The organism is Fodinibius sediminis (assembly GCF_900182555.1).
GTDB classification, from domain to species: domain Bacteria; phylum Bacteroidota; class Rhodothermia; order Balneolales; family Balneolaceae; genus Fodinibius; species Fodinibius sediminis.
Map to the genome: position 1 here is coordinate 1 of NZ_FXTH01000001.1, position 461,373 is coordinate 461,373.

Annotated in this window: 395 protein-coding genes, 4 tRNA genes, 1 other RNA gene, 3 pseudogenes and 1 riboswitch (1 of these 404 only partly in view); of the genes and pseudogenes, 164 read left to right on the forward strand and 239 right to left on the reverse strand. The window is 49.1% G+C overall.

Annotated elements, in window-relative coordinates:
- Both FN808_RS00005 and FN808_RS00010 read right to left on the reverse strand, forming a co-directional pair.
- Window positions 1-123 (reverse strand): annotated as a pseudogene (locus FN808_RS00005) (IS1595 family transposase); the annotation flags it as partial.
- An 808-nt stretch (window positions 124-931) separates the two neighbouring features.
- Window positions 932-1,005 (reverse strand) — tRNA-Val (locus FN808_RS00010).
- A gap of 176 nt (window positions 1,006-1,181) precedes the next feature.
- Here FN808_RS00010 and FN808_RS00015 point away from each other — a divergent pair.
- From FN808_RS00015 to FN808_RS19305, 9 genes are all read left to right on the forward strand, one after another.
- A complete protein-coding gene (locus FN808_RS00015; RefSeq protein ID WP_142712495.1) occupies window positions 1,182-2,492 on the forward strand; it encodes an acetyl-CoA C-acyltransferase in 1,311 nt (436 codons plus the stop codon).
- A gap of 35 nt (window positions 2,493-2,527) precedes the next feature.
- The gene (gene fadJ / locus FN808_RS00020; RefSeq protein ID WP_142712496.1) at window positions 2,528-4,660 is read left to right on the forward strand and encodes a fatty acid oxidation complex subunit alpha FadJ; all 2,133 of its coding nucleotides are present in this window, start codon (window positions 2,528-2,530) and stop codon (window positions 4,658-4,660) included.
- Window positions 4,661-4,902: 242 nt separating this feature from the next.
- Window positions 4,903-5,214 carry a preprotein translocase subunit YajC gene (gene yajC / locus FN808_RS00025; RefSeq protein ID WP_142712497.1) on the forward strand — a complete coding sequence of 104 codons (312 nt, stop codon included), beginning with the start codon at window positions 4,903-4,905 and terminating at the stop codon, window positions 5,212-5,214.
- A gap of 14 nt (window positions 5,215-5,228) precedes the next feature.
- Window positions 5,229-6,494 carry a bifunctional 3,4-dihydroxy-2-butanone-4-phosphate synthase/GTP cyclohydrolase II gene (locus FN808_RS00030; RefSeq protein ID WP_142712498.1) on the forward strand — a complete coding sequence of 422 codons (1,266 nt, stop codon included), beginning with the start codon at window positions 5,229-5,231 and terminating at the stop codon, window positions 6,492-6,494.
- A 48-nt stretch (window positions 6,495-6,542) separates the two neighbouring features.
- Window positions 6,543-7,295, forward strand: a complete 753-nt coding sequence (locus FN808_RS00035) for a TonB-dependent receptor domain-containing protein (RefSeq protein WP_142712499.1) — start codon at window positions 6,543-6,545, stop codon at window positions 7,293-7,295.
- 72 nt (window positions 7,296-7,367) lie between these two features.
- On the forward strand, window positions 7,368-7,781 hold the full coding sequence (locus tag FN808_RS00040; RefSeq protein ID WP_142712500.1) for a hypothetical protein: 414 nt from the start codon (window positions 7,368-7,370) through the stop codon (window positions 7,779-7,781).
- A gap of 39 nt (window positions 7,782-7,820) precedes the next feature.
- Window positions 7,821-8,762: a RagB/SusD family nutrient uptake outer membrane protein gene (locus FN808_RS00045; protein WP_142712501.1), complete on the forward strand. Its 942-nt coding sequence runs from the start codon at window positions 7,821-7,823 to the stop codon at window positions 8,760-8,762.
- The gene (locus tag FN808_RS19300; protein WP_185958164.1) at window positions 8,680-9,060 is read left to right on the forward strand and encodes a RagB/SusD family nutrient uptake outer membrane protein; all 381 of its coding nucleotides are present in this window, start codon (window positions 8,680-8,682) and stop codon (window positions 9,058-9,060) included. The genes FN808_RS00045 and FN808_RS19300 overlap by 83 nt, the downstream gene beginning before the upstream one ends.
- Window positions 9,057-9,281: a RagB/SusD family nutrient uptake outer membrane protein gene (locus tag FN808_RS19305; protein ID WP_185958165.1), complete on the forward strand. Its 225-nt coding sequence runs from the start codon at window positions 9,057-9,059 to the stop codon at window positions 9,279-9,281. The genes FN808_RS19300 and FN808_RS19305 overlap by 4 nt, the downstream gene beginning before the upstream one ends.
- A gap of 174 nt (window positions 9,282-9,455) precedes the next feature.
- On the opposite strand, the gene FN808_RS00060 is transcribed toward FN808_RS19305, so the two are convergent.
- From FN808_RS00060 to ileS, 3 genes are read right to left on the reverse strand one after another with little or no spacing between them, the layout of a single operon-like run.
- On the reverse strand, window positions 9,456-10,085 hold the full coding sequence (locus tag FN808_RS00060; protein WP_142712504.1) for a signal peptidase II: 630 nt from the start codon (window positions 10,083-10,085) through the stop codon (window positions 9,456-9,458).
- 30 nt (window positions 10,086-10,115) lie between these two features.
- Window positions 10,116-10,526, reverse strand: coding sequence for a TraR/DksA family transcriptional regulator (locus FN808_RS00065; protein WP_142712505.1), 411 nt, complete (start codon window positions 10,524-10,526; stop codon window positions 10,116-10,118).
- 17 nt (window positions 10,527-10,543) lie between these two features.
- Window positions 10,544-13,714 (reverse strand): isoleucine--tRNA ligase, encoded by a 3,171-nt coding sequence (ileS, locus tag FN808_RS00070; protein WP_142712506.1) that lies wholly within the window; start codon window positions 13,712-13,714, stop codon window positions 10,544-10,546.
- A gap of 307 nt (window positions 13,715-14,021) precedes the next feature.
- Here ileS and FN808_RS00075 point away from each other — a divergent pair, with 307 nt between their 5' ends.
- Together FN808_RS00075 and FN808_RS00080 are read left to right on the forward strand one after the other, a co-directional pair.
- Window positions 14,022-14,540, forward strand: coding sequence for a low molecular weight protein-tyrosine-phosphatase (locus FN808_RS00075; protein ID WP_185958166.1), 519 nt, complete (start codon window positions 14,022-14,024; stop codon window positions 14,538-14,540).
- Window positions 14,537-15,406, forward strand: coding sequence for a fructosamine kinase family protein (locus tag FN808_RS00080; protein WP_142712507.1), 870 nt, complete (start codon window positions 14,537-14,539; stop codon window positions 15,404-15,406). The genes FN808_RS00075 and FN808_RS00080 overlap by 4 nt, the downstream gene beginning before the upstream one ends.
- Window positions 15,407-15,416: 10 nt before the next feature.
- Here FN808_RS00080 and FN808_RS00085 read toward each other — a convergent pair whose 3' ends face one another.
- Together FN808_RS00085 and FN808_RS00090 are read right to left on the reverse strand one after the other, a co-directional pair.
- On the reverse strand, window positions 15,417-17,573 hold the full coding sequence (locus FN808_RS00085; protein ID WP_142712508.1) for an outer membrane protein assembly factor BamB family protein: 2,157 nt from the start codon (window positions 17,571-17,573) through the stop codon (window positions 15,417-15,419).
- A gap of 134 nt (window positions 17,574-17,707) precedes the next feature.
- Window positions 17,708-21,151, reverse strand: a complete 3,444-nt coding sequence (locus FN808_RS00090; protein ID WP_142712509.1) for a ThuA domain-containing protein — start codon at window positions 21,149-21,151, stop codon at window positions 17,708-17,710.
- Window positions 21,152-21,490: 339 nt separating this feature from the next.
- On the opposite strand from FN808_RS00090, the gene FN808_RS00095 reads away from it, so the two are divergent.
- From FN808_RS00095 to FN808_RS00110, 4 genes are all read left to right on the forward strand, one after another.
- A complete protein-coding gene (locus FN808_RS00095) occupies window positions 21,491-22,234 on the forward strand; it encodes a helical backbone metal receptor (RefSeq protein ID WP_142712510.1) in 744 nt (247 codons plus the stop codon).
- A 205-nt stretch (window positions 22,235-22,439) separates the two neighbouring features.
- A complete protein-coding gene (locus FN808_RS00100) occupies window positions 22,440-23,210 on the forward strand; it encodes a DUF4292 domain-containing protein (RefSeq protein ID WP_142712511.1) in 771 nt (256 codons plus the stop codon).
- Entirely contained in the window at window positions 23,207-24,559 is a 1,353-nt protein-coding gene (locus FN808_RS00105) for a murein hydrolase activator EnvC family protein (RefSeq protein WP_142712512.1), read from the forward strand. The genes FN808_RS00100 and FN808_RS00105 overlap by 4 nt, the downstream gene beginning before the upstream one ends.
- Before the next feature lie 85 nt (window positions 24,560-24,644).
- Entirely contained in the window at window positions 24,645-25,103 is a 459-nt protein-coding gene (locus tag FN808_RS00110; RefSeq protein ID WP_142712513.1) for a hypothetical protein, read from the forward strand.
- Window positions 25,104-25,142: 39 nt separating this feature from the next.
- On the opposite strand, the gene FN808_RS00115 is transcribed toward FN808_RS00110, so the two are convergent.
- Together FN808_RS00115 and FN808_RS00120 are read right to left on the reverse strand one after the other, a co-directional pair.
- Entirely contained in the window at window positions 25,143-25,784 is a 642-nt protein-coding gene (locus FN808_RS00115) for a hypothetical protein (protein WP_142712514.1), read from the reverse strand.
- 256 nt (window positions 25,785-26,040) lie between these two features.
- On the reverse strand, window positions 26,041-27,660 hold the full coding sequence (locus FN808_RS00120; protein ID WP_246068235.1) for a Ppx/GppA phosphatase family protein: 1,620 nt from the start codon (window positions 27,658-27,660) through the stop codon (window positions 26,041-26,043).
- A 121-nt stretch (window positions 27,661-27,781) separates the two neighbouring features.
- Between FN808_RS00120 and FN808_RS00125 the strand changes: the two genes are divergently transcribed.
- Both FN808_RS00125 and FN808_RS00130 read left to right on the forward strand, forming a co-directional pair.
- Window positions 27,782-30,784, forward strand: coding sequence for a S8 family peptidase (locus FN808_RS00125; RefSeq protein ID WP_142712516.1), 3,003 nt, complete (start codon window positions 27,782-27,784; stop codon window positions 30,782-30,784).
- A 174-nt stretch (window positions 30,785-30,958) separates the two neighbouring features.
- On the forward strand, window positions 30,959-32,698 hold the full coding sequence (locus FN808_RS00130; protein ID WP_142712517.1) for a capsule assembly Wzi family protein: 1,740 nt from the start codon (window positions 30,959-30,961) through the stop codon (window positions 32,696-32,698).
- Between the two features lie 936 nt (window positions 32,699-33,634).
- Here the strand turns inward: FN808_RS00130 and FN808_RS00135 are convergent.
- A complete protein-coding gene (locus FN808_RS00135) occupies window positions 33,635-34,375 on the reverse strand; it encodes a DUF4382 domain-containing protein (RefSeq protein WP_185958167.1) in 741 nt (246 codons plus the stop codon).
- A 379-nt stretch (window positions 34,376-34,754) separates the two neighbouring features.
- Between FN808_RS00135 and FN808_RS00140 the strand changes: the two genes are divergently transcribed.
- From FN808_RS00140 to FN808_RS00155, 4 genes are all read left to right on the forward strand, one after another.
- On the forward strand, window positions 34,755-35,321 hold the full coding sequence (locus tag FN808_RS00140; RefSeq protein WP_142712519.1) for a D-glycero-alpha-D-manno-heptose-1,7-bisphosphate 7-phosphatase: 567 nt from the start codon (window positions 34,755-34,757) through the stop codon (window positions 35,319-35,321).
- A 4-nt stretch (window positions 35,322-35,325) separates the two neighbouring features.
- Window positions 35,326-36,042, forward strand: a complete 717-nt coding sequence (locus tag FN808_RS00145) for an HAD family hydrolase (protein ID WP_142712520.1) — start codon at window positions 35,326-35,328, stop codon at window positions 36,040-36,042.
- Window positions 36,043-36,294: 252 nt separating this feature from the next.
- Window positions 36,295-37,503 carry an ADP-forming succinate--CoA ligase subunit beta gene (gene sucC / locus FN808_RS00150; protein ID WP_142712521.1) on the forward strand — a complete coding sequence of 403 codons (1,209 nt, stop codon included), beginning with the start codon at window positions 36,295-36,297 and terminating at the stop codon, window positions 37,501-37,503.
- 116 nt (window positions 37,504-37,619) lie between these two features.
- On the forward strand, window positions 37,620-38,441 hold the full coding sequence (locus FN808_RS00155) for a sulfotransferase family protein (protein WP_142712522.1): 822 nt from the start codon (window positions 37,620-37,622) through the stop codon (window positions 38,439-38,441).
- 15 nt (window positions 38,442-38,456) lie between these two features.
- Here the strand turns inward: FN808_RS00155 and FN808_RS00160 are convergent, their stop codons facing one another.
- Window positions 38,457-39,347: a DMT family transporter gene (locus FN808_RS00160; protein WP_142712523.1), complete on the reverse strand. Its 891-nt coding sequence runs from the start codon at window positions 39,345-39,347 to the stop codon at window positions 38,457-38,459.
- 30 nt (window positions 39,348-39,377) lie between these two features.
- Window positions 39,378-40,523, reverse strand: coding sequence for an N-acetyl-alpha-D-glucosaminyl L-malate synthase BshA (gene bshA / locus FN808_RS00165; protein WP_142712524.1), 1,146 nt, complete (start codon window positions 40,521-40,523; stop codon window positions 39,378-39,380).
- Between the two features lie 212 nt (window positions 40,524-40,735).
- Between bshA and FN808_RS00170 the strand changes: the two genes are divergently transcribed.
- From FN808_RS00170 to FN808_RS00190, 5 genes are all read left to right on the forward strand, one after another.
- Window positions 40,736-41,497 carry a YebC/PmpR family DNA-binding transcriptional regulator gene (locus FN808_RS00170; protein WP_142712525.1) on the forward strand — a complete coding sequence of 254 codons (762 nt, stop codon included), beginning with the start codon at window positions 40,736-40,738 and terminating at the stop codon, window positions 41,495-41,497.
- Between the two features lie 60 nt (window positions 41,498-41,557).
- Window positions 41,558-42,319: a tetratricopeptide repeat protein gene (locus FN808_RS00175; protein WP_142712526.1), complete on the forward strand. Its 762-nt coding sequence runs from the start codon at window positions 41,558-41,560 to the stop codon at window positions 42,317-42,319.
- Window positions 42,303-44,087, forward strand: coding sequence for a BatD family protein (locus FN808_RS00180; RefSeq protein WP_142712527.1), 1,785 nt, complete (start codon window positions 42,303-42,305; stop codon window positions 44,085-44,087). The genes FN808_RS00175 and FN808_RS00180 overlap by 17 nt, the downstream gene beginning before the upstream one ends.
- Window positions 44,088-44,089: 2 nt before the next feature.
- Entirely contained in the window at window positions 44,090-44,869 is a 780-nt protein-coding gene (locus tag FN808_RS00185; RefSeq protein ID WP_142712528.1) for a tetratricopeptide repeat protein, read from the forward strand.
- Window positions 44,870-44,959: 90 nt separating this feature from the next.
- Window positions 44,960-46,330 carry a dipeptidase gene (locus FN808_RS00190; RefSeq protein ID WP_142712529.1) on the forward strand — a complete coding sequence of 457 codons (1,371 nt, stop codon included), beginning with the start codon at window positions 44,960-44,962 and terminating at the stop codon, window positions 46,328-46,330.
- Window positions 46,331-46,431: 101 nt separating this feature from the next.
- On the opposite strand, the gene FN808_RS00195 is transcribed toward FN808_RS00190, so the two are convergent.
- The 13 genes from FN808_RS00195 to FN808_RS00250 all read right to left on the reverse strand — a co-directional run bounded on the left by FN808_RS00195 (window position 46,432) and on the right by FN808_RS00250 (window position 60,676).
- Entirely contained in the window at window positions 46,432-47,826 is a 1,395-nt protein-coding gene (locus FN808_RS00195; protein WP_142712530.1) for a Gfo/Idh/MocA family protein, read from the reverse strand.
- Between the two features lie 174 nt (window positions 47,827-48,000).
- Window positions 48,001-49,497: a TolC family protein gene (locus FN808_RS00200; protein ID WP_142712531.1), complete on the reverse strand. Its 1,497-nt coding sequence runs from the start codon at window positions 49,495-49,497 to the stop codon at window positions 48,001-48,003.
- Window positions 49,490-50,839, reverse strand: a complete 1,350-nt coding sequence (locus tag FN808_RS00205; protein ID WP_142712532.1) for an ABC transporter permease — start codon at window positions 50,837-50,839, stop codon at window positions 49,490-49,492. Before FN808_RS00205 ends, FN808_RS00200 begins: the two co-directional genes overlap by 8 nt.
- 60 nt (window positions 50,840-50,899) lie before the next feature.
- Window positions 50,900-52,303 carry an efflux RND transporter periplasmic adaptor subunit gene (locus FN808_RS00210; protein WP_142712533.1) on the reverse strand — a complete coding sequence of 468 codons (1,404 nt, stop codon included), beginning with the start codon at window positions 52,301-52,303 and terminating at the stop codon, window positions 50,900-50,902.
- A 493-nt stretch (window positions 52,304-52,796) separates the two neighbouring features.
- Window positions 52,797-53,222, reverse strand: a complete 426-nt coding sequence (gene panD, locus FN808_RS00215; protein ID WP_142712534.1) for an aspartate 1-decarboxylase — start codon at window positions 53,220-53,222, stop codon at window positions 52,797-52,799.
- 8 nt (window positions 53,223-53,230) lie between these two features.
- Window positions 53,231-54,079: a pantoate--beta-alanine ligase gene (gene panC / locus FN808_RS00220; RefSeq protein ID WP_142712535.1), complete on the reverse strand. Its 849-nt coding sequence runs from the start codon at window positions 54,077-54,079 to the stop codon at window positions 53,231-53,233.
- A 120-nt stretch (window positions 54,080-54,199) separates the two neighbouring features.
- Window positions 54,200-55,966 carry a 2-oxoglutarate dehydrogenase, E2 component, dihydrolipoamide succinyltransferase gene (gene sucB / locus FN808_RS00225; protein ID WP_142712536.1) on the reverse strand — a complete coding sequence of 589 codons (1,767 nt, stop codon included), beginning with the start codon at window positions 55,964-55,966 and terminating at the stop codon, window positions 54,200-54,202.
- Window positions 55,967-56,133: 167 nt separating this feature from the next.
- Window positions 56,134-56,715, reverse strand: a complete 582-nt coding sequence (locus tag FN808_RS00230; protein ID WP_142712537.1) for a TlpA disulfide reductase family protein — start codon at window positions 56,713-56,715, stop codon at window positions 56,134-56,136.
- Window positions 56,716-56,739: 24 nt separating this feature from the next.
- Window positions 56,740-57,228, reverse strand: a complete 489-nt coding sequence (locus tag FN808_RS00235) for a DUF411 domain-containing protein (protein WP_142712538.1) — start codon at window positions 57,226-57,228, stop codon at window positions 56,740-56,742.
- An 88-nt stretch (window positions 57,229-57,316) separates the two neighbouring features.
- Window positions 57,317-58,438 (reverse strand): trans-sulfuration enzyme family protein, encoded by a 1,122-nt coding sequence (locus FN808_RS00240; RefSeq protein ID WP_142712539.1) that lies wholly within the window; start codon window positions 58,436-58,438, stop codon window positions 57,317-57,319.
- A 65-nt stretch (window positions 58,439-58,503) separates the two neighbouring features.
- Window positions 58,504-58,632, reverse strand: a complete 129-nt coding sequence (locus FN808_RS19310; protein WP_281280744.1) for a hypothetical protein — start codon at window positions 58,630-58,632, stop codon at window positions 58,504-58,506.
- Window positions 58,633-59,029: 397 nt separating this feature from the next.
- Window positions 59,030-60,268 carry a M48 family metallopeptidase gene (locus FN808_RS00245; protein WP_142712540.1) on the reverse strand — a complete coding sequence of 413 codons (1,239 nt, stop codon included), beginning with the start codon at window positions 60,266-60,268 and terminating at the stop codon, window positions 59,030-59,032.
- 84 nt (window positions 60,269-60,352) lie between these two features.
- The gene (locus FN808_RS00250) at window positions 60,353-60,676 is read right to left on the reverse strand and encodes a ribonuclease E inhibitor RraB (RefSeq protein ID WP_185958168.1); all 324 of its coding nucleotides are present in this window, start codon (window positions 60,674-60,676) and stop codon (window positions 60,353-60,355) included.
- 207 nt (window positions 60,677-60,883) lie between these two features.
- On the opposite strand from FN808_RS00250, the gene FN808_RS00255 reads away from it, so the two are divergent.
- The 3 genes from FN808_RS00255 (at window position 60,884) to FN808_RS00265 (ending at window position 64,213) form a co-directional block, all read left to right on the forward strand.
- Window positions 60,884-61,606 carry an SDR family NAD(P)-dependent oxidoreductase gene (locus FN808_RS00255; protein ID WP_142712542.1) on the forward strand — a complete coding sequence of 241 codons (723 nt, stop codon included), beginning with the start codon at window positions 60,884-60,886 and terminating at the stop codon, window positions 61,604-61,606.
- A gap of 155 nt (window positions 61,607-61,761) precedes the next feature.
- Window positions 61,762-62,685, forward strand: a complete 924-nt coding sequence (locus FN808_RS00260) for a VOC family protein (protein WP_142712543.1) — start codon at window positions 61,762-61,764, stop codon at window positions 62,683-62,685.
- Between the two features lie 157 nt (window positions 62,686-62,842).
- Window positions 62,843-64,213, forward strand: coding sequence for an amidohydrolase family protein (locus FN808_RS00265; protein WP_142712544.1), 1,371 nt, complete (start codon window positions 62,843-62,845; stop codon window positions 64,211-64,213).
- Between the two features lie 91 nt (window positions 64,214-64,304).
- Here the strand turns inward: FN808_RS00265 and FN808_RS00270 are convergent, their stop codons facing one another.
- Together FN808_RS00270 and FN808_RS00275 are read right to left on the reverse strand one after the other, a co-directional pair.
- Window positions 64,305-64,733 (reverse strand): MarR family winged helix-turn-helix transcriptional regulator, encoded by a 429-nt coding sequence (locus tag FN808_RS00270; protein WP_142712545.1) that lies wholly within the window; start codon window positions 64,731-64,733, stop codon window positions 64,305-64,307.
- A 138-nt stretch (window positions 64,734-64,871) separates the two neighbouring features.
- The gene (locus FN808_RS00275) at window positions 64,872-67,340 is read right to left on the reverse strand and encodes a glycogen/starch/alpha-glucan phosphorylase (protein WP_142712546.1); all 2,469 of its coding nucleotides are present in this window, start codon (window positions 67,338-67,340) and stop codon (window positions 64,872-64,874) included.
- 638 nt (window positions 67,341-67,978) lie between these two features.
- Between FN808_RS00275 and FN808_RS00280 the strand changes: the two genes are divergently transcribed.
- The gene (locus tag FN808_RS00280) at window positions 67,979-69,511 is read left to right on the forward strand and encodes a hypothetical protein (protein ID WP_142712547.1); all 1,533 of its coding nucleotides are present in this window, start codon (window positions 67,979-67,981) and stop codon (window positions 69,509-69,511) included.
- An 88-nt stretch (window positions 69,512-69,599) separates the two neighbouring features.
- On the opposite strand, the gene ispE is transcribed toward FN808_RS00280, so the two are convergent.
- Window positions 69,600-70,466: a 4-(cytidine 5'-diphospho)-2-C-methyl-D-erythritol kinase gene (ispE, locus tag FN808_RS00285; RefSeq protein ID WP_142712548.1), complete on the reverse strand. Its 867-nt coding sequence runs from the start codon at window positions 70,464-70,466 to the stop codon at window positions 69,600-69,602.
- Window positions 70,467-70,528: 62 nt separating this feature from the next.
- Window positions 70,529-71,941, reverse strand: coding sequence for a CCA tRNA nucleotidyltransferase (locus FN808_RS00290; RefSeq protein WP_142712549.1), 1,413 nt, complete (start codon window positions 71,939-71,941; stop codon window positions 70,529-70,531).
- 188 nt (window positions 71,942-72,129) lie between these two features.
- Between FN808_RS00290 and FN808_RS00295 the strand changes: the two genes are divergently transcribed.
- A complete protein-coding gene (locus FN808_RS00295; protein WP_185958169.1) occupies window positions 72,130-73,062 on the forward strand; it encodes a cation diffusion facilitator family transporter in 933 nt (310 codons plus the stop codon).
- A gap of 47 nt (window positions 73,063-73,109) precedes the next feature.
- Here FN808_RS00295 and FN808_RS00300 read toward each other — a convergent pair whose 3' ends face one another.
- Complete coding sequence (locus tag FN808_RS00300; protein ID WP_142712551.1) at window positions 73,110-74,117, reverse strand: sugar phosphate nucleotidyltransferase; 1,008 nt, start codon at window positions 74,115-74,117, stop codon at window positions 73,110-73,112.
- 121 nt (window positions 74,118-74,238) lie between these two features.
- Between FN808_RS00300 and FN808_RS00305 the strand changes: the two genes are divergently transcribed.
- Window positions 74,239-75,912: a UDP-N-acetylmuramoyl-tripeptide--D-alanyl-D-alanine ligase gene (locus FN808_RS00305; protein ID WP_142712552.1), complete on the forward strand. Its 1,674-nt coding sequence runs from the start codon at window positions 74,239-74,241 to the stop codon at window positions 75,910-75,912.
- A gap of 95 nt (window positions 75,913-76,007) precedes the next feature.
- A complete protein-coding gene (locus FN808_RS00310) occupies window positions 76,008-76,961 on the forward strand; it encodes a TolB family protein (protein ID WP_221929862.1) in 954 nt (317 codons plus the stop codon).
- 236 nt (window positions 76,962-77,197) lie between these two features.
- Here the strand turns inward: FN808_RS00310 and FN808_RS00315 are convergent, their stop codons facing one another.
- The 6 genes from FN808_RS00315 to rpmH form a co-directional block, all read right to left on the reverse strand.
- Complete coding sequence (locus tag FN808_RS00315; RefSeq protein WP_142712553.1) at window positions 77,198-78,532, reverse strand: aminopeptidase P family protein; 1,335 nt, start codon at window positions 78,530-78,532, stop codon at window positions 77,198-77,200.
- 74 nt (window positions 78,533-78,606) lie between these two features.
- Window positions 78,607-79,527, reverse strand: a complete 921-nt coding sequence (locus FN808_RS00320; protein WP_142712554.1) for a type I restriction enzyme HsdR N-terminal domain-containing protein — start codon at window positions 79,525-79,527, stop codon at window positions 78,607-78,609.
- Between the two features lie 162 nt (window positions 79,528-79,689).
- The gene (gene yidC, locus FN808_RS00325) at window positions 79,690-81,477 is read right to left on the reverse strand and encodes a membrane protein insertase YidC (protein ID WP_142712555.1); all 1,788 of its coding nucleotides are present in this window, start codon (window positions 81,475-81,477) and stop codon (window positions 79,690-79,692) included.
- A gap of 14 nt (window positions 81,478-81,491) precedes the next feature.
- Entirely contained in the window at window positions 81,492-81,725 is a 234-nt protein-coding gene (gene yidD, locus FN808_RS00330) for a membrane protein insertion efficiency factor YidD (RefSeq protein ID WP_142712556.1), read from the reverse strand.
- A complete protein-coding gene (gene rnpA / locus FN808_RS00335; RefSeq protein ID WP_142712557.1) occupies window positions 81,722-82,156 on the reverse strand; it encodes a ribonuclease P protein component in 435 nt (144 codons plus the stop codon). Before rnpA ends, yidD begins: the two co-directional genes overlap by 4 nt.
- On the reverse strand, window positions 82,137-82,292 hold the full coding sequence (rpmH, locus tag FN808_RS00340; protein ID WP_073061627.1) for a 50S ribosomal protein L34: 156 nt from the start codon (window positions 82,290-82,292) through the stop codon (window positions 82,137-82,139). The genes rnpA and rpmH overlap by 20 nt, the downstream gene beginning before the upstream one ends.
- A 220-nt stretch (window positions 82,293-82,512) precedes the next feature.
- Here rpmH and secA point away from each other — a divergent pair, with 220 nt between their 5' ends.
- Complete coding sequence (gene secA, locus FN808_RS00345) at window positions 82,513-85,902, forward strand: preprotein translocase subunit SecA (protein WP_142712558.1); 3,390 nt, start codon at window positions 82,513-82,515, stop codon at window positions 85,900-85,902.
- A 74-nt stretch (window positions 85,903-85,976) separates the two neighbouring features.
- Window positions 85,977-86,744, forward strand: coding sequence for an ROK family protein (locus FN808_RS00350; protein ID WP_142712559.1), 768 nt, complete (start codon window positions 85,977-85,979; stop codon window positions 86,742-86,744).
- A 40-nt stretch (window positions 86,745-86,784) separates the two neighbouring features.
- On the opposite strand, the gene FN808_RS00355 is transcribed toward FN808_RS00350, so the two are convergent.
- A complete protein-coding gene (locus FN808_RS00355) occupies window positions 86,785-87,435 on the reverse strand; it encodes a class I SAM-dependent methyltransferase (RefSeq protein ID WP_142712560.1) in 651 nt (216 codons plus the stop codon).
- 121 nt (window positions 87,436-87,556) lie between these two features.
- On the reverse strand, window positions 87,557-89,764 hold the full coding sequence (locus tag FN808_RS00360) for a carbohydrate binding family 9 domain-containing protein (protein WP_221929863.1): 2,208 nt from the start codon (window positions 89,762-89,764) through the stop codon (window positions 87,557-87,559).
- 557 nt (window positions 89,765-90,321) lie between these two features.
- On the opposite strand from FN808_RS00360, the gene FN808_RS00365 reads away from it, so the two are divergent.
- Window positions 90,322-90,531, forward strand: coding sequence for a cold-shock protein (locus tag FN808_RS00365; protein WP_073059899.1), 210 nt, complete (start codon window positions 90,322-90,324; stop codon window positions 90,529-90,531).
- Window positions 90,532-90,628: 97 nt separating this feature from the next.
- Here FN808_RS00365 and FN808_RS00370 read toward each other — a convergent pair whose 3' ends face one another.
- The 3 genes from FN808_RS00370 to FN808_RS00380 all read right to left on the reverse strand — a co-directional run bounded on the left by FN808_RS00370 (window position 90,629) and on the right by FN808_RS00380 (window position 93,628).
- Complete coding sequence (locus FN808_RS00370; protein WP_142712561.1) at window positions 90,629-91,072, reverse strand: SufE family protein; 444 nt, start codon at window positions 91,070-91,072, stop codon at window positions 90,629-90,631.
- 211 nt (window positions 91,073-91,283) lie between these two features.
- Window positions 91,284-92,210: a PAS domain-containing protein gene (locus FN808_RS00375; protein WP_142712562.1), complete on the reverse strand. Its 927-nt coding sequence runs from the start codon at window positions 92,208-92,210 to the stop codon at window positions 91,284-91,286.
- A 254-nt stretch (window positions 92,211-92,464) separates the two neighbouring features.
- Entirely contained in the window at window positions 92,465-93,628 is a 1,164-nt protein-coding gene (locus FN808_RS00380) for an acyl-CoA dehydrogenase (RefSeq protein ID WP_142712563.1), read from the reverse strand.
- 170 nt (window positions 93,629-93,798) lie between these two features.
- Here FN808_RS00380 and FN808_RS00385 point away from each other — a divergent pair, with 170 nt between their 5' ends.
- The 4 genes from FN808_RS00385 to FN808_RS00400 all read left to right on the forward strand — a co-directional run bounded on the left by FN808_RS00385 (window position 93,799) and on the right by FN808_RS00400 (window position 100,227).
- Window positions 93,799-95,820, forward strand: a complete 2,022-nt coding sequence (locus FN808_RS00385) for a methylmalonyl-CoA mutase family protein (protein ID WP_142712564.1) — start codon at window positions 93,799-93,801, stop codon at window positions 95,818-95,820.
- 65 nt (window positions 95,821-95,885) lie between these two features.
- Window positions 95,886-98,015, forward strand: coding sequence for a methylmalonyl-CoA mutase (scpA, locus tag FN808_RS00390; protein WP_142712565.1), 2,130 nt, complete (start codon window positions 95,886-95,888; stop codon window positions 98,013-98,015).
- A 131-nt stretch (window positions 98,016-98,146) separates the two neighbouring features.
- A complete protein-coding gene (meaB, locus tag FN808_RS00395) occupies window positions 98,147-99,253 on the forward strand; it encodes a methylmalonyl Co-A mutase-associated GTPase MeaB (RefSeq protein WP_246068239.1) in 1,107 nt (368 codons plus the stop codon).
- A 35-nt stretch (window positions 99,254-99,288) separates the two neighbouring features.
- Window positions 99,289-100,227: a patatin-like phospholipase family protein gene (locus FN808_RS00400; protein ID WP_142712566.1), complete on the forward strand. Its 939-nt coding sequence runs from the start codon at window positions 99,289-99,291 to the stop codon at window positions 100,225-100,227.
- Here the strand turns inward: FN808_RS00400 and cdaA are convergent.
- The 9 genes from cdaA to FN808_RS00445 form a co-directional block, all read right to left on the reverse strand.
- Window positions 100,224-101,042: a diadenylate cyclase CdaA gene (cdaA, locus tag FN808_RS00405; RefSeq protein WP_142712567.1), complete on the reverse strand. Its 819-nt coding sequence runs from the start codon at window positions 101,040-101,042 to the stop codon at window positions 100,224-100,226. The two genes, FN808_RS00400 and cdaA, sit on opposite strands and share 4 nt — an antisense overlap.
- A 219-nt stretch (window positions 101,043-101,261) precedes the next feature.
- A complete protein-coding gene (gene folP / locus FN808_RS00410) occupies window positions 101,262-102,098 on the reverse strand; it encodes a dihydropteroate synthase (protein ID WP_142712568.1) in 837 nt (278 codons plus the stop codon).
- Between the two features lie 12 nt (window positions 102,099-102,110).
- Window positions 102,111-102,452: a DUF3470 domain-containing protein gene (locus tag FN808_RS00415; protein WP_142712569.1), complete on the reverse strand. Its 342-nt coding sequence runs from the start codon at window positions 102,450-102,452 to the stop codon at window positions 102,111-102,113.
- 87 nt (window positions 102,453-102,539) lie between these two features.
- On the reverse strand, window positions 102,540-103,742 hold the full coding sequence (locus tag FN808_RS00420) for an alkaline phosphatase family protein (RefSeq protein WP_246068240.1): 1,203 nt from the start codon (window positions 103,740-103,742) through the stop codon (window positions 102,540-102,542).
- Between the two features lie 116 nt (window positions 103,743-103,858).
- Window positions 103,859-107,038, reverse strand: coding sequence for a TonB-dependent receptor (locus FN808_RS00425; protein WP_142712571.1), 3,180 nt, complete (start codon window positions 107,036-107,038; stop codon window positions 103,859-103,861).
- A gap of 143 nt (window positions 107,039-107,181) precedes the next feature.
- Window positions 107,182-107,868: a TIGR04283 family arsenosugar biosynthesis glycosyltransferase gene (locus FN808_RS00430; protein WP_142712572.1), complete on the reverse strand. Its 687-nt coding sequence runs from the start codon at window positions 107,866-107,868 to the stop codon at window positions 107,182-107,184.
- A complete protein-coding gene (locus tag FN808_RS00435) occupies window positions 107,865-108,506 on the reverse strand; it encodes a TIGR04282 family arsenosugar biosynthesis glycosyltransferase (RefSeq protein WP_246068241.1) in 642 nt (213 codons plus the stop codon). The genes FN808_RS00430 and FN808_RS00435 overlap by 4 nt, the downstream gene beginning before the upstream one ends.
- 61 nt (window positions 108,507-108,567) lie before the next feature.
- A complete protein-coding gene (gene arsS, locus FN808_RS00440; RefSeq protein ID WP_142712876.1) occupies window positions 108,568-109,617 on the reverse strand; it encodes an arsenosugar biosynthesis radical SAM (seleno)protein ArsS in 1,050 nt (349 codons plus the stop codon).
- A 149-nt stretch (window positions 109,618-109,766) separates the two neighbouring features.
- Entirely contained in the window at window positions 109,767-110,102 is a 336-nt protein-coding gene (locus tag FN808_RS00445) for an arsenosugar biosynthesis-associated peroxidase-like protein (RefSeq protein ID WP_142712573.1), read from the reverse strand.
- 166 nt (window positions 110,103-110,268) lie between these two features.
- Here FN808_RS00445 and FN808_RS00450 point away from each other — a divergent pair, with 166 nt between their 5' ends.
- Entirely contained in the window at window positions 110,269-110,742 is a 474-nt protein-coding gene (locus FN808_RS00450) for a hypothetical protein (RefSeq protein WP_185958170.1), read from the forward strand.
- 62 nt (window positions 110,743-110,804) lie between these two features.
- On the opposite strand, the gene FN808_RS00455 is transcribed toward FN808_RS00450, so the two are convergent.
- From FN808_RS00455 to FN808_RS00485, 7 genes are all read right to left on the reverse strand, one after another.
- Window positions 110,805-111,668, reverse strand: coding sequence for an MBL fold metallo-hydrolase (locus FN808_RS00455; RefSeq protein ID WP_142712574.1), 864 nt, complete (start codon window positions 111,666-111,668; stop codon window positions 110,805-110,807).
- 57 nt (window positions 111,669-111,725) lie between these two features.
- Entirely contained in the window at window positions 111,726-113,819 is a 2,094-nt protein-coding gene (locus tag FN808_RS00460) for a DUF349 domain-containing protein (RefSeq protein WP_185958171.1), read from the reverse strand.
- Window positions 113,820-114,004: 185 nt separating this feature from the next.
- On the reverse strand, window positions 114,005-114,820 hold the full coding sequence (locus FN808_RS00465) for a mechanosensitive ion channel family protein (RefSeq protein ID WP_142712576.1): 816 nt from the start codon (window positions 114,818-114,820) through the stop codon (window positions 114,005-114,007).
- A 192-nt stretch (window positions 114,821-115,012) separates the two neighbouring features.
- Window positions 115,013-115,303, reverse strand: a complete 291-nt coding sequence (locus FN808_RS00470; RefSeq protein WP_142712577.1) for a sll1863 family stress response protein — start codon at window positions 115,301-115,303, stop codon at window positions 115,013-115,015.
- 166 nt (window positions 115,304-115,469) lie between these two features.
- Window positions 115,470-115,967 (reverse strand): Dps family protein, encoded by a 498-nt coding sequence (locus tag FN808_RS00475; RefSeq protein WP_246068243.1) that lies wholly within the window; start codon window positions 115,965-115,967, stop codon window positions 115,470-115,472.
- Between the two features lie 227 nt (window positions 115,968-116,194).
- Complete coding sequence (locus tag FN808_RS00480; protein ID WP_142712578.1) at window positions 116,195-116,902, reverse strand: RluA family pseudouridine synthase; 708 nt, start codon at window positions 116,900-116,902, stop codon at window positions 116,195-116,197.
- Between the two features lie 48 nt (window positions 116,903-116,950).
- On the reverse strand, window positions 116,951-117,301 hold the full coding sequence (locus tag FN808_RS00485) for a hypothetical protein (RefSeq protein ID WP_142712579.1): 351 nt from the start codon (window positions 117,299-117,301) through the stop codon (window positions 116,951-116,953).
- A gap of 263 nt (window positions 117,302-117,564) precedes the next feature.
- Between FN808_RS00485 and FN808_RS00490 the strand changes: the two genes are divergently transcribed.
- Window positions 117,565-119,343 (forward strand): SLC13 family permease, encoded by a 1,779-nt coding sequence (locus tag FN808_RS00490; protein WP_142712580.1) that lies wholly within the window; start codon window positions 117,565-117,567, stop codon window positions 119,341-119,343.
- Between the two features lie 3 nt (window positions 119,344-119,346).
- A complete protein-coding gene (locus FN808_RS00495; protein ID WP_142712581.1) occupies window positions 119,347-121,104 on the forward strand; it encodes a SulP family inorganic anion transporter in 1,758 nt (585 codons plus the stop codon).
- Window positions 121,105-121,163: 59 nt separating this feature from the next.
- On the opposite strand, the gene FN808_RS00500 is transcribed toward FN808_RS00495, so the two are convergent.
- Window positions 121,164-122,477 carry an MATE family efflux transporter gene (locus FN808_RS00500; protein WP_142712582.1) on the reverse strand — a complete coding sequence of 438 codons (1,314 nt, stop codon included), beginning with the start codon at window positions 122,475-122,477 and terminating at the stop codon, window positions 121,164-121,166.
- 17 nt (window positions 122,478-122,494) lie between these two features.
- On the reverse strand, window positions 122,495-122,989 hold the full coding sequence (locus FN808_RS00505; RefSeq protein WP_142712583.1) for an MgtC/SapB family protein: 495 nt from the start codon (window positions 122,987-122,989) through the stop codon (window positions 122,495-122,497).
- 66 nt (window positions 122,990-123,055) lie between these two features.
- Between FN808_RS00505 and FN808_RS00510 the strand changes: the two genes are divergently transcribed.
- The 11 genes from FN808_RS00510 (at window position 123,056) to FN808_RS00560 (ending at window position 132,346) form a co-directional block, all read left to right on the forward strand.
- Window positions 123,056-123,727 carry a class I SAM-dependent methyltransferase gene (locus FN808_RS00510; protein WP_142712584.1) on the forward strand — a complete coding sequence of 224 codons (672 nt, stop codon included), beginning with the start codon at window positions 123,056-123,058 and terminating at the stop codon, window positions 123,725-123,727.
- A 126-nt stretch (window positions 123,728-123,853) separates the two neighbouring features.
- Complete coding sequence (locus tag FN808_RS00515; protein ID WP_142712585.1) at window positions 123,854-124,333, forward strand: hypothetical protein; 480 nt, start codon at window positions 123,854-123,856, stop codon at window positions 124,331-124,333.
- 138 nt (window positions 124,334-124,471) lie between these two features.
- Entirely contained in the window at window positions 124,472-125,203 is a 732-nt protein-coding gene (locus tag FN808_RS00520) for a hypothetical protein (protein ID WP_185958172.1), read from the forward strand.
- A gap of 86 nt (window positions 125,204-125,289) precedes the next feature.
- Complete coding sequence (rsmD, locus tag FN808_RS00525; protein WP_142712587.1) at window positions 125,290-125,844, forward strand: 16S rRNA (guanine(966)-N(2))-methyltransferase RsmD; 555 nt, start codon at window positions 125,290-125,292, stop codon at window positions 125,842-125,844.
- An 11-nt stretch (window positions 125,845-125,855) separates the two neighbouring features.
- A complete protein-coding gene (coaD, locus tag FN808_RS00530) occupies window positions 125,856-126,380 on the forward strand; it encodes a pantetheine-phosphate adenylyltransferase (protein ID WP_142712588.1) in 525 nt (174 codons plus the stop codon).
- A 146-nt stretch (window positions 126,381-126,526) separates the two neighbouring features.
- Window positions 126,527-127,720 carry a pyridoxal phosphate-dependent aminotransferase gene (locus tag FN808_RS00535; protein WP_142712589.1) on the forward strand — a complete coding sequence of 398 codons (1,194 nt, stop codon included), beginning with the start codon at window positions 126,527-126,529 and terminating at the stop codon, window positions 127,718-127,720.
- A 90-nt stretch (window positions 127,721-127,810) separates the two neighbouring features.
- Window positions 127,811-128,089: an FmdB family zinc ribbon protein gene (locus FN808_RS00540; RefSeq protein ID WP_142712590.1), complete on the forward strand. Its 279-nt coding sequence runs from the start codon at window positions 127,811-127,813 to the stop codon at window positions 128,087-128,089.
- A gap of 32 nt (window positions 128,090-128,121) precedes the next feature.
- Window positions 128,122-128,709, forward strand: a complete 588-nt coding sequence (locus tag FN808_RS00545) for a GbsR/MarR family transcriptional regulator (protein ID WP_142712591.1) — start codon at window positions 128,122-128,124, stop codon at window positions 128,707-128,709.
- 10 nt (window positions 128,710-128,719) lie between these two features.
- On the forward strand, window positions 128,720-129,100 hold the full coding sequence (locus tag FN808_RS00550) for a YraN family protein (protein WP_142712592.1): 381 nt from the start codon (window positions 128,720-128,722) through the stop codon (window positions 129,098-129,100).
- Between the two features lie 99 nt (window positions 129,101-129,199).
- A complete protein-coding gene (locus FN808_RS00555) occupies window positions 129,200-129,505 on the forward strand; it encodes an FtsB family cell division protein (RefSeq protein WP_142712593.1) in 306 nt (101 codons plus the stop codon).
- A gap of 201 nt (window positions 129,506-129,706) precedes the next feature.
- Window positions 129,707-132,346: a putative LPS assembly protein LptD gene (locus FN808_RS00560; protein ID WP_142712594.1), complete on the forward strand. Its 2,640-nt coding sequence runs from the start codon at window positions 129,707-129,709 to the stop codon at window positions 132,344-132,346.
- Here FN808_RS00560 and FN808_RS00565 read toward each other — a convergent pair.
- The 6 genes from FN808_RS00565 to FN808_RS00590 all read right to left on the reverse strand — a co-directional run bounded on the left by FN808_RS00565 (window position 132,343) and on the right by FN808_RS00590 (window position 138,578).
- The gene (locus FN808_RS00565) at window positions 132,343-132,936 is read right to left on the reverse strand and encodes a riboflavin synthase (protein ID WP_142712595.1); all 594 of its coding nucleotides are present in this window, start codon (window positions 132,934-132,936) and stop codon (window positions 132,343-132,345) included. The two genes, FN808_RS00560 and FN808_RS00565, sit on opposite strands and share 4 nt — an antisense overlap.
- A 13-nt stretch (window positions 132,937-132,949) precedes the next feature.
- The gene (gene ribD / locus FN808_RS00570; RefSeq protein WP_246068245.1) at window positions 132,950-134,101 is read right to left on the reverse strand and encodes a bifunctional diaminohydroxyphosphoribosylaminopyrimidine deaminase/5-amino-6-(5-phosphoribosylamino)uracil reductase RibD; all 1,152 of its coding nucleotides are present in this window, start codon (window positions 134,099-134,101) and stop codon (window positions 132,950-132,952) included.
- 96 nt (window positions 134,102-134,197) lie between these two features.
- A complete protein-coding gene (locus tag FN808_RS00575) occupies window positions 134,198-135,973 on the reverse strand; it encodes a SurA N-terminal domain-containing protein (protein WP_142712596.1) in 1,776 nt (591 codons plus the stop codon).
- Between the two features lie 170 nt (window positions 135,974-136,143).
- Window positions 136,144-137,073: an MlaD family protein gene (locus FN808_RS00580; RefSeq protein ID WP_142712597.1), complete on the reverse strand. Its 930-nt coding sequence runs from the start codon at window positions 137,071-137,073 to the stop codon at window positions 136,144-136,146.
- Window positions 137,074-137,084: 11 nt separating this feature from the next.
- Window positions 137,085-137,825, reverse strand: a complete 741-nt coding sequence (locus FN808_RS00585; protein WP_142712598.1) for an ABC transporter ATP-binding protein — start codon at window positions 137,823-137,825, stop codon at window positions 137,085-137,087.
- Window positions 137,826-137,840: 15 nt separating this feature from the next.
- Window positions 137,841-138,578, reverse strand: a complete 738-nt coding sequence (locus tag FN808_RS00590) for an MlaE family ABC transporter permease (protein WP_142712599.1) — start codon at window positions 138,576-138,578, stop codon at window positions 137,841-137,843.
- 122 nt (window positions 138,579-138,700) lie between these two features.
- Between FN808_RS00590 and FN808_RS00595 the strand changes: the two genes are divergently transcribed.
- From FN808_RS00595 to FN808_RS00620, 6 genes are all read left to right on the forward strand, one after another.
- On the forward strand, window positions 138,701-139,819 hold the full coding sequence (locus tag FN808_RS00595) for a potassium channel family protein (RefSeq protein WP_185958173.1): 1,119 nt from the start codon (window positions 138,701-138,703) through the stop codon (window positions 139,817-139,819).
- A complete protein-coding gene (gene aroC, locus FN808_RS00600) occupies window positions 139,816-140,997 on the forward strand; it encodes a chorismate synthase (RefSeq protein WP_246068246.1) in 1,182 nt (393 codons plus the stop codon). The genes FN808_RS00595 and aroC overlap by 4 nt, the downstream gene beginning before the upstream one ends.
- A gap of 185 nt (window positions 140,998-141,182) precedes the next feature.
- Complete coding sequence (locus FN808_RS00605; RefSeq protein ID WP_246068247.1) at window positions 141,183-141,521, forward strand: tetratricopeptide repeat protein; 339 nt, start codon at window positions 141,183-141,185, stop codon at window positions 141,519-141,521.
- Between the two features lie 7 nt (window positions 141,522-141,528).
- Entirely contained in the window at window positions 141,529-142,656 is a 1,128-nt protein-coding gene (locus tag FN808_RS00610) for a LysM peptidoglycan-binding domain-containing protein (RefSeq protein ID WP_185958174.1), read from the forward strand.
- Window positions 142,656-143,384, forward strand: coding sequence for a CPBP family intramembrane glutamic endopeptidase (locus FN808_RS00615; protein ID WP_246068248.1), 729 nt, complete (start codon window positions 142,656-142,658; stop codon window positions 143,382-143,384). Before FN808_RS00610 ends, FN808_RS00615 begins: the two co-directional genes overlap by 1 nt.
- A gap of 260 nt (window positions 143,385-143,644) precedes the next feature.
- Complete coding sequence (locus tag FN808_RS00620) at window positions 143,645-144,220, forward strand: sigma-70 family RNA polymerase sigma factor (RefSeq protein ID WP_142712602.1); 576 nt, start codon at window positions 143,645-143,647, stop codon at window positions 144,218-144,220.
- Window positions 144,221-144,237: 17 nt separating this feature from the next.
- Here the strand turns inward: FN808_RS00620 and FN808_RS00625 are convergent, their stop codons facing one another.
- The 5 genes from FN808_RS00625 to FN808_RS00640 all read right to left on the reverse strand — a co-directional run bounded on the left by FN808_RS00625 (window position 144,238) and on the right by FN808_RS00640 (window position 149,107).
- Window positions 144,238-145,551, reverse strand: coding sequence for a sensor histidine kinase (locus tag FN808_RS00625; protein ID WP_142712603.1), 1,314 nt, complete (start codon window positions 145,549-145,551; stop codon window positions 144,238-144,240).
- 112 nt (window positions 145,552-145,663) lie between these two features.
- Window positions 145,664-146,929 carry an ATP-dependent Clp protease ATP-binding subunit ClpX gene (gene clpX, locus FN808_RS18785; RefSeq protein WP_185958175.1) on the reverse strand — a complete coding sequence of 422 codons (1,266 nt, stop codon included), beginning with the start codon at window positions 146,927-146,929 and terminating at the stop codon, window positions 145,664-145,666.
- Window positions 146,930-146,956: 27 nt separating this feature from the next.
- Window positions 146,957-147,625 (reverse strand): ATP-dependent Clp endopeptidase proteolytic subunit ClpP, encoded by a 669-nt coding sequence (clpP, locus tag FN808_RS18790; RefSeq protein WP_185958176.1) that lies wholly within the window; start codon window positions 147,623-147,625, stop codon window positions 146,957-146,959.
- Window positions 147,626-147,674: 49 nt separating this feature from the next.
- On the reverse strand, window positions 147,675-148,958 hold the full coding sequence (gene tig / locus FN808_RS00635; RefSeq protein ID WP_142712604.1) for a trigger factor: 1,284 nt from the start codon (window positions 148,956-148,958) through the stop codon (window positions 147,675-147,677).
- Window positions 148,959-149,024: 66 nt separating this feature from the next.
- A tRNA-Leu gene (locus tag FN808_RS00640) sits at window positions 149,025-149,107 on the reverse strand.
- 180 nt (window positions 149,108-149,287) lie between these two features.
- Between FN808_RS00640 and cutA the strand changes: the two genes are divergently transcribed.
- A complete protein-coding gene (gene cutA, locus FN808_RS00645) occupies window positions 149,288-149,647 on the forward strand; it encodes a divalent-cation tolerance protein CutA (protein WP_142712605.1) in 360 nt (119 codons plus the stop codon).
- Window positions 149,648-149,684: 37 nt separating this feature from the next.
- On the opposite strand, the gene FN808_RS00650 is transcribed toward cutA, so the two are convergent.
- On the reverse strand, window positions 149,685-150,341 hold the full coding sequence (locus FN808_RS00650) for a phosphoadenylyl-sulfate reductase (protein WP_142712606.1): 657 nt from the start codon (window positions 150,339-150,341) through the stop codon (window positions 149,685-149,687).
- 57 nt (window positions 150,342-150,398) lie between these two features.
- On the opposite strand from FN808_RS00650, the gene FN808_RS00655 reads away from it, so the two are divergent.
- Complete coding sequence (locus tag FN808_RS00655; protein ID WP_185958177.1) at window positions 150,399-151,157, forward strand: enoyl-CoA hydratase/isomerase family protein; 759 nt, start codon at window positions 150,399-150,401, stop codon at window positions 151,155-151,157.
- A 29-nt stretch (window positions 151,158-151,186) separates the two neighbouring features.
- Here FN808_RS00655 and FN808_RS00660 read toward each other — a convergent pair whose 3' ends face one another.
- Window positions 151,187-152,425, reverse strand: a complete 1,239-nt coding sequence (locus FN808_RS00660; RefSeq protein WP_142712608.1) for a S1C family serine protease — start codon at window positions 152,423-152,425, stop codon at window positions 151,187-151,189.
- Between the two features lie 20 nt (window positions 152,426-152,445).
- A complete protein-coding gene (locus tag FN808_RS00665; protein ID WP_142712609.1) occupies window positions 152,446-153,429 on the reverse strand; it encodes a DHH family phosphoesterase in 984 nt (327 codons plus the stop codon).
- A gap of 149 nt (window positions 153,430-153,578) precedes the next feature.
- On the opposite strand from FN808_RS00665, the gene FN808_RS00670 reads away from it, so the two are divergent.
- Window positions 153,579-154,208: a thiamine diphosphokinase gene (locus FN808_RS00670; protein WP_185958178.1), complete on the forward strand. Its 630-nt coding sequence runs from the start codon at window positions 153,579-153,581 to the stop codon at window positions 154,206-154,208.
- A 137-nt stretch (window positions 154,209-154,345) separates the two neighbouring features.
- Here the strand turns inward: FN808_RS00670 and FN808_RS00675 are convergent, their stop codons facing one another.
- Window positions 154,346-154,795, reverse strand: a complete 450-nt coding sequence (locus tag FN808_RS00675; protein WP_142712611.1) for a hypothetical protein — start codon at window positions 154,793-154,795, stop codon at window positions 154,346-154,348.
- A gap of 266 nt (window positions 154,796-155,061) precedes the next feature.
- Between FN808_RS00675 and mtgA the strand changes: the two genes are divergently transcribed.
- A complete protein-coding gene (mtgA, locus tag FN808_RS00680) occupies window positions 155,062-155,781 on the forward strand; it encodes a monofunctional biosynthetic peptidoglycan transglycosylase (protein ID WP_142712612.1) in 720 nt (239 codons plus the stop codon).
- A gap of 9 nt (window positions 155,782-155,790) precedes the next feature.
- Here mtgA and hemW read toward each other — a convergent pair whose 3' ends face one another.
- The 13 genes from hemW to FN808_RS00745 all read right to left on the reverse strand — a co-directional run bounded on the left by hemW (window position 155,791) and on the right by FN808_RS00745 (window position 168,093).
- Entirely contained in the window at window positions 155,791-156,918 is a 1,128-nt protein-coding gene (gene hemW / locus FN808_RS00685) for a radical SAM family heme chaperone HemW (protein ID WP_142712613.1), read from the reverse strand.
- A gap of 58 nt (window positions 156,919-156,976) precedes the next feature.
- A complete protein-coding gene (locus FN808_RS00690) occupies window positions 156,977-157,522 on the reverse strand; it encodes a gamma carbonic anhydrase family protein (protein WP_142712614.1) in 546 nt (181 codons plus the stop codon).
- Window positions 157,523-157,610: 88 nt separating this feature from the next.
- Window positions 157,611-158,231, reverse strand: coding sequence for a thiamine phosphate synthase (thiE, locus tag FN808_RS00695; RefSeq protein ID WP_142712615.1), 621 nt, complete (start codon window positions 158,229-158,231; stop codon window positions 157,611-157,613).
- Window positions 158,228-158,857 carry a thiamine phosphate synthase gene (gene thiE, locus FN808_RS00700; RefSeq protein WP_185958179.1) on the reverse strand — a complete coding sequence of 210 codons (630 nt, stop codon included), beginning with the start codon at window positions 158,855-158,857 and terminating at the stop codon, window positions 158,228-158,230. Before thiE (FN808_RS00700) ends, thiE (FN808_RS00695) begins: the two co-directional genes overlap by 4 nt.
- A complete protein-coding gene (locus FN808_RS00705; protein ID WP_142712617.1) occupies window positions 158,850-159,638 on the reverse strand; it encodes a thiazole synthase in 789 nt (262 codons plus the stop codon). Before FN808_RS00705 ends, thiE (FN808_RS00700) begins: the two co-directional genes overlap by 8 nt.
- A 27-nt stretch (window positions 159,639-159,665) precedes the next feature.
- Complete coding sequence (gene thiS / locus FN808_RS00710; protein WP_142712618.1) at window positions 159,666-159,869, reverse strand: sulfur carrier protein ThiS; 204 nt, start codon at window positions 159,867-159,869, stop codon at window positions 159,666-159,668.
- A gap of 21 nt (window positions 159,870-159,890) precedes the next feature.
- The gene (thiO, locus tag FN808_RS00715) at window positions 159,891-161,000 is read right to left on the reverse strand and encodes a glycine oxidase ThiO (RefSeq protein WP_142712619.1); all 1,110 of its coding nucleotides are present in this window, start codon (window positions 160,998-161,000) and stop codon (window positions 159,891-159,893) included.
- A 46-nt stretch (window positions 161,001-161,046) separates the two neighbouring features.
- Window positions 161,047-161,721 (reverse strand): thiaminase II, encoded by a 675-nt coding sequence (gene tenA / locus FN808_RS00720; protein ID WP_142712620.1) that lies wholly within the window; start codon window positions 161,719-161,721, stop codon window positions 161,047-161,049.
- A gap of 25 nt (window positions 161,722-161,746) precedes the next feature.
- A complete protein-coding gene (gene thiD, locus FN808_RS00725; RefSeq protein WP_142712621.1) occupies window positions 161,747-162,586 on the reverse strand; it encodes a bifunctional hydroxymethylpyrimidine kinase/phosphomethylpyrimidine kinase in 840 nt (279 codons plus the stop codon).
- Window positions 162,587-162,589: 3 nt separating this feature from the next.
- The gene (gene thiL, locus FN808_RS00730) at window positions 162,590-163,633 is read right to left on the reverse strand and encodes a thiamine-phosphate kinase (RefSeq protein WP_142712622.1); all 1,044 of its coding nucleotides are present in this window, start codon (window positions 163,631-163,633) and stop codon (window positions 162,590-162,592) included.
- A gap of 48 nt (window positions 163,634-163,681) precedes the next feature.
- A riboswitch (TPP riboswitch) is annotated at window positions 163,682-163,777 on the reverse strand.
- Window positions 163,778-163,915: 138 nt separating this feature from the next.
- Window positions 163,916-164,488, reverse strand: coding sequence for a DsbA family protein (locus FN808_RS00735; protein ID WP_185958180.1), 573 nt, complete (start codon window positions 164,486-164,488; stop codon window positions 163,916-163,918).
- Window positions 164,489-164,685: 197 nt separating this feature from the next.
- Entirely contained in the window at window positions 164,686-166,350 is a 1,665-nt protein-coding gene (locus FN808_RS00740; RefSeq protein ID WP_142712624.1) for a M20/M25/M40 family metallo-hydrolase, read from the reverse strand.
- Between the two features lie 75 nt (window positions 166,351-166,425).
- Complete coding sequence (locus tag FN808_RS00745; RefSeq protein WP_142712625.1) at window positions 166,426-168,093, reverse strand: DUF2339 domain-containing protein; 1,668 nt, start codon at window positions 168,091-168,093, stop codon at window positions 166,426-166,428.
- Window positions 168,094-168,196: 103 nt separating this feature from the next.
- Between FN808_RS00745 and FN808_RS00750 the strand changes: the two genes are divergently transcribed.
- The 3 genes from FN808_RS00750 to FN808_RS00760 are packed head-to-tail and all read left to right on the forward strand — an operon-like array spanning window position 168,197 to window position 171,377.
- Entirely contained in the window at window positions 168,197-169,024 is an 828-nt protein-coding gene (locus FN808_RS00750) for an SDR family oxidoreductase (RefSeq protein WP_142712626.1), read from the forward strand.
- The gene (locus FN808_RS00755; RefSeq protein WP_142712627.1) at window positions 169,021-170,388 is read left to right on the forward strand and encodes an aldehyde dehydrogenase; all 1,368 of its coding nucleotides are present in this window, start codon (window positions 169,021-169,023) and stop codon (window positions 170,386-170,388) included. The genes FN808_RS00750 and FN808_RS00755 overlap by 4 nt, the downstream gene beginning before the upstream one ends.
- Window positions 170,385-171,377 (forward strand): YhdH/YhfP family quinone oxidoreductase, encoded by a 993-nt coding sequence (locus FN808_RS00760; protein ID WP_142712628.1) that lies wholly within the window; start codon window positions 170,385-170,387, stop codon window positions 171,375-171,377. The genes FN808_RS00755 and FN808_RS00760 overlap by 4 nt, the downstream gene beginning before the upstream one ends.
- Before the next feature lie 26 nt (window positions 171,378-171,403).
- Here the strand turns inward: FN808_RS00760 and FN808_RS00765 are convergent, their stop codons facing one another.
- From FN808_RS00765 to recJ, 4 genes are all read right to left on the reverse strand, one after another.
- The gene (locus tag FN808_RS00765) at window positions 171,404-171,706 is read right to left on the reverse strand and encodes a HigA family addiction module antitoxin (RefSeq protein ID WP_142712629.1); all 303 of its coding nucleotides are present in this window, start codon (window positions 171,704-171,706) and stop codon (window positions 171,404-171,406) included.
- 30 nt (window positions 171,707-171,736) lie between these two features.
- Complete coding sequence (locus tag FN808_RS00770; RefSeq protein ID WP_142712630.1) at window positions 171,737-171,994, reverse strand: type II toxin-antitoxin system RelE/ParE family toxin; 258 nt, start codon at window positions 171,992-171,994, stop codon at window positions 171,737-171,739.
- A 266-nt stretch (window positions 171,995-172,260) separates the two neighbouring features.
- Window positions 172,261-172,336: transfer RNA gene (locus FN808_RS00775), tRNA-Phe, on the reverse strand.
- A 65-nt stretch (window positions 172,337-172,401) separates the two neighbouring features.
- A complete protein-coding gene (gene recJ / locus FN808_RS00780) occupies window positions 172,402-174,123 on the reverse strand; it encodes a single-stranded-DNA-specific exonuclease RecJ (protein ID WP_142712631.1) in 1,722 nt (573 codons plus the stop codon).
- Between the two features lie 416 nt (window positions 174,124-174,539).
- Here recJ and hslO point away from each other — a divergent pair, with 416 nt between their 5' ends.
- From hslO to FN808_RS00795, 3 genes are all read left to right on the forward strand, one after another.
- Window positions 174,540-175,445 carry an Hsp33 family molecular chaperone HslO gene (gene hslO, locus FN808_RS00785; protein WP_246068249.1) on the forward strand — a complete coding sequence of 302 codons (906 nt, stop codon included), beginning with the start codon at window positions 174,540-174,542 and terminating at the stop codon, window positions 175,443-175,445.
- A 7-nt stretch (window positions 175,446-175,452) separates the two neighbouring features.
- The gene (locus FN808_RS00790; protein ID WP_142712632.1) at window positions 175,453-176,754 is read left to right on the forward strand and encodes an NAD(P)/FAD-dependent oxidoreductase; all 1,302 of its coding nucleotides are present in this window, start codon (window positions 175,453-175,455) and stop codon (window positions 176,752-176,754) included.
- Between the two features lie 79 nt (window positions 176,755-176,833).
- The gene (locus FN808_RS00795; RefSeq protein ID WP_142712884.1) at window positions 176,834-177,979 is read left to right on the forward strand and encodes a DmpA family aminopeptidase; all 1,146 of its coding nucleotides are present in this window, start codon (window positions 176,834-176,836) and stop codon (window positions 177,977-177,979) included.
- A gap of 18 nt (window positions 177,980-177,997) precedes the next feature.
- Here the strand turns inward: FN808_RS00795 and FN808_RS00800 are convergent, their stop codons facing one another.
- From FN808_RS00800 to lpdA, 7 genes are all read right to left on the reverse strand, one after another.
- Window positions 177,998-178,453 carry a HesB/IscA family protein gene (locus tag FN808_RS00800; RefSeq protein WP_142712633.1) on the reverse strand — a complete coding sequence of 152 codons (456 nt, stop codon included), beginning with the start codon at window positions 178,451-178,453 and terminating at the stop codon, window positions 177,998-178,000.
- 7 nt (window positions 178,454-178,460) lie between these two features.
- Window positions 178,461-179,150 (reverse strand): AlbA family DNA-binding domain-containing protein, encoded by a 690-nt coding sequence (locus tag FN808_RS00805; protein WP_142712634.1) that lies wholly within the window; start codon window positions 179,148-179,150, stop codon window positions 178,461-178,463.
- 92 nt (window positions 179,151-179,242) lie between these two features.
- Complete coding sequence (locus FN808_RS00810) at window positions 179,243-180,268, reverse strand: NAD(P)H-dependent glycerol-3-phosphate dehydrogenase (protein WP_142712635.1); 1,026 nt, start codon at window positions 180,266-180,268, stop codon at window positions 179,243-179,245.
- The gene (plsY, locus tag FN808_RS00815) at window positions 180,261-180,962 is read right to left on the reverse strand and encodes a glycerol-3-phosphate 1-O-acyltransferase PlsY (RefSeq protein ID WP_142712636.1); all 702 of its coding nucleotides are present in this window, start codon (window positions 180,960-180,962) and stop codon (window positions 180,261-180,263) included. The genes FN808_RS00810 and plsY overlap by 8 nt, the downstream gene beginning before the upstream one ends.
- Before the next feature lie 100 nt (window positions 180,963-181,062).
- A complete protein-coding gene (lipA, locus tag FN808_RS00820) occupies window positions 181,063-181,941 on the reverse strand; it encodes a lipoyl synthase (protein ID WP_142712637.1) in 879 nt (292 codons plus the stop codon).
- 16 nt (window positions 181,942-181,957) lie between these two features.
- Complete coding sequence (gene lipB / locus FN808_RS00825; RefSeq protein WP_142712638.1) at window positions 181,958-182,719, reverse strand: lipoyl(octanoyl) transferase LipB; 762 nt, start codon at window positions 182,717-182,719, stop codon at window positions 181,958-181,960.
- A gap of 149 nt (window positions 182,720-182,868) precedes the next feature.
- The gene (gene lpdA / locus FN808_RS00830) at window positions 182,869-184,275 is read right to left on the reverse strand and encodes a dihydrolipoyl dehydrogenase (protein WP_142712639.1); all 1,407 of its coding nucleotides are present in this window, start codon (window positions 184,273-184,275) and stop codon (window positions 182,869-182,871) included.
- A gap of 332 nt (window positions 184,276-184,607) precedes the next feature.
- Between lpdA and FN808_RS00835 the strand changes: the two genes are divergently transcribed.
- Window positions 184,608-185,387 (forward strand): peptidase, encoded by a 780-nt coding sequence (locus tag FN808_RS00835; protein ID WP_142712640.1) that lies wholly within the window; start codon window positions 184,608-184,610, stop codon window positions 185,385-185,387.
- 336 nt (window positions 185,388-185,723) lie between these two features.
- On the opposite strand, the gene FN808_RS00840 is transcribed toward FN808_RS00835, so the two are convergent.
- From FN808_RS00840 to FN808_RS00865, 6 genes are all read right to left on the reverse strand, one after another.
- Window positions 185,724-187,340, reverse strand: a complete 1,617-nt coding sequence (locus FN808_RS00840; protein WP_142712641.1) for a peptide chain release factor 3 — start codon at window positions 187,338-187,340, stop codon at window positions 185,724-185,726.
- Window positions 187,341-187,589: 249 nt separating this feature from the next.
- Window positions 187,590-188,456, reverse strand: coding sequence for a DUF72 domain-containing protein (locus FN808_RS00845; protein WP_142712642.1), 867 nt, complete (start codon window positions 188,454-188,456; stop codon window positions 187,590-187,592).
- A gap of 81 nt (window positions 188,457-188,537) precedes the next feature.
- A complete protein-coding gene (locus FN808_RS00850) occupies window positions 188,538-189,167 on the reverse strand; it encodes a sterol desaturase family protein (RefSeq protein ID WP_142712643.1) in 630 nt (209 codons plus the stop codon).
- 108 nt (window positions 189,168-189,275) lie between these two features.
- On the reverse strand, window positions 189,276-191,135 hold the full coding sequence (locus FN808_RS00855; protein ID WP_221929864.1) for a M61 family metallopeptidase: 1,860 nt from the start codon (window positions 191,133-191,135) through the stop codon (window positions 189,276-189,278).
- Between the two features lie 72 nt (window positions 191,136-191,207).
- Window positions 191,208-191,627, reverse strand: a complete 420-nt coding sequence (locus FN808_RS00860) for a hypothetical protein (RefSeq protein WP_142712644.1) — start codon at window positions 191,625-191,627, stop codon at window positions 191,208-191,210.
- Between the two features lie 121 nt (window positions 191,628-191,748).
- Complete coding sequence (locus FN808_RS00865) at window positions 191,749-192,783, reverse strand: serine hydrolase domain-containing protein (RefSeq protein WP_185958181.1); 1,035 nt, start codon at window positions 192,781-192,783, stop codon at window positions 191,749-191,751.
- A gap of 401 nt (window positions 192,784-193,184) precedes the next feature.
- Between FN808_RS00865 and FN808_RS00870 the strand changes: the two genes are divergently transcribed.
- The 3 genes from FN808_RS00870 to FN808_RS00880 all read left to right on the forward strand — a co-directional run bounded on the left by FN808_RS00870 (window position 193,185) and on the right by FN808_RS00880 (window position 196,110).
- Complete coding sequence (locus tag FN808_RS00870) at window positions 193,185-194,309, forward strand: Re/Si-specific NAD(P)(+) transhydrogenase subunit alpha (RefSeq protein ID WP_142712646.1); 1,125 nt, start codon at window positions 193,185-193,187, stop codon at window positions 194,307-194,309.
- A 90-nt stretch (window positions 194,310-194,399) separates the two neighbouring features.
- Window positions 194,400-194,681: an NAD(P) transhydrogenase subunit alpha part 2 gene (locus FN808_RS00875; protein WP_142712647.1), complete on the forward strand. Its 282-nt coding sequence runs from the start codon at window positions 194,400-194,402 to the stop codon at window positions 194,679-194,681.
- Window positions 194,682-194,685: 4 nt separating this feature from the next.
- On the forward strand, window positions 194,686-196,110 hold the full coding sequence (locus FN808_RS00880; protein WP_142712648.1) for an NAD(P)(+) transhydrogenase (Re/Si-specific) subunit beta: 1,425 nt from the start codon (window positions 194,686-194,688) through the stop codon (window positions 196,108-196,110).
- Window positions 196,111-196,378: 268 nt separating this feature from the next.
- Here the strand turns inward: FN808_RS00880 and FN808_RS00885 are convergent, their stop codons facing one another.
- The 3 genes from FN808_RS00885 to FN808_RS00895 form a co-directional block, all read right to left on the reverse strand.
- A complete protein-coding gene (locus FN808_RS00885; RefSeq protein ID WP_142712649.1) occupies window positions 196,379-196,876 on the reverse strand; it encodes a DUF2231 domain-containing protein in 498 nt (165 codons plus the stop codon).
- Between the two features lie 19 nt (window positions 196,877-196,895).
- Window positions 196,896-197,216 carry a hypothetical protein gene (locus tag FN808_RS00890; RefSeq protein ID WP_142712650.1) on the reverse strand — a complete coding sequence of 107 codons (321 nt, stop codon included), beginning with the start codon at window positions 197,214-197,216 and terminating at the stop codon, window positions 196,896-196,898.
- Between the two features lie 221 nt (window positions 197,217-197,437).
- Window positions 197,438-198,718, reverse strand: a complete 1,281-nt coding sequence (locus FN808_RS00895; protein ID WP_142712651.1) for a spinster family MFS transporter — start codon at window positions 198,716-198,718, stop codon at window positions 197,438-197,440.
- A gap of 146 nt (window positions 198,719-198,864) precedes the next feature.
- Between FN808_RS00895 and nth the strand changes: the two genes are divergently transcribed.
- Together nth and amrB are read left to right on the forward strand one after the other, a co-directional pair.
- Window positions 198,865-199,572, forward strand: a complete 708-nt coding sequence (gene nth / locus FN808_RS00900; protein WP_142712652.1) for an endonuclease III — start codon at window positions 198,865-198,867, stop codon at window positions 199,570-199,572.
- A gap of 116 nt (window positions 199,573-199,688) precedes the next feature.
- Window positions 199,689-200,924 (forward strand): AmmeMemoRadiSam system protein B, encoded by a 1,236-nt coding sequence (amrB, locus tag FN808_RS00905; protein WP_142712653.1) that lies wholly within the window; start codon window positions 199,689-199,691, stop codon window positions 200,922-200,924.
- Between the two features lie 60 nt (window positions 200,925-200,984).
- On the opposite strand, the gene gldC is transcribed toward amrB, so the two are convergent.
- From gldC to FN808_RS00920, 3 genes are all read right to left on the reverse strand, one after another.
- Window positions 200,985-201,320 (reverse strand): gliding motility protein GldC, encoded by a 336-nt coding sequence (gene gldC, locus FN808_RS00910; RefSeq protein ID WP_142712654.1) that lies wholly within the window; start codon window positions 201,318-201,320, stop codon window positions 200,985-200,987.
- A 228-nt stretch (window positions 201,321-201,548) separates the two neighbouring features.
- Window positions 201,549-202,859, reverse strand: coding sequence for an adenosylhomocysteinase (gene ahcY, locus FN808_RS00915; RefSeq protein WP_142712655.1), 1,311 nt, complete (start codon window positions 202,857-202,859; stop codon window positions 201,549-201,551).
- A 93-nt stretch (window positions 202,860-202,952) separates the two neighbouring features.
- Window positions 202,953-203,522 (reverse strand): TlpA family protein disulfide reductase, encoded by a 570-nt coding sequence (locus FN808_RS00920; protein WP_185958183.1) that lies wholly within the window; start codon window positions 203,520-203,522, stop codon window positions 202,953-202,955.
- 195 nt (window positions 203,523-203,717) lie between these two features.
- Here FN808_RS00920 and lhgO point away from each other — a divergent pair, with 195 nt between their 5' ends.
- The 3 genes from lhgO (at window position 203,718) to FN808_RS00935 (ending at window position 208,986) form a co-directional block, all read left to right on the forward strand.
- Window positions 203,718-204,920: an L-2-hydroxyglutarate oxidase gene (lhgO, locus tag FN808_RS00925; RefSeq protein ID WP_142712657.1), complete on the forward strand. Its 1,203-nt coding sequence runs from the start codon at window positions 203,718-203,720 to the stop codon at window positions 204,918-204,920.
- Between the two features lie 69 nt (window positions 204,921-204,989).
- Window positions 204,990-207,875 carry an FAD-binding and (Fe-S)-binding domain-containing protein gene (locus tag FN808_RS00930; protein WP_246068251.1) on the forward strand — a complete coding sequence of 962 codons (2,886 nt, stop codon included), beginning with the start codon at window positions 204,990-204,992 and terminating at the stop codon, window positions 207,873-207,875.
- Window positions 207,876-207,993: 118 nt separating this feature from the next.
- The gene (locus FN808_RS00935; RefSeq protein WP_142712658.1) at window positions 207,994-208,986 is read left to right on the forward strand and encodes a sugar phosphate isomerase/epimerase family protein; all 993 of its coding nucleotides are present in this window, start codon (window positions 207,994-207,996) and stop codon (window positions 208,984-208,986) included.
- 50 nt (window positions 208,987-209,036) lie between these two features.
- Here FN808_RS00935 and FN808_RS00940 read toward each other — a convergent pair whose 3' ends face one another.
- The gene (locus tag FN808_RS00940; protein WP_142712659.1) at window positions 209,037-209,420 is read right to left on the reverse strand and encodes a rhodanese-like domain-containing protein; all 384 of its coding nucleotides are present in this window, start codon (window positions 209,418-209,420) and stop codon (window positions 209,037-209,039) included.
- A gap of 93 nt (window positions 209,421-209,513) precedes the next feature.
- On the reverse strand, window positions 209,514-211,226 hold the full coding sequence (gene recN, locus FN808_RS00945; protein ID WP_142712660.1) for a DNA repair protein RecN: 1,713 nt from the start codon (window positions 211,224-211,226) through the stop codon (window positions 209,514-209,516).
- Window positions 211,227-211,421: 195 nt separating this feature from the next.
- Between recN and FN808_RS00950 the strand changes: the two genes are divergently transcribed.
- Both FN808_RS00950 and aat read left to right on the forward strand, forming a co-directional pair.
- Window positions 211,422-213,881, forward strand: coding sequence for a zinc-dependent metalloprotease (locus FN808_RS00950; protein WP_142712661.1), 2,460 nt, complete (start codon window positions 211,422-211,424; stop codon window positions 213,879-213,881).
- A 44-nt stretch (window positions 213,882-213,925) separates the two neighbouring features.
- Window positions 213,926-214,537, forward strand: coding sequence for a leucyl/phenylalanyl-tRNA--protein transferase (aat, locus tag FN808_RS00955; RefSeq protein WP_246068252.1), 612 nt, complete (start codon window positions 213,926-213,928; stop codon window positions 214,535-214,537).
- 58 nt (window positions 214,538-214,595) lie between these two features.
- Here the strand turns inward: aat and dxs are convergent, their stop codons facing one another.
- The 4 genes from dxs to FN808_RS00975 all read right to left on the reverse strand — a co-directional run bounded on the left by dxs (window position 214,596) and on the right by FN808_RS00975 (window position 220,622).
- Window positions 214,596-216,518: a 1-deoxy-D-xylulose-5-phosphate synthase gene (gene dxs, locus FN808_RS00960; protein WP_142712663.1), complete on the reverse strand. Its 1,923-nt coding sequence runs from the start codon at window positions 216,516-216,518 to the stop codon at window positions 214,596-214,598.
- A gap of 6 nt (window positions 216,519-216,524) precedes the next feature.
- Window positions 216,525-216,743: an exodeoxyribonuclease VII small subunit gene (gene xseB, locus FN808_RS00965; protein WP_142712664.1), complete on the reverse strand. Its 219-nt coding sequence runs from the start codon at window positions 216,741-216,743 to the stop codon at window positions 216,525-216,527.
- 56 nt (window positions 216,744-216,799) lie between these two features.
- The gene (locus FN808_RS00970; protein ID WP_142712665.1) at window positions 216,800-218,116 is read right to left on the reverse strand and encodes an AI-2E family transporter; all 1,317 of its coding nucleotides are present in this window, start codon (window positions 218,114-218,116) and stop codon (window positions 216,800-216,802) included.
- Between the two features lie 88 nt (window positions 218,117-218,204).
- Complete coding sequence (locus tag FN808_RS00975) at window positions 218,205-220,622, reverse strand: DNA internalization-related competence protein ComEC/Rec2 (RefSeq protein WP_142712666.1); 2,418 nt, start codon at window positions 220,620-220,622, stop codon at window positions 218,205-218,207.
- Window positions 220,623-220,778: 156 nt separating this feature from the next.
- Here FN808_RS00975 and FN808_RS00980 point away from each other — a divergent pair, with 156 nt between their 5' ends.
- Window positions 220,779-221,816 carry an isoaspartyl peptidase/L-asparaginase family protein gene (locus tag FN808_RS00980; protein WP_142712667.1) on the forward strand — a complete coding sequence of 346 codons (1,038 nt, stop codon included), beginning with the start codon at window positions 220,779-220,781 and terminating at the stop codon, window positions 221,814-221,816.
- A gap of 113 nt (window positions 221,817-221,929) precedes the next feature.
- Window positions 221,930-222,394, forward strand: coding sequence for a hypothetical protein (locus tag FN808_RS00985; RefSeq protein WP_142712668.1), 465 nt, complete (start codon window positions 221,930-221,932; stop codon window positions 222,392-222,394).
- Window positions 222,395-222,493: 99 nt separating this feature from the next.
- On the opposite strand, the gene FN808_RS00990 is transcribed toward FN808_RS00985, so the two are convergent.
- From FN808_RS00990 to FN808_RS01010, 5 genes are all read right to left on the reverse strand, one after another.
- Complete coding sequence (locus tag FN808_RS00990) at window positions 222,494-223,246, reverse strand: hypothetical protein (RefSeq protein ID WP_142712669.1); 753 nt, start codon at window positions 223,244-223,246, stop codon at window positions 222,494-222,496.
- 194 nt (window positions 223,247-223,440) lie between these two features.
- Complete coding sequence (locus tag FN808_RS00995; RefSeq protein ID WP_142712670.1) at window positions 223,441-224,277, reverse strand: purine-nucleoside phosphorylase; 837 nt, start codon at window positions 224,275-224,277, stop codon at window positions 223,441-223,443.
- Window positions 224,278-224,424: 147 nt separating this feature from the next.
- On the reverse strand, window positions 224,425-225,045 hold the full coding sequence (locus FN808_RS01000) for a DivIVA domain-containing protein (RefSeq protein WP_142712671.1): 621 nt from the start codon (window positions 225,043-225,045) through the stop codon (window positions 224,425-224,427).
- Between the two features lie 46 nt (window positions 225,046-225,091).
- Window positions 225,092-225,457, reverse strand: a complete 366-nt coding sequence (locus tag FN808_RS01005) for a hypothetical protein (protein WP_142712672.1) — start codon at window positions 225,455-225,457, stop codon at window positions 225,092-225,094.
- A 231-nt stretch (window positions 225,458-225,688) separates the two neighbouring features.
- Window positions 225,689-226,393, reverse strand: a complete 705-nt coding sequence (locus FN808_RS01010; RefSeq protein WP_142712673.1) for a YggS family pyridoxal phosphate-dependent enzyme — start codon at window positions 226,391-226,393, stop codon at window positions 225,689-225,691.
- A gap of 270 nt (window positions 226,394-226,663) precedes the next feature.
- Between FN808_RS01010 and FN808_RS01015 the strand changes: the two genes are divergently transcribed.
- The 4 genes from FN808_RS01015 to FN808_RS01030 all read left to right on the forward strand — a co-directional run bounded on the left by FN808_RS01015 (window position 226,664) and on the right by FN808_RS01030 (window position 229,626).
- The gene (locus FN808_RS01015) at window positions 226,664-227,719 is read left to right on the forward strand and encodes a Nif3-like dinuclear metal center hexameric protein (RefSeq protein ID WP_142712674.1); all 1,056 of its coding nucleotides are present in this window, start codon (window positions 226,664-226,666) and stop codon (window positions 227,717-227,719) included.
- Between the two features lie 18 nt (window positions 227,720-227,737).
- Window positions 227,738-228,472 carry a zinc ribbon domain-containing protein gene (locus FN808_RS01020; RefSeq protein WP_142712675.1) on the forward strand — a complete coding sequence of 245 codons (735 nt, stop codon included), beginning with the start codon at window positions 227,738-227,740 and terminating at the stop codon, window positions 228,470-228,472.
- 101 nt (window positions 228,473-228,573) lie between these two features.
- Window positions 228,574-228,942, forward strand: an RNA gene (rnpB, locus tag FN808_RS01025) — RNase P RNA component class A.
- A 177-nt stretch (window positions 228,943-229,119) separates the two neighbouring features.
- Window positions 229,120-229,626: an OsmC family protein gene (locus FN808_RS01030; RefSeq protein ID WP_142712676.1), complete on the forward strand. Its 507-nt coding sequence runs from the start codon at window positions 229,120-229,122 to the stop codon at window positions 229,624-229,626.
- A 15-nt stretch (window positions 229,627-229,641) separates the two neighbouring features.
- Here FN808_RS01030 and FN808_RS01035 read toward each other — a convergent pair whose 3' ends face one another.
- From FN808_RS01035 to FN808_RS01055, 5 genes are all read right to left on the reverse strand, one after another.
- On the reverse strand, window positions 229,642-230,418 hold the full coding sequence (locus tag FN808_RS01035; protein WP_142712677.1) for a M90 family metallopeptidase: 777 nt from the start codon (window positions 230,416-230,418) through the stop codon (window positions 229,642-229,644).
- 10 nt (window positions 230,419-230,428) lie between these two features.
- Entirely contained in the window at window positions 230,429-230,896 is a 468-nt protein-coding gene (gene smpB, locus FN808_RS01040) for an SsrA-binding protein SmpB (RefSeq protein WP_142712678.1), read from the reverse strand.
- Between the two features lie 77 nt (window positions 230,897-230,973).
- Window positions 230,974-231,393: an outer membrane protein assembly factor BamD gene (locus tag FN808_RS01045; RefSeq protein WP_142712679.1), complete on the reverse strand. Its 420-nt coding sequence runs from the start codon at window positions 231,391-231,393 to the stop codon at window positions 230,974-230,976.
- A gap of 78 nt (window positions 231,394-231,471) precedes the next feature.
- The gene (locus tag FN808_RS01050) at window positions 231,472-232,707 is read right to left on the reverse strand and encodes a site-2 protease family protein (RefSeq protein ID WP_185958184.1); all 1,236 of its coding nucleotides are present in this window, start codon (window positions 232,705-232,707) and stop codon (window positions 231,472-231,474) included.
- A gap of 12 nt (window positions 232,708-232,719) precedes the next feature.
- Window positions 232,720-233,943: an arginine deiminase gene (locus tag FN808_RS01055; RefSeq protein ID WP_142712681.1), complete on the reverse strand. Its 1,224-nt coding sequence runs from the start codon at window positions 233,941-233,943 to the stop codon at window positions 232,720-232,722.
- A 185-nt stretch (window positions 233,944-234,128) separates the two neighbouring features.
- On the opposite strand from FN808_RS01055, the gene FN808_RS01060 reads away from it, so the two are divergent.
- The gene (locus FN808_RS01060; protein WP_142712682.1) at window positions 234,129-234,986 is read left to right on the forward strand and encodes a transglutaminase family protein; all 858 of its coding nucleotides are present in this window, start codon (window positions 234,129-234,131) and stop codon (window positions 234,984-234,986) included.
- Window positions 234,987-235,028: 42 nt separating this feature from the next.
- On the opposite strand, the gene FN808_RS01065 is transcribed toward FN808_RS01060, so the two are convergent.
- Window positions 235,029-237,332, reverse strand: coding sequence for a glycosyltransferase (locus FN808_RS01065; RefSeq protein ID WP_142712683.1), 2,304 nt, complete (start codon window positions 237,330-237,332; stop codon window positions 235,029-235,031).
- 269 nt (window positions 237,333-237,601) lie between these two features.
- Here FN808_RS01065 and trxB point away from each other — a divergent pair, with 269 nt between their 5' ends.
- The gene (trxB, locus tag FN808_RS01070; RefSeq protein WP_142712684.1) at window positions 237,602-238,570 is read left to right on the forward strand and encodes a thioredoxin-disulfide reductase; all 969 of its coding nucleotides are present in this window, start codon (window positions 237,602-237,604) and stop codon (window positions 238,568-238,570) included.
- A gap of 71 nt (window positions 238,571-238,641) precedes the next feature.
- On the opposite strand, the gene FN808_RS01075 is transcribed toward trxB, so the two are convergent.
- Entirely contained in the window at window positions 238,642-239,058 is a 417-nt protein-coding gene (locus tag FN808_RS01075; RefSeq protein WP_142712685.1) for a DUF4342 domain-containing protein, read from the reverse strand.
- 174 nt (window positions 239,059-239,232) lie between these two features.
- Here FN808_RS01075 and FN808_RS01080 point away from each other — a divergent pair, with 174 nt between their 5' ends.
- The 3 genes from FN808_RS01080 (at window position 239,233) to FN808_RS01090 (ending at window position 243,091) form a co-directional block, all read left to right on the forward strand.
- Entirely contained in the window at window positions 239,233-240,774 is a 1,542-nt protein-coding gene (locus FN808_RS01080) for a YifB family Mg chelatase-like AAA ATPase (protein WP_142712686.1), read from the forward strand.
- 124 nt (window positions 240,775-240,898) lie between these two features.
- Complete coding sequence (locus tag FN808_RS01085; protein WP_142712687.1) at window positions 240,899-241,762, forward strand: alpha/beta hydrolase family protein; 864 nt, start codon at window positions 240,899-240,901, stop codon at window positions 241,760-241,762.
- Between the two features lie 168 nt (window positions 241,763-241,930).
- The gene (locus tag FN808_RS01090; RefSeq protein WP_142712688.1) at window positions 241,931-243,091 is read left to right on the forward strand and encodes a tetratricopeptide repeat protein; all 1,161 of its coding nucleotides are present in this window, start codon (window positions 241,931-241,933) and stop codon (window positions 243,089-243,091) included.
- 115 nt (window positions 243,092-243,206) lie between these two features.
- On the opposite strand, the gene FN808_RS01095 is transcribed toward FN808_RS01090, so the two are convergent.
- From FN808_RS01095 to FN808_RS01125, 7 genes are all read right to left on the reverse strand, one after another.
- The gene (locus FN808_RS01095) at window positions 243,207-243,893 is read right to left on the reverse strand and encodes a DUF4412 domain-containing protein (RefSeq protein ID WP_142712689.1); all 687 of its coding nucleotides are present in this window, start codon (window positions 243,891-243,893) and stop codon (window positions 243,207-243,209) included.
- 258 nt (window positions 243,894-244,151) lie between these two features.
- Window positions 244,152-245,735: a SusD/RagB family nutrient-binding outer membrane lipoprotein gene (locus FN808_RS01100; RefSeq protein WP_142712690.1), complete on the reverse strand. Its 1,584-nt coding sequence runs from the start codon at window positions 245,733-245,735 to the stop codon at window positions 244,152-244,154.
- A gap of 11 nt (window positions 245,736-245,746) precedes the next feature.
- Complete coding sequence (locus tag FN808_RS01105) at window positions 245,747-249,097, reverse strand: SusC/RagA family TonB-linked outer membrane protein (RefSeq protein ID WP_142712691.1); 3,351 nt, start codon at window positions 249,095-249,097, stop codon at window positions 245,747-245,749.
- A 1,359-nt stretch (window positions 249,098-250,456) separates the two neighbouring features.
- A complete protein-coding gene (locus FN808_RS01110) occupies window positions 250,457-251,260 on the reverse strand; it encodes a pseudouridine synthase (protein ID WP_142712692.1) in 804 nt (267 codons plus the stop codon).
- Window positions 251,235-252,089 (reverse strand): SMC-Scp complex subunit ScpB, encoded by an 855-nt coding sequence (gene scpB / locus FN808_RS01115; protein WP_142712693.1) that lies wholly within the window; start codon window positions 252,087-252,089, stop codon window positions 251,235-251,237. The genes FN808_RS01110 and scpB overlap by 26 nt, the downstream gene beginning before the upstream one ends.
- A gap of 138 nt (window positions 252,090-252,227) precedes the next feature.
- Window positions 252,228-253,208, reverse strand: coding sequence for a succinylglutamate desuccinylase/aspartoacylase domain-containing protein (locus FN808_RS01120; RefSeq protein WP_142712694.1), 981 nt, complete (start codon window positions 253,206-253,208; stop codon window positions 252,228-252,230).
- Window positions 253,186-255,138: a CBS domain-containing protein gene (locus FN808_RS01125; protein ID WP_142712695.1), complete on the reverse strand. Its 1,953-nt coding sequence runs from the start codon at window positions 255,136-255,138 to the stop codon at window positions 253,186-253,188. Before FN808_RS01125 ends, FN808_RS01120 begins: the two co-directional genes overlap by 23 nt.
- A gap of 265 nt (window positions 255,139-255,403) precedes the next feature.
- Here FN808_RS01125 and FN808_RS01130 point away from each other — a divergent pair, with 265 nt between their 5' ends.
- On the forward strand, window positions 255,404-255,805 hold the full coding sequence (locus FN808_RS01130; RefSeq protein WP_142712696.1) for a GlcG/HbpS family heme-binding protein: 402 nt from the start codon (window positions 255,404-255,406) through the stop codon (window positions 255,803-255,805).
- Window positions 255,806-255,835: 30 nt separating this feature from the next.
- On the opposite strand, the gene priA is transcribed toward FN808_RS01130, so the two are convergent.
- Window positions 255,836-258,274, reverse strand: a complete 2,439-nt coding sequence (gene priA, locus FN808_RS01135) for a replication restart helicase PriA (protein ID WP_142712697.1) — start codon at window positions 258,272-258,274, stop codon at window positions 255,836-255,838.
- Window positions 258,275-258,432: 158 nt separating this feature from the next.
- On the opposite strand from priA, the gene FN808_RS01140 reads away from it, so the two are divergent.
- Window positions 258,433-258,921, forward strand: a complete 489-nt coding sequence (locus tag FN808_RS01140) for a metallophosphoesterase (protein ID WP_142712698.1) — start codon at window positions 258,433-258,435, stop codon at window positions 258,919-258,921.
- A gap of 25 nt (window positions 258,922-258,946) precedes the next feature.
- Here FN808_RS01140 and FN808_RS01145 read toward each other — a convergent pair whose 3' ends face one another.
- The 7 genes from FN808_RS01145 to FN808_RS01175 form a co-directional block, all read right to left on the reverse strand.
- Entirely contained in the window at window positions 258,947-259,948 is a 1,002-nt protein-coding gene (locus FN808_RS01145) for an isocitrate/isopropylmalate dehydrogenase family protein (RefSeq protein WP_142712699.1), read from the reverse strand.
- Window positions 259,949-260,132: 184 nt separating this feature from the next.
- Entirely contained in the window at window positions 260,133-261,128 is a 996-nt protein-coding gene (locus tag FN808_RS01150) for a zinc-dependent alcohol dehydrogenase family protein (RefSeq protein ID WP_142712700.1), read from the reverse strand.
- 96 nt (window positions 261,129-261,224) lie between these two features.
- A complete protein-coding gene (locus FN808_RS01155; RefSeq protein WP_221929865.1) occupies window positions 261,225-261,629 on the reverse strand; it encodes a DoxX family membrane protein in 405 nt (134 codons plus the stop codon).
- Window positions 261,630-261,673: 44 nt separating this feature from the next.
- A complete protein-coding gene (locus tag FN808_RS01160) occupies window positions 261,674-262,813 on the reverse strand; it encodes a PQQ-dependent sugar dehydrogenase (RefSeq protein ID WP_142712702.1) in 1,140 nt (379 codons plus the stop codon).
- A 192-nt stretch (window positions 262,814-263,005) separates the two neighbouring features.
- Window positions 263,006-263,587 carry a DJ-1/PfpI family protein gene (locus tag FN808_RS01165; protein ID WP_142712703.1) on the reverse strand — a complete coding sequence of 194 codons (582 nt, stop codon included), beginning with the start codon at window positions 263,585-263,587 and terminating at the stop codon, window positions 263,006-263,008.
- A gap of 18 nt (window positions 263,588-263,605) precedes the next feature.
- Window positions 263,606-264,907, reverse strand: a complete 1,302-nt coding sequence (locus FN808_RS01170) for an SDR family NAD(P)-dependent oxidoreductase (protein WP_185958185.1) — start codon at window positions 264,905-264,907, stop codon at window positions 263,606-263,608.
- Entirely contained in the window at window positions 264,888-265,838 is a 951-nt protein-coding gene (locus tag FN808_RS01175) for a cobalamin-binding protein (RefSeq protein WP_142712705.1), read from the reverse strand. Before FN808_RS01175 ends, FN808_RS01170 begins: the two co-directional genes overlap by 20 nt.
- A 271-nt stretch (window positions 265,839-266,109) precedes the next feature.
- Here FN808_RS01175 and FN808_RS01180 point away from each other — a divergent pair, with 271 nt between their 5' ends.
- Window positions 266,110-266,601 carry a DUF4168 domain-containing protein gene (locus FN808_RS01180; RefSeq protein WP_142712706.1) on the forward strand — a complete coding sequence of 164 codons (492 nt, stop codon included), beginning with the start codon at window positions 266,110-266,112 and terminating at the stop codon, window positions 266,599-266,601.
- A 53-nt stretch (window positions 266,602-266,654) separates the two neighbouring features.
- Here the strand turns inward: FN808_RS01180 and FN808_RS01185 are convergent, their stop codons facing one another.
- The 3 genes from FN808_RS01185 to FN808_RS01195 all read right to left on the reverse strand — a co-directional run bounded on the left by FN808_RS01185 (window position 266,655) and on the right by FN808_RS01195 (window position 270,019).
- On the reverse strand, window positions 266,655-267,263 hold the full coding sequence (locus tag FN808_RS01185) for a DNA-3-methyladenine glycosylase (protein WP_142712707.1): 609 nt from the start codon (window positions 267,261-267,263) through the stop codon (window positions 266,655-266,657).
- Between the two features lie 6 nt (window positions 267,264-267,269).
- Entirely contained in the window at window positions 267,270-268,181 is a 912-nt protein-coding gene (locus FN808_RS01190) for a YihY/virulence factor BrkB family protein (protein ID WP_434084124.1), read from the reverse strand.
- A gap of 206 nt (window positions 268,182-268,387) precedes the next feature.
- Window positions 268,388-270,019, reverse strand: a complete 1,632-nt coding sequence (locus tag FN808_RS01195; protein WP_221929866.1) for a carboxylesterase/lipase family protein — start codon at window positions 270,017-270,019, stop codon at window positions 268,388-268,390.
- 300 nt (window positions 270,020-270,319) lie between these two features.
- Here FN808_RS01195 and FN808_RS01200 point away from each other — a divergent pair, with 300 nt between their 5' ends.
- The 5 genes from FN808_RS01200 to FN808_RS01215 all read left to right on the forward strand — a co-directional run bounded on the left by FN808_RS01200 (window position 270,320) and on the right by FN808_RS01215 (window position 277,414).
- Window positions 270,320-270,838 carry an NrtR DNA-binding winged helix domain-containing protein gene (locus FN808_RS01200; RefSeq protein WP_142712709.1) on the forward strand — a complete coding sequence of 173 codons (519 nt, stop codon included), beginning with the start codon at window positions 270,320-270,322 and terminating at the stop codon, window positions 270,836-270,838.
- Window positions 270,839-270,907: 69 nt separating this feature from the next.
- Window positions 270,908-273,592 carry a DNA mismatch repair protein MutS gene (gene mutS, locus FN808_RS01205; protein ID WP_246068253.1) on the forward strand — a complete coding sequence of 895 codons (2,685 nt, stop codon included), beginning with the start codon at window positions 270,908-270,910 and terminating at the stop codon, window positions 273,590-273,592.
- Window positions 273,593-274,001: 409 nt separating this feature from the next.
- Window positions 274,002-274,148 (forward strand): hypothetical protein, encoded by a 147-nt coding sequence (locus FN808_RS18795; RefSeq protein ID WP_185958186.1) that lies wholly within the window; start codon window positions 274,002-274,004, stop codon window positions 274,146-274,148.
- Between the two features lie 347 nt (window positions 274,149-274,495).
- Complete coding sequence (locus tag FN808_RS01210) at window positions 274,496-275,368, forward strand: GntR family transcriptional regulator (RefSeq protein ID WP_281280754.1); 873 nt, start codon at window positions 274,496-274,498, stop codon at window positions 275,366-275,368.
- 69 nt (window positions 275,369-275,437) lie between these two features.
- A complete protein-coding gene (locus FN808_RS01215) occupies window positions 275,438-277,414 on the forward strand; it encodes a DEAD/DEAH box helicase (protein ID WP_142712711.1) in 1,977 nt (658 codons plus the stop codon).
- A 43-nt stretch (window positions 277,415-277,457) separates the two neighbouring features.
- Here FN808_RS01215 and FN808_RS01220 read toward each other — a convergent pair whose 3' ends face one another.
- Window positions 277,458-278,300, reverse strand: a complete 843-nt coding sequence (locus FN808_RS01220; protein WP_142712712.1) for an enoyl-ACP reductase FabI — start codon at window positions 278,298-278,300, stop codon at window positions 277,458-277,460.
- Window positions 278,301-278,576: 276 nt separating this feature from the next.
- Between FN808_RS01220 and ffh the strand changes: the two genes are divergently transcribed.
- The 5 genes from ffh to rplS all read left to right on the forward strand — a co-directional run bounded on the left by ffh (window position 278,577) and on the right by rplS (window position 282,701).
- Window positions 278,577-279,929: a signal recognition particle protein gene (gene ffh, locus FN808_RS01225; protein WP_142712713.1), complete on the forward strand. Its 1,353-nt coding sequence runs from the start codon at window positions 278,577-278,579 to the stop codon at window positions 279,927-279,929.
- A 132-nt stretch (window positions 279,930-280,061) separates the two neighbouring features.
- Complete coding sequence (rpsP, locus tag FN808_RS19315) at window positions 280,062-280,976, forward strand: 30S ribosomal protein S16 (protein WP_142712714.1); 915 nt, start codon at window positions 280,062-280,064, stop codon at window positions 280,974-280,976.
- A gap of 50 nt (window positions 280,977-281,026) precedes the next feature.
- The gene (gene rimM, locus FN808_RS01235) at window positions 281,027-281,566 is read left to right on the forward strand and encodes a ribosome maturation factor RimM (RefSeq protein ID WP_142712715.1); all 540 of its coding nucleotides are present in this window, start codon (window positions 281,027-281,029) and stop codon (window positions 281,564-281,566) included.
- A gap of 4 nt (window positions 281,567-281,570) precedes the next feature.
- On the forward strand, window positions 281,571-282,263 hold the full coding sequence (gene trmD / locus FN808_RS01240) for a tRNA (guanosine(37)-N1)-methyltransferase TrmD (RefSeq protein WP_142712889.1): 693 nt from the start codon (window positions 281,571-281,573) through the stop codon (window positions 282,261-282,263).
- A gap of 12 nt (window positions 282,264-282,275) precedes the next feature.
- On the forward strand, window positions 282,276-282,701 hold the full coding sequence (gene rplS / locus FN808_RS01245) for a 50S ribosomal protein L19 (RefSeq protein WP_142712716.1): 426 nt from the start codon (window positions 282,276-282,278) through the stop codon (window positions 282,699-282,701).
- Between the two features lie 77 nt (window positions 282,702-282,778).
- On the opposite strand, the gene FN808_RS01250 is transcribed toward rplS, so the two are convergent.
- Together FN808_RS01250 and uvrB are read right to left on the reverse strand one after the other, a co-directional pair.
- Window positions 282,779-283,327, reverse strand: a complete 549-nt coding sequence (locus tag FN808_RS01250; protein WP_142712717.1) for a class I SAM-dependent methyltransferase — start codon at window positions 283,325-283,327, stop codon at window positions 282,779-282,781.
- A gap of 64 nt (window positions 283,328-283,391) precedes the next feature.
- Window positions 283,392-285,440 (reverse strand): excinuclease ABC subunit UvrB, encoded by a 2,049-nt coding sequence (uvrB, locus tag FN808_RS01255; protein ID WP_142712718.1) that lies wholly within the window; start codon window positions 285,438-285,440, stop codon window positions 283,392-283,394.
- Window positions 285,441-285,679: 239 nt separating this feature from the next.
- Here uvrB and tyrA point away from each other — a divergent pair, with 239 nt between their 5' ends.
- From tyrA to FN808_RS01270, 3 genes are all read left to right on the forward strand, one after another.
- Entirely contained in the window at window positions 285,680-286,813 is a 1,134-nt protein-coding gene (gene tyrA / locus FN808_RS01260) for a bifunctional chorismate mutase/prephenate dehydrogenase (RefSeq protein ID WP_142712719.1), read from the forward strand.
- Between the two features lie 63 nt (window positions 286,814-286,876).
- Complete coding sequence (locus tag FN808_RS01265; protein ID WP_142712720.1) at window positions 286,877-287,491, forward strand: hypothetical protein; 615 nt, start codon at window positions 286,877-286,879, stop codon at window positions 287,489-287,491.
- On the forward strand, window positions 287,488-289,461 hold the full coding sequence (locus FN808_RS01270; RefSeq protein WP_142712721.1) for a TonB-dependent receptor: 1,974 nt from the start codon (window positions 287,488-287,490) through the stop codon (window positions 289,459-289,461). Before FN808_RS01265 ends, FN808_RS01270 begins: the two co-directional genes overlap by 4 nt.
- Window positions 289,462-290,051: 590 nt before the next feature.
- Here FN808_RS01270 and FN808_RS01275 read toward each other — a convergent pair.
- The 3 genes from FN808_RS01275 to FN808_RS01285 all read right to left on the reverse strand — a co-directional run bounded on the left by FN808_RS01275 (window position 290,052) and on the right by FN808_RS01285 (window position 295,030).
- Entirely contained in the window at window positions 290,052-291,500 is a 1,449-nt protein-coding gene (locus tag FN808_RS01275; protein ID WP_142712722.1) for a DUF6089 family protein, read from the reverse strand.
- Window positions 291,501-291,928: 428 nt separating this feature from the next.
- Window positions 291,929-294,109, reverse strand: coding sequence for a hypothetical protein (locus FN808_RS01280; protein WP_142712723.1), 2,181 nt, complete (start codon window positions 294,107-294,109; stop codon window positions 291,929-291,931).
- Between the two features lie 69 nt (window positions 294,110-294,178).
- Complete coding sequence (locus FN808_RS01285) at window positions 294,179-295,030, reverse strand: proline dehydrogenase family protein (protein ID WP_142712724.1); 852 nt, start codon at window positions 295,028-295,030, stop codon at window positions 294,179-294,181.
- A gap of 160 nt (window positions 295,031-295,190) precedes the next feature.
- Between FN808_RS01285 and FN808_RS01290 the strand changes: the two genes are divergently transcribed.
- The gene (locus FN808_RS01290; RefSeq protein ID WP_142712725.1) at window positions 295,191-296,117 is read left to right on the forward strand and encodes a DUF4097 family beta strand repeat-containing protein; all 927 of its coding nucleotides are present in this window, start codon (window positions 295,191-295,193) and stop codon (window positions 296,115-296,117) included.
- Between the two features lie 113 nt (window positions 296,118-296,230).
- Here the strand turns inward: FN808_RS01290 and FN808_RS01295 are convergent, their stop codons facing one another.
- Window positions 296,231-296,869: a hypothetical protein gene (locus FN808_RS01295; protein WP_221929868.1), complete on the reverse strand. Its 639-nt coding sequence runs from the start codon at window positions 296,867-296,869 to the stop codon at window positions 296,231-296,233.
- A 136-nt stretch (window positions 296,870-297,005) separates the two neighbouring features.
- Here FN808_RS01295 and FN808_RS01300 point away from each other — a divergent pair, with 136 nt between their 5' ends.
- Window positions 297,006-298,166: a Gfo/Idh/MocA family protein gene (locus tag FN808_RS01300; RefSeq protein WP_142712726.1), complete on the forward strand. Its 1,161-nt coding sequence runs from the start codon at window positions 297,006-297,008 to the stop codon at window positions 298,164-298,166.
- Window positions 298,167-298,232: 66 nt separating this feature from the next.
- On the opposite strand, the gene FN808_RS01305 is transcribed toward FN808_RS01300, so the two are convergent.
- From FN808_RS01305 to FN808_RS19320, 12 genes are all read right to left on the reverse strand, one after another.
- The gene (locus FN808_RS01305; protein ID WP_142712727.1) at window positions 298,233-299,057 is read right to left on the reverse strand and encodes an energy transducer TonB family protein; all 825 of its coding nucleotides are present in this window, start codon (window positions 299,055-299,057) and stop codon (window positions 298,233-298,235) included.
- Window positions 299,058-299,071: 14 nt separating this feature from the next.
- The gene (locus tag FN808_RS01310) at window positions 299,072-299,482 is read right to left on the reverse strand and encodes an ExbD/TolR family protein (protein WP_142712728.1); all 411 of its coding nucleotides are present in this window, start codon (window positions 299,480-299,482) and stop codon (window positions 299,072-299,074) included.
- Entirely contained in the window at window positions 299,482-300,234 is a 753-nt protein-coding gene (locus FN808_RS01315) for a MotA/TolQ/ExbB proton channel family protein (protein WP_142712729.1), read from the reverse strand. The genes FN808_RS01310 and FN808_RS01315 overlap by 1 nt, the downstream gene beginning before the upstream one ends.
- Window positions 300,235-300,265: 31 nt before the next feature.
- A complete protein-coding gene (locus FN808_RS01320; RefSeq protein ID WP_142712730.1) occupies window positions 300,266-301,372 on the reverse strand; it encodes an SPOR domain-containing protein in 1,107 nt (368 codons plus the stop codon).
- Between the two features lie 8 nt (window positions 301,373-301,380).
- On the reverse strand, window positions 301,381-301,572 hold the full coding sequence (locus FN808_RS01325) for an HU family DNA-binding protein (RefSeq protein ID WP_142712731.1): 192 nt from the start codon (window positions 301,570-301,572) through the stop codon (window positions 301,381-301,383).
- Between the two features lie 12 nt (window positions 301,573-301,584).
- Entirely contained in the window at window positions 301,585-303,291 is a 1,707-nt protein-coding gene (locus FN808_RS01330; protein ID WP_142712732.1) for a hypothetical protein, read from the reverse strand.
- Between the two features lie 155 nt (window positions 303,292-303,446).
- Complete coding sequence (locus FN808_RS01335; RefSeq protein ID WP_185958187.1) at window positions 303,447-304,463, reverse strand: lysylphosphatidylglycerol synthase transmembrane domain-containing protein; 1,017 nt, start codon at window positions 304,461-304,463, stop codon at window positions 303,447-303,449.
- 66 nt (window positions 304,464-304,529) lie between these two features.
- Window positions 304,530-305,165: a LolA family protein gene (locus FN808_RS01340; RefSeq protein WP_142712734.1), complete on the reverse strand. Its 636-nt coding sequence runs from the start codon at window positions 305,163-305,165 to the stop codon at window positions 304,530-304,532.
- Window positions 305,140-307,671, reverse strand: a complete 2,532-nt coding sequence (locus tag FN808_RS01345) for a DNA translocase FtsK (protein WP_142712735.1) — start codon at window positions 307,669-307,671, stop codon at window positions 305,140-305,142. The genes FN808_RS01340 and FN808_RS01345 overlap by 26 nt, the downstream gene beginning before the upstream one ends.
- Window positions 307,655-308,395 carry a 2-phosphosulfolactate phosphatase gene (locus FN808_RS01350; RefSeq protein ID WP_142712736.1) on the reverse strand — a complete coding sequence of 247 codons (741 nt, stop codon included), beginning with the start codon at window positions 308,393-308,395 and terminating at the stop codon, window positions 307,655-307,657. Before FN808_RS01350 ends, FN808_RS01345 begins: the two co-directional genes overlap by 17 nt.
- Before the next feature lie 42 nt (window positions 308,396-308,437).
- Window positions 308,438-309,535, reverse strand: a complete 1,098-nt coding sequence (gene gcvT, locus FN808_RS01355) for a glycine cleavage system aminomethyltransferase GcvT (protein WP_142712737.1) — start codon at window positions 309,533-309,535, stop codon at window positions 308,438-308,440.
- A gap of 17 nt (window positions 309,536-309,552) precedes the next feature.
- Window positions 309,553-309,678 carry a hypothetical protein gene (locus tag FN808_RS19320; protein ID WP_281280748.1) on the reverse strand — a complete coding sequence of 42 codons (126 nt, stop codon included), beginning with the start codon at window positions 309,676-309,678 and terminating at the stop codon, window positions 309,553-309,555.
- A gap of 172 nt (window positions 309,679-309,850) precedes the next feature.
- On the opposite strand from FN808_RS19320, the gene FN808_RS01360 reads away from it, so the two are divergent.
- Window positions 309,851-311,002, forward strand: coding sequence for an Mrp/NBP35 family ATP-binding protein (locus tag FN808_RS01360; RefSeq protein WP_142712738.1), 1,152 nt, complete (start codon window positions 309,851-309,853; stop codon window positions 311,000-311,002).
- A gap of 71 nt (window positions 311,003-311,073) precedes the next feature.
- Here FN808_RS01360 and FN808_RS01365 read toward each other — a convergent pair whose 3' ends face one another.
- Both FN808_RS01365 and FN808_RS01370 read right to left on the reverse strand, forming a co-directional pair.
- Window positions 311,074-311,997, reverse strand: a complete 924-nt coding sequence (locus FN808_RS01365) for a formimidoylglutamase (RefSeq protein ID WP_142712739.1) — start codon at window positions 311,995-311,997, stop codon at window positions 311,074-311,076.
- A 52-nt stretch (window positions 311,998-312,049) separates the two neighbouring features.
- A complete protein-coding gene (locus FN808_RS01370) occupies window positions 312,050-312,943 on the reverse strand; it encodes a creatininase family protein (RefSeq protein WP_142712740.1) in 894 nt (297 codons plus the stop codon).
- A 420-nt stretch (window positions 312,944-313,363) separates the two neighbouring features.
- Here FN808_RS01370 and sfnG point away from each other — a divergent pair, with 420 nt between their 5' ends.
- The 3 genes from sfnG to FN808_RS01385 all read left to right on the forward strand — a co-directional run bounded on the left by sfnG (window position 313,364) and on the right by FN808_RS01385 (window position 315,722).
- Window positions 313,364-314,443 (forward strand): dimethylsulfone monooxygenase SfnG, encoded by a 1,080-nt coding sequence (gene sfnG / locus FN808_RS01375; protein WP_142712741.1) that lies wholly within the window; start codon window positions 313,364-313,366, stop codon window positions 314,441-314,443.
- 119 nt (window positions 314,444-314,562) lie between these two features.
- Window positions 314,563-315,153 carry an NADPH-dependent FMN reductase gene (locus tag FN808_RS01380; protein WP_142712742.1) on the forward strand — a complete coding sequence of 197 codons (591 nt, stop codon included), beginning with the start codon at window positions 314,563-314,565 and terminating at the stop codon, window positions 315,151-315,153.
- A 32-nt stretch (window positions 315,154-315,185) separates the two neighbouring features.
- Window positions 315,186-315,722, forward strand: a complete 537-nt coding sequence (locus FN808_RS01385; RefSeq protein WP_142712743.1) for a flavin reductase family protein — start codon at window positions 315,186-315,188, stop codon at window positions 315,720-315,722.
- A 70-nt stretch (window positions 315,723-315,792) separates the two neighbouring features.
- On the opposite strand, the gene FN808_RS01390 is transcribed toward FN808_RS01385, so the two are convergent.
- From FN808_RS01390 to hutH, 3 genes are all read right to left on the reverse strand, one after another.
- Window positions 315,793-316,191, reverse strand: coding sequence for a VOC family protein (locus tag FN808_RS01390; RefSeq protein WP_246068255.1), 399 nt, complete (start codon window positions 316,189-316,191; stop codon window positions 315,793-315,795).
- Window positions 316,192-316,414: 223 nt separating this feature from the next.
- On the reverse strand, window positions 316,415-317,629 hold the full coding sequence (hutI, locus tag FN808_RS01395) for an imidazolonepropionase (protein WP_142712744.1): 1,215 nt from the start codon (window positions 317,627-317,629) through the stop codon (window positions 316,415-316,417).
- A 2-nt stretch (window positions 317,630-317,631) separates the two neighbouring features.
- A complete protein-coding gene (hutH, locus tag FN808_RS01400) occupies window positions 317,632-319,134 on the reverse strand; it encodes a histidine ammonia-lyase (RefSeq protein WP_142712745.1) in 1,503 nt (500 codons plus the stop codon).
- Between the two features lie 176 nt (window positions 319,135-319,310).
- On the opposite strand from hutH, the gene FN808_RS19325 reads away from it, so the two are divergent.
- From FN808_RS19325 to FN808_RS01415, 3 genes are all read left to right on the forward strand, one after another.
- Entirely contained in the window at window positions 319,311-320,948 is a 1,638-nt protein-coding gene (locus FN808_RS19325; RefSeq protein ID WP_142712746.1) for a helix-turn-helix transcriptional regulator, read from the forward strand.
- Between the two features lie 241 nt (window positions 320,949-321,189).
- A complete protein-coding gene (locus FN808_RS01410; protein WP_142712747.1) occupies window positions 321,190-322,083 on the forward strand; it encodes an alpha/beta fold hydrolase in 894 nt (297 codons plus the stop codon).
- Window positions 322,084-322,092: 9 nt separating this feature from the next.
- Window positions 322,093-322,944 carry a class I SAM-dependent methyltransferase gene (locus FN808_RS01415; RefSeq protein WP_142712748.1) on the forward strand — a complete coding sequence of 284 codons (852 nt, stop codon included), beginning with the start codon at window positions 322,093-322,095 and terminating at the stop codon, window positions 322,942-322,944.
- Between the two features lie 52 nt (window positions 322,945-322,996).
- Here the strand turns inward: FN808_RS01415 and FN808_RS01420 are convergent, their stop codons facing one another.
- Window positions 322,997-323,434, reverse strand: a complete 438-nt coding sequence (locus tag FN808_RS01420) for a GyrI-like domain-containing protein (protein ID WP_142712749.1) — start codon at window positions 323,432-323,434, stop codon at window positions 322,997-322,999.
- Window positions 323,435-323,550: 116 nt separating this feature from the next.
- On the opposite strand from FN808_RS01420, the gene FN808_RS01425 reads away from it, so the two are divergent.
- Window positions 323,551-324,210 (forward strand): class I SAM-dependent methyltransferase, encoded by a 660-nt coding sequence (locus tag FN808_RS01425; protein WP_142712750.1) that lies wholly within the window; start codon window positions 323,551-323,553, stop codon window positions 324,208-324,210.
- A gap of 17 nt (window positions 324,211-324,227) precedes the next feature.
- Here FN808_RS01425 and FN808_RS01430 read toward each other — a convergent pair whose 3' ends face one another.
- Together FN808_RS01430 and hutU are read right to left on the reverse strand one after the other, a co-directional pair.
- Complete coding sequence (locus tag FN808_RS01430) at window positions 324,228-324,701, reverse strand: DUF456 domain-containing protein (RefSeq protein ID WP_142712751.1); 474 nt, start codon at window positions 324,699-324,701, stop codon at window positions 324,228-324,230.
- Window positions 324,702-324,797: 96 nt separating this feature from the next.
- Complete coding sequence (gene hutU / locus FN808_RS01435; RefSeq protein WP_142712892.1) at window positions 324,798-326,462, reverse strand: urocanate hydratase; 1,665 nt, start codon at window positions 326,460-326,462, stop codon at window positions 324,798-324,800.
- A gap of 204 nt (window positions 326,463-326,666) precedes the next feature.
- On the opposite strand from hutU, the gene FN808_RS19190 reads away from it, so the two are divergent.
- Window positions 326,667-328,529, forward strand: coding sequence for a peptide MFS transporter (locus FN808_RS19190; protein WP_142712752.1), 1,863 nt, complete (start codon window positions 326,667-326,669; stop codon window positions 328,527-328,529).
- A 72-nt stretch (window positions 328,530-328,601) separates the two neighbouring features.
- On the opposite strand, the gene FN808_RS01445 is transcribed toward FN808_RS19190, so the two are convergent.
- From FN808_RS01445 to FN808_RS01455, 3 genes are all read right to left on the reverse strand, one after another.
- Entirely contained in the window at window positions 328,602-328,814 is a 213-nt protein-coding gene (locus FN808_RS01445) for a hypothetical protein (protein ID WP_142712753.1), read from the reverse strand.
- A gap of 38 nt (window positions 328,815-328,852) precedes the next feature.
- Window positions 328,853-329,032, reverse strand: coding sequence for a hypothetical protein (locus tag FN808_RS01450; RefSeq protein ID WP_142712754.1), 180 nt, complete (start codon window positions 329,030-329,032; stop codon window positions 328,853-328,855).
- Between the two features lie 590 nt (window positions 329,033-329,622).
- Window positions 329,623-330,324: a DUF4469 domain-containing protein gene (locus FN808_RS01455; protein ID WP_142712755.1), complete on the reverse strand. Its 702-nt coding sequence runs from the start codon at window positions 330,322-330,324 to the stop codon at window positions 329,623-329,625.
- Between the two features lie 528 nt (window positions 330,325-330,852).
- On the opposite strand from FN808_RS01455, the gene FN808_RS01460 reads away from it, so the two are divergent.
- Entirely contained in the window at window positions 330,853-331,215 is a 363-nt protein-coding gene (locus FN808_RS01460) for an endonuclease domain-containing protein (protein ID WP_142712756.1), read from the forward strand.
- A 239-nt stretch (window positions 331,216-331,454) separates the two neighbouring features.
- Here FN808_RS01460 and purU read toward each other — a convergent pair whose 3' ends face one another.
- Window positions 331,455-332,291, reverse strand: coding sequence for a formyltetrahydrofolate deformylase (gene purU, locus FN808_RS01465; RefSeq protein WP_142712757.1), 837 nt, complete (start codon window positions 332,289-332,291; stop codon window positions 331,455-331,457).
- A 168-nt stretch (window positions 332,292-332,459) separates the two neighbouring features.
- On the opposite strand from purU, the gene mnmE reads away from it, so the two are divergent.
- The gene (gene mnmE, locus FN808_RS01470; RefSeq protein ID WP_142712758.1) at window positions 332,460-333,872 is read left to right on the forward strand and encodes a tRNA uridine-5-carboxymethylaminomethyl(34) synthesis GTPase MnmE; all 1,413 of its coding nucleotides are present in this window, start codon (window positions 332,460-332,462) and stop codon (window positions 333,870-333,872) included.
- 231 nt (window positions 333,873-334,103) lie between these two features.
- On the forward strand, window positions 334,104-334,466 hold the full coding sequence (locus tag FN808_RS01475; RefSeq protein WP_142712756.1) for an endonuclease domain-containing protein: 363 nt from the start codon (window positions 334,104-334,106) through the stop codon (window positions 334,464-334,466).
- 251 nt (window positions 334,467-334,717) lie between these two features.
- Here the strand turns inward: FN808_RS01475 and FN808_RS01480 are convergent, their stop codons facing one another.
- The 4 genes from FN808_RS01480 to FN808_RS01495 form a co-directional block, all read right to left on the reverse strand.
- Window positions 334,718-335,785: a sulfatase-like hydrolase/transferase gene (locus FN808_RS01480; protein WP_221929870.1), complete on the reverse strand. Its 1,068-nt coding sequence runs from the start codon at window positions 335,783-335,785 to the stop codon at window positions 334,718-334,720.
- Window positions 335,786-335,887: 102 nt separating this feature from the next.
- A complete protein-coding gene (locus FN808_RS01485) occupies window positions 335,888-336,835 on the reverse strand; it encodes a metallophosphoesterase family protein (RefSeq protein WP_142712759.1) in 948 nt (315 codons plus the stop codon).
- 18 nt (window positions 336,836-336,853) lie between these two features.
- A complete protein-coding gene (locus tag FN808_RS01490; RefSeq protein ID WP_142712760.1) occupies window positions 336,854-338,335 on the reverse strand; it encodes a SusD/RagB family nutrient-binding outer membrane lipoprotein in 1,482 nt (493 codons plus the stop codon).
- A gap of 35 nt (window positions 338,336-338,370) precedes the next feature.
- A complete protein-coding gene (locus FN808_RS01495) occupies window positions 338,371-341,532 on the reverse strand; it encodes a SusC/RagA family TonB-linked outer membrane protein (RefSeq protein WP_142712761.1) in 3,162 nt (1,053 codons plus the stop codon).
- Between the two features lie 114 nt (window positions 341,533-341,646).
- Between FN808_RS01495 and FN808_RS01500 the strand changes: the two genes are divergently transcribed.
- Entirely contained in the window at window positions 341,647-342,789 is a 1,143-nt protein-coding gene (locus tag FN808_RS01500) for an LLM class flavin-dependent oxidoreductase (RefSeq protein WP_246068256.1), read from the forward strand.
- A 139-nt stretch (window positions 342,790-342,928) separates the two neighbouring features.
- On the forward strand, window positions 342,929-343,930 hold the full coding sequence (locus tag FN808_RS01505) for an alpha/beta fold hydrolase (RefSeq protein WP_142712762.1): 1,002 nt from the start codon (window positions 342,929-342,931) through the stop codon (window positions 343,928-343,930).
- A gap of 71 nt (window positions 343,931-344,001) precedes the next feature.
- Here FN808_RS01505 and secG read toward each other — a convergent pair whose 3' ends face one another.
- Entirely contained in the window at window positions 344,002-344,394 is a 393-nt protein-coding gene (gene secG, locus FN808_RS01510) for a preprotein translocase subunit SecG (RefSeq protein ID WP_142712763.1), read from the reverse strand.
- 143 nt (window positions 344,395-344,537) lie between these two features.
- On the opposite strand from secG, the gene FN808_RS01515 reads away from it, so the two are divergent.
- The gene (locus FN808_RS01515) at window positions 344,538-345,434 is read left to right on the forward strand and encodes a mechanosensitive ion channel family protein (protein WP_142712895.1); all 897 of its coding nucleotides are present in this window, start codon (window positions 344,538-344,540) and stop codon (window positions 345,432-345,434) included.
- Window positions 345,435-345,468: 34 nt separating this feature from the next.
- Here FN808_RS01515 and FN808_RS01520 read toward each other — a convergent pair whose 3' ends face one another.
- The 3 genes from FN808_RS01520 to FN808_RS01530 form a co-directional block, all read right to left on the reverse strand.
- Entirely contained in the window at window positions 345,469-346,305 is an 837-nt protein-coding gene (locus tag FN808_RS01520) for a class I SAM-dependent methyltransferase (RefSeq protein ID WP_142712764.1), read from the reverse strand.
- A gap of 150 nt (window positions 346,306-346,455) precedes the next feature.
- The gene (locus tag FN808_RS01525) at window positions 346,456-346,983 is read right to left on the reverse strand and encodes an OsmC family protein (protein WP_142712765.1); all 528 of its coding nucleotides are present in this window, start codon (window positions 346,981-346,983) and stop codon (window positions 346,456-346,458) included.
- Between the two features lie 67 nt (window positions 346,984-347,050).
- Window positions 347,051-347,581, reverse strand: coding sequence for an Ig-like domain-containing protein (locus tag FN808_RS01530; protein ID WP_142712766.1), 531 nt, complete (start codon window positions 347,579-347,581; stop codon window positions 347,051-347,053).
- A gap of 271 nt (window positions 347,582-347,852) precedes the next feature.
- On the opposite strand from FN808_RS01530, the gene FN808_RS01535 reads away from it, so the two are divergent.
- Window positions 347,853-348,158 carry a hypothetical protein gene (locus FN808_RS01535; protein ID WP_185958188.1) on the forward strand — a complete coding sequence of 102 codons (306 nt, stop codon included), beginning with the start codon at window positions 347,853-347,855 and terminating at the stop codon, window positions 348,156-348,158.
- On the opposite strand, the gene FN808_RS01540 is transcribed toward FN808_RS01535, so the two are convergent.
- Window positions 348,106-348,780 carry an SOS response-associated peptidase gene (locus FN808_RS01540; protein WP_142712768.1) on the reverse strand — a complete coding sequence of 225 codons (675 nt, stop codon included), beginning with the start codon at window positions 348,778-348,780 and terminating at the stop codon, window positions 348,106-348,108. The two genes, FN808_RS01535 and FN808_RS01540, sit on opposite strands and share 53 nt — an antisense overlap.
- 98 nt (window positions 348,781-348,878) lie before the next feature.
- Here FN808_RS01540 and FN808_RS01545 point away from each other — a divergent pair, with 98 nt between their 5' ends.
- Both FN808_RS01545 and FN808_RS01550 read left to right on the forward strand, forming a co-directional pair.
- The gene (locus FN808_RS01545; protein WP_142712769.1) at window positions 348,879-349,808 is read left to right on the forward strand and encodes a CPBP family intramembrane glutamic endopeptidase; all 930 of its coding nucleotides are present in this window, start codon (window positions 348,879-348,881) and stop codon (window positions 349,806-349,808) included.
- Window positions 349,809-349,916: 108 nt separating this feature from the next.
- Window positions 349,917-351,290, forward strand: a complete 1,374-nt coding sequence (locus FN808_RS01550) for a DEAD/DEAH box helicase (protein WP_142712770.1) — start codon at window positions 349,917-349,919, stop codon at window positions 351,288-351,290.
- 156 nt (window positions 351,291-351,446) lie between these two features.
- On the opposite strand, the gene FN808_RS01555 is transcribed toward FN808_RS01550, so the two are convergent.
- Entirely contained in the window at window positions 351,447-352,688 is a 1,242-nt protein-coding gene (locus FN808_RS01555) for an aminotransferase class I/II-fold pyridoxal phosphate-dependent enzyme (RefSeq protein WP_142712771.1), read from the reverse strand.
- 415 nt (window positions 352,689-353,103) lie between these two features.
- Here FN808_RS01555 and FN808_RS01560 point away from each other — a divergent pair, with 415 nt between their 5' ends.
- Genes FN808_RS01560 through FN808_RS01575 form a run of 4 tightly spaced genes read left to right on the forward strand, consistent with a single transcriptional unit; the run spans window position 353,104 to window position 359,530 of the window.
- Window positions 353,104-353,559, forward strand: coding sequence for a MarR family winged helix-turn-helix transcriptional regulator (locus tag FN808_RS01560; protein ID WP_142712772.1), 456 nt, complete (start codon window positions 353,104-353,106; stop codon window positions 353,557-353,559).
- Window positions 353,560-353,613: 54 nt separating this feature from the next.
- Window positions 353,614-354,819, forward strand: a complete 1,206-nt coding sequence (locus FN808_RS01565; RefSeq protein WP_142712773.1) for an efflux RND transporter periplasmic adaptor subunit — start codon at window positions 353,614-353,616, stop codon at window positions 354,817-354,819.
- A gap of 59 nt (window positions 354,820-354,878) precedes the next feature.
- A complete protein-coding gene (locus FN808_RS01570) occupies window positions 354,879-358,031 on the forward strand; it encodes an efflux RND transporter permease subunit (RefSeq protein ID WP_142712774.1) in 3,153 nt (1,050 codons plus the stop codon).
- Between the two features lie 35 nt (window positions 358,032-358,066).
- The gene (locus tag FN808_RS01575) at window positions 358,067-359,530 is read left to right on the forward strand and encodes an efflux transporter outer membrane subunit (protein ID WP_142712775.1); all 1,464 of its coding nucleotides are present in this window, start codon (window positions 358,067-358,069) and stop codon (window positions 359,528-359,530) included.
- An 81-nt stretch (window positions 359,531-359,611) separates the two neighbouring features.
- On the opposite strand, the gene FN808_RS01580 is transcribed toward FN808_RS01575, so the two are convergent.
- Entirely contained in the window at window positions 359,612-360,241 is a 630-nt protein-coding gene (locus tag FN808_RS01580; protein WP_142712776.1) for a CPBP family intramembrane glutamic endopeptidase, read from the reverse strand.
- A gap of 150 nt (window positions 360,242-360,391) precedes the next feature.
- Here FN808_RS01580 and uvrA point away from each other — a divergent pair, with 150 nt between their 5' ends.
- The 5 genes from uvrA to FN808_RS01605 all read left to right on the forward strand — a co-directional run bounded on the left by uvrA (window position 360,392) and on the right by FN808_RS01605 (window position 368,187).
- Window positions 360,392-363,202, forward strand: a complete 2,811-nt coding sequence (gene uvrA / locus FN808_RS01585; protein WP_142712777.1) for an excinuclease ABC subunit UvrA — start codon at window positions 360,392-360,394, stop codon at window positions 363,200-363,202.
- Between the two features lie 251 nt (window positions 363,203-363,453).
- Complete coding sequence (locus FN808_RS01590; RefSeq protein ID WP_142712778.1) at window positions 363,454-364,014, forward strand: sigma-70 family RNA polymerase sigma factor; 561 nt, start codon at window positions 363,454-363,456, stop codon at window positions 364,012-364,014.
- A gap of 89 nt (window positions 364,015-364,103) precedes the next feature.
- A complete protein-coding gene (locus FN808_RS01595) occupies window positions 364,104-366,533 on the forward strand; it encodes a serine/threonine-protein kinase (protein ID WP_185958189.1) in 2,430 nt (809 codons plus the stop codon).
- Window positions 366,534-366,688: 155 nt separating this feature from the next.
- Window positions 366,689-367,288 (forward strand): porin family protein, encoded by a 600-nt coding sequence (locus FN808_RS01600; protein WP_142712780.1) that lies wholly within the window; start codon window positions 366,689-366,691, stop codon window positions 367,286-367,288.
- 131 nt (window positions 367,289-367,419) lie between these two features.
- A complete protein-coding gene (locus FN808_RS01605; RefSeq protein WP_142712781.1) occupies window positions 367,420-368,187 on the forward strand; it encodes a ThuA domain-containing protein in 768 nt (255 codons plus the stop codon).
- An 84-nt stretch (window positions 368,188-368,271) separates the two neighbouring features.
- On the opposite strand, the gene FN808_RS01610 is transcribed toward FN808_RS01605, so the two are convergent.
- The 5 genes from FN808_RS01610 to FN808_RS01630 form a co-directional block, all read right to left on the reverse strand.
- The gene (locus tag FN808_RS01610) at window positions 368,272-368,520 is read right to left on the reverse strand and encodes a hypothetical protein (RefSeq protein WP_142712782.1); all 249 of its coding nucleotides are present in this window, start codon (window positions 368,518-368,520) and stop codon (window positions 368,272-368,274) included.
- A 190-nt stretch (window positions 368,521-368,710) separates the two neighbouring features.
- Window positions 368,711-370,006: a hypothetical protein gene (locus tag FN808_RS01615; protein WP_142712783.1), complete on the reverse strand. Its 1,296-nt coding sequence runs from the start codon at window positions 370,004-370,006 to the stop codon at window positions 368,711-368,713.
- Between the two features lie 127 nt (window positions 370,007-370,133).
- Window positions 370,134-370,676 (reverse strand): Yip1 family protein, encoded by a 543-nt coding sequence (locus tag FN808_RS01620; RefSeq protein WP_185958190.1) that lies wholly within the window; start codon window positions 370,674-370,676, stop codon window positions 370,134-370,136.
- Window positions 370,677-370,731: 55 nt separating this feature from the next.
- Complete coding sequence (locus FN808_RS01625; RefSeq protein ID WP_142712785.1) at window positions 370,732-371,244, reverse strand: outer membrane protein; 513 nt, start codon at window positions 371,242-371,244, stop codon at window positions 370,732-370,734.
- A 331-nt stretch (window positions 371,245-371,575) separates the two neighbouring features.
- Window positions 371,576-372,037, reverse strand: a complete 462-nt coding sequence (locus tag FN808_RS01630; protein WP_246068257.1) for a GAF domain-containing protein — start codon at window positions 372,035-372,037, stop codon at window positions 371,576-371,578.
- Window positions 372,038-372,188: 151 nt separating this feature from the next.
- Between FN808_RS01630 and FN808_RS01635 the strand changes: the two genes are divergently transcribed.
- Window positions 372,189-372,863 carry a MarC family NAAT transporter gene (locus FN808_RS01635; RefSeq protein WP_142712787.1) on the forward strand — a complete coding sequence of 225 codons (675 nt, stop codon included), beginning with the start codon at window positions 372,189-372,191 and terminating at the stop codon, window positions 372,861-372,863.
- Window positions 372,864-372,901: 38 nt separating this feature from the next.
- On the opposite strand, the gene FN808_RS01640 is transcribed toward FN808_RS01635, so the two are convergent.
- The gene (locus tag FN808_RS01640; protein WP_142712788.1) at window positions 372,902-373,672 is read right to left on the reverse strand and encodes a type III pantothenate kinase; all 771 of its coding nucleotides are present in this window, start codon (window positions 373,670-373,672) and stop codon (window positions 372,902-372,904) included.
- A 205-nt stretch (window positions 373,673-373,877) separates the two neighbouring features.
- On the opposite strand from FN808_RS01640, the gene FN808_RS01645 reads away from it, so the two are divergent.
- The 10 genes from FN808_RS01645 (at window position 373,878) to FN808_RS01690 (ending at window position 382,281) form a co-directional block, all read left to right on the forward strand.
- On the forward strand, window positions 373,878-374,348 hold the full coding sequence (locus FN808_RS01645; protein WP_142712789.1) for a DinB family protein: 471 nt from the start codon (window positions 373,878-373,880) through the stop codon (window positions 374,346-374,348).
- Between the two features lie 45 nt (window positions 374,349-374,393).
- Window positions 374,394-375,773 (forward strand): alanine/glycine:cation symporter family protein, encoded by a 1,380-nt coding sequence (locus tag FN808_RS01650; protein ID WP_185958200.1) that lies wholly within the window; start codon window positions 374,394-374,396, stop codon window positions 375,771-375,773.
- A gap of 3 nt (window positions 375,774-375,776) precedes the next feature.
- Entirely contained in the window at window positions 375,777-376,796 is a 1,020-nt protein-coding gene (locus FN808_RS01655) for a glycosyltransferase (RefSeq protein WP_142712791.1), read from the forward strand.
- 290 nt (window positions 376,797-377,086) lie between these two features.
- Window positions 377,087-377,566, forward strand: a complete 480-nt coding sequence (locus tag FN808_RS01660; RefSeq protein WP_142712792.1) for an ankyrin repeat domain-containing protein — start codon at window positions 377,087-377,089, stop codon at window positions 377,564-377,566.
- Between the two features lie 120 nt (window positions 377,567-377,686).
- A complete protein-coding gene (gene ruvC / locus FN808_RS01665; RefSeq protein WP_142712793.1) occupies window positions 377,687-378,268 on the forward strand; it encodes a crossover junction endodeoxyribonuclease RuvC in 582 nt (193 codons plus the stop codon).
- 78 nt (window positions 378,269-378,346) lie between these two features.
- The gene (ruvA, locus tag FN808_RS01670; protein ID WP_142712794.1) at window positions 378,347-378,946 is read left to right on the forward strand and encodes a Holliday junction branch migration protein RuvA; all 600 of its coding nucleotides are present in this window, start codon (window positions 378,347-378,349) and stop codon (window positions 378,944-378,946) included.
- Between the two features lie 115 nt (window positions 378,947-379,061).
- Complete coding sequence (locus FN808_RS01675; protein WP_142712795.1) at window positions 379,062-379,742, forward strand: response regulator transcription factor; 681 nt, start codon at window positions 379,062-379,064, stop codon at window positions 379,740-379,742.
- Window positions 379,739-380,833, forward strand: coding sequence for a sensor histidine kinase (locus tag FN808_RS01680; protein ID WP_142712796.1), 1,095 nt, complete (start codon window positions 379,739-379,741; stop codon window positions 380,831-380,833). Before FN808_RS01675 ends, FN808_RS01680 begins: the two co-directional genes overlap by 4 nt.
- A gap of 19 nt (window positions 380,834-380,852) precedes the next feature.
- Window positions 380,853-381,104 (forward strand): outer membrane protein assembly factor BamD, encoded by a 252-nt coding sequence (locus FN808_RS01685; protein WP_142712797.1) that lies wholly within the window; start codon window positions 380,853-380,855, stop codon window positions 381,102-381,104.
- Window positions 381,105-381,195: 91 nt separating this feature from the next.
- Window positions 381,196-382,281, forward strand: a complete 1,086-nt coding sequence (locus FN808_RS01690; RefSeq protein WP_142712798.1) for a mannose-1-phosphate guanylyltransferase — start codon at window positions 381,196-381,198, stop codon at window positions 382,279-382,281.
- A 51-nt stretch (window positions 382,282-382,332) separates the two neighbouring features.
- Here FN808_RS01690 and FN808_RS01695 read toward each other — a convergent pair whose 3' ends face one another.
- Genes FN808_RS01695 through FN808_RS01705 form a run of 3 tightly spaced genes read right to left on the reverse strand, consistent with a single transcriptional unit; the run spans window position 382,333 to window position 384,170 of the window.
- A complete protein-coding gene (locus tag FN808_RS01695) occupies window positions 382,333-383,091 on the reverse strand; it encodes an MBL fold metallo-hydrolase (protein WP_142712799.1) in 759 nt (252 codons plus the stop codon).
- Window positions 383,091-383,396 (reverse strand): hypothetical protein, encoded by a 306-nt coding sequence (locus FN808_RS01700; protein ID WP_142712800.1) that lies wholly within the window; start codon window positions 383,394-383,396, stop codon window positions 383,091-383,093. Before FN808_RS01700 ends, FN808_RS01695 begins: the two co-directional genes overlap by 1 nt.
- 9 nt (window positions 383,397-383,405) lie before the next feature.
- Window positions 383,406-384,170 carry a hypothetical protein gene (locus tag FN808_RS01705; RefSeq protein ID WP_142712801.1) on the reverse strand — a complete coding sequence of 255 codons (765 nt, stop codon included), beginning with the start codon at window positions 384,168-384,170 and terminating at the stop codon, window positions 383,406-383,408.
- Between the two features lie 88 nt (window positions 384,171-384,258).
- Between FN808_RS01705 and FN808_RS01710 the strand changes: the two genes are divergently transcribed.
- Window positions 384,259-384,774, forward strand: a complete 516-nt coding sequence (locus tag FN808_RS01710) for a glutathione peroxidase (RefSeq protein ID WP_246068258.1) — start codon at window positions 384,259-384,261, stop codon at window positions 384,772-384,774.
- Between the two features lie 81 nt (window positions 384,775-384,855).
- On the opposite strand, the gene apaG is transcribed toward FN808_RS01710, so the two are convergent.
- Window positions 384,856-385,248 carry a Co2+/Mg2+ efflux protein ApaG gene (gene apaG / locus FN808_RS01715; RefSeq protein WP_142712803.1) on the reverse strand — a complete coding sequence of 131 codons (393 nt, stop codon included), beginning with the start codon at window positions 385,246-385,248 and terminating at the stop codon, window positions 384,856-384,858.
- 177 nt (window positions 385,249-385,425) lie between these two features.
- Here apaG and FN808_RS01720 point away from each other — a divergent pair.
- The 6 genes from FN808_RS01720 (at window position 385,426) to FN808_RS01745 (ending at window position 395,164) form a co-directional block, all read left to right on the forward strand.
- A tRNA-Asp gene (locus FN808_RS01720) sits at window positions 385,426-385,499 on the forward strand.
- A gap of 566 nt (window positions 385,500-386,065) precedes the next feature.
- Complete coding sequence (locus FN808_RS01725) at window positions 386,066-388,102, forward strand: tetratricopeptide repeat protein (protein WP_142712804.1); 2,037 nt, start codon at window positions 386,066-386,068, stop codon at window positions 388,100-388,102.
- Between the two features lie 79 nt (window positions 388,103-388,181).
- Window positions 388,182-389,375: an AVAST type 1 anti-phage system MBL fold metallo-hydrolase Avs1a gene (gene avs1a / locus FN808_RS01730; protein ID WP_142712805.1), complete on the forward strand. Its 1,194-nt coding sequence runs from the start codon at window positions 388,182-388,184 to the stop codon at window positions 389,373-389,375.
- The gene (locus tag FN808_RS01735) at window positions 389,376-394,631 is read left to right on the forward strand and encodes a trypsin-like peptidase domain-containing protein (RefSeq protein WP_142712806.1); all 5,256 of its coding nucleotides are present in this window, start codon (window positions 389,376-389,378) and stop codon (window positions 394,629-394,631) included. It abuts the gene before it with no gap.
- Complete coding sequence (gene avs1c, locus FN808_RS01740) at window positions 394,621-394,890, forward strand: AVAST type 1 anti-phage system protein Avs1c (protein WP_142712807.1); 270 nt, start codon at window positions 394,621-394,623, stop codon at window positions 394,888-394,890. The genes FN808_RS01735 and avs1c overlap by 11 nt, the downstream gene beginning before the upstream one ends.
- Window positions 394,877-395,164: a hypothetical protein gene (locus FN808_RS01745; RefSeq protein ID WP_142712808.1), complete on the forward strand. Its 288-nt coding sequence runs from the start codon at window positions 394,877-394,879 to the stop codon at window positions 395,162-395,164. The genes avs1c and FN808_RS01745 overlap by 14 nt, the downstream gene beginning before the upstream one ends.
- 139 nt (window positions 395,165-395,303) lie before the next feature.
- On the opposite strand, the gene FN808_RS01750 is transcribed toward FN808_RS01745, so the two are convergent.
- Window positions 395,304-395,921 carry a type IV toxin-antitoxin system AbiEi family antitoxin domain-containing protein gene (locus FN808_RS01750; RefSeq protein ID WP_142712809.1) on the reverse strand — a complete coding sequence of 206 codons (618 nt, stop codon included), beginning with the start codon at window positions 395,919-395,921 and terminating at the stop codon, window positions 395,304-395,306.
- 163 nt (window positions 395,922-396,084) lie between these two features.
- Between FN808_RS01750 and FN808_RS01755 the strand changes: the two genes are divergently transcribed.
- Entirely contained in the window at window positions 396,085-397,080 is a 996-nt protein-coding gene (locus FN808_RS01755; RefSeq protein ID WP_142712810.1) for a type IV toxin-antitoxin system AbiEi family antitoxin, read from the forward strand.
- Window positions 397,058-397,900, forward strand: coding sequence for a nucleotidyl transferase AbiEii/AbiGii toxin family protein (locus FN808_RS01760; protein ID WP_142712811.1), 843 nt, complete (start codon window positions 397,058-397,060; stop codon window positions 397,898-397,900). Before FN808_RS01755 ends, FN808_RS01760 begins: the two co-directional genes overlap by 23 nt.
- A 173-nt stretch (window positions 397,901-398,073) precedes the next feature.
- On the opposite strand, the gene FN808_RS01765 is transcribed toward FN808_RS01760, so the two are convergent.
- From FN808_RS01765 to FN808_RS01775, 3 genes are all read right to left on the reverse strand, one after another.
- Window positions 398,074-398,724: a DUF559 domain-containing protein gene (locus tag FN808_RS01765; RefSeq protein ID WP_142712812.1), complete on the reverse strand. Its 651-nt coding sequence runs from the start codon at window positions 398,722-398,724 to the stop codon at window positions 398,074-398,076.
- 389 nt (window positions 398,725-399,113) lie between these two features.
- Window positions 399,114-403,394: an AVAST type 2 anti-phage system protein Avs2 gene (gene avs2, locus FN808_RS01770; protein ID WP_142712813.1), complete on the reverse strand. Its 4,281-nt coding sequence runs from the start codon at window positions 403,392-403,394 to the stop codon at window positions 399,114-399,116.
- A 47-nt stretch (window positions 403,395-403,441) separates the two neighbouring features.
- Window positions 403,442-407,284 carry a type IIG restriction enzyme/methyltransferase gene (locus tag FN808_RS01775; protein ID WP_142712814.1) on the reverse strand — a complete coding sequence of 1,281 codons (3,843 nt, stop codon included), beginning with the start codon at window positions 407,282-407,284 and terminating at the stop codon, window positions 403,442-403,444.
- 293 nt (window positions 407,285-407,577) lie between these two features.
- Here FN808_RS01775 and FN808_RS01780 point away from each other — a divergent pair, with 293 nt between their 5' ends.
- The 4 genes from FN808_RS01780 to FN808_RS01790 all read left to right on the forward strand — a co-directional run bounded on the left by FN808_RS01780 (window position 407,578) and on the right by FN808_RS01790 (window position 411,370).
- A complete protein-coding gene (locus FN808_RS01780) occupies window positions 407,578-407,853 on the forward strand; it encodes a DUF2442 domain-containing protein (protein WP_142712815.1) in 276 nt (91 codons plus the stop codon).
- Window positions 407,854-407,869: 16 nt separating this feature from the next.
- Window positions 407,870-408,226 (forward strand): hypothetical protein, encoded by a 357-nt coding sequence (locus tag FN808_RS01785; protein ID WP_142712816.1) that lies wholly within the window; start codon window positions 407,870-407,872, stop codon window positions 408,224-408,226.
- Window positions 408,227-408,364: 138 nt separating this feature from the next.
- Entirely contained in the window at window positions 408,365-408,565 is a 201-nt protein-coding gene (locus FN808_RS18800) for a hypothetical protein (protein WP_185958191.1), read from the forward strand.
- Window positions 408,566-408,964: 399 nt separating this feature from the next.
- The gene (locus tag FN808_RS01790) at window positions 408,965-411,370 is read left to right on the forward strand and encodes a BspA family leucine-rich repeat surface protein (protein ID WP_142712817.1); all 2,406 of its coding nucleotides are present in this window, start codon (window positions 408,965-408,967) and stop codon (window positions 411,368-411,370) included.
- 61 nt (window positions 411,371-411,431) lie between these two features.
- Here FN808_RS01790 and FN808_RS01795 read toward each other — a convergent pair.
- The 23 genes and pseudogenes from FN808_RS01795 to FN808_RS01900 all read right to left on the reverse strand — a co-directional run.
- Window positions 411,432-411,578 (reverse strand): annotated as a pseudogene (locus FN808_RS01795) (ParA family protein); the annotation flags it as partial.
- A 68-nt stretch (window positions 411,579-411,646) separates the two neighbouring features.
- Entirely contained in the window at window positions 411,647-413,734 is a 2,088-nt protein-coding gene (locus FN808_RS01800) for a relaxase/mobilization nuclease domain-containing protein (protein WP_142712819.1), read from the reverse strand.
- Between the two features lie 5 nt (window positions 413,735-413,739).
- Window positions 413,740-414,111, reverse strand: coding sequence for a plasmid mobilization protein (locus FN808_RS01805; RefSeq protein WP_142712820.1), 372 nt, complete (start codon window positions 414,109-414,111; stop codon window positions 413,740-413,742).
- The gene (locus tag FN808_RS18805) at window positions 414,104-414,253 is read right to left on the reverse strand and encodes a hypothetical protein (protein WP_185958192.1); all 150 of its coding nucleotides are present in this window, start codon (window positions 414,251-414,253) and stop codon (window positions 414,104-414,106) included. Before FN808_RS18805 ends, FN808_RS01805 begins: the two co-directional genes overlap by 8 nt.
- 181 nt (window positions 414,254-414,434) lie before the next feature.
- Window positions 414,435-416,726, reverse strand: a complete 2,292-nt coding sequence (locus FN808_RS01810; protein ID WP_185958193.1) for a DUF3987 domain-containing protein — start codon at window positions 416,724-416,726, stop codon at window positions 414,435-414,437.
- Between the two features lie 409 nt (window positions 416,727-417,135).
- Window positions 417,136-417,336 (reverse strand): helix-turn-helix transcriptional regulator, encoded by a 201-nt coding sequence (locus FN808_RS01815; protein WP_142712822.1) that lies wholly within the window; start codon window positions 417,334-417,336, stop codon window positions 417,136-417,138.
- A gap of 147 nt (window positions 417,337-417,483) precedes the next feature.
- Window positions 417,484-418,650 (reverse strand): hypothetical protein, encoded by a 1,167-nt coding sequence (locus FN808_RS01820; protein ID WP_142712823.1) that lies wholly within the window; start codon window positions 418,648-418,650, stop codon window positions 417,484-417,486.
- A gap of 35 nt (window positions 418,651-418,685) precedes the next feature.
- Window positions 418,686-419,957, reverse strand: coding sequence for a tyrosine-type recombinase/integrase (locus tag FN808_RS01825; RefSeq protein ID WP_142712824.1), 1,272 nt, complete (start codon window positions 419,955-419,957; stop codon window positions 418,686-418,688).
- Window positions 419,958-420,349: 392 nt separating this feature from the next.
- The gene (locus FN808_RS01830) at window positions 420,350-421,264 is read right to left on the reverse strand and encodes a nucleotidyl transferase AbiEii/AbiGii toxin family protein (RefSeq protein WP_142712825.1); all 915 of its coding nucleotides are present in this window, start codon (window positions 421,262-421,264) and stop codon (window positions 420,350-420,352) included.
- On the reverse strand, window positions 421,261-422,022 hold the full coding sequence (locus FN808_RS01835) for a type IV toxin-antitoxin system AbiEi family antitoxin (protein WP_142712826.1): 762 nt from the start codon (window positions 422,020-422,022) through the stop codon (window positions 421,261-421,263). Before FN808_RS01835 ends, FN808_RS01830 begins: the two co-directional genes overlap by 4 nt.
- A gap of 137 nt (window positions 422,023-422,159) precedes the next feature.
- The gene (locus FN808_RS01840; protein WP_142712827.1) at window positions 422,160-423,506 is read right to left on the reverse strand and encodes a TRAFs-binding domain-containing protein; all 1,347 of its coding nucleotides are present in this window, start codon (window positions 423,504-423,506) and stop codon (window positions 422,160-422,162) included.
- Window positions 423,507-423,532: 26 nt separating this feature from the next.
- Window positions 423,533-423,925, reverse strand: a complete 393-nt coding sequence (locus FN808_RS01845; protein WP_142712828.1) for a TIR domain-containing protein — start codon at window positions 423,923-423,925, stop codon at window positions 423,533-423,535.
- A 161-nt stretch (window positions 423,926-424,086) separates the two neighbouring features.
- Complete coding sequence (locus FN808_RS01850; RefSeq protein ID WP_142712829.1) at window positions 424,087-427,464, reverse strand: DEAD/DEAH box helicase family protein; 3,378 nt, start codon at window positions 427,462-427,464, stop codon at window positions 424,087-424,089.
- A 91-nt stretch (window positions 427,465-427,555) separates the two neighbouring features.
- Entirely contained in the window at window positions 427,556-427,912 is a 357-nt protein-coding gene (locus FN808_RS01855) for a hypothetical protein (protein WP_142712830.1), read from the reverse strand.
- A complete protein-coding gene (locus FN808_RS01860; protein WP_142712831.1) occupies window positions 427,913-428,269 on the reverse strand; it encodes a hypothetical protein in 357 nt (118 codons plus the stop codon).
- A 32-nt stretch (window positions 428,270-428,301) separates the two neighbouring features.
- Entirely contained in the window at window positions 428,302-429,783 is a 1,482-nt protein-coding gene (locus FN808_RS01865; protein WP_142712832.1) for a hypothetical protein, read from the reverse strand.
- A 143-nt stretch (window positions 429,784-429,926) separates the two neighbouring features.
- Complete coding sequence (locus tag FN808_RS01870) at window positions 429,927-430,868, reverse strand: toll/interleukin-1 receptor domain-containing protein (RefSeq protein ID WP_142712833.1); 942 nt, start codon at window positions 430,866-430,868, stop codon at window positions 429,927-429,929.
- A complete protein-coding gene (locus FN808_RS01875) occupies window positions 430,861-432,078 on the reverse strand; it encodes a restriction endonuclease subunit S (protein WP_142712834.1) in 1,218 nt (405 codons plus the stop codon). The genes FN808_RS01870 and FN808_RS01875 overlap by 8 nt, the downstream gene beginning before the upstream one ends.
- The gene (locus tag FN808_RS01880) at window positions 432,075-433,550 is read right to left on the reverse strand and encodes a type I restriction-modification system subunit M (RefSeq protein WP_142712835.1); all 1,476 of its coding nucleotides are present in this window, start codon (window positions 433,548-433,550) and stop codon (window positions 432,075-432,077) included. The genes FN808_RS01875 and FN808_RS01880 overlap by 4 nt, the downstream gene beginning before the upstream one ends.
- A gap of 20 nt (window positions 433,551-433,570) precedes the next feature.
- Window positions 433,571-436,027: an AAA family ATPase gene (locus FN808_RS01885; protein WP_142712836.1), complete on the reverse strand. Its 2,457-nt coding sequence runs from the start codon at window positions 436,025-436,027 to the stop codon at window positions 433,571-433,573.
- Complete coding sequence (locus FN808_RS01890) at window positions 436,017-437,129, reverse strand: metallophosphoesterase (protein ID WP_142712837.1); 1,113 nt, start codon at window positions 437,127-437,129, stop codon at window positions 436,017-436,019. The genes FN808_RS01885 and FN808_RS01890 overlap by 11 nt, the downstream gene beginning before the upstream one ends.
- A gap of 18 nt (window positions 437,130-437,147) precedes the next feature.
- Entirely contained in the window at window positions 437,148-438,068 is a 921-nt protein-coding gene (locus FN808_RS01895) for a hypothetical protein (RefSeq protein WP_142712838.1), read from the reverse strand.
- 1 nt (window position 438,069) lies between these two features.
- Window positions 438,070-440,910 (reverse strand): N-6 DNA methylase, encoded by a 2,841-nt coding sequence (locus FN808_RS01900; RefSeq protein WP_142712839.1) that lies wholly within the window; start codon window positions 440,908-440,910, stop codon window positions 438,070-438,072.
- A 135-nt stretch (window positions 440,911-441,045) separates the two neighbouring features.
- On the opposite strand from FN808_RS01900, the gene FN808_RS01905 reads away from it, so the two are divergent.
- Together FN808_RS01905 and FN808_RS01910 are read left to right on the forward strand one after the other, a co-directional pair.
- Window positions 441,046-442,497, forward strand: a complete 1,452-nt coding sequence (locus FN808_RS01905; RefSeq protein ID WP_142712840.1) for an RNA repair transcriptional activator RtcR family protein — start codon at window positions 441,046-441,048, stop codon at window positions 442,495-442,497.
- 368 nt (window positions 442,498-442,865) lie between these two features.
- Window positions 442,866-443,063: an addiction module protein gene (locus FN808_RS01910; RefSeq protein ID WP_142712841.1), complete on the forward strand. Its 198-nt coding sequence runs from the start codon at window positions 442,866-442,868 to the stop codon at window positions 443,061-443,063.
- Between the two features lie 296 nt (window positions 443,064-443,359).
- On the opposite strand, the gene FN808_RS01915 is transcribed toward FN808_RS01910, so the two are convergent.
- Window positions 443,360-444,625 (reverse strand): MFS transporter, encoded by a 1,266-nt coding sequence (locus tag FN808_RS01915; RefSeq protein ID WP_142712842.1) that lies wholly within the window; start codon window positions 444,623-444,625, stop codon window positions 443,360-443,362.
- A 116-nt stretch (window positions 444,626-444,741) separates the two neighbouring features.
- Here FN808_RS01915 and FN808_RS19195 point away from each other — a divergent pair.
- A pseudogene (locus FN808_RS19195) lies at window positions 444,742-445,311 on the forward strand (IS1595 family transposase); the annotation flags it as partial.
- 61 nt (window positions 445,312-445,372) lie between these two features.
- Here FN808_RS19195 and FN808_RS01930 read toward each other — a convergent pair.
- The 13 genes from FN808_RS01930 to FN808_RS01990 form a co-directional block, all read right to left on the reverse strand.
- Complete coding sequence (locus tag FN808_RS01930) at window positions 445,373-446,275, reverse strand: carbohydrate kinase family protein (RefSeq protein WP_142712844.1); 903 nt, start codon at window positions 446,273-446,275, stop codon at window positions 445,373-445,375.
- A 30-nt stretch (window positions 446,276-446,305) separates the two neighbouring features.
- Window positions 446,306-447,208 carry a sugar phosphate isomerase/epimerase family protein gene (locus FN808_RS01935; RefSeq protein WP_142712845.1) on the reverse strand — a complete coding sequence of 301 codons (903 nt, stop codon included), beginning with the start codon at window positions 447,206-447,208 and terminating at the stop codon, window positions 446,306-446,308.
- Between the two features lie 22 nt (window positions 447,209-447,230).
- A complete protein-coding gene (locus FN808_RS01940; protein WP_142712846.1) occupies window positions 447,231-448,028 on the reverse strand; it encodes an SDR family oxidoreductase in 798 nt (265 codons plus the stop codon).
- Between the two features lie 4 nt (window positions 448,029-448,032).
- Window positions 448,033-449,064: a zinc-binding dehydrogenase gene (locus tag FN808_RS01945; RefSeq protein WP_142712847.1), complete on the reverse strand. Its 1,032-nt coding sequence runs from the start codon at window positions 449,062-449,064 to the stop codon at window positions 448,033-448,035.
- A 103-nt stretch (window positions 449,065-449,167) separates the two neighbouring features.
- Window positions 449,168-449,872 carry an orotidine 5'-phosphate decarboxylase / HUMPS family protein gene (locus FN808_RS01950; RefSeq protein WP_142712848.1) on the reverse strand — a complete coding sequence of 235 codons (705 nt, stop codon included), beginning with the start codon at window positions 449,870-449,872 and terminating at the stop codon, window positions 449,168-449,170.
- Between the two features lie 52 nt (window positions 449,873-449,924).
- Window positions 449,925-450,581, reverse strand: coding sequence for a 3-keto-disaccharide hydrolase (locus tag FN808_RS01955; protein ID WP_142712849.1), 657 nt, complete (start codon window positions 450,579-450,581; stop codon window positions 449,925-449,927).
- Between the two features lie 186 nt (window positions 450,582-450,767).
- Window positions 450,768-452,234, reverse strand: a complete 1,467-nt coding sequence (locus tag FN808_RS01960; RefSeq protein ID WP_142712850.1) for a Gfo/Idh/MocA family protein — start codon at window positions 452,232-452,234, stop codon at window positions 450,768-450,770.
- A 57-nt stretch (window positions 452,235-452,291) separates the two neighbouring features.
- Entirely contained in the window at window positions 452,292-452,924 is a 633-nt protein-coding gene (locus FN808_RS01965; protein ID WP_142712851.1) for a gluconate 2-dehydrogenase subunit 3 family protein, read from the reverse strand.
- Between the two features lie 4 nt (window positions 452,925-452,928).
- Window positions 452,929-454,671: a GMC family oxidoreductase gene (locus FN808_RS01970; protein WP_142712852.1), complete on the reverse strand. Its 1,743-nt coding sequence runs from the start codon at window positions 454,669-454,671 to the stop codon at window positions 452,929-452,931.
- A gap of 113 nt (window positions 454,672-454,784) precedes the next feature.
- Window positions 454,785-455,240: a hypothetical protein gene (locus tag FN808_RS01975; protein WP_142712853.1), complete on the reverse strand. Its 456-nt coding sequence runs from the start codon at window positions 455,238-455,240 to the stop codon at window positions 454,785-454,787.
- Window positions 455,241-455,266: 26 nt separating this feature from the next.
- The gene (locus FN808_RS01980) at window positions 455,267-456,922 is read right to left on the reverse strand and encodes a RagB/SusD family nutrient uptake outer membrane protein (RefSeq protein ID WP_142712854.1); all 1,656 of its coding nucleotides are present in this window, start codon (window positions 456,920-456,922) and stop codon (window positions 455,267-455,269) included.
- A 63-nt stretch (window positions 456,923-456,985) separates the two neighbouring features.
- Window positions 456,986-460,159, reverse strand: coding sequence for a SusC/RagA family TonB-linked outer membrane protein (locus FN808_RS01985; RefSeq protein ID WP_142712855.1), 3,174 nt, complete (start codon window positions 460,157-460,159; stop codon window positions 456,986-456,988).
- Window positions 460,160-460,386: 227 nt separating this feature from the next.
- Window positions 460,387-461,373, reverse strand: partial view of a LacI family DNA-binding transcriptional regulator gene (locus FN808_RS01990; RefSeq protein WP_142712856.1) — the 3' portion only. 54 nt of this gene lie beyond the right edge of the window; only the last 987 of its 1,041 coding nucleotides appear in the window; the start codon falls outside the window, past its right edge; its stop codon occupies window positions 460,387-460,389.

Genomic DNA, 461,373 nt, shown 5'->3' on the forward strand with positions numbered 1-461,373 from the left:
GCGCAACGAAATTCCGGTCAATTCGGCCGTTTCACTCGCGGTTAAATCCAACGAAAAACATCGAATTAAATGCCGAAATTTGGCCTCAGAAATTCTTGAACGCTTGTAATACTTGTTATTCATTGTATAGCAATATGTTACAAACTTTTATAACATGCTATACTTCATAAGACCCCTATTAAATATTGTGAAGCACCCCATTGCAGATTTTAGATATTTTTTCCAAATCATCCTCCGGAATTCCCCGAGTATAACCTTGAGAAACTTTGCTGAATTCGGGATCCATTTCATCCAGCAGCTTGATCCCCTTATTCAATATTTAGCCAATGGAAAGCCCGCGGTCTTTTTCTGATTTGGTTCGATAGATCAAATCCAGTTTTTAAAGGCGATCCAGAAGGCGGGAGACATCCGGCCAATAATTTCATTGCATGCATGCCTCTGGAATGTAATCCGCTGTCCGTGTAAGTATCTCCACCGCTTTGTCGGTATCATTAATTAGCCCGCCTGATGCTGCGTTGTAAAACAGCGATGGTCCATGCATTTTCATAAGATGCGTATTCCATGAGAAATCAATTGGCTTCCAACTATGTGTTTTCTACACGCAATTTAATACGCATATTATATGTTGCCAACACACAAATATGATGAAGATCATAGAAAATATCGATTGCCTGCTGACAGAAATAATCTCGGTAAAAACTGATAAAAGAGGAGTCTTACCGCTGACAAATTAGCCAGCAGCCCTCCGGGCATTTACTTTTTGACATTGCCAAAGCAACCAGCAGACAAGAAGCATGAAAAGGCATGGAACAACATTCCAGAAACCCTCTCTAAGAATACAGGACGGGCATAAAGGCTCCCCCACTGGTTGTTTACAGTTGGGCCGAAAATAAAAAATCCCTGCAAAACCAAGGTTTCACAGGGATGAAAGTGGGCGATGCAGGATTCGAACCTGCGACTTCTTCCTTGTAAGGGAAGCACTCTAAACCGCTGAGTTAATCGCCCGTTTTTAGAGAGCACAAATATACGGATATTTTGGAATCTCACAAAAAAACATTTCTGCTCTTCCATAATTTTTTTACTCCATCTTTTAACTTAACGATGTTAACCTTACCTTGATTTATGCGTATTTATCAACCATCTTAGCAGTTCAAAAGACTCTTCACTTGCAAGGTGAAATTATGGCAAATAACTCGATCACCCCCTATCCCTTTGAAGCAGTTATTGTTGACGGTGGGCGCATCCCCTTCCAGCGTTCAGGCACTGGTTATAAAAAATTAATGGCCTATGATCTGGGACGCATGGCCATCGAAGGCCTAATAGGGCGTTCGGCGCTCCACGAATCGGACATAGACCAAATTATCATGGGCTGTGTCATCCAGGATGTAAATACCAGCAATATTGCCAGGGAATCGGCTCTGGGAGCCGGTTTGCCCAACTCCATCCCGGCTCATACGGTCACCCAGGCGTGCATCTCTTCTAACCAGGCTATTTCATCGGCGGTCAATCTCATCCGGACGGGTCAGGCCAAAGTCGTACTGGCCGGCGGTACGGAAACCATGTCAGACATCCCCATTCGCTTCCGTCGCAAATTTCGACGAAAACTGCTGGATGCTCAAAAGTATAAATCACTGTCCGACTGGCTTTCCTTTTTCAAGGGACTCAGACCCTCTGACCTTCTGCCCGAGGTCCCTGCCATATCTGAATTCTCGACGGGTGAAACCATGGGCGAGAGCTGCGACCGAATGGCCGCCCATTTTGGCATCAGTCGGAAAGCGCAGGATAAATATTCACTGCGATCTCACCAGCTGGCAGCCAAGGCTACCCGGGAGGGGCTCCTGGCCCCCGAGCTTCTGCCCGCAGCCGTCCCTCCCGATTTTGATACCTTCGTGCAAGACAACGGCTTTCGGGAAGATACCTCCATGGAAAAGCTTGCAGAACTACCCCCGGCATTCATTAAGCCGCACGGAACCATTACGGCCGGCAATTCCTCTTTTCTGACCGATGGAGCTTCTGCTTCGCTTATTGTGGAAGAAACAAAGGCGCATGAGCTTGGTCTTGTTCCCAAGGCCTACCTCCGCGAGTATACTTTTGTGGCCCAGGATCCCGAAGATGAGCTGCTGCTGGGCCCCGCTTATGCTACCCCGCAAGTGTTGGATCGCATGGGACTTTCGCTGTCCGATATTGATGTTTTTGAATTCCACGAAGCGTTTGCCGGACAGATACTGACCGTTTTGAAGGCCCTGGATTCTGATGCCTTCGCCCGGAAAAAGCTCGACCGCAGCCGGAAGGTAGGTGAAATACCAATGGATAAATTTAACTGCTGGGGAGGCTCTCTCTCCCTGGGCCATCCCTTCGGGGCCACCGGAGCCCGGCTTGTTACCACCGCTGCGAACCGCTTGCACCACGAGGATGGACAGATTGCATTGGTTGCGGCTTGTGCGGCTGGTGGACAGGGACACGCCATGATTATAGAACGATATGACGGTTAGACCTTCTAATAACATAATTATCAGGGCATAATGCTATGAGTTATCTATCGACAGAAGAACAGGATCACATCCTTGTTGTTACACTGGACCAGCCGGATGAGAAAGTCAACAAACTGGACGAACAGCTCATTTCAGAATTCCAGGAGTTATTGCCCCGGGCCGCCCAACAGGATATTGAAGGGATAGTATTGACCAGCGGCAAGGAAAACAACTTTATTGCCGGGGCAGACGTGGAGATGCTGAAAAATAAAAAGGCTCCTAAAGAGGTGGAGGATCTAAGTCGCCGCGGAAATGACCTGCTGCTCGAACTCGAGCATTTCGACAAGCCGGTGGTAGCGGCGATTCATGGTTCCTGCATGGGAGGAGGCCTCGAAGTAGCCATGGCCTGTCACTACCGGGTGGCTTCAGATCATGACAAAACGACTATGGGGCAGCCTGAAGTACAACTGGGCCTGCTGCCGGGCGGTGGCGGCACGCAGCGGCTGCCGCGCCTGATCGGTATTCAAAATGCCCTTACCTACCTGCTGACCGGTAAGAATATATATCCGGGTCAGGCCTACAAGATGGGACTGGTTGACGAACTGACTCACAAAGATGCTATTCTGAAAGCCGCAAAAAAGGCTGTCCGTACCCTCAGGAAGGAAAGATTTAAACGCAAGGACAAACGATCCCTGCTTCACCAGCTTATGGAGGGATTGAGTCCCCTGCGTAAGATTATCTATTCTCAGGCCCGAAAACGTACCCGAAGCAAAACCAGGGGCAACTATCCCGCTCCTCCCAAAATCATAGACTGTGTTGAGGAAGGCTATGAAAACGGCATGCGGGGAGGATTGGAACTGGAATCCAGACTTTTTGGCGAACTGGCGGCAACGCCGGAATCCAAAGCGATGGTCAACCTCTTCTTTGCCATGCAGGCAGCCAAAAAAAATCCCAATTCGGAACAGGTTTCAGACATTCACAAGATAGGGGTGCTGGGGGCTGGTCTCATGGGTTCAGGCATTGCCGATGTAAGCGCAACCAAAGGCGAATACCGTATCCTGTTGAAAGATCAGGAAATACAACAGGCCGCGGAGGGGAAAAAGCATATTTGGAAGGGGCTGGAAAAAAAACGAAAAAAGGGAATTATTTCCTCTTTTGAACGCGACCGTCTTTCGAGCCTCATTACCTCCACCGCCGATTACAAGGGATTTGAAAAAGCTGACCTCGTTATCGAGGCCGTATTTGAGGATCTGGATCTGAAGCGGTCGATTTTGCAGGAAGTGGAAGAAGTACTGCCGGAACACGGTATCTTTGCCTCCAACACCTCCTCTCTTCCTATTCGGAAGATTGCCGAAGCAGCAAAACGTCCCGGACAGGTAATCGGCATGCATTACTTCTCACCGGTACCTAAGATGCCCTTGCTGGAGATTATCACCACTGATCAAACAGCCGACTGGGTTACAGCCACCGCCCGGGAAGTGGGAATCCGGCAAGGCAAGCATGTCATTGTGGTAAATGATGGACCCGGTTTTTACACGACCCGCATTCTGGCACCCTATATGAATGAAGCACTTATGCTGCTCGAAGAGGGAATTGCAATCAAGGAGCTTGACAATCATATGAAACAGTTTGGCTTCCCTGTAGGACCACTGGCGCTGTTTGACGAGGTAGGCATTGACGTTTCAGCCCATATTACGGAAGTTTTGGGCGAACTCTTTGCCCAGCGGGGGTTCAATCCCAGTAAAAAGCCAACCACTCTCCTTGAAGAGGGCTACAAGGGCAAGAAAAATAAAATGGGATTTTATCATTACGAAGAAGAGGATAACCAGACTAAGAAGAAGGATCCCAACAACGAAATCTACCGCTTTTTTGGAGGCCCCAAACGCACGTCCATGGATGCCCAGACGGTACAGCAGCGTATGACCCTCATGATGATTAATGAAGCGGCCTGGTGCCTGCAGGACGACATTCTCCGCAACCCTGCCGACGGAGACCTGGGAGCCGTGCTCGGCCTGGGATTCCCCCCCTTTCTGGGCGGCCCTTTCCGGTACATAGACCGTGTGGGCGCCGACCTGATTGTGGAACGGCTGGAGAACTATCAGCAAGGACTGGGGCCAAGGTTCAAACCGGCCGACATACTCAAGTCTTATGCTTCGGCCAGGAAAAAATTTCATCCCGACCAGGCATGATTGACCTTATGCTTTTCGTCGTGCATACTCATGGTTAATTTAGCAGGCTGCTCCGAAGATAAACCTCCAACAAACGCCCCCAGCCAGGCTATTGGTCTGGCCCCGTGGTTCATTCGTTCCGCAATACAGAGGCCTCATATCTAATCCCTACCCGGCCGTTCCTTCCTAAAAATTGGAGCAAGTCCGCAAAAATGGTATCTTTAGAAGCTTAACCAATTGACATCAAATTAACTGATACTTGCATGTTTAATACAGCAGCCTTTTTCCTAATGGGATCGCCGGACCAGGCCGGATGGATGAACCTTATTTTCCTGGGGGCTATTTTTCTCATTTTCTATTTTTTCATTATTCGTCCCCAGAGTCAGCGCCAGAAAGAGATAAAAAAAATGGTTGATAACCTCCAGAAAGGAGATAAAATTGTAACGTCCGGCGGAATGATTGCTCAGGTTAAAACTGTTGATGAGGACACTGTTCTGGCCGAAATCGACAGTGGCGTCAAGGCTCGCTTTAGGAAGAGCGCTATAACGGACGTCAACCCCAATCAGAATGATTAACAGATTTTCCAACTATGTCCGGTGAAATTACGTTCGATAGCATTGAATCTGCTATCGAGGATATCAAGCAAGGTCGCATTGTCATTGTCGCGGATGACGAAGACCGTGAAAACGAAGGCGATTTTGTTATGGCTGCCGAGAAGGTTACGCCCGAAGCCATCAATATCATGGCCAAATACGGACGCGGGCTTATCTGCGTGCCTATCACCCGCGAAAAAGCCTATGCCCTCAACCTCGACTACATGGTATCGGAGGGAGCCGACCCCGAAGAAGCGGCTTTTACCGTTTCGGTGGATCACAAAGAATTGACAACGACCGGAATTTCAGCAGCCGACCGGGCCAATACCATCAATGAACTGATGAAAGAAGACGCCCGTCCCGGCGACTTCCGGCGGCCCGGACATATTTTCCCGCTTATCGGGGTCAATGGCGGTGTGCTGCGGCGTGCAGGACATACAGAAGCCGCTATTGATCTTGCCCGCATGGCCGGTCTGAAACCAGCGGGAATCATCTGCGAGATCATGAAAGACAATGGGGCAATGGCCCGCATTCCAGATCTCGTAAAGCTTGCTGAAGAATTTGACATGAAGGTGATTACGATTAAGGATCTGATTGCCTATCGCATGGAAAACGAATCGCTGGTCCGCAAGGTTGTTGAAGTCAATCTGCCCACCATTTATGGTGACTTCACCCTGCATGCCTTCGAAGAACGGCTTACCGGTGATCATCACCTGGCCCTTGTCAAAGGCGAGTGGGCAGAAGACGACCCCGTCATGGTCCGCGTGCACAGTTCCTGTATGACCGGTGATATTTTTGGTTCCAAACGATGTGACTGCGGAGAACAACTGCACCAGGCCCTCCTGAAAGTGGAGAAGGAAGGCCGGGGCGTCGTGCTTTATATGAACCAGGAAGGACGCGGCATCGGGCTGGTCAATAAGCTGAAAGCGTATAAGCTGCAGGAAGAGGGGATGGACACCGTGGAAGCAAATGAAGCATTGGGCTTTGAGCCCGATCACCGCGATTACGGCGTCGGAGCCCAGATACTTCGTCTGCTCAACATTACCAAGATGCGCCTGATGACAAACAACCCGGTAAAACGGGTGGGCCTGAAAAGCTTTGGGCTGGAAATGATAGAGCGGGTTCCCATCGAAGTGGGGGCCTACCCTGAAAATGTGCGCTACCTCAAAACCAAACGTGACAAGATGGGCCATGACCTGAAGCTCGACGAACTGGATCCTCACAGTCCCGATTTTATTGACAGTATTGTAACGGAAGAATAGAAAGTACATCGGTTTCCATTCTTCTTTTCCTCCCTTCGGTACCATCTCTTGCCCGATCCCGGCCTGCCTCCTTTGCCCCTCCACTTCCTTCCTCTGGCAATAACACCTGCTGATATCCTGCCTGGAAACTATGCAGCCCTGGCCCAGCTCGGAAATTCACAGGTCACTTTAGGCGACCGGGTGGCGGTTGGCATTACCCCCGCAAGCCTTGGCAACAAGAACCTGCAGTGGGAAAAAACGACCCAGTACAACATCGGTTTGGATATTGACCTGTTCAATGAACGGCTCAGCCTGACTGGCGACGCCTATTATAAAAAAACAAGCGACCTGCTGCTCATCCGCCGTGTTCCCCGCTATACCGGTTACTCGCAGTATCTTGATAATATTGGCAGCACCGAAAACCGGGGACTGGAACTGTCGCTCACTACTCAGAACATTGCGACTTCTTCCCTTTCATGGTCAACGGGCCTTCAATTTACCGTAAATCGCAACAAGGTATTGAACCTGTCCGACGGAGAACCCCTGCTGGTTGGGACCCCCATCTCCTATGCCAGCGGTCAAAGTTTTCGAATCATTCAGGAAGGTAGATCCCTGGGAGCCTTTTATGGGTATGAATATGGGGGGGGATATACAACAATGAGCAGGAAATCAACCATTCGGCTACAGCGTCCTCTTCAGCCCGGCCCGGCGACCCCTACCTTGCAGATATCGGCGGCCCCGAAGGCATGCCCGACGGACAGATCGATGCCAATGATCAGACCATTATTGGCAATGCCTTTCCCGATTTTATATTCGGTTTGACCAGCGACTTCTACTTCAAAGGTTTTGATCTGAGCTTTTTTCCAGGGCTCCTATGGTCATGATATTTTAAATATGAATACCCTTCGACTGGAGAGCCTGCGCGGCTACACCAATCAAACAACTGATGTGCTGGACCGGTGGACCCCAGACAATCCGCAGACTGATGTTCCGCGGGCCAGCCGACAGCGAAACAGTGCCTCACAAACAGCCATGCGGGCCATTTCGAGTCGTCTTATCGAGGATGGGTCCTATCTTCGGCTCAAGATTATTACCCTTGGATACACCCTGCCCGTAAGCTGGGTGCAGCGCTTTGGAAACCGATCGCTGCGGTTGTATATCAGCGGGCAAAACCTCTTTACGCTGACCAGCTACAGTGGCTATGACCCTGAAGTGAGCAGCTATAATAACCTGGGAAATATGGGCGCTGATTACGGTACCTATCCCAAAGCCAGAACCTACCTTATGGGTGTTAAGCTTGGATTTTAGAAGATCAAATGGAAATTTCTTCCCCTAAAAATTATTGCAATGAAAGCTATCAGAACACTTGTACTGTTATTCATGTTCATCTTGACGGGCTGTATGGACCAATTCCTGAACAACAGGCCGGAAGACACTCTCGCGCCGGAGAATCTCTATGAAAACGAAGAGGATGCCGTTGCCGCCATATACAGCGTCTACGAGCGTCTGGGCACCAATGATCTCTACAACATGAACGGGGTCATGTATATCCTGGCAAATGCATCAGACCAGGCACGCCCGTTCGGAGCCAATGCTGAACGGCTAGCTATTGACGAATACTCCCTGACAGAGCTCAATTCCATTACCTCAGCCTGGTGGCGGGCCTCATTCCAGATTGTGAATCGGGCCAATGCGGTAACCGATAATGTGCCCGATATTGATATGAATGATAATCTGAGAGACCGTATCGTAGGTGAGGCTCAGTTACTGCGGGCGCTTGCCTATTTTAATCTCGTGCGCATGTATGGCAAAGTACCCGTTATCACCCGTGAAACCGAAAGTTTTAAAGATGTGAACAAAGCCCGGGCCCCCGTCGACAGCGTCTATGCCCAAATTATCCGGGACCTTAAAAAAGCCGAACAGGTTTTGCCTGTCTCCTATGGCGCCGACAACCAGGGCCGGGCAACCGCTGGCGCTGCCAAGATCCTGCTCGCAAAAGTATACCTGACCCGCGAGCAATGGCAACAGGCCGCCGACAAAGCCAGGGAGGTTATGGATTCGGGTACCTATGCCCTGTTCGAAGATTATGCCCACGTATTTATGCCGCAATATGAAAACGGGAAAGAACACATATTTTCCATTCAGTTTCATGCGGGAGATCAGAATGCCGGGAAACAGGGACAATTCTGGACCTATACTGCACCTAATGCACGTAAAACCGGGGGGGCGATCGGTGGCCGGGGGCGGCTCCAGCTTCGGGGCCATTTTTCCCGAAAGGAAATACTATGAAGAATACCCGGAAGATTATCGCAAAGAGGTCAATTTCTTTACCGAATGGACCTTCCCGGAGGACAGTACGACGGTGAGCTTTGAACCACACTTTTTTAAATATCACGACCCGGGTCAGACCAATGCGAAAAGATCCAGCGTTAATTTTCCCTTGTTCCGTTATGCGGAAGTTTTGCTTATCTACGCCGAAGCAGCAAACGAAGCCAACAGCGGGCCCACACCAGAGGCCTATGCAGCTGTCAACAAGGTGCGGGAACGGGCGCGCCACGATCACCCCCTGGTATTCTTCCTGATTTGACGGAGCTGGGACAATCCGCATTTCGGGAAGCCGTCTGGCGCGAGCGTCACTGGGAGCTGGCCGGGGAGGGAAAACGCTGGTTCGACTTGAAACGGACCGGGCGCCTGCTGGATGAAATACGAAAAGACGGTAAGAATATCCAGGAAAAAAATCGCTTGTTTCCCATCCCGCAAATTGAGCTTGAACTCAACAGCGAATGGCAGCAAAACCCAGACTACTAAACATATACTAAACATAAGGCAACCCAAACCTGCGGCGGACCTTGTCATCTCAGCTGTCATCTGAATCTACATGTCGACTGCCGCTGAAGAAATGCAATTCCTGGCGAGGGGGAGTGGCTGTGCCGGGGAATATGCGCCTAGCCAGTCTCCAGTGAAGGCCTGTGGGGTAGCCCGCTACTGTGGCTGTTCACGGTCTGAACCTGAGACTTCCTGCTCAGAAGACCGACTTGCCGTTGTCGGCTGGGAAGACAAGCTTTCGGGCTGTAGTCCTTCCTCGGCTGCAGATTGCGGTTCCACCGGCATAACCTTCTTGTGAAATAGCAGCATGGAAATAATAGCTACGCTAATAGCAATATCGGCTACATTGAAGATGTAGGGGAACACAGGGTAGCCGCTGATCTCTAGATTAAAATGGATAAAGTCTACTACATGTCCTTCCAGAACCCCGCCATACTGCTCAATTTGTGCCATCAGCAGCCGATCAATGATATTTCCAATGGCTCCGCCCAAAATGAGTCCCATGCATAAAAGGTACCCCAGGTTGGCATTATTCCGGTTATATACAACGTAGCCTAAAATACCCAGTGTTGCTATTATCGCTATCATGCTGATAACCTCTGTAGAGGCCCAGCGCATCCCCAGGGCCATACCCGGATTTTGGGTATAGTGAAATGCCAACCAGCCGGGAATTACCTCCCAGTTATGCCATTCGGGAGAAAGGCGAATCCAGTGTTTGGTCAACTGGTCTATAATAACAACAACGACAATGGGAACCGAAAGAGTCGCAATTCTTTTACTATCCAAACAAAAAAGGATTAAACGTTATTCTTCGAATTAACGACGCTTTAGCTTGGCCTCGATACTCAGCTGGGTATGCGGCACAGCCTCAAGACGCCCTTTAGCAATTTTCTTGCCAGTTACCTTGCATATTCCATAGGTCTTGTTGTCAATCCGCTCAAGGGCGCCATCCAGGTACCGAAGAAACTTCTTGGTACGATTGAACAACATGTAGGTCTTCTCACGCTCCTGCGCATCCGTTCCGGCATCGGCCATATGAAATGAATAAGCTGATTCATCATTGGCATTCTCCATGCTGTCGCGCAGAGAACTTTGAAGCGATTCAAGCTCATTCTGTGCCTCTTCGCGCTTACGTTCGATAATCTCCCTGAAATATTCTAATTCCTCATCGGTGTAAGGACTTACACGGTCCTCATTTTCAATTTGTTCCTTCTCTTCAGCTGCCATAGTAGCCACTCTTTTACTTAGTTAGGGTTTCTTCTGATGGAAATTGTTGATTCCTCATCTCCAATTTCCCAGGTTTTCACAAAATCTGATACCTCAAGTTTATGTAATACAATATCCTCTGCGAGTGTTTCACTTTTGATATATTCTTTCATCGATCCTACGGCCTCCTCGAGCTGACCAGACCCTTCAAATCCAATGGTTATGCGATCCACGACTTCAAAATCAGCCTCTTTACGCATATTTTGAATACGATTAACAAACTCCCGGGCCAGCCCTTCCTGAACCAGTTCTGGGCTCAACTCGGTATCCAGAGCCACACTCAATCCCTTTTCGGTTTCCACCGACCAGCCTTCGAGGCCCGTACGGTTGATCTCCAGGGCATCTTCACCCAGCTGTACGATGCCATTCTCACCGAGATCCAGCTCAATGGAGCCCGTTTCTTCAAATGCACTTATCTCCTCGGTGGTAAGCTCACTTACCTTGGCAGCCACCGGTTTCATTTTAGCCCCGAGCTTACTGCCGAGTTTGGGATAATTGGGCTTGGCCGTCTTGTGAACGATACCGGAATCATCATCTACAAACTCTATTTCCTTTACATTCACCTCATCGAGAATGATGCTCTTTACCGATTCTACAGCATGACGCTCATCTTCATTCTCAATGGGCAAAATAATGCGCTCCAGTGGCTGTCGGACATTGATCTCTATCTTGTTCCGGAGGCTGAGCACCATTGAGGATATTTGCTGGGCCAGTTCCATACGGTGTTCCAACTGTTTGTCAATAGCGGTCTCTTCGACCGTCGGATAGAAGGAGATGTGAACCGACTCCTCGTCTTGTCCGGTGACCTTGTTGAGCCGCTGGTACAGCCATTCACCCAAGAAAGGTGCTATGGGACTGATCAGTTTGGCCAGATCCAGCAAACACTCGTACAGGGTCTGATAGGCTGCCGCCTTGTCCAGGCTTTTACCCTCTTTCCAAAAACGGCGACGATTCCGGCGCACATACCAGTTGCTGAGTTCTTCCACAAAATTTTCGATAGCACGGGCCGCTTTTGTCGGCTCATAGGCATCCAGATACTCATCAACCAGTTTAACCGTGGTGTTAAGACGCGAGATAACCCACCGATCCATCTCCACGCGGTCACCCACCGGTATCGGCGTCCCCGAATAGGTAAACTCATCGATGTTTGCATACATCGCAAAAAACGAATAGGTATTGACAATAGTATTAAAAAACTTCCGCTGGGTTTCCCGGAGCCCGTCTTCACTGAACTTGAGATTCTCCCAGGGCGATGAATTACTCATCATATACCAGCGCACCGTGTCGGCACCATATTTCTGAATTACCTCGAACGGCTCTACTGCGTTGCCCTTGGACTTGCTCATTTTATTGCCATTCTCATCAAGCACCAGTCCATTGGCCACGACATTCTTATAGGCCGGCTGGTCGAACAGCATTGTCCCCAGGGCGTGCAGCGTATAGAACCACCCTCTGGTCTGATCAACACCTTCAGCAATAAAATCAGCTGGAAAATTGTCTTTGAACTTTTCCTTGTTTTCGAAGGGGTAGTGCCACTGTGCAAACGGCATGGATCCGGAATCGAACCAGACATCCAACAGGTCGGGGATACGCCGCATGGTTCCGCCGTCCGGCCCCTCCCAGGTAATTTCATCAATATAGGGACGGTGCAGATCAAGTTCCTCATCATCGGACAGGCCGGCCTTTTTCCTGAGTTCTTCGATACTGCCGATCACCTCTATATGATCAGGATTTTCGTCACTGATCCAAATCGGGATGGGAGATCCCCAGTAGCGCTGCCGGGATACGGCCCAGTCTACATTATTTTCCAGCCATGTTCCAAACCGCCCGCTACCCGTACTTTCGGGTTTCCAGTTAATAGTCTTGTTTGAGCTGACCATCTTATCCTTCACATCGGTGGTTTTGACAAACCAAGATTCCACCGGGTACGACATCAACGGGGTGCCCTTGCGCCAGTCAAAGGGATAGTTGTGCAGATAGGTCTCGTGCTTGTACATCAAATGTTTGTCCTTTATCGCACGGGCTATGCCCTTATCGGCGTCCTTGAACCACTCTCCCTCAAAATCCGGGACCACATCCGTAAACTTTCCATCCTCATCGATGGGATTGAACATCGGGATATTATTCTTCTGACCGGTTTCATAGTCATCCGCGCCAAAAGCAGGGGCTGTATGCACAACGCCCGTACCCTCCTCGGTTGTGACATAATCAGCCGGAATCACTCGCCAGGCATCTTCCTTGTCGTATTCCTGCAGCGCGTAATCAAAGACCGGATCATAGGTCCATCCGACCAGTTCATCGCCCTTGAACTCTTCTACAATTTCATACTCATGATCAATAACGTCATCGATGCAGTCTTTTGCGAGGATATAATACTCGGTACGATCTCCTTCAGAAAGCTTGATCTTGGCATAGTCCAAGGCGGGATTCACTGCCAGGGCCATATTTGAGATAATGGTCCAGGGAGTCGTCGTCCAGGCCACAAAGTATACGTCATCGGCCATCTGCACTTTGAATTTCACAAAAATGGAAGGATCCTGCGTCTCCTCATAGCCCAAACTCACTTCATGCGAAGAAAGTACGGTGCCACTGCCCGGAGAATACCATTGAATCTTATATCCCTTGTAAACCAACCCCTTCTCATAGAGTGTTTTAAAGGCCCACCAGACCGATTCAATATAGTCATTGTCAAAGGTAATATAGGGATCGTCAAGGTCCACCCAGTACGCCATACGCCGGGTCAGCTTATCCCACAGATCCTTATACTTCAGGACGCTCTTTCGACACCTTGCATTATATTCAGCTACCCCATAGTCTTCTACCTGTGCACGTCCTTCGAGCCCCAGCTCTTTCTCCACTTCAATCTCCACCGGAAGTCCGTGGGTGTCCCATCCTCCTTTTCGTTCCACGCGATAACCTTTCAGGGTCTTGTAGCGGCAGAACATGTCTTTAACCGTCCGCGCCATAACATGATGGATACCCGGTTTCCCGTTGGCTGTGGGCGGTCCCTCATAAAACGTAAAGGGAATCCCCTCCTCACGGCTAGAAAGACTTTTCTCAAAAATATCATGCTCTTTCCACCACTTGAGGGTCTCAACCTCCAGCTTTGAAAAGTTAAGTTTTTTGACTTCGTCAAACTTTTTACTCATAAAAAACCGTTATGCCTACTCAGTTAGCTTTTTGAAAGCAGTAAATATACCACTTTTTACTCACTTTCCCGCAGCTAAACATTCAAAAATAACCTGTTTATCCATATAAATGAGCCTCAAAGATACAAGTCTTAGCCCATCAAATCACATTTTGCAACTGATTTTTCTCGTGCAGCGAACCAGTAAAAGCATTGATCGGAAAAGTTGCAAATTCGAATTTGATAAAATAGGGTTGGACCTTTAAAATAAATCCTCTTTCTTTTATTCAACACTAATAATCCTCTAACTGTTTGAACGACCAACACGCATGGATCTGCCTGTCGAACGCCCCATAACCAAAGAAAATCACTACAAAGTATGTTTTGTTTGCCTGGGAAACATCTGCCGGAGTCCCACCGCGGAGGGCATTTTTCAACATCAGGTGGAGAAACGGGGGCTTTCTCCCTTCTTTGAGATTGATTCCTCCGGGACTTCCGCCTTCCATGAAGGGGAATCTGCCAACAGCAAGAGCCAGCGGACAGCTCGGAAGCACGGCATCACCCTTCATTCCAAAGCCCGACGCTTCAAGCCATTCGACTTGGATTATTTTGATCTCATTCTGGCCATGGACAACGAAAATCTTTCCAATCTGAAGCAGATGGCTTCGGAAAAACATCTGGAAAAAATCGCCCGCATGCGTGACTTTGACCCTCAGCCGGGAGACGGTCAGGTCCCCGACCCTTATTACGGGGGAATTGACGGCTTCGAAAATGTCTTCCAGATCGTAAAACGCAGCTGCACGCAGCTTCTTGATAAGCTGGAACCCCATATTCAGTCAGAGCCATGATACCAGACGCCCTGCTGCAATATCTACGGCAAAAGCTGGGCATCAAGATCCAGCAGACGCGTCCCCTTTCGGGTGGCAGCATCAACCAGGCCGCCCGGGTCACTCTTTCTGACGATGCGACGACCTATTTTTTAAAATGGAATCACAGTGCCGATCCTGAAATGTTTCTCAAAGAGGAGAAGGGGCTGAACCTACTGGCCTCCGCCGAAACGCCCCTTCGTATTCCCCGCGTCTTCGAGACGGGGGCCACTGAAGAAGGGACCGGATTCCTGATCCAGGAGTTTGTCCGTGAGGGGGCTTCGCAACCCCATTCAGCAGAACATTTTGGCAAGGCCCTGGCAACCTTGCACCAACATCGGGACCAACAGTTTGGCCTTGATCACGACAACTATATCGGTCGTTTGCCACAGTCAAATTGCCGCCACGAAGAATGGCTTGATTTCTTTATAGCAGAACGAATAGAACCACAGCTCCGCATGGCGACCGATGCCTCCAGGATTGGCTCTGAGACGGTCTCTCATTTCGAGTCCATGTTCTCCCAGCTGCCGGCTATCTTTCCCATTGAACCTCCCAGCCTGCTGCACGGGGATCTCTGGGGCGGAAATTATTTCTATGACCAAGGGGGAGAGGCAACCATTTTTGATCCGGCTGTCTATTATGGTCACCGCGAGATGGAACTGGCATTCACTCACCTGTTTGGAGGCTTCCCGAGCGCCTTCTACAGGGGCTATGAGGCTCAATACCCCCTGGAGGCGGGCTTCTCAGAACGAATACCCATCTATAACCTCTATCCCCTGCTGGTACACACCAATTTATTCGGGGGGAGCTATGCCCGCCAGGTAGAAGCAATGGTCCAAAAGTTTTAGCTTTCTCTTGTTAATCAGGCAGCGAAAAGGCGACATAGGCATCGCCGGATTCCACTCCAAGCTTGCCGCCCCCGCAGGCAATAACCACATACTGCTTTCCATTCACTTCATATACAGCCGGTGTGGCAAAACCGGCATACGGCAGCTCTTCCTCCCATAAAAGAGCTCCGGTTGCCTTGTTAAACGCCCTTATTTTCTTGTCCAGGGTGGCCGCAATAAACAAAACCCCCCCCTTCGTCGCGACCGGTCCCCCATAATTTTCGGTCCCCGTGGCCGGAATCCCCTTCTCACGAAGAGAAGGATACTCACCGAGCGGCATTTGCCAGGCAATCTCCCCCGTATTCAAATCAACGGCATTCAGTCTGCCCCAGGGGGGGCTTATGGCCGGGTACCCGGCCTCGGTTCGAAATTTTTGATAGCCGTTCAAGATATAGCGTGCCGTCTCTGAATTGCCGGTCACTTCCTTCTTGTCCGACACGCTGCTGATATCAACGGCATAATGCTCCCTGTTTATCAGAAAATTAACGATTGCTTTTTTTCGAGCCTCAGGAAGCTGGCTGAAAGAGGGCATCATCCCCCTGCCGCTGTTAATAAGTGCCAGTATCTCCTCGGGCGACCGGCGGTCCTCCACCCCGATAAGAGAGGGACTTCGTCCACTGCCCTTTAAATTGGTACCGTGACAGGCCACACAGGCAGACATATATTCATCACGACCCACTGCCTGCGATAGGGGCAACGGGTTTGCCGTATCTTCCTCCGGGCGGGTATCAATAATCTGAAGAATCCAGGGCACCTCGTTGGTGTTCACATACAACAGCCCCGACTGGGGATCAAAGGCACTGCCGCCCCATTCAGCCCCGCCATCGAAGCCCGGGAACTGAAGCGTGCCCTGCAATGAGGGCGGCTCGTAAAAATGGTCACTTCTAAGGCCCGTCAGTTTCTCCCGGAGGATCTCCTGCTCTTCCTCGGAAACATAGGGATTTATGTCGTCGGTACTCATCTGCTGTCGCATGAGAGGTTCCGGCTTGGAGGGTACGGGCTGGGTCGGCCAAACCTCCTCGCCCTCCAGGGTTGAACTGTCGGGAACGGGGATTTCGTTAATATCAAAGAGCGGCTCTCCCGTTTCCCGGTCAAATAAAAAAACAAAGCCCGTTTTGGTGGGCTGGGCAACCGCATCAACCCTTTCTCCTTCGTGCTCCACGGTAACCAGTGTGGGAGGAGACGGCAGGTCACGGTCCCACAGGTCGTGGTGAACCGTCTGGTAATGCCAGATACGCTCTCCCGTCGAGGCATCCAGGGCCAGCAGCGAATTGGCAAACAGGTTGGCGCCTTTTCGATCCCCTCCGTAGAAGTCGGGAGCGGCTGATCCGGTCGGTATATAAATGACACCCCGATCTTCATCGAGAGCCATCCCGGCCCAGCTGTTGGCCCCGCCTATTTTTTTCCAGGCCTCCGGATCATCCCAGGTGTCGTAGCCGTATTCACCCGGGCGCGGGATGGTGTGAAAAGTCCATTCCAGGGCACCGGTTTTCACATTATAGGCCTTGATATCGCCCGGAGCGCTGTCTGTACCTTCCGAAACAAGTGAGCCGATGATGATCAGATTCCCATATATCGTTCCAGGAGAAGTAGCAACCACATAATAATCCCTGAATTGTTCACTCAGCCCCTCTTTGAGGCTCGCCCGCCCCTGTTCTCCGAATTCCTCTATAAGCTCACCGGTGCGGGCATCGAGGGCGTAAAGATAAGAACCTGCCGTAAACAGTATCCGGGCCTCTCCCCCACCTTCCCAGTACGACAGCCCTCGATTCCGATGGGAAGAACGGCTGCTGTCGGCTCCTGTGAAAGGGTCAAACCTCCATTTTTCCTCGCCCGACGCCGCGTCCAGTGCAAAAACATTCAATTTGGGTGACACCCCAAAGAGCATCCCGTCAATAACGAGGGGATTGGTCTGTATCTGAGTTGAGGCGTCCTTCTCAATATCTCCGGTGCGGTATGTCCACGCCACTTCCAGATCGTCCACATTAGACGTATCGATCTGTGTCAGTTCCGAATAGCGCTGCTGAGCTTTATCCCCCCCTCGTACGCTCCAATCCGTATTCCCAGAATGGTCTGTACCGCATCCCCACCCCATTGCCATACAACATGCTACAAGAAAATATCTCATAATCCCTCACCTGTTCCAATATCCTGTGTTAGTGTAATTACAGAGCAGGAAAAGCCTCACCCCCTCCGGGGCATGAGGCTTTCCAAGCTACTGTCTGAAATAAATCACCCGCCGATATCCCTTCGGTCCTGCCCTCACTGCCCGTTCAGAAACGTTATGCCGGACAGGATGAGCTGACCGGAGACTTCGCTGTCGACAGGACGACTCACAATATAGATATCATGAACTTCATTTACATCTGCTTCGACAGGGATTGTAAAAGAGCCAGCCACAAACCCCTGCTCTGTCGGCTTTCCGCCGCCGCTCCGGATCACCTCGCCCACCTTCTCACCGTCTGGGCTGTCCAGCCGGAGCTCAAAGACATACTCCTCTTCCATGGGTTTCTGTGTGGCCGTCATAAACTGGACGCCGGAGATATTGGTAAGATCAATATTGCTCAGGCTGAACGCCCCCTGTTCCTGGGGCACCATCATCAGAAGATTATCTTCATAGGTCATAGTCGAGTACCCATCCATATTCCGGGCTGCCGAAAAGCTCACGGTGTTGTTTCGCAAGTAGATGCTCGCATTTCCAGTCAGGGGTTTGGTATTCTCACCACCCTTGTCGGTGTAACTGGCCGAGAGCACAAAAACCCCGTTCGGAATGGGATCCTCACCCATCGTCGGGTCGAGCTGTCCGGTGGCAGGCAGCGATTCGGGGGTCTGCCCCTCTCCACTTAATGACATAATCCACGAGACAATTTTCTGGGCATCTGACTCACTCATTTCCAGATGGGCCGGCATGGCACGGTCACCCCATGCTCCCGATCCTCCGTTGATAATCTTATCCACAAGGTATGATTCCACACCCGAGGAATCCTGGTATCGCTCTGATACTGAGGTATAGGAGGGACCAATAGACTCCGTATTCACAGCGTGACACGCCTGGCAGTCAAAAGAGCCAAGCAGGCTGCGGCCGCTCATTGCCGCCGAGGCCTGTTGATGCCCCATAGAGGTCTCCATGTCATCGCCCCCCTCAACGTAGTCGGCAGAAACGAAGAGGGTGGAAAGGTCGTCACCGGCAGAGGGATCATCCGGGTCGTCAACCTCTACGGAATAGGACACCGGCTGGTCACTGAAATAGAAGGTGCTGTTGCCCTCAATCTCAATGCTCACATTCGGTGCTGCATTACCAGCATATACCGATGCCGTACTACTCGTCACCGTGTGGCCGTGTCCGTCACTCACATCCACCGAAATGGAATATTCTCCGATTTCCTCAAACGTATGCACCAGCCGGGGCTCGGAAGTCTCCTTCGTAGTCCCGTCGCCAATATTCCATCTGTACTGCAGTTCATCCTGTTCCGGATCAGTTGCACGAACCTCAGCGGTTATCTCTAGAGGCAGCGTACCCGACCGCTTATCTACAGAAATATTTTCCACAACCGGGGAACGATTTCCGCCGTTGTAATCAATACGGAGAAGACCGGAGTCATCATTCTGGGCAAACCAGCCACTGCCGTATTCCAGGATATAAATTCGCCCTTCCGGCCCCACTTCCATGTCGATGGGAGCGTTGAATTCAGTTCCCTTCATAAACGAATCCATTTTATCAAAATCGCCGTTGGGCTTCATGGTTACCACTTTAATCCAGCCACGAATCCAGTCGTAAATAATTAACTTGCCGTCAAAATAATCGGGCAGCCGGTGTTTTTCAGGGTACATATCCGTGTAATAGACGGGGCCTGCCATTGCATTTCGCCCCCCGGTCCCCACCTGAGGAAATTCTTCGGATTCATCATACGGGTACCAAATAAAGGCCGGCTGGGCTGGAGGCAGCTCTGCAATTCCCGTATTATTGCGAGAATCATTAACCGGCCGTTCGGGATCAAATGCCTTGCCAGACTCGCCGGTGCCGTAATCATAGCGATGATAAGCGTAGTTATCACCTACAAACATCGGCCATCCGTAAAAGCCGGCCTCCCGCGCCTGATTTACCTCATCATATCCCTTGGGGCCACGGGTATCGAGACTGTCGTTGCTGGCGTCCGGACCAACTTCACCCCAGTAGAGGTTTCCGTTTTTCTGATCGACAGAGATGCGATAGGGGTTCCGATTGCCCTGCACATAAATTTCAGGCCGGGTCCCCTCCTTCCCCTTCGGATAAAGATTGCCCTCGGGAATATCGTAGCTGCCATCGTCATTTACCCTGATACGCAGGATTTTACCGCGCAGATCATTGGCATTGCCGGATGTGCGCATGGCATCATACTGCTTATGGCCGGGACGGTCGTCCAGCGGCGCATAACCATGAGAAACATACTTCTGGTCCGGTTCATCAAAAGGCGTGGAATTATCTCCTGTTGAGAGATAAAGCAGGCCTTCGCTGTCGAAAGCGATAGACCCGCCGGTATGGCAGCAGATATCACGCTGCGAATAGAACTCCAGGATTTTGGTTTCCGTTTCCAGCTGCAGCTTGTCATTCTCGAAGGTAAACCTTGACAATCGATTAACCGAGGTATCAGCCGGGCTGTAGAAGAGGTAGATATGATGGTTTTCTTCATAGTCGGGATCCGCCTTAATACCCATCAGGCCCTCCTCCGCATTCACGTTGGGCACCTCGGTTTTCCAGTACACATCCAGCTGGCCTACCTGGCTGAGGGTTGAATCGCTGTTTTTATAGAGCATTACCTCCCCGCGCCGTTGGGCTATCAGCACGTCGTTGTTGGGCAGGATTGTCATTTCGGTAGGCTCAAAAAGCTGCCCGCTTACCAGCTGCGTCTTTGAAAAACGATTGGCCTCCGGCACGCGATGCGTAGTCGCCTTGTCATAATCCAGCTTTCTGTTTTCACCAATTGCATACTGAATGCCCGCCAAAACATGCTCCAGGTACCGATCTTCGGTGAACGACTCCCTGGTATGTCCCAGGCCCGTATAGAAGGCACGTCCCCCGTCATAGTCATGATACCAGGCCATCGGGTGATACCCCATGTCGGCCCCTCCTTGGTAACTTTCCTCGTCAATCGTCAGCAGAACGTTCACCTCTTCATTAAACTCCTTGTAGCTGTACCACTCATCTGTGCGCTCCCAGGGATTGGGCAAAAAGCTGGTGGAGGCATGCGTTGAATCTTCAATCTGAAGCGCCCCCGGCTGCACATTGGGATGCGGATCATTGATTCCGGGATGGTCCGAGAAGTATCCCCCTACCATTCGGCCGTACCAGCCCCATTCGTATTCGGTATCTGCGGCTGCGTGGATCCCCACATAACCGCCCCCGGCCTGGATGTACCGCTCGAAGTCGGCTTCCTGATACTTGTCAAGCACATTCCCGGTTGTGCTCAAGAAAATAACGGCAGAATACTGCCTGAGTGTATCCTCGGTAAACATGGCCGCATTGGTCGTAGTATCAACCTCAAAGCCGTTTTCATCGCCCAGCTTTTGAATGGCCGCCATACCGTCGGGAATGGAATTGTGATAAAAACCAGCGGTTTTGCTGAATACCAGCACCCTGGGCGGACCAGATCGCTTGGAACAGGAAAGAATCAGAAATGAAAAAAGGAAGACAATCGAATATTGAAGTAAGGTACGAGAATGTTTCATGTATGGTGTTTCATTTTTCGAACGGTGTGTGCGGCCAACAACCTTCGCTTATTACAATTTTTTTCATCAAATGAGAATGCCATTGTGCAAATTTTTGCTTTCCAGCCACCTCCACATGGCGTCCCTGAACCATTAGCAGCAGGTACTATCGCACAGTTTATCAATAGTAGCAACTACACTTATTGGGCCAAACAATATTAGTAATTTCTGATGAAGACAAAAAATTTGTGTTATTTTCATAAGAGTATCACAGCTGAACCTTTGATTCAGCTGTGCCGTTACCCTGTACCGCGGGAATAAACCGTCGGCAACCCCAATCAGATAAATTTATACATCATAATGTCTTCTGATTACCAGCGCATTGTCAGCCTCGTTCCCAGCCTTACGGAATTGCTCATTGACCTGGGCCTGGCAACTCGCCTCGTGGGGCGGACCCGATTTTGCAAACACCCCCTTAATAAAGTAAGAGCCATCCCCATTGTGGGAGGCACAAAAAATCCACGCCTGGATGCCATTCGTCAGGTTGACCCCGACCTTGTCATCGCTAACAGGGAGGAAAATCGCCCGGAGGATGTTCGCGCCCTCGCAGATGATTTCGAAATTGAATTAACGGACATCGGCACGATTGAGGACGCCCTTATTGCTATTCACAGACTGGGCAAAAAGCTGGGCGCCGGTGACAAGGCCCGCCGGCTTATCACACAGATCCAGCACCGCCTGGATGAACGCCCCGAAGAGCCTGAGCTCAGAACAGCTTACCTGATTTGGAAAGATCCCTGGATGAGCGTAGGTGCCGATACCTATATCCACGATGTGATGAAACATTGGAAGCTGAGGAATGTTTTCAACCATCAAAACCGGTATCCCCAGTTTAAGCTTGATGAACTCTCCCGCTACAACCCGGACTTGATTCTTTTAAGCAGCGAACCCTATCCCTTCGAAGAAAAACACCTGCCCCGGGTGGAGCAGGCATGCCCCGGGGCCCGTGTACTCCTGACAGAAGGCGAATGGTTCAGCTGGTACGGCTCTCACATGAAACATGCTTTCGGGCGCCTTAACGTCTGGCGCAAGGCCATCAGCTGATCCCGGCCGCGGACATGCCACCAGAAACCGGATTCACTCGTTGAAAACGGGGACATCCGGTACTATATTCCACGGTTTGCCGTTGTACGGTTGCCGGTATAATTCCGGCACTTTGATGCAGGTGGGCAGCTACCCACAGCCTATAACGGCTCTAATTACTTGCAACTCATGCTGAAGGGCTTTATCTAATACCAAAAACATCCAGATGACCAACAGCGCACGAATATTACGTCCCCCGAGGTTCCTTGTGATCTTGAGCGGCATCATCATGGTTTCCTGTACCGGCTCCCGGGAACTGTCGCGGGATGGCTATAGCCCTTCGGAAACCGACGTCCAGGCTATTGTCCGCCAGCTGCCTGATTACACCAGCAGGCTTCAGACCCTCACAGGACAGGGACGGGCAATTGTAAGTGAACCCAATAACACGGAACGGCTAAAGCTCCTGTTTTCCAGCAGCCGTGACAGGAGCCTGGTCACCATTCGCAACGGGCTCGGTATAGAAGGAGGCGAACTGCTGACAGACGGAGACACCCTGTTGGTGTACAATAAGATTGACAAATACGCCCGCAAAATTCCAATCCGGGAGGGCAGCCTGGATCGCATCAACAAGCTGGCTTCGCTCAATATTCTCGATATCATCAATTTCAGCGTCGCAGCCGGCAGTATACAAAAGATGCATGAAAACAAAACGCACTACCAGCTATTCCTGAACGATGGCGTCCGGGTTTTTGTGGACAAGAAATCATTGCTTGTCCGGGAGGTTGTACAACCTCCGGATACACAGCTGCCCTACTCCCGGATACAGTATGATGCCTACGCACAGTTAAAAGGGTTCACCCTGCCCCGAAGAATTACTATCTTTGGGGCGGAACAGCAATCAAAAATCGCACTCCAGGTTGGCTCACTGGAACTCAACCCGGAGCTCGATACACTAACTATTAACTTGCCGGATGATATCCGAATCTACAATCGATGAGTAAGTTCAGTTTATACATCACTCTCATTGGGTGCCTGTTTGCCTTTGCAGTGCCCGCGGCCGCGCAGGAACAGAACTACGACCAGCAGCGCGAAGAGCTGGTGCAAAAACAGAAAAACACCCGGGCAGAGATTAATAAGCTGAATGAACAGATAAGCACCTTTGAACAGCGCCTGCAACAGACCAACAAGCAGTACTCCACCCTCTATGAAGAGTTCGAAAACCTTCAGCGTCTGATTGCACTGCAGGATGAAAAAATATCCAAACTGCAGACCGAACAATCGCAGATCGAGAATGAAATTACGGTCATCAACCAAACCATTGAGGACAACCAGGAAAAACTGACTGCGCTGGTCCAAAACTACAAGGAAACCCTCCAATACGTGTACAAACACGGCCAAACGTCCGAACTGGCCCTCCTCTTTGCATCCTCATCCGTAAACCAGATGCTTATTCGGGCCTACTATCTCAGGAAGTTCAATACCTTTCGCGAGGGACAGATCAGTGCCATCCGGGAAGCGGAGGAAGAATTAAAACACAACCGGGCACAGCTGAAGCAAGGACAAGAACGAAATGAAGAACTGCTGGTTGAAATAAGGCAGGAAAAGGAAAAGCTGGCAGAAAAAAAGAAGCAGCAGGAAAGCAATGTCGCCCTGCTTCGCCAGGATAAAGAACGTCTGCAGGAAAGACTGCAGGAGATACAGCAGCAGAAGCAGAGCCTGAACAATACGCTTACTGAGCTTATCCGCGAGGAAGAAAATATTCGCCAGGCACAAGCCGAACGCCGACGGCAACAGGAGGCGGAACGAAATCAAAAATTAGCGGAGGCGGAGAATATTGAAGATGATGCCGAACGGGCCCGTGAAGTCGCGCGATATGCCAACAGTCCCGCCGAAGAAGAGGCCTTCCTGGATGACGAAGCCCTCAAAAAGATTGAGGTCAGTTTCGCCCAAAACAAAGGACAATTGCCCTGGCCGGTAGAAAGCAGTACTATCCTGGAACATTTCGGACGACAGCGTCACCCGGTATACGGTACGGTCACCCCAAATCTGGGCATTGAAATTTTATCTGATCCACAGGCCCCGGTCAAAGTGGTACACCCCGGCTATGTAATTGCCATACAGCCTTTTCCCGGCTATGGTGATGTCGTGCTTGTCAAGCACGGACGCTTCATCACTGCCTACGGAAACCTCAGCAGTGTTTCCGTGCGAGACGGCTCCATTCTGCAAAGGGGCGATATCGTCGGCTTGTCGGGGGACCAGAATTCCACGAATGGTGAATCCGTCTTTTTTCTGGTCCGCGAAAACAATAACAATCTGGATCCTGAAAACTGGCTCCAAAAAAAATAGATTCCACCGTTTTTAAGTTGGCTTCCCTCTCTTTTGTTAATATTTTCGCTGATGAACCATTCAAAACCATGATTCCACCGTCAGTATGAATAATTGGCAGCGCACATTTGCATTTATCAGCGGCTCACTCGTTATAGGGTTACTTCTTATCGTGGTCTCCCACGACTTCATCCGATATGTTGACCGTGAAGACACTGCCGGCTACCTTTTCCTGCTCGGTTTTGGCTTGGTTTACCTGAACCTGAATTTTGGCATCAGCCGCCGTTTCGTTATCAAGGCTGTAGATATGAACTGGATATGCTATTTGATGGCGGCATTGACCATTATCCCGACGCTTTTTTGGATCTATACCAAGGATGTAGGCCTGGGACAGTCGCAGCTGTTGTTTACTGTTATCACTATTTTTTCTGCCTACCTTGGAACTTATTTTGGCATCCGTCGCGGCCTGGTAAAGCGTGATCTCTACATTCAACAGCTACGCGACGAAGAACGGGAAATGCCGGATTCCTTGAAACGCCCCCATGATGATTTGAGCAAAAACTAGAAGCTATACGGTCAGCTGACAGTTTTCCGGCAGGAATCATCAGTTAAACCGATACACGTCAATCCCGATATTGATCTGCATATTGCGGGCGTCTGCTTTGAAGAGCCGCCCGCTTTCCCAGTCGGGACCTGCTTCCACGAAAAATCCTATGCTATTGTTTATCCGGTAGGCCACACCGCCCCGCAGTCCCAGTCGAACGCGAAAGCCATTGCCGCCGGTGCGGCTGTTGGCCATCGTACCCACGGCCAGATTGTTTCCAAATAATGCATTCCCCTGAACATAGGGCTGAAAACGATTGGTTTTAAAGGGATAGGCCCGGAAAACCGGCCCCAGGCCCCAACTGCCAACACCAAAACTGGTATTATCACCGGAATTGTCTATAAAAAAGCTGCCCAGCACCTGGAACCCAACGCCCAGCCGGGGAGTCATCATCCTGATATCACGAAATACAAATTCAAGTTCGGAACTGCCGTCCGAACGCAGCGTATCGTCATCAAGCTGGGTAAAATTGCTTAACCAGTGAAAATTAGCCGTCAGTCCGTTGATTCCCACATCCGACCGCAAGGGCTTGATAGCTGAATCGGTGGTCTGGGCGTGAAGAGAACCCGCTGAGAACAGTAAGATTCCCACAGCGAGGAGCAATGCATCTATTGAATATCTGGCTGAATAATTTTTCATCATACAATTTTGAACTACCAATTAAATTTGAACCATTCGACATCAGTGCAACTGCAACGCACCGAAAATACGCATCTTGCATAAGAATTTTAAGCCGTAAAGTAAGGCTGATAGATCACTTGACAAACTCTTTTCCGGATTCTTGCCTAAACAACCATGATTGGCCGAAAAGCGCAATACCCCTGTCGGTAACCGCCCATATCGTTGAACCAGATTCGGAATGGCAGTATTTCTAACCCCTGGATTCTTAGAGATATACCTATGCCTTGTGTTCCGGGAATGGATCGGGAGGCTCCCTGTCCACCACCTTTCCCTTCTCTTTGGAATATATCTCGAGCGACTTCCCAAGTACCTGCTCAAAGAGATGAGCTTTACGCATTGCCCCCCATATTTCCAGCTCCGGATCGGCCTCGGTAGTGATATATAAGGTAACCGACTGCCCCTCATCTTCGATTTCCAGCTGCTGTACATTCTGATAATGACTGCGGTCAAGGCCGTCTGCCACCCGCAGCAGGGCCGCCATCTTTTTGACTCGCTGCCGCAGGGGCTTGTCCAGCTTGCGATACCGTTTGTGGCGTTTCTTGGGCGTTGATCGCCGATGATAGCGTGCCACATTGGCCATCACGTTTATCTCGTCTTCCGTAAAGCCTCTCAAATCGGCATTTCGTATGATATAGAGCGCGTGCTTGTGATGTTTTCGATGAGAAATATAGTAACCGATATCATGCAGGTAGCCAGCATATTCCAGGAGCTCTCGGTCCCCGTCCGGCAGCGCCAGCTCGTCCTGGAAAAAGTCAAACAGCTGGAGTGCCATTTTAGTAACGTGCCGGGAATGTTTTTCATGCCAGCTGCACTTTCGAAGCAGCTCAAACACGCTGCGACGCCGGGGGGCCGCTCCCTCCCGCTCCAACAGATCGAGCTCCAGCGCCTCCTTCTCATTATCAATGTAATCCCAGATCATACCCTCGCGCAGGGCGGACTCTGAAATTTTGATTCGCTCGATCCCTGCCTTCCGGATAATGAGCTCCAGCAAAACAAGTCCGGGTGCAATGATATCCACTCTTTTTTCATCCAGACCTTTCTCACCAAGGCGCTCCCGGCGATTCATTTTAATAAACGCCTGATGAAATTCTTTATAGCTTCTGGCTGAAAAGGTGAGTTCATTCAGGGTCAGCGAGGCTGTGATGGACTGTCGACTGGCTACCATGGCAGCGATATTCTCCATTGTGCCCGAAGAACCGATCAGCGTTCGTATCTTGTGCCGGTCAAGCTGCACAAAAAGATCGCTGAGCTTATCACTGTAATGTGCCTGCAGCCGCTTGATCTCCACAGGAGCCATGGGATCCGTGCTTACATATTCGGCCGTCATCCGTGCGACCCCGACCTTCTCGCTGGTACTATAGAACACTTCCGCTTGGTTTGCCACGATAAACTCTACACTTCCCCCGCCGATATCCACTATCAAAACGGTTTCCCCGTCATATGAAACCGCATGCTTTACAGCCTTCCCAATAAGCTGTGCCTCTTTCCTGCCGGAAATAGCATGTGCCTTTATGCCCGTCTCATCAATCATCCGCTGAATAAATGCTCCACCATTTTCCGCCTCCCGTATGGCACTGGTAGCGTAAGCCAGTATTTGCTCCACCCCCTGGCTGTCACATAAAATTTTTATTCTTCTGAGCGCCGCTATACCCCTATCCATCGCCGCCTCGCTCAGCTGGTGCTTCATTCCCTTCTCGGCTAAAACAACCATCTCCTTTAATTTGTCGATCGTATGAAAATGGCCATCCGGGTAAATATCAACCAGCACCACGTGAAAAGAATTGGTCCCAAGATCCAGGGCGGCAATACGCTTGACAGGTGTTGCAACTGAAGACATAGTATTCATTCTGTTCAGGGTCCGTGGTAACAATATATTATATTACCTGGTATTTCCATGCTTCAGAAATACCCCACGATTAATTTACAATTTGAAGTGCATTTTCATAACATAGTTCCATATGATCAATAGACGACTCCTGCCTCTTATGCTGATGCTACTGGCGCTGCCCTTGTCAGCCGCCGGACAGGCGAGCTATTTTTCCGACAGGCTCATCCTCAAATATGAATCGGAGCACCGGTTGCAGCAACTTAAGACAAAGCTCAAAAGTGATCCCCGTACGGCTGTGGAGCAGTTTCTCCGGTTTTCCGGGGCCCGAACCATCACCCCTTTTTTGAAAGGTCCCATGCAGCAGAAGCTGCGGAAAAAAAACGATCCCCGAGCCACCAACCTGCTGCAAATTCATGAAGTCACCTTCAGCAGGCATATTGATCCGGTGCAGCTGGCGGCCAAAGTTGAACGAATACCCGGCGTGGCGTATGCCGAACCCAAGTACCGGCGCGAGCTGCATCTTACTCCCAGTGATCCAAACCTGGAAAAGTGGATCAATTTCCACCAGTTTCCCGAAGCATGGGACCTCACAACGGGCAGCCCCGGCGTTGTCATCGCCATTGTTGATGGCGGGGTCGGGTACAACCACCCGGAACTCGACGACAAGCTCTGGGTCAACCAGGAAGAAATCCCCTCCGCCCTTTTTTCCCAGCTGGATCGAAATACAGACGGCCGTATCACCTCTGCGGAAATTAAACAGTATCTCCGCGAAAACGGCAAAGACTACAATGGGGATGGCGCTATCCAGCTGGATGATGCGCTCCATCCCGACGCCCCCCTCATGGATCAGATGGATGGGGACGGTAACAACTACACGGATGACCTTTTCGGCTGGGACTTCTGGGATTCGGGCCCCCTCAACCAACCGACAGCTGACAACAACCCCATTCACGACGGAACTGACCACGGTACCCATGTGGCGGGTATCGCTGCAGCAGAGACCAACAATGATGCCGGCATAGCCGGGGCCGGGTTCAACAGCAGTTACATGGCCGTTAAGGCAGGTGGAAACCCCGATGATCCAGCTTCGGTGGGTTATGGCATGGAAGGCATCGTTTATGCCGCCGAACAAGGTGCAGATATTATCAACTGCAGCTGGGGCGGGGACGGTTTTTCGCAGGCCGAGCAGGAAGTTATTGACTATGTCACGCAGCAGGGATCGCTGGTGATTTCCTCTTCCGGCAATGAGGGGAATCGAAAGATTGGCTACCCCGCCGGCTACGACAAAGTGGTAAGTGTGGGGGCGGTGGAAACAAACAATTCTGTTGCGGGCTATTCCAATTATGGCTATACCCTGGATGTTCTGGCTGCCGGCTCTGGCATAGCAAGCACCAGCTATGAAGCGTCATATACAACGAAGAGCGGCACTTCCATGTCGGCTCCCGTCGTCAGCGGCCTTGCGGCCCTCCTGAAAAGGATTCACCCAGGCTGGTCTCCCGAGCGCATTGGCCGACAGATTCGTACCACTGCGGTCCCCGTCGATGAGTCAAACCCCCTCATTTATGCTCACCGACTGGGCCATGGCAAAATAAACGCATTCAAGGCCCTCAACTCCAATAACCCGGGATTGAAGATTGTATCTGCGCGCTTTACCAATGAGGAAGGCCGAAAGCTGCAGCTCAACCAGCCGGGCACCGTATCACTTGAAATCGCTAATGTCGGAAAGTCAGCTTCTGGGATCACCCTGCGGCTTCAGGCACTCAATGAGGAGGGCATAGAACTGCTGAATACTGAATTGCAGCTGCCGTCCCTTGCAACGGGAGATTCCACGGATGTTTCTTTCGGCCTGGTCATCAACGATAACTTTGACCTTAAAAAAACCCCTACCCTTCGGATCAACTTCAGCAGTTCTGACGGAAGCTACCGGGATTTTGGCATCGCCCAGTATGATGAGTTCCTCTACGACGTGGTTGCTGCCAACCGGGTAAAAACCTCCCTTGCCGCCGACGGAACCATCGGTTTTACCCAACCGTTCACCGGCTCGGGCGGAGTGGGCTTCATCCCCCGCAGCCCGGCAGCCGAAGATTATAGCGAAGGGAAAAATATCCTTTTTGAAGGGGGACTGATGATTGAAATCGACGGGAAGCTGTATGATGCTGTCCGAAGCGAAACGGGCCAGTTGTCTAAAGACTTTATCCCTCTGGAGCTTTTCACAACAAGCACAGAGGATGCGACCTCCGATCTCGATGGTTCTGCTTCTTTCCGTATCGAATCCGATACTACCCACGATGCCACCGTCCGCCTGCATACTTATGCCTATGACCATCCCCAGATGAATCGCGTAGTCATGCTTCGCTATACCCTCCGCAACAACTCCTCCTTCCATGACCTCAATAATACCTATGTGGGACTCTTCAACGACTGGGACATCGGCGATGCCTCCAATAACAGTGCCTCCTTTATTCCGGCTGACAGTCTCCTGTATCTCTCTGATGCAACCGAAAACAGCAGTCAACCTGTAGCGGCAGCCGCCACCATGGGAACCATCTCAAGCGTCCTGGCGATTGATAATACCATAGAAGGATCTTCCGACAGCCTGGTCTTCGGCCTGTACGACGGCTTCAGTGATTCTGAAAAACGCACTGCACTCAAAGCACAAAAAGAACGTACGGATATTCAAAATACAGATGTTTCTGCTGTTATTGCTTCCGGTCCCTATACTCTGGAACCCGGGGCAGAAATAACCGTTGGTTTCGCCTATGCCTTCGGTGAGGATGCCGGCATACTGCGTAATCAGGTAGCTGCAGCCCGCAGCCAAAAACCCTTTGACGTTTCTCCGACTGGGCGGGCTGAAGCCCCGAAGGATCCAAAGCCGACGAACCTCTTTCAAAATTACCCCAACCCCTTTCGATCCAAGACCCGTATCCGATTTGACCTGGAAAAGGAAACACCTGTCAAACTTACCATCTTTGATGTTCTGGGCCGGAAAGTGCGGGTCCTCAGAAATGAGAAGATGGAAGCCAAGTCCCACTTTGTTGATTTCGATGCCGGGGCATTGAGCAGCGGAGTGTATTTTGCCCGACTCAAAACCAATGAAGGCATCCAGACCATTCCCATGACGCATATCAAATAAATTATTCTTCAGCCGGGAAGCCTGGCATGGTTCGCCCCTTTTCTCCGCCTGCGCGTGCAGAGTAACCTCTTGCTGCGGACGAACCCGGATTTCCCGGCACTCAGAAGGGAACAAAAGCCCCCCGTTTACCCTCTAAATTTCCAAAATGCTTCACAGAACTGAACAATACTGCATATGAAACGGGTGCTGTCTCTCAAACAATCTTTCTTTACTCTCATTCCAGACTATCTAACTGCAACCGTCATTGGAGGAGTCGTAGCACTGCTCGTTGGTTTGCTCGCTTGTGCGCCTCAAAGTCATGCTCAAGAGCTGCCGGTGAATGATGCCTACAACGAATACCTGCGCGTGCTAACCATCAGCGGCGAACTCTCAGAGCCCGGCGATGCTTTCTCCCTCTTTGAACAGGAATATTCCATGATGATGCATCTTGACAGCCTGAAACAGCATCCATGGGCCACCATACCCGATCCGGTGCTTCAAGAAGACCACTCTACCCGCATCGGCGACCGGGAAACTGCTGGCTTCATCATAGTTCCCTATGACCCCCGGTTCCGAACCTATTGGCAATCCCTCGATCCTGGCGGACAGCATGACGGGCCGGTTTGGCAAGGGCGGGGCTTTACGAACGACCTGTCAGCCGGTTTTTTTGCCCGGTACCGCTTTCTGTCGGTTTCTCTCAGACCCCACCTTATCTTTAATCAGAACCGGCCTTTTGGACTCTCCCCCTACGAAAGAAACCCCCACAAATCACCTTTTGCCTATGCGCTGGGACCAATAGACTGGCCCCAGCGCTTTGGGGACCAGTCGTTCTGGACAGCCGACTGGGGACAATCGTACCTGCGAGCCGACTACCGCGGATGGGCATCCGGTATCTCCAATGAGCACATGCGCTGGGGACCCTCGCGCCAAAATGCCATTCTGATGGACAGCAACGCCCCTGGATTTCGCCACTTTTTTATAAGCACGGAAGAACCCAAGGACATCTATATCGGGCATCTGAAGACCAAGCTTTTCTGGGGCAAGTTATGGGAATCCGATTATTTTGATGAGAACTCTGCCAATGATGAACGATTTATTTCTGGTTTAAATCTCTCTTTCAACCCAAAGCCGGTGCCGGGGCTGCGCCTTGGAATCAACCGCATTTTCTATGAAACCATCCCCCCGGAAGGAATACCGGCGGGCGACCTGTTCAAGATCTTTGAAGCCTTTACGAAAAACAGTTTTACAGATGACACCAATATCAGCGGCAATGACCAGTCCGATCAGCTTCTCTCGCTGTTTGGGCAGTGGGTATTCCCGGAAAGTGGTCTGGAAATCTATGGCGAATGGGCGCGAACCGACCACAGCTGGGACTGGCGCGATTTTTTCACCGAACCGGAACACAGCCGGGGATATACACTGGGGCTCCAGAAAACCTTTACCCTCAAAAATGATCGGCTGTTATCCATCAATACTGAAATCACCCAGCTGGAAGCCAGCAAATCGGGTGCCTTTCGCGGCTATGCTCCCTTCTACGTCCATAGCAGATCGCGTCAGGGGTATACGAACCGCGGACAGCTGCTGGGGGCCGCCATAGGGCCGGGGTCAAACAGCCAGTACCTGGGCAGTTCGTTGTTTTTTGACCAGGGCCGAATCAAGTTTTTTGTACAGCGGGTAGCCAAAAACAACGATTTCCTTTACCTCTCAGACGCCATGATTCAAAACGAGGTCCAGAATCCCAACAATAACAAGTACTGGCTGCATAATGTGGAAATGCGCCTGGGCACCTCCCTCTTGTTTTTTTACAAACAGTTTGAAACAGATATCGGTCTGACCTATCGACGTGAGATTAATCACGACTATATCTTTGAGAACGATCAGAACCATCTGGGGGTCAAGCTTTCCATCCGCTATCGTCTTTCCAGCCTGCGGTAAAACTATACGGTAATCCTGCTGCTGTATCCAATGATTAAATCATTGATTCGGGCAGTCGGGAAGGAAACACCCCCGCGAGAACCTCAGATTACTTGCCGTCCTTCCCCATAATAAAGAGCTCAGCACCGGCGAAGCTACCAGTCCCTTCTTCTCCTTGATCAACTGGATATACCCGCGGTACGACAACAGCTCTGACCCTTTGCTGCTATATTTACCGGTCATGGAATGTTGTTATCACTTCATTCCCGGATTCCCCGTTCCTTCCTACCTTCCCTCGTTGAAGCAGGATGAAAATAATACGACCATCAATCAGGAATCCATACTCAAGGCATGCAGCATGAGACTCCCAGCTTTCACATAACAAGCCCGGGACCCATTTCTTTCGTTGTACCAGCCCCTGCTCTTTCACGCCCCTGTCCGCGGATACGTATACAAGAAACCCCGGAATACTATTTTCAATCCATGCCAAACAACCGTATGCGGTTTCTCTAAATCGTTCACGTCCCCCTTTTTTGCCTCTGATGCTTCTACCGTGATTAAGACAGAAAAACGACATTGCCGGCAATCACTACTTGCCCCATTTGAAGAAGAGTTCATAGTGCGTGCCCTGCACAGCTGCTATCCCCCTCAGTAATTCAACCAATTCATAACGGGTCAGTGCGATTAATAGTTTTGTCAGGACTTATGACCAACCGGGTGAATAGAGCCACAAAGAATTACTGAGGCCTGACAACCAAACAAGCACAACTGCCGCCATACCCCTGGGGATACTCAAACAATAGTTGCCAAGAGACCAGATTCTATTCAGACAATACCTATCGCCGATCCTGAGCAAGCTATTAAAGAAGGAAGCTGACAAAAAAAATGGCCCGGCTGAATAAACAGCCGGGCCACTTTATATTGACTATCTTACTTACGATAGCATGGTCACAGATTTTAGTCGTCGTCACCCAATTCAATTGGATCTACCGTCGTTTCCACACCACTTTCCACTGAGACACCGGTTACAGTAGTTGCAGAATATTCATCACCTGCCGGCTCTACCACGACATCATACATGCCCTCTTCCAGGCCTCGCAGCATAAATCCACCTTCTGCATCGATCTGGGTCCCTGTAGTGTCATTACCCATTACAGCATACACCCAGGCACTGGCATCCATCTCCGCTTCCACAGTACCAGAAATCGATCCTACCGTTGCTTCTTCACCCTCTTCAACAAATGCTTTAAGCACCGGCTTGAGAATATATTTTCCACTTCTTCCAGCTTTATGCACTGAGCGTCCGGCGTCAAAGTCAATCATAACGTCGAGTTCTTCACCAGCCTCGAGTTCTGTCTTGAACTTGATTTTATAACCAGACTGCTGCCCGCTGGGTACTTTCAAGCGCTCAAGTTCGCCATCTACCATGACGGTATTTTCGCTGCCGAGAATAAGCCGCAACTCTCTGTAATAGCCCGGCTCCAAGTCAGCAGACGATAATAATGTATCCACGCCATTTGTCAGATCAAGCAGATTAATAATCATGGGATCTACCGGAAGATCGATCCACTTGCCATCCCGTTCAGGATCAACATCAGTGGTATCATCGCCGAAGGGAGTGTAATGGATACGCAGTCCCTGAACATCCACATTAACCTCCTCGTATTCCGCGGGAGCATCGGTCAGCCTTACGTTCATGTGACCTTTACCGTGTTCCGGTCCGTTAAAATTGACATCATTACATGAGACAGCTATTAGCATAACGGCCCCAAGTACAAATACGCCTTGTAAGACGCGATAAATCGTTGATTGTATAATATTAGCTTTATTCATAGTACTTGCCCTTTGTAGTAATTATTTGTGATGAGTTACTATATGTTATGACCATCTGAGCATATTCTTAGTACAAAACCGTTTTTTTTGTTCCGATCTTTCCCTTTAAAATGGCATTGTCTGCTTTCGTTTTCACCATCCGGCACAAATTCACCCCTAGAGAAGGTTATATTACATCCTGCGGTGGCACCTGCCGCTCTATTTTTTTAAATTGGAAACGGTAATTCTGTAATTAACCCCTGATATGAACCAAGCTTTTTTTCTCGATCGTGACGGTACCATTAATGTAGATTACAATTTTGTTCACACGCCCGGTGAATGGTCTTGGTGTGATGGGGCTATTGCTGCATTGCGCTGGATGCAAGAGCAAAATTATAAAATCATTGTTGTCACGAATCAGTCAGGAATCGCAAGGGGACGCTACTCCGAAAAGCAGGTACAGGATCTGCATTGCTGGGTAGACCAGCAACTGGAAGAACACTCCGTCACTATTGACGACTGGTATTATGCCCCTCACCATCCCGACTACGATCCCAACCAACTGTATCATCCCGAAGATCGCAAACCGGGAACCGGCATGTTTCAGAAAGCGGCTGAGAAACATGATATCGATTTCAATCGGTCATACATGGCCGGTGATAAGATAAGTGACCTTCAGCCAGCCGTGAACCTGGGGATAACCCCCTTCTTTATCCGATCGCGCCACGAACCCAGCCAAGACAAGGAATGGCTCTCGCAACACTCCATCCCCACCTTTGACAATATCAACCAAGTGGTCAACAGCTTCGATTTCAACAAAGAAAACAGATAACACTATGATTTCCATCGATTTTTGGAACACCATCGTTCATTCCCAAACCGGAGGCGACATTCGCCGCCAGGTTCGAATAAAGGCCCTTCAGAAAGTGGCCCGAAATCACACACACCAGCTCTCACTGGAACATATCGACAAGGCAAAACAGGCTGCCTCCAAAGAATTCAATCGAATTTGGCATGACCAGCATCGTACCCCGACGACCGATGAATTGGTGGCAACGATTCTGGAGTACCTGAATATCCACGCATCTGATGATGAACAGCAATATCTGGTAACCCGGTTCGAGGAATCACTATGGGAAGGGGCCCCTGACCTCTCCAGTAATGTCCAGGAAATCATTCCCATGCTGGCTGAACGTTACCCGCTGGCGCTTATCTCCGATACCATGTATTCACCGGGCCGGGTGATTCGGAAGTTCCTGGAAAAACGGGGACTCCGAAGCTATTTTCAGTGTTTTATATTCAGCGATGAAACCGGCTACAGCAAACCCAACCCCAGGGCCTACCGGGAAGCCCTGCAAAAAACCAGCAGCAAGGCAGCTGAGTCCTGGCATATTGGCGACTTGGTTCATACCGATATTACCGGGGCCAAAGGGGTTGGCATGCAGGCTATTCTCTTCACCAATTTTGCAGATTATGAGGATAACAATCATGATCCGATGCCTGATCATATATGTAAAAACTGGACCGAAGTGGCTGATACCCTGCTGGGCTAAAAATATTCGCCCCACCAGCGGTAGCATTCCCACATGAACCGATATTCCAAAGAGCAGCACCTTCCCCATCCCGCCTCTCCATTCAGCATCCACCCTGCAAAAATACGTACAAATTGTATATCCGACTGAATTTCTTGCCATTCATTTCTTATATTAAGCGCCTGCTTTTAATACCCCAAGGATTGGGGAGCCGATGCAAAGAATCAAGAAGTATGTCAATTGCAGTAATTATTAACCTTACAGATTGTTGTTATGAAAATCCATGAATACCAAGCCAAAGAACTACTGAAAGAATATAACGTAGCCGTACCAGCCGGGGTTTCGGCGACAACGGTGGATGATGCCGTGAAGGCCGCTGAAGAAATGAAGGCCAGTGGCGCCACCCTTTTTGTGGTCAAGGCCCAGATTCATGCCGGTGGACGCGGTAAAGGAAAGACCAAGAACAGCGGGGCCAGCGGTGTCATTCTCTGTGATACCATTGATGAAGTGCGTGATGCTGCCGAATCGCTGCTGGGCGACACGCTCGTCACTGTGCAAACGGGCGAAGAAGGGCAGAAAGTCAAGCGCATCTATGTCACTGACGGCGTTGATATTGAACAAGAATTTTATCTCGGTATTCTGCTCGACCGCTCCAAAAGCAAAAATGTGATCATGGTTTCCACTGAAGGCGGAGTGGAAATTGAAAAAGTGGCGGAAGAAACGCCCGAAAAAATCATCAAGGAATGGGTCGAACCCGGAATGGATCTGCAACACAACCAGGCGCGACATCTCGCTTATGCCCTTGGTTTTGAAGGCGATGCATTTAAAAAGGCCGTTAAATTTATTATGGCCCTGTACAAATGCTACCAGGAAACAGATGCCAACCTTGTGGAAATCAACCCGCTGGTTCTTACACCGGGCGGTGATGTGATGGCCCTTGACGCCAAGATGACCTTTGACGACAATGCCCTGTTCCGCCATAAAGAAATAGCCGGGCTGCGCGACAAATCAGAAGAAAACCCTGTTGAGCTGGAAGCCTCAAAATATGGCCTCAATTACATTAAGCTGGATGGCAATGTGGGCTGCATGGTCAATGGCGCAGGACTGGCTATGGCCACCATGGACATCATCAAACTTTCCGGCGGAGAACCGGCCAACTTCCTTGATGTGGGAGGGAGTGCCAACGTGGAAACAGTCAAAAATGGGTTCCGCATCATTCTTGAAGATAAAAATGTTAAGGCCATCCTGATTAACATCTTCGGCGGTATTGTTCGCTGCGATCGCGTCGCCAACGGTATTATTGAGGCTGTTAAAGATCCTGAAATTGCCGAAAAGGTAGAGAACGTCCCCATTATTGTCCGCCTGCAGGGGACCAATGCCGAAGAAGCCAAGGAGATCATCGACAACTCCGACCTGAACGTCATATCGGCCGTACTGCTTAAAGAAGCAGCCGAAGAGGTCTCCGAGGTACTGGCAGCATAATAACCAATGCCTCTTTTGATATACTTCTGCTCTTTGCACAAGACTTGCCGGGTTTCTACAACTTGGCAAGTCTTTTTTATTTATTGGTACAGTATCTATAAAAATCCGGATACCATATGAAAAGAATCCACATTGTCGGCGTCAGCCCCCGCACAGGTACCACCCTCATGGCCGAAGCTATTAAAACATGCTTCCATATTGATTACCACACCAACCATGAGGATCGCCTGTTTGTCCGGGCCCCGGGCCAACCTGATATTTTTCTGACCAAGAGTCCAAAAGACATCATGATTGTCGGCCCCAGCCTGAAGGTGGATCCGGACCTTTATGTCATCTGCATGCTCCGCGATCCCCGTGATATTATCTGCAGCAGGCACAAGAAAGACCCCGATCGCTACTGGGCGGGACTGAAATACTGGAAGAGGTACAGCCGGGCGGCAGAACGACTTAAAAAGCACCCCCGATTCATTCTTGTACGCTACGAATCGTTTGTTTCGGATCCTGACCAGACCCAGCAGCTGCTCTCAGAACGGATCCCATTTTTAAGGCAGACGGCTCTTTTCAGCGAATACCACAAGGCAGCCACAGTATCCGACTCCTCAAAGGAGGCCCTGAGAGGCGTTCGCCCGATCAAACCAACGAGTGTCGGGCGGTGGCACAACCATAAAGAACGCATTGTTGGGCAGATTGAACAGCATGGCCCGCTGTCAGATGACCTGATCAGGTTTGGATACGAGAAGAATGATGACTGGATGGAGGAACTGGAGGGGGTGGAAGCCGACCTGCGTCCCAGCCACTTCCCGGAATTTATGACTATCAAAAAAAGCGTATTCCTGAAATTAGGCAAATATTCAGAAGCGATCAGGCGAATCATTGAACAGCTAATCGGTCGCAGAATCAGAATTACCCATCCCAAGAAATGGCTGTCTGCCTTATAGGCTCCGGAAGAACACCTATTTCTTTTTACCCGTGGCTCCCAGATAAATGCCCCCCAGCACGATAACCGCTCCCAGGTATTCCAGCGTCGTTGTAGGACGTCCGAAAAAGAGTATATCCCACATAAAGGCCAGGGCCGGCTGGAGTAAAATAGCCAGTCCACCAATGGAGGCGTCCACATCGGGCAGCCCCTTGGATATGAGCACCCATCCCGCCACCTGCCCTACAAGCCCCAGCCCCAGCAGAACTCCCCATGTTTGCAGGTCCGGAATGGTAAAACCGGCATCCGGCTCCACAACAACGGTGATTCCCAGAAGCAGAGCCGAAAGCAAACTGATCCAACTCATGTTTGCAAATATGGAAAATGGGCTGTTTGTGCCTCCCGCCCGAGACCGTCGCAAAACCAGGATATACAGGGCATAGGACAAGGCTGTCAGCAGCCCAAACAACACCCCCAGTTTGACGGCCCCGTGGTGCTGTCCCCAGCCGGTTCGCACCATCAAAAAAAGACCTGCCATCGCCGCAGGAATTGCGGCCATCAACTGCCAGCTCAGGCGCTCTTTGAGCAGCCACACGGCCAGCAGGGCCACAAAAAAAACCTGCATATTACCCAGTATGGTTGCAAGCCCCGGGCCGACATAGATGATGCTTCGGTGCCAGAAAAAAAGATCCAGGCTAAAAAACAATGCAGCCCAAAAGGGAAGGGATAAAAACCTGAAGCCCAGCCACATCCGATCGCCCCTGGCGAGCGCTATAACCAGCAGTAGCAGCCCTCCGAAAAACATCCGGTAAAAAGCCGTTTCCGTGGGCCCGGTATGGGCAACTTCGACCAGCACCGAGGTAAAACTCACCATCGTTGCGCCAAAAACAATATAACCGAGAGCCCGCAGTGAGGTATTGTCAGTCATCCAATCAAATCTGCCAGTGAACGGTAATTATCAGGACAACTGCTTCTGCAGCTGCTCCTTGCAGCTCTCATAATACTGTTCATACTTGCTGACAATCTTTGACATCTCAAACCGCTCAGCCTGTTTTCGCGCATTCTGGGACATCTGCTTGTGCAAATCCTTGTTTTTTAGAATTTCAACCCCGTAATTGGCCATGCATTTGATATCATCAAGATCACAGAGGTAGCCCGTTTCCCCGTGAATATTGACTTCGGGGAGGCCTCCAATGTTGGAACTGATGACAGGCACGCTGCAACTCATTGCTTCCAGCGCCGCGAGCCCGAAGGTTTCAGACCCCGAGGGTATAAGAAAAAGGTCAGCAATGGACAACACCTCCTCGACCTGGTCCTGTTTACCCAGAAAACGAACATGATCACAAATTTTCAGCTCCCGGCAGCGCTTTTCGGCCCGCTGGCGATCGGGACCGTCTCCGACCAGCAGCAGTTTGGCTTCAATGTCATTGCGAAGAATCTGCTCAAACACCGAGATCACTTCCGGCACCCGCTTCACTTCCCTGAAGTTGGATACATGAACCACGACCTTTTCCCCATTGGGACAAATGGCCCGTTTAAAATGATTTTTATTTGATTTCTTAAATCGTTTTAAATCAATGAAGTTGGGAATGACCTCTATTTCCTTTTGGATATCAAAACGTTCATAGGTTTCCCTTTTAAGGTATTCTGAGACCGCTGTCACCCCGTCACTTTGATTGATGGAAAAATCCACCACGCTTTTATAGCTGGGATCGCTTCCGACAATCGTGATATCTGTGCCATGCAGCGTTGTGATCAACGGCACATGCGCTGCTTTCTGCCCCAGAATCTGCTTGGCCAGGTAGGCGCTGGTAGCATGGGGGATGGCATAATGAACATGAAGCACATCAATTTTTTCATACTCAATGAGATTGGCCATCTGATTGGCAAGCGCCAAGTCATAGGGAGGGTATTCAAACAGCGGATAGGTATTAAGATTTACTTCATGGTATGAAATATTACTTTGAAAGGTATCAAGACGTGCCGGGCGGGCATAGCTGAGCATATGCATATTGTGCCCTTTTTGAGCCAACCCCTTCGCCAGTTCTGTTGCCACAACACCGCTTCCCCCAAAGGTGGGATAACAGACAATTCCTATATTCATGCTAAAAAAATCTAGAGTTCATATTCGGGCCCCGCTGAGTTGGCCATTCAAGCATCTCCTGATGGGCTAACAAAAAAATACGCTTCCTCATTTCCAGATTCCAATATTAGGTGTAAAGCCAGCTATCTCTTATATTATAGACTTTTAGGAGATCCCACAAGACGAAATCTATTTTCACTTTTGTCATACACTCTAAACCAGTATCCAATCTTATGGCAGGACATTCCAAATGGTCTAATATAAAGCATAAAAAGGCCAAAGAAGATAAAAAAAGAGCAAAAATATTCAATAAGCACCTGCGGGAAATTTCGGTCGCCGCCCGCGAAGGAGGAGGTGATCCGGATATGAATCCCCGCCTCGATACGGCCATCGACAATGCCAAAAGTGACAATGTCCCCAAAGACAATATCGAACGCGCTATAAAAAAGGGGACCGGCGAACTTGATGAAGGCGATGGACGTTATGAAGATGCCACCTACGAGGGATATGGCCCGGGTGGCATCGCCTATTTTATCGAGGTTACAACCAACAACTATAACCGTACGGTTGGTGAAATTCGGCATATTTTTACCTCTCACGGCGGCAACCTCGGCACCGATGGATCGGTAGGCTACCTGTTTGAACAGAAAGGCATGATCCTGGTAAAGCCGGAGAGTCACGATGAAGAGGAATTTATGCTGAATGCTATTGATGCCGGTGCGGAGGAGATCGATACCGACGGCGAATTCTTTAACGTAACCACTGCCCGGGAAAGCATGTACGAGGTGCGCGACCAATTAGAAGAGGCCGGCTACGACATTGAATCTGCTGAGCTCATCCGTCTTCCGATGACGGAAGTCAAGGCTGAAGCAGACGTAGCTGAATCAAATTTCAAACTCATGGACAAGTTTGAAGACAATGACGATGTCTCCAATGTTTTTACAAATATGAAAATGGATGATGAAACGTTAGCTATTGCTGAACAAATGGATTAATGGGCGGTTAGCGTCTGAGTCTCAGACGGTACTGCCTCCGACGGTCAAAACTCCTTTAGTATGAGATACCTAATCATCCCGCTTCTTGCTTTTCTGGTAATGGCATCTTCGATCGAAGATGCTCGTAAAGCCAATGAAGCCTACGAGAACGGCGATTACAAGAAGGCGATCACGCTTTTCCGGAAAGCCATTGATGACGATCCCGACAATGCCAAACTGTTCTTCAATCTGGCCAGCGCCCAGGCCAAAGCCGGGGAACAGGAAGCGGCAATTCGAACCTTTGAACAGTTTAAAAGCATGACGGAGAACCCCCAGCGGCGTGCTATGGCTGACTATAATATTGGCAACATCCTGGCCAAGTCTAAGCAATGGGACCAGGCGGTGGAGTACTACAAAAAGTCGCTTCGATACCTTTCAAACGACGAAGATGCCAAACACAACTTCGAATTGGCGCAACGGAAGAAGAAGGAACAGCAACAGAAAAAAAATAACGAGAATAAGAATAACCAGAATCAGAAGCAGCAACAGCAACAGCAACAGCAGAATAAAAACCAGCAGAATCAGAAGCAGCAAAATCAACAACAGAACCAGGATCAGAAGCAGCAACAGAAACAGAATAGTCAAGACTCGCAGAATCAAAATCAACGGGGCCAGCAGGAGCAACAGAACCAACAACAGCAGCAACCTCAACAGAGCAAGATAAGCAAGGCTGATGCTGAAAAAATTCTGAAAGCACTTGAGCAGAAGGAAAAAGATCTTCTCAAAGAGTTCAAAAAACAAAAAATGAAGTCCAGCAAGAATACGAATGAAAAGGATTGGTAATTTCTCCTGCTTAATTACTTCTGTCTTATCGCTGCTTGTAATTTTCTCTCCACAGGCGCTTGCCCAGACTGATGTTTCTGTCCAGGCCACCGTATCCGAAACAACCATTTATACCGGGGAACGCATTCAGCTTTCTATCCAGATTAGCGGGAGCTTCAATGAGGTATCCCGCCCCTCTCTTCCTTCGTTCCCCGATGGCTTCAGGCTCCTGAGCAATACTCCCTCCACCTCAAGGAGCTACCGCTATATCAACGGTCAAAGCAGTACGTCCTATAGCTACAACTACCAACTGATTGCCCAACAAAAGGGTGAATACCAGATTCCCGCTGTTTCCGTAACTATTGACGGGGAACAGTATGCCACCGAACCCATCCAGGTCTCTGTTGTTGACCGAAATGAATCCGCCCGCTCTGCCGGCAATCAGCAGCCCGACATCTTCTTGCAGCTTGAAGTGTCAGACAGCCAGCCTGTTGTCGGCCAGCAGATCATATCAGATGTAGTATTATATTTCCAGGACGGACTCGAGGTAAATTCCTACCAGCCGGTCCCGGGCTGGAAAGCGGAAGGGTTTTGGAAAGAAGAGCTTAACAATGCAGAACGCCCTGAAGCGACGTCAACAATTATCAACGGGGTTCGTTACCGTCGTGCCCGACTGCTTCAGTTTGCCCTCTTTCCGACCAAAGAGGGGTCGCTGGAAATAAGCCCCTACAAAATCATTGTCTCGGTCCGCTCGGCAGGCCGATCGCGCAACGACCCCTTCAGCAGTTTTTTTGGAAATCTGTCCGGCAACCAGCGGCAGGTGGAACTACAGACCGACCCCCTCACCCTGGATGTTCAGTCGCTCCCAGCCTCCGAAAACAATTCCTACTTCGGGGCGGTCGGAAGTTTTCAGATCAGCCGGGAAATCAGTACAAAGCAAGCATCCGAGGGAGCGTCCATTGAGATTACCACACGGATCAGAGGTACAGGCAACGTCCCGCTTATTTCAAAACCACAGTATGAACTCCCGGAGGGACTCGAAGTGTATGAACCGAAGGAAACCTCGAACCTGAACAGGAACAATGAACGTATAAACGGCACGAAACTTTTTACAGACGTCGTTGTTGCACGCTCTCCCGGTGATTATACAATTCCTGAACAAAAGGTGAGCTATTACGATCCGGATAAAGGATCCTACGTATCACAGGCCCTGCCGGCCCTTTCATTTAAAGTTACCCCCAGTCCAAACCAGGTGGCGTCCCCTGCTGGCAACGACGCCATGCCCGTACGTCCTGTTACCGGACTTGCAAGCTGGACCACGCCGGCCTCGGTGAGCCTGCTGTCCTACTGGTGGTTCTGGGCGGGGCTGCTGGTCCCGCTGTGTCTGCTGGTACTGGCTTACCGGCAAAAAACATATTACAACCGGATGTCCAATGACCGTGCTTTTGCCCGGTCCCGCAAAGCCTCTGAGACCGCTTCGGAACGACTTGACCGGGCCATTGCCCTTTCGGAAGAGGGTGAGATCAAACAGGCCTATAACCTGCTGCAAAAAGCAATCACCGGTTTCATCGGAGACCGCCTCAACCTTCCCGAAGCCGGTCTATCGAACGAGGAATACATAAAGGCCCTTGACAATGAAAATATTGACGCTGAACTTGTTAAAAACATCCGCATGCTTCTGGATAAATGTGCATCCATAAGTTATGCCCCCGAGACGACGCATGAATACCTGAAATCACACGTTGGCTTAGCCGAAAGTACGTTGGAAAAATTGAAAAAAGTGCTATAACTGTGCAGAGACCACGAGTTTATCATTTAACACTTATACTCTTTATTATCCTCACTACTGCTGTGGCGCATGCTCAGCAGGGACCACAGGCAGTGTTCGATGAAGCCAATAATCTGCTCGCCCAGGGTCAAATCAACCAGGCAATCAGCCAGTATCAACAGCTGGAAAACCAACAAAAGCTGGCCGGCGCCCTTTTTTTGAATCTTGGCATTGCCTACCAGCGGATCGATTCGCTGGGTAAAGCCAAATACTATTACCTGAAATCAGCGAAATTTCCAGAAACCAGGGAGCAAGCCCAAGAAGCTCTTAAATATGTAAACACGCAGTTCAGCCATCAATCCGCAGTACTGCCCCAGTTACCATGGGATCGGGCCACCCGATGGCTGCAGGACAACATCGGTGAAACAAGGCTGCTGGCCATTGGCCTCATACTTTTTAATCTCGGGATCCTCCTTTTTATAGCCACCTGGTTTTTTCGGGAACTGCCCGGGCTGATAAAGCCCTTGAGCTTTTCTGTTCTTGGCCTGACCGTCATAATCATAGCTGCCGCTTTTTATACCCGATATGTTAACAACCGATACAGTACAGCTGTCATGGTCACACAGGAAGCTGTTGTTGCAGAACGCCCCCTCGAGGAGGCTGCACTGGTAAGCCGTGCCTTTGAAGGCTATACCTTCACCGTTGACCACAAGCGAAGCAAGACACAACCGAAATGGAGCTATGTCCGCATGAGCAACGGACTCTACGGCTGGATTCCGTCCAAAGAAATACTTGTACTCTGACAGGCGCAGGCTGTTGCAACGCAGCGCAGCTCTTGATGCAGCCCGGGAAAACAAGACCAGCATTCTATTTAAAACCAAGATTATTCTATCATGGCTACCGTAACCGACTACATAGACTCACACAAAGAACAGTTCAAGGAAGAACTTTTTGACCTTCTGCGCATACCAAGCGTAAGTACGGACTCCACTCACAAAAATGATGTTCGCGAAGCGGCCCGGTTTCTGCATGAAAAACTGGCATCCCTCGACATCGACCGTGCCGATATTTTTGAGACCGACGGCAATCCCATCGTCTACGGCGAACTGGTAACAGACGAGAGCAAACCGATGGTTCTGGTCTACGGACACTATGATGTACAGCCCCCGGACCCGGAGGAGCTTTGGGAAACCGAGCCCTTTGAACCGACCATACGCGACGGCAACATCTATGCCCGGGGAGCCAGTGATGACAAGGGACAATCCTTTACCCATATTAAAGCGCTGGAAGCCTATCTGGCTTCAGACCAGTCTTTTCCTGTTAACATTAAATTTATCTACGAGGGCGAAGAAGAGATCGGCTCGCCCCATCTGGTGCCTTTTATCGAGAACCACAAAGAACTGCTGGCCTGCGATATGGTTCTTATTTCCGACACAGCTATGTTTGCCGAAGACACCCCCTCCCTTACCTATGGCCTGCGGGGACTGGCCTACATGGAAGTTGAGGTTGTCGGTCCCAACCGGGACCTGCACTCGGGCGTTTACGGCGGGGCGGTCGCTAACCCTGCCAACGTGCTGGCCGAAATCATAGCGCAGCTCAAGGACCAGAACGGGGTTATCCAAATTCCCGGCTTTTACGATGATGTCAGAGAACTGAGTGCAGAAGACCGCGAGGCCTACCAGCAGCTCCCGTTTGATGAATCAGCCTACAAAAACGATCTTGGTCTCCGGGCACTGCACGGTGAAAAGGGCTATTCTACCCTTGAACGGGCCTCGGCCCGTCCTACCCTCGATGTCAACGGCCTGTGGAGCGGCTACCAGGGAGAGGGAGCCAAAACAGTGCTCCCCGCTAAGGCCGGCGCCAAGATCAGCATGCGGCTGGTACCCGACCAGGATCCCAAGACCATAGCCCGGCTTTTCAGAGAACGCGTTGAGTCGCTGGCTCCCGATACTGTTTCTGTTACCGTTACCGAACATCACGGAGGCTACCCGGCCGTTACGGATCTTTCCTTCTACGGGTTGAAAGCAGCAGCAAGAGCTTTTGACGACATATACGAACAGGAGCCCCTTTTTACGCGTGAAGGAGGCTCCATTCCCATCGTCGCTGACTTTCAAAAAATACTGGGGGCCCAATCCATCCTGATGGGCTTTGGCCTCAACAGTGACGCCATCCATTCCCCAAATGAAAAGTTCGCACTCAAGGATTTCTACCGGGGGATCAGGACTTCAGCAAAGTTCTTTGAGTTTCTCCCGGAATACTCATGATAACAGAGGCATCCACTGCAGCATCAAAAAAATCCTGTTGGTATAAAAAAATGCCGGATACTTTACGTACCCGGCATTCAATACTGAAAACGATCAATGGATTAACCGATGATTTCTCGCCAGCCGGTACGAAAATCGTTACGGTCATCCAGCCACTCATTGGCTTCCGGCAGGTTGCTGACCTGCATATTATCGGCATCCCACTCCAGCTTAATATTAGAATCACTAAAGCGGATCGCCATGTTACCGATGAGCATTGTTTCTGTCAATGCTGCGGCATATTCAAAGTTTGAGGATGTCGTTCCGTTTCCTTTGGCTGCAGCCACCCATTCCTCATGGATGCCGGGGGAACGCTCCATCGTTTTTTCAGGCTCACCGATTCGATTCATATCAGACTCGGGGATAAACCGTGCATTCCGACCGTAAACATCGGCCATAAGCTTCCCGTCTGTTCCATGGAAAATCATACCGCCTCCACTGGCTCCCAGGGGCTTTCCGTCTTCCAGCTCTTCCGGGCGCGGCGGCAGCAGGCCTCCGTCGTACCAATTCAGTTCAACGGGACCCCGATCTCCATTGGAGGGGAAGGAGTAGTGGACGGATGATCCCAGCGGAAACGCTTCATTATTAAAAGGAGTGGAACTGGCATGTACCTCTTCAGGCATTCCCAGATCCAGCGCCCAGTACGGCTGGTCCATGATGTGGGCGCCCATGTCTCCCAGCGATCCGGAACCGAAATCCCATCGACCGCGCCATGCGAAGGGCGCATAGTCGGGATGGTAAGGGCGATATGGAGAAGGTCCGATCCAGAGATCCCAGTGCATGGTATATGGAACGACCGGCATTTCATCGGCAGGATGCACATCGGCGCCCTGCGGCCAGTATCCCTTGGGACGGTTCGTCCAGCAATCTACCTTTGAAACTTCGCCAATCGCTCCCTGGCGGATATATTCAACAATCCTATAGGTACTCTCAAAAGCATGTCCCTGGTTCCCCATCTGTGTGACCACTCCCGTTTCTTCAGCAACTTCGGCCATTCGGCGCGCTTCATAAATGGTCCGGGTCAGCGGTTTCTGCACAAAGGCATGTTTCCCCCGTTCCATGGCATAGATGGCAATGGCCGCATGTGTATTATCAGGCGTGGCCACCATAACCGCATCAATCTCATCTTCTTTGTCCAGCATTTCCCGAAAGTCAACATAGCGCTTTGCTTTGGGATAGCTATACAGGGTTTCTGCTGCATACTCTTCATCAACATCACAGAGGGCATAAATATTTTCACCAAGTTCTGCCAGTGACCGGGTATTGCTTGCCCCCATGCCCCCTACCCCGATGCAGGCGATATTCAGCCTGTCACTGGGTGCTGTGAAACCTGAACCACCTAATACATGCCGGGGTACCACAAAGAAACCAGCCGCTGCTGTTGCCGAAGTGCTCAAAAATTTTTTCCGCGAGATTCCGTTTGTGTCCCCAGTATTCTTTTTCTTGTCCTTACTCATAAAGCCGTTTTTTTATTCCATATTCTAAATTAAGAATCCAATTTAGAAAAATGTCACTGAATAACAAACGGCATTCCCGGATTTTACAAATTCTCTTGCCGGATAACAGCTTAGAGACATATTCATCCCCTGAATTGATACTGTGCGCCGGCATCGACCCAGAAGGGTACCATCCTAAAGCTGATAGGTGATAGGTTGTTTTTTATCAAAATCATACAGCGTCAACGCACGCAGATTGTACCAGCCCGTCCAGAACGTTCGCAGCGCCCGTATATAGGCCCGGCGGGCCGAATCTTTCTCTTCCTGGGCAATAAAAAGGTTGGTGATATCAATTTTTCCGATCAGGTACCGGTTCTGTGCTACGTCATAGCGTCGCTGCGCAATGGTATCTGCCTGGGCGGCGATCAGAGCCTGTCCACGCAACTGCAGAAATTGACTGACGGTATATTCCACCTGCTGGACAAACTGTCGGCGCTGAAATTGAATGCTGTTGGCCACTTCCCTTTGCTGGTTGCGGGCAGCGTTAACCTGTGCCCGCTGTTTTCCCCAGTTAAAGATAGGCACTTCAAAACCGACCGTCACAAACTGTCGGTTCTGGGGGTCGGTATAAAGGTCGCTAAATTGTTCTGAAGTTTGATTCAGGCCAAAATTGGCATTCAGTGTAGCTGCAAACCCCGCTTCACTCCTGGCCTGTGCCAGGTTACGGTCTGCCTGTATTTCATTCAGCCGGTACAATAAAGATTCACTGTTATTATTCAGAGCCAGTTCTTTTGCCTTGGAAATGTCAACCGATATCTCGGGCAGCTTTTCCGGCTGTTCCAGCTCAAGCGATACATCCGTGGAATATCCCAGTAAAATTTTAAAGTCGTTCAGGGCCCTTTCGTATTCTATCTGCGCACTTGTCAGGGACGATTCCGCATTCCGCAGGGCCAGCTCACTTTGCAGAAGATCATTCTCTGCAATACTTCCAACATTATAGCGTCCCTGTGAGATCTGATAGATGGAATCGTTCCGGGCCACATTGAACCGTGCATTCTCCAGGTTGATCTTCGCCAGATAAACATCAAAAAACTGCTGGGTAACGGTCTGGGCAATTTCCTCCATCTCTTCCACAAACTGTTTCTGGGCAATCTCGTAACGAAGCGGCTCCGTCCTGTTTTGCCATTTCAGATTATTAAACTGAAACAGCGGTTGGTTCAGGCCCACTACCAGCGGAGTACTCTGCCACAAATAGGTATTCTCATTGCTGAAAATACCCAGCCGCGTAACCCCGGAGGAAAGGGAAAGGCGACCGCCGGTGGGCAAAATATTCTGACTTACGGCCAGTGAGGCCGACGCCTCCGACTGGGTCCGGGAGGAAAACGTAACCTGGCCGTTATCCAGGACATTTGAAAAGATAGACTTGTTATAACCGGGCGCATCCCCCGACAGCGACAAACTGGGCAGCAGATCTGACTGAAACGACTCATACTGCCATTTGCTGGCCACCAGGGCATAACGCGCGGCATTGGCAACCGCACTTTGGTCCTGGGCAATGGATATGCACTCTTGCAGCGAGAGCGTTCCCACATTGTTCGGAGGCGGGGCCTCCTGGGCCCGGCTGATGCGAACTCCGAGTAAAAAAAGAAAACCAAGGGTACAAACAAAAAGTCGGCTTGAATATCTATTCATGTCGTAATGCATGTACGGGATCTTGTTCTGCGGCTCGCTTGGCCGGGAAGAAGCCAAAGATAACTCCTATATCCATCGCTACGCCGAATGAAATAAAAATAGAGCTAAGGGTTACTATGGTGACCACCCCTGCTGTCAATTCAATGATATAACTCAATGCAATGCCCAATATAATGCCTGCCACGCCCCCCGATATACTGATAGCCAGCGCTTCCGTCAGAAATTGCAGCTGAATATCACGCTTGTGGGCCCCTACCGCACGGCGTACTCCTATCTCGCGGTACCGCTCTACAACAGAAGCCAACATAATATTCATAATACCGATGCCGCCAACAATCAGCGAAATGGAAGCGATGGAGGAGAGGACAATATTAAAAATTTCCTGGGTTCGTCTTTCCTGCTGCAACAACAGTTCAGGTACGATGACCTCAAAATCAATAACGGCATTATGCCGGCGCTGCAGCATTTTTCGCAAAACCTCAGCGATAGGGACGCTGTACTTTGTATCGCTGACCTGTACAATCATCTTATCAATCTGATGGTAATTGTTGGCACTTTCAGAAGTGACCTCTTCATTGTCATCATTCTGGTTGCGTTCTGCAGCGGCCTGCTGAATCTCCTGTCCGGTGACCATGGCACGGTTTTTATATCGAAGCAGCGCTGTTGTAACCGGCACATAGATATCCAGGTTATAATTCCGGATGCCCAGATTCTGAATATTTTCCGTGCTCATCTCCCGCTCCTTGAGTACCCCTACCACCGTCAGCCAGGTATTTCCCGCCTTGATTCTCTGGCCAACGGGATCCTCGCCTGCAAAAAATCGCGTTTTTACACCGGAACCGATTACACAGATGCGATCGGCATTTTTCAACTGCATGCTTGAAAATATTCGACCTTCCGAAATCTCAAAGTTATTGATCCTGAAGTAGTGCTCGTTGACCCCAACGAGCTTTCCGGAACGCAGACGGCCACTGCGGATAAACGACGTTTCGTAAATGATTTCCGGACTCACATCCTGGACCTGGGGAATCTGTTCCTTGATACTCTGCATATCTGCCAGCGTAAGGCCGGGCGAAAATTTTTGCTGCTCCCTGGCCAGGGCAGAAGCATTCGCCACCTCCCCCTCTACCTGCTGAACAACCGGTTCAATGATCACATTATTGGTTCCCAGAAGCTTCATCTGGCTCAGGACCTCCTCCTGAGCCCCCCGTCCAATGGCCAGCATGGCAATAACCGAGGCGACACCGAAGATAATACCCAGTGAAGTAAGCAGCGAACGCATGGCATTCTGCCGGATCGCATCCAGTGCGATATCAAAATTATATAAAATGATTTGTAGCACGTTATTCCATCCTGATCTTGATTGCGATGACTGCCCGTTCCCTGTTTGATCCGGCACCTGCTAAGAATCGGTGTTCTCGGTTGCAACTCCCTCCATGCCGGGCTGCTCTCGATCCTCCCCGATAGGCTGTTTTTCCTCCGCTTCCGGAACAGCCGGGCCGTCCATGGGGTCAGTCTGAAGCGTATCTTCCCGGTATTGCTGTTTTACTTCCTCCGGCAGATAGTGTTTGGCAATCCCGGCTGTATCGGAAGGAGTTGACAGATACAGCTGATCGCTGGGCGACACTCCTTCCTTTATAACTACATCATTGTCGTTCATCAAACCCAGGATAACTTCCTGCATGCTGACATTGAGGCCCTCCCTTTTAAACACAAAGTTCAGCGAGTCGACCGTATGGATGGTCTCAAGAGGTACATGCAGAACATTTTTTAGCTTATTCACGTTAATCGTATTACTGGTGGTCATTGCCGGACGCAGGGTAGTATCCGATTCGTTGACTTCCACAATCACCTGAAATACTTTTGAATCAGAGTTGGGGCGCTGTTCCCCAATATTTGCCACGCTGGTAACCCGGCCTGTCAGCTCCTTTTCCGGCATGGCATCCAAGCCCACATCAACCGTCTGGCCGGATCGTATATTCTGAATGTCTACCTCATTGACGTATGTTACCGAATTCATTACACTAAAATCCGGCAGTTCGGCAACTACCGGATCCCATGCGCTGATGGAACTTCCCTCCGTAACTTTCGATCCATCCCTGTTCCGCTTGTAAATAACCATGCCATTTTCAGGAGCATAAATCGTAAATTTTTCCATCACTTCCTGGATCCGCTGCACTTCCCGGCGCTCCTTCATCAAATCAGTCTGGATCTCACGCAGGTTAACCTCCGCCTGCCTTACCTGGGTCTTGTAATTTTTGCGGGCCTGCTTCAGCTCGCGCTGTGCCCGCTCATAGTCGATCTGAACCTGGCGCTGCACCGCAGGCGACTCGTATTTCGACTGCTCCACCGCAATTTCTGCCTCCTCGACGGCGTATTCGAGGTTAATTAAGTTATCACGGGCCTGTGAAAGATTGAGCATGCTATCGAGCTGCGCACTCTCGAACTGGGATTCCACTTCCTCCAGCTCCAGCTGGGCATCCTGCAGGTTACTTGAAATTTCAGACCGATCAAGTTCAGCCACAAAATCTCCCTTTTCCACTACCGTCCCTTCGGGAATCAACCGTTGAATGGGTACATTCCAGATCCGGAATTCACGGATCCCTTCAGGGCCCCGGATGCTGGTGGAATTTTTTGCCTGTAATTCGCCGGTGGTCGTTACATTGACCTCGAATACCCCCTGCTCCGGCGTGGTATAAATAGCCGGGGCCTCTGTTGACTCACTGCCCAGCATAAACCACAGGACAAAGAGCAATACAATACCCCCTCCCCCGATAAGATACTTTTTATTTTTTAATAAACTCATAGCTGGCGTTATTGATGTTGAAGAACAGCAGGCGCATAATAAAAAAGGATACGCCGCACGAACATCCGTAATAGTAAGGAATCCATTCTGAACTTTCCCCGCGCCTACTTATTATCTTATTAGTATTTATACTAACGATAACAATGTTATACTGCAAACAAAACCCAATTATGCTATACGGGCATGCTTTTGAAAAGTTTTACATTTCTCTGGGCACCAAAGGAATAATTAAAAAAACGGACCAATGGGAGGAATCTCCTGCCAGCGTTCATACCTCTGATACCGGAAACAATAGTCAGGAAATACTGCGGGAAACAGGCAGGCCATGGCAACCTTCATGTCACAGATGAGATCTCCTGATTGCAGCACCTGACATCTAGACTGGCAGTCATGCGACAAATCATGACCTGTGGTACATGCCGTCTGGCCAGGCGCACCTCTCTGGCACTATGCTGCCGGCCTTGACATGACTGGCGACTATGAGCAGTGACTCTCATTCATCCATCACCGTATTGTCAACCATTCCCGACTTCAAATCATATTTGGTGGCATATTCCGTTTCGTCGATAATGGTTTTGGGATCGTTATTTTCATCCACAATCACCACTTTTGGCTTAAACGTTTTGGCCTCCTCCGGTGTCATATCCGCATAGGCAATAACAATAATACGATCTCCAACTTCTGTTTTACGAGCGGCAGCTCCGTTAAGACAGCAGACCCGTGAACCGGCTTCACCCGGAATAGTATAGGTTTCGAGCCGGGCTCCGTTGGTAATGTTTACCACCTGCACCTTTTCATAAGGAAGAATACCCGCTTCCTCGAGCAAATCGGCATCAATTGTAATACTGCCCTCGTAATGAAGGTTTGCTTCCGTCACCTTCATTTGGTGCAGCTTTGATTTGAACATCGTAACTTTCATAAACGTACTTATGTTTCAACAATAATATTGTCAATTAACCGGGTTTCTCCCAGATAAACGGCCCCGGCCAGAATATATTTGCTGGCAGGTTTAATTTCCTTTACCGGTGCTATCTCTTCAAAGGAAAACACCTGAAGATAATCAATTTCAAAGCCTTTTGCTTCCAATTCCGTTTTCTGGTGATCCAGCAGCAAGCTCGTCTTCCTGACACCGCCCAGTATCTGCTGCCTGACATACTGGAGGGCCCGGTATAAACCGGGGGCGGTCTTGCGCTCGTCACGACTTAAATACGCATTGCGGCTGCTTAGTGCCAACCCGTCATTCGCCCTCTTGATGGGTCCCATTACCAGCTCTACCTCATGATTAAACTCTTTGACCATCTGCTGGAGTATCCGAAACTGCTGGATATCCTTCTGACCGAATACCGCAAGGTCGGGCCTGACAATGTTGAACAACTTATTCACCACCAGCAGGATGCCCTCAAAAAAGCCGGGACGAGAACCGCCATCCATATGCTCATTCAGTTCATCCACCTCGATGCGCAAAAACTGCCGGTCGGGATACATAATCTCATCAGTGGGCGCAAAAACAGCGGTAATCCCTTCCTGTTCACAGAGCGCAAGATCTTCCTCAAGCTGCCGCGGATAGTCCTCAAAATCTTCATCCGGCCCAAACTGCCGGGGGTTGACATATATAGATACAACCACTTCATCCGCCTGCTCCCGGGCCAGCCGAAAAAGCGACAAATGGCCCTCATGGAGGGCTCCCATGGTTGGCACAAAGCCGACCGTCCGGCCCTGCTTTTTAAGCCTGGTTACCGTGCGACGAATGTCTCCGATATTGCGTATTGCTTCCATAAAACTCAGAAAAAAAGCGACATGCCGTGATGCCGCCTTTTCATTTCATGTCCGCCTGAAGTGAGCTCAGGAGGAGCTGTTTCCTATTTCCCGGTACGGAGTGCCGATCTCAACCAGCTGTCAAACAGCCCGGTTGGTATCGAATTCCTCGAGCAGCTGTTTTACGCGGTTCAGGAAGGCCCCGCCATGTGCCCCGTCAATAATGCGATGATCATAACTCATGGATAGATACATCATGTGACGGATGGCGATAACATCACCTTCTTCTGTCTCCCGCACAACAGGACGTTTTTCAATGGTTCCCGTTCCGATTATAGCTACCTGCGGCTGGTTGATTATGGGCGTTCCCATGAGGTTGCCGACACTTCCATAATTTGTCAGTGTAATCGTGCCGCCTACCAGGTCGTCCGGGCTCAAATTCTTGCTGCGGGCCTTAACCGCCAGGTCGTGGACGGCGTTGGCCAGGCCAACCAGATTCTTTTCCTGGGCATGTTTGATGACCGGTACAATCAGGCCGCCCTTGCCGCCCTCACCCAGTGCTACAGCCAGGCCGAAGTTTATATCCTTCTTGAGCAGAATCTGGTCATTCTCAGTATCCACAGAGCTGTTGATCAACGGAAACTCCCGGATTGCCTGGATCATCTTCTCAATAAAGAGCGGGGTAAACGTCAGCTTGACGCCGGCTCTTTCCTTGAACTCTGCCTTATTTGCCTCACGCCAGCGTACCAGGTTCGTCACATCCACTTCCGAAAACGTTGTTACATGGGCGGAGGTCTGTTTCGAACGGATCATATGCTGGGCAATGGTCTTGCGCATGCGATCCATCTTGATCGTCTCCACATTTTCAGAAGGCCGCTGTATGTCAAGCTCTCCCGCAGATATAGAGCGGCGGGCACCTTCCACAGAAGCCGCCGGCGGCTGGCCGGCTGGCTGGCTGACTTCTTCTTTTTCTTTCTCGGGGGCAGGCTGTTCAGCTTCACCAGCCTGGCGATCCTCGAGATAGCTCATAATATCCTCCTTGGAAACGCGTCCGCCCTGGCCTGAACCTTCAATGCTTTCCAGTTCCTGCTGCGAAATGCCTTCCTCCTTGGCGATCGATCGGACCAGGGGAGAGTAAAAGCGTCCGTCACTGCCAATGCGCTGAAGCTCCATATCGTTCTCAGCACCGGCCGCTTTTTCGGTACCTTCCTGTGACGCTTCAGCTGCGGATGTCGGCTCGGTTTCTTTCTCCGAAGCTGCCTCTTTTGAATCCGGCTTTGCCGAAGCGGCCTTGCCGGTGGCAATAATAGCGATGGTCTGTCCCACTTCAATGGTGTCTCCTTCTTCGGCCAGAATCTCAACGAGCGTCCCGGCCTGCGGCGAGGGAACTTCCGTATCTACCTTGTCGGTCGCAATTTCCAGCAGCGTTTCATCCTCTTCAACGCTGTCGCCTACGCTTTTGGTCCACTCAATAACCGTTCCTTCCATCACGGATTCCCCCATCTGGGGCATCTGCACCTCTATGCGTTCGCCGTCCTCTTCGTCATCACCGGCTGTCTCCCGGGCAACTTCTTCGCCAGCTTCTTCTTCCGATTCTGTGGCAGCCTCTTCCTGCGGCTCCGCCTGTGCCTCCTCTTCCGCGCCCGAGTCCAGATCAACGGCATCGGAATCCGTTTCAATAATTGCAATTACCTGGCCCACTTCGATGGTTTCATCTTCTTTGGCCAGAATCTCAACGAGCGTCCCGGCCTGCGGCGAGGGAACTTCCGTGTCTACCTTGTCGGTCGCAATTTCCAGCAGCGTTTCATCCTCTTCAACGCTGTCGCCTACGCTTTTGGTCCACTCAATAACCGTTCCTTCCATCACGGATTCCCCCATCTGGGGCATTTCTACTTCAACTCGGGCCATCGTCTGTCAGATTAAATCGTTAAAAATTCAGATAGAAAATCATATAAAAAAGAACTGCCTTCTGCGTTCATTTTAGCAGCTCTCAAAGATCATAATAAATGCGATTAGATCAAAATAGATCGCTCATTAAACTGGGTCGTACGATGCTGGCAGTCAGGGGCCTGCAGCTATTCTTCAAGAAGCTTCTGGATCCGCGGTTCGAGCTCTTTTGTGGTAACAGCGCCAACGGCAAAAAAACGAAGCTGCCCCTCTTTGCCAATAATGTAGGTTGTGGGAATCCCCATCGTAGGGCCGTATTTATCCATGATGGTGCCGTCATCAATGACGACAGGATAATTTACTTCATACTTCTCCATGAAAGGTTTTACCACCGATGGTCCCTGCTTGTCAATGGATACACCTAGGATTTCAAGCCCCTGTTGCCGGTACTGGGTGTAGAGGTCTACAAATTCGGGGGTTTCCTCATGGCACGGCGCACACCATGTAGCCCAGATATTCAGCAGTACGACTTTCCCCTTCTGGGCCGACAGTTCAAAAGACTCGCCGTTGACAAGCTGCACCTTGAAATCTTTGGCCTCGGCCTGATTTTGAGCGGGATACAGGGGAGCGGAATAAGGATCAAGCTGGGGAGCCGGCTCCGTAGCTTTTGCCCGGCCGCTGTTTTGCCCCGACTGGTTGGAAGAGCACCCCCATCCTGCAAGTATGATGAGCAATAACAGCAGGGCCGTCCGAATTCGGGAACTGATCATAGATGCTTGCCTCTGATTTTTGGTTTAATAACTGGCATACGTCTTTCGGTTCCCTTCCTCATCAAAGAGGATAACATCGTAGGGTTCCGTGCGACTGCCCTGCTCCATGCCCGGCGATCCAATTGGCATGCCAGGCACCGCCAGTCCAACGGCATCGGGACGCTCCCTGATTAATTTCTTCACTTCTTTTACCGGTACGTGTCCCTCGACGACGTAGCCATTTACAAGAGCGGTATGACAGGAACCTAAATTATAAGGCACATCGTGATCTGCCTTAACGGCCGGAAGTGACCCGGTGGGACGCTCGGTTACGGCAAATCCAGCCTGTTCCATATGCTGCGCCCATTCGGTGCAGCACTGGCAGCCCGGATTCTTATACATCACAACCTGGTTTTCAGCCGTGGTCTGGGCCTGGGCCTGTCGTTCGTAATAGTTGTTAATGATATACCAGATGGCAGCGCCGGCAGCCACGATAACGAGGCCAGCGTATGCAAAAAAGCGGGTAGGTTTCATAAAAGATAAATTGATCTGAGGTACTGATTCATCAAAAGATAAGAATTCTTCTGATCGATTAGAACCCAAAAACAGTCTTTGTTACTGTTTAAGCTTCCAGGGCCTGATCAAGGTCCTCCAGCAAATCATCCGGATGTTCCAGCCCCACGCTGATGCGGATCAGGTTCTCTGGAGTCTCCGAGTCCGGGCCTTCGCTGCTTCGGCGATGCTCCCAGGTGCTCTCAACGCCTCCCAGGCTGGTAGCGCGGCTTATCAACTTTGACCGGCCGATGATTTTGATGGCTTCTTTCCGGCCGCCATCGACCAAAAAGGAGATCATCCCACCATAGCCGCTCATCTGCTTGCGGGCCACCTCGTGGCCGGCGTGACTCTCCAGCCCCGGATAATAGACTTCGGTAATACCGGGATGATCTTCCAGGTACCGTGCCAGCCTTCCGGCATTTTCATTGTGCCCGCGCATCCGGTAGGCCAGCGTGCGGGTACTGCGTGCGAGCATCCAGCAATCATCGGGCGAAGGAACCGCTCCCCCGATTTGCTGGTTGAATCGAATTTTATCAAATAGCGGTCCCTTTTCCCGGGTTACCACTGCTCCCCCGAGGATATCACTGTGTCCTCCAAAGTACTTAGTTGTGGAGTGAACCACCAGGTCGGCTCCCAAATTGAGCGGAAGCTGGTTAAAGGGCGTGGGCCATGTATTGTCTACACAGGCAACGGCGTCGTTGGCATGAGCCAGCTCACTGATGGACGTGATATCCATGATGTTCATCATGGGATTGGATGGCGTCTCGATCCAGATAAGGCGGGTGTCCGCCCGGATATGCTCTTCAATTGTTGTGAGATCCGTCATATCAATAAAATCGGCCTGCAGCCCCCATGGCTTCATGAGCTTGTTCACCAGCATCCGGTTTCCCGCATAGACGTCCCTGGGAATAATAATATGATCGCCCGGCGACAGGGCCTGCAGCACGCCTGCCGCTGCAGCCACCCCCGACGAAAAGGCGGCGGCGGCTTCGCCTTCCTCCATCACCTTAAGAACATGTTCCCACTGCACCCTGTTGGGGTTTTCGAGACGTGTATAATGCCAGTCGCCCTCGGCACGCCCTTCGCTGTCTATCTCATAGACCGTCGACCGATGTACGGGAGGTACAATATCAACGGAATCATTGGCGGTTTCCATTGCAGCGTGGATGGCTTCGGTCTCTTTTCTCATGTTATGCGCTATTTGGGGATTAAAGTACGTGGAATCTGCTGCAAATATATAGATTTATAATGAAATTAATTAGGCAGCCCCCCTGCTTTTGTTATGCGGATCACAAATCCGCCGTCAAGGAGGCCGGCATCTATCTCACGAGGTTCAAAACCCCGCAGCAGCTCAGCCCCAGCGAAACCAGCTGCACGATTCACGACTACACCTTAAATTCAATTCTCCTGTCCTCCTTCTCCAAAGCTTGTCCCGAAAACGATCGGGAGAGAAACGCATCGATTACGTCTTGAAGTTGCAGCGTGAAGTGAAAAGGCAAAAGCTGAGACAAAACAAATGCCCGCTGGCGTCAATGTCCTCGATACCTATGGAGGGAAATAACATAACACAAGGTATTGAGGTTCCTGACCTATATAGGTTGGACACTATAACATAGATAGGTTAGACACCATCACATATATAGGTTAAACAGCATAAACTATATAGTTGAAGATGCTTAACCCCATTAGGTTATAACATACATCCGCGGCGGAGCAGCCGGTTTCCGATATCAGGGAAAACAGCCGGGCATGAAAAAACCCGGGAGCCCCGCCCCTCAAGTTATCCAGCCTTATGGCCTCGAATCGCCCGGATCCGCTGCAGCACCGGCGGGTGTGAATAATTGAGGAATACATAAAAAGGATGGGGCGTAAGGTTGGAGAGATTATCTTTTGAAAGGGTCTTCAGGGCTCCAATCATAGGTTCTTTGCTGTAGGTCGCAGCAGCAAAGGCATCCGCCTCAAACTCATATTTGCGGGAGAGGAGCTGCATAACCATGGAGACGATCATATCGATGGGGGCATACAGCATCCCAAAGAAAATAAGCCCGGCATATACCGACGACTGTTCCATATAAAAAGCCTCATATAATCCCTGGGAATTAAGAAATACCGAAAGCAATAAGAACATGATTCCCGTCTGAACAATGCTGATCCCCATATTCTTAATAATATGCTTCTTCTTGTAATGGCCGATTTCATGGGCAAGAACGGCCACCAGTTCTTCATCCGTGTGATTTTCTACAAGTGTATCGTAGAGTGCAATGCGCTTGTGCTTTCCAAAACCGGTAAAAAAGGCATTGGATTTGCTGCTTCGCCGTGAACCGTCTATGACATAGATGCCCTCCAGTGCAAAATTCACGCTGTCGGCGTAATCCCGTATTTTCCGGCGCAGGTCGCCCTCACCAAGGGGTTCAAATTTGTTGAAGATGGGCATGATCCAGCGGGGAGCGACAAACTGGATGACAAGCGTAAAAACAGTGACGGCCGCCCAGGCATAAAGCCAGGCAAAGTGCTCAACAAAGGTAAAAAAGCCCAGGATGCCGGCCAGCAGCGGTCCCCCCAGTACGATGGCGAGTGCAAGTCCCTTCAGCAGATCCATCACAAATGTTTTGGGGGTCGTCTTGTTGAAGCCAAACCGCTCTTCGATCACAAAAGTGGAATACAGACTGAAGGGCAGCGAAAGAATACTCCTTGCGACGACCAGAATGCCGATATAGGCAAGGCCGGTCCAGATGGCACCCAGCTCCCAGCCCCGCACAAGCTGGTCCAGCCAGTTGAAACCACCGGCGAACCAGAATATCAGCAGAACAGCCAGATTAAAGGCAGAGGTGAGAATACCAAACTTGGTGCGCACCTTGGTATAGCGCTGAGATTTGTCGTAGGTCTCCTCATCATAGACCTCACTGAACTCCGGGGGAAGCCCGCGGTCCAGCGATCGGAGGTTGTAGAAATCGGCAACCAGGTTCAGCAGAAAATCAATGCCCAGCGTCACCAGAATTATAACTGCAAATACATTCATTGAAGGTGCGAAATTTGTTCCTTGTGTCGTTAAATTGATCTAATGCGTTCTTAGGTAGCGGCCAACCTGTCTTCGGCCCTAAACTTACTCCGGATCAGGCAGTCCCCATGTATCAAAGATACCATTGTTTCCACTGGCCAGCCGTTCCAGAAAAATAGCCAGGGACCGGAGCCTCCCGGCTGTCGGCCTCAGCTTTTTGCGAGCTTGGCATAACCACTGATCATTCCTCGAATCTGCCGATCGGACCGAGGCCGAAAAATGCAAATTCATCAGCTGTGAGGCCGCAACACAGGCATCCCATTCGGTTGGGAAATAGAGAAAAAAATCAACCGCCTGTTCCTTTATGGGCTCTCCCACGGGGTTAATCTTGTCAACTGCTGCTTGTTGCGCCTGATTTGGATGAGACATGAATCTGGCTTCGTTGTCTTTATTCTTTATGAAACATTCCTGTGTTACACATAATTTGCCCCCCAAAGGTACGGAAAGTATCATTGATCCTTAAACTTACTTACCTTTTGTCTGGCAGTGATTCCGGCTTTTCCCCGAAGTCCCAGACCGGAGGTTGCATGAAATCGGTTAATTTCTAATCAGATACTATAAAGATCAATTATAAAAATGGATACCTTGGATTTTACTGATTTGCACATTGTTATCACGGGAGGAGCGGGATCCCTCGGAACCGCTGTGGTCGCACTTCTTCTCGAAGCGGGCGCATCCTGCAGCATCCCCTGTTTCAATGAAGCTGAACGCCGTGATTTTGTCCATGCCGACAAGCCGGACGTTTTTACAAAGACGGGCATTGATTTGACGAATGAAGAACAGGCGCAATCCTTTTACCGGGAAGCCATAGAAAAACAAGGGGCGCTTTGGGCCTCCATCCACATCGCCGGCGGCTTTGGGATGGGAAGCATTGAAGATACTCCCCTTTCAGACTTCAGCAAACAGCTTCAACTCAACACCGTGACCTGCTATAACTCCTGCCGGGCGGCAGTTCACTGGATGCGCGAGACAGGCGAGGGCGGGCGTATTGTTAATATTGCTTCACGCCCCGCCATAGAGCCCCGCCAGGGAAAAGGGATGACCGCCTACACCGTATCCAAGGCCGGTGTGGCCGCACTCACAGCGTCACTGGGTGCCGAGGTAGTGGACGAAGGCATCCTGGTCAATGCTCTTGCCCCGTCCATTATTGACACCCCTCAAAACAGGGAGACTATGCCGGATGCCGATTACGAGCGCTGGCCCAAACCAGGCCAGTTGGCCAAACAGATCGCTTTCCTGGTCTCCCCCCACAATGAGGTAACCCGCGGGGGCGTTATCCCTGTATACGGAAAGAGTTAGCCTTGCACTGCTTCTAAAGTGCAAGGCCCGTGCGGACCGGCCTGCAGCGGCACTGCCATATTTACTACTGAAAGCAATAGCCAATACCTATTGCGATACCCACTTTTATGCATAATTACATTCGTCGTTAACCACAAAATGCACATACCGTTAGCATGGCATCAACAGGAATTCATCACATAACGGCCGTCGCCGGAAATCCGCGGCGAAACCATCGGTTTTACCGTGATATACTCGGACTTCGACTCGTCAAAAAAACCGTGAATTTTGACGACCCCACCGTGTACCACTTGTATTATGGCGATGAGTCGGGCCAGCCAGGCACAATTCTTACTTTTTTCCCCTGGGAAGACCTCCAGAGCGGTAAGCCGGACCGCGGACAGGTAGTGGCTGTCTCTTTTTCTATTCCAACCGGCTCGGAAGCATTTTGGCTCAACCACCTCCAGGATCAGTCCATTGAAACAGAACCTCCATTTGAACGATTTGGCAAGAAGATCATAGGGCTTCAGGATCCAGATGGTCTGCACCTGGAACTCGTCATCGATCCAGGGACCGATGAAAGCCGGGGATGGGACGGCGGCCCCCTTCCGGCTGAACATGCCATCCGTGGCATTCACGGGGCCACCCTGGCCGAAAAAGACTACCGGGCCACGGCACGTCTGCTGGAGGAAGACCTGGGATTCAGCTTGACAAATCAGTTGGATAACCGTTACTGCTATCAGACAAATTCCGATTACGGGTCGGTTATTGAAATCATCGACCAGTTTGGACCCAAAGGCCGGCCCGGCCGGGGAACGGTCCACCATATCGCCTTCCGGGCAGAGAACCAGGAACAGCAGCAGCTGATGCGGCAACAGCTATTGAACAAAGGATATTATGTTACAGAGACAAAGGACCGGGATTATTTCACCTCCATCTACTTTCATGAACCCGGTGGCGTTCTTTTTGAAATTGCTACTGACCCACCGGGTTTCACCCGGGATGAGGAGCTCGAATCGCTCGGCAGCAGCCTGCAGCTCCCGAACTGGCTGGAAAATCAGCGACACCGTATTGAAGCCGAACTTCCGCCGTTGAGCTGAAAAGGGCCGAACAACCACCGGAACTACCGTCTTTCCCCGGGATCCAGGCGGATTGCAATTTATGACCGACACAATGCCCCGAAAACACCAATGGCTTTTTAGCTGAAAATTTGCAATCATTGAATAAATAAACAGGGATAATAAAATTAGGGTGACGATGAGACGGAAATTCATACTACTGTGCTTGGTGGCAGTGATGATGGGCTGTGCTTCGCAGGAAACCATCGATGCTGACAAAATTATACAGAATGTGCAGGTTATCAGCATGGCCGGCGGGGAAGAAATCCAGAAAAACCAGGACGTATTTGTCAAGGGGGATCGCATTGCCCGGATTACGGGTGCCGGACAATTTGCACCGGGCCAGGAGGCCACTGTTATCGACGGAAGCGGTAAATATCTAATCCCCGGACTCTCCGAAATGCATGCCCATATACCATCCGGTGACCGCAGCAGGGAGTATATTGACCATGTGCTGTTTCTGTATTTGGCCAATGGCATTACAACCATTCGGGGAATGCTGGGAGATCCCCTGCATCTTGACCTTCGCCGGCAGGCAAACCGGAATGAATTGCTCAGTCCGCGCATCTACACTTCAGGGCCGGGCTTCGGCGGGAACAGTTTTGATAATCCCGACCAGGCCAGGCAGCAGGTCCGCGACCAAAAGGAGGCTGGCTACGATTTTCTCAAAATATTCCCGGGCCTCACGCTGAAGGAGTATAATGCCATTGCCGAGGAGGCAAACAAGGTTGGAATCGAATTTTCAGGACATATCCCCTCCTCCGTCGGACTGGTCCGTGCACTGGAAGCCGGGCAGACGACCATCGACCACCTGGACAAATATGTTGAGGCCCTTGTCACCGATACCGTGTCAGCGGAGAGCCCGGGCGTTATTTATTTTGGCATGCATCTGACGCCGCAAGCCGAGCGTAACAAGATTGCCGAAGTTGCCCGACTCACAACGGATGCGGGAACCTGGAATGTGCCCACCCAGGCTCTGCTGGAACATGTTCTGGGGCCAGAAACGCCTGAAGAGCTGGCTCAGCGCCCAGAATTTCAGTACATGCCCCGGGAAACCGTGCAGCAATGGATTGAAAGCAAGCAATCAATCACCGAAAACGAGAGCTACAGCGAAACACTGGCAAAAGACTACCTTCAGCTTCGCCGGGACATCATAAAGGCTCTGCATGAGGCCGATGCCGGACTTCTGCTGGGATCCGATGCCCCGCAGATCTTCAATGTGCCCGGCTTCTCGGTCCACCACGAGCTGCGGTATATTGTGCAGGCCGGGCTTTCGCCATACGAAACATTGGAAACAGGCACCTACAATGCAGCGCAGTATCTGAACGATCTTGAAAACAGCGGCACCATAGAAGAGGGAAAAATAGCGGATATGGTTTTACTGGAGGCAAATCCACTGGACGATATTTCCAATTCCTCCAGCATCGCAGGGGTAATGTATCGTGGCAACTGGCTGTCTAATCGTGAAATAGAAAAGCGGCTGAATACGATAGCAGAGCAGTACAACTGAGCAGGCAGGAGCCTGATCATTCAGCCTCTTCATGAAGATGCCCATGGCCAAACATCCTCGCAGGTTGATGTCACTGACGGCTTACTGCTCCCTAAACCAGCTCTTCCATCGCTTTTTCAATCATTTCCGATAACACCTCCACATAGCGCTCACCAAGCTGCTCCTTTATCTGGTTGAGCACGCGCTCCCAGGTTTCTTCCAGCTGTTCGGCCAGTTTTTCCCCCTCCTCTGTACATATAACAGCCGTTGCCCGCCCCTTCGATTTGCGCCATACCAATCCCCTGCGCTCTATCTTCTGCACCAGGCGGGTGATGGTGGAAGGCTTCAGGGACAAGGCTTCGGCCAAAGAACCAGGCTGTATACCCGGATTGCGTTGGGCAAGCATCAAAAGCAAGGCATGGGAAGTAGAAAGACCCACTGCAGCAAATGCCTCATCCGCCTCCCGGCTCAACTGCCGAGACAGCGCCGAGGTCAGGAAAATCAGATTTCCGGACAACATTTCATCATGGATATCGGGCATAGCAGTATATTTTGTTTGAGCATGCAAATAAAATATACTGAAATAACCGCAATGAGCAAATGCATTCGCCGAACTGGAGGACCAACAAACGACTCCGGCACCTCATCTCCAGAACAGCTGCGATAAGCCTTGAGGCAGTCAGCCCTCTCTCACCTCAACATCCCAGATACGTTCACAGTAATCACGGATCGAACGATCCGAGGAAAAGTGCCCCATATTCGCAATATTAATAATGGCTTTGCGGGTCCACTCCGGCTGCTGCTTGTATACCCGTTCCACCTCTGCCTGCTTGTCGACATACGACCGATAATCACCCAGGACCATGAAATAGTCCCCTTCGTTAAGCAGGGCATTGGTAATGGGATGGAACAGGTTTGGGGCTTCGGGACTGAAATAGCCGCTATGGATCTGATCAATCACCTGTTTAAGCTCCTGGTCCTCTTCATAGATCGCTTTGGGTTCGTAGCCATTCTGGCGTATGGCATCAATTTCATCCACGGTAAATCCAAAAATGAAAATATTATCAGGACCTACCTGCTCACGGATCTCAATATTCGCCCCGTCAAGCGTACCGATCGTCAGTGCGCCATTTAACGCAAACTTCATATTTCCCGTACCTGATGCTTCCATTCCGGCCGTGGAAATCTGTTCCGACAGGTCGGCCGCCGGGATCATCTTTTCCGCCAGCGACACGCTGTAATCGGGTAAGAACAATACTCTCAGTGTATCTGAAACATCGGGATCGTTGTTGATAATCTCCGCCACACTGTTGATCAGCTTGATATGCAGCTTGGCCATGGTATAGCCCGGGGCGGCTTTACCGGCAAAAAGAAGCGTCCGGGGCTCGATATCAGCACCGGGATTTTCCTTCAGTCGATTATAAAGCGTAACAGCATGCATAACAGCCATCAACTGGCGTTTGTACTCATGAATACGCTTAATCTGAATATCAAAAATAGAATGCGGATTTATACCGACACCGTGCTGCCTTTTAACATAGTCGGCCAACCTCTTTTTATTGGCGAGCTTGATCTGCTGAACAGACTCCCGGAACGAATCATCTTCGGTAAAATCCTGAACCCTCTTCAGCTGATCCAGGTGGGTCATCCACTCCTCCCCAATTCGATCTGATATCAGCCCTGCCAGTCCGCGATTGCACTGGCGCAGCCAGCGGCGGGGCGTGATGCCGTTGGTCACATTGGTAAACTTTCCGGGGAATTCCTGAGCAAAGTCCTTGAAGATGGTCTTCTTCATCAAATCACTGTGCAACTGGGAAACCCCGTTCACTTTTTTGGCCCCAACGATGCCCAAATTTCCCATGCGTACGCGGGCATTCATTTCGTTGCTGACAATCCTCATCCGCTCTCTTTGCTCCCTGGTGCGGCCGCTCACCCGGATGGTGTTCAGGAAACGGCGATCGATCTCTCGAATAATCTGGGTGTGACGGGGCAGCAGGTTTGACATCAGCGAAACAGGCCACTGTTCCAGTGCCTCCGGCATCAGCGTATGATTGGTATAATTCATCGTCCGGGTTACAATATCCCAGGCCGGTTCCCATTCGAGCTCCTCTTCATCCATCAGCACGCGCATAAGCTCCGGGATCGCCAGATTGGGATGTGTATCGTTGCACTGCACAGCCATCTGAGCAGGTATCTTCCGCAGGTCATCAAACTGTTTTTTAAATCGCTGCATGGCGTCCTGCAGAGAAGCTGACACCAGGAAATATTCCTGTTTTAGCCGCAGCTCCTGTCCCTTGAACACTTTATCATTCGGATAGAGCACACGCGAGATATTCTCCTCCAGCAGGTTGTTGCGTACCGCATCAATATAGTCGCCCTGGTTGAAACTTTTCAGATCAAAACCCTCGTCGGAAGTAGCTTTCCACAGCCTGAGTGTGTTCACGACCCCGTTCTGAAAGCCCGGAATCGGGGTATCATAGGCCAGTGCATTAACCTTGTGTGTATTGACCCAGTCGAAATGCAGGCGCCCCCTGGCATCCTTGCTCGCCGTTGTTTCCCCATAAAACTGTATCTTGTACTTTTTCCGGGGGCGGACGATGCTCCAGGGGTAGCCATACTCCAGCCAGAGGTCCGGCTTTTCAACCTGCCATCCGTCAACTATATCCTGGTCAAAAATGCCATAGTCATAGCGAATGCCGTAGCCAATGGCAGGCACCCCCAGCGTTGCCATGGAATCAAGGAAACAGGCTGCAAGCCGCCCCAGCCCTCCATTGCCCAGTCCCGCATCCACTTCCGTCTCACGAAGTACATCATAGTCCAGCCCCAGCCCTTCAATAGCTTCTGCGGCGACATCCTGCAGTCCGAGGTTGATCAGCATGTTGTCCAAAAGCCGGCCGATAAGATATTCCATTGAAAGATAGTAGACGCGCTTGGCTTTTTGCTGGTAATAGCGCTGCTGCGTATCTATCCAACGGTCGTGCAAACGATCCATCACTGTCATCACCACACTGTGGTAGTGATCCCATTCCGTGGATACATACTGGTCTTTAGCCAGCGTATACTGTAAATGCTGTTTTATATCTTCGCGGAAAGCATCAACATCCATGCCCGTACGCGGCTGGAGATCGTGTGGAATATCAGTAGGCATAACATTGAGAAACTTAAATAGGGTGAATAATTAATGCGGTAATTAATGATTAAAAATAGAGAATTAAAAATGAAAAGAACTTGCGGGCGCAGAACAAGAACGCCTTAACTAGAAACCGGTACCAACGGCCTGGATACTTCCGCCCGGGCATGCCTCATACCCCCCTCTGCCGGCGGTACCGGTCAGGAATGGCATAAAAACACACCGGTCAGACAGTAACAACGTATCGCACCCTTATTCTGTGATGTGCTTATCAAACAAAAACCCCGGCAGGTTTTCAAAACCCACCGGGGTCTAATAGGGCACACCCAAAACAGGTGCTCCTTTCAGGCACTCTCTCTTAGATGACCGTGCCTTTTTTATGATGATACCCGGCAACCAGGGTACAATGCATCTTGAATAGGATTATTAACTATGAAAACGCTCAAAGCGTCTCTCTCGATAAACAGTCTGATTATTGATGGTCGTTATTCAGTAATATAGTCTCTCAACTGCCACCCTGATATATTCAGGTTTTATTTGATATAGCTTTTTTTAATATTGAAATATAATTGTACCAAGGGTCGGGACCCCGTTTTTTCTATTTTTTGCCAACGGGCTCATACTACGTATCTGCAACCTGATTTGCCATCATTTTTATGAACTGGTTCAGAACCTGCTGTGTATACAGCGTATTCGCCGTTTTTTTCTTTATTTTTTGGGGAGCCTCTGTCTTACTTTCGCCACCGATCCATGCCCAGAGTCTGGAACCCGATCTGCTTTCTGAATCTGAAGGCCCCCTTCATCCCTATGATTCTTTCCTGTTTGCTGACATCGATACCCTCCGCCAGAAGGTCTATGTCTTTATTGAATCCGGCCTGTGGTCCTTTGATCTCAGCAACGAAAAATGGCAGTTTCTTGACTCCCTGAAAAATCGTCCGGACAGGATCGAAAATTTTCAATTTGGCTATAACCCGGTAAAAGAAAAATTACAGCTTTGGTCGAACGGGATTGGCCAGATGTATGAAATATCGCTCTCCAATTTTTCTATCCGACGCATCGACCAGTCACATAACCACCGCAATCAATACGGGCATGCTCCCTTTTTCCATAACAATGGATCCCTTTTTGGTTTTGGAGGCTATGGCTACTGGAGCTGGAAAAACATCCTCACTTTTTATAATTACCAGATCAACGAATGGAATGTTCAACCCGTTGATCCCAACTCGGAGATGCCTCCCCCCCAAGCTCCTATTTTCGGTACCTATCACCCGGAGAAGAACAGCTTTTTTCTGCTGGGAGGCACCTCTCCCAAAGAGCACCGGCAGGACGATCAGTATACCGAAATGATTACCCGGTACGATTACTGGTCCTTTGATTTTGACAAGGAACGGTGGAACCGCGAAGCTTCCTTCAACCTTCCGGGCTTCGAACCCTACAACCCCTTCACACTCACGCAATTCAGCAAGAACGCACGCCTGTCGATCACCACCCTCAGTACCGAAAGTAACACCTGGTACTTCCCCCTGTGGCGGACGAACCAGTCGCGGGATATCATTTTCCTTACTTCCCTTAACGTGCACGAAAATCAACTTTTTGACCCCATAAAACTGAATTTCGGGGTAAGCCGGGTCTTCCTTCCGGCAAGCTTTCTATACAATAATAACGGCGACATTGTCTTTGTCGGCATCGATTATCTTTCGCATCAGTCCCATGCTCCAATCCGTCTTTACTCCATACCGGAAGATACCATTCATGCTGTCCGGCAGACCAGTGAATCGGGAACCGAAATCTTGTTCTGGGGCATACTGATTCTTATTGTTCTTACTGCCGTCATCATAACATTCAGGAGCTCCTGGCATTCCGGCAGCCTGACAGCAGACCCGGCATTTTCGCTGGATGAACTGGACCATTACGAATGGATGAGCATAAATGAGAGGAAGCTTCTTCGTTTCCTGGCGAAGGATGGCATCTGTAAGGAAACCCAGGAAATTGAAGAATACCTCTGGCCGGACATCAGCAATTATGACTACCGGCGGCGTTTGCGCAATGACCTGCTTAAATCGCTCAACCACAAGATCCGGCAACACACCGACCTCGAACAGGAGGTTATCTTCAAAAAGCCGGATCCCAGTGACCGGAGGAAAAAACTCTATGGCATTCACCCTGCTATTGAAACAGGCCAAAATTAGGACAAAACCGTGCCTGTTGTTCACCTCTGGACCATAACCAACAGTCTGTCATATCCTTCACTGCATCATCAGCGAATTCAATTGTTTGCTAATCTTTTCGATAGATCCCGTAATCGGGTTTAAACCCGGGACGCGTGAGATTACTGGGGAGGTTGAGATCAAGAAATCCCTTGTAGGCATTGGTGGCCACAAAATCTTGATCGAAGATGCCATATACCGCTGAACCGCTTCCGGTCATGGAAGCATAATGGGCCCCAAACTCGTACATCTGGTCTTTGAGATTACCCGCTACATGAATACGCGGAAAAACCGCCTGCTCCAGATCATTCGTCAGGGTGTATCGCCACTCCTCGATATCCGTTTCGGTAAGTGTCTTCTTGAGATCAAAATCGGGTTCCGGCTTCGGCATGCAGTGCTGGTAGGCCTCGACCGTGCTGCTGGACTCATTGGGAAAACAGGTGACAATCCAGTGGTCGGGCTGTATATCCAGCGGCTCTATGTCGTGTCCCACCCCGCGGCCGATACCGGTTGCCCCCTTGATAAAGAAGGGGATATCCGCACCCAAATCACGACTCAGGTCAATTAGTTCGTCGTCGCTGAGTCCCATCTTCTCGATCTTGTTAAGCATACGCAGCGTCAGAGCCGCATTACTGCTGCCTCCTCCCAGTCCTGCTCCCGCGGGGATGCGTTTATCCACTTTAATATGGTAATGCTGTTTTAACCCAACATACCGGTCCAGGGCCCTGATGGCCTTGTTGATAAGATTACCCTCTCCTGTCGGAATTTCCTCATCACTGATATCCAGTTTTGTCTCAGGCGCCTGCATCACCTCAAAACGATCGCTCCATTCAATAAAACAAAAGCCCGTTTCGATCTGGTGATAGCCGGTAGGCAGCCGTTCCAGTACGTGCAGGCCCAAATTAATTTTGGCATATGATTCGGCAATCCACGTCATGGTTTTCGGTTTTATAATCGTTAAAATTCGCCCGGAACAGTTCAAGCACCGTCTCCGGCATATCAGTCAATATACTGGTCCTTGATATCCATCATGAATTCAAAGGCAGCATCATGCTCATTGGGAATATCTCCATCCAGGATGGCTTCTTTGATAGCATCTTTAATGTCTCCGATTACAGGTCCGGGACGGATATTGAGGGCCTCCATAATTTCATCCCCGGTAATGGGATTTTTCCATTTCCTCATCCGGTCTTTCTTTTCCACTTCTTCGATCTTCTGCTCCACATAATCAAAGTTGCGATTATACTGTTGGACCTTGTAATCATTCTTGCTGGTGATGTCAGCCCGGCATAAGGTCATCAGGTCGTCAATATCATCGCCCGCCTCATAAATGAGCCGGCGGATGGCACTGTCGGTAACCTCATCCGAAACCAGTGCTATGGGACGCAAATGCAGCCGTACCATCTTCCGCACATAGCGCATGCGTTCATCCAATGGCAGGCCCAGCCGGCGAAAAATTCGTTTGACCCACTGGGCCCCCACCGCATCATGCCCGTGAAAGGTCCAGCCCGTTCCCTTTACAAACTTCTGTGTAGCGGGCTTGGCAATATCGTGCATGATCGCCGCCCACCGCAGCCAGAGGTCCCCGCCCATTTCGGCTACATTGTCCAGCACTTTAAGCGTATGCCAGAAATTATCCTTGTGCCTGACGCCGCGAACCTCGCTGACGCCGTGAAGCTTAACCATTTCAGGAAAAAAATGATGGAGCAGCCCGGTCTTGAACAAGTGGGCAAAACCCACCGAAGGCTTGGGAGCCATCACGATCTTGTTGAGCTCCTCGATGATACGCTCTTTGGAGATAATTTCTATGCGTTCAGCCATTTCCTCGATGGCGCGATAGGTTTTTTTTGCAATATCAAACTGCAGCTGCGTGGCAAACCGGATGGCCCGCATCATGCGCAGGGGATCATCATCAAAGGTCGTCAGCGGATCAACCGGAGTTCGAATCAACTGTTTTTTTAGATCCTGGATTCCGCCAAAGGGATCGATGAGCTGACCGTAGGTCTCCCTGTTGAGCGACCAGGAGAGCGCATTAATAGTGAAATCGCGACGCAGCTGATCATCCTGAAGCGTACCATCTTCCACAATCGGCTTTCGGGAATCGCGCCGGTAGCTTTCCTTGCGCGCCCCCACGAACTCCAAATCCATAGCCCGATACCGGATGTGTGCCGTACCAAACTGTTTGAACACCGACAGCCGGTCGGTTCCCAGGAGATCAGCGACCTTTCGGGCCAGCTTAATGCCCGACCCGACCGTTACAAAGTCTATATCCAGATTTTTTTCCTCCTTGGTGCGATTGAGGTAAAAATCCCGAACATAACCGCCCACAACATACACATCCTGCCCAACCTCCTCGCCAGCCTTTGAGATAACTTCAAATACTTTGTTATGTTTGGGATGTATATCTTGCACGGTTCTGTCTTTTTTACTCTTGGAAGCGAATATAACCAAATATCACTGTTGCAACGGACCGTTCCCGGTGATTTGGTTATCCGCTGATGTAGTGGCCTTTAAAATGAGCGTAAAAATAAGAACAAATACACTTGCTTTCAGGAATTCTTTGCGGGATCTTTCAGTCAAATTATATACCTCATTTTGAAGTGAAACCATCTCCTGAAAAAACAGCATTGCGCATCAGCCTGCTGGTTTCTGTGGTTTCACTGGGCCTGAAGCTCAGTGGATTTTGGCTTACCAGCTCCACAACGGCCATGTCTGACGCCGCCGAATCCATTATTCACCTGCTGGCCGTATCGTTCGTCTATTACGGACTTCTCCTCAGCACCAAACCCGCCGATGACAAGCATCTGTATGGCCATGAACGGGTGGAATTCCTTTCCGTAGGTATCGAGGGCGCTGTTATTATCCTGGCCGGTATCACCATCATCTACCAGGCTGTCAACGACTACCTTTACGGTCATAACCTGAGAGAACTGATCAACGGTGCTTACCTGATCGGCAGTGCGGGCCTTATCAATTTAGCACTGGGCAGCTACCTTGTAACCGTAGGCCGGCGCGAGGGCAATATGATTGTCGTCAGCAATGGCAAGCATACGCTTACCGACGTTTGGACCAGTGCGGGTTCCGTGGCAACCCTCCTGATTATTCAGTTCACGGATTTTGTGCTGCTTGATTCTATTGTCGCGGGTTTACTCGCCTTCTTTATAATGTATGAAGGGTTTAAGCTGCTCAGTTATTCTGTGGATGGACTGATGGATTCGCGCGACCCGGAAATCGATCGCCTGATACGGCAGGAGTTGTCAAAAGACCTTCCGGGCGGCATGATCGAGGTACACAACCTCCGTCACCGGACCACCGGCAGCACTACCTGGATAGAGCTTCATGCCGTCTTTGAAAAACAGCTCGACCTTGAAACTGCTCATAATGACGCCACTTCACTGGAAAAAAGACTCATTGATGCCGTCACGGGGGATGTCATCGTTACCATCCACCTGGAGCCGGAGGGTCACCACGAGGAAGTTCACGACCTGCTCAAGGATGCCGACCAGGAACGCCCCCTCGAGGATTTTATATAACCTGTCCTCGTGCCTGGACGTTCTGCTGGTTACAAGTCCGTTTGCTTTCAGACTTCGACACCAACCTTCGAATGGTCGCCCAGATGCACTTCCTGATCCACGTCGCGCAGTTCAACATACCGCCCGATGGTTGAATTCTCAATCTTGCAGTCGTGCAGGGAAGCCTCTTCCTGGATCAGGCTGTTCTTAACAGTACATTTTTTCAGCATGCTGCCGCCGGCAATGCTGGCATAAGGACCAATGATACAGTTTTCAAGTTCAACATCTTCTCCGATATAGACGGGGGGAATGATTTTGGTGTCTGTAAAGCGGTCTTCATCTACCTCCTGGAACTCTTTCTCTACAATAATACCGGATGTTTCCAGCCAGGCCGGCAATGTCCCGCAATCCAGCCATTCGTCCACGGTCGCCTTCTTGAACACATTGTCATTTTTGAGCAACCGGTCTAGAGCGTCGGTAAGCTGAAATTCCCTGCCATGACCGCGAATGTCATTTTCAAGCAAATATTCGATCTCCTCCTTTAGTTTTTCGGCCTCCCTGAAATAATACACCCCAATGATGGCCAGGTTGGAGATCGGCTCGCTGGGCTTTTCCACAAAATCGGTGATTTTCCCTTCCTCTTCGACTGCCACGCCAAAACGGGAAGGATCCTCTACCTCTTTCAGCCAGATCACACTGTCGGCATCTTCTATTGAAACGGTCCCTTCCATATCAAAGATGGTATCGGCAAAAACGATAATACATTCCCCGCTCAAATCCTGTTCTGCACAATAGACGGCATGGGCCGTTCCCTGTGCCGTCTCCTGCACACGGAAAGATGCTTTTGCGTTATGCCGGGTGCTCATCTCCTTCAGGGCATCCTTGATTTCCTGGCCGAAATCAGGACCCAGGATAAATACAATTTCAGTGATATCACGGTCCAGCGTACGCGCAAACGTCTCCACAATACGTTCAACAATCATTTTACCGGCTACCGGCAGCAATGGTTTGGGAACAGTGTGGGAGTGAGGTCGGACTCTCGTACCCCGACCTGCCATTGGGATTATTAATTTCATATATTTGAACGAATTTAGATGAAAAGTTTATCGTAATTGTAAAGGCCAATAATATAACAGAAGTTCCATACTTTAGCGACTTTACATCAAGTGCTAATCCTCAAAGAAAACCAGGACACTATTGAATTGGTATTTAAACATCATTAACGGACTGATCCTGCTTTTTGTCATTGTCATGACACGCCATACCATGCTCCGGGGTCGTTATTATTTACATATTTTCCAGCAGAGCGGCTACAAGCCTGGTGAATTTTGGCAGTGGATGATCCAGCACTGGAACCAGCGGGTCATCACTCCCGAGCACGTGCTCTACAATATGATTATAGCCATACTCCTTTTCTTTCTCTCGTCTGCCATCACGGGCAGCACAGCCATTGTCATTTTAACCCTTTTTGGAATATCCTGGTTTGGGCCCTTCAATTACTACCGCAGTGAAAAGGCCAAAAAGCCTCTTGTTTTCACTCCGCGGATGATTCGCCTGACCATCCCCTTTGTCCTTTTCACGATCCTGCTGCCAGCCCTGACCTCTTACATCGCCTTTACCGGGAATATTCCCTTTATCAATGCACAGATCAATACTGACATTTTATACTCGGCAGAAATCTATATCCTGACGTTTGGATGGGTACTTGGCAATGCGCTCGTCCCTTTTCTCATTTTTCCCGCTGCCATGGTGACCAAGCCAATAGAAAATTATGTGCACCGTCATTTCATAAAACTGGCCAAGCAAAAACTGGATCGCATGTCCGATCTAACTGTTATAGCCATCACCGGCAGCTACGGTAAAACAAGCACTAAATTCATGATCAGGGACCTGCTCAACGAACGCTTTTCGGTCTGTGCCACGCCGGGCAGTTACAACACCCCGATGGGCATCTGCAAAGTCATCAACAACGATCTGGAAGCCCATCACCAGATTCTCGTCCTTGAGATGGGTGCCCGCTATGAAGGAAATATCGATGAACTCTGTGATATTGCGGAACCGGATATTGCAGTCGTTACCAATGTTGGCATCGCCCACCTCGAGACCTTCGGCTCGCAGGATGCTATTGCGCGAACCAAGTCAACCCTTGTCAAACGAACACGGCAAAACGGTACAGCCATACTGAATGCCGATGATGAACGGGTGGCTGCCATGGCCAACCTTCGCACCGACCTGACCATTGTCCAGACGGGCATCAACAATGGCGACATCCGGGCTTCAGACATCCGGTACAACCAGCAGGGGATGCAGTTTACCACCACGGCCGATGGAACCTCTGAAATCTTTCGTACACGGCTGCTGGGGGCCCATAATGTACAAAACATGCTCTTGGCGATTGGTGTTGCCCAATCCCTGGGGATGCGTCTGCCAACCATGGCAATGGCAGCGGCACGCATGGAACCGGTAGAACACCGGCTGGAACTCAAACAGCAGGGAGAACTTACGGTTATTGATGATGCTTTTAATTCCAACCCCGTCGGAGCTAAAAATGCGGTAGACATCCTTGCTCAGTTCAACAGCGGAAGGCGCATCATCATCACACCGGGTATGGTTGAGCTGGGTGATATCCAGGAAGAGAAAAACCGCTCCTTTGGCCGGCAAATTGGAGAAGCCAACCTGGACCTGGTCATCCTGGTCGGCCAAAAACAGACCGAACCCATACGCGAAGGCATCAGCGCGGCCGGCTTCAGCCCCGAAAAGGTAAAGACCGTCGGGAGCCTGACAGAAGCCAACCGTCTTCTTCAGGATTTTGCCCGCTCAGGAGATATCGTGCTCTATGAAAATGACCTTCCCGACAGTTTTGATGAATAGCAGCCCATCCTGGGCCTGGAATAAACGTCCCGACTTGAAAAAAACGCTATATTTGCTGATATATCCATAGACTTTAATTTTTAGGACCCGGTATTATGATCTTTTTCCCCAAGAATATTGTTTCAATAGAACAGCAAGAGCTCCTCCTGTCTATCCTTGTTCTCACCCTTCTTTTAATGGTACCAATATCAGGCCACGCCCAGACCGACAGCGTTCTTGTGAGCAAGCTTGAAACATATAATATAGAAACCGGTCAGCGCAAGGTTGTCTACCGCACCAGAAATCACATAGAAGCCCCCAACTGGTCGCCCGACGGAAGCTATTTCCTTTTCAACAGTGAAGGCAAACTGTATACCCTTCCGGTAGGCGGCGGAGAACCCGAGCAGCTCGATACCGGTTTTGCCACCAACTGCAATAACGATCATGGCTTCTCCCCCGACGGGCAGTGGCTGGCCGTAAGTCATTCACCTGAAGGCGAGGGATCCAAAATCTATGTCCTTCCGGCTGAGGGCGGGACGCCCCGCCTGGTCACTCCCCGGGCGCCGTCGTACTGGCACGGGTGGTCGCCCGACGGAAGCACCCTGGTCTATCCGGCCCAGCGCAACGGTGAATTTGATCTTTATGCCATTCCTGTTGAAGGAGGAGCAGAAACCAGGCTGACCACTGCTCCCGGTCTTGATGACGGTGCGGAATATACACCGGACGGCAAGTGGATCTATTTCAATTCTGTACGGTCCGGTGTTATGAAAATTTACCGTATGCATCCCGATGGTTCAGACATTCAGCAATTGACCTCCAAGGAGGAATATGGCGACTGGTTTCCCCATATCTCACCGGATGGAGAAAAGGTGGTCTTTCTTTCCTATGATGCCGATGTCGAAGGCCATCCGCCCTTTAAAGAGGTGGTGCTGCGTCTGATGCCCCTGGAGGGAGAGACCCCTGAAGTTGTCGTAGAGCTCTTCGGGGGACAGGGAACCATCAATGTTCCTTCATGGTCGCCAGATAGCAAACGTTTTGCTTTTGTCAGTTATGAGTTTGTCTCTCCATAATTGAACACCCGACAATGAACGGGCTACCGTAAACTTGTAATCCAGCTCCGTGCTTCCTTGGCCGCTTCGCTATCACTTTTTGATGATTAACGAAACAGGCCTGGAAAGCCCTCACGGGCAAGACACTTATGACGGCTTTATGCATTAACTTCCTGCATACGCACTTACTTTTCAGCGCCCCCCCAGCCGGCTGCTGACGAGCTTACGCTTGGTGATAACACCGGTTCCAATACATGCTATTTTTTCATCACCTTTTCTATGTCAGCCCGCTCTTTGGGAACATCCGTCAGGTTTTCGTATCCCTCCTCTGTAATCACAAGATTATCTTCTATGCGCACCCCTCCGAATTCCATCATCTCCCGGAGTATGGACGCATTCAGAAACGAAGCCATTTTCTCGTCCTCCAGGGCCGGCTTTAACAAGGCGGGGATAAAATAAAGTCCCGGTTCAACGGTCAACACCATCCCCGACTGAAGCGTGCGACGTGTTCTCAGGTACTTCACACCCGGACGCTCGATGCGGTCCACCCCTTTAGGGTATCCTCCCACATCGTGGGTATCCAGTCCCAGAAAGTGCCCCAGCCCATGGGGGAAAAAGAGCGCAAAAACATCCTCCTCCATCAGATCATCGATAGATCCGGAAACAATACCGGCATCCCTGAGTCCCTCCATCATCAGACGGGCGGCCATCACATGGATATCCTCCATCTTGACATCCGGCTTGGCGGCCTCAATCACCTGCTTTTGGGCTTCCAGCACGGCGTCATAGACTGCGGCCTGCCGCGAAGTAAAGGTGCCGCTGGCCGGATACGTCCGCGTAATATCAGAAGCGTATCCGTTGTATTCAAAACCCGCGTCGATCAAAAACAGGTCCTCGCTTTTAATCTGTCGATTATTTTCGACATAATGGAGGATAGCGCTGTTCCTGCCGGTTGCAAAAATTCCGTTATAGGCATCCTGAAGCAGGCCATTTCTGATCTGGTGATAATCAAAGACCGCTTTCATCTCGTATTCAAATTTTCCAGGCTCCAGAGTCTCCAAAACGCCGCGATGGGCAATATTATTAACCCGGGCCGCCTCCCGCATCTGATCCAGCTCCCAGCCCGTTTTAAAGACGCGACAATGCGTAATGGCTTCCGGCAGGTCATCCAAATCAATGGGAGTCTTGCGGTCAAACTCCTCAATAAACTCTGCCTGAACCTCGTCAACACAGTATATTTTGTCGGGGTCCAGTTCTCTGAGTACCTGGGGCAGTTTTCCTTCAACGTGCAGGTGATCAGGCTGATATTCCTCCTGATATTGCTCTTTGCTTTTCACATGTCCATGCCAAACGGCATACTGGGCATTCCGATTCGGTGCAAAAAGGTGATATTCCTGCTTGTTCAAATCGAGCACAAGGTGAAAATCGGGCTCATTTACACCGGTCAGATACCAGAAGTTTGATTCCTGCCGAAAGGGGAACTCATAATCCGTATCATACCGATACATCAACTCGGCCCCCTTCATGTATACAATTGCATTCTCCTCTTCATCAAACAATGAAAACAGTTTATCACGATGTAAATGATGCATATCCAATGGCTTTGTGAAAATGAATTGGGAAGTTACGAGAAAAATCGCATCTCTAAAACTGTGTTCATCCCGCGCTACTCAAGGTATTCCAAGAACACCCGGGGGATTTGTTCTGTGAGCAGTTCAGCATCCGTTGTATCGGGCAAATCAACAAAATCCCTGACATCAATCGTGCAGGTACCTGCCTCAGAATATATTGTACTGTTTTTATGCGCTCCCTCAAATAGCAGGTCAAGATTAATCTCTATGACCCCCCGGTTGTTGTTGTTTTCATTCAGGATTGCCACCATGCGGCTTCCGCCGTAGGCTGTAGTCAAGGTGGTAAGAGCCAGCCGGCGCTGTTTATTTATCGGCTTGATCAGGTAGTAGTGGCTCAAATCAAGATCAATCAGCTGTTGACTGAATGTCAAAAACCGGATATTAGAGGGGGCTTGTTCATGCCACAGCCCCGGCAAGAGCCTCACCAGCCACTTCCTGAGTGCCGGAGAGGCTTCCGCTCCTGCAAAACCCCGGCGATCCCAGTCCTTAAAACCATAGTCCGGCAATGGTATCCCATCGGAATATAGAAAGTCCGGCTGTTTGTCGAGAACCTCCACCTGTCCATCCCGGACGACGTACCAAAAATCAGCAATTCCATTCGACATCAGCAGGTAAGGTGAGCCGACCTGCTGGTTGTACCGGGCCACCTGCTCGGCTGTTTTGCGGGTAATGGGGATATGCTCAGCCTTGCATTCAACCAGAATACGCGGCTCAAACTCCTGGCTGTAACAAATAATGTCCGTACGCATGCCCGTATCAGCTAATTTTCCAATCTTCTCCTCCGTTGAGATCCGGTGGATAGACCATCCGGCCAACAGCAGATACTCAATAATACGCAGCCGCACTCGTTCCTCCGGGCGGTTTTTCATGGGCTGCCGATGAATGGGATTCCAGAGCATCTTCCGGCCCTCCCGCCAAACCACCCGGGGGTATATGAAGGTAGCAATACTTTTCATAGGAGTTAAATATAGCGATGATTTGGCATTAACGTCATGGTGCCTTGGATACCCGGCATATTTATATATCTGTGACCGTTAGTAAAACAGATTCCCATGAGAGCTTCAAATAAAAAAGGCCCCGGTCATCCGGAGCCTTTCAAATACCATTGCCTGTGATGCCTAAGCAGCAGCGGCCTCTTTCTCTTTATCCATTTGCCGGTAAATAAGTAACTGCTGGGCAATGGAAACAAGATTGTAAATAAGATAGTATAGACTCAGCCCCGCTGCGAAGTTGTTAAAAATGAACAACAGCATAAAGGGGAATACATACTGAAGGGCCTTCATATTCGGTCCGCCGGCAGCACCGCCGCCACCGCTGGGTCCCATGCCCCCCGTCAGCTTACTTTGCAGGAACATCGCTCCCGTCATAAGCAGTACAAATCCAGCTACCTGGTCGCCGAGGAAGGGGATGCTAAACGGAAGGCTCAGGATATAGTCCGGGGCGGAGAGGTCACTGGCCCACAGAAATTCCTGTTGTCGAATAAGAATTGAATTCTGAAAAAAGCGCCAAAGTGTAATCAGGATGGGAAGCTGCAGCAGGTTAGGCAGGCAGCCTCCGAGTGGATTAACCCCGGATTCCTTATACAGTTTCATTGTTGCTTTCTGCTGCTTCTCAGGATCATCGGCATACTTTTCCTTGATTTCCTGCATTTCGGGCTGCAGCTCTTTCATAGCCGCCATACTCCGGTAGCTCTTTTTGGTCAACGGATAAAGTATCAGCTTAATTAATACGGCAAAGAGAATGATAGCCAGGCCGATATTCATAAAGTCGTCTACGAAGCCGAAATACGGGATAATGATATATTTTACGAGCGGATCGGAGAACCAACGCAGCCAGGAATACCCGACATCTACCATGTTATAGGCCACTTCATGGTAATCTTTCAGGCTTCTATAGGCCAATGGCCCCACATACATCTGGTAAGAGACCGTATTCTGCGGCGAAATATCCGTGGTCAGATAAGATCTGTAGTGATGGTCGGTTGTAGACTGTTCGGACGACCCGGTTTGCTCGCCGATGAGCAGGGCTCCCTGCGTGGAGTTGTCCGTTTTTATGATCTGTGAAAAGAACTTGGTGCGTGTTGCCACCCAGTCGATGGCCCCGTTGTAGTTATTCTCCTTCTGTCCCGCCTCACTGAGTTTCAGTTGTTCCAGCTCACCGCCCGTATAAACATAAGCAGAAGCATAGGTCGCTTCGGTACTGGCGTCTTTTTCGGTAAACCGCAGCTGGGGTTTCCAGCCAAAGTCCACTGTCCCTCCGATCACCACCTGTTCAAGCCCCTCAAACTGGATATCGAGATCTATTTCATAGGAGTCCGCATTAATGGTATAAGTGTACAGCAGGCGCTGGTTGTCGCTAAGATTCAGGGCATACTTCAGCTCCCGGGTCTCCCCTTCCCCAAGAACGATACTCCTGGAGTCGGAGAGGGGTTCAAAAACCAGTTCATCCGTTTCAACATTATAGTTCTCATTCGTCAAGAATCCCAGAGAATAAGCCGACTGCGAGGTATCCTCAATCATCCGTACCGGCTGATGGTTCCATGTTTCGTACTCTTTCAAGGTAATTTGAGCCGGTCCTGCCCCCACATTGGTAAATGTGGCCTTGAAAAGCGGCGTTTCCACCTGTATTTCTGACGTGTCCCTGATACTGGCCGCTGAAAAAGAGCCCATTTCCTGTGGTTTGTCCTCTTCCTCAGCCCCGACAGACGGCATGCCCGCCTGCTGCTCAGGTTCATCAGCGGGCTGTTCAACCTGCTGGGTGTCAGCCTGGACAGCGGCTATACTGTCCTGGCGAGCCTGTTCGGCCTGGCGCTCTCGAAGTTCCTGTTCGGTGGGCATGGTAAAATAGGCCCATGCAACCATTACAAATAAGATAAGTATTAGTCCGGTTACGGTATTACGATCCAAGAGAAATCCTCAGTCTAAAATTTTGTTTCTGTTTTGGGTTCGGGTACGGGGTCATATCCCTCATCACCCCAGGGATGACATCGACTAATACGCTTGACGGTGAGCCACAATCCTTTCATCGCCCCGTGCTTTTGCAATGCTTCTATGCCGTAGGCGCTGCAGGTGGGATGATATCGGCAACTTTTCGGCATCCACGGAGAAATGGCCAGCTGATATATGCGAATAAGCCCTATGAAAAGATATTTCATGAATTATCGGACGAAATGGTAGGGAGTTGATCTCGTACTTGTGCGAGCAAAGCCGTCACGTCCTGCTCTATCTCGTCAAAAGTAGCATGTATATTCTTTGCCATGAACGCCCCGTGAAATGTGCGCTGGATCTGATGCAATGGATCCGACAACATATACTGGTGAAGCCGATAGGCCTCTCGGAGAAGCCGTTTCATACGATTTCTTTTATGGGCATCGCCCAAACTTTTTTTTACAATAAAACCCATGAGGCAGCCGAAAGACGGATCATCGGTCAGATGATACCTTAGCTGCAGATGGTTGCTGCGAAGAATACGTACATCTCGTTCGAAGAGTCGTTGAAAATTCTTTCGGCCCCTCAGGATTTTTGCTCTGGGTAAACTAAAATCACCGTCAGAGGTCGAAGAATGATTACTTCGGTCCTTTGTCATCGCTTACAGTCAGACGATGGCGTCCTTTTTTACGACGCTTTTTCAATACTTTTTTTCCGTTTTTGCTGCTGTTACGCTTACGGAATCCGTGCTTATTCTTACGTTTGCGTTTACTTGGTTGATACGTACGTTTCATCGGTAAATCGGTTAATGAAAACTTCAATTCGTAGATAGACCCCTAATTTAAAAATAAATTTAGACAATAAGAACCATAATTTATGGGTTACAATAACGGAGAGCAGCAATAGTATGTTCAATAAAAAGTGGCTTAAAGTTCTAATTAATTTGAACAGGCTCTGTGTAAGCCGTAACTTTGATAATTCACATAACTCACTTCGGATAAGACAAATTCTTATATGTTCGATAAAATAGGTGACATTCTAACCAGCATCTTCGGAACAAAAAGCGAGCGTGATCTCAAGAAAATCTGGCCCATCGTTGACGAGATCAATGAGCACTACGAGCAGATGAAGGATCTCTCTGACGAAGAGCTTAAAGAAAAAACCGCTTCTTTCCGCCAGCAGGTGACCGATGCGACCCGGGAGGTCACCGAGGATATTGCTTCCATCAAGGAGGTACTAAACAGCAATGAAGAGTTATCCGTTGACCGGCGGCGTGAGCTGTCCGAAGAACTGGATGAGCTGGAACAAGAGCATACCGACACTATTGAATCGGTACTGGATGAGATTTTGCCCGAAGCCTTTGCGGTCATGAAAGACACCTGTCGCCGGTTCATCGGCAAAAAATGGAAAGTGGGCGGCAGCATGAATGAATGGGGCATGATCCCCTATGATGTACAGCTGGCAGGTGCCATAGCCATGCACCAGGGCAAAATTGCCGAAATGAAAACCGGGGAAGGCAAGACCCTGGCTGCCATCATGCCTGCCTACCTGAATGCACTCAGCGGACGCGGCGTACATATTGTCACCGTCAATAACTACCTGGCCAAACGAGATGCCGAATGGAACGAACCACTGTTCAACTTCCACGGGCTCGAGGTTGACTGTGTTGACCTGTACAAACCCAATTCTGAACAGCGCCGCAAAGCCTATCGCGCTGATATCACCTATGGTACAAATAATGAATTCGGCTTTGATTACCTGCGCGATAACATGGTGAGCAATGCTGATCAACTGGTCCAGCGCGATCATAACTTCGCCATCATTGACGAAATTGACTCTATTCTTATTGATGAAGCACGGACTCCGCTCATCATCTCCGGCCCCGTGCCTGAGGATAACAAATCACAGAAGTTCGAAGAGCTCAAACCCCGTGTGGAGTCGCTGGTCAACGCACAGAAAAAGCTGGTGGCTTCACTGGTCAAAGAGGGACAGGAGCACCTCGACAAAGGCAATGAAGAAAAAGCCGGACTTGCCCTGTACCGGGCTCAGCGGGGCTTCCCAAAAAACAAGCAATTCCGCAAAATGATGCAGATACCAGCCAACCAGAAGCTGGTTCAGCAAACCGAGGCCTTCTACCTGCAGGATAACGCCCGTCGGCTGCCCGAGGTAGACAAGGAGCTCTACTATTCGGTCGATATGAAAATGAACAATATCGAAATGACCGAAAAGGGGCAGGAGTTCATCACCCGGACCGACGAGGACAGCGATTTTTTTATCATCCCTGATCTTGGGACCGAGACCTCCAAAATTGAAGAAGAGATTGATGGTCTGAGGGAGGAGAAGATCAACAAGATCAGAGAAAACGATGAGTTCAGCCAAGACTATAAAGAGAAGAAGATTAAAGAAGCCAAACAAGAGGTTGAGCAGGAGCGTGAACACCGCTTTAACGAACTCCATCGTCTTTTTGCCGAACGCAGCGACCGCATCCACACGGTAAACCAGCTGCTCAAGGCCTACACCCTGTTTGAACGGGAAGAAGAATATATCGTGCAGGAAGGCAAGGTGCAGATTGTGGATGAGCATACTGGCCGTGTCATGTCGGGACGCCGCTATTCCGATGGACTCCACCAGGCTATCGAGGCCAAGGAAAATGTAAGTGTGGAGGCAGCCACCCAGACCTATGCCACGATCACGCTCCAGAACTATTTCCGGATGTACAACAAACTTTCGGGCATGACCGGTACTGCCGCTACCGAGGAGGGTGAGTTTAATGAAATTTATGACCTCGATGTGGTCATTATTCCAACCAACGAACCAGTCATCCGTGAAGACAAAGAAGACCTTGTTTTCCGTACCAAGCGGGAGAAGTACAACGCTACAATCGACAGGATTCGGGAATACCATGAGAAGGGACAACCCGTGCTCGTGGGTACCACCAGCGTAGATGTTTCTGAAACCATCAGCCGCATGCTGAAGCGAGCGAACATTCCGCATAATGTACTGAATGCCAAACATCACGCGAAAGAAAGTGATATCGTCGCTGCTGCGGGACAGCCGGGGGCCGTCACGGTTGCCACCAACATGGCGGGCCGCGGTACCGACATCAAGCTGGCCCCGGGCGTCAAGGAAAAGGGCGGGCTGGCCATCCTGGGAACCGAGCGTCACGACTCCCGCCGAATAGACTTGCAGCTTCGCGGTCGTTCAGGACGTCAGGGCGATCCGGGTGAGTCACAGTTTTACGTCTCACTTGAAGATGATCTGATGCAGCTCTTCGGCTCCGACCGGGTAGCCAAAGTGATGGACCGCCTCAACTTTGAAGAAGGCGAGGTCATCACTCATTCCTGGATTACCAAGTCGCTGGAGCGGGCCCAGTCCAAAGTGGAGCAAAATAACTTCAGCATCCGGAAAAAACAGCTGGAGTACGACGATGTGCTCAACAACCAGCGCGAAGTTATCTATTCGCGTCGCAAACATGCCCTCTCGGGCGATGAGCTGCGCAGCGACATCTACAACATGCTGGAGGATCTCGTTGAAAGTGTGGTCGAACAGCATTACCCCAATGGCGAGCTGGATGAAATCCACGATACCATTTTACGCTTTCTTGCCGTTGATATTGAGCTTGAACGCGAAGAGATGGGACAAATGGGCGAGGACCTGCTGATCGATCACATCATCGAAAGGGCTTACGAGGTTTACCGTCAAAAGGAAGAGATGATTTCAAAACCACTTTATGAGGTCATCAAAAATATTGAAGCTTCCGACGCAGAGGATAAACCAACCAAAGTTCAGGTTATTTTCACTGATGGTATCCGCCGCATGCGTGTGGTTGTCGACGTCGAGAATGCCCTGGAAAATGAAGGCCATGAAGTAGCCCGGGCCCTGGAGCGGTCGGCCATCCTTTCGATCATCGATGACAAATGGATGAACCACCTGCGCGAGCTTGATGCCGTAAAAGAGGGTATCGGGCTTCGGGCTTTCGGTCAGAAAGATCCGCTCCTGGAATACAAACGCGAAGCATTTGAGATGTTTAAACAGCTGCTGGATGAAATCAACCAGGAAGCTATTTCTCTCATATGGAAAGCGATACCTGAAATGCAGGCCGATCAGCAGCGCATGAAACAGGCTCCCAAACAGCGAGCCAAAGTAAACATGAACGAAGCCAAGACGGAACATTCGGATGCCACCAACATGGGCTTTAAAACCGGAGCTCAACAGAATAAAAACGGTGGGCAGCAGCAAAAAAGAAGTGATAAGAAGCCCGAGCCCGTTACTGTAGAAGAAGAACCGGGGCGCAATGACTACGTCAAAATTCAGAATATGAGCAGCGGCGAAGTCATCGATATCAAGTGGAAAAAAGCCAAGCGAATGATTGAAAAAGACAGCTGGGTACTCATTGAAAAATAGTTGTCGACGTTTCCGATGTTGAGGCATAAACGCTTTGGCTACTCTTGGCAATCACCTCATAACCAGGACATGGCATGAAAGTGCTGGGCATTGATATCAGACACTCCGGCCTAAAAGGATGTGTTGTAGATACAGCAGAAGGGAAAATGCTGTCTGACTGCATCAGCACCCCGCCGCTGGAGGAGACCATTCCACATAAAGTACTGGCTCAGCTGCACCAGGTAGTCAACAAAGAATTTCAGTGGGAAGGTCCTGTGGGCTGCGCCTTTCCGGCTCCCGTGCACCGGGGCATCGTATTGTCGACAAAACGCATTCATGAGTCCTGGGTCGATGCCAACACGGAACAGCTTTTCTCTGAAATTACCGACAATCCCGTTTCCGTCATTAACGATACGGATGCCACCGGCCTGGCCGAAATGCAATTTGGCGCCGGACAGCATCAAGAGGGGCTCACCATTGTACTTACCATCAATTCCGGGATGGGTTCTTCCCTTTTTTTCAATGGACAATTGATTCCAAATACAGAATTGGGATTCATTGAAATCCAGGGCACGACGGCAGCGGAGCATGCTACCAACACGGTCAGAAAAAAAGACGTCTTGCGACAAGAAAGCTGGACCAGTCGCCTTCAGATCGTGCTCGATAATTTTGAAAAAATATTCCACCCCCGCCTGTTTATCCTTTGCGGCCAGCTCAGCAGCCCTCCCCCGAAAGTGTTTCCTTTTATTAAAATAAACACCCCTCTCAAAGCTGCCAGCTTTCCGGGGGAGGCGAAAATTGTAGGCGCTGCCATGGCCGCCGCCCGCGGCTCATCCCGACCTGCCTACCCGCCTAATACCTAAATAAAAAGGCTTGTTTCATATCAGCTGTGGAGATAGCCGGCTACCGCCCTGGCTTCCGAACCACCACATAAACATCCCGGCCGGCCGGCTGCTCCGAACTGACCAGCTCAAAACCAGCCTGCCTGAGCTCCTTCACCACGGTTTCAGTTGTAACCCCGTGATGGCTGGCCGATGCCCGCCTGGCAGGATCAGCACTGTCGCCCCCGCGCGGCTCAAAATCTATAACGGCCAGCCGGCCGCCCGGCTTAAGCGATTCCAACATGCTTTTGTTCATGGGCAGCGGATCTTTAAAATGATGATAAACCCTCCGCAGGAGTAGTGCATCGCAGCACTGCTCAGGTAAATTAGTGCGACTGGGATGACCTTCCATTACTGTAACATTTGAAACATTGGCCGAATCAACTACCCTTCGGAGATACCGAACCGAATCGGCTCCCAGTTCAGAACTGTAAATCTTTCCATTCGTCCCCACATGACGAGCCAGCGCCAGCGATATGCTGCCATCGCCAGCCCCGATATCAGCTACCACCGATCCTTCCTCCAGCTTAAGCACCTCAATCAGCCAATTGACATCATCGGTAATATTCTGTGCCGCGACAAAGGCCGGGGAAATCAACAAGAATAAACCGAAGAACATAATTCCCCTCATCAGCCATCTATCGAAACAGGATCCTTTTTTTCTTCTCATCATAACAGCCACCTTTGGATTAAAATAAAATTTCACCAGTCAACCCTTTACAAGTATAAATATAGCATGATAGGCGGTTTCGTCAAGTAGGTGCTCTCATAAATTGGTTCCTTCGGTTATGCACCTAAAACCGGTGGGTGTAGCTCACCTTCAAGGCTCCTGAACGCTGAATGGTTCTAAAACCCACCGCCCTGTCGACCCAGTTGTGATTGTACACCAGATAGAGATCGGAACCCGGTACGATAATCCATCGCAGACGATTGTTCATCGCAAGCAGATTGCTGAGATTATCGAACTGTATGTTGGTGGTTAAAAACAGGGACGTCGTAAAATCAAGATTTGCTTCAAGCCGTACCAGGTCGGTTGTAAAATCATCCTCTTCCAGCCTCACATTGGTTCGGATATATTCAGGCGCCAGCTCAATGCCGGGAAAGGGTCGCAGCGTAATCTCTGCCGCGTACTGCGTTCTGCTTCCGGACCAAAACCCCCCGCTTTTGACATTGAGCTCTGCTGATATTTTGCGGTATGAGGCCGTTTCCACGGCTGTTTCAATCCCCCAGTTCACATATTCATCAACCGGCAGAATAATTGAGCCGTCCCGCCTGATATCAAAAGGGCGCTGCAGCCGCTCATAATTTCGCCTGACATCAAATTCCAGGCGGTCTCCGCTCATCAGTGTAGCATCAAAAAGCGTAAAGCTAAGCTCCTGGGTCAAGAGCTCAAAATCCAAGTCTGTGAGATGTTCAAACCGAACGCCCCAGCCTACCTGCTGTACAAGCTCACTTTTCCCGAACTGGGGGGTGTAAAAAAGGGAAGGCTGCAGCCGCCGAAAGGCATTCCGGGGCGTAAAACCCAGGGCCGGACGGAAAGCATTCCCAAACTCACGGTAGGAAACATGTCCCGACCACGGCTCATTGGGAAAATTAAGACGCAGTCCCCGAGATGAACGGTCCCATACATTTGTGCTATCATCAGAGACGTAGGGGGAATTATGGAAAACAAAAAATGACTGGAACTGCAGATTCTTATTTCCAAGAAAACCAGAAGTCCCCAGTTCAATGTCTGCACCCAATGTATGCCGATCCTGCAATACCGGGCTTTGGGTGGGTTCATCCTGCGTGGAACGGCGGGTGTAAATGATACCGGCCGTACTCTCAGAACCGATATTTCGCTTTATGCGGGCCACCGAAAAATTCTCCGGCTCCACCTGGCCCTTTTCGCCGGTTCGCACGTGCAGAAGGGCCAGGTTGTATTTCCCGGCATTCCCCAGCAGGCGAGCACCGTAGGTAATGGGAATGGGGGAACCGCCCCTAAGGCCAATCCGCCGGCTGAAGTAGGGGTGGATGTTACTCCGGGGGGCAAATTCATAAATATTTGCTCCCTCCAGAAAAAAATCGCGCTGTTCAGGAAACTGCAGGGGGAAGCGTGTCAGGTTTACCTGCCGCTGATCCACTTCCGATTCAGCAAAATCGGTATTAAACGTTAGTGAGGCCTTCAGGCTCGGCGTAATACTATAATTAACATCCAGTCCCCCATCAATATTGGAGTCGACATCACTGCCTTCCTGCTCAACACCGTCAATAATGCCGAATGGTACAACCTCCAGTCCCAGCCCCTGCGACATACCTGTCAGACCCGTGAGTGTTCCGGCGTTCTGCGGACGGGTAATCCCCTGGTTGCGTCGATAGCCGGTCCACAGCACTGTTTCACTTTTACGGCGAATCACCCTCATAAAATTTGCGCCCCAGCGGTCGCTTTCCACATCAAAATTGAGGGTTCGGAATGGAATTTTCACCTCGGCCGACCATCCAAAATCACCAATCACCGTTCGGGCATCCCAGATCCCGTCCCAGTTGAGGTTGATGCTGTTACCCTGCCCTGTACTGATGAGGCCATCAGTCCGCAGCCCATTGGGATTGACTTCCAGGAAGTAGGCACTACGCTGATCGTTAAAGGTGTCAAAAATCCAGGTAAAGCGTTCATCCGCTACAATACGTACATCCCTTCTTTTCTGGTTCGCTTTAATGCCGGATGGGTTACTGTCGTAGAGAATAACACCGAGATAGAGGTACTCCTCATCATAGGCTATCCGTACTTCGGTCTGTTCTGTGGCCCGGGCACCCTCATTCGGTTCCTGCTGTCGGAAACCAGTCGCTGGCTCGACTTTCTTCCAGAACCCCTCCTCCACCCTTCCGTCCAACGCAACTTCCTCGGACGCGTCCAGCTGATAGGCGTTAACCTGCTTCTGAACCTGCATTTCCTGGGCCGATACCCGAGTGGTTAATCCAAATAGTAAAAGAAATAGTACGAACTGCCTGGAAAATTCCATCATTTTAAATTCTGGTAATGCCCTGTTCTATTACGGTTACAATTGGTAAATAACCCCGATTCAACTCTGCTTAACAAAAGGATTTTGATTTAAACAACCAACATCCAACTTCATTAATTCCGGACCCGCCGAATCCCGGGATGCTGCGCCTGAGCAAGCACCTGGAATCACCCCGGTAACCAGACGTGCCGACTGTTAATGCGCCGTGGCCCAGCTTGAATAACTCTGGATCTCTCCCGCCAACGACACCGGCCCCATAGCAAAAAGACGGGAGCTCTCTCCCGATTTGCATAACAAATACCTGCTTCTGGCATGGAATGAAATAGGGTCCTTCTCCCCGTCAACAGCACACAAGCGGGATGAAAGAGGCCAGCCAAAGCTGTTTAACAGAAAGTGTTTAATACGGACCTAAAGGCTAATCTGGCATTGATCCCAAAATACGGTAGGTAATCCAAAAAAAATATACTATACTTAGGTGTTCAAGGGCCAAATACTGCGTTAGCAGGCGGTTTTTGAACATTAAAGTAGCACACGAAGTAAAATTTTTTGGAGAATTAACAATGGCAGAACGCGAAGTAGGTACGGTTAAATGGTTTCATAACGGTAAAGGTTATGGATTCATCACACGAGAAGAAGGCGAAGATATTTTCGTTCACTACAGTGAAATTGAGATGGAAGGCTATAAAAAATTAGAAGAAGGCCAGGAAGTCGAATTCACTGTTGCTGAAGGAGAAAAAGGACTTCAGGCACAAGAAGTGATTCCTGTTTGATGAACAGGGGATCATCAATAACATAAAAGCACCATGTATGAATGGTGCTTTTTTTATATACAGGGATTAGTCGCAATCAGGGGATTATTGACGTTATTTACGCATCCGTAGGCTGTTCCGCCATTTTGGTCTTGTAGGCCATCGCGTAAATTTTCATCTGTTTTACCATTGAAGCCAGCCCATTGGAACGGGTGGGAGACAGATGCTCCTGCATTCCTATTTTCTTAATGAACGTCGGATCGGTGGCAATAATATCATCGGGCGTTTGATTGGAATAAAAGCGCACCATCAATGCTACCAATCCCTTGGTAATAGCTGCATCGCTGTCGGCTTCAAAGATCACCTTCCCATCTTCCAGATGGGTATGCAGCCATACCTGTGACTGGCAGCCCCGTACAAGGTTTTCCTCCACCTTGTATTGGTCATCCAGGGGGTCCAGTGAGCGCCCCTGCTTGATAATATGCTTATAACGCTCGGTCCAGTCGCTCAGCGACTCAAATTCCTTGATAATCTGTTGCTCTATGTCGTGTATGTCAGGCATAAGCTTATGCTAAAGATTCATCCTCATATAATATTAAAATACAAATAAATGATGAGGAATTTAAGATCGTCCCGGCATGCCTTCCCGGCAATGAGAAGTTAGCGGTCCCAACAGAAGCCTGTCACTTGCTTGCAAGCCCGTTGTACGGGATGCGTATCTTACCACCAACCTGGATGCGATCCGCAGAGTGTCAACGGTGCCGGCAGGATACTTATTCTGCGTTTCCTGTTTCTTTGTTCAGATTATAGTGCCGTTTTCTCAGTGAATCCATCACCTTTTTCTGCAGAGAGATATTCTCTATTTCAACCCGGATAACCTGTTGGTCCTTGAGATCGAGCACCCGCGACTGCCCCTTTACCTGGATAGGAAGGCCCGACTTGTGCTTAATCAGCGCCTTGAATTCCTTCCCATTGAGCAGACTTTCTCCGTCATCTTCTGTAAACCGTTTTTTCAGTGAATGGGTGTATTTATCGGGAAAGAATTCCCAGACCTTGCAATCTTTCAATTCATCTTTCGTATATCCTGTGAGCGCGGCAAAGGCGTTATTTGCAGAAATCACATTGCCCTCTGAGTCGATATCTATAGCAGTGCAGTAGCTTTCCTCACGAAGTTCGTCAAACTCAATCTTGGTATCAATAAATTGCTGTTCGGCACGCTTTCGTTCGGTGATATCATGCTGGTAAGAGACCCAGTGTGTGGGAACGCCCTCCTCGTTGGTAAGCGGGTGTATATCCCACTGGTTGACAAATTCACTGCCGTCTTTTCGATAATTGATGGCCTGGCCAAAAAAGCACTGCCCGTTTATCAGCCGTTCCTTGAGCTTGTCCAGCACCTCGCGATCGGTCTTGGGTCCCTGCAGGATTCGGGGGGTTTTGCCCATCACTTCTTCCCGTGAATACCCTGTTATCTCGCAAAACCCGTCATTAACATATACGATCTCTGGACCCGGCTCTTCCAAATTGAGTTCTGTAATTAAAATCGACTCATAATCATCCTTGATGGCAGCTTCCAGGAGGCTCAGCTGGTGTTTGGTTTTATCTCTCTCCTCGACCAGCGACGCAATGCTCTTTTTTATTTTTTCAAAACTCTGCTCATCTTTACAAAGATCTCTTAGGTTCTTTAAATCGTCCGGTAACATATTCAGTCCAATATAAGTGCAATTTATAGTTAAGAAAGGTTAGGCAATCACTTTGGTACTATGCTGCGTGATTCCACTGAAACACTCACTCCAAACACAAACAATAAAACAAATCATTCCAAAGAATAACATTTTTTTAACAGACAGGCTCCAGCCCGACCCTCCAAAAGAGTATGCAGAGATGATTTGAAATTCAAATAACCCAAATATAGGTATTTAATAGCAAATAAATAGGCTTGCCGGTTCCTTAAATACTATTCCAATAAAAGTTTCGAAATGGTATTCAGCTGCATGTTGGAAGTTCCCTCGTAAATTTTACCAATTTTGGCGTCACGGTAATATTTTTCAACGGGATATTCCTTTACGTAGCCATATCCTCCAAAGAGATCGATAGCCAGGGAACTGACATTTTCTGCCACCTCCGATGCATGATACTTGGCCATGGCCGCCTCCTTCAGAAAACTCTTCCCGTTTTCTTTCAGCCGGGCCGAGTTATAAACCAGCAGACGGGCGGTTTCGATATTGGTTGCCATTTTAGCGAGTTGAAACCGGACCCCCTGAAAATCTGCAATATTTTTACCAAACTGCTTTCGTTCCTGGGTGTATTTCAAAGCGGCATCCATCGCCCCCTGGGCGATACCCACCATCTGCGCCCCGATACCAATCCGTCCTTCATTGAGCGTATCCATAGCCACCTTGTAACCTTTTCCTACTTCACCCAGTACATTCTCTTCGGGAACCCGGCAGTTGTCCAGAGATATCTCGCAGGTGGAACTGGCCCGAATGCCCAGCTTATTTTCCTTTTTCGATACCGAAAAGCCTTCAAAATCGCGTTCCACGATAAAAGCCGTAATCCCTTTATAACCTGCTCCCGGATCAACTGTGGCAAACACCAGAAAAATATCCGCTTCCCTGGCATTTGTAATCCACATTTTGGAGCCGTTCAGTATATAGTCGCCACCTTCTTTGCTGGCCGTTGTTTTGAGGGCAAAAGCATCACTGCCCGATCCGGCCTCTGAAAGGCAATAGGCTCCCACTTTTTCAGTGGCCAGCTGCGGAAGATAACGCTCGCGGATGTCATCGCTCGCCCAGTTTAGAAATGCATTGTTGACCAGGGTATTCTGCACATCCATAAAAACCCCGGTAGAAGCATCAACGCGGGAAATCTGTTCTATGGCAACAATCGACATGAAGAACGATCCACCAGCCCCGCGATAGGTTTCGGGGATCTCTATCCCCATCAATCCCATATCAAAAAACTGAGTCACAAGCTCGGAATCCAGCTCCGCTGCTTCATCCATCGCCTGGACCCTAGGCCTGATCTGGCTTTCTGCAAAATCTTTGGCTGCCTCACGGAGCATTTTCTCATCTTCCGTGAGCTGGGTCAATGCGGGGGGCACTTGATTGGGCTGAGGCATATAACAAATAGTTGATGTTCAGGTCATTAAGGGTAAACTGCAAATGTATTATACTGCATTGTAACCAATTGCCTTCAATTTATCTATTCACCGATGCTTTTCCAATCCATTAGTAAAGTAATGCGAGGCTCATTATTTTGATAACACCCTTAAGTAAGCTGAACCGTACCATGACTGACCCTAAAGACCGGCCGCTCGATTTTGATGAATTTCCCGCTGTATCAACCAGTGCGTGGGAGCAGAAAATAAAAACGGATCTGAACGACGGCAATTACCGCCGGACTCTTCGATGGCATAGCGGAGAAGGCATTGCCCCCCTCCCTTTTTACCGAAGAGAGAATCTTAAGGAAATTCCCCGGCACCAGCCAATTCCCAAAATATTGCCGGAAGACGCTTCCAATGAATGGGAAATTCGGGAGCCTGTTTCAGAAGCGTCCCTTTCCGAAGCCAATGTTTCCGCCCGGAAGGCCCTGAACAGAGGCTCTGACGCCCTGCAATTCCACCTGGACGTCAGCCGATTGGAGGACGCGCCGGTGAGACATCTGACAGGGATTCCCATTCAGTGCCAATCTGACTTCTCCACACTGGTTAATGGAATTTCGCTTGAAACCATTTCTCTTCACTTTGATGCGGGACTTATTTCGCCGGCATTGCTGGCCATGCTCTTTAACGAGGTGCATGAACAGGAACTGAACCCGCAGAAAGTACGTGCTACATTTAACTATGACCCCGCCACCTACCTTCTGCATAACGGCCGTTATCCTAAAAAGAAGACCCTGCTAAGTGAAGATATCGTCTATATCTCCCGCTTTGTGACTGATCGTGCCATGTCCGGGGTACGCCCCCTGGCCATCGATGCGCGCAGTTATCACAACAGCGGCGCCACTATTATTCAGGAGTTGGGATTTGCCACGGCTGCTGCCTCGGAATACCTGTCCATCCTCACGGAAAGAAATGTTGAAACGACTCAGGCCGGACAGCTGCTTCATTTTAATTTTTCCGCGGGATCCAACTACTTTCTGGAAATTGCCAAATTCCGGGCTGCCCGGCTGCTCTGGAAAAACCTGGTCGAAGCCTACGGTGGTGTCCCCGGGCAGTGCAGCGCGTCAATACATGCTGAAACTTCACAGGGGAACAAGACGCTCTATGCCCCTTATACCAATATGCTGCGTACTGCTACGGAAGGAATGTCAGCGGCCATCGCCGGCTGCAACTCCATAACGATCCGCCCCTTCGATCAGCATTTCCGCAAATCCAGCGACTTTTCCCAGCGTATTGCCCGAAACCAGCAACTGATTTTCCGCGAAGAGGCGTACCTTGACAAGGTGGCGGACCCGGCCGCCGGCTCCTATTATATTGAATGCCTGACAGATGAAATTGGCCGTAAAGCATGGGATATCTTCAGGGAGGTGGAGGCAGAAGGCGGCTTAATGCAGGCCATAGAAAATGGTACTGTACAATCAGCAATAGAGGATTCGAAAACCAAACGAAACCAGGCAATTGCCCGGCGCAGACGTACTTTTGTAGGCACCAACCGGTACACAAGCCCTGAAGAAACCATGCATGAGAACATTGACCGGGACAACCCAACCGTGGCTCTCCGCCAGTCCAGCGATTTCAGCATCCAAAGCAGTACTGATGATACGATGCAGTACCTGGCCGATGCCTTTGCCCGGCAGGCCCGTCTGGCTGATGTGATCCCCCTCCTTATTGATTCCGGGGCACCGGCATTCCCCGTCCTCGAACCCTATCGCGGGCCGCGGGCCTTTGAGGAGCTGCGCCTGGCCACCGATAAGCATCCCACGACGCCCACCGTGCTCATGCTCCCGCTGGGCGACAAGAAACAAAGAAAAGCCCGTTCTGCTTTCGCAAGCAATTTCTTCGGCTGTCTGGGCTACCGTATTAAAAGCCCCACCGGTTTTGACTCCCTGGAAGAAGGGCTGAAGGCTATTGAAAAACAAAAGCCCGATATTGCTGTCCTTTGCAGTTCTGATGACGCCTATAACACACTCGTGCCGAAAGCCGGGGCTGCGATCTCCAAAGTGGACCGCCCGCCGATGTTCGTTCTGGCGGGAAAGCCCGGCCAGGATAAGGAACGCTACGAGGAGGCCGGCGTTGATGAGTTCATTTATGAACACTGTAATGCCCTCAAAATACTCAGACGTTTTCAAAAAAAGCTTCGTGTAATTTAGAACTAAACCATCAGCATTGGGAATGCCCATATTCCCGATCTTGAGTTTCCAAATCCCTGACGGCTATGAGACCTGATTTTTCTGATATAGCATTTGACTCATCCTTTACAACGGAAACCAACCAAACCGGCACCAAGTGGCAGACTGCTGAGCAGATTCCCCTGAAACCGCGATTCACCGAGACCGACATTAAGCAACTGGAACACCTGGATTATGCGGCCGGCCTCCCTCCTTTCCTCCGCGGGCCCTATGCCACTATGTATACCGTACGACCCTGGACCATCCGCCAATACTCGGGTTTTTCAACGGCGGAAGAGTCGAATGCATTCTACCGGCGCAACCTCGCCCAGGGACAAAAAGGGTTGTCGGTCGCCTTTGACCTGGCAACACACCGGGGCTACGATTCCGACCATCCGAGAGTGGCCGGTGATATCGGTAAAGCTGGCGTTGCCATCGACTCCATCCTGGATATGAAAGTTCTTTTTGATCATATTCCGCTGGATGAGATGTCTGTTTCGATGACCATGAATGGAGCTGTAATACCAATTATGGCCTTTTATATCGTTACGGCAGAGGAACAGGGGATTTCACAAGAAAAGCTCAGCGGCACCATCCAAAACGACATCCTCAAGGAATTCATGGTGCGCAACACTTATATCTATCCGCCCGGACCTTCGATGCGTATCATTGGAGATATTTTTGAATACACTTCGCAGTACATGCCCAAATTCAATTCCATCTCCGTGTCGGGATACCATATGCAGGAAGCCGGTGCCACCTGCGACCTGGAGCTTGCCTATACGCTTGCCAACGGACTTGAATACCTGCGTACCGGGCTGGATGCCGGGCTGGATATTGATGATTTTGCGCCCAGAGTGTCCTTCTTTTGGGCTATTGGCATGAATCACTTTATGGAAATTGCCAAGATGCGCGCCGGGAGAATGCTCTGGGCCAAACTGGTGAAACAGTTTGATCCCGAAAACCCCAAATCCATGTCCCTGCGCACCCACAGTCAAACGTCGGGATGGAGCCTGACCAGGCAGGACCCCTATAATAACGTGGCACGTACAACCATCGAGGCCATGGCCGCTGTGCTGGGACATACCCAGTCGCTGCACACCAATGCGCTGGATGAGGCCATGGCGCTTCCAACCGATTTTTCGGCTCGCATTGCCCGAAATACCCAGCTTTACCTACAGGAAGAAACCGGCATTACCCAGGCCGTTGATCCATGGGGCGGTTCGTATTATGTGGAATACCTGACAGATCGCATCGCACGCCGGGCCTGGGAACTGATCCAAGAGATTGAAGAACTCGGCGGCATGGCACAAGCTATTGAGACGGGACTGCCCAAAATGCGAATTGAGGAGGCAGCAGCAAAAAAACAAGCGCGCATTGATTCCGGCAAGGATACCATTGTGGGCGTCAACAAATATTTGCTTGACAAAGAGGATCCGATTGATATACTTGAAGTAGACAACACCAAAGTCCGGCAGGCCCAGCTCGAACGGCTTAGAAAACTCAGAAAAGAGCGCGACAGAGACAAGGTAGACACAGCGCTGAACCGACTCACACAGGTGGCGGAATCCGGTCAGGGGAACTTATTGGAGGCAGCCGTTTCCGCGGCCCGAAACCGGGCTACCCTCGGAGAGATTTCTGATGCGATGGAGCAGGTATTCGGACGTTACAAGGCAACCGTAAGATCGATATCCGGCGTGTATTCTTCCGAGATAGAGGATGATGAAAATTTTAAACAGGCACAAGCCTTAGCTGACCAATTTGCAGAGTTGGAGGGACGGCGCCCCCGTATTATGGTTGCTAAAATAGGCCAGGATGGCCATGACCGCGGTGCCAAGGTCATCTCCACCAGTTTTGCCGATCTGGGCTTTGATGTTGATATTGGCCCCCTCTTTCAGACACCGGCTGAGGCCGCCCGGCAGGCGGTGGAAAACGACGTCCATATTGTAGGCGTATCCAGCCTGGCCGGCGGGCACAAGACGCTTGTCCCCCAAGTCATTGACGAGCTTGAACGACTGGGACGCGAGGACATCATGGTCATTGTGGGCGGCGTCATCCCCCAGCAGGATTACGAATTTCTTTACGACAAGGGTGTGGTCGGAATTTTCGGGCCGGGCACTGCGATATCCCTGGCCGCCCGGCAGCTGCTGAAAATCCTCATGGATACTCATAAGTAAACAGATAATCCAGAATACAAACCTATATAAGGGAGTATCAACAGTCGACAAAAAAAATCCCCGCGTGACTTCGGGTGGTTTCAACCCCTTTGTTATACTGTATTACCTTTAATATTATCATTCAGGATATCGTGCCAAAAGAAAACCCAGATAACGACAACCCCCTCCCGTTGAGCAAAGGAAAAGAACATTTGAACAGTGCCATCAATCCGAAAAGACATCAACATGCTGAGAAAAGAGGGGCAACGCTTTCACTGGACGACTATGTCAATGGAATAAAATCGGGCAACCGAACAGTGCTGAGCCGCGCAATTACGCTTATCGAAAGCACGAAAACTGAACACCGGGATCTGGCCCAGAAAATTATTGAGCAGTACCTGCCAGCAACCGGCCATGCAGTACGCGTTGGCATAACAGGTGTGCCCGGGGTCGGCAAAAGTACTTTTATTGAAACCCTGGGCAATCATATTATCGACCGGGGGCGGCGCCTTGCTGTGCTGGCGATAGACCCCAGCAGCACCCGCAGCAAAGGCAGCATCCTGGGCGACAAAACCCGCATGGAAACCCTGGCCCGGAGTGACCACGCCTTTATCCGTCCCTCGCCCACAAGCGGCGCCCTGGGTGGCATTGCACGCACCACTCGTGAAACCATCTACCTCTGCGAGGCTGCAGGCTACGATACCATTTTCATTGAGACGGTAGGCGTCGGCCAGTCCGAAACAGCCGTTCACTCCATGGTTGATTTTTTCCTGCTGCTCATGCTGGCCGGAGCAGGAGATGAACTGCAGGGCATTAAGCGCGGCATCATGGAGATGGCTGATGCCATTGCCATTAACAAAGCAGATGAAACCGAACAGAAAGCCCTGCAGCAGGCCGTAGGGGAATATCAAAGGGCCCTTCACCTTTATCCCGAATCGGAATCGGGATGGCAACCGCGGGTTACGACCTGCTCTGCCCTTACTTCCGATGGCATCACTGAAATATGGGAACTCATCATGGAATATGTGGAGCTAACCAAGAAAAACGGTTACTTTGACAGCAAAAGAAAGCGCCAGGCAAAATACTGGATGTATGATACTATCAAGAACCGGCTTGAGAACCATTTCTTCGGGCATCCAAAAATAAAGCAGCTGACACCGGCCATGGAAAAGAAAGTACTGAACGGTGAACTCACCTCTTTCCGGGCCGCCCAGCAATTATTGGATCAATATTTTAATACAATTCAAAATAAACCTTAATTTATTTAAATTAGTATATGATTATCATTGCATAGATGCCTGATTCCACTAAGAAAATAGCGCTGGTACTTTCAGGGGGCGGCGCCAAAGGCGCCTTCCAGGTTGGAGCCCTGGATACCTTCTACAATCACGGTTATGAGTTCGACCTGCTCAGCGGCGTCAGTGTAGGTGCCCTCAATGGTTCGATGATCGCCACCCGGCAGTTTGAGCAACTGCAAGAGCTCTGGGATGCCCTTCAGAAAAGCGATGTTTTGCGCACCCGTTCAATCACGGATGTCATTCAGCAATTTGTACTGTATAAAATTGGTTTTTCGCGTCACCCGCGGGGGCTTCATGGCCTGGAACCACTAAAACGACTGCTCTCCAGTCACTTATTCGGGAAAGAGATCCGGATTCCCTTTCATTTTGGTTTTGTGTCGCTCGAAAGCGGCCACTATGTCAAAGCCACCGTTCGACAAGATGGACATAAAATTGACGAAGATGACATCCTGCGTATCATGGCCTCCTCGGCTATCCCTGTTCAATTTGAACCGGTGGACTTTTACAATCAAACACTGGTAGACGGCGGCATCCGTAATATCTCCCCTATTGCTGAAATACTTCCGTATAACCCCGATGAAATCGTTATTATCCCTACGGAGCCTCTGGACGGCCGCCAGGAAAAGGCAGAGGTGGACGATATCCTGCAAATTGCCAAGCGAACTGTTGAAGTGATGCTGGATGAAATATTCATAGAAGACATCAAGCGCTTTGTACAAATCAACCGGCTGGTGGGTCAAGCGGCCCGGCAGGGTGCCCTGCTGGAAAAACCCAATGGTATGGCCTACAAGTACATCGATTCCCAGATTGTGGCTCCCGTTGAAACTCTTGGCGATTCCCTCGACTTCGGAGAAGATATCCTTCAGGAACGCTATGAAAGGGGGAAAAGACGTGCTGAAAAGATATTAAACCAGTCTGATGACCTGGATGTTTAGCTCATGTTGAGCTCTGACTTGGCCGAAGAAAAAGCGACACTATCCTCATCCATCGTCTGCTCGCCCAGCGCCTCCTGCATCTCGCTTCGCAATTTCTGGATCGTCAGCCCGCTGGTAAGTGAACCTTTCTGGGCCACAGAAATACGCCCTGTTTCTTCCGAAACCACGACGACGAACACATTGTTGGTTTCCGTAATACCCACTGCCGCACGATGGCGGGTTCCAAATACAGACGAAATGTTCTGGTTTTGTGAGATGGGCAGGTAACAGCTGGCCGCCACAATTCGATTATTCCGGATTACGACTGCACCGTCATGCAGGGGGGTCGTTTTTTGAAAAATCGTCTGCAGCAATTCGCTGTTGACCCGTGCATCGAGCTTGACCCCCACATCAACCAAATCCTGAAGCGATGAAGAACGGGCAAAGACGATAAGCGCCCCCGTCTGGGTATGCGACATATTGCGAACCGCGTCGATAACTTCATCAATAACCGTATCGGGATTGGAACGGACAAAAAACCGGTCCAAATTGGTATTCTGGCCCAGCCGGTACAGAAGCTTGCGGATTTCAGGTTGAAAAATAATAAAAACGGCTAACACCCCTACATCAAGAATCCCCCGGAGAATAAAATTGATTGTACTCAGACCAAGGGCACTCACAGCAGCATTAATAATAATGATAAAGACAAGCCCTACTGCCGCCTGGATGGCAAAGGTTCCCCTAATCCACCGATACAGGTAGAACAGAACCATGGTAATAATAAAGACCTCGATAAAGTCTTTAAGACCAAATTCTAAGAATCCAATGGGAATCAAGGGAGTATCTCGTTTAACTGAACATTCTTTGAGGAAATATAACTATAATTTTAAGCAATTTTGTACTGCCTTGAAAAATTATCATTGCAGAAGGACGCCTACGATTGCGGAAAAGCCACTGCTGTTCCTTCCGAAGTATACATACAGGGAGGCAAGAGGCGGGGAGGGATCGGCTGTCGACCAAAGACCGGCACGGTGCAAATGGGCACTCTTGTGCAATTAATGCGACGATACTCTCTTCAGGGCCTTGTATATCATTAGCGAGTCAACAGCCTCTTTTACATCGTGCACGCGGATTATGTTGGCTCCGTTCAGCATGGCATGGTAATGAGTGACCACTGTTCCAATCAACCGGTCATCAACAGGACGGCCTTCAAGCATCTCGCCGATCATACTTTTCCGGGAAGCGCCCACCAGGATGGGATATCCCAGGGATTGAAACGTTTCCAGCCCGGAAAGGAGCGCCACGTTGTGGGCTAACGTCTTGCCGAAGCCGATCCCCGGATCGATAATGATCTGCCGGAGCCCCTTTTGCTCTGCCAGCGCTGTCTTCTCTTTAAAAAACAGAAACAGGTCGTTGACCACATCATCATAGGCGGGATCGTCCTGCATGGTCCTGGGATCGCCCTGGCTGTGCATCAGGATATAGCCTGCCCCGTATTCAACGCAGAGCTCAACCAGACGTGGATCATTCAGTCCACTGACATCATTAACCAGGTGCACGCCGCATTTTAGCGCTTCCTCGGCCACCCGGTATTTGGTCGTATCAACAGAAAAGAATACATCGGGATATTTGGGAATGGCCTGTTTCAAAACAGGAATCACCCTCTCAAGCTCCTCCCCCTGTGAAACAGGATCGGCCCCCGGACGGGTGGATTCACCACCGACATCAATCATGGATGCTCCCCGGGACACCATTTCCTCAATACGATTCAGTGCCGGTTCATCTTCATTGTATATGCCTCCGTCGGAAAAGGAATCGGGCGTAGCATTCAGAATACCCATCACCCTGGGCAAGGTTAGATCCAATATTTTATCCCTGACGGTCAGTTGCATATAGTGTGGATATCAATCTTCCCACTCTTCCTGAAGCTGATCCAGCTTATCTTCCACTTCGGCCCATTCATCAGCATTGGGCAGCTCTTCCTTGGTCTCGTTGATAATCCGATCGAACCACTGGTCGGCCAGCCGCTCATTCAGATCAATATAGTGCTCCCACTCCATGGGAACTTCATCATCAGGGTAAATGGCCTCTACCGGACATTCGGCTACGCATGCATCACAGTCGATGCATTCGAGCGGATCAATCGTAAGGAAATTAGGTCCTTCTCGAAAAGCATCAACCGGGCAAACTGCCGCACAGTTGGTGTACTTGCAGTTAATACATGGTTCGGTTACTACATATGCCATCGGAAATTGCGTATTCTATTGTTGTTTTAAAGTTGGACTAAATATCCCGGCTTCTGTGGATAGATGCAACGTTTTATGCCAACAAATTTAATTTAGAAGCACTTTAACACTGTCCAGTGAACCGTCATTCTGAGCCGGCCGGGTGCCCATAAGCTTATTCATTAATTCATAGAGATGTATATTCTGAAAAGCCCCTACCCGGCTCCCTTTTTTAAATGCCGGGCCGTGCGCTATGAAAAACGACTGCATGGCTTTTTCAGCCGGATCGTAACCATGTGTGGCCCGCGGCAGCGACTTGGCAAACCGCTGCCGATTCGAGGAATGCAAAATCGTATACCCCAGATCTGCTATCATAATAAGATCCGTTACCCGCCGATGGTTTTTCAGATGATAGCGCTCCGGAATATCCTCTTTTCTGTAAACCCGGTAATGTTCTGCCTCAGCTTTAAGGTCCTGATACATCTCTTCTTTCTTTCCCCTGAGGGGCTCAATCATCGTCAACGGTCCCCAAATAATCCGTTCAGCATTCTCCATGTTGATTATCCGGTCCAGCTCAATGACTTTATCCCGGGCAAGATCAATCATCCCGTGGTCGGACACCACCAGCAGGTTGATTTCCTGCCACAACCCTTTCTTCTTCAACTGTTCTTTCAGATAACCGATCGTCTGGTCCGCTTCCTGTATGGCCGCAATCAGTGAATCCGATTCTGTACCAAAGCGATGCCCCATGGCATCGACATGCTCGAAATACAGCGTGGCAAAATCCACCGCCCGGTCTTCCGGGTAGCTCAGCCACTTTACGACCGTATCGACCCGTGCCCTGGAAGAGATATTATCATTAAATGTCTTCCAATAGGTAGGGTGCCGCTGCTGGATATCAGCTTCTGAACCTACCCAGAACATCGTACCGGTACGCAGTCCCTGCTTTTCGAATGTATTCCATATGGGTTCCCCTCCGTACCATCTTCCGTCTTCAACCGCTTCACGGTCACGGATGCGGTACCACTCCTCCCACCGTGGATCATACATTGTATTGCCGACAAAACCCGAGCTTTCGGGATACAGACCGGTGGCTATGGCATAGTGATTTGGAAATGTTTTGCTTGGAAAAACGGGGACAAGTCCGTCGCCCGTCACCCCTTCAGCCGCGAGGCTGTCAAAATGAGGGGTCGCTGCTTTATCCAGGTAGTCATAGCGGAAGCCGTCAAATGAGACAAGCAGCAGTTTCTTCGGCTTTGCAGTCCCCTGTTTATCCCGGGAACAGCCTGCAAGAACACCTGCCAGCAGCATGAAGAGTAATATGACGTTTGAAATCCTTGTATGATACATTTAAAGCAAAAATCTATTTCAAAAATAAAAGGGCAGCCCACAAGACTGCCCCATACCGTAAGTATTTCAGACTGTAATTAGAAGTTGTATCGAACTCCCAATTGCAGCTGCCAGCGAGAGCCGAGATCGTTGGTATAGTACAGCTCCTCATCCGACACGTTCTGTGGATCGAAATCCATTTTGGGCAATCCTGTTCCTTCCTGGTAGCCCTGGAAGCGAAGAGCCTGGTAATTGTTGTAGCCATCAACAGACTTTCGTACGCCCCATTCGTCGTTGAGGAAATTAAGCACGTTGAACAGGCTGGCCGTAAGTTCCAGGTTCTGGCCCGAGAAGGTATTGATCTCCTGGTTGATGCGCAGGTCGAGGTAGCCACTCCACGGTTCACGAGCGGTTCCACGCTCTACATGCTCGCCGCGATAATCGCTGAGCGACTCATTGTTTTCGATCCACTGGTTGAATTCATTCCAGTTGTCGTCAGCCAGCACAACCTCATCCCGGCTTGCCGGTACATAGATCAAGTCGTTGTCATAGCGTCCGTCGCCGTTGGCATCGCCGGAATAAATCCAGCTGAAGGGTGCCCCGGAGCGCCCGTCATAGATCAGCGATAGCGTAGTTGCAAAGTGATCGGCATATGCAAAGCGGTAGGAAAGCTGTCCCAGGATACGGTGACGGCGTTCAAAGTCCGCTGTTCCCAGCTGTGGGTTGTTGACATCCACATTTTCATTGTACTGCCAGTTCGAAATGGCGCGGCTTGAGGTACCGTTATTGATGGTCTCTGCACGATTGTAGGTATAGGCAATACTGGCACGCAGACCAACATCGAACTGCTTTTCCAGTTCCCCAGTGATGCTGTACTGATACCCTTTGCTGGTGTTATCCAGGACAATAGCGTTGGTAAAGTGCTCACCATCCACACGGTTGGGTGAACCCGAGGTATTGCCATAGCGCTCGCTGAAATAAATATCACCGTAAATAGGTCGGCCGTAGATTGAAGTACCCATCTGTTCCAGGTTGATATTTCGAAATTTCACCTCATTCATCATCTTGGAATAAACACCTTCCAGGGTACCTATAATTCCCAGGGGCAGTTCCTGATCGACGGCAAGGTTGAACTTCAGCGACTGCGGGTACTGGAAATCTTCCTCGAGCAGGTTCACCTCTGTAGTGCTTATGCCCTCGAGCGAAGAACCGCTGTCCAGCGGGCTGGGCTGGGCATTGGGATCGGGACTGAAGAAACCTTCACCGAATGCATCGGTCTCGAAATAGCGCAGATCGACGCGTCCATAGTCCGCACCCGTATTGCTGTACTGGTTGGAAATCCATACAAAAGGCGGGTTGCCGGAGAAGATCCCCCACCCACCACGGATCTGGGTCGTACGATCGCCTCCGCTGGCATCCCAGTTAAATCCAAATCGCGGCGATACCAATACATTGCCGCTGGCTACACGCGTTGTGGAGTAGCCCGGGAACGACGATTCCACCTGCGGGTTGCTGGTCGGCTCATCAGGCAGAATCGGTACATCAAAGCGGATGCCGAAGGTAAGCGTCAGGTTGTTGGTGAACGTCCACTTGTCCTGTCCGTAAAACCCGAGCTGAATGCCATTGAAGTTTGCTGTTGGACTCCCCCCCGGCAGCAGGTAACTATACCGATACTGGTACGGATTGCCCTCTCTGAAATCGTCAATGCTTCTGAACACATAGGATCCGTAGGCATCCTGGACAAACGTATTGTCAAAAGTAAAGAACTGGTTGCTTGTACCAAGGGTAAATTCATGATCACCGCGAATATAGGTGAAATTATCTGTGACCTCTATCAGATCCTGATCGAGCGCATTTGCCTGCGAGAATCGATCGATTCCCATAAAGAAGCTTCCGTAATCATCCTTTTCCGGGAAAGGAAGGCTGATTTCCACTTCCGGAAACGGCTGCGCAACCACATCCCGCGAATCGCGAATCCGCGTATAGACAGCTCGCAATGTGTTGGAGGCATTGTTTCCAAAGCTGCTGTTCAGCTCCGCCACATAGGAGTGCTGGGTGCTGTTGAAATTATACTGACGGTTGGTGTAGCTGTATGAACTGGACCCACGGCTAATGCCTTCCTCGTCCGTAGCGTCCACATAATTATAGCGCAGTGAAAACTTGTGATCCTGATTGATGTTCCAGTCCAATTTTGCCAGTACCTTGTTATTATCCTGGGCAGGAGAGAGTGTACCTCCGAAGCTTCCGGGATTATAGCCGTACTGGTTGGCGGCAATATCCTGGATCTCCTGGAAGGTGGAGCCAGGAAAATCAAACGTATTGGGTGCTCCGCTGCCTAATATGCCGGTTGTAAGCGGACTGCTGCGGCGTTTCAGCTCAACGTTGGTGAAAAAGAACAGCTTGTCTTCTACAATTGGACCTCCAAGACGCAATCCAAAATACTGCTCATCAAAGGAGGCATAGTCGGATGACTCGTTGCCGGCGTCATCCACATAATTGCCGACAAATGATTCATTGCGCAACTGGTAGTAGGCCGAGCCGGAATATTCATTGGTACCGCTGCGCGTAATGGCGTTAACCTGTCCACCGGTAAAACCGTTATTGGTTACATCAAAAGGCGCAATATCCACATTGAACTCCTGGATGGCATCGATGCTGATGGGAGAATTGACCCCCGCCTGGCTTCCCGGAGTACCTTCGCCAAGGCCAAAGACATCGTTAAGCGTTGCCCCGTCAACCAGGATATTGTTATAGCGATCGTTGGCTCCTCCAAAGCTGTTGCCGCTGGTTACTTGTGGGTTCAAGCGTGTAAAGTCGCTCAGCGAACGTGACAGGGTGGGCGTACTTTCAATTTCCTCCTGAGAAATATTGGTGCTTGCCCCTGTTCGGTCGGCATTGAAAACCCGGTCGGCCTCCGCCGTTACTGAAATTTCATCCAGTGTAAGCGCCCCTTCCTCAAGAGCAAAGTTCACCTCAACGGTCTCACCAAGCTCGACATCGGAGATTTCCTTTTTTTCGGGATTAAACCCTACAAAAGTAACCTGAATCTCATACGGCCCGCCCACCCGAACATTTTTAATGGTAAAACGCCCGTCCGAACGACTGGCTGTGCCGTACCGGGTGCCGGTAGGCTGGTGAATAGCCACGACATTCGCGCCGGGCAGCGAAGCGCCCGCGGCATCACTTACGGTTCCCTGAATAGCTCCCGAAGTAGTACCTTGTGCGAACATAACAGCCGGTAGAAATAACGCAGCCAATAGAAATATGTAACGTTTCATAATCGATAGATATGTTCATTTGGATTAGAAATTTAGCCGTGCTTGAACCACACGTTTTGTGGTGAAAAAATAATCATCACAAAATTACGAAAACATTAAGTCTCGCTGAGCTTTAGGCGCGGAAGATAAGGATAATCTTACAACTATTGTATAAATCGTTTGTAAATAAATACCAGTCGTTCCTGCTCTAATCCCATATAATACAATACGAAGATCAAACTGAACACCAGCTGCAGTTTCACGATTCCTGTCTCCCGGTATTTTCGTGCCGATGTGGTTACCGAACGATCCAGCACCTCAAACGAAAAGGACTGTTTGATACGACGTACAATCTCCTGGTCTTCCATGACAATGTGATCCTGCCTGAAGCCCCCAATTTGACCGAAGGCTTTTTGGGTTATAAATAGGCTCTGATCACCGAAGCGGACGGCGTCTATATCAAAGCGTGTGAACCAGGCATACAATTTTAGCAGCCAGTGATCATCATCAAACGACAGGCGGAAGCAGCCGGCCTGGTGTCCCCGGTCCAGGGCGCTGCCGATGGAAGCCGTAAAATGAGGAGGTGGCTGGCTGTCGGCGTGCAAAAAATAGAGCAGTTCACCGCCCGCCTCCCTTGCTCCGTAATTCATCTGGCAAGCTCGTCCCTTCTGTGGGGCCTCCAGCACCCTGGCTCCGGCCTCCCGGGCTTTTGCCGCCGTATGGTCGCTGCTTCCACCATCCACAACAATAATTTCTGAAAGCTGTCCATCACCGGCCCTGCGCAGGCTTTCAATCGTTTCGGCAATAACCTCACCTTCGTTGTACACCGGAATAATAACACTGATATTCATATGTAAGACAGCTGTGTTGATTCAGCCAAATCCTGTGCCGTGTCTATATCATTGCGGACCGGCAGCAATGCATGGGACACCTGCATCTCTTGAAGCTGACGGATCGTCTGTTCACCTACTGCCGGGGTACTCCATTTTTTGTCTTCAAAAAGACCGGGGTAAAAATTCGCCATGCCCAACAGGTAATAGCCTCCATCCCTCGAAGGACCAATAACCACATCCTTTTTTTCCAGCAGCTGAAAAGCTTCCCGCAGCAGGCCGGGCGTCATCTCCGCACAGTCGCTGCCAATGATTACGACCTTTTCAAATCCATTGTCAAATGCCTCTTGAAAAGCACTTTTCATGCGCATACCCAGATCTGCTCCCCGTTGAAGCCGCTTCTGGTAGTTTTCCTTCCACTGGTCTTCCTGCTCAATAAACCGGGAATACCAGACCTGCCGGGTCACATTCAGGGAATCCGTGGCTGATTGGGTCAGCTTCAGCAGCTCTTGGTACACCGCAAGCGCCTGCTTGTCGCCTATGCTTCGGGCCAAGCGGGTTTTCACCTTTCCAAGTTCTGGATTTTTCACAAATATCATGAGCAAATTCCCGGTCATCTCATCCTGCATGCTCAATTTACCGGTCTCTTCTGAAGTCATTTGAAAAAATATGGGCTTTGTTGTGTCTTGGAGTTAGTTTTTGCTGGAATCTTCCCCTTTGTCAGGTCGTCGCCCCGCCGCAGCTGCTCCCCGCGCCCGCTGTACACCCAAAACAATGCTGGTTAATCCGTATGGTTCTATTATTAAGCCTGCCTTCATGCCACTCACTGATATGCCCGGGCGCCGACTCTTCAACCGGCATTTCAAGCATCTGGTTAAAATCACAATCGTAAAGCTGACCGTCCCATCCCACCGAAATGGTATTTCGACACATGACCCCCCTGGCTGCAGCAGGATTGAATGAAGATATGAGGCGATCCATATATTCGTCCAGGTTGCCAGACTGCAAAAGAAAGTCGAGGAATCGGCTAATAGGCAAATTCGTAATGGTGTACAGATTGTTGAACACGATGCCATGCTGGCGGTGAAGCTGCTCTTTGAACGTCTGCTCCATAGAGGCCTGTCCACCGGGCAGAAAGGCTCCGGCGGGATTATATACCAGATTGAGCTCCAGGCCCGTTTCCTCTTTTCCGTAACCTACGTGGTTAAGCTTCTGTAAAGCCTCTATTGATTTGTCATAGGTTCCCTCTCCCCGCTGGCGATCAGTACGCGAACGATTATAAAAGGGAAGCGAGCAGGTCACCTCCACTTGGTGATCGGCGAAAAAGTTGACAAGGGCCCGGTATTTGGGAGCGGTTGTCAAAATGGTGAGGTTTGAACGAACAATAATATTCTTTCCCAGCCTCGAGGCCTCCTCTACAAACCATTTGAAGTGTGGATTCATTTCCGGGGCACCCCCCGTCAGATCTACCGTAGTCGCCTGCGAGTGCCGAAGGGCTTCAATGCAGTGTTCGAATGTCTCCCTGTCCATCATTTCCGAACGATCCGGTCCCGCATCCACGTGACAGTGCTTGCATGTCATGTTGCACATATACCCCAGATTCATCTGGAAAATCTCTATCCCGGTTGGCTCCAGTGGAAATAGTCCTGCTTCCCCGAGCTTATCACGAAATTTAGGCTGCTCCCGCAGCGATTTGGAATGACTGTTCAGCAGTTGCAACTGGTAATTCGGGTCGGAAAGCTTGTGCTCCCGGGTCTTCAGCGATTTGATCATAGGCAGTTAGCAGTTAGCAGTTAGCAGTTAGCAGTTAGCAGAGGCTATTCATCCTTTATCAAGATACCAATAGCTTCTATTTATTGCGGGCATGTTTGTCAGATGGTCGGCCCCACCAAAATCCGATGGTACGGAACCCCATATGACTACATGCTTACATCTTTGGTCTTGTTCATCATCTGAACGCCGTGCACCAGTGAAGATCCCCCGCGGATGGCTGAGGCAACATGTACAGCCTCCATCATCTGCTCTTCACTGGCCCCTTTCTCCAGGCTTTCGCTGGTATAGGCATCAATACAGTACGGACACTGAACCGTATGTGATACAGCCAGCGCTATAAGAGCTTTTTCACGCGCACTGAGCGCCCCCTCCTCGAACACAGCGCTGTAGTAGTCAAAAAACTTCTTCGCCAGTTCAGGGCCAAAATCGCCGATGTCTTCAAATTTCTTTAAGTCCTTGGGATCGTAATAGCTATTGCTCATGCTATAAATGAATTTTTATTCCGTTTTTTGTGTATAATGTGAAAGCAGCAAGTGTCTATCTTTAGTTCCATTCCTAAAGTTTGGAACTTTTTATAGTGACAACCATAAAAGATGACACTTACGCAACAAATTCTTACGTAATCAATCATAATTAACCATAAGTTATATGAAAAAGATACTGCTTACGGCATTTTTGACGGCTTTTTTGAGTATCTCACTAACAACCATCACCCATGCTCAAGAAGCTGGCGACGGCGTTGGCATTGGTTTCATGGTGGGAGAGCCCACAGGACTCAGTCTTAAATCATGGACTGACAACAATAATGCCTTCGATGTAGGTCTGGCGTGGTCGTTAGGTCGATACGATGCAGTAACCATTCATGCCGACTACCTGTGGCATAATTTTGAACTTTTCAATGACATTGAATCAGGCAGTATGCCCCTTTACTACGGTATCGGCGGGCGCTTAATCCTGGCTGATGATGATGCTGTAATTGGTGCACGGGTACCCGTGGGACTAAATTACCTGTTTGAAGATGCTCCCGTAGGTCTTTTCCTGGAGGTAGCACCCATTTTCAATCTCGCGCCGGAAACGGATTTCGATGTTGATGGTGCCCTGGGCGTTCGTTTCTACCTCTGACACCAGTGAAAAACCACTTTGAAATTTAAAAGGGTGTGGGTGCGCAGGCATCCTCACCCTTTTTATATCTTCTCTGTTTGCCCTTCCCTTGCCAGTTTTATCACTTCAAAATAGGAGCCATAGTTTTCGCGCAGGTATTCATCCAGCTGCTGCAACTTCCGGTCGTGTGCCTCGGGATCATGATGCGTAAGGTATAGTTTCCGGACCTGCTGTTCTCTGGCCAGTCTGACCACCTCTTGCCAGGGCGAATGTCCCCAGCCCCGGCGATGCTCATATGCTTCCAAATCGTATTGAGCATCATGAATCAGTAAATCAACGCCACGGATAAACTTCGCTATGGACTCCATCCGCCGATTACTGTCTCTGTACTTCTCCGGGACAAGCTCATTGTCGGGAGCAAAAACCATTTGTCGTCCCCCGATGTGGAGCTTATACATGGCGGTGTTGGTACCGTGAATGGCCTTCAGATATTCCACTTCATACGCTCCAAAAGCCGCCCGTTCGGGCTGCTGATCTACAAAATTGAGGCAGGCATCGAGCGTATCCAAAGGCACCGGGAAAAAGGTTTTTCCAAAATGCCCCGACATGATCTCCCGGCAGCTCCCCTCCTGCTGAACCGGCATATGGATATGAAATTGATTATCCGCCTGGTGCAAAGGCTTGAAGAAAGGAAACCCCTGAATATGATCCCAGTGGGGATGCGTAATAAAAATACGCCCTTTCAGTCGCTCGTGCCGTTCATGAAGATACTGCCCCAGTTTCCGAATGCCCGTGCCGCTGTCGAAAATGAGCACCTCTTCCGTACCGGGCAGTTCTACCTGCAGGCAGGTAGTATTGCCCCCGTAGTCCATATTTTCCCTGTCGGCACAGGGAGTAGAACCACGCACGCCCCAAAATACGCATGTCCCGGATAAGCGATCGCTCATAAAGAAGTTAAACAAGGATTTCTCAGACGCTAAACGACATCTCTATCTTCTTCAGGCCTACTCCGCTTCTGCACGAATATCATCCATTTCCTGCGTCAGGGCATCCATCTTCTGCTGCTTCTGCTTCAGCTTGGCCTCGGCCTTATGAATTTTCTCATTCACCTGGTCAAGCAGGCTGTTTCCCCCGCTGGAAGGACTAAAGTAGGTTTTTTTCTCCTTGAAGTTCAGTACTTCTTCTTTGAGTGCGCGGGCTTCTTTTTCTACCTTCTTGAACTCTTTGCGAAGTTTTTGAATCTGCTGGCGCTCGTCGGTATCCAGGTCGGCCTTGGCCAGCTCCTGATCAAACTTATCACCTGATTTTGCAGCCCGAAAACGATCATAAATGACATCACAAGCCTCCCGGTACTGTTTCCACATCTTGTTTTTCTGTTTGATGGGGACATAGCCGGCCTCCTTGAATTTCTCCTGCAGTCCCTTGGCAATTTCCACGGCCTCAATAGGATCTTCGTGGCGCCCCAGTTCATGCAGCTTGTCCAGAATCTCTTTTTTCTCTTCAAGGTTTTCTTTGCGCTGCTCCTTAACCTCCTTGAAATGTTCCCGACGGCGATCGTAAAACTCATCCATCGCCCCCTTGAACTGTTTCCAGATCTTGTTGGATTTTTTCCGGGCCACAGGACCAATTTTTTTCCACCGGTCCATGAGATTCTGCATCCTGGAATGCCCCTTGTCAAAGTCATCCGTATCCTTAATGGCATTTGCCTGATCAATAAGATCAAGCTTCTGCTGGTAATGCTGCTCCTCCTGTTCCTTGATTTTATCCTGGTTTTTCGACTTTAGTTCATTAAACGCATCCGTAGCCGACTTGAAACGGGCCCAGAGTTTGTCCTCGGTACGCTGGGGCAGATTGCCAATTTTTTTCCAGCGTCGATGCAGCTTGTTGATTTTCCGGGCGGCGATTGCGAGATCATCGGCCTCCAACAGGGCTTCGGCTTCTTCACAAAGTCGTTCTTTCTTGGTAGAAAACTTATCCACTTTGCTCTGATGCTCCGGATTGTAGCGATATTTCAGGTCATAAAAATCATCCTGAACGCTTTTATAGCGTCCCCATACGTCATCAGCCTTTTCTTTGGGGACGCGCCCGATTTTCTTCCATTGCTTTGTAAGGGCTTCAAAATTTTCATCAATCTCATCCCAGTTGTCCGTCTCGTGGTCAATAGACTTCGTGACCCGTTCCATCTTTTCGAGAACCGTGAGTTTGACCATCAGGTTATCTTCCCGTTTCTGACGCTGCTGAACCAGCCGGTCCACCTTATGGTCATTGAAGATTTCGAGCAGCTCCTCAAAACGTTCATCCCATCCATCCCCTTTGCCCGATGGCAACGCCCCAATACTGTTCCATTGACCCTTGATCTGGTTTACCCTGCGGGTAGCCGTCCAGGTTTTGTTGGAGATAATGCCTTCAAATTCCTCAAGCAGCCTTTTCTTTGTTTCCAGATTCTTTTCCCGCTGCTTGTTGAGCTCCTCATAATGCTCTTCTTTCCGCTTTTCGAAGTCTTTAACAGCATCATTGAACTTTGCAAAGAGTTCTTTAACTTCGTCGGAATCCGTTTCCGGTCCGTCCGACCATTCACGGCTCAGATTGTCGAGCTCCATCGATACGTAGGGCCAGTCGGTCTGCTTGGCCAGCTCCTGTGCTTTACTGACGATATCGCGGTAATATACAACCGGATCTTCGGAAGGATCTGATTCATCCCCGGTCGCTTCCTCATCAACCGAAGATTCCGTTTCCTCTTCCACCCCGGACGTATCCACTTTCCCTGAATCTTGCTGTGCTTCTTCAAGCCGAACCAACAGGTCTTCGGCACTGCCAATAAAAACCGTTTCTCTAATCTCGGAATCCAAGCTGGCCAAAGTCGCGGGAGCGGGGCCCTCCTCGAGGAGACGGGTTACCTTTGCCTGCAATTCCTCAAATCTATTCTTTAGTTCCGCTATTTTTTGCTCAACCTCATCTTCGGCAATTTCACCAACTTTTGTCTGGTCTCCTGGCGTCCCGTCCTTTAGAAACAATTCATTTTCCTTCGTTAAAAAAACGTGTTTATCCTCATACAAATACGGGGATGTTTCTTTTTGCTCTTCCATAGTAGATTTCACAGAAACCTCAGTTAAAAGCTTGGCGATTCAAATTTGAATAAGCTACTTCATAGCCTTTTAAGTTTAGGTAAGATAATATTTCTGCGCAACTTAATACAATTGAACGCGCGGGAAAATTTAACATAGAAAAAGCCGACCCCCCTCGAGAGACCGGCTCCGGATATCTGTTTAGCTGTCAGGGATTATCACTCATCACCCTGGTTATGAAAATAAATATCCTGGGAAGGATAAGGGAAGTTGATCCCCTCCTCATCAAAACGCTCCTTGATGCGTTTTGTGAGATCAAACTTCAGCGCCCAATAATTTTCCTTCTTCGTCCATGGTCGTACAATAACATTAACAGAACTGCCTCCCAATTCCGAAACCGCTATCTGGGGGGCAGGATCATCCAGGATGCGATCATCCTCCGAAAGGATCTGTTCAATGGTCCGGATGGCATGATCCATATCATCGTCATAGCCAAAACCGATGACCATATCCACGCGACGATTCTCATTTTCAGCCATATTTTTAATGTTGTTTCCCCAAATATTCGAATTAGGCAAGAACATCGCCACATTATCAAATGTATTTAATTTTGTCATCACAAGGCCGACTTCCTCCACCACCCCGGACGTGCCGGCGATGTCAACCGCGTCGCCAACCTTGAAGGGCCGCATAACCAATATCATAATTCCAGCGGCAAAGTCCGCCAAAACGCCCTGCCAGGCCAGGCCAATAGCCAAACCCAGGGCACCAATAACCGCTACAAGACTGGTGGTTTCCACACCAAACCGATCCAGGACGGCCAGTACAACAACAACCAATACGAGGATGTGGGCAGTTTTGGCAAAGACTTTTGTCAGCGTGTCGTCGAGTCGTTCTGATTTCTCGCCCTTCTGCAGAATTTTGTTTTTTACCCAGTTGGCTACCATCCAGCCGACAATAAGGATGATGATAGCAAAAACTGCATTTAGAATAAAAGGCCAAGCGGTAACAAAATACTCATTCACATTTTCCATAACACACCCCGTTTTGAGAAATAAAGTTTAAGGAATTACACTGCCCAGTAATATAGATTTATTCCTTTAATCTCAAAAGGCAATTTATCTAACGCCTTGATAATCAAGGAATAGCCTCCAAAATACAGCCTGCTCGTCCGGGGCGGTTCTGCCGCCCCGGGACTCACAGTTTTGAAATGGCGGATCGGAGTATTAGCCTTTCAGGATGGCACGTACATCGGCAAAACCCTCCTTCACGTCATCCCATAGAAGTTCCGCATCCTCCTTGATCTTTTCGAAAGAATCTTCTCCGGAATCTTTTATTTTGTTCAGTTTGCCTCTCAGCTCAGAACGTTTTTCTCTCAGCTCATCCATTCGCTTGTTGGCCTTCTCCCTCAGTTCCTGCGATTCCTTGCCGGCCCGTTCCTGCAGTTTATCGATCTGACCGTTCCATTCTTTGAGCTGCGCTTCCAACTTTTCGATATATTCTTCTCGTGTAGCCATTATTTTCTCACTTATTTTAAAATTAACGTTGGCAACCAGGAATTGACCACCCCCAACCCGAGAATCACCTTCCAGCCTTCCTGCCGCAGGGGTTCCGAGCTTGAGGTACTGGCATTTCCTGATGGTCTAAATGATTTTATGTTGCTTATTCTGACGAGTACTCCCCTTATTCAAGGTGGCTCCGAAGCATCCAGGCTGTCTTGGAATGCACATCAAGGCGCCGGGTAAGCAAGTCAATGGTGGCTTCGTCTTCCGCCTCGTTGGCCGGCTTCAATGCCTGGCGTGCAGTGCGCAATACCTGTTCATTGCCCAGCGCCAGGCGGCGCACCATCTCAAGGGCCTCCGGCTCCTCGGTATCCTCCTTAATGGAGGTCAACTCATTGAATTCCTCGAAGGTACCCGGGGCCCGGTAGCCCAGGGAGCGAATTCGTTCCGCTATCTCATCAATGGCTTCAGCCAATTCGGTATACTGTTCTTCGAATTGCTCATGCAGCGAATGAAAAAGCTCTCCCGTAACATTCCAGTGATAGTTATGCGTCTTCAAGTACAGCATATAGGAATCAGCCAATACTTTTGAAAGTTCGTCTGCAATAGCTTTTCTGCTCTCTTCGTTGATGCCAATATTTATTTTCATCTTTTTATCTCCTTTTTGAATATTAGTCATGGTTAACACCCTCTGGACTATTTATTACAACTGCAGTTTATTGGTTGTTCCCTGTTTTTGAATAATTCAGAAAACAACTCGCAAATAAATTCCTTCAGATCCTGTAAGACCATGTGACTCATTGGTTAGTATTTCAGATAGTATTACTACAGAAATACCACCAGAATCATTCCGGCAAACTAATAATAACTGTTTATAGGAGGGATAGAGATAATATGTCGCTGCTGTCAGGAATGGGTTTCCTGCTGCCAGCGATAGTGATCCACCAGACGCAGCATGTCAGCCGGTATCTTTGCTTCAAACCGTACCATCCGGTTTTTTCGGGGGTGCTGAAATTCCAGACGGTAGGCATGCAGGGCTTGTCGATTGATGAGCTGCTCTTTCTTTTCCTCAGGGGCATAGTGCTGGTCTCCCACCAGCTGGTGACCGATATGCTCAAACTGAACCCGAATCTGGTTCTTGAGCCCGGTATCCAGCTGTATTTCAACAAGGGTAGTTGACTGGAAACGTTCTTTAACCCTGTACCGCAGGCGGGCGGGCGTCGCTCCCTTTTCCTCCGGATCCACAACGATGTTCCGGAACCCTTTTTTAATGAGCTTTAGATGATGTTCAAGCGTCCCTTCATCTTTTTCTACAATCCCGCGTACCATGGCCAGGTAGGTCCGCCTGGGCTCATGATTACGAAATTTCTGATAAAGATCATCATACGCCCGCTTATTCTTGGCAAATACCATCAATCCGCTGGTATAACGATCAATACGATGCACCGTACCCACCCGCACACCGTGTTTGGCCAGATGGTCGGCCACAAGGTCAAAAAGATTTTTCACATTACTGTCGGGGATAGGCACCGCCAGCAGCCCGGCCGGTTTATCCACCACAAAGATATCCTTATCCTGGTGAACAATATAAAAGGGACGCTTTTTGGAGGCCATAGGCTAGTATTTCACGGCAGCAGGTTAGGAAAAGAATAACGCCCGGGATCAGGCTTCCACGTCATGCACTTCCTTGAGAATGGCTCTCGCATTGGCGTCGTCATTCTGGATGACACGGTGCTGCAAATTGGTAATAATCTCCTGCTGGGCTTTCTCAAAAGCCACTTCCCTGGCTTCCTTCTCGCTGCCCGTACGGAATAAATCATAGATGTCATCAGCCCGAACGATGCTATACAGGTCATCTTCATTGAAGGCGTGAGAACGCAGTTCTTCAAATTGTTTAAAAACTTCCGGAAACTCTTTACTGTCCTCCACCCTGGTGATAATCTCCACATCTTCAGGTGCTTCGGCGCTCAGGGGCGTCTTGCATAAATAGAAAAACTTGTGCTCGTATTTCATACTACTTGAACCTAACAGTTAATATGGTTTCACTAAATTCCTTTCGGAAGATAAGAAAAAAAATGGGGACCTCCTTAAATTGCAGCCGGAAGGAAAAAACGCCCTCTGTGCCCGGCAAAAAGAAATTCCAGCCTTTGTCAAGAAATCCTATATTATCCCTTAAAAGTCAGTTTCTGTGCGTTCAACGATTTGCCCAAAGGGTTCATGCGGGGTTCTTAACGGTACATTCAAAACTAAATTTTAATACAAGCTTTTAGTTTTCGATGTCTTTTGAAATCATTTTTGTCTTTTTCCTGCTGGCAGCTGCACTGGCTCTTTTTTCCACCGATTATGTTTCTTTTGATATCGCCGCACTGCTCATTATGATTTCCTTGCTGGCGACAGGCATCCTAAGTCCCAGCGAGGGGCTGGCGGGTTTCAGCAATCCGGCCACCTTGACCGTCGCCGCCATGTTTGTGCTGAGCGAAGGGTTGCGAAGGACCGGACTTCTGAATACCATCGGGCAGTTGTTCACGGAGCGAATTAAAGAGAACTACTGGGGAGGGCTCATCCAGATGCTTCTTTTTATCAGTTTTTGCTCAGCCTTTATCAACAATACAGCGGTTGTGGTTATTTTCATCCCGATTGTCATTCATATCGCAAACCGTATCGATGTGAGTCCGTCAAAACTATTGATGCCCCTCTCTTTCGCGGGAATATTTGGCGGCACCTGTACCCTTATCGGGACCTCAACCAACATACTGGTAAGCTCTATTGCCCAAGACCAGGGCATGGAACCCTTTTCCATGTTTTCCTTCGCCCCGGTAGGCCTGATGTTTCTCGCTTCAGGTTTCATCTACCTGTTTGTTTACGGCATTCCCAGAATACCTGCACGGCGTGAGCACAAGCAGCTTACCAAGGGATACAAGATGCAGGAGTACCTGACCGATGTGGTGGTAACAGAAGAATCGGATCTCGCAGGACACATCTTCCATCCTGAGGAACTGACCAATGCCCTGGACCTCGATGTGCTGCGCATCTTCAAGCCCGACTCCGATTCTTCGGCACAGCGGAACGAAGTGAAAATTGAAGCCGGGGATATCCTGCGGATCCGAGGCAGTGCCAAAGAAATCGACAAGCTGCTAAAAAGCAATGAATTTATGCTGAAGCCAGCTCATGAGTGGACCGATACCGACCTCATGAAGGGGCGTGATGCGCTCGTAGAAGCGGTCATAGCCCCTGAGTCTTCACTTATAGGTAAAACACTGGAGTCGGTGGATTTTTTCGAGCGGTTTGGCGCCGTCCCCCTCGCAGTGCGCCAACACGGGGAGCTCCAGCAGGAAAAACTGGGGAAACTAAAACTGGAGGGCGGCAGCACCATACTCCTGAGCATGAGCAAAGACCGGGTCCAGGAGGTCGATCGAAACCCTTCCTTCATTGTAGCTTCTGAAATAGGCGAAATGAGATCCCGGCCCGATAAAACCTTTCCTGTACTTGCCATCATGCTGGGCGTTGTTGCAGCGGCCGCACTGAATATTGTTCCCATTGTTGTCAGCGCTCTGGCCGGCGTTGCGCTCATGGTGCTGACCGGCTGCATCAGTGCGGAAGAAGCATACCAGGCCGTAAACTGGAAGGTAATCATACTGCTGGCGGGGGTTATCCCCCTGGGTACCGCCATGAATAAAACAGGAGCGGCATCACTGATGGCAGACCAAATGATTTTCTGGCTTTCCGGCTTAGGCCCCCGGGCGGTGCTCTCCGGTTTTTTTGGTCTCACCATGGGTATTACGGCCATTATGTCCAACAATGCCTCCGCAGCTCTCCTGGCGCCTATCGCCATCCAAACAGCCCAGTCGCTGGATGTGAACGCATATCCCTTTTTATTTGCTGTTACTTTTGCAGCATCACTTAGTTTTATTACTCCTTTTGGTTATCAAACCAATACCTTAATTTACGGTGCCGGAAAATATGAATTCACGGATTTTACTAAAATCGGCTTACCACTGAATATATTATTTTGGATCCTGGCAACCATCTTCATACCCGTTATTTGGCCCTTTTGACGTATGAAAAGCTGGCTTAAGAAAACGTTTAAAATCGTTGACTGGCTGCCCTCATATAGCCCGTCAAAACTGCGTGGCGACCTCTCAGCCGGCCTTACAACCGGCATTATGTTTATCCCCCAGGGAATGGCTTATGCCGTTATTGCCGGTGTACCCCCGATCTACGGGCTGTATGCGGGAGTGGTTCCCCTGCTCATCTATCCCCTGCTGGGCACCTCAAAAAACCTTTCCGTAGGTCCCGTTGCTGTTGACATGCTTATTATTGCTGCTGGAGTAAGCCTCCTTGCTGAACCCAACAGTAGCCGGTATGTCAGCCTTGCCATCCTGTTGACCATGATGGCTGGAGGCATGCAACTGGTCATGGGATCGATGCAGCTGGGCGCTGTCTTTAATTTCTTCTCACGTCCTGTAATCGCGGGCTTCACGCTGGCCGCTCCCCTCATCATCGCTTTCACCCAGCTCAATAACCTGCTGGGAATTGAGCTCTCCAATACCCAGTATATCATCACTGTCATTGAAGAAGTTATCTTGAAGTTCGACCAGATCCATCTTGAAACCCTGCTCTGGGGTAGCGGGGCCATTGTAGCGCTGGTCATAGTTAAATATCTGAAATCCAATATTCCGGCCTCCGTCATCATCCTGGCCATAAGCATTGTTTCTGCCTGGTTTTTTAATGCCAATACCATGGGCATCCAGCTGGTGGGCGACATCCCCATGGGGCTGCCCCCCTTCTCGTTCCCGCAGATCAATTTCAACAATATGCGAGAGCTGCTGCCAACCGCCCTGACCCTGGCACTGGTACAATTCATGATAGTAGCCTCACTGGGACGAACTTTTGCCAAACGTCACAACTATGTTATTGATGCCAACCACGAACTGGTAGCCATCGGGGCTTCGAACTTCCTGGGAAGCTTCTTCCAATCCATCCCCGTTTCCGGAAGCTTTTCCCGTTCAGCCGCATCCGAGCAGGCTAATGTTCAGACGCCCCTGGCCAATATTATTACCTCAGGAGTCATCATCGCCACCCTGTTGCTGCTGACACCGGTATTCTACTATTTGCCCATGCCGGTGCTGGCTGCCATCATCATCGTATCAGCGCTGAACCTCATTGATATCTCCGAATTTACATTTCTGTTTACCACCAAAAAAAGCGAGGGATTCATTGCCATTTTCACAGCCGTTTGCACCCTCTTCATCGGCATTCAAGAGGGTATATTACTGGGTATTGTAGCTTCCATGGTCAATATCCTATACAAATACAGCCGGCCGAATGTGGCTGAACTGGGACTCATTCCAGGTACACACCTCTTTCAAAATATTGACCGGCAATCCAATGCCCAGCGTATCAAAGGCATTATCATCCTGCGTGTGGACGCCTCATTCTCCTTTATCAATGCTGATTTTTTCCGCGATTATATCGTCAAAAAAACACGCGAGAAGAACAGTCATACCAAGTATGTCATCATTGACGGCAGTACAATCAATACCCTGGACACCACCGCTATTGACCAGCTGAAATCGATGGCAACCACATTAAGAAACTGGGATATTGAACTTTACATCACCGGACTCAAGGGCCCTGTACGGGATATCATCTCGAAATCGGGCATGCGCAGCTTTCTGGGTGAAGATCACTTCTTTCGGGAACCGCATGAAGCCGTACAGTATATTCTCAAGATCATGGATCGCAAGGATAACACCAGCCGGCTGGAAACCTACAGGAAAGAGGTCAACAGTGCAGACGCGGAGCAGGATATTTAAGCCCACTGAATGCCGGCGAGTCTTAGCCGATGATTGTGATCGAAGGCTGCAGGCTATGCTCATCCTGCCTGCACAGAAGTGGCCCTCAAAACATGTCTGGGAGCATAGAATGTGAGCGTTAATCCCCGCGCAATCATAAAAAACGTAAGAGCCAGCCATAATGAATGATTCCCAAGATAGGAAACGCCGAGCATATAAAGTGGCAGGAAGACACCCACAGTGGCAATAATCATGGAATCACGCATGGGAGCTGTTGCCGTGGCGCCAATAAAGATCCCATCCCATATATACGAGAAACTGCTCACCGTGGGCCCGGCTACAGTCCAAAGAAAATAGACCATAGCTGCATCAATGACTTTTTGCTGATCCGTGAACAGCCGGATGATATGTATATTGAAGACGGCATAAGCCAGCGATGCCAGAAGGCCGATACCGATCCCCCATATAAAACAGTACTTCACCGTAAGGGTGAGGCGTTTCTGCTGGCCGGAACCGGTGTAGCGGCCGATCAGGCTTTCCGCCGCATAGGCGAAACCGTCAATACCGTATGAGACCATCATCCAAAGCTGCAGAAGAATGGAGTTTGCGGCCAGTATAATATCCCCGAACGAAGCCGACTTGGCCGTAAAAAAAGAAAAGGTGAAAATCAGGCAGAGGGTCCTGATAAAAATATCCCGGTTGACGGAAAAGAATTTTTTCAATGACTCCACTTCAAGCAGCATCCGGTGAACGTAACTGCTCATCCATTGCCTGTACCGGCTGAACAGAAGCACAGCTGCCAGTAAAAGCCCGGTGTATCGGGCAATCAGGGTCCCCAGCGCCACACCATCAACATGCATTCCGAGATAATGAACAAAAAAGATATCAAGGAGGATGTTTATGGCATTCAGCACGATGGTCACGACCATGGGGTAACGTGCATTCTGCATTCCGAGAAACCATCCATTCAATGCATACAGCCCGAGGGTGGCCGGCGCTGTGTAGATACGGATTTCGAAATAAATACGCGTATAGCGCTCCACCTCCGGAGAGGCCTCCACAAGCCAGAAACTAAGATCGGCAATCCATCCCTGCAGCAGAAGAATGAGCAGGCTGGAGCCCCCCGCCACAGCGAGCGCACGGGCCAGAATCATAACGCTTTCGGCCTTGTCCTCCCCGCCAAATGCCTGGGCCGTCAGACCGGTGGTCCCCATACGCAAGAACCCAAACCCCCAGAAAATGAAATTGAAGATCATCCCTCCCAGCGCTATGGCTCCCAGGTAGTAGGCCTCCTCCAGGTGCCCCACAAGAGCCGTATCCACGGCCCCCAGCAGGGGCACGGAAAGATTACTGATAATATTGGGGATCGCCAGGTTTAGAATCTTACGGTTCAACTGCCGGGATAATCTTGTTAATCGTTCTGCTTGTCCTCGTATATATGCCTGCGGACCTGTTTGATGAACCGCTCAATATATCCCAGACCAAACAGAATGACAATGGCGAGAACCGTAAGTATTGAAGCCAAGGCATACTGCTGCAGGGCCACCGTGATCCCGATGGCCGCAGAAAAAAGAATGGAGGCAGCCGTCGTCAACCCCTCGACGGTTTCATCCTTGTTTCTGAAGATAATGGTACCGGCCCCGAGGAAGCTGATGCCCGTAATAATAGCTTCCATGATACGAATGGGATCAGCCTGAATAGCACCCTCGAATGCGGCATTCCCGCTATAATTTGCTATCATCACATTTCCAAGCACCACCAGCAGTGATGATGCGCCGGTGACGAGGATATGCGTGCGAAGGCCCGCCGGCTTTTGGGCCAATTCGCGTTCCAGACCCATCAGTCCACCCAAGAACATGGCAAAAATTACCTTAACAATCGGATCCCAGACCAAATCAAATTCCATACTGCACCTATTTTGTTATGTTAACAACACAAGATTGACAAAAATTGTACAGAAATCCCACTACGAATGGAAATTAGTTACTGGAAAAGCCGCTGGAAGAATAATAAAACCGGGTGGCACATGACTGAAGTTTATGCCCCGCTCACCAGGTACTGGTCGCGCCTGCAACTGCCGAAACAAGCCCGCGTGCTGGTACCGCTTTGTGGTAAAGCACATGATTTGGACTGGCTTGCAGATCAGGGATATCACGTTATCGGTGCAGAGGCTGCACAAAGGCCATTGATGGAGGTCATGGAACGATCCAATGCCTCCTTTGTACGCACAGAAAGCCACGGTTTTACTGTTTATCGGTCTGAGTCCATGGAACTCTGGCACGGCAATTTCCTGAAATTGCCAATTCCGCCTACTGCCCCCATTGATGCCATTTATGACAAAACATCCATCGTTGCCCTGCCGCCTGCCATGAGAGAACAGCATGCCCGCAAGCTTCTCAGCCTGAGCCAACGTCATACCCAGATGCTCCTGCAGAGCTTCGAATACGTCCAGGAAGAGATGAATGGCCCTCCCTTTTCGGTTCCTGAACAGGAGATAGCAACCCTTTTCGGTGCCGATTTCAAATATACCCTCTTGCATGAAGAATCAAAGATAGAGCAGCTGGAACGGTTTCGGCGGCGCGGACTGTCTTCTCATTTCCTGGAAAAAGTGTACCATTTGGAAGCCTGCAGACAGTCTGATTAAAATAGCTGATATTTTACTTGCCATCCAGCAACAGCTTTTTTTAGTTACAGTTGCATATCAATATGCCGGCATGTATTTTCAAAGTCACAATTTCGCTAAACACTATAATTATATATCCATCGCCACATGAATGTTGAACAGCGTAACCGACTCATCAGTTTTGTATTAGCAATCATTATTATTGCTTTGGGATATTATCTTTATCGTTCAATTGTAGACCCCTATCAAGAAGTTATTGACCGTGAACAAATGACCGAGCGAGTTCGGTACCAAATGCAGAACGTCCGGGATGCTCTTATTATGTACGAACGCCGAACCGACAGTTTTCCTCCAACCGAAGGCGGCCTCGACACCCTGGTTCAATTTATCAAGACTGACTCACTGATGGTTCAGCAGGCCGATTCCCTCTTCAAACCGATGGATCCTTCCAAGAAATTCATTGCCGATTCACTGATCTATTCGCCGCGGCCACCGCACTCCAAGTTCAATTACACGCTGAACGACACCCTGCGCCCTCGTATTTATTTGCTCGAAGATCCGGATACCGAAGATCGAATAGGGTCGCTCGAAAACACCACAGAACTCAACCAAGCCAGCTGGAATTAATGGCAGATGGAGCATGAACATCCGAGTTTAGGGCTTTGCTTTTTTGATAATCAGCTTTTTTATGCGGTCAGTCAGCCGGATAGCTCCCATTCCCTTGCCCGAATAGGTTCATACGATTTTCATACAGACACCACGGAAATGCTGCTGGACGAATCGGGCCAGCATTTTCGTGGCATCAGGCAAACCGTGGCCCAGCTGAAGCAGGAATATAACATTCGCCAGCTTCGCATCCACTCTTTTCCTACCCAGGAATGCTGGACAACGGTCCCCAAAATTGTTTATGACAATGCCGATGAGCGGGAGCACTACATAAAAATTCTTATGAGCGGGACCGATCGCAGCCAAATCCAGGCCACCTGGTACAACCTGAGCAATCAGAAATATAAATTCCTGCTGCTCAGGGACAAAACCTACCAAAAGGATCTCCATCAGCTGGCATCCGATACGGCAACGGCCGATCTCATCAGCGACTTTGAGATTGGCAGCCGGTGGATTCAGCATGCCAACCCGGGCGGTTCCTTCATGACCATCGGATGCTTCAAAGACTGCATCAGTATTACTTCCTTTATCCTGGGCAAACTGCGGGGAGCCACCTATATCAAGTTCGATGATCTGCAGGACCTCCCTTACTTCTGGCTTCAGTACACCAAAGAGCTGGCCTGGATGCGCGGACTTCACGAAAAGATATATGTCTACGGCATGGAAGCGTTTCGTATCATTGACATTCTGGAGCCTTTCTGGGACGACAGCGGAGTTGTGACCAAAATGGATTCGCTCGAGAAGATTCAGATCCAGGCAGATGAAGCCACATATGGTTTTAGCCTGGAAAAGGCATTTCCGGCCATGATGCTGGCCCTGGACTATCACTGAACTGGATATGGGCGGGGCTTCCTATTATTTTTCGTACCTTCTTCAGAAGGGAAAATGATCCGTATTATTAACAGATTGCTGATTTCATGCGTATAATCACCGGTATCCTCAAAGGAAGAAAAATTCATATCCCAAAGACGCTTGATGTCCGTCCCACAACCGATCGCACCAAGGAAGGGCTCTTTTCCATTCTTGACGCCCGCAAGTATATTCGCGGGGCCCGCGTGCTCGACCTGTTTGGAGGATCGGGCAACCTGGGATTTGAAGCTCTCTCCAGGGGATGCGAAAGCGTGCTTTTCGTTGACAGCGACCGGCGCAATATTGAGCACATTGAGAAAGTAGCTGAAGAATTCGGACTCTCCGACCAGGTGCGAACCGTGCCTTCCCGGGTTGAAGACTTTTTAAAAGGCATGCCTCTACCCTACGATATTATTTTTGCCGATCCGCCCTACGACTATTCCCTTATGCATGAAATGATTGAAACCATTCTTTCAGACGGCTGGCTTGACGAAAACGGCTGGCTTATTCTCGAACATGACAAAAGACACGATTTCAGCGGGCATCCTCATTGCGCCTATGTAAAAGAATACGGACGTACCCATTTGAGCATTTTTCTCGCTGAAGAAGGAATTCAATTTTAATCAGTGCCACCATGAAAACCTTAGCGCTCTATCCCGGTTCATTTGATCCCATCACCTATGGGCACCTTGATATTCTGGAACGTGCCACCGAGCTTTTCAGCAAGGTTATCGTCACTATTGCCATCAATAACAACAAAGAGACTGTTTTTACCGGGGATGAGCGGGAAAGCCTCATCCGGGAATGCCTGGAGGGCAAGACATGGGCCTCGCAGGTAGAAATCCAGCAGTTTACGGGGCTCCTCGTTGATTTTGCAAAAGAAAAGAATGCCCAGACCCTGGTCCGGGGTGTTCGACAGATATCTGATTTCGAATATGAATTCCGTATGGCCCTCACCAATCGCCGGCTGGCCCCCGAGGTCGATACCGTCTTCCTCATGCCCAATGAACAGCTGACCTTTATTTCCGCCTCCCTCGTTAAGGAGGTGGGCTACTGGGGAGGCAACCTCTCTTCCTTTGTTCCTGAACACGTTGAAAAAGCACTCAAGGAGAAGTTCAGGCAGCAGCGAGAGCGCGAGCATCCGTCGTCCAGCCAGTAGGGCTGATTAGCCCGGCTGGGAACAGCATGAACCCGCCACTGGCCAAGCCCTCCGAAGCCCCTGCTTTAGAATAGAATAAGAGTCCACTTTTTTCTATTTTCAGTTCGTTATTAAAATCCAATGCAAAAATCGAAGGACCAAACCCCATGATTTCCAAGCGCGCCCAATCCGTTGCCCCCTCCGCAACACTCAAAATTTCATCCAAAGCAAAAGAATTGAAACGACAGGGGAAATCAATTATCTCCCTGAGTGCCGGAGAACCCGACTTTAAGACGCCGGAACATATTTGTGACGCTGCAATCCAGGCCATCAAAGATGGGTTCCATGGCTATACGATGAACACCGGGACACCGGAGCTGCGCAAAAGTATTTCCATCAAGCTGCAGCGCGATAACGGGCTCTCCTACGATCCTTCGCAAATTATCTGTACCAATGGAGCCAAGCAGGCCCTGGGCTTCAGCATGCTGGCCATGCTCGACGAGGGCGATGAAGTCATTATTCCTGCTCCCTACTGGGTCTCCTACCCGGAGATGGTTAAGATGGCCGACGGTACGCCGGTAACCGTTCGTACTTCTTTTGAAAACAACTACCGCATGAGTGCTGAGCAGCTGGAAGAGGCGATCACGGACCAGACCAAAGCAGTGATGCTGTGCTCCCCCTCCAATCCCACCGGCACCTGCTATACGGCGGAAGAACTGGAAGCCCTGGCAGAGGTGCTGCGAGCCCATCCGGAAGTCAATGTCATATCGGATGAAATCTATGAATATATTGTCTTTGAAGGCGAGCACATCGGCATATTGAATGTGGCTCCTGATCTAAAAGACCGCACCCTGGTCATCAATGGATTTTCCAAGGGCTTTGCGATGACGGGATGGCGGCTGGGATATCTGGCCGGCCCACAGGCATTTGTAGATGCTGTTGCCAAAATACAGAGCCAGGAAACCTCAGCGCCTTCCTGCATATCACAGAAAGCCGGTGAAGCGGCCTATCGCGGCAACCTGGATGCGGTGCACACCATGCGCGACTCATTCAAGGAACGCCGTAACTTTGTGGTTGAAAAATTATCCGCCATTGATGGCGTGAAGTGCTTCAAACCCTCCGGGGCCTTTTATGTTTTCCCGGACATCTCTCATTACCTGGGCACCGAGACCAAAAGCGGTGAAACCATCGACAGCAGTACCGACTTATGCCTGTACCTGATTGAAGAGCATGGACTGGCAGCCGTTCCCGGCGATGCTTTCGGAGAACCCAACGGCATCCGTCTCAGCTACGCCTCCGGCATGGATGAGCTCAGGGAAGCCATCAACCGCCTGGAAACAGGACTCGGCGACCTGTCCTGAAAATATGACCAGCAGTGCGTGCCTTGGCACGGTTTATGCTTATTTGAGGTGCTGAAGATTTAACTAATTAATCATTCGTGATATAACATTATGCCTACATACGAATACAAGCGAGAAGACGGATCAACCTTCGAAGTTAAACAGAGTATTAACGATGATGCCCTGGAAACCTGCCCCGAAACCGGACAGAAAGTGAAACGGGTAATCAGTGGCGGAGGCGGCGTCGTATACAAAGGCGACGGATGGTATGTCACCGACTACAAGGACAGCGACCGCAAGGAAAAGCGCGCCGAGGCCGCAAAGAAAACCAATGGTGACGCCTCCGCAGGCAGCTGCCCGGCCAACGGTGCCTGCCCGGCGGCATCATAAGCTCCAATTAGTGCCAACCTGAACCGAATAGTGTGGATTCCGACCGTTCCCAAACTCATAAAGAGGCCTTAGAGCAGTTTGTACTGCTGTGGGGAGAGATGGCATCGGCCTGGGGCATCAACAGAACGATGGCACAAATCCACGCCCTGCTGTACGCCGAGGCCGACCCCCTGGATACCGATGCCATCATGAAGCAGCTGGACATCAGCCGGGGCAATGCCAATATGAATCTCCGCAACCTGTTACAGTGGCAGCTGATCCACAAAGTGCACTTCAAGGGAAGCCGCAAGGATTACTATACGGCCGAAAAGGAGGTTTGGAATATAGTTGCCACGATCATCCGAGAACGCCAGCAGCGCGAGGTTGCCCCCATCCGTCAAAATCTGAATGAGTGTCTCCAGCTTTTTGAAGAAAAAGAAGAACTCTCGCCAGAGGAACAGGATTTCCGTGAACGGATTGAGAATTTTACGGAGTTCCTGGAGATGTTTGAACGATTCACCGAGGCCCTGTTGCCCTATATCAACAAGCGGAACCTCAAATTCTTAAAGCAGCTCGTAAAACTTGCCGAGATGAAACACACCATCACCGGCAGCGATTCCTCATCCTCCGAAACAGACTGAGCAATAGCATATGAGTTCCAAGTCAACCAGAGAGATCGGCCATGAAGGGGAGGAACTGGCAGCAGCCTACCTGGAATCCAAGGGTTATACCATTCTGGAGCGTAATTATCATTTTGAACACGCCGAAGTTGACATCGTTGCCTACGATAATGAGACATGCATTGTCTTCGTTGAAGTCAAACGTCGGTCCACCAACCGCTATGGAGAACCTGAAGCGTATATTGACCAGGAGAAAATGGAAAATGTCTACAAAGCAGCCGAAGCCTGGATCTATGAACGCAAAATGGACGGAGCCCCGATCCGTTTTGACATCATTTCCATATTGCAAGCCGAAGGGGAAGCGCCAGAAATAAGGCATTTTGAGAATGCCTTTACCCGTGGAAGGTCATAAACGCTGTGCTCCCCCTGTTTTAAGGCATTGCGTTTCAGTAATGTTTTGTTGTATCTTTACTTCCTGTTGACGGGCATTAACTTTTAAATATTCACCGTGATGGACATAACACATTTGAACCCCCTTCGCTGGCGGAAGTCTTTTCTGGCTGTTGTGCTTGGGGGCATGGTGTTCATCTGGTTTGCATTCTTCGATACCTACAGCATCTGGACGCGCATTGAGCTTAACCACCGTCTGGAGGAGCTCCAGACCAAGAAAAAAGAACTGCAGCAGGAAACGCTTATTCTAAAAGACAAAATCGAAGACCTGGAAACTGATCCCGCCCTTCTTGAACGCATTGCCCGAGAAGAATACGGCATGAAGAAAGAAGGAGAAACCGTTTATAAAATCAAGGAAGTGGAGTGATCGGTTCTTCCATTTTACACTTCATTTCTTAGTACAACTCCCTTATACTACGGAAGCTTTAACCGCATAACCCCTGCTGTTTCCTGACAGGCAGCATCCCATGCCCGCTTTCAGCAATACTTCCAAATGAACAGATCCCCCACATATGTATCAACTGTTTTGTACCCCTTCTGCGGGTTCTTTCTGGTACTGTTTCTATGTATGGGCAGCCTGCTGCATGCCCAGGATTTGGATCTGCCCGTTGATACACTCCAGCAGGAACGGGAAGGACAACAGGGAGCTCGCTCCCAGCAGGGATCGGGAACGGCCCCCACCCCCGAACAGGAGGGACAGATCAATTTTCAGTCCAGTGATTCGCTGGTTTTCGTCTTTGACACAAGCCGTACAGCCACCCTCTATGGGTCCGCCTCGGTTGCACATTCGGCCGGGCAGCTCAAAGCGGGAAAGGTCTCTCTCAACCTCGACAGCAATATTGTCAGTGCCGACACGCAGACGCCCGAAGACACTCTCTCCAAGCCAGTCCTGACCCGCGAAAATAACCAGGTGCGCAGTAATCGCATCGATTTTAACTACAAAACGGAAAAGGGGCGTTTTGAAGTAGCACGCATCAGCATCCAGGATGGCAATGTCACGGGTACACGCGTCAAGAAAACGGCGCCTCATGTGGTCTTTCTCGAAGACGCCATCTACTCGACCTGTAATCTTGACCATCCCCACTATTACATTAAAGCAGACCGGATGAAGGTGGTAGATGAAGAAAAAGTCTTCTTTGAGAAAGCGCGCCTGTATATCCTGGACATCCCCTATCCCCTTGTCTTTCCCTTTGGATACCTGCCCGGCAAGTTCGACCGGCAACAATCGGGTCTCCTGGAGCCTACCTACGCCTTCCAGAATAAACAGACACGCGGTATCGGCCTTCAGAACCTGGGTTGGTTTCAGTATTTCAACGACTATATCACGGCCCAGGCCTCAATGGACATTTTTACCTCGGGAAGCTACTTTGTGGATGCACAAACCAACTACCGGCTCCGCGACAAATTTGACGGCAGTATTCAGCTTGGATACTCCAAAGAGCGGCGTGGACTGGAACCGACAGACCCAAGTTTTTCAACCAACGTCCAAAAAAGGTTGGCGGTGTCTCACCAGCAGGATTTCTCGCCCTACGCCAGCTTTAATGCCAATATCAACCTGCGGACGGCAGACTACTATCAGCAAAACTCCTATGATGTCAATGACCGGGCGGAAACAAGCACCAGTTCAAATATCAACTACCGGTATCGTCATCCCGAGAACCTGTACAACTTCAATATATCCGTACGTCAGAACCAAAACTTCAAAACCAACGTAACGCGCCTTTCCGGTCCGGACATGAATTTTAGCCTCAAGCGCTTCTCTCCGTTTGAAAATGAACAAACAACCTCCCAGGACCAGAAATGGTATGAAAATGTTTCCGTGAGCTACCAGAACACCTTCGACTCGGAATTCAACTACTCCCCGGTTCGCCGAGACTCGGCGCGTTACAACTGGTTTGAAGCATTGATAAATCCGAGCAAATACAAGGCCGCAACCGGAGATAGTGATCACTACCAGTATGGATTTCGCCAGCAGGCTGATGTCAGCCTGGGGCAGATTCTCAACAGCCGGTTCCTCAATCTAAGCGCCAATGCCAATTACAATGAATACTGGTTTCCCACAAGCACACGCAAGTCTTTCGTTCCCGATTCCAATGAGGTGGTCGATCGCAGCGTCCGGGGCTTTACCACGGCACGTGATTTTTCGACAGGCCTGAGTTTCTCCACCACTGTTTATGGGCTGATGAATGCCAAAGTTGGAAAGATTCAAAGTTTTCGGCATACGCTGCGACCATCGCTTTCGCTTAGCTACCGGCCCGATTTCAGCAGCGACTTCTGGGGATTCTACCGAACCGTACAAACCGACAGCACGGGACGCACGCAACGTTATTCCATTTTTGAAAATGAAGTGTTCAATGGTCCGGGACGAGGAGAACAGCGGGCCCTGGGCTTCAGCCTCAACAACACATTCGAGGCCAAGCAGGTGAAGCGTGACTCCACGGGTGAGAAACAAGAAAACGTCATTCGGCTCATCGATCAGCTGAGCCTAAGCTCAAGCTACAACTTTGCAGCCGACAGCCTCAAACTGGCAGACCTCAATACCTCGTTTTCAGCCCGCATTGTAGATGGCATGAGCATCAGGGCCAGCGCCAATTTCAATTTCTATGACCGGGATGAGAGCGGAAATAAAATTGACCGGTACCTGCTGACCACTTCCGGCAAGCCGTTTGAAATGACCCGGTTTTCCGCCAGCACCAGCTACTCCTTTGAATGGGGAAGCGGCGGCTTAAGAACAAACAACAGAAAACCCCATTTCCCGGAAAACTACGACCCGCTTAATCAGCGCCTATTCCATCCTGTAGATCCGCATTTCAACACTCAGCCCGTCCAGGAGTTCAATTCTCCCTTTTCCTTCTCAGTAAACTTCAGCTACCGGTGGAATTTAAACCCCAGGGGCAATAACCGGACGTCGGCCACCATCAATGCCAACAACATCAATCTCAAGCTGACACCGCGCTGGGACTTCCGAACTCAGATTGGCTATGATTTTGTCCGCCAAGAACTCACGCCCTCGCAGTTTTCGCTCAACCGGAGCATGCACGACTGGAATCTTTCCTACACTATGAACCCTTTCGGCGAGTTCCAGTACTATTTCTTTTCACTTCGAATCAATGCCGGACGGCTGCAGGGCATCATCCAGAAATTGCCCATCCTCAATAACCTCGAACGGAGTTCCAGCCCAACCGGACGAGCTCCCCGCGGCTTTTAGCGGTCCCGCTGTTCCATATACTTGATGACATATTTTCCCAGGACGTCAAATTCCAGGTTTATGGCGTCCCCTTCCTCCCTGGCTTTCAAGTTGGTATGCTCGAAGGTATAGGGAATAATCGCCACCGTAAAGGCATGATCCTGCTCATCGGCCACCGTAAGACTGATGCCATCCAGGGCGACACTTCCGCGGCCAACCACAAGAGCGGCGTTCTCGGGCGGATAGGAAACGGTTATCAGCCAGTCGGTTCCCTCCTTCTGGATTTGCTCTATGGTTCCCACCGCATCCACATGGCCCTGCACGAGGTGACCATCCAGAAGCTGGTCGGGCCGCAGCGACCGTTCTAAATTCACGGGATTGCCCTCTTCAAGCGTTCCGATATTCGTCTTGCGCAGCGTCTCCTCAACACTTTGCACCGTAAAAGTTGCTTGATCATGACGTGTTACCGTATGGCATACGCCGTTTATACTGATGCTCTGGTCAATGTTCAGTTCGCCGGCAAACGAGCAGCCAATGGTAAGTTCCCTGCCGCCATCCAGCATGTTGATCCTGTTCAATTCTCCTACTTCCTGAATAATGCCTGTAAACATAGGTTGAGTATTGTTAAAAGTATCCGCTAAATAGTAAATCCTTGCCTACCTGCTGCCACTCTACATCCCGGAAATCCAGGACTTCGTCCATATGATTGATCCCCACCCCCATCACCGATCGGGTCCCACCGCCCAGTATTTTCGGGGCAATAAAACATTCGACCTTGTCCACCAGGCGTTCGCGCAAAAGCGCTGAAGCCAGGTTCTGCCCCGCCTCAACAAGGATGGAGGTAATGGATAAGCCGCCCAGTTCGTCTAGCGCCTTCCCGAGATCTGTATGCCCCTCCTTTTCATCAATCAAAAGGGTCTTGCCGCGAAAATAATCAGACTGCAGCATACTAAGCATCGGATCGGCTTCATTCCGGTATTTTTCCTTGTTGTGAGTCAGCCTGATCGTTTTCTCCTCATACTGATCGGTAAAAAGATTGAGCTCTTCCGGCAAGTCCAGCGGACCATCGATGACTATGCGTCTGGGCTGTCGCCCCTCGACATGGCGAACGGTCAGTCTCGGGTTGTCCAGCAGCGCCGTATTTCGACCGATCATCACCGCATCATACCGACTCCGCCAGTGATGTACCATCGTACGCGCCTCAACTCCACTTATCCACTCGGAATTGCCATCCGGCGCCGCAATATATCCATCCAGTGTCTGTGCCATCTTGAGTGTCACAAACGGCCGGTTGAAGGTGTGATAGTGCAGGAAGAACTCATTCAGTCGTTTGGCCTTATCCTCCAGCAGTCCCACCTCAACGTTTATGCCCCGTTCACGGAGATATGCAATCCCTTTTCCTGCCACTTGGGGAGTGGGATCCTCCATGGCAACCACAACGCGCCTGATCGGGAGTTCAGCCAGCATCTCGCAACAGGGAGGCGTCTTTCCGTGATGAGCACACGGTTCCAAGGTCACATAAACCGTCGCACCTTCGAGCAGATCAGGGGCAACAACCGAGTCTACCGCATTTTGTTCGGCATGCGCCTGGCCATACCGCTCGTGATAGCCCTGGCCGATCTTCTCTCCTTCGGCTGAAACAATCACACATCCAACCATCGGATTGGGGGAAACATAACCCGCACCGCGTTCCGCGATCTCGAGTGCGAGCATCATCCATTTGCTGTCGGCTTGTGTCATCTGTTCATCAAGAACGTTCCGAATTCCGTTTGTCAAAATAGGTAAAACAAAACAGGGCAAGAAGCGTTCCCTCCTGCCCTGATGGTCAACAAAATCAAGCTTGTTACGTCTTGTGAAGAATACAGCCAGCGCCTAGCCCTGCAGAACGTCAGACCGGTTGTCTTCAATCTCAGCCTCTTCGCGCAGTTCTTCAACCCACGTGTTGAGGAAAGCGGCCCCTTTGGATTGTCGCAGCTGCTGACGAATTTCACTGCGCTGCGCCTGCGTCATATTGGACACATCGGCTCTGTCAAGATTGACAACCCGTACCACGAATACCGCACTGGTACCCTTGACCGGCCCCGACTGCTCTCCCTGCTCCAATCCAAAAACAGCACCAACGACCGAAGGCTCACGTCCGGCGCCCGGAAGCGTTGTTGCATTCTTGGAAACACTCTGGGCACTACCCACTTGCTTACCAGTGGCTTCCGCCAGCGCTGCGAGGTCACTGTTCTGATCAAGCAGCTCCTGAACCCGCGCAGCCGTCATTTCTTTGCGCTTCTCGTTGGTTACCGTTGTCCGGATCTGCTCCTTTACCTGTTCAAAAGGCTGAACCCCGGACGGTGTTATTTCCGTCACATTGAGAACCACAAACTGACCTGACAGTTCCAAAGGCTCCGAAATTTCGCCTTCTTCAGCATTGGCTAAATAGTTCATGATCTGCTGGCTCTGGCCAATGCCGGAAATAAAATTTGTGCCCTTGGTAGCCAATCCTTCCTTCAGTTCCAGCCCTCGCCGCTCTGCTTCCGCTTCGAAACCGTCCTCTTCGGCGAAAAAGCTGAAGTCATCAGCTTCCTTTGCCTGTTTATCGACCGTTGCAATAGGATCAGCCGTAATATCGAGGCTAAAGGGTACAAAGCTGACCTCAGAACCACTTTCCGCTACCTTTTTGAGCAGGTACACCCGGCCCTGGTCGCGAATAACCTCACTGACTTCCCCGGTTTCCAGCTCAATAACCGGTGCAAACAGTTCGCGAACTTCGTCCTCCTCAACCGTTCGCACGCTGTAGGGCGTCGTGGACTGGTAGCTGTTCAGGAAAAGAGAATCATTTTCTGCCTCGGCAAAATCCGTGCGCAGATCTTCCATCTCCTTCAGTGTTCGGGCCGTATCCTGCCGGGTCGGCGTTTTATCAAAACTCACATAATTAAATCGGTAGGTCTCGTTGCGTTCGAACTGCTGCTGATGATTCTCATAATAGGTCCTCAAATCATCCTCAGTCACCGTAATATCACTTTCGGAGACCTCTGCATAGGGAAAACGAACATAGGAGAGGTCTGCCCGCGTGTTATTGCGGATATACTGCTGTTCCACCTCATACTGGCTCACTTCCAGAGACGACTGCAGATAATTATTCATTTTCTGCTGGCGCCGTTTCTGACGCATCTGCTCCTCAATGGCAATCCAGAGCTGCTTGTTCTCCGGCGATTCGATGGCCGTCTTCAATGCAACCCGGTCGATGGTGCCATCTTCGCGCTGGAACTGCTGACGGATAAAAGGATCCGGGTTCTCACCGGTAATCATATTAACCACTTCCTGGTCTGTCACTTCAATCCCCAGCTCTTCCATTTTCTGCTGCAGCAGCTTTCCGGTCACGATCTCATCCCACGCGCGCTGCTCAAAGTTGGCCCGCATTTCGGCATCAACAGCATTACCCGTCTGCTGGGAGTACTGCTCCACATAATAGTTTATCCGGTTATTGTATTCCTCAAGATCAATGGTCTCCCCGTTGACGGCTCCAAGGGATCGGGAACCACGCTGGAGGACATCAAAAAAGTTGGTGTCTGCCAACATCCATAACAATCCAAATGAGAAAATGAGTACCCACAAAATCACACTGGTACTTTTTCTCATTTTATCCATTACACCCATAAATAAAACCTCTTATCTTCGTCTTTTTTATATTGCAAAAGCTATTAAATTCTTTCTGCTACTAAGCCTGTAAATATACAAGAAGCCTACGCTAAGAGCAATTCAGCGCCCTACAAAAGTTTTTAAAGGCTTTAAGCAGACAAGATTATGATCCAGGTATCGGTCAGATGCTAGAAAACCTCAATTAACCGCATGTGCTTGAGATATTTACCAGGATCTTCATTGATATTTTTTATCAGCAGGTCCATTTCTCCGGACAAACTTTCCAGGTTATTGTAGAGGGCGGGGTCGTTAACCAGCTTGCCCAGGCTACCCTCCCCATTGTTAATCTTGATCAGCATTTTACGCAATTCACGATTGGTCTGGGTCAACTCGCTGCTCAAGACTTCAAGTTCGTTTAGCGAGCGATCCAGGCCCGCCATCACAGAATCAATGCGGGATTTATTCCGGGCACTTATCGTATCCATGTTGGCTAAAAATCCGTTGGCGTGCGCTATACTTTCTTCCAGGTCTGAACGCCTGTTGCGGAACAGAGTGGCAACTTCATCGGTTGTGGTTTGCAGGTTGGTCAGGGTCGTATCGATTTTGCCCTGGGCCTCCTCATCGATCATGGAATTCAGCTCCGCCAGAAGGCTGTTGAGTTTTTCAAAAGATTCGGAGACATCTTCGCTGAGTTGCTGACCCTGGTTTTTCAAGGTTTCCATCATCCCTCCATCATATACTCCTTTTATCCGGTCACGGTGTTCCAAATACTGCTCGGAGTCGCCTCGCTGAATGACCACGGCTTTCTCGTCGAGCAGCCCGGAAGATTGCAGGTGGGCCTCTGAGTCCCTGGGAATTTCCGTATCAAGGTCAAAGCTCATGCTAACCTCTACGCTGTCTCCCTTCAGGAGCTCCATGGACTTTACAGAGCCCACCTTTACGCCGCTGATGAAAACATAGCCGCCGGGGGTCAGCCCATCAGCTTGCTCAAAGTGGGTATAGATGATCTTTGACTGTCGAAACAGCGGCATATCCCCCATCAGGCGGTAACCGAAAAAACCGGCTACCAAGGCAGCCAAAATAGTTAATGCGACTTTTAATTCGTTACTTATCTTCAAAATATCTCCTGTTAACTTCTGATTTGATACTCACTGGCGGTAATAAAATCGATCAGTTTCTTATTATCACTTTTCCGCAGCTCCTCAACGGTGCCGTGCCAATATAGTTTTTGTTCTTCTAAATAAGCGACCCTGTCTGCAATTTTCAAAACGCTGTGGATGTCGTGCGTTACTACAATAGAGGTAATATTCAAATTTTCAGCCATTGAAATAATCAGCTGGTTGATCTCATCCGAGGTCTGCGGGTCGAGCCCGGAAGTCGGTTCGTCGTAAATGAGAAAATCGGGCTGCAAAATAGTTGCCCGAGCCAGGGCCACCCTTCTGCGCATACCGCCGGAGAGCTCTGCCGGTGACCGATCGCCGGTTCCAGCCAAATTAACCATCTCCAGCGCCTCTTCAACCTTCTGTTTGATCTGTGCTTCATCCAACTCTGAAAAATAACGCAAGGGGAAAGCAATATTTTCAAACGTATTGAGCGAGTCAAAGAGAGCTGAACCCTGGAACAGCACCCCGAAGCGCTGGCGCATCTTGCGTAGTTCTACATACTCGAGATCAAAAACATTCTTTCCATCGATGACCACTTCCCCGGAATCAGGATACATCAGGGCATTCAGATGCTTCACCAGCACCGACTTCCCGCATCCCGAACGACCGATGATAGCCACCGTCTCACCGTCCTCAATATCAAATGCGACATCTTCCCAGACCAGATTTGAGCCAAAACTTTTTGTGAGATTGCGTATCTCTATCATAAGTCATTCAAATGATTATAAAAATACCGCGGCGAGGACAAAATCAGCTAATAATACATAAATACAACTTAAAACCGTAGCCTGTGTTGTACTTTGCCCCACACCTTCGGCCCCTCCGGTGGCGTAATATCCTTTAAAGCACGAGACCGATGTGATAACGTAGCCGAACACAAAGGCTTTGAGAATGCCAAAGGTCACGTCCCAGGGAAAAAAGAACTCACGGGCCCCGGACATAAATTCAGCCGGCGGCAGCGCTCCGGAAAGATAGCCCGCAACAACACCTCCTATGATGCCTGATACACTGGCAAAAATATAAAGCAACGGAAACATGATCAGTCCCGCCAGAACACGAGGAAGCACCAGGTACGAAACCGAATTGAACCCCATCGACTCCAGGGCATCTATCTGTTCACTGACCCGCATCGTGCCCAACTCCGTGGCTATCCGTGCGCCAACCTTCCCTGCCAGCACCAGGCTGGTAATCACCGCAGCCAGCTCAATGAGCAGCGATTCAGAGGTAATGGCACCAATAACCGAAATCGGGATAAAGGCTATATCAAGCTGGTAGGCCGTCTGTATAGTCATAACCGCGCCTGTAAAAACTCCGGTCAGGAGTACGATAGGCACGGATTCATAGCCGATTTTCAGTAATTCGCTCACCAGGTTCTTCTTATACGTATTAACCTCGTATAGCGACCGCAGTGACCGATACAGCAACAGGCTATACTTTCCTAATTTTTCAAGTGCTTCCATAATTGTTCTTTTCCTAAAACAACCATGGAAACTATTAAATTTCTATGTCGTTGTCATTTCGAGCGCTTTATTTTTTCAACTATATTACAAGCTCGAAAAGTCAGCTGGTATCTATAACACCCATGCACCGATTTTACAACAATATTATTGACAATATTATAGCACTGCGTATCGGCATTGCCAGTGTTATTCTGCTGATCGTTTTTGTTATCGGTTCAACGGGATACCACCTGATTGAAGGCATGAACTTTTTCGATGGTTTCTACATGACCTTCATCACCATTACCACCATTGGTTTTTCAGAACTGACAAACCTGTCGGCAAGCGGCCGCATATTCACCATGATTATTTTCCTCATGGGTATCGGCGTGATCTCGTATATTGCCTCACAGACCACACAACTAATTTTTGAAAGTGAACTCTTCAGGATACGGGCTATGAAAAAGCAACTGCAAAAAATGGAGGATCATTACATTATAGCAGGCTATGGAAGGATCGGACACCGGATTGCCGAAGTGCTGCAGGAAGCCAATATCCCTATAGTGGTCGTAGAAAACCAGGAAAGCAGCATTGAACGCATTCGCAACAACAAGCTGCTGTATGTTTCGGGAGATGCCCAGGATGAAGATATATTGATAGAGGCCGGCATCAAGCGGGCCAAAGGCCTCATCTGCACCCTGTCTCGCGATCAGGATAATGTTTTTGTTACCCTGATCGGCCGGGAAATTAATCAGGATATTTTTATTTTAGTGCGCACAAACCAACACCAGAACACCAAAAAAATTCTGCGGGCCGGGGCTGACAAAGTAATTTCACCCTACGAAATCGGGGCCGATCGGATGGCCAACGTCATCCTGCGTCCCCATGTAGACCAGTTTATCAATCGTATTCAAAGCGGTACCCATCGGAAACAGGTTCAGGATCACGTTTTTGATGAAGTCAAGGTCTTTGAGGGATCGGAACTGGATGGAAAAACACTTTCCGAAGCCCAGATACGTCAAAAATATTTTGTCGTCATTATTGCAATCATCCCCCGTGACAAGGAAGCCATTCGCTTCAATCCCGGCAGTGATGATCTGATTTCTGCCGGCGATTCCCTCATCGTACTCGGAGATATCGAACGCATTAAACATCTGCGGCACGAGGGATGCGACGACTACCGTTCGCTGTCGGAACGCGTCTCCCGACACGCATTCACCAAACATTTTAACTCACAACAAGAAGATACACAGTCAGCATGATACGATATTTAACAGCCGGAGAATCACACGGCCCCCAGCTTACAGGCATCATCGAAGGCATACCCGCAGGACTCTCGATTACAGAAGATGAAATTGCTCTCCACCTGGCTCGCCGCCAGAAAGGTTATGGACGGGGCGGGCGCATGGCTTTCGAAAAAGATCGTGCTGAAATTCTTTCGGGGGTTCGCTTCGGAAAAACGACCGGGGCACCTATTGCCCTCCAGATGCCCAACCGGGCCTTTGAAAAGGATGACGCCAATTGGCCCAAAGTAATGAACAAGGAGGGAGACGGCGAGGATGTGGATCCGATAACCGTCCCTCGTCCGGGCCACGCCGACCTCACCGGGGTTCAAAAATACCGGTATGACGATATACGCCCCGCTATCGAGCGCTCCAGTGCCCGCGAAACCGCCATGCGGGTTGCCTGCAGTTCCATTGCCCGCAAATTTCTGAACCATTTTGGCATCGAAATCGGGGGACATGTAACCCAGATCGGGAGTATCGGCTATGATGACCCCTGGGAGTCGGTTCGCACCCGCGTAGACCCGATGCTGGATGAAGGAGCGGAAACCGTATTTCGTGCCGCGGATGAATCGCCGGTACGTTGTCTTGATGAAGAGCTTACCCAACAGATGCGCCAGGAGATCATCGTCCGCCGCAAGGAAGGCAGCTCGCTCGGCGGGCACTGGGAAGTTCTGGTCACGGGCCTGCCCACCGGCCTGGGCAGCTTTGTACACTGGGACCGGAAACTGGACGGACGACTGGCCCAGGCCGTCATGGGAACCCAGGCCATGAAAGGCGTTGAAATAGGACAGGGATTTGAAGCGGGACGCCGGCACGGCCAGGTTGTTCATGATGAAATCACCTATGAGAACGAGGCATTCAGCCGCCGTACCAACCGAATGGGAGGTATTGAGGGAGGTATCTCCACCGGTATGCCGCTGATCGTTCGCGGCGTAATGAAACCAATACCGACCATGCTGACGCCCATCTCTACCGTAGACATCAATACGAAGGAGGAAAAAGATACGCGATACGAACGATCCGATGTCTGTGCCCTGCCCCGTGCTATCGTGGTTATTGAGAGTGTTATTGCACCGGTTTTGGCCAATGCCTTCCTGGAGAAATTCGGGGGAGATTCCATAGAAGAAATTGAAGAACGGTATCACAACCGCTAGGGATATCATCTACCCGCGGTAAAATTTCCTTTTTCAGGAGCAGAATTTAAGTATCTTCACCTTAGCAGGGTTTTCAGCTTGGCCTGTCGGGCCCGGCGATATAATAAAACAGGGCACGAACGTTAGTACAACGGGAGGCCAAGCAGGACCTTTCAGTGATCTTTTTAACTGTACCAGGCTTCGATATGAATAAAGAGAGGCAGTCAAAAATCAAGCAGCTGGCCCGGCAAATTAAAAAGAATCCAAAAGATTCCTTTTCCAAATTTGCCCTGGCCCTTGAATTCCGGAAACAGGGGGCCTTCGGGAAGGCCCGTATTTTATTCGAGGATATCCTGAAGAACGATCCGGATTATATAGGGGTCTATTATCACCTGGGGAAGCTGTATGAGATGCACGACCGCTTGTCTGATGCCCGGAAAATGTATAAGCTTGGTATCCCCAAAGCCGAACAACAACAGAAACTACGTACCAAATCTGAACTGCAGGAAGCCCTGCAGCATCTGGAATTTGAAATGGACAATTAAAATCCCCATGAAAGTCACCACTTTTCTTCTCAGCCTGATCGTCCTTGCCCTATTCATCCCCCGCGACCTGCATGCCCAGGATACCGTAACCCATACCATTCAGAAGGGGGAAACGCTCTTCGGCATTGCCAGGCAATATGACACTGAAGTTCAACAGCTCAGAAGATGGAATGACCTGAAGGCCGATGAGCTCTCGGTGGGTCAATCCATTATTGTCGGCAAGGAAGGAGAAGCATCTCCGGCAAGCGGCACCGGCGAAACACAGCAGCATACCGTAGAGAAAGGGGAAACGCTTTTTTCCGTATCCAAGCAGTATCAAGTGACCATTGCCGAACTCAAGGCCTGGAACAACCTGACTGCAAACAACCTAAAAGTAGGGCAAACCCTGACTATCCATCCCTCCGAATCGACTGAACCGCAGGAGGAACCGATCACGGTGGAAAATACAGCACAGCAAAATACAACCTATTTGGTGAAAAATAACGATTCCCTGTACGGAATTGCTCAAAAACACGGCATGTCTGTCGCCCAGCTGAAAAAACTGAATAACCTTTCCTCCAATACCATTCGCGTGGGACAGGAACTAACCGTGCGCTCTTCTTCGTCGACCCCCTCGGTCGCATCTTCATCAACCTCCTCAACCGCACCTCAGGGACGATTCATCAAGCACCGAATAAGCGGGGGAACTACCACCGTGGCCCAGCTTGCAAAAAAATTCCACATGGACGAAGAGGAGTTCAGGGCCCTGAATACCGATATCCAGTCAGACCGCTTGCGAAATGGACAGGAGGTGACCGTTCTTACTCCCTCCAGCAAAAGCTTTAAAAACCCCTACATCAAGAACAGCAGCTCAATGAGCAGTCTCGGGACCGTCACCATTTCGCAGTACGACGCTTCCGACAAAGCAACACCCACGACCAGCGGCGATCTCTACAACCCCGAAGCTTTAACAGGCGCCCATCCCAATATTGCGCTGGGATCCATCATATTTGTCAAAAATCCGCAGTATCCGCACGGTGTTTTTGTACGAATTAATGATCGTATTTCCGGCAAGGGACTTAAACTTTCAACTGCGGCCTGGAATACACTCCATTTTGCCGGATCCAGCGCCTCAGCGATGATATATCAAGATTGATGCCCAACATTAAGCAACCGATACAACGATATTTTACGACTACACACTCACTGCTCTACAGCTACCTGGTCAGTCTCCCGCTGCTGCTGCTGTACGAAGTGCTGATCTTCATATCCCAGCCAGACAGCAATCAGGTGGTCCGGATCTCCGTGGATATTTGGATCAAAATGCTCTTCTCCTATGTGGGGCAGGATGTGCTGTCAATAACGCTGATCCTGGTCGCACTAATCGGGATTTACATCCTGTACCGCGAACGTGACAAACTCTCCTCGCTCAGGTTCAGCTATTTTATGACGATGCTGATCGAGGCTTCCGTCTACGCCTTTGTTCTTTCTGTTCTTATTTCCATAACTGTTGCCAACCTCCTGCAGATGATACAGGCCTCTCCTGTAGAAAGTTTATCACTGGTGCAGCAAATGGCCCTCTCCCTGGGGGCCGGCCTGTATGAAGAATTGTTTTTCCGGGTGCTTCTGGTCTCAGCCCTGCTCTGGTTTTTCAATTCCTTTTTTGCTAAAAAGACCGCCGCCTATACAGCAGCCATCGTACTTGCAGCGGTAATATTCAGCCTGGTGCATTATACGGGATCCATGGGTGAAACCTTTACACTGGCTTCCTTTCTGTTCCGGTTTCTTTTCGGACTGGCACTCAATGCCATCTACCTCTGGCGCGGATTCGGTATGGCGGCATGGACCCATGCTATTTACGATCTGATGGTCATCGTCTTCTGATACCACTTCATTAAAAAGAGTAAATTATAGAGAGATCTTTAAGAAAGCTTCATAAATTTTTGGTATGTTATTTGAACATTTGCTTTACCTATGAGGCTCATTAGTGAAACTGATTAAGAATTTAGGATCAAAAGCTCTATTATAGTTGTATCAGTAAACAAGGAAGCAACATGCTTGAGGGCAATACAGACGGCTTTTTCAGAGCCAGCGGCGGTTAACCTCACAAACACTGTTTGGCAATCAAAATCTATTACAAAGGGATGGCCGAATTAACCACAGAAGAAATTCAGAAGCAGGAAGATTTCGAGGATGAAATCATTCCCCATCTGGATGCTATGTATAATTTTGCGCTGCGGCTGACCTCCGATCCCAGTGATGCCGAGGATCTGGTGCAAGACACGATTGTCAAAGCCTACCGATTCTTCAGCAGTTATGAGAAGGGTACCAATGCCAAGGCATGGCTCTTCCGCATCCTGAAAAATTCGTACATCAACAACTACCGGAAAAAATCAAAGAAACCCAACCAGGTAGACTACGATGAGGTTTCCACCTTCTATGAAACCATCCGGGCCGAACGTACCGATACCTCTGACCTGGAAGACAAAATGTTTCGCGAGCTGATTGATGATGACATTTCCAATGCCCTCGATGAACTTCCGGAAGATTTTAGAACGGTCGTCCTGCTTTGTGACGTGGAAGGGTTCACCTACGAAGAGATCGCAAATATGCTGGATGTGCCCATAGGAACCATCCGTTCACGCCTGCACCGCGGCCGCAACCTCCTGAAATCACAGCTGATGGAATACGCCAAGGAGCGGGGTTATCAACCGGATTAAAGCGGATAGAGCTACCTTCATGCCTCATTTTTCGCTGCCTGTTCCTCTTCCTGAAGCCTGTCAGCCGGAAGGATGACACGCATGGTGGTGCCCCGTCCAACTTCGCTGTCATGAATCAACAGCCGACCGTTGTGATAGCCCTCGATGATGCGCTTTGTCAGGCTAAGTCCCAGCCCCCATCCCCTCTTCTTGGTACTGTAGCCCGGTTTAAAAATTTCATGCTGGAATTTTTTTTCAATACCGACACCAGTATCTGTTATATCGATAAAGACTTCATTCTCCACGCGATATAGCTTGACTGTTACCTGGGCTTTGGCGGCTGAAGATTTTATGGCGTCCATCGCATTTTTAATCAGATTCTCCAGGGCCCACTGGAAAAGATCAGAATTCACCTTCGCCTGAACTCCCGAATCAAGCTGGCACAGCACATCCACATTCTCACCCAGCTTCGGAAGGCGGTGTTCCATATAGCCGACGACTTCCTGCACCATGGGCTGCAGACGCTGATATTTCAGCTCAGGCTCAGAACCAATTTTATTAAATCGATCAGCCACACCCCGGAGCCGGGTAACGTCATTTTCCAGTTCATCACAAATACGCTGCGTAAAATCATCTTTCTTTTCTTCACGAAGCAATTCCACCCAGCCGTAGAGACTTGACAAAGGAGTTCCCAGCTGGTGGGCGGCCTCTTTGGTCATTCCCACCCACAGATTTGACTGCTCAGAACGACTGATGGTCCTGTAGCTCACCAGCCCGATCCCGAGCAGCAGGGCCAGCAGGCTGAGCTGTATATAGGGAAAATACCGCAGATACCGTACCGTGGGGCTCTCTCCGTAATACACATATTGCATCTGGGAATATTCTTCATCCCCCAGCCTGATCTCAATCGGATCGTTCATGGAAGCATAATAGTCTATCAGCTCCTGGTTCAGTTTCGCATCGACATGGTTGGCAAAAATAATTTCATTCCGCTCATCCACGATGATACGCGGAACCAAAAACTGATCCTCACTCAGGACGATCTCCTGGGTTACAAAGGTCTGGGAGGCCCTGTCAGCTTCGGCATCCTCGATCAGGCTGATAACGCTGTCCGGGACTGAAGCACGACGGCGCAGGTAATCAACCGCCTCCAGCAAGCTTCGGCTTATCTCCTCCTGGGTAGGATCACTTGTATATTCAATAGCTTTGGCCCAGAGTTTTACACCCGACTGCTCCTGCTGGAGGATTCGACTGACCAGGTACTGGTTGTAAGCATAAGATCCTATGCCCAGTAAAATAAACAGCCCGATTAAGGCTATATTAATCCTGTTTGACGTGAGGTATGGTTTCATATAACCCGATTAGGGTAGGACTGGCATAATTATAAAATAACATCTGTATTTTTTTCAAAATAAAAAAGGCATCACCGGTTGATGATGCCTTTTTCAATACTATAGCATAATACTATGCCGACGCCTTTCTCTTCTCATAGACAGGCGGCGCGTTGTCATCTATCGTCTCTTTGGTAATCACGCAGCGCTCAATATTTTTCATGGATGGGAGCGTAAACATGATATCCAGCATAGAAGACTCCATAATGGATCGCAGCCCCCGTGCACCCGTTTTCCGTTTAAGGGCTTTCTCCACAATCCGTTCAAGGGCCTCTTCTTCAAAGATAAGCTCGACTCCTTCCATCTGGAACAGTTTTTTATACTGCTTGGTGAGAGAATTCTTGGGTTGAACCAGGATATCAATCATTGCGCTTTTTGAAAGCTGATGCAGCCCGGAAATCACAGGCAGACGACCAATCAATTCAGGAATCAAGCCGTAGCGCTGTAAGTCTTCAGGCTCAACATAAGTAAAGATATCCGGATCCTCGCGGTCGAATGTCACCTGCTTCTCCGAATGAAAACCAAGAGAGCTTACCGACAGGCGGCGGGCGATAATTTCTTCCAATCCGCTGAACGCGCCCCCGCAGATGAACAGGATATTCGATGTGTCAACCTGTATAAAACTCTGCTCAGGATGCTTTCGCCCTCCCTTGGGAGGGATATTCGCTACGGTCCCTTCCAGTATTTTCAGCAAGGCCTGCTGCACCCCCTCACCCGAAACGTCGCGGGTAATAGAGGGGTTATCGCTCTTTCGGGCCACCTTATCCACTTCATCAATATACACAATGCCGCGCTTGGCCTGTTCCACATCGTAATCGGCCGATTGGAGGAGGCTCGACAAAATACTTTCCACATCTTCGCCTACATAGCCGGCTTCGGTAAGCACCGTTGCATCGGCAATAGTAAAGGGCACATCAATGATGTTGGCCAATGTACGCGCCAACAGGGTCTTGCCGCAGCCTGTAGGCCCCAGCAGCATAATGTTGCTCTTTTCAACCTCGGTATCATCGAACTCATCCTGCAGCTCCGAGGTAATGCGCTTGTAATGATTGTAAACGGCTACCGAAAGCGTCTTTTTAGCCCCTTCCTGGCCAATTACGTAATCATCAAGCTTCGCTTTGATTTCCGCAGGCTTCAGGAGTGGCTGGTAGTTTTTCTCACGCTTTTTTGACATGGATGCCAAATCACTCTTCACAATGCCGGAGGCATCCGCCACACACCGGTCGCAGATATACACATCATCCGGGCCTGCAACCATGCTGTTCACTTCATGACTCGAACGGCCACAGAACGAACAGTGAATGGTATTGTCGTTATTATGTTGTTCCTTGTCACTCATAACATTGAGCTACTAAAGTATTGAAATTTAATTATCCTTGTCTTTATCCTTATCTCGCTTCATGATGTTGTCGATCAAGCCGTACTCCTGGGCCTCTTCGGCACTCATCCACTTGTTGCGGTCGGAATCCTCCATCACCTGCTCGGGATCCTTGCCGCTGTGCTTGGCCAGTATGTTGCTGATAAGCTTCTTGATACGCAAAATCTCCTGGGCCTCGATCTCGATGTCGCTGGCCTGTCCACGCACCCCGCCCAGCGGCTGGTGAATCATCACCCGGGCGTTGGGAAGCAGATTACGCTTCCCTGCAGCCCCTCCTGCCAGCAATACGGCGCCCATGGATGCCGCCATGCCCACGCAGGTTGTAGCCACATCACACTTAACATACTGCATGGTATCATAAATCGCGAATCCTGCAGAGACGACCCCACCGGGGCTGTTAATATAGAGGTTAATATCTTTTTCCGGGTCTTCTGATTCCAGGAAAAGCATCTGTGCCACGATAGAACTCGCCACCGCATCATTAACGGGAGTGCCAAGAAAGATAATGCGGTCCTTAAGCAGCCGCGAGTAAATATCGAACGCACGCTCGCCCCGCTCGGTCTTTTCAACAACCATGGGAACCAGGTTATTGTTTTGAATGGGGCTGACATCAGCGTTCTCTGTACCGGGCACTTCGTATAAAGGTTGCTTGTTCATAATCTGTTAAATAAGACTTGGTTAATTTCAGTAAGTAGTTGAGAAGATATCAGGCCTTTACCTTTTCATCATGCTTTTCCTGATAGGTTTCCTTGTCGATCTCATTGATCGCTACCTCTCCTTTCAGTTTCTCGAATACCTTCTCTTCACGGATGCTGTTGCGAAGGCTCTCGAGCTGCTGAGGATTCTGTGCAAAAAGGTTGCGCATCTGATCGATAGTTACTCCGTATTGCGCAGCCTGCATCTCCAAATGCTCGTCTATATCTTCGGGTTTTATCTCGATATCGTCAAATTTTTCCTGCAATTTTTCATTAAGAAAAAACCACTTTGCATCACGCAGTGCACGGTCATGCATATTTTCCTTGTATTCTTCTGCATCAAAATCTGCAGGAAGCTCACCACCGGACTGCTGCTGGACGCGCTGCACATACTGGTTCTTGACCTGTTCCACAAACACTTCCGGAACTTCGATATCATGTTGTTCAACAAGCTCATCGATCACATCGTTCTTGAAAAGATCATCTGCTGACTGATCATAATAATTCTGAATACGGCTTTTGACCAAGCTTTTGTACTCATCGGTATTCTTGGCCTCCTGATCGCTCTGCTGCTTGGCAAACTCGTCCGTCAATTCCGCCTTGTGCAATTTTTCCACTTTCTTGACAATCAGTCGAAAATCGTGCGTATGATCATCATGGCCTATTTCAACCTCCACTTCATCGCCCGCGGCATGACCAATCAAATCATCACGGAACTGCTCTGACTCCTCTTTGTTCAGGTCGATAACTTCCTCGGCGGCATTCTCCTCATCGGCCTCTCCATCTTCCAGCGGAATGGCATCGACAGTGACCCGGCTCGTCTCCGTAATCTCCTCTTCGACTTCCTCCCAGTTCCCCTGCTGTTTCAGCTGACGCTCAACTTCCTCCTCCACTTCTTCATCGGTCACATCATGCACGAGGCGATCGACGGAAATCTCTCCCAGGTCCTCCAGTTCGAATTCGGGACGGGCTCCTATTTTGAATTTAGCTTCAAGCTCATCATTCTCCCAGACAAGATCCAGCATCTGACTTTCGCCCACCGGCTCATATTCCGGAACAACCTTCTCCTCAAATACTTCCTGGACGTACTTGTTAATTTCCTCCTGCTCTATCTCATCGCCAAATCGTTTTTGCACAATCTTTAGCGGCACTTTGCCGGGTCGGAAACCGGGCATGTTAATCTGGCCACGGTATTTCTTGTAGGCCTCTTTAAACTTCGGCTCCAAGTCTTCGCGCCGGGCCGAAATTACAATTTCCTTGTCTACAGAGGTGATGTCATTTACAGTTATTTCCACGAAACTACTCCAAAAAGTATTTAATTAGAACGGTAAGAATTACACAGTATTTATTGAATGAGTCAGTACGAGAGGGGGGACTCGAACCCCCACGCCATAAAGGCACTAGATCCTAAATCTAGCGCGTCTACCAATTCCGCCACTCTCGCTATACGCTAAACCTCCTCCACCTGTTGTTTACGGGGGTTTCAGAGCCACGAAAACTACAGCTTTTTTGCTCTTTTTTCAACATAAATAATTCCCAGCAGCCTACGAATAACGCTATGAGACAAATAAGTATTTTTGTAGCTTAACCCGTCTGAAAAAAAATAAAAACATTACTTCGTATTATGTTTTTCAATCTTCGCCTCGTTTATATCACGACCAACAACAAGCAGGAAGCCAAATCCATCGGGCGCACACTGGTGGAAGAAAAACTCGCAGCCTGCATTAATATTGTGGACGGAATGGAATCCATTTACCGGTGGAAAGGAGAAATTGTCGAAGACCAGGAAACGCTTCTTATTGCCAAGACAACTTACCACAACGTAAATGAGCTGACCGAACGCGTAAAAGAGCTGCACAGCTACGACTGTCCCTGCGTGATCTCCCTCCAGCTTACTGAACAGGAAGGCAATGAAGAATACCAGCGCTGGCTGATAAAGAATTGCAAAAATCAGCAGATTGACTACGAAATCGAAGACATGTAAGTCATAACCGCCTCACTCGGCGGGATAACGGTCTTGGTTACCGATGCAGACCGCACTCCGTTTTCGACTGACTGTTCCACCGACCCTCGCGCCCCATCCCCGGTGCGGTGCAATGCGTACAGCCAACGGAATGATAGCCTTTTTCCCTGAGGGGATGCTGGGGCAACCCATGGCCGACGATATATTCCTGAACCAGCGAACTGTCCCAGTCAATCAGCGGGTAAAATTTCAGCATCTCATCCTTCCTGTCTACAATCTGGAGCCGGCTTCGGTGGCTGTTCTGAAAACCGATCAACCCCGACATCCAGACATCATGCTTTTCTTTTATTTTCTTGATTGGCTCCACTTTGTTGATTTGACAGCACCGGTCAGCATCCTGGCTCCATAGCTGTTTTTTCCTCGTCATGGCATGCTGATCGGAATTGGGACGCAGATCAATCACATTCAGGTCGAGGAGCCTGGTCAGCCTCTTCTTATAGGAAAGTGTTTCCTCAAAATGATAGCCGGTATCTATAAAGTAGACTGGACATTCCGGCTTGATACGACTTACCAGGTGTAACAGCACGGCCGAGGTCGTCCCAAACGAAGAAGTAACCAGCACCTTTTCAAAGGAGTTGAAAATCTGAGCGACCCGTGCGTCGACAATTTTGGTTGAAAGCGACTGATTTATCTTTTCTTTATTGACAAGATACATATAGATTCTTTTTTGAGACTATCTTCGTCCACATTCAAATCAAGCCTTAATCTAACAGTGAATAATTTAAAAGTCGAATATAAAAATAAGACCTGTCACGCCATTGTCAACCGACCCGGCACCCACAACGCCATCAATTTCCAAATCATGAGAGAGCTGGAAGGTCTCCTGGGGGACCTTGAGTCTGATCAGACTACGCGCTGTCTTATTCTATCGGGCGCCGGTTCCAAAACATTTATCTCCGGCGGTGACCTCCGGGAGTTTCACAGGCTGAAAAGCGCAGAAGAAGCCCGGGCGATGGCCAGCCGTATGCTGAGCATCCTGACCCGTATTGAGAAGCTTCCCTGCTGGACCATCGCCGGCATTAATGGTTCAACCTTCGGCGGAGGATGGGAAACCATGCTGGCCTTTGATTTTCGCATGGCAGCCGAACAAGCGACCTTCTGCTTTACCCAGGCTCAGTTTTACCTGCCCCCGGGCTGGGGTGGATTGACGAGACTCGTGGAACGGGTGGGACGTTCAACCGCCCTGCAGTGGCTGGCGGAGGCTAAACAGATTAATGCCCGCAAAGCACTGCGCTGCAACCTCATCGACCGCATTGTGGATTCCAATAACCTGCTTCCGGAGGCCCGGGCGTGGGCCGAGAAACTCGGACGGCACGACCGGGCGTTTATTCGAGATCTCAAAGAGGGGGCCCTGAGAGCTGCCCCGGCGCGATGGGAGGCCATTGAAGCCGAAACCGATGCCTTTGCCCGATGGTGGGAGGATGAACGTCACCGGCTGCAGGTAAAAAACTTTTTAGAAGACCGCCTGTAATTTCTGTCACCTGAATCTCCTCTCACGACCTACTCTTCAATCTTTTTCCGTAACATCATTTTTGTTTCATAGTGCCTGTCTCTGCGCAGCAGTTCTACACGCATGGAGTCGCCTTCGGCGTATTCTCTGAGCAGGGCCTGGGCATGCATTTTACTCTGAACACGCTCATCCCCGATCTTCAGGATGATGTCACCCGGCATTATTCCAGCTTCAAAAGCGGGTCCGTCCCTGTTGACGCTCTGTACCAATAAGCCGGGGATGACGCGGAGATTATATTTCGCTGCCATCTGATAAGTCATCTCCGTTGTCGTAAAGCCGGGGTCAAAAGGCAAATGTACCTCACCTGACGAGGCCAGCTGACGAATAATTTTCTGAACCCGGTTGCTGGGAATAGCGAAGCCGAGGCCCACAAAACCACTGCTGGTCCCCCCCGTAAAAATAAAGGTATTTACTCCAATCACCTTCCCTTCACTGTCAACCAGGGGTCCCCCCGAATTACCGCGGTTGATGGCGGCATCCGTCTGTATCATATCCACATAGACGCGGGGCTCATTGGGGTTGGGACGAAAGTCTCGATTTACAGCACTGACAACCCCCACTGTTACCGAGGGCTGGGCGGATTCGAACAGGCCAAAGGGATTTCCCACGGCCAGCGACCACTCACCTACAATAACACTGTCGGAATTACCGAACTCAACCTTCGGAAAGGAACGATCGGCATGCATTTTCAGCAGGGTCAGGTCCGCCAGTTCATCCGTGCCGAGCACTTCGGCCTCATACTGCTCCCCATCGGGAAGCGACACCATCACTTTTTTGGCATTGGCCCCCGCTACATGCTGGTTGGTGACAATCAGGCCGTCTTCGCTGATAATAAAACCCGAGCCCATACTGCTTACCTCGCGTTCTATCGGGGCCGAGAAGAACCGGTTATAAAACTGGTCGAACCCCAGCCGGCGCCCGCCCTGTATCACTTCTGTGACGGTAATACTCACAACGGCCGGACTTACTTTCTCGACGGCGCGAGTAATGGCCGTCTCCCGGCTTTCATTAATAGTCGTCTGGGCTACTCTCCGCTCCTGCTGCTGACCTGCCGGGATTCCTCCTGTTTCCGCAGGCCGGGATGTAAAAGTGGAAAGCGATGTTCCCGAGGCCCGATTGGTAATCCTGTCACGCTCAGCACTTACCTCGCTCCGGCGCAAGTTGTCTGAACAGCCTGCTCCCGCCAGGAACAGCAATAGTACCACGGTAAAGAAAAGTTTATACTTCATCCGTCTCAGGATATTTCGTGTTACGGCTTATCGACGCTTACCAGCTGCTTTGAACCAATTTCAACAATTTCCTTGATGGTTTCTTCGAGCGGTCCGGGATGCCAGGCACCGGAAGCTTTCTTGTGGCCTCCGCCACCAATCTCTCGGGCCCACTTATTCACATCCACCTCGTCACTTTTGGATCGCAGGCTCATTTTGACACCGTCACCGAGTGCCTTAAACAAAATCGCGGCCTTGATGCCGCGAACACTCAGCGGGTAGGCTACAAAGCCCTCGCAATCATCATTGGTTGTATTGGTTTCGTCAAGCATTTCTTCGGTAACGTACATAATGGCAATTTGATTGTCTTCAAACAATTCAATCGTCCCCATCGCCCTGCTAAGCAGGTGCAGCTGGTTCAGACTTTTGTTCGAAAACACTTTTTCGGCCACTTCGTTCGGCCGGAACTGCCCCAGCCGCAGCAGCTCCGAGGCGATATTCATGGTCTCGGGCGTAACACTATCATACTGCAGGGAACCGGTATCCGTCAGGATGCCCGTATAGAGCGCCTTTGCCACCTGTTCGTCAACCTGGGTAACATCATTTTGCAGAAAGAGGTGAAAAATAAGTTCACAGGTTGACGATGCTTTTTCGACCGATATGCTAAAGTCGAACCCGTCATGGGGGTCCGGATGATGGTCCACCATATAGGTCGGCTTGGGATCATCCTGGATATAGTCGGAATAACTGCCGAACCTTTTGGGAGAGTTTCCATCCAAAACGACATATGCATCGCATTTTCTGAGGAGCTTTTCTTTCGGTTCCCGAACAGGGAAATATTCTGAAAGCCATTGCAGATTCAACGGGACCGGATCATCATTGAAGGCGTAGGCTTTGATGCCGTTTTTTTTCAGCCAGAGGCAGGTTGCCACCTGCGCGCCGATACAGTCTCCGTCGGGGCGTATATGTGAATATACACCCACGGTGCGATATTGCTTAAGCTTTTGGATGAGTTCTTCAAACATAATAACGGATTAGACCGCGAAAAATAAGCTTAATAAAATGATACATAGCTTCGAAGAAAGCAATATTTTTTTCGGGCTTAAATCTTAGTCGTTTTTACCTTATCATACCCTCTCTGCCGCTTTTAACCGTCACTGTGAGTGGAACAACAATGAATCGTATCCTGATACTGTGCAATGGGAACCCACCCTCCAGGCAACTTTTGGAGGAGCATCACCGGGCATCAGATTATCTGATTGCAGCGGACGGCGGGGGCAATGTGGCACTCAGCATGGGGGTAGCTCCTGATATTGTTATCGGGGACCTCGACAGTTTTAAAGAAAACGGCTCTCATTCCTTTGATATCATCCGGCAGGCAGATCAAGAAACCAATGATCTCGAGAAAGCTCTGCTGCTGGCCCGGCGTGAGGGTGGACGAAAGATCGACATCCTCGGCGCAACCGGCCTCCGACTGGACCATACACTGAAAAATCTATCCGTGCTTAAACAGTTCAACGATGCTTTTCATCAAATAAGCATTATTGACGATTTTGGACAAACACTGCTTCTACCCCGCACATTCCGCTCTCCCATCGGCATCGGGACCCCTGTTTCCCTTTTTCCCCTGTCCGGCAAAGTGACGGGCATCACAACTGCCGGCCTCCAATATCCCCTCCGCGACGGTATCCTTGAAAACGGCGTGCGCGACGGATCATCCAATAAGGTAGTCGAAAGCCCGGTGGAAATCAGCTACAAGCAAGGCGACCTGCTGTTGTTTATTGCACGTAAGCCTCTTCGCTGAACCCCAGCTGTCCGCGGGAACCTGACAATCCTTTTCAGCTGCTGCCGGGAACTCGCCGGCTTCACATCGAACATCCGGCATCGCACCTAAAGCTTGCCCTTTTTTGAAGAGCAAGGGAAAAACCTCCCTTCCCGGTTCTATTCGTTTTCAACCTCTGTTTCGATCTCACTTCCCTCCTGTTCCTGCAGCCGAATCCTGACCCGCTCCATAACCTGCAAAGCCTCATCAGCCTGAGTTGCCATGCCTTGCAGATGTTCACGAAGCTGCTCCATGTCCTTACGCATCTCCTGGTCACGCATCATCTCCTCATCCTGGAACATAAGGTTAAACTGCTCCGCGGCATTTTTCATGTTTCCGAGGGTCATCTGCATCTGTTCATTAAACCGGTGCATCAGCTGGTAATGACTCTGCAACTGCTGTATCTGTTGGTTTATCTGCCGGTTCATCGCATGCGTCCGTTCAATAAGCTGGTTAATCCTCTGTACGGTCTCCTGCATCTGCTGCTGTTCCGGCTGCTGGGCAAAACCCGGAAGCGCTGTCATACAGCCAATAAATATGATCGTTAGCGCTCTTACAAGTGTTTTCATAGGAATCTTTGAATATTCTGTTAATCCGTTGCTGGTCATACTTCATAGAAAGTTCAATAATCTGCCAACCTTCTGATGACCATAAAACTCCCTGTTAACCTGTGGTCTTCTTTCTCTGACGGGTGTAGTCATAAAGATTACAAGTACCGATTTGACCATATTTCAACACGGCTTTCCAACCCTGACCAGAATTTTTTCTTCATTCTGACAAAGCATGCCTATATTTTGTAAGTTTTTGAGACTTGCAGGGGTAAATCAAATCAAACATGGCAAAACGTTTTCAACGCTACCGCTCAAAAATACTACGATGGACCGGGCGAATTGCGGGAACATTGGTCGTCACCTCGCTGCTCGCGGTCCTGCTTCTGCGCTGGATCCCTCCCATCAGCTCCTCTTTCATGATTCAGCGCGCGCTCTCCGCCTGGTGGAATGGAGAGGAGAATTTTGACCTTCACTACAGCTGGACTGACTGGGAAGGAATTTCGCCCCACCTCAAGATTGCGGCTGTTACTTCCGAAGATCAAAGCTTTGCCAGTCACTGGGGAATTGACTGGTCCTCTGTTCAAAAAGCGCTGGATGAATACAACCGGGGCGGTGACCTTAGGGGAGCAAGCACCATTACCCAGCAGACAGCCAAAAACCTATTCCTGTGGTCTGACCAGACGTATCTGCGAAAAGGGATTGAAGCCTATTTTGCCCTGGTCATTGAACTGTTCTGGTCCAAGAAGCGTATTCTTGAAGTCTACCTGAATATCGCGGAATTCGGCGATGGCATCTATGGTGTTCAGGCTGCCGCCGAGCACTATTTCAACACCACCCCCGGCAATCTTTCAAGGTCCCAAAGTGCGCTCATGGTTACGGCCCTTCCCTCCCCCAGGCGCTATAACCTGGCCCAGCCCTCCGGTTACATGCTCCAGCGGCGCGACTGGGTACTGCGCTACATGGACCTGCTGGGCAATGCCCATTACCTGGAAAAGCTTGACTGAACCAGTCCGTTAATGAAGGGTAATCAGATCAAGGATTATCGCATCCGCTATTTTGATTCCACGGTCCGAGAGCCTAAGCCGGGAATCAAGCGTGAGTTTCCCCTCTTCTTGGCGCTCCCTCAAATAAGCAATCTGCCGTCCGCTGAAGGAGTACAAATATCTTTTATTTAGTTGATCAAAGCTAACCCCCTCACGTGTCCTCAATCCCATCATCAGCCGCTCCTCGGCCAGCTGTTCCAGGGTCAGTCTTTCAGCATCGCTGCTGACATCTTCGCCCCTGAGGAATTCACGCAAGCTACGTTTTTGCTCCCATCGCACAGCCTCCCCCTCCCACCAGAAGGAGTGCGCCCCCGGCCCCAGGCCAAGATAATTGTGATGATTCCAATAGCTGCTGTTATGTACCGCCTCATAGCCGGGACGGCTGTAGTTGCTTACCTCATACCGTTCAATGCCCTGATCTATCAGCCGGGCATTAACCAAGTCAAAGTGGGCCGCCACCATCTCCTCTTCCGGTGGTATAACCCGTCCCAGCTTCACCTGTTTTCCCAGCCGGGTTCGGTCTTCCACAGTCAGAGAGTATGCAGATACATGCGGAGGATCAAAGTCCAGCAGCAGGTCCAGGTCTTTTTCCAGCTCCTCCAACTGCTGCCCCGGATTTCCATAGATAAGGTCCACCGTATAAGCTTCAAAAGCCGATTTATCCAGGAGGCGCAGACAGTCCAGCGCCTCCTCGCGGGAATGGGCCCGGTGCATAAATTCCAGCAGGGCCGGCTGAAAGCTTTGCACCCCCATGCTCAGCCTGGTTATCCCCAGGGAATAAAGATCCTCCAGGAACTCTGCATGCACATCATCCGGGTTCACCTCAAAGGTGATCTCACGAACTTCCATCGGGAATGTACGGCGAACAGCCTCCAGAATTCGTTCCACCTGCCGGGGTTCCAGAAGCGAAGGCGTGCCCCCGCCGAAGTAGATGGTCTGCACTGCCTCGGAAGTGAAAGAGGAGGCCTCATAGGATTCGATTTCCGAAACAAGGCGTTGCACAAAGTGCTCCCGCTCGGAGGTCCGGGTCACAAAATAGAAATCGCAATAGGAACACGCCTGTTTGCAGAACGGAATATGGATATAGATTCCAGCCAAGACATCAATAAGGTTAGTTCATGACTCTTTCTGTTCCTGCATCACTCATAAGCAGCCCTCAGCCTCTGGTGTAGAAGGGGTTGGTCTCGTAGGTATCTTTCTGCATGTAGGCGCGGGAGTATTTCACATAATTGTCAGCATGCTCTTTGATGGATGCGACCTCTTCATCCGTAAGCTTCCGGGTCTGCCTTGCCGGGGAGCCCATATACATATAGCCGGCCTCCAGGCGCTTGCCCGGCGGAACCAGGCTGCCGGCGGCAACCATAACATCCGATTCGATAACTGCTTTGTCGAGCACTGTGGCATGAATACCAATAAGTGCCCGGTCGTGGATGGTACAACCGTGGATCATGGCGTTATGTCCCACGGTAACTTCGCTGCCGATCCTGGTGGGACCGGTCTGGTTCATCACATGGATGCATGCATTATCCTGGATATTGGTCCGTTCACCGATCTCAATCCAGTTTACATCGCCGCGGATGGTCGTGTTGAACCAGACGCTGCTCTCTTTGCCCAGTACAACATCCCCGATGATATCCGCACTTGGCGCCACAAAGACAGATTCCGGGTAGTCGGGTTTTCGGTCAAGAAATTCGTAAATCATAACAACTAAAAACATTAATTACTGGCATAATCAGACAGCACCACAGGCTGTTTTCTGACCAATTGTTATAAGTTAGTGAACTCATAACTCAGAACAAACCCATAAACGCTCTTGCTTTTTGATAGGGATCCCGGGCCATGCAGATGGCCGAAGATACAGCAATCATATCAGCCCCCGCCCCGATAACCTCCGGAGCGTTGTCGAGCGTGATCCCCCCGATGGCCACCACGGGAATAGAAAGCGCACTGCATACCTCCCGAAGCATCTCCAGCCCGCGGGGCGGGTAATCTTTTTTCTTTGTTTGGGATTCAAAAATATGACCCAGCGCCACATAGTCGGCTCCCTGCTGCTCTACCAGACGAGCTTCCTCCACTGTGGATGAGCTGCCCCCAATAATTCTTGCTTCTCCCAGCAAAGAACGAGCCGTCTTGATTGGAAGATCGTCCTGCCCGAGATGAACACCGTCTGCCTTACCGGCCAGCACATAGTCGGCCCGGTCATTGACGATAAGAGAGGTGCCCGTGCCCGCAAGGCTGTCAGCAATACCCCTGATATCAGCAAGTGCCCGGCGCCCCCCGGTCTCCTTGTTCCGGTACTGCACCACTGGCACACCGGCTCTTTGGGCCTGCTCGGCAAGCTCTCTGTGGCTAAAACGCTGCTGCCTGCTGGTATCGGTAATCAGGTAAACACCAGATAATCTATTGCTCATAATGAATCCAAAGTCAATTTCCATTGGTCAACGGCATGAGGTATGGAATCAGTGGCCATAACCGATGATATACCTCCCACGCCCCAGGCGCCGGCTGTCCGACACTCGACGGCCCGCTTCGGAGTAATGCCCCCTACAGCCAGAGTCGGTATCCCCGCCGCCCCGGCAATGTCCTTCAAGGCAGCAAGTCCCTGGGGCGCCCCATATTTTGCTTTCGATGCCGTGTAGAAGACCGGGCCAAACAGCAAAAAATCAGCCCCCTCCCTTTCTGCCCGCCGGGCGGACTGAAGCGAGTGAACACTGACTCCAACCGACAGCGACGGTTCCAGCTGTTTCACATCCCGGGAACTCATACTTGTCTCACGGCAGTGCACCCCGTCAGCTCCCACTCCCAGCGCGACATCCACCCGGTCGTTGATAAACAGCTTAGCATTCCACCGGGCGGTTACCTCCCGCAGCTGCTCGGCCATGGCAAACAGGGCGCGCCCCCCCAGGTCTTTCTCTCGCAATTGCACGGCTTTGATCCCCTGTCGGCAGGCCGCGGCCACAACATCGGGCAGGGGCCGGGGCCGGCACTGGCGGCGGTCCGTAATCAGGTAATATCGAAAGTCCAGGCTATTACTCATCAGTCCCCGACACTTCGATCCGTCCCCCCATCGGGCTCGAGGCACTGGCATACAGGCGCCGTGGCATCCGTCCCGCCTCAAAAGCAGCGCGCCCGGCTTCTATTGCCTTCCGCATCGCTCCGGCCATCTGCACAGGGTGCCTGGCCTGTGAAATGGCCGAGTTCATCAAAACCGCATCCATCCCCAGCTCCATGGCAATTGCAGCATCGGATGCCGTTCCAACCCCGGCATCCACAATAACCGGCACATCAACCTGCTCGCGGATAATGCGAAGATTATACGGGTTCCGGATGCCCATGCCGGAACCGATGGGGGCCCCAAGGGGCATGACGGCAGCACAACCCATATCCGAAAGCTTACGACAGGTTATGGGATCATCATTGGTGTAGGGCAAGACGATAAAATCATCCAGCAGAAGCTGTTCTGCAGCTTTCAGAAGCTCCGGGACATCGGGAAACAGTGTTTCATCATCACCGATAACCTCCAGCTTGATCCAGTTTGTACCGAGGGCCTCCCGGGCAAGGCGTGCTGTTGTCACCGCCTCCTTGGCCGTATAGCAGCCCGCGGTGTTGGGGAGCAGGAAAAAATTATCCTCCTTCAGGTAGCTCAGGATATCTTCCCCGTCCTTTCCGGTCAGGTTGGCCCTGCGAATAGCCACCGTTACCATTTCTGCCCCGCTGGCCCGCAGCGAATCCCGCATGGTCTTTGGATCAGGAAAGCGCGCGCTGCCTACAATCAGGCGTGAAGTAAATGCTTGGTCTGCTATCGTTAATGCACTCATAATAGTATGCTTAGCTTAAGGTGAATATTATCCTCCCTGTGTGGCCCGGATGATCTCTATATGATCATCGCTGTTCAGCTGATAGCTGTTCCACTGGTCCCGGGTGATTACCGTATCATTGACAGCAACGGCAATGCCCTTCTCTGAACCGCTCATGTCAAACTTCTGAAGCAGTGTACTCAAGGTTTCTGTATCCGTTTCGACCTCTTCTCCATTTATCGTCAATTTCATAATGATCTCCTTTTAACGTTGTCAATTATTAAAACGCTGGGGACGAAAGGGATTCAACAGCTCCGACCCGTCCTCATTCAATATCTCCTCAACCATCGCATATATTGTCACCGGTGCCATCAAGATACCGTGACGGTAGTGGCCGGTAGCATAATATAACCCATTAATATCGGATTCCCCCAGGACCGGCCGATGATCCCGGCTCGCAGGACGAAGGCCGGCCATGACTTCCACAAATGGAAGATCAAAAATCGAGGGCACCATCTCCCAGCCGTGTTCCAGCAATTCTTTTTGTCCCCCGGCCGTGGGACGGGTGTCAAATCCTTTCTCTTCCGAGGTCGCCCCCAGGCGAATCGTACCGTCCTCCTTGGGCACCATGTACATTCGCGGGGAGCGTACGGTCCCCTTCAGCGGGCAATCATCGGTCTTTTCCAGCGTGATAATCTGACCTTTTACCGGGCGCACCGGAGGGCGGATCGGCCCGGGGATCCCGCCAATCTGCTGCGACCAGCAGCCGGCAGCCAAGACCACATTGTCAAATTCAAACGCTTCCTTTCCCGTTCTCAGGCCCGTTATCATCGACCCATCCACCTGTACCTTCCGGACCGCAGTATGTTCTTTCAGAACACCTCCCGCCCCTTCAAAGGCCTCCTTCATCTTGTGAAGGAGTTTCCGGTTGTCAACCTGGGCATCCTCGGGCAGCCACAGGGCTGATACCACATTCGGGGACAGCAGGGGTTCCCGCTCCCGTGCTTCCGTACCGGTAAGAAGTTCCACACTTAAGTTCAGCTCCCTGCGAAAATCATACAGCCGCTTCAGATACTCCGTATCGTCCCGGTCTATACCTGCCATCATCGTTCCACACTGGTCAAACACAGGTGCTTCCTCCACCTGTTCCGACAGTTCATCCAACAACTGCGGATACAAGTGCAGGCTCTTCCGGCTAAATTCCATCAGGGGCACTTCTTCAAACCCCACTTCGGCATAGGGCGCCAGCATGCCCGCAGCGGCTCTGCTTGCCCCTTCTCCAATTGTATCCCGCTCGAAGAGGGTGACGTCCTGCCCCCTGCGTACCAGCTGCCAGCCGATGCCGAGCCCAATAATGCCCCCGCCAATAATGCCTATATTCATATTCTGTCCCCTCTATATGCTGTTAATAATCCTTCCATTCCAAACCTCAGCCTTTAAAATTATAGGCTTCACGAAGCGGCCATTGTTCCTGTTCATACGCACTCTTCCAGAACATCCATTCCAGTTCCGTCGACTTCACAAACGCATCCGACATTTGCTCCCTCCTGTACTCGGGCTCCTGTTCTGCAACAGCATTGGTAATGCTTATAGCCTCATTGACCCCCTCGTTGAAATCTTCCCCCGCATAGGTATTGATCCAGTCGCTGTAGGGATTGTGCTTAGAAGCCTGTTTATAAATTTCCAATCCCACTTCACGGTATATCCAGAAGCAGGGGAGCAGGGCTGCGATGGAGATGACGTTGTCTTTTGTTGTAGCCGTGGATAGCAGGAAATTTGTATAGGCAAAGCAGGAAGGTGATTTTTCGGCGTCCATTGCCACCCCGTATTCCCTGTAATATTCTTCATGCAGCTGTCCCTCCACCACGGCTACATCCGCGGCAAAACGGAAAAAACTATTCATATGATCCGAACCCTGCGACCGTACCCCTGCCAGTGACAGGGCCCGTGAAAAGTCTGCAAGATAAAGCGTATCCTGTTTCAGATAGAATAAGAACACCTCCTCCGGCAGGATCCCGGCTGTGAGTTCCGTAATGAACGGCAGCTCCAGTATGGCCTTGTAAATAGGTTCAATTTCCTTCCAAAGTTGATCTGTGAATTTCATCTGTCCCTGTTCTTTTGAATGAATACTAGTCCCAGAATTGATAAAAATGATGCAACGGTCCGCCGCCCTTCCCGATATCATACCGGCTGCCGGCTGCTATAGCGCCCGTAATATATGTTTTCGCATTGTCCACCGCCTCCGGCCAGGTTTTCCCCTTGGCTAATCCGGAAGCAATGGCCGATGAGAGCGTACAACCCGTTCCATGGGTGTTGTCGGTTGCTACCCGTTCCGCCTCGTACCAGTAGATGTCCCTGCCCTGCTCATCAGGCTCCTGCAATACCAGGCAGTCCAGGCTCTGCTCATCATCAAAATGGCCTCCTTTAAGCAGCACCGACCCCGAACCGAAGCGCAGCAGAGAGCGAGCGGCCTGTTCCATCTTCGAACGATTCTCAATTTCGATACCGAGCAGTGTTTCCGCCTCCGGCAGATTCGGGGTTATCATGGCGCTAAGGGGAAAAAGCGTGTGCTTGAGAACTTCTACCGCATCATCCTCAATGAGCTTCGCCCCGCTCTGGGACACCATTACCGGATCCAGAACCACCCGTTCAATGTCGTGAAAGCTCAGGCGGTCGGCCACAGCCTCCATAATCCGCTGATTAAACAGCATCCCGATCTTGACTGCATTCACCCCCAGGTCTTCTACGACCGTGTCGATCTGCAGGGCAACGTATTCGGGCGGAAGTGCATGGATGCCCCGCACTTCATGGGTATTCTGGGCCGTCAGAGCCGCCAGGGCTGACATTCCGTAACAGCCCATCGCAGAAAATGTTTTCAGGTCGGCCTGAATGCCGGCTCCTCCTCCACTATCGGAAGTAGCTATGGTCAATACCCGGTGGTATGATCGTTTTTCGGTGCTTGATGACATATTCTATGGTTGATTAAAATGTTTGAATTCCTGCCGGCGGATCTGTACCCGCTCCCCGTTGTGAAAGGTATAAAGGCCCGGGGGACCTGAAGCGACGGAACCAATGACATGCAGCGGCCGGCCGAACCGTTCTTCAAACCGGCGGGCCAGCCGATCATAATGCCTGCCGGCTACCGTCAAAAGAAGGCAATAGTCTTCACCCCCTGCCGCTGCCAGCTCCCGGACCTCTTCCGGGCTGCCGTAAATACGGCCGAAAGCCTCGAATGCCGGGGACAAGGGGAGCTTATCCAGTGCAATATTGATACCGCACTGGCTCTGCCGGCTCAGGTGGCGGGCATCGCTGAGCAGCCCGTCGGAAAGGTCTATCATGGCATGTACCGAAGACTGTTGTCCCAGCCAGCGGCCGGCATGCATTTCGGGACGGGGACGGCAATGCCGGCCGGCCAGGTACCTGCGGTGAGCCTGGGATAACGACTGGAATTTACGGGAATGTGCCAGCAATGACAGTCCCGCAGCTGAATCACCCAGCGGGCCCGTCACACACAGCCGGTCGCCGGGCTGTGCCTGGCTTCTCAGTTTCAGGTGCTCGGATTTCACATGGCCGATTATCATTACAGAAACCACAACATCGTGCTCAGACCGGGTCGTGTCACCGCCAAGAAGCGGAATATCGTATTCCCCTGCCCGTTCCAGCAGCCCGTCCCGAAAACTGTCAAGCCAGTCCACCCGCAGCTTTCCGGGCAGTGCCAGCGAAAGGAAAAAGTGATCGGGCCAGCCCCCCATGGCTGCGATATCGGGAAGATTGACCGACAGTGCCTTGTGGCCCAGGTCTTCAGGATCGATGGTTTTTCTTTTGAAATGAACTCCCTCTATAAGCAAATCAGTGCTGATCAGCTGTTTTTGCCCCTGCACACCCGGCACGACGGCACAATCGTCGCCGATGCCAAGAGTATCCTCGGGCAGAACAGCATCCGCAAAACGGCGGATAATCTGCTCTTCGCCCAGATCAGCTATGGTTTTGGGAGGTTGTGGTGACGAATCAGCCATACTATTGGTTATGCTGCTCGCCGCCGGAGAGGCAGGGGAAAATCTATACCGGTAGATTTGTCGTTTCCCTACGCTGGTTTTAGCCAGATCAGGTAGTCAGGATGTTATCTCAGCCACGATACTGCAGCACTCCTAACGACAAGCAATAAATTATTTGTTTAAAACCAAGCTATCCTTTTATCCCATTCTTTGCAACCACTGTTTACAAATCAGCCTGCCCGCAGGCAACCCGGGCTTCTCGTCCCAGCCCCGCGGTACAGCAAAATTATATTCTGAAAGCCATCAGCCCTGCTGTTGCTCCAGGTGCTTCTGGATGATAGCTTCAAATTCCTCGTAGCTCTTGGGAAGCGGGTCCACCTTTTCTCCCTCAATGAAGAAGGTCGGCGTGGAATTCACCCCCTTGCTTACGCCTTCCTGCCGCTGTTGCATAACGGCCTCCTGGGTTTCAGCGGCATTCAATTCATCGGTAAACTGGTTCATATCCAGCCCGATTTCACGCGCATAGTTCACAATAGCCATCGCCGGGTTGGAAGATCGGGACCACTGTTCCTGGTTTTCGAAGAGCATCGAGTGCATTTCATAAAATTTGCCCTGGTTTCTGGCAGCCTCTGCCGCCCGGGCCGCAAGGGCTGCATAACGGTGACTGTTGAGCGGGAAATAGCGCATCCGGAACTCAATATCATCCCCCATATTCTGCTTTAACCGTTCCACAATGGGATGAAAATAACCGCAGGCCGGACACTGGTAATCGCTGTATTCCGTAATAATCAGCTTGTCGGAATCAGCCGAGGCGGATGACTGGGCCTCAGTATCAGAATTCTGGCAGCTTATCAAAAAGAGTGTAGCCAGTGCCATCAAAAGTATATTCTTGCTTCTTAAAATCATGATGCTAAAAATGCTTGTTTTAATTTACCTGCTAATATAAACCCGTTTCCGACAATAGAAAAACCAGGCGCACGATACTCCCCCTTGCCGGAACCGAAGGGCGAACCCAATGCTGAATTCGGATTAATATAGCTTTTTGTACGTAAAAGAGTAAACGATTCTTGCCTTTAATCCGCAGCTGAATCCGCCTGCTCGATCATCTCCAGCCGCTTCTGCTTAAATTCATCCCCCTGCCTCCAGGTCTGCATCCGCTCCGCGTTGATCATCCGGTAGCCAGCCTGGAAAAACAGGCGCACGTCACGCACCATGCCACTGAGGTCCCAGTAGTTGTTCACCTCGTCGTTGACCGTATGGTAGTTGGCATTCTGCAGGCTGTCCACCGTGGCTGCATAATCGGACGGCTTGTCAACATATTGCGTGCCGGCATTGGGAAAAATAGCGGGAATGCCCTGCTTGGCCAGGGCAAAATGGTCGGACCGGTAAAAATAGCCGCGATCGGGATGGGGATCGGCTTTCACCTCCACCCCCTGCTCGGCTGCCACTTCTTCTATCACGTCGCTCACGCTGTTGCGGCCATAGCCCACCAGCACGATATCGCTGGTTTTGCCATAGACATTCATGCCATCCAGGTTGATATTCGCCGTGACCCTGCCCGGGGACACCGTGGGATGCGCCGCCCAGTATTTGGCTCCCAGCAGCCCCACCTCTTCGGCCCCGACAAACAAAAAGAGCAGGCTGCGCTTCAGCTGCGGCTGCAGCTTCTGATAAGAGCGCGCCAGATTCAGCACCGCACTGACGCCGGCGGCATTATCGAGCGCCCCGTTATTGATGGAATCGCCCTCTACCGGCTTGGTTATCCCAAGATGATCATGGTGAGCCGTAAACACCGCGTACTCATCCTTGAGTTCATTACTGCTGCCCTCAAGAAGCCCCAGCACATTTTTCGCATTTTTTTCGCGGTAGGTGGCCGAAAGGTCCAGATGCATTGACAGCCCCTCCAGGGGCACAGGAGTAAACGAACGATCCTCAGCAGCCTCGAGCTGGCTTTTGAGATCAAGTCCTGCACTTTTAAACAGCTCAGAACTTGCCTCTTCGGTCAGCCACCCATTAAACTTCGTGGGTGCACCCTTCATCTCCTCGTTGCCCCGAAGGTAGAACTGTTCCCTGTTCCACCCGTTCGCCACAACATTCCATCCATAGCCAGCCGTGGGGGTGGTGTGGATGATAAGTACCCCGGCCGCTCCCATCTCGCGGGCTTTCTCATACTTGTAATCGTAGCGACCGTAATACAGGCGCGTATTTCCCTTAAACAGCTCCGGGTCACCGGCGGGATCGCTGTTCTTGACAACCAGCACTTTTCCTTTCACATCCGCCTCCTTGAAATCATCCCAGTTCTCCTCGGGAGCCTGGATGCCATAGCCCACATACACCAGCTGGGCGTCTTCGATGGTCACTTCTCCCTCCAGGTTGCTGGGCCAGGCCATAAAATCGGCATAGTAATCGAAGGTATGAATGATACGTCCATCTTTGGAGATGGTCAGTCGGGCTTCTTCAGACGTCTTCTGTCCCACCAGCGGAACCTCCTGCACATAACCTCCATCCGGCATCCCTCCTTTGAGACCATATTTTTTGAGCTGGCTCACCAGATAGTCAACTGTTTTTTCCTCACCGGCCGTACCCGTACTGCGTCCCTGGAACTCATCCGAGGACAAGACCTTGATGGGCCTCATCAGGCTTTCTTCTGTTATCGTTTCCGATACTTCCTCAATGGGGGAACGCATGCACCCCATGATGAGGGCAAGCATCCATAAAACCGGGAAAAAGTTTTTCATCGCCTTCCTTTTACTGCTGTTCACCTATGATTTTTGTTTTACCTCAAGGTACAGGCATTTTGTAGTATTGCCAAGCTATGTTTCCGAGTTCGCACCGCTGCTCCATCTCGACTGGAGATAGTACCCAAGGAGAACAAACGCACCGCCAACTCCAATAAAGAGCAAAATACGCCCGAGCGCCGGCAGCTGGGAAAGATCAACCAGGAACAATTTGCCCACGACAAGGAAAACGGTTGCCATCCCCGCCAGGCGGACCTTCTGCTGATCCTGAAGGAACCCTGTAATAAGCAGCCCGGAGGCATACAGCCCCCAAACCACGGAAACCCAGGCCTGTCCATCCGGCAGACCCGCCAGCACCTGGTGTATCCAAAGGAGCACCACCAGGTAGATGAGCGTACGATAGGCCAGCTTCATATCGGCCTGCTCCAGCCAGTGCGGAATGATGGTACCGCCGGCAACAAGAAAAATGAGCTGTGCCACGGCCCGGCTGTCAAGGCCTGCATTGTTCAGCAGGCTGTGTGCCGTCCAAATGACAACTGCTGCAAAAAGAATGTGAGCTCCGGCATCAACCCTGAGATCGTATGTCCGGCGAGCCACATACCGCAGCGCCACGGCCTCAGCCGTCAGAAGCACATACAGAAGTGTCCCGTTGAAATACAATACCACTCCTGCCGTAAGCATGATAAGCGCCATAAAACCGTGCGATGCCGCCAGAGGATGGGCGTTCTTCTGGTACAGCTGCAGGTAACCGACCGCGCCTATGCCTGCAAAACCAAAAGCGACCAGGGCCAGCCCCGGCCGGGAGAGATCCCAGTGGGCCGCCATGAGCGGGAGCAGCCACAGGAATATCCAGAAGGTCGACAAGTGCACGGTGGTACCGGGAGCCTTCTTCCCGCGAACAACAGCGTGCACCACCCCGGTGCCCCAGGTTGCCAGTGCCCAAACTGCCATGCCGCCCTGTAGCACCCAGTGGTCCGACAGGGTTGCTGCAGGTTCCATAAACAGCGAAGCTACCACGCCAACCCCCATAATCCCCAGTCCGCCGGCCAGCATACTCCAAAGTAGTGATGCCCATCCCTTCTGGTAATAAATAACCGCCCCGGCTCCCATCACCAGGGTGGTATACCCCATCAGCATGGCAATGCTGCCGGAGCCACTGTAGAGCATAAAGGGCGTGCCCAGTGCACCCAGCATCCCCGTCACCGAAAGGATGGGTTCATTCTGTTGCAGCGAAAGCGACAATGCCAGCAGGGTGACCGCAACCATGAACGCCCAAGTCAGCATGTCCGGCACAAAATCATAGAGCTGGTAGGTGGCAAAGCCGGTGATGTACAAAACCGCAATGCCCCCTCCCAGCAGCACCTGCCGGAAAGGGGGCATGGATTCACGCATCCCAAAACCGGTTCCCAGAAGCAGGCTCCCGATGCCCAGGCCGATGGCACTGCGCACCGGTGGAACAAGCCATCCCTGGTCAATGGAATATTTAAACAGGAATACCACGCCGAACAGCAGAAGCCCCATCCCTATACGGTTAAGCCACTGCTCCCCGAACTGGATCTTCCCCAGTGTCGCCCACCGGCGATCAAACGGACCGGTGCCCTCCTCTTCTGCCTGACCCTTGTCTGAGGTGCCGGCGGGGGGAACCTGCTCCCCTGTGGCGTTCAAACGTTTTTCAAGCATTTCCACCTTTTGTTCAAGACGGCAAAGCCTGTCCTCTAACTCTTCCCTGCTTTGATCAGACATTGTTAATAGCTATTATGAGAACGAATAGACGTGCGCACGCTGCGCTTCCATGCCATACGCTGTACATAATTGTGATACTTTGACAGAATAACAATACAGCCTTATGAGCTCATTCAAAAATAAAAATGTTCTAATTACAGGAGGCGCCAGCGGCATAGGTCTGCTCATGGCCAAAGAGTGCATACGGGAACAGGCCGCCGCTGTTGCCATCTGGGATATAAACGAGTCAACCGCCGACAAGCTTTTCGGTGATGAATTTGCCGGCAGCCCGACCCAGCTTATCACAAAGCAGGTGGATATCAGCAAAGCAGAGCAGGTTACCGAGGCCGGCAAACAGCTGGCCGGAGCCCTGTCGGCAGTCGATATTCTCATCAACAACGCTGGTATCGTGGTGGGTGGACCCTTCGAGCAGCTCTCCCATGAACAGATCCGGCAGACCGTAGCAATAAATCTGCTGGGCGCCATGCATGTAACCCGGACCCTCCTTCCCGATATGCGCAGGCAGCCGTCCGGCCATATTGTAAACATCGCCTCCGCGGCCGGCCTGATGCCCAACCCCGGCATGGCTGTCTATGCGGCCAGCAAATGGGGGATGATCGGCTGGTCGGAATCGCTTCGCCTGGAGCTGGAAGAGCAGCAGGCCGATATTCGCGTGACCACGGTCGAACCCAGTTACATCGACACGGGGATGTTCGCCGGCGTACGTCCCCCGCGGCTCACCCCGCTGCTGGATCCCGGTGATATCGCCCACCGTATCATCCGTGCCGTGAAAGACAACCGTATTATCCTCCGCGCTCCTTTCATGGTCAGGCTGGTACCCTTTCTCCGGGGCATCCTCCCGGCACGGGCCTTTGACTACGTGGCCGGCAAGCTGTTCCGCGTCTACCATTCCATGGACACCTTCACCGGAAGAACCCAGAAAAAGCTATGACAAAGATCGCAGAACGCCAGCACCTTTTTTTTAAAGAGGGGAAAAGCCGGGACCCCGGCTTTCGTATCGATCAGCTCCGAAAGCTCAAGGCCCTGCTTCAGCAGTATGAAAAGGAGTTTATCGAAGCTCTCCGCGCCGACTTCGCCAAACCCTCTTTTGAGACTTATGGCACCGAACTGCTTATTCTCTACAGTGAAATTGACTACTTTACCACCCACCTAAAGGACTGGAGCAGGCCCCGAAAAGTAAGTGAGTCGCTACTTACCTTTCCATCCAAAAGCTATGTATACCCCCAGCCGTACGGCGTGACGCTGGTGATTGGTGCATGGAACTATCCCCTCCAGCTTTCGATGAGCCCTGTCCTTGGCTCCCTGTCCGCCGGGAATTGCGCCATCCTGAAACCCTCGGAGGTAAGCACAAACACTGCATCCCTGCTGGCCGACGTCATAAACCCAAACTTTGACCCCGGGTACCTGCATGTGGTGCAGGGCGGTGCGGATACCACACAGGAGCTGCTGGCTGAATCCCTGGACTACATCTTCTATACCGGCGGCCTGCGGGTCGGCAAAATCATCATGCAGGCCGCGGCCGAACAGCTCACGCCCCTTACGCTTGAACTGGGAGGGAAGTCGCCCGCCATTATCGACCGGACAGCCGACCTCGAGCTTGCCGCCCGGCGAATCAGCTGGGGTAAATTCATCAATGCGGGTCAAACCTGCGTGAGCCCCGACTATACCTATATCCACGAATCACAGGCCCCGGAATTCTGCGAGCTGATGAAGAAGCAGATCGACCTTTTTTATGGGCCTGATCCGGCTGAAAGTCCCGATTTTGCCCGCATCATCAACCGCAAACACTTTAACCGGCTGAAGGGGCTTCTGGACCCGGATAAGATTGTAACCGGCGGCCGAACCAGAGCCGAAGATCATTATATTGCTCCTACTGTCATGACCGATATAAGCTGGCAGGACCCCGTGATGCAGGAAGAGATCTTCGGCCCGATCCTGCCCGTACTCACCTACCGGCAGGTTGACCGTGCCCTGCGTGCCATCAGGGATCATCCCAAACCGCTGTCGCTGTACCTTTTTTCCACTGACAGGAAAATGCAGGACCGGATTATTGAAGAAATTCCTTTTGGAGGCGGGTGCATCAATGATACCGTGGCGCACCTGGGCAACCTGGACCTCCCCTTCGGGGGCATCGGCAACAGCGGCTTCGGAAGCTACCACGGCAAAAGCAGCTTCGAGCTGTTCTCTCACCAGAAAAGCGTCATGAAGCGGTCAACCTGGCTGGATATCCCGATGCGCTACCCGCCCTACGGCGATAAACTCAAATGGCTGAAAAAAATCACCTCATACCTATGACTAATACATTCCGAGCCCTCGTTGTCGAAGAAACCGCCGATGACCAATTCCACCGATCCGTCCGCCAATGGCCGGTCGATCAGCTGCCCGAACACGCAGTACTGGTACGCGTGCACTACTCCTCCCTCAACTACAAGGACGCCCTCTCGGCTTCCGGAGACAAGGGAGTTACCCGGCAGTACCCGCACATCCCCGGCATTGATGCTGCCGGGGTAGTGCAAAAGAGCAGGAATGCCCGCTTCCACCAGGGAGACCGCGTCATTGTGACCAGCTACGATCTGGGCCAAAACACCCCCGGCGGCTTCGGACAGTTCATCCGCGTGCCCGCCAGCTGGGTGGTCCCCCTGCCCGAGGGACTGACCCTCCGCGAAAGCATGGCCCTGGGCACTGCGGGGCTTACAGCAGCCATCGGGGTGCACCATCTGCGCCAACATCAGGTCAAGCCCGACGGCGGTGACGTACTGGTGACGGGGGCTACCGGCGGAGTGGGGACCATGGCCATCTCGATCCTTGCACGGCTGGGCTACGAGGTGGCTGCGGCCACCGGCAAGACAAACCGGGCCTCTTTCCTCAAAAAGATCGGGGCACATTCCGTCATCCAGCGGGATGAAGTGCAGGACCAGAGCGGCCGTCCCCTGCTCAGCAGCCGGTGGGCCGGGGCCATCGACACTGTCGGCGGCCGCATGCTCGATACGGCGCTTCGGCAGACCCAGCCGAACGGCACCGTTTCCTGCTGCGGCAATGTAGCGGGAGGCGAACTTCACACCAGCGTCTATCCTTTCATTCTGCGCGGCATCACCCTGGCCGGCATCGACAGCGGCAACTGCCCCATGAGGCTTCGCCGGCAGCTGTGGGAGCACCTTGCCACCAGCTGGAAACCCCGGCACCTGGAGGAGATCAGCCGGGAGTGTTCGCTCGACGAGCTCAGCACTGAAATTGATAAGATCCTGGAGGGCGGACAGGTCGGCCGCGTTGTGGTAAAACATTAAAGCATCCCGCAGATACCTAAAGCAATCTAAACCACAACTGGCTTAATTTTCTTACCGAGATCCGGATCACTTTCATCCCGGGCTTTTTCCAGCTCATATTGTGCTTGCAGTCTAAGCCGCATTTCCGGGCTGGTTCCTAAAACTAATCCAAAACGGATAGCCGTATCACCAGTGATATTTCGTTTTCCCCTAACGATTTCATTAACCCGGTTGGCGGGTACATCAATGCTTCGGGCAAAGGCTCGCTGAGAAACACCCATAGAATCTAAGAATACTTCTTTCAGGATTTCCCCCGGATGAATGGGCGGTATAAAAGGTTGGTTAGTCATGGCTTTTGGCTGTTTTACAGTAGCTACCTTCTAGTGATAATTCACTATTTCAATATTGTATGCATCACTTTCGTGCCACTCAAAACAAATGCGCCACTGTCCCAAGCGATCTCCGGAATGTTGTTCCAGCCGATTTCCAGGAGGAACTTTTAAATCATCCAGAGAACTGGCGGTGTGAATAAGCAAAAGCTTTCGCTTTGCCCGCTTGAGAATCTCCGGAGGCAGCTTCCTTGCCTGTCCCCGATTAAAAATTGTTCCCGTCTGCTTATCACTAAAAGAACGTATCATATGTGTTATTTGCTATGTAACACGTAACAACATAGCTTTTAAGAACCTTCTTCCAACGGAATTCTCAACGTATTTTAAACGTCAACTTATATTAGACGACCCAAAAAGTCGCTGGGGTACAAATACCAACAGAACTGCTAACCTAACCGAAATCTTCTACTTTTGAGTGGTCCGAAAAATAGGGAAGCTTACCCAATCCAATATTGTTGTACCTATATTGTACCATAAAAAAAAGCCCTGCAACTCAGGGAGAGTTACAGGGCTTTTGGTGGGACCGGGCGGAATCGAACCGCCGACACCACGATTTTCAGTCGTGTGCTCTACCGACTGAGCTACAGTCCCTTTTGCGCTAAGAGTTCGCAAATATAAAATCTTTTCGGCTATATACAAAGAGCCGAACCAAATTTCTATATTTTTTCTTTATTCAGCTGCACATCGCGCAGGCGCAGCTGCAGGGTCCGCCGGCCGTTCCAGTGATTTTCCTCCAGCGAGTAGGCGATATTCAGCTTTTGGTCCTGTTCATTGCGCACCACAGGCAGGTACTCGTGCATGTTGAATCCGATGACATCGAAGGCGCCAGAGCCGTTCTGGGCGACCTTCATTTTGAGGTGCCCGGAACCCACGATCGTCGGCACCCCGACCACGCGCACATCCCGGCTCACGAAGATGGGCCGCAGGTTGCCCGGCCCAAACGGTTCAAACTGGCTGAGCAGTTTCCAGAAACGCATGTCCACATCACTGAGATCCAGGTCGCAGTCGATAGCCAGCTCGGGCTTGAAGTCTTCATCCGTCAGCCGCCGGGACGCGATCTCGTTGATGCGCTTGCAGAAGGCTTCGTAATTTTCCTTGGCGATGGTCAGGCCGGCGGCATACTTGTGTCCCCCGAACTGTTCAAGCAGGTCTTCACACTCCTTGAAGGCTTCGTAGATATCAAAGCCCTTGATGCTGCGGGCCGACCCCTTGATCTTGCCGTCCACGGTGCTAAGCATAATCGCCGGGCGCCCGTAGGTATCCACCAGGCGGGAGGCCACGATTCCGATCACGCCCAGGTGCCAGTCGGGATTATGCAGTACCATCGAGGAAATCTTATCCAGGTCGTACTCCTCATCAACGATCGTTCTGGCTTCCTCCATGGTCTGGCTGTCCTCATCGCGGCGGGCAACATTAATGCTTTCCAGCTCATGCGCCCGTGCTTTCGCTTCGGTCGGCGTCTCCGCAATCAGGAGCTGCACCGCCTTCGTCGCATCGCCCATCCGTCCCGCCGCATTGATGCGCGGGCCAATGGAAAACACGATGTTCGAGGTTGTGATGGACCCGATATTGAGGTTAATCAGATTCGCCAGCGCTTTCAGTCCCGCCCGCGGAGTGCTGTTGATCTGCTTGAGTCCCTCGCGCATGAGAATCCGGTTCTCATCCACCATGGGCACAATATCAGACGCAATGGAGATGGCCACCAGGTCAAGAAATTTGTAGGCCACCTCCTCTCCCAGCCCCAGTTTCTGCACCGTGCCTTCCAGCAGCTTGAAACCGACCCCCGCGCCGGACAGCCCGTCAAAGGGATAGTCGCAATCCGAACGCTTGGGATCAAGTACCGCAACAGCATCCGGGATGGTATCCCCCACGTTGTGGTGATCGCACACAATAAGGTCGATCCCCTGCTCCCGGGCCTGGCGGGCTTCCTCCACTGCGGTGATGCCGCAGTCAACAGAGACAATGAGATCGGCATTGATCTCGGCGGCATAGTTGATGCCCTCCGGGTTGATGCCGTAGCCCTCCTTGAATCGATGCGGGATGTAGAAGTCCACGGAAACGCCAAACTCCCTGAGAAAAAGGTACAGCATGGAAACCGAAGTAGTGCCGTCCACATCATAGTCGCCGTACACCAGCACCCGTTCTCGTCCCCGGATGGCTTTGGCCAGCCGCTCGGTGGCGGCCTCCATATCCTTCATCAGAAAGGGATTATGGATATCCTTTAATTTAGGTCTGAAATATGATTTTGCCCGTTCATAAGAATCAATCCCGCGCAGTGCCAACAGATGGGCCACCATTTCGGGAACACCCAGCTCCTGCTGCAAGGCAGATACAGTCTGCTCGTTGTCGGGCTTCGAATACACCCATCGGAAAGACATAATTATTGTTATCTGTTTTTTTGTTTTTTGTCATAAACAGCATACCGGCGGTCAGGCCGTGTAGCCGTGCAACTTGCGGAAGATAAGTGATTGATGAAACAAATCCGCTTCTATAAAGATACAATTTCAAAGATAAAAATCATCATATAAATAGGAGCCTCAAAGTGCCGAAGCCACCGGTGTTCCTTCACGATTCCGCATCTGCATTGAATGTACCCGTGGAAAAAAGTGTTTAGACTATCGCAAAATTCACCACTCGCATACAGACGGACCATTAACTTTTTAGAGATTATTGGCGATATTACGGGTTTGGAAACGCAGTGGATTGCAGGTATGACATATGAAACAAGTCCCCAGATCGTTTACAACCTTAACCTTTTCATTTTCATTACTACGACTTCTAACTACTTTCCCTTATGATTTCGAAAGAAGATTTTGCTCAAAAAGACCGGCTGATCAAAGGCATCAGCGCGCACGGTGATATTAAAATTTCGGTCGTCAAAACCACCGATGTGGTCAGGACAGCCCGGAAGAAACACAACCTGTCGCTGCTTAATACGGTTTTACTGGGCCGTGCCTTGACGGCCACGATGCTCATGGCTTCCGAACTGAAGGGGGAGGAGCGTATCCAGATGCGTCTTGAGGGCAAGGGCCCCGTAGGGCTGCTGGTAGCGGAAGCCAACCGTGTGGGCGAAATTCGCGGCTATGTTCAGAACCCCGAAGTGGAACTCAATTACAGCGACGATCAAACAAGCCTGGGCGACGGACTGGGTGTGGGGGTGCTGTCGGTCCGCAAAACCCTGTATAATGAAGCCGAACCGCGCACCAGCAGCATTGAGCTGGTAAAGGGCAATGTAACCGACGACGTGGCCTATTACATGGTTCAGTCCGAGCAAGTACCGTCAGCCGTTCTGCTTGACGTGGGCCTTGATGACCAGGGGGCTATCACGGAGGCCGGAGGCGTACTGGTACAGCGAATGCCCGATGCCCCCGAAGGACGCATCGATGAGATCCAGCAGAAGATGCTTCATTTTGACCCTGTCAGCGAACTCCTGGCCGGTGGTTACTACATTGATGACATCATGGCTAAAATTATGGAACCGGATCCTGTCAAGGAACTGGACCGGCAGCCGGTAGACTTTTTCTGCCGCTGCACGCGCAATCGCTTTATCAGTGCGCTGGCGATGCTCGGCCCGGAGGACCTTCAGGAGATCAGCGACGAGGGACAGGAACTGGTGTGCCACTTCTGTAATGAACAGTACCAGGTATCCAAAAGCGAAATCAAAGAACTGCTGATGCAAACAAAGGCAAAAATGAATTGACAGTGTCATGGCAAACCGCAAGCATGTCGTCATTGTCGGCGGAGGCTTCGGCGGCATATCCGCCGCCAAAAAGCTCAAGAAAACTGATGTCGACATCACCCTGATTGACCGCAATAATCACCACCTCTTTCAACCGCTTCTCTACCAGGTAGCGACTGCGGCTCTCTCCCCGGGTGATATCGCAACGCCGATCCGTGCCATCCTGGGCCAGCGGCGGGGCCTGCGGGTGCTGCTCGGCACCGTAACGGCTATCAACCGGGAACAAGGATACGTGGAACTGCAGAAGGGGCAAAAAATTAGTTTCGACTATCTGGTGCTGGCCCCCGGAGCGCAGTATAATTATTTTGGCCATGATGAGTGGTCGAGGCATGCACCGGGACTGAAATCCATCGGTGATGCCCTGCAGGTACGCGAGCGTATCCTGATGTCGCTCGAAGAGGCCGAACAGCTGCAGGACCCCAAACTGCGCGAACCCTACCTGACGTACGTCGTCATCGGCGGGGGCCCCACCGGGGTGGAGATGGCCGGCGCCATTGCAGAAATCGCAAAACGCAACATGATGCGCGACTATTCCACCTTCAGCAAGAATGAAACGCGGATCTTCCTGGTGGAGGCTGCTCCCCGCATCCTCAACGGCTACCCCGAGTCACTGGCCGAAAAGGCACGCAAAACCCTGGAAAAAATGGGCGTTCGGGTGCTGCTTAACACCCCGGTCACTGATATCCGAAAAAACAGGGTCTCTTTTTCCGAAGGTACTATTGAAACCCCCAATATCATCTGGGCCGCGGGCGTGGCGGCCTCCCCCCTGCTGGCAGCCCTTGAAACCGAGCAGGACCGTACCGGACGCGTAATGGTGAAGGAGGACCTCTCGATACCGGGAGATCCGAACATTTTTGTCATCGGTGACGCGGCTCACAAAAAGGATGAGGACGGCCAGCCGCTTCCGGCCCTGGCGCCCGTCGGCCTGCAGCAGGGTGACTTTGTGGGAAACCTCATCAAAAGGGAAGTTAGGGGGGAACCGCAGCGAAGCGCCTTCTCCTTCACCGACAAAGGCACCATGGCCACCGTCGGCCGCGCCAAGGCGGTGGCTGACATCCGGGGATTCAAGTTCAGCGGCTTTTTTGCCTGGGTTCTCTGGTCGGTGGTACACATTTTCTTCCTGATCGGATTCCGCAATCGTTTCCGGGTATTTGTGGAATGGATGTGGCATTACCTCACCTTCAACCGGGGAGTGCGGCTGATCACCGACCGAAAGAGTGAGAAAGGAGAAGATGAAAATGAGGAACAAACAACGAACCTCCATGGTTGACCGGGCCATGCGGGCTCCTGGCCCATACTTGCAGGGACTCCCCGCAAGTACGCCAACGTTATCAATACTTATGCTACTGATGAAACACATCGCTATCGCTGCATTCCTGTTACTGTTCGGCTGTCCCGACTTTCTGTCGGCCCAGGACCAAAATCTCAGGGACTACGGCATCCGTATTGGTGTATTACCAACCGGGGCCAACAACACCATCACCGATGTGGACGGGGTTTGGGTGGGACACCAAACCATTATCAAAGGCGAGGATATCCGAACGGGCGTCACCGCCATCCTCCCTCACCCCGGCAATATTTTCCAGCAGAAAGCGCCTGCGGCTGTCTATGTAGGCAACGGTTTCGGCAAGCTGACCGGATCGACCCAAGTGCGTGAACTGGGTACCCTCGAAACACCGGTTGTTCTCACCAATACGCTCAGCGTCCCTACTGCCGCTGATGCGCTCATCGAGTATACGCTCGGCTTGCCCGGCAATGAAGAGGTCTATTCCGTCAACCCGGTGGTCGGCGAAACCAATGACGGCTACCTGAATAACATTCGCGGCCGTCATGTGAGCAGAACGGATGTGATCCAGGCTCTCCAAAAAGCCCGGGGTGGTGCGGTGCCCCAGGGCAATGTCGGCGCAGGCACGGGCACCGTCGCCTTTGGATTCAAGGGCGGCATCGGCACCGCCTCCCGTCTCCTTCCGGGCCGGTACGGCGGATATACGGTGGGCGTACTGGTACAAAGTAACTTTGGAGGCGTATTGCAGATTGCGGGTGTTCCCGTCGGAAAGGAGTTGGGGAAATACTACCTGAGCGGCACCTTGAACGAATCACCCGGCGGGTCCTGCATGATTGTCGTCGCCACTGATGCTCCGATGGATGCCCGCAGCCTCGAACGGCTGGCCAAGCGGGCCGTACTGGGACTGGCCAAAACAGGCGGTATCGCCTCCAATGGGAGCGGCGACTATGCCATTGCCTTTTCCACCGCAGAATCGGTCCGCATTCCCTACCGGTCGGAGAAGAGGCTCCAGGACCAGCGGGTACTGCGCAGCGATGCCCTTTCCCCGCTCTTCATGGCGGCCATCGAGGCCACTGAAGAAGCCATCATCAATTCTCTTTTTCATGCAGAAACAATGAGCGGGCGTAACGGACATACCATTGAAGCACTCCCCGTTGATAGTGTGCTCTCCATGATGGAAAGGTACGGCAGGGTGCCGGGGACGGAGTGACTACCACGCTTGTTTCAGCTAGGTGGCAAAAGAAGAGCCGCAGCCACAGGTTTCCGTCGCATTCGGGTTGTCAAATGTGAATCCGCGTGCATCCAGCCCATCGGGATAATCCACGGAAATACCCTTCAGATACATCATGTGCCGGCTATCCACGATAATTTCGATGCCCTGGCTGACAATAACTTCATCCTCCCCGGACTTGTGATCAAAACCCAGCTTGTAGCTGAGACCCGAACAACCACCCCCCTCAACAGCGACCCGAAGGTAGAGTTCTTCATCAAGCTCCTCATCAGCTCTTATTTTTTGAATTTGGCGTGCAGCCCGCTCGGTCAGTGATACAGCCGGTCCACTGAAATCAATATCAGGGGCCTCTATGTCTGCAAGCGGTGATCCCTGCGACGCCTCTTCTTCATCATCGCCATCGATGAGATCTGAAATAACATTATCTAAATTTTCGTCCGTTTCAGCAGCCATAGTTTATCTAGCATTCATTTTTGCATTTCCGCGAGTAGGTGAAATAATCCACATTCTTCTTCCGAAATAAATTCAGGATATCGGCACTTACCAGGTTAACCAGCGTTGCCGACGCTTTGGCCGGGGAGATATTCACCAGATGCGCAAACTTTTTAACGGTAATTTCGCCGTATTCATTCAGATACCGGAAGAGCTTCTGCTCGTTCTGCCCGTATTCGAAGGTTACGCCTTCATCAGAATTCTTGTTCTTGATCACTTCAATCAATTCCCTGCTGGCAACCTTGTTGCGGTCATCCTCGCGCATCAGCACAATATCTCCCTCTTCGGCCTGTACAACAATGGGCTTTTCATCCGATTCGGGCACTCTGATAACCAGCAGATCGCGTTCTCCAAAATGGACGATTTCTATGTCAATATCCACGCGCGGCCGGCAAAGCTCCTCGGCGGCTTTTTTCAGCAGGTATTCCTCCTCCTGGTAGCCGCTCACGCCAATTAGTGAACAGTCGTCATCCACCCCGATGAGCAGGGTCCCCCCCTTGGTGTTGGCAAAAGCGGCAATCTCACGGGCAATCTTATAGGCCGAAGGGATGGTTCGCTTGAACTCAAGGTAGGCTCCCTCACCGGTCTGGGCCAGGTTTTTGACGTCCAGGTAATCCATCTCAGAGAGCGATACGGTGCTGTGATTATTGTAATACATGGTCACACGACGTTCCTTTTCAGTAGATAACGAAGATAACGATCAAATATTAAGCCGCCATGAACGGACAGCAAAGTACAACTCTTTGCCCATTAAATCACAATTTCCTCCTTGGGATTGCGCGTCATCAGCTCATAGAGTACATCCTCGGGATCTTCCTGTTCAAAGAGCACCCGGTAGATCGCCTTGGTGATGGGCATCTCCACCTTCAGCTGGCGGCTCCATTCATAGACCGACCGTGTTGTTTTAACCCCTTCGGCCACCATGTTCATCCGGGCCGTAATATCTTCCATCTTCTTACCCTGCCCGATGTTATAGCCGACAAAACGATTTCGGCTGTGCTCACTCGTACAGGTCACCACCAGGTCTCCGATGCCCGACAGTCCTGAAAACGTATCCTGCGAGGCCCCCAGCTTCATGCCCAGGCGCTTCATTTCGTGCATCCCGCGGGTTATGACGGCGGCTTTGGCATTGTCGCCCAGCCGGGCTCCGTCGATGATACCCGCAGCGATCGCCATAATATTTTTAACCGCACCGCCAATTTCAACGCCGATGATATCATAGTTGAGGTATACCCTGAACATCGGGGTCAGAAAGGTGTCCTGAATGATACGGGTCGTACTCTTTGAGTAGGCGCTGGCCACTACGGTTGTAGGTTTAAACTTGCTCACTTCTTCGGCATGACTGGGACCCGATATGACTCCGATATGGTCTTCAATAACCTGGCCTTCCAGCACCTCGACAAGCACCTGCGACATGGTCTTGAAGGTTTTGTTCTCGATACCCTTTGCCACGCTGACGATGATCTCGTCGCCGCTGAAAAAGGGCTTCAATTTTTCAGCCACCCCGCGCATGACGTGCGATGGCGTGGCAAAAACGACCATTTCCGGATCATCAAGGCATTTCTCCAGCTTGGTGTGACAAGTTACCGAATCCGGAAGCGTCACATCCGGGATATAGGCGGGATTGCGGTGATGCTTGTTGATTCCGTAGGCGACTTCTGATTCACGCGCCCACAACTGTACCTCATTGCCGGCCCGGGCCAGGACAACGGACAGCGCCGTTCCAAAACTCCCTGCGCCGACAATGGTGATTTTCTTTGCTTTTTTATTACCCACGGTTCTGCTTTTCCTCTTTGTTGAGCCATCCGACGGCCGGCCGGAATGAGCTCACCTGATTTTCTGTTCCCCTGAGCAACCGCCGTATGTTGCCGCGGTGTTTGACAATGATGCCCAGCCCCACGATGGCACCGAAAATGAGAATACTTCCGTCTATAGCCCATCCGAAGCCGTACCGCAGCATCACCAGCATCAGCGGATAAATAAAGGCAGCCACCAGCGAAGCCAGGGAAACATACCTGCTGCTGAGCATCACGATAAGGAACACGCCAAAGGTAATGGCCACCGAAACGGGCTCAATACCACAAAGCATGCCGGCAGCGGTGGCCATTCCCTTGCCGCCGTCAAAGCCTGAATACAGGGGGAACATATGTCCCAGCACCGCCACCACCCCACATACGATGCGTAAAAACGGATCTACATCCCAGAAAGGGAAAAGGGATACCGGCCCGGTACCAATAAAATACGCCAGCTGACTAATCCACAGCGAACTCACAAACCCCTTGAAAAAATCGATTGCCAGCACGGAAACGCCCGGTCGCCATCCCAGCAGCCGGAAGGTGTTGGTTGCCCCGGCGTTTCCACTCCCGTGGTTTCGGATATCCACGCCTTTGACCAGCCGCCCGACCCATATCGACGAGGGGATGGAGCCCACCAGATAACTCAACAGAATGACGACACCAAGTGCAAGCATAAATTTCGGTTAAATGAGAGATGGCAATCTTTTACAATATAAAAGATCAATAGTAAATGTTGAGAATCAATTATCAAAAAGATTCTCGACCAGGCCAGCCCTAAACATGACGCTCGGCATGATAGGAAGATCGGACCAGCGGGCCGCTTTCCACATGTTCAAGCCCCAGCTGTTCACCAATTTCCTTGTACTCTGCAAACTGGTCGGGATGGACCCATTCTTCCACCGGCTGATGCATCTTGGTAGGCTGCATGTACTGCCCGATCGTCAACACGTCAACCCCGTAGTCCACGCAATCCTGCATGAGCTCTATCACCTGGTCACGTTCTTCACCGAAGCCGACCATGATGCCTGTTTTCGTACGCAGCCCCTGATCCTTGCAGCGCTGGAGTAACTCCAGGGAACGCTTGTATTTTGCCTGGGGACGAATGGTGCGATACAGGCTCGGAACCGTCTCCAGGTTATGACTCAGTACATCGGGTGGGGTATCGATCACAATTTGCAGTGCTTCCCACACGCCCCTGAAATCGGGGATGAGGGATTCAATAGTAACCCCTTCAATGGCTTCGCGAAGCTGGCGGTGCGTCTCGGCAAAGATAGGCGCTCCCCCGTCCTTGCGTTCATCCCGGTTGACCGAAGTTAAAACAACGTGTTTGAGCCCCATTTTCTTGGCTGCATCGGTTACCCGCCGCGGCTCATCCCAGTCCAGCCCCTGCACCGGGCGCCCCGTCTTGACCGCACAGAACGAACAGGACCGTGTACATACATCGCCCAGAATCATAAACGTAGCGGTACCGTTTCCCCAGCACTCTCCCATGTTCGGGCAACGTGCTTCGGAACAAACGGTGTTCAGCGAGTGCTTCTGGATGGTATTGGAAACCTCCTTGAATTTTTCTCCTGATGGCAGCTTTACCCGCAGCCAGTCCGGCCGCCGCTTGGTTTCTTCATTCCGGTCAACAACATTCAACTCTTTTATCATGGGGATCGATCACTAATTAATGGGATACTGGATTAACATCTGATGGCTTAAGATACGAAAATTCATCGTCCAGTTCAGGCAGGGAATCGACTTCGGTTATGGCGACGTCAAAAACGGCTTCAAAGTGATGGCAGAGCTGTTCCTTGACCCTCTCCTGGTCAATTTCACACCCCAGGAGATCCCGAAGACTGGTCACCGCCTTGTCGGAGATGCCGCAGGGCACAATATGGTTGAAATAACGCAGGTCCGCATTGACATTCAGGGCAAAGCCATGCATGGTAACCCAACGCGAACATTTGATTCCCATCGCACAGATCTTCTTGTCATCCACCCAGACACCCGTAAGTCCCTCAATGCGCGTCGCCTCAATATCGTAGTCGGCGCATGTTCGGATGACAACTTCTTCAAGGTACCGCAGGTATTTATGGACATCGGTAAAGTGGCGATCGAGATCCAGGATGGGATAGCCTACAATCTGGCCGGGTCCGTGGTAGGTAATATCCCCTCCGCGGTCAATTTCGACAAAATCAGCGTCGATACTGGCCAGTTCCGCCATCCCCTTCAGCAGGTGGGCCTTGTCTCCGCTCTTGCCCAGGGTATAGACATGAGGATGTTCGACCATGAGCAATACGTCATTGCTCTCCTGGCCGGGCTGATACAGCTTTCCCTTCCGGCGAGCCAGTTTCTCATCCACCAGCCGCTGCTGGATGGCTGCCTGCAGATCCCATACCGGGCGGTACGGTGCATGGCCCAAATCGTAAAACTCTACTTTTGACATGGTTGCACCATTTAGGAATTACCCTTGAAAGTCGGGGATGGAAAATCCGCTCTTCCATCCCCGCCCCATTATTCCTAATGTAATGATAACACTTTCAACCGGAGCAGAACCCGAAGGCATATCTCCGGTCTAAACTCATCCTATCTCAACTAATTACCCAAATGCACGCCCTCACCGTAGGCTTCAGCCACGGCTTCCATCACCGCCTCCGACATGGTTGGATGCGGGTGAACAGCACTGATAATTTCATGACCGGTCGTTTCCAGATCACGGGCAACCACTGCTTCGGCAATCAGTTCGGTCACATGAGAACCGATCATGTGGCAACCCAGCCACTCGCCGTACTTCTCATCAAAGACCACTTTCACGAAGCCTTCTTCATGCCCAAGTCCTGTGGCTTTGCCGCTGGCGGAGAAAGGAAACTTGCCGACTTTCACGTCATACCCCTCCTCTTTTGCCTGCTCCACGGTGTAGCCGACAGAGGCAATCTGCGGCTCACAGTAGGTACAGCCGGGGATGTTGTTGTAGTTGACGGGCAGCGGATCTTCACCGGCCAGCTTTTCCACACACACAAGGCCTTCGTGTGTTGCCTTATGGGCCAGCCAGGGTCCACCAGCCACATCCCCGATAGCATAGATATTCTCGACGCTCGTCTGGTAGTTGGATTTGTCAATCTTGATAGCCCCCCGATCATGTTCAACGCCAATTTCATCGAGGCCGATACCTTCTACATTGCCGGTTACGCCTACGGCGGAAAGAACGACATCTGCTTCAACAACTTCTTCCTCATCACCGGTCTTGATGGTCACTTTGACCCCGTCACCGTCTTTCTCAACCTTCTCGACGGTGCTCCCGGTGCGTACATCCACCCCTTTCTTTTTATAGATCTTGCCCAGTTCTTTTCCGATGTCCTTGTCTTCAACAGGCACCAGCGAATCCTCCAGCTCAACAATGGTAACCTCGGTTCCAATGGTATTATAGAAATAGGCAAACTCTACGCCGATGGCGCCGGCTCCAATGACAACCAGCTTTTCGGGCTGCTCTTCCAGCTGCATGGCCCGCTCAGAGTCAATAACCATGTCGCCGTCAATTTCGATATTTGGCAGCTGCCGCGGACGAGCACCCGTGGCAATAATAAAATTGTCGGCCTTTATCTGTTCCTGCACCTCATCCTCTTCATCGACGACCTTGATTTGCTCTTTGGACTCAAAGATCCCCTTGCCCTCGAAGACTTCAATCTTATTGGCCTTCATCAGGAACTGGACCCCTTTACTCATTTTATTGGCTACGTTGCGGCTGCGATCAATGATACCTTCGAAATCCGCTTCGTAATCACTTACTTTGATGCCATAATCTTCGGCATCCGCAATACTTTCAAAGACCTCGGCAGAACGCAGGAGCGCCTTGGTGGGAATACATCCGATATTGAGACAAACGCCTCCCAGATGCCGCTTTTCAACAATTGCCGTGTTAAATCCAAGTTGTGATGCACGAATAGCGGCCACATATCCACCGGGACCGGAACCAATTACGCAAACGTCAAATTCTTTAGCCATGATTATTTAGTAATTTGTTGATTTGGTGAATGATTGATTTGATAAACTGTCCTCTTTATCGGTCACTGCCAACCTTCCTAACCTCCCTGTACAGGGGTAATTCGGCAATTCAACAACTCAATCGGTCAATAGTTTCAAAAGCCCTCTAATTTAAGAATAATACGCGGAAGGGTGAAATAAGATCTGCACTTAAATCAGACAGAGACCGTGCAGGCGGATGCATCATGCCGTCGCCGGGGGTGGTTGCTGATTTGCTTCAGAACAAGATGGGAACATGATCATGCTTTTTGTATTAAACATGCATGTAAAACATGAATAAACCAATGACATATATGGATATAGCAAAACGATACTATTTTTTAGCCCCCTTATTCGCTTTTGTACTCTCCTTCACCCTTCACGGTTGCCTGGACTCCTCAACCGGCGTGGACAACAATACCAATCAGTTTGTAAGCCGGGCTGCTCCGGGCGCATCAGCCAAAGTATTCCTGGAAGACAGCAGCTTTGCAAGTCTCTCGGTTGAAATTGACTACATGCCGGGCCATCAGCCCTCGCAGGATGCCCTGGACAGCCTCAAGACCTTTCTTCAGAAGCGGCTTCACAAATCCGATATTACCATCAACACGCCTACGGAGGTGCAATCGGGCGGGGGAGGCACCTATTCGGCCAATGAGATTCGTTCCTTTGAGGAGAAATACCGCAATAACTATACGGACAGCAGAAACAATACCCTGCATGCGTACTTCCTCATAACCGATGGCAAGTACCAGGAACAAAATAATGTGCTCGGCATCGCCTACTACAATACGTCCATGGCCTTCTTTGGATCAACTATCGAGGAGGCATCTTCAGGCCTGGGAGCTCCGCCCCGGGAAAAGGTGGAAGGTACGGTATTCCAGCACGAGTTCGGTCATATCCTGGGCCTTGTTGGTAACGGGACCCCCACCCAGTCGGATCACAAAACAGCCGGAAGCGCCCACTGTACGGCCGACGAGTGCCTGATGAAGTCAACGGTCGAAACCACCGACTTCTTTGCCAACCTCTTTGACGGGAGCATCCCGGACCTGGACCCGCAGTGCGTCACTGACCTGCAGGCTAATGGCGGGAAATAAGATACCTCAAGAAATCGATTTACAGAACTGGGAATCGGGAAGGACGCCCAGCTTCTTCCCGTTCCCAATTCTCAATATTCTGGCATCCCAGCAAAATCGCCCGGCACACCTGCCTGTTGCTGCCAAATCATGCCTTTCATAGGGAGAAAAAACACACTCCCTTCCGGACCCTTTTTTACGCACCAGACGCATCAACCACGTCAACTGAATATCAGCTACACAAGTCAACCGGCGTGGATTTCAACAAACAATAGTCGTAAAGACAGCACCGGTACTCAAAAGCACGGAGGTGAAGGCTGCATCAAATCCCCGACGGCAGCGACCGCGGCGGACCTGTCAGTTCTGTTTGAACTTAAACAGATTTTCAGCCCCGACCTTCTCTTCAGCCTGACTCAAGGCATAGGCACTGTCGAAAAGGACAATCGGGTGTTCTTCCATATCCTTGGTTATATGGGTCGAATAGCTCTTCTCCAGTTTTTCAATCACTCCCTCGTCATTGCTTAGCCAGCGCGCCGCATGATAGGAGACGGCCGACATATGCAGCTCGGTATTGTATTCCGTAAGCATGCGATGTTTTACGACCTCGAACTGAAGGGCACCGACCGTTCCCAGCAACAGTTCATTGCCTACGCCGTTGGGAACCTCGAACACATGCACCACCCCTTCCTCAGCCAGCTGCTTGAGCCCTTCGCGCAACTGCTTTCGCTTGAAGGGATCCTTGGTCGACACCTTCATAAAATGTTCCGGAGTGAAGAGCGGTATTACATTAAAGGTTACCGGGTCATCACTGTAGATAGTCGTACCGATCCGGAAGGAACCGGGGTTAAAAAGAGAGACAATATCGCCGGGGTAGGCTTCTTCCAGGATATGCCGTTCATCCCCCATAAGTGTATGAGGCGTCGACATCTTCACTTTTTTGCCCGTATTGCTTTCCGTCACCTGTAGTCCCCGCTTAAACTTGCCGGACGTAATACGGATAAAAGCTGCACAATCGCGGTGATCCGGGTTCATATTGGCCTGCATCTTGAATATGAAGCCTGAAAACCCCTCAGAAAGCGCCCGACTCTTTCCTTCGGCATCCTGGTATTCCTGGGGGTCATTGGCAAGCTCACCAAAATAACTGAGAAAAACATCCAGCCCGAAATTATTGAGGGCAGAGCCGAAAAATACCGGTGTGCACTTCCCATGCATAAATGCATCCTGGTCCATCATTTCAAACATATCTTCGGTCAGCATGACCTCTTCACGGAATTTTTCTTTCTCCCGATCCGAAAGGATAGCCTTCTCCACTCCTTCCTCCAGGTCATACACCTCGGTCTCGGCCTTTTTAGCCCCATGCTCCTCTTTCTTTTGCAGATGCAGTTTCTTGCCAATCAGATCATAGATGCCCTGGAAATCTTTTCCGTAACCCAGCGGCCAGGAAGCCGGAATAGGCTCAATGCCCAACTGATTCTCCACGTTGCTGATCACTTCCAGGGGTTCCAGTCCCGGGCGGTCGCATTTGTTGACAAAAGTGATAATGGGGATCTCGCGCATTTTACAGACCTCAAACAGCTTCTCAGTCTGCTCCTCAACGCCCTTGGCAACATCGATCACCATGAGGGCCGTATCAGCTGCAACCAATGTGCGCAGCGTATCCTCGGAGAAATCCTTGTGGCCCGGGGTATCCAGCAGGTTAAACTTAATGTTGTCTTTTTCGAAGCGCAGCACCGATGAGGTGACCGAGATCCCCCGGTCCTTCTCGATGGCCATCCAGTCGGAGGCCGCATAACGGTTGGCTTTCCGCTGACGGATGGATCCGGCTTCGTGTATTGCCCCACCATAAAGCAGGAGCTTTTCGGTCAGGGTGGTCTTACCCGCATCGGGGTGCGAAATAATCGCAAAGGTGCGCCGGCGACGGGCTTCCTCTAATATTTCTTGCTGTTCTTCGGTAAGGGTTTCAGGCTGGGCCATGGAATCACGTTATTTCTATATTCTAAAAGCCCGGAAAGATACGAATTTTTTCATGCTATATCACCCTGCAGATAACCAGCCTGCACGCGGGCCGGAAATCATGCCGTATGCCGGGAAAAACCGCAGTTCCTGATGCGGCTGGGATATTCCTGCCTGTCAGTTAAAACAGTGCAACGGCTGGCTATTTTCTGGTTTCCGGAGTTCTTTATCAGAGGCAGTGCAAAACCGGGCTATAAGAATCAGGCCCGTTTAAAACAGATCCAGCTGTTTATCCTGCCGTTCTATCGGCCACTTCGGCATGGGATCGATTTCAATAAGTTCGGAAAGAAGCTGGTGAAACTTACGGGCGATAAGCGGCTGACTCACCTTGTCGGGCGAATGAGTAAAGATATAGGGATGCAGTCCTTCCTTGATCCAGTCCGCAATGACGATGGCCCATTCCTTGAGATAGGATTCATTGTTCAGCACATCATTGGCACCCACAAAACGCACAAAGGGACGCGAGCCCGTATTTTCAAACCGGACGGGCACTTCGGGCTTTTTCTTCTGCGCCTCCCGTATCGAAGGCTCCTTTACCTCCATGCTGTGGAGTTTACGCGTATCAAAGATCACGCGATCAATATTATAGTTCTCCAGAAGCCGATTCAGACGACGCTCCTGCTTCCCATGGTCATAAAAATCCAGATGGCGAACCTCCACGGCATAGCTGTAAACGGAAGGCAGCCGGTGCACCAGCCGTTCCAGCTTATCAAACTCATCGGGAGAAAACCGGGGCGGTAGCTGTATATGAAAGGGTCCCAGCCGGTCGGTAATGGGATCGAAGACCTCCAGGAACCGGGACACCTCTTCCTCCACATTGCTGAGTCTCCGCTGGTGGGTGATGGACCGGTGAAACTTAAAACAGAATTTAAATCCATCCGGGGTGAACCTCCTCCATTTTTGCACCGTTTGCGGGCTGGGAACATGATAAAAGGTGGTATTACCCTCCACGGCATTGAACACCGAGGCATACTGCGACAGAAAATCACCCGGCTTGGCGTCATCTGTAAAAAAACGCCCCACCCACTCCTTCAGACTCCATCCCGTGCATCCTATGTGATATTTTGCAATGGCCATGTCTCCCTGGCAATTAATGACGATTCAACGGTTACAGGCAAATTGTTTAACAGCATAATCTCTGTATTTAAAGCGCCAGACTCAAGAACTGTTCTCAGGGGGCATCGTTCCAAACACCCTGTCCCATAGCGTAGTGGACACCCCGAAAGCCTTGTCGTGATGCTTGTAGTGATGCAGGGCATGATGTCGGTGCTGAGTTTTGAGCAATGATGGCACCTTGCGCTTGTGGACAGCGATGTGGATGGAGGCATAGGCAAGATACCCGGTCATGAATCCCGGCATAAAAATGAAGACCAGTTCACCGAGCACTGTCCAGAACCCGGCGAATAAAAGCAAAACGATAAGCAACCCGGGGACAGGCGGCATCATCAGGCGCTCACGGTCCCGCGGGTATTCATGATGAATACCGTGGATACTATGGGCCACCTTGCGCGCCCATCCAGAATCGGGAAAATATTCGTCAAGATGATTGATATAGCGATGGAACAGGTATTCAAACAGGGTCCAGGAAAATATCGCACTGAGGTAAATCGACAAACCTGCCCAAAAGCTACTCACGACTTCCCTGACAACCCCCAGGTACAGCAACAGCCCCATAATGGCGAGATAGATGGCAGCTGATACCGGCGCCGGGGACTTCGTCAACAGTTCCAGAAAATGATTATCGAAAATTCGCCCACTCCCTTTATTCTTTATCTTTTGCCTCTTCATGTGACCCCTCTCCTATTTGTTTAATCCCTTTTAAAAAGTTTACATCAAATATCACAAAAAGAAAAGGGAGAGCCGAACCTCAACCGGGAAGGAATAGCATCCCGGAAATTACAGATCAGCTTGCACCTTGGACCCCAGCCAGGCCTGCCTGAACCGCTTCATCTTTTCCGTGAGCTCTTTACCCAGCTGTTCGTAGGGTACTATCTCCAGGGCCGGATTCTCAGCCAGCCGGATCAACCCCTCTTTTTGCACACCCAGCGACTGATAGGTAATGGGCAGCCGGTCGCCGGCACGGTGCCCGGCAAGAAGCTGCTGCAGATCCCGGGCATCCGATACGGAAACCCCGTCAATGGAAATGATCTCGTCGCTCTTGTCCAGGCCGGCCTCATAGAGCGGACTGCCAATCTGCGTACGCCGGGCAACCGTTGCTTTTCCATCCTCAAAATTAATCTTTGCTGTGCCAAACTGTATCGCAGGCCGGGCCGTATCCGCCCGCTGCAGGGCAAAGCCGGCATTCGCCAGCAGTGGCTTGAGGTCAACATGATTTCCGCGGTAAATGTGCCGGGCAAAAAACCGCTCCGCAAATGCGGTGCTGTCGGTGACCTCCGCCAAGGTCTGCTGCAAGTCTTCAATACGGTAGGGTTGTTCGGTCTTTCCATATTTCTCCCACATCCTCCGCATGAAATCATCAAGGGTAACCTCTTCAAAAGTCGACCGGAGCATAAGATCCAGCCCCAGCCCAAGTACCGCTCCCCAGGAGTAATAGGAGATAAACGTATTGGATTTGTTTTGGGCATCGACCGAGGTGGCCGCATCTACAAAAGGCGCCTGCCGGCTCATCTCAATGGGACTGTAGTAGGTATTGCCGGGCGAGTTGAGCACATAGTTCAGTGTGCCGGCCCAGTCGGCGGCATATTTCTGATCGGTTACAAGACCGGCCCGGCGGATCGTCAAATCATCATAGTAGCTGGTAAAACCCTCCGCGAACCAGAGGGCGCCGGATACATTAGCCTCCATAAAATCAAACAGCTCCAGCGACTGCGGACGGATACGCTCTACATTCCAGCTGTGAAAAAATTCGTGCGACAAAGTATATAAGTTCTGAAGGGCTCCGGCTCCTTCCAGGGGACGCCGGCTGGTCAGGATCGTGGAATTGCGATGTTCCATCCCGTCTCTATGTACATACGGCAGGTAATCGGCCATGAATGTGTAAGTGTCAAAATCAAAGTCCGCTGCCTCGCCATAGACCGCCACCTGTTCGGCCACCACCTTCCGGGCCATTTCTGCATAGCGATCAACCTGTTCGTCCGTCCCATTATGATGGACAGTCAGGCGAATCGTCTGTCCCGTGGTGTCCCCTGGAGCCTCCCATTGTTTCACCACATGCGAGCTCAACTCAATGGGGCTGTCCATGAAGTAATAGTAATTCGGTGCCCTGAAGGTCATCTCCTCCTGTGTTGGCTGAAGCTGGGTTGCCGCTTTCCAGTCGGTTCCTTCCGGAGGATACAAAGTGACGGTTACCGGGGTATTGGGTAAATTGGGCGCCCAGATAAAAGCAGCCGGAATATTGAGATGTGCATGCTGTTCATTGATACCGGCGTAGGTACCATCCGCATGGTCACCGAAGAGCGTATACCGGAATTTTACCGTCCCGTCATGGCCGCCCACTTCCCAATGGTGCAGATCCGGTCGCGTAATATCCAGGGTATCCCCCTCGCTGTTGGTTGCGGTAACATCGTACACATTCTTGGCAAACTCATGCAAGGCATACCGCCCCGGTGATGTTCGGCTCATCGCCAGCGTAACAGTACCCGGAAGCAGCCGCTCCATGGTCAGGGTAATCTCAGCTTCGTTATGGACAGCATTGGAAAAGCGAACGTCATAATGCAGCGAAGGCTGTTGATCCGAATCAGGCCGACAGCCAACACTTACCAAAGCCAGGGCAAACAACACAATAATTTTTTTCAACAAAACAGTCCTCTGATGTATGTTTTACAGATTTATAAGCTCCTTTTAAGATTCTGATTGCTGTATCCAACCCTACTCCTGCAATGCTTTCTCCAACCGGCGAAAAACTTCTCTTCTGTAATCCTCTTTCTCATAGTTGGGAACCGTATAATGGTATTCCGGGTTTTCAACCTCAACCCTGGTCCCCCCTTCAGCCAAGCCGGTCACAATAATCGTCCCCTGGTGCTGATTGACCTGCTGCTCCCCCACATAATTACTCTTGCTGATATAATATTTGGTCTGGGTGTTATCCTCAGATTCCTCGATAGAGATTACCAAAAATACACTGTTCTGAACGATATCATTGACAACCTTTTTTACAGCTGCATACTCCTGTTCATAGGTCCGGGTGCTTCCGGAACTTCCTCCCAGCCCCCCCGTTCCCGCACAACCTTGTACCACCAAGCCAACCATACAACCGAGAACCATACTTTTGAACACTTTTCCTACCATAATCAATACCTGTAATTTAAATGTTGATATACGTTACTTTAATGAATTGAACAGTGTAAATCCAAATGTAATGCTGCTTGACTGGTACCAGCGGATTTCAACATTCAAGACACGGCCGGTATTACCTGGTTAACACAGAACGCTCACGTTGCTGCAAAAACGGCAGGATATCCTCCCTGAGCAAATTAAATACCGGTTCTTTGTAGGAACGCGACTGGCTGGCCTGCTCCAGGGACCCCGTCATAACCACTACCGCATCCAGTTCGGGGACCAGGAAAATATACTGACCGCCAAAGCCCCATGCAAAACGTACATGGTATTCACACACGGTTTTTTTCCACCACATGTAACCATAATTATACGGGTTGAAGTTACTGCGGGTGTACGTCCGAAAAGAATCGCGCAGCCATCTCTCCGAAATGATACGTTTACCTTCATACGTCCCCTCATTTATCACCATCTGTCCGATCTTCACCATATCCCGGGGACGAAGTGCAAGATTATTACCGCCCATATAATACCCCTGGGGATCTCGATCCCAGCCGCCAACCGGGATGTTCATGGGCTCGAAAAGATATTTCACAGCAAAGGAACGGGTACTGCTATCCGTGGCCCGGGTTAAGATGACGGAAAGCAGGTGCGAGGTCCCGGTACTGTACACCATGTCGCCCCCGGGGCGGGCCTGCATCGGCTGCCCGAGTGCAAAGTGAACCCAGTTATCACTTGTGACCCAGCGTCCATAATTGTGAAAGCTGGTCGTTTCAAGACCGGCCCGCATGGTCAGCAGATTCCTGAGCGTCAGCTTTTCTTTCACCGGATCAGAATTACGTTCAAAATAATCCTCGAAAAAAGGCTTGATAGGCTGACCGGTCCCCTCAAGAAAATCGTGATCTATTGCGATGCCGATCAACAGCGATATGATGCTTTTGGATGCCGACTTAATATTGACGTGTTCTGAAGCCGTCATGCCGTTAAAATACGCTTCGCTGAGCAGCTCGCCATTCTGCTGGATGAGCAAGCTGGTCACCGATGTGATGGAGTCAGCCCGGCTGTTAATTTTTTCAACCGTCAGTGTATTTGCCTGGGCGTCTGCATGATTATATCCTGCAAACAGTGAAACCACTATTAAAAATATCGCAAGAACCGTTTTCTGCATAGCAGTATTGCCTCGTAGTGTTGAATACCGTACCCATAAGATGATCTGCATCATAGCCCAATTCCCATTACACATTAATATGGTTATGGTTGTCTGCCATCCATAACCATTTACAGTCGTCCAGCGTTTTATCCTGAATCGTTCGCCGGCAGAGGGAACCATTCTATTGCATGCAGGGGCTTTCGATTAATGATACAGATGCCTTGACAAAAGGAGCTTTTTCGAAGGTTAGTGCCTTCCCTGAAAAGCACACGATTCCCTCCGTCAGGGGGTTTATACCATCATTTCAAAACGCCGGTTCCGCTGTCGCTCAAGTTCTTGCAAGATTTGAAAATAACATTTGTAATCCCCGTAGTTTTCTATATTTTTACGATTTAATTTTAAACTTTTTACATAACGTCGTGATTGTTGGAATCCCTAAAGAAACAGGCGAACATGAAAAGCGTGTAGCCCTCGTACCGGAAACGGTTACCAAGCTTACCGATTTGGGGCTGGATGTCATTGTCGAAAAAGATGCCGGACGGGCCTCAAACTATCTGGACGAGGCCTATCAGGAGGCTGGAGCAACAATTAAGGAAGATCGTGCGGAGGTTTTCTCCTCGGCTGATCTCTTGATTAGTATTCAGACACCGCCGGAAGAAGATCTGCATCGTATGCCGGAAGGCAGTATCCTCATATGCTTTTTATGGGCTCTTCAACATGAAAATACGGTTGACCTCCTTAAAGACAGGGGCATTACTGCGCTGGGGATGGATGCCGTTCCCCGGATCTCACGGGCCCAGAATATGGATGCCCTCTCTTCCATGAGTTCCATTGCGGGCTATAAATCAGCCCTCATTGGCGCTAATGAACTGGACCGGTACCTTCCCATGATGATGACGGCTGCCGGCACCATTGCGCCGGCTAAAGTTCTTGTGCTTGGAGCCGGTGTTGCGGGCCTTCAGGCAATCGCCACAGCCAAGCGACTGGGAGCGGTTGTGGAAGCATTTGATATCCGCCCCGTCGTCAAGGAGCAGGTCGAGAGCCTGGGCGCCACCTTTGTGGAAGTACCCGATCTGGACGAAGAATCTGAAACAGAGGGCGGCTATGCCAAGGAACTGGCAGAGGATGAACAGGAACGCCAGCGACAGGTTATCCACGAGCACGCCAAAAAATCTGACATTATCATTACCACCGCATTGATTCCGGGTCGACCGGCTCCCCTCCTGGTGACCAAGGAGATGGTCCATGATATGCATCCGGGCTCTGTCATTGTAGACCTGGCGGCAGAACAGGGCGGCAACTGTGAGCTTACCGAAGCGGGACAGACGACGGTTGTTGATGAGGTCAAAATCGTCGGACCGCTGAACATGCCCAGCATGTTGGCCTACCACGCAAGCCAGTTGTATTCCAAAAATATGTGGGCGCTTCTGAATCACCTGCTCGAAGAAGGAAAACCCCATTTTGATTTTGAAGATGAGATCACACTCAATACCACTATTACACACCAGGGTGAAATCATCAGCCCGATGCTCAAGGAATCCTGAACCATCGAATTGTGAACAAGGGGATATAAAAAGGTAAACTTCCGAAATCCGGGATCCCTTGTTCTGTATTCATAATTCAAATTACCAACCATGTCTGGACTTATATTTAACCTTTTTATTTTTGTACTGGCCTCTTTTGTAGGCTTCGAACTCATATCCAAAGTACCCCCTACGCTGCATACGCCGTTAATGTCGGGTGCCAACGCCATCTCCGGAATTACCATCATCGGGGCCGTTGTCGTAGCGGGACAGGTGGATAGCGAGTTTGCACAGATTATTGGTTTTCTAGCTATCGTTTTTGCAACCATCAACGTCGTCGGCGGTTTCATGGTCACCGACCGTATGCTCGAAATGTTTAAGAAAAAGAATTGAAATAATGAGTCAATTTTTACCTTCCGGTATTCAGAATATGTTACCCGATATCATCCAACTTATCTACCTTGTTGCTACCGGTATCTTTATTGTCGGCATCAAACGCCTGGGCTCCCCTGCCACGGCACGATCCGGCAACCAGCTCGCCGCCCTGGGGATGTTCATAGGTATTGTCATCACCCTTTTTGACCAGCAAATTATCAGCTTTGAATATATCATCGGCGGTATTGTCCTCGGCTCTGCCATCGGTGCTTTTGCCGCTAAAAAGGTGGAAATGACCTCCATGCCCGAAATGGTTGCTATCTTCAACGGTTTTGGAGGGGGGGCATCGGCCCTTGTAGCCTGGGGCGAGTTTACCCGGGTCGCCGATCCGAATGTACTATCAGGACAGGATCTTGTTACAATGGGACTGAGTATTCTTATCGGTTCCATTACATTCACGGGCAGCTTTATTGCTTTTGGAAAGCTCAAGGGATTTATCAGCGGAAATCCGCTCACATTTCCCGGTCAGAACTTTTTCAATGCGATCCTCACCATCGGCAGTCTGGGCCTTGTAGGCTGGCTGGCTTTCGATCCAACCAATATGCTGGTCTTCTGGATTCTGTTTGGCATTGCTCTTCTTCTGGGTATCCTGACGGTACTCCCCATCGGCGGTGCCGACATGCCGGTCGTCATATCACTGCTCAACTCCTATTCCGGGCTTGCAGCTTCCATGGCCGGCTTCGTGATTAATAACAACCTCCTTATTATCAGTGGTGCGCTTGTAGGGGCTGCGGGACTTATTCTCACCAATATCATGTGCCAGGCCATGAACCGTTCTCTCGGCAACGTGCTCTTCGGCGCCTTCGGTGGAGACAACGGCGGCGGCGATGGCGGCCCGGCAGCCGATACCGACAAAACGGTACGTGAAACAACCGCCCAGGATGTGGCCCTGCAGTGTGCATATGCAGACAAGGTCGTTATCACCCCGGGCTACGGACTGGCCGTCGCCCAGGCGCAACATGTCCTTAAAGAAGTAGTGGACAAGCTTGAAAAGAAAGGAGTGGAGGTAAAGTATGGCATTCACCCGGTGGCGGGACGCATGCCCGGCCATATGAACGTACTGCTTGCTGAAGCGGATGTCCCCTATGATCAACTCTACGACATGGAGCAGATCAACCCCGAATTTAAATCTACCGATGTGGTTCTCATCATCGGTGCGAACGATGTTGTCAACCCGGCAGCCAAAACGACCGAGGGCAGTCCGATTTACGGGATGCCTATCCTCGATGTGGATGAAGCCAAGCGGACCATTGTCTTTAAGCGCAGCTTGAGTCCCGGTTTTGCAGGCATCGACAATGCATTATTCTATGAAGAAACCAACCAGATGTTCTTCGGGGACGCCAAAGATTCGCTGCAGGCACTCAGCCAGGCCCTCAACGACGTCTAGTCTAAATGGCTATTGAATTTTTTGGATGCGGGCGGGGGGTAGTAGTCCGTACTCCCCGGTACGTGACAACAACAAAAGCCGGGATCCCTTTATCTTCGGTATCAGGTGTTGCAAGGACCCCAGTGAAATGGGATGGAGCTGCCGTAGCCATCCAAACCATGCAAAGAACGGCAGAATAACATCAATGCCCCATGCATGGAAATGGGGTACTGATTTTTCGTCTTATACTTTCAGTACGGCCAATCGGGACCCGGACAGTACGATCTTGTTAGTTAAACTCAACACACCCCTCGGTTGGCTGATAGACAGCAGCAGACTGCTGGTATACCAGTTTGCCCCCCAGGTGCCCTACATATCCCAAAAACCCACAGCCGGCAAGCAGCAGAATGGCAAGCCCGGCCCGCAGATATTTCCTGCTGAGAAACGCCAGGTATTCTCTGGCGACCAGCCAGTCAACAACCACGAAAGCGGAAAACAGATACCCCACGGTATAGGCAAAACGCTCATGCTCTTTGGCAATCGTGGGATCACATAATGTTCGAGCAACCTGCCCGTCAGCCAGCAGCCCCGTATATACGGCCGCCCATGCCCCCAGCGTACCGATAAAAATAAGCAGCCGACCGGACGGCCGAAGAAATGGATAGCGCTTGTGCAGCATCAGCGCCGCGATCCAAAACAGGGTACCCGCCAGCAGAAGGGCCACCGGAATATGAACAACAAGCGGGTGGATCAGCTCCACCCGCCACATACTTAATGGTTCTTGCATGTTGATCAAAAGCTGCTGGTTATTCTAAAATCTCGACACGGAGGGGATCCAGCCGCTGACCCACCTTCTCAACCTCAACACGCACTTTTTGACCGTTAGCCAGGCTGTCAAAGGGTACGGGCTGGTTATTTTTCACGAGCTCCGTAGACTCGATAAAATAGAGTTCAAGAGTCTTGTCATCGGGCGTGTTAACATAAATCTCTGATTCATCGGGATTCACTTCCTGAATGGTGCCTTCATAGGTGCCGCTTTCAACCACATCTGTTGATTCTCCACCGCAGGCTACAACAAGCATTAGCACCACGGCCAAACTTCCAAGTTTCGTTATTAATGTGTTCATGGTCTTCAGAATTATTTGTTTTATTGTCAGTTAATGGGAAATACCTTCGTTTGTAAAATCAGTTAGTTAACCTTAGAATGCAAATAATGATTCTGGGGTGAAAAGTAACAAACAAGTCTGCAGCCCTGCTCATCTTTTGTAACCTGCTGCAGGATAAACGGATAGAAAGACCGAGGGTATTCTACTCCTCTCCTTCCCTCTCGCCGCCAGAGCTGATTACCTTACTCCCGTTCGGCGTCTTCTTCATAACTCTGCATGGCTTTCCAAAAACATATACTCCCGAGTACGCCACAGCAGGCAAACACCAGCATCAGCGCCCTGGCAGATCCATAGGGGCCGGTAAAAACCGCATCCATCAGCCAACCCGTCAAGGGAGGACCAATGCCAAACCCCACCACGCTGATGATAAAGAGGTATAATCCGCCGGCCAGGGCCCGCATGTTTGGCCTGACCATATACTGCAGAATTGCTGCGGCAATCCCGTTATAGGACGAAGAAATTACATTTGCCAGCCCGATTAAAATCAGGGCCGCCATGGCCGACTCCGCAAATAAGCCTGCGTAGTACAAGGGTAGGCAGGCCAGGCCGGCCACCATCCCCATCACAAAACGGTAGGAGTCATTGTAGGTACGGGCCAGCCAGTCAGCTGCTTTACCCGACGCCATTACACTCAACCCTGTTGCCAGCATAAACCATCCGTATTGGGGCACCAGGGAGGCAGCATCATGGATATCGGTAAGTACAATCCCAATGAAACCGAGTATCGTGTAGCCGGTAAAGGCCAGAAACGAGAATCCCAAAAAGTGGTAGCGTACCGTCCTCTTCCTGAGAATATACTTCACCACGTCAATGAAATCTGCCTCCACGGCATAGCGCTGGTTGTCCTCAGACTGTGTGATGCCCCGGGGCAGCTCTCGTATTACAAACCAGGCAACTCCGGCAATGAATAATCCGGGGATTCCCACAGCCATCAGTGATGTACGCCAGTCGTACGCCCGGGCGATGGATCCGCCCCCCAGGAAAGCAATGCCAATGCCCAGAAAGATACCGGCGGCATATACGGAAAACACAGTGGCCCGCTGGTGAGGCTTGAAATAATCAGACAACAGCGAGTACACGGCCGGGCTCAGGGCTGACTCGCTGATTCCCACGAAAAAACGGGCCACCATCAAAAACGACAGGGAGGTGGCAAATCCGCTGACCACTGTCATCAGACTCCAGACGATCAAGCCAGCCACAATCATTAATTTTCTTGAATAAATATCGGCCAGCCGCCCCATGGGGATACCGCACAGCGCATAGATGAAAGAAAAGGCGGTTCCGTATAAAATACCCACCTGGAAATTACTGAGTGTCAATTCCCGCTGTATGCTGGGAGCAAGCACCGCAATAATCTGGCGGTCGACAAAACTTGAAATATAAATTAGGGTCAGCAATCCCAGCACGGCCCAGGCATAGCGACTCGACACAAATTGTTTGGCCCGATCTTTTGTTAATGACATTCAATATTTTTTTTATCGTAATATTAAGCCGGCAGTGTTCAGCTTACTGCTCCTGGCATCAATCAGCTTTGCGGGTACAATTGACTATTGTATTCCTGCGTTCACTTTTTGATTTTCAAGCAACCAACACTAACCGCATTTATCGCATGGCAAAAGTAAAACTGTACGACGATCTCCCCAAACTTCCTGAAAAATCAGAAGAGGAAAAAGAATGGGCCCTGGAAATTCTGGATGCTCTGTACAAATATTATCCCGATCCGCACTGTGCCCTGCACCACCGCAACCCGTTTGAGCTTTTATGTGCAACGATCCTGAGTGCCCAGTGCACCGATGTGCGGGTTAATAAGGTTACTCCGGATCTTTTTGAGGCTTATCCCACCCCTGAAGCAATGTCCCAAGCCCCAATCCAGGAATTGGAAGAGCTGGTTCGATCCACCGGTTTTTACCGCAACAAGGCTAAGGCACTCAAACAATCCTCACAAACGATCGTTGAAAAACACGACGGCAAAGTCCCTCAGAAGATGAATGAGCTTCTTGAATTCTACGGCGTGGCACGAAAAACGGCAAATGTAGTACTCGGCAATGCCTACAATATCAATGTGGGCGTCGTCGTTGATACACACGTGCGCCGATTTGCCAATCGGTACGGGCTGACCGAAGAGGAAAAGAACACCGATAAGATTGAACGCGACCTCATGGCCCTTTTTCCAAGAGAATCATGGACTGATCTGTCACACCTTATGATTCACCACGGCCGTAATGCCTGCAAAGCGCGCATTTCAGAACCACCGGAACATCCCCTGTGTGAAAAATATGGCATCCGGTGCGAGTGCCAGGCGATGAGAGAACGCTGATCATCAGTACCCCCGCCGGCCCTTCAGGATGCAGACAGTAAATTTTAAACGGCAAAGAACGATAATTTCACTGGATTTGTGAGAAAATAGCCAACCTAAATTGAGAGAGGAATCAGATGAGTGACGGACAATTCTTCAATTCCAAAACAGAACCAATCCCCCCGCTGCGACCGGACCTGCAGATCATCCCGGTCAAGGAAAACGGCCGGACCTATCTTTACTTCCATGATCAGCAGGGATACGCTACCCCTGAATTTGCACTTTATCGCGAGGCGGCGCAGCTGCTCTCCCTTTTTGACGGCCAGAAAAGTATCACCGACCTTGGGGACAACGGGGTCGACAAACAGAAACTGCTGGAATTTGTGCAGCTGCTGGATAAAAACCGACTGTTAACCTCTGAACACTTTAAAAACCACGCTGAAACTGTTGAATCCGAGTATGAAGCCTCGCAAACTCATTCATCGGTAACCTCCGGTGCATCGTACCCGGCAGATCCACAGAAGCTGATCGACTTTCTCGATGCGGGCTTCGAGAAACATGCGGCCAATGAGGTTCCCATGGACAGGCAGGCCAAAGCTCTCTATGCTCCGCATATCGATCCGCGTGTGGCACTGGGGAGTTATGCAAAGGCTTTTGCCCCCATTCGGAACCTGAAGCCCAAACGGGTCGTACTCCTGGCCACTTCCCATTACGCCGGGCTCTACCCGGATATCTATCAAGACAATCCATTTATTCTGGTAGACAAGGATTTTGAACTGCCACTGGGTACTGTCAGAAGAGACCGGCAAGCAATCCGGGAGCTGGCAGCCGCCGACAGTGATCTGGGTATCAGCCTGCATGACCGTGCCCATCGCAAAGAGCACAGTATTGAACTGCACCTGCTATTCCTGAGTTATCTCTGGGACCACCCCTTCCAGATCATCCCTTTTGTAATTCGGGGCCTGGACGACCTCTTCTACAAGCAGGACGGCCACCTTGCTGCACAGCTTGATAAATTCGCAACTACACTACGTGACAGCTATGGCCGCGATGAAGAGACCTTCTTCCTGATCAGCGGTGACCTGGCACATTTCGGCAAAAAATTCGGAGATGATTCTCCCGCATCAACGATGTTTGAAGAGGTTGAAACATTTGATCAACAGTTTTTAACACACAGCTCCCAAAATGACCGTTCTGCCCTCTTGAAACTGATGACAGAAGAGCTGGATCCTTATCGCATATGCGGATTTCCGCCCCTTTATACCTTCTTGAAGGCCATGCCGGACCTCAGCGGAAACATAGTAAGCTATGACCTGTGGGACGAGCGGGACCGAGACAGCGCGGTTACTTTTGGCTCAATTTTATACCAATAACCATGATCGGCAAGCCATGCCCGGTTCCCGGTTGCAACAGACCCCGCTGCGGTATCCCGGTTACTCCACAATTTCCATTTTTTCAGCAAAGTAGGAAGTAAAATCCCTCATATCCTCTGCCATCCCTTCTTCTTCAGTGGCATTCTGCAGGGTGTCTGCCATAGTAACCAGCGTTTGATGAAAAAATATTTTCATTTCCTCTTTGGTCATCTCCTTGGTCCACAAATCCAGCCGCAGGGTATCCTGTTTTTCCGGATCCCACATCGAGAGGAACATGGCTTTGCAGTTGGCAATACCCTCACCCGCTTTATCCGTAGCGTTCCAGTCAATTCGTTCAGGAATATTCTGATCGTCAAGTTTTACGGTAATACTTATTTCTTTTTTATTGTCAGACATAGGTTTCTTGTTCTTAACTGCTTTTGTAATTCAATTCCAGGGATCCCACTCTTCGCTGCGTTTCAGCTGCCTTTATGTTGTTTCATGTTCTCGGCAAACAGGAAGAAATGCCTCGATCAGCTTACCGTCGCATTCCTCTCCGCGGCAGGGAACGGGGGCCGCTCTTCCATTAAAAAGGCCTCATCCATACAAGGTGAATGAGGCCCATAATACAAACTGCTGCTGACTTTAGTAGCGGTAATGGTCAGGCTTATACGGCCCCTCTTTGGGGACGTCAATATACTCAGCCTGCTCATCGGAGAGCTCCTCGAGCTCCACGCCAATTTTTTTGAGGTGCAGGCGCGCCACTTTTTCGTCGAGATCCTTGGGCAGCACGTGTACGCCCAATTCAAAGTCCCCGGGTCGATTCCAGAGTGCAATCTGTGCCAGGGTCTGGTTGGTAAAGCTGTTGGACATCACAAAAGAGGGATGTCCTGTCGCATTCCCCAGGTTCATCAGGCGTCCTTCAGACAGCAGGATAATCTCTTTGCCGTCTTCCAGCCTGAACAGGTCAACCTGCGGTTTGATATTATCCTGTTCGGCATTTTCCTTGAGCCATGCGACGTCAATCTCATTGTCAAAGTGACCAATATTCCCGACGATGGTCTTATCATTCATCTTCTTGAAATGACGGGCCGTGATGATATCCTTGTTGCCGGTAGCCGTGACAACGATATCCGCCCGTTCAATAGCATCATCCATCTTCATGACTTCGTATCCCTCCATGGCGGCCTGCAGAGCGCAGATGGGATCAATTTCCGTTACTATGACCCGGGCGCCGGCACCGCGAAGCGAGGCAGCCGATCCTTTACCCACATCGCCGTAACCGGCCACAACGGCCACTTTTCCGGCCAGCATGATGTCGGTAGCACGTTTAACGGCATCCACACAGGACTCGCGGCAGCCGTACTTGTTGTCAAACTTTGACTTGGTAACGGAATCATTGACGTTGATGGCCGGTGCACCAAGCGTACCCTGCTTCGCCATCTTATAGAGGCGGTTGACACCGGTGGTCGTTTCTTCGGAGATACCGTTGATGCCTTCCAGCAGCTCGGGATAGTCCTCATGCACCAGCTTCGTCAGGTCTCCGCCGTCATCTAAAATCATGTTGAGCGGCTCGCCGTCTTCAAAAAAGAGCGTCTGCTCGATACACCACCAAAATTCTTCTTCGTTCATTCCTTTCCAGGCATAGACCGGGATACCTTCATCCGCTATGGCCGCTGCTGCATGATCCTGGGTGGAGAAAATGTTGCAGGATGACCACTGAACCTCGGCCCCCAGCTCCACCAGGGTTTCAATAAGAACCGCTGTTTGTATCGTCATATGCAGGCATCCTGCAATACGTGCGCCTTTCAGCGGCTGCTCATCCGCATACTCTTCACGGAGAGCCATGAGGCCGGGCATCTCTGCTTCGGCCAGACGGATTTCCTTACGACCGAAATCGGCCAGTCCAATATCTTTTACTTTATAGGGAAGCTTCTCTTTTACCTTCTGTGCCATGAAAATCTAAACTTGATTATGTTAACTTTCTTGTGTCAAAAATACAGCTTTATGCCATCAAAAGTAAGGCACAAGCTGCCATGCTGCGATCAATTATATTTGGCTTTTCTCACCGGAAGCGTTTTTATGCTTCTCGATAATCGCTTTCACCTTTTTATAGTCTTCATCGGGGCCGTAGCTCCCCATCGACTTTTTGATAAAATTGCCCTCGGCATCCACATACAACTTAAACGGAATACCCTGCACGCCTATCTTTTTGTGAAGCCCGTTGGAATCCATCAGATAGGTGAAATTGTAGTCATGCTCTTTAGCAAAGGCGCGGGCATCCTTCTTGGTATCGGTAAAACCAGGGGTCACAGCCAATACAACAAATTCATCCTCATATTCATTCTGCAGTTTCTGAAGGGTGGGGAAACTGGCCAGGCAGGGCTTGCACCATGTTTCCCACAGGTCAATCATTACCACCTTTCCTTTGAAATCAGCTACGCTTACCGTATCCCCGTCCAGAGAAGTAAAGGTAGCCTGTTCAACATGACCGGCAACCGTTGTGGGCCGGGCCTGCTGTTCGGAGGAGGCTGCCTCCTCCGAATCACCTGAAGCACCGCAGCCGGCTATGAATGCCGCCAAGAGGATTGGAAGAACTTTTTTCAGGGTATCGTACATAAATAAAGCCATTAAAATTGTTAAGGGGCTAATGAAGGTTAATTAACCATCGTACAAACGTGATATTGCTTAAAAATAGCCATTAATATGCAAAATTCCTGATCATTTTGACCGTAGAAGGAGCTTTTTATTTACGTCCACCGCCTGATTTTGTATTTTAGGCACCGGTAATCGCAGATTGATCAATTTTTACGCATGACGTACGATTTCATTATTGTCGGAGCTGGCATTGTCGGACTTTCCACAGCTTATAAACTTTCGAAAAGCTACCCAGACCTCGATATTCTTGTCCTGGAGAAGGAAGACCGTGTGGCTGCTCACCAGACCGGGAATAATTCAGGAGTCATTCATTCAGGTATTTATTACAAACCCAACAGTTATCGGGCCAAAAATTGTGTCGAGGGTCGTCACCAGCTGGTTGACTTCTGCAGAGAATACGAAATTGATCATGAAATCTGCGGCAAAGTCATTGTGGCAACCCAAGAAGAGGAACTCCCCCGGCTGGACGGCATCTTCAAGATCGGAAAAATCAATGGGATTGAGGGAATCAAGAAAATTGGTCCCCATGAGCTCACGGAAATCGAACCCTATGCGCGCGGCGTCCGGGCCATTCATGTGCCCTGCTCTGGCATTGTGGATTATGTGGGCGTCTGCAAGCAACTAAGGAAGCTTATCAGCACCGCCGACAACAGGGTTATGTGCGGTCAAGAAGTCCGATCCATCAACAATAAGGAGCAAACCCTTTCGGTTCATACATCCACCGATCGATTTTCGGGCCGCTACCTGATCAACTGCGCCGGACTTTACAGCGATCATGTAGCCCGGTCGGCCGGTGTGCGTCCCGACGTTCAGATTGTGCCCTTCCGGGGAGAGTATTTTGAACTGAAGCCCGAGGTGCAGCATTTTGTCAATGGCCTGATCTACCCCATGCCCAATCCGGCCTTTCCTTTCCTGGGTGTTCATTTCACCAAAATGGCTACCGGCGGGGTGGAATGCGGACCCAATGCCGTTTTTGCTTTTAAACGCGAGGGCTACGATAAAATATCCTTCGACCTCAATGAAACTATCGAAACGCTGAATTTCCCAGGATTCTGGAATCTGGCAAAAAACCACTGGCAGATGGGCCTTGATGAATGGTACCGCTCCTTTTCAAAAAAAGCATTTGTCAAGGACTTGCAAAAGATGGTGCCGTCCATCCGTCCCGAACATCTCCGGGCCTCGCCTTCCGGGGTCCGCGCCATGGCTCTCAAGCCCGATGGTGAAATTTTGGATGATTTCCAATTTGAGGCCACTGAGAATGAGATCCATGTCCTCAATGCTCCCAGTCCTGCTGCCACTGCCGGGCTGGCTATCGGAGATGAGATCGTACGTCGGGCACAGACCGCATTTTCTCTTTAATTTCTCATTTTGCCATTGCCCGTTATTTATTAGGTTTGGTTCAATGAATCCATAAACCAAATCCGTGCGATGATCTCAACGGCCCCCAAGCTTTTTACCGACGAACAAACCCGGCGGCTCTATGCCACTGATGCCTCCAGTTATGAAGAACTGCCTGAGGCAGTTGCTTTTCCAAAAACCACTGCGGAAATCGTTGGTCTCGTCGCCTATGCCCGCGAGCAAGACTGCCCTCTGACTGCTCGTGGGGCCGGCACCAGCCTGGCAGGCCAAACCACCGGTGGCGGCATTATCATGGATATCGGCCGCAACATGAACCAAATTATGGATATCGACCCGCAAGGGCAGACAGCACGAGTACGTCCCGGAGTGATACGCGACACCTTGAACCGGCAGGCCGCACAATACAACCTTCTTTTCGGCCCGGACACCGCGACAACCAACCGCTGTATGATCGGCGGAATGATCGGTAATAACTCCTGCGGCCTTTTCTCCATTAAACACAGGACCACCCGGGAACACGTGCTTGAAATTGAAGCTGTCCTGAGTGATGGATCAAAGGCGGTATTCAAACCGCTGACCCCCACAGAGCTGACAGCCAAAATGGAGCTTGATACGCTGGAGGGGAAAATCTATCGCGAGATGACCACGCTCCTGGAGAATCACAGGGAACAAATCCTCGAGAACTATCCCCATCCGCAGATCATCCGCCGGAATACCGGATATGCACTTGACCGACTTTGTGAGATGCAGCCTTTTACAGATGACGGCCGCCCTTTTAATATGGCGGAACTCTTGTGCGGAAGCGAGGGGACCCTGGCGATCACCACGTCAGCCAAACTAAACCTGGTACCGCAGGATCCCGAAAAGGTAGTACTTGTACCGCATTTCTCATCCATACGCGCGGCCATGGAGGCCACGGTTGAAGCGGTAAAAATGGATCCTGCCGCCGTCGAACTCGTTGATGACATCATCTTGAATGCCACCAAGGGGAACATTGAACAACAAAAAAACCGCTTCTTCCTCGATGGTGACCCCAAAGGCATTCTCATCATTCAATTCGATGGGGACAATCGTTCCCGGCTCAAGACCAAAGCAGAGGAGCTCGCCCGGAGGCTGCAGGATCTGAAGTTAAGTGCATCTACGCCGATCATTACTGATCCCGATAAAATAGACCGGGTCTGGCATCTCCGCAAGGCGGGACTTGGCCTGCTCATGGGACTTGGCGCAAAAGGACGAACCCCCACCTTCTGTGAAGACACGGCCGTCCGCGTTGTAGATCTTCCCAACTATGTCGACGACTTCCAGAAAATTTTGGACAGGCATAATTCGAACTGTGTTTTCTATGCCCATGCTTCCGTGGGTGAATTGCACCTTCGTCCGGTCATCAATCTGAAAAAGGAACAGGAGATCGAGAAGATGAAAACCATGGCTGGGGAGATAGCGGATCTTGTCCGGCACTATCGCGGATCACTCTCCGGTGAGCACGGGGACGGCCGAACGCGTGCCCCCTATATCGAAAAAGTCCTTGGCCCCGAAATGATGCCGCTGCTGAAACAAGTTAAGCATATATGGGATCCTCAGGGCCTATTCAATCCGGGAAAGATTGTCAACCCGAAGCCCATGGAGCAGGATCTTCGCTACTCCCCATCCTACCGTCCGCCCAGCGTGAACACCCAGTTCAAGTGGCGAAAAGAAGAAAGTTTTTCCGATGCTGTTGAGCTCTGCAACGGCGCAGGCGTTTGCCGCAAACTGGCTGACAGCGGTGGTACGATGTGTCCTTCCTATATGGCAACCCAGAATGAAAAGGATTCCACGCGGGGACGGGCCAACCTCTTTCGGCAACTCTTTTCGGGCCGCCAGCAGGAAGCATTTCAATCCGGCGAGCTTCGTGATGCCCTGGACCTGTGCCTGAGCTGCAAAGCCTGTAAAAGTGAATGTCCCGCCAATGTAGACATGGCCCGCATGAAAGCTGAATTTATGCACGGATGGCATCAGGCCAATGGCATCTCACTGGGCGAACGCTTCTTTGCCCAGGCAGCCAATCTTTACCCGCTGGCCGGTCAGATGCCCCGTTTTTCCAATTGGATGATGCGGCAGCCGGCCGTTAAAGAGCTGTTGTACCAGCTGCTGGGTATTGACAAGCGCAGGCGCCTCCCCGAATTTGCCCGAGAACCATTTGACCAATGGTTAAAAGAGAGAAAAGAAGCTTCCCCGAGCCCGGCATCGACCGACAAGCCCGGGGTCGTACTTCTCGTCGATATTTTCACCAATTATCACGAGCCTGACATTGCCAAAGCCGCCCTGCACTTTTTGGAGGCGACGGGTCACCAGGTTATTGTTCCGGCCTTCCATGAGTTGGGGCGCCCCCAGCTCTCCAAGGGGATGGTCAGCCACGCCAAGGAAGTGCTTGACGAGCACCTGCCCCTGCTGTCTGCCTATGCTGATCGGGGGCTGCCTATTGTTGGAATCGAACCATCAGAAATTTTAACGCTAAGGGACGAGTACCTGGATTTGTGTGACGACAATCAGCTTAAATCGGTCCAGAAAATAGCGAAGCAAAGCTTTACTTTTGAGGAATTTGCCCAAAAAGTCCTGGCTGCTTCTAACGCTGTTCCTTCTCCCGACACACGCCGCAAGGTTTACATACACGGGCACTGCCACGCCAAAGCTCTCATCGGAAATGAAGCAACCCATGAGGCCCTGAGACTGGCCGGTTACGATCCTGAAATACTGGAAACCGGCTGTTGCGGCATGGCCGGAAGCTTTGGTTACGAAGAGCGTCATTACGATGTGTCCATGGATATCGGGGAACTGACCTTGTTTCCGGCTTTACGGCCGCTCCCTGATGATGCACTGATCTGCGTACCTGGCTTCTCTTGCCGGCACCAAATCGAAGATGGTGTCCACAGGCAGGCCGTGCATCCGGCCCAGCTGTTGGCAGCCAGCATCCAATAAATGAAAAGGCACATGCGAGCATTCATGACTCTTGTGGTTTCCATTTACTATTAATCCGATTTTGTATAGCTTAGTTTTCTGCTATCTCATATCGAACGTCATCTTAAATACTCACGTTATGAACTTTTCAAGAAGAGATTTTCTCCGTGCTTCTCTCCTTTCTTCGGCTGGTCTCCTGCATGGCATACCTGCCTCCGGAAAGCAGGCAACAGGCAATCAACCCCGACCCCATAACCGGAAACAGCAGAATTCCGGATGCAGCATCTCCGTTTTCTCAAAACATCTGCAGTGGCTGGACTACCAGGATATGGCAAAAACTGCAGCAGAACTGGGATTTGACGGCGTCGATCTTACAGTACGCCCCGGGGGCCACGTTCTGCCCGAAAATGTCGAACGGGATCTGCCCCGGGCGGTGCGGGCGGTGCGCGATACGGGGCTTGAAGTTCACATGATAAGCACCGCCATCGGAGATCCGCGGGATGAACACACTGAACCCATACTGAAGACGGCCAGCCAGCTGGGCATTGGCAACTATCGCACCGACTGGTTCCCCTACGACGAAGCCAAAAATATTACACAGAACCTGGAAACTTTAAAATCCAAATTGCAGCGGCTTGCCCTAATGAATAAGGAGTACAACATCCAGGGCGACTACCAGAATCATGCCGGGGCCAGTTTTGGTTCTTCGATATGGGACCTCTGGATTGTGCTTGAACAACTAGACACGGAGTGGATCGGCTGCCAGTACGATGTGCGCCACGCCACCGTGGAAGGGGCTAATTCATGGAAGAACGGCTTTTCCGCAATCCATCCCTATATTGGCACGCTTGATATTAAAGATTTTGACTGGAGCAAAAATGGCGGAGAGTGGCATGCCCGGAGTGTCCCCCTGGGAACGGGCATGGTGAATTTTGACCACTATTTCCAGCTGCTTAAGAAGCATGACATCGGAGTTCCCATCTCCATTCATTACGAATACGAACTGGGGGGAGCGGAGCACGGGGCCTTCGAATTGAAAACAAACAAAGAGACCGTACTTTCGGCCCTCCGAAGAGACTTGCAAGTGCTCGACGGCTGGCTCCGCGACGCAGGGATAACGAGAACCGGGTAACGAAGTACTGCCTGCCCCCGGAGCTCTGCCAAACTGCGACAAAGAGTCCGTCAACTATCCTTTTTCTCAATGGGATAGCCGGCCTCTGTCCATGAGCCAAATCCCCCGGCCATGGACTTAACGTTGTGATAGCCCATTTTCTGCAGGTTGTCGGCAGCCAGGGCCGACCGGTATCCGCCGCCACAGTAAAGGATAATCTCCTCGTCCACATCCGGGTAGGCTTCCTCAATATCGCGCTCAATCACCCCCCTGCCCAGGTATTCAGCCCCGGAGATCCGGGCATCCTCCCACTCGTCCTGCTCACGGATATCCAGCAGTACAAAATCATCATCCGTGTCAAACTTTTTCTTTACTTCGGCCGGCGTCACTTCCTCAATACGCGTCTTGGCATCATCGACGAGAGTAACAAATCGATCTGAATGATGTTTTCCCATAATACTGTAATTAAGCTATGAATTGAGCTGCATGTTCTGCTATTGCAAAAATAAAGGAATTCGTAACTCAAAACTGCGTTATTTATTTCTGAATCAATTGGAAAAGGTATTTTTTTCAATTAGCTCACGGGCGCTATTCAGGGTGGAGTCCGTAATCATCTCACCACTCATCAAGGTTGCCACCTCCCGGATGTGCTCTTCGGAATCCAGCGGCACAATTTGAGAAATGGTTCGGCCGTCCTCCTCCACTTTGTGCACCTTGTAATGCTTGTGCGCCTGGCTGGCAATCTGTGGCTGATGCGTGATGGCAATAATCTGGCACTTTTCTGACAGCCGGCGCATGGTACGTCCCACTTTCTCGGAAATCTCTCCACTAATGCCGGTATCTATTTCGTCGAAGATCATTACCGGCAGGCTTTGCTCACGGGCAATAATTGATTTCAGGGCCAGCATGACCCGGCTTATTTCTCCACCGGAGGCAATCTTGGCCAGCGGCTTGGGCTCCTCCCCCTTGTTCGTGGAAATATACAGACGAACATCGTCACACCCATGCTCAGTGCATGTAACCGGCTGCCCCTCCACCGTAATCCAGCCGTTGTCTTCAGTAGCATACATCCAGTCAACGCGCACGTCAAAATTGGCATGCGGGATGCCCAGCTCTTCCAGTTCCTTCTCAATCTGCTGGCTGACGGTTGTGCCAACAGCCTTCCGGGCATTATGCAGCTCCCGGGCGGCCTGTGCCAACACCTCCGACTGTTCGCTTATCTGTGCTTCAATCTTTTCAATCTCCAGGTCAAAATTCTCGGCCAAACTCAGCTCTTTTCGGATTTCATGCAGATACTCTATCAGCTCGGGAATCGTGCGGTGATATTTTTTACGCAGTCGGTTCAATTCATTTTGCCGGCTGCGCAATTTTTCCAGCCGGTTGGGATTGAACTCGATAGTACTGCGATAGCGCTCGGCAAACTGTACCGTCTCCTGGATCGTAATACGCGCCGAGGTAATCTCTTGCAGGTAATTCTCGAATTCAGGCTCAATACGAGCAATATCTTCAAGATGCAACTTAATCTGGTTCAGAAGCCCCACCACATTACGGTCATCATCCTGTCCAAGCCTCACAATAGACGCGGCCTTCTGGTCCAGTTCTTCAGCATTATCCAGCAGGTGCATCTCAGCCTCAAGCTCCTCCTCTTCATGTGGTTCAAGTTCCGCCTCCTCAAGCTCCTGTACCTGGAACTGGTACAGTTCAATTTTTTCCTGGAGTTCCTGTTCCCGTTTTTTGAGTTTCTGCAACTTGTTGTGCAGGGAACGCATCTTATTATACTCTTGCCGGTAGGTACTGAGCCTTGGATCAACCCGGTCAAAAGCATCAATGACCCCGCGGTGGTTATCCTCTTTCAACAGCAGCTGATGGTCGTGCTGCCCATGCAGGTCCACCAGGAAGTCACCTACCTCTTTCAGCACGGTAATCGTCACCGGTGTATCATTGATAAATCCACGACTGCCGGAAGAGCGGATCTCGCGCCGTAGAATCAATTCAGGTCTGAGCTCTACGGCGTTTTCCTGCAGAAGGGACTCAAGCTCCGGCGGCCTGTCGATCTTCAGAATGGCCTCCGTGATAGCCTTGTCGGCCCCCTGTCGGATCATCTCCGTATCGGCCCGCTCACCTAAAATCATATTCAGCGCTCCGATAATAATTGACTTGCCGGCCCCGGTCTGCCCGGTCAGAATGTTCAGTCCCTCCCGGAAAGAAACATTCAGCTCATCAATAAGGGCAAAGTCTTTTATATATAGCGATTGTATCATAGCAGCTCTTCAGTTAATGCACACATAATGTACAAAGCAACAGACAGAAAGTCTGCGTTCAGAACCATTTTTTGTCGAGCGACCGTCGGAACACAGCTTTTGCATTCGGGTTATCCTAAAATCAGCAGAGCAATCTGTTGCGCAAAAGCTCTTAATTCATTACGATTGCACTGAAAGGAAATAAATTTACCTGTTATGAAACGTCTGGCTGTTTTACCAATCCTACTGATCCTCTGTACCACTCTTTTTGCGCAGCATCCTTCTATAAGGGAAAAAACGCAGGGATTTACCCAGAACGAGGGATTTTTCACCTACTACTGGGATGAAGTCGAAGGAAAAATCTGGCTGAAAATTGATCATTTCAACCATGAGTTTCTCTATGTCAACTCCCTAACGGCCGGCCTGGGATCCAATGATATTGGCCTCGACCGAAACCAGCTTGGCGACAACCGTGTTGTTTATTTTGAGCGCCGGGGTCCGAAAGTTCTGATGGTGCAACCCAACTATTCCTACCGGGCAAGCACTGATAACAGCCAGGAACGAAAATCTGTGCGCGATGCCTTTGCCCGTTCAATCTTATGGGGCTTCGAGATTGCCGCCGAACAAAACGGTGCTGTACTCGTGGACCTCACTGATTTTCTCCTCCGTGATGCTCACCATGCCGGTCGGCGGCTGGGAGCTGGGGATGCAGGAAGCTTCAGCATCGACAAATCACGGTCGGCCATCTACCCGGAAGGCACGTTGAACTTTCCAAAGAATACCGAATTTGAAGCTACTCTTACCTTTACCGGTGACAAGCCGGGCCAGGAGGTCCGATCCGTTACCCCAACCCCCCAAGCGGTTACGCTTCGGCAGCACCACTCCTTTGTGGAACTTCCGGATGACGACTTCCGGCCCCGCCCCTTTGACCCGCGGGCGGGCTACTTCAGCATCCGCTACCAGGATTACAGCACCCCGATCGGTTCGCCCCTTTCAAAACGCTTTATCACCCGGCACCGCCTCCGCAAAAAGAATCCCTCGGCCCGTATCAGTGAACCGGTGGAACCCATTACCTATTACCTGGATCCGGGCACTCCCGAACCCGTGCGGGGAGCTCTGCTGGATGGTGCGCGCTGGTGGAACCAGGCTTTTGAGGCTGCAGGGTACCAAAACGCCTTCCGGGTCGAGATGCTTCCCGACAGTGCGCACCCCATGGACGTTCGCTATAACATGATTAACTGGGTGCACCGCTCAACGCGGGGCTGGTCGTACGGCACCTCCGTGGTCGATCCACGGACCGGGGAAATCATTAAGGGACATGTCCTGCTGGGTTCGCTGCGTGTGCGTCAAGACTACCTGATTGCTGAAGGGCTGCTTGCCCCTTACAGGGAAAGCGCCCTGTACGGTGACGACAATCCCATGCTGGAGATGGCCCTGGCCCGTATTCGCCAGCTCTCTGCCCACGAGGTAGGCCACACCCTGGGTCTGGCCCACAACTTTGCTGCCAGTACCAACAGCCGGGCGTCGGTGATGGATTATCCCGCCCCCCGTGTTTCCATTGGCGCCGACAGTACCTTGCAGCTGGAAGGGGCTTACGATACCGGCATCGGCGAATGGGACAGGGCTGCTATAACTTACGGCTATGCAGATCTCTCATCCGCACCCGCCCCGGCAGATACGCTGAATCGTATTATTTCATCTGTCCTTGACCGCGGACTTGCTTTTATTTCAGATGCGGATGCCCGTCCCCCCGGGGGCGCACATCCGCAGTCCCACCTGTGGGACAACGGAGAGGACGCTGTTGAACAGCTGGATCATATCATGGAGGTCCGTACCATTGCTCTTAAAAACTTTTCAGAATCCACTGTACAAACCGGGACGCCCATGGCAAAACTTGAAGACGTGCTGGTGCCCATTTACCTTTTCCATCGGTATCAAATTCAGGCAGCAGCAAAACTGGTCGGCGGACTGCATTACAGCTATAATGTACGCGGTGACGGGCAGCCCCATCCGGTGCCGGTGGCTGATTCGGTGCAGCGAAATGCCCTTGGAGCCCTGATGGGAACCCTCTCACCGCAGACACTTACGCTGCCTGCTCATATTATCGAGCTCATACCGCCACGGCCGCCCGGCTATTATAATTCCCGCGAACTATTCAACAGCCATACCGATCCTGCCTTTGATCCAATGGGTGCTGCCGAGACAGCCGCTCATATGACAGCTGAACTGATATTTAATCGTTCGCGAGCTGCTCGCCTTGTTGATTTCAAGGCCCGGGATATCAATAATCTCGGCCTGGGCGAAATGCTGGATACCCTGATGGTCCATACCTGGCAGGCTCCGCCCCGCGAAGGCTACCAGGGCAGCATCCAAAATATTGTAAACCACGTTGTTCTGTACCACATGATGCAGCTGGCCTCCAACAAGAACGCTTCATCACAGGTTAGAGCGATCATGAACCTGAAACTGGAAGCCCTGCGCGAGTGGATAAAGAATGAAGCTGCCGAAGAAGCCCCAACAGAACAACGCGCAGCCTCACTTTTATATGGCTACCGCATGCTGGAGCAGTTCAAGGAAGAGGGGAAGATCCTGCCTCCCACCCGGCCCATGCCCCCGCCCCCGGGGTCACCCATCGGAAACGACAGCCCGCCCTTCCTGCAGTGCCATTTTCATTAACCAGGAGTGTCCATGGCTGAATTACTTAAAGCATTACAATTTTCATGATTTCACCAGAAAAACTGCTGAACGCCTATGCCAATGGGATGTTTCCCATGGCCGATTCGCGCCAGGACCCCCGGGCCAAATGGTACACTTCCAGCCATCGCGGCATCATACCAATGGAAGCATTTCATGTTTCATCGAACGTCCGGCGCATTGTCCGGAATCATCATTACCACATTAAATTTAACCGGGACTTCAGAACCGTGATGGAGGCGTGTGCAAACCGGAAGTCCACCTGGATTTCCGACGAACTTATTGACTCCTACTGTAACCTCCACGAAATGGGACATGCCCACGCCGTCAGCGTCTACACCAAGGACTGGGAACTCGTAGGAGGACAGTACGGGGTTTCCCTGGGCGCTGCCTATTTTGGAGAGTCCATGTTTGGATGGGCCAAAGAAGCCTCCAAGGTAGCGCTTTACTGGTGTCACCAAGCCCTGAGGCAGGGTGGGTTTGAACTCTGGGATACACAGTTTTGGACCGAACATCTCGCACGGTTCGGCTGCATTGAAATCTCAGCAGATGAATACGACAAGAAACTAAAAAAAGCCTTGAAAAAATCAGCCTCCTTTCGCAAGGTTTCCCCGGGAAAAGAGTCCATGGATAAATAAAGATACAATACGGTATGTAAAAACCTGTTCCCTCCGACAGGCCGCATTGCGCCCCCGCCTACGTCTTCAGGGAGTGCATTTTAAGAACCTCATGTACCTTGGCTTTTATCCCCTCGGGATCCAGGCCCACCTCACGATGAAGCTCCTCTTGCGTGCCATGCTCCACGATACGGTCCGGAACCCCCATAATTGTTACAGGAATCTGATAGGGTTTGTCGCTCAGATTTTCAGCAACGGCACTTCCGAAGCCGCCTATTTTGGTTCCGTCTTCAATCGTAACGATATGTTCGTACCTATTACAGACCTGCTCAATGAGCTCTACATCCAACGGTTTGGCAAACCGCATATTGAAGTGACCGACTTCTATACCATCCTCTGAAAGATCATCAGCTGCCTCTATAACATAATTGCCCATGGGACCAAAACTTAAAATCGCAATATCCCCGCCTTCGCGCAGGCATTCCCCCCTGCCTATTTTCACAGGTTGAAATCCTTCACGGCAGGCCATGCCCGTTGCCCTTCCGCGCGGGTATCGAATAGCCCAGGCAGCGTCATCATAGGTGGAGGCTGTATACATCATATCGCGCAACTCCTGCTCATTAAGCGGCGAGGAGACCACCATGTTGGGGGCGCTCCGCAGATATGAGATGTCATACAGGCCATGATGTGTAGGTCCATCGGCTCCCACCAGGCCCGCCCGGTCAATGCAAAATACCACCGGCAGTCTCTGTATAGCAATATCATGAATGACCTGGTCGTAAGCCCGTTGCAGGAAGGTCGAATAGATGGCGGCAAAAGCTTTTTTCCCTTCGGCGGCCAGGCCCGCGGCAAAGGTTATAGAATGCTGCTCGGCAATACCCACATCAAACGCCCGGTCGGGATACTTGTTCATCATGGGCCACAGGCTTGAGCCACTGGGCATGGCAGGCGTAATGCCGACGATATTTTCATTCTCATCAGCAAGTTCGACAATAGCTTCTCCAAAAACATGTTGATATTTGGGGGGCTGGGCCGTCTTATCCGGGTTCAGCGATTTCCCCGTGATCTTGTCAAAGGGGCTGCTCTGGGCGTGCCACTTGGTTTGCTCTCGTTCTGCAGGTGCAAAGCCTTTTCCCTTGACCGTAACTGCATGGAGCAGTTTAGGGCCCGGTATATCTTTCAGATCCTCCAGGTAGCGGCGCATCGTATCCACATTATGGCCGTCCACAGGACCGTAATATTTAAACCCAAGGGCCTGAAACAGCCCGCCCGGCGTTATCGCTGTTGTAACCGCCTTTTCGAGCCGCGATGCAACTTTTCGCATCTTTTCCCCGGCTGATTTGAAATGACCAAGCATATCATAAATCTCATCGCGCAGCTTGTTGAACGTCTTGCTGGTGGTGATCTCCGTCAGATATTCCTTCAATGCTCCCACATTGGGATCAATGGACATACAGTTATCGTTGAGAATCACCAGGATATCAGAGTTCAGCGCCCCCGCATTGTTCATCGCCTCAAACGCAAGGCCGGCGGTCATGGCCCCGTCTCCTATGACGGCCGCCACCTTTTTGTCGCTCTGGTCCAGGTCACGCGCAACCGCCATACCCAGGGCCGCAGATATCGACGTACTGGAGTGGCCGACGCCAAAGGTGTCATACTCGCTTTCAGAGCGCTTGGGAAAACCTGAAAGTCCGCCATATCTGCGGTTGGTGTGAAAATTATCGCGCCGTCCCGTAAGAATTTTGTGCCCGTATGCCTGGTGCCCCACATCCCAGAGCAGCAGGTCCCGGGGCGTATCGTATACATAATGAAGCGCCACGGTCATTTCCACCACCCCCAGGCTGGCGCCGAAGTGCCCCCCGTGAATGGAAACAGTATCGATGATAAAGTCGCGCAGCTCGTCACATACCTCCACAAGCTGTTCGGGATTCAGTTTTTTGAGGTCAGCAGGTGAATCAATGTTTGCCAGTAACGGACCCGGGGTAATCTCTTCAAATTCCATACGCGTCTATTGATTGTCATTTTCTTCAACCTGTTGCTCCGCTACTTTTTCAATGCGAAGTTCGGCTTCTTCCAGTGTTTCAGTACACAGCTTAGACAGCTCGATACCTTCTTCATAAAGTTCAATGGATTTATCCAGGGTAATAGAGTCATCTTCAAGTTCTTCAACAATCGTCTCCAACCTTGCTAAAGCCTCTTCAAAGCCCAAAGGTTCCTTATTGCTCATAAAGCGTGTCAAATATGATCTATTAAAAGGAAAACAAACATATAAATTAAAAAGTTTTAGGCTTCGTAATCCAATTCTTTTTCCATCTCGCGCTGCTTTTTCCGCTTCTGCTTCTGGGATTCGCGGTCAAACTGCTGGATAAAAGAGTCAAGTTCACTGCCACTCAAAAACGAAATCTTCTTTGTTTCCTTGTACTGCTGATAAAAAATTGAAATTAAAGCAACGGAGGGAACCGCTATGAACAGTCCCAAGATACCAAACATAAAGCCAAAAAACAGCAATGAAACCATCACCAGCAGGGGATGAAGCCCAACATGCTTGCCAACCACGCGGGGCACGATAAGCCCGGATTCCAAAACCTGTTCAATGCCAAACACAAGATACATGCCCGGCAGAAACTGGTACCAGGGCTCTCCCAGCGTGGCTCCCACCAGGGTACAGATTGAGATACTCAGCCAGAGCCCAAAGGTGGGGATAAAATTCGTCAGTCCCGCAAAGACGCCCAGCACCAGCGCATAAGGAAGTCCCACAAGATAGAAGCCGACACTGAGGTTCACTGCGCTAATGAGCACTACAATAAACTGTCCCCTGAGGTAGGCCCCAACGATACGGGTGATCTTTGTCGTGTAGTCGGTCGATACATTCTGCGGGGTAATAAGCGAGCGGACAAATACGCCGATTTTCTCATAGTCCCGGATCATAAAGAAACATAAAAAGGGCATTAAAATGATGAAGAAAAGTACCGTAGCCACGCTTCCAATGCCATAAAGGTAGGTCGTTGAGAGCGTTGTGATGCCCAGGTAAAATTCATCAATAAGCATATCGATCTGAGCGATCAACTGGCTTTTCACATACTCCGCTTCAAAGCCCAGATATTCAAAAAATGAAAGGATGCCGGCATGTTCAATCATCCCTTCAGTATCGGTGGCCATCCCGTTCAGCAGACTGCCCAGCCTTGATAACTGCTCGACCAGGGCAGGGATTGCAAAAAACAGGGCACCTCCTATCAGGCCAAGGCTGGTCACTGTAAAAAAAGTAGCGATGGCTCCCCGCGGAATCTGCCTGCGTTCGATCGTCTCTACTAAAGGATTAATAATAAAGGCGATAACATAGGCCAGCACAAATGGAATCAGCAAGTGTCCCGAATCATAAATAAGCCAGAGTCCAGCCATGAAAGAAGTGGCATACAAGAGTGCACGGACAATAGGCTGCTGGCGAATGGGATACAGGACAATCCCAATCAACAGGGCATAACCCAGCGGGTTAATCAAATGCTGCAGCAGATACATGAGGAAAAGCAGGCCGGCTACACCGGCTCCCATCAAAATAATTTGGCCACGTTCATTGAGCCATGCATGGGAATTCTTATTCATAGCAGCTGTTTGGAAATCATTTTGTCTGTTGGATAGATTAGATAACGGTGGATAATATAATTGCGAACGCCACAGAAAACAATTTGTTTTAGGGATCGACCCATATTTCACGGCCGTCGGAAACCAGTTTAACCGCACCTTCGAGACTGGTGAAGTACAGCTCGTTAGTGTTTCTGCGCAATCGCTGAACAGCTGTTTGGTGAGGATGCCGAAATGGGTTGCGCCATCCCAGCGAGACTACGGCCACCTCAGGACTTGTCGCCCTGAGAAAGTCTTCCGTGGAACTGCTGCGACTGCCGTGATGGGCCACCTTCAGGAAATCCGTATTGATAAGATCCGGATATTTTTTCAGCAACCGCTGTTCCTGCCCGCTCTCAGCATCGCCGGTAAATAAAAATTCCATTGAGCCATAGACTACTTCAAATACAAGTGAACGGTTATTCACATTGGAGACGGAGGAAGCCTTTCCATCGGGGCCGTATACCAGGAGCCGGGTGGCGGCATCCAATACCACGCTGTTGCCGGCTTTCAGTGTACGCACCGGCACCCTTTTTTTATCAGCAAGCTCATGGTAAGCGTGATACAGCCGGGAATCGTAGGCCGAACCGGAATTATATATGGTATCAACAGAAAGATTCCTGATCAGCTCTTCTGTTCCCCCGATGTGGTCGGCATGTGGATGCGAAAGGAAGAGCCCGTCCAAGTGGTCAATACCTTCGGCCTTAAGATAGGGCAATATTACATATTCAGCACTGGTGTAACCCGGCTTCCATGGGCCCGAATCTATAAGAAAATGCTTCCCGGCGGGCGTCCGCACCAAAACGGCATCGCCCTGCCCAACATCAAAAACCGTCAGTACCAGCGTGTCGGGGTACAACTTTAAGTACAGGTTGTGCAGCTGGGGCACACACAAAAGAGCCAGTATCAGCGAGAACACCTTCCACCGCAGTTTGGCAATCGGAAGGGCCGCTGTGAAAAAGATGAGCATTGCCCATATGACAAACTGGATGCCACCTTCCACCTGAACCTGCATCCAGCTCCCCTCCCAGCCGGAGATCTGCTTGACCAGGCGGTCGAAAAGGCGAAAACAGTAATCCACCGGAATATTGAGCGTTCGAGACAGCCACGGGCTAACTAGCGAAAACGGCAGCAGTATCAGGGCAAGCGGCACGATGATCCCCAAGACCGGTACTACCAGGGCATTGGCCAGGGGTCCGGCAACAGAGAACTCTCCAAAATAATATCCCAGCAGAGGGAACAGGCCCATCTGTACAACCAGAGAAATAACCATAACCATGACGGGCGTACCGTACCAGCGGTGTTTTACCCACTCGGGGAGCCCATAACTTATCACTGGTGCCACCAACAATATAATGTAGACGGCGCTGAAAGAGAGCTGAAAGCCAATAGAAAAAAGGTCCTCTGGAGAGAACAGCAGGATCAGCAGCGCCGCCACAGCCGTCAGGTTCCTGGAATTCCGTACCTTGTGAAAAAGACGGCCATAGATGAGCAACCCACCCGTCAGCGACGCGCGTGTCACAGAGGCCGAAAACCCGGTCAATCCCGCATAGAAAAACAGTAAAAGTGTGACAATCAACAGACCCATTTTTTCTCCGTGCGGGATGCTCCAGCACAGCGGCAGCAGGACCCAGAAAGGGGCCAGTATAAAGCCGACATGCAATCCGGAAACAGCCATAATATGCGACAAGCCTGCACGGGAGAAGGCAAGCCGTGTTTCGCGGCTCAGCTCATTTTTATCCCCCAGCAGCAATGCTTTGGCCAGGGGCGCGGCATGACGGCTGAAATTATGCTCTACTGACGACTGCACTTCGCGCCGGAGCATATTCCACATCGACGGCCGGTGTGAAGACCGGACGGCCCCGATACATTTAATCCCGGCCTGCAGGTATATTTCCCGGGAGGCCAGATACTCTTTGTAGTCAAATTCGTGCGGATTTCGCGGTTCCTCCAGTGGATAGACCACAGCAGAAACCTGCAGGTAATCACCCAATTCAAGCGGAACAGGCAGGCGGACCTCCCGGAGATCCAAAACCGCTCGCAGGTTATATTCCCTCCCCCATACCAGCTTTGACGGAAAGATAGTGCTGTCTACCACAATATCGATATGGTACTTGCCGGTGCTCGATGGCCTGATACCGGACACTTCGCCGCTGAACGTCAGCTGCTGCCAGCTGTAGGCGCTGATAACCTCCGCCTCCACCGACCTGCCATTCCCATCAAGGACACTATGCCAGAGTCCCCCAAAGAGCATCAGCATCCACAGGTAACAGCCGACAGCTGCATAGTAGGTCCAGGGGTTCAACCTGCGTTCATAAACAAGTTCGCTCATCAGGTACAGAATCAAAATGCCCCCGAAACTGACCATCCACCACCAGAAATCCGGATCAATATAAAAATCCAGTGCAATTCCCGTGGCCAATAGCAGCACCAGCCTCACGGCCGGGTATGAAGCAAAAGGGAACCGGTATGTCTGATAAGCATCCACATAAGTATGATCGTTTCAGGAGCCTATCCTTACAGATTAATTACCCACCGACGGCTCATTACTGGCATCCTGCGGGTTGGCCGGCACCTCGCTTTGAAATCACGGGATCGGTACTTATTATAAATCTCTCAATGACCTCCAACAAAATGACAATCCATGCGGTTAAGCAAGACCTTTTTTTATATCCAGTTTCTGGCTGTTATCCTCCTCACGGGGTGCGCTCAATCCAGTAACCAACAAGAGACGGCCGCCCCCCGGGGTGAAACCACTCAGAAAGAGTGGGCCATTGTGATTCACGGGGGTGCCGGCGTAATTTCCAGGGAGATGCCGGACTCCACCAAACAGGCTTACAGGGAAGACCTGGATGAGGCCCTGAGCATAGGAGAAACCATTCTAAAAGATGGAGGATCATCGGTAGATGCCGTGGAACAGGTTATCAACTACCTGGAGAATAATCCTAAATTCAATGCCGGGAAGGGAGCGGTCTTTACCCATGACGGCGATCATGAGCTGGATGCGGCGATCATGATGGGCCATTCACGAAATGCCGGGGCCGTCACGGGCGTCAGAACCGTAAAAAATCCCATTTCCCTGGCCCGGCTGGTGATGGAAAACTCCAAGCATATATTGTTCGCCGGCGAGGGAGCCGAACAATATGCCGATGAGATGGAGGTAGAGCGGGTCAACCAGGACTATTTCTATACCGAACGCCGCTACAAAGCCTGGCGCCGGGCCATCAAAAACAGTGATGCCCAATCATCTGCATCAGGCCTCTTCTATGACAAAGACAAATATGGCACCGTTGGGTGCGTAGCCCTCGACAAAGATGGACAACTGGTTGCCGGAACTTCTACGGGAGGCATGACCAACAAACGATATGGCCGCGTGGGCGATGTTCCCATTATCGGCTCCGGGACGTATGCCAGCGAAGTTGTTGCTGTTTCAATGACTGGCTGGGGCGAACGTATCATGGAGGCCGTATCGGGACATACCGTCAGCGAGTACATGAAACACAAACCTGCCACCCTTCGGGAAGCCGGCTCCTATCTGCTCCGCGAGGTGCTCAACCCGGGAGATGCCGGGATGATTGCCGTTGACAAAAATGGAAATACCCTGATGGATATGAATACCCAGGGGATGTTCCGCGGAAAAGCTGACGCCGACGGCAACCGCGAGGTGGCCATCTGGGAATAAGGATCGCTTGCAACACCCCGAAAGAAGTACCGGTCGTATTTTTTGACCCCTTTTTCCCGAATCCTGCGTATTAATGGGTGAAGTAAATCCATTAATAAACACTTATCGTCACTATGCGAATCCAGCATCTTTTTATACTGCTTTTCTTTTCATTCACTACCCTGACGGGCTGTTCAGACAATAGCACAGGCAGTGATGGGGGCTCTTCAAATAAAAGTTTAGGAGTTCGCCTCGTCAATACGGGTTCAGAGGACCTGGAGGTAGAAACCGGCAGTGACAACAAAATAACCTTCTGTTACGATAAAGAAGGATGTACCGAGCTTGGTGGAGGTGGATTCGCAACGGTCTTTCCCGATCAAGAAATGGTGTTCAATGAATCCGACCCGGACAAGTTTGCCATCGGAGTTAAAGTAGGGGTCAAGATAACCGCGGGCAAAGGTAAAATTGAAATAGTACGCGGCGAGTCTTACCGCGATGACGCTGGTTTCCTGGAATTCACTCCCTCTGAAGTTGTCCATACCTCCGATACCTATACCGCGGGAGATACGGCCGTATTTGAGTGGGGAGAGACAGACTAGCAGCAGAATGCCCGGGATCCACATCCCATCCCAATCGATATTGTGCGAAAAGTCAGTCCGGAAGATTAGACCGGGCTGACCGGGAGCGGTTGAGCTTGGCTATATATCGTGATAAAAGCGATGACGAAGCTCTTGAATATAGATGCCGATATCATTCCGGAGTTCAAACAGCTGCTCGTGAAAGGCAAGGTATTGTTTCTTCGTAATAAGGGAAGTGCCTTTCAGATCCCGCTGTAAAATAGTCAGCGCATCATTGGCACAGTAGAGGGCCTGCTTGGTGTAGGCGATATTTCCGCCCAGAAACTCCCGCTCAAAACCAAAAGCATATCCCCCCGCGATTTTAGCTCCCACCTTGAGTACATTGCCCACGAAGTCGGTGCAGTGCCCTTTTAGAAACTTGGGATTACGGTACTCAATCCACTGCAGGATACCAACGGCAAGTTCCCGGGAGTCATTGTAAATATCAAGCATCTCGATAGAGCCGTGGCTTGAAAGTGTAAATTCATCGCTCAGCTCTTTCCATTCCTCTCCCTCGTCAAAATCGTCCTCCTCATCAAAGAGAAACTCCTCCTCTTCCCATTCCTCCCATAAGAAATCGTCATAATCATCATCCAGCTCCTCTTCGTCATCCTCAAAATAGGGATCTTCGTATTTCAGTTCTTCCTCGATGAATGCATCGACTGCTTCCCGCTCGTCCCGGTTTTCCCGGAGAAGAATCAGCCATCTCGGGGTTGAATCCGAGGCATCCGGGGCTATGAACTTCCGGAGCTGGGTATTCTGCTTGGCTATCTCATTCAAATGGGCCTCCCACTGGTGTTCATCCCAAATATCATCATTGAAATTAGCAAACATAACAACAGCACCCAGCTGATGAGTTTAACATTGGCATTTTTTATAAATAACGTAATTTGCCAATCAATTGGTATTAAAAATATCTGGAATAGCCAACTAATCCTCCGCGGAGGCTCCCACCGCTTTCCGGTGTTTTGACAGGGCCTGCAACCCGTTTTATCCCAGGATTCCAACTGGCCTTGCCCTCCGGACAATCAGAGCCGTTCCAGCACACCCATAAGAACCTTGGTCATCCTGGGCTCCGCAATGCCGGCGGCTTTTAGCACTTTCTCGATATTGACCGGCTCCAGCGCATCGGGAAAACATTCATCGGTTATGGCGGAAAGGCCAAGCACCTCCATCCCCATATGGACTGCAGCGATCACTTCGGGCACCGTACTCATCCCGACGACATCGGCCCCGATCATACGCAGAAACCGGTATTCGGCCCTGGTCTCCATGGTAGGACCGCTCAGGGCCAGGTAAACCCCCTTATGCATCTTTATCCCCCGTTCCAGGGCCACTTCTTCGGCAATATCCTGAAGACGCTGCGTATAGGGCTCGCTCATATCCGGGAACCGGGGACCCAGCTCGTCATCATTGGGACCAATAAGCGGATTGTCTCCCAGCATGTTGATATGATCGCTGATCAACATGATGTCCCCGCTGCTGTAGTTGGGATTCATGCCCCCGCAGGCATTGCTCACAATCATTGTCTGTATATCCAGTGCATTAAGCACTCGCACCGGAAAGGCGATCTGCTGCATGGTATAGCCCTCGTAATAGTGAAAGCGGCCCTGCATGGCTACAATCTTTTTTCCGCTGAGATTTCCGAACAGGAGCCTCCCTTCATGACTTTCAACCGTGGAAACCGGAAAATGCGGAATGTCATCGTAAAATATCGTATCCTGAACGTCAACCTGGTCTGCCAGGCGGCCCAAGCCTGTTCCCAGGATAATCAGATAATCCGGACGGAAATCGGTTTGCTCTTTGAGATAGGAAAGCGCTTTATCACGTTTTTCTCGAAATTCCTGAACGGTTTCTCGCTGCATAGGGCAGTGAAATTATTGAGTTGTTTGGATGATAAATTTTAGAAGGCCCAAGATAGAAAAAGGAGCATAGAAAAAGTAGACCTTTCCTTCCGGAGCCCCCTCTATCCCAACAGTACTATTTCGTTTATGAATGTCTGTCCACCACAGTCAATCCAACTCATCGATGATGTCATCCACATTTTCTGCACCGGGGGGCAGCGGTTGAGGTTCCGCTTCAGCGTCTTCCCCCTCCGAGGATCTTTTCTGCTGCCGCTCCACGCGTTCTTTTAATTTTATGGACACTTCCCCCTCCTCATCAGGCAGGTTAAAAAGAGACGCCTCGTCTTTGGAGAATTGCTCGAGCGACTCCTGGGCCATTTCGAGATAGGAACGAATGCCCCCGATAATCTCCTTGCGGCGATCCAGCAAACGGATAATGCTCTGCCGTACCTGCTGGCGCTGCTGGGTCGCATCTCGGATTATCGTTTCAGCCTCCATTTCGGCTTTTTCTATTTTGGTCTGCGCCTCGCGCCGGGCACCGGTAAGCTTCTGTTCGGCCGATTCCTTGGCCGTTTGCAGGGTTTCATGAAGCGCTTCCTCCACCCGCTCATAGTGCTTCAGCTTTTCCTCCAGATCATCAATTTTTTTCTGTAGTTCACGGTTTTTCGAGACCATGTGTTCCCATTCATTCGACATGAGATTAAGAAATGCCTCTACCTCTGCTTTGTCGTAACCGCGAAGCGATTTCTCAAAATTCTGCTGTTTGATCTCAAGTGCCGTTAATTTCATAGCAAAATGCCCTAAAGTAGGTGAAAGTTATTACTGTTATTAAAACCTATCGTTCGTTCAACATGTTCCGGAGGCTTCCTCCCGGATCAGCCGCAGAGTTGCGCTCATCGTTATCTTCCAGTTCTATGGATTTGCTTGCCTGTTCCACTGATTCAGCTTGATGAGGCAGTGACTGGGACTCGGTCTCTTCACCAGCCACAATAGCTTCCAAATTACGAATGCGCCGTTCACTGTTGGACCGATATTCCATAAAAGCCTGGGCAAGGTTGTCAAAATCTTCCTCTGTAATAGCCGTGTTGTTGCGGTTGATCCAGGTCTTTATCAACCCCACTATTTTTGCAAAAATAAATGCAACCAGCCCAATTCCCCCGACAGCTCCCACAAGTGCTACTACCATCTCTTCAAATGTCATATTGTATTCCTCCAATTGTTATGCAATGCCAGAATCCTGCTGTCATTAGCCTCTTCAGGGGTACGGAATTTAAAATAATTGCCCCTGAGCTGTATGATGTCATGGCTATGCTGTTTTTCGATCACTATACTACCTAACCCAGCACAGGCTTTCATTGCGAACTCCTGCCGCCTGCAAGGTAATGTACTAAATCTTAGCGATATTGAAACATCCTTATAACGATTTTACCCACTAATAGTTGCGTTCGCCGAATATGGCACGTCCAACGCGCACCATGGTTGCCCCCTCTTCGATAGCTACCTCCATATCGTTGGTCATTCCCATTGATAGGTGTTCAAGCCGAATATTGTCAGAATCATACGACCGGTGCTTATCACGCAGCTGTCGAAGCCGCTGAAATTGGGGGCGCACCGCCTCTGCGTTGCCCTTTTCCACAAAGGTCGCCATCCCCATAAGTCCGCAGACCTCCACATGCTCCAGGGCCTGTGCATATTCAAGAACGGATGCCAAGTCTCCGGCTTCACAGCCTCCTTTCTGCTCCTCCCCGCTTATATTTATCTGAATAAGTGTTTTAATGGTCCGGTTGATACGGGACGCTCTTTTTTCTATTTCCCGGAGATATTTCTTCTTCTCGATTGAATGAATCCAGTTAACCCGATCAACCATGTATTTGATTTTATTGGTCTGGAGGTTCCCGACCATATGCCACTGGATCTGCTCTTCATCACAGGCCTCCATCTTTTCCTGGAGTTCTCTGGCGCGGTTTTCACCGAAATGAAGTTGTCCACAGTCAAAAGCGGTTTTGATGTCGTCCAGCGGTTTCATTTTGCTGACAGCGATGAGCCGGACCTCTTCTGGGTCGCGCCCGGCACGGACGCAGGCCCCGGCTATTCGATCCTTGACGGTGGCGAGATTTTGACAAATATCCTCAGACATAAACACTTATTTAGGGTTGCAAAATGGTAGTTCCAATCGGCTTTCTGCTGTACCTCCTCCATATAGCGTACAAGAGGTGCAGAATGATCTTAAAAATAAGCTTTTATGAAAGGGATTAAAATGGTATTTTATGAGCCTGAATTAAAAGATCGAATCCCAAACACCATTGCTCCTAATTCTGAGTATCTTTTATTTCGATTCTAGATTAGTTATGCATCGGCTCAGGTGCTTCGAAACCAAACCATCAAAGTACGGAGGCCGATAGCCCGCATGAACACGCAGGTTCAGCATATTTCTACCTTCCTCGACCAATGGGCACCCCCCAGTACAAAGCTCGACTACGATAACGTTGGATTATTAGTCGGCGACCCCAAACAACCCGCCTCCCGCATTCTAACTTGTCTTGATGTAACCCTTGAGGTGGTAGAAGAAGCCATTGACCGAAAGTGTGATCTTATTGTAGCGCATCACCCCCTTATTTTTCAAAGTATCGATCGGATCAATCCTACCAATGAACAAGGGAAGATCATATACCAGCTCATTAAAAACGACATCGCCCTTATTGCCGCGCACACCAATCTCGATGCTGCGCTCGACGGTGTCTCATTTGTTCTGGCCCAGAGCCTGGGACTTGAAAATCTGAAGTTTCTTGATAACAGCTATCCCATCAGCCGCAAGATTGTGCTCACCACCAGCCATTCCGACAGTGAATCGGTCTTAAAGCTGCTCAACTATTATTCCGCAAAAGAAGCCCATTACTACAAGGTAGAGGGACGCAAACAAGACCAATACACCTACGAAGCGATTATGGATCAGCATCATGTAGGTGATCTCAAGAAGGAACTCAAGAAAAACGGCCTGCTGCATCGGGGCAGCTTCCAGGTGATGGAGGTGGCAAACCCGTCAAACAATGTGGGCATGGGCGTGGTAGGCTTTTACCGCGACAAGGGATTGACGCAGCAGCAGTTTCTGGACGTCGTATCCAACGTGTTGAATGTGCCTGCCGTACGGTTTTCAGGAAGTGCGGAACGGATCAAGAAGGTAGCCGTTTGCGGCGGTGCGGGGGTCTCGCTTGCCCAGAAAGCCATTGCCGAGGGGGCTCAGGCATTCGTAACAGCTGATATTAAATACCACGATTTTTTTACCGATACCAAGAACTTTTTACTGGTCGATGTAGGCCATTATGAAAGTGAAGTGCCCATGGTGGCGGCACTTCAGCAAGAACTGAGCGAAGCATTTGAACACCTTGAAGTTCTTGAAACGCAAATAACCACCAATCCAATGCAGGTTTTCATACCTGAACATAACCAAAATCCGCAGGAATAAACCACGATAACCGAATCTATGGAAGAAGTACTTCAACAATTAGCTAATCTTCAGTATATCGACACCAGAATTGATGAGCTAAAGCAGCTACGGGGTGATCTGCCGGAAGAAATTCTCGATATTGAAACAGACATCAATCGCTACGAGGCACAAATTAAGCGGCTTGAGGAAGAAAAGAAAAACCTGAAAGTAGAGAAAGACAACCTCGAGCTCGAAATCCAGGATGCCCAGAATAAAATGGACAAGTACGAAGAACAGCAGATGTCGGTCCGCAACAATCGGGAATACGATGCGCTGACGAAAGAGATCGATTCTCAGAAACAGGTCATCGAGAATGCCGAGTCGCGCAAGGAGGAGATCGAGAAGCGAATGGATGAAATTGACCCGGAGATCGAAGAAGCCCAGGCGCAGCTGGAACAGGTCGAAGCGCTGTATGAAGATAAGAAGCAGAACCTTGACAAAGTTGTCAAAGAGACGGAAGAAGAGGAAGAAATGCTTCTTGATAAGCGCGAAGAGGTTGAAAAAGATATCAGCCAACGCTACCTGAAAAGCTACAAGCGACTGCGCAACGGCCTCTCCAACGGACTGGCTGTTGTACCGATGGAGAAAGGAGCGGCATTGGGAATGGCACTGCCTCCGCAAACCCAGGTCGAAGTTCGCCATAAGAATAAGATTATTATTGATGAAAATAGTGGACGCATTGTGGTGCATCCATCTTTTTTCAAGAAAGCCAAAGAACAGCTTTCGCTGTAAGAACAGCACGCCACGATCATTTACTCTTGGTCCGGCCCCGTATATTGCAGAGTCCTGTTGCCCGCCTCTATTCTTTTGGGTAGAAATTTCGTATCTTTTTTATGGATGGTCGGGCAGCCGCTCGCCAAGGCGAGAGGAAAGTCCGAACACCGACAAGCACTGTGCTTCCTAACGGGAAGTGCCGGGCAACCGGTAAGAAAGTGCCACAGAAAACAAACCGCCCCGGCGTTTAACGCCGGTGGCAAGGGTGAAAAGGCGAGGTAAGAGCTCACCGCTCCGATGGTGACATACGGAGGCACGGTAAACCTCACAGGGTGCAAGCTCATGCAGGCAGTGCGTTGCTTGTCGCTATACTGCCGGGTAGAGTGCGCAGGCTCTGGAGCAATTCAGAGATTAGATAAATGGTTGTCATCCTGACTGCTGCAATGGCAGACAGGATACAGAATTCGGCTTACAGACCATCCCACGATTTATATCAAAAGGCTGTCTAACAAGGGCAGCCTTTTGTTCTTTCTGCAGCCGACCCCGCCAAACCACCAGCGCGATGTCAGGGAAATAAACTTTCATTTAAGATGACAATGAGCTTTATTAGTAAACCAACTAACAACCACAGGTCATCCTAACCTCAGGATTTGTCAACAACGATCATGAATTCCAAAGAACTCCGTACCCTTCAACACCCACTCAAAGAAGAATACAAGACGAATCCCCAGAAAGCCGAACTGCTGCTGCATGCCGAAGGCAAGCTGGGTGCCGATATCTCATGTGAAGTCGAAACGGATACCGGTGTTGCTGAAGCTGGACTTCATCCTGCAACAGGTGGAGACGGCTCGCAGGCCTGCTCGGGCGACATGCTGCTCGAGGCGCTGGTTGCCTGTGCTGGCGTCACCCTGAAGTCGGTGGCTACTGCCATGGACATCACGGTTCATGACGGCACAGTAAAGGCGGAAGGACTGCTCGACTTCCGCGGAACCCTCGGGGTATCGCGGGAAGTTCCGGTGGGATTTAAATCAATAAGCCTGACTTTTGATCTCGACACCGATGCAGAGCCCAAAAAAATTGAAAAACTGATAGAGCTTACCGAACGGTATTGTGTGATCTATCAAACCCTGAAAAACAGTCCCGAGCTGAGTGCCAACCTCCCCCTCCATTAAATAACGCACCGGCGCCTAGGCTGAAAGATAGGAAGCGGGATCCTGACGGTAAAATTCCTGCAGCTGCCGGTAGAGCTCCGGATGCTTATGCCTGAGTTCTACGGGCTTTTCAAAGAAGGCTTCCGTAATAACCGCAAAAAATTCAGCCGGGCTGGTAGCCCCATAGGCATCAATCAGGGTCTGCTGATTTTGTTCTATGGCATGAAGGAACTTCTGATACTCCCCACCAACGACCCGGGCCCATGAAAGATAGTGGGATTCATCATGATCCTGTTCAATCTGGTCGGTGGCCCCGTATTCATAATCCAGCTGGTGGGCGAATTCATGAAACACCAGGTTCTCGCCGTCGTGGATGTCTGAGGCTCCTTTCCTCACTTCATCCCACGCCAGCACCACATGCCCCCGCTCCCAGGCCTCCCCGCGGCGCTGCTGGAAGCCCTCCTGAACAAAAAAGCTGCTGTGACGGTTCTTTATTTTGACCACGTAGGGCTCGGGATAAACCAGTACGGACCGCAGATCATTATAGAAATAGGTTAAATCCTCAATACCCAGCAGCAGGATGGATGCCTGTGCAGCGATTGTCACCCGTATTTCATCGGTCATTTCCAGTCCTGCACAGCCCTCAAAATGTTTTTCATGCAGAAAAACCTGCACCAGTCCCTGCAGTTTCTCCTGCAATTCGGCAGGCAAATGGCTTACATAGGGCACATTGCGCAGGAGCACGGCCTGCCATGACTCCGGAAAGGACTGCCCGGCCCATCGTTTACGGCGCCACGTCTTAAACCCAAACATGGCAATGCTCCTACAGGTTTACTTTATAGGTTCCCTTGTATTTGCGGTCAATATCGCGTTTCATATCACGCTCCTTGATATCCTGCCGCTTGTCATGACGCTGCTTCCCTTTGGCAACACCCAGCAATATCTTGGCATAGCCCTTCTTGAAGTATAGCTTAAGCGGAACGAGGGTATATCCCTTCTGGCTGACGGCCTTGTCAAGCTCGGCAATCTCCCGTTTGTTCAGCAGCAGCTTCCGGGGACGGCGTTCATCGTGGTTGGTATAGGAGCCCTGCTTATACGGCTTGATATACATATCCCGCAGCCATACCTCCCCATCCTGAAGGTAGGCGAAAGACTCGCTCAGGCTGGCATTGCCGCTGCGCAGTGACTTCACTTCGGTTCCCTGCAGCACAATACCCGCCTCATAGGTATCCTCAACGTGATATTCATGCCGGGCTTTTCGATTTTTTATCGTCGGCGTGTTAGTAGCCATAATTGGACAAGTTTCAGTGTTCGGTTTTGCAGCGATCGGGACGTACAGGTGTTAAATAATCATCCTTCCAACCTGTTTTAATATTCAATACCCAGCGCTTCCAGATCCTGAAGGATCTCTTCTCCGGGTGATCGGTCGGGCATCGTTTGATAGATCCCCATGATCTGCTTGATCTCTGAACGCGCTTTCTGGTTATCGGGATTAATCTCCAGCACTTTGATGTACTGCTCCAGCGCTGATGTCATGCGATCACGCATGCTGCTGTCTTCCGGACCACGGTATTCGAGGTACAGCCCGTAGTTCAGATACGTTTTTTCCTTCAGTTCGGCCAAATCCTCTGCGGTCTCCTCAGCATTGGCATTTTCGAGCAGCTGTATTGCTTCCTGGTAGCTATCGTCGGCGAGCAGCTGATCGACTTCCTCCGAAAGATTTTCAGGGGTTGAGCCGGAGCAGGCCACAAATAGCATGGATAACAGAAAAAATGAAACGAAACGCATGAAATAATGAAATTTAAAAAATTAGAAATAAGCTGTTCAGGCATCAAATCCGATGCCGTTAAGATAAGGAAAAGATAGCTATATCAAATACAGTGGATTAGGACTGATGCATACCACAAAGATCCCCATACTCATCCATCCCAAAAGGGAGCGAGCAGGATTAAGTGGTCGTTCGTAAAGTGCCGGTGGATGCTCAATACCCACCAGGTAGGCGGTAAAAAAGGCCCATACTACCCAGATTAATGATCCCGATTCACTGATACTGCCCACATAGAGATAGAGGTAGGCGGCGGATGCAGCTAATGATATCGCCAGCATCGGAGCAATCCAGCGATGATCACCGTGAAATGCTTTGCGGAGCAGAAGAAATAGCACAGCAGCCCAGATAAGCCAGCTGAGGATCCCCCCCGTTAACTCGTATTCGAGCAGCGACAAGTGAATAAAGGGAATGATCTCAATACCGGCCAGAGTTACCAGCAGGCCGAAGAAAATACGCGCCACCGTCTGGTGTTTCTTAAAGCCGATAAGAGAATACAAAATATGCCCGCCGTCCAGCTGCCCCAGGGGCATCAGGTTCAGCGCCGTAAAGAAGAGCCCCAGCCATCCCGCAAAGAGAAAAGGGTAATGATACATTTCCCACATTGGCGGTACATTTTCAAAAAAAGAGGCCAGAAAGCTGTAAAGCAACGTGTTGCCCAGGATCAGGGTCTCCCCATTGGTCTCTCCCGGCGGGTCTTCCGGATACGTTCCATGCTCGGCGACATAGCTTTTAACCGCTTCATGTCCCTCGAACTGCTGGATGTAGGAGGGCTCGGGCAGGGTGGAAAAGCCATACAGCAGAATGGCCAGGGAAACCACAAAACCCGCCAGGGGACCTGCAATTCCCACATCAAACATCTTGTAGTTATCATTGATCTTCTGCTTGATCCGGATTACGGCCCCCAGCGTGCCAATGCCGAGCGGTACCGGAATAAAGTAGGGCAGCGTAACCCTGATCTTGTGATAAAGTGCTGCAAAATAATGCCCGAACTCATGCACTCCCAGAAAGCCCAGCAACAAGCTGGCAAACAGCACCCCGCGGTAAAAATCGGTTTCAGTAGGCAGGGCCACCGGAAAGGGCGTGGGTTCAAAACCGACGAAGCTGGATCCGGCCAGCGATACCAACACAAAGGTAAGCACAAAAAGGCCGAGGTGCTTGGCAATGGTCGCACCATCAAGCTTCGGTTCCTCTTCTTTTTGCCTCGCCTGTGCAGGATTGACGGGCGGTTGGTCGTAAATCTGGTTACTTCTGTCTAGGGAAGGTTCGTTATCCAAGATAAAAATAATTTAATTGGCTCTTGTGATAGGCAGCGTCATACAACGTGCTCCACCACGACCCCGGCACAATTCATGGCCAATAAACTTAATGGCAATTTTCTGACTTCCGGGATCAAATTCTTTTTCTTCAAATTCCTCGATAAATTCGTGTTGATTCATCAAACGATAGCCGTGCCGGTTTAGTTCACGAAATGTATTGGTGTTTCGCTCATAACCCACAATGATGCCTGGAGCCAGGGCAAAAACATTGGCTCCGTCGGTCCACTGCTCTCGGAACTGGTTCGTACGTTCCGCTCCGCCACAGCTGATAAAGGTCAGCTCCCGCTGCAGAAAATGCTCCAGCGCCTCCTTCAGCGAGGGCATCGACTGATTGATGATGTTGCCGTCTGCATAAGAGAGCGCCACCACATTGTCGCGGCGCTCGGTGATAGCGGGAGGAAAAACAATGCATTCATCATCATCGCAGAAGGTAAAGATGGTATCAAGATGCATGGAGGACCGCTGCTTGGGAATATCGACGGCCAGCACATGCTCAATGCCGTTTTCAAGCAGCTTCTCGGTCGCCTTCATCAGGCCGCTGAAGGATGTTCGTTCGCTCATGCCAATCAGCACCACACGGTCGGAGACCACCAGCACATCCCCGCCCTCGATGGATTCCTGCTCGCCAATCTTAATGATATTATCGCGCACCCCGGCAAAATGGGGATGGTACCTGGCCAGCGTTTCCATCAGAATAGCCTCCCGCAGGCGGGCCTTTTTAGCCGGACGTGAAAGCAACAAACTGTCTCCAACAACCGCGGCGAGGTCCCGCGTAAACAGCAGGTTGGGCGTGGGCAGCATCGTAAACCCACCAATTGCCGGTGTGGCCCCTTCAATGACAAACTGCAGCAGCTCACCGGGCTGCAGCTGCAACAGCTCCTCTTCTATGGTGTGGAGATTTTCTTCGCTTAGTCGCTTGACAAGCTCTTCGACAAAGAAGGCCCGGGCATCCTCCTGCTGAAAACACTCCAGGAAGAGGTCGTTGATTTCAAGAACCTCACCGTCTCCCGGCATGGCTGCTTTGAAGATCCGGATCATATCCAGGTGTTCCCGGCGCGCGTCCTCCTCGAAAATGATATCATCGAACAGCAGCTGATCTTTCAGCTCCGGGTTTACAAGCGACACTTCATGCCCGGGAGTGTGTACAATAACCCTTTTAAGCCGGCCAATCTCGGAATTTACGGATATATTCATAATATCAATGGGTTAGCAAGGAGGCATCTGGTTCCCCAGAATATACGTTTTGATTGCACAATTTTTAAATTATGTTTTTTGTTATATAAAAGTGCAATAGAATGGTTATTTTGGTCGACGGTCGTTTGATGTACTCCATGCAGTTTATTCAAGCGATCTCTTTTAGAATTTGATGGACCCCTGCAATGCCTGAAAAAAAAGAAATAGAATCGCTCGTCTATTTACTGGATGATCCCGATCCCTATGTACAGTCGGAAGTCAAAAAACGCCTGTTTGAACTGGGTGATAATGCGGTTCCCCTGCTCGATCAGCGAAAAAACGAAATCAACGACGAAAAGGAACGGGCGCTAATCAGCGAAATCATCCAGTGGATTACCTACAGCAGTGTCGAGGAAGATTTCCTTGACGTCCTGGGAAACGGTTTGAATGACCTCGAACAGCTGGAAAAAGCGATCTTCATTCTTGCCCGTTTTGACAACCCCACGCTGCGGGCCAGCGAGTACCGGCAGCAGCTCGACCGGTATGCCGAACGTATTGCGGCCGATGTGCAGTACTCCCTGTCAGAAACACAGAAAATGCACAAGGTGCTGGACCTGGTCTTCACGGACCTTGAATTTTCAGGAAGCATGACCGATTACTACAACCCGAAGAATTCCTTCCTCAACCAGGTTATGGACCGCCGCAAGGGACTACCCATCTCTCTTGGACTGATTGTCCTGTTCATCGCCCGCCGGCTGGATCTGCCGTTCCGCGGTATTAACATGCCGATCCATTTTATGCTGATGTATAAGGCGGAACAGGAAAAAATATTGATCGACCCCTTCGATCACGGGAAAATCGTGACCTATAACCAGTGTTTCTATTTTCTGGAGCAGAATGGGGTTACGCCCAAAAGCGAACATTTCCAGCCCTCCAGCGAGCCTGTGATACTGGCCCGGTGCATCCGGAATCTGATCAGCAGTTACGAGAAAAAGGATCTTTCTCACAAAACCGAAGGGCTGAGCCATCTCCTCCAGACCGTAGAGATGATGACCCACCTCTGACAGAGCCGAAGAAAGGCACGGCTGCAGCCTGGTTCTCACCGATTATCGCTCAAAACCAAAGGCGTCTGTGGGCGTTTCATCAAATTTAAACGGATTAATCTGTCCGGCCAGCCGGTGAAAGGAGGCCGCCTCTTCCTCATTACCGTTGAATTTGTGAATGTCGCCCGCCAGTTTGTACAGCGTAGGATTCGCCGGCGCCTGATCGAGCAGGTGGCGCAGGAGCGGGATGGCTTCTTCAAAATTCTTGTTTTCTATGTAGATGGCCAACCGATACAGGTCGGCGCGCAGGCTCTCGTTCGGGGACTCCAGCTGATCCAGATAATATAAGCAGCGGGAATAGATGTTGCGGTCGAAGTAAAAGCGCACAAGCTGATAGATGAGCGTGGCCGGCAGCTCAATCCCTTCCAGACGATCTTCGAAGCGGCGCAGGATATCCCGCTTATTCATAACCATAAAGAGGTGCACCAGACGACACAACGTCTCCGGGTCATGCTCCGAATTGAAAATCTCGGTTCGCATCTCATCCGTAAAAAGACGGGCAAACTGGGCCTTGATCTCTTCCTCGGGGAACAGTGGATTTACCAGTTCATCGAGCGCCAGCAGCTGATCAAAATTACTCAGTGCTTTGAGTTCTTGTTCGGAAAATTTCTCAATTCCCCATTTCTCGTTAAAATAGGACACGTTTTTCCAGTACTGCCGGCTCTCGGTATCCAGGTCCAGTGGGAATGTGGTTGTGCCCAGGTGATGCGTCACTTGCACATGCGGAGCAATACCCACTTTGTGGCCGGCTGTGCGCGCCTGAAAACAGAGGTCGATGTCTTCGAAAAAGGCAAGCTCGTAGTGTTCGTCCATGCGCAGCCCGGTATCGGTGCGCAGCATCATGCAGAAACTGTCGATGTATTCGGCGGGCACCAGCCCGGGCCCCTCAGAATCAATATTGCGTGTGGACTGATCGGGATTGTAAGTCTTGTCAGCCGCCGGACCGACCAGGGCATACTCCGGGTGAGCCTCCATAATTTTTTTCAGCTGCCCCAGCCCGTCACTGCTAAACTCAACATCATTGTGCATGATGCACGCATAGGGCGTTTCGGCCTTCTCCAGCCCCTGGTTCACCGAGGCTGCAAACCCCCTGTTCTGCCGATTGGTGATGACCCGGCACCGCAGGAACTGCTTCTCCTGCAGTTCCTGAAGATAATCATGCGTGTCGTCAAGACTGGCATTATCGATCACTATCAGCTCAACACCGGAGAGGTTGCAGTGCTCCGAGACCGAGAGCAGGCAATGTTCCAGCGCCCCCTTCCCGTGCACCGCCGTAGGAATGATGAGCGTGATCTCCGCCGGTTCTATGTCACCGGAGGTCTCCCCCTCCCCACTTTCGGCATGCTCCTCATCCTTTTTCTGCTCGGAAAGCACCTTCTTGTTAACCTCATGCTTGAGTTCCGAGGCCTCCACAAACCGGCGCTTTTTCTCCAGCAGCTGTATTTTGAGCTGTTTGGCCGCAGGGTGAGACGGTCGATCTTCGAGCACCTCCTCTATCAGCTCCAGCGCCGCATTGAACCGGCCGTCCTTTTTCAGGGCCACGGCCTTATTGAGCATCTCGATTTCAAAATCACGCTCGCTGAGGGGAGGTTCTTGGGTCTCCAGCGACTGCAGGGCCTTCAGGATAGTATTCCGTTTTGACCCCGCCCCTTTCAGTTTGCGCAACAGGGTAAACAACATCTCCTGCCGCAGGGCGGAGGACGGAGGCGGGATGTCTTCCATGGGGCTGGGGCGCGACCAGGGCTGGTCACTGAACAAAAACGGGATTCCGGTCATGCGCTCGGCCAACTCCATGGCGCCGTAACTATCCAAAAAGGGATTAAAATAACGGCGGACGCCTGGAAGCTGCTCCAGATTCCAGATAAAAGCCCCATCTGTGGGCCACTGGTTTCGCTTGACAAGCCCCAGCCACCCCGATTGATCCGCGGGAAGTTCATGACGCTGCACAATGCCCGGTTCGCGTGCGCCCTCCAATCGATTCAGACTGGCAACAAGCTGCGACTCGTTGATCTCACTGATCGTCTCGGGAGCCCAGAAAAGCGACCCGTTGCTTTGCAGGAGAGCCTCGTTGAGCGCATGGCCGCGTCCCGACCGCTGCCCGTGTTCGTAATAGAAGGTTTGTTCGTGCTGGTAGTAGTCAAGTACTGACTGGATAACCTCGTCGCTGCCGTCGGAGGAAGCATCATCGATCACAAAAAGCTCAAACGAGATATCGCCACATTCATACAGCGATGTCAGCGTATTTTCAATAACATCCTTCTGATCCTGAACGACAAGCGTAACCGTAAGCAGCGGGGTATTAGACATAGACTAGCTTCCCAATGATGTAAGTTTGTTCTGTCGAAATATACGAGCTGAAAAGAAAAAGGCGAAAATTATTCATCGCTCATTTCGCTGCAAAGGCAGCGATTTCATCTCCCCGCGGTGGCGTACGATGATTTTTGCTTTTCATCAAGCCGCTGGTGCGCCCTTTAATCAACAGTTCCTATCACTCCCATAAAAAATATCGACTCAATCTTTCATACTATTTTTTGTATCTTTGGATGAAATTAATCAAGGAAACTACTGAGTACATAATGGAAGATATTGCAGGAAAGACATTTGATGTCGTTGTCGTAGGAAGCGGGCCGGCCGGTCTGACAGCTGCCCTTTATGCAGCCCGTGCCGATTTAAAACCACTGGTTTTTGAAGGTCCCGAACCCGGGGGACAGCTAATGCAGACCACCGATGTGGAAAACTATCCCGGCTATCCCGAGGGCGTACTGGGTCCTAAAATGATGCAGGATTTCCGCGAACAGGCCGAGCGCTTTGGAGCGGACTGCCGCTATGGAATGGTCACCGATATTGATTTCGGCAGCCGCCCCTACAAATTGACCATTGACGAGGAAAACGAACTTTTCGCCAAAGCCATCATCGTTTCCACCGGGGCCTCCGCCAAGTGGCTGGGACTTGAAAGTGAGCAGCGTATGCGCGGCAAGGGGGTTTCAGCGTGTGCAACCTGCGACGGCGCCTTTTTCCGCGACCAGCATGTGGTTGTAGTAGGCGGCGGCGATACGGCCATGGAAGAAGCGACCTTCCTCACCAAATTTGCCAGCAAAGTAACCGTTCTGCACCGACGCCAGGAACTGCGCGCCTCCAAAGCCCTGCAGACCCGCGCTTTCAATGATGAGAAAATTGAATTCCTGTGGGACACCGAACTCCAGGAAGTGCTGGGCGAGCAAGTGGTGGACGGAGTCAAGGTGATCAATAACGAAACCGGTGACGTAACGACGCTCGAGGATGTGACCGGTGTCTTCATCGCTATCGGACACAAGCCGAATACCGACCTGTTCAAGGAGGTCCTCACCACCGACGAGGTTGGCTACATTGTGACCAAAGGGAAATCAACGGAGACCGATCTTGAAGGTATCTTCGCCTGCGGTGATGCCATGGACCCGACCTATCGGCAGGCGGTAACTGCAGCCGGAACGGGCTGCCGCGCAGCTCTTGATGCGGAACGGTTCCTGGCTGAAGAAGAAGTAAAGAAGGCCGTAGCCGCGGAATAGAACCTATTTTCAGGCATTGAAAATCAGGGGCCGGTGCTGGCCGGGAGCCGGCGCTCTCAATGCCTGACTCCCTATTCTTCGCTGTCTTCTCCTTTCTTGCCCACCGTTTTCTCAGCCTGCTGCTTCTCCTCAGCCGCCGTATCAGCCTCCTCTTCATCCTTGATTTCAATAAACTCGGCTTCTACTTCATACTCATCTCCGTCATTCTGCTCCTCTTCGGGATAGCGTTCCACGATGATCTTGATGTCGTTCATAAACAGCGCAAACATGCTTATGGCCGATACCACAGGTGCAACGGCCGTCAGTACGGCCGTTCCCGCCAGCCCCACCGTCAACTGCGACTGAAACAGCACTTTGCCATTCTTGTCCTCAATGATGATTCTGCGTGCATTGCCCTCTCTGACAAGCTTCTTAACCTGCCGTATGATTTCAGAGGCCGTACCTTTGATCTCTTCCGTAAAAGTCTGTTTTGATGATCTGTTCTTCATAATCATGGGTCTTTGTTAGGGTGCCGGCGGTGTCTCCGTTTCTGATTTGACGGCTCTTCTTCTATGGCCGCCTGAACCGCATATTCAATAATATCCATTTTTTTTGTAAGGATTTCACTCTTTCAGGATCATACTACGTAAAAGGAACCAGAAAGATTCAGCCAAGGGGTTGCCATGTTATCAAGAGTCTATTGTGCTTCAACCATCGGAGTTGATGCCCGCCTTATCGAAGTCGAAGTAAACCGAACAGGGGGCATGCCCAAATATTTCCTGGTTGGTCTGCCCGATCGTGCCGTCAGCGAATCGAGTGACCGCATCGAAGCGGCCCTGGAAAACTCCAATGCCTCCTTCCCCGGCGGACGTATTACCGTCAACCTCGCCCCGGCCGACCTGCCCAAAGAAGGCAGTGCCTTCGACCTGCCCATTGCCGTAACCCTGCTCCACGTTTCTGGACAAATCAAAACCGAGGGACTAAGCGACACCCTGGTGCTGGGTGAACTCGCCCTGGATGGCAAACTCAGAGCCGTCAAAGGCGTGCTCCCTATGGCCGTACAGGCCCGCGAAAAGGGCATCGGGCATATGATTGTGCCCGCCGCCAACGGCCCGGAAGCAGCCGTTGTGGACGGAGTTCAGGTCTATGCTTTTGACCATCTGAAGCAGGTGATGGGCTGGCTGCGCAACAGGGACAGTCATGATCCACTGGATGTGGATGTAGAAGCCATGTTCCGCCGGAACGACGACCATGAAATCCTTGATTTCAGCGATGTTCGCGGCCAGGAAAACGTCAAACGGGCCCTGGAAGTGGGGGCGGCCGGGGGGCACAATATCATCATGGTGGGTCCTCCCGGATCCGGAAAAACCATGATGGCCCGGCGCCTGCCTGCCATACTGCCACCTCTCACCCTTGATGAAGCGCTTGAAACCACTAAAATCCACTCCGTAGCCGGCCTTCTGCCCAGCGGGGAGGCCCTGGTCACCGCGCGCCCCTTTCGCTCCCCGCATCATACCGTTTCGGATGTAGCGCTGGTGGGCGGCGGAAGTATTCCGATGCCCGGAGAGATCTCCATGGCGCACAATGGGGTGCTTTTCCTGGATGAACTTCCCGAATTCAAGCGCAGCGCCCTGGAAGTGATGCGCCAGCCGCTGGAGGACGGCTCCGTCAGTATATCCAGGGCCCGGATGAGCGTCAGCTATCCCAGCCGTATCATGCTCGTTGCCTCCATGAATCCCTCGCCCACGGGCGACTGGTACGACCCCGGCGATCCAGCCGGTGCCTCCCCCTCGCAGATGCAGCGATATCTCAGCAAGATCAGCGGTCCCCTGCTCGACCGCATTGACCTGCATATTGAAGTACAAAAAGTGAGTTATGACGAGCTCTCCAGTAAATCACGGGGCGAATCTTCTGCCCAGATACGCAGTCGCGTGGTTCAGGCACGCGAAGTTCAGAACCAGCGCTTTATAGGAATTGAAGGCGTGTACTGCAATGCCCAGATGAATACAAAAATGGCGCGAAAAATATGCAAACTCGACGATGCCGGCGCCCAGATGCTCAAGAAAGCCATCACCTCCCTTGGACTCTCCGCGCGGGCCTACGACCGAATTCTAAAGGTCTCACGGACCATTGCGGACCTTGAGCGGTCGGAATCCATCCAATCAAACCATATTGCAGAAGCCATTCAGTACCGCAGCCTCGACCGCGAAGGATGGCTGGGCTGATAGGCCGGCGTCCTGCGGCCGCCCGTCCCATTGCTACTGACGGACTTATTTTATATCCTTTTCCTGGTGAACGCTTGAATCGCTGCAGCCGATAACAAGAACCCCGATAACGCACGATATTCTCATGAAACAGTCCGGCTCTGTCCCATCCTCCGAAAACCTGCCCATCTATTATGATCTCTACCTCCCTGATATGGTGGAAAGTTCATCCTCTTTGCCGCTGATTCTTTTTTTACACGGATTCAAGGGATTCAAGGACTGGGGCGCCTTCCCTGATGCCTGTGAAGCTCTCAGTTCCGCCGGCTTTGCGGTACTGGCCATCAATTTTTCCCTCAATGGCGTCGGACAAAGCATGACGAACTTTGATGAACTGGACCTCTTTGCACGGGAAACCCTGAGCCAGGACCTTGATGATGTGGGAGCTGTCATTGAGGCCCTCGGGAAGAATGATATCGAACCACCGGAACCCTTTTCCCTGCGGACAGATGCCATGGGCATTATTGGTCACTCCCGGGGCGGGCACACGGCTGTAGCTGCCGCAGCAGAATACCCGGAAATACAATGCCTGGTCACCTGGTCGGCCGTGGCTGACTATAATGCCCGCTGGAGCAATCAGATGATTGAGGATTGGGAAAAAGAAGGCGTAACGGAAATTGTGAACGGACGTACCGGTCAAATCATGCCGGTTAAAAAGGTCGTTTATGAAGATGCATTGGACCACGCCGATCGACTGATAGCCGTAAAACGGGTTCAGGAGCTTCAGATTCCCGCCCTTTTTATCCACTCGAAGGATGATGAGGCCGTCCCTGCCGAGGAAGCTCGGAAACTATTCAACCACTGTCCCTCCGATCAAAAAGAACTGCAGCTGATGCCCGATTCTGGCCACACCTTCGACACTTCGCACCCCTTTGAAGAAAAGGACTTCCCTCCCGTCTTCCGGCAGGTTCTGACCTACACCCGGAAATGGTTTCAACGATTCCTGCAATAAGAGCGCCTGCCACACAGTTATAAACAGAGCGGTACGTGTATACAGATTCCGGGGGTTGCTCCCGGGGCACCGAACCTGCAGAAGTGATTACTGACCGGCAGGAATGCAGGAACAGTGGCAAAGTTTCCGTATTTTAAGCAATATGGATCAATTCCTAATCTATCTATTGTGAAGACTATCAGACGCTATATTCTTTTGCTTATTCTATGTGGGCTGAGCCTGCCTGCTTCGGCTCAGCTCCCGGAACTGGTCAATAACCCGCAGTTCCGCCCGGATGCCCAGGCAGCGGTCGATTCCATTTACAACTTCAACTTTGAAGGGGCTGAGCATGTCCTCTCGGAGTGGAAGCAGAAATATCCGCAGCATCCCCTGTGGACCCTCATGGAAGGGATGAACGTATGGTGGGCCGTGCTCTCCGACCTCCAGGATACCTCGCGTGACGAGGAACTGATCAATGTCATGAAGAAGGCCAACTACCAGGCCGGTAAACTACTGCACCGGCAGCCATCCCATGCCGATGCCCTCATCATCCAGGCTATTGCCAACGGCTATATCGGACGACAGTACTCCAACCGTGAAGAATGGATCAGCAGCCTGAACTATGCCCGGAAAGCCATGAACACCTATGAATACCTGCTGGAGCTACAGCCCGGCATGGACGACCTGAAGCTGGCACAAGGCCTCAAACGCTACTATTCCGCCTACCTGCCGGAGGCCTATCCCGTGGTTAAGACCGTCTCATGGTTTCTGCCTGAAGGAAACAAGCAAGAAGGTCTTCAGCTTATCCGGGAGGCTTCTCGGGAAGCTGTATTTGCCCGGGCCGAAGCAACGTATTTCCTGGGCAATATCAACTACAATTACGAAAATGACTATGCCGAGGCCATCCCTCACTTTGAACGGCTGACCCGCCAGTATCCGCGCAACAACTACTATGCCCGCATTCTAACCAAAAGCTATTACCAACGACAGCGTTATGACCAGGCGCTTCGGTACATCAATCGTACGCTCAGCCGGTGGGAAACCGATAACCTTCCCTATCAAAACGTCCTGCGGGAGGAACTCCATACCTGGAAGGGACGGATCCTTGAAAAGAAAAACCGTCACCGTGAAGCGATTGAACAGTACCGGCAGGCCTTCCGGGCGGGGCAGGACCTTCCGAATACCCGACAGCGTGCCTTCTGGGCAGCTTCGGGGTATCACGCCGGCAAGCTTTTGGTCCGCCGGCAGGAATTTGAAGAAGCCCGAGCCTATCTCGAAGAGGTCGCCGATGCTGATGCCGCCACCGACTACAGCGAAAAGGCAGAAGAATTACTCTCACAAATAAACTGATGGATTGTAGCCATACAACCTACAACCCGCAATGCCTGCATCATGGGTCGATATATATCCTGAGTTTTGGCAGACTGCCTCGCAGCAAGATGATTCCAGCCTGTCCGACGGGTACTTAATTGCGCTGCTGCATCATCTGTTTCATCATGGCACTCATGTCGCGGTAACCGGATGGCACTTCAAAAAGAGCATCGTCGAGTGATTTTTCTTCGATCTTATTTGCTTTCATGTGGACTTTCCTGTCGCCGTTGCCTGATTCCTCCACCACTTCCAGCGGCATATAGCCATCCGTCACAATCTCCCTGGCCCAGGCCGGGGCATTCTGTCGAGCCATGGGATTTCCCGGCGACATAAAGGTCCCCAGGCCTTCAGCCATGCACATCGTGAGGTGATCTCCGCTGCTGTTTGTAACCTGCCATATTTCACAGTCATAACCAGCAACAGTCCTGGTTTCCCCCGTTTTTGTCATCTCGGATTCATCCCACTTGCTATCATAATTCGACTCGTCAGTCCACTCGTTCATATCCATGTTCATATAGCTTTTCATGTTGTCGAGCACAAACAGCATTTTGGACTCTTCCGGCAAAAAAATCATTGCTCCCTCCGCCTGCCCGTTGCCAAACTGCATGCGTATTTTGTCGTCCTTGACCATGTAGGGAATTTCGCCCATGCCACTCTCGGCTGTACCGGCAAATTCATAATGGATGACCCCTTCAAAATTTTGGGCATGCCCTGTCTGTGGTATTCCCATTAACGCCGCCAGGGCCAGTATAAAAGTACAAATTAGGTGTCGCTGCTTCATAACAAAACCTCATTAATTTAATTCTAACACTCCAGTGTATGGGTCGCCTGTATTCATAATACGTAAATAAACAGCCAAATAGCTCACTAAAATCCGATTGTTCCGGGAAGGACCACCCGACCGACCCCGTAGCCCTAAGTGGACATATGAGATTCATACGCTTTCCGTTGCTTCTGCAATGACCGTTCAATCAAATAAAAAAGCCCCTCCCGTTGCCGGGAGAGGCTTGAAATTATAACGAATTACAGCAATCAGTGCTTACTGATCACCAATATCCCACCACATGTTGGAGGTGTTGTTATCCTGTGAAGGCGTTAACTGGCTTACGCCACTATCATATCCGGAGCTGTTCGTTCCGGCTTCAGCACTTGGGTAGATGTAGCGTGTGGGAATTTCGCCCCCGTTGGTTGCGTCAACAGCGGGATACAGACCGGGATAGCCCTTGGCATCGTACGTTCTGCCATGGTCAGCTCCCCAGTTCTTGTCGTCCGAGGTGCGTCGCCATTCAGACCATGCGTCGAAGCCCATGGGAAACAGTGCCACCCATTTTTCCTCGGCAATGACCTGGGCCAGCCCGTCTTCCGCATTTCCGTTGCTGGCATCAGCAACACGCTGAACCGCAAAGGCTGTACCGTCCGTCGTAAGCAGTCCGGAAGAGGCATCACCGTCATCCCAGTGCGCGTCTATGCTGGCATACGACATGGTAATCGCTTCTTCCAGCATAAGGGCAGCGCTTTCGTTGGTCCAGCCCAGATTAGCTGCCTCCGCACGGTTAAGATAGGTGTAGGCAGCCGTCATATAAGGCAGGTCCGCGCCGGCATCCCAGATCTGGTCGCTGATGGACGATCCGCTGTTGGAAATCTTGTCAATTCCAAAACGTCCACCGGAAATAGTCGGATCCGTTGCAAAGACGTTCAGGCGCTCGTCCATCCGGGTATTGGAATACACGATGGTGGAGTCACCGTTGGTGTCTCCCTGCAGCGCGTCCGTAAAGGAATCAGACAGGAGATAATCCGAGGCGCGGTTTTGCGACAGCGGGTTGATGGCACCCGGCGAGTTTCGGTAGTCGTACCAGGCTTCAGCATCCACTGTTTTAATAACCTCGGCTTCGTGATCTAAAGCGGCATTGAACTCCTGCTGGGCATAGGCTTCATCCACATCGGAAAGCTGGATCGCCAGCTGCAGGATGAGGGAGTTGGCAAACTGCTGCCATTTTTCCATATCGCCGCCGTAAAGCACATCACCGGTTGGTCCGGCGGCGCCTACGTTAATCATGTCACGGGCTGCCTTCACACGGGTGATCAGGTTTTTATAAATTGAATCCTGACTTGTGTAGGTCGGCGTGACGTTATCCAGGCCGGCCAGTCCTTGGCCAACCGTTCCATCGCCGTTGCTGTAAGGCACCGGGCCCCAGATATCGGTTACCCGCTTGAACACCACCGCGCTCATAATCTCCGCAACAGCGGCCTGGTTGGCGGGATCGCCAAAACCGGAAACCGTGGTGGGGATTTCTTCGGCTGTGGTTCTCTGATAGATCTCCTTGAAATTGCTCAGTACCCCGGAGTAGTAGAGCGACCAGGGATAGGGGTTTTCCCCATAGGTCATCTCCGTGGTATACGTACTCTGAGCCTGGTATTGCACGTAAAGGGTTGGATTGTTGAAATAGGCGCGGCCCCAGTTCGTAAAGAACTGGTTCATACCGCCGGCCATCAACCCTTCCATGTTTGCTTCTGTCGGCACATCATCGTCCTGGTTGAGTCCGCCGAAATCGACGCTGTCGCAGGACGTGATTGTTACCGAAAGAATACATAAGAATATTGGTAATAATCTAAGTTTCTTCATGGTTAATATCGTTAAAAGGTTACTTTTACATTAAAGCCGTAACTTTTCGTACCGGGCAGCTGGCCATTCTCACCATACGTCTGGGCAAGTTCAGATGGATCCCAGCCGTGGACGTTGTCATCCGATACGGCAATCATCCACAGGTTACGCCCCACAACGCCTACCGTGGCAGACTGGAGGAAATTGCCAATCCACTCTTTAGGCAGCGTGTAATTCAGGCTCAGTTCACGCAGCTTCACAAAATCAGCATCGTGAATGAACGGCTCTGCAATAGTGTTTGCCTGCCACTGTCCATAGTAATCAATGGCTTCAACATAAGTGTCGACGGGGTTACCCTCTGCATCAACGCCGGTAACATGAACCCCACCGCGATTTTCCTCTTCAACGAGTGAGGTGGGATTGCCGTCAGCATCGTAATTCCACGCGTCATCGCGCTTGAGGTTACCCAGATCGTTCTTGCCTGCTGTTTCTTCGAGCAGACCAGAGTACTGGCCCCACTGCTCAGAAAGGGTGAAGAACTTCCCGCCTTTCTGGAAATCGATGCTTGCCGTCAAGCTCAGGCCCTTGTAGGCAAAGGTATTCAGGAAACCACCGGTCCAGTCGGGCAGCACGCTGCCGAAGTACTGGTTCTGTTCAACGGCATATAATCCATTCGGGTTAACGACAGGCTGTCCGTTTTCGTTGCGACGGATTCCGGGACCTCGCAGCTGACCCCATTCTTCATTAAGCTTGTGGGTCATGGTTACGTAACCGAAAGCAGCCGTGGTGTTGGCCATTTCGTAGGAATCCAGTCCTTCTGGCAGTTCCGTAACGACCACGCTGTTTTTGGCCCAGTTGAGTGTAGTGGACCAGCGGAAATCCTGCGTACTTACCGGTGTTGCATTAAGCGCAATTTCCACCCCTTCACGCTCAAGCGATCCGGCGTTGGTCAGGTATTCGGTATATCCCGTACCTGCTGAGAGGCTGGTCGGAACGATTTCGTCCTGGCGCTCCTCGAAGTAGTACGTTACGTCCAGGCCGATGCGGTCGTTGAAGAATCCGAGATCGGTACCAATTTCGAACGATGAACTGAGCGCCGGCTTAATATTGGGATCAACCAAAGTCTCGTCGGTATAAAGCAGCGGGTTGGCTGCCCCGGTTTCTGGGTTGGTAAAGGGATCCTGCTGCAGGAAGTATACCTGGTTGATAAGTTCAGCATCAACGTCGTTACCAACCTGCGCCCAGCCGGCCCGCAGCTTACCAGAGGTAAGAACGTCGGACTCGATAAACTCACTGAAGATGAAGGAAAGTCCAACGGAAGGATAACCGTAGCCGTTGTTGCCTTCAGGCAGGGCGGAACTGTAGTCCTGTCGGTAGGTTCCATCCAGGTACAGGAAGTCTTGGTAGCCAATGGTTGCCTTGGCAAACATACTCAGCACTTTTTTATCCCAGTTGCGCTCAACGGGAATGACCTGCTCGGCTGAGTTGGCAAAGGTATAGACATCGGGCAGAATCAATCCGCCGTTCTGCCAGTTGCCGTCATCCATTTCGGCGCTCAGGCGCTTGTAGCTCTGGATGCGCACCTGACCACCCACAAAGGCGTTCACGGTCCAGTCGTCGAAGCTGGCATCGTAGCGCAGACGAGAGCTGAAATTATGTTCCTTGGTCTCGTCCCCGTATTCGCCGAAGGAGTTCACCCAGGCATTGTACAGCGTGGGGGCTGAAGAGTAGGACAGGCTGTAGGGCAACTCGAAACGATACTTAAAGTCTTCGTATGTTGTGCTCGCATTACCCACCAGCTCAAACTGGTCACTGAGCTGGTACGACAGGTCAACGTTCATGAGCAGGTTGTCGGTATTGCGCGTTTCATCGTAGCGGTCCATCCATGTATACGGATTGTACCAGAAAGCCGGCTTAAAGTATTCGGAAGGCGGTCCGCCAACCAGTTCAAGCGGGGCAAGAGCCATGAAGCCGGGCCCCCAGTTGTTCCAGGAAGCACTGTAGCCTTCCGGCGTCTGAAGATCTTTCAGCTCTCTCATCTTGTCCATCTCGAGGTTACGCGCGAACCAGGAGTTGAAGGAACCGGAGGTCTGGTTTCCGTAGTCATCGTTGCGGACATCCCCGTTAATGGACTGGGTGGTGTAATTAACCTTCAGCCCGACGTTGAAATCATCCGTAACGTCATAGTTGAAGCTACCATTGAGAAACTGCTTGTTCAGATCGGAGTAGGGCAGAATACCTCCCTGTGTCAGGTTGGTGAATGCCAGCCGCGTGTTGTACCGATCGGTGCTGTAGTTAATGGCCAGGCCGGTTTTGTTGGTAACACCGGTCTCGTAGAAGTTCTTAATATTATTCTCAGCAGCATCCCAGGTGGATGTTTCACCATAGTATGGGCTGTCCGGGTACATATTGTACCAGGCGATATAGGGCTCTCCGTCAAACTTGGGTCCCCAGCTTTCGTCGGCATAGCCGTTGAAGATATAACGCTCACCGTCAAGGGGCTCCAGGTAGTCGGGATAGGGGAACCCTGAGTAACCGTCAGAGAAGTTCAAGGTCGTCCACTCTCCTTCACCGGAATATCCTTTTCCATACTGGTTCTGGAAATTCGGCAGATAGGAAACCACATCGAAGGTGGTGGCGCTGTTCAGTTCAACGCTGACCCCGGATTGACCGGAGGCCTTGGTGGTAATAATAACAACCCCGTTTTCACCGCGCTGACCATAAAGCGCCGTAGCGTTTGGCCCTTTCAGCACGTTTACATCCTGGACATTGTTCATGTCTATAATATTGGGGTTCTCAGTGGGAACACCGTCAATAACATAGAGCGGTTCAGCCAGATCGTCCGTCAGTGAAATAGCACCGCGGATTCGAATGTTACCGAAATCACCGAGCTTGGAACCAGCTTGTCCAACCATCTGGACCCCTGCGATCTTACCGGCCAGGCCGGTCTTGATGTTCGCATCCTGGGAAACGTTCAGCTGTTCCTCGGAAACTTCCTGCGTGGAGAATGAAACGCGTCGCTGCGTAACCTCTTCACCCAGAGCCGTTACAACCACTTCGTCCAGGTTTATACCTGACTGCAGCTCGAAGTTTTCTACTGTCTCTTCGTTTGCAGTAATGGTAACCGAACGGCTAGCTTGGTTATAACCAATGAAAGAAACGGTGACTTCATAGGTACCGGCAGGAATATTGGTTATTTCATATTCCCCGTCTGCATTTACCGAGGATCCCGTCGAGAGCTCCGCAATAACTACGTTAGCTCCCGGCAAAGCCTCGCCAGAACCGGCATCCGTAACGGTCCCACTCAAACTACCGGTCTGGGCAAAGGCCGTACCGACAGAAATGAGACACATTATCGCCGTGTATAGTAACTTTCTAAACATAAATTACCTCATTATTTGTTAACAATTTGATTGACTGAACTGCAAAAGGAAGTATAATATAACATAGCCCTGATATATTACTGATTGTCCCCTTTTAAGTTCATCTATGCCCTAAGGGGCGAATAAGTGACCTTCTATAATAAAAAGTCATTAACGCCGTTAAGTTAGTTTATTAAACCTAAAGTTGAAAGTGTTTTTTTACACAAAAATAGCACTCCCTTAACAATAGAGCTCAAAATAAGGCTCTGACTTAGTTATTTTGGCAATCACGGAAAATCAGGTGTTTTATCCTCATATATTAATGTAGTGGTGGCAAATTATGTTAGTGAGTGTACGATTATCCCCCCACAGGTTGCCCTTCCCACGGCCCAGCCTCTTCATCCCTCCAGTCCAGCCACCGCCCCGTACTAACCACATGGTTATGAAAACGATGCAAGCGAGCAGTCTATTTTATTAACTATATGGTTGGTTATTTTCTGGAGGCTACACAATTCATCGCATGCCCGTAGCCTGTTCTTTTTCCTTTAGCAAAATTGCTGCAATTTCACCGGATGGGCAACAGATAATCAGTCAGGATAAAACAAGGACTCCCAAAAACCAAGGCCAGGTGGAGGCGGGTAATGTCAGCCTGAATGCGGCCGGATACCTTTCTCCTTATTATTTGATCCTTCCGAAGCCTCGGAATTCATTATTTCAAAATGCAATAAGAAGATGCTCATTTACCATGGCTCTAATCTAAATTAATTCCTTTTTTTATATAGCACCTTTTGAATGGTCAAAAGGTGCGTAAAAACCACCGCCTGAACCTGCTTCGGCGCACGGGATCGCTCGCTGCGGAAATAAATGAAGATGTTGATTTTTCTATAGCTTCAACCCACCTGTTGCTATGGAACACTCACTGCCTTTGCCACCGCTTCCCCATTTATTTCTTCTTCGCAGCTCCCGCTCCCTATTCACGCCTCACCAGTCAAGGCCGGCTGTTGGGGAAGCTTACAGTTCAATCTTTAACCATGACTGAAATTCTTCCGGTGGGTTTACCGCTTTCAGTAAGGAGTAATCAGGGGTTTGGGGCTACAACCAACAACATATAGTTAAATGATTCTAGCGACGTGAGCCACGGCAGGGTGCCGAAGCTTTCTCAGCCGGCGACGTTTTTGGGTTCCCCAGCTTTGCTGGTCCCGCGCTTACGGGATGCGTCGTTCCAAAAATGGAACAAGAACATGTTCATTCAAAAAAGGAACATCCCTTGAGCGATAAAAAATGGACAAGCGTATGGTATTAATTCAAAGTGAGGAAAGAAATAAATGATTTGCCCACCCAGGTCGGCAGTCTGGGTAGCCTTGATCCAAGGCTTATCCTTTATCCGTTAAAATCAAGCGGCTGCAGCTTCACCAGCTTCCGGAGCGCATTGATCTCGTTTTTCTTGAGATACCGCCAGCGGCCCATCTTAACGTTCTCCAGGTTCAGGCCGGCATAGTCCACCCGCTTTAGTTTGGTCACCTCCGTTCCGAAATGAGCCATCATCCGCCGTACCAGACGGTTCCGCCCTTCAAAAATGGAAAGCATCAGCCCCCTGGGAGTACGCAGAAGGTTGTGGGCCCGGGCCGGACCATCCTCCAGCTCAATGCCATCAGCCAGCTCCTGCAGCTCATCGTCGGTAAGCCTGCGCTCAGTCTCCACTTCATAGGTCTTGCGCACCTCGTAGCTGGGATGCATCAGGCGGTTGGCCAGATCACCATCGTTGGTCAGCAGCAGCAGGCCCATGGTATGCCGGTCGAGGCGGCCGACGGGATATACCCGCTTGCCGGTAGCATCCTCGATTTTATCCATGACCGTATCCCGATTGCGCGGATCGTCGGTTGTGGTGATGGTATCCTTGGGTTTGTTAAGCAGAATATAGACAAACTTTTCCAGTCTCAGGTGCTGCCCCTCAACAACCACCTGGTCGGTGCGCTGCACCTTCACCCCCATCTGGGTAACCACTTCTCCATTAACCTTCACTTTGCCGGCCGCAATATAGTCGTCGGCCTTGCGACGTGAACAAAATCCACAGTGGGCGATGAATTTATTCAGGCGAATCTTTTCCTCTTTGCCGTAATCCTGGTCAATGGCGTGGGGCGCCTCTTTCCTGTTGGGTCTATTCCTCTTCTTTCGTTTGTTCATCCTCACCTTCTTCTGACTGTTGCAATTCCTCTTCGTCTTGTGTTTTCATATCCTCCTCTTCATCCGGATCATCATCCAGCTGCAGCTCCTCGGCCGTAAACTCTTCCAGGTCGGGTACCTCGTCCTCGTCAATATGTTCTACCGCCTCAATAAGCGAAAGCGCTGTCTGGGTGGCCCCTTCGTCCTCGGCTTTCTCCTGCAGTTCCTTGAGTTCCAGCTGCCGGTCGAACAGGAACTGCCGGTGCTCGGCCATATCGTCGTCCTTGAGAATTTCTTCGATCTCCCGCGGCTTGGGCAGCTCATCAATGGAGTTGATGCCGAAATGTTTCAAGAAATGCTTGCTCGTACGGTACAAAAGAGGCTTGCCCGGGGCATCCAGCCGGCCGGAGACCTCAATCAGCACTTTCTCCAGCAACTGCCGAAGGATATAGCCCGAGTCCACACCACGGATGTCGTCCACTTCCGGCTTGGTGACGGGCTGCTTGTAGGCTACGATAGCCAGTGTTTCAATAGCCGACTGCGAGAGTTTCCGGTAGGCATTCTCATGCTGGAAAATACTCAGCCACGGCTCATACCTTTTCTTAGTGGCAAAAGTGTAGCCCCCACCCACCAGAGTAATTTCAAAAGCCAGCCCGTTTTCTTCGTATCGCTGATTCAGCTTGTCCACAAAAGGATCGACGGCATCGGTCTCCAGTCCCAGGTTTTCTTCGCCCTTGGCGATAATTTCACAGATCTTCTCCGCCGATATAGGTTCCGGACTTGCAAAAATCAGTGATTCTATCACCGATGACAGGCGCGTACCGTCTACAAATTGGTAATCATTCATCATGGCATCATAGTCGTGGTTCCCGGCTTGCCGGTAAAAACGGTTGAAAAATAATAAAAAATGAGGGCTTTACCGACTGTATTTCTGTTCTGTGCCGGTCCGGGCCGAAGACAGGAAGGCCCGTACGTAGAATGCGGCAGATCAATGATGCCTCGCCGGTTCCTGTTCATCCCGTCCCTTGATGATAAAAAAACCGTCATTTCCCTGGGCCTGGTACAGCGGCATCAGCACATAGCCGTCGCACTGGGCTTTGATTCTGCCATAGCGGTCGGAGGCCAGCCACTGTCCTTCCTTGACCGGCTGAAAGTTCTGAAACCCGGGGCGCATCACGAAATCATCCCCCTCTTCAATAATATGCTGGTATACCAGTTCCGTCTGCTCCGGCAGATGATGGGTCTGGGCCCTGAGATGTTCCCGGAAGCCGGCCATCTCAGGGGCCTCCTCACCTTCCCTGATACAGCCGGCCTGCTGGAGCAGTACCATGAGCGAGGCAACGATATTCTGCCGGGTCAGGCTGTTCTCATGCTGTCCGCCCTCCAGTGCAAAGGAGAAAAGTCCGCGGTTATGGTAGTACTTCAGGGCGGTACCCCGCAACGATTCCCCCACGCCCAGCACCATGGGGGCATAAATACCGGAGAGCAGGTCAAGCTGTTCCGAACCCAGGTTGGGCAGTGTAAACATCGCCCCCTCGGCCGAGAAGGTATGGATATCCGCCAGGATCGTCGGGTGTGGATTCTGCTTCTTCTCGACCTGGTCCAGTACCCGGAGCAGCTGCTTGGCCTCCCTGCGCTCGCTCGAAGACAGCCGATGCTCCGGCGTAGATCGTATCTCTCTGATAATGGACGGGAACCAGAGGCGGTTCATATCCTCATCAACATAGCGCACCTTCTGCTCCAGGGCGCGAATATTGGCCCGCAAAGCCAGTAAACGGCCGTTAAAAGCATCCTCTCGCCCGCGCAGCCTGTCCAGTACTTCACCAACCGCCTCCACGCCGATGTATTCGTTGCCGTGCATGCCTGCCAGCAGAACAACCTGCGGGCCTTCCCTTCCGCCCGCAAGGGATCCTATGACGCGCCGGCCTTCACCAATGGTTTTCTGTTCAGGAATTGTCTGCTTCTTCATCGCTGTTCGAATGTAATGCTTTCAGCAGCCGTGCTGCTATCTTCATATAGTTCTGTTCAGTAATCATGCCAACGAGCTGGTTATTTTTCACCACCGGAAGGCAGCCAATCTGCTGACTTTCCATAATTTCCATGGCTTCGATAATTGAGGCTTCGGGGTGTATGGTTATGGGATTCCGGATCATGATATCCGCAACGGAACCCGCAACCTCCTCTTCGTGGTTCACCGCCTGGCTGTACTCGTTGAAGACCATCCGCATAGTCACCAGGCCCACCAGGTGCTTTTTGTCATCTTCAACCGGAACATACTGAACGCCCTGCCAATATATCAAGTTGGCCACAAACTCCAGAATATCATCCTTTTGAGCGGTAAAGAGGTCGGTCGTCATGAACTCTTCCACGATGAGGCTCGAAGGCTTCCAGTGCTTCAGATCTTCAATACGGGCCCGTCCCCACTTGTGAACCGGTTCACCCTTTTTTTGGTTCTTGATCATCGCCGTGGTTATGGCAGCCAGGGCATGCTCCCTGGATTCGTTCTCCTTCATCAGGGCCGCATAATTGCCGAGCATCCAGTGAGAAGCGGTCTGTCCCGACCTCACGCGGCTCTCGATGATAGACAGATAGTCGGTGATATCACTTTCGTCTATGCCGGCCTCCTGCAGTCCCTCCCGCGCAATGGGAAGCAGCTCCCCTGTTATCAGGTCGACCACATTGACCCGCTGGTCGTCAAACCACCGCAGCTTGGTATCGAGCCCCATCTTGGAGGCCGCCACAAAATTCAGCCGCGCGTCGTCAAAGTCCATTTTTTCGGGAATGTCCGGGTAGTAATCATCCATCTTGTTCATTAGTCCCAGCCAGAAGGCCGAATTGGCCACCTCGTCGGTTACCGTCGGACCCGACGGCAGCATGCGGTTTTCGATACGCAGGTGTGCACGGCCGTCGATGACGCCGTAACAGGGCCGGTTCCAGCGGTAGATGGTGCCGTTGTGCACCTGCAGCGCATGCAGGGCGGGCGGTTGCCCCTCATCCAGCATCTTCTCCACGTCTTCATCCACCTCGGAGCTGAGCATGACCCGGTACCGGGCCGTGTCTTCCTGAAAAATCTCCAGGATTCCCTCCTTCACCCACTCATTGCCAAAGGTTACACGAGGACTGCTGTCGCGCAAATGGTCGCCAACTGTCCGGGTATCCACCGACTGCTGGAAGAGGGCGATGCGGGTCTCATTCCAGAGGCGCTTGCCAAACAGGATGGGAGAACCCACGGCACCGGCCAGCACCGGCCCCGTGATGAGCTGGGCCACATTGTACTTGGAGACAAAATCCTGCGGGTCGATCTGCAGATGTACCTGGAAGCCGGTATTGCAGGCCTCCAGCAGCGGGGAGTCAATTTTCATCAGCAGCTCATCCATCCCCTGAATACGCAGGTCAAAGTTTTCACTCCGCAGCTTGTTGATGGCCTGGCAGAGGGCCCGGTAGCGCTGCAGGGGCGTCAGGTTTTTCAGATCGATATCCATCTTGCGAATGGTCGGCAGGATGCCGGTCAGCAGAATATCGCCGCCCATCTCCCGGGCCACAGAACGCACCTCATCCAGTTGATGCTGCAGGTTGCGTTCCATCTGCGACAGGCAGTCGCCGCTGAATGCAAGCGGGGTCAGGTTTATCTCCAGGTTGAATTTGGCGAATTCCGTTGTAAAGCCCTCTGCCCCGCGGCTGTTGAGTTTGTCCAGGATCTCCATGGCGCGCGGCCACGCCTTGGCCTGCTGATCTACAAGACACAGCTCCTGTTCGGCGCCAATGCGTATGGGGTCGGTTTCAAACCACTCCTCTTCCCTGAGCATGCGATCCAGCGCCCGGAGATCTTTGAGCACATATTTCATAAAACGCTGCACTTCGTCCTGGCTGTCGGCCAGCTTTACTCTTGACTCACCCATGGCACCCTCATTGTGTTGATATTGCGTTTATGCGCTGTAATAATCGAATTTCTTCAATAGATTGCAAGTTGTTATAACGTATCTCATGCGGACTATTGTGTTTCGTCCCGCTAACCCACCCGGATGTCATACCGGCTCATTTGAGTTTCGCCGGAACAGCGGGAGGCAATAGCCGTATGAAACAGCAGCACATTAAAAACGAACGACAGGCAAGAATCATTCTTCCTGTCTAATCCAAATGCCAAATCATTCTTTATCAACGCCTATGGATATCACACTGCAGCAAGCCGAACAAGCTATTGAAGCATCCAAAAAGAAAGCCCGTGAACTGGGTCTCAGCATGAATATTGCCGTTGTTGATGCGGGAGCGCACCTGAAAGCCTTTGCGAGAAATGACGGGGCCTGGCTCGGCTCTATCGACATCGCCATCAAAAAAGCCAGGACGGCCCGCTACTTTGATATGAATACCGGAGAGATCGGGAAACTTTCCCAGCCGGGTGGCTCGCTCTACAATATCGAGCATTCCAATGACGGATTGATTTCATTTCCAGGCGGCATCCCGATAAAAAACGGTGATGAAGAAGTGATAGGGGCCATCGGCGTCTCTGGAAGCACGGTTGAGAATGATCACGAGGTGGCGCAGGCCGGCGTGGAAGTCCTGCTATAGCACGAAGCAAACCAGCGACCGGCCCTGCACTTATTCAAGTGCGTCCACATTTACATTGATGCGCACGCTGCTGGCGCCTTTTGGCTTGTCTTTCTCATAGCGGTCAAACGTCCGGTCAATCAGCTGTTCTATGGCTCCCGCGCCGTTGGTGGGCTTGATCTTGATAAAACTCTCCCAGCGGTAATAGTTCTGCATGCGGGCGATGGGGGCCGGCGACGGCCCCAATACCGGATCCTCACTGCCTATCGTCCTTGCCAGGCTTTCGGTGAAGGCCAGCGCTACGCTGCGCACCCTCCCCTCCCGCTTGCCTTTGAAGACGAATCGAATGAGGCGGGAAAAGGGCGGGTACTGCAGGGCCTTCCGCTGGGCCAGCTCCTGCCGGGCAAATTCCCTGAACTGGTGCTTCTGGGCGGCGACCATGGCCGGATGATCGGGCTGCCAGGTCTGAAAGAATACACGTCCCTCCTTGCCGGCTCTTCCCGAGCGTCCGGCCACCTGACTCAACAGCTGGAACATCCGCTCTCCCGAACGGAATGAGGGGAAAGCCAATTCCGTATCGGCATCAATGACCCCCACCACCGTCACGTCGGGAAAGTCAAGTCCCTTCCCCACTATCTGGGTGCCGACCAGGATATCCGCCTCCTTGCGTTCAAAGGCTTTCAGGATGTTGGCATGGGCATTTTTGCCTGAGGTGGTGTCAAAATCCATCCTGAGCGTTTTGGCCTCCGGAAATAACGTTCCCACCTGTTCCTCCAGGCGCTGAGTGCCGCTTCCCTGCGGATTCACCGCCTCGTGCCCGCATTCCCTGCACTGCCGGGGCTGACGCTCAGCATAGCCGCAGTAATGACACCGGAGCTGTTTTTTGGACTTGTGAAACGTCAGGCTGACCGAACAGTTGGGACATTCTGGAATCTCACCACAGTGCTCACACTGCAAATAGAACGAAAAGCCCCGCCTGTTGTATAGCAGAATGGCCTGTTCCCCGCGCTCCAGGGCCTCTTCCACCGCATTGAAAAGGGGTACGGCCAGCGGACCGCGCATGGCCGACCGGTACTGCTTCAGGTCGAGAACATCTACGTCGGGCAGCGTTGCCTCGAACGGGCGCTCATTCAGGGTCAACAGCTTGCTTTTACCTTTTTTGGCCGCCTGGAGGGTCACCATGCTGGGCGTTGCCGACCCCGTGACCACAACAGCATCGTTAATATGAGCCCTCATTATGGCCACATCCCGTCCATGGTACCGGGGGGCGGGGTCTTTCTGCTTGTAGGAGGCATCATGCTCCTCATCTACAACCAGCAGTCCCAGGTCTTGTACCGGGGCAAAAACAGCGGACCGTGCACCAATGGCAATGCGTTTTTCTCCCTGCTGCAGGGCCCGCCAGGCATCGTAACGCTCTCGGTTGGTCAGGCGGCTGTGGAGCACGGCAATGTCGTCTCCGAAAATGGTATAAAATCGTTTTACGATCTGGGGCGTGAGCCCGATTTCAGGCACCAGCACCAGCCCGCCCCTGCCCTGGGAGAGGGCTTTCTTCAGCGCGTGGATATAAACCTCCGTCTTTCCGCTGCCCGTGACCCCGTACAGCAGGAATGAAGCAAAGCCTCCGGTTTCCAGGGCGACCTCAAGCTGCTCATAGGCCGTCTGCTGCTCCTCGTTCAGGGTCTTCAGCTGGGAAGGATCGTGGTCGTGTTTCAGGCTGAGGTTGTTCGACTCCACCTCCCGCACCCTGAGCAGCCCCTCCTCGGCGATGCGGTTGAGCGTATAATGCTCCAGCAAATCGTGGGGTGTCAGCTCGCGCTGAAAGGCCGGCAGATCCAGCCCGCTCAGTACGTTCAGCGCCCGAACCCATTTGTAATTCTTGCCCTCTTCTTCATATGCCTTCACCAGTTGTTGTGCTTCGCGGCAAGACGATTCCTTTTTCCAGTCCCACAGGTTCTCCGTACTGGGAGCCATCTTCATGGACGGCTCTTCCCAGATTTCGAGCAGCTTCTGTCCTACCAGCTGTTGAATAATCTTGTCATTCCACCGCTTGTTGGCCTCCTTCAGCGAATAAGACCCAGCTGCCTGTACTTCTTCAACAATATTGGCTTTCTGCTCATCCAGGTGCTCCGGGATGGACTGCACCACAGCTCTCAACCTCTTTTCAGCCTGGAAACTCAGTCCGGCCGGTAATGCCGCCTGGATGGTCTCCCCCCATCCGCAGTAGTAAAAACGGTACATCCACCGCGTCAGTTTCAGCAGCTCGCCGGACAGTACGGCTTCCTCATCCAGCACCTCCTCCACAGCCCGCGTATTAAAATCGGGTGTTTGTTCATGAATGCGTACAACAACCCCGATCGCCTTGTGCTTCTGCAGGGGAACCCAAACACGCTTGCCCACTTCCACTTCGGCCCGCACCCGCTCATCAGGCAGCGAATACGTAAAAGGCTGACGTACAGCCGTAGGAAAAACAATATCAGCGTAAAAAGGCAAGATTCAGAGCTCTGTTATTTGGGGTTTACCGGCGGTGCAAAAGCATATCCATTTTACAGACATGAATCAATAACGTATCGATAAAAAATTCAATTGATAAACCCTCTTCCAGTGGGTTTCTTACAGGTGATATCCGCTATTAAAACAATCTGATTATTATGCTGGTAGGAATTCTTTCAGACAGTCACGACCACATCCCGCACACCCGGCAGGCGATGGAACATTTTGAGCAGCAGGAGGTCGGGCTGGTGCTGCATGCCGGCGACTACTGCAGCCCCTTTATGGTCCCTCTTTTCGACTCCCTGCCCTTCAAAGGCGTATTGGGCAACAACGACGGGGACACCTATCTCCTGGTGCGCAAACTCAATGAAATCGGGGGCGAGCTCCTGGGCTCCTTTGGTGATCTTACGGTCGACGGATGCCATATTGCCTTATACCACGGTACCCACGCCCCCATCACACAGGCCCTGGAACAGTGCGGCAACTTCGATGTCGTCATTTCCGGACATACCCATGAAAAAAAGCTGCACGAACAGGGGCTAACACTGGCGGTGAACCCGGGAACGGCCCACGGTTTTGGCGATGAGGCCACCATTGCGCTCCTGGATACGAAGGCCAGGACAGTCGACTTCCTCACCCTCAGCTAACGGAGCCGTGAGCCCGGGGAGGTTCTTACGACAAGTTCTTGCAGACGGCCTCGGCGAAAGTACTCGTTGTCCCCGCCCCTCCGATATCAGGGGTACAGACCGTTTTATCGGCCAGCGTGGTATAAATGGACTGCCTGATTTTGTCAGCCGTATCATCTTCTTTCAAGTGGTGGAGCAGCATAAGCGAAGAGAGCAGAAAGGCAATGGGATTGGCTTTGTTCTGCCCCGCAATATCCGGAGCCGACCCATGAACGGCTTCAAACATAGCGGCATCATCGCCGATGTTGGCAGCCCCGGTGAGGCCGAGCCCTCCAATCAGTCCGGATGCCAGGTCGGAGAGAATATCACCAAAAAGGTTGGTGGTAACGATGATGTCATACCTTTCGGGATACATGACCATCTGCATCGCCATGTTATCAACAATGAGATCTTCATACGTAATATCCGGGTAGTCGTCGGCGACCTCGGCCCCGACTTCCCTGAACAGGCCGCTGGTATATTTCAGGATGTTGGCTTTGTGGACCAGCGTTATTTTACGGCGGCCGTTCGCCCGGGCGTACTCAAAAGCCGCCCGGATCACCCGCTCGCTGGCATCCCGGGTAACCACCGCGATACTTTCGGCATGCCTGCCCTCCTCAATCCATCGTTCTTTACCGATGTACAGCCCTTCGGTGTTTTCACGGAACATCACCAGATCGACATTGTCAAATCGACTTTGAATATTCGGCAGTGTTTTGGCCGGCCGAATGTTGCTGTACAGCTGAAACCGCTTGCGCAGCTCCACGTTCACCGACCGGAAGCCGGCCCCGACAGGCGTCGTCAGCGGTCCTTTCAACGCAATGCGATACCTTTCAAATGCATCCAGCGTCTCATCTGGCAGAGGGTTGCCCTGTTCCTCAAATGCGCCAAGCCCGGCTGAACAGCGAATCCAGTTGACCGGAGCACCCGCCTCCTGAAAAATGGACGTTACCGCCTGTGTTATTTCTGGTCCGATGCCATCGCCGGGAATTAGTACTACATCATGCATATGAATAATCGCTCTTTTTAAGAATGTTAGGCCATAAATGGTTTGCCGAAAGGCCCCTAAAATACAAATAATCCCACTGGATATCAGAATAAGAATAAAAATCCGCCACTCTCAGCCATACCTTTCTCTTCAGGCAGACCGACACTGAAATGCATGCTTTTCGCCGCCACAGGAAAAGGGCCTGCTATGATGCTTCATTAACGACCAGAACCGCCGACCCATTGAACGTTCCCGCCCGCAGATCCTCCAGGGCTTCATTTGCTTCCTCCAGTGGATAGGTCTGAACTGAAGATTCGACCGGTACTTCTGGCGCGAGCTGCATAAAATCCACCCCGTCCTGCCGGGTCAGGTTAGCCACCGACTCGATGGATCGCTCTCCCCACAGGTCACGGTAGGGAAAACCCGGTATGTCACTCATGTGGATGCCGGCACAAACAACCTTTCCTCCTTTTTTAACCGCCTTGAGTGCATGGGGAACCAGCTTGCCCACGGGTGCAAAAATGATTGCTGCATCCAGTTTCTGCGGGGGAGGCATTTCGGAACTGCCCGCCCAGGCAGTACCCATCGAACGGGCAAATTCCTGCCCTTTTCTGTCACCCGGCCGTGTAAAGGCATATACCTGCCGGTCCTGGTAATCGGCCACCTGGGCGAGAATATGGGCAGCGGAGCCGAAGCCGTAAAAACCAATTTTTTGGGCCGCCCCGGCCTTGCGCAAAGACCGATAACCGATAAGGCCGGCACAAAGCAGGGGCGCCGCCTGCACCGCCGGGTATTCCTCGGGGATGGGAAAACAAAAATGAGCGTCCGCGGTGGCGTACTCCGCGAATCCGCCATCTCTATCATATCCGGTGAACCGGGCGTTGTCACACAGGTTTTCCCGGTCATCGAGGCAAAACTCACAGTTCCCGCAGGTATGGCCCAGCCAGGGAACCCCCACCTTGTCTCCTTTTTTGAAGCTGGAGACTTCGCTTCCCACCTCCCGGACAATCCCCACAATCTGGTGCCCCAGGATCAGGGGAAGGGTGGGCTTGTCGAGCTCACCGTCAATGATATGCAGGTCCGTTCGGCAAATACCGCAGGTCAATATCTCCAGCAGCAGCTGATGCCGACCCGGACGTGGTTTTGGGACTTCCTGCAGTTCAAGCGGCTCTCCGACCGTATGTAAAACCATTGCTCTCATCGGACCTCCCTCATTATTCATTTATTTATACGCCGGCTCAACCCGGCGTGATACAGCGCTGATATTATCCTATGTCCTCCGGCAATGCTCTTATGCCTAATACCGGCGGCGGCGTTTCTCCAGCTTTTTATCCAGGTTATACTTGCCGGACCCTATAAATAACAGACTCAAAAAGACGATTCCCAGTTCGATGCTGTGAGAATAGAGCGTAAAAGGATCGCCTGCGCCAAGATGGGTAAATGTGGCTACCAGCATCACAATCAGCAATAACAGTACACTCGGTACAAAGAATAAACCCAGCAATAAAAACAGCCCGCCAAAAAATTCGATGATGCCCGCCATAAAGCCAAAAAACATGGGAGCAAAACCAATACCAATACTCTGCAGCGAAGACCCAACCTGCGACCACATTTCAGGTCCCCCAAATACCTTCGGGTATCCATGCAGCATAAACATGATTCCCAGTCCAACCCGTAGCAACAGCAATCCAATGTTGCGCATTTGTTTTTTCCGCTGGCTTCTTAACATAAAGGTAGTAAAATAAGTTAAGGATTATAGGTAACGCGATAAATAACGCCTCTGTGGTCGTCTGAAATAAGTAGTGAACCATCCGGCATTTGGAGCAGATCTACGGGGCGTCCCCAGACGGCATCATTATCCTGCAGCCAACCTTCGATAAAGGAGTCGTAAGAAACGGGCTCTCTATTTTTCAGTGATACCACTGTTATACGATACCCGATTTTCTGACTTCTGTTCCAACTTCCGTGTTCAGCGATAAAAATTTGTCTCCGGTATTCATCGGGGAACATCGACCCGGTGTAGAACATCATGCCCAGCGGGGCCACATGCGGCCCCAACTCCTGTTCGGGCGGCTGAAATGACTGCCCCGCCCTTTTGGCCTCTTCTCCAAATTCGGGATCCCAGATATCCGCCCCGTGTTTATACGGATATCCAAAATGCTGCCCGTCTTCCGACACATGATTCAATTCGCATGGCGGCTGATTGTCGCCCAGCCAGTCGCGCCCGTTGTCGGTAAACCAGAGTTCCCCGGTTTCAGGATGCCAGTCGAAACCCACGGAATTCCGCACCCCGTGCGCTACGATCTCCCGGCCGGTGCCGTCGGGGTTTACCCTGGTGATGGTCGCATATATTTCCTCCCCGGGATTACAGATGTTGCACGGGGCTCCCACCGGTACATACAGCTTGTCATCCGGGCCAAAAGCAATAAACTTCCAGCCGTGGTGGCCCTCGGTGGGGTAGCTGTCGGTAACCACCACCGGATCAGGGGGATCTTCCAGTCGGTCATCAATGTTGTCATAACGAAGAATCCGGCTGACAGCCCCGACATACAAGGCCCCGTCGCGGTATGCCACCCCGCTGGGCAGGCGCAAATCTTCATCCACGGTATAGACCGTGTCTGCATGAAAATCATTATCCTGGTCTATAATAGCATATACCTTCCCCGCATCCCGGCTCCCCGCATATACCACGCCGGGGGCTCCAAGAACCATCTGCCGGACATTCGGAACCTCACCGGCATATACCTCAATAGCAAAACCCTCCGGGAGTTGCAGTTTCTCAAGTACCTGCTGGGCATTGCTGTCAAAGGAGGTGCACCCCCAGAGAACCCCAAAAACCGTGAGGCCCATCAAGAGAATGCTATGCTGTTTAATTTTTATTTTCATTTATCATTTCGACTGTGATCAGAAGAACCCGATATCTGACCTGTATACATACAGTTAGCAAAATATTACGGACGGTAATTGATACGTGATGGAGTAATGTATCTTTTGCCCGTGCCTTTGTCAATCCATAAAAAAAGCGGGATGGGATCTTCCCAGCCCGCTGCAGATTCCATGGTGGTTGCCCCCTGTGGATTAGGGTGATATTTCCGTTCCCAGAACATCCAGGAATGCCGCCAACCATTTGGGGTGGCCCGGCCAGGCCGGTGAAGTGACCAGGTTTCCGTCAACCACAACCTCGGTAGCGGCTACATCCTTATAATCAGCGCCGGCGGCCTGCATCTCAGGTCCGCAGGCAGGATAGGCCGTTAGGGTCTTTCCCTCGACAGCGTTGGCCGCAGACAGCAGCTGCAGGCCGTGGCAGACGGCAGCTATAGGCTTGTCACCCTCAACAAAGTGACGGATCATATCCAGCACGCCCTCCTCACGCCGCAGGTATTCCGGAGCCCGTCCCCCGGACAATACCAGCGCATCATAATCAGCGGGATCAATGTTGTCAAAGGTGGCATTCAGCGTGAAATTATGACCCGGTTTTTCACTGTAGGTCTGGTCACCTTCAAAGTCATGAATAGCCGTCTTTATCGAATCGCCTTCTTGTTTACCCGGACAAACGGCATGAACCGTGTGCCCGACCATCTGCAATGCCTGGAAGGGCACCATTATTTCGTAATCCTCTCCATAGTCACCAACAATCATCAATAGTTTTTTAGCAGCCATAGTTGATCTGTTTTAAGTTTAAAATAACATGTTATCCATAAGTGCTATCACAACTACAAATACCGTACTAACGTTCTGTACGACTGCAACGATCGATAAGCCGTCCGATAAACGCGCTTTGCGCCGGCAGAATTTTCCTGCGTGCCTCAAAAGGGCCAAAATACTCAATGCGATCCATCTCCGGGAAGGATTCAACTTTCCCCGAGTTCGGCGGCCATTCCACCTCAAACCAGTAGGGTTCGAAAATAAAGTCATCCGGCAGGTTATAGGCCACGGCCCAAATTTGAATGCTTTCATCCTCATCGTCAGCGGCAGTCCCCAAATCGAGGTATTCACCGTCCGGAATGAAACCGAATATCTCCCTGAACTGCTGTTTGGCAACAAGCAGCGGATCGGCGTTATCTGCTGCGGAACCGGTAGGGATAATCCATCCTCCCTCGTCTTCCTTCTGCCACATGGGACTTCCGGGATGCGCCAGCAAAAGCTGCAGATGAGGTTTTCGGCGAAAAAGCAAGATTCCTGCATTAACCATGGCCATCGAAAAAGATCATTTATTGGGTATTCAGTGCAATAGGGATTCTCACATCCGGTCCATATCCATTGCGGGGTTAGCTTGAGCAGCCAGGCGACCAGACGCCATCGCCTGGTAATATAGCTGTGATCCAGCTGGCGTTCAATGGCATCCGCCATCTGGCGGGCCGCCCTCGAAGCCGGTGCCGCCCAGAAAAGCCCGTCCCTCCCTTTCGTCATCTCCGATTCCACGTAGCCCGGAACAAGATTCGTCACAGCGATATCAGCTGTGGAATGGCGGGCTTTCTGGCGATAGCCCTGCAGGTAGCGGTTCACAAAAGCCTTGGAGGCATTATAGGGAGCCGAAGCCCCCCAGCCAAAAAGTGAAGCGATGGATGAAACGCCCACAAGATGTCCATAGCCCTGTTCTTCAAACCGCTCAAAAGCATGGGCGGCCATCCCTGCGAAGCCGTTGACATTGACCGCTATAACCTCCAGGTCATCCCTGCAGCGTCCGGATGACCCGGAAACGGAGGTAGAGATACCGGCGTTGAGTACAATGATATCCATACTTTTCATGCGTCTCAGCAACACCTCAAGATCTTCGGTGGCCGCCCCGGGCCGGGATACATCCATGGCTTGGATAAAGAGGCGTTCACCCAGCTCCTGTTTCAATGCTTGCAGGCGCTCTTGTCTGCGGCCTGTAGCCCCGACGACATACCCCCGGTGGTGCATTTCGCAGGCAAGCGCCCGGCCTATCCCGGAGGTTGCCCCGATGATAACAATTTTTTTAGCCTTGTCGCTGGACATTCCGGTGAAAGTGATGGGTATAAAGATTAATCCATTTTCCGTTCTCAGCCGGCGACGTGCAAAAACGGGAGGGATGTATAATTTCAGCCAGAATACGAGCAGAATCCACCAGCCGCGGACCGGGCCTGTTAAAATAATCATCACCGTTCATAATATATACCTGGTGATTTTGTACGGCTTTGAGCTCATGCCACCGCGGCCGGCCGGTCAGTGCAATCTCTTCGGAAAGGGTGTTTGCGATACCATAACCACACGGAGAGACTGTTATGATATCCGGGTTCAGCCTCCGTACCTTATCCCAGTCCAGCGCCCTGGAACAGGACCCGGCCGCCGTGGCAACAGGAATTCCGCCGGCGATCTGAACGAGTTCAGGCATCCAGTTGCCCGCCACCATCAGCGGATCGAGCCATTCTATGCAGAGCACTTCCGGCGCACTCAGGGAGATCGTCTTCTCCTGAATCCCCTCCAGGTCACCTTTCATCCGTTCGATCAGCTCCGCCGACTCTTCCTCTGCCCCTATAGCCCGACCAACGATTCGAATCGCTTCAACCGCCGAGGAAAGATCATCCGGCGAAACCGAAACAATCTCCACGTCCTCATTGCATGACGCCTCAGCCGCATGCTGAACATCCTTCATTGAGGCAGCACAGACTTCGCAGTGGTCCTGCGTTAAAATGATATCAGGCTCCAGCCGGGCGAGCTGTTCCACGTCCACCCGGTAAACCGAAAGTCCCTCCCGGAGAATGTCTTTCAGGCGCTGATCGATTACACCACTTTCTCCGCCGGAGTCGAATTTGGGTTCTGTACAAACAGGTAATGCAGTAACCTCCGGCGGAAAGTTACACTCATGCGAACGACCTACAAGCTGTTTCTGACGGCCCAAGGCAGCGACAATTTCAGTAAGACTCGGGAGCAGGGAGACTATACGCATAAGCGGGGGACGATCCTTATTTTACGTTCACGGTAACTTAGAATATAAAAGACGATATCAAAATACACTGTTCCGGCCCGCAATAAAAGGACAAATAATAACTTCTCCGGTCGCCATCGGCGCTTCTGAATTGACGGCCTGCACCAATGTTTTATATCGTCATACAATATTTTAAGTCCCTGTGGGTTGTTTTAAATCGGAACAAATTATCTCTATATTGGTCCAAATTAATTACAGAAGAGGATATTAATTCTAATTTAGATTCCATTTTATGAAGTGTTTCAAAACAATGACGGCTCTTTTTCTCGGTTTGTTTTTTCTTACCGGGACCGCTATCGCGCAGATTCAGCAACCGCAGGCACAACAACCTGCACAGGCAGACAGCATCTCTGATGCCGAATTAAAGAAATTTGCCAACGTAACGACTGAAGCTCAAGAAGTGCAGCAGCAGATGAGAGATCAGGTTGATTCCATGCTCGCTGAAAAAAATATGGAAATGGAGCGATTTCAGCAGATTATGATGAGCAAGCGCAACCCCCAGATGGCCGATTCCGTTGAAGTTACTGAGAAAGAACAGAAAACGATGAAAGAAATTCAGCCCAAGCTGATGCAGATGCAGCAGAAGTCGCAGCAGCAAATGGTTAGCATCATCCAGGACAACGACCTGCAGCCACAGCGTTTTCAGCAGATTATGCAGGCTGTCCGTACCAATCCTGAAGTCATGAAACGCTTTCAGGAGCTTTCGGGCAACGGGCAGAACTAACATATTTACCTCTACCGCAGATTCCAGGGTTCATTCTCACGGATGGACCCTTTTTATTTTGTGCTTACCCACCGGCTTCCTTCTACATAATGCCGCCAGGGCAGCCGGGCATCCTCGCCGGCATAATCAACCCCAATACGGCAGGCAGCATTAATATCGCTGACTGCCATCTGGATTCCCCGGTCTTCAATCCAGATGGCATCCCCGGTAAGATCGGTGCCGTCGTCATCTTTTGAAATATGTAACGCCTGGCTGAGCCGGCCCGGGCCAGCGGTAAGTGCAGGAGCCACCGGCCGACCGTTCCGGCGCTGCTGCATAACTGACTCCCCTTCCAGCGGTTTGATCGCCCGGATGAGCACCGCATCGGCCTGTCCCTCATGGTTGGTAACCACATTGAAGAGATGATGGATCCCGTAACAAAGATAGACATAGGCGATGCCTCCCGTCCGGAACATCGTTTCGGTGCGATCGGTCCGTCGCCCGTTATAGGCATGCGAGGCCCGGTCATTGCGTCCGCAGTATGCTTCGGTCTCGGTGATGATGCCGCTCGTTAGCGGCCGACCATCCACCCGCGTACATAAAACCTTCCCGATTAGCTCCCTGCTGATCTGTACCACATCAGGGCGGCGATAAAAGGACGGGGAAAGTTTCTGGGCCGACATGAGAGGTTACGAAATAACAGTGTAGGGGTTGCGGGGGATGGAACGGTCCCTGATAAAGACCTGCTGGTAGGCGCGGGCGATGATCGTACTCAGCACAAAGAGCGCAGCTGAATAAAAGGCCCAGACCCCGATGATAACCAGGATGGTATAGCCCTGGTAGAAGTACCGGTAGGCATGGAGAGCATAGCCCAAATACCAGCCCACTCCGAATTTGGCAAGCTCAAACAAGGTGGTGAAAATGACGGCGGCAAGGAGCGCTACCCTGGGCTGCATCCGTTTTTCAGTGATGTAGCGGAAAATGATGTAGAAGAGAGAAAAAGTAAACAGAATGGGAATGAGAATATTCAGGAACTCGTAGACCCAGCTGAGTTCAACCACCATATCCGTAAAGGGAAGCGGGAGCTCATTGATGGATACCAGGGAGAGAAGAGAGATTGTCAGGCTGAAAAAAAGGAACACGCTTCCCACCAGACCAAAAGTGAAAAAGTTGTAGACCATCTCCAAAATGGGATGACGACGGTCTTCAATATCGAAAATATCAAAAACCACGTGTTTGAGCGTATGAAACAGTCCCTGGGAGAAGAACACCAGGATGATGGTCCCCATGATTCCAAATATGCGGCGGGCCCCGATGAGCGGATTCAGCAGGGTTTCCAGGGTTACCGCCCCACGGTATACATCACCGGTTTGTGACTCATAGGTAAAACTGGGAAACAGCTCACGGCCATATCGAAGAATCTCATTGAAAGCCTCTTCATAGCTGAGAACATAACCGATGATGGATATCATCAGCAGCGTGAAGGGGATGGCACAAATAAACAGATTGAAAGTAATAGCTGATGCACTGAAAAAAATATCCTTTCCCTTCAGCAGCTTTACAATAAGTTGCCAGAAATCCTTGTACTTCTGCACTGTCATTTTGCTAAGTTAGAAAACAGCTGAAAGATAACCGCTGACTCCTCTTAATGCTAACTTTAATTTAGTTTGAACAAAGCGATATCGGCCATAATTCCCGCTGCTGCCGGCGGCGGGGCGATATTCAGCGGGGCCCAGCGGGATACCCTTCAACAATGCGGCAGCCCTGTGTCCTTCGTTGTTTGGCCGACGAAGGCAGGACCAGAGACTCATGGGCGGCTGTCGTATAACTGATCCAGCAGCCGGTAGCGTTCACGGTGCTGTGCATCCCTGAGCACGGTCCGGGGACCAATATGGATTACGCTGGGCGTCTCATCCTCATTAACCGCCGACCAGTAGGGTACACCCAGGCCGTTGGGATTTTTGGACCTGATAAAATTGGCGGCATAAGTCTGGAAAATAGCCGATACCTTGTAATCTTCCCGTGTCCACGCATAGACCTCGTTGTAGGGCAGGTTTCCCATTATGTACTCAATTTCAACCGCGTGAGCCGCCCCCTCCGGTTCGGGATAGCTGGACGATCCGCTCTCCCCTTCCCGGTGCCCTGCTGACTCTCTCATGGGCGGGCGGGGATGGGTGTAATAGTAGCGGTACACCGGCTGTGAAGCGGTCCGGCTGTGCAGGTCGCTCCATTTCCAGGTGCTGTAGCCGATGAAACGGTCACTGGCCAAAGCCGTGGCGGAATAGACGACCTCCTCCGTTGTAGCGCCGGGATAATGCTCCAGCACCCGGTCCGCATTTTCCCCGTACAGGGTCCGTACTTTTTTCCTGTAGTTCTCCGGGGTGGGTTCCTCGCCCTGCATGATAAATTGATAGCCTGTCTCCCTGGAATTCCAGCCCACGAAAAGGGGCACATCCGCCTGCTCGCCGGCAGCGTAAATATCAGCCGGTGGCTTCGGTAGAAAATATCCATCAACGGTGGGCGAAAACCGGGGCGTATCAGGCTGTGTGGTAGCCTCCAGAAGCTTTTCCGCCGGAAGGGCCCGCAGCGCCGACAGCGACGAAGCCCCCAGGCGCTCCCCAAACCGGGCCCCCTCTTTCTCGGCCTCTTCAAGTGGCACGGCCGGCAGCGTACCCATGATGGACCCACTCTCCCCGATAGCACCCGCAATCAGATTCCGCGACAGCGGGGAAGCCATCTGGGCACTGACCGATATGGACCCGGCCGACTCCCCCGCAATGGTGATATTGTCAGGATCTCCGCCAAAAGCCGCAATATTACCTTTAACCCATTGCAGCGCCTTGGCCTGGTCCAGCAGGCCATAGTTTCCGGAAGCGCCGCGGTGTGATTCGCTGGTAAGGCCGGGATGTGCCAGAAATCCAAAAACCCCCAGCCGGTAGTTTACGGTAACTGCAATGATCCCATGATTTCGAGCCATGCTGGCCCCGTCATAGCGAGGCTCCGATCCATCCCCGGCCAGGAATCCACCCCCGTAGTAATAAACCAGGACCGGCAGCTTCTGATCCCCCCTTCGGGCGGGCGTCCACACATTGAGGTACAGGCAATCCTCACTCTGGCCATCCGCACGGAAAACCATGTCTCCAAACACCGGAAGCTGCATACAAGCGGGACTGAATGCCTTGGCTTCGAGCACGCCCTCCCAGTTTTCTGCATCCCGGGGCGGCTGCCAGCGCAGCTGGTCCACCGGTGGCCGGGCATAGGGAATGCCTTTAAAAATGGCGATCCCGGAGTCATACTGTCCCTCGATGATTCCATTCCGGACGCTGACCCGGGGATCCATCGTCGAACTGGATTGAGCAAAGGCGCTTGAGGGCATAAATAACAAACCAAGGAGTATTATAGATAAAATTACAAAAGCCGGTTTTGTGCTGGTCATCATATTCACTTTTTGCTGTGAAACCTGTGCTGAAGGATTGCAGGCGAAGAAAGCTCCAGTTGCTGCAACAGGAAACAATAGTAATCATTTTAGCATTAAGCCACCAGTAAAAGCATATTCGGCAGGGCTTGTGTCAATGTGCGAACTCTTCTCCTGTGATCAAAACCAGCCAACAGCATAATGACGGAAACAACCAGTACCGGTTTCCTTGTCCCCCGGGCGGATTTGCCCGCTGGGAATAAGATCTGAATACGGCGGGCACACGGATGCCGGCCGAACGAACGGGACTCGAACAGTTCCGCCTTGAACAGGTCCCCGGGCCAGGCACGACCCGGCCCCAAGCGCATGGTCATGAAGGAAAACGGGCTCGCAGCCACTGACGATCACTGGCTGCTTCCGCGGTTTATCTCCGTCGGTTATGGTCAGCTTCAGGCAGGCTCAGCCCCTACGGTACTGCCTCTCAGTCAGTTACCGGTGGCACGACATCGACCCCCTGCCTGTCCTGCTCCGGAATCATCGACCCACTATTGCCCACTGCAGAAAAATATCGACCACAAAACCATCAGCTTAAATCTACTTGACGAAGTGTTAACAATGAGTGATCTTCAGAACTTGTATGGAATAATGCTGGATAAGAAGCTCAACCGCGCCGGGTTTCACAGAACGATGACGAATGCTGAACACCTGGAACGGATGGGCAAAAAGATAACGCCAGGATGCATCAATCGCCCTGTTTACACCCATTCGTTGATGACCGGGCCTTCTTTTGCAATCGGATGGCCGCACCTGGATAAACTTCCATATATTACAGGGTCAGGCTAACCTCCCGGGTTTGCATAATACGTACCTCCTGTTGAACCAACATGCAATTAACGTAATCCATATTCACTTATGAGTCCCAAAAAGAAAAAGAAGCTAACCCCCCTGATGCAGCAGTATCATGACATCAAGGAAGAGCATGAAGGAGCTATCCTGCTGTTCAGGGTGGGCGATTTTTATGAGACCTTTGCCGACGATGCCGAGCTTGTAAGTGAAGAGCTGGGCATTACGCTTACCAAACGCAACAACGGCAGTGACCAGACCCCGCTGGCCGGCTTCCCCTACCACGCCCTGGATACCTATCTCCCCAAGCTGGTAAAAAAAGGGCATCGCGTAGCCGTTTGCGAACAGGTGGAAAACCCGTCAGAAGCCAAGCAGGCCGGACGTAAAATCGTATCCCGCGAGGTGACGGAAATCACGACCCCCGGCGTCACGATGTCTGAGAAGCTGCTGGAGCACAAGCGCAACAACTATGCAGCCGCCGTCTACTGGGAAGGGAAAACCGCAGGCGTGGCCTTTTCCGATGTCTCCACGGGTGAATTTGCCCTCAGCCAGGTGGCCAAGCGGCAGCTCAACGACCTGCTGCAATCCGTAACCCCGGCCGAACTGCTGCTGCCCCAGCGCCTGAAAAACAGTGTGCCTGAATCCCTGCTGGACTATAACCTGACCTTCATCGAAGACTGGGTGTATGAAGGGGACTACGGCTACAACCTGCTGACCGACCATTTTGAGACCCACTCACTGAAAGGGTTTGGCGTTGAACGACAGGAGATCGCCCACACCGCCGCCGGGGCCCTTATGCACTACCTGCAAGAAACACAGAAGGCCTCGCTTGGACACATCAAGCGACTGCAGGCGTATGAGAACCAGGAATACATGGCCCTGGACGGATCCACCAAGCGAAACCTCGAGCTCACTACCACCATACAGGAGGGGCAGAGCGAGGGAACACTCATTTCAATCCTCGACGATACCATCACAGCGATGGGGGGACGCCTGCTGCGGAAATGGATTATGCGCCCCCTGAAACGCATGGAGCCCATCCGCGACCGGCTGAATGCGGTGGAGGCCCTGCACGTAAATCACGAGGTACGAGAAAAACTGCGTGACGAGCTGGGCCAGGTGGGCGACCTGGAACGGCTTATTTCACGAATCTGCGTAGGCCGCGCCAACGCCCGGGATCTTGCCAAGCTGAAGACGTCGCTGGCGCAGGTTCCCCGTATCAAGATGCAGTTCAACCAGCTCCAGGAACCCCTGCTGGATGACATCCTGAACCGGCTCAAGCTTCTGGTGGACGTACAGGAGCGGATTGAAAAGGCTATTGTGGATGACCCGCCGGCCAGCGTGCGCGACGGCGGCATTTTTGCAGATGGCTTCAACGAAGAGCTTGATGAGCTTCGCAACATTGCCCGCAACGGCAAAAACTACATCACGGAGATCAAGGATGAGCTCTCGGCCGAGACGGGCATCAACTCGCTGAAAATTGGCTATAACAAAGTCTACGGCTATTACATCGAGGTCACCAATACCCACACCGACAAGGTGCCCGAACACTTCATTCGCAAGCAGACACTGGTAAATTCTGAGCGCTATATCACCCCTGATCTGAAAGAAGTGGAGGAAAAGATACTCTCCTCCGAAGAACGCAGCAAAACACTGGAGTACGAACTCTTCGAGGACCTCCGCCTGTATGTTGCGGAATATGCGGAGCAGGTACAGCAGATTGCCCAGGCCCTGGCGGAACTGGACTGCCTGCAGAGCTTTTCCGAGATCGCCTATCGCAATAACTACTGCAAACCGGCCATCGCCGACGACCAGGTCATTGACATTACCAAGGGCCGGCACCCCGTGGTGGAAAAAACGCTGCCGCCCGGCGACCCCTTCATCCCCAATGATATCCACCTGGAAAACGAGGAGGAGCAGATCCTGATCATCACCGGACCCAACATGGCTGGAAAAAGCATCATCCTTCGCCAGACCGGCCTCATTGTCCTCCTCGCCCAGATCGGCTGTTTTGTACCCGCTGAAGAGGCCCATATCGGACTGGTAGACAAAATCTTCACCCGGGTTGGGGCCTCCGACAACCTGGCGGCCGGGGAAAGCACCTTTCTCGTGGAAATGAACGAAGCGGCCAACATACTGAACAACGCCACCCGCAATTCGCTTATCCTGCTGGATGAAGTGGGTCGCGGAACCAGCACCTTCGACGGGCTCAGCATTGCCTGGTCGCTGGCCGAGTACCTGCACAACCAGCCGTCGGTGGCCGCCAAAACCCTCTTTGCCACCCATTACCACGAGCTGAATGAGCTCGAGAACATGTACGACCATATTGTCAACTACAACGTCTCGGTGAAAGAGCATGACGGTAAAGTAATCTTCCTGCGCAAGCTGGTCCGGGGTGGAGCAGATCACAGCTACGGCATACAAGTGGCCGATATGGCCGGACTGCCCTCTATCGTCATTGAACGGGCCAAGGAGATCCTGCAGAACCTCGAGAGCCACAGCCTGGATGTAACCGACAGCAACGGGACGCTTGAAGAGGGTGCCAAGAAAAAGAAAGCCGCTGTCAAGAAGGCCGCCCGGGAGATGGAGAAACAGGAACAGATCGATCAGATGTCGCTGTTTCAAACCCAGGTTGACCCCAACATCGAGATGCTCATGGACAAGCTTGAGGCCTGCGACCCCAACCGCATGACGCCCATAGAATCACTGATGCTGGTTTCAGAGCTCAAGAAGCTGGTGGACAAGAGCAACTAGGAGGCGAGCCTGTCTGTGATGGCTGCAGAAGATATGTTGGATGTTGAGAATCAATATCCCCAAACAGCCGGCCTTGGCTGGTAAGGCGTGGGAAGGGTACTTCCATTTTTTCAATCATGAATTCCGAATGCTCGGAAGGGTCAAGCCAAAAGTGGTCTATATAAAAAGAATATTCATATTATAAGAAAGAGAAACAGGTAACACATCAACTGATGCGTTCTTTTGTAAGGTTACCCGGCGGACGCAATAATGTATTTTCAAGCTCTGGCGAGAAATCTCCTATTATCCGGGTACTGCGGACCTCCAGACGGTAGGTTCCGGCGGACAGGCTCCCGGAGTTCGCAAGGCCAGTGTCTTCTGCGGCAAAGTAGTTGGGAGGAAAGCGATCGCATCACATAATCCACCATCTTTGGGCAAGGATTTTTTAGTATTGCTGGTGCTGCAGGCAGAACGTATCCTGCTTCCTGCCCCTCCTGCGAATGAGTGCCTGCAAGCTGCTGTGTCGATGGCTGGAACAAAGGATGAAAGCCGACAAGTGAAATATCGAATTTTATGATTCATGCTGATTTAATCGGCCCAGTCCTCCTGACCTCCTTCACCAGGGAGGATCTCACCGTTTGTATCGAGGGGCCCGCCAGAGTCTAAAAATTACTCCCTGCCAATGTTGGCGGCAGCCGGTATGCTCGGCCCAAGCACCATCCCACGCCTGCATCCCGGATGGTCCAGGGCAAGCCGGATGCATCCACGGCTGGTTACCGGCCATCCGTGGGCGTCGAAAACAGGTAATGAGAATCCCCGATAAAACTGATATCTTCACAAAGATTGTTGTAATCCCGATATTACGCCAGTTACTTAGTCATTAATCCAGCAAAACGCAACGCTATCCAGACTTCTGCCAAATATATCGCCGACCGCATTCGCCTGATGATTGCCACCAAGCAGTTCCAGGTAGGGGAAACGCTGCCCTCCACCCGGCAGCTGGGACAACAGCTGGAATCCAGCTTCCATACCGTACGGAAGGCATACCACATTCTGGCCGATGAAGGGCTCATCCGGGGGGAGCGCGGCAAGGGGTTCATTGTTGAACGGCAGAACACCAATCTCGACAAAGCCGACCGCCTGGAGGTAGGCGCCGAGAAGATGCGCAAACTCCTGGAGGAACTGATTGGCTACGGGCTGGATGAATCGGAACTGGATGAACTTTTCCAGGAGCAGCTGAGCTTTATGGACTGGCCCGACCGGATCGAAAGCTGTGCCAGCATCGGGGAAACGGATGAGCTGGGCAAGATGATTGCTGAAGCCATCAAAAAAGAGGTGGGGGTTCGCAGCCGCGTTCTCAATGCCAATCAGTATAACGAGACGGTCAAATATGATGCCCTCTTTGTTCCCATCCAGCTGGTCAACAAGTTCCGGGAGTTCGCAGAAAAGGGCCGCCTGCTGCCGATTGTCTACAGTATCAATCCCGATACACTGCTGTCCATTGTTGACCGGGCGGCCATAGAAACCATCGGGCTGGTGACCGCCGAGGACCAGACGATCCCCAAAATCATTGATGAACTCAAGGTGAGCATAAAGTTCGGCGGTTCTTTTGTAGCCGGGGCCACCTATGGGAAGTCCCTGCCCTTGTTTGTCCGCGAGGCTGACCTTATCCTATATACGGCGCAGAGCGCGTACCTGGTGGAACAGAAAATTCCCGAACGACGGCGTATCAAGCTGGAGTATCACATTTCTCAAAAAAGTGCGGATACCATCCGCGCCGAACTGTGGGATCAATAGAAAGGTGGAAACCGGGTTGCAGGTCTGCCGGCTGATTCCATCGTCAGATTCAAGAAGCCAAACCAAGCAATGACAGATAAAAAAATTAAAAAACTCATCAAACGGGCACTCGAAGCGGTCAGTGCCGAAATTGAGTCGGTCCGTGACAAGCCCGCCCAGGACGTGCTGTTTGACGGCGTGCTCTCGGAGAACCATCCGCCAGGCGTATTCTACTATGAATTCGAATCCAAGAATACGTCCCTGCGGTTTGCCGAAGTCATCCGCGCCGAGATGGACGGCTATGATGAGGAGGTGGAACTTTACCCGGTGGAGATATCCGACGAAAAAGCGATTCTGCACTTTCCCCATAACTTTGGGCCCTCCCTGCCCAAGGTCAGCCTGGAGTGGGAAAATGACTTCGTGCTGAGGCGGCTCCGCACCGAGCTTCAGAAGCTGCTCGACAATGACAACCGGCAAACGCGAGAACAGATGGGACGCCTGTTTTATCCCGATGCCGGTAAACATCACCGCGCTGACCCGGATACCCGCGTGCTTGATGACAGCAAGCGAAACGAGGCGCAGCATGAATCATTACTGAAGGCCCTTCAAAATGAGGTACTCTATGTGTGGGGGCCGCCGGGAACCGGCAAAACGTCCACCCTCGGCTTTATGATTGCCAACTACCTGATTAAAGGGAAACGCGTGCTTTTTGCCGCCAACACCAACCGTGCAGTAGACGTGGGACTGCTGAGTGCTCTTGAGGCCCTGACATCGGTTGAGAAGGAACACCTGGAAAAACAGGCCACCCGATTCGGGGAGATAGCCCTGGACAGCGAGCGGCTGGAGAAGATCCTCTTTGACCGCCATATTGAAGAGAAAGCCAGAAAACAGGAACGCAAGGCGGCCGACCTTTCCAACCTGCTTGGTCGCTACCAGAAGCTCCAAAAGGAGATCGACAACCTCATGGATTACGGTGAATCGGTGCCCCCCGAGCTGGATGAGGAAATTGCCAAGCTGGGGGACCGCCTTGATGAGCACGGCGGAGAGGCCGCCCTGGAGGAGAAGGTGGATCGCCTCATCACCGTCAATGAACGCATGGAGCTTGAACGCATGCAGCTGGTAGGCACGACCCTGGCCAAAGTCTGCACCTCCGACCTCTTTGACGGGCAGGAGTTTGATGCCGTTGTAATCGACGAGGCCTCCATGGCCAACCTGCCGTACCTGATGGTGCTGGCTGCCAAAGCAACAACGCATATCGTGGCGGTGGGCGATCCCATGCAGCTGCCGCCCATTGCACTAGCAGAGGATGCAGAGGCCCGCCATTTCCTCGAAAAGGATATTTTCACCTATGCATCCAAGGCTGAGAGCACAGAAGACCTGTTTGCCTGGCACGATCAAAACCGTCCCCTTACCACCTTTTTTGACACCCAGTACCGCCTGAACAAAGACCTTGCGGACGTTCTGAGCACCGTATTCTATGAAGGCCGGCTGAAAACGGCCACCGGGGACGAGCAGCCGGATGAGCATCTGACAACCCAATCGGTTCCCAGCCCTACCGTCAATGTAATTGACAGTCAGAAATACGGTCCCGAACTGACCCAGAAAGACGAGGGGCGCGGATTCAGCCCGGTCAACGAAGTGCACACTGCCATTCTCACCCGGATCCTGAAGCGGCTAATCCTGAAAAACCATGTTCCCGTTGAGGAAATTGGCATCATCGTCCCTTTTCGAAGCACCGTATACGACATCCGCGGAGCGCTCTATGAACAGGGGATGGATGCCGTAGAGGTAGGAACAATCCACACCTTCCAGGGACGCGAAAAGAAGGTAATCATTTTCGACACCGTGATGAGCGGAGAAGGGGCCTACGGCCACAGGCGGCACTATTCGGTACGCCCCTTTGATGAGGAAAAAAACGGGCTGGCCGTGCCCCGCCTGCTCAATGTCGCCCTCTCACGGAGCAAAGACCGGCTGGTCATCCTGGCAGACATGGATCACATCAACAAAGTATATGCCCGGAAATTTCTGGGGCGACTGCTGCATCGATTTCAGGAACGGGAGGCCTGACCAAGCTCCTCTCCCGGTACCGGTGCCTGCCGTCCTGTCTGCCTTACTCTTCCTCCCTCTCGGAATACAGCTTTGCCAGGTCGTTGATCATCTCTTCGTTGATCCCGGCCGTTACAAAACCGCCGTCATGATATAGATTCTGCATGGTCACCTTGCGGGTGAGATCTGAAAACAGCGTTACGCAGTAATCCGCACATTCATCAGCCGAGGGATTACCCATGGGCGCCAGTTTATCGGCAAAGGTGTACATACCGTCAAATCCCTTGATGCCGGTACCCGCCGAGGTCTGGGTGGGCGCCTGTGATACCGTATTCACGCGAATGCCCCGCTCTGCCAGCCGGCTGCCGTAATTGCGGGCAATACTCTCGAGCAGTGCCTTGGCGTCGTTCATATCACTGTATTTGGAGAAGATCCGCTGGGCTCCAATATAAGAGAGGGCGACAATGCTGCCCCCATCGTTCAGGATTCCCGCTTCATCAGCATAGCGGATCACCTTATGCAAAGAAACAGCGGAGATATCCAGCGTCTGCTGCATCCAGTGGTAATTCAAGTTCTCATAGCCGGTATTCTTACGGACATTGGGCGACATCCCAATAGCATGAAGGATAAAATCAATCGAACCGTGCTCCTCTTTCACATTCTGCATCAACTCCTCAATCTCATCTTCCTTGGTGACATCACATGGAAAAACCTCGGCTCCTGTTATCTCCGACAGCTCGTCAAGATCTCCGAACCGCAGGGCCACCGGTGCATTTGACAGAGAAAATTCCGCCCCTTCGCGATTACAGGCCAGTGCGATGCGCCACGCAATGCTGCGGTCATCCAGTGCTCCAAAAATGAGTCCTTTTTTCCCTTCCAACAAGCCATATCCTTGTCCGTCTGCCATAAAAAATGTACCTCAGTCAATTTCTTTGCGTTAGTTATGCTCCCGAAAATAATAAAAGTTATCAATCAAATCCGAAATGGTTTTTAATCATTTGCCAGGCGCGGGCCCTTTAAAAGTGCGAATACTGTTGATAATAGTCTTCATTGTCCTTATTTTGCGAAACTTTGTGTCCGTACCTGTTAATGCATAGTACGAATTAATGCATAGTACGAATTAATGCATAGTACGAATTAATGCATAGTACGAACTGAAAACCCTTTAGAAACGACAAAACTCATGTTTCAAGATCTCTCGTCAAAATTAGATCAGGCCTTCCAGACTCTGAAAGGTGAATCTAAGATTACCGACGTCAATATTGCGGAGTCGGTCAGGGAGATACGTCGCGCCCTGCTCGATGCCGACGTGAACTACGAAGTTGCCAAAAAGTTCACGAACGGCATCAAGGAGCGTGCCATGGGGGAAGATGTATTGACTGCGGTAAACCCCGGCCAGCAGTTTACAAAAATTGTTCACGATGAACTGACGGAGCTTCTGGGACAGGAACGGGTGGATTTGTCCGTTGCCGACACACCGCCCACCGTCATTTTAATTGCTGGCCTGCAGGGATCGGGAAAGACCACCTTCAGCGCCAAGCTGGCCCGCTACCTCAAGCAGGAAAATAATCGCAGCCCCATCCTGGCAGCCGCCGACGTCTACCGTCCCGCGGCCATCAACCAGCTGAAGACATTGGCCGACAGCATTGACGTCCCTGTTTACTCCATCGGCCAGAAAGATGCCGTACGCGTGGCCAAAGAGGCTGTATCCATGGCCAAAAGCCTGGCTCTTGACACGGTTATTATTGATACCGCCGGGCGCATGCACGTGGACGAAGAGATGATGACCGAGGTGGCCGAGATCAAAGAAGCAGTCCAGCCCCATGAAACCCTCTTTGTTGTCGACTCCATGACGGGGCAGGATGCCGTAAATACGGCCAAGGAATTTAACGAGACCATCAATTACGACGGCGTTGTACTGACCAAGCTTGACGGTGACACCCGCGGCGGGGCGGCCCTGTCGATCAAGACTGTGGTCCAAAAACCGATTAAGTTTGTCAGTACCGGCGAGAAGCTTGATGCTCTCTCCCCTTTCTATCCCGACCGGATGTCGCAGCGAATCCTGGGTATGGGCGATGTAGTCTCGCTTGTTGAAAAAGCCCAGAAAGAGTTTGATGAGAAAGAAGCCCAGAAGCTGCAGAAGAAGATCAAATCCGACAGTTTCGACCTGGAAGACTTCTACGAGCAGCTTCAGCAGGTAAAGAAAATGGGCGACCTCTCGGACCTGGTTGGCATGATCCCCGGCGCCGGAAAGGCGTTGCAGGATGCCGACATCGACGATGATTCCTTCAAACCCATTGAGGCGATCATCTGTTCCATGACCCCGGAGGAACGAAACAACCCGGATATTTTAAATGCCAGTCGGCGCCGGCGCATTGCCCGCGGCTCCGGCACCCGTGTACGAGACATCAATGACCTGATAAAACAGTTCAACCAGATGAAGAAGATGATGAAGTCGTTCTCAGGCATGGGTAAAATGGGCAAAATGATGCAGGGCATGAAAGGAATGAAAAACAAATTACCGTTTGGTAGATAATCAGAAAAACCGGTGTCGTGTACCGTTTAGCCCGGTCCGGCATCGCTTATTTAAGCGTATTGCGCAAGATTCCGACAACATCCTCTATAAAAATCAACGCAAATTAAAAGTTATAACTAAGGAGATAATCCATTGTTAAGAATTAGATTACAACGTAGAGGTCGAAAGAAACGACCTATCCATCATATTGTAGTGGCCGACAGCCGTAAACCCAGAGATGGACGCATTATTGAAGACTTAGGTCGTTTTGACAACATCACACCAAAAAACCAGCTTGAACTGAACCGGGACCGTGCTCTTTACTGGTTGAAACAGGGAGCACAGCCCTCTGATACGGTTCGATCCATCTTCAAGAATCAAGGCATCATGTACGAAATGCACTTGATCCGATGGGGTAAATCGGACGAGGAAATTGAAGCAGCATTAACGGAATGGCGTGAAAATCGCGAGGAAAAGGAAGAGAAAGTACCTACCCGCAAAGAACGCCAGAAAGCGTTGCTGGAAGCTGAAGAACGAGAGTTCCAGAAACAGCTCAAGAAAAAAGCGGAAGAGGCAGCCCGTGAAAAAGCCAAGCAGGAGGCCCTCGCTGCGGCAGAAGAAGAGGAGAAGGCCGAAAAAGAAACCGAAGAAGCTGAAGCTGCTGACGAAGAGGAAGCCGAACAGGAGGAACCTCAGCAAGAAGCAGAAGCCAGTGAAGAACAGGAAGAGGCTGAAGCCCGGGAAGAAGCTGAATCGGAAGAGCAGGAAGAAGCTGCCACTGATGAAGCTGCCGAAGAAGAGGAAGCGGAAGTTTCTTCTGATGAGGAAGCAGAGGAAGAAGCCGCTGAAGAGCAGGAGCAGGAAGATGAAGAGGCCGGGGAAGAAAAAGAAGAAGCAACGGCCGAGACCGCTTCTGAGGGACAGACGTCTACCGACATGCTGGCAAAAGAGGCTATTTCTCATATCGAGAACACCCCGCTTGACGAGCTCGAAGGCTTTGTCACGGATGAGGAAGACCGGGTGACCGTTCGGCGTGCCTGGGACGACAAGCACGACGAGGAAGAATAATAAAAAAGGACTTCACCTGCGTCTAAATACGCAGGGAAGCTACCCAGATAATGCTGGAGTCAATAGAAAACCAGTATCGCAAAATCGGGTATATTGCCCGGTCTCACGGCGTAGGCGGAGATGTTTTGATGATCTCCGAAATTTACGCTCCAACACTTTTTGACTCACTTGACCTGGTATGGATTGAAAATGCCAGGGGGGATCTGGTCCCCGCCCGTATTGAGTCGGTTCGGGTGCAGGAAAAGAACAACCGGCTTTCGTTCTTTGTAAAATTTGAGCACGTGACTGACCGTACCCAGGCCGATGCACTGAAACAGTTTTCGGTGTATGCCCGGCACGATCAGGTCGACCACCTGCTGCAGCAGGAAGATGAAACGATGGATATGACCTCCTATGAAATCTGGGTGGACCACACCCGGGTTGGATCTGTAGAAGAGGTCATTCCCAATCCGGCTCATCCCATCCTGCGAATCAGGATGCATGATCAGCAGCAGCTATTGGTACCGCTGGTGGAAGAATATGTCACGGCCGTGGATGAAGAGCGTCAGCAAATACAATGTCAAAACCTGGAACAACTGATGAATTTGTAATATGATGCGCATCGATATCATTTCGGCCGTCCCACAGGTGTTGAGCGGGCCCCTGGACCACAGTATTGTGGGCAAGGCCCGGGAAAACGAGCTTGTGGAAGTCCACATACACGACCTGCGTGACTATTCGGAAGACAAGCACAGGAAGGTAGACGACTATCCCTATGGCGGTGGCGCCGGGATGGTGCTTACGCCTCAGCCGATATTTTCCTGTATTGAACATTTGACCGATCAGCGTGATTATGATGAAATCATCTTTCCCGCGCCCGACGGTGATGTTTTCACACAGGAGGATGCCAATGCGCTTTCCATCAGTCAAAACCTGATGTTTTTATGTGGTCATTACAAAGGGGTTGATCAGCGCGTGCGCGATCAATTGATTACCCGAGAATACAGCATGGGCGACTATGTGCTTTCCGGCGGGGAACTGCCGGCAATGACTATGACGGATGCCATCGTGCGCCTTCTGCCGGGGGTCCTGGGTGATGCAGAAAGTGCCCTGACCGATTCCTTCCAGGATGGATTGCTGGAGGGTCCCGTGTACACGCGGCCGGCCACATTCCGAGGGCTGGAAGTACCCAAGGTACTGCGTTCGGGTGATCATCAAAAAGTGAACCAATGGCGATTGGAACAATCGCTGGAGCGTACCAGGAAAGTACGTCCTGAGATGTATAAAAAATTTCGAAATGAACAGTAGCAAAGATCAATCATGGATAAGTTAAAATTAGCAGAACAGACATTAATGAATAACCAGTATCCCGAGTTTAAAACCGGTGATACTGTCAATGTACACTATCGTGTACGTGAAGGAGAAAAGGAACGCATTCAGAAGTTTGAAGGCCTTGTCATCTCCCGACACGGTTCCGGTGCAAACCAGACGTTTATGGTACGCAAGATATCAGCCGGCAACATCGGGGTGGAACGTATTTTTCCGCTCTTCTCACCCTTTATCGCCAAGATTGAACTGAAGAAGCAGGGGGATATCAAGCGGTCCAAGCTCTATTACCTGCGTGAACGACAGGGTAAGTCGGCTCGCATCAAGGAGAAGGATCAGAACCAGAATACTGTTCGTGAACTCAACCGTCAGGCTGAAGAACGAGCAAAGGCAGCAGCGGCAGCCAGCGAAGAGGAGTAAGAACAACCGCTGTGTTGACTTTAAGCTATAATGGAGACCACGGCATAGTGGCCTCCATTTTTAGTTTATTGATTCAGCTATTTTCTGGCTTCGTATATCGTCATGGGAGGAATATTACGCCATTCCCACCCCGTCTTACTATTGCCAAAGGCCTTTACAAGCGGCTCTTTCAGATGCCCGGAGGTCTGGTATGCCAAAAATTTGCCGCCCTCTCTCAACAGTTCCACACTTTGCTCAAGGACGGATTTCCTGGTTTGCTCATCCAGAAATGAAAAGGGAATACCTGAAATGATGTAATCTGTTTTACCGATAAACTCTTCAGGCAGCAGCTGTAGGACATGCTCGACGCTTTCATTATAGAGGAGCAGCCGCGGATCGTCCATTTTTTTCAGTTTTTCAAACAGCAGCTCATTGGTCTCAAAAAGGACCAGGCGGGAGTCCGGTGTCATTCTGGGAAGCAGATACTTCGCAAAAACGCCGGCGCCGGCGCCGTATTCAACAATAAGCTGGTCCTTTTCCAAATCAATCGGCCGGCAGACGCGCTGAATGCAAAAGCGCGAAGTCGGGGTCACCGAAGCGACATCCTTGTCTTTGAAGAAGCTTTTCAAATACGTTAAAGTGCTCATGGGGAGTGTCTGTCTGCTTTTATAGGGACTGTCGGGTATACATCTTTATCGGCTACGGCCCGCCTCAGAGTTCATTCTCAAGCTGTTCAATTTGATCACGGATGCGGGCGGCCTCTTCAAATTCCATATTCCGTGCGGCCGTCTTCATCGACTCATGCAGATAATCCAGGAATTGCTCCTTGTCTTCGAAGGTCACCTCTTTCATGGCCGGATTTGCTTTGTACTTGATTCCCTCCTCTGCAACTTTTACCATTTCCAGCGGCTCCTCAGAGGCTTCTCCCTCCTCTTCAAGATCAAAGCTCCTGGACGAAATAAGCGCAGGATCGACCAGCGGCTTAAGTTCTTTTTCAATCGTTTTTGGGGTAATGCCGTGCTTCTCATTGTATTCCTTCTGAATCTTACGCCGCCTTTCCGTCTCGTCAATAACGGTTTTCATGCTGTCGGTAATTTTGTCGGCATACATTATGGCCTTGCCATCGACATTCCGTGCTGCACGTCCCACAATCTGAAAAAGCGACGTCTCCGAACGCAGGAACCCTTCCTTGTCGGCATCCAGAATAGCCACCAGGCTCAGCTCCGGGATGTCGATCCCCTCCCGCAACAGGTTAATGCCCACAAGCACGTCAAAGTCGCCCCGCCGGAATTTGTAAAGTACCTCTACCCGTTCCATAGCACTGAGCTCGCTGTGCATATAAGCGGCTGAGATGCCCACGCTTTTGAGATATTCACTCAGCTCTTCACTTAATCGCTTGGTGAGCGTGATGCAAAGCACGCGGTCTCCCTTGTCCACCCGCTTCCTGATTTCCTCCAGCAGATCATCAATCTGGTTATCCACCGGGCGCACTTCAATTTCCGGCTCCATCAGTCCCGTTGGACGTACGATCTGCTCAACAAACACCCCACCGCTCTTTTCCAGCTCGTAATCACTCGGCGTTGCACTCACAAAAATAGCCTGGTTGGTGACACTCTCCCACTCATCGAAGGTCAGCGGACGGTTGTCCAGTGCTGAAGGCAGCCGGAAACCGTGCTCCACCAGCTCCGTCTTCCGCGAACGGTCGCCCCCGTACATGGCTGATATCTGGGGTACCGTCTGGTGGCTCTCGTCAACCACCAACAGAAAGTCATCCGGGAAATAGTCAAACAGGCAGTAGGGACGTTCACCGGGTTTTCGGTTGCTCAGGTAACGCGAGTAGTTTTCAATACCCGAACAGTATCCAATCTCCTGCATCATCTCAATATCAAAGAGGGTACGCTGTTCCAGACGCTTGGCTTCCAGGTGCTTGCCTTCATCGGTAAGGGTCCCGATCCGCCAGTTCAGCTCATCGCGTATCTGGTCAATGGCCTGTTCCAGCCGGTTTTGGGTCGTCACATAATGTGAGGCCGGATAGATATGGAACTCATGCACGCGCTCAAGGACATTTCCCGTATCAGGGTCCACAATTTCCATCTTCTCAATTTCATCTCCCCAGAAGGAGATGCGCAGTCCATCCTCTGCATAAGCCGGGTAGAGGTCCACGACATCCCCCCGAACACGAAAGGTGCCGCGGGTAAACTCGCGATCATTGCGGGTATAGTGAAGGTCCACCAGGTCATACAGCAGCTTGTTGCGGGCCACCTGCATGCCATCCCTGAGGGTGATAATCAGTTTTTCATACTCCGACGGCGAACCGATACCATAGATACAGCTGACCGAAGAAACAATGATAACGTCCCGGCGTCCGGACAGCAGTGAACTGGTGGCCCGAAGCCTCAGCCGCTGAATCTCGTCATTAATCGACAGATCTTTTTCTATATATTTGTCCTGCGATGATAGATAGGCCTCCGGCTGATAGTAATCATAGTACGAAATAAAGAACTCAACCCGGTTGTTGGGGAAAAAGTCGCTCAACTCACGATACAACTGAGCGGCCAGCGTCTTGTTGTGACTCATCACCAGCGTGGGCCGCTCCACCTGATCAATAACATCGGCTACCGTCCTTGTTTTCCCGGAACCGGTTATCCCCAGCAACGTCTGATACTTATCGCCGTTTTGAACTCCTTCCACCAGCTCCTTGATGGCCTTGGGCTGATCTCCCGCCGGCGGCCAGGGAGATTGTAAATCAAATTGAGACATCTGAAACGATCAAATTTTCTTTATTTAAATACAACGCAATAGATTGGATTAGATTGTCAATCGGATCTGTCATCCTCTTCACAACTCTCAGGATCATCATCTCTGATCACTCGATAATCCATAACGAAAATAACGCAAAATCATTCATATAAAATCACATTTTTTTAGGGCAATTGACAGTAATACTTTAATTTAACGGCTTCGTTCTAAAAAAATCACCATGGTAACAACGAACCAGCATGACTAAAGACGAAAAGAAATTAGGGCCCCAGCGCGAACGCATTGATGAGATTGATCAGCAACTGCTGGATCTGCTCTCCGAACGCAATCGTATTGTTCATGAAGTCATTGAAAAGAAAATCCAGAATCAGCTGCCTATTTTTGTTCCCAAGCGGGAAGATGAGAAAACGGATAAGTTTCGAAAGATGGCCGCCGACCGGGGACTTGATCCCGACTGGGCTGAGGATTTTCTCCGGATGATCATGGCTTCCTCGCGGGCAAGCCAGTCCTCTGATGAGTTTCCACGAGCCACGGAGGCCCCCAAGCATATCCTCATTGTGGGAGCCCGGGGCGGCATGGGCCGTCTGTACGCCCGGGTTTTCGAACAGTCGGGCCATATTGTTCACAAAATTGACAAGCACAACTGGTACGAACTGGAGGAGATGGCCCCGAAGCTGGACCTGGCTATTGTAACGGTTCCCATCAATGTGACAGAGGATGTAATCAGGCGCCTGGCGCCCAAGCTGAAGAAGGAGACCATCCTTGCCGACTTCACGAGTAACAAAACGGAACCCATAAAAGTGATGATGGAAGTCCACAGCGGACCGGTTCTGGGCCTCCACCCCATGCATGGCCCCGATGTCAACAACCTCTCAAAGCAGCTCATGGTTGCATGTGCGGGCCGCGATGCTGAAGCCTCCCACTGGGTGGTTGAGCAGTCCCGCCTCTGGGGCATGCGCGTCATAGAGGCCGACCCTCAGAAGCACGACCATGTGATGCACCTGGTACAGGGCCTTCGACACTTTGTTGCCCTGCTCCACGGCTCCTTTATGAAGACCTACGATCTCAATCCACGGGATATCCTGGACTACTCCAGTCCTATTTATCGCGGAGAATTGATGATGACAGGGCGTATCTTTGCCCAGAGCGCCGAGCTTTACGCCGACATTGTATTTTCCAATGAAGAACGCAGGCAACTGCTGCTCAAGTTCATCGAACACAACGACCGGCTGGCCAAGATGGTACGGGAGGATGATAAAAAGGGATTTGTCAAAGAGTTTGAAGCTGTCACTGATTTTTTTGGCAGCTTCGCCAACCAGGCCCTCGAGGAGAGTGGCTACCTGATTGACCGGCTGACTGATCGCTTTGCCTGACTTCGCAATGGCCACCTATTTCATATAACCTGCTTTTAGATTAGAAGGGCCTCAAGATCCGTTATGCTCAGAAAAGCTACCGCCTTTTTTCTTTTTTTGCTTTCGATGGCCGCTGCCGGGCGCGCTCAGCAGTCCTCCTACGAGCAGATCCGCCTGGATGCCAGCGGTGCCCTCTCTCTCCTTGACAACAGTTTTAGCCGTCATTGGGAAAGCTCACCCGGATTTCATATTGGGACGCGGATCAACTATCATGCCGGCAACCTGGAGGCCGGAGTCCGATATTCCAACTACAGCGCCCGGGACCCGGCCTACGATGAGGCAAGTTTCTCCGCTTATTTCATCTATATTGGCTGGGAATACCCTTTCCGGCTTGCCAGGCAGCTCACCTTTGCTCCCGGGCTTCGTTTTGGCAACACTTTTCTTGCCTTTCGTAACCCCGCCACCTACCCGGCGGCGGGCGTATGGGCCGAGTATGTGTTCGATTCCCACGAAAGCGAATTTGCCTATGAACTGTTTGGACGGCTGGAATATAAACTGGGCAACAGCCCATGGCACCTCCACTCCAGTTTCTCCTACAACCGAACGCTGACTTACCATCCCCTGCCGGTGGGACTTCTCTCCCTCGGCATAAGCCGCTCCTTAAGCACCCCCTCCTGGCTTAAAAACTTTCTGCAATGATACGACGACTATTTATCCTCCTTCTTTTTCTCTGCTGCAATACCCCGGATGTTCTCGGGCAGGCTACGACCGAAAAGAAGGATAGTCTTGCCACTTCGATCCTTATAAAACCCAATGATATTCTGCAGGCCATCCCGGAATGGACTGCAGCCACAACAGATGGGTTTGCCTACCGGGTGCATTCGGGCCGGTATGGCTTTTATGGGCCTCAGCCGACGGTCTACATCGATGACATTCCTATTGATTTTTCGTATTTCAACTGGCAGAACCTCAACATGCTGCCGCTTTCCACGGACCAAATCAAAGTAATCGGCTATCACTCCGATCCCCGGGCGCACCATGGCATGCTGGCCCGTTCGGGCTACCTCGACCTTCGTACGCTTCCCCCCGACACCGGTTTCAGCATCTACAGCTCCATCACCGTCGGTAACCAGATAGAAGATCCAGGACCCTGGAGCTATGACCCGTCAAGGGTGACCCCCAACATCGACCGGCGCGGTCCTCATTATATCTCAGAGATTGCATACGGCGGCTCCCGCTGGTACGCCAAAGGACACCTCTCTCTGCGACAGCACCAGCCAACCAACCTGAACAACAACCATCGCATCGGAAGCTATTCCTACGTTGATGGTGTCTGGCACCCCGTCAAGACGACGGTGGGCAACGGCCTTGCCGAAGTCGGGTTCCACACGGGCAACTGGTCGTTTCGAACACGCGGCCTCCTGAGCACCAATGATGAATATGTCTTCTTCCAACCCTTCGGGCGTGAAATACCTGCCGTCACCGGCTACCGCCAACTGGCCGTGAAGGCCAGCCGCAAAACCGGGTCCTGGTCGCTCAGCGCCCGGTACCTGGCCAACCACAAGTCCATGGAATACCGGGTCAACAACAAGGGCTATAATTTTGACTGGTGGAGGATTAACCATCTATTTTCACTCTCCTCCGGCTATCAAAACAGGTGGCTTTCGCTGGAGTCGGGGGGAATCCTGGAAATCAGCAATGCCCGTGGACTGCAGATGGTAAACCAACAGTCGCTGGCCACCCTTTACGGATCCATTAGCTCCCAGCTGCATCGAGACCACAGCCTCCGGGCCGGCCTGAATATCGACATTGCCACCCACGAGACCGCCACCTCACTCTCCATTGGCTCAACGCATCAGCTAACGGACGACTGGAGCATCTCGGCAGTACTCGATTATAATGAAATGCTAAATTACCGGCAGGAAAGCAGCACCTACTGGTACAGGCGGGGCTATGACCTGTTCTCCCAGCTTGGCATAACCCATTCCCGGCCGTTCAGCTCACAAAAAAACAGCAGCACCCAGGTCAAGCTGACCAATGACTATACCCTTGCTCCGGCTGTATCCCTCACCCTTGAGGGCACATACATTGACCATCACACCCTGAATATCCCCTGGCAGGTGGTCGCCCATGATGAAGAACAATACACCGGGATCTACACTCATCCCCGGGACTTTGCATTTACCGCTGAGCACGGCAGTCGCTTCAGATTAAAACTCGGACTTACCCAAAAGGTAGGCCCTGGCTTTACCCATGAACTTAATATGATACACCGGTACAACCGTGACGGAACCGCCCGGTACCACAGCTATTGGAAACAGATCCCGAAGCAGCAGCTTCGCTATGCAGTCAAGATTCGTCCTGTAACCGATCTTTCCTTTTCAGCAGCCGCCTTTTACCGCAGTACGGCTAACTGGAAGGAGTACCAGAACCTCGAAGGGGAACAGTATCGCTCCCTGCAGCCCCAGTACCCGCTCCAGTATGGCACCTTTCATACCAGGACCCCCTCATTTTTCAACATAGACATCACGGCCAGGAAATGGTTCTGGGACCGGCGGTTGGCCACCACCTTTTCCTTGCGGAATCTTCTAAACACCGAGGTACGCTACCATACCCTGGGCCCGGACCAGGCCATGCAATTCATCATCAAGGCCTCCCTCTCCCTGTAGCCAGGAAGATAAATCTGTTGCTTTTCCGATGCTGACCGATGGACCCGACGATGGGTTCGTATATATCCAATGATTCCATGGCAACCGCCCGCAATCTCAAACCCGCCTGATGGATCCTCTTTATCTTTCCATGCATTAGAGCCGAAAATAATGGTGGACCAAAAAGCCGACTTCATCGGTTTCCCGTTAATTCGCAGACATTTATTGCAGCCTCTTCTCTCCGAAAAATACTGATTCGCTCTATACATCCCTTGTCTTACCCCCAGGGCCAATATGAATGATCTGTTGACGTCCTCCGCATATGGACCTCAGCTGGATGATTTCCTGCACAAAATGATCTTTGGTGATCACGCCCTGCAGCAGAACTTCACGAGCATAACATTCTGAGGCCACACAAACGGGGCCTTGTTGTACAAGCACAATACTTATTTGGATAGGAGGATACACCGGCGGCAGGCAAGAGTTTTTTTATCTGCGACAATACAACTGCTGGCAGATATCCGGTGTTCGCATTCTCAGAACAAGCTTAAAATAAAAAAGGCCCCGCTGAAACAGCGGGGCCTTTCTTGAGCTCTTGAGCTTTTCGCACGTTACAGTTGCGAAACTTCGATTTCTACTCGACGGTTTTGTCGTCGTTCTTCTCGATTCGCATTCTCGATCTTAGGCTGAGATTCACCCAATCCTTCAGTAAAGATGCGATCACCGCTTACACCGCGACCTTCCAGGTAACTCTTGACGGACTCGGCACGACGCTGTGACAGACGCAGGTTGTACTGCGCAGGTCCAATACGGTCGGCGTGACCTCTCAAGGTTGCCTTGAGGTTGGTGTTGTCCATTAATTCATTGGCCAGGCGATTCAGTTCATCTTCGAACTGTGTTTCGATATTGGATCTATCGAAGGCGAAGTTGACGTCAGCGAAGTCGAAGTCGACTTGCGGACAACCGTTATTCGCTTCAATACCTGGTGTTTCAGGACATTCATCTTCGTAGTCCGGAATACCGTCGCCGTCGGTGTCAGGGCAGCCGTCAAATTCAGCTTCGCCTGCTACTTCAGGGCAGCGATCATCTTTATCCGGGATGCCGTCGCCATCGGTGTCAGGACAGCCATCGAATTCGGCTTCGCCTGCAACTTCAGGACAGTCATCTTCGTAATCCGGAATGCCGTCGCCGTCGGTGTCAGGGCAGCCGTCAAACTCGGCTTCGCCTGCAACTTCAGGACAGCGATCATCAATATCCGGAATGCCGTCACCGTCGGTGTCAGGACAGCCATCGAACTCTTCCGGCCCCGGTGTCTGCGGACAACGATCTTCCTTATCAGGAATACCATCGTCATCAGCATCAGGAGCAGGACTGATGTTAAACTTGAAACCAACAGAAGTGACTAAAAAGTCATCGTGGCTTTTGTTGTCGATGTTGCTGTCGACGTTGCTGGTTGATCGACCAAGGCCATCAGCCTGCCCATCAAAACCATCAACAAACGTACGGTTGTACGTAGCTTTTAAAAACAGCTTTGTTTTCTCCGACAGGCGGATATCAAATCCAGCTGCAAGTGGAATGCCAAGCCCTACGCGGCTGTCAATATCGTTTCCGCTCTGGCCTTCGTAAATATTGTCGCTACCGCCGAAATAAGGGGTAACACCAAGACCAGCAGCCAGAAATGGCTGGAGCGTTGCATCCTCACTAAATATATAACCGTTGGCCAACTTATACCGTAGCATTAAGTTGGCATTAATATATTTGGTACCAAAGCTGTTATCAGCTTTGACTGGATTTGAATCATCCTGGTTCTTGTAATCCAGGTATCCGTATTCCAAAATGGCATCAAAGTCGAAAGACGGACTCAGATATTGGTGAAAGCCAATACCGGCAGACCAGTCAGTGTCGACCTCATACTCGAGCATCTCGTTGCCGAGATCACCGTCATACTCATTATGCCCGATATGGATGCTCATCCAAGTTGGACGATCCTCCGTTTGCGCTTGCAGAGCAGGCACAAAAAAGCATAACATAGTTGCGGCTAAAAGTAGCTTCTTTAACATAAAACCTCCTAAGATTAATTATAATTTCAGGCCAACGCCTGATTGTTTTTATGTAATTTTGACGTTGTAACGTTTATTAAAAGCTCAATACAGCTCATAAGTTCCCTAATTTTTCTAAATATTAACAATATTTTTTTTCAAACTATTTCACCTCCATTGTGCAATATACAAACCATTGATTTTTATATACTTAAGTCACTTAAAACTTATACTTTTTAAAGTAACAATCAATTGTCTGCACTTAATTCTTAATAAATTTAAATTATAAATGAGCGAATATGAATTCCGGTGAATCTATTAAATACTTCACACTACATACCTAACTCTCTTGCAGATAATAAAATAGAAGTTTTATACAACCCCCTATTTACCCAACCAGGCCGGTATTTTAGGCCTCTTTTAACAAGAATAACAAGGCCCGCTCCGCATTACTCTACAGCACCATCCTTATACCGGTTACCCTGACTTACTTCTCTGTCGGCGAGGTATGCATTCCACTCCATCTCCTTCCTCAGCCGTTCTCGATGCCGGGGGCGCAGCGACTGTTCGCCGAGCTTTTGGATCCATGCCTCTGCGGCCTCCCTCCTCCCCTGAAAAGCCAAATGATGTATCAACCTCAAATAGTCGTCAAAAAAGACCTCATGAAAAGAGCCCTGAAGCAATTGTCCCGCATACAGATTGAATACCGCCCATTCCTCCTGTTCCAGGGCAGCTTGCACAGCTCGTATCTGAGTACGGTAGACCGCCTCATCGAAGGTCGTCGAATCCGGAAGCCGGTGCTCATACATTAACCGGCGGTAGATCTGCCACTGCCGGTTATCGCTGCGCGTTTCCAGGGCCCACTTTTTCATGGCATTGGGCGGGGAAGTCGTAAGTTTCCGTGCCGCTTCAACATGGCGCTTTGCCACTTCTGCATTTCCGGTCTGTGCATAGGCATCGGCATAAAGTAACTGCAGGTCCAGGGTTGTATCCTCCAATGAAGCCACTTGCTGAACCGAATCATATTTCCGGGCCTCCAGATGCCGAAAGCTCCATTCTGTCTTGACCGCCGCCAGGCTGTCCGACAGTTTAAATACCTTATCCACCGTCTCCAGCATCCGGGTGGTATCCCCCCTGATTTCAAAATACCGGTATTTGTCCCATGCTGAAGCTAAGTTGGAAACAGTATGTGGACAGGGTTTTTCCAATAGCGAGGGAATAGCATATATCCGACTGGCGCGGCGCCGGTCGACGGAGTCAACCTCCGTGGAGTCCAGGTGCTCGTGCCACTGCTTTACCATCGTCTCCCATTTCTGCGGGTAGGCTTCAATAATATCCCCCGTGCGATATGCTTGTTTCAGCATTTCAACGGGGAAGCGACGCAACAGGTACTGCACAAATGAACCGCTGGTTATATAGTTGACGCCGGACCGGCCGCTGTAAAAACCCCACGGCGAAAAAGCCAGCCGAAGAGTATTCGGGCCGGGATAAGGGGTCTGGGAAGCCACCACCTGGTCAATTGTTGTTGTCGGCAGGGAACCGCCCGTCAGGGCAACAGCCGTACCCTCGATCAAGCCAATGCTCCAGCTGGCATTCAGCAATCGATTGCCAAACTGCTTGGCGGCCACGTGCACCAGTTCATGTTCCAGGCTTCCCTCGAGTTGCTGCTGGGCGATATGCAACTGATCCTGCTCCAGCCAAACCGGTACGTAGCTTGTATATTTGGCTCCGACCAATTGTTTTTTTTGCCAGGGATTTGCATAGAGATAGCTTTCAATCTTAGTGGTTGGATCTGCGACATCCAGGTCGAACACAGCCTCAATCTGTTCCAGATAAAATTCATGCTCTCGGGCTGTCATCTGAACTTCATACTCACTGTATGCTTCCTGATCATAATAAAGACGAAAACGTTCGGTGTCATGGCTTCCTCCAAGTACTTCCTGGATATGCCCGGGGGGCGATAAAATACCCGTCTCAGCCATCCGGATATAGCTGAACCCAAGAAAAAGGATCGCAAGTCCCACCATCCACATGGAAAGCCGGTCTTCAGAGAGGGAGGGAAGATGCCAGAGCAACAGCACCCAGCACATGGTCATCGAACGAAAGAACAGCACAGCAGCACTGAGGGTAACCGTCTCGTCATAAATGGGTCCCGGCCATCCTCCCCATACATGATTAAAAAAGTACACCTGCGGATAGTTGAAAAATTCAAAGACAAGAACTCCCACGCCAATCAATAACAAGATCACGGTTGTACCAATTCGGCGGTAGGGACACTGCCACTTTCGCATCAGGCGTCCAATGGAATAGCCGAAAAATACACTGGGGAGGGGGAAAAGAAGCCAAAAAGCCAGCCCGTGAACCGAAAAACACCCACTGAAAACCGCATATAACAGCAGTGGTAACCCCGCCAGATAAAGATAGCCTGCCAAAAACAGGGCATTATTGAAATCTCTGCGTCCGGAAGCGCTGCGGCAGCCTCTCAAACCCGCCCAAAAGCAGCCAACGAGGGCGGCCAGGATGGCTGACTCGAAATGAAAATCGCCCAGCAGCGGCACAAAAAGCAATCCTCCTCCTGCCAGAAGAGAAAGAAATACCCCCCGCCATTTATCACCTATTGTCAGGGACATAAAATAAATAGAGTATTCGAATACAAGAACGGAGCAATACCGACACCAGAGCCGTTCCTAGAATTAGTTTTACTGCTTAAACAGGGTTGAAAGTACAAACCAGATGTTTTCCTTCCGCTCCATAAGCCGTCGCTTGAAATAGGGAAACCACATGGTTCCGAAGGGAACATAAACCCGGGTATTGTAGCCTTCCTGGGTCAGTTTCTCCATGGTATCCTGCCGCAATCCATAGAGCATCTGGAATTCAAAACGGGAGGGGCTTATCTTATAATCCGATGCATATTTCCTGATCCAGCCAAGCAGCTCATCGTCGTGGGTTGCCATGCGGGGATAAGGCGTTTTTTCAATCAGTATTCTGGCGTATTCCTTGAAGGCTTCCCTGATCTCGCTCATATTCTGCAGTGCTATATCCCCCGGTTCCTTATAAGCCCCCTTGCAAAGACGTACATCGGCCCCGAGCTCGGCCAAATCTTGAATATCCTCTTCCGTTCTGTGAAGATAAGCCTGGATCACAATGCCTACATGTTTCCCATATTGGCTGACTGCCTCCTTGTACAGGTCGATAGTCTGCTGGGTATAATCAGATCCCTCCATGTCAATGCGCACAAACTGTTCGTTCTCGCGGGCCACATCCAATAGCCGGTACAGATTATCCCTGCAGTAACCAAAACCGACATCCAGCCCCAGCATGGTAAGTTTTATGGAGATTGTACTGTCTATGCCGGCACTTCCGATGTTTTTCAGGAGCTCGACATAATTTGCCACCATTTCATCGGCCATTTCCCGGTTATCAACGTTTTCGCCCAGCAGATCCAACGTAACCTTGATATCTTTTTGGTTCAGATCTGCAACTTTGGGAACTGCTTCCTCAAAAGTTTCACCGGCTACAAAACGCTTGGCAAGGATAAAGGGTAACTTCATAAAATCGCCTGATTGAGGTTCCTTTCAAAAGGATGGAAAATAAGAAATTGCAGGCATCTCTCCTATCCCCCGCCTTTGGTTCTTCTTTAAAAGGTGAAACATTCTTCAGTCACTGATCGTACTGCCTGTGTGTCCCCAAACAATAAAACCATAAAATATCATGGATACACGAAACAGCTTCCTGCTTAAGATAACACTTACCTTTTTGCTTTCCTTCCTCGTTACATTCTGGATAACCAAACCGGCAAAAGCTGACGGCAATGCGGGTAACAGCATCACCGTTGACGAGCCCTACCGGACAGAGACCTTCAATGCGACGGGTTCCGATCTGCTCGATATAAAAACTTCCGGCGGACATATTACCGTGGAAGGATCCAATTCCAATGCGGTGCGCATCGAAATGTACGTCCAGAAGAACGGCCGGGACCTTTCCCCCGATGACACAGATTTGGCCAACTGGGATATTGATATTTCCCAGTCCGGAAATACCATTACAGCGCATGCCCGCCGCAAAAAGAGCGGGTGGAATATCTTTGGCAGTGACAACCGTATTTCCATCTCCTTTGTCATTCATGCTCCCCGGGAAATTGAAACAGACCTCGCCACCAGCGGAGGTCATCTTGAAGGCCACGGGCTTGCCGGAACCCATACAATGAAAACAAGTGGCGGCCATATCACCCTCTCTGACATAGAAGGCCGGGTAAAGGCACGAACATCAGGTGGACACATCAGCGTCAACAGCCTTGATGGTGACCTTGACGCCCAGACCAGCGGCGGGCATATCCACCTGGAAGACATCCGCGGAACCTCCGTTCAAGCGAGCACCAGCGGTGGCAATATTGAAGCCGACTTTCTTGCGTTAGGCAGTGTTATTGATCTTAAAACCAGCGGCGGCAACGTTAATCTTCAGCTTCCCGAACGTTCGGCCTTCGACCTCGACCTGAAAGGCAATCTCGTGAACGCGACTCTTGATAATTTCTCAGGGAAGGCAGAAAGGGATGAAATAAAAGGAAAAGTAAACGGAGGCGGTCCTTCTGTTTCAGCCAAGACCTCCGGTGGGATTGTCTCCCTTTCATTTAAGTCGTAATGATGTAGTATGCCGATCCCCGTGTCGTACTCGTGTGGATCTATCACAAGTGATCGGCCCATCATGCGGCTGCGCGGGTGCACAATAAACCAGCACCCATGACCTCATCAGTACTATGGAGCTGGAACTTTTTTATTGACTTTCTCTCCAGTCGAGATCATGATATGAGCCCAGGGGGTTCCCGGTTCCATAAGCCAGGGGGCCCCTTTGCTGAACGGTCTGAGGGGTAAACCGGTCGATTCGGCCGTGGCATTGGGCAGGTAAACAACATAGAGCGGGGAAACATCATCAATAGCTCTCTCTTCATAATCAACAGCATCATCCGGTCCTGACAAGGCATAAAGGGCCATCGCACGTTCGGGCATCGGTATTTTTCCAGACCTTATCTCAGAACGCCGAATCAGATCTATTTCCTTTCGAGACATGCCCTTTGCCTTGAGCTGCCGTCCCCTTTTCATGAAGGGCTCCAGATCTTGGTGATAACAGGCGACATGGAAATCAGTACTCTTCGGGTCATCCGCGATGCAAATCAACTTATTGGTTCCCTTTCTAAGTACTGACAGGGTGCTGTCGGAAGCAGTCTGATAACCCAAGACCGTAGCCTCGGCCTGCAGACTTTCAGGGGCCGCACTCACAGCTGCCATTATCTGCTGTTCTTCCGTCGGCAAGGCCGATTGTGCCACCACAACCTGAATGCAAAGAAAAAACAAGGCGACAGCGAGAGTAGAAGATCGAAGAAAAGAATACATCATAAACTAAGCTTTGGTATCATAATTGACCAAAAGATACAAATACAATTCAGCTTTTCATCATATTTTCTTATATATAACAACAAGAGGAAATCATCCGGCATCATCCTTTTCATCATTTCAATAATCAACGGGTATTATGAACTATTCAAGACGTGATTTTATTTCTCACCTTTCATTTGGACTGGGTTCACTGGCCACCCTGCCCGGGCTAACCATGTATAGAAATATTGAATCGTTCCTTTCTGAATCAGGATACACCGAACTGCCTGATGACCAAAAGCTGGGAGTGGCTCTTGTGGGACTTGGAAGATATGCCTCTGGGCAGCTGGCCCCGGCCCTCCAGGAGACAAAAGTCTGCAGGCTGGCCGGCATCGTAACCGGCACGCCCCGGAAGGAAAAAGAGTGGGCCCGGAAATATGACATTTCCGAAACCAACATCTACAATTATGACAATTATGATCAAATTGCCGAGAATGAAGATATTGATATCATTTATGTAGTATTGCCCAACAGCATGCATGCGGAGTATACCATCCGTGCAGCCGAGGCTGGCAAGCACGTGATTTCGGAGAAACCCATGGCAACTTCTGTACAAGATTGTCAGCGGATGATTGATGCCTGCCGCGCAGCTGGTCGCAAGTTATCCATCGGCTACCGGCTGCATTTCGAACCTCACAACAGAGAACTCATGCGATTAGGGCGTAACGAGGTCCTGGGGCCGGTCCGGAAGATGAGCGGGGCACACAGTTTTCCCCTGAACGACCCTTCGGCCTGGCGCCTGGATAAAGAACTGGCGGGCGGGGGTCCGCTGATGGATGTGGGCATCTATGTAATTCAGGCCAGCATCTACACCCTGGGAAAATTACCGACTTCCGTCAGGGCATGGGATGAAACGAAGGATCCCGAACAGTTTCCCGAAGTAGAAGGCACCATACGATGGGAGTTGTACTTCCCGGAGGGGGTGGTGCTTCATGGATCCTCGAGCTATGAGGACAGCGGCAACAATTTTCGGATGGAAGCCACCGACGGCTGGGCCGAACTGAGTCCCGCCTACAGCTACAGCGGTATCGAGGGTGAAAGCAGCAACGGTCCAATCCGCTTTCCTCAGGTCAATCAACAGGCCTTGCAAATGGATGATTTTGCACGCTGCATTTTGGAAGATGAGCCGAGTATCGTGCCCGGAGAAATGGGCAAGCGCGACATGATCATTATGGAGGCTATTTACGAATCCGCACAGAAAGGCCGCAAGGTGGATCTTGTGTTTGAAGACGGTTTTATTGATCCATTTAATACATAGCTTCTATGGCCTGCATATACTGATTCCCGGAAGACTGGATGTCCGAAAACCGGAGACGGCCGTCCGCTACTCCAGTACAAATCGGAAGGTTATTGTCCCCCACTGCGACTGCTGGGGCACCCCCGAAGGAAGCCTGGAAAAACGCCAGCTTCGCAGCGTTCGCATCACTTCACGCTCCAGCTCGGGATTCATTTTTTTAAGCGGGACTATACGGCCCAGTGTGCCGTCCGGCTTCACCTCAAATCGGATGGTCAGCGTGGCTTCTGAATCCGTCGGATTACTGGGCAGGGGCTGAACCATCGGTGATCGCTCGATATCTCCCTCCCACTGCAATTCGTAAGGAGCTGATTTCTCTTGCTCATTCCCCGTCCCCTGATCTGCTTCAATATCCCCGGTATTGCCCTGCTGATCACCGCTGCTTTCCGCCCCCTGCTGCTGAACATCAGCCTGTTCGGTTTTGGGCGGTACCGTTACTTCTTTCTGGGCTTCCGTGGCCGTTTCCTGTTCAGGATCGACCTTATCCGTTTCAGGCGTTTTTATTTCCTCTTCCTGAACCTCTTCCTGCTGATCGGGAGCATCAACGGATTTTACCGTCTCATCAGTGGTCTGCTGTTGTTCCTCCACCGGTTCGGGCGTTTCAGGATCCGGGTTTTCAGGTTCCACTTCCGACGGATTAGGGCGTGTGGCCACCTCTTCGTTTTGCTGTTCGGCAAACTCAGCCGGTTTGCCCGACTGCAGCTCGCCAAACTGAACCTCGATAAAAGAGGGTCGGGCCTTCATTTGGATCGTGAATGTATATAACAGAAAGATGATCACCAACACTACATGCACTCCCCCCGTTACCATCAGGGCGAAGCGATCTTCTTCATTTTGTAATGTAGGTAGTTCCATGTCAATCAGCGTCGTTATTGAGAAGTTTGTTCCGTAGCCATGACAATATTCAGCTGCAGGGCCTTGGCGACATTCATGACACGAACTGCGTTGTCGACAATGGCATCTTTATCAGCCCGCAATACCAACGTACTTTCCGGATTCTTATTCTTTTCCTCCTGCAGGGCCGATGCCAGCATTCCGCGCCCCGTCAGCTCGCCATTCACATAGAATTCTCCCTCCTTGGTAACGGCTACATTAATAAACTGCGATTCAGTCTGTGCCCCTGTTTCGGCCTTCGGAATATTCACTTTGATGCCAAAGTTGGTGACAAAAGAAGACGTCAACAGAAAAAAGATAAGCAACAGCAGTACAATATCCGTCAGTGACGACTGGGAAAACAGCGTCAGGGGCTCCATTTGATTTTCGTCTTTTCTAAAATCCATTACTGCACCTTTTGTGCTTCTCTTTTTTTCTTGTTAGAGGGTGACTGCAGCATATCGATAAAATCGGCGGATGCATTTTCCAGCTCGTGGACCGTACGATTTATTTTGCCGAGCAAGAAGTTATAAAAACCATAGGCAATGATACCGACGATCAGACCAGTTGCCGTGGTAATAAGCGCCTCCCAGATACCACCGGCCAGTACGCTGGGGTTTACATTTCCCTGCAGCGACTGAATATCCATAAAGGCTTCAATCATGCCGGTTACCGTTCCGGTGAATCCAATCAGCGGAGCTACACCCGCAATGGTTGCGAGCCAGTTCATCCGCTTTTCAAGATGGTAAATTTCTTTCTTCCCGGCATTGCTGATGGCGTCTTCAATATCCCGGATGGAGCGGCCAAGACGCCGGATGCCGGCTTTCAGGATACGCGCCAGCGGCTTGTCGATGCCATCGCAATAGGTCAGGGCGCGCTGCCGGTCCCCATCTTTTAACATCCCTTCAACCGTCCGCAGAAAACCATCCACCTCGATACGTGAATTATTGAGTGACCGCCATCGCTCAGCAATTACAAAAATAGCCAATACCGAAAGTATAAAAAGAGGAATCATCAGCACGCCTCCTTCGGCAAGTAATTCAAACATCGACATGTTTTCCTGCTGAGCGGCTAAACTCAGGCTGTCAGCTATGGCCGAGGTATCACCGGCTGCAGTATCTGGTTGAGACTGTATCCAAAAGAAAAGTAAGGCTTGCATAAAATTAATCCTCTATATTACGAATATATGGTTAAAATCGATTGATAAAGTTGTTGCTCTTATATGGTTCGGGTAATTCACGGATGGCCTCCTGGGCGGCCTTGACCGTGGCAAACTGGCCAACGCCAACCCGGTAATACGTTCTTCCGTTAACATCCGCCTCATTGATCCTGGTGCGAAAGCCCTCGTCGACTAATATCTGTTTTTTTTCTTCAGCCAATTCCATTGTGCGCAGAGAATGAACCACGATGGTATAAAAGCCATTGGTCAAATCCCGGCTCGGTTCACCATACAGTCCATAGGTTTCTGTATTAACGGATGAGGCAGGGCTCAGATTGTCCTGTGTTTCCTGCAGGCCGGCCTGCTCAGCGGGCGATGCGTTATCTTCTTCCGCCGCACCGATATTCGGCGTTACCTCGCTTTGCTGGGTTCCACTTTGCTGTTGCTCGACCGGCGGATTACTGCCAGGCGATGGACTGCCGCCCCCGGTCTCAGCCGATCCAAACAAGCCCAAATCATAAGCTAGCCATCCGACCACTGCTAAAGTAAGAATTACTACTATAATTACAACAGCTTTACCCAGAGGATCTTTATTCAAAGATTTTTCGCCGGGTCCCGTCTGCTCTTCCTCTTTGACCTCGTCTACCGGTACAGCCTCCGGTTCCGCAGGCTCATCCCCTCTATCTTCAGCCGGAGAGGCCGCATCTTCAGGCTGCGCCACCGGAGGCGCGGGCGGAGGCTCCTGTTCCTGTTTTTGTAACACGCCAACTTCCTCCCTGTCCTGTTGCTCTTCCGGGGATTCAGCTTCAGATAGAGGTTCATACTCCTCCCTGGGAGGATCCGCTACCGGGATATCATCACCGTCGGGCTCCTTGAACGCACCAATGAGCTCTATGGGCCTCATCCCGGCATATTTGTTGTTGATCTCCATCGACAAGATATCGGATGGTTCAAACTCCAGGTGGTCCCCGACCGTTGTGAACCTCCCGAATCCTTCGATGTCAAAGCTATCCCTGCCGGATCCCGTCTGCTGAATCTGATCAATCAGCTTCACAAAATGCAGGTGCACCTGATCGCGATCCATTCCGGTCCGCTGTGCAAGCAAGGTTATCAATTGTTCTCTGTCAACCGTAGTCATGACTGGCGCTAATTTTCAGGCTTGAAACTGATGGTATCCCTGGGGGGCATCATTACGACGCGACCGTTGTCGTACTGTTTCTGGTATTGCTTTTTGTGCTCCACCCGAAATGACCCAATCCCTTCAATCTTCACCTTGTTTTTGCGGGCTATTTGCTCACGAACTACCTCCACAAATGCTTGCAAAAAATCCTGATCCATCGTGCTAATGAACTATAATTTAAAAGTAACTCCACCATAAATTTGCATGGGACGCTCCACATACCCTTCCCATTTCTGATATTCCTGGTCCAGCAGGTTAACGACTTTTGCATATACCCCGATATTGTCTGTTATCAGCAGATCAAGCTGTCCGCCCAGCAGCAGGTAGTCGTTGAGGTTCTGCCCTTGGTCGTTCTTGCGGAGTCCCCGGTAATCCGCCCAGCCTTCAATAGTAGCCCGATCAAACAACCGCAGGCCAAAGCCTGAATTCAGTCCCAGCTTTTCAGAAAAGGGGACACGTCCGCCGTCTTTCAGCTCCGGAAGCTGAGCATAGGCTTTTCCATGGAGCCAAAACTTTTCGGGTACAACCTGGTGTGAGGCCCCTGCATAAATACGCACCCTTGTGGCATCAGCATAGCGTACCCGGTAAAAAAGGAGCTCATCGGGCTGTGATGAGAGGGCATTGCGTTCAAAAACCGGCTGGTTGGAAATATCCTCATACCGGATTCCACCGGACAGCGAGCCTACTTCGGAGTACTTCAGTTCCAGCTCGCCGGCTCCATACATGCGGTAGGTATGACGAAAATCATTGCCGGAACTCAGAAAACGATTCGTGGAGTGCAGGTCTTCCGCCGTCTGCACATAGGGCTTGGCTCCTATCTCACCGGTAAGAATGGCGCCCTCAAAAATAGGCAGTTCGATGGTTGCTGTCGGTCCAAAATACACCTTCTCCTCAAAAGCATTGGAGCCGTAGTAGACGCTGGCATCCACCGTCAAATTCATCTCGTAGTTGAACAGCCGCTGGTATTCCACCCCGGCCTGACCCGTCATCCACTGGTCGGCAGTGATGCTGTTATTATAATCGCCCAGCGTTCCTCCCAGCTTTGCCGTAATCATCTCCTGGGGATGTGCTCCGGCCCAGCGTTTCGATAAAGAAGCATTATAGACTCCTTCGTCGGTCATCCCGGCAAGATCACCCGCATAAACCCGTGCTTCGTAATAGCGCATATTGGCCTGGACATTCCATCCGGCCACACCATTTTTAAGCCGCTGAAGATCAGCACCGAGATTAAAGCCTCCATATTCCTTGCGCGGGCTGTCGGGAATCGACAGCGCCGTTGATTCGATCCCATAAAGGTGGTTGAAACTGTTTTCAAGCCCCAGATCGAAACCCAGGCGCGTATCATCATCCAGCTTGGTGGCAAACTCGGCATCTGCATTCAGAAACCGAAAGCTGCTCTTCTGATTGTCCAGGTGCCCCTCGGAGGAAGAGAGATCCAGATCGCCGCCGATATAACTTTTCTCATTCAGCCGTGTTACCCCCCAGAAAGTGGCTTCAGGACTCACGTAGCTTCCTGCCCCCAGACGTCCAAACGCATTAATATCCGGTGAATAATGAAGCTGGGTGTAGGCCGGCGGATCGGGCCGCGTCAGCTCACTGATCGGAAGGTCGGCCACCACTTCCTCGCGGCTTTCAATGTACGGCATCCGGTCGGGGTCTACGCTGTATGTACGCGAGGCCGGTTCAAAGCCAAGGATGGGCTGCCGCCGAAGCCCCGGGAAACGTGCCTTGAATTCACTTCGGATTTCAATATCCTGCGGATCAATTTCAGGGAGCATGGCATCATCATCTCCACCCTGCCGGTCCTGGGCAGCGGACGGTAAGGCCGCAATGGCTAAGATAATTGATAAGAAAGTAACGGTTGAGATTCGTTTCATGGGTTTCTGTATAATTACGATAAAGACTCAATGCCAATGAAAATGAATTTTAATGTACTAATTTTTTTGGAACGAATAATGCCCAATTGCCTCCCTTTATACCTGCTTTGGGCTCTTCTGTTTCATACGAATGCGCAAAACAGAAGCTAAAAACATCACACCACCGGTTTTCCGGCCTTCGTTGAACGCAACTTGTCAATAAATAATACCACGGGCGTAATACTGGCGACAAAAATTACCATGCTGGCATGTGTAATGGTGGCATAGGCAATGCCTGTCACTGCCGGCACTGCAAATAATACCAAAAGAGACTGTTTTACAAAATAATGATACGTCCCCAATCCGCCGGGAGAAGGAATAGCAATTCCGATTGCTGAAATCACCGTAATCACCAGGGCATCCAGCATATCCAGGCTGTAGACCTCCTGCATATCAAACATCCAAAAAGGAATATACGTCATAAGAGTATAACAAAACCATATGAGAACCGTGTAGAGTACAAAAAGCCACCACCGCTGCACTTTCCGGGCGGAAAGAAGCCCGTCTTTAAACATCTTCAGCCCCTTCCTAGCGCGGTCAATCCAGTGTTGAAGCAGGGCAAACTTTGTGCCCAGATACAGAATCGCGCGGACCAACAGATAGCCCACAAAAGCGACAAGCCCTAAAAACAGGATACTCCATCCATAGGTCAGTAAACTGGATTCATTGGTTAGAAAGTTGATCGTTTCTTCGCCGAATATCTGTTTCAGCAGTGCAAGGTCGGCAATCAGGTAAACCGAAACAACCCCCATGAGGAATACCATAACCAGAACATCTACAATACGTTCCAGCACGATGGTGCCGATAAGCTTGGACGTACTCAGCCCCTCCTTCTTGGCCACATACATCGGCCGGGATACCTCCCCCAGGCGGGGGCCCACAATGTTCATCAGATAACCGACCAGCACGCCGGAAATCAGCGTGGAACTCTCAAGCTCTTCCTTGTCGTGTTCAATCAGCAGCCTCCAGCGTTCTGCGCGGAATACATGGCTCGAAAAAGCGGCTATTCCAAAAGGCAGGATCCACCCAAACTGAATATTCTGTGCGTATCTCCATACTTCTTGCAGACGGACGTTGCGAAAGGCCAGCCACAGGAATACAGCTCCCAGGACAAGAGCCAGACTAATTTTCAAAAACCGTTTGAATATCATGGGTTAAGCCGAATTCTGCACTCCTTTTAATAGATTCAATAGCATAGACTAGTTTCTCATGTCAATGATTTCGGCTCCCTCCGGGTAGTCGAGAAGAAACAGTTCTTGTTCTGCGGCAACAAATTTTCCGTTGCTAAATTGCGTCGTAATAATATTATCAACCGGGTCTACCGCACGAATTTTCACCGGGATCAGCTGCTTGGAGAGAAAGATTTCCACCTCCTTGTAGATGGCAAACGGATCATCGGAGGTAAGTCGGACATAGAACTGATTATCCCGCTCTTCCTCTGCCTGCACCGTAAAGGTGGAATCAATGCCATTTAAAATGCGAGAGGGCGCAAAATCATCCTCTGCCGGCTCATACTTGCTGATGATCACGCGGTTGCGATTGTTATCATAGACCATCGAGGTTTCACCATCAACCACCACCGACTGGTGTTCCGACCGCACCTTGTACCGCTCTTGTCCTACCCAGATCCATCCATTACTCGAAACGGTGTCTTCGGTATAGGAGTCAACAGACTGGTGGGTGAAATCTCCCGAAAAAATCTGTCCGGCCTCAAATTTTTCCTTCAGACGGGTAAACGGACTGTCCTGTGCCAAAAGCTGGTTCAGGCTCCCCCATACCAGGATCACACCAGTCAGATACAGGGTCTTTCTAACGATTGAATTCGTCCAGTTCATCTAATAATTGCTCTAATTCATCTTCATCTTCGACCAGCACATCGCGCGCCGTGCTTCCCTGGTAGGGTCCCACGATACCGGCATTAAACAACTGATCGATAATACGGCCAGCCCGGTTATAGCCAATTTTCAGCTTGCGCTGCAGCAATGAAACCGATCCCTGCTGGTGCAGTACAATAATTTTGGCGGCCGCTTCAAACAGCTCGTCAATATCTTCCAGTGGATCGGGTATATCGCCACTCGCTGATTCTTCTTGGATAACTGGTAGTTCGTACTTTTTATTATACCCGCGCTGTTTTCCGATAAAACCAGTAATTTCTTCCACTTCCTCCGTAGAGACAAAGGCATTCTGGATGCGTGTCATCCCTCCGCCGTTCGTAAACAGCATATCTCCGCGTCCAATAAGCTGGTCGGCCCCGCCCGTGTCAAGGATCGTTCGCGAGTCCACTTTGGAGGCCACCTGGTAGGCGATGCGCGCGGGAAAGTTGGCCTTGATGGTCCCTGTTATGACATTGACTGAGGGACGCTGGGTAGCCACCACCAGATGGAGTCCTACGGCACGGGCCAGCTGTGCCAGCCGTGCTATGGGCTCTTCAATCTGCTTGCCCGCCGTCATCATCAGATCGGCCAGCTCATCAATAAGCACAACAATATAGGGGAGGTGCCGGTGGCCTTCCTCCTCGTCGAGCTCTCCGTTGTCAAACTTTTCGTTATAAGCCCGGATATCCCGCACCATGGCATCCTTTAGCAGGTCATAACGCTCATCCATCTCCTTGGTCAGGCTCTCCAGCGTTTCCTGGGCCTTTGAGGTATCGGTAATGATGGGGTCTTCCGTTCCCGGGATGGTAGCCAGGAAGTGATCCTCGATTTTCTGGTAGAGGGAGAGTTCAATTTTCTTGGGATCAATCATGACAAACTTCAGATTGTCCGGGTGACACTTATACAGCAGGCAGGTAATAATGGTATTGATACCCACTGTCTTACCAGAACCTGTGGCCCCGGCAATCAGCAAATGAGGCATGCGGGTAAGGTCCACCATAAACACCTCATTCTCGATGGTCTTTCCAAAAGCCAGCGGCAGTTCGTAATCGCTTTCAACAAATTTCTTTGTATTGATCACGGACTTGATATAGACGATTTCACGCTTACCATTGGGCACTTCAATACCCACGGCCGAGCGTCCCGGGATGGGGGCCATGATACGCAGTCCCTTGGCGGCGGTAGCCATTTTCAGATCGTTGGCATAGCTTTCTATTTTGCTGATCTTTACATCCGGAGCAGGATCGAGTTCATAGAGCGTTACCGTGGGTCCTACAATAGCGTTGATACTGCGGATTTCAATCTTGTGACGCTTCAGCTTATCGAGAATGATGCGCTTGTTCTCCTTGATCTCATTGAGATCCACTTCATTACCCTCATTGGGCGGGGAGTCCAGAAGTTTTACCGTCGGGAACTTATACTTCACTTTAGGCACTTCTCTGGCCTTGTCTTTGTTTTGACGGTCGAGTTCACGGGCACCCGCCTCTTCATCCCCCTCCCCCACATATACGGAAATGTCTACGTCATCCTCCTCGCCGGCAACCTGCTTCTTTTCCACCTCGGCGCGGGGTCGCTGATCCAGCGACTGCACCTCTTCCTGCTGCTGGCGCATACGCTCGCGGTCCTGCTGCTGGGATCGTTCGACAATTTCATCGATGGACTGGGATTGCGGTTCCCCCGCCGGTGGGGAGACCGGCCTGTCGGAGGACGGGCTGCCCGGCTTGCTTTGCCGGCGCATCTGCTGTTCAGCCTGCTGGCGCTGCTGTACCCTGGCCTGCTGGGCGGCCGCCTCTTCTTGTTTTTGCTGGCGCTGCTGCTCCTTCTGTGCTTTGCGCTCCTCCTGCCAGCCGCTAACCGCATCCCGGGCATCGGCAAACCACCCTTTGACAGTGTCGACCGTCGTCTGTAGGTCCCGGTCCATAAAGGCAAGCACGGTGGTCACCAGGAGAACCCCGAGAATAATAATCGATCCGATTCCGGTGATGTTCTGAAGTACCCGGGCCGTAGCGATGCCGGCTGAGCCATTCCAAACCGAAGAATACCAGTCATATTCATTGTTAAACCACCCCAGGATGGTTGAAAAAAGCACCATGCTCCAGATGCCGTAGACGGTTGGCCACAAGAGCTGATTAACCTGCCGGTCCCGGAAAATAAACCATCCATACAACAGAATGATGGCGGGGATAAAGAGGCTCATATAACCAAAAAGCCTGTAGACAAAAAAATGGGCGAGATAGGCTCCGACGACGCCAAGTCCGTTTTGAATGCGGAGAGCGGGACCACGGTCGACACTCAGCAGATTGTCTGCCGAAAGTGATTGGATAAGATTGTAGTCCGAGGCGTGATAACTTAGTATACTCAACCCGATAAGGCCACCGAGGGCCATTACCAGAATACCCACAATCTCCATTTTCCGGGATTCACTGAGACCTCCCAGAAGTGCGCCTGAACTATTCTTCTTTGCCATAGAAATCCGAAATAATTCCTTCCTTCATTACCGGCAGCACGTGCATCCTATTAAGCTGACAGCAATAGGAGATATCCTCTTCACTGACAATATCTTTCAGCCGAACCGCGTAGTTCGATGTTTTGACTGCCTGTTCTATATCATCACCAAATTTCTCAAAAAGACCAAAAGCTACTTTGGCACCGTCCTGTACATTTTCAGGTAAATTTCCTCCCGTAAGTTCGTAAATAATATTTCCAGCACAAAGTAAATCCTCAAGCGCCAAACGGCCTTTCCAGCCTGCACAGACCAGCCCGATATCAGTCTCCACTGCCTGGAGATGATCAAGCAATGCTTCCAGATTGAGAAAAGAACCGATGACAATTTCTTCTGCCAGCCCGGCCCGCTTGATCGCCTTGGTTCCATTGGTGGTATTAAGAATAATCGTTTTCTTCTCCACCTTCTCCCTGCTGTAATCCAGGGGCGAGTTACCCAGGTCGTAGCCTTCAATTTTAACGCCGTCCTTTTCACCGCTCAGCAGGTAGTGCGAGGAATCAAGGTTCTGGGAAATCTTGCTGGCATCGCCCATATCGGCGACGGGAATCACCCCTTTCGCCCCATTGTAGAGTGCTGTTATCATGGTGGAACTGGCACGAAGCACGTCGACCACAACCGCCGTTTTGCCTCTCAGGTCTTCTTCCTGGAAAGACTGTGATGATATAAAAACGTCAATTTTACTATCCATTAATTTGTAGCTCATTAATCAGTTGATACTCAGTATGTTTACCTATTTCTTTACAAAGGGAGGCTTCTTGACAATAGCCCTGGACTTCTTGTTACGGACCTCTACAAACACAGCGCTGCCTTCTTCGCTGTACGGCTCCTTCACATAGCCCATGCCGATATTTTCATTCAGGGTAATGGAACGTGTTCCGCTGGTGACAAATCCAATCTCCTGATCTTCGCTGTCATACAGTGTGTACCCCTTTCGAGGGATAGAACGCCTGTCTTCCACGACAAAGCCGACCAGCCTTCGTTCCAGGCCTTCTTCCCTGGCTCTGATCAGAGCCTCCCTGCCAATAAAGTCATCCTTGTCCAGCCTGGTCAACCAGCCCATGCCCGCTTCCAGCGGATGGGTATCCTCCGTGATATCATTGCCATAGAGGGCATATCCCATCTCCAGGCGCAGGGTATCGCGGGCACCGAGCCCACAGGGCTCAATGCCAAATTCCGAACCCGCATCCATAATCGCTTCCCACACAGCAGCCGGGTTTACCCTGTTCTTGTTGAAATAAAGTTCAAACCCCTTCTCCCCGGTATAACCGGTAGCCGAAAAGGTGATATCGTCAAAGCCGGCCAGCTGCCCCATATTAAAGGTATAGAAACTGACAGAAGAAAGATCCGTCTCCGTCAGTTTCTGCAACGTCTCCACGGACCGGGGCCCCTGGACAGCCAGCAAACAGGTGTCCTCCGAAAGATCGGCAAGTTCGGCATCAAAGGAATTGTGCTTTGCGATCCAGTTGAAATCCTTTTCAATATTGGAGGCGTTGACTACCAGGATATATTCATCCTCCGCCAGCATATACACCAGCAGGTCGTCCACCATCCCCCCGTCTTCATAACACATAGCCGAATACTGAGCCTTTCCCGGCTGAAGACGGGCAACATCGTTTATAGTCATTTTCTGGACCAGCTCAAATGCCTGGCTTCCACTCACATAAAATTCTCCCATGTGAGAAACGTCAAATATTCCCACATTTTCACGCACCGCCTTGTGCTCTTTTCGGATACTCTCGTACTGCACGGGCATATCAAAGCCGCCAAAATCAATCAGCTTTGCTCCCGCCTTTTTATGTAATTCATAGAATGGTGTTCGTTTCAACATGGGAGTTTCACTCGCTTTTAGGCGTTCGGGAAGAATTTTGAAGCCTGCTGCTGCAGATCTGTCTGCTCATAATTGTGCAGTGCCTGCTTCTCACCGGTCACAGGGCCGTCAAAACCATAAATACCGGGATAAAAATTTCGCATCCTCTTGCGGTTTTATGATTCAGCTTTTGACTATTTATAATTTCGGTTGCACAAAATACGTATTTCTGAATAGAATGAAGAATGAATTCTTTAGGTAATGACGTTTAGCATCTGAATTTAAATCCTTATCTTAAGAGACTAAATTTCCTGAGCCCAAAATTACTACCCTTTTATGCCTATCAACAAGCAGCAGGTTCGTACGGCCCTTACCCATGTTATCCATCCCCAGATGGAAAAAGACCTGGTCACCCTCGATATGATAGAGGACCTTGTCGTGCAGGACAGTTTCATCACATTTACCATCGATCTTCCCGAAAAAGATACTAAACTGGAAACCCTCCTCAAGGAAAAATGCGAAAAGGCCATCCGTAAATATGTGGCTGAAGACGCCGTTCTCGATATTACCACGGCCGTCAATATTTCAAAATTCCGCAACAAGGAAAACAGCGGCGACTTTCCCGGTCAGGGACATCGCAGCCAAAAGAAGCAGCAAGATGAAGAGGAGCTGCTCAGCGGCGTTAAGAATGTGATTGCCGTTGCTTCGGGCAAGGGGGGCGTCGGCAAATCAACTGTTGCTGTAAATCTCGCCTGTGGACTGGCCCGAACCGGGGCAAAGGTGGGGCTACTGGATACGGATATTTATGGTCCCAGCATTCCCACCATGATGGATACCCATAAACGTCCCAATATAACCACTCAAAAAAAGCTGGTACCCCTGAAAAAATACGGGGTGCGCTTCCTCTCCATGGGCCTGCTTGTTGATCCCGACCAGGCGATGATCTGGCGCGGACCGATGGTGACCAGTGCCGTCAAACAGTTTATGGAGGAAGTGGAATGGGGAGAACTGGACTACCTGGTGCTTGACCTGCCGCCGGGAACCGGTGATATTCAGCTGACGCTGGTTCAGACCGTGCCACTGACGGGTGCTGTTATTGTATCCACCCCCCAAACCGTTGCCCTTGATGATGCGCGTAAAGGGGTAGCCATGTTCAAGAAAGTGAACGTACCCGTCCTGGGTATGGTTGAAAACATGGCCTATTTTATACCGGAGGATATGCCCGACAAGAAATACCATATCTTTGGCAAACACGGCGCACGCAAGCTTGCTGAACGCATGGGCACGAACTTTCTGGGTGAAATTCCACTGGAACAGGCGGTGCGTGAAAGCGGGGATGCCGGCAAGCCTATCGTGCTGCAGGAAGACCTGAAGTCAAAGTCGGCACAGGCTTTTGTGGAGCTCTCCAACAATGTAATGCAGCAGCTGTCCATCCGTAATCAGGAGCAGGCTCCCACCGAGAAAATTGACATCAAGATTAAACCGTAGAACTGCTGACCCGGGAAATGAGGAGCCCGGCGGCCTCGAGCCGTAAATGTGGCTGCTCTGCATGATGCTTTTTATGAGCGCTGACTCAACCCCAGCATAAACTGCCAGATAGTGAGCGCCGCCAGTCGGGCCGTCTGGCCATCCCGGTCGTACTCCGGATTTAGTTCAGATATGTCAAAAGAGGTAACCTGCTTGTTACGGCCAGCCAGATAAGCCGCCGTCAGCCACAGATCCGGAAGTAATCCGTTGGTACAGGGTGCACTTACGCCAGGAGCACAGGACTGATCTACCGCGTCCATGTCGAAGGTGGCCATCAGGCGATCACTTTCGTGACTGTGGAACAAACCAGATATGGAGGTAATATTGGTCTCATCCCTGAAAAGATAATGCCCCCTGTGGCGATCGATAAATGCCAGGTGAGATGCCGCAACTGCGTGGGGTTGAAGGCCGGCCACCAGGTACGTTTCAGCGCATTGGCTGCCATGCTCCAGGGCCTGGCGAAAGGTAGATCCGGAATGCGACCGGCCCTCCTTAAGCGGCCGCACATCCGTGTGGGCATCGACATTCAATATTGAGGTTGCAAATCCATTTTCCGCATAACCGAGAAAATGGCCATAGGCTGTTTCGTGCCCGCCCCCCATGATGATGGGAATTATGCCCTGCTCCAGGTAACGCGCAATGACAGTCCCCAATGTTAGCTGGTCGGCCTGCAAATCACCGGAGACGGGAACGTCTCCGACATCATTTGTATGCTCAAGCAATTTAATAAACCGGTCGCTGTCCTCGGCATCGGGGGTCATGGCATAGAGCTGCCGCCGAATCTGCCCGGGGGCCGCCGAGGCACCGGCTCTTCCATCATTGCGTTTTACGCCTTCGTCGGAGGGAAAGCCTACAAGCACTACGCCGGGCTTACCCTCATCCGGCTCACTTCGCAGCCACCTTGCCAGCCGCGGATCATCGGGAGCCGTTTCGGGAATATCTGTAGATGGTTGCATCAGGTCAGTCACTTCTTTCTCATTTTTTATTTAAGGATGTAATGACAGCACCTTAGTGTCCCTGGGGAGACGGCTCTTCGACCTTGTTGAAATACTCCTGCTGTATTATCCGGGTAGTATGATCATTTTTAACATCTCCGAGGGCTTTAACCAGCGACTTGACCCGATAGTCAAACATAAGCTTTCCGAGTTCGGCCGTTGCGACCTCTGCCTTTCCGGCATAGTGCAGGGGGAAACGGGCGTACCACCAGATGCCGGTATAAAGGGATTCAGGCAAATCCAGACGGTCCTGGTCCGCACCGGATTCACGGGTGGCTTCATCCAGTTTTACCAGGTCGGGTCTCAAATGCAGCAGCAGGGACGTCTCCCCTTCGCCCGCATGCATATCCCGGGAAGGATCGGATTTCCTCAGGGCATTAACCTTTTCAGTTTGTTCGGGACTTCTCTCAGTGCTGTAAAGATAGGTCACATAGTTTTTGTCCTCCTCCAGCTGCGACTGTACAAAATATGGCAGCAAGTAGTTGTTGCCCCCATGCCCGTTGACCAAAACAATTTTATTGAAGCCGTTTCGAGCGATCTCATCCACCGTTTCTTTCAACAACTCCCAAAGAAGATCAGATGACAACGAGAAGGTCCCCCCGAGATGTTTGGCTTCATGAACCTGCCCAAAATAAAAAGGCGGAAAAACCACCGCATACTCCCGGCCCGCCGCCTCCAGGGCCAGGCGGCGGGCTACAATCAGATCCGACCCCATGGGTGCGTGGGGGCCGTGCTTCTCAAGTATGCCAAGTGGCAGGATACAGGTTGAATCAGAGGCCGAAAGCGCCCGTTCCCAGTCCGAGGCGGTTAATTCCTCCCACTGGGGCGTTAATTGCTGGGCTGATACTCCTGCCGGCAGCAGGATAAACAAAAGTACGATACCACTATTCCAGAAACTGCTTTTCATTGATTTTTTATCATAAATAAGATTAACTGTAAAGTGATCAGATAGCATAACACTATTTACATGTGGTTGCAAATAGCACCATTCCCTGCATTTCCCGAAAAAATTTTTGCATTTTACAAAATGCCCCTTAACTTTTGATCGAACGAAGGCAAAATATCAATTACTGATCGAAATGCAGTTCTTCTGCTCTCTTTACATGTGTTGTATGATGGATATGGCTTGTATGCCTACATACCCGAATACTGCCTGTAAGAGAGCAAGAGTCCCATGATTTTTTAAAGACTTTTTCCCGCAAGGAAATGAAAAGCCCGCTCATCTTTACAGGTGAGCGGGCTTTTTTATTTCATAACATTTCGCACAGCATCCACCAAAAAACAGGATTTTAATCACTCAACAATAAAACACAGACAACAACTAACAATGGATACAAAATTTGCATACTGGGTACCCAATGTAAGCGGCGGGCTGGTTATTACCGACTGGCCCATGAAAACAGATTGGACCTATGAATACAACAAGGAACTGGCACAGACAGCTGAACAGGTCGGTTTTGATTACGCCCTGGCCCAGGCACGATTTTTTGGCAGCTATGGGGCAGAAAAACAGCTTGAGGCACTCAGCGTAGCCAATGCTCTTGCAGCCAACACTGAAAAGCTACGGCTAATCGGGGCGGTGCATCCCGGCCAGTGGAAACCGGGCCCCATTGCCAATTTTGTGGCAACAGCCGACCGTATCAGCAACGGACGCTTTCACCTCAATGTCGTAAGCGGATGGTTCAAGGATGAATTTACCCGTTTTGGAGAACCCTGGCTCGCCCACGACGAACGCTATGATCGAAGCGAGGAATTTATCAAGGTCCTGAAAGGCCTGTGGAACGAAAAACGTTTTTCCTTCGACGGACGGTTTTATCAGATTAATGAAGCTCCCTGCGAACCCAAACCCATCACACCCCCCGACATCTTTCAGGGGGGAAATTCTCCACGCGCACTCAAAATGGCAGCCCGGGTATCAGACTGGCTCTTCCTGAACGGGGGAAGTCTGGAAAAAATAAAGAGCCAGATTGATCAAGTGCGTCAGTATGCCGAAGAATTTGGCACCGAACCCCCGAAAATTGGTGTCAACTCTTTTGTGATTGCCCGCGATACCGAGGCCGAAGCCAAACGCGAGCTGGAAAACATAATCGAACACGCAACCCAGGAAGCGGTGGAAGGATTCAAGGAACAAGTAAAACAGGCCGGCCAATCCGCGCCTGAAGGCGAAGGCATGTGGGCCGATTCGGATTTCAATGATCTTGTCCAGTATAATGACGGGTTCAAAACAGGCCTCATTGGCACCAAGGAGCAGATTGTCGAACGCATTCGTCAACTCGACGCCATTGGTGTAGACCTGATCCTGTCAGGTTTTCTCCACTTCACGGATGAACTCCCCCAGTTTGGAAAGGAGATCATTCCGGCCGTCAGGAAGGCAGAACCCCTCTCATCGGAAGTGGTTACCGCTTAACTACCACTAGCCCTGGTATCTGGAATACCTCATTCTTATTCGGCCTCTAGCTGCCGGATAAGATGGGGCATTCCGATTCCTGAACTCAATATAATGATCACTTAAATTTTTCCACTATCATGAGCAGCCTTCTTGGAATTGCAGGCAGTCTTTCAAATCCATCCAAAACGCGCACAGCCGTAGAAACAGCCTTGCAGGCTGCAGCTGACGCCTTTGACGTGGAGACGAACCTCCTTCACCTGGCAGACTATGATCTTGCCACCGCAGACGGACGGAAGCTGGATCAGTATACCGGTGATACAGCCCGGGCACTCGACCTGATTATCAACAGCGATGCCTTCATCATTGGCACACCGGTTTACAGGGGAAGTTATTCGGGCATCCTAAAAAATCTATTCGACTTGATTCCCCGGGGCCAATGGCAATCGAAACACGCCCCCCTCGAAAACCGGCCGGTAGGACTGATTGCTACCGGGGCCACCGATCATCACTATCTCTCGATCAGCCAGGAGCTGGGTCCCATCGCTTCTTTTTTCGGTTCCTACCAGGTGGGCGACGGCGTGTATGTAAACGCTTCCCAGTTTAAAGATCATGAGCTGAAAGACGAGGAAATTATCGGCCGACTGGAAGTGTTGGGCAAAGCAACAATTGAACTTTCACGATCCATTGACCAAAGTACCTTTTTATCCTCGCTCGGACCCCAATTTTAACGTATTCACCTATAGCAACATCCCAGATCACTATGAATGTTTCCAAGCAAGACAACGCTGAATCACTCAAAGAAGCAATGCGGCAGCTGCCGTTCCCGGTGGCCATTGCGACCGCTGCCATCGGCAAGGAAAAAAGAGGAATTACCATTGGCTCCTTTACCAGCCTCTCCCTCTCCCCGCCGCTTATCTCTTTTAATATTGACCACGAAGCTCAAATTCACCCCCTCATAAGCCGGGCCACCCACTACGCCGTTCACCTTCCGCAGCCGGAGCAGTCGTCCCTGTGCGATCACTTTGCCATTTCCGGTCAAACCAGCGAAGAGCAGTTTGAGGACGTCGACTATTTCCGGAGTTCCTACGGCAGCCCTATTCTAAGGGCCATCCCCACGATCATCCAGTGCCGTTCCTACGAAAAAGTCAAAGCCGGGGATCACACCATCATGATCGGTGAAGTTGTCGAAGTGGAGCAGCGGAACAGCAGACCCAGCGTGCTGTATTACGACCGCTCCTACCGGTCCATCGGCCCATCGGTGCCCGATAAAAAACCCAAAGTCAAGCGGGCCGGATGAAACGATCTGACCTGCAGGCCGCTGACCGGCCCACAGCGACGGCGGTAAATCCGCCCCCGGTGAAGAAAAATCAATGCTCGGAATGCAGGGCCACCCGGTTGCCCTCGGAATCTTTTATGATGGCCATATACCCGTAGTCATCCGTAATTTGCGTTTTAGTCTGAATAACTGATCCTCCATTCGGCTCCACTTTGTCCAGAACCGTCTGCAGGTCCGGATTGGCATTCATATACAGAAGGCAACCGTCCGTACTGGGTGTATAAGCTTCCTCCTGCTCACAAAGTGCTCCGCTGATTCCTCCCTCTTCTACCGGAAACATGCTCATTTTCAAATCACTGCCCGTATCCATGTCAACCATTTCAATATCAAGGATCGACTCATAAAACTTCCTGGCCCGGCTTAAATCGCGGGCAGGTATCTCAAACCAGGTAATGGCGGCTTTCATCTTTTTGATCGTTTTGGATGTCATGACAATCCCTCCCTTTTTTACTTTTTTTATTTGGTCCGTTTGAAGAATGAAGAGCTATTCCCTTTCATCCATGCTCACAAGGTATCAATCTCGACAGTCGGCAATACCTTTTAGGATCAAGCTAATAAAAAACAGTCAGATAGGCTATAAAAAATCCACTCATTTGCGTGGCAGCCATGCCTGGTTTTTGCAGGCGGTCACCAAGCATTTTTTGAAAGCACATTTAATGCAGGATCTCACCACTGCATATGGTCATATCGCACTGGTCAGGCCGGAAATGATAGATCCAGAAGTCGGGGTCCGGGGCATCGACGACTGCAAAATCAGCAATCTTGCCCTTTTCAATGGATCCCAGGCTGTCATCCCGCCGAAGCGCTTTGGCAGCACAGATCGTTGCCCCCTTTAATGCTTCCGCAGGCGTCAGCTGTCCCCGGTTGCAGGCCAGCATCATCGCCAGCGGGAGATCATAGCTGGGGGCCGAACCGGGATTAAAATCTGTCGCTACAGCAACATCTATACCGCGATCTGCCAGTTTACGACCGTTCAGGGGCCGCACCTGTGTATACAGGGAAGCCAGGGGCAGCATCACGGCCACGACACCGGCCCGCGCCATAGCCTCAACGCCCGCGCCGGATATTTTTTCCAGGTGATCGGCACTGGCAGCCCCAAGCTCGGCGGCCAGTTCAGCCCCGCGCCCCGGGCTAAGCTGATCGGCATGCAGCTTGGGGACAAGTCCGGCGCCTTTTGCTGCTGTAAGGATCTGCCGAGACTCCCCGATCGTGAATGCAGATTCCTCGGTAAACACGTCGCAGAAATCTGCAAGATCCGCATTCGCCACAGCAGGTATCATCTCTCGAATGACGAGATCAACATACTGCCCCCTTTTCCCCTCATACTCCGGAGGAATGGTGTGTGCCCCCAGAAAGGTGGACACTATGTGCAGCGGCTGCTCCTCAGCCAGGCGCCTGTAGACACGCAATATCTTCAACTCCTCCTCCAGTGACAGCCCGTATCCGCTTTTGCACTCCACCGTGGTTATGCCCAGCGCAGCCATGGCCTCCAGAAAACGGGATGCTTTCTCAAACAGTTCCTGCTCGGTTGCCTTGCGTGTGGCTCGCACGGTTGATAAAATACCGCCGCCGGACTGCGCTATTTCAAGGTACTTTTTCCCCTGCAAGCGCAGAACAAACTCATCCGGCCGCCATCCCCCGAAGACCAAGTGCGTATGACAATCCACCAGGCCGGGAATCACCATCCTGCCACCGGCATCCAGCGTTTCAGTCCCGGTGTATCGGGACGGCAGCTCAGCTTCGGGCCCGACCCATTCGATAGTATCCTTCTGCCATACGATAGCGGCTTCCCTGACGGGATGAATATCCTGCTGTTTCCCTTCATCCCTGCAGGTTGCCAGATAACCGATATTTTTAAGGACGGGCATCGTTACACCAGCCGGGCTAATTCCTGTTCCACCTTTGCCACCACGCTTCTCTCCTGCAGCAACTCCACCGCCCTGTTGATATCATCTTTGAAGTAGTGGTCGGTTGTGGCATAGGGGATGGCATCACGAATAAATCGATGGGCAATCTCCACGCCCCTGCCCGGACGAAGCGGTTTGCGAAAATCGAGTGCCTGAGCTGCTGTAAAAAGTTCAATGGCAAGCACCTGCTCCACATTTTCATAGACTTCCAGGAGCTTCAAAGCACCAATGCTTCCCATGCTTACATGGTCTTCCTGGCCAAGGCTGGTGGGAATAGAATCCACCGACGAGGGATGGCACAAGACCTTGTTTTCTGAAACCAGGGCCGCCGCCGTATACTGCGGAATCATAAAACCGGAATTTATACCTGTTTCTTCCATCAGCAGTTCAGGCAGGCCATCATGACCTTCAAGCAGCAGATAGGTTCTTCGCTCGGAGATGCTGGCAAACTCGGCCAGGGCTATTTTGGCATGGTCCAAAGCCAGGGCCAGCGGCTGCCCGTGAAAATTACCTCCGCTGATGATATCCCCGTTTTCAAAGACCAGGGGATTATCCGTCACAGCGTTGAGTTCGGTTTCAACCACCTTGCAGCAATACCGCAGGCCATCACGACTCGCCCCGTGCACCTGGGGCACACAGCGCAGACAATAGGGATCCTGAACTTTACCGCAGTGGCGATGCGACTCCAGGATCTCACTCTCCACCAGCAGCTGACGGATATTCCGGGCAACCTGCTGTGAGCCAGCGTGGGGGCGAATCCGGTAAAGACGCTCATCAAATGGTTTTATGCTGCCCTGCAGGGCCTCCAGGCTCATAGCGGCAACAAGGTCCGCAGCCTTCATCAAATTCAGCGACTTTTCAAGCACGTAGGCTCCATACGCACTCATGAGCTGCGTGCCGTTAATAAGCGATAACCCATCCTTGGGCTGCAGGTCGAGGGCTTCAATACCATGCTCACTCAACACCTTTTCAGCGGGCATAACCTCCGTTCCCTCTTCATTCCAGAAACTTCCGTAACCAATCAGTGGAAGAGCCATATGCGCCAGCGGAGCCAAATCGCCCGATGCTCCTACACTTCCCTTTTCAGGGACGGCCGGGATCAGATCATGCTTCCAGAAATAAACCAACCGCTTAAACGTCTTTTGAGAAATACCGGAATACCCCAGCCCCAGGGCGTGAATTTTGAGCGCCAGCATTAGCCTGGAAAGTTCCCTGGGCACAAGATCACCCACCCCCACGGAATGGGACAAAATCAAATTCCGCTGCAGCTGCTTGAGCTGTTCTTTGCCCACCCGCTTGTTGGCCAGGGCTCCAAAGCCGGTATTTATCCCATAGAGAGGCTCATCCGACTGCAGGGCTTCGTCAACAACGGAGCGGGATTTTACAATCGAAGCCTGGTCATGCTCAAGCTTTGCAATACTCTTCTCAAGATCGTCATACAAATGCGGAATCCGGATATGTACCATATTAAAATCTATTGTGGTTTAGCAGCCCGGACCGCATCCCCTTTGCAGGATGCGGTCCCCCCGCCCACCGGCAAGGACGCAGCCCGCCGTTTTTGGGTCCTCTTCCTTTGCCGTTCACATAAATCATAGTAAATTTAATTACCCGGATTATCAATATTAGTGCAGGAGTATATGCTATGAATACAGCCAATATACTTGAACAGGGACGACAGGCATTCCGGCATCAGTCATGGGGTGAGGCTTATACACGACTTTCATCTGCAAAGCGTGAAATACAACTTGAAGCCAAAGATCTCGAACTGCTTGCCAGGGCAGCATATTTAACCGGGAGGATTCCGGAATGCATTGACATCTGGACAGGAGCCCATCACCGGTTTATCAAACAGGGCGATACGAGACGAGCCGCCGCTTGCGCTTTCTGGGTGGGCATGGTGCTGTTTAACCAGGGCGAGCGCGCCCAGGGAGGCGGCTGGATGGCCCGGGCCCGGCGATTGATTGCAGAGAAGTATGAGCAGGATTGTGCAGAGGCCGGATTCCTGATGATTCCCGAAGCACTGCACCATCTCCGCAAGGGGCAGGCAGAAAGCGCCCACAAGCTCTTCTCCCGGGCTGCTGATATCGGCAAAAACTGTGACAACCGGGATCTCCTGATACTCGGCAGGCTTGGCCGGGGACAAGCGCTGATCCAGCAGAATGAAATTGCCAGGGGGACAACCCTTTTCGATGAGATCATGGTGGGGGTCGTCTCTGATGAAGTCTCCCCAATGGTGGCGGGCATTGTATACTGCGCCGTAATTGAAAGCTGTCAAAAGATCTACGATTTGCCGCGTGCCCATGAATGGACCAAAGCCCTGGGCCGATGGTGTGATTCCCAGCCAGACTTAATACCTTATCGCGGGGAATGCCTGGTACGGCGTGCCGAAATCATGCAGCTGCATGGCGAATGGAGGGAGGCGATGAGGGAAACAGAACAAGCCTGTGACCTGTTTCAGACATACGGCTCCCCTGCCTCCGGGGAGGCCTTCTACCGGCAGGCCGAGCTTTTCCGTCTGCAGGGAAATTTTAATAAAGCCGAGGACAAGTATCGAGAGGCCAGTAAATGGGGACGAAAACCCCAGCCCGGACTGGCACTCCTGCGGCTGGGCCAGGGAGAGATTGGCAGAGCCCAAAAGGCCATCCGCCGGGTGGAAGAGGAAAAACAGGACTGGATTGATCGTTCAGCCATACTTCCTGCCTATGTCCGTATCATGATTGCGGCCGATGAGATTAGGATGGCACAAACCGCTGCACGGGAACTTTCAGAAATTGCCTCCAAACTGCACGCTCCATTTCTGGAGGCTGTCGCCGACCGCGCCCTTGGAAGCGTTCTCCTTGCTGATAACAAGCCGTCCGACGCGCTCCACAAACTGCATCATGCCGGGTCTGTACTGAAAGAAATGGAGGCTCTTTACGAATCGGCACAGACCCGCCTGCTCATCGGACTGGCCTGTCGCAAACTGGGCGATATGGATACTGCAGAGATAGAACTTGACGCCGCACGATGGATGTTTCAGCAGCTCGGTGCAACACCCGATGCAAGCAGGATAGACGCCCTCCTGGCGGAATCCTCCCCCGGCAAAAGACACGGACTGACCCCGCGCGAGCTGGAGGTGCTGCGGTATGTTGCCACCGGCAAGACAAATAAGACGATCGCCGGTGATCTGTTTATCAGTGAGCGGACGGTTGACAGGCACGTAAGCAATATTCTGGCAAAGCTGAATCTACCCTCACGTGCTGCCGCAACGGCCTATGCCTATGAACACGATCTAATCTGACCGATCTGTCATCCATAGCTCAGGCGGATATCCCTGTCCCCACTTCGTTCAATACTCTCTTCCACGGAAGCGCCCCCCTGACAGCCTTTCCGCCCGGTCACAAAAAATGACCCAATGGGTAATTTTACCCATATCCGCCGCAGGCTCAAATTGGGTATTCTCTCCGATTCGCAAATGCTGACGCCGGTTTATATTACTGCTGGATATCAAATCACCTGCCAAAAATTATAAAGGGACACCCATGAAAGCATACACTGTATCAGATCACCGCGAGGACCGGGAAAAACAGGATGACAACCGCTTGCACCTTATCGACGGCATTCCTGCCACAGAGCGCCGGATTAACCTTGCCGGCATAGACACGGCAGTACTCGAAGGAGGGGATGGTCCGCCGGTGATCCTGCTTCATGGGCCGGGAGAGACCTCCTTGTGGTGGATGCGTGTCATTACCAGGCTGGTGAAAACGCACCGGCTTATCGTCCCGGATCTTCCGGGTCATGGGGCATCCATGGTATCCGCAGACAGACTGAGACCGGAAGTTATCAATGCCTGGCTCAGTGAACTCATAACACGGACCAGCTCATCCCGGCCCGTGCTTGCAGGACATCTGCTCGGTGGTGCGATGGCGGCCCGTTTTGCCATAAAACAGGGAAACTGCCTTGACAGGCTGGTACTTGTGAATTCCTTTGGCCTGGGAACCTTCCGGCCCGCACCGGGTTTTGTGCTCAGGCTGATTCACTTCCTTATTCGCCCAACCCGGAAGACCTATCGTCGTTTTCTTCCACAGTGTGTATATGATGTGGATGAGTTGCGCAAGCAGATGGGGTCATACTGGAAGCCCTTTTTGGCGTACAACCTGGAATGTGCACAAAATCCTAACCAGAAAGCGGCCTTGCGAACCTTGATGCGTCAGCTGGGTATTCCCCGAATACCCCCTGAAGCTCTTGAGAAAATTGAGCCTCCCGTTGCACTGATTTGGGGACGACACGACCGGGCCAATAGACTGGAGATTGCCAAAACAGCAAGTGAGCGCTACGGGTGGCCGCTTCATATCATTGAGAACGCCCGGGATGATCCCAAATTAGAGCAGCCCGAGGTATTTGTACAAACGCTTCACACTATTATGAATGCTTAAGAGAAAAAAATGACAAGCCTGGATAAGAGTAACCCGAATATAAATGAACAGTATTACAATGAACCCCTGGGCCGGAGCGCACCGGAAAACTACGAGCGCTATTTTGTTCCCGTCATTGCCCAACCCCTGGCAGAAGATCTTGTTCGCATGGCGATGATTCAACCCCGTGAACATGTGCTGGATGTTGCCTGTGGCACCGGTATCGTGGCTCGACTCGCATCGCAGGAGGTTAATAAAAGAGGAGCTGTCTGTGCCCTTGACATTAACCCCGGCATGCTGGCAGTTGCCAGAACGATTCCCCTGCCGGGTCAGCCGATTGCATGGAGCGAAGCAAGTGCTGAGGATATCCCGTTTCCGGATGAGACCTTTGACGTCGCATTCTGCCAACTGAGCCTTCAGTTCATGGAGAACAAGTCCGCGGCACTTAACGAGATTAGACGGACCCTGGTGCCCGGCGGACGTTTTTACCTGAATGTCCCAGGACCAGCCGGCGGTTTATTCAACATATTCATCGAAGAACTGGCACAGCACGTCAGTCCTGAGGCGGCGGGATTTGCCAGCCGGGTGTTTTCCCTGCACAGTACCAGCGACCTCCAGCAGCTTATGGAAGGGACAGGCTATCACAGAATAGATATCCGGGCCGATACCAACGTATTTTCGTTACCTTCACCGAAGGAATTTCTCTGGCAGTATATTCAAAGCACTCCGCTGGTAGGGATGGTTACCGGGACCGGCAATAAAACACAGCAAGCGCTGGAACGGTCGATCACCGCCAGGTGGCAAAGGTTTGAACAAGATGGGGAAGGGATGGCCTACAAACAGCGGATCATAACCCTGAGTGCCCGAAAAAAGAAGGATTGACCATGAAACCGGCATCTGTGCTGTAATTCACCCTGGCGGGTTAGGGCGATGCTCAGTCCTCTATTTTAATATATAAATCATGAGGGCTTTCCGGACGATCTCTCGTATAGCCGTAGTCTATTTTGAAATCCCCGGCATCAACCTCCTGCTGCTCGGCCCAGTCATACATCGCACCAAAAGTTTGTGCAATGTCCGTTATGTCTCCTTCATGATGTTCATAAATATAAGTCTGGGAAGGGATGGTCACCTTTTCCATGTCATCCGGCAGGTGCGGATCCCCTTCGACTTCAACCCCGATGAATTGCCGGTACCTGCCATCAGCCACATCCAGTGACAAATCCATCATTACATCATTTTTCCTTCCTGCTATCTCCGTCAGCCGTTCTTTGAATAGCTTCCAGGCCGTCGGCATTTTTTCATGCAGTTGCTGCCAGGTGGCCGTTACCGGTAGCCCGACGACGGTGAATGATTTTTTCTCAACAATGGTCATAAGTGGTATATTGGAATTACTGGATGTAGACACATTTCAATATTACACAAGAAATCAAAAAAAGTGGATATTTCATATTTTCACTTCCGGTAATCGCAAACCAGCGAATCATTGCCATGCCCCCGAATTCTTGCATTCTTTGCAGCAGTACTGCCATTCAGCTTTTTTACAGCGACCTCTCCGAACACTATGCTTCAGACTATTACCAATGTCAGCGATGCAGGCTGATTTTTGCCCCTCCCAGGGACCGTCCCGCCCAAGAGGAAGAAAAAGCCCGCTACGATACTCATGAAAATGACCCTGAAGACGAAGGGTACCGTACTTTCTTAAGCCAGCTGTTTAATCCGCTCAATGATCTCCTTGAACCTGCAAGTAAGGGCCTTGATTTCGGTTCGGGCCCCGGGCCCACCCTCCACCTCATGTTTGAGGAAGCGGGACACCGCATGCGCATTTACGATTCTTTCTATGAGGATGACCCTTCGGTCTTCGGGGAAAGGTACGACTTTATCACGGCTACCGAAGTCGTCGAGCATCTCTTTCATCCCCGCCGGGAATTCGACCGTCTGTGGAAGTGCCTGCGTCCCGGTGGTCATTTGGGCATTATGACAAAAATAGCCCGCGATGATACCGGGCATTTTGCCAACTGGCATTATCGGCTGGACATAACGCATGTCACCTTCTACACGAAGAACACCTTCCGCTGGATGGCGGATCATTGGAAGGCCTCCGTCCGGTTTCCCGACGACCGGATTATCATCTTTCAAAAGCCGGAATAACGAGAGAGCCAGATTTATTAAAAGACATTCACTGCAAAATAATACCCCATTATTCCGCTGGCTATTATTTTCATCAGGGTGTTGACCAACAGCCCCGCAAACGATCCAATCGCAGACTTCAGCGCCCGGCCCGTTGTTTTTCCCGCAATAAGCTCCCCCGCGAATGCCCCGGCAAGTGGTCCCACGACCATACCTGCCGGCGGAAAGAAAATGACGCCCGCCAGCATCCCAAGAAGACTTCCCCAGACGCCATAGGCCGATCCGCCAAACTTTTTCGTGCCATAGGCGGGGATCACATTGTCCAAAACCATGATGAGGATCACGATCAGCGCCCATACTACCAAAAACGTGGTTGAAAAGGACTGCACGGCAACCTGCAGGGCCAGCAGCCCGCAGTAGGCTATGGGCGTTCCGGGGATGACGGGCAAGAACGATCCCAGAAAACCTGCTATAATACAAGCACCACCAGTGATAATCAGTATTGTTTCCATACCCAATAGTAAGCATTCATACATTCAAAAATGTGAAAAGGTCATGCGGAAATCAGTACCGCCAGAATCTACCGGCCGGACCTGCTTATGGTATCATCATTGTATCATCGGCAAATCAATTCCCCGTTCTTTGGCTGTTTGGACGGCTTCCTCGTATCCGGCGTCGGCATGACGCATGACCCCACTTCCCGGATCATTGGTTAACACCCGCTCCAGGCGCCGGTCGGCCCGGACCGTACCGTCGGCCACACACACCATGCCTGCATGTATGGAATAGCCGATGCCAACACCCCCGCCATGGTGCAGCGACACCCAGCTGGCTCCGCTGGCGGTATTGAGCATCGCGTTCAGCAGGGGCCAGTCGGCAATAGCATCCGAGCCGTCCTTCATCCCTTCGGTCTCGCGGTTTGGGGAGGCCACCGATCCCGCATCCAGGTGATCCCGACCGATAACCAGGGGGGCCTCTACCTTCCCCTTCTTAACGAGCCAGTTGAATTTGGCCCCCATCTCGGCACGCTCCCCGTATTCAAGCCAGCAGATACGCGCCGGCAGCCCCTGGAAGGATACCTGGTTTTGAGCCTTCCGGATCCATCGTCCCAGCGCTTCCTTCCCGGGAAACGTCTCAAGTACCGCTTGGTCCGTCGCATGGATATCCTGCGGATTGCCAGACAGGGCAGCCCACCGGAAGGGCCCCGACCCCCGGCAAAAGAGCGGCCGGATAAAGGCAGGCACAAAACCGGGAAAGTTAAATGCCCGGCTCATGCCCCGGTGATCGGCCACCTGACCTCGGATATTATTGCCGTAATCGAAGGTCACGGCGCCTTTCTCCTGCATCTTCAGCATGGTATCGACATGAACGACCATGGAGTCAAGGACCGCATCCTGGTACATCCGGGGATTCAGCTCCCGCTCCTCCGCGGCTTCCTCCAGCGACATCCCGGCCGGGATATAGCCCAGCTGCAGATCATGGGCTGACGTCTGGTCGGTCAGAACATCCGGGATCACCTCCTTTTCCAGCATCTCCGGCAGCACCTCAGCTATGTTTCCCAGCAGGCCGATAGAGCGGGCTTCGCCCTTTTCCCTGGCATCCAGGGCCTTCTCAAGCGCCTCGTCGAGGTCTGTACACTTTTCATCGCAGTAGCCGGTTTCAACGCGCCGGTCGATGCGATATTCATCTACTTCCACCCCGATAAAGGATGCGCCGTTCATCGTAGCCGCCAGCGGCTGGGCGCCTCCCATCCCTCCAAGGCCGGCGGTTACCACCAGCCGCCCCTCGAGCGTACCCCCGAATTTTTGGCGGGCACACTCCGCAAACGTCTCATAGGTCCCTTGCAGGATCCCCTGCGTGCCGATATAGATCCATGAGCCGGCGGTCATCTGGCCATACATGGTAAGTCCCATCTTGTCCAGGCGCCGAAACTCCTCCCAGCTGGCCCACTTCGGCACCAGGTGGGCATTGGCAATAAGGACCCGTGGGGCTTCTTCGTGCGTCTGGAAGACGCCCACCGGTTTCCCACTCTGAACAAGCAGGGTCTCGTCATTCTCCAACCGACGGAGCGTTTCCACAATTTTATGGTAACATTGCCAGTTGCGTGCGGCTTTCCCTCCCCCGCCATACACAATAAGCTCCTCCGGCTTCTCGGCCACCGCGGAATCGAGATTATTCATCAGCATCCGCAGGGCCGCCTCCTGGTGCCAGCCTTTGCACTGCAATGTGGTTCCCGTGGGGGCTTTTATATTTTTGCTGCTCTCTCCGTCCATATCATTTCCCATTGGTTTCAGGCGACATTACAAGGTAATAAAAATTTTGTATCTCCCGCCTCACACACCTCTTTTGGCGGGCAACAGACCACAATCGCTTTAAAATTTTTAAAAAAAATGCTCTCCCGTTCCCGGTGATTATCATACCCGGGCATAATTCCCTATATTTGCTGCCTTGTATTTTTAATGAAAAGAAGAAGACGTATGGCAAAAGAACACTCAGGAGCAGGGGCTGACTCTCAGAAACGTGACTTTTTCGGGCACCCCAGGGGTTTGTCCACCTTATTTTTTACAGAATTTTGGGAGCGCTTCAGCTATTACGGCATGCGTGCACTGCTGGTCCTGTTTATGGCAACCGCCGTTACGGAAGCCAATCCCGGCCTGGGCTTCAGCGACGGCAAAGCGACAGCCATCTATGGACTCTACACCTTCTTTGTGTATGTACTGGCCCTGCCCGGCGGCTGGATTGCGGATAACCTCTGGGGACAGCGCCGCAGTGTTTTTGTGGGCGGGTGTATTATCGCCCTGGGACACTTTACCATGGGCGGGCCACTGCTTGGATTCCCGGATGAACTTTCCTTCTTCCTGGGACTCTTTTTTATCGTGGTGGGAACCGGACTGTTAAAACCCAATGTCAGCTCCATGGTTGGCGATCTGTACCCCGAAGGCGGCGCCAGTCGTGATGCCGGCTTCTCCATTTTTTACATGGGCATTAACTTCGGAGCGATCCTGGGCCCCACGCTTTGCGGGATTCTCGGGGAAGGTTACAACTGGCACTGGGGATTTTCACTGGCCGGTTTCGGAATGTTACTGGGACTCATTTCTTATAAAGTCGGGGAGAAAAACCTCGGTGATGCCGGTAAGCTTAAAACTGATATGACGCCCGAGAAAAGGGCTTCCCTGAACCGCAATTTCTGGATAACCACCGGCATTTCCACATTGCTGATTGCCGCTTTCGGCTACTTAATGGGAACCGGTACCATAGGGCTTACGCTCGAACAAATTGCCCAGGTTCTCGGAACCAGCGTAGCGCTCATTGCAGTTGTATATTTTGCCTACCTCATCAACGGCACCGCCTCTATCGGGGCTGTCATTCTGCTTGCCGCAGCGGGCTATTGGGGAGCTTCCTTCTACTACGACTTTACGCTTTTTTCTTATCAGATCGGCATTGGCGTTACGGTCATCGCTTTCCTTCTCTTTAATACAACTCGCATGTTCGCTCCCAACAACAGCGTATCACTGACCAAGAAAAGGCTTTTCGTTATCTTCTGGCTCTTTATCCTGGCCGCCCTGTTCTGGAGCGGCTTTGAACAAGCCGGATCATCACTGAATCTTTTCGCTGAACGCGAGACAGATCGCATCTTTGGTCCCTATGGCTGGATTCAACAGGTCGGCGCCTTCCTTCCGGCCCTGCTTATCGCCCTGCCGCTGGGATACATCAGCTTCAGAATCTTTCGCCGCGATAACCTCTGGTGGGTTGGCAAGGCTGGGGTAGCCGGACTTTCACTCCTGGTTGTTGGCTTTGCCTATTATGTTTCCATACAGGTAACCAGCTCCTGGGAAATGCCGGCCAGCATGCTCCAGAATATTAATCCTCTTTTTATTGTCATCCTGGCTCCCGTTTTTGGGTGGCTATGGACCTGGCTTGCGGCCCGCAACGCCAATCCCTCTATTCCCGCCAAATTTGCGCTCGGACTCTTTGGATTATCAGCGGGGTTCTTTGTTATCTCCTGGGGAGCCGCCAATGCCACGGGACCGAACTCCGTATCCCCGGCCTGGCTGGTGGTCACCTATTTCCTGCATACCTGTGGTGAACTCTGCCTGTCCCCTGTTGGACTTTCCTCCATGACCAAGCTGGCGCCCGAAAACCGTGTAAGCCAAATGATGGGTATCTGGTTTGTGGCGGCGGCACTGGGGAATCTCTTTGCAGGCCTCATGGCCGGACAGCTGGAGACACTGGCCCCATCCAGCCTGTTCTGGACGGTAGCAACGCTTATCGGCGGAGGCGGAATTATTGCGATCCTCGCCGCACCTCCTGTCAAGAAACTTATGGGAGATGTGGAATAACATTGACTTCTTATGCATAGCATGATGGCCCACCTTCCAGCTGTGGACCATCATGCCTCGGAAAAGATTCAATTACATATACTTGGTCCCGTTAGGGCCATGGATATTTGAATTTACATAGTTTGTAGGAGGGGGATCGGTGGCACTTGCCAGCAATTCACCGAGAAAGCACCCTGCCGCCGCGGCCCATTCACTTAGTCTGTTACCTCCTTCAATGCTCTTTTTCTCTTTTTCAGATAAAAGCTCCAACGATTCGCCTTGAAATAAGCTGTTGAGATTCTCCATAAGAGTTTTCCTTTCGGTTAGTTTTTAGTATGTCAGGATTATTCTGCAGCAGCTTCCTTGATCTCCTCCTGTGCCCAGCAACCAACGAATCCACTAACAAATGCCACTCCTATTTCTATCACTTTTGTACTAACAAGCACGACTCCCCCATTTACCTTCCTCAGGCTTTCACTGCTCAACTCGTCAACCTCATCATTCACAAACGGATAATTGTTCATGGCCTTTCAGCTTTTGATTCGTGTTTATGTTTCGATCCGGAATGATTCAATGTTGGACTTTTCACTGAACAAATAAATACAGTGGATTTTTTGGTGATTTTATTTTCACCACTCCCAAGGTGCGGGACCGGAATAACGCGAGGCAGGTACTCTATTCCAGGCCCTCCTTTTAAAAACAGGCAAAGGTGTCACTCCGAGCCCAGCGAGGAGTCTCAAATGGTACCATGGGGTATATTGTAAACTAATTTCATTCATCGGATGAGTGGAGGGGGCACCCACAAGACAAGATCCTGCTACTCATCCGATGAATATATAACTCCACGCAAGAGGAAGAGACCGCTTCGCAGCACCAAAAGGGAGCCACAGCTCTCAAGGCCGTACATTTAAACCTGACTGCCTGACTACGTTACCCCAAGTTAAGACTATGCATAAACCGTGTCCCATCCTCAAATGAAGTATGGCGTAGCCTACGACGGGATCATGTCTAAGGTGCGACGCGGGCATGTCGTACCCTAGACATAGTATAGCTCTACCTTACGACCATATATTGTCGTAGCCTTAACACAGGATATGCCCTCCCATTAAACCCATTACTGTACAATCAGCCGGGGCGTAAAAATAGTTGATCGCAATTGGTTGCCGTTCCGAGGCGTATTCCGCACCTCCAACCGGTAGGTGCCGGGTGACAGCTCTTCAGGGATGCGCAAAGCCAGCGTCGTTGGCTCATTGGTGTGGATTTGGGGCGCCTCCGTCTTGTCGTCGCCGGACTGGGGAACAAAGAAAACGCCTTCGTCTTCGATATTATCATAGATCTTCAGGTTACTGCCGGTAATCTCCAGCACATCGCCAGGGGTAAGGACCTCATCGATGGTGCCGCTGGCCCAGTCGTTGACCTCATCGATTTCCGGGGTCACACCTCCCCCGGTCAACTTACGCACGGGAATATCCCCGGCGATCTCGGTAACGGTGCTCTTGGGCACCAATTTGATCAATATCTCGTGGCGACCCGGCTCAAACTGGTCGTCTTCGCTTGTAAATATCCCGCTGATGCCGAAACGTGTGCGGATATACTCGTCGGTATATCCTTCTCCCTCCCGAAGGTAGAGGATAATACGCTTCCAATAGTTGTCGATGACGGCGTTGGTCTCGGTAGGCTTCAGGATCGAGCCCGGAGCAGTGATATCCTCAATCAGATCTTTCCGGGTGTTCATGGTAACATCCACCGGGCGTGCCAGGCGGTCATCCGGGTCATCAGTGGTAAAGGGGTTATTATATAGACGATAGTACAGCATAATCCGTAGTATTCTATTAAGGGTTTTGGCTCTTTTGATGGTGCTGCCATATCAGGCCGGCAAGGCGCATCGTTCCTGATGCATTTAGCCTGATTTCAACGTAGTTATCATAACTAAAATGCCTATTTGCCTTGAAAAGGCAAGAAAAAATGTGGCTGTCTAAAAGGTTTTATATTGGTTTAACTGCCTAATAATTTAAGGTTGTAACATCCTTTCAAAGGGCTACCATCCCCTTGTCCTCCTTCTCCAGAGCTTGTCCCGAAAACTATCGGGAGAGAAGAGGGATTCAGGGAGATTGATTCTCCCACACCATCCACGGCCTCTCAACACCTGAAGAGGTTCTTAAAACCCGGCTGCAGCTCAGCCAGCAGGAACAAACCGCCATATTCATATCCCTGCCTCACCTCAATCCTCCTGTCCTCCTTCTCCAAGGAGGAACGCACCAACCAACCTGGATAACTTATTTATTCATTTAAAAGGTATAATTATATTTTGATATTGGTGGCCATAATTCAAGATCAAGGGATCATGAATAAATCACATTACCATAAAGAAAATAAGGAGTTAGCTCGAAAGCTTCGTAAAGACGGCACCAAAGGTGAAGCAACCCTCTGGGAGAAGGTATTAAGAGCAAAGCAATTTCACGGATATCAATTTAACCGCCAGTATTGCATTGATGAGTATATTGTAGATTTCATCTCACGTAAACTAAAGCTGATTATCGAAGTGGACGGTTACTCCCATACCTTCAAACAGGAAGAAGATAAATGTAGAGATAAAAAGTTAATCGAACTGGGATACACCACGGTACGGTTTTCAGAACAGGAAGTCTGCACTGACCTGGACAATGTTATACGGGTTTTAGAAAGCTATCTTCCAGACAACAATTGAATTCAATCCTCCTGTCCTCCTTCTCCAAAGCTTGTCCCGAAAACTATCGGGAGAGAAGAGGGATTCAGGGAGATTGATTAACCTTAATTGAATTTTTAGACTGCCTCAACAACTAGTTAAACACATATCTATGTAGATTTTTACAGCCATAGAAGATCAATCCTACTGCCTCTCTTCTGTGGAAAACCTCGCATCAGGAAGCTTAAAATGGGACGGGCTGGAAGCCCTTCCCATATTTTTCACTCAAAGACGATCGTCCGGTTGTCATGTATGAAAATCCGCTCCTCCAGCAACAGCTTTACGGCCTTTGCCAACACGGTCTTCTCCACATCCCGGCCGGCATTGGCCATCTGCTCGGCAGTATGCGTATGGTTGACCGGCAATACATCCTGGGCAATGATGGGGCCCTCGTCAAGATCATCCGTAACAAAATGTGCAGTAGCCCCGATGATCTTAACCCCGCGCTCAAAGGCCTGCCGGTAAGGATTGGCCCCGATGAAGGCCGGCAAAAAGGAATGATGAATGTTTAAAATGCGATCCTGGTACCGATCGACAAAGTCGGAGGTAAAAATACGCATATACTTCGCCAGTACGATGTAATCGGGAGCATACTGATCCACGACCTCCTGCAGCTGTTTCTCATGGGCCCTGCGCTCCAGCCCCTCATGGCTCAGGTGGTGAAACGGGATATCAAAAGCACGGGTTAAACTGCCAAGAGTATCATGGTTGCTGATCACAGCATCAATCCTGGCGGGGATCTCCCCGTAGCTGTGCCTCAGCAGCAGATCTCCCAGGCAGTGCGCCTCCCTGGTCGCCATAATCACAATAGAGCGGTTTCCAATTTCAGCCTGCCGGATATTTGCCGCCGGCGGAAGAGCCTCCTCAAGATCCGCCACAACATCGTTTGGGGATTCCGTTCCCTCAAAAGCTGTTCGCATGACAAAATGATCGGTTGTTGCATCCACAAATTCCTGGTTGCTGACAATATTCAGCCCGTGCTGGTACAATACCTCCGTGATTTTGTATACCAATCCCTTCTCGTCCGGACAGTCAATATGCAGTACTTGTTCCCCCATTGATCCGTTGTTTCATTCGTTAATTGATACTATGTCTTCTAAAAACAGCCTGAACAGTAAAAATAAAATCCACGCCGATCAATAAAATTTCGGCAACAGGCAGACCAAGCACCAGTGCTGCCAACATGGATGCTGATTATACCTGCCAGAGTCGTTATATTCAACACTATGAAAAAAAGCACCGAGCAAACAGCTACCGAAACCAGCGCCACAATCACCGAACGCCCACCCATCGCGGCCATTGCCACACCGGTTGGCGAGGGCGGCATTGCCGTCATTCGCGTATCCGGGAAAGAGGCCATCGCCAATGTCAATCGGGCTTTCCGGGGGGCGGACCTGACCGAACAGCAGAGTCATACCGTTCATTTTGGCAAAATTGTGGATGAGCGGGACGAGGTCGTTGATGAAGTGCTGGCTACGCTCTTCCACTCGCCAAAATCATACACCGGCGAAGAAACTGTGGAAATATCCTGCCACGGCGGGGTACTGGTTACCCAGGCCGTGCTGGAAACAATACTGGGGCTCGGCATACAGCCGGCGGAGGCCGGAGAATTTACCCAGCGGGCCTTTTTAAACGGCAAGATGGAGCTCAGCCAGGCCGAAGCAGTGGCTGATCTCATTCATGCCAAAAGCGCCAAGGCGCTCGACTCCGCCCACCAGCAGCTGGAGGGTCGACTGGGGGAACATATCAAACAGTTCCGGCAGCAGATTATAGATGCCACGGCCATGGTCGAGCTGGAGCTCGACTTTGTAGAGGAGGATGTTGAGTTTGCCAACAAGGAGCAGCTCAAACAGCTGCTTGAAGAACTCGACCAGGAAATTGACAGCCTGCTGGCCACTTACGAAACCGGGCGGCTGGTCAAGCACGGGGTGCAAACCGTTTTTATGGGGCTGCCCAATGCCGGCAAATCCACCCTGCTTAATACCCTGGTAGGCAAGGACCGGGCTATTGTTACCGATATTGCCGGCACCACGCGCGATACCATTGATGTGGACTGGAGTTATGACGGTCTTCGATTCATCCTGACGGATACGGCGGGCCTCCGTGAAACCGAGGACATTGTGGAAGCGGAAGGCGTCAAGCGTTCCCAGAAGGCCTTCCGGGAGGCCGACCTGGTTGTCTACCTGAAAGACTTGTCGCATCAGCTGACTGGGGAGGAGCAGCAGGACATCTCCTCCCTGCAGCAGGATGCCGGTGAGACCCCCTTTGTACTGATCGGCACCAAAAAAGACATCGCCCGGCCCGTGGACGATGAACGCATCGCCTATGATCTCAAAATTTCAGCCCTGGAAGGGGCAAAAATTGAGGATCTGAAACAGCTGATGAAGCAGCGGGCGCTGGAAAACAAACACTATGATGCCTCCAGCCTGCTGGTGACCTCCAGCCGCCACCGGGATGCCCTGCAGAAGGCCCGCGAACATATTCGCAGCGCCCTGCAGGCCCTGGAACAGGGCCTGACCGGGGATTTCCTCTCCATCGATTTGCGGTCGGCCCTTAAAGACCTGGGGACAATCACCGGCGAAATAACAACCGAAGACATCCTGGATTCCATCTTCTCGCGCTTCTGCATCGGTAAGTGATATACATAGAACGCAGATCATACGGGCTGTGCGGGTTGTTGCAGCTTATAATACCCACGCTTATCGATTAAAAACTCATTTTGAACTATTGAAACCATAGTAACACCGGCAATCCTCCTGTCCTCCTTCTCCAAGGAGGAACGCACCAACCAACCTGGATAACTTATTTATTCATTTAAAAGGTATAATTATATTTTGATATTGGTGGCCATAATTCAAGATCAAGGGATCATGAATAAATCACATTACCATAAAGAAAATAAGGAGTTAGCTCGAAAGCTTCGTAAAGACGGCACCAAAGGTGAAGCAACCCTCTGGGAGAAGGTATTAAGAGCAAAGCAATTTCACGGATATCAATTTAACCGCCAGTATTGCATTGATGAGTATATTGTAGATTTCATCTCACGTAAACTAAAGCTGATTATCGAAGTGGACGGTTACTCCCATACCTTCAAACAGGAAGAAGATAAATGTAGAGATAAAAAGTTAATCGAACTGGGATACACCACGGTACGGTTTTCAGAACAGGAAGTCTGCACTGACCTGGACAATGTTATACGGGTTTTAGAAAGCTATCTGCCAGACAACAATTGAATTCAATCCTCCTGTCCTCCTTCTCCAAAGCTTGTCCCGAAAACTATCGGGATAGGGACGCACCAATTACGTCTGCCGCCCCCAATGTCCCTCCTGGGAAGAGGGATTCAGGGAGATTGACCCGCTATTCAATAAAATCAATTTAACCTTTTAGCCGACAAATAGGTTATAATACGCGTTAAAAGACCTCTGCTCCTGAGCTAAAAAGCGCGGGCAGGGCTTGGAACCGCAGAGTTATACTCCCGGCGTACTTAACGCTGTTCGCCTACAATACCTTCTATCTTTTTGACTACGTCTGTACTGTAGAGCTGTTCATTCTCCTTCACCTCTCCCTTTTTGACGGCCCGGTGGCCGTACATCATCAGCCAAACCTCCCCGGCCCCCTCGATATTAGAGCCGTGGCTGCGCCACGTATCGAGCGGCTGCGTTCCGCGCCCGTGGTCGGTTGTAATAATGAAGGTCGTCTTTCCCCTGTAATAGGGATCGCGCCGGGTGTATTCCCACAGCTCCTTCAAAAAGGCATCCGTGCTGTGGGCCGAGTTCAGGTAGGCCTGGTAATTGCCCTGGTGGGCAAAATCATCGGTTTCCCCATAGGCGATATAGATTATATCCGGGTGCCGGGCTTTCATATACTCGAGCGCATAATTATGGGTGAACATATCCAGCCGAACGGAGCTCCAGGGGCTGGGCGTATGGGGCTGCACCCTGTTCAGGAACTGTTCGATTTCGGTGAGATTTGCTCCTTTTGCCTTCTCAAAGCCGGCATTCACCGGCACCCCGCTTCGCTGCTCGTTAATGATATACGGAAAGACATCCCAGCTGCCGAAAGCGGCTACCTTCCCACGGTAAACGTCCCCCTGGTTGAGTTCTTCCAGGATGGTAACATTGGGATTATTGATCTTGTCATTGCTGTCTATGTGCTCATCATCCGCTTCTCCGGTCAGGATTTCATTATATCCGGGATAGGAAAACAGCATGCTGTTCGTCAGATTGACCTTGCTCCCGTATATCCGGTTTCCGTGGATAGTTCCTATCCCGGCAACCGTATTCCAGATAAACGGCAAGAGGGCTGCGCGGCGCTCTTCGGGGTGGTTCCGCCAGAATTTTTCTTTCAGGGAAGTGGCATCCGATACATAATCCTCATGGCCAATAAGCAGTGAATCGGCACCGGTGAAAAGCTCCTGCCAGCGAAAGCCGTCCAGAGTTATAAGCACCACTTTTTCTGCTGAAGAGTTATCCTGAGCACAGGCGTCTTGCACCCAGCCTCCAAATAAACAGCAAAATAACATCCATACTACGAGAACATCTGTTTTATCCATGTCAAATTTATCAATAATTATGAGTTGCCCGGTTAGAAATTAAGATATAGTCCTTATGATTGACCAACTTCTCTTTATGCAAGGAAGGCCATGGATGGTTGGCTACATGTAACCATCGAGCATATTATAGGTTATATATTCCCGATCAAAGGAGCCATCTTCGTATAAGTTAACCATAGCGTAGCCCGGCGGGGTTTGGTGATAATTGCCATTCCACCAGTTGCCGCTGACCGCACCATTACAGTAATAGGTTACATCATTATAATCAACCCGATCCAGCAGGTGAATGTGACCGCTTAAACACAGCTGCACATTGAGATGCCGGCAAAACAGCTCCACAATTCGGCGGGCATCGATGTGCATCCAGGCGCCGGGGACTTCCCAGTCGCCTGACTCTTCATTATTACCGTCAAAATAGGCCGCTGCACACACAATGGGGATATGCGACAGCACCATGACGGGCGTGTCTTCAGGAGTTGCCGAAAGTTCTTTCTTAAGCCACGCAAATTGCTCTTCATCGAGGCGGGCGGTGTACCAGTCGCCATTGATAGAATGGGTGCTGTCGAGCACGATGAAGTGCCAGCCCGCCCGGTCGAAGCTGTAATAACGCTGATCTAATTCCATGGCCTCCATTGCCCATTTCTTGCCATAAAGCGGGTCGTCCATCGCCCCTTCTCCCCAGACATCATGATTACCGATACAGTCAATCACCGGCAACCCATTTTCTTGCTGAAGGATGCGGTGCCAAAGATCCCACTGTGCTTTTACTTTTGAACGGGAAGTGCCCAGGGCATCGTTAATCGCATCGCCACCATTAAAAATGATATCGGGTGGATCCTGCTGCCCCTGCAAATGATGCAGGCACTGCTCCAGTCCCTTGGCAGAGCGATATTTGTCATCCGTATTATTGCTTAGGTGTACATCCGTGATATGGGCAATACGCAAGACCCGTCTCTTATTTTCTGTCGTCTGCTGGTACGTTTTCCCCGCCGTCAAAAGGCTGCCCAGGGAAGCGCTGCCGGTATATTTCAGAAAATCTTTTCGATCCATTATAAAATATCTGTTATGTTATTTAAGCCACCAGGGCGTCTCGCGAATTCCGTCATTGCCTGCGCCAAACTGACGCTCAATGGCGGCCGAGACATTGGCGTTATTATTCTGATATTCACTCTGCGGGTAGATCCACCGCGCGGGAGGAGGGCCGGTCTGCGGCTGCAGGAATTCCGGGTAGCCCGTTCTCAGCTGCTCAAAGTAGAGCGTCCATCCACCCTGCAAGAACGATCGCAGGTATTTCTGCAGGGCGATACGCCTTAACTTTTCCTCCGCTGTTGCAGCGGCGGATAAATTGACCGCTTCTCCCTGCAAGTACTCCTCAGCTGCTTGTTCGTCAACATAGGAGGCATAATCCTCTGCATAGATATTGTAGAAAGCGAAGCTGGCCTTAACCCCTTCGTTATAATAGGTTTCTGCCGTTGAGCCGTTGAACCAGCCGCGCAGTCGGGCCTCTGCCAGTATAAATTGAAGCTCGGAATAGCCCAGCAGTACGTGCGGCTCATTGGTGGGATCTCCGAAGTAGCGAAGATCGACGAGCGAGATGTTGCCTGCTGCCGCTTTATCACTGTTATTGCCATACTGTCCGATAGGGTTGCCGCCTTCGTACGCATTAAAATTGTCCGTACTCAACCCTTGTTCACTGGCACTTTTCGTTTGATTGGCATAGATAAACAAGCGGGGATCCTGCCGGTCCTGAAGCCGCTTGATGAACGTAGAATCGACATAAATATCAGATCCGTAGGTGCTGGAATTATACTCGCCATACCGGCTGCCCAGTTGATCATAGAACTCCATCTGGCCGTTGTCGGCAATTGATTCTATGAGCGGCTCGTTCTGGGCGATAGATGAAAATTGACCGGGAATATCCAGATCTGCCTCCCCTACTTTATTGGATAACGTCATCAGCACCTTGAGCCGGAAAGAGTTTACCAGCCGACGCCATTGGGAGGCATCCGAAGCATAAATGATGTCTCCCTCAATGACATCGTCATTTTCTCGCAGCAAGGTATTGGCCTCTTCCAGCTCGGTTAAAATACCCTTGAAAACGGCTTCCTGGGTATCATAGGCCGGGGCATAGATATTTTCCGTTTCGCCTTGCAGGGCTTCCGAATAGGGAATATCCCCGAATCTCAGCGTCAGATTATAGAAGTAATAGGCCCGGAAGAATTTGCCCAGCGCCTCGTATACCGGTTTATTAACCCGTTTTGCTTCTTCAATCATCTTGGTGACATTCCGCAGGCGATTGTAGTCATCAAAACTTCCGCGATTCCATTTATAGTACTGGAGTGCGCTCTCACCCGAGGTACTCACAATCATTCGGCTTGCCAGCAGAGGATTCAGTCCCTCTACCTGGAAGGCATTCGATTGGATTTGGGTCAGCAGTAACTGCGGCGGGGTTTGGGCTACGCTGTTGGGATTATCGTCAAGTTCTTGCAAATCATTACACGAGGTAATGACGAATACGGCCATCAAAAGGATGTATAGTGACTTCTTCATTGTTGGAATCTTTATAATTTTGAATGGATGCATAACTAGAGCGACAGGTCGATCTTAAGACCGACATACCGGCTTGAAGGATCCTGAAGGTTATTGTCATTACCGAAATCGGGATCGATTATTTTAGCTTTTTTCAGGATGGCAAGGTTGTATCCAAAAGCGGTAAGCTTCAGCTTTTTGACGCCCAGACGGGGAAACAGGTAAGCCATATTATACGTCAATGAAACATCCCGAAGCTTTACAAAACTGCGATCGAATACATTGGCAAACAGCTCGCTTTCATCCTGGGTAACCTTGGCTCGGTAGGGATAGTTCTGGGCCCACTGCTGCCAACCTATGGCTGTTGTATTTTCTTTAAACTCTCGGGTATCACTGACAACATTCCCGTCCGTATCGGTCTGCAGTTCACCGCTTACCACGTTCACACCTTCCGGTACATACACCGGTTCGCCGGCGGCATATTCTTCATCTCTCCATCGGGTTGATTGCGGATGCTTGCCGCCCCACCACATTTTCTCTACGGTCAGGGAGTTCATCACTCCCCCTACAGCCCCGTCGATACTAATGTTCAGAGCAAATTTTTTGTACTTAAACTGGTTTTGAAGACCAAACCGCCAGTCGGGCAGCAGGTGTCCTTTCAACTGAGGATAGGGATCCCGGGTAGGCAGGCCGGTTTCTTCATCCAAGATCAATTGTCCATCCGGCGTTTTCATCCACCCGGTAGCGTAGTAGTTATCAGCACGTTCTCCCTCCGCCAGGTTATGGTATTCATCCTGGTCGCCGTAAATGCTGGACAGCCGTTCCACGCGCCGCGACCAGTTGGCCGTAAGGTTCCAATCAAAACTCTGGCTCTGTACCGCGGCCGATTTGACGGTCACCTCCACCCCGTTGGTGGTATACTCGTTGCCGTTGATCTTGCGGCTGTCAAATCCGGAAGCCAGCGATATGGGCAAGTCAATAATCTGGTTCTTATCTACAATGTTGTAGTAGGTTACATCAAAATTGAATCTGTTGCTGAACAATCCTGCCGAGAGGCCTACTTCCCTGGTAATGGACTGCTGCGGATTAATGAAAGGATTGACGATTCCCGAAGGATACGTTAGCTGTGGATTGCCATTGAAGTTCCCCGTCTTGTCATAGTAAGCGACGGTTTGGTAAGGATTTTCGAAATCCGGATCGAGATCGCTGGATACTTTCGCCCATGAACCATACAACCGCAGATTTGAGATAGACTGCGGCAGATCAACAAGATTGGATACCACCGTACTCAATGAAGCCGAGGGATAAAAATAAGAATTGTTTGATTCCGGCATGACCGACGACCAATCATTACGCCCTGACACATTCAGGAAGAAAGCATCCAGAAATTCCAGGTCCACCGACCCATACAAACTCCGGATTGCCTTTTTACGCTGCTCCGTTGATCCCTGCACACTTCGCTTGGTATTGGACAGGCTGTATACCCCGGGGACTACCAGGCCATCGGTTGAGTTATAGTACTCTTCGTAGCTCTTGTAGTTGGCATTCCCGCCGGCTATTGCATTGAAGTTAAAAAAGGAAGCAAGCCGGTTTTCGTATCGGAACCGCAAATCGTTGTCAAAGGTAAGCGCATCCATATTCCAGGTTTTGTAAAAGCCGTCCCGGGGATCCCCATACCGAAGGTACGACTTGGGCCGCTCCTGATCTTCGAAGCGATCTTTTTTATTGACCGACGACCGGGCCTGTACATACAGGGTATTCGTGACATCCCATCGTAACTTGAGCTGTCCGCGGTATATATCAGAATCATACTCCTGGTTGCGCTTGTAGGCTCCGAAGTAGGGATTGTTGTACCACGCATAGTTCCAGTTGGCCTGCTTGTACCCTTCTTGTCCGGGAACCCAGAGATTCTTTTTCTGAGCCTGCGGATCCACATCGGTGCCTTGCCAAATCAGGAGCGTATAAATATGATTGTTGGGACCATAGCCGTAGGCGGGGTAGTTGGGCGATTTTACTTTATTATAGGATACTTTATTATCGAGGGTTATTGAAGGACTGATATTAAAGGTGGATGCAAATGACACACCGCCGCGATCCACCGAGGTATTCGGGACTCGCCCCTGCTGCACACCATAATTCCCCGAGAAACGATACCGTGCATCATCCTTTTTATAAGCCAGAGAAAAGTCGGTGGTATTAAAAATTCCCGGCCGCATAAATTCCTGCAGGTTATCATGCGATTCCCACGGAACAGGCACACGCTCATAGCGCGATTTGTCGTCATATTTGGTGCCTTCGACCGTGCCATACCATTCTATAGTCTCGCCGGTCTCCGTGTCGCGGATGGGACTGTTCCACTGCGGAATCAATTTATCGCCCTCAAATTTGGGACCCCAAATCATATCGCCGTCCGAAACTCCGCCCCCTTTGCCATCCCAGAATTCATATTCACCATTGGAGCCGTTACCATACTGTTTTTGGACGTCCGGGAAGACCGCATATCCGGCAGTACGCATCGTACTGTTTGAGATATTGACTTGTAATCCCTCTGTTCGGGCATCTTTGGTAGTGATCAGTATTGCGCCGTCCTTTCCCCGCGATCCGTACAGTGCGGAAGCTGTTGTACCTTTCAATACATTAATTTCAGCGATATCATTTTTGGAGATATCAAAAAAGTCGGTTTCGACCGGCACGTCATCGATCACGATAAGCGGCTCCTTGCCCCTCAACAGAATTTCCGGGCTCTGAAACAGACCGGTTGGATTATTTACCGTAAGCCCCGATACCTTGCCGCTAAAAAGATTCGCGACATTAGGAGCCGTGGTATTTTCCAGAGATTCGGTCTCAATTTCCTGTGTCGAATAACCGATCTTTTCTTTTTGCTGAACAACGCCCATGGCTGTAACCACAACCTGACCAATTTCACCGATGGCCATCTGTAAAGTTACATCAATAACTTCCCGGCCGAATACGGGAACGGTTCTTTTTTCATATCCAACGAATGAAAAGGTGAGCGTATCTTCCCTACCAGCTTCTAAACTATACTTTCCGTCGATGTCTGTGGAGGTGCCCCGAGCTGTTCCTTTGATCATCACATTCACCCCGGGCAAAGCTTCCCCATCGGAGTCGGTTACCCTTCCCCCAATATTATAATCCTGAGCCTGACCGATTACCTGTATACATAAAAGGCCAATGACCAACAGCCAATACTTTTTCATTGTACTATTTGCGATTTAAGTGTTCGACTTTGTGATTTAATATGAGTCCTTCCTCATATTTTGTTTTGAGTCTAACATACAGGCAGGCCTTAACCCGGGTGTTACAGAAGTATTATGCTTGCGTTAAGAGCGGTCCGGAAAGAGGCAGGCAACGATCTTTTAAGAAGGGCGGGGATGACTCTATTGGGCAAAGGACATACCAAACGCGGGGCGCCGCATATTTGTTACCACTCCTCAAACTACTTTCTTAACGCACCATATGATATCATGAACGTTACCTACTCCGTGCTCGACCTTGCCGTCGTTACCGAAGGGCAAACCCATGCGGATGCTATTCGCTGCAGCCGCCAGCTTGCCAAAGAAGTGGAACAGATGGGATATACACGCTTCTGGATGGCCGAGCACCACAACATGGAAAACATTGCAAGCTCCGCCACCTCCCTCCTGCTCGGCCATATTGCAGTAGCAACCGATACCATCCGCGTGGGGTCCGGCGGCGTCATGCTGCCCAACCATTCTCCGCTGATCATTGCAGAACAGTTTGGCACCCTGGCCACCATCTATCCCGACCGCATTGACCTTGGCCTGGGCCGTGCCCCAGGTACCGACCAGGCCACGGCACAGGCTATACGCCCCGATCGCATGCAGCAGGTGCGGCAGTTCCCCCGGAATGTCAAACAGCTGCAGCAGTATTTCTCCACTGATAACAGCACTTCTGCTGTCCGGGCCATCCCCGGTGAGGGAACCGAGGTGCCAATCTGGATTCTGGGTTCCAGCACCGACAGTGCCCACCTGGCCGCAGCCATGGGACTGCCCTATGCTTTTGCCAGTCATTTCGCCCCCCAGCAGCTTCATGCTGCCCTCGAGGTCTACCGCGACAACTTTCAGCCCTCGGAACAGCTGGAGGCTCCGTACGTTATGCCCTGCGTTAATGTTGTTGCAGCAGATACTGACGAACAGGCCGAATGGTTATCCACTTCGCTCAAGCAGATGTTCATGGGCGTAGTTACCGGTGACCGACGGCCCATGCCAGCTCCGGTTGATGACATGAGCGATGTCTGGACCCCGCGCGAAAAGATGGCGGTGGAACAGATGCTCACCTACTCCTTTATCGGAGGACCGAATACCATCTCCGAACAGCTGAGCGACTTTCTGGATCAGACCGGGGCTGATGAGATCATGATCGCATCCTATATCTATGATCAAACGCAGCGCATGAGATCACACCGGCTCGTTGCAGATATCATGAGCTCCTGACGCTGTCCGTAATGTCGCACTGGCTGTAATCGACTTTTTAGAATTTTCCTGCTACTTTAGAAATAAGAACCTCGCCCGTGACGGCATATTGCCGGTCCGGGCACATCCACATTCCAGGTTAACACAAAATCATTGTCCCATGACTCGTGTGACTATCGTACTGTCCATTATGCTAATTAGCCTGACGACTTCCTCCCTCTTCGCACAGGACGGGCACCCCCCGCTCGATATCAACCTTGAAGGGTACGACTACCCCTATCCGGCCGAATATTTTGCCTTCCGATCTCAGCAGCAGGCGCTGAAAATGGCTTTCATGTACGAGCAAGCCGACCAGCCGATCGGCAGGACCGTACTGCTGTTTCACGGGAAAAACTTCAACGGAGCGTACTTCGGAGAAACCATGCGGGCATTACTGGCGGAAGGCTTCGACGTATTGGCCCCCGACCAGATCGGCTTCGGGAAGTCGACAAAACCCGGGAACTATCAGTATACCTTTCAGCAGCTTGCCAAAAACACCAGGGCCCTGATGGATTCACTGGGCATCCAGCGGGCAGTGGTGCTTGGCCATTCGATGGGTGGGATGCTGGCCACACGATTTTCACTGATGTATCCGGAAGCGGTGGAAACCCTCGTACTGGAAAACCCCATCGGTCTGGAAGACTGGAAGCGCAAAGTCCCCTACCAGGGCATTGATCACTGGTATCAGCAGGAACTCGACAAAACCTATGAAGGTGTCAAGCAATATATGGCCCAAAGCTATTATGATGGTGACTGGGAAACCGCCTATAATGAGTGGCTCCGCCTTCGGACCGGCTTCATCGGCCAGCCCGATTACGATCGGTATGCCTGGAACCAGGCCCTGACTACCGACATGGTTTTTACACAGCCGGTACTCTACGAATTTTCGGAGCTGGAAGTTCCGACCGTGCTCATTATCGGCCAGCGCGATCGAACAGCCCTTGGTACGGGCCTGGTCCCCGATTCCGTAGCTGCAACCATGGGACAGTATCCCAAGCTGGGCCGTCAAACGGCTAAACAAATTCCTGATGCTACGCTTGTTGAGCTCGATGATATCGGCCACCTGCCGCACATCGAGGCTTTTGACCGTTTCATCAAGGTCCTTCTTGCGAATATCAAATAATATAAAGCAAAAAAGCCCGGGCATTTACGCACCGGGCTTTAAATTCCGTATCTATTACACCTTAACAGGTGTTAGTTGCCGCCGTCTGTCGAGCCCCCATCATTTCCACCCTGATTTTGCGGAAGTTCAGGTACCGCTGACGGTGTTTGTGATGGATTATTGCCCGACCCATTTTGCTGTGCCGGCAATTCAACGCCGCTTTCCTGTACCGCACTCTCTGATGTTGTTCCCTGGTCAATAGCAAAATTGGCGAGCAGGCAAAGCACCAGCAAGGCGCCTCCCAATACACTGGTTGATTTTGAAAGCAGGTCGGCCGTACGTCGGGCTCCAAGACCGGCTCCCCCCTGCATACCTCCGGCCAATCCGCCCGAAAGTCCTTGCCCCTGACCGGGTTGCAGCAGAATGACAATCGTTAAAAGAACACAAACAAGAACAATAACAAATAAGATAATATTGTAAAGCATGGTAAATAAAGATAACAGTAAACTTTAGACCCGTTAATGTATCCAAAATTCGCTTTTTTTACAATGATATACTTACAAATAACTTCCCTTTCTTGTATTATTACATTTGTGTTGACGAATTTAACCCCTTAACCCTCGATCCTGTGCAGGATATCACTACTCAAATACAGGAAGTTTTTGAAAGCTCGCCATCTCTGACCTATAAGATCGTTCTTACGGTCGGCGTAATTTTTGTCATATGGCTGATTCGCTACCTGGCCGTACGCATGGTCAACAAACAGCTGCCCGAAGCCAAAGAACAGTACAAATGGCGTAAGAACCTCACCTATGTCTCTGCATTTATAGGCTTTCTCATTGTCGGACGCATCTGGTTTGAGGGCATTCATTCCCTGGCCACTTTTCTGGGATTGCTCTCCGCCGGACTGGCTATCGCGCTCAAGGATCCCATCACAGATTTTGCCGGCTGGCTTTTCATCCTCTGGCGCAAGCCCTTCAACGTGGGTGACCGCATCCAGCTGGGCGACACCAAAGGAGATGTCATCGACCTTCGGATTTTTAAATTTACCGTCCTTGAAATAGGAAACTGGGTGCGCAGCGATCAAAGTACCGGTCGCGTCGTTCATATTCCAAACCACCAGATTTTTTCGGATCCGTTGGCCAACTACACCAGTAGCTTTGACTTCATCTGGAATGAACTGGAAGTGCTTGTAACCTTCGAAAGTGACTGGGAAAAGGCTAAAAACATCCTACAGGATATTGCCGACAAGCATATTGAACAATTCTCGGAGCAGGCAAACCGCCAGGTCCAGCGGGCCCAGAAGGCCTATCTCATTTATTACCGTCACCTCACCCCCATTGTATATACCGACGTCCAGGACAGCGGTATTTGCCTGACCATTCGCCACCTCTCCAATCCCCGTAACCGTCGGGGAGTCTCGCAAGATATCTGGGAAGACATCCTGCGGACGTTCAGCCAGCATGATGACATTGAGCTGGCCTACCCAACAATGCGCATTTACAAGGACCATAAGAACGACTGAATTCACGCCACAGCCGCCCCCTTTAAGATGTCATTTATTGTCTTTGTGATCTCTCCGACTTTATTCCCTTGGCAATCACAAACTCACCGGGGACATTGTACTCATTGCCGTTGCGGTACTTCCGAATTGACTCGAGGTATTCCTGATTAACTTCTTCCCTGGTCCGTTCATCAAACTTCTGATATGCCAGGGCCACCGCTCCACCCTGAAAGGCGGCCACACAGGCCTGCTTGTCATCCCGAAAGTGTAACTCAGAGGAAAACCGGTGTATCGCAATATCGTCATAACCTGCCGTTTCTAACGTCTGCGAGAGGGCGTCGCCGGTGCCGAGCTGAAAGAACAGGGGGCACACCTCTGACTGCACGCGCCGGTCCACAATGGGGAATATCTCAGCCCATCCACACTTATTGCGCGCTCCCCAGACCAGTACCGCGGCCCGTCCACCGGGTTTCAACACCCGGAGCATCTCCCCTACCGCTTCCGCAGGATTGGGATAATACATCAATCCCAGTGAACATATAACGGCATCAAAAGAATCGTCCGGCAAGGTGAGCACAGCAGCATCCATGTGTTTGAAATGAACATTCTGGATGCCCTTGCCCTCTGCCCGTGACTGGGCTTCGCCAAGCATTCCCTCGGATATATCGATACCGGTGACCTCTCCGCCGGGATGAACGATTTTTGCAAGTGGAATGGTCACCAGTCCCGTTCCACAGGATACATCGAGGATTGTTTCACCGGGTACAGGGTCAATTTCCGCCAACAGGCTTTCCTGGGCCGGCCAGAGCTGCTCCTGCCAGCCCGTCTCGTAGTGCGGGGCCGCTCTATCCCAGCCGTAACGTTGTATTCGCAGTTGTAAATCGGCTTTCATAAAGCTAAATGTTATGGATTAACGGTTGCGTGCAAAATCAGAACCTTTTGCGCATGCTTTCTGCCTGAACATCTGGCAATTTCTTTCACCAGCGGCAATAGTGCCAACACGGGTTCCGGCAGCACCTTCCGCGGTGGCCGGCCCTCTCGCTTACGACGGTTCAGCCCTGGTTGATTCAATATTCACTTTTCGCTCTATCGGAATAGGTCGTTTAAAATCATCCAGCACCGGACTGCGGGCATCCGCCCGGTTAATCATTTTAATAATTTGGACTTCCGGAGCCGGACTTTCAATCCTTACCTCATATCGCAGTGCTTTAAAACCCGGCGGATCGTCGGTCAGGCCGAACTGGCCGCGAGCATCAAAATCCGATTCCACGAAGACCTCAATATGGTCGACAGGAATTTCCATCACCGCCGCCTGCTGGGCATATCCCATGGCCAGGCAACTGCCCAGCGCAGCCCGTTCAAAGATACCCGGTCCAGGACCAGCATCATTGCCGCCTTCCGCCTCTCCTATGTCACAGACCAACGTTTTGGAGCCGCTTTCAATTTCGCAGGTTGTTCCGTCTCGAATTTTTACTTTGGTCAAAGCCGTACTCTGTCCCACGGACGGCCGCATTTCAATGGCCTTCCTGTTCCTTTCATATGCCTTCTTTATGGTTTTGGAATCTGACATACCATTCTTTGCCTGTTTACAGTTACAATAAAACACTGTGCCACAAAAACCGGATACGAGGTAGTGGCTAGTGAAGGTTAAATTTTGCCTTCAGTTTTTCCGGAGAAATAACTTTCACTCCAAAGGAATCGCGCCCAACAAACGGTTTATGCAACCGTGGAAGCCCTGAACCAGCCGGCACTTCAACCAACGCCGCACCGTTTCCGGAGGCACTGCCTTCTGATGCCTCGCCGGCACTGTTCTGGAGCGTCACCCAGCACATTGTCTCTCCCACCTCAAGCCCCGTTGCCAGTCCCGTATTATCAAAGATGGTTATCTGGGGATTTGTAACCGACCATTCCCACGTCCATATGCTGCGATCGAGTTCATGAAAGGGGACTTTATCTCCCCGGGCAAGCACGGCCAAGGCCGTAAATTGCTTTTCCTCCCCTTTTACAATGCTGTGGTCTTCCGGTGTTATCTCTATACCAACAACCTCAATATCCTGCTCATTGCCACTGGTAGTGCTGTCGCATCCAACCGCTGCCAGCAATGCCAGCAACAACATACTGAATCCATTAACAAATAGCCTTTTACAACAAATTCCTGCATACTTCATAATAAATCTATTTCCTTTACTATGATAATAAATCTATTTCCTTTACTATGCTTATTCAATGAACTGCACTTCTGTAATGGTCGTGTACAGGCGTTCTGGAGTTTTCCTTTTGTCAATCTATTCCGTACTTCTCTCAAGACCAAGTTTCCGAAGGTCAACAACAGGTAAACAAAGGTGGGAGATTGGTAAACATGAGGTTAGTACCCCCGGCTGCGAACGGTTTTTCAGTGCACGATGCCGGTTGTCATCTCGATGAGCAGCTCTACGGGGATTGACTGCTGCAGGAGGAGACAGCATGGAACACGGGGTCCCCGCTGAGATTTCGGGAATGCAGCATATTCTGCTGTCGGCCGCCCGAGCATCCATGCATCTCGAGCAGGCACAGCCTGGACTCACCAGTGAAACAGCTCAGAACAGTTGCATTGGCCAATCCAGGGATGATGCCATGCAGCAGGTCATCGGATTGCAGGGGACGCCCGGAACAAGCATCAGTAAGAAAAGCATGGGCCGGGTAGACCCCGGTACTATTTCGGTATGGGCTGTATTAACTGGGGATCGTCATTTTCCTTGTCATTGACCTCTTCAGAGACGCGGTTTACCGCCATTTGACTCATCGGGTACGACTGGATGAGCCGGTCCAGGGTGCGCTCGTCCAGGGCGTCCTCACCGAGCCATGTACTGTGATATTCCCTGTCAATAATCACCGGCATCCGTTCTCCCACCGGCTGTACGAGAGCATTCGCTTCCGTGGTAAGCATCGAACAGGAATACACATCGCGCCCGGAGGAGGATTTCCAGACCGTGTAGATGCCTGCCAATGCCATCAGCTGGTTGGAGAGTAAACGAATATAAAAAGGCGTGTTTTTCTTTTTGGTTGTCTTCCACTTGTAAAAACCGGATGCCGGTATCAGGCAACGCCTTTTTTCCAGGCATTCGATTTTCCACTCCTCCTCTTGAATCTCGCCGAGGGTAACTTCGTAATTCTCAGCTCCGGATCGCTCATTTTCGGCATCCGGCGGAATCAGTCCCCAAATAAAATTATTGATCTTTCGCTGCCCTTCCTCCCGGTATACGGCCGAAATCAATGATCCCGGGGTGATGTTGAAATGCGACTCAAAATAATCCTCGCGCTCAGAATGAACCTTGAACTGGTGTTCCACTTCCTCTTTGGTGGCTTGGAAAACAAATCGATCGCTCATAGCTTTGGTTTTATTTTAGTCTTTTCAACTTTTAGCATAGATTGCAGGCTCCGTTATATTACAGTAACTGCAGCTGAACTCCCAATGTTTCCTTCTTTATGAATTTATTTTTCAACCCCCAGGAACAGCGCCTGAGGGCCGGCTGGCGAGTCCTCATTCAGTTTATTCTAATGTTCTTTCTGGCCGGCTTTGCCACGCTCGGAATCAACAATCTCTGGCAAAGCTCCCTCAGTGTTGCCTCTACCCTCGGTCAGTTTATCGGGGTTTCAGCAAGTATCCTGATAGCGGCCCACCTGCTGGACAAACGTCCTGTTAAAGGCTACGGCCTCTCCTTTGACTCCCGCTGGTGGATCGAATTTTTTGCAGGCGCGGTCATTGCCGGTGGAGCTATCAGTGTCATTTTTGTATTCGAATGGCAGATGGGCTGGCTCTCCATAACCGGCTACGGATGGGAGTCCATGGGCAATACCTCTTTTGGGGCAGCAATATTGAGCTCATTAACAGCCATGCTGCTGGTCGGCTTTTACGAAGAATGGTTTTCACGCGGTTATCAGCTGCTGAATCTGGCCGAAGGTCTGCGCTACCCCTGGCTGGGCACGGGGGGAGCTGTAGCCATAGCCACCCTGGCAACCTCCCTCCTGTTCGGAGCTCTTCATTACTACAATCCCAATGCATCAACGGTTTCCACCTTTAACATTGTGCTGGCAGGCATAGTCCTGGCCCTTCCCTATATTCTAACCGGCAGTCTGGGGCTGTCGGTGGGACTGCATTTCAGCTGGAATTTCATGCAGGGTTCCATTTTTGGATTTCCCGTGAGTGGTACCCATCTTGATGGCTCCCTGATTCAGATAGCCCAGAAGGGAACCCCTTTCTGGACGGGAGGAGCCTTTGGTCCCGAGGCAGGCATGATCGGCATTTTCGGCATGGCAATAATGGCGGGTGGTACCTACGTTTATATTATGATGGCGGGTTACGAATGCTCCATTGCAGAACTTTTTGAAAAAGAGCGCTCATCGCCTGCAAATTGAGATGAGCAAGCCCTATAAGTTTTGTATATTCTGCTACCTGATGAATATCGTTTGCACTTGAAACGATAGATATTGAAAGATAATGTTAATTAAAAAAAGGCTGGAACGTTGAAGTTTGAAGAAATGAACTTAAGCCCCAATATCATGAGCGGGCTGCAAGATCTAAACTACACTGAACTTACTGAACTGCAGGAAAAGGCCCTTCCCACGATACTGGAAGGAAAGGATGCGCTGATCAAGGCTGAACCGGGTAAAAGCAAAAATGCTACCTTTGTCATCCCGGCGCTTGCCAAAATTGATGCCAAGGAGAACGTTGTGGACACAACCACCCTTGTTATTACCCCCAACGCCTCAGAATCTCAGCAGATTGATGAGTTGATTTGGGCCATGGGGTACCATGCTCAAATAGAATGTGCTTCCATTGACTTGGACGGGGATGAAGAGGAACAGAAACAACTTCTGAAAGATGCTCCCCAGGTTATTGTCGGAAATCCGGGTCCCCTGCTTAATCTTCTGCAGGATCTGCGCTACGTTTTCCGTAATGTGGATTATCTTGTCATTGATGAGCTGGACAAACTGATTTCCCTGGATTTGATGGACAGGGTTCAAAACATCCTCAAGCGGGTCCTCTCAAAACACCAAACCCTTATTTTCACAAGTGATCTGACTAAAGAGGTGGAAGACTTTGCTGAAAAGAACCTGGAGGAAGGGGAAGCCATTGGATTTGATCCTGCCGAAACGCAGGTGCTCAACAAGCCGCCGGAAGTACCCGATAATTTATCACAGGGTTATATCTATGTGCCCAATCGCATGAAGATAAGCACTTTCATGGCTCATATCGAGGAATCTTCCGACGATCGATGTGTCATTTTTACGGCCTCCAAAAGGGGCACGGACCGGCTTTACAAGATACTGCGGAAGAACAACTTCAAAGCTACGAGCCTTCACGGCAAATTATCTGACAAGAAACGGGCACAGCGCCTTGCCAATTTTACCAACGGAGACGTTCAGTTTTTGCTGGTTGCAGACATCTCTGCCGCCGCACTGAATATCAGCGATGTCAAACAGATCATTAACTATGATGTGCCCGGCGATCCCGATGAATATCGCTACCGCACCGGACTGGTGAGCAGCGGCAAAGCCGCGCGTATTGTATCGCTGGTCTCCAAACAGGATCGCAGCGATATTAACAAGCTTGAAAAAGAACTGGGACAGGTTCCCAAAGAGATGGACCTTCCGGACAAGGTTAAGCAGAAATTAAAAGAACGCCGTCAAAAGAAAAAGAAGTCCAAGTCCAAGTCCAAGTCCAAGAAAAGGCGCGGCGGCAATGGCAAAAAACAGCAGCAAAAGAAAAAGAAAAGCAACGGCATGGAGTTACCGCGGCCCAGCTATGATAAGCTCAGCGGCGGGAAAAGCGGAAAAAGCACCAAGAAGGATAAAAAGACCGGTGTAATAGAAATGCTCAAGAACCTGTTTTCCTGATGCTGTAAAAAGAAAACCATACACTCATCGGAAGCCTCCTGTTAAAGAAAGGCTTCCGGTGAGTTAAAGAATCGCGCTCCTGCCTTTCTGCTATCCGATGGGCACCTCACTGGATTGAAAATCCGGAACCTAATGCCGCGCAGGAAATGCTCTTTCCTAAGCCGTCATTTTCTTTTGGAGCTCGGCGCCAACATCTCTGAGAGCCACATCCTTGATAGCTTCGAAGCCATCAAGCGTCTGCCGGATATGTTCCTCGGTATGGGCCGCGGTAGGAATCAAGCGGATAAGCACCGTCCCCTTCGGAACAACCGGGTAGGTCACCCCACTTACAAATACGCCATGCTCCTCGCGCAACTTGCGCATAATCAGCTGGCATAAATCCGTACTGCCCTTGGTCAATACTGGTGTTACCGGGCATTCAGCCGGAAGCACATTATAGCCAATCTCACGAAGACCACTGCGCAGCATATTGGTGTTTTTCCACAATTGCTCTCTCCATTCAGGATGTTTGCGGATCAGCTCCAGTCGCTTGCGGGCAGACTTGACAATCGGCATGGGTACCGACTTGGCAAAAATCTGACTCCGGGCATTGGCTTTCAGAAACTCCACTACCCGCTTTTCGGTTGCTACGAAAGCACCGATCAGCGCAAAGGCCTTGGCAAAGGTACCGAAATAGATGTCAATCCCGTCATGGCAGCCCAGGTGTGTACCGGTACCCGATCCGTCTTTTCCCATGGTTCCGACCCCATGCGCATCATCTACCAGCAGCCGGAAGGGATATTTTTCTTTAAGCGCAATCATTTCTTCCAGTATGCCCAGATCACCGGTCATCCCGAAAGCCCCCTCGGTAACCACCAGCACGGAGGAATTGGGTTTGGCATTGCGGTGAGCACGTTTCAGCTGTTTTTCAAAACTTTTAATGTCATTGTGCTTGAAAACAAACTTTTCAGCCATTGCCAGCTGCTTGCCGTCCACGATACAGGCATGGCTCAATTCATCATAAATAAGAATATCATTGCGATCTACCAGCGCATGGATAACACTCATGATACCCTGGTAGCCGTAGTTTAACAGCAGCGCATCCGGCTTATGAACAAAATCGGCAAGTTCTTCTTCCAGCTTCTCGTGCTCTGTGGAATTTCCCGTCATCAGCCGGGCTCCCATGGGACTGCTCAAACTGTAGTCCTGAGCAATTTTGGCATCATATTTCCTTACCTCTTCATTGCTTCCTACACCGAGATAATCATTGATACTCCATACAATTACTTCTTTGTCATTGAATTGCATGGTAGGGCCCAGGGGTCCCTCCAGTTTAGGAAACGTATAATATCCATATCCCTCAGAAGTAAACTCCCCCAAGGGACTGGGTCTGCACTGAAGCTTATCAAATAAATCCATAGAACAACTAGAATACTTGCTTTGGTTATAAAGTGTATTGCCAACAAAAATAAGTGGGCCCTAAAAACATTTAAAAAAGGTAACGAAAATTACCCTCTTCTCAAAAATGGAATACATTCCTGAATAATATGATAAATGCCTATTATTCCTGATGTTATCAAAAGGGTTCTTTATTTTTTTGATATGTGGGACATAGATCGACCGCCAACTGCCTCCACTCTTCCAACTGAAAATCTATTCTGCATCCCCGCTTCAGCCTCATCTGCCAGCGCTTGCCCATATCTCCAAAGTACAATTGATATGATAAAAAAAGTAAATATTCTTTAAGGTAATATTAATTACATCTCCATTAGTTGCATATATCAACTAAGGTGCGTTTCTTAGGTCCCTTTATAAATTGTAAACACACGAAACCATGTCCCTGAAACAGAAGCTATGCTGCCAGACCCTCAGTTGCAAAATGGGATTTACCGTAAAAAGCATTCTACGCATCCTGGAAAAAAAGTTCAGCCTTGAAAATATTGACCTGACTCTTGAACAATACTTTTTGCTCAACATATTAAACAACGAGGAAGGATTAATACTCCAGGACCTGTCTGAACTCCTCGATCGTGATAAGTCGGCTATAGCCAGACACTTAAACGGCCTGGAAAAAAAACACTTTGTAGCACGCACCACCGATCCTGATGATAAGCGACGCAAAATATTACTGATCACCAAGGCCGGAGTACAGGTGCTGAAAGAAGCCCAAAAACTGGCGAAAGAAGTAAACCGGGAAATCACCCGTCATATTTCCGAAGAGGACCTTCAACAGTTTGAGGCCACACTTGCCAGCATCTACGAATGCACAAATGCCGAAACGGCTTGTTGACCTCTTCAATTATCAGAAGAATTTAGCTCAACCAATTTATAAAACCATCATCCCATGACGTTTAAGCACCAAATCATTACAGGACTACTTGTTATCGCAGCAGCCCCATTCCTTGTTGTATCTTGCGGCGGCCCGGGGCAGCCGGGCATGCAGGACGGCCCGCAGCAGGCACAGCCATATCCCGTACTGGAATTGCAGCCGCGATCCATCGAACTGACCAACAGCTATCCTGCCACCCTCGAAGGAATACAAACCGTTGAAATTCGTCCCAGGGTCCCCGGATACATTGTAGACATGCCGGTTGACGAAGGGGATGTGGTGCAGAAAGGCGAAACCCTTTTCAGGCTGAACAGCGAAGAGTACGAACAACAGGTGCGTTCGGCCGAGGCCGACATCAAGGCCGCCAAAGCAGCCATAAGCACGGCCGAGGATGAAGTTCAGCGACTGCGCAAGCTTGCCGACAAGGAGATCATCAGCAAATACCGGCTGCAGTCGGCCCGAAACAACCTCGAGTCGCAGCAGGCGGCACTGGCCCAGGCTCAGGCGGTACTCGAAAATGCGCAGGTCAACCTGGGGTATACCAATGTTAAAAGTCCCACTGATGGCGTCATGGGTAACATCCCCTACCGAATAGGAAGCCTGGTAAACAGCGGCATCGCCAAACCTATGACCGTCATTTCCAACATCTCCCAAATATATGCCTACTTTTCCATGAGCGAGCGGGAGCTGCTGGAAATGTCGCAGCAGGTAGCCAGCGAGGAAGTCAACCAGACGCTTCAGCAACGTATTGCCAATATGCCCAGCGTCAACCTTATTCTTCCCGACAACTCCGTCTACGACCATGAAGGGCGCCTGCGCCTTGCGAGCGGCCTGATTGACAAGACCACCGGTGCGGCCTCATTTCGCGCGGTGTTCCCCAATCCGCAGAACATTCTTAGAAGCGGGGGGTCAGGCAATGTGCAGATTCCCCTGCACCGCGACTCAGCCATTGTCATTCCCAAATCGGCTACCTACGAGATACAGAACAAGCAATTTGTATATACCGTAACCGACAGTAGCACTGTACAAAGCACCGAAATTTCAACTTTACCACTTTCCACCAAACAGCTGTACGTCGTGGAGGAGGGCCTTGCTGCGGGTAATCAAATTGTCACCGCAGGCTTCGGCAATCTTCAGGACGGGACCGCCATCAAGCCCCGGCCCGTCAACGCTGACAGTTTGTACCAGGCAATGACGGTACAGGAACAGCCTGCCGATTAAGGTTGCACCCCCATTGTAGAAGGCCAAGCTTCAATTTTTAAGAATTTAATTTCATCATAATGATAAAACGATTTATTGAACGACCGGTATTATCAACGGTCATATCCATTATTATCGTTATACTGGGAATCCTGGGTTATTTTGCCCTGCCCGTGTCGCTCTATCCCGAAATTGCCCCCCCCACGATACAGGTGCAAACCTCCTATCCGGGAGCCAATGCAGAAACGGTGCTCAACAGCGTTATTGCCCCGCTTGAAGAACAAATCAATGGCGTGGAAGGCATGACGTATATGACTTCCACGGCCAGTAATAGCGGCCGGGCACAAATACAGGTTTACTTTGAGCTGGGAACGGACCCCGATATAGCCGCAGTTAACGTACAGAACCGGGTGGCGCAGGCATCCAGCCTGCTTCCCCGGGAAGTCACCCAGACCGGGGTTACGACGCAGAAACAACAAACCAGCCGGCTGCTTATTTTCACCCTTTACAGTCCCGACCAGAGATACGATGGCACCTTCATCGAAAACTATGCCCGCATTAACCTAATCCCCCGCCTTCAGCGGGTCGACGGCGTAGGTACGGCCGATGCCTTCGGAGCCCAAACCTATTCCATGCGCATATGGATGAAACCGGATGTGATGGCCTCCTACGACCTGGTGCCCGCCGATGTGATCAGGGCGCTCAACGAGCAAAGTTTTGAAGCTGCCCCCGGGGCCATTGGCCAAAACAGCGGCCAGGCATTCGAATACACCTTGAAATATAAAGGACGCCTTTCTACGGTCCCGGAATATGAGGATATCATCATCAGGGAGGGATCTGAAAACTCAGAGATGCTCAGGCTCAAGGATGTGGCCGATGTTGAACTCGGGGCACAGACCTACCGCGTGCACAGTACCGCCAACGGGGGACCAAGTGTGGGTATGTTCGTATCACAAACAGCCGGCGCCAATGCCCAGGAGGTGGTGGAAAAGGTGAAAGCAGAAATTGAACAGGCCTCAAACTCCTTCCCCAAGGGACTGGAATATACCACGGTATTTGATGCCAACAGTTTCCTTACGGCCTCGATAAACAAGGTTTTTACAACCTTCCTGGAGGCCTTTCTGCTGGTCTTTATTGTGGTATTTGTATTCCTGCAGGATTGGCGGTCCACCCTGATTCCCGCTATTGCGGTTCCCGTCTCCATCATTGGCACCTTCTTTTTCCTCAACCTTTTTGGCTACAGCGTGAACCTGCTCACGCTTTTTGCCCTTGTTCTGGCCATCGGCATTGTGGTGGATGACGCCATTATTGTGGTAGAAATTATTCACGCCAAGCTGGAGGAAGGGGCAGAGTCGGGCATGGAAGCCGCCGTTTCGGGGATGAACGAGATAGCGGGCGCCATCGTATCCATTACCCTTGTCATGTCGGCCATCTTCGTGCCCGTAACCTTCATGACAGGCTCAAGCGGAGTGTTTTTCCAGCAGTTCGGGATCACCCTTGCTACCGCCATCATCATATCGGCGGTCAATGCCCTGACCCTGAGCCCGGCCCTGTGTGCCATCGTTTTGAAACCGGAACATAAACATATCGGCGAGAAAAAAAGCTTTACGGACCGCTTTGCCCTCGCCTTTAATTCGTCCTTTGATGTAGCCAAATACCGCTACAAGAAAGTACTCAGTTTTTTCACCCGCAACTCCTGGGCAGCGGTGGCAACGGTAGCCGGATCCATTCTGCTGTTTGCCTTTCTCTTTCAAACCACCCCTTCCGGTTTTGTACCCGATGAAGACCAGGGCACCTTTTTCGCCAATATCAGTCTTCCCCCTTCCTCCTCCCTGGATCGCACCAAGGAGGTGATGGCAGAAGTTGACGGCATCCTTGCGGAGATGGACATCATCGACTCCCGGCTGGCTATCTCCGGCTTTGGCCTTCTCAGTGGATCGGGTAGTCAGTATGGATTTGTCGTGGGAAAACTCAACCACTGGGATGAGCGAGAGCGAAGTGTTAATGACGTTATCGCGGAACTCCAGCAAAAGACAGCATCCATCAAGGAAGCGGACATTGCGTTCTTTTCTCCCCCCGTTATTTCCGGTTTTGGCAATACGAGTGGATTTTCGGTTGACATACAGGATCTGAGCAGCGGTGAGCTTAATGAACTTGAGCAGGTCAGCAAAAAGGTTCAGCAGGCCCTCTTTGCACGGCCCGAGATACAGTATGCCGCCTCCTACTTCAACACCAATTACCCGCAATACATGGTCCGCATTGATGAAGCCAAAGCCCAGCGTGCCGGTTTCTCCATACAATCCATTATGGATGTCATGCAGGCTTACTATGGGGGGCTCTATGTATCAAACTTCAACCGGTTTGGCAAGCTGTACCGGGTGTATATACAGGCTGATCCGGAATACCGGGGGTCTGAAGAAAGCCTGCAAAATATTTCCGTTCGGAATGCCCGGGGAGAGATGGCGCCCATCACCTCGTTTGTAGACCTGGAACGCGTCTACGGACCCCAGAATGTATCACGCTTTAATATGTTCAATGCCGTATCGCTGACGGGAGCCACCAACCCCGGTTACAGTTCCGGGGATGCCATCGCGGCCATTGAAGAAGTCTTTGAACAGCAGATTTCCGATAACTACAGCTACGCCTTCTCTGGTTTGACAAGAGAGGAAAGCCAGGCCAGCGGCCAGGAGATTCTAATTTTTGCCCTCTGTATCCTCTTTGTCTATTTCCTGCTGAGCGCCCAGTACGAAAGCTATATCGTTCCCTGGGCGGTCATCCTTTCGCTGCCCATTGGATTGGCCGGTTCATTTATTTTTGCCAACATCTTTGGGGTAGCCAATAACATCTACCTCCAGATATCGTCCATCATGCTGATGGGGCTGCTGGCGAAAAATGCCATCCTGGTTGTAGAGTTTGCCCTGCAGCGCCGCCGCAAAGAGGGCATGACCATCGCCAAAGCCGCCATTGACGGGGCCGAAGCGCGACTGCGCCCGATCCTGATGACCTCTTTTGCCTTTATTGCAGGATTACTGCCATTGGCCCTGGCATCGGGAATCAATGCCAATGCCAACCAGTCCATCGGCATTGGTACCGCAGGCGGCATGTTCATCGGTACATTCGTAGGGCTTCTTGTTGTCCCCGTAATGTTCATCCTATTCCAGACACTGCAGGAGAAAATTTCGGGTCCCCCTGCTGTTGTGCGTGAAAAAAAAGATAAAATCATTCTGCCGTAAGCCTATTAATTACAATAGATTCATCCTCTACTATTATGTCTTTCACCTCCCGGTTTACCTTTTTTGCAGCTGTTCTGCTGGGCGTCTCACTGTCGTCCTGTATTGCAACAAAATCCTATCAAAAGCCCGACGTAGCGACCGAGAACCTGTATCCCTTTGAGCAAGTAACGTTAGACAGCACCACGCTGGCAGACATGCCGTGGCAAGACGTCTTCAGGGATCCCCGGCTGCGCCAGCTGATAGACGAGGCCCTTGACAACAATCTCGAGCTTCAGCAGGCAATCCAGCAAATTCGCGTTGCCGAAGCCAATTTCTATGAAGGGCGGATGAGCTTGTTTCCAAGCCTGAGTGCCAACGGGGATGTTTCCTACCGGGAACAGTCTGACAACAGCGTGAGTTTCGGCGGCCTCCCGGACGACGCCAGCATCCCTGCCAGTGAATTGTATTCGGTATCATTGAGTTCCAGCTGGGAACTGGATGTCTGGGGAAAGCTGACCAGCGCCAAAAAAGCGAGCCTTGCCGCCCTTTTGCAGACCGAGGCCACCCGCCGCGCCGTCCAGACCACCCTCATTGCAAATGTAGCCAACGCCTATTATCGTCTGCTGGCTCTCGACCAGCAGCTGGCGATTACCCGGCAAACGGTAGAAAACCGCCGGCAGGATGTTGAAACCGTCAGGAGCCTCAAAGAGGGAGATATGGTTACCGGGGTTTCCCTTCAGCAGAGTATCGCCAATCGTTACGCTGCCGAAGTGACGATCCCTCGGCTGGAACAGCTGATTACCGAGCAGGAGCATACGCTCAGTATCCTGCTGGGCCGCGCGCCGGGCTCCATCAAACGGGGCACCCTGCCCGAACAAGCCCCCATCGATTCACTGACAACGGGGATGCCGGCTCAACTGCTCCGCAATCGCCCCGATATCAGGGCTGCAGAATACGCCTTCCGAAGTGCTTTTGAACTCACCAACAATGCCCGGGCTTACTTTTACCCCTCCTTTACCCTGACTGCTCAGGGGGGCTATCAAAGCCTGGAAACAGAAGATCTGTTTCAGCCGGGTTCCGTCTTTTACAACCTGGTGGCCGGACTCACACAACCTATTTTCAACCGGGGACAAAACAGGGCTCGGCTCAAACGGAGGAAAGCCCAGCAGGAACAGGCCCTGCTTCAGCTCAAAGGCACCATCCTTGACGCCAGCAGCGAGGTATCCAATGCGCTCAGTCAATATCAAAAAACAGATCGGCAGCTGCAGTTGCGTCAGAAACAGCTTGAAGCGCTTGAAAATGCCGTTGCGTATTCCCGGGAACTGCTTCAATACGGCGAAGCCAATTATACCGAGGTGCTGACGGCCCAGCAGCAGCTCCTTTCTGCCCAGCTCAGCAATATCAATGATCGCCTGCAGCAGCTGACGGCCGGCGTGGACCTCTACAGGGCCCTGGGCGGAGGCTGGAATAAGACACAGAAGGCAACCGCCGTCGAACAGCCGGCGGAAACCCAGGATTAGCAGTACCCCCCCAGTGGATTGTACCGGCCTGCCGCAGCAAGGAGGGCGTTTCTCCCTGCTTATACAGGCCTGAGACAATCTTCAAAGCGGTTCATAGAAGAACGGCCCAAAACCCAGCGTGAAGACCAGCCAGCCATACAGAACATGCTCAACACTTACCCAGAAGAGCGACTGCGTGCGCAAATAGGTTATCCCGAAAAGTATCCCTGCAACAAAGCTCAGTCCCACCGCCCACCAGTTGTCATAGACAATGTGCAGAAAAGAAAACAGGAGCGCACTGGTAATAACAGCCGCATATTTTCCGCTCATCAAAGGCCTATAGCGATAGAAAAAGTACGTCCTGTAGATAAGTTCCTGCGGCAAGGCCGAAAATAGCGGATATAACATCATGACAACCATCCACTCCACGGGCTGCTCCACGGGAAAAACAAACAGGTAATTCGGCTTAAACAACCGGATAAGCAGAAACAGAGCAACAAGGACCACCGGTAACCGATTGAAGATCTTCGAACCCGCATTCCGGGAATTGCGGATCGCAAACAGGCGGGCGTCAAAATTGGGATCCCGCCAGAGCTGAAATCCACAGTAAACCGCAATCAGCAACAGCGCCGGTATTTTGGGGAGCGGAACAATCTCCCGGTAATACAACAGCGGAATCCCCAGAAAAAGAAGCATCCCTTCGGCAAGAAGAACAGCATGGGTCCGGCTCATAATCCCTCTCAACAGTTAACCTGGTTTCAGCCCTGAACGAGATTTACATAATGCCTGTTATTGTTGATTGTTTCAATGAGATTATCGACTCATTTTTCTGCATCATAATTTGTATCTTTACGTGCTTATACAAACGCAATATTAAACTGAATGTCGCAAGCCGAAACGATCGCTCCCAACGAAAAACCACAATCCAGCGAAGACCGGCCCATTATAGTAAGAGGGGCCCGCGTACACAATCTCAAAAATATCGATGTTGAAATACCGCGTAACCGGATGACGGTGGTTACCGGTGTTTCCGGGTCCGGCAAATCGAGCCTTGCCTTCGATACCATCTATGCCGAGGGGCAGCGTCGTTACGTAGAAAGCCTGTCCAGCTACGCTCGCCAGTTTCTTGAGCGAATGGATAAGCCCGATGTAGATTTTATGCAGGGCATATCACCTGCAATGGCCATTCAGCAGAAGACAACCTCCACCAACCCACGTTCAACCGTCGGTACGACCACTGAAATTTATGACTACATGCGGCTGCTCTACGCCCGTATCGGTCATACTATCTCACCAAAATCGGGTCGCGAAGTTCAAAAAGACAGCACCAAAACTGTCATTGATTCGCTCTTTGAGCACTACGAGGAGGGTACAAAGTTCTATATTCTTTTCCCGCTGCCGAGGCATGAAAACAACGACCTGTCCGATGAGCTTCAGGTACTGAAAGAAAAAGGATTTACCCGGGTGCTCCAGGTCGACCAGGAGCAGATGATTGACATCACCACCGAAGAGTCCGACCTGTCGGAGATCAGTCGCGATAATTACCGTGTGCTTGTAGACCGCCTGGTCATTAAAAAGACCGACGACAACCGGGGACGTATCGCTGGTTCCCTCGAAACGGCCTTCCGCGAGGGACAGGGACGCTGCTCTGTGAAAATTCGCAACGGGGATGAGCTGCCCTTTTCAGAACGATTTGAAATGGACGGCATGGAATTTAATGAACCGACGCCCCAGATGTTCTCTTTCAACAATCCATTTGGTGCCTGCGATACCTGTGAGGGCTTCGGACGGGTGGCCGGAATTGACGAAAACCTGGTCATTCCCGACCCGGAACTGACCATCCGTGACGGGGCCATTGCAGCGTACAGCGGACAAAAGTACAGTCGCCACCTGCGCGATCTTATCAAAGTATCTGCCCGTTACGGCTATCCCATCGACACCCCCTACCGCCAGCTTTCCAAGGAATTTAAAAAAGTATTGTGGGAAGGCAAGGATGAATATGTTGGTATTCGGCCTTTCTTTGATGACATTAAAAGCCAGTCGTATAAAGTCCACAAGCGGGTATTTTACTCGCGCTATCGCGGCTACAGCCGCTGCCCTGACTGCGAGGGATACCGCATCCGGAAAGATGCCCTGTACGTCAAAATAAACGGCCGGCATATTGGCGAAGTGGCAGAAATGACGATTGACGCCGCCCGTGCTTTTTTTGAGGACCTGGAACTAACCGATTTTGAAAAGGAGGTGGCGGAACAAGTCCTGTACGAAATACGCAAACGACTCAAGTATCTGGATGAAGTTGGCCTGAGTTACCTGACGCTCAACAGGCTGGCCAAAACGCTGAGCGGGGGCGAGTCGCAGCGCATCAGCCTGGCCAATTCGCTGGGCAGCTCCCTTATCGGCAGTCTCTATGTGCTGGATGAACCGACCATCGGGCTCCATCCCCGCGATAACGACCGGCTGATCAATATCCTGAAGTCGCTCCGCGATATTGGCAATACGGTGCTTGTTGTTGAACACGACCCGGAAATGATCAAGGCAGCCGACAACATCATTGACATTGGTCCCTTTGCCGGTGTGCACGGGGGGGAGCTTAACTTTACCGGAAGCTATGACGAACTGCTCGACTCACAAACCCTTACCGGAAAATACCTGAGCGGAAAGAAAAGGATCTCTGTTCCCGATAAACGGCGCAAGGGCAGTGGCAATACCATTATACTGGAAGGTGCTACTGAACACAACCTCAAAAGCCTGGATGTGGAGTTTCCGCTTGGCAAGCTGATCTGTGTAACCGGGGTAAGCGGATCCGGGAAATCGACCCTTGTACATGACACCTTATACGCCGGCATCCAAAAGCAGCTTGGTACCTATAAAGACAGCATCGGGCGGCACCGCTCCATCTCCGGACTGCACCACATTGACTCGGTAGAGATGGTGGACCAGTCACCCATTGGGCGCTCTTCACGGTCCAACCCGGCTACCTATACCAAAGCTTTTGACGGCATTCGGGATCTGTTCACCAATACGCGTCAGTCCAAGATCATGGGATATGAACCGGGCCATTTCTCTTTCAACGTACCGGGCGGGCGCTGTGAGACCTGTCAGGGTGAAGGGATCCAGACCATAGAAATGCAGTTTATGGCCGACATTGAACTTACTTGTGAAGAGTGCGGTGGCAAACGGTACCGTAAGGAAATTCTACAGGTTAAATACCGGGGAAAAAACATCCATGATGTTCTTGAGATGTCGGTTTCAGAAGCACTCGAGTTTTTTGTGGATGAAGAGCGCATTACCAACAAGCTGCAGACCCTCGAAGATGTGGGCCTCGGCTACCTCAAGCTGGGGCAAAGCGCACCCACCCTCTCGGGCGGAGAAGCACAGCGGGTAAAACTGGCTAAATTCCTGAGTAAACCCGCCGGCGACCATACCCTTTATTTCTTTGATGAACCGACCACCGGCCTCCACTTTGAGGATATCGCCAAACTACTCGACTCCTTCAATGAACTCGCCGACAACGGGCATACCGTTATCATTATCGAACACAACCTGGATGTCATCAAATGCGCTGATCACATCATAGATATCGGTCCGGAAGGCGGTTTTGCGGGTGGCCAAATCGTTGCTACCGGCACCCCGGAGGAGATAACCCAGGTGAAGGAAAGCCATACCGGGCGATATTTGAAAGAGGTGCTGTAACGGCCGCTGGCCTGAACCATGTAACAGTATCACCCATTTAAAACGATGCCACCGCAGGTCAACGGTGGCATCTTGCTCAAGTGTCGGGCCTCTCCTCTCATTCCCCCTTACATTTTTACCTTTTTTTACTAATATTTATGACCTGAATTGTTGTTTGGATGCATTGACTTTGTGGATCGCCTTATTCCAACAACCCTTTCTACTTATATATGCGTAAAAAATAGGGGATGTACGACATAGCCTGACACCTTATGGGGCCAAAAAAAAATATAACACAGTTATTGCTCAGCGCCAGCTCCGGTGATAAACAGGCCATTGATGCACTATACCCCCGGGTATATGATGAGCTCCGCACCATTGCGAAATGGCATCTCCGCAGAGAACGAGGTGATCATACCATCCAAAAAACTGCGCTGGTACATGAAGTCTACCTGAAGCTGATCGATCAGACCCAGATCAGCTGGCAAAACCGTGCCCATTTCTTTGGCATTGCCGCCCGGGCCATGCGACAAATTCTGGTGGATTACGCCCGTAAAAGAAATGCCCAGAAGCGGGGAGGAGACAAGAAGCATATCCCCTTTGAGGAGGATAAGCTGGATTTGGACAACCATATGGAAGCCCTGCTGGAATTCAATGATATCATCGATAAACTGGCCGAATTCGACGAACGCAAGAGCAAAGTGGTTGAAATGCGCTTTTTTGCCGGGATGACGATTCGTGAAATAGCGGAGCTGCTGGATGTCTCCCCGCGGACCATTAATCGCGACTGGATGAAAGCCAGGGGCTGGATATACCAGGAACTCAGCAAATGATCCTTGTAGGGAATAGCCTTACAGCTGCTTTTGTTTTTTTGATTTACCATACATTGTTGTCGTGTCATTGGGTCAATACCGATCTTGCCATGGATAAAAAAAGGTGGAAAAAAATAAGCCATATTTTTGACCTTGCCCTCACCTTGCCCCAGAATCGGCGAACCAGCTATATCCGGAGCCTGTGTACCGGCGACGCTGAGCTTCAGCAAGAAGTACTCAGTCTCCTGGCATCGGTCGAAGAATCAGGCCGGATGCTGAACGATCATCTCCACAAGAACCAGGCCCTTCTTCAAGAATTGATACAACATCTCGAGCAGGAACCTCCCTCCCGTTCGCTGATTGATACCACACTGGGCCAGTGGCACATCACTAATCACCTGGGCTACGGGGGAATGGGCGACGTCTATCAGGTGAAGCGCTGTGATTCAGATATCCACCAGCGCGGAGCCCTCAAGATCATCCGCCGCGGGCTGGATACCCCGGAAAACCTTCGGCGGTTCCGGGTGGAAAAACAGATTTTAGCCGGCCTTCATCACCCCAACATGGCCAACCTCATAGATAGCGGAATCAGCGGAGACGGCCTGCCCTATCTGGTCATGGAACTAATAGAGGGGGTTCCCATTGACCAGTTCTGCGACCAGCACAACCTGACCATTTCTGAACGCCTTGACCTTTTTAAGACCGTATGCCATGCCGTACAATACGCTCATAAAAACCTGGTTGTCCATCGCGACCTTAAGCCGGAGAATATTCTGGTTACTGATGATGGCCACGTTAAAATACTCGATTTCGGCATCGCCAAGCTTCTGGATCCCGACCTGTATGGACTCTCGACCGTGAAAACAAGTGCAAGCATGCGGCTGATGAGTCTTGACTATGCCGCGCCGGAACAAATATCCGGCCAGCCTGTCACCACTTCTACGGATGTCTATGCGCTGGGGGTATTACTGCATAACCTGGTGACAGGCCTGCATCCCTATGATTTAAGCGATAAGACCTTCCGCGCAGCTGAACAAGTTGTCCTTTGTAATCTGCCCTCCCTTCCAAGCCACAGATTAAAAAAAGCGGATGATCTTTCACCTATCGCCTCCAGCAGAAACACCAGGCCGGCAAAGTTGATCCATACCGTCCGGGGCGATCTGGATGCCATTATTCTCAAGGCCCTCAACAAAGAAGCAGATCGTCGCTATTCCTATGCTATTCAGCTCGTAGAGGACCTGTCACGATTTGAAACCAATAAACCTGTGACGGCTCGACTACAGACCTCGCGCTACCACGTCACCAAATTTTTAATCCGTCATAAAAAAAGAATAGCCACTGCCGGCGCTGCGCTTCTTATCATTATCGCTTTAACGAGTTTTTATACGGTACAGCTGGCGCACGAGCGGAATGAAGCACGGCTGGAGGCACAAAAAGCAGCACAGGTCAAAAACCTCATGGTCGATATCTTTCAAAGCGGTGACCCTTTTCATGAGCCCGACGCCAAGAATCTATCGATGAGTGAAGTGCTCGACCAGGGAACCAAGCGAATAGCTTCCTCCCTGGAAGATCAGCCTCTGATAAAAGCGGACCTGCAAGAAGCCCTGGGCGGGGTCTATTCCGGACTGGTGCGGTATGCCAAGGCGGAACCTCTCCTCCGGAATGCTTTGGAAGTGTATCAACAAGAGCTGGGAGCCAACCACCCACAAATTGCAGATGTCAGTCATTCCCTCGGATTTCTCCTTATGCGGCGCGGTCACTATTCGGAGGCGGAAACACTTTTTGAGCGAGCCCGCGACATCTACGAAGATCATTATGGCGACGAAGACCCGCACTATGCCTACGTAGTCAGGACCCTGGCCTTTTTATATTCTGAAACAAATCGAACCGGCCAGGCCCTGGCTAACTACAAAAGGGCTATAAAAATATATGTGAAAAATAATGATCCCGATGTTGCCGAAACACTGACCGACATGGGGTACCTTCTCATGGACCTGGGACGACTCGGGGAGGCCCAGATGAATCTTCAACAAGCCATTGCACTATTTAATAAATATGAAGACGAGTCAAATATTGAGATTGCCAATGCCTATACGGGACTTGGTCAGGTCCTTCACCTCCGTGGTGCCCTGCTGGAAGCCGAGATATACCACCGGAAAGCCCTCCGCATTCGACTTGAAATTTTTGAGCCCGGTCACACTCATATTGCCTCATCCCAGCTGCGCCTCGGCTGGCTGCTGATTGACCAGGGACGCTTCAAAGAAGCTGTTCCCCTGGTTCAGAAAGCGTATAAGAGCTTCATCAATCACCTGCCTCCCGACCACTGGAAAGTTGCGGCAACGGAAGGCGTCCTGGCCCTGGCATGGATAGGGCAGGGAAAGTTCCAGCAAGCTGAAAGAACACTGCTCAATACTCATACCGCCTTAAAAGAACAGTTTGGCCCGGATGACTGGCGTACCCGGCGTACGCAACAAGCGCTGGATAAACTTTATACGGTTTGGCCCTCCCCGCAGCAGGCACAAAATTTTCTGGAAGAATGACAGCTTTTTCAAACCATTCAGCGAAAATTCCCTCTCCAGCCTACCTACAATATATTTATTATTAAAAATTTCATTTCTTTTACATCTTTCAGTGAAACTTAAGATCTGAAAAATAGTATGAATGTGTCGTTGAACCTTAATCAACCTATTATATTATGAAAAAATTATTACTGTCTGTCTTTGCACTTACTGGCCTTATGTTTATAAGTATTTCCTCTGTTCAGGCCCAGGGACTGGGCATAAGTGCCGGAGCCAATTTCGCCAATTTTAATGATACCGACGTCTCAACTGAAAGCCGTACGGGACTCATGGCCGGCCTGACCTACGATTTCGCCATCCCGCTTAGCCCCATAACCATTCAGCCGGGTGTTTTCTATACCCAAAAGGGAGCTAAAGCTTCAGAAGGCTCCATAGAAAACACCACGAAACTGGACTATATTGAAGTACCCGTGGTAGCCAAATTCGACTTTATACTGGACAATCCGGTGTTAACCCCCCATGTCTATTTTGGCCCCTACGTCGGTTTCAATATCAACGCCGAACAGGAAATATCGGGGGGCGAGAATGCCGGAACCTTTGATATTGATGAGAACGTCAAAGGAACTGATTTCGGTGTAGTGGTCGGTGCCGGAGCCGACATTACCAAGTTTAATGTGGGCATCCGCTATTCCGCCGGACTCACCGGAATCGCCGAAGATGATCTTTTTGACGGCAAGAATGGGGTTTTATCAATTGTAGGCGGCATCAATTTCTAACATACCCATAGCCCTGATACAGATGGGAACAGGCTCCACTCGCCGGGTGGGGCCTGTTTTTTTATAGCTGTTTTGACCAGGAGCCTCTTTTTTGTAGATTATTTTACCATTGAAACCATTATTATTTCTGTATGTTGAAACAAGCTTATTTTGCACCCCTGCTCAAAATTCACCCCCTGGCTCTGCTGCTGATCTGTGCCCTCTCTTTCCATGCCAGCGCACAGCAGGCAAGTCAGGCACCGTCGGTTCTTATCTTTTCGAAGACGGAAGGATTTAGACATTCCTCCATTCCAACAGGCGTCAAGGCTATCATGCGCCTGGCGGACGAGAACGATATTAAGAGCTACCACACAGAAAACGCCGGCCTTTTCAATCCTGACAGCCTGAGCACCTTCGATGCCGTAATTTTCCTGAATACAACCGGTAATGTTCTCGACGACACTCAACAGGCGGCGTTTGAGGAATACCTTCGAAGCGGCGGGGGATTTTTAGGCGTTCATGCCGCGGCCGATACCGAATATGAATGGCCCTGGTACGGAGAGATGGTGGGAGCCTATTTCAAAAACCATCCCCGGATACAGGAAGCCAGCATCAAGGTTGTCAATCAGTCGCATGCGGCCACTTCATTCCTGCCCGAAGAGTGGGTTCGAACGGACGAGTGGTACAATTACAAAGACATCAGCAATGATATCAACGTACTGATGAAGCTCGACGAAGACTCCTATGAAGGCGGAGAAAACGGCACATTCCACCCTATTGCATGGTATCATGATTTTGAGGGTGGGCGCGTCTTTTACACAGGACTTGGCCACACCAAGGAAGCCTATTCAGAACCCTTGTTCCTGGATCACTTGTCAGGCGCCCTGAAGTATGTGCTGGGCACAGCAACAGCTCAGTAAACAAGGAAAGCTGCAAGTCTGCCCGCGGTAACGGAATGCCCATTCAAAAGGAACCCTGTAAAAAGCAAAGCAAATAACGCATCTCTACTGCTCTTTGGGGACAATCTGACCATTGGGAGTGATCTTTTCGCCCGGACCCGGCTCCTCCATGGGAAAGTTGTCAATAGTCACTTCCGGATTTCGATCGTGCGGCACATAGTGCGAATGTGAACCGTGGGAAACCGCCGTATACGGCTTTTCATTGAAGTAGCCCAACGCATCCGCCAAAGCAATGCCCGCCAATACAGCGACCACTACGATAAAAATATATTTCAGTTTATTCTTGGAAGTCATGTTTCTTCTTTAGCTGGTTAAGAAGCAACCGATAAATCTAAAATAAGAGTATTCGGTTGAGAACTGAAATATTATTTTCTCCACTACGGCCTCCAACCTGTGGGGTAGAGTGAAATTGGAAAAAATAAAGGCCTTTTCCATGGATGGAAAAGGCCTCTACCTCCTCTTTTAATCAATAGTCAGTTTATATCTATTCAAATACCAGGTACTGCAACAAACGCTCCTGGGGTCTCCAGTTCGGCGTGAATTCTGATTCAACTGTGTGGTAAGAACTGTAAAACACACTGCCGTTGCCTACGTCAAATGAAACCGTAAGCGGGCGTACGCCCGATCCGCCGCTCCATTCAACACTACCTTCCACCCACTGGGTGACATCAGCAGTGGCTCCGCTCTGAGGTCCTTCGATGACACCCCATCCGCCCAGAAAATCGGTAATATGAACGGTATCATCGTCATTCAGGCAGTTTTCGCCCTCAAAGCAGTCCACGTTGGCCAGCCAGGCTTCCAGGTCAGACTCCAGGATGGTACCGTTTGTCTCGATACCGTAGGTGCCAACTTCAGCTGCCCCCCACGACTCCCGTTCCGCAGCTGGGGTTTCATCCGAACCATAAAAATCGACATAGGACGGAAACGCCTGTTCAATATAATCATAAGACAGGTCCGTGGCGTACAGCACCCCGCCATCCTGGACAAAAGTCTGCAGTGCCTGCCGGTTTTCAGCGCTCAATATCTGTGCCACTCCCGATGATTTCAGCCGGGCCGCATGTCGATGGGCTTCTTTCGATTTGTCATACGAAACCAGACTCTCATTGGTACCGCAGTTGATAAACACGATATCGTAGTTAAAGAGGTCCTTTTCACCGTCACCGTCGGCATCCTCGAAAAGGGGGTTGGGATCATCCAGCAAATCAAACTGCTCAGTTCCTTCTACCAGCTGACCATAGTTGTAATCGCTTTCGTCTGTTTCAACCTCTCCAAACCCTACTTTGGCCAGGATATCTTCCATACGGTCCCAGGAGCCCTTGACGACCGCAATTTCTCCCTCAAAGCTCTCGCTCGCGCTAGGCATATTAATTTCGCCAATATCCCCGCCGGCGCTGCTCACATCCACGGACTGCTCAAAGGAAAAGATCCCCTTGAAAATTTTCAGCAGCACTTCATCGCTTGAAACGGGGACATCAAAAGTAAAACTCCCGTCCGCCTCTGTGCATGTGAAAGCCGAATAGCTTTCCTCGGGCTCCTCGCATTCCCCTGCACTCGTGGTGGCGCCTCCAATGCCTTTGGCTTTAGCCATGATCTTATTGGATCCCTCTTTGGGAACAAAAACCGTCGCACCCGCAAGCGGAGTATTTCCATCGGGGGCCGTTAAGGTTCCCTTTATCTCTGTCGTTTCGGTTTCTCCCGGTCCCGATGAGCTGTCGCCGCATCCCTGTACCATGAACAACAACGCTGTTAGCAATATTGATAATTGTATTCTTAATCGCATGATAAAATGATATTTTCTTGATGGTTTGTGATTCTGTTGTTTGTATACGTAAGTCGTTATGCAAAGGGCTCACTTAATACCTCTTCCCTCTCCTGAAATTCGAAGTCATCATTGCAGGCTGAAATCTTCAGCCTGCCAGAAGGCCCCAGCCCCATGACGGCGCCATAACTGCCATAATCACCATTTGGACGACCATAATGACCAGTGCTGAAAGCAGCACATAGCCAAGCCGCCTGCTCTCAGGCGTATCCATCATGACCGGTATCCCGATCCAAAAAAGATAGATACTGTATAGTCCAAAAAGACCGACCCAGCCCAACAGAAAAGAAAGATTTGCCACAATGGAAGCCAGCAGCGAGGGAGTCGCCGCATAGACGACCAGCTTGAAAGCATTGTTCAGATTTTCAGTGGATTCAAACTTCCCGGCAAGCATGTTAATCACATACGAAGAGACCACCAGGCTTACCAGTGGCATGGCCAGCTGGTACACCACCAGGTGCAATGACCAGCTGCCGATGAAACTGGTCAGGGCTGCTAACACGATCATTGGCAATGCATAATGGAGCAGGAGATCCATATTGGACTTCTGCTCTTTCTTTATCCGGGGCCATTCCTTTCCGGGTTCAAGGATAATCCCTTTCGCCCGGCCAGCGATATCGTCAATATTCATGGTATTATAATTTTGTTTAGAGCAACAGTTTGGCTGATGGGGCGGTAATATTCCCTCACAGAGACAGGCGGACGCCCACTCCCAGTACCAGCTGTGAGACATCTTCTCTCCCAATTATATACTTGGCCTCTCCGTAGGTCCGTCCGAAACCGATGTCCAGCTCTGCTCCGGCCCCGACATTTACACCCAGATTGGTATTTGAATCACTTATGGAGGCAGCGCCGGCCGGCTCATACTTAAACCGGCTATGCATAATGTTCAGGCCCGTGAGCCCATAAAGGCTCAGCATATCATTATCCACTGCCATAAGATGACTGTTGATATTACCCTCAATCTGATCAACACGGCTCTGCGCATTCTTCTCGGGAACGGAATACCCCACATCAGCTCCCACCCGAACCGGCAGTTCGGGCAACCGGTAGTACATATTTACATGGAAATTGAGATTTTCGGACTGGCTGCCGTACCCCACCCCGCCGCCAGCGGTAATTTCCTGGGCCCGGGCTGATTTTGTCGCCAGCATTGCCCCGCAAAACAGCATCACCGTTAAGAAGGTTAGTTTCTTCATAATAGTATCCTCGGTTTACAGTTTAGATTCATACAGGAGAGGGTACCGGGAATATCAACCAGCTTGGTTTCTAATCCCCGATCATTGCGAATCCCATTTCCCGGATCCTGCGACTATTGATTTGATTGGGAATCCTAATCCACGTACCCTTGCCCGCACCTTAGAATACGTAAAGAAATAAAGAATGGGCTCAAAATTGTTTCCCGGGCTTCAGGTATTCGACGGGGTTAACTGCTTCTCTGCCCCCCCCAGGAAGGCGATAAACGGGGGGGGCAACAGGATTAGTATCGATGATGAGTGATCTCCGGCAGCGGGCGATCGTGGGCCATCCTTAAAATAGTGCTGAAACTTGTCCACAGATACTTTCCAGCAGGCGGCGGTGTTCGCTGGTCATTGAATCCTTCGTATGAGAATCGATATCCAGCTCGGCAATAAATTCCCCATTCTTTTTAACAGGAACAACAATTTCCGCTTTCACATGGATGCTGCAAGCCAGGTAGTTATCCTCCTTGTTTACATCCTGGACCACAAAAGTTTCATTGGTTTCAGCGGCCTGTCCACAAATTCCTTTTCCGAAAGGAATGCGTGTATGATCGGTCGGCTCGCCAACATAGGGACCGAGAACCAGCTGCCGGTCAGCTTCCGGATCGACCAGGTAAAAGCCCACCCAGTCAAACACCGCAATTTCGCTTTCCAGCAGCTGGCAAATCTGATATAATTTTTCATCGCGATCGGATGTATCACTGCTAATAATTTCTTTGACGCGACCGAGCAGAACTTTTTTATCTTTCACCGTTGATCCATTATTTAACCTTACCATTGTTCAGTACGACAGCATCCCAGTAGAGACTTCCAAAGCTTGAAATGCGACCCAATTTATCACTAATATCATCCCTGTTCAAAGGAAATTAACAAATCCATTTCTTATCACTATTTTAGCCCCTATGGTTGAAGATATATTAACGCAGAGCAATTTCTTTTCCACCTATATATCGGGTTCCACGACGCTGTTGATAGCTGCGTTCACTTCCATCATATCCGTGGCCAATCCGCTGGCGGCGATGCCTGTATTCATATCGCTTACGGAACAGAGTACTGATCCCGAGCGCACCGGCATCGCCCAGAAAGCTTCTTTTTATATGTTCATTATCCTGGTTCTTTTCCTGTTGGCGGGGACCTACATCATGAGCTTTTTTGGCATCAGCCTTCCGGGCATTCGCATTGCCGGTGGACTGATTATTCTGCGTGCCGCCTATGCGATGCTGAACCCGGAACAGACTGATCGAAAAATATCAAAAGAGGCCCAGGAAGCAGCCAAAACCAAAGAAGACATCTCCTTCAGCCCCATGGCAATGCCCATGCTTTCCGGTCCCGGGAGCATTGCTGTAGTCATAGGACTGGCATCCCAGTCGCAAGGTCCGGTGGATCTTATCATTATCACCATAGCGATTGTGCTCGTTGCTCTTATCTCCTACGGCGTACTGCGGCTGGCCCCCTTTTCAGCAAAATACATAGGGCCAACGGGCATGAATGCCATTACCCGGATGATGGGCTTTATCGCCATGGCCATTGGCGTGCAGTTTATATTAAATGGAATATCCAGTTTTTTTGGCGTCTGAGAAGAACAACTGTCAGCCAAACGACTCAGCCCGGGCCTTTATTGGTTTTGCCGATTGGCAATCAGCCGCAGCCCATCGAGGGTCAGCATGGGATCAATCACATCAAAATAATCGGTATGAGGTCCGATCTTCTCTGACAGTCCACCCGTGGCTATAACCTTGATGGATTCGGAGTTCAGCTGCTTTTTCATTCGGTCTATCAGTCCTTCTATCATACAGAGATGCCCCAGAACCAGTCCCGACTGCATGGACTCGCGAGTATTCCGGCCAATAACCCGGGACGGGGGTTCGAGTGGAATCTGGGAAAGCTGGGCAGCTCTTCCCACCAGGGCATCAATGGTCACTTTTAGACCGGCACAGATAGCTCCCCCGATAAGCTCTCCCGGTTTTCGTACGGCCATCACGGTTGTCGCCGTTCCAAAATCTACAACGATGCAATCATCCCCGAACATCTTGTAGGCTCCCGCCGCACCCGCGATAAGGTCCGCCCCGACCGTCTGCTGGCTCTTCCGTGCAATGGTAATGCCCGTCTCTGTGGCCCCGTTTAGCACGAGCGGGGTCAAATGAGGCTGATGGTCAAAAACAACGCTGATCGTCTGCGTCAGCTGGGGCACTACGCTGCAAATAATAACGCTGCGCAGCTGTTCGTAGGCCAGGCCGGCCTCGGAAAACAGGTTTTGGAAGAGCACCCGGTACTCGTCGGCCGTCTTATCCGCATCCGTCTGTATGCGCCACTGATGGGTCCACCCTTCCTGCTGTGAGACGCCAATAACAATATTACTGTTCCCAATATCCAATGCTAACAGCATGGCATTGCTCCATCTATGTTAAGATTGACCTGTCGTTCGATGAACCCGTCAACCTGGCTTATCAAGCCCGGGCATCCATTCGCAGTTCATGCAAATCCTAAAATAGCAGGCCTTGACCCTACTTCAAAATTTGAATAAAACGTTCGATTCCGATACCATCCTATTGATCGATGCGTGTTAATCAACAACTGTAATCATTCAAGCCATGGAGCCAGTAGATCAACAACTGTTACGTTTGTATTCCTATGATTTTTGGGCCAACAACCAGATATGGACCTCCCTCCGTACCGATCCCGACTTCCCGGGCTGTGATGAAGCGATAAACTATTACAGTCATATAGCCGGGACCCAGGAAGTCTGGCATGCGCGTATACAGGGTCGGTCAACGGAGGGGCTGGAGGTATGGCCGAACAAAGAATTAGCCCAGGCCCACAAAACGCTCAAAACCTACTCTCCCAAATGGGCCCGGCTCATTAAAGCCAACAATTCGGCCCTTGACCGCCCCATCTCCTATCACAATTCGCAGGGCGAACCCTTTGATACGAGACTTTCAGACATCCTGCATCACATCGTCATTCATGGCCAGCATCACCGCGCCCAGATCGCCCGTCTGCTGCGGAAGGCCGGTCTGTCCCCTCCCCCCACCGATTTCATCTTTTTTTGTCGTGCTAATTAGTATATTTGCACTTTAATTTTCATAAAATTCACCTGAGGTTTCATTCTGGAATTTATTGAACAGCTCCTGGCATCGTTTTCAAGCTTTATGTGGGGCATCCCCCTTGTTCTGCTACTTTGCGGCGGGGGGCTCTTCTTCATGATCTACTCCGGCTTTGCCCCTTTCCGCTATTTCGGTCATGCACTCAATATCCTCCAGGGCAAATATGATGATCCGGACGATCCCGGCGACATCAACCACTTCCAGGCCCTGTCGAGCGCCCTTGCCGCTACCGTAGGCCTTGGAAACATCAGCGGCGTGGCCGTTGCCATTGCCATGGGCGGTCCCGGTGCCGTCTTCTGGATGTGGGTGAGCGCCTTTATCGGTATTGCAACCAAGTTTTTCACCTGTACCCTGTCCATCATGTACCGGGGAAAGGATTCCGAAGGCAATATCCAGGGCGGAACGATGTACATGATCCGCGAAGGGCTGGGCAAAAAATGGAAGCCCCTGGCCGGTCTTTTTGCCCTGGCCGGCCTCTTCGGCCCCCTGCCTATTTTCCAGGCCAATCAGCTGACCCAGGCCCTGCGAGACATCGTCTATATTCCCAATGGATGGGTTTCTGAACAGGCCCACTTCATGGGCGACCTGTATACCGGCATTGTCATCCTTCTGATCGTCTCCCTCGTTATCTTCGGGGGCATAAAACGCATTGGCCGGGTGGCCTCACGAATGGTTCCGGCGATGGTTGTGCTCTACGTGACCCTGGTGCTTATTATCCTCGGCGTGCATTACCAGGAACTTCCCACCTATCTGTACCTGATTGTAACCGATGCCTTTACCGCACAAGCTGCTCTCGGAGGCGCAGTGGGACAAATTATCATTACCGGCTTTAAACGTGCCGCCTTCTCAAACGAAGCGGGCATCGGTACCGCCACTCTTGCCCACGGCGCTGCCAAAACCAAGGAACCCATCCGCGAAGGGCTCGTAGCCATGCTCGGCCCCGTTATTGATACCCTGCTTGTCTGTACCATGACGGCCCTCGCAATCCTGGTGACCGGGGTATGGAGAACCGGCGACGAGAACGGCATTGCCCTGACGGCCTCCGCATTTGGAGAAGCGCTTGGCCCCGTGGGTCCCTACCTGCTGGTGCTCTGCGTGGCGGTTTTCGCTTTCAGCTCCCTTTTCACCTATTCCTACTACGGAACCAAATGCTTTGGCTTTTTGGCAGGGGCGGAGCGGCAGGGCTGGTACAACTACTTTTATGTATCTTCCATCATCTTCGGGGCCGTGACCTCCATCTCGGCCGTCATCAACCTCATCGACGGGATGTATGCCGTCATGGCCATCCCCACGATGACTGCAACGCTCCTGATGGCACCCCGGGTCAAAAGAGCAGCCAAAGATTACTTTTCGCGTATCGATTCGTTTGAAGTCTATGATTAGCAGATGAACACGCCGCGTATCTCCGTCATTCTCCCGGCATATAATGCTGAGGACACCCTCAGTGAGGCCATAAGAAGCATTCTGCATCAAACGGAAAGAGAAATTGAGCTCGTCGTTATCAATGACGGCTCAACCGATGCCTCCCCGGATATTATCGAGCAATGGCGCTCCAGGGATAAACGCATAGTGGCCCTGGATCAGCCGCACCGTGGTATCGTGGCCGCCCTCAACCACGGGCTGCAGCATGCATGCGGGCAATATATCGCCCGCATGGACACCGATGACCGCTCTCTGCCAGAGCGGCTGTGCCGGCAGGCTGACTTCCTGGATGCCCATCCCTCTATCGGACTTGCCGCCTGCCTGGTCAGCTACAAAGGTACCAATTCAAAACACAGGGGCTACGCCCGGTACGTAACATGGACCAACACCCTTACCACCCATCAGCAGATCCAGCAGAACCGGTTCATCGAATCCCCACTGGCCCATCCCTCCGTCTGTTTCCGCCGTAAACTGATTGAAAAACACGGGGTCTATCGCTGCGGTCCTTTCCCGGAAGATTATGAACTCTGGCTGCGCTGGCTCTCGCGGGGAGTAACCATGGCGAAAGTGCCGGAATACCTGCTGGAGTGGCGCGACCGGCCCGACCGTCTTTCCAGGACACACCAACGTTATTCCATGGACGCCTTCTACCGCATCAAGGCGCAATACCTGGCCCCCTGGCTCGAAGAACACAACCCCCATCATCCCGAGCTTATGATCTGGGGCGCCGGCAAGACGAGCCGCAAGCGTGCGGAATACCTCGTCCGTCGTGGCATCCACATTACCCACTATATCGATGTGGACCCCAATAAAATTGGCAACGTCATCCAGGGTCGCCCGGTCATAGGACATACCGATCTTCCATCGCCGGAGTCTGCTTTCATCGTCTCCTATGTGGGACTTCGCGGGGTTAACCAGCAGATACGCAACCATTTGCAGCAACATGGCTACCGGTGGGGATCAAGCTTTATTTTTGCCGCCTGACCACATCGCGCACAGTATTTCCCAATCTTCATCAAACCTTTATATTCCCCCAGATCCCGTCTGTTTACCTAATTCAAAGATTAAATAACGGTATCGGTATCAATTAATCGATATTTTGCTTTCCGGTTACTTATTAAGGCCTTTGTCCCTATCTGCCTAAAGCTTTCTGTTTCAACAAAATAATTGCTTAAGCGCAACCTCCCGATTGTAAGGTTCGTATCTTTGAATACACTAATTGAGAGCACTTTTATGCTCCTGAATAAGACAAAACCAACCTTCTACTATTAGCTATGAAAACCATCAAAGGATTAATCTTGATCATCAGCCTAACTCTTTTAGCAGTTTCTGGTGTTAAGGCTAATTCTAACACTGATACGATTAAAGAAGACATCTTTACTGCTATCCGCAGTATCGACTATACCAGCATCAACGTATTGCTCTCCGAGGGCATGGATGTAAATGTCACGAACAAACAGGGTGATTCTCCGCTGATTGTAGCATCCCGGATAGGCAATCTCCGCATACTGGACATCATCCTGTCTCACAATCCCAATATCGATGCACGCAACAAGGAAGGAAAGACGGCACTGATGATAGCAGCCGAAACCGGCCAGCTCCATGTGGTTGAAAAGCTGATCGAGCACGATGCTGATCCATCGCTGAAAGATAATAATGGCAAAACAGCGCTGAACCTGGCAGCAACCTATGGTCACAAGCATGTCAGACGTTTCATTAAAGACGGGCAGCAGGAGCCTGCTCTTGCAAAGTAACACCTGAGCACATATCATTATTTTTGACCCCGGTGGTGATTCGCCGGGGTTTTTTTATGCCCAATGTGGAATGGTCGCCCGAATCTCTTATATTTTGATAAACTGCTTGAATCAATCATTATGGGCGACATTTTTTTAGGTATCGACCCCGGATCGCGAACCACCGGTTATGCCATCCTGACCCGAAAGAAAGGAAAATTGGTTGCCATGCGCTGCGACACGATCAATATGGCGCATATGGACGATCATGCCGACCGGCTGCAGTACATCTTTGAGAATATATCCAAGATCATCGCATCCTTTAAACCCACAAACTGCGCCGTTGAAACACCGGTCTATGGCGTGGATCCCCTGGCCATGCTGAAACTGGGCCGGGCCCAGGCCGCTGCCATGCTGGCCATCACTAACAACGGCATCCCGGTCACCGAATATTATCCCAAACAGGTTAAGAAGTCGATTACCGGCAACGGCAACGCCAGCAAGGAGCAGGTTGCCTTTATGCTCCGGAAGACGGTCGCCCTGCCGGACGAGAAACTCTCAAAGGATGCCACGGATGCGCTGGCGGTCGCCTGGTGTCACCTGATGAAACAAAACAGCATTCAAAACCGGGTGCCGCGTTCTACCAGGAAGACCCACCAGAATAACAGCTCCTCAAGCTGGGAAAATTTTGTCGCCAACAACCCGGATCGCATCTCGGACTGAAGCCGGAACCCGGCAGTCTCATGATAGACCAGACGAAATCATTGTAACTTATAAACGACGAAAGGCCGCTAAACAGCCATGATTGCTTATTTGAAAGGTATTGTCCATTCCAAATCCGAAAACCAGCTTATTCTCAACGTACACGATGTCGGTTACCGGCTGGAGATCTCCAGCCAGACGCTGGAACAGCTTCCTGCGCCGGGTAAAGAGGTCGAACTGCTGGTCCACCACCACATCACTGACAACGACCAGCGCCTGTTTGGGTTCCAGGGCCAGAATGAAAAAGACCTTTTTGAGCTGCTCATCACTGTTAAAGGCGTAGGCCCCAAACTCGGGCTTACCATCCTGTCGGGCTTGCCGGCCCAGGAGATCACCGGTGCCATCGTACAGCAGGACAAGGGCACCCTCTCGCAGATTACGGGCATAGGAAAAAAAACGGCCGAACGCATGATCCTGGAACTGAAAGACAAGGTGTCGGAAATGGTGGATGCCACCTATACGTCTTCCTCCGGGTCTGTCTCAGGAAGCCTCAAGGAAGAAGCCGTCTCGGCCCTGCAGTCGCTGGGCTTTAAAAAGCGTGACTCTGAAAAGGCAGTGACCATGGCCGCCAGCAACGGTCAAAACGCCGAAAATGTACAGGATCTTGTCAAGATGGCCCTGGCTCAGCTCAATACATAACAATTATTTAACAGCCGCCGGGTTTAATTTGAGACGGGCTCTTCGTAGTATTACCTGATTAAAGAATGATCACAATTCCTTATGTTAACCCAATATTGCAACAAACCCATTGCCCGTGGCTGATAAAAAAACCATTTTAGTTGTCGACGACGAACAGGACCTTCTCGACCTGATTGAATACAACCTCAACAAGGAGGGCTTTGATGTGCTGAAGGCTGAAGACGGTGTTCAGGGCATCGAGATGGCCCGTGAACATCATCCCGACCTGATGCTGCTGGATATCATGATGCCCCAGATGGACGGCCTCGAGGTCGTAGAGCGTATACGCAAGGATGAAAAGCTGAAACGTATCCCCATCATCTTCCTCACCGCCCGCAGCGATGAAAAAACGGAGGTTGAGGGACTCGACAAAGGCGGCGACGATTACATTACCAAGCCCATCAGTACCACCAAGCTCCTCTCGCGCATCAAGGCCGTGCTGCGCCGCGTCGAAGAAACCGAAGAGATGAGCGATCAGATAAAGGTGCATGATATCGTCATCGACAAAGACCGCTACATTGTGACCCAGGGCGAAGAGGAATTTCACCTGCCCCGCAAAGAATTTGAACTGCTTTACTTTCTGGCCAGCCGAAAAGGCAAGGTCATGGATCGACAGACCCTGCTGAATCACGTCTGGGGCGACAATATCTACGTCGTCGATCGTACGGTGGATGTCCACGTACGCAAAATCCGGGAGAAGCTGGGCGACGAATATATCGAAACCGTCAAAGGAGTCGGCTACCGCTTCAAAGAATGAAAAAGTCACCCTTCACAAAGTCCTCCCGCCTTTCCTTCCGGATTGGCCTTTATTCGGCTCTTGCAGTTGGCGGCACCAGCTTTGTATCGGCAATGTTCCTTTTCCAGAGTACGCCGACCCGTGCCCTCGCCTATGCCCTTCTTTTGACGGGCCTGGTCTTTGGCATCGTGTATTACCTCTCTCACCGCATCCTGTTTGCACGCATGCAGACCCTCAACCGCATCAACCGGAACATCGCCCGCAAGCGATTCGAGGAATACGAGAGCCTTTCGACCGGGAAAAACGACGAGCTCGACTACCTGATCAAGCAGTCCATCCGGGCCAGCAAAACGGTGGAGCGCGAAATACAGCGGCTCAACCGCATCGAAAATTACCGCAAGGAATTCATTGGTGACATCTCCCACGAGCTTAAAACCCCGATCTTTGCCATCCAAGGCTTCATTGAAACCCTGCTCAACGGCGCCATTGATGATGAAGAGGTAAACCGAAAGTTCCTTGAAAAGGCCATGCGGAATGTCAACCGCCTTATCTTCCTTACCAAGGACCTGATGGAAATCTCCAAGCTCGAAACCGGGGAGTTGAAGTCGGAAGTGCAGGATGTCTATCTCCGCGATGTAACCGTGGATGTCGTGGAAAACCTGCAATACAAAGCCAGAAAGGAGCATGTTCGTCTGTCGGTTGATACCATTGACCCGAATATACAGGTCCGGGCCGACCGGAATCAGATCAAGCAAGTCCTTACCAACCTCATTGAAAATGCCATCAAATACAACGTGCCGGAAGGATCGGTTAATGTTGGTACGAAACCTTTTCCCGGAAAACCGGGTAAGATACTAGTATACGTCAAGGATTCCGGCATTGGCATCGACCAGCAATATATCGAGCGGGTGACCGAGCGGTTTTTCCGCGTGGACAAATCCCGCTCGCGCGAAAAGGGCGGCACCGGACTCGGACTGGCCATTGTAAAGCACATTATGGAAGCCCACGGGGAAGAATTTTTTATCGAGAGCACCCCCAATGTGGGATCAATCTTCAGCTTCACTTTAAGCAAGGTCAACCGAACGCCTGTTGAGACAGATATGACGGACTAGGTTACTTTTAATGACGATCATGGATCATACCGAAACCACAGCCCTATTTCTTATCACCGGTCTCATTACCGCCTGCGGAACGCATGAAGCCATGCCCATCCTGCACCGGGCCCAGACCAAGGTCGTCAACAAACAATACCTGGAGGCCATCGTTGCCGCTGAAAAAATTGTGGAACACTACCCCGGCACCCCCTTTGCCGATTCTGCCCGCGAGCTCATCCACATCATCAACAAACATCACCTGGACGGCGAATACCCGGTCCCGCGCTAACCATATAGGCTGTTTTAAACTCTGGAATGTAACTCTTTATTTTCGCTATTTTCCCAATAATAAATTCATCAATCTCAAACCCACTTGACTTATGCTACACGCTGTTATCATGGCCGGCGGATCCGGTACACGCTTTTGGCCGCGAAGCACCCGGAAACACCCCAAACAATTTCTCAATCTCTTCGGCGACAAAACCATGCTCCAGACGACGGTCGACCGTATCGAAAAGCTGGTGCCCGCCGATCGCATCTGGGTCATTACCAACGACCGATACGTAGCACTGGTACAGGAACAGCTGCCTGACGTCCCGGCCCAGAACATCGTCGGAGAAGCAGTTGCCCGGAACACTGCTCCCTGCGTGGCCCTGGCCGCCGCCCTCATCAACGAGCAGGACCCGGAGGCCACCATGGCCGTACTCCCTGCCGACCACCTGATCAGCGAACCCGAGAATTTCCTTTCGGTTCTTGATACCGCCGATGCCAAGGCCCGCGCCGGTGACAACCTTATCACCATCGGCATTCAGCCCGACCGCCCGGAAACGGGTTATGGATATATCGAATTTGAGACAGCATCTGCCGAGCACTACGAGGGGGGCGAAGTAAGAAAGGTCCGTCAATTCCGGGAAAAGCCCGACCGGCAGACGGCCCAGCAGTTCATTGACTCCGGTAATTTCCTCTGGAACAGCGGGATGTTCGTCTGGAAAGCCTCAACCATTCTGCAGGAATTCAAGCGACATCTGCCGGAGGTGCAGGAGCAGGTAGAAAAGCTGCGTCCCTCCATCGGCAGCACGGAACAGAAACAGGCAATCGATGTCTTCTACCACGGCTGTCCCTCCATCTCCATAGACTACGGCATCATGGAACGCTCGGAGGACGTCTTTGTGGTTCCCGGTTCATTCGGATGGAACGACGTGGGCAGTTGGAAAGCTGTATACGAGCTACGCGACAAGGATCAAAATGGGAATGTGATCCAGACCGACACGGCGAGCCTGGCAAATGCATCAAATAATCTCATCCAAAGTGAGAGCGGGAAGATGATTGCCCTGGTGGGGGTGGACAACCTTGCCGTCGTGGAAACCGATGACGCCATCCTGGTATGCAACCTGGACGAAGCCCAGGGCGTCAAGCAGATCGTGAACAAACTCCGTGAAAGCGAAGAGACCCAAAAGTTCCTCTAGCCGCAAGGACGGGCAGACGACAGTGGACCGGCGGATGCCGGGGAGTCGGTATTAGACCTCTATCGTGAGCTGATCATAGGCCAGGCGGATGCCTTCGGGCAGCCGTTTGTTGCTTTCTGCATGATCGACATAGCCATTCATATGCACCAGGTAGGTTTGCGGGACCTCGAGTTCACGGGCCACCTCCACGGCCTGGGGAATGGTCATATGGGTGGGGTGGTCGGGCTCCCATCGCAAGCCGTCGAGTACCAGCACTTTTGATCCCCGGATTTGCTGCTTCGTCGCATCCGGGATCTCCTTCACATCACTGAAGTAGGAGAAATCGTTGATTCGAAAGCCCAGAACCTCAACCTTTCCGTGGGCCGCGGGCAGGGGGGTCACCCTGATATCCCGGAAGGAAAGCGGCTCGTGCATCTCAATCAGTTCGATGGAGGTGGCTCCCGGGTACCGGTCGGGACCAAACATATAGTCAAACCGCCTCCGTATCGATTCAAGTCCCCCGGGGGTGGAATAGACGGGCATGCACCGGTTCTGCTTAAAACAAAAGGGGCGCAGATCATCCAGACCCGAAATATGATCCATATGCTCATGCGTAATCAGGACCAGGTCAATATGGCTCAACCCTGCGCGCAGCGTCTGAAGACGAAATTCCGGACCCGTATCGATGACCACAGACGTTTCTTCGGTCTGTACCCACGCCGAGCAGCGCCAGCGGATGTTACGGGGATCGTCGCTGAGGTGCTCTTTCCCAAACCCACCGGCCACCGGAACGCCCATCGAGGTGCCTGTGCCTAAAAATGTTACCTGCATCAATCCAGATCTATGTCTAACTCTTCTATTTCACTGTCTTTAAACCGCTCAAACCGGTCCCACAATTCTTCCAGGTGCTTGCGTACGGCAGGTTTGATATAAATATCCCGAAGGGGTTTGTCCTGCAGTACCCGGGCCAGCAGCCCTACCTGCTGTTGCTCGGGCTTCTTTTTATTTAGCACAACCAGCTTTTCGCCCTCCATCACGCAGGAATCACCGCGGAAAGTACCCTTCTCCTTGCGAATAGTATAGCCTGCCTGCTCTACCAGCTGTTCCAGTTCTATGAGTAGTTGTTCGGTCTTCATATTAAGAGATTAAAATGTAACGCCCAACTGGATACTATGGCCCTGTATCCGGTAATCGTATTTCTGTTCCTCCACCCGATAGTCGCGCAGATCATACTTGTATCCCGCGCTGAGCCCAATGGAATTCCACAGACGGTCGAAGAATATTTTACTCTCGAGGGCTATGCTCCCCAGGGATCCACCAAAAAGTCCACCGGAGGCAAAGGTGAACCCATAGCTTGGCACCGCGCCGGCCTGGATGCGGAAGTCTGTTGCAGGCCGTGCATTGACCTGCAGTCCCGCACCGGCGGTAAGGCTTCCAAACCGAAAGCGATCGAGATTAAATGCCGTCTCATCTGTCGTGATGTTGGTAAGCCGTGAAGATATGCGGACGGGAATCTTCAGCAGTACCTTCCGGCTCCGGTAAAGCTGCAGCCCGAAATTGAGATTTCCTCCTATATCAAAATAGGCCACTCTGTCACTCCCGGTAAGCTTGCCCCCCACTCCCATATAGAGGTTCAGTGAACGGCTGCTGTAGCCCAGGCGTATCAGGGGATCATCATAATTGAACTGCCCGGCTCCCTCCGCCTGCAGATTGCCCTGATAACTAACCGAGGTGGGCTCGAAGCCGACATACAGTTCCGTACCCGGTTGACGGAATTGTGGGCGTTCTTCCTCAACAGAAAACATCTGTGCTCTCAGCGTGGCGGGCGATGTCCACAAGAAAAGGATGATGAGCCCTGTCACAGCCGATAATCGGTGTAAATAATTCTGCTTCGAGGAATGATTAATCATAAATTCACATTTTAACGTTATCATTAAGCACTAAAATAATGGATTACAACCTATGAAAACACTCGGATTACTGATAATATTTTCTCTGATGAGCTTATCTACTGCAGAAGCGCCGGCCGATTCGGTACACGACTTCAGCCTTTCCTCTATTGACGGGGAAGAGACTGCGCTCAGCCAATACGAAGGAAAAGTGCTTTTGATTGTCAATACAGCCTCCGAATGTGGCTTCACCCCCCAGTATGAAGGCCTGCAGGCCCTGTATGAAAAATACAGCGATGAAGGGCTGGTCGTTCTCGGTTTTCCCGCGAACAATTTCGGGGGACAGGAACCGGGAACGGATGAGGAGATTAAACGGTTTTGTAAAGTGAACTACGAAGTAACATTCCCGATGTTTTCCAAAATATCTGTCAAGGGTGATGATCAGCATCCCCTCTTCAGCTATCTCACATCGGCCGAAAACCCCGATTTCAGGGGAGAAATCAAATGGAATTTTGAAAAATTCCTCATTGATAAAGAAGGCAAGCTGTCACGGCGTTTCCGCAGTGACGTCAAGCCACAAAGTAATGAAATTTTAAAGGCAATAGATTCGGCTTTGGAGAGTTAATATACTGTATCCCTAATACATCCCATCACCATCCCGACGGAGGGCCGTAACTGATACTTACGGTCCTCCTCTTTTTTTGCCTCAGTTTAACCGGTGCGAGACCAGCAGGAACTCCGGGATCCGCACCCGCAATGTTTTGCCCTCGCTCGCCTGCATTGTATAAAATCCTTTCATGCTGCCGCGGTATGCTTTTAATACGCAAAAACTGTTATAGGCGTGCTCCTTGCCCGGTTCTATCACCGGCTTTTGACCAATCACCCCTTCCCCGTCCACCTCGTGGCGTTTCCCGGAGGCATCCCTGATCTCCCAGTGGCGCTTCAGCAGCTGGACCGGGTGGTCGCCCAGGTTTTTGATCGTAATAAAATAGGCGAACACATGCTTGCCCGCGGCGGGACTGGATTCTTCCTCCAGGTAAACCGGCTGAACTTCCACGCTCACATCGTGCGATACTTCAACAAATGTTGGCTGATACATATAACGGGGCTTTTATTTTTAAGCATGGTAACTAAATTCTCACCGTGAATCAAAAGTTTTAATAAATTGCAATTATCGCTTGACATAAGCCGGGAAAGGTCGTTATATTTGGAGCTCTCATTCGGCTTGGGAACAACTTCACGTTCTATCGTGAACCGACAGCCACAAGCCCAACACGGTCCGGTAGTTCAGCTGGTTAGAACGCCTGCCTGTCACGCAGGAGGTCGCGAGTTCGAATCTCGTCCGGATCGCTCTCAACCAAGCCTCTGACTCACAACGAGTTAGGGGCTTTTTTGTTTTGGAGAAATACCCTTCTAATAAAGTTTAGTTTTTTTCTGGTACTAGAATGGTACTAGGCATAAATTCGCTCTATACTTAACCGGTGCTCAAACTTTGTTGCTAAAAGCTACTGCAGGAATCTCTATCCTCCGTGCGGAAATAAATAAAAGTAAATCATTACGGATTAGATTAGGAGATTGGAGATTTAAATCCTCTTAGGCATACTTCCTACTAACTCTTTTGAATAGCTAATAGTCTTAAGTTTTTTAAAGGCATTTTACTTTTAATTTCTCTATCGATTCTCACCGATTTGCGTTACATAAGATCTTGTAGTGCTACTTAAAGGATTAGAAAAAAGTCCTCCAGATGTTTAGTCCTCCCCCATTGGGACATTTCAATCCCATCACATTATTGCACATTATTACTTGGTATATCCTGCAAAATGTTAGGTGTCTTAAATAGCTAGTTCATTTGATTTTGAATCATCGCATCTTATATCGAAGTTCTTTTTGAAAATGTAATACAGCCAAATTATATCATGGGGAATCTGCCTCAACATCATTCATCGCATAAGCAGGAAGCTAAAAGCCTAGGAAAACTCAGGGAAATATTACCAAATGACCTTTTTATACTTAGGAGTGAAGATGGAGGAGATTATGGGGTAGACCGAATTTTAGAAGTAGTTAATGATGGTAATGTCACAAATATACGTGCTCATGTTCAAGTAAAAAGTCAAAAGAAGAAAACTAAGAGCGAAAACATTCGATTCCCCGTACCGATAAATACTATTAATTATCTTCTTAATACTATACACTCCCTGTTTATTGTGTATTCAGTTGATGAAGATGCTTTTTATTGGGAGTGGACACGTCAAATTGCATTATCAGCGAACGGAAAACAAATAGACCTGGAAAGTACTAACCAAAAAACCTTTAGCTATACTTTTCAGAATACACTTGATGCAAGTGCCTTTGAGGATATCCACAAAAAGTTGATTTCTGATAATCAACTTTTGAAAGATATTGAAGTTGATTGCCGTCCTCTTGAAAAATCTTTAATTGAATCCCTTCAGAGCACTGTAACATATCGTGAGCTGATACTTCTATACTTACAAGGAAAATATGAAGTGGTCATAGGATTTGTGAGGGATAATTCATTAGATAATCCGGAAATAAACTCTCTGGTATCATGGTGTTACTATCAGATTCACAATTATCAACAAGCACTTAGATTTATTGTCAAAGCGCTTAAAAAAAAGCCTTCAGATTCTCAATTGTTAAAAATGAAAGCGGCTATTTTGTGTGATAAAGGTCGTAGAGAGCAAAACAAGGAAATGGTTGAAGATGCAAAAGCTATTATGCTTAATATAAGTCGCGATACATGGGGATGGGATGATTATTACAACTTTGGAAATATGCTTGCTGGTTTAGAAGACTATTCTGAGGCATTGGAATATTATAAGAAAGCACTGGAAAGTAATCCCAAAGATCCCAGGATTTTGAAAAATTTAAGCGAATGCTATTACTACCTTAAGGAACATGAAAAAGAGATGGAATGTCTCGACAAGGCCTTAGAGCTAAATCCGGATTTAATTGAAGCCTTAATCAGCAAAGCTGCTACTTTAGGTAATATTTTCGGTGAATATCATCAAGCGATTAAGTTATTGAATCAAGCTTTACGCATTTCCGAAAATGGATATTTTGATAACAGTGTTATCTATTATTGGTTAGCTAAATTTCATGAAGATCTAGGTGAGACACAGACTGCCTTAAGCCTTGTTGGATCAGGGCAACAAATTTATCCGGGTGATAAGTCATTGAAAAGTCTAAGACTATCAATATTGATTAATTCTTGGGATAAAGATGAGCAAATAAAAAAGCAGGCAATACAACTTTTAAAAGAATTGATTTCGAGATTTCCAAAGGATTTTGGACTTAGAAAAGAATTGCTAAAAATTTATTTCGAAGAAAAAAACACAGAGGAGGCAGTGCCATTACTACAAGAATCACTTGAATTTGTGGGGTTCAACTTTTCCGATGAATATGTTTCTAATTTAGAATATGAAAACTTGAGAATTCTGTTTAATAATGTGGATTCATATATGGTATATCGTGAGAGTAATAATATCGGGAAAGAGTTTTTTAAAAATTTTGATCTCAAAATAAAAACTTTACAAAAAATTGAATTTAAATTTGCTATACAATTTGCCAAGTTGGTTGATCAGATAGTTCCAGACCTTTCAGAAAGCAAACTCATTCCGATACTTGAAAAACACCTAAAGGAATTTATCGATCTTAATGAATTTTGCAGTGAACTACTTATCAAAAAGCACAAAACTGATCCAGTAGAAAGACAGTCAGATAAAATGACTCAATTAGTTATAGTTCTACCAGAAATATTACTTATTGAATTTTCGAGACAGATGGGTTGGCTATTGGGACAGAATAATTACGACGATAATTCTAAAGATCAGATACTTAAAGAATTAAATCATATAGATGAGTGGTTTGATCTTAGTATTGAACCAATTGTAAAAGGGGCTCACAATGTTATTCGTTGGTCATCAAGCAAATAAAGACAAATAACATAACTATAAGTGTCTATTTACATGAGAAAGTAGATCTGTAACTTAACTCTTACTCATTCAAGAAAGCATGGTTCAAAAAGAACATGAAGTTGTAGTTGAAGCTTTCCCCTCTAAAAATGGAGATAGTTTCCTTATAAATATTAAGGATAATTATTTTCTCATCGACGCTGGCTATGTTACAACTTACCACAATTATATTAAGCCACGTTTGATAAAACTTGATGGAGAGGGAAAAAGATTAAGTAGGGTAATAATAACTCATATTGATACAGATCATATATCAGGATCTATAAAGTTTTTAGAAGAAAATAATGAAAATGAAATAATAGGAGTTGATCAAATATGGCACAATAGCTATAGAAATTTATATTCGCATGAAAAGACTATCGAGTTAACTAAAAGATCTATTCAACTCCTTGATTCGTTGAAGCAATCAATCGATGTGAACTCAGATAACAAGATGATTAGCGCCAAACAAGGTTCTTCTTTAGCTGCTTTAATTTTGGAAGGAGAATATAAATGGAATACTGATTTTAAAGATGGGGTCATATCCAGAGGAGCAAAAGATAAACAAATCTCTGATGCGGTAAATTTTGAAATAATCTCTCCCAATAAAGGAAAGCTTAATGCATTAAAAAAATTTTGGGAAAAGGAACTTTATAAACTGGGCTTTAGAGATAAAATAACCAATGACCCCCTTTTTGACGATGCATTTGAATTTCTCCTTTTAAAGGAGAAGGAAAAATATTTACCAAGAGATGAAAAGAAAATATCTAAAAAGATTCTTTCAATAGATGATTTACTAGAGAAAAAGTTTTATGAGGATAAGTCAGTTACCAATGGGAGTTCTATTGCATTCGTAATTGAAACTGAGCAAAAAAGAGTGCTTTTTCTTAGTGATGCACATCCAACACTAATATCAAAGGAAATTGAAAAAAGATATCAAGATAAGGAGTTTCCCATTTATTTTGATCTGATAAAAGTTTCTCATCATGGAAGTTTTTCTAATAATAGTCCAAAATTGTTTCAACTGATTGATTCAAGAAACTTTCTAATCTCTACAGATGGTACGAAACATGGGCATCCTGATTTAAGTACTTTGGCATGGATAATAAGTCGGAGTTCTGATTTTGAACGATGTATACATTTTAATTACGAAAATGAAGGATCAAAATTTTTAGATAATTCGAAATGGAAGTCTCAGTATAATTATACCATTACAGTACCAGAACAAGGATCATCATTAATTATTTCTCTTTAAATGAAAAAATCTATTGTAAATCCAACTCAAGTTGAAAAGGCCACTCTCAGAATAATCTGTGGAAATGAGTATGGCACTGGCTTTCTAATTTCTGATGATACACTTATTACAGCCTCTCATGTAATTTTAAATCATATAGAGGATGAGGAGGTCATCAAGGTTGAAGTGTTAGATGAAGGAAATGGTGAGGGTATTCAATTAGAGGGAGATTTAATTGAATATGATAGTGAGGCAGATGTTGCGGTAATTAAGCTGGATCAATCATTTAAAAAATTTTTACCACTTAAAATAAGTGAAATAAGATATGAAAGTATATGGAAGGGGTATGGTTATCCTTACAACGCAACGGATGGAGGTTGGTTTAAAGGAGCGGTTAAACAACAAAATCAATCAAAGCCTTATGATGTAGAACTGCAATGTAGTAATTACGATTTGGACACAGATTATAATGGTCTTTCAGGTGCACCTCTTGTTATTGAAGATAAAGTAGTAGGAATTTTAACTTGGAGTATTGTAGATGGTTTTGGTGCTATTAGCATATCTAAAATAGAATCTTTTTTAGCCTCTCAAGGAATCAAGTTCGAGCGTGAAAAAAACATTAACGAATTGCCAGATGAGCTAATCGAAGAACTAGAAGATATCGCTTCCAATGAAAATGTGATTACCCTTCTTCAAGAGAAGCTTAATACAGGTGGACAATACTATTTGTTACATGGGTCACCTGGATCAGGTAAAACAATAGTTTCCGCAAGCCTCCCATTACATGAAAAGGATTCAGAAATTGTAGGCAAGTATTTTATTGGTAAACCGAATGATCAGAAACCAAAGTCACAAGTAATTTCGAAGGAAAGTTTTATTGGATGGCTTGAAGATTTGATAAGCAAAAAACTAACAGGTAAAGCTTATCCTAAACAAACCAAAAATTTTAATGAGCGAATAGAAGCTTTTTCGAGACTCTTAGATGAGCTTAACCAGTACTACATTGACAGAAACAAAATTGGTTTTATCCTGATAGATGGCTTGGATGAAGTTGCTAACGCCAAAAATGTAGACTTAGAAGACTATTTAGGAGTTTTTCCCGAAACACTACCATCAAATATATCTATCCTTTTTTCGGCAACGCGGGAAGAACTACTGCCTAATTTTATTAAGTCAAGATTACTCGATAAAAATAAGATCCATGTAACTCCTATTCCAATAGAATCAAGGATTAATTATCTAAGAAAACACCTCGAAAATCAAAATATTGAACTCCCGATAGAAAATATACATGCGATTGCTGAAAAATCTGAGGGACATCCCCTTTATCTGAGATATATACTGGAGATATTAAAGAAGGAAAAACCATCCAATATTGAAGGCTGGCTAGATGGGCTTCCAAAACTGAATGGAGATATATCTAACTATTATGAAAAAATATGGGATAACGATTTAACAAATGATTCCGATAAATTTTGGATAATTCTTACCGTTTCACAATTAAGGCATCCTGTTAAAGCCGAACTATTGATTAAAATGTTGCCGGAGGAAGCAAAGCAGGCATTTTCTATAAAAAAAGAATCTATCCAGCATTTACTAAGGGATAATTTACAAATCAGCATTTATCATAATTCATTTACTCTTTTTCTAGAAGCCAAAGCAAGTGAATCTGTTTCTTCTGCTAACGAGAACATTAGCAACTTTTGTGAAGATAATGAGGATCTCGAATATGCTATTTCTAACAAAGTATTTCATCGTCTTAATAGTAAAAATCCTCAAAAAGCAGTCATTGATTGTAATCAAGAATGGGCTGATAAGTGTGCGTTCATAAACGTAGAACCAGACTTAGTGCTGAAAGATATAAAGGATACCGAAATTTATAGTATCGAATCTGGCTTAGTAACGGAACTCATTAGGATAAAACTATTACTTCAAAGGACCAGATTTAGGTATAATAATGTACTTGCTGAAAACGCATTCCATATTGCGGATTTACTTTTAGGTCTCTCTCAACCATCCGATGCATTAAAATATATTCTAAGAGGGGAACTGTTATTAGTTAGCGATGATGATGCTATTTATTTTTTACAAAAATTTTATGAGTCTGAAGCATTTGAACAAGCTAAAAAACTTCAATCAGCTATTAGAAAAAAGTATCAGTTTCTCATCGAGAAAGAGGCGAAAGAGAACGGCTTTAAATTCTCAACAATACTACTTCATTTAAAGGCTACAACACTTTTGTTCAATCGTGACCCTGAACAGTCTGCAGGTGAGTTCCAAAACAGAATGCAATTATTAAAAAGATTAAAGGATGCAGATGAAAGAAACGTTGAAAGTATAACCCATCTTAGAGAATATGCTAGTGCATGGAATATGGGATATATGACTTGGCGTTTTAATAGATACCCAGGCTTGTTGGCAGTCCAAAAACTTTCTAATGTAGATATCGATGAAAAATGGACGCGTCATTTTGCGATGATGCCTGCATTTTATGACCAGTTTAAAAGAAATGTTAACTCCTCTGAAGATAGTTCAACTTATTGGGAGCTTATAAAAGATGTTGAGCATTTAACCGAATATTATGGAGTAGCAGAGAGTGATTTGCCAATAGTAATAGGCACATTAATAGAGGATAGTGATAGAGTTGATATTGTAACAGAGCTTATTTCTAGAATTGAGCTAAATAACAATCTTTCAATACGAGCTGAAAATGGAGTAGATGTAAATTTACAAGAAATTAATTTTACTATAGAAGAATGCAAATATGAAGGTTATCTAAATATTCAGGATTCATTACCTAAAATAGAAAATTTCTCTTCATATAACTGGGAAGCAAATTTAATCTCGATAATTCAGTTTTTAGGTCAGCTTTTTGGAAAAGCCCACAGGTATAACGCAGAAGGCCAGATAAGTCAACTCAATTCACTAGAAGAGTCAATAGATAATTTAATTGAAAAGTTAGATTTTAGCTTATCTGAAAGAGCACACTGGGATAGAAGTTATGCAATACCTGAGGGAATTCTGCCAATTATTTATGGTCATTTAACAGAGTTCATCCTCAAATTTTTTCCTGATAAGACAACTTCTTTTGTCCAAAATGTAATTGAAAGAGGAAAAGGAGGACAATTGGGTCTTTATACGGAAGGTTATAGACAATGCTTGTATTCAATTACTGAAGAGACCAGCCGATATACACATAAGTATTTAGTTACTACTAAAATTCTAAAAATTCTTGAAACCCATATTCTGAATGCTGTACAGAATAGGTGGGAAAGAGTTCCCGAATTACTTCGACTTGCAGAATTATATTCAAGGATAGGTAATGATGATAAGGCCGAAGAAATCTATTGTAAGATGCTGGATTCTTCAATGGGGCCAACTTGGTATAAAGAAGATCAATTCACCCTAATTAACTCTATTCTATCCCTTGATTTAGCAAATAATAGTAGTAAAACACATTTTAAACAATTTGCTGGATATTTAGATTATGCCTCAGGTGAATTAACCTTTCAGAGATATGTTAGATATGAAAAAGAGAGCCTAATAAATAGTTTGGTTAAAGCGGGTCATGTGCCATTGGCGATCCAATACTTCAAATATCAGGTATTACCTGATCCCGTAACCATAATTGAAAATGCTGAATCTTCGACAGTTGATGCTCTTGATGAAGGACAAGGGTACGTTTTAGGAGCTAGGTCCATAGTTGAAGCAAACGGCATAATTCAGCTGTTAAAAAATATTGAAGCGGATCCAATAATAGTTTGGTCGATAGTTGAAGCGGTCATCATCAATGATGAAACCTTTCGATATTTACGGTCATTTACTAAGATTCAAAGCCAGTGTTTGGTTCATAGCTCATTAAGCAATGACGAAAAGGAAATGCTTCATCAGAGACTTGTTAACATCATTACTGATGAAGATATGGTTGACAATCAAGCTAACTATTTAAAAGAACTGAAAACTTATTTGAGTGAAGATGACCGCAAAATATTACAAGGCAACTTAATAAAGGAGGGAATAGATTTTAATTTTTCCAAGGAAACAGTAAAAAGCTTTAATCGTGAAGAGTTATCTGAAGAAGAGAGAGAAAAGTATGATGATTTTCGTTTGCCCGGGATGGGTAAAGATTTTCATATTGATCTGAATTATTTAGAAGATTGTATAAATGAAGCAAGTATAGAAATAAGTGCAGAAAATTTTACTAAGGCCCGAGCAATATTAAGTAAAGGGCTAAAGCAGCTCCATTCACATAAATCAGATATTTGGAAAGGTGGAAATCTTGCTAATATATTGGGGAAGGCCTTTGATTTATTACCTCAGACAGGCAATGCCGAAGAAATAACTCAATCTTTAAAAGAACCAATATCTAATCACTTTACAAATGACTGGATAGTTGTAGACCAGTTAATTGAAATTCTTAGTCACAATACATCCCATGAAGAAACAGAGGAGATACTTAATGCGATAAAGGATCATTTTGATATTATGATTCAATGCGATGATGAGGTGATAAAAAAGTATGACTGGATGGAAAAAGAAACCGCCGCCAGAGATAATATAAATTTTCAGTTAGTTGAATTTTTGATCTGGCTTTTAAATCATCCGCATTCTTCAGTAAAAAAGAGAGTCATAGATTCACTTAAGCTTTTAGGAACTTATAGACCTGAACAAACAATTCCATTATTGTTTGGTACTGCTTTATCAAACAAACCAGAATTTTCTACAGAATTATCCGCTTTTGTTTTAAGTAGAATTGCAAATGAAAATCCTGATATTATTTGGCACTATCTTCAAGGTAGGTCAGATATACAGGAAAAGATAGTTAATTTAACTCATTTTACAATCAAATACTATTTTAAAGAAGTTGTTGTACCTATTAATTCAGAATCAGATGAAGCAAAACAATTTTATAATGAGTTATTAGAGACAATTCCTTCAAACGTCATTTTAGAAGGTAGGATAGAACTTGATGAGCCTAATTTATGGCCTGCTGAGCATACCTTAGAAAGATTGAATGAAATACAAATTCTTAATGACTCATTTTATGATACCTTACTTAAGAAAATAAAAAAGTACTCAGATCCAATCGAACCTAGCGATCAATTAAAGGTTCGAAGTTATATCAATAGAAGTTTTCATGACCAAGATGTCCATTTTGGTTCATATGACTATTTATTGAGATATGCTATTAATGATTCTATAATAGAAAGAGTTAGTCAAAGTGACTACGAAGAGGTAACCGAAATTTTAAAACTTCCCTTTACAGATGGAACTTAAACCTATGAGAAGTATCGCCAAAACACGAAAAGAGTTCGAAAGAAACTTTCATCTTTTGGCAGAACATATAAGAAATGGAAGGATGAGATTTATGAGAGGAGTAAGTACTGATGGAATTGGAAGAGTAAGATACCTGCCAAATAGACGAGTTGACTTTTTATCTGTTAATGAATCGGCGAGGTTAGCGGCAAATAGCATTGCTGATATGGACAATTTGCCAGAGTTTAAAATCAAGAGAGATTCTGATGATGAAAAATAACTTCGAAATTGTTCCACCTAAAACAAGAAGTGAAATGGAGCATAACATCGCACTAGTTTTTGAAAATGCATTAAATCAGATTAAAAGTGGAAATGAAACACCTGTTGACTCATTTACTCATTTCACCTTACCACATATTCAAAAACTTAAATTTCTACCTAATGGTAGGGTTCTTTTAAGCTCCATTGATGAAAGATTAAGGTTGCAGGGGAATACATTAAATAACCTGAAGTTTATGCCAAAACCTAAGCGAATCGGAGATGAGGATAGTTAAGAGTATTTAACTTTACTGATAGTTCAAAGTTATTACATAAACTGTAGTACATTTGGACGCACTGTTCACTAATTTTACTTGTTCACGGAACGTGAACAATGATAAAAAATGAACAACACCCATAGATTTGTATTAGAATTCAGCTATGTGCTAATGTCTCCGCATACGGTCGAATGACATTTTGAACCCTGCATATCCTGGCAAACTTCTCGATCTCCATAAATGAAGCTTTCTTCTGTCTTATGCCATCCTTCAGCGCTTCTATGGCGATATCAAGGCCAATTTGATTCCGGAACTTGAAACAATCTGCTATGGTCTTAGCTGGATTGTACACTTGTACCTCTACCCCATCCACTTCATGGGTTTCTATGCCTTCGGTTAGGCTTGGTCCTGAGAAACGATAAATTTGAAGCGGTGGATAATTGAGCTTCGGATCCCGGCTGGTCCTAGGAAGAGCAATATAAACGTGGTGTGGGATAGCTGTTGTCAGCTCATGAATATCCAGTGCTGAAATGAGACATATCCTTGCTTTGGGTACCTTCTTGACTACAATGGTGAGACTAGGATTGGAAAGCGTCCCTTCATCGGCCAGCTTATAGAGTCCTCGCTCAAGCTTGGTTATATGGCCTTCCACCAGCATGTAGTAAAGCGTACGGCTGTGTATGCCTGACTCAAGCGCTTCCGAAGTACGTAGCAGAGGCCCATGCTCCCTGAAGAGCTTTATAGCTTCTTCTATTTTCTGATCAGAAACATACATATGTACAAAATAACATACATTTATTTAAATATGCATATGTTTTTGTCCATATACCCTACTTTTAAACTAATACGCTAATCTATAGTCTGGCTATTGGAATAATGCCTCTTGTTCACTAATTTAATCTGTTCACGGAACGTGAACAAGAATAAAAAATGAACAAATGAAAACTAATATACTTCCCATAATACAAGAACATCTTGAAAATCTCACTCCATTCAAGCTAGAAGTGGATGAACAGGGAACGTATATCCAAGATGGACATCAAGTTGATGCAAAGGTGAAGCTCCATCTTCCAGATGAGACATTAGCGTTTTTTGCAGAAATAAAGAAAGAGGTCCGGGCCCATCAGCTTCCCAGAATTTATGAGTTGGCCAAAACCAATACCCCATTTCTGCTGATTGGCGGACAAATTTTCCCAAATATCAAAGAAAAACTTAAGGAAAGGGACATTAATTGGATTGATGGGGCTGGTAACATGTACATAAAGAACAAAGATCATTTTCTCTTTGTGGATCACAACGAGACATTTCATATAAAAGAGGAGAAGGATCGGGCATTTACGAAAACCGGACTGAAAGCAGTCTTCTTGTTTCTTCAGGATGAAACCTGGATTCAAAAAACCTATAGGGAAATTGCTGAAGCTGCGGGTGTAGCTTTGGGAACCATTGGATATGTCATCAATGGACTAAAGAAAAGAAAATACCTGGTAAAGAAGGACGAAAAGAACTATCAGTTAGTTCGTAAAGAAGAGTTGATTGATGAATGGATTGCCGCTTATGAAACAGAGCTAAAGCCTAAGCTTCACAAAGGTAATTTTGCATTTATTGATGAAAAACAAGCTGCTGACTGGAAAAATATGACCCTTGATGATCAAACCGTATGGGGTGGTGAGGCTGCTGCCGAACTGGTTACGGGAATGCTCCGGCCACAGCTCTTAACGCTTTACACAACGCAGACTAAGGGCAACATTATGAAGAAATTCAGACTAAAGCCTGATCCTAATGGGCTTGTTCACGTTTACGAACCATTCTGGAATATTGAAGACAACCAAGAAACGGCCCCACCCTTGGCTATCTACGCAGACTTAATCTTAACCGGAGATGAACGCAATTTTAAAATAGCTGAAAAGATTTATGCCGAATTCTTACAAGATTAAGTTATCCAGTTTCAATCAAGAAGGGCTAAAGGATGTCATTCAAATACTGGAAACTGTTTTCCAAAAGTTTGATGTGGACTTTTATCTCATTGGCGCCTTAGCAAAAGACATGTGGCTATCGAAGGAGAAAGTCCAATCCAGGGCTACCAAAGATGTCGATTTGGCGGTATTTGTTTCAGAGTCTGATGCCTACGAAAATATCAAATCGACACTTATTAAAGAGCACAATTTTAAAGAGGTATCAACGAATGCTTTTGCCTTACTGACTCCTTACGGTTATCCCGTTGACCTGCTTCCCTTTGGCTCAGTCGAAATTGATGAGGCTGTTGAAATAGAGGGAGATGGGCTAACGAAAGTCCATGTGAACGGATTTAAAGAAATTTATCAGCAAGGAATAGCGCCTGTATTAACCGATGAGGGTATTACGTTCAAAATTGCCTCCCTTGCTTCCATCATTTTATTGAAACTAATTGCTTTTGATGATCGACCGGAGAGACGAACACAGGATATCAAGGACATTGCTCTTATCTTAGACCATTACTTTCATATTGAAAGTAATGAAATATATAACCATCATAATGATCTATTCGGCAATGAAGATTATGAATTAATTGATATTGCTGCTATCGTCATTGGCAGGGAAATGCAATCGGTCTTATCTTCTAACAAGCTTCTACAAGATCGAATACTTAACATTCTCTCTTTATCTGAAAGGCATCATAAAAAGATTCCAACATTGATGGCTCAGAGTGAAAACTTTACGATTGACCAAGCAACCTTACTTTTAAAAAAGATAGCAGAAGGGATAGGCCAATTGTAATATGAAATGAAGTAGTCACGATGAAATCTGACAGTAGTTTTTTCATCTATGTTTCTGGTAGTTTGCGATCCGCCTCATTTTTGGTTCAGGATATGGTTGGAATTGTCCGATGTTTTCAACCATTAGATACAACCGGCTGGTCTTTGGAAATATATAAGTATATAATTTTTACACTAGCTTCTAACTGCTTGTTCTATTTTCCGGACTACTCCCTGGATATCTTCTCGAATATCTTTGCCTGGGAATCGTATCACTCGATATCCAAATCTCTGAAGTTCACTATCAATATGCCGATCTTTACTTACTTTCTCTTCTGATTTATTGTGATAGGTAAACCCATCGGCATAGATACAATATTTTCCATTTTCACTCTCTAAATAAAAATCTGGCCGTGTTAAACAATTGTATGGTGAGAAGTTTGATGTTCTCGGATACATCTCCCCATTTCTTTTAGCAATCCAAACTTGCAATTTGGGGTCAAAATCAGCCTTTAACAAAGCTAAAAATAACTTCCTTTCTAGCGGACTTTCACAAACCATCACACAGCGTTCACATTCTTTCATCCGAAATTGACAAGAAAAACATAATTCTGGATGGTTATCTTGAAAAGAAACTATTTCATCAATTTCAGCTTCTGACAAACTATGAGCAAAGTCCATTCCTAATGAACTCTTAATTTCTTCATACGCTTTTTCAGCTTCAGTTTCGTCAAAAATGGCTTCAATTTCTTGTTTCCCGACTTTTATCGTGTAGAGGTACTGTTCTCTTGAATTGCCTCTTCTTTCTGGTAAAATTATTTTTTCAACTCTGATACGGTTAGCCATTTAATAAACGTGTGTATTCAAAATTTTAATTCAAAGAACCTATCTTATACAAAAGATTATGGATAACAGATCATAATTACTTTCCTAAAACCCACTGGGAACTAAACCCAGCTGGTTAATACTTTCATTGACATATTCAAAATTCTCGTGGACATATAACACCTGCTTATCCAATACTGCTACTATGCCTTGTACAGCCAGTTGTTTAATGGCTTCAGCAGCTCCTCAATCAGGCTTATAAATGCTTTCCTTTGTTCCATTACCAACACAGCGTGATGAACTGCACACGGACTGTTGCTAGACATTCAAATGAGGTCTCTAATTTTTTTCAAGGATGCAAGAATTGACGATAAAATACTTAGTTTTTGTTTTTATCATCTACCAATAATTTACCAGTTTTCTAATTTTGTCTGTATGCCTCCAAATATCTCCTCATTCTCTAATCCATATATTCCATATACATTCAACCTCCCATCATACTGGTCTGAGACTCCCCTTGACCCAATCTTTTCTCCAAAAACCTGCCAGAAAATAGTTAAATCATTCTCTTCCAAGAAGTTGATTAGTGGTAATTTTTTAACTAATAAGCCTGATATGCTATCATTATAAATAGAAGGATCAAAGCAAATAAGTTCGCCTTTACTATTGTTAAATTGACCTTCTTTTGTACCATTAACTAGATTCAAACCATTTTTTATAATATAAGTAGGTTTATAAAAAGCTATTGCACCCTCTGTTTTTGAACAATCATACTCTTCTTCCCATAAGAAGTACTCTGCAGTTGGAGCTACTTCACCATAAACTTCATCAGCTTGATAGTTTCTAACCCTACTCCAATTTTCTCCACGATGAAAGGAAGAATTAAAGTATTTATACGCCGCAGACCAATAATATTCTCTGCTAAAAACTTGGAATAGATCCCTGACTTGAGGTAAAACACCTCTAAATTTCCAATCATTGAACCGTGTTAACAACTCCTCTTGCTTATCCTTATGGATTAGATATGAATTAATATGGTACCACAATTGCTTTTTACTAATTTGTCTTGCTCCGCAATCTCTTAGAGTTTTAGGTTCTAACCAAATTGGTTTTAAATTAAGCCAAACCCAATCCTGCTCTTTTAAATCGGTAGATTCAATGATACGTTTGGGATCAGGTACGTCATCATCCTTTTCAACCCACTCTTTATTAGAGTCTATCCAATTAGAGTAATTTACATCAAACCACCAATTAGAGGAATACTCATCATAATGTTCTTTTTGTGTTTTTTTAATTATCAATGTAGGATCAAAATCTCTCACATAAGGATACCAAGGTCCCTGATATTCTGTTAACTCAGGCGAACTTCCTCTATAAAAACCAGAACTATTTTCAGCAGAAAGTTCAAAATGGTCAGAGACACGTGCTAGGAGTTCATAAAAAATAATCCATTGATATTTCTTGCCAATGCGTTCGTTATGACCAGATCCTCTCCCAGTACCTTGTCTTTGATCAAAATTATTGAAGAGATCAGGCTTATACCCGAGTTCAAAAATTTGTTGTACAGCGTAGTTACTCAAACCATCATAATCTATATTCCAATTTTTAAAAGCAGCCTGAAAAACATAGCGACCGAAATCACCATAGCTTGCTGTGCCTCTACCATATTCTGTAGCCATTGATCTTAGAATTGCTCCAGACCCCCAATTTTCATTTCCATAGTGACCACTCTCCCCCTTTGGTTGGTATTTTTCATCTATCTCTTCAATAGATGGAAACTCATCGGGCAACGACTCACTTTTATAAGGTGGGCGTACTTTATCAATACTAATATTTGGTTCTAAGCCAAGTTGAAGTGCATACTCAACTATTTCTCTTGCATAATCCCTTAATAATATATTCGGAAATATAAATTCTGTATCAAATATAGTACTGTATATAAATTCACAAATTTGTACTAGATGTGAAGTGTCATCCGACCTTAAAATACTTCCATACGCTACAGCATATAATCTCTCAGTAACATACGGATCATCAACATTTTCAAATGTCGAAAGAATAGGTTCGATTAAATAGGTTCTATTCTGCAGCAAGTTAACAAGTGCAGAAGATGCTGCATCTCTTAAATATCTATTAGAGCTTGTTAAAAACCATCCTAAACAAATTGCTCCTAATCTTATTGATTCGTCATCGATATGACCTTTGTCATTATTATTCCATGCCCATTCAATCAATCTATTTACAGAATTCGTACGATTATATCGATCATATTTATTTTGAAGCCATGTAGTCCACAATGAATCTCGCTGGGCTAATTCATATTGTTCTAAGGCGCGATGCAACCTATCAGCATTAAAAGGAAAATTAGGCTTCATTGCAGTTGCAATCATCTCATTGATGAAACGATAAAAAAGACGTTCATTTTTTAAAATTACGTCTTTTAAGTAAGGTTCAGTTCCTTCATTAAAAGAGTCTGTCTTTCTCCATAAAATAGAATTAACAAAACCCTCTGCTACCGAATAAAAATGTTTACAGTGAGGAAAAATTTGATATAACTCTTTATTTGTTCTTTCAGGTACTTGAATTGATAAAGCATCAATTAGATTTTGATTATGCCGTGCTGTCTGCTCATCCTTTAACAACTCTTGTAACTTACCTTCTTGAACTGATTCTTCAAGGTTTTTTAAATCGAGATTTTCATCCAGAAGTAAAGAAACAGTTAAATGGTCTTGGAACCTCTCATATGCAAAATAAACTACTTCCTGATGGTCTTGCTCCTCATCCCACGCAAGATCTACGTTAAAAACACCTTCTGAAATTAATCTTTTTAAGTATGGTTCTTGATTTGCACAATTTCCCTGGAAGACTGAGTTAATTATTTCATTAGCTTCATTATACTGGATATAATTTTTCCCCCTATCTACTAACTCTATAATTACTTTTTCAATTGCTTTTTTAACTAATCGTGTCTTAAAATCATAATGCAATTGGTCTGGTTTCGAAAGTTTGTGGTCAATACTCTCAATGTAATAATTGATTATTGTAGTTATCCCTTCATATCCCGGTGGTATTTCCTTAAGACCACGTTTATTCAAGGATTGGCAAAATAGTTTTAGGAATAGCGGATTTTGGAATTCCGGATGTAGTAAAGGAACACTAGGTTGAAGAATTTCATACTCTTCAAAGAATTGCTTAGATGCTTCATATTCGATCCCCAAAAAGCCTGTATGTTCTTCTCTGGAAGCAACATTACTATCTATTTCATCTTGGGGGGCTATAAGGTTTTCGTATGAGTTCCTAATACTTACTACGACTCCTAACCAATCGAAATCATCAAATATTTCTATAAAAGATTTCAGCCGACTTGGCCAAATGAATCTACCTTGCCCTTCATTTAATGCATCGATAAATAATATTATTCTTGAACCAATACTTTCTGCTTTTGCATTTAAAGCATCAAGAAATGTAAACTCATCTAGATGGTTCCTTCGGAGCTGATTGTTTAAAATTTGAGTCCAAGGCATCTGCCTCGTAGAAAAATTTTCTCCCAGTATGAAAAGGCTTAGTAACCCTTTTTCTTTTCTCCTCCTAACCACATCTGCTAACAAATGCGATTTCCCAACTCCAGCTTTACCTGTAACTATTAGGTTTGGCCTATTTGATAATTCACAAATTGTACTATCTAAGAATTCTTTAAATTCATTAAGTGCAATTGAAAACTCGTCAAGTTTGTTTATCTGTCTGCCAAAAGGTCTTCCATAATAACCTATTTCTTCAATGTCTTTACCTTCTTCTTCATCTGCTCGGAGCTCAAAAAAGGTATTCGAAATTTCACCACAGGTATCTGAGATTTTATCCAGTTGGGTTTTTAGTGAATCATATGGAATTTTTTCATTACCACTCAGATTAATAGACTCAAATAAAATCTGAAATTCGTTAATCCCTTGTTTAAGAGCTTCTTTCAAAGAATCTAGGTTCCCATTTGAACTATCAAAAGATAGGCTTCCATATTTATTGCAAAATTCTCGATATTGCTTAATTACTTCTTCCTCAAACTGACTGTTTCGAGAAAGCCCATCGAAAACTTTGCTTATTGGCAACTTAACATTTAACTCAGGTGTATAGCGACTTCCTAATGAGTCAAAACTTTGTTTATTTTTTTGTTCAAACCACTGGTTTCTAAATTCATCCTCATTAAACCAAAAATATTTTAATCCTTGGTTTTCAGGTAATGAAATCCTTGTAATTAATTCATGATTACCCCAATACTCAAATTCTACCTCTCCCAACCCATTTTCTCTTGCATATGCCTTCCACTCCTCAACCTTTTCATCCCACTTATCTAGCATTGATTTTTGTTCTGAAGATTTGCCATCTGGCATATCATAGGGAATAGCCACATAATACTTTGTCAAATCAGGATGATTATCAATGCATTTTTTTACTGAACCATCGACTTGTTTCCATTCAGATGAAGAAAGAGATTTTGTAAAGTATTTTGCCTGCCAACAATAAATTTCTCCATCTTCAAATTTCCAGAAACACTCTTTGCCAGCATCCGGGTTGCCAACCCTCCTAAAGCTTTTCTGATCATTTAACTCTTCCCTCCGTGCAAGTTGACATACTAGTTCTTCAAAGCCATCAAATTTATTACCATTTAATGGTCTTATGTTATCCCAATTGATGCCCATCGCTATTAATCTTATTTTTAACTAGTATTTATTGCTAAACTCTTGCTTCAATTATTCATTTGCTCCTCGACTATCCTAACCTCCTCCTCTGTTAAACCATAAAGCTCATACACAAGCGTGTTTATTTCCTCGTCCAACTCTTTGGTGTCGGCTTCGGGATCTTCTTCTTTGGCGGTGAGAATTTGATTGACGAGGGATTCTAACACACTGTTATCTTCAAAAGAATCAGGTATTGGCATTACTTCTAAATACTGTCTTTTCCATCTATAAAACCCTCCTCTGATTTCAGAACTGATAGTTGAAAATAAAAATGTCCACAATTTAGAATTTAGGATTCCAAGTAAAGCCTTAGAATCTGTACCCATTATAAATCCAGTTGTGTCTAAATAGTTATAATTCTTATCAATCGTGAAGTGACCTCTTCTTGCAATTTCGGCATACATAATTTTGTTTCGTTCAAACTCTTCGTAATAGTCAACAGCATCCTGAATTTCGTACCATTTGTAAGAACCAGGTTTTCTCCCATCCCAATTACTTGAAGAAACATTTTTGGGACGAGGTTTCAATTCTTTTTTAAAATTTTCTAAATAGTCTTTAATCGCTGGGTATTCATCGATTTCTACCCCTCTTCTGGTAAATATTAGATATCTTTTAGCCTCAGGAGATTGATATCTCTTAATATCTTTACCTCTCAAAAATGGTTTAATTAACTCATCACTTTTCGAATCCTTCTGCAAGAGTTTTTCTTTTTTCTCTTTATTTATCACAAAGACCTTATTCAAACCAGTTTTAACACCGTAATAAAATTCCCCATTAAGATATTTTCCTAAACTTTGACACCTGTTATTTATTCGTTCTACAAGTTCTTGAATTTCTTTGTTGACTAAAGCCCAACTTTCATCATTAAGTTTTGTTTGATCCACTTCAAAATAATCCTCATTGGTTAAGGCTTCTAAGCTATTGAAGTCTAATGAATTAACTTCAATAGCTTTAAAAGAGTAATTAGCCGGTTCCTTCTTTAGATGTAGTAAGCATGGATAAGCTGTGGCAGCATCGAAGACAGGTAAGTCTCCAAAATCAACGATGGAATTAATCTGATAATTTTGGATCCATTCTCGAAGAGGTTTGCCATAATTGGCTCGCATCCATTTATTTGAAACGATATAATGAAAGAAACCTTTCTCTTTCATTATTCCCATACCTCGTTGAGTGAAATACTGGTATAAGTCTGCGTATCCACTATATACTTCATAGTACTCTTTTAAATATGGTTTAATCTTTTTTAATAATTCTTGTCGTATATACGGCGGATTCCCAATCACAGCATCAAAACCGTTGAAGTTTCCGTCCTCGTCCAGCACTTCGGGAAACTCAAATCGCCATTCAAAGGCTTGGTCGTAGAAGGTGGCATTTTCAAGTTCTTCCAGCTCCTCTTCCAGCTTGCCAATTTTCTTTTTGGTCTTCTTGATTTTCTTTTGCTCTTTCTTGCTTTTCTTTTCCCCTTCAAACAGGTCCAGCTTGGCTTCTTCCTTAATGAGAATTTCGCGCTGTTTCTTTAGCTTCTGACGAACCGGGTCCAGCTCTTTGAGTCCCACCGAAAAGCTTTCCTTAATGGAACTAATCTGCTCTTTCAGCGCCCGCTTGTCCTCGCGGTTGCCGGTTTCTTTATAACTGCGTACCGCCCGTTTGTATTCCTCAATTGTTAGGTTATCGTTGTTAGACAAAATCTGGGAAAGGTCGGCATCCAGATCGAAGCGGTTTACTAGTGAATTTCCTTGTTTGATGTTAATATCAATGTTGGGCAGCACTTCGAGCTGTTGGAAGTCTGTACTTTCCTTGTAGTAGGCATGCTTAAGCAACTCAATCCACAGCCGCAGCCTGCAGATGTTGACCGAGTTGGGATTGATATCTACCCCGAACAGGCAGTTTTCAATGAGGATATTCTTTTCGCGAAACAGGGCTTTCTGCAGTCGCTGGGTGTCGGACCCGACCGTACGTTCAATGGTTCCATTTTCTTTCCACTCCGAATGCACCCGGTATTCGAAAAAAGGATCTTGTCCCACCGAAATGCTGAGCTCATCATTGTCCACGCTGATTTCAACATCCCGAATGTGGTGGTTATCCTCATCCACAAAGATCCGAAGATCACTTTTTATGGCTATCAACTCATTCAGGGCAGAAACCAAAAAGTGTCCGGACCCCACTGCCGGATCACAAATGGTGATGCTGTTAACAACTTCGTTGGCCTTATCGTATGGGATTTCGTGCCGGGAGATCTTGGCAGCTACATCATCAATGTCCTCGCAGTCCCAGTTCTCGTAGGTTTCATTAAACTTTTGCACCACCGCCCGACGAATAGTCTCCCGACACATGTATTCGGTGATATAGCCGGGGGTAAAGAAGGATCCATCTTTATAGCCGTTGATCTTTTCAAAGATGCGTCCCAGTACCGAAGCGTTAATAAGGGTTTTGGCTTCTTTCTGGACCTCGGCCGTACCTTCCGTGTTAAAGTTATAGGCATCCAGAAAACGCAGCAGGTATTCGAGAGCAGATAGCTTTTCACCTTTGAGGCGCTCCCCGTCCCGGTTGCGAATTTTACTGCGGTTGTGCACCGGCATTTGTAGACCGTCCTCCAGCTCAGAAATGCGAATCGTATCCTGCTCGATATCAGCCACATCAAACAGAGAGCTATTCAGGTAGGGGATATGCCCGAAGTGCTTGTTAATACGCTCGGAGCGATCCTCTGCCTGAACAGCCAAGACCTGGAAAAAGAGTTTATTCAGTCCATCATATTCTTCAATGTCGCGGTGGCTTAAAAATCGAAAGCGGTCGTCTTCCCGATGGTATTTAAAGAGCTGTGATTCCAGCAACTTCAAAAACAGAATACGGTTAATCCAGGTGATCAGCAGCTGGATTGCTACATTAAATAGCTGCTCTTCTTCATCGTCACCAAACTCTGACCGGTTGGACAGCCGCGAAATTACGTTCAGACTTTTAAGCTGTGTGATGGTGTTTTCAATCAGTGAAGCATGTTGGCGGTTATCTTCATCCAGCCGGGTTATATAGTGAGTGCCTTTATCCTTGTATTCTTTCAGCCCCATGATATAAAGAAGCTCACGGTAAAAGGCCTTGTTGAGCTCATTGCTGTCACTGGCAAAGGGTTGTTTGAGCAGGTGCGTAGGCGTAAATAGCTTAAAGATCGGCACCAGTTTCTTTTGTTCGTCACGGCTCAGCTCGTCCTTTTCCAGCAGCTTTCGGTACTTGCTCAGATCTAATTCGGCTGTTGTAATGTTTGCATCCAGCTCTTCCACAAATTCCGAGAGGTGGTCATAGACAAACTGGGTGCGGGAACTTACTTTTTGTCCCTGCTTCCATTCTTTATACCAGCCGGTTAGTTTCCTGGACTCGTAAAAATGGCGTTCGAAATCCTGGGCATCGAAGATATACCAATTGTACACATCGGTAATGATGATATGTTTGATATCTTCGTTGCCGTTATCGATGCGTTCCCGTAGATAGTAGAGGATGGATTCGTGAAAAGCCTTACGGTTCAGTTCATCCCCGGTAATCATCTCCGAGCTGTTGGACGGGCGCTTGGCTTCGATGATCACCCCTACATTCGACTTGCGGGTTTTGCCATTATGGATGGCCAGATCCTGCCGCTCTTTGGTGTTGATATAATGGTCTTCTTCAAAATTGGTGTTGCTGAAGAAGGGTTTGATCAGGTTCTTTAGATGCTCTTCGGATTCGCCTTCATCGACGGCTTCATCAGCCTGGTTTATCAGTTTCAACAAACGCCAGCGAAAGGTTTCAAATTCTGTTTCTGTAATGGATTCCTGAAGAAAAGCATTGTCAACGACCCGTCGTGGGGAAATTACCTCTATTTGCATCAATCTTAATATCTAACCAACTGTTCTATTTTGACCTTATTCTAAGCACTGCTAAGGGAAAGAGCAAAAAACAATCCTTATTTTGATCATTTACTAAGTTTTGATTCTCAAATTTTGTTTCTAAGCGACGATCTTTTTAGTTAGCTTACTAAAGAGTGAGAATAAATCATGCAAAAAGCCTTGAGCAATTTCATTCTGGTCTGGATGAATGAAATAATTAGGAATATGTTAAACCGGAAATTAGATTGTGAAGGGAAGCCGAGTCCTAAAATTGAACCTTTAGCATAGTCGCTATGGAAGACGAAATCGTATCTGGAAAACCATTGCCCCCAAAGATTACAGCCGTAAAAGCACTCGAGGACTGGAAGCTCAAGCTAACCTTTACTGGTGGGCAGGAACGTATTTTCGATATGAAGACCTACCGCTATGGCGTGTTTGCCCGGCTGGAAGAACCCGAATATTTCCAACGGGTACGCATTGTAAAAGGCTCACTTTGCTGGCCACACGGGCAAGACTTGCACTATGGAATGTTATATCATAATAGTAATCCGCTGTCTTTTCAGGAGTAACTTTAAAAAAAATCTTATGGACAGCTATATAGATAAACAGGAGTTGAATCGCTGGATTAGCGAACTGGAGAATCAAGAACAGCTGAAGGCATTACGTTCAATAATATTCAATGCCCAGGACCCCGAAGGATTGTGGAAAGAATTGTCAAAGTCAGCCCAACAGAAAATCAGGCCAGACACTAAAGTTCCCAAGACTGAAATCCACATCACCATTAAACGGTTTTGGGAACTTGTTTGGTCGATGAGAGAAAGCAGCAAACCTTGGAGCTGGGATGACCTATCAGAAGCTGAAAAAGCGGGGATTGATAGAGGTATTGCCGATTTAAAAGCAGGGCGAACAACCCCCAGTGAAGAAGTATGGAAAAAAAATTGAAGAGAGATTTGGATATAAACCAGATTATCTCGATAAGAAATAACCCAAAACTATCCAGGCATGGCAGATAAAGATTACAACTTTGAGGAATTCCTAACGAGGCCGAAATAATTTCAGTCGAGTAGTTTGACAATTTCTTTGAAAAATAAAACGGAAGAATCAGAAAAAATAAAACCGAAGATTATGAGTAATAAGAAAGAGGAGCCAAAAATTGATGCGTTAGCATTAAAACGAAAATTATCGCACCAATTTTCCAAAAAATATAGTACTAAAGAGGGTTTAATTGATCGTAAAAAGCTTAAGAAAGACCTCAAGAAAATGAAAAAGGATAATATTTAATTACCAATTCTGCCTGATATTTTCTTAGCGATTGAACGGGTGGGTTGGTTAGTATCTATTTATACCTTGACTTTCAATTTTTGACTTGTAATCGATTTATAAACATATTCGGGAATGTACGATTTTAAACTAAAAACGGCTTTTGAGATCGATAATATGAGCTAATACATAGGATTAAAGGTCTGTATTATTTCTCCCTCTCCGCCCTATCACATCTAGCCTTCCTATTTAGAAAAAATAATAGTTCCAGACATTAATAGGGTTGACATTATAGGCATCCCGAGGTAAAATTTCGTTGCATTTTAGTGATTCTTTCACTGAAAAGCATAATTTTTGCTAGTTCCCAAAAACATTTCTATAATATATTTCGGGGTACAATTTTATATCAAAGTTCATCAGATGAAAAAGCTACTATTCTTAACACTCCTGTTGAGCGGGATTGCTATGTTCACAGGTTGCACTTCCACCAATTCAACGACTCAATATAAAATTTCTCTAGAGGCCAAACCCGCTGTAGGTGGTAGTGTGTCACCCGCTGAGGGACAATACGACGAAGGAACTTCACTGCATATAACAGCAACCCCGGCCGAAGGATGGCGTTTTGTCCGCTGGGAAGGAGGCTACAACGGAACAAGCAGTTCAGCTACCCTGACTGTGAACAGTGATAAACAAATTGAGGCCGTGTTTACCCAAAAAGAATATCCGCTTACCGTAAATACCGAGGGCGAAGGCACCGTTGACGAGACCATAATTCAGACCAAGCCCAAAGACTATAAGTATGGTACGATCGTAGAACTAAAGGCAAATCCGGCTGAGGGATGGAGATTTGTAAAATGGAGGGGAGATATAACAAACGGAGAAAACCCTATCCAAATCACGATAGATGCCCCAAAAGAGGTTACCGCTACGTTTGAAAAAGCCTTTTATCTGGCTGAAAATGAAGTAACGATAAAATGCCCCAAGGCTGAGGTAGGAGATTCCGGTACTATTAATGGCATAACATATACCAAAAGAACCAGAGATCAGATTACCCCTTCCAATGCTTCTAAAACCTGTACGAGTGAGATTAAAAGTATGAGATGGTTCTTTAGTAGTAATGCAAGCTCATTTAATGGCGAAATAGGCAGCTGGGATGTGAGCTCTGTTACAGATATGGCTTATATGTTTTCAGGTGCTGATGCCTTTAACCAAGATTTAAAGAACTGGGATGTGAGTAGCGTAACTGATATGGAAGGAATGTTTTACTCAGCGGAGTCTTTTAACCAAGCTATTGCTAATTGGGACGTTAGTAATGTAGAAAATATGAGATATATGTTTGGAGCTGCTGATTCCTTTAATCATGATTTAAATGGATGGGATGTAAGTGGTGTAATGAACATGAGTTTGATGTTCAGTGCTAAGTCTTTTAATGGAAAGATCGGGGATTGGAACGTCACAAGCGTAGCAAATATGGATTCAATGTTTTACAATGCCGATAATTTTAATCAACCTATTGGCAATTGGGATGTCAGTAATGTTAGAAGTATGGCCGGCATGTTTTTGGGGACCAGAAACTTTAATCAAGATTTAGATGGTTGGAATGTAAGTAATGTTACAAATATGGAAGTCATGTTTTATGGTGGCAAGTATGGATCCACTCCCTTTAATGGTGATATAAGAAGTTGGGATGTGAGTAACGTTGAGGTAATGGAAAAAATGTTTTCCAACGCTACTAAATTCAATCAATATATTGGTGATTGGGATATAAGTAGTCTTACAAATATCAATGAAATGTTTGCTGGTGCAGAATCATTTAATCAGGATTTAAACTGGGATGTTAGTAACATTACCAGTATGAACGGACTATTCAAGGGAGCGAAATCTTTTGATGCAGATATTAGCAATTGGGATGTCAGCAATGTAAGAAAAATGGAAAAAATGTTTCAAGGAGCTGAATCTTTCAATGTAAATATAGGCAACTGGGATGTAAGCAATGTTACAAATATGGAAGCAATGTTTGCTGATGCAGAGTTATTTAATCAAGATCTTGACAGTTGGGATATTAGTAATGTCAGAAGCATAAATAAAATGTTCTTTGGCGCAAGCTCTTTCAATGGTGATATAAGGGGCTGGGATTTTAATCATGTTACCAGCATGTCCGAAATGTTTCGTGGGGCTGAATCGTTCAACGGCGATATAAGAAATTGGGACGTCAGTAATGTAGAAGTCATGGCGGCTATGTTTTATGAAGCACGTTCTTTCAATCAAGACCTGAGCGCATGGGATGTGAGTAATGTGACCCAAATGGCGGCGATGTTTGGTAGAACATCATCTTTTAATGGTGATATAAGTAATTGGAACGTTAGTAATGTCAAAAATATGGAATTCATGTTTCAGTCCAGTGTATTTAGCGGAGATATTAGCAACTGGGATGTAAGTTCTGTAACAGATATGAATACCATGTTTTTTGGAGCAAGTTTTTTTAACAGTGATATAAGTAATTGGGATGTTAGTAATGTGACAAATATGAAGGATATGTTTTACGGCGCTAGTATGTTTAATCAAAATTTAAGCAATTGGAATGTAAGTAGTGTTACAAATATGGAAGCAATGTTTGTACATGCTACTGACTTTAACAGCGAAATAGGCAGTTGGAGTGTAGGTAGTGTTACTAATATGAAACAGATGTTTTATTCAGCAGAGTCATTCAATCAAGATATTAGTAACTGGTGTGTATCAAATATTTCCTCAGAGCCAAGTAATTTTTCATCCTATAGTCCACTGCAAGATAACTATAAACCAATATGGGGATCTTGTCCTGAATAAATTATAAATTGAAACAAAATAATCACTTGGAAAGTAGTTTCTCCTTGACTCGTACTCCACTGAGTTTTTGCTCGGCATTGGCCTGGGGATCCGAGTCGATTAGTAGCACGGATTTCCCCAGCCGCTGCAGCCCCGCCGCAAGGTTTACGGCAGTGGTCGTCTTGGCTACCCCACCTTTTTGATTAGTAATAGCTATACATCTTTTCATATTTGTATTCCCTTTAGTGTTTGTAATTTATGTAGTTATTGTAGTGCATTTCATACTCGTAGCGCGTGTTATCTCGAAAGCCCCTGATCCCGGTCGCGCTCCCGCTCGGCTTGGAGGCCGCCCCGGATGGCTTCAGTAATTACGTGTTTGGTAAGACTCACGGGGCCTTTACCTGGGTTGCGGAGCATCCGGGCCACGGCAACGCTGTATTTTACGGCCCGGGCACTCATCGAAAAGACGACCCGGCCGGCTTCGGTCCCGCTGGCGCACCCCAACCACCGGCGGCTGGCTTTCATCAGCTCCAGCCCGGTAACAGTGACTCCTCCCGGTAGCTGGTGGCGGTGGGCCAGCTGTCCCTGGAGGCTATCAGGCAGCCCGTGGAAGTAGGCCGCCACTTCATCGGGCGAGAGCCCCGACAACAGCTCCTGGTACTGGTTGCGAATTTGTGTGAGCCTCTTCACAGCTTCCCGAATCGTTGTTCTATTATAGGATTCTTTTAGGGGTCCAAATGCGTCCGGATACCGAAGCAACTGGTACAGCTGCTCGGTTTTGTCGGTCCACATGAACCCCCGAAGGGCCTGACGCGCCTGAGACGGGTCCTCATAGGCAATCTCCAGATGGTGGTCCAGCCGGGTAATCGTCTTTGCCAGGGTTTGGTCAAGCTCCTTGTTATGGCCTATCTTGGGGGCCTGGGGGCTATCAAACGCCTGATGAATACGCTGGACCGCCCGGTACAGGCCCAGCGCCTCCTGGGACCCGTGGTAGAGCACTCGCCCGGCATCGGCCTCTTGGGTCTGTTCCTCCAGGTGACGGTACAGTTTACGGCGTGCTCGTTTTAGGCGTGATGTCCATTTCTTTGCTTCGCCCCTGGCATGCCCCATTTCCTGCTGCCGGGCACCTTTGTCCAGCCCCTCAGTAAAATACTGTTGGTACTGCCCCGCAATACGTTCCATAGCCCGCAGGTCCCGCGTCATTTCGACCAGGGCATGCGGGTCAGTGACGACTCCAAATTGCTCCGGGGTATTGATTAGCTGATCTTGACCGTCCCGGATCCACTCATCCATCGGTTTGTCCTTCATAGCGGCAAAAAAAGTCTGTCGGGCCGCATCTCCATTGTCAAAGGCCTCGGCAAACTTCATGTCGAACAGCCGGTATTCCCTACTGATCTCTTCAGTAAAAGCCTTATCCATTTGCGCCAGGGTTTCGGCCCGCTGCCGGGCTGCTTGCTGCCGGCTGGTCAGCTGTTGCTCGCGGCGCTCTAGCGCTGCTTCCTGGAGCCCGCTTTTCCAATCCACGGCCAACTGCAGGCTCCCGCGCTCATCCACGTGCCCTTCCCTGCGGTCCACATATTTTGGCAATGACTCCCCATAGGTTTCTTCGAGTTTCGGTCCGGACAGCTGCCTGGACACGTCACTGGCTTTGATCCGGTGGCGTCCGTCGGTAATGAGCATGCCCTTCTTGTTGCGGGCCGTCTCCAGCCACAGCCCTTGCTCTGCTAAGGCCCGGTCAAATTCGGTAAAGGAATCCGCCCGAAACAACTGACCTTTAATAGCATTCGCCCGCTCCATCACCGAACGCCCGTCAATCTGGGCAGGGTCCAGCCCCAACTCTGCGGCCTGCCCTTTCACCTTTTGTTGCTGGTGGGTTTCCCACTGCTCCGGGGCCCGCCCGTCCATGTCTTGGCCGAGGTCCGGGTGGTGCTTCCCCGGGACCACCTCCCAGCCAAACTCCTGCTCGAGTTCCTTCAGCAGCGTTTCACTGCGGGTCTTATATTGCCAGCGGTCCCATGCCGTATGTTTGGTCGGATGCACTCGGTTAATCGCCAGGTGCAGGTGGTGATACGGTTTGTCCTGGTGGGACGCAATTTGAACCTGATACTCCTCCAATCCCATATGCTCCAGCCAACGGTCGGCCACCTCCAGCATCTGCTCCCTGGAGGGCGTATCTTCGTGCGCCCACGCGATTGCATAGTGAAACAGCGGCTTATTAATATTATTCTGGGACTTTTCGGAGGTCCATCTCATCATCTTCGCAGCCCGCACGGGGTCATCTGTGGGCAGGTTCCGGTACTCTACCCACGCGCATTTCTCCGGCTGCGCGTTATAGGTCAGGCAGGAATAAAAATGATGTCCTTCACCAGCGAGTGTTCCTATCATCCTGGTCACCCCAAGGCTTTAAATATGAGGCCAGTGATTCGGTCCATGTCTTCCCGGATCTTGGCTATTTCTTCGGTTTGCCGGGGCCCAATCTGGCGGGTTTCATTGACGTGGCGGGTCAGCTGATTTAAGTTGTTTCCAATCTTCGGCAGGTCATGGGTTAGCAACCGTTTTAACTGGTTGGCGGTAACCCCCTTGTTCAATTCCAACGGCCGGTCCTGCTGGTACATGGGCTCCGCTTGGGGGAGTTGCCCGAGGGCAACCATTCGAATGTAGCGGGTGTAGGAAATGCCTTCCTTTTCGGCCTGGGTTTTCAGCCATTGTCGCTCGGTAGCATCCATAGAAATGGATGGGGTATATCGTTTTTGATCACTCATAATAGATGTAGTATTTGTTTAAATTATAGGGCCAGCTCATGGCCCCATTGGTACCTTTGAGCAGTTGCCGGCAGGCAAGCTGCGAATAGGCAAGCTTAGGGATGGCCACAGCAGAAATTCGGAGAATTCTGCTATGTGGCATATACCTACCTGCTTGCTATCTGTCTGTTATTATTATTTTGAGGCCTGCTGTATACTTCACGACCGTACCCTCATCCGTATTGCTCGTACTGCATTTATTGCCCCCTTTGCACTTTCTGCATTTTCCAACGAACCAGCACAACATGCAGAAAATGCAAGAAATGCAGAGAATGCAGATTGCATTATGGGTCGCCTTTCTTGTACTTCCCGTGAGCAACTTTGATAAATTTGTCATCGTCTTTGGGGAGCCATTCCTTGACGGTTCGTTCCGGTACGGCCAATTCGCATTCGGCTCCAATTTGTACCGCCTCCCCGGTTGTAAATTCCTCCGGCAAGCTCCTATAAAATTCGGTAAATCGACGTCCTCTCGGGTCACTCGCTGGCTCTGATTTTGGCAGGATGTGGTATAACCGTATGGCATGCTCGATAAAGGTTTCCGCTAACGTCAAGGCAACCGTTACATCAGCATCGCTGGGAGTCAAGCTCTGTTCCAACTTCAGCTGGTCAGGATCATCTTCAAAAACTTGCAGTACCACCAATATGGAAATGAGGCGAAGGGCAATTACCCCCGTTCGATTGTTGGAAGCATGCAAATGTCGGGATAAACCAAGGGCTTCTATAAGCTCCATCTTTTTAGAAAAAATGGAGTCCAGCCTATCCCATTGATGAGACTGTACATTTATGTATAACGGCTTGCTTCTGTTTTTCAGCCGGTTATACATTTCATTTAACTTCCGGCTCGCCTCGGTAATCGATGCTCTTACCTTCCTGCTTTCCGTAGACGGCCGGTGTGATTCCCACCTTCGGGGCGTATCGAATGTATATAAGGCGTACCGTGAAAAGTGGCCGTTCTCGGCCGATCTAAACATTCTTTTGAACTGGTCAAAGGTCCCCGTTAAGCAAATGGATAACCGGGGGTTATCGATATAATATTCTTCATCGGTTCGTATAATGGAAAGCGGTTCATGCTGAAAGGCTTTTCTTACCGTATCCGTATAGTTGCCCCAGTCTTGTTCTGTGGCATTCAGCAACGTGTCGATCTCTGTTTCAAAGATAAACCCGTTTCCACCATTGGCCTCCAGCCGGTCCAACATTTTACGGGCGCTTGCATTGGCCGGGATAAAAAGGGAGCGTTTCTTCGGCCGTTCTATGTTGGCCTTCTCCTCATCAGGCAAGTGGGAATAGTTATCGATTTCCCGGCGGGCTTGTGTTCTAATTTCCTGGTCGGTCATCCGTGCCAGCCCCCGCCCGTTACTTGCCTCCCCTTTACCCGATCCCGGTTCGGCTATAATTTGGGTAAACAGGTCCGTGCTGTAGTAACAATCCCGATGTTCAGCCAGCACGTTGGGCATTTGTGAGGCCACGGCCGGCAACGACGACACTAAGAATACATCGCGTCGATGCTGCTCATCTATCAGCAAACATATCTCTTTTAACAATCCCGGCAGGTTGGTATAAACGGTTTCACTGATAGGGGGAGCAGAGGCAAGATCTAACCTGTCCTCAGCATAGGCTTCGGTGGGAAGTGTTTCCTCACTCCTATCTAACTCACGCTGAACGGGGCTGCTATTTGATATGATTTCCCAAAGCAGGTCTCCGGACATGCCCGCTTGCCTGCAATCGGTGACATCCTTGAATTTGCCTCCCGTTGCCTTACTAATATTGACCAATGCGACGGGCGTTGAAGCCAGCACATTGCTCACGCTCTTGCATAGTTTTTGGGCTATCCGGTGGGCACCCTTGGTATCACAATCGATCACAACAATAACACACTTATAGGAATGGGTGGAGACGATTTGTTTTATCCAGTCTTTTTGGGAGGCAGATAGAGTGCCCTGCTCTCCAGTCACTAACCCTACGGTGTCCGCCCGGTCGGGATATAGCTGGTGAAGAAGCATGGCTTCCCGCGGGCTTTTAGCGATCATGAGATCCTCGCCTTTGCCCCTAACTTTCGTTTTCCCAAAAAAGGAGGCGCCCGGCCTGCTTCCTTTCAAACTACGTATTTGTTTATCCCCTGCTTCTCGCCGGTATAATTGAGCGCCGGAATCATAGGGAAATAGTAACCAGTCACGCTTCCATTTGTGGATGATCCCCACTCCGAAGTGCACTAACGTGTCCAGCTTTATACCATCATAGCTGTTGATCGTTTCAAGCAGGGGGTGATCAGTAGCAGCTGTTAATTTCTCCTGGGCTTTTTTTAATGCGTCCCGATTTTTTGAAGTCCAAAAATTTGTATCCCTGGTAAGCTGCGCATCTTTTGGGGACTTAGGTGTACTTGACCCATTTGAACCGGTAAAAGAACTTGTTAAAGATACTTCTTTAACAAAGTTAATGGCTTGGGCTGTCTCCCAATTATGTACATGCTCGACTAGGTTTATCAAATCTCCGCTTTCGTCCGTGCCATGATCCTTCCAAGCACCGGTTTGAAGGTTAAGTCCAAAAGAGGCTTTCTTTTCCTCTCGAATAGGACTCAAAATTTTTACCCAACCTTCTTTGTTAGGCTTTTTATTAACCGGAATACCTAAGTTCTCTATTACCCTTTCTATATCTTGGGGGTTTAGGTTTTCACTAATGGGGCTCATTTGTTTCTGGTATTTAATCGTTGATAGAGTTATCCATATAGAAACAATGCTGTAGCAACCTTCAGTTTTGGAAAATTGCTAATAGGAGAGAGATTGGCTACCTTGGAATGTCTTGTAACTCCGTCCAAAGATTTAAAAGACAAGTAGGCAGCCGGATCTCCTAAAGGTCTGGCTGTTTCTATTTATAAAAATTCATGGATATAATTCAGCCGCTGCTACCTATAAGACCATTGTTAAGTTGCAGTGGTATCCAGACTAAATTATCATCTGAAAACCCATGAATCTATTCAGGTTTATGAAGTTAAGTAGTAGATTTTCTTCTCCTCTGATCTTCAGTATTACTCTCTATCCAAGCCATGATTTCGCTTTCTTTAAAACCTACAGCTTGAGAAGAAATTCGAACCTTACTCGGAAAATCAGGCTCTTTCATACGCTCATAGAGCGTACTCAAGCCGATTCCTAACTTCTTTGCTAATTTTTTGGGTCTAATAAGTTTATCCATAACTAACGGTTGTTTTTGTTGGGTTTAGTTCGTAACCGTTAGTAACCTAGCGGAAGGAGGGATTTTTACATATCAGTAGTTACCGATATTATACTGACATTTTACTTACATAGCATTTTATTGAAATAACCCGTGCGAATACTTACTTCAATTTATTTCTTTTCCTAGCGCTTCGTCCAACTTTCTTTGCCAGCCTGGACTACTCTCAGTTCCATTACCTATTACATTATGTCCCGCACTAGCTAACAACTCATGTGATTTATCTTCCTTCTTAAGCTTGTTTACAGCTTCCTTTCTCCGGCTTTTTACACTTCTCAAACTTTTATCATAGTAATAGGTTTCTAGATAAGCTTTAACATGATGGAATTTATATTTACTTCTACCATCATCATGGATAACTTTTGCAATATTATGAATAAACTGGTCAACAATTCCAGTTCCGACAGTGGTATTCAATTCATCTTTTTTATTCTCATAGTCCTCTAGAAAATAATTAAGCCCCACTCGATTCCCAGTGAACTTTAATTTTTTCATTTTTAAAAGGTGTTCTATGAGGTAAATTCTAAAATAGATTTTTGCTCCATTTAATCGGTGCTCATTAAATACATCATGCGAGTAATTAAAATTGTCATTTGCGGTTGGAGCAACCTTAATTAAGGATTTGTCAATTAAGTGCATAAAGCCTTTGCCTAATACTGGTCCACCATATAACCAAATCAGTATATTCGAGAATGTTTCTCTTTGATCCTTAATTTCTTCACTATTGGGAAATGATTTTGCAGTAACATTATCTAAGATATCAATATAAAACCTCACGTTATGTTGCCTTAAATCTTCTTCTAGGTCTGCATGAATTGCTTTTAAATCAGAATATGAATCTTCATTATAAGATACATAAAGTGCATTCATATTATCCCTACCATTATCAAATATATAGTCCTGGAAAGGATATGGATATTGATCAAAATCATAATCATCCCTGTAGAAAAATTCATTATAACTGTGGGGCAAGTTTTTAATAAACGATTTTTCAGTTAAATATATATCGTAATGTACATAAGGCAGTATGTCAGGTTTGAGTATATCTTTTTTAATTAGCGTATCTCTTTCATCCTCATTTAAACCTTTCACTTCCGCAAAAACAGAAAGCATAAATTCTTGATCGAGTAGTAAATCTTCATAAGACTTGACTCTTGATCTCTCCTTATATGGAAGCTCGTTAACTAGGTTTACTAATTTATCTACATAACCAGACACTTTGTCGTATTGATTTTGACTTAATAGAATCTTTTTCCACTCATCTGGGTTACTCATATATTCTATTGGGTAATTATTTGTTTAAATAGTGATTATCCTATTTTACCGGCTATCTTTTCTTTTTCATCGTCATCAATGATACTCTGAAGCCGGTATGACCATCGATCCAATGCCTGCCGTCTCTCATCCATATATCCATGTCTATCATATATCGCTGTTACCAGATCATCTTTGGCCAAACCTTTGTGATTAAGAATCTTGCCTAATACCGTCCGGGTAACTCCCAACTTTGTCATGTACGTCGCAACCGTACGTCGCAAGTCGTGAGGTCTAAAATCAGGAACATCACTTTCTTCCTGAATAGTTACCCTTGCCCTGGTAAGCCATTTCATAGGCGCATTATCTTCTTTTGGTGAACAGAATACATAATCACTGTTACCGGTCGTCGGTCTTAGCTCTTCAATTATCTGTATGGCCATATCTGAAAGAGGAACAAGGTGCTCCTCTCCATTTTTTGCAAGATCAGCAGGTATCGTCCAAATACCTTCTCGAATATCATCCCACTTCATATGCATAGTTTCAGTTTTCCGTTGCCCTGTGATAAGCAACATCTTTAAAACAGAACCTGTGGGCTCGTTCCAATTATCAAAATACTTCCAAAGCTCTTGGATTTCCTTAGGCTTATACCACCGACTCCGTTTTTTTTCAACATCCCCACCAGCCTTCGTCTTTTTGTACTTCGAAACATTACTAACTGGATTATCTTCGGCAAGACCTCGATTAATAGCAAAACTATAAATTTTTGAAAGCCTTGCCCTTATACGATTTGCCATCACCGGTGCAGGCTTTTTACCAAAGGCCTTACTGTCTAAAAGATTTATAATCTGGTTACGGCTTATTTCTTTTATAGGATACTTGCCAAGTTTAGGAACTAACTCTACATCAATAATCCGGCTGTATTCATCACGGGTCTTTTTCTTTAAGGTGGGCAAGTACTTTTCTTTAAACTCTTCGGATATTTCTTTAAACGTTTTTGTGTCTGGAACTTGTTTTCGTTTCTTTTTTTCTGCTTGTGGATCTATTCCCCTGTCAACTTGAAAGGAAAGCTCTCTAGCTATTTCTCTTGCCTTCGAAACTCCAATATCAGGATAGCTCCCGATCTTATACTTTTTGGCTTTGCCATCGAACCAGTAGTTATAATAAAAGTACTTATTACCTGCCTTTGTAAGACGTACCAAAAAACCTTTGACTCCCTTCTTTTTCAGTTGACCATCTTTGATAAAATGTTGATCATAATATTCTACACGCTTTTCCTGGGGTTTCAAGTTCCGGAGGAATTGTTCGTTTAATCGTTTTTTAGGCATATCAGGGTATATTAATTCTGGTACTAGAATGGTACTAGGTTTATTCCCAAACCATCACTACTAGCCTGGATTAATCTGGAATTTAAAATACACCCTAACTCCATGAAATACAATAAATTATCTTAATATTACATAGTAGGTTGGCAGAGTATAGAAAACTTTGGAATAGCTATATTTTTTGACTGTCACGCAGGAGGTCGCGAGTTCGAATCTCGTCCGGATCGCAAAACAATAAGCCTCTGACTCGCATAGAGTTAGGGGCTTTTTTGTTTTGATAAAATAAGTAAATTAATAGGTTTATATCTTCTCTGGGACAACATAGGGACAACAAAAGTTTTGAGACCCCTTCTTATTTTGGTGCTTTTCCAATGCGAAATGCTGTGCGTTAAAAGCTAATTATTCCTTGTTAATACTCCTTCCAATTTTTCTCCCATCTCTTGATGCTTCCGTTTATCCATCTTTTTAATATTAATAAGTTTCCACCGCACCCCAGGCAACTCTTTTAAGTGAGAAATGGGAATCGAGTCCCATTGGGGATCTGCTTGCTGAAAAGAAATTAAGAATGCTCTCTCCTTTTCAGTTAGTTCTTCGAGTAATAATTCTGGCAGCTCATCCTGAACCTCTATCAACTTTTCTAAAGGGACGAGTTCATTAGTCATACCTTCGAACTCTTTTCTATAAGTTCCTTCAAGTTCTATGGGGTTGGGATTTAATAATTCATGAATGGGCCGCGAATGACTGATTAAATAGCCGATAAAAGCTGTCCGAACCTGCTCTGTAATACCTTCATTTTCGAATAGCAATTTCACATCATACAAATCTCTGGGATGCTGGCGATCAAGGGCTGCACAAATTTTCCCTCCATATAAATCTTCCAGGGAGAGCGTTTGTATAGCGGCAAATAACTCGAATCCATCTTGTATTTTTGGCTTTACCTCCCTTTCAACAGGATCAAATAGGGTCCCTCGAAGTACGGTATTTACTTCTACTTTAATCTGAGCATCGGTATCTCTTATAATTAGCTTGCTAAGGGTTCCCCCGCTTTTGTGCGTTGTTATTGTAGATTCCGGCAAATGTACCGAAACTTCTTCCGCAATGGTTCGCACTCCGTTTTTTATCTCCTGCAATGATTCATCCCTACCCTTAATCGGCAAATAAGCCAGATCAATATCTACTGAAAGTCTTGGGAAATCACGCCAGAAAAAATTGATCGCCGTCCCACCTTTAAGAGCAAAAAAGTCAATGTCTGCAATAATTGGCAATACGCTCAACAGCAGTCGAACCTGGTTTCGATATCGTTCGATCATTGATCTTCCCTCAACAGCTTGGGTACTACAATTTTGTATTTCTTGTTAAGTTTTCCGCCCTTTATGATTTCTCTTTTGCCCTCCCCAAAATTTATGGTGGAGCTATCAAGCCGTTCAAACCAACGATGGTTATGATGTTCGGCCAGATACATAAACAGTCGCTTTACGCGTATTGACTCGCAACTCTCCAATAGCTGCTGGAGAGTGTTCGGACGCAGGGAAGATAATCCTTCCATGATATAATTGGCTTCATCGAAGCCTTCCTGCTTGGGTACATCATAGAGATATTCCAGTATTGCCCGCTCTGCAGAAGATATAGTGATATCTATCTGATTTAATGTCTTCGTTGATAGCCCTTGATCATTCTTGAAAAAAAGCGTGGCTGACCGCACCTCCAAGTTGGCCTCCCAATCATATTCTTGAAACCAAGTAGGAAGTCGTACATCCGGAGTCTTCCATAATATTACCTGTTCACGATCAGCCATTTTGATATAGTGTCCATAACCCTGCAACTCCAATGCTGTTTTACCTCCTACGTGCACAGGAAGATCTTGAAGCTTCTGAAGCGCATATAGCCCACCCTGCCACGATATTTCATCGCCTTTTCTTTTGTAGGCTCCTCTGCCTACTCGTTCCAGCCAACCACTAGTTTCATAGACATTGGCCAGCTGTTTATAAACTCCTTTCTTTTTCAGCCAATCAGAAGTTATAACAGTTCCAGAAGGCCATTCTTGTAGTATTTGGTTTATTTTTTTCAAAATTGGTCAATAAATTATTGACTTATTTAAAAGATTATAAACTATAGGTTGGTTTAAAAAATACGGAATTAGTCTATAAAATATGGACTAATTAATACTTTTTTAAACTTGGTCAAGAAAAAAACCAAGCTTTTTTACTAATCCCCAAATTCTTGAGCTGTCTTTTCTAATTCACTAATTAACCCATCAATCCATTCTATACTGGAACTCCCATTGTTCTTGGCCCTTCGTAATAAATTTAAGTTACGAGCGGTTGTTTCAAGCTCCCAACTTTCCCTGACTTCTACCAAACATTTAGGTAAAACTTGTTCAGATTCTTCCTTTTCTTCTGCTATTACATGAAGTTCAAGTAAAGTAGCAAAATCCCAGTAGTCGGGATTTCTTGTTTCCAAACGTCTTTTTACTGAGTACTTCACGACAGGTAAAATATCACTCTGTCGGGAGTCCTCTTCCTCTCCAATTTCCATTAATGTAACTGCATTAACGCCCGGATAAGCATCACGCCAGTCAGTTTCGAACCCTTCCAAATAAGCATCAATTGATTTCTTAAGATACCCTACTGCTTTGGGTTTATTCCCGTTGTTTTTGGCCTTTTCCCAAAGATCTTTATATACCCTTCCGAGAATTCCATTAGTTTCTGAACTGGGACCATTTTCATCAACAATTTTAAGCAAAACTTTCTCAGCTTTTTGATGTTGTTCTAAACGGTTTAAGGCAAATCCGAGTTGCTCACGAATTAAAATTGAATTCGCAAGTTCAGGAGCCATTTTTTCGATCAAATCAACCATTTCTCGCCAGTTTTTAACTGCTCTGTGTGATAACAACAGATCTACCACTATGCCAGGATCTGTATCTTCAATAGATACTTTCTCTTCTAATTCTTTTTCTATTTCTGATACAGCCTTTGAACCTTTTTGCCTTGCTCCCTCAAGCTCATCTTTTATTTCCTGCGAATATTCTGCTAAATCCCGAAATGTATCTGTTTTCAAATGAGAAACATCGGGTCTCGGCATATCTGAAATCAATTGGAAAAGTGGACTATCCGTATCAGGATCTCGACAATCGAGTAAACGTGCCCGGATCGATTTTTTTGCTTCTTCAACTTCCTCCGGCAACCCCAATGAATTTAATTCGTAAGGAATACCCCGCAACGGTTTTACATCAAACGGAAGTCGCATGCCTTTGGCAAAAGTCAATACTGTACTATGTGGTCTTATTCCATGCCTTACACCTAATTCGTAGAGCACATTTGGATTAGCAGTAGTTAAATCAGCTACCGCATAATCACAAAGCATTAATCTTTCAAACATAGGCTTATGAATGATGCCTCCGGCCAATTCCTCATCTGCTCGAATCGGTTTTAGATCAGCTTCTTTTATAGCTGGTTTAAATACCTTTTCATACACTTCATCAAACTCAATGATACGTCCATTACTTGCTTCTTTTTCTCCAAATGGCATCAATACAAAACAATAAGGTTTCATAAATGAAGGATTCCTCAGAATTCTAATTATCGTATCGCTAAACCTTGTAAGGCTGATTCACTCCAGCCATGTACTTTTATATTATTTTCAAATAAAACAGGTGGTATTAAGCCAATAGAGTTTTTAAGCTTAATAGCATATACAGATTTATTGTTTTCTAATGTCATTTCTACCTCTTCCCGTACCCATCTACTTGAATATGTAAGATTACCGACCAAAACAATAGTACGTGATGTCCCTTTCATTTTCTTCGATATTGCTTGACGTATTACTGAAACGTTATTTGTATCCCATCTTTTCAGCAAATCTCTTACTCTAAAATTTAGATTTGAGTAATTTGGATTTACCGCTCTTCCTTTAATTGTTAATACCGTGTTCCGATCTGACTCTGTAAAACTAAAGAAAACTACATTTGCCATAGTTATATACCCCAATGTACATTAAGATTAATTGACTTCACTATAAAAGGTTCAAAAACTATTCCACCCCAAAATATCACCTATTAAGCCCGAACACCCCTTACATAGGCATCAAAATAATTAATCAGGCATCAAAAACTGATACCTTATAAAAACAGCACTTACCCAACCTGCACTTCATTTAGCTTCTCTACCTTATCGATAAGCAGCTCAATGATATTTGCTTTATCATTAAATACTCCCTCAATGCCGTCTTCATTGATAAAGCTAAAGGGAGGCTCATAAAGATCAGCAACCTCCAAATGACCATTTTGAGTATAAAATTCGATCATTTGTTTAATAAACTGAATCTGAGTGGAGCTCAATCGTTTGTCTTGCAAAAATTCTTCAAACTCTTTCATTACTGCATCTCGACTGAGACCCGTAGAGGAACGTATAAAATTAATAAGCTCCATTCCTTCACCCAATATTTCGTGAAAATCATCGGTTGACACCTTGGGATCGACCTCCACCAGAAACTCTTCTAATGTCTCAACATCTTTATCTGTTAGTGGTTCGCCATTACGGATTTTTTCGATGATGAGATGATTTTTATGCTCCTCAATAAATTTTATTAGCTTCCTTTTGTACCTTTTTGGGTCAACTGCAGATTCATTGACAGAATCAATTACAGTTGGCTCACCAAAATTATCTTCGAAATTTGTATATACTGGCTCTCTTTTTTTCGCATCAATAAGATGCATTAGCTCACGGAGATTCTTTCGAACTTCGTCGAGCTGCAGTAACTGAGGAGCTTCCCAAAACTCCTCGCTGAGAACCTTTTCTAGCGTCGGCCTTACTTTTTTGACTGCAGGAATATGTCGTTTGGAGTAAAGATTTTCCGACAGCGCAATGACATTATTTTTTGTCGCCCTCTCTTGCAGAACACCATCTAAGAGTTCGTGCTGAATGGTCAACATCAATAAGTCGAACCTTCTGCTCATCTCATCCTCAGTAAGATCGACTGGCACTAACTCTGCCAATTTTCTTACTATCTCCTTTCTCTCATGCGATTCAAGGTGATCCCATACCCCACGGTTTTCCAAACGGTGAATTAATTTCAGATGAGGACGAACCTGAACGCTCTGTTTTTCAAGATTGGAAATTTGCTGATGCAACAGGTCAAGAATTGAATTTCTATAGTTCTGCAGCTCTTCGTCCTGTTTGTATGGATCGTTCTGTAGCTTAGCCGTGAGTAATAGACGCTTTTCAAAATTTCTTGCGCTTAGAGACGCACTAGATGAGTTCTCATATCCCTCTGGATTCTCCTCGAAGAACTCAAAATTGCCACAGTAGTCAAAAATCAGAAATTTTTCTTTATGCTGTCCTGGTCCAAACAAATCAGGCCGCAATCTGGTACCACGACCGATCATCTGATAAAACTTTGCTTTAGATCGTACGGGTTTAAAAAAGACTAAGTTTACCACATCCGGAGCATCGATTCCCGTATCCAACATATCCACTGATATAGCAATAGCTGGCATCTCCCCGGGAGCACAAAATTTATCAATCAGATCCTGCGAATAATCAACCTTATTGTCTATAACCTGAGCAAAGTGTCCGGCATAATGCGGATAATTCTCATCAAATATCTTTTGAATGTACGTGGCATGCCGGTGATTCTTAGCAAAAATAATTGTATCCCCAACACGATCACCTCCTTCAACCTTTATTCCGCCTTCCATCAACTGTTTTAAAACTTTTTCTACCGTATCACGATTATACAGCCAACTATTCAGTTTAGCAGGTGGAATATGATCCGGTATGGCACCTGTTTCATCATCAGCCAAAAGGTCATCATATTCTTTCTGTTCTTCGGGCGATAAATCAGAGTATTTAACGCCCTCAGTGAGAAATTTTCCCAATACAGATATTTTCTTAGGTGGAACCAAGAAGTTATCATCAACAGCCTGATCTAATCCATAAGCGAATGTAGGGTTCCCCTGTTCTGTTCTGAACAACTCATAAGTATCGTGATCAACATCACTCTTAGGTGTAGCAGTAAGCCCTAATAAGAGCGAATCAAAGTAATCAAATATGGCCTGATATTTATTATATACACTTCGATGAGCTTCATCGATGATAACCAAGTCAAAATATCCAGGATCAAATTTTCTTTCCCCTTCTTCAAGTTGCTCAATCTGATTAAGCATGGTCGGATATGTACTAAAAACAACCCTGGCCGAGGTATCATTTTTTTCTTCCACCAGATTGACAATAGGTATATCCGGAAGATGTTCGGCATAAGCCTTGTAAGCCTGGCGCACCAAAGCATTCCGGTCAGCTAAGAAAAGAACACGTTTAGCCCATTTATACCTAAGTAGTACATCAGTAATAGAAATGGATGTTCTGGTTTTGCCCGTTCCCGTAGCCATGGTTAACAACGCGCGCCGATGTCCCTCCTGAAAGCGCTCAGAAACCTTCTGCACCGCCATATTCTGATAGTAACGGCCTGAAATATCCTGGTCCACATCCACGAGATGAAGCTTCTCCTTTTCCCTCTTTTGAAAAAATAATTTCTGCAGACTGGATTTGGTATAGAATCCCAAAGTAGGTCTGGGTGGGTACTGTTTATCATCCCAGACCCATATTTCGTAACCATTGGAAAGAAAAATTATGGGACGCTGCCCAAACTCTTCTTCAAGACAATCAGCATATAATTTCCCTTGATGTTTCCCCTCTTCATAACTTCGTGTCGTTCGTTTGGCTTCCACCAAGCCCAGTGGCTTACCATTGTCATCCCATAGTACATAATCGACATATCCCGTCTCAGATGGATTAGGCATACCATCAACTTCGTACTCACGGACATTGGGCATCCCAGGATCCCAACCAGCTTCCCGAAGCATGACATCAATAAGCAGCTCTCGCGTTTCGGCTTCATTATAATCGTGGTTGTCAGCAAATTTACGGGTCTGTAACCGCATCTGCTTAATCTCACGATTACGTTGTTTGAATTCTTCATCTTTCGCTTCAAGTGATTGCTGTAGCTCCCGAAGTTTCTCCGCCTTTTCTTCCATCTGCTCTTCCAGTACTTTTAACTCCTCAGAAGAAAGAAGGTTATCAAAATCGACTTCTGGAACCTTATTTGGGTCGAACTTAATCTCAGGTTTTGGTTGTTCATCTGTTGTATAGGTTCGATATAACCAGAACAGTACATGAAAGGTCTCTTTACAAATTTGAAGAGCCTTATCTTCCGTTACCTGTTTATTATCATGAAGGGCAAGGTTTCCAGCCTTTCGAATAACATGGATCTTGTTGTAAACCTTGTAATCAACAATCTTCTTAAATGGCATGGCATCGGTAATATTATAGAGACTCGTATCATAAGGAAGGGATAAATCCTCATCATATTCGTACATCCACAAGACTACCTGCTCTATCAAATACCGAGCTCGACCACACGCCCCTCTTGGGTCAAATCGTACCAATTGCTCAACCGCCTTTGCATCTTCTACAAATTCGGGCCAATCTGGCTGTAAAAAATCAAAATTTGACATGATGCAAATAGATTATTGCCGAGTAAAAAATAACCAACGTAATTTTCAATTATAATGTAATAGATTCTTACTTAAATGAATAACTACTTGACTAACCTGTATTTAGTTCATCACTACTAATCATATCCAGAAACTTATTCCCGAAATCAGTAGTCAATTTGTTAAGCTTGCCTGGCATATGCCGACCATCTTCAAAACTTTCAAAAGCTACAAATCCCAGTTCATAGAGCTCCTTCCAGCATTGAGTTATTAGCTTAGCCCGATCTCTATATTCTGGATATATATCGAAGAAAACATCTTTGGATTGCAAAGAATTAAATTCACTCCCTAAATCTATACCCTTTTCTCTTACTATGTCTTCTGGAGATTGAAAAGTTTTCAAAAGCAAAATATGAAATGGACTTATCCTTTCAATCACATTTAAAAAATGATCAGCCCAGTCAAACATTTATTTATCTTTTGAAAGATCGAGAGAGGTATTGATCACAATCCCCTTTAGGGCGTTAATTTTTTCTTCTTGATGATGTTCTTGAGCTAAATTGGAGGCTTTAATCAAAATTGTATTGAATTCATCACTTCCTGCTAAATCTTCGAGCTTTATTTTATCCTGTTCTTCAAGTCTTAAAAGACGAAGAGAGATATCTTTTATCCATTCCTCCCTTCTTTGTATATAAAGAGGTTTAGAAATTGCAGTAAAGGTCTTATAAGCTAGATTGCCAAAAGGGACAAGGTTAGATACAAGCTCAATGGTTTGATGTCTTGCCTCACTTTGTAACTCTTCTCTTTTGTCTCTACGAGAATTCATTTCAATAAGTATTAATTAAGCAGTTTATAAAATCACAGACCAACATAATTAAGTATACTTTCCATGTTAATCGCATTAATAATAGCAACTAGAATCATAACAAAGGTAAAGATCAAGATCCAGAACTGTAGCGTATTGTTAGATTCTGATAGTTTGAGGTTTACTTTAGTAGTAACTAACCTTGATAATCGATCACTAATCCTATTTACTTGTTTGCTGTTAGATTCAATAGACTCAGCAGTTCTTTTTAAAACTTTTTTCCTGGCCTCTAAAAAACTGAAATCTTCTCCACGTCTCTCTGCTATCAAGTTGAAATCGTACATATCAAATTCAAAATCTGGTCTATCAATACTTTGAAGTAATTCTCTGGTAAATGGCGATGAATTCATCTGGAGAGCTGAGATTTCATCATCGATAATCTGAAGTTTCTCCAATGCATCGGCTGGATTCATTGAATCAACTGCTCCCAGTTTATCTCTTACTTTTTTTAACTTTTGATCATACCCAAAGACTAAATCCGTTAGACTCCAAAAACTTAAGGTCTTACTTAAGTAGTGAAGCCAACTAGAAATACTATCAATTCTCTTATCACCATACATCTTCAACTTTTCTTCAGACAAAACTTTTTCAATGTTACCTCCAATGGTTATAGTTGACCGCTTAGCAAGAAATTTTTCATCAATCGTCATATGTAACTCTTTGAGATCGATACTTTTATACACATCATATTCTGTTTCAAACCCAACTATATTCAAATATGACTCATAAGAATTGTGTGTGTCCGTTAAAGGATCATCATTTTCTAATAATATCAATTCCACTGTTGGATGAGCTCTCTCCAAAAAATTGGAATCAAACAATCCCGGAAAGTGTGTTGAAATCCAATTCGTACACTTCGTTCTTAAAAATTCTAATTGGAGGTTGTAAGCTTCTTCTTTCTGATGAATAGGTGCATGATACCTCGTGCCATGCTTAACCTTTTCAGCATAAGTCTCATAATAATCCCTCAATGGTTTTTCTACGGAATTTCTCAACTCATCGACAAAATGAAATTGAGTTGCTAGTATTGTTGTGCTGGGGACAAACTGGTGTAAATACGAGGAAGCATACTTTACTCCTTCCGGTAAGGGAGCGTTAAGAAAAGAAGGTACATTGGGTGAATTATCGGGTTTAATAACACCTATATTATACCAACTACTTCGATATCCTGAAGAACGCATAATATTTAATCGGTCTAAAATATTGCGGTGATGGCTGCGCTCTAACTGATCGACTAAATCTAATTTTTTTATACCATGGATTAAACCTTCGATATAAGAGGGGGGATACGCTTCAAAAACCCATAGAGATGGCAAGTAAATTCCTATGTCTTCTGAGGGTGTTGATCTTTTATTTTTTTCAGGGTCCCGTTTTCTGATATTTTCTATATCCTTCTTTACTATTTCATCAATTTCAGAATCTTCACTTCCCAGATAATTTTCAAGTTTGTCTCTATATTTGGAAAATGGATTCATAAATTTAGTTCTATTAATTATTCAAACAGCTCGTGAAAAGATTCTTGAAGCAAAAGAATCAGACTATTAATTAAATTCCTGAACAATCAACTGTCTTTTTTCTTGAATTGAATCTGACATAATTCTAATCAGTTATGATTTCTTTAAAAAGGTAAATCGTCTTCCCACTCTTCGCTTTCTTTCTCTTCAAAGTCAGCCATAGAGACACTCGGCTTGCCAAAATCATCCATGAATGTGTTGAAAGCTTTTAGCAAATCCGTATCCTGTAGATTCTTGTTGTCAGTTATTCCTAAATGCAATGCTTCAACCTTCTCCTCGGGAAAATCATCAATTTTACTGATCGCTTTTATACGATTTAAAGCTGCTTCTGAATTGTTTGACATCAAAAATAAATCAGAAAGCTTATTGATCAATTTGGATCGTGTTTTATCATGACTACTTAGTATCTGAAAAATTCCTTCTGCAACCTGCCCAATTGTTTTATTATTTGCCTGGAATCCCTGAAACTTCCCAATAAATCCATAGGGATCCATGTTTTTTCTAACCGGTATAACCAGTACTCCCCGTCCAATAGCAACACCGATCTCCTGATCAGTCCAATTGCTCTCTTTAAATCCAGGCATTAGAATAGCACATAATGCATCCATTGAGAAAAGCCCCTTCTCAATTTCTTTTTCCCAGAGCTTAGTTGGTTCAATATCTTCGTGAGCTACAAATGAACTGATACCATAGGGCTCAAGAGCTCTTTTCAATTGCGTAACCTTCACTTTAAATGAAGAAAGATGACTTAAAAACAACCTGAAATGCCCTGGTTTCCAGAATGTCGCTTCATCTTCTTCAACAATCGGAGTTTCAGATAAGGCCTTGTGTTTTATATCTAATTCTGATGCTATTTCCAGGACTATGTCATCATCCACGCCAGCCAGTACTTCTTTTACATAAACCCATTTACTATTTTGACTTGGCTCGTGATCTGTCGGTATCCCATACTCTGTGAAATAGGCATCAATATCCATAAAAGTCATTCTCTCTTGAAGCTCACGACCAATAATACTAATCAGCTCTCTTTTTTCTAACTTATTCATAGTCAAAAGCTCTTTGCATCAACGATGAAAAAAGTTCCTTAGACTTCTCTTCTGACTTTTCAAGAGCTGATCTTTCTTCAATAATTCGCTGCCTAATTGCGCTGAACTTTTTTTGACGCTCCAGACTAGGGACAAGTACCTTAATTTTCTTGACCTCCTTCATGCTCACATTAGGCTGCAAAGAGGTTGAGGCATATCTTTCGATCTCTCGCTTGAAATGTTGTGTATAGATAAATGATGTAATATAATCTTCCGTAACTTTATCGCTGTCTACACGAATTCTAGCAACCCTTTGATTCAATAGAGCTGGCAAGTCATCTTCATGTACAACCACTGCCTTAACTGCATCGAGACTATTAATGATTGGACGCGTTAGTGCCAACAATATGTCTCCCTCTTCCAAAGAGTACCTCTCATGCTCTTCCAAATATGATGAAGGTAAATACTGTACTTCTGACCAATCTATATCTATGTAATGGACATTGCCAATTTTAACAACCTTTATACCATCCTCAGCATCATCAATAAAATTATCACTTTTGAAGGCATATCCTCCCTGCATATCAACCAAGTCACCAAATTCTACTTCGGTTAAGCCTTTTGGATTAGTCACTGGATCTCCAAACATATCTAAAAATATGCTCTGGATTAGCCAGTCATAGCGATTTTGCATTTCATCATCGATATCGATAAGCCGTTGAACCTGATCTAGTTGAGTCGCAATTTCGTTTTGTCTTTTTACTTCCGGAAGTGGGATTTTCGTATTTTTTAAGTACCTATTTAGTTCAAGGTTTCGAATTCCAGTAGTTTTATTTTGGTATAATTCACTTTGACCTTTCAAATATGAATGGAGCAACCCATAATGGACATATTTTGGAACCACACTTTTCTTTGGTCTTAAAGCACTAGTAAAATTACTAAAGAGATATTTATCCCCATTTTGAATATCAAAAAAAACGACCCTACCTACAGGTTGGTTTTTGCTACCTCCAGACTTTTCAATGATTATGTCACCAGGTTTGAGTTTCTTTTCCTTAATTTTCTCTTCAGAAATCTTCCGATAAGCAATATCCTCTAAATCGATGCGTCCATCTCCTGAAAAATTGGTATTCCTTATAACTGGAACACCTTCACATTCTTCTTCAGGCTCGTCTCCCCATTCACCACTTACAGGATCCTCAATAATTTCTGAAACTTTGACCCTCTTCATATCAATTCCTCCAGTTCATCTAATATTTTTATTCTCTCCTCTGCCAATTGTCTAAGCCCTACACTCCCATTTGTTCCATTTATAATGTTTTTGGGATTTTCATATTCAACCTTTTCATATTCCTGTTCTTTATAACGACTAATAGACAAATCGTACTTTTGTTTGACAATTTCTTCTTTGGATACTAAAAAACTTTGATCTGTACGTTTTCGATTTTTTTCTTTATCAATATTTCTAAATCGATTTAGGATATCGGGGATATCATTTTCATCAGTTTTTTCTCTTTTATCATCTAAGGAAAACCCATCTGCTTTCATATCATAAAACCAAACATCATCGGTTCCACCCGATTCAGTTTTCGTAAAGAGAATTACAGCAGTACTTACATTTGCATAAGGTTTAAATACCCCACTTGGCATTGAAACAATTGCATTTAGTTGTTGTTCATCAACTAAGATTCTACGAATTTTCTTGTGGGCCTTTGATTTTCCAAATAGAACCCCTTCTGGAACTACTACAGCAGCACGCCCACCTGTTTTGAGTGCTTTTAAAAATAAAGCAAGGAAGAGCAACTCTGTCTTTTTAGTTTTTGTGGTCTGTAGCAAATCAGTAGCGACACTATCATAATCGAGAGACCCCTTAAAAGGTGGATTAGCTAATATTAGGTCATACTTTTTTCGCAATTTATCAGTTTCAGTAGATAACGAATCTTTATAATCAACCGTCGCCCCCTCAAAACCGTGCATAACCATATTCATATTTCCAATCCGCAACATGCTTCGGTCAAAATCATAGCCGGTAAACATATCCGATTTGAAGTGTTTGCGCACCTTTTCATTGATCATGTCCTGTGCATGATTCTCTCGGATGTATTCTCCGGCAGCCACTAAGAATCCAGCCGTACCACAGGCAGGATCAGCAATCTTATCAAGAGGTTTGGGCTGTGTCAACTCCACCATCATTTTAATGATATGACGAGGGGTTCTAAACTGCCCGTTTTGTCCTGCCGTATTCAGCTTGGAGAGCATATATTCATAGATATCGCCCTTTGTGTCTCGGTTTTTCATGTCAAGCTGATCAATTAGCTCAACTACACGAGACAAAGTGGAAGCTTTGGGGAACATAAAAATGGCTCCTTCCATATGCTTGCGATAGGTATCCCCGTTTTTGCCACCCAATTCTTTAATAAAAGGGAATACTTCATCCCGAATACGCTCAAACATCGCCTTTGGATCGAGCTCTTTAATATTGCGCCAGCGCAAATGTTCTTCATCCGGTCCAAAAGTTGGATTTTTTATGGGTTCCCCCGTACGTTCTGCTTTCTTCTCTTGGCGAAGCTGTTTGTCATCTAATCCTTTGATAAAAAGTAAATATGTAAGCTGCTCGATAACCGTCAGCGGATTTGAGATCCCCGCCGTCCACAGGGTCTCCCAAATTTTGTCAACTTTATTGCGAATTTCTCCTGTAAGCATGTAATACCTGGTTTATAGCTTTACTCTAGTTCTATTAAATTTTCTACTTCCAAAACATCCTGGTAATAGGGATGGCAGGTGAATATAAGTACTTGGTGCTCTTCCGCAAACTTCTGCAACGCACTCGCCGCCTGCTTGCGACGGTCCGGATCCATATCTACCATAGGATCATCAAGTACTAACAAACTCGATTGGTCATTTAAGAAATATTCGGAAGCCGTTAACTTCCAAGCTAGTGCTGTAAGGTCTTTGGTCCCGTGTGAAAGTTTTTCAAAAGTCAATGCCGTCTGTTCAGGAGTTAAAAACGCATCGGGCAACTCACCATCCTGCTTAACCTCCTGAAATCTACCATCGCTCATCTCACCAAGCCAACCTGTAAATGACTCTACCAAAGGCTGGTAGGTTTCATCTTCCAAACCAGCTAAGATATCAGTTGTTTCCTCCTTAACCTTAGCAATACTCTCAGCTTTCTGCTTAATCCTTTCAAAATTTGATGTTAGCTCATTGACTACCTCCTCGTACTCATCTGAACTCTCCTGAGGCGCGCCGCCGTTAAGCTCGGCAAGCTCTTCTCTTAGGTCTCCTCTCTGCTCCTTAAGGTCATCAATTGAACCATCCAGAGAACCCAGATAATTATTAAAGGCCTTAACTGAATCGAACTGCTCCGGCAAATCAGGAAGTTCTTCAAGGCGGCCTTCAATTTCTTTTTTGGAACTGGTCAGATCCGCTCTTTCAGAAAACAGATTATCAATATCATCATCGTACTCATCCTTCCAAGTGCTGAGGGCTTCACGCATTTTGTCCAGTTCATTCTTCAACTCTCTGCGCTTTTCCTGCAACTGGTCACGCTCTTCTTGTATAACGCCCAACTCACGTACACCTTCGACATCACCGGCCTCTTCCAGCTTGGTTTTAAGATCTTCATACTCATCATCCCCCAGCTCGTCCTTAAACTGTCGGGTCGCCTGATTTAGCCTTTTCTTGTAATCTTCATAGAGCTTGTTATCGGAAACAGCATCTTCAAAGTCCTTAACTTCCAGTTTTTCCAATTTTCCTTTGAGCTGCTCCTCCTTAGCCTCAAGCTCTTCGATAACGGATTCCAAGTCATCTGTCGAAGACTTAACTGTTAGCTGAAGGGTATCAGTTTTAAGAGTAACAAACCCTTCCTTTTCTACCTCTAAATCTTCTCCTTTTGAAATTTCCCAGCTAGCTTCCTCCCCATCAATATTACTGACTGTTATTTCAGTATCTTGAAGGGCCGTAACGGAAAGCTTGAGTTTAGATGCTCTTATTGTGGTACGCAGATCCCGTATTGTACCTTTTAACTCCCTTAGCTCAGCAATATCCTTTTCGGTAATCTCCTTAGCTTCTTCCAGGTCTTTTCTTGCCTCCTTGATCCGATTTTCTAGCTGGCTGAGTTTCTCTACTCTTTGCTTCAGATTCTCAATCTTTGATTTTTTTGCAGCCTTTTGTTGCTCTTCGGCTAAATCGTCTAACTGCTCATTCAGTTCTTCAAGTTCTGGAGTCAGGTTCTCGATTTTATCTTCATAAACAGGCCACTTCTTAGCAATCTCTTTAACCCGACCAAACTTTTCCTCAATGGTCTCAAGCTTACTCTCCAATACTTCTCGCTGTTGCAACTCTTCCTGGATCGGTGATAGGTTACTGTATTCTTGCTCTTTTTCACTCAACTCAGCATTTAATTCTTCGAGTTGGCTATTGAGCTCATCCAGCTGCTCTTCATAGGAAATGATTTTGTCATAATGCTTCCGAGCGTTTGCCTTTTGATACCAAGCTTCAAGCACTACTCCAACACCCTGTTGCCAGGGGTTTTGAACTCCTCTGTCTCGGCCACTTGAATCTTTTTGAGGATAGTTTTTATCTCGATCCCATTTACCAAAGTACGTCTTAAATTCTGATTCCACTTTCTCACGGAATTTATCAACTGACATTCCTCCGGCTTCCATCACATTCTGACGCAATACATCACTGAGCTCCTGCTGTACTTCAGAATGCTGATCCATACGCTCCATAATCTCATGCAATCCAGACTGACGAGACATCATAACCTCTCTTACCGTTGAAGGACTTGCAGGAATCAGACTTTCAATAATACTTTGTACATTATCTTCGTCATTAACTTCAGTACCAGCCGGTTTAATTAGTGTAGCCTCCCCATTACGAAGCCCTGGCCTCCACGTCTTTCTGATTTCATAACAAGTATCAGGATCACTTTTATAAATCATAAGCGTAACCCTGATAACATCTCCACCAATCGGTAAAAATGGATCCATTTTATCATCAAAATCTCGACTCGTTAAATTTGATGATGTCAAAAGCCCATGGTGAATCGCATGAAAAATCGTTGACTTTCCAACTTCGTTGGGACCCAATACAAGGTTTAGTCCGTCAGTCAGATTCACTTCTTTCTCTTGAATACCTGCAAATGGATGTAGTTTTATGGACTTAATTTTCATCTTGTACCTCACTAATTAATTCATATGCCGTTTGTAACGCCTCTTCTTGATCGTTTTCAATAAACCTTGATAATAATCGGTCAGGAAAAGATTCCTGCGGAAACTCTTCTTCAACCTGTTCTTTCGTAATTCTCCGCTTTAGGTCCGAGTCATCCAACTTTAGATAGAAGAATGCCTCTCGAAGCTTTGGGAAAATTTCTTCATGCCAACTTTTACAAGCCTCTTCTTCAAGCTTACCGTTAATAGTTAATCGACAGACAACCTCTTGGCTTTCCTCTTGTTCAGCCCTTTGCAGCAAGTTTTCTAGTTCTTCTTTTGAGGTTACATGCTCATCCCAATTTTCAAATCGATATTTGCCGGTCAATAACTGTTGAACGTACACCTCTTTTGATTCCCCGATCTCTACTAACAATGCCGTTCCACCGTGCGGGCAATTTGCTGTGTCAGGTTCAGGAGTTCCTGAATATAATATTCGGTCCTTCTGTCCTGGGTTATCTGGCCATGGCACATGGATATGTCCCAACAGCCAAAGGTCAACCCCACTATCGGACAACTCTTCTTGAGTCATCGGATAGTGTTCATCATTCATATCAGGAGCAACGCCCGGGACACTTCCATGGGCAATCCCGATATTGATTAACTCGGAATCTTTTTCAACGTCGGCAATCCAACCTATTTCGTTTTCTGATGAATGCTTTGAATGACATGGCGCCGGGTATATTGTTGCCGGCAAATCATAGTCTCCCAATGATTTTGGAGCTTTCTCACCTAACACTATTACATGATCATCCTTGGCATCATTAACATATCGCCATAAATCACTTTCGGGCGTCACATAATCATGATTTCCAGGCAACAACAGTACTGGACCTCTTTCAAATCTGTTCAAAATTTGGATAACCCGTTCTACATCAGCTTTGTTCATCCTCGGGCGTTCAAACAGATCACCAGCAATAACGATCACATCACATTGCTTTTCATTCGCTTTGGATATCAGATTTTCAAGTGTCTCATATCGCGCCTCACTTAATTCTTCCGAAACTTCTGCATACCCACTAAATCCCCGGCCAAGATGAACATCTGCAAAATGGAGTATTTTCATAAAACTATTTTCTCTTGATTAATTTTTCAGTTCTTGTAACCAGCTATAGTACCAATCCAAAATATTAAGAAGGGAAAAGGTAGCTGACTTCAAAGTTATATTACTTACGTTATAAGAATAGTCATGGCTGCCAGCTTTACTACATAAGTTTCTTATTTGACTCAATTCCCAACCAATATGATTAGGCACAATCCTATCATTTGCTTTGAATGTATTCTTTTTAGTATCACCATTTTCTTTCACTTCAATATCAACGCTCCGAAATGTAACATAACGTTCACACCAAGTCGCAGCTATTTCATCTTCATCCGTGTCATAAAATTCTTTCGGTATAAATCCCAAATCTGCCATTCCCTTATATAAAGGTTCTAAGAATGTTCTAATAAGAGACAAGTTTGCTCTAATTACTGATTGTTCTTTACTATCTAGGGCATTAAGGATTTGTATCAAGTCAAGTGCTTTTCGATCTGGAAAATATTTGTTTACAAATAGGCTAAATACATTCGGATATTTCTTTTTGTATTTATACATATTAGAATTCTCAATCATACCCTTTAGAGTATCGAGCATCTCATCCTCTTCTTTAAACTTTTCAAAGATGTCAATATCCTCGTACTCAGTAACGTCCTGCATATCTTCGAAATAACCAGTATTAATTACTCTCGGAATTAATTTTCCTTCTTCTCCAAGTTCGCGTAATTTTTTTAATGCTTTATAAGCATGGACGTCCTTTTCTACTGGTTTATCAGCCGAAAGATGCCCTTTCCCATCTAATATTAAACCATCATAAAACGGAAAATTGTCGGTTAGTTCTGCAAGTCCATCTTCTAGATTGTCAAAGTGTATTAACTCAATATCCTTATAAGCTGCATTATCTTCTAAGGAATCAGCATAATCTTCTTCATTTTCAATAATCATAACTTTTAAAAAATCTGACATATCAAATTCTCTTAGGAATTAGTATTTCCATTTCAACATTGTAATAAGAAGGCTCTGTATCATCACCCACAATTCGATCCAAAGAGCCCTCATGTGATTCAATGACTTTATTAATTAAATATCCTCCAAGGCCAGTACCACTTTCTTTGCCAGCCTTTTCCTTAAACCCTTTATACTGTATATCGAAATTAAAACCAGGAGGAAAAGGCTTGCCATTATTCGCATAATAAATTCTCACATTGCCATCTTCAGTATTAGATATCTCAAAAAATAACTCCAATTTTGGGTCTTTAATTCTTCCATGCCTTTCAGCATTAATAATTAAATTTGAAATTGCTTCCTGAAACCAAAACCTATCAATTGGCGCTTCAATTTTATCTCCTTTGCATTTTATAAATGTTCTCTCTTTATCAATATTAAGTCCTTCGAACACCTCCTTGATGAACTGTCCAACCTTTACGAATTCAAGATCCAAAACCGATTTTTTTAGATCTATGATAGACTTCATCTTATGAAGGATATCATTAAGCTCTTCAAACTTTCTATCTATTCTATCAAAAACCTCTGCTACCGATTTAACTTTTTCTTTGTCTTGACCAGTAACAGGCCGGATAGGCATCTCCCAATTAAAGCCCTTTCCCTTTTCTTCCAAATCACTCAAAAATAACTTCGTAGTCGCAAAGTCATTTTTAATAGGGCCAATTTTGTTTTTAAGACTGTGTCGCATATTAGCAAGGATTACCTTTTCCTTTTCTTCATAATCCCGCTCACTTTCTTCTCTTTTTAGCAGAGTTTGCTTGAATTCAAAAACTTGCTTTTCCTGCTCTTCAATTGGAGGAACAAAAAACTTCAGGTCTAATAAATCCCTCAAATTGAGTCTTTGCACAGTAGTTCCCCTCATATTAAGCTCTACCTGAACACGAGTTGTCTCTTGAGTTATCTGATAATGTAAATATTCAGGTAATATCTTGGTCTCATCTGGAATTAGGGCTACAACATCATTTCCAAGCAAAATTTCAGGATTTTTAGAATCAGGAGTAAATACCGTAGGATTCAAACTCTTTCCAATACGATTTACTAAAACAGCCTTAGAACTTATCAGGCTTTTCTTGACCTTGCTGTCTTCAACGGGATATGAAATTTTCTCTAACCCTGCATACCTGAGATGGACAAAGTTTTTTTGGGTGTTTAGATCACGTACCGTCACACAATTAATTCCAGAACTATAATGCCAAGATTCCCAATTTTCACTTGTCTCAAATTTACCATCTTCTTTATTCTCTGCTTTTTTTATTCGAAACTTTCCAAGTACTCTATCTTTAACTAAATCTTTTAAGGATACTATTTTTTCCTTATCACCTGCTAAGAAATGCTTAACCTTTTCTAGTTCTGGATGTATATAATTGGATGGATTTAAACTGTTACGGTTCTCGAAAACTTCTTCAGCGGCAACGAATCTTGAAAATCCCTCAATTTCAGTATGTGTCTCAAAATGTGATTTTGCTTTTTTTGACAACTCCTTAAAATGAGTAGCACTAAATGAATCCATTTTTTGATCAAAATCAGCCAAGAATATTTCATTATGATACTTGCCCTTATCTAAGATAAAAATGAACGTTGGAACAGAGGTATTTTTGAAAACTTTATTAGGTAACTTAATGACTGCTTCAACCAAGCCTTCGTGTACTAACGTCTTTCTTATTTTACTACCACTATTATTTGTAAGAGGGGAGCTTGAAGTGATAGCAACGACTTTTCCATTCTTATTAACAGAGTTCAACATCTTTTGTATGTAATACCACTCAGCAGTCCGGCTATCCCCGTATTTTAAGTAATAAGGGTTTTCATTAAATTTGGGCTTTCTCCTTCCAAATGGTAGCTGTGATATAGCTAAATCAAAATTGCTAGTCTCGTTTTCTTGTAATGAATCACCCTTTATTAAATTAAAATCACGATAGTTTAAAGAAACAAAATTATGTAGGGCTAAAGAATAAATCGATTTATCATTAACATGACCAGCAAAGTGAATATCCTCTTTCCAATTGAAAATTTCCTTTAAAGTCTTGATAAAGAAATTTGGCTCACTAACTACTGGATTGTAAACGCTCTTAACATCTTCTATTTGAATAAACTTACCTATTAAAGAAAAGATCTCATTCGGGATAGAAACATGTAATTTTCCTTCTCCTGTTTTTAATAGATAATCTGTTATCTCTGAGTAGATATCAGAGAAATCTTTATTAGAAAACTTCTCTTTTGAAAAATTAAATTCTGAAAAATCATGAATTATATTTAACAACTGATCACCTTCAATATCATTCAAAGCATCTTGTGAGATATCAAATATCTCGAAATAATCCTCATAAGCTTGCGAGAGATTGTTCTCAAGCTTATCAAAGTTTTTGGATATAGCAGTTTTTAGATCTGATGAATCATTCACGTAATGAAGCTTATTCAGTGGCATTAAGTAGTCATTAAATAAGTTCTTGGTACTACTGCCACTGTAAGTATCTTCAAATCTCTTGTATAGTAAGAGACTTAGAAAAATCTCGTAGTTATCGAAATTACTATTTCTGAAATATGAAAAAAGATTCCACAGCTTCGATGTGATTTCATTTACTGTTTTCTGCTTCTGGGACTTTCTTTGTTTTAACCTTATTTTCTCACCACGTACCGTGAACGTATCAGAATGCTCCCTTACTCTCATAAGTACTTTTGTCGGAGAAACAGATTTATAACTATCATACTTTTTGGACAGTATTTGAGCTATTTCTTCAGCAGTAAGACTTCTCTTACTGTCTTCCAAAACGTTAATAATATCAGTTTTAAAATCTTTACTCATAAGTCTGTATATCTGACTTTTATATCTTGGTTAGTATACCTGCAATTCTCAGACCAACACCATAACAGTTGATAAAAAGCAATAAAAGGATAAATTTAGTATCAACTATTTTAAATAACTATCAATAATTGATATATGAAAATCCTTATCTCTTGGATTGCTTATAATAACGATTTCGATGCTGGGGAAGTAAATGAATCTGGCCCGACATATAATTTTCACAATTATTTCTACGAAGAAGAAGAAGGATATGATAAACACCTCTTATTAGCTGCAGAATCTTCAGAGAATCTCAGAATTACTCAGCTGCAGAATAAATTAGAGCGTGATTTTCCACAGCATCAGATCGAACCTAAGATTATTAAGATAAATGATCCTATTGATCTTAGAGAAGTAAAAACGAAAGTTGAACCCATACTATTAGATCTTTCTGAACATCAAATAGATATCTTTTTCTCTCCAGGTACCTCAATTATGCAGGTAGCTTGGTATGTATGCCATTCATCTCTTGGTCTTAACACACGATTAATACAAGTTCGCCCTTCGAGATATTCAGAGAACGATGAGCCAGAACGCTTAATAATGGACGTTGATACATCTGATATTCCAAAGGGTATAATTTTAAAACAAAAACACTTAGGATCTAAAACCTACGAACATGTAGAAGACTATCTAATTACCGAATCAATTAAACCTGTTTATGAAAACGCCAGTAAAATTGCAGAAACCGATAATATAACCACCTTAATTCACGGCGAAACGGGAACTGGTAAAGAACACCTTGCCCGTTTCATCCACGACAATTCTATCAGAAGTGAAGAACCTTACATTCCCATAAATTGCTCCGCTTTTAATGACAACTTATTAGAATCAAGACTTTTCGGTCATAAAAAAGGGGCTTTTACAGGAGCAAATGAAGATAAAGACGGAATATTTAAAAAAGCTGATGGTGGTACTGTTTTCCTAGATGAAATAGGAGATATATCACCTTATATGCAGCAGGCTTTATTACGTGTGTTAGAAGAAAAGGAGATTACACCTGTTGGGGGAACTCCTGAGAAAGTGGATGTTAGAATTATTGCAGCAAGTAACAAAAACTTGGTACAACTTTGTAAAGACGATGAATTCAGGTGGGATCTTTTCTATAGGCTAAATGTAGCTCCACTAGAATTACCTAGCCTACAAGAGAGAGGAAAAGAAGAAATTGAAAAGATGATCAACTTTTTCATCGATCAGAAAAAAGAGACGTTAAAAAAGTCTACTAAGCTTGAGTTGTCAAAGGAGGCAAAAAGTAAACTCGTCAATTATGGCTATCCAGGAAATATCAGAGAACTTGAAAACCTAATTGAACGACTCTATGTGTTTACTGAAGATGAAGTAACTGAAAATGACATTCCTCGATTTGTGAAAGAGAATGATAATGAAAAATCCCTTCTGCTTGACGATATAGAGAAAGGACATATTAAATATGTCATGGATTTGTATAACGGTAATCAGTCCCGTTCGGCTGATGCCATGGGTATTGTAGTAAATACTCTTAAAAGTAAAATGGAGAAATATGGCTTGGTTAGGGAAGACTTCTTATAGCCTAAAATAATTTCTTCATCTCAAATTTGGTTTCTAAGCGGTGATATTTTCATTTAGCTTACCAAAACGTCGTAAAAAATCAGGTAACTTTTAGAAATATTAGTAGAAAAGAAATCCGTGACGTAATTGACAGGCTTCCCGTCGACTATAAGTTATAGTTTTCTGAATATATTATGGAAAGCCTCTCCCCCGATGGCTCTGATATTAAGGAAGCTTGTAAGGATGAGGTTTAACGTCGCATCGACTTCGTTAATCAAGGCTCTTTCTGTTGCGCTCATTCCAAGCGAAGACTTATATAACAAATTATCTCGCTTGTTTAAGACGAAAAGACGGGAGATACTCAGCAGCAATTCACCAATAAGGGGCCTATGACCTTAACAGAAGTCATAGAGGAAATAGTAACCTATTCCGACACAAAACAGATTAAAATAAGAAAAACCATTCAAGAAACGCTCCGTCGACCCGATCGGGAGATTGAACAAGCTTGGGCCAATGAAGCGGAGCGAAGACTGGATGAGGTTGAGAACGGAGAAATTGAAACCATACCAGGCGAACGGAAATCATAGTAGATCAAATTCACCCTATGGGGGATAGGTATTTTCACTTAAAAATTTTGAACGCCTTAGAAGCGAAATTTGGAAGCTGTTTTTTTGTTAGATTGGTAAAAATTCCAATTTAAGAGCAAAAGCCATGAAAAAGGAGGGAAAACCGGAGCGGGAGGGTTCCGAATTCAGCAAAGAGCAAATTGAAACAATCTGTGTAATCCTCATAATTAAGGGAAGGTAGGATAATTGACGGAAAACTCCACTTTTAAAACCTCTTTCTAAGAATAAAGCCACAAGAAATTACAAAATTGTATTAATTATCTTGTTTTATCACCATACACTTTCATATAGATATATAAAAAAAGAAAAGCAAAAGTAAGAAAAAGTGGGATAACTATAGTTGCTTCTATTACTTCAGGACCAGCGGCAATTTTAGCCTGAAGAAAAGCTTGTGCTTCACTGGTGCCGTCTGCAGCAGAACGGTAAACGTCAATATCAGCCCCTGTGGGTAAAGCTAATGCAATGAGTTTATCGTAATACTCACCCATAAAAAACATGTATACAGAAACAGAGAGAGTTCCCACACCTCCCAGTAAATTTAGTCCTAAAGCACCGGATTCAGGAATATTTTCAGAAACAAACCCTAACATAGTAGGCCAAAAATAAGTAACACCCAGCCCAAACACTATTGCCGCAATAAATATGGAATTACCGCTTAGGGTAGCCAATAAATATAGCCCTATTGTAGAAAAAACTGAAGATATCAATAACAATCCGGAAGGTGATATTCGAGTTACAATTGGTCCAGCTACTCCGCGTCCAAAAGCTTGAATAGCAGATATCAGTGCAAGAACTAAAATTGAACTATTAGTTACATTTTCTAGCAATACTCCTACCCATTGATTTATGAATAATTCCGTAACAGCGGTGCCTATCATACAAATAAACATAAAAATGAAAAGCGGTCTCAAAACAGCTCGATACATTTCTTTGGTAGGAACACCAGCGGATACACGTTCTGTAACTGGAACATCAAGCCTATAAAACATATATCCATATATAATAGTAGGTATAATCATCATAGCCATTTGCCATTCCCATCCCAAACTTACTTTGGCCATACCAAAAGAAATAAGCGTTCCAATTACTATTCCACCTGGGAACCAGATATGAAAGTGATTTAATTTAGTTGTTTTGTTATCAGGATAGATAGTCGCTACTAAAGGATTCCCAGCTGCTTCCACAGTACCATTTGCAACTCCTATAAATAGGGTAGAAATATATAAGCTATAAAATCCCGTTGAAAATATGGTAAACACAATTCCAACTAAATGTAAGAGGAAGGCAAATATAAAAAGACGCTTCATACCTACAATATCCACAATCATTCCACCGACAACAATAGCTAATGGAAATCCCCAAAAAGCAGTACCTGCAATTAATCCCATTTGTGATGCATTTAGACGAAACTGTTCCATCAGATCGTACATAATACCCGCACGAATACCAAACGATAAGGATGTAACAAGTAAAGCTAGGCAACTAGCTATAAATAATTTATCTTGCTTGATTATCTTTTGCATAGAATTTATTAGTAAATAAGTACTTTTTGTATAAATATAGTATCCAGTGTTAAATAAGAAGGGTCTAGTGATGCATAGGCTGATATAAGTCTTTGTAACATATTACTATGCAATGAATAACTAATGTTATAAGCGTTCAACACGAATCAATCGGGACTAAGTCTAAATTTCGGCAATTGATTCGTTATTTTTCAATGGATTTTACGACCACAGATGCCGCTGAACTTACCGGTATTTCCCGACGGTCGGTCACTGATATTTACGGGCGGATTCGCCAGAAGATCGCCCGTTGGTCGGAGCAAGAAGCCCCACTGGCCGGAACCATTGAAGTTGATAAATCCTACTTTGGTACCAAACGTATTCCTGGCAAACGTGGTTGGGGGGGCGGAGGAAAAACGATTGTATTTAGGGTTTTTAAGTGCCAAGGTAAAATATATACGGGAATTGTCCCCGATGCTTGAAAAAAGACACTTCAACGGGTTATACGAGGAAAAGTTGACCCGCAGAGCGTTATTCACAGCGACGGCTGGCATTGCTACGACGGACTGGTAGATGTCGGATATGACAAACGCTACCGTGTTCAACATGGCGAAGATAAGTTTGCTAATTCGTCCAGTCATATTAATGGCATTGAATCTTTTTGGAGTTTTGCGAAGCGACGACTTTCCCAATTTAACGGGATCCCCTGAGGTGTTTGCTTCATAAGACCCTTATTTAATAGGCTTTTCTTAGTAATTCTTCTCTCAATTAATTGTCTTTTAAAAATTTGATATAGTCAGAAATTTCATAAGTAGGACAACCACCATTTTTACTAGCTATAAATGCACCCATAGCAGTAGCCCTTTTCAATATATCCTCAGGTTTTCTTTTGAAATAATGATCAGCAACAACAGATGCTAAAAAAGAATCCCCACAGCCAATCGTGTCGGATACATTGACTGATATACCGTCTGTATGATATGAGTTACCTTGCGTATAATACGAAGCTCCCATGCCTCCTTTAGTAACAACAATATTCTGAATATTAAATACTTTTTGGACAAAAGAAATTTGTTCTCTTTCACTATTATATCGGCCATCTAGCATTTTCTGTAAAAATTTAAGTTCAGACTGATTTATTTTGAGCAGGTCAGCCTTGGCTAGCAACTTTTCCAACAATTCATTTTCATAAAAGGGGGATCTTAAGTTAAGATCAAGAACCTTATACTTAGCATAATTCAACAATTCGAATAGAGTATTTCTAGATACAGAATTGCGAGCTGACAAACTTCCATAAATAAAATAGTCTGCCGCTTTTATTTCATTTATCATATCTTTATCCAATTCTATAAAATCCCATGCTGCAGGGTATACTATTTTATAGGCGACCTCATCATTTTCATCTATATGAGCCCAAACCTGACCAGTAGAATTAACGGGATCAGATTGTAAAATAGATTTAACTCCCCAATTATCTATTACAATTTTTAGTTGCTCACCCAAAGGATCAGTGCCAATTTTGCTTATAATCCCTGCTGGAATCGTTAATTTTGTAAGATGATAAGCTACATTCAATGGGGCTCCTCCTGGATATTCTTCATATTCAGATAAAATATCCCATAAAATCTCACCGAAACAATATACTTTTGGGGTCTGAAAATCGGCATTCATAATGCATTATTTATTATAAAGGATGATCCATTAATCATCTGATACCGAATTCGACCAGTAATGGGATATTTTGTCTCTCAGGAAGGCAACACTCCGTTCCAGCTGGTCCATCCCTTCCACCCCATCCTCAATACTTATCCACCCGTTAAATCCAGCCTTTTTTAATTCCCTGAAGATCGCATCGTAGTCGTTCAGCCCCTGGCCAATCTCCCCGTGGCTCAATCTGCGGGCATATCCCTCCACCCCTGATTCCTCTTTACGGAGATCTTCCAGCGTTCCTTCCGTCAGGTACCGGTCACTCGCGTGCATTGTTACAACACGATCCGAAACCCTGCGAAGGAGCTCGAGCGGATCCTCGCCAGCAAGATAGGTGTTGCTGGGGTCATAATTGACACCGAAATTCGGATGATGTATCCGATCTACAAGTTCACAAAACACCTCCATCTTCTGGGCAAATTCAGGATACTCCCAGAAGTCGTCCTTGTAATGATTTTCCAATATGAGGGTAATACCCCGTTCGGCGGCGTATGGAAGACATGCCTTGATGCTTTCTGCCGCGAAATCCAGTCCCTCCCCCATAGACAATTCAGGGCGTCGCTGGCCCGACAAAACCCGGCAGTAGGAACCGCCCAGCTCATCTGTCATGTCGATCCAGTACTTCTGTTTTTCAATTTCTTTTTCCCGGAAGCCGGCATCAGGATGCGTGAAATCGGGTGAGCAGCACATCATGGGAATCTCTTTATCATGGCTGTGCACCTGACGGCGAAATTTTGCCCAGTTGGATTCATCGGCCATCTCCAGGAAACCGGAATACCATTCCAGGCCATCGACCTCCAGTTCTGCGGCAAGCGTAATCCACTCGGATACGCTCATCGTTCCATCTTTACATAGCTGTTGCATAAATGCTTTTGGAAATACGGCTAATTTAGGCATGGATTGGTGTTGGTTACAGTTCTCATTTTCCGGAAATGGTGCTCTCATCTTTTGGTGCGTTGCGGCCGATATACGGGTACTGCTCAATTTCCACAACCTGGCCTGAGACCGGCCCGCTCTCATCACTCAGCCAGTAAACAGCGGCAGCGGCCAACTCTTTGGGCCATAAAATACGACCGGCCGGAGCGTACATGGAGGGAATATTTTTGTACCAGTCGTCGGCTAATCCATGCTCCCGCTTGCGGGACGCTTCGTTTTCTGTAAGCACCCAGCCCGGGTTAATCTGATTGACCCGTACCCCCTCCTCCCGGAAAAGGACATCTCCAAGATTACGGGTCATCGTCATCATGGCCCCTTTGGACATACTATAGGCCAGCAAATCAGGTTCCCCGCTGTATGCGTTGACCGATCCGATATTAAGAATGCAGCCTTTCCTTTTACCAAGATGGGGCAAAGCAGCTTTAATAAGGGCAAAGGGCGCGGCAGCATTCACATCAAAGACCTGATGGAGGAGGTCTTTATCGGAACTATGAATGTTTGAGGATACAATCATCGCCGCATTATTGACCACCGCATCAAGCCGGCCGAAGGCCTCCAGCGCTGTTTTTACCAGGGCTTGAGGCATTTCGGGCTCGCTGATATCTCCTATACACGTGGCGACATGTTCCTTCCCCAGTTCATTGTGCAAATCTTTTCCCGCCTGGCGATTGCGCCCGTTAATCACCACCCGGGCGCCCTCTTCCACGCAACGCCTGGCAATAGCCTCGCCAATGCCAGTGGTACTTCCCGTTACGATAATTACTTTATCTTTTAATCTCATCGGTCTATACCGGTTTTAGAATACTTTTTACAATTTCACCGTTGTGCATTTTTTCAAAAGCGGTATGCCATTCCGCGATTGGCCATATCCCCCCGATGATCGGCTTAACATCCAGTTGCCCGCTACCCATCAATGAGATCACCCGTTCCCATACCGGCCAGTTATGGCTAAAGCTTCCCTGAAGCGTCACGTTCTTTTGGACCAGCGGGTCAAGCGAATACTCCAGTGGTTGTGGCCCCCATCCCACTTTGGTGATCTTGCCATTGGGTCGTACTAGCTGCAGGGCCGTTTGCAGGGTAGCGCTGACTCCCGCAGCATCAATAATACAGTCCGCACCAAACCCGTCATACCTGTTTGCCCACCTGGCCGCCTCTTCCTCCCCAATAATCGCCTTGCAGCCATATTGTTTAGCAATATCCAGGCGATGGCGGTCAGCCTCCAAGCCAACAACGGCTACCTGAGCTCCACAAATTTTGGCTACAGCGGCACATAAGATCCCAATCGTACCCGGACCAAGTATCATAACCCGGTCGCCGGGTTTAATGCGCGTGTTTTCAACCACGGCATTGTAGGCCACGCTACATGGCTCCGTCAGGCAGGCATGCTCAAAAGAAAGGCCGGCAGGAATCTTGTGTAGACAACGGGCTGGCACCCGCACATAGCGGGTCATTGCTCCGTTGACTCCGTAGCCAAATCCCTTGCGGGTCGGATCGAGATTATACAGCCCCTGTCGGCTCAGCGGATTATCGGAATCAATGATCGCGGCCGTTTCACTGACAACCCGGTCACCCTCTTTCCAATTCTCGACCCCGCTCCCGACTTCTGCAACATGTCCGCCGAATTCATGGCCCAGCACCACGGGATAGTTGACGGGCCAGCTGTGGTCGGCGGTCCACTGATGCAAATCGCTGCCACAAACGCCTACATGCGATACCTCCAGCAGGACATCCTCTTCTCCTATGGGGGGTTGATCTATTTCACGAAGTTCAACAGCGCCTTTTTCAGGTGCATAATTAACAACTGCTGCTGTTTTCATAAAAAATGACTATAATATTCTGTTATAAATCTAATTATACACGGCTTTTTGCAAAAGCCCTCTATTCGATCTCTTTGATTAGACACTCATATTTTGTCTATGGCTACTCGTTTATTATAACATCCTTATAGGCGTGCACCTTTTCACATATCAGACGAAGTGAGCCCTCTAAATCACCCTCGGCCGTTTTAAACGCATCTGCGTCTATAGTCAATGGGGCTCCTAATACCACGAGTGGAGCTCCATATTCCGGACATTGAACAGCCTGTTCAAGACTTAATCCCCCCACGGCCTGAACAGGCACATTTACCGCCTGAATAACTTCTTTCAGCTGGTCCATAGGGCTGGGCTTTGTTTTTCCTTGCGCAGCAATCCCTCGGCGCTCATCATAGCCAATGTGATGGATCACGTAATCGCAGCCCAAGGCTTCCAACCGCCGGGCCCCGGCTACCTTATCCGGGCAACCAAGATTATCCCCCATGACCTTGACTCCAAAGTCCCGGCCGGCCTGCACTACACATTTGATTGTTTCCTTGTGTGCCCGGGCCATCACAACTACATGGGTAGCTCCCGCTTTTGCCATCATTTCTGCTTCCAAATATCCCCCGTCCATGGTTTTCAGATCAGCAACAATGGGCGTATCGGGAAAAGCTTCCCGAAGCTTGCGGACCCCATGAAGACCTTCTGCCAAAATTAACGGTGTCCCGGCCTCTATCCAGTCTACCCCGGCACGTAATGCTGTAGAAGCCGTTTCGAGGGCCTCATCAATATTAGTTAAATCAAGCGAAATTTGTACAATTGGTTTCATTGATAAAATCAAATATTATAATTACTAAATTTTTGTTTTTTAAAAAGCGTGGTCAATCATCAAGTGGTCTGACCTTGATATCCTTAAAATATATAACGCTATTCGGATCATGCCCCTGCAGTGCAAAGGTTCCACTCGACAGTATCCGATGTACGCGTTCTCCTTCACGCTCGGGATTTTCAGGTTCGGTATAATCTACCATTGTAATACCATTAATTTTAACTATAACCCGATTGCTCTTTACCTTAATGTACTCAGTAAACCATTCATTATCTTTGACATACTGCTCCCTGACGTTCACAATATTATACAAACTACCGGTCCTTCTCCAATCCCTATGCGAATTATTCACTTGCACTTCATAGCCTTTTACCGGCCAGCCATCCGGTTTATATTCAGTATGAAAATAAATGCCTGAATTGGCCTGAGACCGAGTCATCACTCTGGCTTTTAACTCAAAATTTTCAAAATCATGATTCTCCACATCTCCCGCATAATACAAGTGCGCTCTGGGGCCCTCTACTTTGATAGTACCATCTTCCACCGAAAAGGTCGAGGCATTTTCTCCCACTTTCCACCCATCGAGACTTTCTCCATCAAATAACGAAATCCATCCATCATCCGATGAATCACTATTATTCTGACAAAATCCAACTTCGACTATTGCCAAACACAACAATGTCATTAAAAATAAACTAATTTTATTCATGATCTTCTTTTATGGTTATAATCTATTTCTTAAGTGGAATAAATGGGACGCAAAACTCATCGAGTTCCCCCACGATCAATCAGAAGGAGCGTCCGGCAAATTGTTTGTCACTTTTTAACCCGCCTCCCGAAAAATCGGGACAATTTCAGCATTGGGTGGAATGGTAAATCAAAGCCTCCACGTATGTTATACGCCTAAGGACCAACCATCTCGATAATCTCGTTTCACAAACCGGTTTGCCTCATCATAGTTGGTGACTTTCATATTGTCATTATCCCACAACAGCCGAATATTCGAACCTGGATAATAAGTATGGATATCGCCATCCTCATCCTTACGCTGTTTGGGAATATCTGCGACCCGAATAGCCAGATTAGCCATCAATACCGCCTCGGTCAAAGGGCCGGATTTTTCAAAAGGAGCACTTAATTCCATGTTTCCATATCCGGCAATACATCCTTCTACCCACTGCGCATAGTGTCCATCGGCACCACCGGGTACCCGGTCAATTTTTTGCTCAATATTGACCTCTTCATTTCTTCTGAGAGGAATTAAACGAGGATTAGCGGCATATTCACTGGCCATCATCTTACCTTCTGTACCGATAAACAGTATGCCGCTATTGCCATCGCCAAATAGCTCTGTTGCCCCCAGTTCTTCGGGACGCTCGGGCTTGATGCCACCGTCCATCCAGTGAAATTTAACCGGTCCTTCAGTTTTGTCTGTTTTAGGAAACGTCAATATAGCATTACTTGAGGGAGGACAACTTTCCGGGAAGACTCCCCGATCCCAAAAATCGGTGTAAATGCTGCCTACGGTTGCCTGTACATCGGTTGCATATTTCAGATTTAGCACGCGAAAAGGGGCCTCCATTAAATGGCATCCCAGATCTCCCAGTGCACCAGTTCCATAATCCCACCAACCGCGCCAGCTCCCGGGAATCAGGTTGTCAACATATTCTTTGTAGGGGGCCGTACCCAGCCACAAGTCCCAGTCCAGTTCATTGGGCACCGGTGGATTAACGGATGGCCAGGGTATTCCCTGGGGCCAGACCGGCCGGTTGGTCCAGCACTTTACCGTATGCACATCTCCGATAACTCCGGCATCATACCACTCCTGCAATTGGCGTACACCGTCGCCCGATGCCCCCTGATTACCCATCTGCGTAACCACTTCATATTCTTTCGCTGCTTCTGTTAATTTACGAGCTTCATAAATATCATGGGTCATCGGCTTTTGCACATACACGTGTTTACCCAGCTGCATAGCCGCCATCGCCATTACGGCATGGTTGTGATCGGGCGTGGATACCGATACCGCATCTATATGTTTGGCTTCTTTATCAAGCATCTCCCGCCAGTCCGTATAATATTTTGCATTGGGGAATCGCTTCCTTGACTCCACCGATTGCCGGTCGTCTACGTCGCATAAAAATCCTATCTCTGCTTTGCCACTCTCATAAAAATGACGCAAATCAGACCTCCCTTTCCCTCCGACTCCAATACCAGCTATTACCAACTTATCGCTTGGAGCTCTATAACCTGAACCTCCTAAAACATGACGGGGTACAATGGTAAACCCGGCTGATGCTGCAGCTACCGTTTTAATGAAGTTCCTTCTCGAATTTCCCGGCTTCTTTTGTTCTTCTTCCATGGTATTATACTCATAATTTATTTGTTGATTAATAACTAAGGGCCTTTACAAATCCACTCAGGATCTTTCCAGATCGTATTCTGCCAGTACCTCTTCCGGCACGCCCTCCCAGTTATTGGGGGTATTCCCTTTGTATCCGATATCCTCAATCCCCATTTCGGTGGTATAAAAACCCGATGCCGTCAAGTTACGCATGCGATTAAAGAAGGTTACCCCCGGCTGCATTTCCGGTGCGGCCTCGGTCGGGTAGGCGATGGCTTCCACCATCTCCAGCTGCTGGTTTTCTGTACACTCTATAAACAAACCTTCATATCGCTTCAGGCACTGCGTGTCCAGCCATTTTAATCCTCCCCGCATGGGTAGCTGGTGTTCGGGCATATCTTTTACAATGAATGCTATAAACTCGGGTACATTAGCGTCAGAAGCACTGCCTGATACTTCATCCTCCGGAATGATAATATCAGCCAGAGCTGTAATGGTGAGCATCTCATGCTCCGTGAAGAACGGAGGGGCCTCCCGGAGGCGTTTCAATCGCTCAATCTCAAAATCCTGCCGCCCGGTTATTCCATCTAAATTATCTTTATCCACCACGGGCGAGGGATCCTCGCTCTTCTGTGTACATGCTTCCAGCAGTAACCCACTCCCTATTGTCGTAAGGCCCAATGCCTTTAAAGCTTCTTTTCTGTCCATAGCGCTAAATATTTCGTTTCTTTCTCTGGTCAAGTATATATTCGGAAGTACGCATAGATAGGGCCAGAATTGTCCACGTTGGATTCTTATCCCCCTGCTGCACGAAAGGTCCTCCGTCCACAACAAATAAGTTCTCGCAATCGTGGGCCTGGCACCATTTATTTAACACCGATGTACTAGGATCATTCCCCATACGCGTAGTACCCACTTCATGGATAATATCTCCTGGCGGTTTCAAGCCATAATTGTCCTCTTTGCCTTTCGCCTTATGAGTTACAACCGCGCCCATGGCATGCATAATGGATTCAAAAGTCTCCTGCATATGTTTGGCCTGCTTAATTTCGGCATCGGTCCATTTGTAGTTAAAGCGTAATACCGGGATTCCAAACTTATCCACAACATCGGGATCGATTTCACAATAGTTATCTTGGCGGGCGATGGCCATTCCCCGGCCGGCCATGCCTACCCGCGAGCCGTAGAAGCGTCGATAATCTTCTTTCAAAGATTTACCAAACCCTCCGGCCTTTTTTATGTTTCCATCCCGATCCGGTACCATGCCATTGATTTTGGGCACATCTCCTCCAAACCCATAGGATGGCATGCTAAACCCACCGCCATATTCAATGTGGTACCCGCGAGGGAAGTCTAAATCTTTATTATCGAGCCACCAGGGGGAAAGAATTTGAGCACTGCCTACCCCATCCTCATTATACCTTTTCCGGTCCATCAGCTCCGGCAGGAAGCCCGACATCGAAGAACCAGTCGAATCATGCAGGTATCTGCCGACAAGACCGCTGCTGTTGGCCAGCCCGTCGGGATGAAGGGGGGATTTGGAATTAAGTAATATCCGCGCCGATCCACAGGCGCTGGCTCCCAAAACAACGGCTTTACCTCTAACCTTGTATTCCCTCATATCCTCTTTACTTATATAGGAAACCCCTTTAGCCAACCCATCTTTTCCCGTAATAACCTCCCGAACCATGGCATTTGGAATTACCTTAAGGTTACCCGTTTTAATAGCCGGAATGACTAATACGTTAGAAGAAGAAAAATCCGCGGCAATTTTACAGCTTCTGTTACATTGTCCACAAAAAAAACAGGATCCCCGATCATTATTTCCAGGTAATGGTTTGGTGAGTACCGACCCACGACCCGGTATTACATTGACCCCGACTTCTTCTGCTCCCTTTTTTAGTAATAATTCGTTTAGCGTAGGTTCAGGGGGGGGTAAAAATATACCATCAGGCTCATTTTCTAATCCTTCCACCGTACCATAGACTCCAATCAAACGATCTACTTTATCATAGAAGGGCTTGATATCCTCATAACTGATAGGCCAGTCATCTGTCACACCGTCATAGGTACCTCCCTTGAAATCGCGGGGCCCCATCCGCAATGAAATCCTCCCCCAGTGATTGGTCCGGCCTCCCAGCATGCGCGAACGAAACCACGTAAACTCCGTATCATCTTTATGGGTATACGGTTCGCCGTCGATCTGCCATCCGCCATAGGCGGCGTCAAAATCACCGAACGGTCGGGTGGTAGAAGCCCCGCGGCGGGGCGATTCCCAAGGCCATTTAAGTTGATGAGAATCTTGTGCTGGATCAAAAAAAGGCCCCGCCTCAAGCATTAACACATTCACTCCAGCATTAGCCAGGATGTACCCGGCCATCCCCCCGCCAGCGCCAGACCCGACGATTATAACATCATAGGTTTCCGGGGACTCTTTAATTTGAAAATCTTTCATAAATTTATGACAAGATTAGTCTTATATTATTAAACCAAGGTTAAGAAATTTTTTAAAAGACATAATAAACTGAATGCAACCTATATTGAACGTGCACAGGTTTAGACCGGATTTTATTCCTCTACTAAATCTACTCTTGCCTGGGCAGAAGCTGTCTCCCCTGCAAAGGTTATCACCACATAATCATCACCGGGATTCTCTAACTGAGCAGTTGTTCTTGTATAAGTAACAGAAGCTTTTAGATCTTCACCAACTGTAACCGTTTTCTGAGTATCATCTAATGGAAGTAACTGTTCATTACCAGCCTCCGGGTGCGTTTGTAATTTCAGTAATTCCGTCGTCATTTCATCCCCTTCACTAGAATTCGGAAGCGTTGCTATAACCGTAAATTCAACAACCTGCAGTGTAATTTCAGAGCTTGGCCTGACTTCTGTTTCGGAAACATCTGTAATTTCAACTTCTCCATCCGCATTTGTGGGGATGCTATAATATGGATTATCACTGCTGCAATTAGTTATGAAAATCAAAATAAAACCAATCGTTAATACACTTAATTTATACGTATTCATAATATTTTCACTGGAGTTTTTATTGATTATTGGGGGGTATAACCAAAGTTTTGTGTCATTTCAGGATTAACCTGCATCTCTGTTCCTCCTATTGGAGATAGTAAGTGTTTGGCACTTAACTGAAAACTAAAAGTCCTTGGTTGGTGCCCCATTAAATCTACAAGTTCAGAAAATTCACCATCGCCAACAACGAGTGCCTTGCGAGTCCGCCTTTGATCCCATAACATTTTATTTTCAAATACTAATTCATATGCACGTTCACTCAGAATGGCTTTTAAATCTACTTCAGAAGCATTATAGCCGCTAAGCCCGGCTCGTTCCCTTACCTCATTTATTCCTTTTACGATTTGATCATTGGAAATGGCTGTTGCTCCCAATTCTTTTAATGCCCAATTGACTTCAGTTAACATTAAAAGTGCATCTGCATAACGATAAAATGTCCAGTTTATAGAGGATTGCCCTGTTTCTTTTATCGCTTCTTCATCATAGAATTTAGCAAGATAACGTCTGTCAAATGTAACAAACGGCTCACTGGCATCTTTTGATGAATGCACCCTATCTTCTTTAAAAAAGTAATTGTCTTCTTCAAGGCGTTGATCATCAGGATCATATGAATTAATGTATCCCTCCGTTGGTATAAAAGTTCCGTATTCACTGCCAAATGTTGATATACGAGAGTTAGAAGGCAATGCTGCCGCTACAATTTCATTATCTTCCTCGGTTCCGTTATAATGAGCTTGAAAGATTGCCTCACCATTCAGATCATGAATATTCACATTTAATTCACCTAAACTGTACTGACCGTATAATGCCTGGAGTTGTTCTTGTGCGTTCAATAAAAATTGTTCGGCGCTATTACTTTGAACCGGATATCCCTCCATTTCCCACAATCCTTCTTCCGACCAATTTTGTTCCGGTGCAGTAGCTACTTCCTGGTAAGGATAACCTGCTGCAGTTAAATACACGTCAGCCAATATTACCCTCGAAACGTACCTCGTAAGTCTTCCATTCGCACCCACGGGAATATCTTCCAATCCACTTTCATTAACTGCAAACTCAAGGTCCGGTATAATAACTTCATCATATATGGTTTTTAAAGATGTTCTTGGTTTATCAAGATTCCCTAGGCCCTCATGATATGTAGTATCCAAAACTGCACTTCCGTAATATCTAACAATATTGAAATAATAGAATGCACGCAATGTTCTAACTTCGCCAAGAGCTTTTCCAAGACTGGATTCACTAATTGCTATATCACTATTACTTCGAGCTTCTTTAATTCTTGTGATTGCAAAATTTGCATCCCGTATACCTTGATACCATCTTTCCCACGGCACATTAAAATCATCAAGTAAAGTTCCCGTAACGTTATCATTCTGGAACCTGAATAATAAAGGATGTGAATCTTCCGATGTAGCTTTACCCGTCTGAAATTCGATACTGCAAGGCATGTAATTACCATAATCTCCCGCACCTCCGGTCCATTCTGGTAAAGAGCGGTATGCCCCTACTACCATTGCGTTGAGATCCGATTCATTTTGAAGGGGTGTAGTTTGTACTGTTAGAGTCCCCGACGGATTTTCAGTTAAATCACAGCTACTTAATAAAATAATTGTAAATATTAGTACGAGTGGGGAAATAAAATATAAACTTTGGTTATTACTTTTTTTATGATTTCCCATAATAACAAATTCGATAATTAGGTTACTGTTATGCTGCCTAAAAAACCGGCGCTATGATTAAAGTTAAATATCTATATCTATTCCAAAAGTAAGCCTTACCGGCCTCGGATATTGATATTTATCAATATTTGGTGCTAAACTTTGTTGTTCAAGACCTCCCAATGAACTTCCTACAGGGTCATAACCGGCCGCATCGGTGATCAAAAGAAAATTACTGGCTTGTAAATACACTCTTAACCTTTTTAAACTCGGTAAATCGCCTACTAAATCTTGCGGAAGACTATACCCAAGTATTGCGTTTGAACCCCTGATGTAGGATCCATCACTTATAGTGTGAGAGTCAGGATAACTTTGATAATAGGCTCCGGCAGACCCCGGCCGCATCTGTGCTACCGGAGTATCCTGATGATCCGGACGCCAAGCCTGAAGAACAGAATTTAATCCACCTGAAACCAACTGGCGGTCTTCACCGGATTCATACATAGATGCCTTTTCAACACCGGCTACGATAGTGAAATTGACACTCGCGTCAAAGTTCCGGTATGAGAATCTGTTTCCTATATCAATAGTCCAGTCAGGATAGCCATTTCCAATGATTTGACCGTCATCTAGTAAATCGATATTACCATCCTGATTTTTATCCTCGAATTTTAAATCTCCTGGTTTAAAACCATATCTTGCAGCCAAAGACGCTTCTTCAGTACTGTAAGTGCCTAAGCGATTCACTCCCCAGAAAGAACCTATTGGGTCACCTTCTCTCAATACATATGCGCCTCTGCCGACGCTCAAGTTCTCGTATATCGGAGCTCCACCGGGTCCGAGTTTAATGATTTCATTTTTATTTGTGGCGGCTGTTATACTTGACTGCCATTTAAAACTACTGCTTTGAATGTTTTGAGTCCTAAGTGTAAACTCAAAACCCTTATTTTCAATAGAGCCAAAATTATCTATAACACTTCCGGGCGTTGTCGATCGGGGGAGAGGTACTTCAAGCAACATGTCATTTGTATCCTTAAAGTAATAATCCGCCGTAAAACTTAATCTATCTTCCCATAATCCCAAATCCAAGCCCACACCATATTGTGTTGTCTCTTCCCACTTTAAGTCATTGTTTGCAATGGTTGTTGGATACCTGCCACCAACAGTTTCGCTTCCCATCACAATAGGTGACTCACCTACAAATCCCTGCGTTACATACGTTCCAATTGCTTCATTCCCGGTAATCCCCGCTTCAACTCTGATTTTGAGAAAAGATATCAGATCAATATTATCCACAAAATTTTCTTCAGATAAATTCCACCCCAAAGCAACGGATGGGAAAAATCCAAATTTATTGTTTTCTCCAAATTTTGAAGAACCGTCGTATCGGCCTGTAACTGTCAGTAAATATTTATCCTTATAATCATAATTCAATCGCATGAAGTAAGAATTAAGTTTATTTTGGATAGAACTGCTATTTACGTTAGGCCTGTTCGCGGCAGCACCAAGATTATTCCATTTATAGAAATTCGTAGAAAAGCCTTCCACTGAAGCAGTGGAGAAATTGTTATCATTTACAGAATACGAAAGCCCTACCTGTGCTCTCACGTCATGATTTTCATTAAATGAATCTTCATAGGTCAAATAACTCTCAGTTTGCCAGTATAAGTTGTCCCCGCTTTCAATAGTTGCTTCGCCCAAACCACCGTAAAATAATCCTTCAAACTCTTTATCAATCGGACTATTATAATCAACCCCAAAATTAGATCTGAAATTAAAGTTACTTGACAAATCGGCGTTTAATGAAACTACTCCATCTACTTTGTTATAACGTCTGATCCCTTCATTTTGGTCTCTTATAAATTGAGGATTATTCCAAAAACCTTCGCCAATAGGAAAATCGCTGCTTGAACTAAATCTTCCTGCAAAGCCTCCATAGGTTTCATCATTAGGATAGCGCGTTGGAAGTAAACTCCAAACTTCCACTATATTACGAGTAAGCCCCTCGTCATTGCTTTTATCACGCCTTGCAAAGCCAATTTGTGAGTTGACATCAAGCCAATCAAATACACCAATATCTGCGGTAACCTTCCCATTATAGCGTTCAGCATAAGATTTATTCATAAGTCCTTCTTCCTTATTATATCCAAGAGAGAGAGAATATGCTGCATTTTCATTCCCCCCTGAAACACGCAAATATTGATTCGTTGAAAGGGATCTGTTATACATTTTATCTTCCCAATCTGAATAAAATCTCGGCTTATAATAATTTCCGTCAGCACCTAATAAGTCTAAAAAATAGTCTCCCTGACCAACCGGTTGAAATAAATGGGTTAAGTCATCCCAGGTATCACCTCCTGTAGAAGTAGCAAAATCAAAATCAAACATCCGATTGGTACCGCCAAATTTATCACCATTTGCAAATGACTGTTGATAAACGTACATAATTTGGTCTGGCGTTAGCGTGTAAACATGACGATTTAAAAATCCTGTTGTTACACTGCCATTATAATTAACTTCAACCGGACCTTCTCTACCTCTTTTTGTCTCAACAATAACAACACCATTGGCACCGCGAGCACCATAAATAGCTGTTGCTGAAGGACCTTTCAATACATTAAGTGATTCTATGTCCTTTGGATTCAATGCGCTCAATGGGTTACTAACCCCGGCAACTCCGTCAACGACAAATAAGGGTTCACTATCTGTATTTATAGAATTAGTTCCTCGAATTCGAATACTTGGGCGCCCGCCCGGTACTCCTCCGCCCTTTTGGATTACTTGTGCCCCCGCAACTTCTCCTCGAAGTGCCTGGCCAATATTTTCCACATTTTTTTCACTTAACTCTTGCGATTCTACCTGAGAAATAGAACCGGTTAAATCTTCTTGCCTTGTCTCTCCATATCCTATAACTACCAATTCTTCTCCGGCAATCGCTTGCGGTCGCAGGCCAATATCAATCTCCGTCCGTCCGTTAATCGGGACCTCCTGTGTCTGATATCCCACAAAAGAAACCACCAGCGTGTCCCGCAAGGAAGGCACGGTCAATTCAAAAGTACCGTTAGCATCAGTCGAGGCTCCGGTTGAAGTTCCTTTTATCAGAATATTGACTCCAGGCAAAGGCTGATTATCAACATTATCAGTTACCATACCTGTAATAGTATGCTGATCCGATGTTGATGTTTGACCCCACACAGATTTAGCTAACAATAACATGCTCATTAGTAAAAGAAGTGAACCATAAAGTAACTTATTCATAATCCCTTATATTCAGTTATTAATTTCCCTTATAAATATGTTAAAGCAACCTAGTATCAATAACATAGGCCCTGGAAATTTTAAAAATGCACCTACCAGAGCTCTCCTCCTTATTTATGTAATCGAATACATCAATAATTAAGCACTACATATTCAAAAAAGCAAATTTTTACCGGAAAAAATATTTTTTATGTATTCGTTTACACAAAACAGAAAAATTATTGATGCTATTTTTTTCTCTTAGAATACCCCCCACAGGATTTTCTTACTATAAGCTCGGGATTTAAAACTATGTCTGAAGCATTTCGAGTTGGATTAGAAATTCTCTTCAATAGTAAATCAGCTGCAGATATTCCGAGTTCATAGCCCGGTTGCCTCACTGCAGTCAAGGGAGGATTCAATGAGGTAGACCAAGGCATATCATCAAAACCGATAAGTGCAATATCCTCAGGTATTTTAATTCCCCGTGAATTAAGTTCTTCCAAACAACCAAGGGTCATCAAATTATTTGTAGAAAATATTGCCGTTGGTCTCTGTTTAAGACTGAGGAGTTCCTTAGTACTCTGCCTCCCTCCTTCTTCTTTCGAATCTGATGGAAAAATCAATTCATCTTCTAGGGGCAATCCGTATGCTTCTAATGCCTCCTTATAACCTTCAAATCGTTCTTCCGTTGTAGATAATTTTTTGAGTCCTTTAATTACTGCAATCCTTCGATGTCCAAGTTTTATAAGACGTTCAATCGCACGAAAAGAACCCGATTTATTATTAACTGTAACACTATCTACGCGGATATCATTGTTACTAAATTTTCTATCTACAAAAACAACAGGGCAACCATTGTTTATAATTTTTTTTACTAATTTAAAATTATAGGGAGTTGGTACAAGTATAACACCAGAGACCTGCTCATCCACAACTGTTTCCAAGTAAAATTTCTCTTTTTCTTTATCCTCATTAGAATTACAAACCATTACTGCGTTTTTATTCTTATAGGCAATCTCCTCAACGCCCCGGGCAATCTCTGAAAAAAAAGGGTTTTCCATATCAGTTATTATAAGACCTATTATCATAGAGTTTTTGCGCTTTCCCCTTAACCGTTGAGCAACTCTGCTTGGCCTATAATTTAATTCTTCTGCCGCTTTAAGTACCCTTTTTAATGTATCTTCATTTACTTTAGGAGATCTATTAAATACTCGAGATACTGTGGCCGTAGA

Bases quoted from the DNA above. Each gene is read 5' to 3' on its own strand.
- FN808_RS01290 (WP_142712725.1), top strand. From the start codon at position 295,191: ATGGATACACGAAACAGCTTCCTGCTTAAGATAACACTTACCTTTTTG.
- ffh (WP_142712713.1), top strand. From the start codon at position 278,577: ATGTTTCAAGATCTCTCGTCAAAATTAGATCAGGCCTTCCAGACTCTG.
- FN808_RS01055 (WP_142712681.1), bottom strand. From the start codon at position 233,943: ATGAATATATCCGTAAATTCCGAGATTGGCCGGCTTAAAAGGGTTATT.
- FN808_RS01000 (WP_142712671.1), bottom strand. From the start codon at position 225,045: ATGAAATTAACGGCACTTGAGATCAAACAGCAGAATTTTGAGAAATCG.
- FN808_RS00770 (WP_142712630.1), bottom strand. From the start codon at position 171,994: ATGATACGTTCTTTTAGTGATAAGCAGACGGGAACAATTTTTAATCGG.
- FN808_RS01010 (WP_142712673.1), bottom strand. From the start codon at position 226,393: ATGTCTGAGGATATTTGTCAAAATCTCGCCACCGTCAAGGATCGAATA.
- FN808_RS00155 (WP_142712522.1), top strand. From the start codon at position 37,620: ATGAAAAGAATCCACATTGTCGGCGTCAGCCCCCGCACAGGTACCACC.
- folP (WP_142712568.1), bottom strand. From the start codon at position 102,098: ATGCAACTGACCGTCAGGGATAAAATATTGGATCTAACCTTGCCCAGG.
- FN808_RS00430 (WP_142712572.1), bottom strand. From the start codon at position 107,868: ATGAATATCAGTGTTATTATTCCGGTGTACAACGAAGGTGAGGTTATT.
- FN808_RS01685 (WP_142712797.1), top strand. From the start codon at position 380,853: ATGGATCATACCGAAACCACAGCCCTATTTCTTATCACCGGTCTCATT.
- FN808_RS00705 (WP_142712617.1), bottom strand. From the start codon at position 159,638: ATGAGTGCATTAACGATAGCAGACCAAGCATTTACTTCACGCCTGATT.
- smpB (WP_142712678.1), bottom strand. From the start codon at position 230,896: ATGGCTACTAACACGCCGACGATAAAAAATCGAAAAGCCCGGCATGAA.
- FN808_RS01285 (WP_142712724.1), bottom strand. From the start codon at position 295,030: ATGAAGTTACCCTTTATCCTTGCCAAGCGTTTTGTAGCCGGTGAAACT.
- aat (WP_246068252.1), top strand. From the start codon at position 213,926: ATGATTTCACCAGAAAAACTGCTGAACGCCTATGCCAATGGGATGTTT.
- FN808_RS01640 (WP_142712788.1), bottom strand. From the start codon at position 373,672: ATGCTGTTAGCATTGGATATTGGGAACAGTAATATTGTTATTGGCGTC.
- FN808_RS00550 (WP_142712592.1), top strand. From the start codon at position 128,720: ATGAGTTCCAAGTCAACCAGAGAGATCGGCCATGAAGGGGAGGAACTG.
- FN808_RS01655 (WP_142712791.1), top strand. From the start codon at position 375,777: ATGAACACGCCGCGTATCTCCGTCATTCTCCCGGCATATAATGCTGAG.
- FN808_RS01160 (WP_142712702.1), bottom strand. From the start codon at position 262,813: ATGAAAATAAAAATTAAACAGCATAGCATTCTCTTGATGGGCCTCACG.
- FN808_RS00450 (WP_185958170.1), top strand. From the start codon at position 110,269: ATGAAAAAGATACTGCTTACGGCATTTTTGACGGCTTTTTTGAGTATC.
- FN808_RS00885 (WP_142712649.1), bottom strand. From the start codon at position 196,876: ATGCAAGAACCATTAAGTATGTGGCGGGTGGAGCTGATCCACCCGCTT.
- FN808_RS01300 (WP_142712726.1), top strand. From the start codon at position 297,006: ATGAACTATTCAAGACGTGATTTTATTTCTCACCTTTCATTTGGACTG.
- FN808_RS01875 (WP_142712834.1), bottom strand. From the start codon at position 432,078: ATGAAGAGGGTCAAAGTTTCAGAAATTATTGAGGATCCTGTAAGTGGT.
- FN808_RS00760 (WP_142712628.1), top strand. From the start codon at position 170,385: ATGACTAATACATTCCGAGCCCTCGTTGTCGAAGAAACCGCCGATGAC.
- FN808_RS01455 (WP_142712755.1), bottom strand. From the start codon at position 330,324: ATGCTGTACTATCGTCTATATAATAACCCCTTTACCACTGATGACCCG.
- lipA (WP_142712637.1), bottom strand. From the start codon at position 181,941: ATGATAAAAGAGTTGAATGTTGTTGACCGGAATGAAGAAACCAAGCGG.
- FN808_RS00990 (WP_142712669.1), bottom strand. From the start codon at position 223,246: ATGTTTGCTAATTTCAATGATGATATTTGGGATGAACACCAGTGGGAG.
- hutI (WP_142712744.1), bottom strand. From the start codon at position 317,629: ATGCCCGTCCTTAAAAATATCGGTTATCTGGCAACCTGCAGGGATGAA.
- aroC (WP_246068246.1), top strand. From the start codon at position 139,816: ATGATACGATATTTAACAGCCGGAGAATCACACGGCCCCCAGCTTACA.
- FN808_RS00940 (WP_142712659.1), bottom strand. From the start codon at position 209,420: ATGGGAAAACATCATTCAGATCGATTTGTTACTCTCGTCGATGATGCC.
- FN808_RS00355 (WP_142712560.1), bottom strand. From the start codon at position 87,435: ATGATGAGAAGAAAAAAAGGATCCTGTTTCGATAGATGGCTGATGAGG.
- FN808_RS01865 (WP_142712832.1), bottom strand. From the start codon at position 429,783: ATGAATCCATTTTCCAAATATAGAGACAAACTTGAAAATTATCTGGGA.
- FN808_RS00865 (WP_185958181.1), bottom strand. From the start codon at position 192,783: ATGCAGAAAACGGTTCTTGCGATATTTTTAATAGTGGTTTCACTGTTT.
- FN808_RS01430 (WP_142712751.1), bottom strand. From the start codon at position 324,701: ATGGAAACAATACTGATTATCACTGGTGGTGCTTGTATTATAGCAGGT.
- FN808_RS01140 (WP_142712698.1), top strand. From the start codon at position 258,433: ATGCTGGTAGGAATTCTTTCAGACAGTCACGACCACATCCCGCACACC.
- FN808_RS00565 (WP_142712595.1), bottom strand. From the start codon at position 132,936: ATGTTTACAGGCATTATTCAGGAAGTAGGAGAATTGAACAGGATCAAC.
- FN808_RS00300 (WP_142712551.1), bottom strand. From the start codon at position 74,117: ATGAAATTAATAATCCCAATGGCAGGTCGGGGTACGAGAGTCCGACCT.
- FN808_RS00540 (WP_142712590.1), top strand. From the start codon at position 127,811: ATGCCTACATACGAATACAAGCGAGAAGACGGATCAACCTTCGAAGTT.
- FN808_RS00075 (WP_185958166.1), top strand. From the start codon at position 14,022: ATGGATCTGCCTGTCGAACGCCCCATAACCAAAGAAAATCACTACAAA.
- FN808_RS01035 (WP_142712677.1), bottom strand. From the start codon at position 230,418: ATGTTTGGGTTTAAGACGTGGCGCCGTAAACGATGGGCCGGGCAGTCC.
- FN808_RS00350 (WP_142712559.1), top strand. From the start codon at position 85,977: ATGAAAGTGCTGGGCATTGATATCAGACACTCCGGCCTAAAAGGATGT.
- FN808_RS01445 (WP_142712753.1), bottom strand. From the start codon at position 328,814: ATGGAGAATCTCAACAGCTTATTTCAAGGCGAATCGTTGGAGCTTTTA.
- FN808_RS00125 (WP_142712516.1), top strand. From the start codon at position 27,782: ATGATCAATAGACGACTCCTGCCTCTTATGCTGATGCTACTGGCGCTG.
- FN808_RS01450 (WP_142712754.1), bottom strand. From the start codon at position 329,032: ATGAACAATTATCCGTTTGTGAATGATGAGGTTGACGAGTTGAGCAGT.
- FN808_RS00920 (WP_185958183.1), bottom strand. From the start codon at position 203,522: ATGTACGATACCCTGAAAAAAGTTCTTCCAATCCTCTTGGCGGCATTC.
- FN808_RS01890 (WP_142712837.1), bottom strand. From the start codon at position 437,129: ATGAAAATACTCCATTTTGCAGATGTTCATCTTGGCCGGGGATTTAGT.
- ruvC (WP_142712793.1), top strand. From the start codon at position 377,687: ATGGGCGACATTTTTTTAGGTATCGACCCCGGATCGCGAACCACCGGT.
- FN808_RS01380 (WP_142712742.1), top strand. From the start codon at position 314,563: ATGAGCAGCCTTCTTGGAATTGCAGGCAGTCTTTCAAATCCATCCAAA.
- FN808_RS00180 (WP_142712527.1), top strand. From the start codon at position 42,303: ATGAAAAGGATTGGTAATTTCTCCTGCTTAATTACTTCTGTCTTATCG.
- FN808_RS00670 (WP_185958178.1), top strand. From the start codon at position 153,579: ATGAATCGTATCCTGATACTGTGCAATGGGAACCCACCCTCCAGGCAA.
- FN808_RS18805 (WP_185958192.1), bottom strand. From the start codon at position 414,253: ATGCCACATAGCAGAATTCTCCGAATTTCTGCTGTGGCCATCCCTAAG.
- FN808_RS01460 (WP_142712756.1), top strand. From the start codon at position 330,853: ATGAATAAATCACATTACCATAAAGAAAATAAGGAGTTAGCTCGAAAG.
- FN808_RS01860 (WP_142712831.1), bottom strand. From the start codon at position 428,269: ATGAATTCTCGTAGAGACAAAAGAGAAGAGTTACAAAGTGAGGCAAGA.
- FN808_RS00375 (WP_142712562.1), bottom strand. From the start codon at position 92,210: ATGTTACCGGACGATTTAAAGAACCTAAGAGATCTTTGTAAAGATGAG.
- FN808_RS00160 (WP_142712523.1), bottom strand. From the start codon at position 39,347: ATGACTGACAATACCTCACTGCGGGCTCTCGGTTATATTGTTTTTGGC.
- FN808_RS01005 (WP_142712672.1), bottom strand. From the start codon at position 225,457: ATGACATTTGAAGAGATGGTAGTAGCACTTGTGGGAGCTGTCGGGGGA.
- FN808_RS01480 (WP_221929870.1), bottom strand. From the start codon at position 335,785: ATGGATAAAACAGATGTTCTCGTAGTATGGATGTTATTTTGCTGTTTA.
- FN808_RS01615 (WP_142712783.1), bottom strand. From the start codon at position 370,006: ATGCGATTAAGAATACAATTATCAATATTGCTAACAGCGTTGTTGTTC.
- FN808_RS01415 (WP_142712748.1), top strand. From the start codon at position 322,093: ATGACAAGCCTGGATAAGAGTAACCCGAATATAAATGAACAGTATTAC.
- FN808_RS00465 (WP_142712576.1), bottom strand. From the start codon at position 114,820: ATGGAAAATGTGAATGAGTATTTTGTTACCGCTTGGCCTTTTATTCTA.
- ruvA (WP_142712794.1), top strand. From the start codon at position 378,347: ATGATTGCTTATTTGAAAGGTATTGTCCATTCCAAATCCGAAAACCAG.
- FN808_RS00190 (WP_142712529.1), top strand. From the start codon at position 44,960: ATGGCTACCGTAACCGACTACATAGACTCACACAAAGAACAGTTCAAG.
- FN808_RS00085 (WP_142712508.1), bottom strand. From the start codon at position 17,573: ATGAGATATTTTCTTGTAGCATGTTGTATGGCAATGGGGTGGGGATGC.
- FN808_RS01945 (WP_142712847.1), bottom strand. From the start codon at position 449,064: ATGAAAACAGCAGCAGTTGTTAATTATGCACCTGAAAAAGGCGCTGTT.
- hutH (WP_142712745.1), bottom strand. From the start codon at position 319,134: ATGGTACATATCCGGATTCCGCATTTGTATGACGATCTTGAGAAGAGT.
- FN808_RS01145 (WP_142712699.1), bottom strand. From the start codon at position 259,948: ATGCATGATGTAGTACTAATTCCCGGCGATGGCATCGGACCAGAAATA.
- FN808_RS00370 (WP_142712561.1), bottom strand. From the start codon at position 91,072: ATGCCTGACATACACGACATAGAGCAACAGATTATCAAGGAATTTGAG.
- FN808_RS00625 (WP_142712603.1), bottom strand. From the start codon at position 145,551: ATGAAACCATACCTCACGTCAAACAGGATTAATATAGCCTTAATCGGG.
- FN808_RS00890 (WP_142712650.1), bottom strand. From the start codon at position 197,216: ATGAACACATTAATAACGAAACTTGGAAGTTTGGCCGTGGTGCTAATG.
- FN808_RS00485 (WP_142712579.1), bottom strand. From the start codon at position 117,301: ATGAAATACGAGCACAAGTTTTTCTATTTATGCAAGACGCCCCTGAGC.
- thiD (WP_142712621.1), bottom strand. From the start codon at position 162,586: ATGTCATCAAGCACCGAAAAACGATCATACCACCGGGTATTGACCATA.
- FN808_RS01755 (WP_142712810.1), top strand. From the start codon at position 396,085: ATGAAAACTAATATACTTCCCATAATACAAGAACATCTTGAAAATCTC.
- FN808_RS01270 (WP_142712721.1), top strand. From the start codon at position 287,488: ATGATACGACGACTATTTATCCTCCTTCTTTTTCTCTGCTGCAATACC.
- FN808_RS01525 (WP_142712765.1), bottom strand. From the start codon at position 346,983: ATGTCAGATTCCAAAACCATAAAGAAGGCATATGAAAGGAACAGGAAG.
- FN808_RS01250 (WP_142712717.1), bottom strand. From the start codon at position 283,327: ATGAGCACTTTAACGTATTTGAAAAGCTTCTTCAAAGACAAGGATGTC.
- FN808_RS01870 (WP_142712833.1), bottom strand. From the start codon at position 430,868: ATGAATAAGTTAGAAAAAAGAGAGCTGATTAGTATTATTGGTCGTGAG.
- FN808_RS00735 (WP_185958180.1), bottom strand. From the start codon at position 164,488: ATGGCACTGGCTACACTCTTTTTGATAAGCTGCCAGAATTCTGATACT.
- lpdA (WP_142712639.1), bottom strand. From the start codon at position 184,275: ATGGCTAAAGAATTTGACGTTTGCGTAATTGGTTCCGGTCCCGGTGGA.
- FN808_RS00275 (WP_142712546.1), bottom strand. From the start codon at position 67,340: ATGCCTACTGATATTCCACACGATCTCCAGCCGCGTACGGGCATGGAT.
- FN808_RS01340 (WP_142712734.1), bottom strand. From the start codon at position 305,165: ATGAACTGGACGAATTCAATCGTTAGAAAGACCCTGTATCTGACTGGT.
- FN808_RS01735 (WP_142712806.1), top strand. From the start codon at position 389,376: ATGAAAAAATCTATTGTAAATCCAACTCAAGTTGAAAAGGCCACTCTC.
- rplS (WP_142712716.1), top strand. From the start codon at position 282,276: ATGGATAAGTTAAAATTAGCAGAACAGACATTAATGAATAACCAGTAT.
- FN808_RS01020 (WP_142712675.1), top strand. From the start codon at position 227,738: ATGGAAGAAGTACTTCAACAATTAGCTAATCTTCAGTATATCGACACC.
- FN808_RS00515 (WP_142712585.1), top strand. From the start codon at position 123,854: ATGAATGTTGAACAGCGTAACCGACTCATCAGTTTTGTATTAGCAATC.
- FN808_RS01790 (WP_142712817.1), top strand. From the start codon at position 408,965: ATGAAAAAGCTACTATTCTTAACACTCCTGTTGAGCGGGATTGCTATG.
- FN808_RS01975 (WP_142712853.1), bottom strand. From the start codon at position 455,240: ATGAATACGTATAAATTAAGTGTATTAACGATTGGTTTTATTTTGATT.
- FN808_RS00080 (WP_142712507.1), top strand. From the start codon at position 14,537: ATGATACCAGACGCCCTGCTGCAATATCTACGGCAAAAGCTGGGCATC.
- FN808_RS00120 (WP_246068235.1), bottom strand. From the start codon at position 27,660: ATGTCTTCAGTTGCAACACCTGTCAAGCGTATTGCCGCCCTGGATCTT.
- fadJ (WP_142712496.1), top strand. From the start codon at position 2,528: ATGAGTTATCTATCGACAGAAGAACAGGATCACATCCTTGTTGTTACA.
- FN808_RS01080 (WP_142712686.1), top strand. From the start codon at position 239,233: ATGTTATCAAGAGTCTATTGTGCTTCAACCATCGGAGTTGATGCCCGC.
- FN808_RS00400 (WP_142712566.1), top strand. From the start codon at position 99,289: ATGCCTGATTCCACTAAGAAAATAGCGCTGGTACTTTCAGGGGGCGGC.
- panD (WP_142712534.1), bottom strand. From the start codon at position 53,222: ATGAAAGTTACGATGTTCAAATCAAAGCTGCACCAAATGAAGGTGACG.
- FN808_RS00260 (WP_142712543.1), top strand. From the start codon at position 61,762: ATGGCATCAACAGGAATTCATCACATAACGGCCGTCGCCGGAAATCCG.
- uvrB (WP_142712718.1), bottom strand. From the start codon at position 285,440: ATGTCTCAATTTGATTTACAATCTCCCTGGCCGCCGGCGGGAGATCAG.
- avs1a (WP_142712805.1), top strand. From the start codon at position 388,182: ATGGTTCAAAAAGAACATGAAGTTGTAGTTGAAGCTTTCCCCTCTAAA.
- FN808_RS00790 (WP_142712632.1), top strand. From the start codon at position 175,453: ATGGCAAACCGCAAGCATGTCGTCATTGTCGGCGGAGGCTTCGGCGGC.
- thiL (WP_142712622.1), bottom strand. From the start codon at position 163,633: ATGGCTGATTCGTCACCACAACCTCCCAAAACCATAGCTGATCTGGGC.
- FN808_RS00195 (WP_142712530.1), bottom strand. From the start codon at position 47,826: ATGAGTAAGGACAAGAAAAAGAATACTGGGGACACAAACGGAATCTCG.
- FN808_RS01600 (WP_142712780.1), top strand. From the start codon at position 366,689: ATGAAAAAATTATTACTGTCTGTCTTTGCACTTACTGGCCTTATGTTT.
- recN (WP_142712660.1), bottom strand. From the start codon at position 211,226: ATGATACAATCGCTATATATAAAAGACTTTGCCCTTATTGATGAGCTG.
- gldC (WP_142712654.1), bottom strand. From the start codon at position 201,320: ATGTCTGACAATAAAAAAGAAATAAGTATTACCGTAAAACTTGACGAT.
- FN808_RS00320 (WP_142712554.1), bottom strand. From the start codon at position 79,527: ATGAAAAGTATTGCTACCTTCATATACCCCCGGGTGGTTTGGCGGGAG.
- FN808_RS00970 (WP_142712665.1), bottom strand. From the start codon at position 218,116: ATGAATAAGAATTCCCATGCATGGCTCAATGAACGTGGCCAAATTATT.
- mnmE (WP_142712758.1), top strand. From the start codon at position 332,460: ATGAAAAAAAGCACCGAGCAAACAGCTACCGAAACCAGCGCCACAATC.
- FN808_RS00950 (WP_142712661.1), top strand. From the start codon at position 211,422: ATGAAACGTCTGGCTGTTTTACCAATCCTACTGATCCTCTGTACCACT.
- FN808_RS01065 (WP_142712683.1), bottom strand. From the start codon at position 237,332: ATGTCTAATACCCCGCTGCTTACGGTTACGCTTGTCGTTCAGGATCAG.
- FN808_RS00980 (WP_142712667.1), top strand. From the start codon at position 220,779: ATGCGGTTAAGCAAGACCTTTTTTTATATCCAGTTTCTGGCTGTTATC.
- FN808_RS01620 (WP_185958190.1), bottom strand. From the start codon at position 370,676: ATGAATATTGACGATATCGCTGGCCGGGCGAAAGGGATTATCCTTGAA.
- FN808_RS01275 (WP_142712722.1), bottom strand. From the start codon at position 291,500: ATGTTAAAGAAGCTACTTTTAGCCGCAACTATGTTATGCTTTTTTGTG.
- FN808_RS00095 (WP_142712510.1), top strand. From the start codon at position 21,491: ATGTCTTCTGATTACCAGCGCATTGTCAGCCTCGTTCCCAGCCTTACG.
- FN808_RS00505 (WP_142712583.1), bottom strand. From the start codon at position 122,989: ATGGAATTTGATTTGGTCTGGGATCCGATTGTTAAGGTAATTTTTGCC.
- FN808_RS01500 (WP_246068256.1), top strand. From the start codon at position 341,647: ATGCTTGCGTTAAGAGCGGTCCGGAAAGAGGCAGGCAACGATCTTTTA.
- FN808_RS00130 (WP_142712517.1), top strand. From the start codon at position 30,959: ATGAAACGGGTGCTGTCTCTCAAACAATCTTTCTTTACTCTCATTCCA.
- FN808_RS00610 (WP_185958174.1), top strand. From the start codon at position 141,529: ATGAAAGTCACCACTTTTCTTCTCAGCCTGATCGTCCTTGCCCTATTC.
- FN808_RS00255 (WP_142712542.1), top strand. From the start codon at position 60,884: ATGGATACCTTGGATTTTACTGATTTGCACATTGTTATCACGGGAGGA.
- FN808_RS00365 (WP_073059899.1), top strand. From the start codon at position 90,322: ATGGCAGAACGCGAAGTAGGTACGGTTAAATGGTTTCATAACGGTAAA.
- FN808_RS01820 (WP_142712823.1), bottom strand. From the start codon at position 418,650: ATGAGTAACCCAGATGAGTGGAAAAAGATTCTATTAAGTCAAAATCAA.
- rnpA (WP_142712557.1), bottom strand. From the start codon at position 82,156: ATGACAAAGGACCGAAGTAATCATTCTTCGACCTCTGACGGTGATTTT.
- FN808_RS01075 (WP_142712685.1), bottom strand. From the start codon at position 239,058: ATGAAGAACAGATCATCAAAACAGACTTTTACGGAAGAGATCAAAGGT.
- FN808_RS01575 (WP_142712775.1), top strand. From the start codon at position 358,067: ATGTCTTTCACCTCCCGGTTTACCTTTTTTGCAGCTGTTCTGCTGGGC.
- FN808_RS01045 (WP_142712679.1), bottom strand. From the start codon at position 231,393: ATGCGTTTCGTTTCATTTTTTCTGTTATCCATGCTATTTGTGGCCTGC.
- FN808_RS00495 (WP_142712581.1), top strand. From the start codon at position 119,347: ATGAAAAGCTGGCTTAAGAAAACGTTTAAAATCGTTGACTGGCTGCCC.
- FN808_RS01130 (WP_142712696.1), top strand. From the start codon at position 255,404: ATGGATATCACACTGCAGCAAGCCGAACAAGCTATTGAAGCATCCAAA.
- FN808_RS01170 (WP_185958185.1), bottom strand. From the start codon at position 264,907: ATGTCCAGCGACAAGGCTAAAAAAATTGTTATCATCGGGGCAACCTCC.
- FN808_RS00620 (WP_142712602.1), top strand. From the start codon at position 143,645: ATGGCCGAATTAACCACAGAAGAAATTCAGAAGCAGGAAGATTTCGAG.
- rpmH (WP_073061627.1), bottom strand. From the start codon at position 82,292: ATGAAACGTACGTATCAACCAAGTAAACGCAAACGTAAGAATAAGCAC.
- FN808_RS01490 (WP_142712760.1), bottom strand. From the start codon at position 338,335: ATGAAGAAGTCACTATACATCCTTTTGATGGCCGTATTCGTCATTACC.
- FN808_RS01695 (WP_142712799.1), bottom strand. From the start codon at position 383,091: ATGCAGGTAACATTTTTAGGCACAGGCACCTCGATGGGCGTTCCGGTG.
- FN808_RS00455 (WP_142712574.1), bottom strand. From the start codon at position 111,668: ATGAGCGATCGCTTATCCGGGACATGCGTATTTTGGGGCGTGCGTGGT.
- FN808_RS00690 (WP_142712614.1), bottom strand. From the start codon at position 157,522: ATGATTTACGAATTTCTTGACCGAAAACCCGACTACCCGGAATCTGTC.
- FN808_RS01085 (WP_142712687.1), top strand. From the start codon at position 240,899: ATGAAACAGTCCGGCTCTGTCCCATCCTCCGAAAACCTGCCCATCTAT.
- FN808_RS00065 (WP_142712505.1), bottom strand. From the start codon at position 10,526: ATGGCAGCTGAAGAGAAGGAACAAATTGAAAATGAGGACCGTGTAAGT.
- FN808_RS00105 (WP_142712512.1), top strand. From the start codon at position 23,207: ATGAGTAAGTTCAGTTTATACATCACTCTCATTGGGTGCCTGTTTGCC.
- FN808_RS01880 (WP_142712835.1), bottom strand. From the start codon at position 433,550: ATGCTTACAGGAGAAATTCGCAATAAAGTTGACAAAATTTGGGAGACC.
- FN808_RS01625 (WP_142712785.1), bottom strand. From the start codon at position 371,244: ATGAAGAAACTAACCTTCTTAACGGTGATGCTGTTTTGCGGGGCAATG.
- panC (WP_142712535.1), bottom strand. From the start codon at position 54,079: ATGGAAGCAATACGCAATATCGGAGACATTCGTCGCACGGTAACCAGG.
- recJ (WP_142712631.1), bottom strand. From the start codon at position 174,123: ATGTCTTTCCGATGGGTGTATTCGAAGCCCGACAACGAGCAGACTGTA.
- hutU (WP_142712892.1), bottom strand. From the start codon at position 326,462: ATGGACGGAGAGAGCAGCAAAAATATAAAAGCCCCCACGGGAACCACA.
- FN808_RS00110 (WP_142712513.1), top strand. From the start codon at position 24,645: ATGAATAATTGGCAGCGCACATTTGCATTTATCAGCGGCTCACTCGTT.
- FN808_RS01895 (WP_142712838.1), bottom strand. From the start codon at position 438,068: ATGTCAGATTTTTTAAAAGTTATGATTATTGAAAATGAAGAAGATTAT.
- FN808_RS00145 (WP_142712520.1), top strand. From the start codon at position 35,326: ATGATTTCCATCGATTTTTGGAACACCATCGTTCATTCCCAAACCGGA.
- FN808_RS19190 (WP_142712752.1), top strand. From the start codon at position 326,667: ATGGCAAAAGAACACTCAGGAGCAGGGGCTGACTCTCAGAAACGTGAC.
- FN808_RS00015 (WP_142712495.1), top strand. From the start codon at position 1,182: ATGGCAAATAACTCGATCACCCCCTATCCCTTTGAAGCAGTTATTGTT.
- FN808_RS00270 (WP_142712545.1), bottom strand. From the start codon at position 64,733: ATGCCCGATATCCATGATGAAATGTTGTCCGGAAATCTGATTTTCCTG.
- FN808_RS01495 (WP_142712761.1), bottom strand. From the start codon at position 341,532: ATGAAAAAGTATTGGCTGTTGGTCATTGGCCTTTTATGTATACAGGTA.
- FN808_RS19300 (WP_185958164.1), top strand. From the start codon at position 8,680: ATGCACGTAAAACCGGGGGGGCGATCGGTGGCCGGGGGCGGCTCCAGC.
- FN808_RS01900 (WP_142712839.1), bottom strand. From the start codon at position 440,910: ATGAGTAAAGATTTTAAAACTGATATTATTAACGTTTTGGAAGACAGT.
- FN808_RS01910 (WP_142712841.1), top strand. From the start codon at position 442,866: ATGACCTTAACAGAAGTCATAGAGGAAATAGTAACCTATTCCGACACA.
- FN808_RS01950 (WP_142712848.1), bottom strand. From the start codon at position 449,872: ATGAAACCAATTGTACAAATTTCGCTTGATTTAACTAATATTGATGAG.
- FN808_RS01155 (WP_221929865.1), bottom strand. From the start codon at position 261,629: ATGCGCAACATTGGATTGCTGTTGCTACGGGTTGGACTGGGAATCATG.
- FN808_RS01555 (WP_142712771.1), bottom strand. From the start codon at position 352,688: ATGGATTTATTTGATAAGCTTCAGTGCAGACCCAGTCCCTTGGGGGAG.
- FN808_RS01645 (WP_142712789.1), top strand. From the start codon at position 373,878: ATGGAGCCAGTAGATCAACAACTGTTACGTTTGTATTCCTATGATTTT.
- ispE (WP_142712548.1), bottom strand. From the start codon at position 70,466: ATGACGTGGATTGCCGAATCATATGCCAAAATTAATTTGGGCCTGCAC.
- FN808_RS00445 (WP_142712573.1), bottom strand. From the start codon at position 110,102: ATGAGCAATAGCTATTACGATCCCAAGGACTTAAAGAAATTTGAAGAC.
- FN808_RS01310 (WP_142712728.1), bottom strand. From the start codon at position 299,482: ATGGATTTTAGAAAAGACGAAAATCAAATGGAGCCCCTGACGCTGTTT.
- mutS (WP_246068253.1), top strand. From the start codon at position 270,908: ATGAGTCCCAAAAAGAAAAAGAAGCTAACCCCCCTGATGCAGCAGTAT.
- FN808_RS00845 (WP_142712642.1), bottom strand. From the start codon at position 188,456: ATGGCCATTGCAAAATATCACATAGGATGCACGGGATGGAGTCTGAAG.
- FN808_RS00170 (WP_142712525.1), top strand. From the start codon at position 40,736: ATGGCAGGACATTCCAAATGGTCTAATATAAAGCATAAAAAGGCCAAA.
- cutA (WP_142712605.1), top strand. From the start codon at position 149,288: ATGTTTTTCAATCTTCGCCTCGTTTATATCACGACCAACAACAAGCAG.
- FN808_RS00235 (WP_142712538.1), bottom strand. From the start codon at position 57,228: ATGAAACCTACCCGCTTTTTTGCATACGCTGGCCTCGTTATCGTGGCT.
- clpP (WP_185958176.1), bottom strand. From the start codon at position 147,625: ATGAACAAGCAACCTTTATACGAAGTGCCCGGTACAGAGAACGCTGAT.
- FN808_RS00210 (WP_142712533.1), bottom strand. From the start codon at position 52,303: ATGAGTTTATTAAAAAATAAAAAGTATCTTATCGGGGGAGGGGGTATT.
- FN808_RS01775 (WP_142712814.1), bottom strand. From the start codon at position 407,284: ATGCAAATAGAGGTAATTTCCCCACGACGGGTCGTTGACAATGCTTTT.
- clpX (WP_185958175.1), bottom strand. From the start codon at position 146,929: ATGAGTGACAAGGAACAACATAATAACGACAATACCATTCACTGTTCG.
- scpA (WP_142712565.1), top strand. From the start codon at position 95,886: ATGAGACCTGATTTTTCTGATATAGCATTTGACTCATCCTTTACAACG.
- dxs (WP_142712663.1), bottom strand. From the start codon at position 216,518: ATGGAATTTGAAGAGATTACCCCGGGTCCGTTACTGGCAAACATTGAT.
- FN808_RS00045 (WP_142712501.1), top strand. From the start codon at position 7,821: ATGAAAGCTATCAGAACACTTGTACTGTTATTCATGTTCATCTTGACG.
- tenA (WP_142712620.1), bottom strand. From the start codon at position 161,721: ATGAAATTCACAGATCAACTTTGGAAGGAAATTGAACCTATTTACAAG.
- FN808_RS00265 (WP_142712544.1), top strand. From the start codon at position 62,843: ATGAGACGGAAATTCATACTACTGTGCTTGGTGGCAGTGATGATGGGC.
- FN808_RS01915 (WP_142712842.1), bottom strand. From the start codon at position 444,625: ATGCAAAAGATAATCAAGCAAGATAAATTATTTATAGCTAGTTGCCTA.
- FN808_RS00230 (WP_142712537.1), bottom strand. From the start codon at position 56,715: ATGATCAGTTCCCGAATTCGGACGGCCCTGCTGTTATTGCTCATCATA.
- FN808_RS00595 (WP_185958173.1), top strand. From the start codon at position 138,701: ATGCACCGATTTTACAACAATATTATTGACAATATTATAGCACTGCGT.
- gcvT (WP_142712737.1), bottom strand. From the start codon at position 309,535: ATGTTGAAACGAACACCATTCTATGAATTACATAAAAAGGCGGGAGCA.
- FN808_RS01605 (WP_142712781.1), top strand. From the start codon at position 367,420: ATGTTGAAACAAGCTTATTTTGCACCCCTGCTCAAAATTCACCCCCTG.
- FN808_RS01935 (WP_142712845.1), bottom strand. From the start codon at position 447,208: ATGCCTAAATTAGCCGTATTTCCAAAAGCATTTATGCAACAGCTATGT.
- rimM (WP_142712715.1), top strand. From the start codon at position 281,027: ATGCTGGAGTCAATAGAAAACCAGTATCGCAAAATCGGGTATATTGCC.
- FN808_RS01190 (WP_434084124.1), bottom strand. From the start codon at position 268,181: ATGACAGTGCAGAAGTACAAGGATTTCTGGCAACTTATTGTAAAGCTG.
- thiO (WP_142712619.1), bottom strand. From the start codon at position 161,000: ATGAATATAGGCATTATTGGCGGGGGCATTATTGGGCTCGGCATCGGC.
- FN808_RS01590 (WP_142712778.1), top strand. From the start codon at position 363,454: ATGGGGCCAAAAAAAAATATAACACAGTTATTGCTCAGCGCCAGCTCC.
- FN808_RS00660 (WP_142712608.1), bottom strand. From the start codon at position 152,425: ATGAAGTATAAACTTTTCTTTACCGTGGTACTATTGCTGTTCCTGGCG.
- FN808_RS01105 (WP_142712691.1), bottom strand. From the start codon at position 249,097: ATGTTTAGAAAGTTACTATACACGGCGATAATGTGTCTCATTTCTGTC.
- FN808_RS01505 (WP_142712762.1), top strand. From the start codon at position 342,929: ATGACTCGTGTGACTATCGTACTGTCCATTATGCTAATTAGCCTGACG.
- FN808_RS00985 (WP_142712668.1), top strand. From the start codon at position 221,930: ATGCGAATCCAGCATCTTTTTATACTGCTTTTCTTTTCATTCACTACC.
- FN808_RS01315 (WP_142712729.1), bottom strand. From the start codon at position 300,234: ATGCAAGCCTTACTTTTCTTTTGGATACAGTCTCAACCAGATACTGCA.
- sucC (WP_142712521.1), top strand. From the start codon at position 36,295: ATGAAAATCCATGAATACCAAGCCAAAGAACTACTGAAAGAATATAAC.
- FN808_RS01180 (WP_142712706.1), top strand. From the start codon at position 266,110: ATGAAGTGTTTCAAAACAATGACGGCTCTTTTTCTCGGTTTGTTTTTT.
- avs1c (WP_142712807.1), top strand. From the start codon at position 394,621: ATGGAACTTAAACCTATGAGAAGTATCGCCAAAACACGAAAAGAGTTC.
- FN808_RS01760 (WP_142712811.1), top strand. From the start codon at position 397,058: ATGCCGAATTCTTACAAGATTAAGTTATCCAGTTTCAATCAAGAAGGG.
- FN808_RS00605 (WP_246068247.1), top strand. From the start codon at position 141,183: ATGAATAAAGAGAGGCAGTCAAAAATCAAGCAGCTGGCCCGGCAAATT.
- FN808_RS00755 (WP_142712627.1), top strand. From the start codon at position 169,021: ATGACAAAGATCGCAGAACGCCAGCACCTTTTTTTTAAAGAGGGGAAA.
- FN808_RS01980 (WP_142712854.1), bottom strand. From the start codon at position 456,922: ATGGGAAATCATAAAAAAAGTAATAACCAAAGTTTATATTTTATTTCC.
- FN808_RS01015 (WP_142712674.1), top strand. From the start codon at position 226,664: ATGAACACGCAGGTTCAGCATATTTCTACCTTCCTCGACCAATGGGCA.
- lhgO (WP_142712657.1), top strand. From the start codon at position 203,718: ATGACGTACGATTTCATTATTGTCGGAGCTGGCATTGTCGGACTTTCC.
- FN808_RS01815 (WP_142712822.1), bottom strand. From the start codon at position 417,336: ATGGATAAACTTATTAGACCCAAAAAATTAGCAAAGAAGTTAGGAATC.
- FN808_RS01710 (WP_246068258.1), top strand. From the start codon at position 384,259: ATGAGCTTATCTACTGCAGAAGCGCCGGCCGATTCGGTACACGACTTC.
- FN808_RS01390 (WP_246068255.1), bottom strand. From the start codon at position 316,191: ATGACATCCAAAACGATCAAAAAGATGAAAGCCGCCATTACCTGGTTT.
- FN808_RS01830 (WP_142712825.1), bottom strand. From the start codon at position 421,264: ATGATCGAACGATATCGAAACCAGGTTCGACTGCTGTTGAGCGTATTG.
- FN808_RS01185 (WP_142712707.1), bottom strand. From the start codon at position 267,263: ATGTCGGCCCAGAAACTTTCCCCGTCCTTTTATCGCCGCCCTGATGTG.
- FN808_RS01120 (WP_142712694.1), bottom strand. From the start codon at position 253,208: ATGAAGAAGCAGACAATTCCTGAACAGAAAACCATTGGTGAAGGCCGG.
- coaD (WP_142712588.1), top strand. From the start codon at position 125,856: ATGAAAACCTTAGCGCTCTATCCCGGTTCATTTGATCCCATCACCTAT.
- FN808_RS00575 (WP_142712596.1), bottom strand. From the start codon at position 135,973: ATGGGTGTAATGGATAAAATGAGAAAAAGTACCAGTGTGATTTTGTGG.
- FN808_RS00675 (WP_142712611.1), bottom strand. From the start codon at position 154,795: ATGAAAACACTTGTAAGAGCGCTAACGATCATATTTATTGGCTGTATG.
- FN808_RS00420 (WP_246068240.1), bottom strand. From the start codon at position 103,742: ATGCTGCTGGCAGGTGTTCTTGCAGGCTGTTCCCGGGATAAACAGGGG.
- FN808_RS01220 (WP_142712712.1), bottom strand. From the start codon at position 278,300: ATGGCAGACGGACAAGGATATGGCTTGTTGGAAGGGAAAAAAGGACTC.
- FN808_RS01855 (WP_142712830.1), bottom strand. From the start codon at position 427,912: ATGTTTGACTGGGCTGATCATTTTTTAAATGTGATTGAAAGGATAAGT.
- FN808_RS00490 (WP_142712580.1), top strand. From the start codon at position 117,565: ATGTCTTTTGAAATCATTTTTGTCTTTTTCCTGCTGGCAGCTGCACTG.
- thiE (WP_142712615.1), bottom strand. From the start codon at position 158,231: ATGAGCAATAGATTATCTGGTGTTTACCTGATTACCGATACCAGCAGG.
- FN808_RS01540 (WP_142712768.1), bottom strand. From the start codon at position 348,780: ATGAGCGATCGATTTGTTTTCCAAGCCACCAAAGAGGAAGTGGAACAC.
- FN808_RS01780 (WP_142712815.1), top strand. From the start codon at position 407,578: ATGGAAGACGAAATCGTATCTGGAAAACCATTGCCCCCAAAGATTACA.
- FN808_RS01750 (WP_142712809.1), bottom strand. From the start codon at position 395,921: ATGTATGTTTCTGATCAGAAAATAGAAGAAGCTATAAAGCTCTTCAGG.
- FN808_RS00280 (WP_142712547.1), top strand. From the start codon at position 67,979: ATGAACTGGTTCAGAACCTGCTGTGTATACAGCGTATTCGCCGTTTTT.
- FN808_RS01765 (WP_142712812.1), bottom strand. From the start codon at position 398,724: ATGGCTAACCGTATCAGAGTTGAAAAAATAATTTTACCAGAAAGAAGA.
- FN808_RS01530 (WP_142712766.1), bottom strand. From the start codon at position 347,581: ATGAAGTATGCAGGAATTTGTTGTAAAAGGCTATTTGTTAATGGATTC.
- secA (WP_142712558.1), top strand. From the start codon at position 82,513: ATGTTCGATAAAATAGGTGACATTCTAACCAGCATCTTCGGAACAAAA.
- FN808_RS00090 (WP_142712509.1), bottom strand. From the start codon at position 21,151: ATGAAACATTCTCGTACCTTACTTCAATATTCGATTGTCTTCCTTTTT.
- mtgA (WP_142712612.1), top strand. From the start codon at position 155,062: ATGGCAAAACGTTTTCAACGCTACCGCTCAAAAATACTACGATGGACC.
- FN808_RS01690 (WP_142712798.1), top strand. From the start codon at position 381,196: ATGCTACACGCTGTTATCATGGCCGGCGGATCCGGTACACGCTTTTGG.
- FN808_RS01360 (WP_142712738.1), top strand. From the start codon at position 309,851: ATGCCTATCAACAAGCAGCAGGTTCGTACGGCCCTTACCCATGTTATC.
- FN808_RS01325 (WP_142712731.1), bottom strand. From the start codon at position 301,572: ATGGATCAGGATTTTTTGCAAGCATTTGTGGAGGTAGTTCGTGAGCAA.
- FN808_RS00995 (WP_142712670.1), bottom strand. From the start codon at position 224,277: ATGCAGCGAGAAACCGTTCAGGAATTTCGAGAAAAACGTGATAAAGCG.
- FN808_RS01350 (WP_142712736.1), bottom strand. From the start codon at position 308,395: ATGGATAGTAAAATTGACGTTTTTATATCATCACAGTCTTTCCAGGAA.
- FN808_RS00745 (WP_142712625.1), bottom strand. From the start codon at position 168,093: ATGTCTGATCAAAGCAGGGAAGAGTTAGAGGACAGGCTTTGCCGTCTT.
- FN808_RS00840 (WP_142712641.1), bottom strand. From the start codon at position 187,340: ATGGCCCAGCCTGAAACCCTTACCGAAGAACAGCAAGAAATATTAGAG.
- FN808_RS01370 (WP_142712740.1), bottom strand. From the start codon at position 312,943: ATGAAAAGCAGTTTCTGGAATAGTGGTATCGTACTTTTGTTTATCCTG.
- FN808_RS01565 (WP_142712773.1), top strand. From the start codon at position 353,614: ATGACGTTTAAGCACCAAATCATTACAGGACTACTTGTTATCGCAGCA.
- FN808_RS01570 (WP_142712774.1), top strand. From the start codon at position 354,879: ATGATAAAACGATTTATTGAACGACCGGTATTATCAACGGTCATATCC.
- FN808_RS01785 (WP_142712816.1), top strand. From the start codon at position 407,870: ATGGACAGCTATATAGATAAACAGGAGTTGAATCGCTGGATTAGCGAA.
- FN808_RS01845 (WP_142712828.1), bottom strand. From the start codon at position 423,925: ATGGCAAATGTAGTTTTCTTTAGTTTTACAGAGTCAGATCGGAACACG.
- scpB (WP_142712693.1), bottom strand. From the start codon at position 252,089: ATGATGAATGATTACCAATTTGTAGACGGTACGCGCCTGTCATCGGTG.
- FN808_RS01965 (WP_142712851.1), bottom strand. From the start codon at position 452,924: ATGGACAGAAAAGAAGCTTTAAAGGCATTGGGCCTTACGACAATAGGG.
- FN808_RS00245 (WP_142712540.1), bottom strand. From the start codon at position 60,268: ATGAATGTATTTGCAGTTATAATTCTGGTGACGCTGGGCATTGATTTT.
- FN808_RS00360 (WP_221929863.1), bottom strand. From the start codon at position 89,764: ATGATGGAATTTTCCAGGCAGTTCGTACTATTTCTTTTACTATTTGGA.
- FN808_RS00380 (WP_142712563.1), bottom strand. From the start codon at position 93,628: ATGCCTCAGCCCAATCAAGTGCCCCCCGCATTGACCCAGCTCACGGAA.
- FN808_RS00415 (WP_142712569.1), bottom strand. From the start codon at position 102,452: ATGGCATATGTAGTAACCGAACCATGTATTAACTGCAAGTACACCAAC.
- FN808_RS01885 (WP_142712836.1), bottom strand. From the start codon at position 436,027: ATGAAAATTAAGTCCATAAAACTACATCCATTTGCAGGTATTCAAGAG.
- FN808_RS00535 (WP_142712589.1), top strand. From the start codon at position 126,527: ATGATTTCCAAGCGCGCCCAATCCGTTGCCCCCTCCGCAACACTCAAA.
- FN808_RS01725 (WP_142712804.1), top strand. From the start codon at position 386,066: ATGGGGAATCTGCCTCAACATCATTCATCGCATAAGCAGGAAGCTAAA.
- FN808_RS01385 (WP_142712743.1), top strand. From the start codon at position 315,186: ATGAATGTTTCCAAGCAAGACAACGCTGAATCACTCAAAGAAGCAATG.
- FN808_RS01680 (WP_142712796.1), top strand. From the start codon at position 379,739: ATGAAAAAGTCACCCTTCACAAAGTCCTCCCGCCTTTCCTTCCGGATT.
- FN808_RS00030 (WP_142712498.1), top strand. From the start codon at position 5,229: ATGTCCGGTGAAATTACGTTCGATAGCATTGAATCTGCTATCGAGGAT.
- FN808_RS00935 (WP_142712658.1), top strand. From the start codon at position 207,994: ATGAACTTTTCAAGAAGAGATTTTCTCCGTGCTTCTCTCCTTTCTTCG.
- purU (WP_142712757.1), bottom strand. From the start codon at position 332,291: ATGGGGGAACAAGTACTGCATATTGACTGTCCGGACGAGAAGGGATTG.
- FN808_RS00385 (WP_142712564.1), top strand. From the start codon at position 93,799: ATGACTGACCCTAAAGACCGGCCGCTCGATTTTGATGAATTTCCCGCT.
- FN808_RS00875 (WP_142712647.1), top strand. From the start codon at position 194,400: ATGTCTGGACTTATATTTAACCTTTTTATTTTTGTACTGGCCTCTTTT.
- FN808_RS00650 (WP_142712606.1), bottom strand. From the start codon at position 150,341: ATGTATCTTGTCAATAAAGAAAAGATAAATCAGTCGCTTTCAACCAAA.
- FN808_RS01100 (WP_142712690.1), bottom strand. From the start codon at position 245,735: ATGAAGAAACTTAGATTATTACCAATATTCTTATGTATTCTTTCGGTA.
- bshA (WP_142712524.1), bottom strand. From the start codon at position 40,523: ATGAATATAGGAATTGTCTGTTATCCCACCTTTGGGGGAAGCGGTGTT.
- trmD (WP_142712889.1), top strand. From the start codon at position 281,571: ATGCGCATCGATATCATTTCGGCCGTCCCACAGGTGTTGAGCGGGCCC.
- FN808_RS00520 (WP_185958172.1), top strand. From the start codon at position 124,472: ATGCTGCTGGACGAATCGGGCCAGCATTTTCGTGGCATCAGGCAAACC.
- FN808_RS00310 (WP_221929862.1), top strand. From the start codon at position 76,008: ATGATCTTTTTCCCCAAGAATATTGTTTCAATAGAACAGCAAGAGCTC.
- FN808_RS01700 (WP_142712800.1), bottom strand. From the start codon at position 383,396: ATGAAGACCGAACAACTACTCATAGAACTGGAACAGCTGGTAGAGCAG.
- FN808_RS00480 (WP_142712578.1), bottom strand. From the start codon at position 116,902: ATGGCCTCCAAAAAGCGTCCCTTTTATATTGTTCACCAGGATAAGGAT.
- FN808_RS01295 (WP_221929868.1), bottom strand. From the start codon at position 296,869: ATGATGTATTCTTTTCTTCGATCTTCTACTCTCGCTGTCGCCTTGTTT.
- FN808_RS01485 (WP_142712759.1), bottom strand. From the start codon at position 336,835: ATGGATCGAAAAGATTTTCTGAAATATACCGGCAGCGCTTCCCTGGGC.
- FN808_RS01280 (WP_142712723.1), bottom strand. From the start codon at position 294,109: ATGTCCCTGACAATAGGTGATAAATGGCGGGGGGTATTTCTTTCTCTT.
- FN808_RS00040 (WP_142712500.1), top strand. From the start codon at position 7,368: ATGAATACCCTTCGACTGGAGAGCCTGCGCGGCTACACCAATCAAACA.
- FN808_RS01660 (WP_142712792.1), top strand. From the start codon at position 377,087: ATGAAAACCATCAAAGGATTAATCTTGATCATCAGCCTAACTCTTTTA.
- FN808_RS00895 (WP_142712651.1), bottom strand. From the start codon at position 198,718: ATGTCATTAACAAAAGATCGGGCCAAACAATTTGTGTCGAGTCGCTAT.
- FN808_RS01150 (WP_142712700.1), bottom strand. From the start codon at position 261,128: ATGAGAGCAATGGTTTTACATACGGTCGGAGAGCCGCTTGAACTGCAG.
- FN808_RS00135 (WP_185958167.1), bottom strand. From the start codon at position 34,375: ATGAACGTAAGGCTGACCGATGCTCCCGCGGAATACGAGGAGGTTAAT.
- FN808_RS01705 (WP_142712801.1), bottom strand. From the start codon at position 384,170: ATGATTAATCATTCCTCGAAGCAGAATTATTTACACCGATTATCGGCT.
- FN808_RS01580 (WP_142712776.1), bottom strand. From the start codon at position 360,241: ATGAGCCGGACCCATGCTGTTCTTCTTGCCGAAGGGATGCTTCTTTTT.
- FN808_RS01955 (WP_142712849.1), bottom strand. From the start codon at position 450,581: ATGAATAAAATTAGTTTATTTTTAATGACATTGTTGTGTTTGGCAATA.
- FN808_RS01060 (WP_142712682.1), top strand. From the start codon at position 234,129: ATGCCTGAAAAAAAAGAAATAGAATCGCTCGTCTATTTACTGGATGAT.
- FN808_RS01215 (WP_142712711.1), top strand. From the start codon at position 275,438: ATGACAGATAAAAAAATTAAAAAACTCATCAAACGGGCACTCGAAGCG.
- FN808_RS01330 (WP_142712732.1), bottom strand. From the start codon at position 303,291: ATGAAACGAATCTCAACCGTTACTTTCTTATCAATTATCTTAGCCATT.
- FN808_RS00315 (WP_142712553.1), bottom strand. From the start codon at position 78,532: ATGCATCATTTACATCGTGATAAACTGTTTTCATTGTTTGATGAAGAG.
- FN808_RS01930 (WP_142712844.1), bottom strand. From the start codon at position 446,275: ATGAATGCCGATTTTCAGACCCCAAAAGTATATTGTTTCGGTGAGATT.
- FN808_RS01420 (WP_142712749.1), bottom strand. From the start codon at position 323,434: ATGACCATTGTTGAGAAAAAATCATTCACCGTCGTCGGGCTACCGGTA.
- FN808_RS01825 (WP_142712824.1), bottom strand. From the start codon at position 419,957: ATGCCTAAAAAACGATTAAACGAACAATTCCTCCGGAACTTGAAACCC.
- yidD (WP_142712556.1), bottom strand. From the start codon at position 81,725: ATGAAATATCTTTTCATAGGGCTTATTCGCATATATCAGCTGGCCATT.
- FN808_RS01125 (WP_142712695.1), bottom strand. From the start codon at position 255,138: ATGGGTGAGTCAAGAGTAAAGCTGGCCGACAGCCAGGACGAAGTGCAG.
- FN808_RS01345 (WP_142712735.1), bottom strand. From the start codon at position 307,671: ATGGCAAAGAAGAATAGTTCAGGCGCACTTCTGGGAGGTCTCAGTGAA.
- FN808_RS01970 (WP_142712852.1), bottom strand. From the start codon at position 454,671: ATGAAAGATTTTCAAATTAAAGAGTCCCCGGAAACCTATGATGTTATA.
- FN808_RS01635 (WP_142712787.1), top strand. From the start codon at position 372,189: ATGGTTGAAGATATATTAACGCAGAGCAATTTCTTTTCCACCTATATA.
- FN808_RS01195 (WP_221929866.1), bottom strand. From the start codon at position 270,019: ATGATGACCAGCACAAAACCGGCTTTTGTAATTTTATCTATAATACTC.
- FN808_RS00470 (WP_142712577.1), bottom strand. From the start codon at position 115,303: ATGGCTACACGAGAAGAATATATCGAAAAGTTGGAAGCGCAGCTCAAA.
- FN808_RS00850 (WP_142712643.1), bottom strand. From the start codon at position 189,167: ATGAAGAGGCAAAAGATAAAGAATAAAGGGAGTGGGCGAATTTTCGAT.
- FN808_RS01410 (WP_142712747.1), top strand. From the start codon at position 321,190: ATGAAAGCATACACTGTATCAGATCACCGCGAGGACCGGGAAAAACAG.
- FN808_RS00555 (WP_142712593.1), top strand. From the start codon at position 129,200: ATGGACATAACACATTTGAACCCCCTTCGCTGGCGGAAGTCTTTTCTG.
- FN808_RS00475 (WP_246068243.1), bottom strand. From the start codon at position 115,967: ATGACTAATATTCAAAAAGGAGATAAAAAGATGAAAATAAATATTGGC.
- amrB (WP_142712653.1), top strand. From the start codon at position 199,689: ATGAGTGACGGACAATTCTTCAATTCCAAAACAGAACCAATCCCCCCG.
- FN808_RS01320 (WP_142712730.1), bottom strand. From the start codon at position 301,372: ATGACTACGGTTGACAGAGAACAATTGATAACCTTGCTTGCACAGCGG.
- FN808_RS01560 (WP_142712772.1), top strand. From the start codon at position 353,104: ATGTCCCTGAAACAGAAGCTATGCTGCCAGACCCTCAGTTGCAAAATG.
- FN808_RS01940 (WP_142712846.1), bottom strand. From the start codon at position 448,028: ATGAGATTAAAAGATAAAGTAATTATCGTAACGGGAAGTACCACTGGC.
- FN808_RS00240 (WP_142712539.1), bottom strand. From the start codon at position 58,438: ATGAGAAAAGAGACCGAAGCCATCCACGCTGCAATGGAAACCGCCAAT.
- FN808_RS01175 (WP_142712705.1), bottom strand. From the start codon at position 265,838: ATGCGTATAGTCTCCCTGCTCCCGAGTCTTACTGAAATTGTCGCTGCC.
- FN808_RS00115 (WP_142712514.1), bottom strand. From the start codon at position 25,784: ATGATGAAAAATTATTCAGCCAGATATTCAATAGATGCATTGCTCCTC.
- FN808_RS01595 (WP_185958189.1), top strand. From the start codon at position 364,104: ATGGATAAAAAAAGGTGGAAAAAAATAAGCCATATTTTTGACCTTGCC.
- sucB (WP_142712536.1), bottom strand. From the start codon at position 55,966: ATGGCCCGAGTTGAAGTAGAAATGCCCCAGATGGGGGAATCCGTGATG.
- FN808_RS01475 (WP_142712756.1), top strand. From the start codon at position 334,104: ATGAATAAATCACATTACCATAAAGAAAATAAGGAGTTAGCTCGAAAG.
- FN808_RS01110 (WP_142712692.1), bottom strand. From the start codon at position 251,260: ATGAACAAACGAAAGAAGAGGAATAGACCCAACAGGAAAGAGGCGCCC.
- ileS (WP_142712506.1), bottom strand. From the start codon at position 13,714: ATGAGTAAAAAGTTTGACGAAGTCAAAAAACTTAACTTTTCAAAGCTG.
- FN808_RS01745 (WP_142712808.1), top strand. From the start codon at position 394,877: ATGATGAAAAATAACTTCGAAATTGTTCCACCTAAAACAAGAAGTGAA.
- FN808_RS01905 (WP_142712840.1), top strand. From the start codon at position 441,046: ATGAAAATCCTTATCTCTTGGATTGCTTATAATAACGATTTCGATGCT.
- FN808_RS19320 (WP_281280748.1), bottom strand. From the start codon at position 309,678: ATGCGAAATTTTTATCCCGGTATTTATGGTTTTGACGGCCCTGTGACC.
- ahcY (WP_142712655.1), bottom strand. From the start codon at position 202,859: ATGGCACAGAAGGTAAAAGAGAAGCTTCCCTATAAAGTAAAAGATATT.
- xseB (WP_142712664.1), bottom strand. From the start codon at position 216,743: ATGAGCAATAAGGAACCTTTGGGCTTTGAAGAGGCTTTAGCAAGGTTG.
- FN808_RS00835 (WP_142712640.1), top strand. From the start codon at position 184,608: ATGGATATAGCAAAACGATACTATTTTTTAGCCCCCTTATTCGCTTTT.
- yajC (WP_142712497.1), top strand. From the start codon at position 4,903: ATGTTTAATACAGCAGCCTTTTTCCTAATGGGATCGCCGGACCAGGCC.
- FN808_RS01095 (WP_142712689.1), bottom strand. From the start codon at position 243,893: ATGAAGCAGCGACACCTAATTTGTACTTTTATACTGGCCCTGGCGGCG.
- thiS (WP_142712618.1), bottom strand. From the start codon at position 159,869: ATGAAATTGACGATAAATGGAGAAGAGGTCGAAACGGATACAGAAACC.
- FN808_RS00250 (WP_185958168.1), bottom strand. From the start codon at position 60,676: ATGTCTCATCCAAATCAGGCGCAACAAGCAGCAGTTGACAAGATTAAC.
- FN808_RS19325 (WP_142712746.1), top strand. From the start codon at position 319,311: ATGAATACAGCCAATATACTTGAACAGGGACGACAGGCATTCCGGCAT.
- FN808_RS00880 (WP_142712648.1), top strand. From the start codon at position 194,686: ATGAGTCAATTTTTACCTTCCGGTATTCAGAATATGTTACCCGATATC.
- uvrA (WP_142712777.1), top strand. From the start codon at position 360,392: ATGTCGCAAGCCGAAACGATCGCTCCCAACGAAAAACCACAATCCAGC.
- FN808_RS01425 (WP_142712750.1), top strand. From the start codon at position 323,551: ATGCCCCCGAATTCTTGCATTCTTTGCAGCAGTACTGCCATTCAGCTT.
- FN808_RS00800 (WP_142712633.1), bottom strand. From the start codon at position 178,453: ATGGCTGCTGAAACGGACGAAAATTTAGATAATGTTATTTCAGATCTC.
- FN808_RS00860 (WP_142712644.1), bottom strand. From the start codon at position 191,627: ATGGTAGGAAAAGTGTTCAAAAGTATGGTTCTCGGTTGTATGGTTGGC.
- FN808_RS01610 (WP_142712782.1), bottom strand. From the start codon at position 368,520: ATGACTTCCAAGAATAAACTGAAATATATTTTTATCGTAGTGGTCGCT.
- plsY (WP_142712636.1), bottom strand. From the start codon at position 180,962: ATGCTTGCACTTGGTGTCGTCATTCTGTTGAGTTATCTGGTGGGCTCC.
- apaG (WP_142712803.1), bottom strand. From the start codon at position 385,248: ATGTATCAGCCAACATTTGTTGAAGTATCGCACGATGTGAGCGTGGAA.
- secG (WP_142712763.1), bottom strand. From the start codon at position 344,394: ATGCTTTACAATATTATCTTATTTGTTATTGTTCTTGTTTGTGTTCTT.
- FN808_RS01805 (WP_142712820.1), bottom strand. From the start codon at position 414,111: ATGAGTGATCAAAAACGATATACCCCATCCATTTCTATGGATGCTACC.
- tyrA (WP_142712719.1), top strand. From the start codon at position 285,680: ATGACTAAAGACGAAAAGAAATTAGGGCCCCAGCGCGAACGCATTGAT.
- FN808_RS00200 (WP_142712531.1), bottom strand. From the start codon at position 49,497: ATGAATAGATATTCAAGCCGACTTTTTGTTTGTACCCTTGGTTTTCTT.
- FN808_RS00750 (WP_142712626.1), top strand. From the start codon at position 168,197: ATGAGCTCATTCAAAAATAAAAATGTTCTAATTACAGGAGGCGCCAGC.
- lipB (WP_142712638.1), bottom strand. From the start codon at position 182,719: ATGTCAAAAGTAGAGTTTTACGATTTGGGCCATGCACCGTACCGCCCG.
- FN808_RS00510 (WP_142712584.1), top strand. From the start codon at position 123,056: ATGGAAATTAGTTACTGGAAAAGCCGCTGGAAGAATAATAAAACCGGG.
- FN808_RS00560 (WP_142712594.1), top strand. From the start codon at position 129,707: ATGGGCAGCCTGCTGCATGCCCAGGATTTGGATCTGCCCGTTGATACA.
- FN808_RS00795 (WP_142712884.1), top strand. From the start codon at position 176,834: ATGAAACACATCGCTATCGCTGCATTCCTGTTACTGTTCGGCTGTCCC.
- FN808_RS01265 (WP_142712720.1), top strand. From the start codon at position 286,877: ATGCTCAGAAAAGCTACCGCCTTTTTTCTTTTTTTGCTTTCGATGGCC.
- trxB (WP_142712684.1), top strand. From the start codon at position 237,602: ATGGAAGATATTGCAGGAAAGACATTTGATGTCGTTGTCGTAGGAAGC.
- FN808_RS00590 (WP_142712599.1), bottom strand. From the start codon at position 138,578: ATGGAAGCACTTGAAAAATTAGGAAAGTATAGCCTGTTGCTGTATCGG.
- FN808_RS00425 (WP_142712571.1), bottom strand. From the start codon at position 107,038: ATGAAACGTTACATATTTCTATTGGCTGCGTTATTTCTACCGGCTGTT.
- rsmD (WP_142712587.1), top strand. From the start codon at position 125,290: ATGCGTATAATCACCGGTATCCTCAAAGGAAGAAAAATTCATATCCCA.
- thiE (WP_185958179.1), bottom strand. From the start codon at position 158,857: ATGAGTAATAGCCTGGACTTTCGATATTACCTGATTACGGACCGCCGC.
- FN808_RS01365 (WP_142712739.1), bottom strand. From the start codon at position 311,997: ATGCAACCATCTACAGATATTCCCGAAACGGCTCCCGATGATCCGCGG.
- FN808_RS01030 (WP_142712676.1), top strand. From the start codon at position 229,120: ATGAATTCCAAAGAACTCCGTACCCTTCAACACCCACTCAAAGAAGAA.
- FN808_RS01840 (WP_142712827.1), bottom strand. From the start codon at position 423,506: ATGAAACCTTATTGTTTTGTATTGATGCCATTTGGAGAAAAAGAAGCA.
- FN808_RS01545 (WP_142712769.1), top strand. From the start codon at position 348,879: ATGAATTTATTTTTCAACCCCCAGGAACAGCGCCTGAGGGCCGGCTGG.
- FN808_RS00435 (WP_246068241.1), bottom strand. From the start codon at position 108,506: ATGACTTCAGAAGAGACCGGTAAATTGAGCATGCAGGATGAGATGACC.
- FN808_RS01850 (WP_142712829.1), bottom strand. From the start codon at position 427,464: ATGTCAAATTTTGATTTTTTACAGCCAGATTGGCCCGAATTTGTAGAA.
- FN808_RS01960 (WP_142712850.1), bottom strand. From the start codon at position 452,234: ATGGAAGAAGAACAAAAGAAGCCGGGAAATTCGAGAAGGAACTTCATT.
- FN808_RS00930 (WP_246068251.1), top strand. From the start codon at position 204,990: ATGATCTCAACGGCCCCCAAGCTTTTTACCGACGAACAAACCCGGCGG.
- FN808_RS00665 (WP_142712609.1), bottom strand. From the start codon at position 153,429: ATGTTTGAAGAACTCATCCAAAAGCTTAAGCAATATCGCACCGTGGGT.
- FN808_RS00175 (WP_142712526.1), top strand. From the start codon at position 41,558: ATGAGATACCTAATCATCCCGCTTCTTGCTTTTCTGGTAATGGCATCT.
- nth (WP_142712652.1), top strand. From the start codon at position 198,865: ATGGCAAAAGTAAAACTGTACGACGATCTCCCCAAACTTCCTGAAAAA.
- FN808_RS00585 (WP_142712598.1), bottom strand. From the start codon at position 137,825: ATGATAGAGATACGCAATCTCACAAAAAGTTTTGGCTCAAATCTGGTC.
- FN808_RS00805 (WP_142712634.1), bottom strand. From the start codon at position 179,150: ATGTATTACAATAATCACAGCACCGTATCGCTCTCTGAGATGGATTAC.
- FN808_RS00140 (WP_142712519.1), top strand. From the start codon at position 34,755: ATGAACCAAGCTTTTTTTCTCGATCGTGACGGTACCATTAATGTAGAT.
- FN808_RS00100 (WP_142712511.1), top strand. From the start codon at position 22,440: ATGACCAACAGCGCACGAATATTACGTCCCCCGAGGTTCCTTGTGATC.
- sfnG (WP_142712741.1), top strand. From the start codon at position 313,364: ATGGATACAAAATTTGCATACTGGGTACCCAATGTAAGCGGCGGGCTG.
- FN808_RS01305 (WP_142712727.1), bottom strand. From the start codon at position 299,057: ATGGAACTACCTACATTACAAAATGAAGAAGATCGCTTCGCCCTGATG.
- FN808_RS01800 (WP_142712819.1), bottom strand. From the start codon at position 413,734: ATGATAGGAACACTCGCTGGTGAAGGACATCATTTTTATTCCTGCCTG.
- FN808_RS00740 (WP_142712624.1), bottom strand. From the start codon at position 166,350: ATGAAAAACTTTTTCCCGGTTTTATGGATGCTTGCCCTCATCATGGGG.
- avs2 (WP_142712813.1), bottom strand. From the start codon at position 403,394: ATGGGCATCAATTGGGATAACATAAGACCATTAAATGGTAATAAATTT.
- FN808_RS00615 (WP_246068248.1), top strand. From the start codon at position 142,656: ATGCCCAACATTAAGCAACCGATACAACGATATTTTACGACTACACAC.
- FN808_RS01985 (WP_142712855.1), bottom strand. From the start codon at position 460,159: ATGAATAAGTTACTTTATGGTTCACTTCTTTTACTAATGAGCATGTTA.
- FN808_RS01520 (WP_142712764.1), bottom strand. From the start codon at position 346,305: ATGAAAGCCGATTTACAACTGCGAATACAACGTTACGGCTGGGATAGA.
- hslO (WP_246068249.1), top strand. From the start codon at position 174,540: ATGATTTCGAAAGAAGATTTTGCTCAAAAAGACCGGCTGATCAAAGGC.
- FN808_RS01165 (WP_142712703.1), bottom strand. From the start codon at position 263,587: ATGGCTGCTAAAAAACTATTGATGATTGTTGGTGACTATGGAGAGGAT.
- FN808_RS00765 (WP_142712629.1), bottom strand. From the start codon at position 171,706: ATGACTAACCAACCTTTTATACCGCCCATTCATCCGGGGGAAATCCTG.